Consider the following 461,373-nt stretch of genomic DNA (forward strand, 5'->3'; position numbering starts at 1 on the left):
GGCGCGCGGAAAAACTGCTCCACCCGGGTGTTCAGGCGCTCTTCGTACACCTCCACACCCTCCAGCCCCAGACAGCGCAGCTCACCGCTGAAGTACCCGGGCGACATCTGCCGGTACTGCTGCTGCCAGCCAGGGGTGGCGCGCACTTGCTCGGTGACGTCAGTGGTGTGGAAAGCCTGGACCTTCAACGCATTGGCGGTTGTCACACATCGTCCTGTATGCACTCTTTTGGTGCATTCGATACTGAAGAAAGTGGATAAATTGCCCCGGGGGGCTGCGACCAAGATAGTCTGCAGCGCGTCACCTGGGAAGCGTAACGCCTTCGCAACTGTTCAACGGTTTTCGCAAGCGCCCACGCTCCCCCACTAAAACCCAACCAAGAGGTCTGTATGAACGCCCCCTTCGATCAGCTGTCCACCTGGCTGAAAGAACACCGGATCACCGAAGTCGAATGCGTGATCAGCGACTTGACCGGCATCGCCCGCGGCAAGATTGCGCCCACCGCCAAGTTCCTCCATGAGCGAGGCATGCGCCTGCCAGAAAGCGTGCTGCTGCAGACGGTCACCGGCGACTACGTCGACGATGACATCTATTACAACCTGCTCGACGCCGCCGACATCGACATGGTCTGCCGCCCCGATCCCACCGCCGTTTACCAGATCCCGTGGGCGATCGAGCCAACCGCGATCGTGATCCATGACACCTTCGACAAGCAAGGCAACCCTATCGAGCTTTCGCCACGCAACGTGCTGAAGAAGGTGCTCAAGCTGTACGCCGACAAGGGCTGGCAGCCAATCGTCGCGCCCGAGATGGAGTTCTACCTGACCAAGCGCTGCGAAGACCCGGATTTGCCACTGCAGGTACCACTGGGGCGTTCCGGCCGTGCTGAAAGTGGCCGTCAGTCGTTCTCGATCGACGCCGCCAACGAATTCGACCCCCTGTTCGAGGACGTCTACGACTGGTGCGAGATCCAGGGCCTGGACCTGGATACGCTGATCCACGAAGACGGCCCGGCGCAGATGGAAATCAACTTCCGTCACGGCGACGCGCTGGACCTGGCCGACCAGATCACCGTGTTCAAGCGCACCATGCGCGAGGCCGCGCTCAAGCACAACGTGGCCGCCACGTTCATGGCCAAGCCGATCACCGATGAACCAGGCAGTGCCATGCACCTGCACCAGAGCGTGGTCGACATCGCCACTGGCAAACCGATCTTCGCCAACGAAGACGGCAGCATGAGCCCGCTGTTTCTGCATCACATCGGCGGCTTGCAGAAGTACATCCCCAAGCTGCTGCCGATGTTCGCGCCCAACGTCAACTCGTTCCGCCGCTTCCTGCCGGATACCTCAGCACCGGTCAACGTCGAGTGGGGCGAAGAAAACCGCACGGCCGGCCTGCGTGTGCCCACGTCCAGCCCTGAGGCGATGCGGGTGGAAAACCGCCTGCCGGGCGCCGATGCCAACCCTTACCTGGCCATCGCTGCCAGCCTGCTGTGCGGCTACCTGGGCATGGTCGAGCAGATCGACCCTAGCGCACCGGTGCAGGGCCGCGCCTATGAGCGACGCAACCTGCGCCTGCCGATCACCATCGAGGATGCGCTGCAGCACATGGAAGACTGCGAAACCGTGCAGCAGTACCTGGGCAAGCAGTTCGTCCAGGGCTACGTGGCGGTCAAGCGCGCCGAGCACGAGAACTACAAGCGCGTCATCAGCTCATGGGAGCGTGAATTCCTGATGCTGAGTGTCTGATCCACCGCGAGGGGTGCTTTGCACCCCATGCACAGGCAAGCCTGCTCTGAACTCCAAGAACAAGACCAACGAGGTGTTCCCATGCGTCATCTGCAAGCCCTGATCCCCGCTGCATTCACCCTGCTGTTCGCCACCACCACCCAGGCCGCGCCCACGGTCAGTGTGTACAACTGGACCGACTACATCGGTGACACCACCCTGGCCGACTTCCAGGCCAGCAGCGGAATCAAGGTGGTCTATGACGTGTTCGACTCCAACGAAACCCTTGAAGGCAAGCTGTTGGCCGGGCGCACGGGTTATGACGTGGTGGTACCGTCCAACCACTTCCTCGCCCGCCAGGCCCAGGCCGGCGCCTTCCTGCCGTTGGACCGCAGCAAGCTGCCGAACTGGCAGCACCTGGACCCCAAACTGCTCAAGCAACTTGAACAGAACGACCCCGGCAACCAGTACGCCGTGCCTTACCTGTGGGGCACCAATGGCATCGGCTACAACGTCGACAAGGTCAAGGCGGCACTGGGTGTGGACCATATCGACTCATGGGCGGTGCTGTTCGAGCCCGAGAACCTGAAAAAGCTCAAGCAGTGCGGCGTGGCATTCATGGACTCGCCCGACGAACTGTTCCCGGCCGTGCTCAACTACCTGGGCATGGACCCGCGCAGCGAAAAACCGGGCGACTACGCCAAGGCCGAGGCACGCCTGCTCGAGCTGCGCCCCTACATCACCTACTTCCACTCCTCCAAGTACGTCTCTGACCTTGCGAACGGTGATGTCTGCGTAGCGTTCGGCTACTCCGGCGACGTGTTCCAGGCCGCCAACCGCGCCGTAGAGGCGAAAAACGGCGTGAAGGTCGCCTACAGCATTCCCAAGGAAGGCAGCAACCTGTGGTTCGACCTGCTGGCCATCCCCAAGGACGCCAACAACCCCGAGCAGGCCCTGGCGTTCATCAACTACCTGCTCGACCCCAAAGTGATCGCCAAGGTCAGCGCAACGGTCGGCTATGCCAACGCCAACCCGGACGCCAAGGCCTACATGGATGCATCGCTGGTGAACAACCCCGAGATCTACCCACCCCAGGAGGTGCTGGACAAGCTGTACATCTCCAGCACCCCAAGCCCAAAAATCATGCGCGTCATGACCCGCTCCTGGAGCAAGATCAAGTCCAACCGCTGAGTCGAGAACGCTCATGTCTTTCAATACTCAACACACCGCCTCGTACTACGCCGCCACCGCGCGCGACGCGGCACCCTACCCCAGCCTGGACAGCGAACTGACGGCCGACGTATGCGTGATCGGCGGCGGACTGACTGGGGTCAATACAGCCCTGGAGCTGGCCGAGCGCGGCCTCTCGGTGGTACTGCTGGAAGCCCGACGCATCGGCTGGGGCGCCAGTGGGCGCAATGGCGGCCAGCTGATTCGCGGTATCGGCCATGATGTCAGCGGCTTTGCCCGGCATGTCGGCCAGGACGGTGTGCGCTACCTGAAGCAGGCCGGCATCGACTCAGTGGAACTGGTGGCCGAGCGCATCGCCCGCTACGGCATTGCCTGCGACCTGCGCTGGGGCTTCTGCGAACTGGCCAACACCACGGCGCAGTTCGCGGCCTTCAAGGAGGAACAGGACGACCTGGCCGCCCTGGGCTATCGCCATGAAACACGCCTGGTCAGCGCCGGGCAGTTGAACGAGATCGTCGCCAGCGACCAGTACGCTGGCGGCCTGGTCGACATGGGCTCGGGCCACCTGCATCCACTTGACCTGGTCCAGGGCGAAGCCCGTGCGGCCCACAGCCTGGGCGTGCGCATTTTCGAGCAAAGCCCGGTGCTGCGTATTGAGCACGGGCCCAGGTTGACGCTGCACACGGCGCGCGGCAAGGTGCGCGCAAGCAGCCTGGTGCTGGGCTGCAATGCGCACCTCGATGAACTGGAACCGCGCCTGAGCGGCAAGGTACTGCCGGCCGGCAGCTATGTGGTGGCCACCGAACCCTTGCCCGAAGCGCTGGCCAGCAGCCTGATCCCGCAGAACATGGCGCTGTGCGACCAGAAGGTCGGCCTGGACTACTACCGCCTTACCGCAGACCGCCGCTTGCTGTTCGGTGGCGCCTGCCACTATTCGGGGCGCGACCCTAAAGACATCGGCGCGTACATGCGGCCGAAGGTATTGAAGGTGTTCCCGCAACTGGCCAACGTGCGTATCGACTACCAGTGGGGTGGCATGATCGGTATCACCGCCAACCGTTTCCCCCAGGTCGGGCGCCTGAACCAGCACCCCAACGTGTATTACGCCCAGGGCTATTCAGGCCACGGGCTGAACGTGACGCACTGGACGGCGAAACTGCTGGCCGAAAGCATCGCCCTCGGCCACAGCCACGGCCTGGATGTGTTCAGCGCCGTGCCGCACCTGACCTTCCCCGGCGGCAAGGCCCTGCGCTCACCCCTGCTGGCACTGGGCATGTTGTGGTACCGCTTGCGTGAGGCCCTGGGTTGAGTGGGCCACAACGTTTGCAGCGCCCCTCAGGGCGAGCCACGCACTGTGTTCTTTTCAAAGAGGATTGCCCCGTCCACTGGCCAACTGCCTCGCACCTGCTAGCGTTGTTGAGGCCGACCTCTCACGGATGCCTTTTCATCATGAAATCATTGCCTCGCATTACCCTGTTGTGCGCCGCGCTGCTTGCCGTGGCCGCCTGCTCCAGCAACCGCGTGGACCCCAAGGATTACTCCGGCTTCCTCAAAGACTACAGCCGGCTGCAAGAGGCCAAGAGCCCGTCGGGTGACCCGGTCATGCGCTGGATCGACCCCAAGGTCAATATCAATCAATACAGCCAGGTATTCGTCGAGCCAAGCCAGTTCTACCCCAAGCCGCAGCCCACAACGGTTATCTCGCAGCAGACGCTGCAGGAAATCACCCGCTACTTCAACGAGGCCCTGCGCCGCGAAATGGGCAGCGTGATGCCGTTGGCCAAGGGGCCTGGCCCGGGCGTGATCGTGGTACGCCCGGCGATCACGGCAGTGTCCACCAGTAACGAGGGCCTCAAGCCTTACGAGGTGATCCCTATCGCGCTTATCGCGGCAGGAGTGAATACCGCCATGGGTGGCCGTGACCAGGACGTGGATGTCGGTGTGGAGGCAGCGTTCCTGGACGGCGCCAGCCAGAAGGTACTGGCCCAGGTGGTCCGCAAGGGCGCGGGCCAGGAACTGGAGAACGACACCCAGAAGCTGACCTTGAATGACGTCAAGCCGGTGCTCGATGGCTGGGCCAAAGACATGCGTGCGAGCTTCCTGGCAGCCAAGCAGAAAGGCCGCTGAGTCCGTCGCAACCGGGTTCAGGAGCGGCCCATCGTGACACAAGGCCGCTCCAGTTGACCGCGTTAAAACTCAGCACTCGACAAAAGCGACCGCCAAACCGCCGCGCGAGGTTTCCTTGTAATTGGCATGCATGTCCGCCCCGGTATCACGCATGGTGCGGATCACCCGGTCGAGCGAGATGAAGTGCTCGCCATCCCCCCGCAGCGCCATCTGCACAGCATTGATCGCCTTGACCGCAGCAATCGCATTGCGCTCGATGCACGGCACCTGCACCAGGCCACCCACCGGGTCGCAGGTCAGCCCCAGGTTGTGCTCCAGGGCAATTTCGGCGGCGTTTTCAAGCTGGGGCGGCGTAGCACCCAGTACCTGCGCCAAGCCGGCAGCAGCCATCGAACAGGCTGAGCCCACCTCCCCCTGACAACCCACCTCGGCACCGGAAATCGAGGCGTTCTTTTTGCACAGGATGCCAACCGCCGCTGCGCCAAGCAGGAAGTCCACCACATCAGCATCGCAGGCACCGGGGTTGAACTTCATGTAATAGTGCAGCACCGCCGGGATAATGCCGGCTGCCCCGTTGGTGGGCGCGGTAACCATACGCCCACCGGCGGCATTCTCTTCATTGACCGCCAAGGCGAACAGGTTGACCCACTCCATGGCGCCAAGGGTCGAGCCGATCACGTTGGGCTTGCCCAACTCCTGCAGGCTGCGATGCAACCGCGCGGCGCGGCGCTTGACGTGCAAGCCGCCCGGCAGGACGCCCTCGTTGCGCAGGCCGTTCGCCACGCACTCACGCATGGCCGCCCAGATGCGCAGCAAGCCTTCGCGCACCTCGGCCTCCGGGCGCCAGGCGCACTCGTTGGCCATCATCAGTTGCGCCACGCTCAGGTTGTGGGCCTTGCACAAAGCCAGCAGTTGGGCACCACTGTCGAATTCATAAGGCAGCATCACGGCATTCGTGTCGCTTGCCGGCGCATCGATCTCGGCTTGCTCGACGATGAAGCCGCCGCCCACCGAAAAATAGGTCTGGCTCAACAGGCTGTGCTGCCCGTCCATGGCTTCCAGGCTCATGGCATTGGGGTGATAAGGCAGGCTCTCGTCGAGCAGCAGCATGTCACGGCCATAGTCGAAGGCCAGCGGATGGCTACCGTCGAGCATCAGGCAGTGCTCTTGCAGGACCTGTCCGATGCGCGACTCGATGGTGGACGGGTCGATACGGTCCGGCCACTGGCCCATCAAGCCTAGCAGGCACGCGCGGTCGGTGGCATGGCCAACCCCGGTAGCCGACAGCGAGCCATACAGCCGCACTTGCACGCGCGTTACCCGCGCCAGCACCCCCTGCTCACGCAAGGCCTGGGCAAAGGTAGCCGCCGCCCGCATCGGGCCCACGGTATGGGAACTGGACGGCCCGATGCCAATTTTGAAAAGGTCGAAAACACTGATAGCCATGCTAATGCCTGACCCTACCCTGATATGCATCCAGGGTACGGTTGTCTGAAGAAATTGAGCGTTATTGCGAACTTGCGCGATACTGCCGCGCTGGCTCACGGATGACCAACGAAACCTCCTAAGCAAGCCTTTAGTGGTACTAAACGATGCGACGACAACTCAATGGTCAGATGTTCGTCTGGCTGCATGTATTTGCCTGCGCAGCCCGGCACTTGTCCTTCACCCGCTGTGCCGAAGAGCTGCACATCACCCCGGGCGCGGTCAGCCAGCAGATGCGCCAACTGGAAGAGCGCCTGGGCTACCGGCTGTTCCTGCGCCGGGCGCGCGGCGTGGAGCTGAGCGCCGAGGGGCAACGCCTGGCCCAGACGGTGGCCGAGGCCTACGGCAGTATCGAAGCCGAGCTGCTGCGGCTGGACGCGGGGGAAATCCGCGGCACATTGCGTGTGCGTTCGATCCCCTCGTTCCTGGCCAAATGGCTCACGCCGCGCTTACCGCGTTTTCAACAGCGCTACCCGGACATCGAACTGCGCCTGGTCGCCGAAGACAGCGCCCAGGCGCTGACCCCGGGTGACTTCGACCTGGCCATCGACCTGAACGATGGTAGCTACCCAGGCATGCTCTCGACGCCGCTGCTGGACGAGCAGATCTTCCCGGTGTGCTCACCTGCACTGCTACGCGGGCGCCCACCGCTGCACGGCCCCGCTGACCTGGCGCACTACCCGCTGCTGCATGACATCACCGCCTGGCGTGGCAGTTCGGAATATGCCGAGTGGGAGTTCTACCTGGAAGGCATCGGCGCCGCCGGCCTGGATGTGCGGCGCGGGCACACTTTCAACCGCAACCACCTGACCATCGAGGCGGCGATTGCCGGTATCGGCGTGGCGATTGCACGACGCACGCTGCTCAATGACGAACTGGAGCGCGGCGCACTGATCGTGCCCTTTGGTGTACCGATCGCCAACCACAAGCGTTATGTGGTGCATTACCCGCCAGGCGGCTTGAACCAGCCAGGTGCGCGGGCGGTGCACGACTGGCTGGTGGAAGAAGCGCGGGGGTTCAGGGCGTTGCATCCGTTGAACAAGGAATAGCCACTTGGGCGCGCTTGAGCAGGAGCGCTTCGCTCAATAAGCCTGCTTACCGGTGAAGGCATTGAGCGTGCGCACCAGGATCACGAAGTCCAGCCACAACGACCAGTTGTTGATGTACTCGATGTCCGAGTCGACTCGCTGGATCATTTGCTCGATATCCTTGGTCTCCCCCCTGAACCCGCGCACCTGCGCCAAACCTGTCATGCCGGGCTTGATATTGTGGCGGGCAAAGTAGTCAACGATATCCTGCGAATACAAGGTGTCATGTTGCAAGGCATGCGGCCGCGGCCCTACCAGGGACATTTCCCCGGTCAGCACATTGAACAATTGTGGCAGTTCATCAAGGCTTGTACGCCGGATAAAGGCGCCGACCCGGGTCAACCGTGGGTCATTCTTCTGCGCCTGCTTGACCACACCTGCTTCCGGTTGGTGAACATGCATGCTGCGAAACTTCCAGATACGGAACGATTCTCCTGTCCAGCCGGTACGTTCCTGGCGGAAGAACACCGGCCCGCGGCTGTCGATCTTGATGGCCAGCGCAATAGCCAGCAATACGGGTGATGCAAACAGCAAAATCAACGCGGCCAGCACCCGGTCCTCAAGGTTTTTCAAGAACAGGCTCATGCCCGTCAAGGGTGTCTCCGACAAGGTCAGCACCGGAATGCCGGCAATTTCCCGCACGCTGTGGTTGATCAGGCGCAACGAAAAGATATCCGGCACCCAGTTCACCGCAATGCACTTGTCGAGCAACTTGAAGTAAACGTCGTTGATGACCTCGGAGCCACCCAGTGGCGTCACCAGGTACACCGTACGAATACCGTGTTGGGCCACCAGCTCGTCGAGGTCGCCAATATGCCCCAGCACTGGCAGGCGCTGCTTGCCCTCGGCACTCTCCAACCCCTGCCCATCGCCTTTGTCGAGCAGCACGCAGCCCAGCACTCGTTCGCCAAACCACGGGTTGTTGCTGATTTTCTGATACAGGAAGTTGGCCAGGTCACCGTTGCCGATGATCAGGGCATTGTCCAGGCGTGCATGCGCACTAAAGCGCTTTTGCAGTTCGCGCACGGCAAAATGCAAAAATAGCTGGGCGACATAACCAATGACGAACAGTTGCACCACCAATAGCCGTGAATAGGTTTCGCTCTGTTTGGTCAGGAACGCCATGACGACCAGGAAGCAAAACGTTGCCGACCAGGCCTTGAACAGGCGGAACGCCTTGATCGAAAGCCCGACGTTGGTGCGGTAGATGGCGTAATGATCATAAATGACTGCCAGTGCGCCAATCAGCAACAGCAGCATGATCACGTAATCGGATGTGATATAGCCGAACTGGTCGTAGATCAGGTACCAGGCAATACCGGTGACGGCAATACCATCGAGGCCGGCCTGAATGGCGTTACTGACACTGCTTCTTCTCTGGAGTAAGGAACGACTGCTTCTGGGTTCGAAAACCATTTCAGACCTCATCAAAATGAGCGTAGCAAGTGCCTTCCATCAAACAGCAAGTCTTGAAAACAGGTTACGCAAAACCCGTGCAGCAGGCGCGTGGCGCCCTCAAGCGATTGATATCACTGTAGCAGCCACCCGCTGCTGGCGTACCCGGAATCACCGCTTGTGCGAACTTTGACCGATTCATAGGGCCCGCCTGGCCGAAACCGCCGCCCGCCGGTACAGCAGGGTGCGCAACAGGAATAGCGGATTGCCCACTACGTAACGCATGAACAGGCGCTTGGGTTCGCGCAGCAGGCGGTACAGCCACTCGCCCCCCAAACGCCGCAGCCATTCGGGGGCACGGCTGACCTTGCCGCCGAGGAAGTCCAGGATCGCCCCACCGCACACGATCAGGCATGGCCCACCAGTGACTGCCAACTCCGCTGCCACCGCTTCTTGCTTGGGCATGCCCATGCCCAGCACGATCAGCTCGGGTTGCTGCTCGCGGGCCAACTGCAAATAGGTTTCAAGGCTGGCGAAACCATCGTGAACCGACACCGGCACGATGCCAAACTCGGCTTCACAGCGCCGCACGGCCTGGTCCAGGTAGGGTTGCCGGGTGCCCCAGAAGGCGACCTTGCGCCCTCGGTAAGCAGCCATGAGCCTGGGAATGAAGTCAGTGCCGTTCATGTTCAGCCCAGGTTCCAGGCCCAGGCGGCGATACAGAATCGCCATACCGGCGCCATCGCGCAGCAGCACATCTGCGGCCGACAGTGCCTGGCTGTAGCCACCATCGCGCACCACCAGGTTCATCGCATGGGCGTTGACGAAGCCCAGCACGGTGCCCGTATCCGGCGTAGTCAGGCGGTCGAGAAGACGCTGCACAGCGGCGTCATCAGCGATCACTTCCAGCTGGTCGATCACACGCTTCCAGCGATTCTGCCACTGATCCATCAGTCGTCATCCCGTTTTGAACGCACCCATTCAACCTGGCGCTTGATCAGGAAACTCAGGTACAAGGGAATTTTCCTGGCCGCGTAAAACGGCGCGTACAACAACACCGAGAACGGTATCACTTCACGGCAGAAGCGCGCCCAGGCCAACATCACGGCGAAGGCCAGCAATGCCAAACCGGCAAAGGCGAGCCACGCGGGCGCCGCCAGGCCGAACAGCAGGTACGCCAGCCAGGTCACCAGGTTAAGCCCGAGCAAGGTCAGTACCAGCAACGCCAGGGGCGGCACCAGCAGGTCCAGGGTCAAGGCCGCCAGGCTAGCGTTGCGCTGGGTGATTGCAGCCATCGCCCGTTTGGGTGCGTCGGCAAGCATCAAGCCCAGATGGCCATGCTCCCAGCGGGTGCGTTGGCTGTTGAGGCCTTGCTGGCTGAGCGGGAACTGACTAGTGACCAGTGCCTCGGGGCAGAAAGCAGGCGGTTTACCCTGCTGGCAAAGGTCCAGGCCCAGCTTCACATCCTCGACCAGATGACCATTGGCCAGGTTGATCAGGCTCAGATCGTGCCAGCCGAACGCCATGCCCGCGCCCATCAGCTGGCATGGCAGGCCCAAGCGCGCCCAGCCGCGTGGCCGCACCAGGTTCTTGACCCGCCAGGCAAACTCGGCAACTTGCACCCGCAACCCGGCACCTGCCGGTGCACGCATCAGGTACAGCGACTGTACCGGGCGGGCAAGTGCGTGGCAGCGGCGCGCCAGGCAATCGATCGCCCCCTCGCCCACCTGGCAGTCGGCATCCACCACGATGACCACCTCGGGCGGCCGCTGAGCCAGATGGCGCACGCCGAAATCCAATGCGTAACCTTTGCCGCGCAACCGCGTATCGTGGCGCTCTACCACTTCGGCGCCGGCCTCACGTGCCAACTGGGCCGTGTCATCCGAACAGTTGTCCGCCACGACCAGCAAGCGGTCGCCGTCCAGCAGTTGCGGCGTAACGCTCGCCAGCATCGCGCGAATGATCAATGCCTCATCGTGGGCGGGCACCAACACCGCCACTCGCGGGCGCTCGCCAATGCCCTTGGGCCTCGACCGCGCCGGCAGGCAAGCCAGCAACACTTGCAGCACCAGCACCAACACCGGTACCAGGACGATGATCGCCAACAGGCCCAGTAACCAACCCAATACACTTATCATGCGTATGCCTTGAAATAGCCGGCCAGCCTGGCCGCCTCGGTGTCGATGTCATGCCGTTGCACCACACGCTGGTAGGCCACCTCGCCCATGCGCTGCAGTACCTCGGCCGGTTGCGCCAGGCAGTCGGCCATGGCTGTTGCCAGCTCGTCCACGGCGCCGGCAGGGAACAGCCAGCCGTTCTCGCCAGGCCGCACCAGCTCGGGGATACCCGCTACATAGGTGGTGAGCACGGGCCGACGCAAGGCCATGGCCTCCATGATGACCACGGGCAAGCCCTCGGCGAAACTGGGTAGCACCAGCGCACGGGCGGCCAGGATTTCCTCACGTACCTGCGCACTGCTGATCCAGCCAGTGATACGCACTTGCTGCTGCAAGCCGTGACGGGCAATCAAGGCCTCGATCTGCTCGCGCATTTCACCGTCACCCGCCAGCACCAGCTCGAAGGTGATCGACTGGGCAGCGAGACAGCGCGCCGCTTCGAGCAACAGCAGCTGGCCCTTCTGTTCGCACAGGCGCCCAACACACACCAGCCGTGGCGCCGATGGCACATCGACTGACGCCACCTCATGGAAACCACGCTCCAGTCCGCAATGCACCACCTTCACCTTGCCCCAGTGCTCGTGCGCCACCCAACGGTACAGCTGGCTTCGTCCGTACGAGCTCACCGCCGCGACAAAGGCGGCGCGCTGCACCTTCTCACCCATGTGCAAGAACTGTGGTTTGTCGAATTCTTCCGGCCCGTGCACGGTAAAGCTGTATGCCGGCCCGCCCAGGACGTTGGCCAGCATCACCACTTCAGTAGAGTTGGTGCCGAAATGCGCGTGCACATGTGTTGCCTCCCCAGCCTGCAACCATTGCAGCACCAGGCAGGCCTCGGCCAGGTAGACCAGGTGGTAGGGCCAGGCACGGTCGGCCCGCAGGCCAAGGCGCATGGCCAGCCCCAGCGCCTGGAAAAACCGCCGCGGCTGCGTACGCAGTACTTGCCACGTCGGTGCCAACAACCCCTTGAGCCCACCTTGCAATACGTAGCGGGTCTTGCCCCGTTCGGTTGCGTCCTCGGCATCCTGCACCTCGGCGTCCCACCCACGCAGGGCTATACGTTGCACCTCAACCCCCTGGCGCTCCAGCGCCAGAATTTCGCGACGGATGAAACTGTGGCTGACTTTCGGGTACTGATTGATGAAGTAAGCAATATGCATACGAATCCAGATCCAAACCCGCTTGATGACCAACCTTCCCTGGCAACCTTCACTTCAGGCTGTCGACTACGGGCGGCCTGTCTACTGCCGATGCACTCACAGCAAATGCATCCCCCTGTTTTCCTTGTAGTCCAAGGTTGTGGTTGCTGCTTGGCAATGCTGCCTGCAAGCGGGTGAAAACATCGTCAAGCAATGCCTGGCGGCGGCGGTACATCGCCCGTTTCTTGGCCGGAATGTCAGCTTCCGCCCGTTGCGCCGGTGCTAGAGGCAGGCTAAAAAAGTCCTCACGGTCAGACGCTGTGGCGCCATGTTCCTGCCATATCACGTCGTAGTTGGCCGCCAGGTCCTGGCCCTTGTCGCTGCCAAAATAGGGATGGCGATGGTGCCGGCAGGCGTCACTGACGGCATACAGCTGTGTCACACCCAGGGTCCTGCCCAGGCATTTCAACGCTTCGAGCAACAGGCTGCGTGGCCGCAACCCTTCGAAGTCCTTGGTCAGGTCACGGTAGATAGCCAGTGAGGTTTCGCTGTCGATACCTTTGTGAATACCCTGCACCGCACCGATGAACAGGCTGGTCTCACCTTGGCTGCGGCCCAGGGTGAAGGCCAGGGATGCCACACGCAGGTCGGCCTGGAACAGGTTCAGCACCAGCTCGCCTTCGCGCTTGAACCAGATTGGTCGGTCCAGTACCAGGCAACAGCCCGGCGAGTGGCTGGACAGGTCACACAACTTCAGGTTTTCGTCGCGCCCCAGCAACAGCAACGCCGGGAACTGCCCAGCCACCTGTTCAAAGTGCGAAGCCACCACCTCCAGACGCTGTGGCGCCTCCCAGCATCGGCTGATGTAAGGCCATTGCACGACACCGATACAATCCACACCCAGGCGCTGCAAACCGTGCGGGCCCAGCGCCGCCGTCATGCGCTGCAGGAACCCGTTCAGCTCAGGCCACTGCCTGGCGATCTGCCGTGCCAACTTGTACTTGTTGTGCATCGCCCGCAACGAGTAACCCGGTTGCAAGGTAAACACGCTTTTCACGAGGGTGCCGAGCATCATGGGGTTCTCTCACTTGTACTCGATCAAAGCCGATTTGCCAGCCGCAAGGCGGTGGCGCAGGAACTTCAGCTGGCCGAGCATTTCCGGAAATTTGCCCAACACCAGAAACACAGCCTGCAGCCAGTTCTCGCGCGTCGACTTGCCGCCGCGGCGGGCCAGGCGCACGGCCTGCAGTGGGTAGATCAACAGCAAGAGCAGGCCCCAGCCGCCCAGCAGCAGGCAGGCCAGCGCGATCACCAAGGGTATGCCCAGGCCCCACAACCAGGCCCGACGTGACTCACGCAGCCAATGCCGCTCGGGTGGCTGGCCATGCAGGTAGGCGCCCTCGGCATAGGCGTGCCCAGCACGCAGGCTACGCCGCCACCACTGGCTGAAACGGGTCATGCCGGCATCGTGCAGGGTCATCTCGGCAGCCAGTCGCCAGATTTTCCAGCCGTTGGCCCGCAAACGCACACACAGTTCAGGCTCTTCTCCGGCAATCAGGTCAGGCCGGAAGCCACCCACAGCTGCAAAAGCGTCTGCCCGCATCAGTGCATCGCCGCCACAGGCCTTGGCCTCACCGACCGGGGTATCCCACTCCAGGTCGCACAGCAAGTTGTACACCGACCGCTGCGGAAAGCGCTCACGCCGGCGACCACACACCACTGCCACGGCGGGGTGCTGCTCAAGAAAAGCCTGCGCCGTGGCCAGCCAGCTGGCATTCACCTCGCAGTCGCCATCGACGAACTGTACCAGTTGCATCGATGGCAACAGGCGCTGCAAGGCGGCAAAACCTTCATTGCGGGCGCGTGCGGCGGTGAACGGGATACTCATGTCCAGCGCCAGTACTGCCACGCCAAGGTTGGCGGCCAACTGCAGCGAACCATCGGTGGAACCCGAGTCGACGTACATGACTTTGTCGGCCCCGTGCGCCAGCGAAACAAGGCAGCGCTCGAGGCGCTGGCCTTCATTGCGGCCGATTACCACCACCCCGATCACCGTTGCCATAGGCCTCACTCGACCGATGCCACGGCGGCCGGTTGCCGGGCCTTGATGATGGCCGGCACCCCCACTGCCAGTGAATTGTCAGGCACATCTACCAGCACGACGGCATTGGCGCCGATGATCACGTTGTTGCCGATGCGAATACTGCCCAGCACCTTGGCCCCGGTGCCGATGTCGACGTTGTTGCCGAACACCGGGGCAATCGGCTCGTCGACATTCTTCAGGCCCACCACCACGCCGTTGCGGATACGGCAGTCATCGCCGAAGCGGGCATAGCCGCTGACAACGATGCCGCCAAAATGATCGATGACGAAGTTGCGCCCGATCACCACTTCGCACGGCAGTTCGATACCGGTGATGATCTGGACGAATTTGAACAGCACCTTGTAGATGAGCGAGCACAGTTTGCGCAGCAGTGCCGGGCGCAGCGTATAGCGCCAGCGGCCAAAGCGGTACACCAGCAATACCCAGAAGCCCTGGGCGCCCCAGTCCCCGCCATGGGCACGCAGGTCGGCGCGAATATTCTCGAACATGGCTCCACCTACCTTGTCGGTTGGCTGGCGTACCGGGTCTTGAACAGCAAAGACCAGGTTGCCCGGCAATGACGCCAGCAGGCCTGTATGGCGCCCCAGCCGCGTCGTTTCAACAGCACCTTGAGTGCCAGCACCAAGTCGCCCAGCGTCACCAGCAGCATGTGCAGGGCAAGCCCCGCCACCCCGTGATGCTTGCGAAAGTACAGCAACTCGCTTTCGATCTGATAGGACGAGATCTGCCGGCTGGCGGCCTCCAGCTCCGCCACCGACTTGGAGCTTTCGCCACCGATATGCACCACCGTGGTATGCGGGTAAAACACCACTTTCCAGCCCGCTTCCTTCACCCGCTTGCAGTGGTCCACCTCCTCGTAATAAAGGAAATAGCGCGGGTCGAACAAACCCACCTTGTCGAGTACTTCGCGGCGTACCAGGTAGAAGCAGCCGGGCAACCAGTCACACTCGCGCACAGAGGCGTGGTCCCAGTTCATTTCGTCGACCATCTTCAGCCCTGGGAAGAACCGCCCCAACCCGGTACGCCCAACGAACACATTGAGCGGCGTGGGGAAGTAGCGACAGCTTGGTTGCAGGTCGCCATCGCGACCCTCCAGGCGCACCCCCAGTACGCCGCACTCCGGGTGGGCGTCCATGTAGTCGAGCGTTTTTTGCAGCGAGTCGGCGGCAACGAAGGCATCGGTATTGAGCAGCAAGGCGTACTTGCCCTTGAGGTGCGCCAACAACTGGTTGTTGGCCCGGCCGAACCCCACGTTCTGCTTGTTGCTCAGCAGCAGAGCCTCGGGGCACACCTGGGCCATGCGCTGCACCGAGTCATCGCGCGAGGCATTGTCGACCACCAGGTAGCTGGCCAGCCGCTCGCTGTCGGCCCGGCGCAGTGCATCGAACATCGGCTGCAGCAGTCCAGCGGTATTGAAGTTCACCACCATGACATCCACAGGTTTGCTAGCCATTTTTGCCGTCCCCGAAGAAATACTGACGTCTTTGCGCCATCAATAGCGGTTCAACTTCCGGGTCATAGGCCCCGTTGCGCTGCTTCACCAGGTCTATCCATGGGTAGGCTTCGCAACGTGCCTCGACCCGTTGGATCAACTGCTCGGTGGTACAGATGAACACGGCCGGGTTGCCACCATAGACGGTGCCTGGTGGCACGTCCTTGGTCACCACCGCCCCCGCCGCCACGATGGATTCGGGCCCGATGGTCACGCGAGGCATCACGATCGCACCATGGCCGATGAAGCAATTGTCCTTGATGTCGATGAAACCGACCGAATCCAGGTGCTTGCCAAAGCGATGCTCGATCAGCAATACCACCCCGTCATGACCGATCAAGGTGCAGTCGGACAGGCCCACGCTGTTGCCGATGCGGACCAGCGACGGGTCGAGAAACTTGCAGCCTGTATTGACGAAGAAATTGCTGCCAACCGAGTGAAAGTTGCCCCATCGGGCCAGATAGGCCCCCCATTCAAGACCAGAGGGGTTGCAGAACCTCCTGTAGAATTTGCCCCCTCGCCCGGTTGCATGGGCGTAGTGCGCCACTGCCTTGCGTATCCATCCCTTCATACTGCCTGGCCTCGCGATCTGAACAATCTGGAGTGTCCTGAGGCGTTCCGGTCTCGTTCTTCTAGGTGCTGACCGCATCGCACTCACCCGTGTACAACCCGCATCACGCAGCGGCGCTGCCGGCCGCTTTCATCTTGTTATCGAGGTGGTCGGCCAGCCGCACGGCAAATTGCAACAGCGGCATGGTCGGGTTGGAGGCGCCGCCCTTGGCAAAAATGCTGCTGCCGGCGACATACAGGTTTTCGGTACCGAACACCTTGCAATTGGCATCGACTACACCGAACTGCGGCGAGGCGGCCATACGCGTGGTGCCCATGTGATGGGCATGGGGTGCCATTTTCAGCGGAATCGAGGTGTCATAGACGAAATCGTTGAGTTTGACGAACCCCAGATCCATGTCGGCGAACTGCTTGGCCAATTCGCTGCCAATGCACTTGATGGTGTGCCGGTCTTCGGCGCTCAGCACCCAATTGACATTGACCTTGGCCACGCCCAGCGCATCCTTCTCGTCCAGCAGCGAAATACGGCTGTGCAGGTTGGGGAACTGCTCGATCATGGTGCTGATCACGCCGTCACCCGGGCAACTGAACTTGGCGACGAAGGCGACCTTGTTGGCAAACCCCATGTCGCAGGCCAGGCTCTCGAGAAAATACTTGACCTCGGCAGTGCGGCCATAGGTTTTCACATCGGCCAGCAGGGCGGCGGTGACATTGCCTTTACCGGCCTTGTACTCGTCGACGAAAGCATCGGTGGTGTAGTACTGGCGCGGCTCTGGGTCCTGCCCGGACTTAAGGATAAAAGTGCCCATTTCGATGTTCAGGTGTTCCATGAAACACCCGCCTACCAGCCCTTCCTTGCCCACCACGCCTGCGGCCACCAAGGTCTCGCTGTTGAGCAACTGCCGGGCATTCTCGATGGCACCTGTGGCCAGAATGAAATTGCCAGCCACCAGGCGTTGACGATTGCGCTCATAGTCGGACAACACCACCGCAGCCAGGTGGCCGGAAGCCTTGTCGAACTCCAGGTCGACGCAATTACAGTTGATGAATACGTCCAGGCCTGGGGTCTGCTCCAGTGCTGAAGCGTACTTTTGCGCAAAGCGTGTCGGCGTGCTGAGCAGAAAACGGTCTGCCTCGAAGTCACCACCATTGAGGCCGGCATTCATTGCGCGAAAATCCGAGCCAGGCGCCAGATCGACGATCTCCATCGCTGCCGGCAGGAAGCCTTCGATCTCCGAGTAGGGAATTGGCCAGCCCGGCAAGTCGCCTGGCGGGGCGACGGCAAAATCCGAGGGAGTAAATGGACGACAACGGCCAGCCCAGTGATTGGAGGTACCACCCAGGTAACGCAGGCGGGTTTCCTCGGCATACAGTTCCAGGCCGGTGGATGAGCACGCGTACAAGCCTTGCGAGTGCGGCGCATATTCACGCCCCCCGCCTTCGGCGATCATGACGCTCCAGCCGGCGGCTGCCAGGCGCAAGCCCAAGGTTATACCCGCCGGGCCGGCCCCGATGATGCAGAAGTCATAGTGGTCGCGCAGCGCCTTCTGCTGCTGAAAGTCCTTGATCATACTGACGCGTTCCGGAAGTAACGGGACGGTAATACCCAACCGTTGATTACCACGAATCCGGGCTTTTCGACCGGCTTGCCGGCAACGGCCGCCGAGGCGCCGAACACCGCCCCCCCCACACTGAGCAAGACACAACTCTGGAGAAAACCTCTACGACCCAACTGCGCATTACAAAAAGTGAGCTTCTCCATGATCCCGTGACCTGTAGCCATGAAAGTTACACCCAGCAAACTGCGCTACAGCCAGTTGAAAAAGGCCGTCAACAGTGCCCCGCACAGCGCCCCGACCAGCAACATCGGCAGTACCATCAGCTCACGTTTGAGGCTGAAGATATCCAGTTTGCAGTTCACATACACAACCAGCACAAGCGTTGGCACAGCATGCAGGGCAACCCCCCAGATCGCCCACTCCACCCCGCCAATTGCCAGTAGTAGCGGCAACAGCCCCCATAACGAGACCAGGCGGATAATGTTGTCCATGGCCTGGTACTTGGTCAGGCCCAAGGCAATCCACACCTGATGAGCCAAGGTATAGCGCAATACGATGAACGATAGCGAGAGAATCGCCAGCATCGGCCCGGCTTCGCGGTAGCGATCGTCATACATCCAGCCGATCAGCAGCGGGCTGGCGGTCAGGAAACCGCCACAAATGAACAGCACCAGCAGGTCGACCAGCAGCCGAAAACGGAAATACAGCGCTTTCAGGCGCGGCTTGTCGTCGGCCCTGGCCGCCTCGCTGAAAGCAGGCAGCGCCACCGCGCCGACAATTTTCATGAGCGCGGTCTGCACCGCACCCAGGATCAGCACGGCGATCGAATACACACCCAGTTGCGCCGCCGACATGCTGGCGCCAAACCATATGCGGTCGCCGTACATCGCCAGCACGCCGACCATCGACGACAACAGGATCCAACGGCCAAACACGATCAACTCGGTGAGCGCCGAACGGTCCCAGCGCAGGTGGTTGTTGGGCCCCTCCAGGGCGGTGTGCCCCAGCACGGTCCAGACGACCGCCGAAACCAGGCCTGATAACACCAGCGCCCAGATCGAATGGGTCAGCAAGCCCAGCACCAGCATCACCACCAGGCCAGCCACCTGCGAGGCAAGGTCGACCAGCACCACGCGCTTTTGTTGGAAAGTTCGTACCGCCACATCTATCTTGGTGGACTGGAAACCCCAGATGACCGCCGACAGGCCGGTGACCGCCAGTACCATCGGCAGTACCGGCGCGGCATAAGTAGAGTCTGCCGGCCACAGCTCAGCCAGTTGTGCCAACCAGGCCCCCAGGGCCAGCAGCAGGGTAAGGGCAAACAGCAGGAAACCGCGGATGATCTGCACGGTCCAGGCGGTATTGAGAAAATCTGGATCGTCACCACGGTGGCTCTGGATGATGTTCTGGCGCAGGCCGACATCGGAAAGCAAATGCAGCAGTATCGAAACAGTGGTAGCAATGACCATCACGCCGAACATTTCCGGCAGCAGCAATCGGGCCATGATCAGATTGCCGCCCAGGCGCATCACCTGTGAAGCCACCTGCGAGACCAGGTTCCACGACCCGGCCCTCAGGGCACGCTTGCGCAGGCTCGCGGCAGCTGACACATCAATCGACGGCATGACTTCAATCTCTGACTGATTGGCTAAAAGTCACTATAGTTTCAATTAGCCACGATGCTAGCCGTTGCCCACCGAAGGAAAGGTGTACATAGCCGATGCCTGAACATTTTCGTGCGTTGATCGTCATCCTGTTTTTGGCGAGCGTGGTCTTCCTGATGGCGCGCCGGCCTGCCACCGACCTGATTCCGCTCAGCGACTACAAGCGCCGGCGCAATCTGTGGTTCCTGCTGACCCTGCTGGCTTTTTTCTCGCACAGCTTCTGGCTGTACCTGGGCGTGGGCGCGGTCGTCCTGTTGCTGGCCGGGCGCCGCGAGCACAACCCCATGGCGCTGTTCTACATGCTGCTGTTCCTGATCCCGCCAGCGTCGGTGCAGGTGCCCGGGTTTGGCGTGGTCAATTACCTGGTCGACCTGAACCATATTCGCCTGCTGAGCCTGTGCGTGCTGCTGCCGGCCGCGCTGCACCTGCGCCGCCAGGGTGACACCCTGCGCTTTGGCCGCACCTGGGCTGATAAATTGCTGGCGGCCGGCCTGCTGTTGCTGAGCGTGCTCTATTTACGCGAAACCACGCCTACCGACACGCTGCGCCAGGCGCTGTACCTGTATGTCGACGTACTCCTGCCGTATTACGTGGCCAGCCGTGGCCTACGTCAGATCAGCGACTTCAAGGACACCCTGCTGGCCTTCGTACTCGCCTCTTTCGTCATGGCGCTGATCGCTGTGGCCGAGTATGTGCGCCACTGGTTACTGTACAGCGCCCTGGTCGACGCCATGGGCGTGCCATGGAGCATGTCCGGCTACCTGAGCCGCGGCGGTGCGCTGCGGGCAAGCGTCACCACCGGCCAGGCGATTGTACTGGGTTACGTAATGAGCGTGGCCATCGGCCTGTTCCTGTTCGTGCAAGGCTATGTGCAACGCCCGTTGCACAGGGCCATGGGCGCCCTGCTGCTGGCCGCCGGGCTGTTCGCGCCATTGTCGCGTGGCCCGTGGATCGGCGCCGTGGTCATCGTGGTGGTGTTCATTGCCCTGGGCAAAGGCGCCGTCAAGCGCCTGGCGCTGCTGGGTGCGGCTGGCATGCTGGCGTTGCCCTTGCTGACTGTCGTGCCTGGCGGCGACAAGGTGCTGGACCTGTTGCCGTACATCGGCAGCATCGAGAAAGAGAACATCACCTACCGCGAGCGGCTGATGGACAACGCCTGGATCGTCATCCAGCGCAACCCATTGTTCGGCTCCTTCGATTTCCGTAACACACCCGAAATGCAGGCGATGATCCAGGGCGAAGGCATCATCGATATCGTCAACACCTACATCAACCTGGCGCTGCGGGCCGGCCTGGTCGGGCTAGGCCTGTTCGTGGCGTTCTTTGCCGTGCTGCTGCTGGGTATCCGCAGGGCCATGCTCAGTTTTGCCGACAAGGATGACGAACGACGACAGCTCGGCCGGGTGTTGCTGGCAACGCTGATCGGCATTCTGGTCATCATCTTCACCGTCAGCAGCATCACCTTCATCCCGGTGGTGTACTGGTCTATCGCAGGGCTGGGCGTGGCCTACATCCAGATGGTTCGCCGCCTGCACAACAGCCCGGCCGTTGAGCTGGCAGAACCCGACCTACAACCCAGGTAATGCTCATGAATAGGCTGTCCCTGCGTCATTACGTGCGCCTTTCGGCCATTGCCGGCCTGGCCCTGCTGCCGCTGGCCAGCTGGGCTTCAGACTGGCAGGTCAGTGTCGATGAGCAAAATGGCTTGCCTGCCGTGACACACGGCGGTGGCCCGGTCATGAAGGCCAAATTCGATTTCTGGGCTGCCAACTGGAGCTGGACCGGTTTCTATACCGACTTCAAGGTCAATGGCCCTTACCACTACACGCTGCGGGGCAAGAACAAGGAACTGGACTTCGACCTGCAGGCTGACATCCGTAAGGAACAGGCACAAACCCTGAGCTGGGCCTTCGACCTCGACGCCCACAGCCGCCAGAACGGTGTCATGGGTGGCGGCATGGTGTTCCAGTTCGATCCGGCACAAATCGCCGGCGACATGGGGGCCCCGCAGTTGCTGCCCGACAACCGCGGCTGGACGTGGGGCAAGGCCGACCAGGGTCGCCGCATCGAAATGCGCTTCGACCCGCCACTGGCCAAGGTCTATTTCGAGCGCGGCAACCCGTCCGAGCTGCGCGCATTCCTCTACAAGGACCCGATCAGCGCCGGCCGCCAGCAGCTCAAGGCTGTGCTCAACGTGACCGGCGACATCGAACTCGGCCCGACGCCCACCGAGCGCTTCGGCCTGGCAGACCCCGCCAAGTGGCCTGATGACCAACTGGACTGGCGCACCTCGCCGGTGGACCTGTCGTTCCTCAACGCAGCGGAAAAACCCGCCGGCAAGCGTGGCTTCGTCAAGGCGGTCGGCGACCAGTTGATGTTCGCCGACAATACTCCAATACGCTTCTGGGGCACCAACCTGTCGGCCTACTCGCTGTTCAAAAGCCCCGACGACGAAATACGCCAACAGGCCAAACGCCTCTCGGCACTGGGTTTCAACCTGGTGCGCTTGCATCACCACGACTCGCCCTGGGTCAGCCCCAACGTATTTGGCGACGGCACCTTGGTGCGCGATACCCAGCAGCTCAGCACTGAATCGCTGCGCAAGCTCGACCTGTGGATCAAGTCACTCAAGGACGAAGGCATCTACATCTGGCTGGACATGCATGTGCAGCGTGCGTTTACCGCCAACGACAATATCGAAGACTTCAAGGAGCTGCCCGAGAAGGATGGTCGCGTCGACCTGAAGGGTTACGCCTACGTGAACGACAGTATCCAGCAAGCGATGAAACGCTTCGCCGAGCAGTACCTGACCCATGTGAACGAATACACGGGCCTGGCCTACAAGGACGACCCGGCCATCGCCGCCGTGCTGATCACCAACGAGAATGACCTGACCCAGCATTACGGCAACGCCCTGATGCCGAACAAGGATGTACCGCGCCACAGCGAGCGCTACATGACCGCAGCCAAGGCCTTTGCCAAACAGTTTGACCTGCCCGCCGACCTGACCTGGCGTGCCTGGGAGCATGGGCCGTCGAAGCTGTTGCTCAACGAGCTGGAACAACGCTTCAATGCCGACATGATCGCCCACTTGCGCAGCGTGGGCGTGAAAGTCCCCATTGCGACCACCAGCACCTGGGGCGGCAATGGGCTTAGCGCACTGCCGGCACTGAGCGTTGGTGATGTCATCGACGCCCACAGCTACGGCGACGCAGGCCAACTGGAGAAGAACCCGCTGACCAGCGACGGCATGATCGACTGGATTGCGGCCGCCCAGGTCGTCGGCAAACCGCTGACCGTCACCGAGTGGAACGCCGAGCCCTTCCCGCTGCCGGACCGTCACTCGCTACCCATTTACATCGCCGGCACTGCCAGCCACCAAGGCTGGGACGCCATGCTGCAATACGCCTACAGCCAACAAGCATTCAACCCAGGTTGGCGCACGGCGGACAACTGGCACGCGTACAACGACCCGGCGATGATCGCCACCCTGCCCGCCGCTGCCCTGCTCTATCGCCGTGCGGACGTGAAACCCGCCACCACTCGCTACGTGTTCGCACCGACACCTGACACCCTGTACAACCAGGAAATCACCCCGCGTAACTCACCGCTGTTGCGCACGGCCATGGAAAAGGGCCAGTTGCAGATCGCCCTGCCACACACGCCGCAATTGCCCTGGCTAAAACCCGCGCCCATCCCGGCAGGCGCGCAGGTGCTGCATGACCCGGGGCAATCGCTGCTGGCCGCCGATGCCACCGAGTCGGTGACCGATACGGGCGAGCTCAGGCGCAACTGGCAACAAGGCATCTACACCATCGACACGCCACTGACCCAGGCCGCCAGCGGCTGGCTGGGCGGCCGCCCGGTCAACCTGGGTGCCATTCAGGTACAAGCGAAAACGCCTTACGCCAGCGTCGTGGTCCAGAGCCTGGACGGCAAGCCACTGGGCCAGTCGCGCGAGCTTCTGCTGTCTCTGGGCACCCGTGCCATGCCCAAGGCCGATGACAAGACGCCGTTCAATGTCGAGCCCCTTGAAGGCCGCCTGGACATCAAGGCACCCGCCGGCCTGAAACTGTTCGCCCGCGATGCACGGGAACAGCTGAAGCCGCTGCCAGTGGCCTACAAGGATGGGCAATACACCATTACCTTCGACGGTACCTACATGTCCAATTGGCTATTCTTGAAATAGAGCATATGGCCATCTACGCTCAGGTCACCTGTAGCTGATCATCCCACCTGCACGTGTCAGGGAGTGTTCACTGCGTCTGTAAACAGCAGATTCCAGGAGGTGGGGATGAAATATCTGGTTGTGGGTGGTGCGGGCTACATTGGCTCGCACATGGTCAAGCACCTGCTCGCCGCCGGCCATGAAGTGCTGGTGGCGGACCTGGTCTCACCTGGCCCCGGTATCCAGTGGGCCAAGCTCGACATCGCCGACGAAGCCGCACTGGATGTGCTGTTTGGCGTGTGCCACTTCGATGCGGTGTTTCACTTCGCCTCGTTCATTCAAGTGGGCGAGTCGGTCAGTGCACCCGGCAAGTACTACCAGAACAACGTCGCAGCCACCCTTTCCCTGCTGCAGGCCATGGTCAATGCCGGCATCAGGCACCTGGTGTTTTCTTCGAGTGCCGCCGTTTACGGCAATCCGCAGTACGTGCCGATCGATGAAGCGCACACCAAGGTGCCGATCAACCCGTACGGGTTGAGCAAATGGATGGTCGAGCAGATTCTTGAGGACTTCGACCGGGCCTATGGTTTGAAGTCGGTATGCCTGCGCTATTTCAATGCAGCGGGCGCTGACCCGGAAGGCCAGCTAGGCGAGCGTCATGAACCGGAAACCCATCTGATCCCCTTGATCCTGCAGGCTGCATCTGGCCGGCGTGAGGCGGTGACAGTGTTTGGTCGCGACTACGACACACCGGATGGCACCTGCATACGCGACTACGTGCATGTGGCAGACCTGGCGGCGGCCCATTCACTGGCAGTGGATTATTTACTGGACGGTGGCGAGCGTGCCGCGTTCAACCTGGGCAATGGCCTGGGCTTTTCGGTGCAGCAGGTGATCGATACGGCCCGGGCAGTGACCGGGCGACAGATCAATGCCCTTGACGCACCGCGTCGCGCCGGCGACCCGCCACGGCTGGTGGCGGATGCGAGCAAAGCCATGCAGGTGCTGGGCTGGCGCCCGGCATTCGCCTCGCTTGAGCAGATTGTTCGGCATGCGTGGCAGTGGGAGTTGCAGTATCCCTGGGAGCGCTGAGTTGCCCTCGGCTTCCTGTAGGCGCAGCACAAGGCGGCGTCTACAGGCGCATTGCCAGAAGGCTCAGTAATAGGTGCGCGGCTGTTCGTCAGCCTTGTTCAACACTGTCCCGATCAGGTTCACCGTGCCCAGGTGATGCAGGCAATCCTCGATTTCCTTCTTGTTGTTCATTCCGTTGGCCACCACCAGCAACACGCAGTCGAACTTGGGCATCACGGTGATCGCATCGTCCGAGCTGAGCAGCGGTGGCAAATCGAAAATGCAGATGCGCGATTCGTAGCGGTTGCGCAAATCGCCAATCAGGTTGTTCACCTTGGGCGAGGACAGCATCTCGGTCGACAGGGGCACGGGTACCCGCGTTGGCAGCACCACGAAGCGCGGCAAGGTGGGGTTGACCAGACAGTCCTGCAACTCGGCCTTGTCCGTCAGAAACTCGTTCAGTGCCTGCTCCATGGGCAGGCCCAGGTAACTGCCGACCTTGGGCCGGCGCAGGTCGAAGTCCACCAGCAACGCAGTCTTGGTGGTATGGTGGGCAATACTCATGGCCAGGTTGATCGCCAGCATTGTCTTGCCCGCTTCCGGCGTTGGCGAGGTGATGGCCAAGGTGCGCCAGCCGTTCTCATCCATGGCCCTGAGCACCTGCGTACGCAACAGGTCGATCGGCCCGTTCATGTTGGAGTTCTTGTTGTACGCCACGATGCGGTTACGCTCCAGGTGGTCTGCACGCAGCGGCACCACCTTGGTGTTCACGTAATCGAACTGACCCGGCACTTCGGCCAGCGCCGTACCGGGGGCGGGAGACAGTGCCTGGGGAGTACCCGGGGTAACCTGATGAATATTGTTGCCAACAGCCGGCTTGATCCTGTCCATCACTGCTTTCCCTATACAAACCGAGACATGACTTTGTACAACAGCACATCCAGTGGCATGTAGAACACGTGCACCAGCCCTATCATGATAGCTGCCAACGCCAGTGCCGCCAGGATCAGGCGATTGCGCCAGCGCTTGCGTCGAGCCACGTCGGCCCGGGTATCGATATAAGGCAGTGCCACCAGTACCCGTTTGCCCAGCAGACTTTCCAGGGCACCAACGCCACGCACGCGCTGATTGAGCATTTCCAGCAGCATCACCAACGCCCCGCCACCGGCCGGTGCCAGCACCAGACCCAGCGCAGCGATTTTCTTGCGGTTAGGCTTGATCGGCTTCTCAGGCAACAGAGGAGGCTCCAGCAGCACAAAGCGTTCAGCCTTGTTTTCCTGCTCGAGGCTTTCGGTAATCTTTGCGCCCATTTCCTTGGCACGAATCTCTTCGTATTTCTTGCGCGCGTTGTCGTGGTCACGCATCAAGGTCACCAGACCACGCTCGACTTGCGGCGCCTCGAGGATCTCGGCTTCGTAGCCTTCCATTTTCCGGGTCAGCTCACGCTTTTGTTCTGCCAGCGAGGCAATACGCACCTGGGCGGCGCTCATCTTGGCGCGAACACGGGCCGCGTCGAGGCTGACCGTGGACACGGCCGCAGTGCTCCCCCCACTGGCTTCGAGAGCCTGTATCTTGCGTTTGACCGACACTACATCCGGGTGGGCATCCTTGTAACGGGTCAGCAGCTGCGCGTATTCGGCTTTCAGGCTTGGCAGGTCGTCGGGCTGGTCGGCACGGGTTGGCCGGGTGCCCTCGGCAGCCTTGGTGGCAAGGCCGGCATTGGCCGCAGACAGCTCCAGCTCAAGGTAGCGCAGCTCCTCCTGGGCAGCCTTGTAGTCACGGTCGACCTCACGGAATTCCAGCTCCGCCCGCGACAGCATGTTCATCCGCAGGGTCTGGTGCTCGGGCAAGGCATTGGCATGGGCCTGCTTGAAATCGGCCAGCTGATTTTCCAGGGTGGCCAGCTCGGCACCCAGCTTGTTGGCTTCCTGGGTGAGGAATTCGGTGGTTTCGTTGGCCCGCTCGGTGCGCTGCTTGAGGTTTTCGTTGAGGAACAGCGTCACCAGTTCATCGGCGACTTCCTTGGCTACTTGTGCCTGTTTGTGCTCGAACGACACATTGAACGCCACGGTCGCCTCACCACGACCGCGCACGAAGGTGGTAAGGGTTTCGACCACGATCGCGTTGCGCATCTGGTCGATCTTGTCGCTTTCGCTGAAGCGCTTGTCGGCGAAGAGCTCGTACTTGCCGATGATGCGCAGCAGGTTGTCGCGGGTCATCACCCGTTGGCGGATCACCTCGATGCGCTCATCGGCAAAGCTTGTGTTGTTGGTCGACACCAGCTCAGGCGAAATCTGCTGCGACTCCACCAGAATGGTGCCGGTCGACTGATAGATCGGCGGCACCATCAGCGCGACGGCCACGGTCGCGGCGAGAATGACTGCGGCACTCACCCCTAACACCAGGGCCCTGTCCTTGATAATGGCGATGTAATCTCTGAGGGAGAGCTCGTAGTCAGACTTCATAGGGCCACCTGCCTGCAGTTCAGATGTCGGGGTACCTGTACGTCAACGTCAAACCAACGATCGTAGCGGTCGCATCCGGTACATGGTCCTGCTGCCGTTCCTTGTACATCAGCGACAGGCGCAGGTCCCAGTAAGGCGAAAACTGGCGGCTGGCCCATACGCTGTAAGTCTGCAGCGTGTTGGGCGACTGCCCTTTGCTGTCTTGCCACGCGGCGTCGGCACCGACCCGGGACAACTCGGTCAGCGCATAGCTCCACACACCACGCACCTGGTCCAGCTCGGCGAAGCCGCCTTCGGCGCTTGCTACCGTGCTGCGCTCGGCGGTAAAGCTGGCGTCGGCACGCGGGCCGGTGTAAAGCAGCGCAACACCACCCTCCCCGCGCCGGCCGCCGTCATCACCTGACACTTGGTTGACGCCAACATGGGCATCGGCGCTCAAGCCTTCGGCAAGCTGGTATTTGATGCCGACTGCCGGGGTGTAGCTGTTGGAAGCGGTCGCGGTAAGGTCCTGGTCTGGCTCATAGCGCCGGGCACCAAAACGGGTATACAGGTCAGCTCGCTCACTCCAGGCGTAAGTCCAGGTAAAGACGTTCGCCAGTTCGTCGTAGCCCGTCAGCGTGCTGATGTCATAACGGGCACGGCTGTAGGTGGTTTCGTTGCTCAAGGTACTGCGCTCGGTCACCGCCTGGCTCCAGTTGCCAGTCAAGGTGTAAAGCTTCTGCGTACCGTCGGTGGTAATCACCCCGGTATCCAGTACTGTCCCCGACAATGTCGAGCTTTCGTTGTAGCGCCCCACCAGGCCGAACCGCCCCCGCTCGGTGGTACGCTGCCAACCCAGGCTGATGTCAGGGTCTTCACGGTCATCGACGATATCCGTATCGGACGAGCGCAGCACATGCATGCCAAGCCCCAACCTCAATTCGTCACGGTCGAAAGTACCAATCAGGGTGTAATCCGGCGCGATGATCGTGCGCGTTATGCCCTTTTCCCCCGAGGTCAACAGCAATGGGTTGCTGTCGTATTCGACGGATGTCGGTACCACCACCGTAGACTGCCAATTTGCCGCCAGTACCGCGTCCGTGAACGGCAAGACCAGGATTGCCGTTGCAATGCGAGTTGTTCTAAGAAGAGGCATTAAATGTTCTTATTAAAGGCAAGATCAAGGAACGACCAGCGTATCGCCAGCCTGAAGTTGGATGTTGGTGGACATGTCCCGCCCAGACACCAGGTCCTTATATCGCACGGGCAGGATCTTTTGGGAAGCACCGGTGCCGCGGACCACCTTGATTTCGCTTTCATCCGCAAACTTGTCCAGGCCGCCCGACATGCTCAGCGCCTGCAATACGGCCGTGGGGCCTGCCATTTGCACAGGCCCGGGCTTGATCACTTTGCCCTGTACATAGACCATGTTGCCGGCAATGCTTTTGACGACAACGCTGACGTTAGGGTCGGGGAGGAATTTTTCGAGTTTGGCAGCGACCTGCTTTTCCACTGCCGTCACATCCAGCCCGGCAACATTGATGCGCCCGGCCAAGGGGAAGGTGATACTGCCATCGGGAAGTACGGTGGCTTCTTGACGCAGGCTGTCTTCCTGCCACACCGATACCATCACCACATCGCCGGGGCTGAGCAGGTAGGCAGCACTGCTCTGGTCGGCGTTACCGGCGCCAGACCACACCGTCAGCATGCAGAAAGCGGCAAACATTGAACGCACCATGAGGGTCCCTCCGGCCAAATGGCCCGACAAAGAGCACTGAATGAGAACAACACACCAACTCTCGCTCCGCTTCACGGCGCACAGCTGCCGTGATGGCCTCGACCTTCCTGGAGGCCCTTGCCTTGACGCTGCAGACGTGGCTGCAACGCCTTGTAAACGTTGGTCCTACGGGCTACTGGGAATATAGCAACGGTTGGAGAATTCACAAGCCATGCTTGTGGCCTCGCAGCAAGGGGTCACTTTAGGACCCGGTATACGGCTCAGATCTTTCTGCGGTTGGCAACGGCAACAAAACCGACCACAGCAAAGGCAAAGAACCAGCCTGCAGTTGAAACAGGAATGATACTGTTCTGATTTATATACGAATCCGCTGCGCGGGCAGCACCACTTAGCATCACCAGCAAGAACATCGATTTGATTATCAGAGTCGTGCGCATACTCCCCTCCTAAAAACAGGAAAATCAATTAGTTATTGGCGCTGTGCTGCGGGAGTTGTTTCGTTGTTGACTTGAGCTTATGGGCACAATGACACTACGTCAATGATCCGACACCATAATAAAATTCAATGAGCGATGGGCGCATTCGTCAAAAAAACGGCATGCAGATTATGCAAGGGAGGGATGATGCGATGAACATGGCGTTTCACAGCTGAGAACACGTGGGGGCATGATTACCCCCTGCGGTTTCATTCGTCTGCGTGGTGAACCACAACCAGTAACTGCGCCGGTGTCGCACCTACCGAGCGCAGGCGGTGCGGCGTCTGGGCATTGAAATGCAGGGCGTCGCCCTGCTCCAGCAACACCCGCTCACTCATGAAATCCACTTCCACCTGGCCTGCGTGAACAAACAGGAACTCTTCGCCCTGGTGTTCCTTGAACGTGGGGTCGCTGAACTCGGACGGCGGCTGAATCAGAAACGGCAGCAGGCTGCGCTGGCCAACCTGACTGGTGAGGGCCGCGTACCCCGGCCCTTGCCCATCGCCCACCAAGGCCTGGCGCTCGGTACGGCGCACCAGGCTGTAGCGGCTCTGACCGGGCTGTTCTTCGGCGAACAGCTCTTCGACATTGACGTTCAGTGCCCTCGCCAGTTTCAGCGCCGCAGCGATCGAGGGCGTGTTGAGGCCGCGCTCGACCTTGGACAGGTAGCTTTTGGTCATGCCAGTCTTTTCGGCCAGCATTTCCAGGGTCATCCCCAGTTTCTTACGCAGCAGTTTCAATCGGATAGACATGTGACGCGGGTTTCCCAGGCTGAGGCAGCCATGATACGCGTCTGAAAGCTGGCGCCAAGTCTCCAGGGGCCTCGAATCAAGGCATCACGGGCGGCACGTACTGCAGCGTTGTACCCAGCGCCCAAAGCAACACCAGCACCAACGGCACATGCACCAGCAATTGCACGAACGAGAAACCGATCAGGTCGCGCGCCTTGAGCCCCAGCACGCCCAGCAGCGGCAGCATGTAGAACGGGTTGATCAGGTTCGGCAAAGCTTCGGCCGCGTTGTAGATCTGCACGGCCCACCCCAGGTGGTACTGCAGGTCGTTGGCCACCAGCATCACGTAAGGGGCCTCGATGATCCACTTGCCGCCACCTGAAGGGATGAAGAAGCCCAGCACCGCCGAATACACGCCCATCAGCACGGCATACGTGTCATGGGTGGCAATCTGGGTGAAGAACAGTGAAATATGGTGGGCCAGCGTCTGTTCATCGACGCCCTTCACCTGCGTGAGGATAGCGGCGATCGAACCATACAGCGGGAACTGGATGAGCACACCGGTGGTGGTCGGTACCGCGCGTGCCACCGCGTCAAGGAAGCTGCGTGGGCGCCAGTGCAGCAAAGCACCGAGCATGATGAACAACAGGTTGTAGGTGTTGAGCCCCGAGATGGCGGTAATCGCAGGTTTTGTCGCAAACTCCTGATACAGCCAGCCAGCAGCCAAGGCCACCAACAGCAGGATCAGGATCGGGCTGTGTTCCAGCCACTCCCCCGGGCGCGTGCGTTGCGGCGCGGGTGGCGCTGTGAAGCTGGGGTCGACACCGCAGTCTTCTGCGCTACGTGCGCTGTTCGGGCCCGGAGCGGTGGCATAGGCGATCACCAGCGAGACCACCACCAGTGCCGCCAACATCACGCCGGACTGCCAGAGAAAGATGGTTTCGGTAAACGGGATCACCCCGGTTATCGACAGGATTGAAGGTGGCAGGCTGGCCGGGTTGGCCTGCAGCTGCGCCGCCGAGGATGACAGGCCCAACGCCCACACCGCACCCAGGCCCAGGTAAGCCGCCGCACCCGCAGCGCGGTAGTCCATCTTCAGGTCGGTGCGCCTTGCCAGGGCGCGCACCAACAAACCTCCAAACACGAGCGACAGCCCCCAGTTGAGCAAGGAGGCCAGCATCGAGATCAGTGCTACCCAGCACACTGCCGAGCGCCCATTGCCGGGGATGCGCGCCAGGCGATCGATCAGCCTCGCGGCGGGCGGCGAGCTGGCCACCACATAACCGCCGATGACCACGAAGGCCATCTGCATGGTGAACGGTATCAGGCTCCAGAAGCCGTCGCCAAACGCCTTGGCGGTGTCGGTCGGTTTGGCGCCCATGGCCAGTGCGCCGATACACACCAGCAGCACCGCCAGCGCGGCGAACACCCAGGAGTCGGGGAACCAGCGTTCAGCCCAGTTGGAGCAGCGCAAGGCAAAGCGCGCGGAGCGGCTGTCTTGAATTTCAGCGGCCACGGTTGAATTCCTTTTATTGGTTTTATGGGATGAAGCGGTATTGCCAGGCAACGCAAAAAACCTGTGGGAACGGGTTGACCCGCGAATGCGGCGGTCAATGTACCGACGCATTCACGGGTCAACCCGCGCCTACAGGGTGAGATCACGTCATGCCTTAGAAGGTCATTTCCTTCACATCATCCGGCACGATCAGTTTGCCGGCGGTTTTCTCGATGATTTCCTCGACGCTGACCCCTGGCGCGGTCTCGCGCAGGATGAAGGCGCCGTCTTCGATTTCCAGGTAGGCCAGGTCGGTCAGCACCTTGCGGATGCAGCCTGCACCGGTCAACGGCAGGCTGCACTGTGGCAGCAACTTGGACTCGCCGTCCTTGGAGGCGTGGGTCATGGTAACGATGATGTTGTCGGCGCCGGCCACCAGGTCCATGGCCCCGCCCATGCCCTTGACCAGCTTGCCCGGAATCATCCACGAGGCGATGTTGCCCTGCACGTCCACCTCGAAAGCCCCCAGTACGGTCAGGTCGACGTGGCCGCCACGGATCATGGCGAACGATTGTGCCGAATCGAAAATCGAGGCGCCGCGGCGGGCGGTGACCGTTTGCTTGCCGGCGTTGATCATGTCGGCATCGAGGGTGCTTTCGGTGGGGAATTCGCCCATGCCGAGCAGGCCGTTTTCCGATTGCAGCATCACATCCATGTCGGCGGGTACATAGTTGGCCACCAAGGTGGGGATGCCGATGCCCAGATTGACGTAGTAACCGTCCTTCAGTTCACGGGCAACGCGTTGCGCCATCTGTTCGCGGGTCAGTGCCATGGTCAGGATCTCTTTATTGTTCGGGTGGATGGCGCTCAGGCCTTGACGGTGCGCTTTTCGATACGTTTTTCGAAGGTGCCGACGATGACACGGTCCACGTAGATGCCCGGGGTGTGGATTTCGCTTGGCAGCAACACGCCGGGTTCGACGATTTCTTCCACTTCGACCACGGTGATCTTGCCGGCGGTGGCCGCCAGCGGGTTGAAGTTTTGCGCAGTGTTGCGGTACACCACGTTGCCGTAGTGGTCGGCCTTCCAGCCCTTGACGATGGCGAAGTCACCGGTGATGGACTCTTCCAGGATGTACTTGCGGCCCTTGAACTCGCGGACTTCCTTGCCGTCGGCAACCGGGGTGCCATAGCCGGTGGCGGTGTAGAACGCCGGAATGCCGGCACCACCTGCGCGCATTTTTTCGGCGAGGGTGCCCTGTGGGGTCAGTTCCACTTCCAGCTCGCCACTGAGCAACTGGCGTTCGAACTCGGCGTTTTCGCCCACGTAGGAGGCGATCATCTTGCGAATCTGCCGGTCTTCCAGCAGCACGCCCAGACCAAAACCGTCAACGCCGCAGTTGTTGGAAACCACGGTCAGGCCCTTGACGCCACGCCGCTTGATTTCGCTGATAAGGTTTTCCGGGATGCCGCACAGGCCGAAACCACCGGCCAGTACCGTCATGTTGTCGGTCAGGCCTTCGAGGGCCTGTTCATAGGTTGCAACGCGCTTGTCCAGTCCGGCCATGCTGATCCGCCTTTTGTAGTTGTTTAACCGACGAGGCTGTCGGTGAGCGTGTGCAGACATCTTCACCGCAAGCGACTGATTTGTTAATTTTGTTTTCGTCATCGATTGATAATTTTTACAAAACAAACGATAGGCCCGACATGAACGTCAAACAATTGCGCGCCTTTGTCGCCGTGGCCAAGTACCAGAGCTTCGCCCAGGCCGGTGAACACCTGCACGTTTCGCAACCGGCACTGAGCCTGACCATCAAGGCGCTGGAAGAAAACCTCGGCGGCGCCCTGCTCAGCCGCACCACGCGCAGCGTCAGCCTGACTGCCGAAGGCGAAGTGCTGCTGCCACTGGCACGCCGCCTGCTGGCCGACTGGGACGATACCGAAGAGATGCTGCGCCAGCGCTTTACCCTGCAATTGGGCCGTGTGTCAGTGGCGGCCATGCCGGCTTTTGCCGGCAACCTGTTGCCCCACGCGCTCAAGGTGTTTCGCCAGCGCTACCCCAAGGTCAACGTCACGGTGCACGACGTGATCAACGAACAGGTACAGGAACTGGTACGCCATCGCCGCGTCGAACTGGGCATCGGCTTCGAGCCGGATAACATCGATGGGCTGGACTTCCACCCGTTGTACATGGACCGCTTCGTTGCGGTAGTGGCCGCCGAATCGCCCTTGGCGCTGCTGCCCCAGGTCAGCTGGGCACAGCTGATGGCCGAAGATTTCGTGGCCCTGCAGCGCCCTTCGGCGGTGCGCCTGCTGATGGAGCAGAATGTGGCGGCCCGCCACGGCAAGCTGGCAGTCGCGTTCGAAAGCCACCAGCTGACGACCATCGGCCGCATGGTGGCCAGCGGCCTGGGGGTCAGTGCTGTGCCGGCGCTGTGCATCAACCAGATGCAGGAGCTGGGTGCCCGCTGCGTAACCTTGGTCGAGCCCACTGTCGAGCGGCGCATCGGCGTGATTGCCCTCAGCGAGCACAAGCTTTCCACCGCAGCGCAGGCACTGCTTGAGGTGCTTCTTTCCAATACCCGGATCCCGGAGGTGACATGCGTTACGTAAAGCTGGCAGGCACGAGTGTTCCAGCCATCGGCCAAGGCACCTGGTACATGGGCGAAGACCCAGGTCGCAAGGCTGCCGAAGTCGCGGCGCTGCAACAGGGCATCGAGCTGGGCCTGAACCTGATCGACACCGCCGAGATGTATGCCGAAGGGGGGGCAGAAGAGGTCGTTGGCCAAGCCATTGCCGGGCGCCGCGACCGGGTATTTCTGGTCAGCAAGGTCTACCCGCACAATGCCGGCCTGCGCGGCATGGCGGCTGCCTGCGAACGCAGCCTCACGCGCCTGGGCACTGATTGCATCGACCTGTACCTGCTGCACTGGCGGGGTCAGCACCCGCTGGAGGAAACCGTCGAAGGCTTCGAGCGCTTGCGCGAGCAGGGCAAGATCAAGCGTTGGGGCGTGTCCAACTTCGACGTCGACGACCTGCGCGAACTGCACAACCCTGATTGTGCCACCAACCAGGTGTTGTATAACCCGGCCCAACGCGGCATCGAATTCGACTTGCTACCGTGGTGCGAAAAACGTGGCTTGCCAACCATGGCCTACTGCCCGCTGGCTCAGGCCGGGCGCTTGTTGCAGCACCCGGTACTGGCGGAAATCGCCGAGCGCCATGGCGCCACACCGGCCCAGGTCTGCCTGGCCTGGGTGACCCGCGATGACGGCGTGATCGCCATCCCCAAGGCGGTGGCGCCCGAGCACGTGCGGCTCAATGCGGCGGCGGGAGCGCTGACCTTGACCGGTGAAGACCTGCGGGCGATCGACCGGGCGTTCCCTGCACCGACGCGCAAGCAGCGGTTGGCGATGGTGTAGGCGAGCACAAGCGGGACCAGGACGCGACCTTTGGGAGCAACTGTCTTGCTCAATTTCTAAAAGCTGGCGCGATCCCTGTGGGAGCGGCCTTGTGTCGCGATAGGGCCGCGCAGCGGCCCCAGGATCTCGGCATCATGCATAGATTGCTGGGGCCGCTTTGCGGCCCTATCGCGACACAAGGCCGCTCCCACATGGGGGCTCAGGCCTAGTGGCAAACGTGGCCGTCGACCAAGGAATAACGCACCGTGGCCGATGAATGATTGGGGCAGGCTCAAGGTTGCAGGCGGTCAATGTGGGGCATGCCCGCGAACACCGGCAAGGCCGGTGCCCTGCAACGCGGTGGCTGCTTCGCGGGCTCGCCCGCACCCACAGGGAACCGCGCAAGTACCGAGCGTTGGGGGTCAGTGAAAATCCCGGCTGCGCACATCCAGCCCTTGCAGCAGCAGACTCACATCCTCCAACCGCCGCGCTATCAGGTGCCGCACCCCATTCTCCTGCTCCAACCGCCCACTGACCTTGAGCAACTGCGAACCCACCAGCGCCCGCCGCTGCCGTTCGGCCAGCGCACGCCACACCACCACGTTGACCATGCCATGTTCGTCTTCCAAAGTAACGAAGGTCACACCGCTGGCGGTTTGAGGCCGTTGCCGGCCCACCACCAGCCCGGCCACGGCAATGTTGTCGCCATGCTCCACACCCTGCAATTCACTGGAGCTGCGACACCCCAGTGCCCTCAGGCGAGCGCGCAACAGGGCCAGCGGATGTGGGCCAAGCGTAGTGCCGAGGGTTTGATAATCGGCCATCAGGTCCTCGCCCACGGTTGGCACGGGCAATTGCACCGGTTCTTCAGGCAAGGCCTGCACATCGGCGAACAACGGCAGCTGCGGCTGCACCGCCGCCACCTGCCAGCGCGCCTGATGCCGATCGCTGGCCAAGGCGCGCAGCGCCCCGCCATCAGCCAGGCGGGCACGGGCCCGTGCGTCCAGGCCGGCGCGCAGGCACAGGTCTTCGACGTTGCGCCACGGCCGCTGCGCCCTCGCCTGCTGCACGCGCCTGGCATCGGCTTCGGCCAGGCCACGCACCAGTCGCAGGCCCATGCGAATGGCCAGGGTGCCTTCAGCATCAGGCTCCAGGGTGCAGTCCCAGTCGCTGTGGCAGACATCAACCGGCCGTACCTCGATACCTTGACGGCGAGCCTCTTGCAGCAGCTGATCAGGGCTGTAGAAGCCCATCGGCCAACTGTTGACCAACGCACAGGTGAAGATCGCCGGCTCATGGCACTTCAGCCAACTGCTGGCATAGCACAGCAAGGCGAAGCTGGCCGCATGCGACTCAGGGAAGCCATAGCTGCCAAACCCCTTGATCTGCTCGAAGATGCGCTCGGCAAACGCCAGCGTGTAACCATTGCGCAACATGCCCTGCACCAGCCGTTCGCGGTGCGGTTCCAGGCCGCCGTGGCGCTTCCAGGCTGCCATGCTGCGACGCAACTGGTCGGCCTCGCCCGGGGTATAGTCGGCCGCGACCATCGCCAGCTCCATCACCTGCTCCTGGAACAGCGGCACGCCCAAGGTACGTTCGAACACTTCCTTCAGTTGCGGCGACGGATACGTCACCGGTTCCTGCTTTAGGCGCCGGCGCAGGTACGGGTGCACCATGTCACCCTGAATCGGCCCGGGGCGGACGATGGCAACCTCGATGACCAGGTCGTAGAACTTTTGGGGCCGCAGCCGCGGCAACATGGCCATTTGCGCGCGTGACTCGATCTGGAACACGCCCATGGTCTCGGCACGGCTGATCATGGCGTAGGTGGCCGGGTCTTCGCTGGGGATGGTCGCCAGGGTCAGGTGCCGGCCACGGTGGTGCTGCAGCAGGTCGAAGCAGCGGCGCAAGGCGCTGAGCATGCCCAACGCCAGTACGTCGACCTTGAGCAGGCCAACCATGTCCAGGTCATCCTTATCCCACTGGATCACCGTGCGCTCCGGCATCGCGGCATTCTCCACCGGCACCAGCTGGTCGAGCGGTTGCTGGGAGATGACAAAACCGCCCGGGTGCTGTGACAGGTGCCGGGGGAAGCCGATCAGTTCGCCGGCCAGCACCAGCACCCGCCGCAGCGAAGGGCTGCCCGCTTCGAAACCGGCTTCGGCCAGGCGCTGGTCATCGGGTATGCGATCGCTCCAGCGGCCACAGCATTTGGCCAGGGCATCCACCTGGTCGGCAGGTAGCCCCAGCACCCGCGCCACATCCCGCACCGCACCGGCGGCATGGTAGGTGTTGACTACCGCAGTGAGCGCCGCCCGGTGCCGGCCATAGCGACGGAACACATACTGGATCACCTCCTCGCGCCGGTCGTGTTCGAAGTCCACGTCGATGTCCGGCGGCTCGTTGCGCTCGCGCGACAGGAAGCGCTCGAACAGCAGGTGGTGTTTCATGGGGTCAAGCTCGGTGATGCCCAGTACGAAGCACACCACCGAGTTGGCTGCCGACCCCCGGCCCTGGCATAGGATGCGCTGGCTGCGGGCGAAGGCGACAATGTCGTGCACCGTCAGGAAGTAGCTTTCGTAGCCCAGCTCTTCGATCAGCCCCAGTTCCTTGGCAAGCACAGCCCGCACCTTGCCACTCGGCCCGCCTGGCCAGCGCAGCGGCAGGCCTTGCTCGCACAATTCACGCAGCCAGCTTGCCGGGGTATGCCCCTCGGGCACCAGTTCGCGTGGGTACTGGTAGTTCAGTTCGCTCAGGTCAAACTGGCAGCGCCGGGCAATGACCAGGGTCTCGGCCAGCAGGTCGAGCGGATACAACTCGGCCAGTTGCGCTTGGCTGCGCAGGTGCCGTTCGCCATTGGCAAACAGAAAGCGCCCGGCCTCGCTCACCTGGCAATGCTGGCGGATGGCAGTCATGCAGTCCTGCAAGGCACGGCGACCACGCACGTGCATGTGCACGTCGCCACAGGCCACGGCGCGGATACCCACATCAGCCGCCAGTGCCCGCAACCGTTGCAGGCGCATGGCATCGTCACTGCCCCGGTGCAGGTGCACGGCCAGCCACAGGCGCTCAGCGAACACACTGCGCAGCCACGCACCGGTAGCGGTATCGCCACTGTCAGCGGCCACCCACAAGGCCAGCAGGCCTTGGTGGTGCAGCAGCAAGTCATCACGAAACAGCTGGTACGCCCCCTTCTCTGCCCGCCGCCGGGCACGGGTGATCAGCGCGCACAGGTTCTGGTAGCCGGTCAGGTTCTCGACCAGCAGCACCAGCTTGGGCCCGTCGCACAATTGCACCTCGCTGCCAACGATCAGCCGCAGCTGGTGCACCTTGGCTGCCTGCCAGGCGCGCACGATACCGGCCAGCGTGCATTCGTCAGTGATTGCCAAGGCCTGGTAGCCCTGCTCGCGCGCACGCCGGAACAGCTCGTCGGCGCTCGATGCACCGCGCTGGAAGCTGAAGTTGGAAAGGCAATGCAGCTCGGCATAACCCGGGGTGTTCATGCGAACCAACCCTGCAGCCAAAGCGGGCCGGCCTGGCTCAGGTCGCGGTAGGCCCAGCCGCGCAAGCCGTCACGGGTTTCGATGCGGTAGTAGTCGCGACGCACATCGCCGCCATCCCACCAACCTGATTCGATGCGTTCGGCGTAGCCCTGCACCTGGTAGGCGGCGTCATCCAGCGCGATCGGTGCCGACAACAGCCACCCCGGGCGGCTGCCCGCTGCAACCGGCATGTTGCCTTGGGCACCCTGCTCCACCAACTGCCAGGCGCATTCGGGGCGGTGATCGGCGGCTGCGCCAAGCCCCTTGACGGCCTCATCCCCCAGGCGGGCGCGCAACCGCTCACGCAATTGCGCCCAGGGTTGCGCCTGTTGCGCCCGCGGGTCGAACAACGCCTGATGCTGTGGCACGAAGGGTGGCAAGTCTTCGGCAACCAGCCGCAGGTTGCGCACCGGTGCGGGTATGCGCAGCGGCTCAAGGCGCCCACGGGCCAGCTCGAACAGCATCGCAGCATCGCGTTCGGCCGCCAGCAGGCCCACCTTGAGCAGGGTATCCGGCCCCTCGGCGTGCTCCAGATGCAGGCAGAAGCGCTGCACGCCACAGTCTCGCCCGGCCAGAAAAGCAGCAAGGTCGTTGAGCATGCGCCGCAGCGGGAACAACAGCGCCTGGTGCGATTCGACGTCGAAGTTGAGTTCCAGCCGGGTTTCGAAACGGTCGGGTGGCTGGTAGAAGTCCAGCCCCAGGTTGCGCAGGCCGAGCAACTGGTCGAGGTGCAGCTGCACCTGGGCCGCAAAGCGCCTGGCCAAGGTATCGCGCGGCAAGGCCAATACCTGGCCCAGCTGGTGCAAGCCCATGCGGGCAAACGCTTCGGCCGCCTCTGCCGGCAGGCCGACGCGCGTGATGGGCATGCTAAGCAGCGCCGCTCGGGTGGCGTCGACATCGCCCACGGCCAGGCCATCGTGGCCATTGGCGAGCATGCGAGCAGCCACCGGGTTGCTGGCCAGGACAATGCGTTGACGCAGGCCCAGTTCTGCCAGTTCCTGACGCAGACGTGCCTCGAACAAAGGCCAGGGCCCGAACAGTTGCAGGCTGGAGCCCACTTCCAGCAGCAGCGCCCGAGGGTAATGCAGGCTGACCTGGGCACTGAAGCGGTAGGCCCAGGCCGCCAGCAACTGTTGCACCTGATCGATGCGTTTGGGGTCAGCTTCGACGCAGGTGAAGCCATCGGCCAGGGCACGCGCTGCGGTCAGGGTTTGCCCGGCGCGCAGGCCCAGTGCAGCGGCCGCCGGGTTGACTGCCTGCAACACGCGACGCTGGGTCGGCCCGCCAATCAGCACCAAGGGTGTGTCAGGGTCGTCACGCTCACGCAGGACGGTGTCCAGCGCAAGCTGCGGGAGCAGGATGCAGGCCCAGAGCATGGTGCATCAGCCCCGCCCCGGGCAGGGTATTGGCAGCGCTGGTGGCATGCCACCCCGGCTTTTCAGCACGCGCCATTGCGCCGGGCGTGTGTCGACTGCAATGCGCAGCGCTGCGGGTGAAGGGTTGTGCGACGCCTGCTGCGGCCTGCAGGCGAACGCCAGTGCCTGCCCGGTTTCGGCCGCTACCTGCAAGCGCCGCAGGGCGCGGTCATCGGCACGTTCCGGCCAGCACAGCACCGCCGCGCAACTGCCCGAGCGCAGGCACTGTTCGGCAGCCCACAGGGCATCGGCAGGCTCGGCATCCACCTGTACCAGCCAGCGCAGGTCCACCCCCGCTGCCTGCCAGGCCGGTGCAAAAGGGATGAAGGGTGGAGCCACCAGCACCACTCTGCTGGCTTCTGCACTCAGCCGGGCCAGGGTTGGCCACAGCAACTGCAATTCGCCACAGCCGGGGTTGGCCAGCAACAGCTCGCTCAGTGCTGCCGCCGGCCAGCCACCTTCCGGCAAACGTTCGTCGAGGGCAGGATGGCCGGTGGGCTGCAGCCCGAGTGGCCGCGCCTGGGCCTGCCGGCCGCGCCATACCCGGCGCTGCTCCAGCAGCCTGTCGAGGTCGACCACGGCGCCCATCAGTCACGCCTCAGCAAGCCGCAGAACACGCCTTCGATGAAAAAGTCCTGTTCGGGCTGCACATCGATCGGCGCATACGCAGGGTTGCGTGGCAACAGCCGGTAAGTGCCACCTTGGCGTTGCAGGCGTTTGATGGTCACTTCGCCGTCCAGGCGCGCAACCACGATTTGCCCGTCGCGGGCGTCGGCCTGTTGCAGGATGCCGACCAGGTCACCGTCAAAGATGCCGTCGTCGATCATCGAGTCGCCCCGCACCTTCAGCAGGTAGTCGGGGGTACGGCGGAACAGGCTGGGGTCGAGCAGCAACTGCTCGTGGATGTCCAGGTCCGGGCCGATGGGGGCACCCGCCGCCACCTGGCCCAGCACGGGTATTTCGAGGATTTCCGGCCGGCGCAGCGGTTCGGCCAGGCGTATGCCCCGGGCCTGGTTTGGCGTGACATCGATGTAACCGGCCTGGCACAGGGCGGTGATGTGCTTGCGCGCAACGCTGCGCGAGGCAAAACCGAAGCGCGTGGCGATATCGGCCAGGCTCGGCGGCTGACCATGCTCGGCAATGCGCTCACGGATGAATTCGAAAATGGCGCGGCGTTTGGGGGTAAGAGTGTCCATGGAGCACATTTGTACTCTTTTCGGAGCACGCTGAACAGCCCCCTTCGTCGTCAGCTTTGGTTATGATCCCCTGGCTTGTGTTTTTTCATCTGGATATCCCATGCTGACCGCCCTGCTGTTCGACCTTGACGGTACCCTCACCGACACTGACACCCTGCACCTGCAGGCCTTTCGCCAACTTCTGCGCGAACACGACGGCCGCGAGCTGAGCCAGGCGCAGTTCGACGCCCAGGTCAGCGGCCGCGCCAACGGCGAGCTGTTCGCCGAGCTGTTCAGCGGCGCCAGCGTCGAACAGTGCCAGGCGTTGGCCGACCGCAAGGAAGCGCTGTTTCGCGCGATGTCGCCGTCGCTTGAGCCAATGCCAGGCCTGTTGCGCCTGCTGGAGCATGCCCAGGCCCATGACATCGGCATGTGCGTGGTGACCAACGCACCGCGGCTGAACGCCGAGCACATGCTGAACGCCATGGGCCTGGGCCAGCACTTTGAACATGTGCTGGTGGCCGAAGAACTGGCACGGCCCAAACCGGACCCGCTGCCCTACCTCACCGGCCTGCAGCGGCTGGGTGCCGAGGCCGGGCAAGCGCTGGCCTTCGAGGACTCATTGCCGGGGACGGCCGCAGCCAGTGGCGCGGGGATCTTTACCGTGGGCGTGGCCACGACGCAGACCCCGGAGCGGTTGCTGGCGGCGGGCGCCAGGCTGGTTGTCGACGATTTCAATGATGCGGCGTTGTGGGCGTTGATCGAGCGTATGGCTTCAGACAGGGGCTGTGTTCCCGAAGGCTAGGGAGTGGGAGCCGAACCTGCTGGCGCTGCAGCCGGGGTGCCGGATGTACAACCTGGAACGCTAAGCCGTGACGCCGCATTTCGCCCTTGCAGCCATACCGCCAAAGCCGCCAACCCTGCGGGTAGCAACAACGAAGCGAATACCTGGGCAAAGCTCCAGCCCAGTGCCAGCATCTGTGCCCCGGCAAAGGCACTGAGAATCGCACCCAGGCGCCCGATGCCGCTCATCCAGCTGGCGCCGGTCGCCCGTGCTTCAGTCGGGTAAAAAGCCGCCGCCAGTGCATTCATGCCAACACTTGCCCCATTAAGGCCAAAGCCCACAGCGCTCGCAACCGCACACAACCAGGCGAAGTCCGCAGCGACCTGACCAATTGCAAAAATCACCGCACCACTGAACAGGAAGGTCAGTACCAGCACGCGCTGCGCCGGGTAGCGATCCATGGCCCAACCCACCGAAATCGCGCCCAACGGGCCGCCAATCTGGAAACAGGCGGTGACGATGGCCGCTTCGGCCACCGAAAACCCGCCCCCCTCCTTTACCAGCGTCGGCAACCAGCCGCTGAACAGATAGACCAGGAACAGCGCCAGCACGTACCCGCCCCAGAGCATGCAGGTACCAAAGCGATACCGCGCAGAGAGGATGGTGCCGATTGCACCGCCTGCAGCCTGGGCTTTACCGGGCAAGACAAAGGTCGTGTCGGCGTTGACATGCTCAGGTGCCAGGCGACGGACAATGGCCAGAATGCGCTTGCGGTCCGCCCCTTTGCTGACCAGGAACGTCACCGATTCCGGCAGGCGCCAATACAGCAACGGCAGGACCATCAGCGGCAACACCCCACCCAATGCCAAGACACTGCGCCAGCCCAGGTTCGGAATCATCCAGGCGCTGACGAAACCACCTGCCGCAGCGCCCAGGGAGAAGCCGCAGAATGCCAGGGTAATGAGCAGCGAGCGGCTGCGTGCCGGGGCATACTCGCTGACCAGGGTGCTGGCATTGGGCATGGCTGCGCCCAGGCCCAGGCCGGTCAGAAAGCGCAACGCGACCAGGGCTTCCAGGTTGGGTGAAAAGGCCGAGGCCAGTGTCCAGAGGCCAAACAGCAGCACGCTGCACAGCAACACCGCCTTGCGCCCGTAACGGTCCGCCAAGGGGCCGGCAATCAAGGCGCCGAGTGCCAGGCCGATCAACGCGGCGCTCAATACCGGGCCCAGACTTTGCGCATCCAGGCCCCAGTCGCTTTTCAATTGCGGGGCAATGAAGCCGATGATGGCGACGTCCAGGCCGTCCAGGGCGATGATGAGAAAGCCAAGGAACACCACCCATTTCTGGTAGCGGCCGATGGGTTGCTGGTCGATCAGTTGGCGCACGTCGAGCGTGTTGTTCATAGGTATCACCTGTTGTTGTTTTTATGACGGTGTTTGTCGCAGCCCTAGTGGAAAAGGCTGGGTAAGCGCACAGGCCTTATGATGCGTGTTTCCTGAGCCACCACCAGGTCGCGGGTGGCATGCAGGTACGCGGCAAAGTCCGGGTCGGCATCCCGCGCTGCGCTGCGCTTCTCGAAGTCATCGAGGCTGTCATAGCCCCACAAGTGCACCACCTGGTTCAACGGCCCGATGCTGCTGGTGTAAAACGCCAGGGGTGCACCGAGGTGGCGCAGCAGGATCGGCATCGCCAGCTGGTCGAACGCCTCGAGAAAGGCCGCCATGCCGCGTGGGCGAATGGTGTAGATGCGGTGGTCGACCACAGGCTTGTCCATCACGCCACCTCCCGTGCGTTGCCCGCCGCCAGCCCCTGCTCGACACCCGCCAGATGGCGCCCGGTGATGTAGGCAAAGGTCATGATCGGCCCCAGGGTGATGCCCGCCCCGGGGTAGTTGCCGCCCATGATGCTGGCGCGGTCGTTACCCACCGCATACAGGCCGTCGATGACTTGCCCGTCGGCCGCCAACACTTCACCGGTCACACGGGTGCGCAGCCCGTCGAAAGTGCCCAGATCGCCCATGATCACTTTCACGGCAAAGTACGGTCCCTCGCCAACCGGCGCTACGCACGGGTTGGGTTGTTGCTGCGGGTCGGCCAGGTAGCGATTGAAGCTGGTGCTGCCGCGGCCGAACTGACGGTCTTCGCCGTGGACAGCGCCAAGGTTGTACTCGCGCACAGTCTGCTCCAGCCCTTGCGCATCGATACCGGCCTTGCCGGCCAACTCCGCCAGGGTCTGGCCCTTGAGCAGGTAGCCGTTGCGCAGCAATGGCCCCAGCGGCATCGGCGCAGGCTTGGCAAAGCCCAGCCCGTATTTGGCCAGGGTGCGGCGGTCGCATACCAGCCACATGGCGGTTTCTGCCTGCTCGGAACACGCCTCGATCAGCGCTGCGCCTACGTCGTGGTAGGCATTCGACTCATTGGTGAATCGCTGCCCCGAACGCAGCACGCCGATCACACCCGGCTTGTAGCGGTCGAGCAAGTGCGGAAAGGCAATATGCCGCCCACCACCCACCGGCACCTTCGACACCGGCATCCAGGCTGCAGGTGCCTGCAGGCAGATATCGACCTTTGCTCCCAGCGCCTCGGCCATGCGCGCGCCATCGCCGGTGTTGCCCGCTGGCACCGGTGAAAAATGCTCGCCGCCACGCCGTACATGCGGGTAGGCCTGGCGCAGCCGTTGCAGGTCATGGGAGAAACCGCCACAGGCCAGCACCACCCCACGCCGGGCCTCGATGCGCTGCTCGCTGCCGGCCTGCTCGGTCACCGCCCCCACTACCCGCGCCCCTTCGCGCAGCAACTGCCGCGCCGGGGTGCCTGTGAGAATCGGAATGCCCAGGTCCAGTGCCGAGCGTACCAGCCGTGCCGCCAGGGCATTGCCACTGGTGACCTGGGTGCCGCGTCGGTACAAGGCCAGCTCCTTCAAATGGGTCAGCAGGCGTTTGGCCACGTAGGCGAACGAGGTCAATGAACGGGTGACATTGAAGAAGTGCTTGAGGTCGGCATTCGACGAGTTGAACATCATGCCGATGAAGGTGATGGTCTTCAGCGGCGGGCGCAGCCGCGCCATGTCGGGCCCCAGACCACGGATGTCGTAAGGTGCGGCCAGTATCGAGCGGCCCACATCGACGCCGCCTTCCACCTGCGGGTGATAATCGGGGTACAGCGTGGGCACGAATTTGACTGCCGTCTCGCGCTCGAAAAACTCAACCATCTGCGGCGCGTAGCGCAAGAATGCCTCCACCCCGGCCGCATCGAAGCAGGCACCGGTTTCGTTGCGCAGGTAGGTCATGGCCGCTGCTTGGCTGTCATTGCCCCCGTGCCGGGTGCCCGGCACCCACAGCACACCGCCGGAAAACGCCGTGGTGCCGCCGAAGCACGCCTCCTTTTCGATGACGATCACATCCAGGCCAAGCTTTTTCGCCGTGATGGCTGTCGCCAGGCCGCCAGCACCCGCACCGATGACCAGTACATCGCAGCTACGCGTACTCATTGGCCTGCCCCCTCGAAGCCAGGGCGCGGGATCAATGCCATGGGCATGCTTTCCAGTCCGCCATCCACGGTCAGCTCGGCGCCGTTGATATAGTCGGCGCGGCGGCTGGCCAGAAACAGCACGGCTTCGGCGATGTCTTGCGGCTCACCGATGCGCTGGTTGGCGGTCATGGCGCTACGCCGGCGCTCCACCTGTGGGTCGGCATAGAACGCCGCCGACAATGGCGTGCGGATCAAACCCGGGCATACGGCGTTGCTGCGCACACCGCGCGGCCCCCATTCCACGGCGATCTGCCGCGACAACATGCTGACGCCTGCCTTCGCCGCGCTGTAAGCGCCACTGTTGGGTTGCGGGTAATGGGCTGCAATCGAGGCCACATGCACGATACGGCCCTGGCCGCAGTCCAGCATGGAACGGCCAAAGGCCTGGGCACACAAAAGGTAGCCACTGAGGTTGACCGCCAGCACCTGGTTCCATTGTTCCAGGCTTAGCGTGTCCAGCGCACCGGGGCGCAGCACGCTGGCATTGTTGACCAGTACATCGCAGCGCCCATGCAGCGCCTGTACCTGGGCCGCAGCCTGCTCCACGCTGGCCGGATCGGCAATGTCGCAGGCCAGGGCACTGACTTCGCCTGCACTGTGTTCCCCCAGGGTGGCCGCCAGTTCGCGGCATTTGTCCAGGTCGCGGTCAAGCAGCACCACGTGGGCCTGCTGCTCCACCAAGGCTGCGGCCAATGCTGCGCCAATGCCGCCGGCCGCGCCGGTCACCACGCATACGGCCGACTCCAGGCCTAGCCACTGAGAAAGGATCTTGTTGTTGTGCATGCTGCTCTCCAGAGCGTTGCTTGTTCTGGGCAACAGGCTATGGCCGGCAGGCCCACCGGCAGAATGGACAAAACCTGCAACCAGCCCCACATTCCCGTCAATTTGCCCACTGCGCCCTGAAGCCTGCGGGCAGCTATGGCACAGTAGCGGGTACTGAACAGAACAATTACAACACCATGAACAAGATCCCCAATTACGCCCTGTACGGTGAAACCGCGCAGCCGGTGTGGCACGAAGCCTTGCATGTGGAGCAGATATCCCAGCGCTCTGGCGCGCACAACTGGGAGATTGCCGCACACCGTCACGAAGGCTTGCTGCAGCTGTTGTACCTGCAAAGCGGTGGCGGCGAGGTGCTGTTCGACAGTGACCGGTTTCAGGTTCATGCACCCTGCGTGGTGTACGTCCCGGCGCAGGTGGTGCATGGATTTCATTGGGCCAGCCAGGTAGAAGGCCAGGTAATCACGGCTGCGCAGCACCCGCTGGATAGCATCGCCCAGGTGCTGGCACCCAACGTGCGGGTGCAACTGCGCAAACCACAGGTGATTGCCCTGCCCCACTGGGCCGCCGATGAAGACCCGTTGTTGCCCCTGTTTCGGGCCCTGCGCGAGGAATACCACAACCGCGCCCGCGAGCATGTGGCCAGCAGCATGGCGCTATTGCTGGCACTGATGATCCATGTCCTGCGCCATGAGCCGTACATGCCCGCAGGTGAGCAGCGCCCAGTATCAAGACGCAGCCAGCAACTGACGGCTTTTCGCGAGCTGGTAGACATGCACTACCGCGCGCACTGGCCACTGGCGGAATACGCCGCCGAATTGGGCATGACCCTGGTGACGTTGGGGCGGTTGTGCCAGGAACACCTGGGCATGACGCCGATGAATGTGATCAATGCCCGACTGGTGCTGGAGGCCAAGCGCATGCTCGGGCATTCGAGCCTGAGCGTGAAAGAGATCGCCCATGAGCTGGGGTTTGCCGATGTGGGGTATTTCAGCCGGTTCTTTCGCAAGCAGGCGGGGGTGAGCCCTAGCGGATTTCGGGAGGGCCAGTAACGCCCGCAGGTTCTGTGGGCGGTACTGGCAATGCACGCGTCTGTGGCTTACCCGCGAAGAAACCCGTGCAGGAAACATCAAACAGCCAAGGCCCGCTGCACTTCCCCCACCGTGGTCGCCAAACTGCTCAGGTGCAGGCTCGACACCCGCTCCACCGGCGCCTGATCCAGCGGCCATTGCAAGGCAATGCTGCCGACCAGGCGCCCTTCGGCATGTACCGGCAAGGCAATGGCGCGGATCAGGAACGGCAGGCGCACCGGGTATTCCCAGTAGCCTTCGGTGCGCTGACCAAAGCCCTTGTGCGCTTGTTCTTCGATATCGCGCAACAACCCGTCGTCACCCAGCCGCTCATGGGCCGCCAGGCGCTGCACTTCGTCCACCGCCAGCTCCCCGAGGCACGCCCGCCCCATCGCCGAATGAAACAGGCTGGCATGCTGCCCAACGATCTGACTGGTGAGCGGATAGCGCTTGCGCAGCACCTGGGGAATGGCGCTTTCCATCACCTCCAGCCGCTGGCCGTCGAAACACGACAGGTCAGCGACCAGCCCGGTGCGCTCACTCAGCTCCAGCAGCATGGGCGCTGCGCTTTCCACCAGGCGCCGCTTGAAACGCAACTGGCGGTCACCGAACAGGCGTCGCGCGCACAGCCGGTAGCGCCGGTCGGCAAGGCCGCGGTACACCCAGCCTTGCGCCTGCAAGGTGGCGATCATGCGCGACACCGTGGCCTTGGGCAGCGCCGTCAGGTAGTGCAGTTCTTCCAGGCCCAACGCCTGGTGTTCGCCCAGCAGGTCGACAATGGCCAGCGCCCGCTCCACCGAACGCACGCCGCCGCTGTCTGCCGTGATGCCCATGGGTATGACCTCCTTGTAGCGGGATGGTCAGGATAGCCAGCAAGATCCGCGCCTGCCCGTGCTTTCATGGCGCAAGCAGGCGTTGTGGCGGGCAGCGCACCACCCAGCGGGTGAGCTGTTCATGGGCATACGCCAGCTGCAGCACGGCATGGTCGGCCTGCGCCGGGCCTATGATTTGCAGGCCCATGGGCAACCCGGCGGCATTGAACCCCACCGGCACGCTGATGCTCGGCAAGCCGGCCAAGGTCGGCCCGATCACCACTTCCATCCAGCGGTGGTAGGTGTCCATTGCCCGCCTCCCGACCACCGCCGGCCATGGCTGGCGTGCATCGAAAGGGAACACCTGGGCCGAGGGCAACAGCAGGAAGTCGTAACGCTCGAACAGCTTGCCCATGGCGCGGTACCAGTCACTGCGGTCCAACGAAGCCTGGTACAGCGCCGCCGCACTCAGCTGCAAGCCACCTTCCACCTCCCACTGTGCTTCGGGCTTGAGCAATGCGCGCTTGCCGGGGTCGGCATAGGCTGCGCCGAGGTTGCCATGCACCAGGAAGTGGCGGTGGGTCAGCCAGCATTGCCACAAGCGCGCCAGGTCGAATGCCGGCTGGCAGGCCTCGACCTGGCAGCCCAGCTCGGCAAAGTCGGGCAGCGCCGACTCGCACAGGCTCATTACCCCGTCATCCATCGGCAGATAGCCGTTGTAGTCGCCCAGCCAGCCCACCCGTACTCCGCGAAAATCGCGCGGCAAGCCAACGGCAAAATCGCGCCAGCCTTCGCTCAGCGACAGCGGCGCCCGGGCATCAACACCCGCCTGTATCGACAGCAGCCGCGCCACGTCGACTACACTGCGGCCCATCGGCCCTTCTGTGGCCAACTGCTGCACGAACAGCTCGGGCGCCGGCCCATGCGGCACGCGGCCCTGCGATGGGCGCAGGCCGAACAGGTTATTGAACGCCGCCGGGTTGCGCAGCGAGCCCATCATGTCGCTGCCGTCGGCCACCGGCAGCAAGCGCATGGCCAGCGCCGCTGCAGCCCCACCGCTGCTGCCACCCGCCACCCGCGACGGGTCGTAGGCGTTGGTGGTGGTGCCAAACAAGGGGTTGTAGCTTTGCGAGCCCAGGCCAAACTCGGGCACATTGCTCTTGCCCATGATCAATGCCCCACTCGCCCGCACCCGCGCCACGCTGATCGCATCCTGCTCGGGTACCTGCTCGGCAAACAGCGGCGAGCCGAGCGTGGTACGCAGCCCGGCCGTGGCGGCGAGGTCCTTGATTGCCTGCGGCATGCCATGCATCCAGCCGCGCGAGTGGCCACGGGCCAGTTCGCGGTCACGCGTCTCGGCCTCGGCCAGCAGCACTTCGGCCGGGCGCAGCGAGACCAGTGCATTGACCTGCCGATTGAAGCGCTCGACATGCCCCAGGTAAGCCTGCATCACCTCCCGGCATGACAACTGGCGGGCATGGATGGCCTGGGACAGTGCCTCGGCATCGAGGGCAACAATGGGGTCGATGGCTAGCGGCTTCACGGTTTTACTCCAAGGTTGAAGGCGGCAGGCTTGACTGCCCGCGGTGCTTCTTTCAGGCAATAGGTGCCCAGCAATGTCAGCAGGCAGGCAAACAGCACGTAGAACGCCGGCGCCACTGGGGTGCCGAGCACCTGGGTGAGCCAGGTCACGATCAACGGGGCAAAGCCACCGAACACCATCACCGCCACGTTGTAGGCCACCGACACGCCGGTGGAACGCACCTGGACCGGGAATTGTTCGGCCAGGGCAGTAGGTGCCGGGCCGAAGAAGCCACCGATGGCCGTGCACAACAGCAGTTGCATGACCAACAGGCGCTCCAGGGAAGGCGCAGCGGCCACCCACACATACAGTGGGTAAACCATCACGAAGAACGCCAGGGTGAAGGCCATCAGCACCGGGCGCCGCCCCAGCCGGTCAGACAGCGCCCCGGATAACGGAATCACGAGGGTCATCAGCCCCACGGCGAGCATCTGCACCAGCAGCACCTGGTCCAGCGGCAGGCCTAGGCTTTTGTGGGCGAAGGTCGGCATGTTCACCAGCACCACGTAGAACGATACCGTCGCGCCGCAGGCCAACCCCATCGACACCAGCAGGCTGCGCCGGTGTTCACGCAGCACCTGCCACAGGCCGGGCGACTGGCCCTTGGCATGGCGACGCGCCTCGACAAACGCCTCAGGCTCCTCCATATGCTTGCGAATCCACAGCCCGACCGGCCCGATCAGCAGGCCCAGCACGAACGGGATGCGCCAGCCCCAGCTGTCCAGCGCCTCAGGCGAGCACAGGTGGGTAACCAACGCCACCATTGCCGCCCCGGAAAACACCGCCAGGCACTGCCCTACCAATTGCCACGAACCATACAGGCCCTTGCGGTGGGCAGGCGCGCTTTCCACCAGAAATGCCGTGGCGCTGGCATATTCACCACCGGTGGCAAAGCCCTGCAGCATGCGCGCCACCACGATCAGCAGCGGCGCAGCCATGCCGATGGCCAGGTAGTCGGGCGCGAAGGCGATCATGGCGATGGACACGGTCATCAGGCGGATGATCATCTGCATGGCCGCCTTGCGGCCCTTGCGGTCGGAATACATGCCCAGCAGCACGCCGCCCACCGGGCGCATGAAAAACCCGACGCCGAAGGTGGCAAGGGCCATCAGCAGCGAGGCGTACGCGTCGTCGGACGGGAAGAACTGCCGGGCGATGATGCTGGCCAGAAAGCCATACACGATAAAGTCATACCATTCCAGAGCGTTGCCAATAACGGCGGCCACCACTTGCCGGGTACGCGACACGCCGGTGCTCGAAGTCTGCATAGGGAACACTCCACACAATGATTGGGTGATCGCCCAGGCGCAGTCGCGCCCGGGTTCCAGCGGCAGTGGTCAAAAAGGGACAATCAGGCAGGTGCCAACCAGCGCTCTGCCAGCGCGCCCCAATAGGCGGCGCCGGTCAGCAGGATGTCGTCGTTGAAGTCGTAGGCCGGGTTGTGCACCATCGGCCGCGATACACCATTGCCGATGAACAGGTAGGCCCCCGGGCAGCGCTGCAGCATCCAGGCGAAGTCTTCGCTGCCCATCAGCTTGCGGGTGTTGCCATCCACAGCCTGGGCGCCCAGCAACTCGACCCCTACTTGGGTGGCAAAGGCGTTTTCAGCGGCATGGTTGACCAGCACCGGGTAGGCCGGGCGGTGCTCGATGCTGGCGCGGCAGCCAAAGCTCTCGGCCTGACTGACGATGATTGCCCGCACCCGCTCAAGGGCCTGCGCCCGCACCTCGGCGTTCAGTGCGCGCAGGCTAAGGCGCAACAGCGCCTGTTGCGGAATCACGTTGGCCGCTTCGCCGGCCTGCAACGCGCCGACGGTGACCACTGCCGCCTCCTGCGCATCGATATTGCGCGCCACCACGGTTTGCAGCGCCATCACCACACTGGCGGCCGCCACCAGCGGGTCGACGGTCAGGTGCGGCATCGAGCCATGGCCACCCACCCCGTCCAGGGTCACCGTCAGCAGGTCTTGCGAAGCCATCATCGGCCCTTCACGAAACCCCAGGTGCCCGGCCGGCAGCCCTGGCATGTTGTGCATGCCGAATAGCGCATCACATGGGAATCGCTCCAACAGGCCGTCGGCCAGCATCGCCTCGGCACCGCCCTGGCCCTCCTCGGCCGGCTGGAAGATCAGTGTCAGCGTGCCGTCGAACTGCCGGGTTGCCGCCAGGTAGCGCGCGGCGCCAAGCAGCATGGTAGTGTGCCCGTCATGACCACAGGCGTGCATGCAGCCTGGGTGCTGGCTGCTGTATGCCGCACCCGTTGCTTCGTGGATGGGCAGCACGTCCATGTCGGCGCGCAGGCCCAGCCGGCGGGGGCTGCTGCCATTGCGCAGCACGCCGACCACGCCGGTCTTGCCGATACCGGTGTGCACTTCATAGCCCCATGCCTCCAGCAGTCGGGCGACCAATGCCGAGGTGCGGCTTTCTTCAAAGCCCAGTTCCGGGTGAGCGTGGATATCGTGACGGATCGCGTGCAGGTCGCTGGCCACGTCGGCGAGCCAGGCCTGGATATGCTGATGTCGGGACATGTGGAGTCTCCTCGCGCGGGTGGTTTCCCGTTCTTGTTGTTCGCCTTCAGGTCACGACAGGTGAGACAGGTCGTGCTTGGCTCACAGATAAGCGCGAGTGACGCGGGATCACAAACGAATGTGGTTCCGCCCAGCGGAACCAGTCGGGGGGAAAAGCGGAATGGGCGTGGAGTTGGAGTCGTAGGTAAAGCTGTACGTGGTGTTGTTTTCGTTGACCAGCGCGGTCAGGCGAATGACCTTGTCGTACTCGTAGCGAACCCGCTGGCCCTTGGCATCCTGGCGGCTGCTCGGCAGGCCGCGGGCCGTGCGCATCAGGCGGGTGGTCTGGCCCTTGCCGTCGGTGTGGCTGAGCACCTGACCGTAGACGTTGTAGGTGAAGCTTTCCGTGGTGCCGTCCGGGTGGCTGATACGCAGCACTTCGCCGTCGGGCTTGCGCTCCAGCGTGGTGGTCTGGTTCAGCGCGTCTGTTACCGCGACCAGGTGCTGGCGTTCGTCATAGCGGTAGTACGTACTCTTGCCTGAGCAGTCCTGGTAGCGCTCGACTTGGGCCAGGGTGTTCCACCACAGGTACTTGGACTTGTAGGTCGCATCGATGATGGTGTGCGGCAGGCCGTCATCGCTGTTCAGGTACTCGGTCATCTGGCCGAGGGCATCGAATTCGGCGAGCAGGTTGCCCTTGTCGTCGTAGCGCGCTCGCCAGGTGCTGCCATCCGGGTAGCTGACCTGGGTCACCAGTGTGGTCAGGTGGTGATACTCGTACTGGGTCATTCCGACCCCTTTCGACCACTTAATATTCGAGGCTTCGGCACAATCAGGATCAAAATCCAAAGCAAAGGAAGAATCCTCAGCCTTCTTGACAACCTCATCTTTATAGCGCTTCAAATCTTCTACCAGCATAGTTCTACCTTATCGTTTTAAATGAAATACCATCAAACAGCGACTGCTTAACCTCGGAAAGTGCGCTGAGAGATTCCTCTCGACCATTGGCTACGGAAAGCTTATCAAAGACATATTGCTTATAGGCTTTGCCGTGCACACCCGCACCTTTGTGAGGGGTGGCAGTTGTACCTAGAACCCTTGCAGACTCGGTATTGGGCAGCCAAATCCCATTGCGCTTATCATTTATGTCCAATTCATCCATCTTTTTCCGGAGTGCAATCATCCTCGCATCTTTCGAGTTGGACATCACAATATGATGCGCATCATACTTACCTTCCCCCTGTGGACTTATCCCTAGTTCTTTTCGAAGAAGCTTGGCATCTGAGTTGCACGACAGACCTAGTTCATCGATCCACCCTATAGGGATTCTCCGAACAAGTTACCCACCAGCCGCAAATGGACGGCTTGGAGATGCCGAAAACCCCGATTTTCAGCCGCTAGTTATTGGAAAACCAAGGCATAGCCTTGGTTTTCTGCCCTCACGGGCGCACCTCTCCCGCAGCAGGCAATAATTGCCGGCGCACCATCCACAGATTCGACAGCGCGAACAGTGTGGTCAATTGCGCCGTATTCTTGGCCAGGCCACGGAAGCGGGTCTTCACATAACCGAACTGACGCTTGATCACCCGAAACGGATGTTCGACCTTCGCACGTACCTGGGCTTTGGCCTTCTCGATCTTGCGCCTGGCCTTGTACAGCGCACTGCGTTTGCTCAAATGCTTGTAGGTGCTGCGTCGCGCAGCGATCTGCCAGATCACTTGCCGACCGTCGTGCTCAGGCCGTTTCTCTACGCCGGTGTAACCGGCGTCAGCACAGACAACGTTCTCGCCACCGTGCAACAGATGGGCAACTTCCGTCACGTCAGCCACGTTGGCGGCTGTGCCATGGACATGATGTACCAGGCCCGATTCTGCGTCGGCTCCGATATGCGCTTTCATGCCGAAGAAGTACTGGTTGCCTTTCTTCGTCTGGTGCATTTCAGGATCGCGTTTGCCTTCCTTATTCTTGGTCGAACTGGGTGCGTGGATGATAGTGGCGTCGACAATGGTGCCCTGGCGCAACGACAGGCCCTTGTCTCGCAGATAATTGTTTATGGTTTCCAAAATGCCCGCTGCCAACTGATGCTTCTCCAGCAGTTGCCGGAAGTTCATGATCGTCGTGTCTTCGGGGATCGGAGCGCTGAGCGTCAGACGAGCAAACTGGCACATCGAAGTAATCTCGTACAGCGCCTCTTCCATGGCTGGATCACTCAACGAGAACCAGTTCTGCAACAGGTGAATGCGCAGCATGGTTTCCAGTGGATACGGCTCGCGGCCACCGCCAGCATTAGGGTAATGCGGCTCGATCAACGCCACCAACCCGCTCCACGGCACCACCTGTTCCATCTCGGCCAGGAAACGCTCGCGACGGGTTTGCTTGCGCTTACCGGCGTACTCGAAATCGGAAAAGCTCATCTGGCTCATGGGATGGTGGGCTTGTAGAGGGCAGTTGGACGGAGGGCTATTTCAGCACAGGTCAGATGGCCTGTGCTGACTTGATCGGAGAATCCTTAGTAAACCTTGCAATCTAGAATTCTAAAAAAGCGTCATTTTCAAAATAGTATTTAAAAGCCTCAAAGTAATCCTCAACAGTGGCCGAGGGAAGCTGCTGGTCCGTATAATTAATTACATCCTGTATCATTGGAGTATCTAGTGTTTCGATCCATCCTTCATTAGCCACCTGCGGCGGGAGATAATCAGTCGAATCTGGAGGAAAGTCACGACTATCTAATGAGAACGCACCCTTTGTATCCAGGGTCCAATTGCTATTTGGTAAATAGAACCAAGAGTCCGGCATTTTATCCAGATTTTCTAGAACTTCCCGTATGCTATAAACTCTCATAACCACCTCAGCACGATGTGTTTTGTAATGCCTTAAATCCACCCTTTTGATTAGTCGTAGGCAAAGCTGTACGTGGCGTTGTTCTCGTTGACCAGCGCGGTCAGGCGAATGGCCTTGTCGTACTCGTAGCGAACCCGCTGGCCCATGGCATCTTGGCGGCTGCTCGGCAGGCCACGGGCGGTGCGCATCAGGCGGGTGGTCTGGCCCTTGCCGTCGGTGTGGCTGAGCACCTGACCGTAGACGTTGTAGGTAAAGCTTTCCGTGGTGCCCTCCGGGTGGCTGATGCGCAGCACTTCGCCGTCGGGCTTGCGCTCCAGCGTGGTGGTCTGGTTCAGCGCGTCTGTTACCGCGACCAGGTGCTGGCGCTCGTCATAGCGGTAGTACGTGCTCTTGCCCGAGCAGTCCTGGTAGCGCTCGACCTAGGCCAGGGTGTTCCACCACAGGTACTTGGACTTGTAGGTCGCATCGATGATGGTGTGCGGCAGGCCGTCATCGCTGTTCAGGTACTCGGTCATCTGGCCGAGGGCATCGAATTCGGCGAGCAGGTTGCCCTTGTCGTCGTAGCGCGCTCGCCAGGTGCTGCCATCCGGGTAGCTGGCCTGGGTCACCAGCGTGGTCAGGTGGTGATAAGCGTTTCCACCGCTTCGTTGTTCACCACGCGCTTGATGTCGGTTAGGCGACCCAGCGGGTTGTCGTACTGCAGGTGCACGCGGGGGCCGCCGGTGGCGCTGATGTCGATCAATGTTCCGTCGGGTGTGCGAGTGAAGTGCAGGAAGTGGTCGCCCTCGGTGCACACCAAGTACACCTGCTTGTACGGGTTGTAGATGCGCTAGCCGATATATGCCGTAAAAATACTGGCTCCGCTAACACTTTGGCAGAGCCAGTCCAATACTTAACTGTTAAAGATCACACCACCAAACTCTCACAACAAAACTTATGCAGAAAGTAAATCTCGAAAGACCCGAAGACAAGATATCTAATCCTTAAACTGCACTCCGCGAACCGAGCCATTTTCAAAAATAGACTTGACGCGAGCAGCCACCACAATGACGGAGCTTTCCTCTTCAGCCCTAACGACGTCACTAGAAAGTATTGCCTCATCATCCAAAACTATCTTGCTGAACCATCTAGGGCCATCTGGCATATAGCTAAGCAACGGTTCGCTAACGGACTCCTTCAAGTTAAAAGCTGGTGATTTATCAATCACGCTGAACACTTTGTAACCAGCATAGGAAACCCCACCTATCAGTAGATCCGCATCCACAAACTGAACACCAGAAATGTTTTCTGCCCTCATTAATTCGTAGAGCCGTGGCGAAATCAAATTGGGCCCGTCACTGTAAAAAAAATCATAGCTCAAGAGCTTGGAGGCACTGACCCTTTTTGATCCCTCGAAGCAGACTTTTATATCCTTGCTTACAGCCACACCCTCTTTAAAAACCCCAGATTCTTCACCTGACAACATCTTTACCTTCAGCCAGTAACTCTCAGGGTAATCATCTGAAATAGAAAGTATATGATTCCTAACCACAAGCTGGTTCTCTAGCAGAGTTTTTATTCAGCGCCGACTCATCTGCGCGCAATCCCTTTCTCTCATCAACCATGACTCCGTGAGTTAGCCTTTTGATAGTCCGCTTTGGTTCAACCTTTTTACGTAATCGTGAATAACATCCAGTTTTTCTCTATGGTCGAAGTATTATTACGCGGAAGAGCTTCGATATACCGTTCACACCCGGTGACTCTCCTCACATTTCGGCAGGAAATCAATATTGTATAAATTATGAACAGTTACCTCGCCCACTTGCTTGCAGCATTCTTAGATAGCTGCCGCGGGAATAACATGATTTTTTTGAAAGCCATATATCCCAAGCATCGTATTATAGCCCCCTGAGAAAACGCCGTCTAAAGATTGACGAGCGAAGACTTCGCTTACACTCGCTGTGCTAAAAAAGCAACGCTGGCACTGCCGCCTGTTAGGCAGCACCAACGCGCTGCATATTTTCAAAGGTCTGGCGTGACACGCAACAATCAAAGACATCTAGCCCCTCGCAAAGCTCTTAGAGCCTTCAAATATCGTTCAATTCAGCCCATGCATCATACGAATAATTATCATCAACTTTTTCAAACGAAACACCCTTCAAGCCAGTTGCCGCCGACTTGAACCTCTCACTACAAAACAGCTCTAAGGTTTCTTGACATCTAAAAATATCCGACTGCAGCTCTGGGGAAACCACAAACCTACTTATAGCATCAATATTCACCGCCCCCGTATAAATATGACTTTCAATTTCGAGACCGGTCTCCAGGTCCTTGGATGTTTCGAATACCGACTCAATCTTATCCAGAGCCGCTAAACTTTCACCAGGAAGAAAAATGAAAAACTCCCCTTTCCTAGACTGCTCCTTATAGGTTATCTCCAAAGGAATAGCCTTATACTTCCCCCCAACCTCATCGCAAACCTCTAAAAATTTTTTCGAAACATAAGTATCACCGATACTGTAGTAATCAAACTCCAGATCCGACAACTCCATTTCAAGCCCGGACAGCTTTAAAACATATTTTTTGTTATATTTAGCCCCAGCGGACTTGGCTCAAACGGATCCCATTCAAACTCACTACAATTAAAAAAACCTGACAACACGATTGGGCAGCCACTGCCCTGCGGGTCATAGCGTAAAACGTAATAATTGGAACCACTCACAAAAGCCTCCCAGTGATCGCATCCACAACAAACGTATTATTCTCCAGACTTTCTCTCGCGAAACTCTGGATTTTACCTATACCTAACACCAGTTGCGTATCAGAAACCTTACCAGCCCTAAAGGCGTCATTCAAAGCAGAAATCTTAGACTCAATGACCTTAGTATATTTAGCATGACTTGACCAATGCCCTGGCAGATCAATGTTTTGCGTTAGCTTCTTACTACCCGGCAAAAATATACCATTGGATGCACCATCATCATTAAAGCCCATTGACCGAAGCCTGTTAAACATTTTTTCGTAACGAGGCTTTTTCATTATTTCTTCGAGGATTAAATGATGATTAGCCATTCCATCCCCCTTTCTGGCCCCCATGTTATTACCCAGTTTCGTAGAGCACCACCCCAGCGGATCGATTTCTTGGATAGGGTTTTCAGCGTACGAATATATATTCAAGCCCCCTGCCAAGCCTATGGGGTCCTGAGTCAAAAATCGGCCAACCTTAGGATCATAGAATCTGAAAGTGTTGTAATGCAGTCCGGTTTCGACATCAAAGTATTGGCCTTGGAAGCGTAGATTCTGCTCAACCTTATTAACAGGCAGTTGCTCTACAGCCCCCCAACAACGGTACGTCGCCTGCCAAATGATCTGCCCGTCACTGTCCGTCAGCTCCAGCGGCGTACCAATCTGATCGGTATGGAAGTAATAGACCTTCTGCCCTTCTCCTTCAACCTGATCAACCCGCGCCAACGGCGCATAGCTACCCGGCTCGTACAGGTACAAGATGCTCTTCGCAGGCGATTCCTCCCGCAGCATCCTCAGCCCCTGCCAGAGGAAGCGCTTCTGCTCGACCTCGCCATTGATTTCAGCCTGCTTGGCTATTCGCCTCCCCAAGCTGTCGTAACGATACTCGCCTTGGCTTTCCAGCTTGCCATTGACCAACGTCTCCGCCCGCACCAGCCGGTTCTCGCAGTCATAGCTGAAGTACTGCAGCTTGCTGTGCCCCGAGCGCTTCTCGATCAGGTTGCCCCACGGGTCGTAGCGATACTCCTGATCCCGCCACTGTTTGATGCGGTTGTCCTTGACCTTGTCGAACTGCCGCGCATTGAAGTCCAGGCGGTTGGCTGCCGGGTCGTAGCGGAATTCCTCGCTGCCGATCAAGGAGCCAGTATCACGACTGCGCAACTGGCCGTTGGCTTCGTATTCGTACTTGATCTCACCGCGTAGCTTGTCGAGGGTACGCACCAGTTCACCGGCCGGGTCGTACTGGTAACGGCGGTGGATCGGGTTGTAGGCGTGCTCGACCAGCAACGAGGTATTGATGCCGGTGTTGTGCACCTGCGAGAGCTTGTCGGCCGGCAAGGTCGAGGCAAACTGCCAGGCCTTGCGCCCCATGGCGTCATAACCGAAGCAACTGGTGAGCTTGCCCTGGGTCCGGTACACCTCACGATGCAGGTCATTGCGCTCCATGTCGCTGATCACCTGGCCGTCCAGGTTCGCTGGTGCAGGTGTCCGCTGCCGTATTACAAGTAGTTGGACTTTCGATCATCCGTCGGGGCGTACTGGTGACGGCGATGGATCGAATTGTAAGCGTAGTCTACCAGCAGCGACGTTAACGCCGAGGCGGTTGGAGATCTTATCGCTGTTCAATTCAAGCGAACAACCGGGATGACTCCGGTTGCTTAGTATAATTCATTCGAAATACCATTAGGAAAATCCTGAATAATCTCTTTTGGCACAGAGCGTAGAACGGGCGCTCTCAATAGACTTCATTAAATGTTTTGCTGGCCCCACTTAAAGGCAGCAGGACCAGAAGAACACACTTGCTGTTAAAGATTAAACTTGGATTTCGGTCTAAATATTGAAATGCTCTTTCACGTCTTTGTCGCCCATAGGGGAATAGGATGGATAATCACACTTACTTCCTGCCAAAGAGCTCTCATTATCAAAAATATCAACAAGCTTGACATTATCGGCTACACCGTACACATACCTCACCGACTCTTGTTTTGACGGCCTATAATCTAAATCGTGAGCAACAATTCTCCAGTCACCCTCAGCTTTACGATCAAAAAGCGAATAAGAATCTAATATGACAGGGTCACCTAAGCGCTTGAAAGAAAGTGAATCAACCGCTGGGACATTAAGAACCTTGTCAAAAATCTCCACTACATGGCCAAGGCTATTTTGGGTTATAATGCGACCAACCCCATATTTTTTGGAGTCTAAAGCAAAGCAAAATATATCCCCGCTTTTTATTTTTTTATAACTTGTTTTGATCTTTTTGTCCCACTCATAAACCTCAAGTGACGTCATCCGCAACCTCCTTTCAATGCAGCAGTTTTCTTGGCGAAATTACTTTCGAAATTAGCTTGGCGAGCTGGAGCTCTCGTAGTATTTGCATGATCATATGAGTTGATCTTGTTTCCGCGATTTTTATGTGAGATCTCTTCGCCTACTATGCCAGTTTTTGTCTCATAGTGTTCAATATAGGCCTGTTCAAAACCTCGTGCTTCCCCATAGGTAATATTTTTGTCAAGAGGCTCCATCCTCGCCCCAGGGCTTAGTTTGTTACTGCCAGCATGCTCTGCTCTACGTCGTGATAGATCATCAGTGATTCCCACATAATAGGGTTTATCACTCCCCTTATCAAACAAGCCATAAACATTATACCCCGGCGCTTGTTCGTGGACCCAGCCAAGAGGGTCGATCCAAGTGACCGGATTAGGTGTGTACCTATAAAGATTATCACTACCATCCAACCCAATTGGATCTTGCGAGATAAATCTCCCTACTCCCGGATCATAATAACGAAAAGTATTGTAATGGAGATTAATCTCTTTATCGAAATATTGCCCTTGCAGCCGCAAATTTTGCTCAGTGATATCCACCACAAGTTCATCGATTTCGGCCCATGAGCGATACGTCGCCTGCCAAACGATCTGCCCGTCACTGTCCGTCAGTTCCAGCGGCGTACCAATCTGGTCAGTATGGAAGTAATAGACCTTCTGTCCTTCCCCTTCAACCTGATCAACCCGCGCCAACGGCGCATAGCTACCCGGCTCGTACAGGTACAGGATGTTCTGCCCAGGCGTTTCCTCCCGCAGCATCCTCAGCCCCTGCCAGAGGAAGCGCTTCTGCTCGACCTCGCCATTGATTTCAGCCTGCTTGGCTATTCGCCTCCCCAAGCTGTCGTAACGATACTCGCCTTGGCTTTCCAGCTTGCCATTGACCAACGTCTCCGCCCGCACCAGCCGGTTCTCGCAGTCATAGCTGAAGTGCTGCAGCTTGCTGTGCCCCGAGCGCTTCTCGATCAGGTTGCCCCACGGGTCGTAGCGGTACTCCTGATCCCGCCACTGTTTGATCCGGTTGTCCTTGACCTTGTCGAACTGCCGCGCATTGAAGTCCAGGCGGTTGGCTGCCGGGTCGTAGCGGAATTCCTCGCTGCCGATCAACGAGCCGGTATCACGACTGCGCAACTGGCCGTTGGCTTCGTATTCGTACTTGATCTCGCCGCGTAGCTTGTCGAGGGTACGCACCAGTTCACCGGCTGGGTCGTACTGGTAACGGCGGTGGATCGGGTTGTAGGCGTGCTCGACCAGCAACGAGGTATTGATGCCGGTGTTATGCACTTGCGAGAGCTTGTCGGCCGGCAAGGTCGAGGCAAACTGCCAGGCCTTGCGCCCCATGGCGTCATAACCGAAGCAGCTGGTGAGCTTGCCCTGCGTGCGGTACACCTCGCGGTGCAGGTCGTCACGCTCCATGTCGCTGATCACCAACCCGTCCAGGTTCAGCTGGTGCAGGTGGCCGCTGCCGTAGTACAGGTGATTGACCTTGCGCCCATCCGGGAGGATCAGCGTGGTCAGGTTGCTGAGTGGGTTGTACTCGTAGCCGAGCGTGCCGTCAGGGGTGATTTCTTTGGTCAGCCGACCGAGCAGATCGTAGGCGTACTCAAGCTTTTCTTCCGTGATCCCAAGCTGCTTGCCGATCCCGCTCGGTTGCCGCTCGATGCTCAGCAACCGGTCACCGTCGTCGTATGCGAATGTCTGGCTCGCATCACGGTTGATCTTGGCGACCAAACGGCCAATGGCATCACGCTCGAACAGCGTATGGCGCTCGGGCCGCTCGGCATTTTCGCCATAGCCAATCTCATCCAGTCGTGTGAGATGGCCACCGACGTCGTAGCTGAAACGCCGGGTCAGGTTATCCACCCGCACTTCTTCGCTCAGCCGGTCCGAAGCGTCGTAGGCAAAGCTGTACGTGGCGTTGTTCTCGTTGACCAGCGCGGTCAGGCGAATGGCCTTGTCGTACTCATAGCGAACCCGCTGGCCCTTGGCATCCTGGCGGCTGCTCGGCAGGCCGCGGGCGGTGCGCATCAGGCGGGTGGTCTGGCCCTTGCCGTCGGTGTGGCTGAGTACCTGGCCGTAGACGTTGTAGGTGAAGGTTTCGGTGGTGCCGTCCGGGTGGCTGATGCGCTGCACTTCGCCGTCGGGCTTGCGTTCCAGCGTGGTGGTCTGGTTCAGCGCATCGGTCACCGCGACCAGGTGCTGGCCAACCCGTTCCTCCACGCTCCGATTTTTAACGAAAAAACGCGCAAAGCCTCAAGAATCAGTTAATTAGGGAATTCTCCAGCGCAATAAATATCAAATAACTTTTTCACCCACTCAACATCACACACCTTAGATATCGACTCAGCCACCAGCCCTATATCATCCGAAATATATCCTGCAACATCCGAGCTATTAACCAACCCGTATACTTTCTTAAACACATACTCTCGCATATCACTTACACCCTCTTCATCGCTTTCAGATGAGTACTCGATTTTTTTTAATTCCTCAAATGCAGCGATCCATGCGGAGTCGAAGACATCGTCATCACGCCTGTCTAATGCTTCATCCCAATCATTCACACTAGACACAACAGCCTCAAAAAAACCATCCCGCTGAATTATACACTTCAAATCATCCAAAGATTCTATTTTCATCTTAGCCCACCCTCTTTAAGCCAATTTTCTATTAAATCGACCGCTGCGCGCGGCGTCACATTTTCACCAAGAACATGGGCTCCATTCGGCGAAACGACATCAACTTTGATATGATCCAAATCTTTATAAGCCTCACGATATGCCGCAAAAAGTTGATCATCTGTACCTGGGAAATCGCCTTGCCGAGGCCCGACCGGTCCTCTTTCTGCCTCATGTAGAAGCCAATGTTCATGCTCTGGGTTTTCACCTTTAGGGAATAGTGTTGGCCGCGTTTTATCAGATCTAGAAACGGCGAAAGGTCTACCTTTCGACTTTCGCACCGATGGCACATGATGTCCAGATTTGCTCACCCCCATACCTTTCTTCTCGCACCAACCCCAAGGATCAACTCCTGTGAAGGGGCTGGAAACATAACGATAGAGATTGAATCCTCCATCCAAACCTATCGGATCTTGTGTAACAAAGCGCCCAAGCTCACAATCGTAGTAGCGAAACGTATTGTAATGCAGCCCTGTTTCTTGATCAAAGTATTGGCCTTGGAAGCGCAGATTCTGCTCAACCTTACTAACGGGCAGTTGCTCTACCGCCCCCCACGAGCGATACGTTGCCTGCCAAACAATCTCACCCTCGCTATCCGTCAGCTCAAGCGGCGTCCCAATCTGATCGGTATGGAAGTAATAGACCTTCTGCCCTTCTCCTTCAACCTGATCAACCCGCGCCAACGGCGCATAGCTACCCGGCTCGTACAGGTACAAGATGCTCTTCGCAGGCGATTCCTCCCGCAGCATCCTCAGCCCCTGCCAGAGGAAGCGCTTCTGCTCGACCTTGCCATTGATTTCAGCCTGCTTGGCTATTCGCCTCCCCAAGCTGTCGTAACGATACTCGCCTTGGCTTTCCAGCTTGCCATTGACCAACGTCTCCGCCCGCACCAGCCGGTTCTCGCAGTCATAGCTGAAGTGCTGCAGCTTGCTGTGCCCCGAGCGCTTCTCGATCAGGTTGCCCCACGGGTCGTAGCGGTACTCCTGATCCCGCCACTGTTTGATCCGGTTGTCCTTGACCTTGTCGAACTGCCGCGCATTGAAGTCCAGGCGGTTGGCTGCCGGGTCGTAGCGGAACTCCTCGCTGCCGATCAACGAGCCGGTATCGCGACTGCGCAACTGGCCGTTGGCTTCGTATTCGTACTTGATCTCGCCGCGTAACTTGTCGAGGGTACGCACCAGTTCACCGGCCGGGTCGTACTGGTAACGGCGGTGGATCGGGTTGTAGGCGTGCTCGACCAGCAACGAGGTATTGATGCCGGTGTTGTGCACCTGCGAAAGCTTGTCGGCCGGCAAGGTCGAGGCAAACTGCCAGGCCTTGCGCCCCATGGCGTCATAACCGAAGCAGCTGGTGAGCTTGCCCTGGGTCCGGTACACCTCGCGGTGCAGGTCGTCACGCTCCATGTCGCTGATCACCAACCCGTCCAGGTTCAGCTGGTGCAGGTGGCCGCTGCCGTAGTACAGGTGATTGACCTTGCGCCCATCCGGGAGGGTCAGCGTGGTCAGGTTGCTGAGTGGGTTGTACTCGTAGCCGAGCGTGCCGTCAGGGGTGATTTCTTTGGTCAGCCGACCGAGCAGATCGTAGGCGTACTCAAGCTTTTCTTCCGTGATCCCAAGCTGCTTGCCGATCCCGCTCGGTTGCCGCTCGATGCTCAGCAACCGGTCACCGTCGTCGTATGCGAATGTCTGGCTCGCATCACGGTTGATCTTGGCGACCAAACGGCCAATGGCATCACGCTCGAACAGCGTATGGCGCTCGGGCCGCTCGGCATTTTCGCCATAGCCAATCTCATCCAGTCGTGTGAGATGACCACCGACGTTGTAGCTGAAACGCCGGGTCAGGTTATCCACCCGCACTTCTTCGCTCAGCCGGTCCGAAGTGTCGTAGGCAAAGCTGTACGTGGCGTTGTTCTCGTTGACCAGCGCGGTCAGGCGAATGGCCTTGTCGTACTCGTAGCGAACCCGCTGGCCCTTGGCATCCTGGCGGCTGCTCGGTAGGCCGCGGGCCGTGCGCATCAGGCGGGTGGTCTGGCCCTTGCCGTCGGTGTGGCTGAGCACCTGACCGTAGACGTTGTAGGTGAAGCTTTCCGTGGTGCCGTCCGGGTGGCTGATACGCAGCACTTCGCCGTCGGGCTTGCGCTCCAGCGTGGTGGTCTGGTTTAGCGCATCGGTCACCGCCACCAGGTGCTGGCGTTCGTCATAGCGGTAGTACGTACTCTTGCCCGAGCAGTCCTGGTAGCGCTCGACCTGGGCCAGGGTGTTCCACCACAGGTACTTGGACTTGTAGGTCGCATCGATGATGGTGTGCGGCAGGCCGTCATCGCTGTTCAGGTACTCGGTCATCTGGCCGAGGGCATCGAATTCGGCGAGCAGGTTGCCCTTGTCGTCGTAGCGCGCTCGCCAGGTGCTGCCATCCGGGTAGCTGACCTGGTTCACCAGCGTGGTCAGGTGATGATATTCGTAGGTGGTCTTGCGGCCCAGCGGGTCGGTCTCTTCGAGCAAGCGGGAGAATTCGTCGTACTTGAATTGCAGGCGGTTACCGTCCGGCAAGGTCAGGCCAACCATATTGCCGTGTTCGTCCAGCTCGATGGCGTAACGCTCCCCGCCATAATCGCGGCTGGCGACCACGCGGTGGTCGGCGTTGTACTGCACTTCCAGCTCGCGGCCGAGCACGTCGGTGGCCCAGCTGGTGCGGCTATCGAGGTCGTAGCGGAAGTGGTAGTGCTCGCCGTCGCTGGTCCAGTGTTCGACCACACGTGGCTTGTCGCCCAGGGTTTGCCAACGGTAGTGGCAGCCCAGCCCCAGCGCGTTGCTGTGGGTCACCATCAGGCCGTCTGCGTAGCTGAAGCTGCGCACGGTGTCGCCGTTGCGGTTGATCACCGCGCTCAGCTGGCCGTGTTCGTCGTAGCGGTACTGGGTAAGCGTTTCCACCGCTTCGTTGTTCACCACGCGCTTGATGTCGGTCAGGCGACCCAGCGGGTTGTCGTAGTGCAGGTGCACGCGGGTGCCGCCGGTGGCGCTGATGTCGGTCAGTGTGCCGTCGGGCGTGCGGGTGAAGTGCAGGAAGTGGGCAAGGACGTTCTCGATACGCTGCAGCGGCACTTCGGTGTTGGTGTCTGGCACTTCTCTAGATTGTCGAGGGTTTGCAGGAGGTAATGAGCCACCTTGGATACAGGCCCGCACAATCACCTTACACGCTTAGCGAACGTGACTTTTGACAATGACACAAATAATTATATTAGCTAAGGCAGCTTCATTCCAGCCGCTCGACAGTATCGGCTAACGGAAAAATAGTTGAAGCTGGCACCCCAACTATTTTCAATAGCTTTTTCAATATCTTTTTTTCAACAATGCCACATAAAAACAAAAACCGAAGCCAGACTAAAAATGCCTCGAAAAATCAATCGTAAATACCATCTTGCTGAGATTTTTCGATAAATATATCCTGCAAGTCACCCTGAATATCTTCACCATCTAATTTTACAACAAAATCGCCCTCGAGGTCATCCGGAAAATGGACACCATCCAACGTCCCAAGCACTACAGAAGCGCTGTCTGCGATAACAACCTTAAAAAAGTTAATGATATCATACCTTTGAGTATCATCTAGCGATGCTAGAGCATTACGCGCACGAGCATATGAGTCCTTATCTCCGTTGACGGGTTTAGTAAGAGAATTTTTATATTGAGGGAAATTTTTCTCAAACAATTCGGAATAAATAGCATCAACAAATTTATTATCACCCATAAATTTCTCCCTTTACTTCCGCATTTCTGGATACATAGATTTATTCAGAGCGATTAGCTGCTGTAGCTTTTCATTTGGCACTTCTGGATAAACACGCCTAAGTTCTCTAATGTCGCGCGCAACCACATCACGAGCACTAGTAAAAGGGAGTCCTGTCCTGGGATTTATACTACTTCTAGACACAATTCCCACACCTTCTTTAGAAACTGTATGTCCTACTCGGGGTACCAGCATAGCAGGCCCTGTAGCAGGATCGTAGCCCTCGACAAGGTCTTTCATCAAATTTTTCTGCCCAACATGATGTGAGTCCAGGCCTAGATTCTTCCCTTTAACTGCATTTTTGTTTGCCTGATGGGTACTAACATCCCACTTATCACACGCTAGCCCTAATGAGTCTATCCAGGACTGAGTGTTTTTCGCATACTGATAAAGATTATCACCACCAAACAAACCAACAGGATCTTGTGTTACAAATCTCCCCAATGCCGGATCATAATAACGAAAAGTGTTGTAATGCAGCGCAGTCTCGCGGTCGAAGTATTGTCCCTGGAATCTTAGATTTTGCTCTACCCCATTGACCGTTAGCTGCTCTATCTCCCCCCAAGAACGATACGTCGCCTGCCAAACGATCTTGCCGTCACTGTCCGTCAGCTCCAACGGCGTGCCAATCTGGTCAGTATGGAAGTAATAGACCTTCTGCCCTTCCCCTTCAACCTGATCAACCCGCGCCAACGGCGCATAGCTACCCGGCTCGTACAGGTACAAGATGCTCTTCGCAGGCGATTCCTCCCGCAGCATCCTCAGCCCCTGCCAGAGGAAGCGCTTCTGCTCGACCTTGCCATTGATTTCAGCCTGCTTGGCTATTCGCCTCCCCAAGCTGTCGTAACGATACTCGCCTCGGCTTTCCAGTTTGCCATTGACCAACGTCTCCGCCCGCACCAGCCGGTTCTCGCAGTCATAGCTAAAATGCTGCAGCTTGCTGTGCCCCGAGCGCTTCTCGATCAGGTTGCCCCACGGGTCGTAGCGGTACTCCTGATCCCGCCACTGTTTGATGCGGTTGTCCTTGACCTTGTCGAACTGCCGCGCATTGAAGTCCAGGCGGTTGGCTGCCGGGTCGTAGCGGAACTCCTCGCTGCCGATCAACGAGCCGGTATCGCGACTGCGCAACTGGCCGTTGGCTTCGTATTCGTACTTGATCTCGCCGCGTAACTTGTCGAGGGTACGCACCAGTTCACCGGCCGGGTCGTACTGGTAACGGCGGTGGATCGGGTTGTAGGCGTGCTCGACCAGCAACGAGGTATTGATGCCGGTGTTGTGCACCTGCGAAAGCTTGTCGGCCGGCAAGGTCGAGGCAAACTGCCAGGCCTTGCGCCCCATGGCGTCATAACCGAAGCAACTGGTGAGCTTGCCCTGGGTCCGGTACACCTCGCGGTGCAGGTCATCGCGCTCCATGTCGCTGATCACCTGACCATCCAGGTTCAGCTGGTGCAGGTGGCCACTGCCGTAATACAGGTGATTGACCTTACGCCCATCCGGCAGGGTCAGCGTGGTCAGGTTGCTGAGCGGGTCGTACTCGTAGCCAAGCGTGCCGTCAGGGGTGATTTCTTTGGTCAGACGGCCGAGCAGATCGTAGGTGTATTCCAGCTTTTCTTCCGTGATCCCAAGCTGCTTGCCGATCCCGGTCGGTTGCCGCTCGATGCTCAGCAGCCGGTCGCCGTCGTCGTAGACGAAGTCTTGCCGCGCATCGCTATTGAGCTTGGCAATCAAACGGCCAATGGCATCACGCTCGAACAGCGTATGGCGCTCCGGCCGTTCGGCATTCTCGCCATAGCCAATCTCATCCAGTCGTGTGAGATGGCCACCGACGTCGTAGCTGAAACGCCGGGTCAGGTTATCCACCCGCACTTCTTCGCTCAGCCGGTCCGAAGTGTCGTAGGCAAAGCTGTACGTGGCGTTGTTCTCGTTGACCAGCGCGGTCAGGCGAATGGCCTTGTCGTACTCGTAGCGAACCCGCTGGCCCTTGGCATCCTGGCGGCTGCTCGGTAGGCCGCGGGCCGTGCGCATCAGGCGGGTGGTCTGGCCCTTGCCGTCGGTGTGGCTGAGCACCTGACCGTAGACGTTGTAGGTGAAGCTTTCCGTGGTGCCGTCCGGGTGGCTGATACGCAGCACTTCGCCGTCGGGCTTGCGCGCCAGCGTGGTGGTCTGGTTCAGCGCGTCTGTTACCGCGACCAGGTGCTGGCGTTCGTCATAGCGGTAGTACGTGCTCTTGCCCGAGCAGTCCTGGTAGCGCTCGACCTGAGCCAGGGTGTTCCACCACAGGTACTTGGACTTGTAGGTCGCATCGATGATGGTGTGCGGCAGGCCGTCATCGCTGTTCAGGTACTCGGTCATCTGGCCGAGGGCATCGAATTCGGCGAGCAGGTTGCCCTTGTCGTCGTAACGCGCTCGCCAGGTGCTCCCATCCGGGTAGCTGACCTGGGTCACCAGCGTGGTCAGGTGGTGATATTCGTAGGTGGTCTTGCGGCCCAGCGGGTCGGTCTCTTCGAGCAAGCGGGAGAATTCGTCGTACTTGAATTGCAGGCGGTTACCGTCCGGCAAGGTCAGGCCAACCATATTGCCGTGTTCGTCCAGCTCGATGGCGTAACGCTCCCCGCCATAATCGCGGCTGGCGACCACGCGGTGGTCGGCGTTGTACTGCACTTCCAGCTCGCGGCCAAGTACGTCGGTGGCCCAGCTGGTGCGGCTATCGAGGTCGTAGCGGAAGTGGTAGTGCTCGCCGTCGCTGGTCCAGTGCTCGACCACACGTGGCTTGTCGCCCAGGGTTTGCCAACGGTAGTGGCAGCCCAGCCCCAGCGCGTTGCTGTGGGTCACCATCAGGCCGTCGGCGTAGCTGAAGCTGCGCACGGTGTCGCCGTTGCGGTTGATCACCGCGCTCAGCTGGCCGTGTTCGTCGTAGCGGTACTGGGTAAGCGTTTCCACCGCTTCGTTGTTCACCACGCGCTTGATGTCGGTCAGGCGACCCAGCGGGTTGTCGTAGTGCAGGTGCACGCGGGTGCCGCCGGTGGCGCTGATGTCGGTCAGTGTGCCGTCGGGCGTGCGGGTGAAGTGCAGGAAGTGGCCGAGGACGTTCTCGATACGCTGCAGCGGCACTTCGGTGTTGGTGTCTGGCACTTCGCCGAAGTAGAAGAACAGGTTATCGAGGGTCTGCAGGATGTAGTGGCCGCCCTCGGTGCACACCAGGTACACCTGCTCGTGCGGGTTGTAGATGCGCTGCCCCGGTTGCAGGGTCACGAACGGGACTTCGCGGCCCTGGTTGTCGGTGAGGTAGATGAATGCCCCCTGGCGGCGCAGGCTCTGCTCCCAGGGCAGCACCCAGCCGCGGCCGAGTACGCTGTCGACCGTCAGGTCGCTGGCGTAGAAGCGCGACCACTCGATCGGCATCAGGCCCGGCAGGCTGAAGTCGATTTCATCGGGGATCAGCTTGCGGCCCGTCGTGAGGTCGACGGGGTTGCCGACCAGGCCGCCGATAGCCTTGCGGGCCACGGGTTCGACCACGTAACGGCTGGCCACCTCACCGGCGACGAAGCCGGCCGTGAACTTCAGCGCGCAAGGCATGACGGCTTTCATGCCGGCCTGGGTACCCGCCTTGATCAGCTGGGCGATACCGCCTGCGGCACCGGCGATGGCCATCAGCACATCCACGGTGGTGCGCAGCCACTCCGGGACTTCATCGTCCACGGGCAGGTAACGGTAGGTGCCGCCGCCGATGATGACGTTGTCCGAACCACCGGAAATGGTGGCGCCGCAGGTCAGCTTGTCGCCCTTGCGCGCGGCGGCGACGCTGTTGATGAAGACGTTGGTCGAGCCTTCGGCAATCTGCACCGGCCCTGGGTGCTTGTCGCAGGCACCGATGCTTTTTTCGACGCGGGCGGCCTTGCGGCTGTTGATGAACACGTTGGGTGAGGCAGTGGTTATCGTCCCTGAGGGGGACGAGAACATACTGCCTATCGCCTCTCCGGCGGCGGTCAGCAAGCTGCCCCCGATGCCGGCTGCGAGGCCGGCCAGCAAGGCCACGCCGAACCCGCAGGTGAACGTGGCGATGGCCACCGTGGCCACCAGCGCAATCCCCAGGGCGGCCCCGATCAGGAAGCCTCCCAGCGCGCTGGTGTGCGATATCTCGTCGCCGAACCTGGCCGCTTCGAACATGAGGGGTTACTCCTGTTCGCCGGACTCGGCGCTGGTTTCGGACGGGGCACGCGGGGTGAAGCTGGCCAACAGGTTGTCCCAGTCCTGATTCTGCTGGGCACTGAAGTCGGCCTGTGCAGTGGTGGAGAAGATCAGGGCACGCCCGGGGCTGATGATGAAGGCCGCCTGGCGCTGGTACAGCGGGCGGCCCTGGTTCATGTAATAGGCGTCGATCTGGATACCGGCAATGGGTGCGGTAACCGAGAGCGTGACGGCCTTGTTGCCCATGCGGGTGTAGCCGCGCAGCTTGGAGGTGAGCAGCTTGACCTGGCGATCGACATAGGCCTGCAGCGCTTCGTCCGGCAGCAAGGTGTCACGCGAGATGGTGATGCTCAAGGGTGCTGGAACACTGGCACCCAAGACGAACATGTTGACCGTGCGGTCCTCGAAACCTGCCGGCAGCGCAATGCCGCCTTCCTGTAATTCGTAATCCATGCGATGAAAATTCCTGATAGCGAAAAAATCGGGGTCAGCCCTGCGCGAAGCCATCGAGCATGCGGTCGAACTCGGCCAGCCACTGGCTCAGGCCGGGCTTGCTGGGGTCGATCACGCTGGAGATATCCAGCCATTGCAGCGAATCGCTGCCGGCGATGGGCACCAGTGCGCCGACCAGGCGACCGTGCCGAGGCTCGTGGCCGGCATTGAAGTGAAAGTCCACGACCTTGGCCGGGTTCCCAGCCAGGAGGCAATCACGTTGGCGAATCACGCGCAGTTGCGGGTTCAATTCGCGCAAAGCCTCGACTGCGCGCTGGAACAGTTGCTCCAGCGGCTGCCTGGCGGGTACATCACGGCGGCGGATGCTGAGGCTGACCGGCTCGCCTTCATGCTCGAGGGTGGTCTGGATGTCGCGAAAACGAAAGCCGAGCGGAAACTGCAAGGAGAACCCTGCGAAGGTGAAAGCGCTGGCGACATCCTGCAACACGGCTGGCAGCGGTTCCGGCTCGGGCACAGGCTCGGGCACATGAGCAGCTTCCGCCAGACTGGCCAGCCGCGCAGACTCCTCTTGCGCTTCGCGCCTGGCAGAGATGCGGTCGTAGATCGAGGGCTTGTACATGAACCTTGCCTCAGTCGTTGATCCGCACTGCGGCGCCAGTGATCTGGGTGGTGTCGGTACTGGTGGTCACGATGACCTTGCCTTTGATCTCGATGCCTTCCGGGGTCAGCGTGATGCTGCTGTCGCCCACCTGCAGGATGATGTGCTGCTTTGCGGCCACCTGGATGAACTGGTTGTCGACCTGCAGGGTGTAGGAACCTTCGGTCACCTGCACCACGGTGTCTTTCTTGACCGTTTCGGTGTGCGTACCACCAACAGTAATCGAGCGGTTATTCCCCACATCATGGGTCTCATCCAGCTCGATCTCGGTATCCATGTTGCGCTCGGCATGCATGATGATCTGCTCGGCGCCGGCCTTGTCCTCGAAGCGGAAGAAGTTGGCGGTACCGCCGTCGCCCTTCATCGACCGCGTCAGGAAACCACTTTGGGTCTTGTTCGCCGGCAGCGACCATGGCGGGGTGTTGGTGCTGTTGTACAGGCTGCCCATGATCAGCGGCCGGTCCGGGTTGCCATCAAGGAACACCACCACCACTTCGTCGCCTACGCGTGGGATCTGAATGCTGCCGAAGCCGCCGCTGGCGCCGGATTGGGCGACACGTACCCAGCAGGAGCTGTGATCGTTGAACTGCCCCTGGCGATCCCAGTGAAACTGAAGCTTTACCCGGCCCAGTTCGTCGGTGAAGATTTCCTCGCCTGGGGGGCCGACAACGATGGCGGTCTGCGGGCCGTTGATCAAAGGCTTGCGGGTGTTTAACTGCGGGCGGTATGCGATTTTTTTACGCACGCACACGAATCGGTTGACGTAACCGGCCTGGTCGCCAGTCATGTAGTTGTTGCTGCCGCGATGCTCCACGCTCAGCAACAAAAACTTACGGTTCTCGGCGTCACCGGTGTCGTGCAGATAATGCTGGATCAACTCAAAAGTGTAACCCGGCTTCATGGCCCGGCAATTGCTCTCGCCGTAGAAGGTCTTGCCCATCAACTCGAGCGCTTCGATACGGTTGCGTACGATGGCTTCGCCATCTTCGTAGCTGCCATGGGTGTACTGGCCCGGGAAATCATAAATCTCGAACCTGTCCACATCGCCCTGTTGATTCAAGCTTTGCATGGTCACAGGTAGGAAGTTGCGCGGTTGGCGATAGTCGAACGTGCGAACGGCAATTTGACCGGATTGCAGCTGCCGCGTTGACTGCCACTGAGTAATGGAATCAGCGGTTTCGGTAACCGACGCGGAGTGGTAGCGAATCTGCGGCTGTTCGGGCAGCGGCAACAAGGTGCTGGAGTCATCGGTGATGACCATCAGGTGGGAGTCGGCCGTGTGCTCGAAGTAGTAGAAAAGCCCTTCGCTCTCAAGCAAGCGCTGCACAAAGTTGAAATCGCTCTCGCGGTACTGGGTAATGTAGCTGTGCGATTTGAGCGACTTGCTTACACGAAATTCGTACTTGGCCAGCGTGCCAAATCCGGCGAACACTTCACTGACAACAGCCTGGACCGATTTTTCTTGAAAAATGCGTGTATCGAAGCGGCAAGTCAGCATCCACAGCCACGGCCCTAGCACGGCTGCATAACGCACATAGCCGCCGTCGCTGCCTTGGGTGCTAAACCGCTGAACATAGCCGTTAATGTAGCGGAAAGAGCCGTTGGATAACTCGATTTCTATCGTGGCCTGGCTGCCAATCAGTGACTTGAGCTTTACATCGCTCTGTTGGCTGAGCAAGGCCAGATCGAATTCATAGAGTTTGGAAAGCTCTTCAGTGCCGGAAAAGTGCTCCAGCAAAAACTCATCGTTGGCTGTTTGTGTCAGGATATTCAGCTTGAACAATCGCCTGTTTTGCGGCGCGAGCATGGAAAGAACGTCAGTTAGCATAATTTACTCCCTGTAACGGTGAACATCAGCGCGCCCGTACGGCGAAAAGCCTGCCCAACCACGAGGCAGCACGCATGCTCTGAATAGTTTCAATATCCATGAATGTGTATTGACGGTTTTCCTTCGCTTCGCGCACTTTCAGCTCTCTGAGTGCACTGATCTTGTCACGATTGTAAAACACCATGAACACGGACATTAGCGCAAAGAAGTAGATCAACCCGGTGGCCGGCACGTCATGGCTTTTCATCAGCGGATAGATCACGCTGCTCAAGCCCGCCGCCAAACCCGCCTGCCACCACTGAACTTTCTGGGGCGGCTCGATGGATTCCACGCGCTGCCCTTTAAAGTGGAGAATATCACTTTTACTGCGCCAGTAATAAGCCATTGCATAGGTCAACAACACCAGCACGACGGGTGCGAGCCCTAACATCAAAGAAGTCGCCGCTCCCAACTTCATTTTTTTGTAGGTAACACCCAGTGTCAGCAGCGATGCGAACATTGGTGCAACTGACATATTGAAGAACATGCGCAAATTCGCGAAACTTACAAAGTGCTCACTGCGGTAAGCACAATTGATGCACCACAGCGTCATAACGATAATGATCAGGATCGCCGGCACCGCCATGAATGGCGGCGCCACTCCGGTCATCATCAGGGCCAATATCACGACCAGCAGCCACACCGACCAGATTTTTTTAAAAAAACGTTCTGTGGTAAACATTTAATCCTTCCCCGTCAAGAAATTACCCAGGGTAGTGCCCAGCCCCGAAAAATCATCACTCATGACAAACTGAACTGCCAAACCCGCACCCAAAGACAAGGCAATCACGACTATAGCCGGCCCTGTTAGCCCGCCGACCAATACACCGACACCAAAGGCCAATGCATTGGTCGGCTGGGTGTAAGCTGACTTCTGGAAGAACTCCGAGACGCTTTTTGCCTCCGTCGCATCTAGGTAAGCCTGGGGGCCGAACGCCAATGCGCCGCCTAATTTGGCACCCGTCAGTACTTTGCCTACGCCACGGCTGCTGTACCCGGCCGAGTCAATATGGGCAGTTGCACGCATCGCCTTGGCGGTATTGAAAGCAGCCACATGCAGGTTACTGCCCCGACCGGGCAGCCTGTACAAACTTGCCTGGCTATTGGCGGGTATTTCGAAGTAGAGGTTTCCGCCCATGCGCACCAGTTTCAGGCGCCCTTTCATGGCCCTGGCGGCAGATACACTGCCGGGTTTGCCACGTGACGCTGCCCACTTCTTCAGCTTGCCGCGCGTGGCATCCGTCATGTTCAGCAGGTTTTCAACTTTGGTGGCTTTGGATGCGGCATGGCCTAGCGCAGCAACGTTGGCAAGCGTGCCGGGTAAATTTGCAGTTGAAAATAATAGTGCCCCTACGACTGGAATCTTCTCGGCCTTCTCCTTGATGGCCAGCAGTTCATCCGCGGCAAAACGCCCCGATTTTTCCATTTTTGCAATCAGGCTATAAAGTAACTGCGCGTATTCTTCGGCTTCGTCAGCACTCAACTGCGTTTCGGACGACTGTAGTTCAGCAACAAGAAACTCGGCGGCACTCATGTCATCAGCCGAATAAAGGCCGCCTACATCCATCTTGGCGTAGGTTCTGGCTGCTACAACACTTGGCCATGGCAGGTCACCCTGCCCGAGAAGGCCGTCTTGCCCGCCGAGGCCCATGGGGTCGGCTGCGGTACAGGGATAGATTCTGTTCACGATTCTGTTCACGCCTTGTCAAAAATCCTGCTTGCGCGACCTGCGCAGTATCGGCCCACGTCTCAGGCGCTGCGACCTATGCAGGCAAGCAAAGTTCCCAACAACACCTGAATATGCCAACCAGATCACAAATGGATTTGCCGGCCGAGTGTAGAGGGCGCAGGAAACACTGGAATGCGCAACTCTGTCAACTATGAATATCGCTCATCCTTCGCATTAGCCGTTATGAATGAGATGGCATTGCGCCATCTTTTGCCCATACACCAGCATTACCAAGAACGTTCACAGGACACTGTGGTCAATGTTCTACATAGCGCCTACGCTTGGGATACTTGTGACGCTGGGCTTGTGGGCGAAGGGGTACACACCCTGCCAGAAGCTGTTGACTTCAGGATCTGCCTGGCAGGTGTGCTGGATCAATGATGAGCGGTATTGTTTCAAGTCTGATTCCTATACCCGTGACGGCTGGCCTTGCAAGCGCATGAGTGATAAAAATGCCTGCATCCAGGTTGACGGGCGCCAGTAATTCTAATACCCACACCCACGTCGCTACTTGTAGGAAGTCATGACAAATACAGAAATCATCAAACAATTGGAAGCGCTCAAATGAGCCATTTCACTCCAATCTCCATCAAATTCAGGCTGCTCGCCGCCCCCACCCCGCTGACTTGCGTAAGCCATCCGGGCTTCAGCCTCACCCCTGACAGCTACACAGAAAACAACTGAGTTAATAAATCCGCGAGCCTTGAAACATTCCTCGAATCAGGCCATCAATAGCTGTCGTAAGTCAGCTCTTCCATCTCGTGTCACCTTGGGATGCTCCGTCAACTTGCCGCGCGGAGACGGTGAGTTGATATTTCCCCGTCACGCAGGCTATCTATCGAAAAAGCGCTCAATGCGTCATGTTTTCAGAGGCTTTTCGCCCAGATTTCTCTTTTAAGCGCGCAGTTCACCCATACCCATCAGCTGTTTTCGAGCCATCCTCAGGTTCCACAGGGCGATCAGTGTGGTGGCCGGGGCGTTCGCCTTTGGCGTCGGCGCGGCGCCGGGCGCGGTGGCCGGCGCCGGCATTGGCCTGCAGGTCGGCAACCTGATCCTCATGGGCCTGGGGCTGTCCGCCATCGCCGAGTATTTTTATCAGGGCCTGCCTGTCGACCCTTCAGCAAGGCATGACCACGGCCTGGTTCGCCGAGGATGGCCTCAAGCCCGCTGGCCTGGACCCGAGCGGCGGTTCCGCGGCGCAGGCCCAGGAGCGTGTCGAGCGTGCTGCACGCCAGCTTGCTCGCGGGCAGGAGCAGTGGGTGTTGCTGTTACTGACAGCCATCGTCACCTACCTTACTCGGGGCCAGATGAAGGCCGGCGTCATGAGCAGCATGGAAAGCATTGCCGCCCGGAGCGCTCGGCTGCAGGCCGAGATCTCCAACAAGCAGCTGGCAGCCTGGTTGGCGAAGAATGAGCAGAAACTGTTGGCGCAGCCGGAGTTGCAGCCCAAAGAGGCCACACCGATCTCTCGTGCACAAGCGCAACCGGAGCCATTGCGACCACTACCCGATCGACCACCCATTGCTCAGGCACCGGATAAGCCAGGCTTAACGGAAGTTTCCCGTAGGGAGTACCTGAACAAGAAGTTCGCTCGAACGGGTAACTTGGCACAGGACATCAACATACGAGGCAACCAGGAAACTGCTGTAAACTTCTTCAAGTCACAGGGCTATAAGCCTGCCGACTACGAAGGCTACATGAACGGCTTGGACTTCACTCAACCAGTCTTCACGGAAACAATCAACCGGGGCAAGACACTTTGGCAATTCCAGGTGCCCGGCGGCCGGCAAGGCATGTGGTACTCTCCTACCCCTGACGTGGTGCCAGGGCAACTGGGGATCAACCCGCTTGGCCAGATCTACAAAACGGAAACCATCGTGCCCAAGATCGTGAACGTCTATCAGAGCACTGAGAAGGTCACGCTGCTGAGGAGTACCTCGGCACCGGTACTGGATACCTGGTCCGTTCCTTCCCAATCCTATAACGCCATTGGCGGTGCTCGGCAGATGACCTCTGGCCAACGCGAGCTCTTCAAACTGATAACACCAGGTGCATTATGAAACCCACAACCCCCCTCGGCTATGTACAGAAGGCTATCGACATTACCGCGCAGCGGAACAAGGCCTGTCCCGCTTACCCCATTTATGGGATGCTACTAAACCAACTTGACTATGTGAAAGCCGTGTTCGAAGGGCGTGAGCAAGATAAATCGAAACTCCACCAACTCAGTATCGGTGCCATTGCCTCGAAAGAATTCGAAGAAAATGACCCCGAGTTGGCCAGAGCACTGAAAGACGCCTATTACGTAGCCATCCAGTCGGCTCGTGGCCTCAAAATTCAACTGCCCGATTGATTGCCGACGTTCGATCAGGCCAGCCACTGAACATCGGGCGCAGTCACTGACGAAAGCTATAAACCCTACACCCAGCAGACTGAGCCACGATGGACATTTACGCACTCCGGCAAAAATCGATAGCGCTGCGTGTCATCATTGACCGGCTGAAGTCACACGACCCGGCCGCCATGAAGTTGAGTGTAGAGCTGACGCTCTTGTTGAACGCGGCAAAGCAGCAGCGGATCCGCACCCCGATGGAATGGCGTGACATCCCCGGAAGCTATCTGTTCACCGAAGAAGGGCTGCAGCAGTATGCCGATCTCGAGCACGCCTTCGCCGAGTTTCGTATCGAGCTCTCCGGGGGCGAGCCCCTACCCTGCACAAGCTCAAGGCGCGCATGGGGGAGAAACCCTCCCAGGGATGATGGGCGGGCAGCCTTGCCATCTTTTCATGAGTTCATTACGCCTTTGACGCATGGATGCAACGAAATAGCCCAAACTGTCCTTTTGCCCGGTATGCCGATGATGCGGTAGTGCATTGTCGTAGCCAGAGGCAAGCAGAACACGTGATGCGTTCAATCGCTTCACGTCTAGCGGTTTGTGGCCTCACGATGCATCCCGAGAAATCGAAAATCGTGTACTGCAAGGACAGCAATCGACGCGCAGGGTATCCGCATGTGAGCTTTACCTTCCTTGGTTTCACTTTTAGACCCAGGAAGGCAATCGGCCAGCAGAACAAGCTTTTTACCAGCTTCCTTCCGGGAGTCAGTGCGCAAGCGTTGAAGCGGATGCGGCGGGCAGTGCGCGAGTGCGGGGAGAGGTGCGCCCGTGAGTCCAGATACCAAGGCTTTGCCTTGATTATCCAATAATCAGCGACTGAAAATCGGGCTTTTCGGCATCCCAAAGCCGCCCATTTCCGACTGATGAGCAACTTGTTCGGAGTTTCCTTAAAGGACCATCTCCCATCAGCCAGGTCGAGCCGAAGCGCTTGCGAGAGCTTCATGCGAAACAGGACCCTGACTTTGTAGCGCACGATCAACAACTAAAACATGCAGAGACTTTTGCACCCGAGGTCTTAGCAACAAACAGATTAATGAGTATCTCGACAGCCCTGATGGTGGGCTATATCTGCAAAAGCTACGTGCCGCAAACTGCGACTACCACCGAATCTGGAGGTAACATTGACAGGGCGGGTGGCGCACTTCAATATCTTACCCCTAACCGTAATGAGTGGTCGACCACCAAGCTCATAGGCACTATTGATAACTAGGATAGACAATGAACACGCACACACTGAAGGCTACCGCTACAGCGCTTCGTGAAAAACTTGAGGCTCTCGAAGATCAAAATTCCGATGCGAAGCTGATGCTCAACACCCTACGCGGCCTCTTATTAAAAGCTGAAAATGGAAAAATTCATGCCCCCATGGAGGCTAGAGACATACCTGGTTACCGCTACTTACCGGAGACCAACTTACAGGACGATCGTAATCTCAGTCAGTTATTTGCAGAATTTTACATGGCATTGATTGATGGAGAGGAGTGGAGTTCCTTTAAGAAATTCCAAGCCAAAAATAAAAATCACGATTAGAAAAAGATGGAGAACATACAAGAAGCTTGCTCGAACGGGCAACTTGGCAGGACACCAATATACGAGGCAACCAGGATACTGCTGCCAACTTCTTCAAGTCACAGGGCTATAAGTCTGCCGATTACATCCCCCTGTTCATTGAGCCTCTGCATGATCACCGGAAAGAAATTGCGCGACTGACTATAGTCAAAGGTACGAACGGCGATCTTTCCGGGTTGCAGTAGCTATAAGGTTTCAACGATTTGTTCAGGCGGAAATCGCACTTTGCCAAGCTGCCAAAACCTGCAAATACCTCGCCAACTAGGTCTTGTACCGTCTTACCCTGGAAGATTCGCGAGTCGAGACGGCAAGTCAACATCACACTTCCTGGATAACTGGCGTCTAATATCGCTTATTTTCGGCTCTTGAGTGCAAAAACCCGAGCCAACCATGAAGCGTCACGTAACGCACGCACATATTCGATCTCAAGAAATGTGTATTGACGCGCCTCACGACGCTCGCGTACTTTTAACGCCCTTAACGAAGCGATATTGGTGCGATTATAGAAGACCAAATACAGCGAAATGAAAACCATCACACACAGCACCACGGCCATAGAACTATTATAGTTCTTTATCGTCGGATACAGCAGACTACTCAACCCTGCACCAAGCCCGCCCACAACCCACGAATTGGCCTGCTCGGGTTCGAATACTTCTACCCGCTCACCGCGTAACAGGAATGAACTCGCCTTGCTTCGATGCCCATAGGCCAATGCGAAAGCCAACGCAGTAAGAATGAGCGGCACGGCGCTGATCGCAAGCGCCGCTACGCCTCCCATTTTTGATTGTTTGTACGTTATCGCCATTGACAGGACAAAGGCAAAAAGCGGCACGGCAGTCAAGCTGAAACAGAGACGTAAGGACGCAAAATCAGCAAATCTTTCCGAACGATAGGCGCATTTCACGCACCAGCAAAATGTAACAAAAGACGATACAGCCATGGGCACAAAAACAATCTTCGGCGCCACCCCAAGTGTCAACACTGAAATCATAAGCGTTAAAAACCAGAAGGCCCAAATTCGCGCAAAAAACCGTTCGGTCGTAAACATTTAATTCAATCTTTCCCAATCAGATAATCGCCCAAGTCAGTCCCCCAACCGGTTGCGTCATCACTCAAGGATACTCTGGGCTAGGCGCTATGCTGTCCAACATATGCGATGTAGCGCGAGCCGCCTTTGGCCACTTCGATTTCGATGCTGACTTGCTAGCCCATCATGAGCGGCACGCCGGAGTCTTCGCAGACCAGCAGCAGTTCGTAGTTGAACGCCCACGACAGGGCTTCGGTGCCCTTGAAGGTTTCCAGCAGCAGCTCCTGCTCGGGGTTGGCCAGGTTGTGAAACTTGAACAGGCGGCGGTTCTGTGGCGACAGCAGCGCGGAGGCCAAGTCCATGATCATGCGAAATCTCCTTGAAAACACGGCCAGCACGCGCTTGCGATGCTCAGCTGCAACCCTGATCTTGCGGGCGTATTCTGCATGCGCGCATAACGTGCTTGCGGAATCATGCGACTGCCTGCAGAAAGGAAAGTGCCATCATGCATTGAAATAAGTGCGACAGGATTCACATTCCCGAATGCCAGGCAGGCAGAAAGGCCCAAAGGAAACACCGGCAAAAGCTGCCCTGTCAACTCACTACAGGCCTAGGAAAACGGGGCAATACCGCCCTGCAAGGCAATGTCATATCGCCATCCTTCATCTTCCTCACTGGCGCCCGGAGGCGACCCGGCAATCGCCGAATGGCCCGTCACAGAAGGTTCTTGAGGTATCGATCAGAGCCCATGCCCGACAGCTCCCACTCGAACTGTCTCGCTACCTGACGCATCAGCTCCACTGGCGGAGAAAAATGTTTCATAACGTGGATTCACCGAAGAGGATATTCTTGCGATCGCCAAAGGCGAAATGCCCGACCCCCACCACCTATCCAGATCCAGATTATGTCGCGCAACATTTGGCCCAATTCCAAAATGGCGCCTCACGCTTCATGACCCAGACCAACCTTGAGAAATACGGCATCGCACAGAAAGATAGTACGTCGTTCATCATGCTAGGCCACGAAGCAACCGAACTACTTGCCAAGACAGCAGGTGAGAAGCGCGCGTTGGAGTAAGCCCTTGGCTAGCCTGAGAATTTCCTTGATACCAATGCACTGGTCCCGGTAGACATCCCTGATCCGAAGCAGTTGAATCTACGGATTCCATCGGGAAATGAAGCCGGTGCTAACGAATTCTGGATCCCTGGTGGCAAGCTACCTCACGGCAACAGTGAAGTCGTCATAGACGCGGCGAGTATTGCCGCCAAGAGGTTCAATACCGCTCCCCTTTTTTGAAGGCCCCCTATGAAATTCAAAGATCTTTTCATCAGTCGTCAGCACATGTACTCAATCGGCATCGAAGAAGACGCTAGTCAGTATTACGTTTCATTCCCCGTCAGCAACGGCATGGTCGACTACGAAGAATATTACGCCATCGCTCCAGCTACATTTGATGCCTTCATGGATGCCCCTGATGCGGCGCTGGCTTTCGTGATAAAATGCCGCAAAAGACAACTTGATGAATTATTAATCATCAAGCCGGGAAAAAATCGGGGCACGGCCATCTAGTGCCACATAGATAAATACTGACGAAATCCGACACTGCATGACCGTTTGACCCTACCCACAAATGAGTGGTGCCATCTCACGCTGCGGTGAAGTGGTGCAGTCCCTTGCCCCAATCAGGCCTGACCATGAACACCGAAACACTCAAGCAGAAGATTCGCTGCCACCCCCTGCACAGATCCGTACGTGCGGAACTACCGCATACGGCTCCTGCCTCAGGTACGTGACGCGAAGCGCTCCTCTGGTTTCGATTCGTGGCGTACTTCACAGTTTCTACCCGAACCGTCAAGGCTGGCCATAAAGCAATGCGTCCAGTTCATCATGCTGCGGCGAGAGATCGAAGAGCTTGGCTGCCAGTTCCTGGATATGTTGCGACCACGCAACCTTCTCCACCCACTCCGGCGGCATGCCGGACACGCCGTACAGCGCACCCGCCAACTGGCCGGCGTTGGCCGCGACACTGTCGGCATCATCGGCAAGGTTGGCGGCCAGGAGGATCGCGTCCTTGAAGTTGTCGGTGTTCCATACGGCCCACAGTGCCGCTTCCAAGGTATCGATGACGTAGCCGGAGGAGCGGATCTGTTCGCGGCTCTTTTGCTTGTACTCGCCCGCATTGATGATCATCGGGCGAGGCCGCAACGAACGCACCGCTGGGGCCAGGGCCTCCTCCTTGTCTGCACCGTTGAGCGCCAGATGCAGCTGTGCCGCAAACAGCTGACAGCAGTTCACTGCCTCGTCGGCGTTGTGGGTCACGCTGCTTTGCGTGACGCTTTCCCACCAGCTTGCCGACAGCGAGTGCCGGCGGAAGATTGCCGTAGGCGCAAGGCGGATGATGGAGCCATTGCCAGCCGTCGAGGGGTCATAGTTGCCTTGCCAGGTAATACCCTCGCGCAGCCAGCCTTCAAGGGCATTGCGCGTGGCATTGCCGATATCGAAACAACGACCGTTGGCACTGTTTTCCCCGCGCCGGTACCAGCGGACCAAGGCATCTGCGTAGTTGGCGTAATCGAACTTGCCCTTGCTCACATACGTGTCTGCCAGGCACAGCGCCATGCTGGTGTCATCAGTCCACTCACCCGCAACGAGGTTGAACGGGCCACCCCCGACCATGTCGCTCACCTGCCCCCTGTCGCGGGCCTGGAACTCGAGCGTGGTGCCGACCGCATCGCCGATGGCCAGGCCAAGCAGCGCGCCCTTGGCGCGGTCCAGTGCCTGCTCCGCGGTCAATGTGCAGGCCCTGGAGTGCAGCCAGCTTGGCTTGACCGCCGGCGCCGCCAGTGCATCAGACTGCAAGGTGGAGTCCATCCGCTGCTGCAACTGCCGGGAGGGCTCCGGCGACAGATGCGCATAACGTCGCACGTAGTCGGCCAGCAATGCGTTTGAGCTTCTTAGATCGATCATGGGATTTCTTTGAGAATGAATTGGGTAACGGAGCCATTGGCGTATCAACGATACCATTGCCTGCGGTCGAGGCCTTGATGATGCCCATCCAGTCAGGCCCCCTGGGCCTCTCAGCCTTCCAAGGCTGCGCGGGTGACATTGCCGATGTCGAAGCAACGGCCGTTGACGCGGTTTTCACCCTGCCGGTACCAGCGCACCATGGCATCGGCAAAGGTCCAGTGCCTGGTCCTGTGATAACGTGCTGAACCTGTTGTTCAGCCATGCCGGTTTGATCCGCGGCAGCCAGGGAATGCTCAGGCACACATGAAAGACCATCCCGAACTCTACGTAAGGTCCCCTATTCTTTTCCGGCTTACGGCCATCGGTCTGATGCTGTCCATGCTCGCCATGGGAGCACTGGCGGTGTACGCCTTATGGACAGATATCGTGCCCCTCTACGGCCGGATCTACCGTAATGCGCCGGTCGTGGAAACACCACTCAAAGCTTTCTTCATGATTGCATTCATTCCCCTGGGGCCTTGCCTGATCGTTGCCAGCCTGATCGCCGCATGGACCGGTCGAAAGTTTGACCCACCAAAAACCTCTTGGCTGCATGGGTTCCAGCTACGCTCGCTGCAACTGACAGTTGTGCTGATGGTTATCGTTGCTCCGACAATGATTGCGCTGACCACAGCCACGCTTTCGGCAAAGGACTACTGGTCGTGCCCGAAGCTCAGGATCTCGGGCTCCGGTTGGCAGATGTTCTGGGTCAACGATGAACGGGTGTGCTTCAAGCCGGATCATTACATCAACGACAATTGGCCATGCAAGGCAATCGATGGCAGAGACGTTTGCGTACAGGTCGATGGTCGTTGAGTTGGATGAAACCGGCTGCGCCGGTGTTCGCGGGCAGGCTGCCCGCGAATGCGGTGGCGGCTGTGACGGTGAACGACCAGGGATAGTGGCCGGCAGGTCCGGCCTATTCGCGGGTAAACCCGCTCCTACGGGCATCGCGCTAGCTATTAGATTTTGAACAATACAGTTTCCCCGCCGGACGCGACGAAACCGGTCGCATTGCCATCATCCTGACGCGCTTCCCCACCACGCTGCACGCACGCGGCCGGCGTGCAAAATGAGAACTGATTCACTTTTTGAAAAAAACTTTTGTCGCCGATTTTCATCGCTTTCCAGCCCCTTTCGTACCCAGTCTTTAGGGCTTGAGCCCCCATCTCCTGCGCCCAAGACACGCTGTCAATATCACAGCGCCATTATTGCGCAGCGTCACAAAACGGGGAAAAAATCGCCCCCCTCGCCGGAACTTCTTCCGCAGCGAGGTGCCCTACTCGGCATTGCTGGCAACACAATATTCATATGCCAGCACTCAAATTCGCTGCAGCCGAAAGGCGATTTTTCAAGTCCACGCCAACGGCGTTTCAGGACGATCAAGCAGGCACATGGACGATGCACCAATGACACAGACATTCGATGTCGAAGCACTGATCAAGCTGCGTAGCCAGACGCGGGCGATCTCCGATGCGCTGAAGGCGCAGGCGGCGGATTACCTTGCCACCGTGGCACCGCTGATCCGTCCGCAAACCCTGTTTGGCGAATACCTGCAAGGCGCACAGCGCAGCAGCGGGCGCGAAACCCAGGGCCACTTCCAGGCCCTGGTCGAACTCTACGAACGTATCGGCTCGGCCGCGCCGTTCCAGCTGGTCACCGAGCTGGAAGTACCGCTGAACCTGATCAGCACCACCCCCGAACTGTTCCCGCTGGAATACGACAAGACCCTGGAACACAGCGGCCAGGTCATCCGCATCACCAGCCCGACCCGCTGGGTAGTGGGCTTCCACGCCTTCGACCTGGCGCGGTTTCGCAATGTCATCAAAGACCCCAACCGCAGCAGCGCCGAGCTGTACCGCTTCGTGGTGCACTACCTGGTGCTGTTCTACTGCCTGAGCAAGTCGCCTGGCCTTGGGCGGCTGTTCGAGGGCTTGCGCTACGGCCTGAGCTTCGAGCGCCTGAAGGGCTTTGGCGACCTGCCGTTCTGCGTCATCAGCTCGCCGGTGCGCTCGGAACTTCCCGACGACTCGGTCATCCGCAGCAGCACGCAGATTGCCGGCAACACCAGCTTCGAAGAACTGGTAGGCCGCGACAACATCCTGGAAATGAACGACGAAATCCGTCAGCGCCTGCTGCTGACGATCGAAGGACTGTAACGCGCAGCGCCCGGCACCGGGCCGCGCAATGATTCGCAGCGAATTGCTCGCACTGGAGAACACGATGGCGAAGAAGGAAAGCACTCAGCACAAACTCGACCGCGTTCGCGCGCCTCGGGTCCATATCACCTACGACGTGGACATCGGCGATGCCATCGAGAAAAAGGAGCTGCCCTTCGTCGTCGGCGTACTGGGTGATTTCTCCGGCAACCCGCTGGAGCCGCTGCCCAAGCTCAAGGACCGCAAGTTCGTGTACATCGACCGCGACAACTTCAACGGTGTGCTCAAGGGTATCAAGCCACGCTTGACCTACCGCGTCGACAACACCCTGGCCAAGAACGGCACCCAGCTGGGCGTGGAACTGAACTTCAACAGCCTCGAAGACTTCGAGCCACAGAACGTGGTCAAGCAGGTCGAGCCGCTGCGCAAGCTGCTGGAAGTGCGCAACAAGCTGGCCGACCTGCGCAACAAGATGGGCGGCAACGACAAGCTCGAAGAGCTGCTGATGGACGTGCTGCAGAACACTGAAAAGCTCAAGACCTTGGGCAAGGAATTCGGCCGTGAAGCCGAAGTGAAAGACCCGTCCAGCGACGATCGCGCCTGAGCAGGAGCCCGAACATGACCGACAAGCAAACCGCACCGCAACAGGCCGGCGACCTGGTCGAAGTGGAAAACTTCGCACCACAGCCCTCGCTGCTCGACAGCATCATTTCGCAAAGCCGCGTGGCCCGCTCCGACACCGAGCGCAACCGCACCCGCGACCTGATTGGCGAACTGGTGAACCAGGTGCTCGAGGGTGAGATGACCCCGAGCAAGGACCTGATCGCCGTGCTCGATTCGCGCATCGCCGAAATCGACGCGATGCTCTCCGAGCAGATGAACGAGATCATGCACGCCCGCGAGTTCCAGCAGTTGGAAGCCTCCTGGCGCGGCCTGAAATACCAGGTAGACCAGACCGAGACCAGCACCACGCTGAAGATCCACCTGCTCAATGCCTCGAAGAAAGACCTGGTGCGCGACCTGAAGGCCGCCAGCGAATTCGACCAGAGCGCACTGTTCAAGAAGGTCTACGAAGAAGAGTACGGCACCTTCGGTGGCGCACCTTTCGGCATGTTGATCGGTGACTACGAGTTCAACCGCAACCCCGAAGACATGTACCTGCTCGAAGAGATCTCGCACGTCGCGGCGGCGGCGCACGCGCCGTTCATCTCGGCCGCTTCGTCCGAGCTGTTCGGCTGGGACTCGTTCACCGAGATGTCCGGCCCGCGTGACCTGGCGAAGATCTTCGACACCGTGGAATACGCCAAGTGGAAGTCGTTCCGCGCCTCGGAAGACTCGCGCTACGTCGGCCTCACCCTGCCCCACGTGCTCGGTCGTCTGCCGTATGGCCCGGATACCACGCCAGTGGAAGAATTCAACTTCGTCGAAAGCGTCGATGGCCGCGACCACAACAAATACCTGTGGATGAACGCCGCCTACGCCCTCGGCACCCGCGTCACCGACGCCTTCGCCCGCTACGGCTGGTGCGTGGCCATCCGCGGCGTGGAAGGCGGCGGCCTGGTCGAAGGCCTGCCGACCCATACCTTCAAGACCGACGACGGCGAAATCGCCCTCAAGTGCCCGACCGAAATCGCCATCACCGACCGCCGCGAAAAAGAGCTGTCGGACCTGGGCTTCATCCCCCTGGTGCACTGCAAGGGCACCGACTATGCCGCGTTCTTCGGCACCCAGTCGGCGCAGAAACAGAAGCAGTACAACACCGACATCGCCAACGCCAACGCACGCCTGTCGGCCCAGCTGCAATACATCTTCGCCACTTCGCGCATCGCCCACTACATGAAGGCGATCATGCGCGACAAGATCGGCAGCTTTGCCTCGCGCATGGATGTCGAGCGCTTCCTCAACCAGTGGCTGGCCAGCTATGTGCTGCTCGACGACACCGCCAGCCAGGAGGCCAAGGCCAAGTTCCCGCTGCGTGAAGCCCGCGCCGAGGTGTTCGAAGTGCCCGGCAAGCCAGGCGTGTACAAGGCCGTGACCTACTTGCGCCCGCACTACCAGCTGGATGAACTGACCGCCTCGCTGCGGCTGGTTGCCGAGCTGCCACAGGGCGCGCGCGGCTGACAGGCCGTTGTGTACAGGGATGACACATGAGTAACCAGGCCCGCCTGCTGCCCTCGCTGCTCGACCGACTGCTGGACGACCGTCCCTACCAGTCGGCCGAGCCCGCAGCGCAGCGCACCTGCTCGCTGGCCGAGTACAAGGCCAGCATCGTCCGCGACCTCGAAGTCCTGGTGAACACCCGCCAGTCCCTGGTCGCCGAAGAGCTCGACGGCTTCAGCCAGCTCGGTGGTTCCATCCTTGAATACGGCATGCCGGACTTCATCAGCCGCAGCGTGCTCGACCCGCACGATCGTCGCCTGATCCAGCAACAGCTGGAGCGGGCGATCAGCACCGGAGACCGGCGCTTTCGCCGGGTCCGTGTTCAGCTGTTGGCCCAGCAGAACGGCCATCGCATGTTGACCTTCCGCGTGGACGCCGTATTGCGTCTGCAGGACATCAGCCGCCAGGTGTCATTCGACGCCGTGCTGCAGGTCAACACCCAGGAATACAAAGTGCAGAACCTCAACTGATGCTCGACGAACTGCTGCCCTACTACGAAAAGGAACTGTCGCACCTGCGCTTTCTCGGCCAGGAGTTTGCCGCGCAGTACCCGAAGATCGCTTCGCGGCTGCTGATCGAAGGCGACAACTGCGAAGACCCGCACACCGAGCGCCTGATCGAGGCGTTCTCGTTCCTGTCTGCGCGGGTGCACAAGAAGCTCGATGACGAGTTTCCGGAAATCGTCGAATCCTTCCTCGAGGTGCTGTACCCCCACTACCTGCGCCCTACTCCGTCGATGTCGATTGTCGAACTGAGCCTGGGCAGGCACGAGAAAGTCACCGAAGCCTACCGCGTGGCGCGCCATACCGAGATGCATGCCAATCCCGTGGAAGGCGTGGTGTGCAAGTTCCGCACCTGCTACCCAGTAGAGTTGTGGCCGATTGCCGTGCAGCAGGCCTCGTTCACGGAAATGGAACGCTCGGCCTTCAACGGGCACAGCGCCGACCTGGTCGCTCGTCTGCGCATCCGCCTGGCAGCCACTGGCGATGCCCTGTTCGGGCAGATGGACATGAACCGCCTGCGGTTCTTCCTCGACGGCGAAGCAACCCTGATGCTGCAGCTGTACGAGCTGCTGTTCAACAACCTGGCCAAGGCCACGCTAAGCTTCGACGACCAGGGCCGCCGCCGCGAAGTGGCGCTGCCGGCCGATGCCCTGAACACCGTGGGCTACGCCCGTGACGAAGGCCTGGTGGACTACTCCGAACGCTCATTCCTGGGCTACCGCCTGCTGCACGAGTATTTCACCTTCCCCGACAAGTTCATGTTCTTCGACCTCAGTGGATTTGCCCGCATCCTACAGGGCAAGGCCATCGAGCAGGTAGAGGTCAACTTCTATTTCTCCGACTACGACCTCAGCGAGCGCCTGGCGCGGCTGACCCAGAACATCGGGCGCAACAACTTCAAGCTCAACTGCACGCCGATCATCAACCTGTTCCGCCAGCAGGCCGAGCCGATCAAGCTGACCCACACCCAGCACGAATACCCGGTTACCCCTGATACACGGCTGCACAACGCTGCAGAAGTGGTCTCGATCGACCGGGTACGGCGGGTGCGCAAACTCGGCGGTATCGACCAGGTCGCCACCTGCCAGCCGTTTTTCGAACCCCGGGGCGAGCAAGACCCACACAGCAGCTTCTGGGTTGCGCGCCGGCGAAACCAGGGTGACGCCACTGCCATGAGCATCCGCGTGGTCGACCGCGATCTGGAACTGATCGACGCCAGCAGCGACACCCTCAGTATCGGCCTTACCTGCAGCAACCGCGACGTGCCGCTGATGCTGCCGTTCGGTGGGGAACGGGGCGATTTCACCATTCCCGCCAACTCGGTGATCAAGGATATCCGCTGCCTGCGCAAGCCCACCGCCACGGTGCGTGTGCCCTTGGGCAAGGGCCTGATCTGGCGGTTGATCGCCCACCTGTCGCTGAACCATCTGTCGCTGGTCAGCCAGGGCCGGGAAGTGCTGCTGGAGCTGTTGTCGCTGTACAACTACCGCAATGTTTCCGCCATTCGCAAACAGATCAACGGCATCAAGGCGATCAGCAGCGAACCGGTGGTCGCGCGCATCGGCCACCCGCGGCCAAATTTCGTGCGCGGCGTCGGCATCACCCTGACCCTGGACGAAAGCCAGTTCATCGGCAGCGGCGTGTTTCTGTTCGGCAAAGTGCTGGACCACTTCTTCGGCCAGTACTGCTCGATGAACAGCTTCACCCAACTGACCCTGCGCACCCAACAACGAGAAAAGAGAGTCGTCCAATGGCCAGCACGCACCGGCGATCAGCCCCTGGTCTGATCGATCAGGCCCGAGCCGAGCCGCACCGATTCGAATTCTTTCAATTGGTGCGCCTGCTCCGCCTGCACTACAGCCGCACCGGGCGCATGGACCTGGCAACCCGGCCGCACGAAGACCCGCTGCGTTTTCGTACCCAGTTGTCGCTGGCGTTCCCGGCCAGCGAGGTCAGCGACCTGCACTTCGAGCGCGAAGGCAAGGTGTCGCCGGCCGGCTTGCCGCTGTCGGAAGTGCAGGTCACCTTCATGGGCCTGGTCGGGCCGTCGGGCGTGCTGCCACGCCCGTACACCGAGCTGCTGCTCGAGCGCCACGTGCAGTATCGCGACGATGCCGCCCATGCGTTTCTCGACATCTTCTCGCACCGCATGACCACGCTGTTCTACGAGGCCTGGCAAAAATACAAATTCCACATCGAGCACGAGCGCAATGGCACTTCGGGCTTCGATGGCTACCTGCTCAACCTGGTTGGCCTCGGGCCGCGCGCCCAGAAGCTGAAGTTCGAAGAGCAACCGTCAGCATTGCGTCGTGAGCTGTTCAGCTATTTTGCCGGCCTGCTCAGCCAGAAACCGCGCAATGCGCTGAACCTTGAACGCATGCTCGGTTTCTATTTCTCGCTGCCGATCAAGGTCCAGCCGTTCGCCGGGCGCTGGCTGCACCTGCAGCCCGAACAATGCACCCAGCTTGGCCGCCGCAATGCCCAGCTCGGCCACAGCGCCGTCGCCGGCAACCGGGTCTGGGACTACCAGTCGTGCATCCGCATCGAGCTGGGCCCGCTGAGCCTGGCCGACTACCAGCGCTTCCAGCCGGGCACCGCCTGCTACCGCAAGCTGGTCGAGCTCGTGCGCTTCTATATAGGTGCCGAGCTGGATTTCGAAATTGCCCCGCGCCTCAAGCGCGAGGCGGTGCCACGCGCCCAACTGGGCCGCAGCGGCAATGTCGCCCTGGGCTGGCTGGGTTGGCTCAAACGCCCGGGTCGTGACGCGGAGCCTTCGCGTTGCGCCGTCTTCCACATTCCTTACGATGGGGTCGCCTTGTGAACCTGAAGTCTCTGTTCGCCAAGCTCAACGAAACCAGCCGCACGGCCACCGAAAGCGCGGCGGCCCTGTGCCTGTCCGAGCACCATTACGACGTGGAAGTGGAGCACCTGCTGCTGCAATTGCTCGACAACAACGACAGCGACCTGGCGCCGATCCTGCGCCACTACGAGGTCGTCGCCGAACGCCTGCAAGCGCAGCTGGTCACCGCCCTGGGCACCTTCAAGAAAGGTAATACCCGCACCCCGGCGCTGTCGCCGCACATTACCCGCATGATCGAGCAAGCCTGGTTGCTGGCCTCGATCGAATACGGCGTAGGCCAGGTGCGCAGCGCTCACCTGCTGCAGGCTCTGCTTGACGATGCTGAACTGCGTCGCGTGGTGATCGCCTCTGCGCCGGAGCTGGAAAAAATCAACGCCGATGACCTGCGCGTGAACCTTGCCGCGCTGGTGGAGGGTAGCGCCGAGTCCAGGCAGGCCAGCCCGCTGGCCAGCCCAGCGGCGCCAGTGAGCACGTCGAGCAAGGCCAGCGGCAAGACCCCAGCGCTGGACCAGTACACGGTCAACCTTACCCAAAGCGCCCGCGAAGGCCGCATCGACCCGGTGCTGGGCCGTGAGTTCGAAGTACGGCAGATGGTCGACATCCTCACCCGCCGCCGACAGAACAACCCGATCCTCACGGGCGAAGCCGGGGTCGGCAAAACCGCCGTGGTCGAAGGCCTGGCGCTGCGCATCGCCCAGGGTGACGTGCCGGCGGTGCTCAAGGACGTTGCCCTGCACACCCTCGACCTGGGCCTGTTGCAGGCCGGCGCCGGGGTCAAGGGCGAGTTCGAGAACCGCCTCAAGGCTGTGATCGAAGAGGTCAAGCGCAGCCTGCACCCGATCATCCTGTTCATCGACGAAGCCCACACCCTGATCGGCTCCGGCGGCCAGGCCGGGCAGAACGATGCCGCCAACCTGCTCAAGCCGGCCCTGGCCCGTGGCGAGTTGCGCACCATCGCTGCCACTACCTGGGCCGAATACAAGAAGTACTTCGAGAAGGACGCCGCCCTCGCCCGCCGCTTCCAGGTGGTCAAAGTGGAAGAGCCCGACGAAGACAAGGCCATTCACATGCTGCGCGGCCTGCTCGGCAAGATGCGCGAGCACCACAAGGTGGCGGTGATGGACGAAGCGCTGGTGCAGGCGGTACGCCTGTCCAACCGCTACATCACCGGCCGCCAGCTGCCCGACAAGGCGGTCAGCGTGCTCGACACAGCCTGCGCGCGCATTGCCCTGGCGCAATCTTCGCTGCCCGGCGCACTGGAAGACTGCCGCCGGCAGATCGACAACCTGCAAGCAGAAATCGGCGTGCTCGGCCACGAAGCCGGCAAGGGGCACGACCATGCCCGCCGCCTGGAAGCGCTGCAGGCTGCCCTGCAGGCCGAGCAGCAACAAGAACAGCAACTCAATGCCCAGTGGCAGCAGGAGCTGGAGCTGGTCGAACAGCTCAAGGCGCTGGACGCCGCCAACGATGCCGACGCTCAGCAGCTCAATACCCTGCGTGCTGAGCTGGCGCGCGTGCAAGGCGACCAGCCACTGGTCCATGCGCTGGTCGACAGCGGCGCCATCGCCCAGGTCATCAGCGGCTGGACCGGCATCCCGCTGGGCAAGATGCTGCGTGACGAAATCGATACCGTGCAGCGCCTGCCGGCCCTGCTTGGTGAACGCGTGCTGGGCCAGGACCACGCCCTGCACGAGATCGGCAAGCGCATCAAGATTTCCCGAGCGCGCATGGAAGACCCGAACAAACCGATTGGCGTGTTCCTGCTGCTCGGCCCCAGCGGCGTCGGCAAGACCGAAACCGCCCTGGCCCTGGCCGACACCTTGTACGGCGGCGAGCGCAACCTGATCACCATCAACATGTCCGAGTACCAGGAGGCCCACACCGTGTCGAGCCTCAAGGGCTCGCCACCCGGCTATGTCGGCTACGGCGAAGGCGGCGTGCTGACCGAAGCGGTGCGCCGCAAGCCGTACAGCGTGGTGTTGCTCGACGAGGTGGAAAAAGCCCACCCCGACGTGCTGGAACTGTTCTTCCAGGTGTTCGACAAGGGCGTACTGGACGATGGCGAGGGCCGCGAGATCAATTTCCGCAACACGGTGATCATCCTCACCTCCAACACCGGCACCGAGCGCATCATGCAGACCTGCCTGAACGCCACCGAGCTGCCGACGCCCGAGGCGATCGTCGAAGACCTGCGCGACCAGCTCAACCATGTGTTCAAGCCGGCCTTCCTCGGTCGCCTGAGCATCGTGCCGTTCTACCCGGTGCAGGACCAGATCCTCGAGCGCATCGTCGCCCTCAAGCTCGAACGCATCGCCAAGCGCTTCGCCCGCAACCACCAGGCCGAGCTCAGCTATGACCAGGCGCTGGTCAAGGCCATCGCCGCCCGCTGCACCGAGGTCGACAGCGGCGCACGCAACATCGACAACATCCTGTCCCAGACCCTGATGCCCGAACTCGCCCAGCGCGTGCTCGAGCGCATGGCCCAGGACGCGCCGATCCAGCACCTTGCGATCGAGCTGGGCAGCGATGGCGATTTCGCCTATCGCCTGGCCTGACCAGTACCCGGAGGTTTTGCCGTCATGCAACACAAGCACATCGTCCTCAAACGCCTGACCGCAGCCGCCTTGCTGGTGGCGCTGGCCGGCTGCGGGGTCACCGACCGTATCGGCAAGCGCATGGAAGACAGCTGGGCGGCCGACATGCTGGCCGACAGCGAAAAGGTCATCCTGACCTCCGACGGCGGCAACCAGCTCAACCCCGACGCCGAGGGCAAGCCGCTGTCGGTGGTGATGCGCGTGTATCAGCTGACCGACCTCGAGCGCTTCGCGGCTACCGATGCCGAGACCCTGTGGGACGCCCCGGAAAAAGCCTTGGGCAACACCCTGGTGGAAACCCGCGAGATCACCCTGCTGCCCGGCATTGGCCAGATCGACCAGTGGCCGCTGGCCAAGAACGCGCGCTACGTCGGCGTGGCGGCGTTCTTCCGCGATGAGCAGGACGCGCGCTGGAAAGTCGCCTTCGACGCCAACTCGCTGCGTAAGGACGGTATCTGGTTCTCCTCCGACGGCCTGCGGGTGCTGGTGGACAACACCGAAATCAGCGCCATGCGGGGCGTGGACGTACTGAACAAACCGCCGACCGCCGACCAGCTTGCCGCTGCGCAGAAGGCCAAGGATGCCGACGCGACCCTCACCGACAAGGTGCAGGACGCGGCCATCGACAAAGCCACCGACGCCGCCAGCCAGTCGGCCAGCAACGCCATGGATTCAACCTTCAATTCTTTAGTGGATAGCGTCAAATGAGCAAGCAGAGCCGGGTGATGTGGTCGGAAGGCATGTTCCTGCTGCCCCAGCACTTCCAATATCAGGACGAATTCCATCAGCACCAGTTGGCTGAGGCGACCCTGCGCAGCACCCCTTTCCATTGGGGGGTTCAGGCGCTGCAGGTGGACGAGGACGCCCTGGCCAATGGTTCACTGCAGCTCAAGCGTCTGAAGCTGGTGTTCCCCGATGGCAGCCTCTACGACGCGCCGCAGCACGATCCGCTGCCGGCCGCGCGCGACCTCAAGGACCTGCTCAAGGCCAACGACCTGAAGGTGTATGCCGCGCTCAAGCTGCCCGAGCCATTCGGCCTCAACTACGTCGAGGATGGCCACGAACACAAGGCCGCACGGCGCTTCCGCAAGCAGTTCGACACCCTGCCCGACCTTAATGAAGGCGAGCTGGAAAACGAAATCACCAGCTTGCGCCTGAACGTCGTACTGCTGGTCGACGGTGACAGCCTCGACGGGTACAGCCACTGCCCACTGGCCAAGCTGACACGCAACAGCATGGGCGGTTTCAACGTTGACCCACATTTCGTCCACCCCACCTTGCACCTGGGCAGCCACGAGACCATTGCCGGCATCGGCAAGCGCCTGCTCGGCGCCCTGCAGGCCAAGAGCAAGGCGCTTTCCGGCCGACGCCGCGAGCGCGCCGACCAGATCGCCGAGTTCGGCTCCAGCGATGTGACCCTGTTCTGGCTGCTGAACACGGTCAACCGTGCCCACCCGCAGCTGGCGCATCTACTGGCCCACCCGCGCATGCACCCGGAGCGCCTGTACCTGTTCCTGGCCGACCTGGCCGGCGGCCTGCTGACCTTCACCCTGGACACCCAGCTCAGCGACATCCCCGAGTACGACCACCACGACCCGGCCGCGTCGCTGGTCAAGCTCGACGAGATGATCCGGGTGATGCTCGACAACGTCGTGCCCAACCAGTGCATTGTCATCAACCTGACCCAGACCAAGCCATCGCACTGGCAAGGCCAACTGCACGACCCGCGCCTGGCCGAAGCCGACTTCTATATCGCCGTGCATGCCGACATGCCCGGCGCCAGCCTGCTGGAGCTGGTGCCCCGTGCCTTCAAGGTCGGTTCGCCGGAAGACATTGAAGTGGTGGTCAACAGCGCCATGCCGGGTGTCACCCTCAATCATGCCGCGCGGCTGCCGAACGCGATTCCGGTGCGCCTGGACAACCAGTACTTCGCCATCGAACCACACGGCACTGTGTATGAGCGAATGATCAGCGCCCAGGCCATCTGCTTCTATGCGCCCAGCGCCTTTACCAACCTCAAGCTTGAACTGATGGCGGTGCTCAAATGACCGAAGCCGTACTGCAACAGGGCGCCGTCCCGGCCGCCAGCGACAAACCGACGCTCAAGGACCTGGTCCAGGACTTCATCAGCATGGCGTTGATCGTACGTCGCGGCCGCCAGGTCACCTCGGTGCAGGCCTTCGAAGGTAGCGTCGAACGCTTCTTCGCCAACCTGGAACGTGATGCCCGTGCCGCCAACTACAGCGTCGAGCAGGTCAAGGACACCCAATACGCGTTGTGCGCCTTCCTCGACGAAAGCGTACTGCGCTCGGACGACAACGCGCTGCGTCGGCACTTTGAACTGCAGCCGTTGCAGTTCCGCTATTTCGGCGTGCACCTGGCCGGCGAAGGCTTCTTCGAGAAGGTCGATGGGCTGCGCGCCGACGTCAAGCAGAACATCGACGTGCTCGAGGTTTACCACCTGTGCCTGGCACTGGGCTTCGAGGGCAAGTTCAGCCTCGGGCAGAAAGACCAGCTGCGTTACCTGGCCAATACCCTGGGCCAGGATATTGCCCGCTACCGCAAGGCGCCCAAAGCCCTTTCACCGGACTGGGCACTGCCCGACCAGGTGTCGCAGATGCTGCGCCACGAAGTACCGCTGTGGGTGTATCTGGCGCTGATCGCGTTGGTCTGCGTCGCCGTGTACCTGACGCTGGACTGGTTGCTGGACAAGGACGTCGCCGCCCTGTCCGAACAAATCCGCCAGCTGTTCAGTGCCTGAGCACATACCAGGTAGCCGAGTCAGGAAGACATGAAAACATTACTGCGTCTGTTGAAAAGTTTCTGGGTGCTGCTGCCATTGCTGTGGCTGGCTAGCCTGTTGATTTGCTGGCTGGCCGCGCCGCTGGTGCCGTGGCTGCGTCATCATGTGCCTGAAGCGCTGGCAATCATCAGTGCCTGCTTCCTGCTGGTAATCGTGCTGCGCCAATACCAGCGCATTCGCGCCGAACACAACCTGGAGAACCTGCTGCAGATCGAGGTCGACCGCTCGTGGAATGCCACTGGCGAGTTCCGTGACCAGCAGGTGCTGCGTGAGCGCCTGAAGCACGCCATCGCCATGCTGCGCACCGACCGCTCCGCGGGTGGCGGCGGCAAGGCGGCGCTGTCCGACCTGCCCTGGTACCTGGTGGTCGGCATGTCGGCGGCCGGCAAGACCTCGCTGCTGACCCATTCCGGCCTGTCGGCCAGCATCGCTACGGCCAACGACAGCGAAAGCGGTACCCAGCACTGCGACTGGTACTTCAGCCCCGACGCCGTGATGATCGACACCGCCGGGCGCTACCTGCGCGACGACCAGTCGGCCAGCGAGTTCTCGGCCTTTCTGCGCATGCTGCGTAAGCAGCGCGGCAAAGCGGCGATCAATGGCCTGGTCCTGGTGGTCAGCCTGCCCGAACTGCTGGCGGCCAACAGCGATGAGCGCAATGCCCTGGCGGCCCAGCTGGTGGCCCGGGTGGAAGAATACGCCGAATGCCTCGATGCCAACCCGCCGGTTTACCTGATGCTGAGCAAGACCGACCAGTTGCCGGGCTTCAGCCAGGCTTTCGACGGCCTCGACCTGCACGAACGCCAGCAGCCGCTGGGCATGACCTTTGGCCTTTCGGAAATACGCACCAACGGCCTGCACGCCGTGCTGCAGACGCGCCTGAAGAAGCTGCAAGCTCATATTCGCCAGCACGTCGACGCGCAGATGATCGCCCTCGGTGCCGAAGCCGACAGCACCCTGCTGAATTTCCCGCAGTACTTCGCCGCCCTCAGCGGTGTGCTCGAGCAATTCCTCGACCATTTCACCCGCGGCCATCGCGGCGGTGCCCCGCTGCTGCTGCGTGGCCTGTATTTCACCAGTGCACTGCAGAACGGGCAGCAACTGGGGCAGGTCTATGAAGACGTCATCGCCGACGAATTCGCCCTGCAGGCCGCCTACGATGAGCAGGCCGGGCACGTCGGCAAGGCCCTGGGCAACCGCAGCTACTTCATCACCGACACTTTCCGCCAGGTGATCTTCCCCGACCGCGACCTGATCCTTTACCAGTCGCGCCTGGGCCGCCAGGCTGCGTTCAGCCCACTGCTACTGGGCCTGGCCGCCGCCACCGGGGTGCTGTTCATCGGTTGGCAAGCGGTGTCGTTCGCCAATAACCGCCAGTGGCTGGACAGCCTGCGCGGGCAGCTGGCGCACATCGAGCAGGCAGCAGACCGCGAGCAGCAGCTGGCCGCAGGCAAGGGCCTGGAAGTGCTGCGTGAACAGATGGCCAACGTCGAAGCCCATCGCCTGCAGGGAGTGCCCTTGCAGTTGGGTGGCGGCCTGTACCAGGGCGAGGCGATTCACCAGGTGACCCGCAGCGCCTACCTGGCGCAGCTGCGCAGCCAGGCGCTGGAACCGATCGCACGCAGCCTGCAAGTGCAGATGCGGGCGTTCAATACCTTCGCCAACGGTATCAACCAGGAGCTGGAATTCACCCCGGCCCCGCAGCCGAAGAAGCGCAATGGCAAGTCGCTGGTCCCTGCCGTTGCAGCCAGGGCCAAGGCCGCGCTGGGCAACACCCGCGCTGGCGCCTATGCCGCCAAGGTCAACCTGGCCACTGCCAGCGATGGCGCCGAGCTGTCCGCCGCCACCGGTGGGCTGTCACTGTCCGAAGAAATGCTCGGGCGCCTGGACGAGCAGCAGGTGGCCTCGATCATCGAGGCCTACAACACCCTCAAGCTGTACCTGTTGCTGACCGAGCCCCAGGCCCATCCAGACCCGGCCTTCGTCGCTGCCAGCCTGCCCCAGGCCTGGGCCAGCGCCGCAGGCGAAGGCACCCCGGCCGACGCTGGCGTGATCGCGGAAAATGCCCCGCTGTACGTGCAGTTGCTGGAGCAGGGCCAAGCGCCGTCGTTGCCGCGCAACGAACAGCTGATCAACGAAACCCGGCAGAACCTCAAGTCGTTCATGATCTCCAGCTCGCTGGTCGATCGCGAGTACCTGCGCCTGCAGCTCGAGTCGAGCCGGCAGTTCCCGGCGCTGAGCCTCAACGACCTGGTCCCGCAACCAGGCCGCGCGCTGCTGTACGGAACCGCTGGTGTGCCGGCGATCTACACCCGCCAGGGCTGGGACACCTTCGTCAAGCCCGAGCTGATCAAGCTGGTGTCGGGCAATCTGCGCAACGAGTCGGACTGGGTGCTGGACGGCGAAGGCGGCGATGCCATCGTGCAGAAGGCCAACTTCGTGCGCGAGTTCATGACCCGCTACAAGCGCGACTACACCCAGGCCTGGTACAAGATGGTCAGCAGCGTTGGCGTGCGCCACTTCGCCGACCTGGCCTCGGCGACCCGGGAATTGGGGCTGTTGAGCGACGTGCAGAACTCGCCAGTGAAGAACCTGCTGCAGGCGGTCAACGACAATACCCAGTGGGACCTGCCGGTCAAGCAGGCCATCCCGGCCCCCGGCACCACCCGCAATGACGGTTTCTGGAGCAAGGTCACCGGTCTGTTCGACGCCAACGACACCCTGCCTGCCAACGTCGCCCCGGCCCTGCCGGCGGTGGACGACGGTAGCCTGGCCAAGCGCTTCGAGCCGGTGGCGCGGGTGTTCGCCGAAAACAACGCCGAAGGCGCCGACAGCACCATCATGGACCGCTACCTGGCCGCCTTGCGCAAACTCAAGGTGCGCATGAACAACATCCAGCGCTCGCAGGATGTGGGCAAGAGCAGCAAACAGTTGATCAGCGAGACCCTGGAAGGCCAGCCGAGCGAAATCACCACCGTGCGCAATTACGTGGAAAGCAGCGTCGACACCAGCCAGGATGGCCTGTCGCGCTCGCTGCAGGGGCTGTTCAGCCTGCCCATCCAGTATGCCTGGACGACCCTGCGCGACCCGGCCGGCGAGCAGATCGCCAAGGCCTGGGCGCAGCAGATCGCCAAGCCCTGGGAGCAGGTCATGGCACACCGTTACCCGATTGCCGGCAGCAGCCGCAACGAGGCTTCGGTGAAAGACCTGCAACGGTTCGTGGATCCCGACAGCGGCCTGCTGCCGGCCTTCAAGCGCAACGAAATCGGCAACCTGGCCGGTGGTGAAGGTCTGGGTGTGGGCGATGGCAAGGGGCCGGCGCTGGTCAACCCTGGCATGCTCAACAGCATCGACAAGGCCAGCTCCGTGGGCCAGGTGATCGCCAGCCTGTCGGACCGTGACAACGGCTTCGAAATCATGCTGGAACCTTCAGCCAACTTCACCGACATCGTCTTCACGCTCGATGGCCAGGAGCAGCACTACCGCAACGGCCGCAGCAGCTGGAACCGCTTCGCCTGGCCGGGCACCAGCACCGCGCCGGGCGCGCGCCTGGACGTCGTCACCCTGAGCGGCACACGGGTCACCGTGTTCGATTTCCCAGGGCGGTGGGGCCTGCTGCGCATGAACGAGAGCGCTCGGGTCGACGACCTGGACGGCATTCAGCAACGCTTCAGCTGGAACACCGCCAGCGGCCGCGTAAGCCTTGTCGTGCGCAACTTCGGTGGGGTCAAGCTGACCGATCTGGGTGACGTCAAGGCCCTGAGCGCCCTCAACAGCAGGGGCGCGCAATGATCGGTTGCTTCGGCAAGCTGCCGTCGAGCGCAGATTTCGTCAGCCTGCATGGGGCGGCGGAAGAAGTCTGCGAGTTCGACGCCTGGTTGCAGTCATCGCTGGCAGCCATGCGCTACCGCGATGACTGGCAGGCGTTGTTCGACGCGCTGCCGATGTGTTTTTTCACCTACCGCGCACGCAACGGCAACTGGCTACTGGGTGGCCTGCTCAGCTCGCGCGATGCCAGCCAGCGGCGCTACCCGTTCTTCATCTTCCAGCTGCTCAAGGGCGATGACAGTACTGGGCTGGTCAACCCGTTCACGCTTGGCGAGCTGTTCAGCGCGCAGATCAAGCCGATGCTGCACCAGGCCGTGCAAGGCGCCGACTGCGCCCGCCTGTTCGAACGGATCAAGGCCTTGCGCCCGCTGCAGGGCCAGGACCTGGACCTGTTCCGCCGGGTGCACGCCAAGTTCCTGCATGATTTCAGCTTCACGGATGTGGCCCGTGCCCTTCATGGGTCCTGGCCAGGTTTCGACAGTGCCACTGCCCTCGCCCACCTGCAGCTCGGCCGTGCCTCGCTGCTGGGCGACTTTGCAGGCGGCATCGAATTGCCGTTGCCGGCCGAACGTGGCCTTAAAAACCCCACTGCCGACCTGTGGCTGACCTGGCTGGCCCGCATGAGCGAACACCGAGCGCTACCGGCAGTGAGCCTGTTGGCCGACGACTTCATGCACCCGCAGCTGTACTGCTTCCCGGCGCGCCACGCCAGCTGTGCCTACCGCCTGCTCAGTGGCTGTGCCGACCCGCGCCAGCACCTGGAGTTGCTCAGCCCGCTGACAACGGTGCCACGGCTGCACGATTACGACCGCCCCCTTGAACATGTCATCGACCAGTTCGTCGATGCACTGGATGCGACGCCTGTATGAACAAGCTCAAGTACTACTGCCTGCGCTACCAACCCTACCTGCTGGGCGTGGCGTTCTTCCTGGCGATCTTCCTGGTCTGGGCCATCGGCCGAGCCTTCGGCTTCGCCTCGCTGCACAGCCTGCTGGCCGGGATCGGCGTGTTTCTGCTGCTGTCGGCGGGCTATGTACTGCTGCTGTACCGCGGCGTGGGTCAGCACCACAACCTTGAAGGCCTGCTGCGCGACGACGCCGACCAGGCCGTACTCAGTGCAGCCCCGGCCGACCGGGAAGAAGTCAGCCTGTTGCGCGAGCGCCTGCTGCAGGGCATCGAGCGCCTGCACAGCAACAAGCCGCGCGGTACCTCGAACAAGGATGCCCTGTATGCCCTGCCCTGGTACCTGGTCATTGGCCAGCCTGCCGCCGGCAAGAGCACGATGATCCTGCAATCTGGCCTTAACTTCCCCTATGCCGAGCGCGAAGGCGTGCGGGTCGCGGGCCTGGGCGGCACGCGCAACTGCGACTGGTTCTTCAGCTCTGAAGCGGTACTGCTGGACACTGCCGGGCGCTACATGAACAGCCCCGAGGAAGCCGGCAAGTGGCGCGGCTTTTTGCAACTACTGCGCCAGCACCGCCAGCGCCGTCCCCTTAACGGCTTGATCGTCAGCGTCAGCATCGCCGATATCCTGCATGGCTCGGTCGAAGACCAGGAGCGCGTGGCCAAGCGCCTGCGCGAACGCATTCAGGAAAGCTGCGCGCTGCTTGAAGTGCGCCTGCCAATCTACCTGGTTTTCACCAAGTGCGACCTGATCCCTGGTTTCACCGCGTTCTATCGCCAGCTGGACGACGCCGCGCGTGGTGAAGTGATGGGTAAAACCTTCTCTCACAAGGGGTACGAGCAAGCCGACTGGGGCCAGCGCTTCAGCAATGCGATGGACGAGCTGACCCGTTACTGGGGGCAGATGGCGAGCCAGCAGCTGGTGCAGCAGGACATACAAGTCACTCGGCAGAACAACGCTGCCTACCGCTTCCCGCTGGAACTGGCCGCGCTCAAGCCGCGCCTGCATCAGTTCGTCGACAGCCTGCTGCGTGCCAACCCTTACCAGAATGCCGAAATGCTGCGCGGTTTCTATTTCACCGCGGCGCTGCAGGCCGACGAGGCTCAGTGGGGCTGCCACGGCCAGCATGTGGCCGAACGCTTCGCGCTCGAACACGCAGAAGGAACGGGCACTTCCGGCAGCCAGCCGGCGCCGCTGTTCATCAACAGCCTGTTCCGCAAAGTGATCATTCCCGACCAGCATTTGGTGGCGCTGTACACCAGCAACCACCGTGAACGCCGGCGCAAGGCCGGGTGGGTGGGCGCTGCCGGCCTGGCGGCACTGGTGCTGTGCAGCCTGTGGGGCTGGTCGTACCTGAACAACCGCGCCACCCTGGCCAGCATTGCCGACGAACTGGCCCAGGCCAAGGCCGACGACCAGGCGGCCAGCGGCCAGTACACCGCCTGGCGAAGCCTCGACCGCTTGCGCTTCTGGGCTGCTCACTACCATGAGCAACACCACACAAAGGGCGTGCCCCTCAGCATGCGCCTGGGCCTGTACCAGGGCCATGAGGTCGAGCCGCTGCTGCGCAACCGCTACTTCGCCATGTTGCAGAACGTGATGCTAAAGCCCACGGCCGATAATCTGACCCGCACCCTGTACCTGCTGACCACGCTCAAGGTCTACCAGCGCAACACCCGTGAGCTGCAGCCAGTGAGCGGCATTGACAGCGTAGAGGCCGAGGCGCTGCCCCATGACAACCGCGCCCAGTCGATCGCCAATTTCGGAAAGGCGGCCCTGGACACTTACGTGATGCTTTCTCCGGGCCAGCGCGAGCATGCCGACCCGGCGTTTCTCAAGGCGCACCTGCCGGACTACTGGTACCCGGCCATCGCCCGCCATACCGGCAAGAGCATGGCCGCCGCTGGCAGCGAGGCCGGTGGCAACCAGGACTACCTGTATGCCAGCCGCCAGATCACGTTCTATAGCGACCAGATCCGTGAGCCAGATGTACCGCGCATCCTCGACAACGCCTTCCTGATGTCCAGTTCGCGCAACTACATCGACAGCCTGCGGGCCCAGTCACTGCGTGCGATCGAGACCATCACGCTGGAATCCGACACCCTGTTCGCCTTCGGCCGCGCCGATTTCCAGAGCCTGAAAAACGAAGGCCAGCATCAGCTGAGCGCAATTGCCAGCAAGCTGCTGAACACCCCGAATATCGGCAAGATCATCATCTCGGGGCACGCCGACCAACTGGGTGACAGCCAGGGCAACCTGCAGGTTTCGAAACAACGGGCGCAAACCATCCGCACCTATCTGGTTGGCAAGGGCGTACCTGCCGAGCTGGTGGTCGCGCAGGGCGAAGGCAGCCGCAAGCCATTGGTCAACTGCGACATGCAACAACCGCGAACGCAGTTGATCAAGTGCCTGGAGCCCAACCGCCGGGTGGAAATCGAAGTGCGTGGGCTTAACTGAGCCACGCCGCAATAACCGGTCGCTGGGGCCTCACAGGATGAGGCCCGGGCGGCGGCAAGCTACCTCTGCCGGCACGCCCGGCGAGGTCAAAACCAAGGGGCGCATGAGCAACCCTTTACATGTTGTTAATGGAGAGTTTCACAATGGCATTTGACGCGTATATCCAAATCGACGGCATCCCAGGCGAAGTACTGGATGAAAAACACAAGGACTGGATCGAAGTGCTGGGCTACGAGTACGGCGCCACCCAGGCTACGTCGGCAACCGCCAGCTCTTCGGGCGGTGCGTCCTCCGAGCGCGTTGCCCTGAGCGACTTCAAGATCCGCAAGGCAGTCGACAAGGCATCGGCCAAACTGTTCGAACACTGCTGCACCGGCAAGCACATCGCCAAGCTGAAGCTGAACGTGAACCGCGCCGGTGGCGACAAGGTCACCTACCTGACCATCGACATGGAAGAAGTGGTGGTCTCTTCGGTCAGGTTTGTCGCCGGTGGCAACCAGAGTGGTGAAGACAAGGCGGTCAGCGACCTGCCAGTTGAAGAAATCAGCTTCAACTTTGCCCGCATCAAAACCACCTACACCCAGCAGAACCGCACCGACGGCCAGGCCGGCGGCAACATCGTAGGTGGCTGGGACCGCACCGCGAACAAAGTGTTTGCCTAAGCACGTACCGAACCATGGGCCGCTTCGGCGGCCTGTGTTCCGCAGCGCGCCGGGTTTTCTGGCGCGCTGTTCATTAGCCATGTCCAGAGTGTTCTATGCCTGAAATTCTCAATGACCTCTCGCTGGCCACACTGGTCGCCCCTATCGAGGGTGGCAGTGGTGAAGACTTGAGCTTCTCTGCCTTGTTCGACCAGATCAAGGAGGCACGCCGGGCGGACCCTGACTACCTGACCCAGGGCGACTGGCAAACCGACTTGAAGACTGCCGACTGGGAGCAGGTGATCAACCTGTCGGCTCAAGGGCTTGCGCAGCAAAGCAAAGACCTGATGCTGGTGGCCTGGCTCTGCGAGGGGCTGGCCCAACGTGAACACTTCGAAGGCATCACCTTTGGCCTCGAGCTGACCGAACAGCTCCTGGTTGCGTTCTGGGAAACGCTGTACCCCACCCTCGAAGACGGCCTGGACGAGCGCGCGGCGCGACTGTCCTGGTTGAAGACCACGCTCACCGACATTGCCGGTGGCTTGCCCATTATCCAGGGGCAGCATTTTGGCGTGTTGCGCTATGACGAATCACGCCATGTAGAAAACCTCGCCTTGCAAAACCCCAAGGCGATGCAGACAGCACTGAACGAAGGCAAGATCAACGCCGAGATCTTCCAGCGTTCGGTAGCGCTTACCGACACCGACTACCTGCGCGCCAAGGCCCAGCAGATCGCTACCAGCCTGAATGCATGCAAACGCCTGCAGGCCAGCGCCGACCGCCTGTTCGGCCACGAGGCGCCCAGTTTTGCCAGCCTTGCCGACATGCTTTCGCGTGCCAGCCAACTGGCGGAAAAACTGCTCAAGGACCGCGGCGTCGAGCTACACCCCGCCATCCCGGAGGAAGCACAGCCTCAGGCCACGGACGCCAACCTCCACGAAGCAGGTGAAGCGATGAATGCCACGCCCCCGACGACCGCGCCTGCAGCCCTGCGCACCACCCCGCTGACCCGCGACGAGGCATTCACCATGCTTGCGGGCATCGCCCAGTACTTCAAACAGAGCGAGCCGCAAAGCCCGGTACCCTACCTGATCGAACGTGCGATCAAGTGGGGCAACATGCCGTTGGAAGGCTGGTTGAGTGACGTGATCAAGGACAACAATGTGGTGGACAACATCCGCGATGTGCTGGGTACCCGCTAGGGTCTGCAATAAAAGCCTTGAGACGAACGTCAGGTAAGGCGAAAACAGCCGGCGCCCTGCCACCCCACCGGCTCCATCGGGTAGATTCCTTGACTGCTGCCCACGCAAGGACGCTGCAATTGCTGTTAACTTGAGCGCACTGCTCAGCTTCAGACAAGGACTGCTTCATGCCTCCAAGCCCGACCACCCCAAGCGGTTTCATCCGCGTCCGTGGCGCCCGCGAGCACAACCTTAAGAACATCGATGTCGATATCCCCCGCGATGCCTTGGTGGTGTTCACTGGCGTGTCCGGCTCGGGCAAGTCTTCGCTGGCGTTCTCCACGCTGTATGCCGAAGCCCAGCGGCGTTATTTCGAATCGGTGGCGCCCTATGCCCGGCGCCTGATCGACCAGGTTGGCGTGCCGGATGTCGATGCCATCGACGGGCTACCGCCGGCGGTGGCCCTTCAGCAGCAACGCGGCACACCGAGTGCACGTTCCTCGGTGGGTAGCGTGACCACCTTGTCCAGTTCGATCCGCATGCTTTACTCCCGCGCAGGCCATTACCCGGCCGGGCAAGCGATGCTGTACGCCGAAGACTTTTCTCCGAACACGCCCCAGGGCGCTTGCCCGCAGTGCCATGGCCTGGGCCGTGTCTACGAGGTGACCGAAGCGACCATGGTCCCCGACCCGTCGCTGACCATTCGTGAGCGTGCGGTGGCGGCGTGGCCAATGGCGTGGCAAGGGCAAAACCTGCGCGACATCCTGGTCACGCTGGGCTATGACGTCGATATCCCTTGGCGCGACCTGCCTCAGGCGCAGCGCGACTGGATCCTGTTCACTGAAGAGACGCCCACCGCCCCCGTGTATGCCGGCCTGACCCCGGCGCAGACCCGCGAAGCGCTCAAGCGCAAGCTGGAGCCCAGCTATCAAGGCACGTTCATGGGTGCCCGGCGTTACGTGCTGCATACCTTCATGCACTCGCAGAGCGCGCAGATGCGCAAGCGTGTGGCCCAGTACATGCACCCCAGCCCCTGCCCGCTGTGCCAGGGCAAACGCCTGAAGCGCGAAGCGCTGGCCGTGACCTTCGCCGGGCTGGACATCGCCGAACTGTCGCACCTGTCGTTGCAGGCGCTGGCTGAGGTGTTCCGCAAGGTGGCGGCAGCCGACTACCTGACCCGGCAGCAGGACGAGCTGACACTGGAAAAACGCCTGGCGGCCCAACGTATCGCCAAAGAACTGCTCGAACGCATTGATACGCTGCTTGACCTCGGCCTCGGTTACCTGGCCCTGGAGCGTAGCACCCCGACCTTGTCCTCTGGTGAACTGCAACGCCTGCGCCTGGCCACCCAGCTGAATTCGCAGCTGTTTGGGGTGGTTTACGTACTCGACGAGCCGTCGGCCGGCTTGCACCCGGCCGACAGTGAAGCGCTGTTCGAAGCCCTGCAGCGCCTGAAACAGGCTGGCAACTCGGTGTATGTGGTGGAGCACGACCTGGACACCATGCGCCGCGCCGACTGGCTGGTGGATGTAGGGCCAGCTGCCGGCGAACACGGCGGCACCATCCTCTACAGCGGGCCGCCCGCCGGCCTGGCCGAGGTGCAACAGTCATGCACCCGCACCTACCTGTTCGATGCCCCGGTACAGGCCACACGCGCCCCCCGCCAAGCACGCGACTGGCTGAAGCTTGAAGGCATCACGCGCAATAACCTCGATAACCTGAGCGCCGCATTTCCGTTGGGCTGCTTTACCGCCGTTACCGGTATTTCCGGCTCGGGCAAATCCAGCCTGGTCAGCCAGGCCCTGCTGGAACTGGTGGGGGCACACCTGGGCCATGCCGAGCAACCTAGCGAGCCCGAAGCGCAAAGCCTGGAAGACGAACCTGAACAGACCAGCAGCGGCCACGTAAGCGCCGGGCTTGGCAGCATCAAGCGGCTGGTGCAAGTTGACCAGAAGCCGATCGGCCGCACGCCGCGCTCCAACCTGGCCACCTACACAGGCCTGTTCGACCACGTGCGCAAATGCTTCGCGGCTACCGAGCAGGCCAAGGCACAGGGCTTCGACGCCGGGCGCTTTTCGTTCAACGTTGCCAAGGGCCGGTGCGCCAACTGCGAGGGAGAGGGTTTCGTCAGCGTCGAGCTGCTGTTCATGCCCAGCGTGTACGCGCCCTGCCCGACCTGCCAGGGTGCCCGCTACAACCCCGAAACCCTGGCGGTGAGCTGGCAAGGCATGAACATCGCGCAAGTGCTGCAGTTGACCGTCGACCAGGCCCTGCAGGTTTTTGCCGAGCAACCGCCTGCCCGCCGTTGTCTGCAAGTGCTGCAGGATATCGGCCTGGGCTACTTGCGTCTGGGCCAACCGGCCACCGAGCTGTCCGGTGGTGAAGCGCAGCGGATCAAGCTAGCGACCGAACTGCAGCGCATGGCCCGCGGGGCGACCCTGTATGTGCTGGATGAGCCCACCAACGGCTTGCACCCGCAGGACATCGACCGGCTGCTGGTACAGCTGAACCGCCTGGTAGAAAGCGGGCATAGCGTGGTGGTGGTCGAACACGACATGCGAGTGGTGGCGCAGAGCGACTGGGTGATCGATATCGGGCCGGGGGCTGGCGATGCCGGGGGCAAGGTGGTGGTCAGTGGCACGCCGCAGGTGGTGGCGGCATGTACCGACAGCCGCACGGCGGCGTTTTTGGCCAAGGCCTTGTGACCCTTGCGCATTGCCAGTTTCCTGGGCCGCCGATTAGAATGCGATCAATTCTTGATTGCACTCATGCTTCCGGAGCCTCGCGCCCGCCATGCCACCCGCCGAACCTAGCCTCAACCTGCAGGTCCAGACGCTGTACACCGAGCACCATGGCTGGCTGCAGGGTTGGCTGGGCCGTAAACTGGGCAATGCCTGCGATGCCGCCGACCTGGCTCACGACACGTTCGTGCGCCTGCTCAGCCGCCAAGGCAACCCCTACTTTGGCAACGAACCCCGGGCCTTGCTTACTCATATAGCCAAGGGCCTGGTGGTCGACCGCTGGCGCCGCCAGGATGTCGAGCGGGCCTACCTGGAGGCCATCGCCCATTTGCCGCAACCCGAGGTGCCTTCGCCGGAAACGCGCTGGCTGATCCTTGAAACCCTGTACCGCATCGACGCCATGCTGCGCGACATGCCGGCGCGGGTACGTCAGGTGTTCCTGCTGTCACAGCTGGACGGCCTGACCTACGCCCAAATCGCCGAACAGCTGCAGGTTTCGCTGATCACGATCAAGCGCGACATGCGCACGGCATTCCTTGCCTGCCTGAGCATCGAGTGATGGTGCAGCGCATTGACCCGCTGATCCTGGGCGAAGCGGCTGACTGGCTGGTGCAGCTGCAATCGGGTACCGCCACTGAGGCCGACCACCGCGCCGTGCAGGCCTGGTGCAAGCGCAGTGCCCAGCACGCCCAGGCGTGGCAGCGTGCAGAGGCCATCCTCGGTGATTTCCGCCGCCTGCCCACACCGGTTACCGGTGAAACCCTGCGCCGTCTGAGCCGTAACGGCGCGGTAAGTCGTCGCCAAGCGCTGCATCGCCTGGGGCTGTGGCTGCTGGCAGCACCGGCAGCCTGGCTGGCCTGGCGCGAAACGCCGTGGCAGCAATGGACCGCCGATGCGCATACAGCGGTCGGCGAACAACGCACGTTGACGCTTGCCGACGGCAGCCAGGTGCTGCTTAACACTGACACCGCCATCGATATCACCTTTGACGCGCGACAGCGCCGCATTGACCTGCTGGCGGGCGAAATTCTACTGACCAGCGCCAAAGACCCTGCGACCCCGGCCCGGCCACTGTCAGTGCGCACCCTGCATGGGCAGGCAACTGCCAGGGGCACTCGCTTCAGCGTGCGCATCCATGGCCCGCTGACCCAGGTCGCCGTCCTGGAAGGCGCAGTCGACACTCGCCCGCTGCATACCGACGGCCTGTTGCTCAAGGCAGGCGAGCGCAGCGCTTTCGATGGGGACCGGGTGCTACCGGCCTCACCGCTGGAAACCGGTGACCTGGCCTGGGAGCACGGCATGCTGCTGGCTCGCGATATGCGCTTGGCCGACCTGCTGCAAGAGTTGGCCCGCTATCGCCCCGGCGTGCTGCGCTGCCACCCGGCAGTGCGCGAGCTGAAGGTGTCTGGCGCATTCCCGCTGGCCGACACCGATGCCAGCCTGCGGCTGCTGAGCGACACCCTGCCGGTGAACATTCAGGGCATGACCCGCTACTGGGTAACTGTGGAGCCACACGTGTGAAAGCCTGGCTACGCTCCCGGTGATCGCCAACCTTCAACGTGTGAGCAGGACAGTTGCTCCCACAGGGACGATGGGCAGCACGATTGATACCTTTTCCTGCGTCGTCCGGTGATGAGTGCAGAACCTTCATTTCTGCACCCACAGGACCCACGCATGACGCCTCGCCAGCCGTACCGCTTGCCTTTGAAGGCCCTGAGCCTTGCCATCGCCATGGCCGCCCTGGCCCCCACCGCGATGGCAGCCGACACCTCCGCGCGCACTTATCACCTGGCCGCCGGCCCGTTGGCCGATGTACTGGCGCGCTTTGCCGCCAACGCCGGGGTGGCGTTGTCATTCGACCCGGCCCTGCTCAGGGGCGTACAAAGCCAAGGCCTGGAGGGCAGCTACAGTATCGCGCAAGGCTTTGCCCGTCTGTTGGCCGGCAGTGGCTACAGCCTGATCACTACCGACAGTGGCGGTTATACCTTGGCGCCGACGGTCGACCTGGGCAATGCCGTGGAACTGGGCGCGACCACCATCAACAGCGACCTGGCCGCCAGCACCGATACCTGGCAAGGTGGCCAGGTAGCCCGTAGTGCCCGCCTGGGCGTGCTGGGCGACCAGGCAATCAGCGACGTGCCGTTCAGCGTTACCAGCTATACCGCCAAGACCATCGCCGACCAGCAGGCCCGTACCCTGGGTGACGTGCTGCTCAATGACGCGTCAGTGCGCCAGTCGGCGGGCTTTGGCAACTTTTCGCAGGTATTCACCATTCGCGGTTTGCCGCTGAACACCGACGACATCAGCTATAACGGCCTGTACGGGGTGCTACCGAGGCAGATCGTGACGACCGAGGCACTCGAGCGGGTCGAAGTATTCAAGGGTTCCAGTGCTTTTCTCAATGGGGTCGCGCCACAGGGTAGCGGCATCGGAGGGGCGATCAACCTGGTGCCCAAGCGTGCCGAAGATAGCGCCACGCGGCATGTCACCCTCGACTACGCCACGGGCGACAACGTGGGTGGTCACCTCGACCTGGGCCAGCGTTTTGGTGAAGACAACCGTTTTGGCGCCCGCATCAACCTGGCTCAGCATGACGGTGGCAGCGGCGTCGATGACGAGGCCCAGCATTCCACCCTGCTTGCCGTAGCCCTTGACTACCGTGGTGAACGGCTGCGCCTGTCCACCGACCTGGGTTACCAGAAAGAGCGTATCAACCAGGGCCGTGCGGTGATCTACCCCACCGGCAACAAGGTTCCCCGGGCGCCATCGGCGCGAGACAACTACTCGCAGGCCTGGAGCTGGTCGCAGCTGGAAGACACCTACGGCATGCTCAACGCCGAGTACGACCTGAACGACGCCTGGATGCTGTATGCCGGCGCCGGGGCCAAGCATACCCGTGAGAACGGCGAGTATTCCTCGCTCTATGTCAGTGACGGGAATGGCACCGCACGCGGCGGGTTCCTCTATGCGCCCCACGACGAAGACAACAAGAGCGCCGTCGCCGGCGTCAATGGCCGCTTTGCCACCGGCCCGGTCAGCCACCGGGTCAATTTTGGCCTGTCCGGCCTGTGGGGTGAGCAGCGCTCGGCCTACGAGGCGCTGGCGGCCAGCAAGCGTTATGACAGCAACCTTTACAACCCGGTCAAGGTGCCGCGCCCGACCGATACCTATTTCGGCAGCGATTTGCACGACCCGCGCATCGTCGGCAAAAACCGCAACAAGAGCGTCGCGCTGTCCGACACCCTGGGGCTGCTGGATGACCGCGTGCTGTTGACCGTGGGCGTGCGCCGGCAGTCGATCAGCGTCGACAGCTGGGCGACAGCCACAGGTGTGCGCAACACCCCTTACGATGAGTCGATCACAACCCCGGTGTATGGCCTGGTGATCAAACCTTGGGAGCATGTGTCGTTCTATGCCAACCGCATCGAGGGCCTGGCCCAGGGGCCAACGGCACCCTCGAGTGTCAGCAATGCCAACGAAGTATTCCCGCCCAAGCGCAGCAAACAGGTAGAGGCCGGGGTGAAGCTGGACTGGAACAGCTTTGGTGCGAGCCTGGGCGTGTACCGTATCGAGCAGCCCAACAGCGTGACCTATCGCGTTCCCGGGGCAGCGCTGGACACGTTCAGCATGGACGGCGAGCAGGTCAACAAGGGGGTGGAGCTGAACCTGTTCGGTGAACCGCTAGACGGCTTGCGTCTGCTGACAGGCGCGGTGTTCATGCACACCGAACAGAAAAACACGGCCTATGGCAGCAACGACGGCAACCGTGCTGCTGGCGTGCCGCGCTTTCAGTACAACCTGGGCGCCGACTGGGACGTGCCCGGTATCGAAGGCGCCGCGCTCAGTGCCCGGTTGCTGCGCACGGGTGGCCAGTATGTGAATGCGGCCAACAGCCTGAGCATCCCCGCCTGGACCCGGGTGGACCTGGGCGGGCGCTACCGCTTCAAGCTCGACGACAAGCAGGTGACATTGCGCGCCAATGTGGAGAACGTGGCGAACAAGGCGTACTGGGCTTCGGCGTCGACCTCGAACAACTACCTGACGCAAGGTACGCCGCGGGTTTTGCGCTTGTCGGCCAGTGTAGATTTCTAAGACGCCTTGATGAGCAAGGCTTGAACGATGCAGCGTCTGCAGTTCCTGCAGGGTGCCCCGGGTGCGTCCACGGCAGAACATGATGTGATTGCCACTGGCCTTTTCACGGACAAGCCCGCGAAAAGGCCAGAACAGGCTTACATCCACCAAGCCAGCACCACCGGCAACCAGGCAAACGACAGCACCGTAGAACACATCACCAGGTTCGCCACCTGCTCTGGCTCACGGTTGGCCCGCACCGCCATCAGGTAGTTGAACACGGCTACCGGCATCGCCGACTGCACCATCAGCACCGCACGCTCCAGGCTGTCCATACCCAGTACCGCGCCCACTGCCCAGCCCACCGCAGCCCCCAGGCCAATGCGCAAACCGCCCAGCAGCATGCCGCTGCCCACGTGACGCAGGCGAATGCTGGCCAGTGACACCCCCAGGGTCAGCAGCATGAGCGGAATGGTCATGCCGCCCAGCAGGTCTGCGGTATTGGCCAGCCAACGCGGCAGTTCGAAATCGAGAAAAATGATGGGCATGCCGCCGGCCAGGCTGATGACGATAGGGTTGCGCAGCAACGCCTTGAGCGAAGCCGCCGTGCCGGAGATGGCCATGCCGATGGTGAACTGCACGATCGACAGGGTCAGGAAAAATGCCACGGCCAGGGCCAGGCCATGCTCACCGAAGGCATACAGACTGATCGGCAGGCCCATGTTGCCGGTGTTGGGGAACATGAATGCCGGCAGCAGTACCCGCCAGTGCATGCCCGACGCGCGACACACTAGCAAAGCGGCCAAGGCCATCCCCAAGGTGCACAGCAAGCAGGCCACGGCCATGCTGGTAAAGGCATTCGGGTCCAGGTCGGTACGACTGAGGGTGGACAGTACCAGCGAAGGTGTGCCGACGGTCATCACCACCCGGGCGATGAAATCAGTGGGGTAATCCAGGCCCTTGCGGGCCCAGGCAAAACCAATGCCGGCGACGATGAAAACCGGGGCCAGGACTGCGAACAGCGACGCGAACATGGGGGGCCTTCCTTGGTGGGGTTCAGCATTATGCCGCACTCAGTGAGAGTACCGGGCCGATCTCACCGCACGCAGGCGCCGCCATCGAAAATGTCTGTGGAAGACATGTTCATGTCGCGCTGAGACTGCGGCGTCTCGTCGCACACCCAGGCCCCTTGGGCAAAAGCGTCCAAGCCCGTAGAATCCCGCTTCCTTTTCGCCCGTCGCCTTGAACGGTGGCAACCAGTAGCAATGACAGAGTCAGCGCCTGAACACATGAACGCACATGTGAAGTAGGCTCAACCCTCCCCGCCCGGCCCATCTCCCATAACGCCCAGCGGTTGAGTCTTGCCCAGGTCGCATCCGTGTCGCCACTCGCCCCTTGCCGGGTCGAGCCGGTGTGCGCGCCGAGAAGGTGCTCATTCCGCTCATCCAACTAGAGGTACGTATGTCTCCGCGTTTGCTGGCCATGGCGCTGGCGCCCCTGCTCGGGCTGTTCATCATTGCCCTGGGCAACGGCTTCATGTCTTCCCTGACCACCCTGCGCCTGGGCGCCGCCGGTGAGTCTGCAACCACCATTGGTATCGTCTCGTCGACTTACTTCATCGGCCTGACCCTCGGCGCCATCTTCAACGACCGGCTGATCCTGCGCATCGGCCACATCCGCGCCTACACCAGCTTCGCCTCGCTGATCGCCGTGACCATCCTGCTGCAAGGGTTGTTCTACGAGGTCACCTGGTGGTCGGTGCTACGCCTGATCAACGGCTGGGCCGCAGTGGGCGTGTTCCTGGTGATCGAAAGCTGGCTGCTGCTGGCCGGCGACGCGAAAATCCGCGGCCGCCTGCTGGCGCTATACATGATCGCCTTCTACGGCGCCGGGGTAATCGCCCAGGCCGGCCTTGGCGAAATCACCCAGCTAGGCGATACCGCCCCGTTCATGCTGGCCGGCGTGCTGGCCGCCCTGTCGGTGTTGCCGATCGTGATCCTGCCGCGGGTGTCGCCGCTGCTGGACCAGGTCGAACCCCTCAAACCCCGCCAGTTGCTGGGCGTGGCACCGTCGGGCCTGGTCGGCTGCTTCGGTTCGGGCGTAGCGATTGCCGGCATCTATGCCCTGCTGCCACTGTACTTGCAGCGCATCGGCCTGGAGGTGGGTGAAGTTGGCAACATGATGGCCTGGGTGATCCTTGGCGCGATGCTGCTGCAGTACCCGGTCGGGCGCTGGTCCGACCGCAAGGACCGCCTTGATGTGCTGCTCGCGCTGGCCGCGTTGTGCGTTGTCCTGTCGCTTGTAACGGTGTTCCTGCCATCGGACTCGTTCCTGCTGCCGGCCATGCTGTTCCTGCTGGGTGGTGGCGTGTTCACCCTGTACCCGGTGGCGGTCAGCCATGCGGCCGACCGCGCGCCGTCCGATGCGCTGGTGCCGATGATCCAGGGCCTGCTGCTGATCAACTCGCTGGGCTCGGCCATGGCACCGGTGGCCATTTCGCCGATGATGACCGAGTTTGGCGAGGCTGGGCTGTTCTGGGCGTTTGCCGTGGTCAACCTGGCCATGGTGTGCTTCTTCATGTGGCGCCGCGGCAAGCGCCCGGCGGCAGAGCACCCGGCGCCGTTCACCGCTTCGACCACCTTCTCGCCAACCGGTGCCGAGTTGCGGGTGACCGAAGACCTGATGCATGCGGCGCAGGAGCATCCGCCGCTGGAGCCGGTCGAAACCCCGGCACCCGCACAGCGCTCGGAATCTTGTTGATTGCCACTCGTCGCCCAGAAGGCACCCCGCCAGCCGCTGCCAGCCAAACGAATGACAGATCTTGCACAAAGGAGAAGTCCCATGATCCGCATTCGCCCGCTGTTCCTGTGCCTGGCGCTGGCCCTGACCAGCCTCACCGGCGCTGCCTTCGCCGCCACCGACACCCATACCGACAGCCATCCGCAAACTGACCAGTCCGGCGGCAAGACTGCCGGTGAAGGCAGCAGCGTCAACAGCCCCGGTAGCAGCAAAGGTAACGACAGCAGTGACACCGGCAGCAACGCCGATGCCGCCGACGGTGCCTCTGGCGGCTCCAACAGCACCGGCGAAGCCACTGGCTCTGGTGCCGGGGCCAGCGGAGGCACTGCCGAGGACCAGGACAGCCGCTGAGGCAGACCTGGACTAGACTAAGCCCTTGACGCCCTGCCAAGGATTGACCATGCACCTCAGACACTGGCTGTTCGCTGCGTTGCTGCCCTGCACAGCGTTAGCCGCCGCGGGCGGCCAAGGCGCGATGTCGGTCAGTTCCTCGTCTTTCACCGATGGCGGCGTCATTGCCCTGCAACAGGTCGGCCAGGACCCGGCATGTGGGGCCGGTGAAGAGCGGACCCCGCAACTGAGCTGGGACAACCTGCCCGCAGGTACGCGATCACTGGCCCTGATCATGTTCGACCCGGACGGTGGCAAGGGCGTGGGTGTGGTGCACTGGGTGGCCTACAACATCGATCCCGAACAGGATGGGCTCAAGGAAGGCATGGCGGGGTTGAGCGGGCCCTACGTGACAGTGGGCCGCAACTCCCGTGGCACCCAGAGCTACCGCGGCCCCTGTCCACCCGCCGGCGACAACCCCCATCATTACGCACTGACCCTGATTGCCACCGACCTGCCCTTGGGTACTTTGCCCGAGGGGCTGGACCGCAGCGGCCTGCTGCAACTGCTGCAAGGCCACGCCCTGGGGGCGCAGAGCCTGGTCGGGCGCTACGGCCATTGAACCAGTCAGTACAAAAACAAATGATGGGCCCCATAGCATTTATCCATTGAATGGCCCGCACGAACTGAAGTAAGCTCGGGCTCATTCACTGGAGAGCAACATGCCGAAACACACCCGCAACCCCGCCAACCACACCGGTCGCAGCCTGCGCCCTGTGCTGGCCGTTGCCGGCTGCGTGGCACCTGCCAGCTATTACTTTGGGTATTGGTTTAGCCACTAGGCGCCGATACCCACCCGGCGCCCACCTTCGAGGGGCCGCCGAACATGAGAATACTCAACCCCCGGTCGGCTTCCCGACCGGGGGTTTTGCTTTTCAGGCCTTTGACCAACACCGATTCACCTTGAGGACAGATTCATGAACTACGCCACTTATTACTACGCAAACACCTCCGCCTGGCGATTTAGCCAATCCCGTTCGGGCCAGCCTGCCGCCTCCGATCGGTCTTCTACAGGTGGCAATGCAGCAGCCAATACGAATTCAACGATCTGTCGAACACCTCGATAGGGCCGACCATGCGGGCTTGAACCCGCTGTCCGCCCAGGGAAAAACGCCATGCACGCTTCCAGCCTCGCCCTGCCCCTGACCCAGCCGCAAGCGGCCAACACCACTGTCAGCAAACGCCTGCCCAGCCCGCACCTGCTCAAGCAACAGATGCCACTGCCCAGCGAACTGGCCCAGCAAGTCCAAGCCCATCGCCAGGCCATCCGCAACATCCTCGAAGGCCGCGACCCGCGCCTGCTGGTCATCGTCGGCCCCTGCTCGATTCATGACCCGCGCTCGGCCCTGGAATACGCCGACCGCCTGGCCGCCCTTGGCCGCGAAGTCAACGACAAGCTGCTGCTGGTGATGCGCGCCTACGTCGAAAAACCGCGTACTACAGTAGGCTGGAAAGGCCTGGCCTACGACCCGCACCTCGATGGCAGTGACGACATGCACTCGGGTATCGCCTTGTCCCGCGGGCTGATGCTGAACATGATCGAACGCGGCCTGCCAATTGCTACCGAGTTGCTGCAACCGATGGCCGCCGGCTACTTCGACGACCTGTTGGCCTGGGCCGCGATCGGCGCACGCACCACCGAATCGCAAATCCACCGCGAAATGGTCAGTGGCCTGGAGCTCCCGGTCGGCTTCAAGAACGGTACGGACGGCGGCATCGCCATCGCCAGCGACGCCATGCGCAGCGCGGCCCACCCACACCGCCACTTCGGTATGGATGCACAGGGCCACCCGGCGATCATCGAGACCTTGGGCAACCCGGACACACACCTTGTACTGCGTGGCGGCCACAAAGGCCCGAACCACGATGCCAACAGCATCGCCATGGCCCGCCAGGCGTTGGCCAAGGCCGGTCTGCAGGCACGGATCATGGTCGATTGCAGCCACGCCAACAGCGGCAAGGACCCGGCGCGCCAGCCAGCGGTCTTCAATGATGTGCTGGAGCAGCGCCTGGCCGGCGACCGTTCGTTGGTCGGCGTCATGATCGAAGGGCACTTGTTCGATGGCTGCCAGGCGCTGGGCAAGGGCACGCTGAAATACGGTGTGTCGATTACCGACGGCTGCCTGGGCTGGGCTTCGACCGAAACCCTGTTGCGTGAGGCGGCACAAAAACTGTAGGCCGAAGGTTGTAAGCCTGGCGAGACATACCCCGGACAAGTGCGCTAGGCTTGCCTTTTTACCCCCAAGGAGCAGTACCCATGGCCCGTGCAACCGCCCGCCACATTCTGGTCAGCAGCGAAGACAAGTGCAACGAACTCAAAGCCCAGATCGAAGCAGGCGCCGACTTCGCTGAAATCGCCAAAGCCAACTCCACCTGCCCGTCCAGCCGTCAGGGCGGTGACCTGGGCTCGTTCGGCCCAGGCCAGATGGTCAAGGAATTCGACACCGTGGTCTTCAGCGCCCCAGTCAACACTGTGCAAGGCCCGGTGAAGACCCAGTTCGGCTACCACCTGCTGGAAGTGACCAGCCGCCAGGACTGATTCACCCCTCCCGGTGATCAGCCCCCCTGTGGGAGCGGGTTTACCCGCGAAGAGGCCAGACCAGACAACCTCGTTGCCTGCTCCGACGCATTCGCGGGTAAAGCCGCTCCCACAAGTATTGTGGGGGCTTGTATTTTCGTGCATGGGCTTTACGGTCCAGGCCGCTCCCACCCACGCCCTCACGGTCTACGGCGAAGCCCCCCGCTACGCCGCCAGCTTCCGGCATTTCGACTATGTAAACCCCGACGCCCCCAAAGGCGGCATCTTGCGCCGTTCGGCCATCGAGATCGGCCAGTTCGACCATATCCTCCCCTACATCGACAAAGGCATCGGTGTCAGCGAAGTCGATGGTCTGTTGTACACGCCACTGGCGGTACGCTCTTACGATGAACCCTATACCGTTTACGGCCTGATCGCCCGGCGCATGGAGCGCGGCCCCAATGATGAGTGGCTGCGTTTCGACATCGACCCACGCGCCACCTTCGCCGATGGCAGGCCGGTGCGCGCCGAAGACGTGCGTTTCACCTTCGAACTGCTGATGAGCAAGGGCAGCCTGAAGTACCGGACCCAGTTCGCCGACGTGTCCCGCGTGACCGTAGAAAGCCTGCACAGCGTGCGATTCGACTTGAAGCCCGAGCACGGCCGCACCTTGGCGCTGGACCTCGCCAGCCTGCCGGTAATGCCCGAGCACGACTGGCAGCACCGCGATTTTGCCAACGGTGCCGGCTTCGACAAGCCGGTTGGCAGCGGGCCATACCGCATCGGGCGCATCGACAACGGCCGCAGCATCACCTTCGAACGCGACCCGACATGGTGGGCGCGTGACCTGCCGGCCAGCCGTGGCCGCTACAATTTCGACAAGCTGCGCATCGAGTACTTCGGCGACACCGAAGTGGCGCGCCAGGTACTCAAAGGCGGTGGCTACGACTACAACCGTGAGTTCTCCGCCACGGCCTACACCTTGGGCTACAACGGTGCGCAACTGGACGACGGCCGCCTGCAGCGCGCCCACCTGGGCCCGGCCAAACCGCAAGTGGCTCAGGGTTTTGTGTTCAACCTCGACCAGCCGCAGTTCAAGGACCGCCGTGTGCGGCAGGCGCTGGGTATGTTATGGGACTTCGAGTGGAGCAACCGGCAGATGATGCGCAACCTGTACATCCGCCAGCAAAGCGTGTTCTCCAATACGCCGTTGGCCGCTCGCCAGTTGCCGGATGCGGGTGAGTTGAAGCTGCTCGCCCCCTTGCGCGGCCAGGTGCCAGATGAAGTGTTCACCACGGTGTTCACTGCCCCGGTCACCGACGGCTCGGGGATCGTCCGTAAACAGCAGTTGCAGGCCCTGGCCCTGCTCGAACAAGCTGGCTGGCACCCCGAAGGCGACCGCCTGGTCAATAGCCAGGGCACGCCGCTGGCGTTCACGTTCCTCAATGGCCAGGCGGGCCTTGAACGCCTGCTGCTGCCGTGGAAGCGCAACCTGGCCCAGATCGGCGTGAGCCTGAACATCCGCAATGTCGACTCAGCCCAGTACGTCAACCGGCTGATGGCGCGCGATTACGACATGATCGTCACCGGCTACCCGGTCACCCTGTCGCCGGGCGCCGAGTTGTACAACTACTTTGGCTCGGCGGCCGCTCACGACCCCGGCTCGAACAACCTGATGGTTTTGCAGGACCCGGCCGTAGACCACCTGATCGACGGCCTGGTCCGCGCCGACACCCAGGCCGACATGCTGCGCCACGCCCATGCCCTGGACCGCGTGCTGCAATGGAATTATTACTGGATCCCCAACTACTACCCGCCAGGCAGCTCCACCGCCTGGTGGAACCGCTTCGGCCTGCCCAAGGTCCAGGCCACCTATGACGAGGGCCTGGACACCTGGTGGGAGGTCAGCCCTACCCCGCTGACCAACGCGCAGATGGCCGAACGCCGGAAGGCCTCGCCATGACCGCTTATATCCTGCGCCGTCTGTTGCTGATCATCCCGACGCTGCTGGCAATCCTGCTGGTCAATTTCGCCATCGTCCAGGCCGCGCCGGGTGGGCCGGTGGAGCAAGCCGTGGCGCGCCTGCAGGGCATCGGTGGCGGCGCCCCCGGCGCGCGAACTGAAGTGGTCCATGGCGAATCCCGGGCCACACGCGGCCTGGACCCGAAACTGATCGAAGAGATCAAGCGCCAGTATGGCTTCGACAAGTCCGCCCCCGAGCGGCTTTGGTTGATGCTCGGCCAATATGCCCGGCTGGACTTTGGCAACAGCTTCTTCCGCGGCGCCAAAGTCACCGACCTGATTCTCGACAAGTTGCCGGTCACCCTGTCGCTGGGCTTCTGGGCCACGCTGATCACCTACCTGGTGTCGATTCCGCTGGGCATCCGCAAGGCGATGCGCCACGGCAGCCGCTTCGATGCCTGGAGCAGCGCGTTGATCGTGATCGGTTACGCCCTGCCTTCGTTCCTGTTCGCGCTGCTGCTGATCGTCCTGTTTGCCGGCGGCACTTCGCTCAACTGGTTCCCGGTGCGCGGCCTGGTCTCGGACAATTTCGACGAGCTCAGCCTGCTGGGCAAGGTCGCCGACTACTTCTGGCACCTGGTGCTGCCGGTCGCGGCCCTGGTGATCGGTGGGTTCGCCACCCTCACGCTGTTGACCAAGAATGCCTTCCTCGACGAGGTTTCCCGCCAATACGTGGTCACTGCCCGGGCCAAGGGCCTCAGCGAACGCCGCGTGCTGTATGGCCACGTGTTGCGCAACGCCATGCTGCTGGTAGTGGCCGGGCTGCCACAGGCGCTGATCACGGTGTTTTTTGCCGGCTCGTTGCTGATCGAGGTGATCTTCTCGCTCGATGGCCTGGGCCGCATGAGCTATGAGGCCGCGGTGTCGCGGGACTACCCGGTGGTGTTCGGTACGCTGTTCATCTTCACCCTGGCGGGCCTGCTGATTCGCCTGCTCGGTGACCTCTCTTACACCCTGCTCGACCCGCGCATCGACTTCGATACGAGGGCGCACTGATGCTATCGCCCCTGTCGCGCCGTCGCCTGCAACGTTTTCGCCGCCACCGCCTGGGCTGGGTGTCGCTGTGGTTGTTTGCCGGCCTTCTGCTGCTGAGCCTTTGCGCCGAACTGGTGGCCAACGACAAGCCACTGCTGCTGGGCTACAAGGGCAATGTGTACGTGCCGGCGCTCAAACGCTATACCGAGCAGCAGTTCGGCGGGCAACTGCCGTTTCAGCCCGACTACCGCAGCGCCTATGTGCGCCAACTGATCGCGGAACAGGGTGGCTGGATGCTGTTCGCACCTATCCCGTTCAGTGCCGACACACCTAATTACGACCTGCAGGTGCCCACCCCCAGCCCGCCCAGTGCCAGCAACTGGCTAGGCACCGACGACCAAGGCCGTGACGTGCTGGCGCGGGTGCTTTATGGCACGCGGGTATCGCTGCTGTTCGCCTTTGCCCTGACCGTGGTCAGTGTGCTCATAGGCGTGGCGGCGGGCGCCCTGCAAGGCTACCACGGGGGCTGGGTCGACCTGTTCGGCCAGCGCTTGCTGGAGGTATGGTCGGGGTTGCCCGTGTTGTATCTGTTGATCATCCTCAGCGGTTTTGTCGAACCGGATTTCTGGTGGCTGCTGGGGATCATGGCGCTGTTCTCCTGGCTGACCCTGGTCGACGTCGTGCGCGCCGAGTTCCTGCGTGGGCGCAACCTGGAGTATGTAAAGGCAGCGCGGGCGTTGGGATTACCGGACAGTCAGGTAATGTTGCGGCATATCTTGCCCAATGCCATGAATGCCACGCTGACCTATGTGCCGTTCATGCTGACCGGGGCGATTACCACACTCACCGCGCTGGACTTTCTGGGCTTTGGCATGCCAGCGGGCAGCGCCTCGCTGGGCGAGCTGGTGACCCAGGGCAAGCAGCACCTGGAGGCGCCGTGGCTGGGCTTTACCGCGTTCTTTGCGCTGGCGGTGATCCTGTCACTGCTGGTGTTTATCGGGGATGCCTTGCGTGAGGCGTTTGACCCCCGACGATGAGTTTTCAGGCCAGGCCTTTTCGCGGGCTTGTGCCAATACATGATTCAGGATGTTCACCCATGCACGACAGCAACAGCCTCAAGGACTACCCCCAGGTACGGCAACTGGCGATCCGCTCGCTGTTCGAGATCATCGAACAGTCCAGCGAAGGCACGGTGATCGTCGACCGCCAGGCACGCATCGTCTGGATGAACGAACGCTACGCTCGGCGCTTTGGCCTGGCCGACGCTGCCAGTGCCATCGGCCAGCCGTGCGAAACAGTGATCCCCGGCAGCCTGATGCGCGACGTGGTGAGCAATGGCCGCCCCATCCTGCTGGACATGCTCGACACGCCGAACGAGCCGTTGGTGGTCATGCGCCTGCCCATCCACGATGACCAGGGCGCGCTGATCGGCGCCATTGGCTTTGCCCTGTTCGACGAACTGCGCAGCCTGTCGCCGCTGCTCAAGCGCTACGCCAGCATGCAGCAGGAACTGGCCTCGACCCGCTCGCAACTGCGCGCCCGCCAGGCCAAATACAGCTTCGCCCAGTTCGTAGGCAGCAGCGCGCCCAGCCTGGAAGCCAAGCGACGCGCCCGGCGTGGCGCCGGCAGTGATTCGCCCGTGTTGCTGCTGGGCGAAACCGGCACCGGCAAGGAGCTGCTGGCCCACGCCATTCACGCAGCGTCAGCACGGGCACACAAAGCTTTTGTCAGCATCAACAGCGCCGCCATCCCCGAGACGCTGCTGGAAGCCGAATTCTTCGGCACCGCGCCGGGTGCCTTTACCGGCGCAGACCGCAAAGGCCGCAGCGGCAAGCTGCAACTGGCCGAAGGCGGCACGCTGTTCCTCGACGAGATCGGCGACATGCCGCTGGCCCTGCAGAGCAAGCTGCTGCGGGTGCTGCAGGAAAAGGAATACGAACCGGTCGGGTCGAACCAAATGCTGCGCAGCGATGTGCGCATCATTGCCGCCACCTCCATCGACCTGCAGGCAGCCATGGCCCGCGGGGCCTTCCGCGCCGACCTGTATTACCGGCTGAATGTGCTGCCGATCGAAGTCCCGCCGTTGCGACAACGGCTTGAGGACCTGCCCGCGCTGTGCGAGGCCATATTGGCTGAGCTGGGCAGCCAGTACGAGCTGGAAGCTGAAGCGCAGCAACTGCTGGCCAGGCATGCGTGGCCGGGGAACATTCGCGAGCTGCGCAATGTGCTGGAGCGCGCGACCCTGCTGGCGGATCAGCCCCGGTTGGGGGTTGCGGACCTGCGTGCGGCATTGGGGCCATTGAGCCCGCTGGCTGAAGCGCCCGTGCGGCAGCGCTACCGTGACGCGTGCGAGGCCTTTGAACGCGGCCTGATTGCCGGGGCGCTGGCCGAACAGGGAGGAAAAGTGCCAGAGGCCGCGGCAGCCTTAGGGCTGGGGCGGTCGACGCTGTACAAGAAGATGGCGGCACTTGGTCTCTGATTGGAGACTTTTGTTTCTGATTTGAGATTGCCGCCAGAGGTGCGCCCTTTATCACAGGCAAGCCAGCGATGGGCTGTAACGCAGCCCCTGGCGTCTCTGAAGGTAGACATAGACTTCTAACAAAACCCTTTAACCCTTACAAATCAGCCAGTTACATAGTTGGCACGATTCCCGCTATCTCCTGTTCAACGATAAAAACAAGACTCACCCAGGAGACCCACCCCGATGACCGTGCTCATCGCACTCGCCGCTCTGGCCTTGCTGATGCTGGCCGCCTACCGCGGTTACAGCGTAATCCTCTTCGCCCCCATTGCCGCCCTCGGCGCTGTCCTGCTCACCGACCCTGCTGCCGTCGCCCCTGCGTTCACGGGGGTGTTCATGGAGAAAATGGTCGGTTTCATCAAACTGTACTTCCCGGTATTCCTGCTGGGCGCGGTGTTCGGCAAGCTGATCGAGCTGTCCGGCTTCTCCCGCTCGATCGTCGCCGCGGCCATCCGCCTGCTCGGCACCCGCCAGGCGATGCTGGTCATCGTACTGGTCTGTGCCCTGCTCACTTACGGCGGTGTTTCGCTGTTCGTGGTGGTGTTCGCGGTGTACCCGTTCGCCGCCGAAATGTTCCGTCAGAGCAACATCCCCAAACGCCTGATCCCGGCCACCATCGCCCTAGGCGCATTCTCGTTCACCATGGACGCCCTGCCCGGCACCCCACAGATCCAGAACATCATCCCCAGCACCTTCTTCAACACCACCGCCTGGGCCGCACCGTGGCTGGGCCTGATCGGCACGCTGTTCGTGTTCCTTACCGGCATGGCCTACCTGCAGCGCCAGCGCAACAAGGCCCTGCGCGCCGGTGAAGGTTATGGCACCGACTTGCGCAACGAACCGGAAACCGCTGCCGACCTGAGCCTGCCCAACCCCTGGCTGGCGCTGTCGCCGCTGATACTGGTGGGGGTGATGAACCTGGTGTTCACCCACTGGATACCACAATGGTACGGCCCCAGTCACAGCCTGCAATTGCCAGGCATGAGTGCACCGGTACAAAGCGACGTGGCCAAGCTGACGGCCATCTGGGCTGTGCAGGCCGCGTTGCTGGTGGGCATCCTGATGGTCCTGGTGTGCGCCTTTGGCGCCATTCGTACACGCCTGGCCGAAGGCACCAAAAGCGCGGTGGGTGGTGCCTTGCTGGCAGCCATGAACACCGCTTCGGAATACGGCTTTGGCGCGGTAATCGCCTCGCTGCCGGGTTTTCTGGTGCTGGCCGATGCCTTGCGCGGCATCCCCAACCCCTTGGTGAACGAAGCCATCACCGTGACCTTGCTGGCCGGCATCACCGGCTCCGCTTCGGGCGGCATGAGCATCGCCTTGGCAGCCATGGGCGACACGTTCATCGCCGCCGCCCACGCGGCCGATATCCCGCTGGAAGTGCTACACCGGGTAGCCGCCATGGCCAGCGGTGGCATGGACACCCTGCCGCACAACGGCGCGGTGATCACCTTGCTGGCGGTGACCGGCCTCACCCACCGCGAGGCCTACAAGGACATTTTTGGTATTACCCTGATCAAGACCCTGGCGGTGTTCGTGGTCATCGCCACGTTCTACGCCACTGGCATCGTCTAAGGAGCATGGCATGACCCTTGAAGGCAAAACTGCACTCGTCACCGGTTCCACCAGCGGCATTGGCCTGGGCATCGCCCAGGTATTGGCCCGGGCTGGCGCCAACATCGTGCTCAACGGCTTTGGCGACCCGGGCCCCGCCATGGCGGAAATTGCCCGGCACGGGGTGAAGGTTGTGCATCACCCGGCCGACCTGTCGGATGTGATCCAGATCGAGGCCTTGTTCAACGTAGCCGAACGTGAGTTCGGCGGCGTCGACATCCTGGTCAACAACGCCGGTATCCAGCATGTGGCACCGGTTGAGCAGTTCCCGCCAGAAAGCTGGGACAAGATCATCGCCCTGAACCTGTCGGCCGTATTCCATGGCACACGCCTGGCGCTGCCGGGCATGCGCACGCGCAACTGGGGGCGCATCATCAATATCGCTTCGGTGCATGGCCTGGTCGGCTCGATGGGCAAGGCAGCCTACGTGGCAGCCAAGCATGGTGTGGTCGGCCTGACCAAGGTGGTAGGCCTGGAAACCGCCACCAGTCATGTCACCTGCAATGCCATTTGCCCGGGCTGGGTGCTGACACCGCTGGTGCAAAAGCAGATCGACGATCGTGCGGCCCAGGGTGGCGATCGGCTGCAAGCGCAGCACGATCTGCTGGCAGAAAAACAACCATCGCTGGCCTTCGTCACCCCCGAACACCTCGGTGAGCTGGTACTCTTCCTGTGCAGCGAGGCCGGTAGCCAGGTTCGCGGCGCCGCCTGGAACGTCGACGGTGGCTGGTTGGCCCAGTGACGGGCGGCCTGGGCCTGGCAACGGTCCCGCATTCGTTTATCAGCAAGGAGGCCTTATGCGCCCTACCCCAATGACCGCGATTCTGGCCCTGAGCCTGGCCGCCGCCGCACCTGCGATGGCCGCCAGCCTGAAGGACATCGCGCCCTACCCCGAGGCGGAAAAAGGCTTCACCCGGCAGGTTATCCACCTGCCGGCCCAGGCCGACGAGTCGGCCTATAAACTGGAAATCCTGGCTGGCAAGACGCTGCAGGTCGACTGCAATCGTCAGCGACTGGGCGGCAACCTTGAAGCACGCACCCTGGAAGGCTGGGGCTACGATTACTACCGCCTGGACAACGTCAGCGGCCCGGCCAGCACGCTGATGGCCTGCCCGGACAGCAAGAAGACCGAGGCCTTCGTGCCGGTGGTCGGCGATGGCTTCCTGCTGCGCTACAACAGCAAGCTGCCGGTGGTGGTGTATGTGCCCAAGGATGTCGAAGTGCGTTACCGCGTTTGGTCGGCATCGCAGGATGTGCTGAAGGCTAAAGTAGAGTAGGCAGGACCGCTTTCTCTGCAGGGTCAGCCTCTTCGCACCACAAGGCTGATCCTGCCCTGAGCCTGTTTTTGTTCCGGTAAAGGAGATTCGGCATGAACGATGTGCTCTGGCGCCCGTCCACAACGCAGATCGAGGCCAGCCGGATGGATGCCTTCCGCCGCCGGGTCAACCTGCGCTACAACCTGCAACTCAACGACTACCAGGCCCTGCACGGCTGGAGCATCGAACAGCGCCCCGCCTTCTGGCAAACCCTGGCCGAGTATTTCAACGTTCATTGGCATACGCCGCCCAGCCAGGTGCTCAGCGAAGGGCCGCAAATGCCCGATGCACAGTGGTTCGCCAATGCCACCCTGAACTTTGCCGAACACCTGCTGCGCCGCCGCGACGACCGCCCGGCCGTGGTCGCCGTGCGCGAAGACGGCCAACGCGAAGTGTTTACCCATGCCGAACTGGCCGCACAGGTGGCCGGGCTGCAAACGGCATTCAAGGCTGCAGGTATCGTCCCGGGCGACCGGGTAGCCGCCATCATGCCCAACACCTGGCAAACACTGGTGGCCATGCTCGCCTGCACCAGCCTTGGCGCGGTCTGGTCTACCTCCTCGCCCGAGTTCGGCGTGCACGGCATCATCGACCGCTTCGGCCAGATCGAACCCAAGCTGCTGATCGTCTGCGCCGGTTACGAGTATGCTGGCAAGGCCATCGACCAGGTGACCAAGGTCAACCAGGTGTGTGCGCAGTTGCCTGGCCTGGAGCAACTGATCGTGGTGCCCCATACCCGCAAAGGCACGCGTGCCGACGAATTCCAGGCAGCCAACGTCAGCCTGTGGGATGACTTCTTCCAGCCCGGCGGCGAGCCCCGTTTCACCCCGCTGCCGTTCGACCACCCGCTGTACATCCTCTATTCCAGTGGCACCACTGGCGTCCCCAAGTGCATTGTCCATCGCGCCGGAGGCGTGCTGTTGCAGCACCTCAAGGAACACGGCCTGCACAACGATCTGAAGGCCGATGACGTGCTGTTCTACTACACCACCTGCGGCTGGATGATGTGGAACTGGCTGGCCAGCGGCCTGGCGGTGGGTGCCACGCTGGTGCTGTACGACGGCTCGCCGTTCCACCCAGGCCCCGGGCGCCTTCTGGACCTGATAGAGGCCGAGGGTATCCACGCTTTCGGTACCAGCGCCAAGTACCTGGCGGCGCTTGAGCAGGCAGGCCTGGAACCTGCCACCAGCCACTGCCTGACCAGCCTGCGGCTGCTGCTGTCCACCGGCTCGCCGCTGTCACCGCACAGCTATGACTATGTGTACGACAAGATCAAGGCCGACCTGTGGCTCGTGTCCATGTCGGGCGGCACGGACATTGTCTCCTGCTTCGTGCTGGGCAACCCGACCCTGCCTGTGCGTCGCGGCGAAATCCAGTGCAAGGGCCTGGGTATGGCGGTGGAGGTGTGGAACGAGCAGGGTCAGCCCGTGGTGGACGAAAAAGGCGAGCTGGTGTGCACGCGCAACTTCCCCTCGATGCCACTCGGTTTCTGGAACGACCCGGACGGTCACCGTTACCACGATGCCTACTTCAGTCAGTTTCCGGGGGTGTGGGCCCAAGGCGACTACGCCGAGCAGCGTGCCAGCGGGGGCATGGTGATCCACGGTCGCTCCGACGCCGTGCTCAACCCGGGCGGCGTGCGCATTGGCACGGCGGAGATCTACCGCCAGGTGGAAAAAGTCGAACAGGTTGTTGAAAGCGTGGCCATCGGCCAGGACTGGAACGGGGATGTGCGGGTGGTGCTGTTCGTGCGTCTGCACGACGGCCTGCAGCTGGATGACGCCCTGCGCCAGCACATCCGCCAGGTGATACGCCAGTACACCACACCCCGCCATGTCCCGGCGGTGATCGCCCAGGTCAGCGACATACCGCGCACCATCAGTGGCAAGCTGGTGGAACTGGCGATTCGCGATGTGGTGCATGGGTTGCCGGTGAAAAACACCGATGCCCTGGCCAACCCGGAGGCGCTTGATCAGTTTCGTGATCGCGCAGAGCTGAAGAGCTGACATTCATCGCGCGGCCATTTAGGCGCGATCGCTACAACAGGACTCAATCAGGCATAATGCCGCCTTTTTCCCCGATGCACAGGTAGCCCATGAAAGCCCAAGCCCGCCACATACTGGTCAAGACCGCTGACGAAGCCGAAAAGCTCAAGCAGCGCATCGCCAACGGTGAGGCTTTCGACGTGCTCGCCAAAAAGTGCTCTCTTTGCCCATCGGGCAAGCGCGGTGGTGACCTGGGCGAAATTCGCCCCGGGCAGATGGTCGGCGCCATCGACCAGGTGATCTTCAAGAAGCCTTTGCGTGTGGTACACGGGCCGATCAAGAGCAAATTCGGCTACCACCTGGTGCAAACGTTCTACCGCGACTAACGCGCTAGCCCTTTGCCACCTGACATTTTTGCCAGTTGTGGTCGTGACGCACTCCTCTATACAACCCCGGTAACCCTGTGCACCACGCGTGGTGCGCAGGTTTCCCTGGTGAATGGAGGTTTTCCTGATGCGTCTACGCCTGATGCTGACCCTGGGTTCGCTCCCGCTGCTGGGCATGGTCACGCCCGCCCAAGCAAATTGCACCTTCGCACCCGGCCCGGGTAACGACACCTACACCTGTGACAGCGGCACCGCACCCGCGTTGGTGGACAGCAGCGGCGATAACCGCCTGGTATTCCCGGCATCCGGTAGCGGCGCCATTACCGGCGACGTAACCTTCGGCGCCGGCAAAGACAGCATCGACATGGGCTCTGGCAGCATCGGCGGCAACGTCAACCAAGGCGCCGGCATCGATGACTTCGTCATGAGCGGCGGCGTCATCGAAGGCAACCTCAACCAGGGTGATGGCCTGGACACCTTTCACATGAGCGGCGGCTGGATCAAGGGCACGTTCGACAGCGGCGACTATGCCGAAATGGACGACGGACGTATCGGCAACGTCAACATGCGGCTGGACGAGAACACCTTCATCATGCGTGGCGGCAGCGTCGACCGGAATGTCATCACGGCCTTCGACAAGGACTACATCGAAGTCTTCGAGGGCAACATCGGTGGCAACATCAGCGTCAGCGGTGGCGACGACCAGGTGCTGGTGCACGGTGGCCAGGTTGGCGGCGATGTGTTGCTGAGCACTGGCAACGACCGCTTCACCTGGGACGGAGGCCGTATTGGCGGGCGCGTGGATGCCGGGCCAGGTGATGACACGGCGCTGCTCAAAGGCCTTACGCCCGAGGTGCTCAGTATCACGTTGGACGGCGGCGAAGGTAACGACAGCCTGACGTTCGATGCCAGCCAGCCGGCAGGCGGTGCCCACTATGTGAATTGGGAGCGCGTGGCACTGAACAACGGCAGCCGGCTGGTACTGGATGACACGCTGGTACTGGGCGACAGCAACAGCAGCACGGGCAGCCTCGCCCTCGACGCCAGCAGCCGCATCACGTCACGCCAAGGGGTGATCACTGCGTTTGCCCCAGGCCAGCGCGCCGCAATCAGCAACGCAGGCACACTTGACCTCACCGCCGGCAATGATGCCATGGGCCGCTTGCGCATCGAGGGCGATTACACCGGCATCAACGGCACCCTGCGCCTGAACAGCGTGCTGGACGGCGATGGCGCTGCTTCCGATCGCCTGGTGGTCAGCCGCGGCGCCATCGCCGGCTCTACCCAGGTGCTCATCAACAACCTCAACGGCGCAGGTGCGGCGACGGCGCAGAACGGCATCCAGGTGGTCGAAGCCCGTGACGGCGCCACCAGCACGGCCACCGCCTTTGTACAGACCCAAAGGCTATCGGCCGGAGCCTACGACTATCGGCTGTTCAAAGGGGGCGTCACTGCCGGCAGTGAAAACAGCTGGTACCTGCGCTCGACGCTGGTTGCGCCACCCGCCCCAGCCCCTGTGCCGGCACCGGGCGAGCCGCCCGTGATCGCCCCGGCCGTCACCCCGCCCGTCGCTGCGCCAGCGCCCGGCCAGGCCGAGCTGCCGGCGCCGGTGCAGGGCCAAAGCCTGCCGCTGTACCGCCCCGAGGTCCCGGTGTATGCCGCCGCGCCACGGGGTGCCGCGATCATCGCCCGTCAGGCATTGGGCACCTTCCACCAACGCCAGGGCGACCAGCTGTTACTGCAGGGTGAAAGCGCCCTGCCCGCCAGCTGGGGGCAAGCCTACGGCGGCACGCTGCGCCAGCAATGGAGCGGCACGGTCAGCCCGAGCCTGGATGGCGACCTGTACGGTTTCAAGGTGGGCCAGGACCTGTATGCCAAGGTTGGCGAGAACGGTTACCGCCAGCATGTCGGTATCTACGTAAGCCATAGCCGCCTGGACGCCGACGTCAAAGGGTTTGCCCTGGCCGTTCACGACCGCAGCGTGGGCGACCTGAAACTCGATGGCGACAGCGTGGGCACCTACTGGACGCTGGTCGGGCCACAGGGCGCGTACCTGGACGCGGTGTTGCAATACACCCGCCTGGATGGCCGCGCCCGCTCCGAGCGTGGCGACACGCTGAACCTCGACGGCCACGCCTGGACAGCTTCACTGGAATCGGGCTACCCCATCACCCTGTCCGAGCGCTGGCGCGTGGAACCGCAAGCTCAACTGATTGCGCAAAAGGTCACGCTGGACAGCGCCAGCGACAGCGTCTCGCGCATCCGTCATGACGCCCAGGTCGAGCTGACCGGCCGCTTGGGCCTGCGCCTGGAGGGTGCGTTCACGGGGAGCAGCGGGCGCCTGTTGCAGCCCTATGCGCAGGTCAACCTGTGGCACGGCGACGGTGGGCGCGACACCTTGAGCTTCGATGACGCAGACAAGATCAAGACCGATTACCGCTATACCTCAGTGCAACTGGAAAGCGGTGTGGTCGCGCAGGTCAACGAAGCGCTGAGCCTGCATGGCGGCGTGCAGTACACCGCCAACCTGGACAGCCGCCAGCAGGAAGCCAGCGGCGTTAACCTGGGCGTGCGCTGGCAGTTCTAGCGGCGCGCAGCCAGCAGACCGAGGCCCGCGCAACCCAGCAAGGAAGCGCTGACCCGGTTGAACATCCGGCGTGGGCCGGGCTGGCTGAACCAGCGCTGCATGTAGGCGCCCAGGCCTGAGTAGATGGCAATGGCCGCCCATTCCAGCAGCAGGAACAACACACCCAGCCAAAGGAACTGCTCACTCACCGGGGTGCTGCTACCGACCGAGACGAACTGCGGCAGGAAGGCGGTGAAGATCAGGATGGCCTTGGGGTTGCCGGCCGCCACCCAGAACTCCTGGCGCGCCAGGCGCCAAGTGCCGCCTGGGTGATCGCTTGCCACCACGGCCTCGCTCACAGGTGCGCGCCACAGTTGCCAGGCGATGTAGAACAGGTAGGCCGCGCCCACCACCTTGATGGCCAGGAACAGGTATTCGCTGGTATGCAACACCACTGCCAGGCCCATCGCTGCCAGGGCGATCATGCCGCAGAAGGCAAGGATACGGCCGGCGCCGGCCACACAGGCGGTGCGCAGGCCGTAACGGCTGGCGTTGTGCAGTGACAACAGGTTGTTGGGCCCTGGCGCCATGTTCAAGGCAAAGCAGGCGGGGATGAAGAGCAGCAGGCTTGAAAGGTCCATTCTCGTTTTCCTCTGACAACAGCCCTCTATTTCGGCGCGTTCCGGGCCCTGCGGTCAAGTAACAGCCAGCGATAAAAACTGTACGGGTGCGCGGCACCTGTTACCCTGCCGACAATACCGAGGAGCCTGTAATGCCCCGTTCCCACGCCGCCCTGTGGCGCGACCCGGCCCTGGCACATGTCGAAAGCCGGCGCGCCTGCCACAGCCGGGCCTGCTACAAGGCCCACAGCCACCCGACGTTTTCCATCGGTGCGGTGGATGCTGGCCGCAGCCATTTCACCGGGGCTGCCGACGGGCAGCATCACTTGGCGCCCGGCACGCTGGTACTGGTCCCGGCCCACCGCGTGCATGCCTGCAACCCGGCCCCCGGCCTGGCGTGGAGCTATCAGATGCTGCATGTGGATGCCGACTGGCTGACGCAGTTACGCCTGGAGTCGGGCTTTGGCGGTATCGAAGCCGGCGAACCGGTGCGTATCTGCAGGGAGGCTGAGGTATATCGGCAGTTCTGCGCACTGAACAGGTTACTGTTTTCCAGTGCCTGCAACGGCGAGAAAGATGCGGCGCTGATTGCCTTTCTGGGGGACCTGGACGTTGCCGCGCACCCACCGCTGGCAGCGGCCCCCGTCCTGAAAGCCGCCACCTTGAACGGGTTGCTTGCACGCATCGAACACCAGGACCCTGCGCAATTGAGCCTGGAGGTATTGGCGCGGGAGGCCGGGCTTGGGCGCTATCAACTGATCCGCGCGTTTCGAGCGGCTACCGGGTTTACCCCGCATGCCTACCTGCTCAATGCCCGGGTCAATCGCGGGCGGCAACTGTTGAGTGAAGGGCTGGCCCTGGCGGAAGTGGCCTACCAGCTTGGCTTTGCTGACCAAAGCCATTTCCAGCGAGTGTTCAAGGCCCATGTGGGGGTTACGCCGGGGCAGTACCGCGGAAACTGAAGGCTGCTGCAGGTGCAATATTGTTCAATACGCCAGAATGGGCCCGGCAGCAGACTGCGGTTTTTCCGCAGAGCCGCCCCCAATGCAACAATTCATGATCATCGCCCTGGCCCACTTTCTTGCCCTGCTCTCACCTGGCCCGGACTTTTTCCTGGTCGCACGCAACGCGATCAACAGCGGCTGGCGCATCGCCAGCGGCGCCTGCCTGGGCATAGCGCTGGCCAATGGCGCGTTCATTGTCATCGCCTTCACCGGGCTTTCGGTACTGCAGCAGGGCAGCCTGCTGTTCACCACCCTGCAACTGGCCGGCGCCAGCTACCTGCTGTACATCGGCGTGCTGTTCCTGCGCCATGCCGGACAAACCAGCCTAGGCTCAGTCGCCGGCAGCCAGCGGGTGCATGGCTGGTGGCGCAGTTTGGGCATGGGCTTCCTATCCGGCATCCTCAACCCCAAGAACGCGCTGTTCTATGCCAGCCTGGCCAGCATGGTCGCCAGCGTCAGCCCCGGCTGGAAAACGGCCTACGCCCTATGGATGTTCAGCATCGTCCTGCTCTGGGACTTGCTGGTCGCCGTGGCCATCGGCAACCAGCGGGTACTGCGGCGATTCGCTCGCAGCCTGCCGTGGCTGGAGCGGGCCTCGGGGGTCATGCTGGTGATGTTGGCGGGGGCGTTGTTGCTGCATCTGGCTCTGGGCTGACCCGTTGCAAGGTGCGCATGTCGACCAAGGTGAAATGACCGCTGGCCCAGCCCCCCGTGTCCAGGTGCCACACATTGCCTAGCAGCTTGGCCTCCAGCACCGGGGTGTGGCCGACCAGCAGGGCTCGCAGGCCCTGCACCGGTTGGGTGTCTCCCTCTTTAAGGCGCCGACGCGACCACTGGCACACTTGGCGCACCTCAGGGTCGTCATCCAGCTCCAGCCAGGAGCGTAAGACTGCCCAGTCGGCAAACGGGCTGTCGGCATGCAGCAGGCCTACCAGACCGTCCGCACTCTCCACTTCCATGGCAATCGGCAACTGCTCGAAACGCTCCACGAAACGCAGTTGCTCGCGCCGCGGCAAGTCGAGGAACCACCCCCCCCCGGCGGCGCGGTACATGCCCAGGTCGAGCCGCCCACCGCGCACGCGGGTGATTGCCAAGGCCTCATGATTGCCCTGGACGGCATGGAACCAAGGCTGTGCCAGCCATTCCAGCGCTGCCTCGCTGTGCGGCCCACGGTCGACCAGGTCACCTACGCTGAACAGGCGGTCCACCGCCGGATCGAACCCTACCGCATCCAGGCATTGCTGCAGGCGCTGGAAGTGGCCATGGATATCGCCCACGGCCAGATCCCGTCCCCGGATATTGGCGATCATCCGCCGAAACCGTGCCATTACAGTGTTCCTCCGCTGGTAGCACCCTGCCCGGCTTCGCGCGGGCCGTGCGCATGGCGCTGTCACTGGACAGCATGGCACAAGGTACCGTGGCTGCGCAGGTCGGGGGGCGTTTTGCTACGCACCCCAGGCTTCCTGAAAAACCCTTCACTGGAACAGGCGTTGGTGCCGATAGTATGCTCGGCACGTCAATCTTCACCAGGGAATGGTTCTGATGAAACTGTGCGCCGTACAACTGGCGTCGCTCAAGGGCGATTTGCCAGGCAACCTCCAGCGCCATCTGGTTTGCATCGAGCAGGCTGCGGCCCTGGGTGCCGAACTGGTGGTGTTCCCCGAGCTGTCGCTGACCGGCTATGAGCCGAGTGTGGCGCGCCAGGCCGCCCTGCCCGTCACCTCCGCGCGCCTGGACCCGCTGCAGGCAGCCTGCGACCGGCTGGGCATTACGGTTGCCGTGGGCCTGCCATTGCCGACGCCCGATGGCATACGCATCGGCATGCCCATCTTCTGCCCTGAGGCGCCGCGCCAGGCCTATGCCAAGCAGCGCTTGCATGATGATGAGCTGCCTTACTTCACCCCAGGTGATCAGGCATTGCTGCTGGAGGTGGGTGAACACCGGGTGGCACCGGCGATCTGCTACGAATCGATGTTCATGGCGCATGCCGCCGTGGCCCGCGAGCGCGGTGCCGACCTGTACCTGGTCAGCGTTGCGAAAACCGCCAAGGGTATCCGCGAGGGATATGCGCACTACCCAGAGGTGGCACGTGAGCTGGGCATGCCGGTGTTGATGGCCAACTGTGTGGGGCCGGCCGACACCTTCATCGGTGCTGGCGGTTCTGCAGCATGGGACAGCCAGGGGCACTTGCTGGCCAGCCTGGATGACCACAGTGAAGGGCTGATCGTACTCGACACCCGCAGTGCCAGCGCGATCACCCTGCCCTTGGCCCCGTACCTTGCATGATCTATCTGTTTCTAGCGTTGCTGAGTTACGCCTGCACCTACTGCCTGGTCGGCTTGCTGATTCAGGGTCAACTTGCCGATGTGGCCGAGGGCTTGCGCCATCGGCCCGATGCGCCTACGCCCGGCGAGTACCTGCGTGAGGTCGAGCCCCGCGCACGTCAGGCCCGGCGGCAATACACCCTGATCGCCGGCTCGGTGCTGGCCGTGCTGGCCTGCCTGATCGCCAGCGGGTTCGGTTGACGCCTTACAGGTCCAGCGCCAGGCTTTGCCGCCCTTCCAGCGCCAACAGATACTGCTTGGCCGGCAGGCCACCAGCAAAGCCGGTCAGGCTGCCCGACGCGCCGATTACCCGGTGACAGGGGGCGATGATCGAAATCGGGTTGCGGCCATTGGCAGCGCCAACCGCGCGTACCGCCCTGGGGTTGCCGAGCTGCCGGGCAATATCGCTGTAGCTGCGGGTTTCGCCGAACGGTATCGCCAGCAATGCGGCCCACACCTGGCGCTGGAACTCAGTACCGGCAAAGTCCAGCGCCAGCTCGAAACGCTGGCGCTTGCCGTCAAAGTACTCGCCCAGCTGGCGCGCGGTTTCCCGCAGTACCGGGCACTGGTCGTCCCGGTGCAGTGCGCCCAGGCGTACGCGGTTTTCCCGCTCCTCTTCCCACAATACGGCTGCCAGGCAATTGCCACGGGCCACAAGGGTCAGCATGCCGACGGGCGATGGCATGATCGTGAATGCGCTGGACATAGCAGGCTCCTGCAAGTTGCGATCGGCCCACTGTACGCATCCACAGTCCTTGATGCACCCGCTTTCTTGCTCAGTTCATTGCGCAGCCGGCAATGTGCCGCGCCTGGCTGAGCGTGACCTTGGGTATCAGCTCAGCGGGAATGCGTGATGTTGCCGACAGGTTGTAGACGTGGAAATGCTCGCTGACCACTTCCCTGGCCATCAGCTTCAACGACGGCAGGATGCGGCTGTCCCAATGCTGATCGAGCCCGCACGGCGAAGACGGGCCTTGGCCGTCCTCGTAAAAGCGCCCGACGCTCTGGTCGAGGTCAACCCCCACCAGCAACACTTCCTCGAAGCCCAGGTGATAGGCCAACTGCAAGGCCACATAAGCCACCGTGCGGGCATCGAAAAAGCCATGGCCCATGTCTTTACTGAAGGCGATCGAGCGGCTGCGTTTGCTCCACAGTGCCCGGTTGCACACGCAACTGTCACCCTGGCCGCGCAAACCGTCCAGCAGGCTCGGCATATCGGCTTTGTGCAAGGCATAACACTGGGTGTGAGCTGGCACATCGGTACGCGCATACTGCTCTGGCCACAAGGCCAGGCGTTCGCTGTCGCGCATGGCAGTGGCGAACAAGGCCGGCTGTTGCTGGCAAAAGCTTTTGTCGGTGCACACGTAGAAGAAGGGTTTGATGCCGTGTTCGGCGGTCATGGCGACCGATCCATTCATGGCGATGATGGGCAAGTGCGCAAACTCGCCCAGCGGAAAATGTTTGGCAGAAGCGCCGGAGGCGAGGATCACCACGGGGCCCTGCTGGGAATTGCGACACGCCTCGAAACCGGAGAACGCCCCGCGTTCAGCGCTTGGCTGCGACGGAAGTATGTTCATCAATGGCATCTTTAACCGGACAGTACAAACCACAATACTGATCCGTGTATATGCCGTGGCCGCTTTTACCTAACTTTACCTGGGTGAACTTAAGTCAACCGCCATTCCCTTGTTTGGCGGGGTTTCAGCCTGGCTAATACCGGCTGGTCTAACTGCTATAACAGACCACCCCGGTGAAAAAGTGTTCCCCTGGTGCGATTCAGGAATAGCGATGACCATTACCGAGGCGACCGATGGTTGCCAAGTGCCTTTCGTCATGAGCCTGCTTGATGCTTGTGATCGGTGAGACTAATACTTAAATCTCTGCCTGGGGAGGCACGAAAAATGCAACCAAGATTCGTTATCGTTCCCGCTGTGCCGATCGAAAAGGAATCGTTCCGCGTTGGCAGCCGCTACTACGCCGCTACCGTGTGTGGAGGGTTCGACATTTATGACAATCAGGCAAAGGAGCGGCTCAAGCCGAGCTATCCGAGCCGCACGGAGGCGCAGGTGAAATGCGAGCATTTGAACAAGCGGGATGAGTTGGGGTAACTGCAGGAGATCGGGGCGGCTCAACCCGCTCGGGGCACGGGTTCAATCCAGGCATTGCTTGGCAGCCTGGCGTAATTTGTCGCCAGACAGAAAGCTGCCCTTGTAGAAGGTCGCGCGGCTGCCCTCGTGAGCGTCAACCACATCAAGCACATCGTCGCTTGCCACGGCGCTTGGCGCCGTGAGCCGGTAGCCGTGGGCTATTGACTTCTGCGTGGCCTGTGGGGCCAGCGCCTGCCATTTTGGCAGGACACAGGCGGCGTACTGCTGCGGCGATTTTTTGGTCAGTTTGCTGGCAGTGGGTTTGCCGGGGCTTGCGCAACCGGCGAGGCTGGCAACCAACACAGTGGCGATAAAAATACGAAAGTCTGGCATTTGCAATCGACCGTTATGGATACGCTGCATTCTAACGGGCGTGACGCCGCGTTACTAATCAACCAAAGTCTTGCTGCAGGACGACGCCCAAGCGGGATCAGTGTAGCGCACCTGATATTTCTGCCAGTAGCCGGGGCACGCCGCAACAGTGAAACTCCCGAGGGACATCACACCACGACTCGGCAGGGCTTCATACCATGCAAACGAACGCCAACCACACTCAGTTCTTCTATCAGAACGGCAAGCTCGTCACCCTTAAAACCGGTGAACAGGGCCATAGTATCTTTCGCTCGCCGGACGTCCCCCTTGCCGAGCGACAATCAGACGACACCGACGCCATCGGATTGCTGGCAACTGACGACAAAGGGTCGGTGCTGCAGGTACAGGAGAAAAGCTGAAGCCCTGAGGATACTCCGGCGCCATTGCGAGCCAAACCCGGGGTCAGGGCTTGGCTCCCCTGTACAATACGATGGCTGCTATATCCAGGACCAACACACTGCCGACAAACAGGAACATGATGTACAGATCTTCAGAGAGCATTGCCGTGTCCCCCAGATGCGCCGGTTTCAAAGGGGTATGCAATTACTGATCCCGTCAGCGCATCCGCTAGCGAACTGCGACTCAGCTGAACTTTAACTTGACCACTTTGCTCAGCGCCCAGCCACTGAAGACATAGAACGCATCCAGGTAGAAGCGCCCTGCGTAGTTGGGCAACGGCGTTTGATTCAACAGCACATCTGGCTCGGGCGCAGGAGGAAACAGTGCATAAAAGCCGTTGGGCAGCACTGCCAGTGCCAGCAGTAACAGGTAAGTCGAGGCTTGTAGCAGGGTGGCACGATTACTGGATCTGGCGGACCACTTCAGCCCGTAGTAGGCAACCAGGCCGGCAACAGGCAAAACCCAGAAATGCGTCGGCATCCCAATGAACATTTCGGCGACTACGCTTCTTGCTTCCACCTGCGACTCTCCATCCAAATACAACGATTATTACGGGCGGGGCCGGCAAATGCAAAGCAACGCTGCTCAGGCCATACCGGCTCCACCCGCCCTTTTTGAACGTTGCCGGGCAGGCGATCGGCAGACAAAAAGCCCGCTCTCGACGGCGGGCTATTGGTGTGGGGTTGGATGATTACGCTTTTGAACACATCAGTGCAGCATCCAGCAACCTGCCATGGTCGTACCAGGCATCACGTTGATAGGCCGTGAAGTGGCGCTCGGTTCCCGTGCCCCGCAACTCTACAAGGCCCTCTGCCTTGTCGGGGTCAGTGCTGTCGACGAAAAGCCTGATCGCGTTATCACCCTCGACTTCATAGGTTTTCACATTCCCTTGCAGCTCGCCTTTAACGCAGCCCAGGTAGGCGGGTGGGCTTTTCACGGTAGTGCCAGCGGTATAATCGTGGCTGTCACGCACATCAGGGTTTTGCGCACAGCCTGCGACGAACAACGAGGCTGCCCCGAATAACAGTATTACACCTGCTCGCGAACTTGAGTTTTTCACGCGACACGCTCCTGCAGCCCCCTCGAAAACTGGGAAATGTTGCCAAGCAGCCTGCCCTTTTTTTGGTTTTCTCATGCCCATGTTACTGCGCAACGACAACAGGGCATCAGGTTTGTTTGCTATATAGGGTTCGGGGCGTTTTCCTCACACCCTGCGTTGGCCCCGATTACGCGTAAGGCCTGACCCATAACCGGGGTCAGGGAATGGCATTGAGAAACACATAAGTCGCCGCCAGATCCAGTACCAGCACAGCAACCACGCTGAAAATCATGTAATAGCGGTCATCCTGAGTCATCTCTGCGTACTCCGCATGATCAATGTCTCAGGGGTCACAGCAATTCTCGTTCCAGCGCCCAGGTTCAGCCCGCTGGCACCGCGCCAGCCAAACAGCGCAATCGCGCAGTCAGTCCTTGATCTGGCATACGCCATTGGCTTTGTTCTTACCGGTATACGAGACGTCAGGCGAGCCGTCCGGGTTGATCGACAACGATACCGTTACCCCGCCACCTTTGGCCTCGAAATAGTTGTCATTGAATTTTTTCAGCGTGGCTTCCTTGCCATTGATATAGACAGGCCCACCTTTATCGGCATGGACCTCGATATTGCCGGGGCATGTTGCGTTCAACAGCGGAATACCGGCATGGGCAGCGCCCGATGCGGCAAGCAACAGGCTCAGTAACAAACGCTTCATTTGCAGTGTCCTCATGGGGTTGTCGGGGGTGCGCGCGTTAAAGCAGTCCTGCGATAGCAAAGAGACTCATCGCGCGTTCGAGATGGTAGGCAAGCACATGCAGGCTCATCTCGCTACGCATTTTTTTTCATTCAGTGCATCCAGTCCGCCCGTTGGCGGGTATTGACAGTGGGCGGCCTTTGACTGCCCAGCCCAATGACTTTCAGGAGCACTGCCCATGAACTTCAAATACTCCGCCTGCCTGTTTGCCTGCAGCCTCGCCCTTGCGCTGCCGCCCGCCCACGCCCAGACCACGCTGCCAGAAGCGGTCAAAGTCCCTGATGGCCATCGCGTCCTGCTCGAAACCGTCGGCGTCGGCGAGATCACCTACGAGTGCCGCGACAAGGCCAACACCCCCGGTCAGACCGAATGGACTTTCGTCGGCCCCAAGGCAGTGCTCAATGACCGTGGCGGTAAACAGGTGGGCGACTACTTTGGCCCACCCGCTACCTGGCAGACCAAGGATGGCTCGAAAGTCACCGGCACCCAGTTGGCAGTGGCACCGGCGGACAAAGGCGCCATCCCCTATCAACTGGTCAAGGCCAACCCCGCCGAAGGCAAAGGCGCCATGCAGGGGGTCAGCTACATCCAGCGCCTGGCCACCCGCGGCGGTGTGGCGCCGTCAGTCGACTGCACGGCGCAGAACAAAGGTGCCAGGCAGGTCGTCCAGTACCAGGCTGACTATGTGTTCTGGACAGCCAAGTGACACGCACCTGACCCAACGCCCTGCGAGTGATGATCTACGCTCGATGGCAAGCCCCCCGGCTGGATGGCCGGGGTACTTGCCTTACACAAGGAAGCCACACACGTTGAACTCGCCGGCCACTCCCTTCGACTTCCACCGCTGCCTGTTAGCCTGTGCACAGGGTGACCGGCGGGCCCTGCAGGCGCTCTACGATCACGAAGGCGCGCGCCTGCTGGGTGTTGCCCGGCGTATCGCACGTGACGACGCCACCGCAGAAGACATCGTCCACGATGCGATCATCCGCATCTGGACCCGCGCTGCCAGCTACGACCCGGCGCGCGGCTCGGCTCGAGGCTGGATCTACAGCATTACCCGCCACCTGGCGCTGAATTCGATACGTGATACCCGCCGTGAAACTGTACTGACCGATGCCGACACCGAAACTGCGTCAACATTGCACGGGAGGATTGATGACCTTGACCTCTGGTCCGGCTCAGCAAAGATTTACCGCTGTCTTGAACAACTGCAGCCCGCACCGCAACGCTGCATCCTGCACGCCTACGTGGACGGCTGCAGCCACGCCGAGATAGCCGGTTTATTGGGCGCGCCACTGGGCACTGTCAAGGCCTGGATCAAACGCAGCCTCAAAGCGCTACGGGAGTGCCTGGAATGAAGCCCGATTCTGCCGAAGAACTGGACAGCCTCGCCGGGGAATATGTGCTGGGGACCTTGTCGCCGGAGCAATATGCCGCGACGGCCGAACGCCTGCGTACCGACCCCGCGCTTCGCGCCGCCGTGGATGCCTGGGAGGCCCGGCTGCTGGAGCTGACCGCGCTGTCTACCCCGCAGCCCCCAAGCCCCCGCCTGTGGCGCCGTATCCAGCGCAGCCTCGACGAGCTGCCTGCAGCGCGCACGCAGGCTCGCTGGTGGCAACGCCTCGGCCTGTGGCAAGGGCTCAGCGCCGCAGGGCTGGCTGCAAGCCTGCTGCTGGCGTTTACCTTGCTGACCACGCCCCCCTCTACCACGCAATACCTGGTGGTGCTGGTGGCGCCGAACAGCCAGGCCCCCGGCTGGGTGGTGCAGGCCAGCGACAGCCACATGATCGAACTGCTGCCGCTGGGCCGGGATACGGTCCCCGACGGCATGGCCCTGCAGTTCTGGACCAAGGGCGAGCAATGGCGTGCTCCGGTTTCGCTTGGCCTGGTCAAACCGGGCGAACCCTATCGAGTTCCGCTGGAAAGTTTGCCACCCTTGGAGGCCAATCAATTGTTCGAGCTGACGCTGGAGAAAGCCGGTGGCTCGCCGACCGGTCTGCCGACAGGGCCGGTGAAGTTCATTGGTCGTGCGGTGAAAGTGATATGACACGAAAGGGCCGCAGAACATGACTGCGGCCTTCGCAAGGCTGGAAGCCAGGGTCAGCCGCGGATCACCTCAAGGCGATCCCGCCCAGCCTCTGTGATGGCGTTCTCCCCTTCATCGCTGATGCGATAACGTCCTGACACCATTTTGGTAATTGAGAAACGGACCAGCCCGCTTTGGGACAAGGCTTGGCCTGCTTCGAAGCGCATTGCCTGCTCCAGGTCGAAGATCTTGATCTCTCCGATTTTGTAGCGTGCAAACGCGACCAAGGCGTTATCCAGTTCTTGTTGACTGATCGTTGTAGCGACTTCCATTCGACCTCCCAGGTCATGAGAGCCCCGGTCCGTGGGGTTGGAGGCAACGAACCGGGTGGCTTGTTGAAGGCGGACCGTACTATGCAGTCACGGAAGTCGCTACTGGCTTTCCATCCATGCTGGATGGGTAGGCAGCACGACACCCGCCACACCTACGGTCACTTCAAGAGCCGTCGCTGGTGGCGGAACGCTTACGGCCTTGATCTGCGTCGTCCTGTTCAGTGCCCGCTACCTTTTACGCCCGTGCGCTTTGGGGCGAAAAGCTGCCGATCGTGAATGACCGCTATCGACCCGTCATCGGTTGTCCGTTCGCTGTAGGTCGTTAATGGCCCAAAGGAACCCGATTCCAACACCTGTCCCCCTGATGACGTGGCCGTGAACCCAACACAGCTAAGTACGCAATACCTGTTCACCAGCATTGGCCGGCAGGCGTACTGCATCAACCAACGCGGCGCAAGCAATCAGGCCGATACCGACAAGCGCCCAGCGGAAGTCGCCCACTGTCATCTCGCTTTCACTCCCCCGCAGCATCGTCGAGACCCTCAGCAGCAGGGCCGCAATCGCAACCCCGAGCGCCATCGCCAGTTGGAAGAACATGCTGAACAGCGTCGACGCCTGGCCCATCTGTGCTTTTGGCACCTCGGCAAACCCGATGGCGTTGTAGGTGGTGAACTGCATGGAACGAGACAGCCCGCCAATGAACAGCACCAGCGCCATCCAGTACCACGGCATGTCCTGCTGCAGGAGCAAGCACGCGAGAATGCAACCGACGCCGATCAAGCCATTGACCAGCAGCACTCGACGAAAGCCGTGGCGGCGCAGCAGCCCGGTGGTGAACGGTTTCATCGCGAGGTTGCCGACGAAGATCGCCAACACCAGCAACCCGGCATCCACCGGCGAATAGCCGAAACCGATCTGCAGCAACAGCGGAATCAGGAACGGCAAGGCGCTGATCGACAGGCGGAACAACGTGCCGCCGATGATGCTGGCGCGGAACGTGGCGATGGCTAGGGTAGCCAGCGGTAGCAGCGGCGCCGGGTGACGCTGGCAATGGCGGATCGACAGCCAGGTCAGCAGAGCCCCCACGGCCACCAGTGCAGCGCCTGTGCCGAGGCCGTCGCCCGACAGCGAGCCGAGCATCTCCAGGCCCAGCAACCAGGTCGCGCAGGCCGAAGCGAGGAAGACGAAGCCGAGCCAGTCGAAACGGCGCGCTTCACTGGCACGCGTGTTGGGGACCAGCCACCACGCCGCTGCGATGGCCAGCAGACCGAGCGGGATGTTCAGGTAGAAGATCCACGGCCACGACAGGTGGGTGACGATCAACCCGCCAATCGGTGGGCCGAGCACCGGCGCCACCAACCCGGGCCAGGTGATCACCGCAAGCACCTTCACCAGGTCCTGCTTCTCGGTGGTGCGCAGCACCACCAGACGCCCGACCGGTACCATCAGCGCGCCACCGATGCCTTGCAGCACCCGTGCGGCGACGAAGGTTTCCAAGGTTTGTGCCAATCCGCACAGCCAAGAGGCCAGGGTGAACAGGCCAATGGCCCCGGCGAACACCTGGCGCGCGCCGAAGCGGTCGGCGACCCAGCCGCTGAGCGGGATGAACACCGCCACCGCCAGCAGGTAGGCGCTGATGCCGATGTTCAGGCTTACCGGGTTCTCGGCGAAGTCACGGGCCATCTGCGGCAGCGCGGTGGCGATGACGGTGGCGTCGAGGTTTTCCATGAAGAAGGTGACGGCGACCAGCAAGGCGATGCCGGTGTTGGGGACTGCGGGGGTGGCCAAGGGTTCAGTTCCTTCTGCAAAAGGAGAGTCTCGATTGTAGGAGCGGGTTTACCCGCGAACACCGGCGCAGCCGGTGCCATGCCCCGCGTCACCTGCTTCGCGGGTAAACCCGCTCAGAGCGCCGAGCCATGCGGCCCTGCTCAGACCATGCTCATCGCCGCACGCAGCGCCAGCAGGTAGGTTTCGACACCAAACCCGCAGATCTGCCCGCGCACCACCTCGGCAAATACCGAGTGATGGCGGAACGGCTCCCTGGCATGGATGTTGGACATGTGCACTTCTACCACCGGCACTTCGATAATGGCCAATGCATCACGAATGCCGTAGCTGTAATGCGTCCAGGCACCGGCATTGATCAGCACCGCATCCACCCGGTCCTCATAGGCCTGATGGATGCGTTCGCACAGGGCGCCCTCGAAGTTGCTCTGGAAGCTCACGACCTGCGCCCCCAGCTCTTCGCCCAGGGCTTGCAACGCCTGGTCGATGTCGGCCAGGGTCGCTGTGCCGTACTGGCGCGGGTCGCGCTTGCCGAACATGTTGTGGTTGATGCCATGCAGCATCAGTACATTGGCGACCATCGACCTACTCCAGGGGAATCGTCAGCTGATTAATCACGGCACGTGTGTCGGGCCGCACCCCGCGCCACCAGGCGAACGCCTCGGCGGCCTGCTCCACCAGCATGCCGACACCATCGGCCAGGCGCGCCTGGCCCTGCTCGCGGGCCAGGCGCAGGAAAGGCGTGAGGCCTTTGCCATAGGCCAGCTCGTAGGCCAAGGCCGCCTCACCCAGCACATCAGCCGGCAGTGGCGGCAAGTCAGCGGTCAGGCTCGCCGAGGTGGCGTTGACCACGATGTCGAACGATTGCCCTTCCAGTGCTTCGTAGCGGCTGATGCGCAGACGCGGGTGATCGAGCTCGTTACGCAGCGCCAGCGCCTTGGCCATGTCCCGGTTGGCGATCACCAGCTCGCGTGGCCCCGCCTGCAGGAACGGCAGCAACGCCCCGCGCACCGCGCCGCCAGCGCCCAGCAGCAGCACACGGCGGTTGCGCAGCGGCTCGCCAAGGTTCTCCTCGATGTCCCGCAGCAAACCGATGCCATCGAAGTTCTCGGCGACGATGCAGCCATCCTCGAACTTCAGCGCATTGGCCGCCCGTGCCAATTGCGCCCGCTCGCTGCGCCGGTCGGCCAGCTCGAAAGCACGCAGCTTGAACGGGGCAGTGATGTTCATGCCCTTCCCGCCTTCGCTACGAAACTGCAGTACCTGGGCTTCGAAGTCGTCCAGCGAGCCCTCGATAGCCCCGTATTCCAGCTGCTGGTTGCTGGCCTGGGCGAACAGGCCATGAATCAGCGGGGACTTGGTGTGGTTGATCGGTCGGCCGATCACTGCGTAGCGGTCGCTCATCGTGCATCTCCGTGGGTAAACAACACGCCATCCGCCTGCAAGGCAGTGATTTCTTCAATACTGAAGCCAAGCCCGGCGGCCACTTCGGCGTTGTGCTGGCCAAGGTCCGGGGCTACTTGGTGAATCGTGGTGTCGCAGTCGGAAAAGCGGAACGGCAGGTTGGCCAGGCGCAGCGTGCCGTAGCGTGGGTGCTGCTGCTCGATGACCATGTTGCGTGCCTGGATCTGCGGGTCGGCCAGCACTTCGTCGATGCGTTGAACCTTGGCACTGGGGATGTCGATGCCATCGAGCAACGCGAGGATCTCGGCCACCCGACGCGCGCCAACCCAGTTGCGGACCACCGCCAGGATCGCCTCGCGGTGGGCATTGCGGCCGTTGAGGCTGTGGTAGCGGCGGTCGCTGCCGAACCCGGGCGGGCCGCCGTTGGCTTCGAGCATGGCCGCGAAGCGCTGCCAGGCATCGTCGACCTGGGCGGCGATCACCAGGTCGCCGTCGGTGGCGCGGAACACGCCGTACAGGGTCGAAGTGGGCATGTCGTGGCCGGTTTGCTGGGGCAACACAGTGCCACCGGACAGCGTGTAACACTGCACCGCGTATTCGTGCATCGACACCAGGGTGTCGTACAGCGCCATGTCGATGTGCTGGCCACGGCCACTGCTCACCCGGCCGAGCAGCGCGGCATTGATCGCCGCCACCGCGTGGATGCCGGTGTACATGTCGCCCAGGGAAATACGCAGCAGCGGCGGTGCTTCGCCCGGCACGCCCACCATCTGCATGATCCCGCTCTTGGCCTCGGCGATCAGGCCGAAGCCGGCGCGGTGGGCGTCCGGCCCGGTATGGCCGTAGGCGGAAATCGAGCAGTACACCAGGCGCGGGTTGCGCGCCGACAGCTCGGCGTAGCCCAGGCCCAGCTTGTCCAGGGCGCCGGGGCGGTAGTTCTCGATGAACACGTCGGCCGAATCGGTCAGGCGCTGCATGAACGCCTTGCCGCGCGGGTCTTTCATGTTGACGCTGACGCCCTGCTTGCCCATGTTCAGCTGCAGGAAATAGCCGCTCTGCTGGTCGTCCAGGGTGAACGCATGCTGGCGGCCAGCGTCGCCGCTACCCGGCCGCTCGACCTTGATCACCTCTGCGCCGAGCGCCGCCAGGCAACGGCCGACATAGGGGCCGGCGAGGAAGTGGCTGTAGTCAATGACGCGGATACCCGCCAATGGCAATGCCTGGCTCATGCTGCTGCCCTCCGCGGCACCATCAACCGGTGCTCGCCACGTTGCACGACTTCGCCGTGCTGGTTGATCAGTTCCGAAGGCAGCACCACGATGCCCCAGCCAGGTCGGCTGTTGCTCGGGCGCATCGCCCCCACCCGCATGCGCACGTGAAGCACGTCGTTGACCTTGATCGGCAGCACGAAGTCCCAGGTCCACCCCAGCGACATGCCCGGCACGAAGCGGTACTCGCACTGGGTCTTCAGGCCGTCGGCGATCGACAGCCCGAACAGGCCGTGGGCGACCAGGCAGCCAAAGTGGCTGGCGTTGGCGTAGGCCTCGTCGACATGCACCGGGGTGTGGTCGCCGGTGAGGTCGGCGTAGGCCAGGATGCGTTCGCGGGTCACGGTGTAGGTCGGGCTGATGCACTCATCGCCTTCGCGGGCATCGTCCCAGTACTTTTCAATCACGCTCATGCCTGCACCTCCGCGCGCGGGTCGATGGCCAGTGCCTGGGCTACGCATTTGGCCGGCAGCGCCTGGATGAACTCCACCGCCAGGCCATCAGGCAGGCGCAGCCAGTTGCGGCCCTGGGGCATCTCACTGACGCCAAAGCGTTGGGCGGCGGCCAGCGCCGCTTCCAGGTCTTCGCACATGATGCCCAGGTGCGCCAGGCGCCCTTCCGGGCCAGCGAAGTCCGGCTGGTGAATGAACTGCAGGCCGCCGAGGGTCCAGTACTGTGCCGGCTGCTCGACATCACCCTGCACTTCACGCATGGTCATGCCGCACACCTCGCTGAAAAAGCGGATATGCCACTGAATGTCCTGCACCCAGAACGCCACGTGTTCGAGGTAGGCTTTTGACTGGCTCATGGGGTTTCCCTCTTCTGGTGATCGGCCATGGCGCGCTCGATACCCTTGATGCAGGCCACCAGGGTCGCGTTGACCGGCGTGGCCACGCCATGGCGCTGGCCCCAGCGCACGACGGAGCCGTTGATGAAGTCGATTTCGGTGATCGAGTTTTTTTCCAGGCTCTGCAGCATCGAGGTGCGGAAGCTCGCCGGCAGGCCCTCGGCGGCCAGTGACCAGGCAGCCTCGGGGCTGGTCAGGCTCAAGCGGATGCCGGCGCGCTCGGCCACGGCAATGGCCTCGGCCACGGCGGCCTTGGCGGTGCTTTCCAGCAGCGGCTCGCTGTACAGCTGGCCGTAGCTGAGCATGGTGATGCCGCTCAATGCACCGGTGGCGACGTTGACCAGCAGCTTGTCCCACATGGTGCCGAGGATGTTGTCGCTGACCGTGGTGGCCAGCCCGGCATTGTTGAACGCTTCGGCGATGGCCTGCACGCGGGGCGTCAGCTGGCCGTCGAGCTCACCGATGAAAGTCTGTTTGCCGGCCACACCGGCGCGGATAGAGCCCGGTGCGAGGAGCACGCCGCCGACATAGGTCTTGCCAGCCAGCACCCGCTCGCGACCCACCACTTCGGCCAGGATGTCCTCGTGGCCGAGCCCGTTCTGCAGCGACAGCACCAGCGTCTGTGGGCCTATCAGCGCGAGGGCACCGGCGATGGCCTCGGCAGTGTGAAACGACTTCACCAGCACCACCACCAAGTCGGTCACGCCAACGTCTTCGGCTTCGATGGCCGCGTTGACCGGTACATAGCGCTCGCCCCGTTCGTCCTGTACCCGCAGCCCATGCTGGTTCATCGCCTCGACGTGCGCGCGGCCGCGGTTCAGCAGCCAGGTTTCATGCCCTGCCTCGCTCAGGGCTGCGCCAATGGCGCACCCCAGTGCACCGGCGCCCAGAATGCAGATTTTCACGTCGCAGACCTCCTGTGATTTGCGATCACCTTATGCAGCGGGGTTTATTTGCGCTATACAATGACCTCAATACAGCTATTGAGAATCTCAATAATGACTACCCTGGAGGCCCTGCCCGAACCCAAGCTGCTGCAGCTGTTCGACGTGCTGTACCAATGCCGCAGCGTGACCCGCGCCGCCGAACAGTTAGGGCAGAGCCAGCCGACCATCAGCATCTGGCTGGCGCGCCTGCGCGAGCAATTGAACGACCCGCTGTTCGTGCGTACGCCGGGCGGCATGGCCCCTACCCCCCGCGCCGATCAGCTGATAGGGCCGTGCCGCGAGGTGCTGGAATCGCTGCGCCGGCTGACCGCCTGGGAGCCGCAGTTCATCGCCGCCACAGCGCAGCGGCGTTTTCGCCTGTGTGTCAGCGATGCCAGCCACATCACCTTGCTGCCAAGCATCCTCAACCATCTGCGCAGCCATGCGCCGGGCATCCGCCTGGAGGCGGCGCGGATCGACGGCAATACCGAGAGCGCGCTGGAGTCGGGCGAAGCGGACCTGGCCATCGGCTTCGTGCCCTGGCTGGGAGGGGGGATGTATCAGCAGGTGCTATTCGAGCAGGACTGGGTGTGCCTGAGCAACCCGCAGCATCCGCGCCTGGGCGATGGCATGAGCCTGGAGCGGTATCGGGCCGAGGGGCATGTGCAGATCAGCTTCGGCACCGGGCAGAAACTGCTGGAAGCGGGATTGGCGCGGGCCGGGATCGAACGGCGGATCATGCTAGAGCTGCCAGCGTTTCTCGGGTTGGGGATGATAATCGGGACTACCGATCTCCTGGGCACCTTGCCGCGGCATATCGGGCAGACACTGGCCGATATGCATGGGCTACAGGTCCATGACTGCCCGTTCGAAGTGGAGGGATTCACGGTCAAACAGCATTGGCATGCCCGCTATCATCAGGACAATGGAAATCGATGGTTGAGGGAAGTCGTTCGCGGATTGTTTCAGTAAGCCCGCCAAGCAGGCTCCCGTTTCGACTTAGGCAGGGGTTAAAATCAATGCCATTACCCAAGGTGGGGAATTCTTGATCACGGCTATTTGCATATCGCTAAGGCCGTTGCTCTACAGCGTGATCATGAATCAAGGAGTTTCGATGACTTTTGCAAAGCGTGTCAGGGATAACCAAGTCGCCCGCCCAAATCAGAGAAATTTCAATCTGGCTGAATGGAAAGCGGCTTTTGAACTCGACGGAATGGATCAAGCGTCCAAAAATTTATACGAAGCCGGTGTCTGGTTTTTCCGGGCCTTCTCAACCATCAGGAGCGAGTTGAGCTTCGCGGCTGACAAGAAAATCAGCCGGAATGACAAGCTGTTAGCGTTCGTCAGCCATGCTAACTTGAACGCCATCGGCTACCAGTTATCAATTGCCGACATTGTTCGTAAGTCCAGGGCGCAGAATCCTGCGCAGCGAAGTGCAAGCCATATCCTGCCCAGCGTGCATGACCGTGATGGTGTAGCCCATTCGCTGGATCAGATCGCGCAATCGGATATCGACGGGCTACAACTCCCGCTTCGAATGATCCTTAGCCAGAAGCCGTCGCACGCCAAAGAAACGCAATCGAGAACAGCATCACAAAGCGATATCGCAGTGGATTACGCCACCGGAACTTTCTACAAAATTATCGAAGACTTATGGGAAGAGTGTCTGTGGAATAACTACGTTTTCACCGAGTCCGCTGAAGGCGTCAAGTTGTCGCCAGCACGGCCCGCTGACGCAAATTGGAAGTGGATAACCTTAAGTCGTCGCAGTGCCGTTCATCACGCCAGTAGCCTTCACCATCACTCGATGTTTGAGCAAGCCCGCCGCTCAAACAGCCATGCCGCGCTCAGCATACCTAGACCCATCGTTGCAGTGACTGCCGTCGACGGAATCTACACCTTCGTGCTGGCAGCGGATGAAACAATCGGTGAGCGGTCCCGCGAAAGCTACGTTCTCATGCAAGAAGCCTTGCAGCCGTACTACGCAGAACTTGCCCGATTTCAAAGCCCTCGGCTCGCAGGAGGCACGATAATCGACGTGATCAAGTGCTGGACCGTGCTGCAAAGCTTGGTGGCACTTTTGAAGAAGGGGTCTCACGTATCCAACAACCCGCAAACCCCCACCCAAGCATTGGCCGAACTCACCACGCCCAGAATCCCACGAGGTGCGTTAATAGAAGCCATCCGTGACTCACTGTGCGTCACCGCCGACATCAGCCACAAGCTGCTCGAGTTCTTCACCTATTCACCCTCAGCAGCACAGCGCCATGAAGAAAATGAACTATGGACACAGCCCCTTATCGCCTTGAACGACAGCGAGCTGCTGGTGCTCTTTACCCCCTCACTGGGCACAACCCAGCGCAACGTAGACATCTGGATCCGCCAACTCGGTGCGAAGTTTGATACCCGTGGGCTGTCATTTGAAAACTATCTGCGCGACGTGTTGAATTACACCATCAGCGCCTCCCCGATAAAGCGGGACGTTGCTCTGATGCCCCACGCGTTGAAATTCAATTTACCGGGAGACGTTGAGGAAGAACCTCTCTTCGAAGACATCGACATCGTGTTGCGCATCGGTAATGTCGTTGTCATTGGCGAAGCAAAATGCTTTCTGCAACCGGTCGACCCCGATGAAGTATTCAAGCATCGGGAAAAGATCATTGAGGCCCAGACCCAACTTAAACGCAAGACAGACTACATCCAAAAATACAAAAAACAGTTCCGTGAAGAGTGCGCGAGACGTGATTTCCGTCTGCCCGAAGACTTCAAAATCCAACCACTCATTTTGCTCAACGGGCAGACCCACTGCGGCATTCCCTACGCCGGCACGCCCATTGTCGACATCATGATCCTGGCGACTTTCCTAAGAGGCGTACTACGGCATAACATTGTAGTCACCAAAGCAAACGGGGTGGAATCTGCGGACGCGTACCCTCTCTACAGTGACATCATCGAAGCGCAAACCCTGCTAGAAGCGTATTTGATGAGCCCCCCACAGCTCCAACGTTACACCACTGCATTGGTCGAACGTCAGGTTATCTACCGCGACATCGTCAAGGCGCTTGAACCGGTGACCTACGATTACTTCGAGGTAGACCTGTCCAGAATCCTGAGGTGACACCGGCGAGTATCCTATCACCCTCGCAAAGTACTTATGCAAAGGCTTCAGACGCGGATAGAGGGGATCGACTCTGGGCCTGCCCCGTGACAGCGGACGCCAAGAAGCTGGCTACAGATGCCTATGCTATCCGTCCGGCGTATGAGCGAGTCGGTGAAACAGCGTGGCTCTTCTGCTCCACCGGAACACGCTAAACCTAAGTCAGATTCAACCCACCGTCTGAAAGGAGTATCTCGCCGGTCAGGTAGTCCGACTCGACCAGCATGACAACCGCTTTTGCGATGTCGTCGGGGCTGGCGGCCCTGCGCATAGGTGCGCGAGTTCGCCACAATTCTTGGGCCTCTGTCCACTCTGCGGTCAGAGGCGTGTCGACCAAGCCAGGCGCCACAGCGTTTACGCGAATGTCTGGCCCCAGCGATAACGCGAGCAAGCGGGTCATGTGATTTAGCGCAGCTTTGCTTACCGCATAGGGAATCGATGCGCCCTTAGGACGGGTACCGGCATGCGAACTGATGTTTACGACGCAACCTGCTCGACGGTAACGGGCGGCATCGCGCAGTGCCGACTCGGCCAAAGCAACCAGATGGAACGGTGCCACGACATTAACCTCGTTAAGCTCGTGCCACACCGTCGAACTGGCAGCGGCAAGGTCGCCGTGCGCAATGACTCTGCTAATACCGGCGTTATTGACCAGTACGTCGAGCTGCCCCCACGCGGCGATAGCCTCGTTAACAAGCCTGACCCTGTCAGCTTCGACAGCAAGATCAGCTTGCAAGTAAATAGCCTGCTTCATTTCGGCAACCATCGCGCGTCCCGTATCCGCAGAATTTCGCGAATGGAGCACCACCGCATAGCCTGCCCGGCTAAGGACACGTGCAATGGCTGCACCGATACCGGACGTTGATCCTGTCACCAACGCAACGCGTAATGCGTTATCGGTTGTCGGATTGGGTGTCATATGGATATCTCGAATGGAGTGCTAAAGAGTAAGCGGCCAGCGTACACACCTTGCACAGATCAGTCAGCCATCAGCAGATGCGGAAGCAGTTGCTCGGTCTCACTGGCTCACTGCGTGATCGTGTCCCAGGAAGTGGTGTAACTCATCATGGCTCTGGCCACTGAGTTTGCCGTTTAGTTGATCACGGCCGACAGCTTGGCCTGTGGATTATCGCTGACTGCTTCAAAGGCCTCCAACTGCATATATCGCCGTTGCAGGCACCATTCGTCGTTCTGCTCCAGCAGCATCGCCCCTACCAGCCTTGTGATCGCAGGATCGTTGGGGAAGATGCCCACGACGTCGGTGCGGCGCTTGATCTCTGCGTTGAGCCGCTCCAGTGGGTTGGTGCTGTGCAGTTGCTGTCGATGCGCTTTGGGAAACGCCATGTGCGCCAGCACTTCGTCCTCGCAGCCGTCCATGAGTGTCGCGATCTTGGGGTACTTTTCGCGCAGTTGGTCAGCCACCAGGCGCCACTGCTGATGACATTCAGCGCGGCTATCCTGGGCGAAAACCGTGCGCAGAAGCGCCGCTACCATGGTGCGCTGGCCCTTGCCGACATGGGCCATGGCGTTGCGCATGAAATGCACGCGGCAGCGCTGCCAGGTCGCATTGAAGACCTTGGAAACCGCAGCCTTCAGACCTTCGTGGGCATCAGAGATGACCAACTTCACGCCACGCAGGCCGCGCCGCATCAGGCTTCGCAGGAAGTCCGTCCAGAACGGCTCGGCCTCCGACGGTCCAACCCGCATACCCAGGACTTCGCGGCCTCCATCAGTGTTCACGGCCACGGCGATTATTACGGCGACCGAGACGATGCGTCCGGCCTCCCGCACCTTGACGTAAGTGGCGTCGATCCACAGGTAAGGCCAGTCGCCTTCCAGAGGCCGATCAAGGAAGGCGTGGACGCGTTCATCGATCTCGCCGGCCAGCCGTGACACCTGGCTCTTGGAAATGCCGGTCATGCCCATGGCCTTGACCAGCTCGTCCACCGAACGCGTTGAAACGCCTTGGATATAGGCTTCCTGGATCACCGCCGCCATGGCCTTCTCGGCAGTACGGCGAGGCTCAAGAAAGCCGGGGAAATAGCTGCCCTGACGCAGTTTCGGGATCTTGAGATCGACATCGCCGGCGCGGGTTTGCCAGAGGCGGTCACGGTAGCCGTTGCGGCTGTTTATCCGGTCAGCGCTTTTAACGTCGAAGCCGGCGCCGCACAGGCTTTCGACATCGAACTCCATCATGCGCTGGGCAACGAACTGGATCATTTGCTTGAGCAGATCAGCGTCTGCCCCTTTCTCAACCAACTCGGTCAGTGCGATAGTGGGCTTGGTCATCGTGGTTTCTCTGGTGAAGGTTAAGTCCGCAAACTCAACGTTAGCCAAGAACCACGATGACCATCCTCTTTCGCCCGCAGGGCGCCTTCGGCTGGTTCAGTTACACCACTTCTCGGGACACGATCCACTGCGTCGGCAGCCGCGTCGGCACATCGATAGATACGCGCATGGGTCATGCCCCTTCAGCCGCGCAGAAGCTGATATCGGGAAACACGCGAACGTGTTCGCTACCGGGAATCTGCTTGGCCATCTACCAACGTCTGGACATCTGCGAAGACATCTGAAGCCAGGCTAGCCGGGACGAGCCAATTATCAAAAATCCCGCCCTCCTCTCGATTCTGGCCACAAGTCACAAAATGCCGGTCCCAAACTTCTGCTTCAGGCGCATTGCCAAACAGCCAACGAGCCCTCTACAGCGATCGTCATCTTGCGTCTCCCAGGCCCTTGTCATGCGCAGACATTTCAATCCATTTTCGATACTGGCGCGTGCGATAAGCCATGAAGAGCTGTTGCACGATCAGCGCGCGCAACGGCGAAACGCTCGGATCAGGCTTTTTAGCCCGGCTGAGTTTGCGCAGTTGAAACTTCACTACTGCCATGTTTGCCAAGGATGCGATGGCTTTGTTTTTCCAGGTGATCGGCGGCAATTGAGGGGCGTTGTCTTTGCCCTGCAACCAGTCACGAGGCAAGTGCGGATCGATGGCTAACGCCGTTCCGATACCCACCATGTCCACACCGCTCTGCACGACGCTTTCGGCCACCGCGCGGCGACGTATACCGCCAGTGACCATCACCGGCATTTTGGCGACGGTTTGGAGATCACGGGCGAACTCGACGAAATAAGCTTCGCGAGCCAGGGTGCGACCATCGCGCGCGTCACCCTGCATGGCGGGGACTTCGTAGCTGCCTCCCGATAATTCCACCATGTCTACGCCCAGGTCGTTGAGCCACTTAACGACCTTTTTCGCGTCTTCGGTGGTGAACCCTCCACGCTGGAAATCGGCGGAGTTGAGTTTGACCGCCACTGCAAAATCCACAGAAACCACGGCCCTGACCGCCTTGACGATTTCGAGCAACAGGCGCGCCCGATTTTCCAGAGAGCCACCCCACTCGTCCTTCCTTTGGTTGGTCAACGGCGAAAGGAACTGGCTCAACAAATAGCCGTGGGCCGCGTGGATCTCCACACCTGTGAATCCGGCTTGTTCGCCCAGGCGTGCGGTGTTCGCAAAGCGCTGAATAACTTCTTCGATCACGCCGGGGGGCATCGCGTGAGGCGTGGCGAAACGCTTGGACATTGTGCCCAGTTCCAGCGGCACGGCTGACGGTGCCCAGGTTTTTTGCCCAAGATTGGACTGCATCTGCCGCCCTGGGTGGTTTATCTGCAACCAGAACTGCGCGCCGCCGGATCGACCAATACGCGCCCAGCGCTTGAACTTGTCCAGTTGCTGATCGTCCTGTAACACCACACCACCCGGTCCGGTCATGGCGCGGCCGTCGACCATCACATTGCCGGTGATAATCAGGCCGGCACCACCGTCGGCCCACGCTTGATAGAGACGCATGAGTGCTTCGGAAGGCGCCTGGTCGGCATCCGCCATGCTCTCTTCCATGGCGGCTTTGGCGATACGGTTCTTGACGGTCGAACCGTTGGGAAGCATCAGGGTGTCGAACACATTCATGGAGCAGTCCTCAACTGGATATGAGGCCACCTTAAGTTTGAAGTCAACTTTAAGGTCAATACCTTTTTCAAGATCAGTCGATTTCCAATACGCCGGCACCTGGCAAGTGCGTCACCCGATGGGCGTCCAACAACCGAGTGGGGAGTGTTCAATCGAAGTCTTGGCCGTACCGGGTGAAAAGCTCGAGCGCGAATCAAACCCAGCGCCAAATGCATCGGACATTATTTGCAGCAAGGGGATTGACCTTAAAGCGAGGTTTAAGGTGAGCATGCACTGGCCTGCTTGAGTGATGGAGCTCGGATGATGCTCAAGACCTTTGTTTCTTATGCGTTGGTACTGATAGGTAGCGCTTTCATGACATTTGCAAATGCTGGCACCGCCGCTTCCACAACGACTGCCAAGAATCGCCAGATTCTGGTGATCATGATCAATCACGCCAGATATCCCTCACGCACCGATTCCACGGGGTTGTGGCTTACTGAGCTGACGCATTTCACCGATGTGGTGGAGGCGGCTGGCTACAGCACAGTTTTTGCCAGTCCCAAAGGCGGTGCGGTGCCACTGGACGAGCGCAGTCTCGGTTGGCTGTACATGGACAAAGCCGCGCGTGAGCATTTGCAGTCCCCGGCCTTTCGCACTCGCTTGCAAAACACGCTGTCGATCGCCGATATCGATCCGTCCCAGTTCGGCGTCATCTACTTCACCGGGGGCCATGGCGTGATGTGGGACTTCCCCAATAATCCCGACCTGCGACGTGTCGCCGAAACCATCTACAACCAGGGTGGCATCGTCTCGGCCGTCTGCCATGGCGTAGCGGGCCTGCTGGATCTGAAGGATGAAAAGGGCCAGTTGATCATCAAGGGCAAGAACATCACCGGCTTCTCTGATCGCGAAGAGCTGTTCTCCGGCATGAAAAGCCAGGTGCCCTTCGTCCTTGAGGACAAGTTGGTGAGTCAGGGGGCTCGGTACCGCAAAGGCTGGCTGCCCTTCACGTCATTTGCCATCACGGATGGAAGGCTTGTCACCGGCCAAAACCCTCAATCGCCCAAAGCCGTAGCTGAAGCCGTGGTGGCGGTGCTCTCTGGCAACAACGTAGCTCGCTGACCCCTCAAGCAGTTCCCACCCGCGGAGTAAGACCGATTGAAACTCGCACGCACCGTATTAACAGGATTGCTGTTCAGCTCAATTGCCAACCAAGGGTTGGCGGGGACGCCTGAAATGCTCACGCCGACTGAAACCAGCACAATCGAAATCGCAGGCCACCCGGTGCCGGTCGTCAAAGGCGGCCTGTACGACCGTTATCGCTCGAACCCGCCCTTGTCGGTGATTGCAGCAGAGCTGCCGGGTGTTGATTTGAGCTGGTTCAAAGGACTGCAAAAGCACAAGGTCGACATCGGCTTCGAGTCATACTCCCCGAACTTCTACTACCAGAACAGTCGGGTAACGGCTGTCTACACGGCCGACTTGGACGCACTTCGGGCATTGATGCCGCCGGAAGTACTAGCAACCGCATCTCCCCTGCAAGTCTGGCCAGGCCGTGGCCTGGTCGCGTTTACTGCATACACCTATGAGCATTGTGATAACGACGCCTATAACGAAGTGGCCGTGTCGATCATTACCAACACGCCAGGCAAAGCCAATCTGGGTCCGTTCACACTGATTGGCCAGTCGATGTCCGGCGACTTCTGGGGCTATGTACTCAAGCTGCCGGTCAATACCGAGCTTGCACGGGTGCGTGGTGTCGTCGGTTACAACCTGCCTAAATGGCTGACCGGTATCAACCGCAAAGAAGATGCCCAGTCTGTGGTCTATGACATCACCGACAGCCAGACCGGAAAAGTCGACGTGTCCTTCAAAGCGAAGAAACTCGACAAGCTCTCTCGCGAAGTCGATATCGTCACCAGCAGCTTCACCAATCTCGATCATCAGGGCCAGTTGGCATACGGTTATGCGGTTTCCCGCCAACTGCGTCACGGCTCGAGCCGCGACGCAGATTCAGCCACCCTCACACTAGGCGACGGCGCTCTATCGAATTACCTCCGCACCCTGAAGTTGGGGAAAATGATGAAGTACGAATACGTGCCAGCGTTTCAGAGTGCGCTCTATGCACCCAAACCGCTCGCCGGCCTGATTGGCGAGCGCTGAGACCTTTTGCGCCTGTCAGGCCCCGGAAGCCTGGCGGGTGTTTTTTCTCGTTGAAGACGTTACCGCACGCTTGCCGGACGCTTGGCCAACCCCTTCTTCACGCAAACGATTTATCAGCATTTGCGCATTGTCCGCACACGCCATACCTTCGGGCTTACCCTCGATGCCTTCGATGACGCGCAGAAGTTGCGCTTTGTTTTGTGCCAGCCGTTCCTCCAGCGCACTGATTTCCTCAACCTTTTGCTTGAGCCCAGTGAGCAACTCGTCGTGCCGCCAGCCACTGGCGTCCATCGGCATCAATTGCCGGATCTCCTCCAAAGAAAAACCTGCTGCCTGTGCGCTGGTTATGAGTTGCAGCACCCATTCGGTATCAGGCGCATAGTCCCGGTATCCATTGGCCTTGCGCTCGACTGAGCTGATCAGGCCACTGGCCTCATAGAATCGAATGCGTGACGCTGCCAGTCCACTGATTTTTGCCAGTTCACCTATTCTCATACCTCACCCTGAAAAACCTATTGACCTTAAAGTTGACTTTAAATCTAAAGTCATCGGGCGGCCAAGCACAACGTATGACTTGGTCGCCTTGGTTTCATAGGGAAGCGGAGGCCGCGGATTCGATCATTCGTACACAATCACGCGTTCAGTGAGCGCTGATATCGTTCAGCCGCGTGGGTTTGTCGAATGTCAGACATCAGCCCTTGACGTGCACCTTCCAGTGCATCCCAGCGCTCGGCAACATGAAGTGGCGGGATGGTTACCAACTCGCGACGGTCGAAACCGACAAGTGCAGCATCGACCAGCTCACCGACCTCCATCACCTCCGGGAGTGTGTTGACGTCAATGCCGGCACGCGCCCAGATCTCGGTACGGGTCGCGGCTGGCAGCACCGCTTGCACGTACACGCCCTTGGGTGACAGCTCCTGACTCAGCCCCTGTGACAGAAACAGCACGAAGGCTTTGGTAGCGCCGTAGATGGACATGCCGAACTCGGGCGCAAAACCCACCACTGAACCCACGTTGACGATTGCACCAGTGCCCGACTGCGCGAGGCGCGGCGCGATCGCAGCCGCAAGCCGTGTCAGCGCGGTGGTGTTGAGCGTGACAAGGCGCTCAATAGCTTCAGCGGACTGGTCCAGGAAACCACCCGATTGGGCCATACCCGCGTTGTTGATCAACACGCCGATATTGGCGTCGTCGCGCAGTCGACTTTCAAGTACGGACAGGTCTGCCGAGCTTGTAAGGTCGGCGGGCAGCACCTCAACGGCCACATGGCTTTCCTTGCGCAAGCGTAATGCAAGCGACTCCATGCGCGATGTGTCGCGCGCCACAAGGATGAGATCGTGGCCACGACGGGCGAAACGCTCGGCGTAGGTGGCGCCAATGCCGCTGGAGGCGCCGGTAATGAGTACGGTCGGACGTGTGGTCATGGAAGTTACCTTTATGTCGATAGTTGTGTGAGAAACACGGCGGCAGTCACATCTTGATTACGACCTTGCCCTTGGAGCGCCCTTGAGCAAGGTACTCAAGCGCACCCTTTGCGTCCTCGAACGGAAATACCCGGTCGATCACCGGCTTAATTTGCTGGGCGTCCAGAAGTTTGCCGATTTCGGCGAGTTGGGCACCGTCGGGCTGCACGAAAAGAAACGAGTATTTGACATTGCGCCTCTTTGCCAGGCGCATGATCTTGCGGCTCATCAGGCCGAACACGAAGGTCAGGAGGACGTTCAGGCGTTTGGCCCGGGCGAACGCAGCATCCAGTGGGCCAATGAGCGAGACAATCTGGCTTCCGGGTCTGAGGATGGACATGGATTTTTCAATCGCATCCCCCCTTACGGTTCCGAGCACCGCGTCGTAGTCGCGCAGCACGGTCTCGAAATCCTGCGTCTTGTAGTCCACAACCTCGTCCGCCCCCAGAGCGCGCACCAGGTCAACGTTGCCTGTACTGGTGGTGGTGCCCACCTTTGCACCGAGGTGTTTGGCCAACTGGATTGCGAACGTACCGATACCACCCGACCCGGCAGGAATGAACACCTTCTGCCCGGCCTGAAGCGTGAGGCGCTCTTTGAGCGCTTGCCATGAGGTGAGGCCGACCATCGGGATGGACGCCGCCTGCTCGAAGCTCAGATTGGCCGGTTTCAGCGCGGCGGCGCTTTCCGGCACAACCGCGAATTCAGCAATCGCCCCTGTGCCAAGATCGAAGAGGCTGGCGAAGACAGCATCGCCTGGCTTGAAGCGGGTCACATTGCTACCCACCTCGGTCACGATGCCGGCCAGATCGCTGCCCAGGGTGGCTGGCAGCTGGAAATGCAAAACTGGCTTGAACATCCCCGTTGGAATCATGTTGTCGATCGGATTCAGGCCGGCAGCGTGGACGTGCACCAGTAATTCGTCAGCCTTTGGCGTGGGGCGGGGAACGTCGGCCAACCCGATGTCGGGTGACTTGCCGTAGCGCTTGAAGGTCAGTGCTTGCATGGTTCGGCTATTCATCATTGGTTTTTGCGAGTGGATGGCTCGTAATCGAGGTGTTACTATCGATTTGATACAGACAATACTACCCTTTCGAAGGCAGGTCACTATCAAAATAGTATGGACATGAAAAATAGTTGCGATAACCCGTGCCCGATCGCCCGCAGCCTGGCAGTTGCCGGTGATGCCTGGAGCATATTGATCCTGCGTGATGCCCATGCCGGCCTTTCTCGCTTTGACCAATTCAGGAAAAGCCTGGGTATTGCACCGACAATGCTGACCCGCCGGCTGGCGACACTGACGGAGGAAGGATTACTGGAGAAGCGGCGCTACTCGGAGCACCCGCCTAGGGAGGAGTACCTGCTGACCGCTGCGGGTCGCGATTTTCTGCCTGTGCTGTTCATGATTGGTGCATGGGGCCGGCAATACCGAGGCGGTGGTAAACTGACGCGCTTCTTCGATGCGCAAACAGGCACAGAAATCAAAGCTGTCGCCGTGGACGAGATTACGGGGGCAAAGATCGGCACTCGCCCCCTGCGCATTGTCACACCTGAGGAAAGTTGACACGACCTCTGCAGCCTTGGAACCCGTAGGCGTGCAGCACCATGCCGTCTTCGGCCGAAGAATGCCTGCGGGTTTGGGGGACGGGTCGGCGGCCGGTGAGGTGCTGCGCAGTGATCAGGGTGCTGGTGGATCAACCGTCGACATGTGCCGAGGACAGGGCTTCGAGCAGAACCCGCTCCAAGGTGTCAAAAAAGCATTTGATGTGAGCTTGCTTCAAGGCCTGAGGCCGGGTCACCAAATAGATCTCCATATCTGGAAGTTGGAGATGCGGGAACAGCTCGACCAAATCGGTAGCCGCTAAACGAGGCAGCACAGCCACCCCCATCCCTCGCCTCACCGACTGGAGCTGCACGGCGAACGAGTTCACGCTGATCTGCGCGCGGTCCAGACCTGCGGCCTTTGCCGCTCGCATTTGCGGCAAGATATCCAGCGGGGGAAGCAAGGAAACACTGACCGCCGTGGTAAGCGTCACGCCTGGAAATTGCTTCAGATAACCCGGGGCAGCAAAGATGCCGTAGGCGAGCCGGCCAATGGGTCGATAAATCAGTGACGGTTCCCCCAGATGGGCGGTGCGCACAGCAACATCTGCCACGCCGCGGGCGATCTTGTGAAAGTCGGCTGCCACCGTTAGCTCCACGGAGCAACGCGGGTGCAGGGATGTAAAGCGCTTTATCGCCTCCAAAACGTAATCCGAGAACCCCTCCCCTGCACTGACCAACACACTGCCGGACAGCTCGGTAGGCTGCTGCGATGTGGCAGAAAGGGTTTGCCGCCTCAAGCCTGATTCTGCAGCGATAGCAACTTCCACCAGGGATTGCCCCCGGGACGTCAGCCGGCACCCTTCAACGCCGCGCTCGACAAGTGGCTCGCCCACTGCAACCTCAAGTTGGGTCAGGCGGCGTGACAATGTAGAAGCTGCGATACCGAGCAATTGTCCAGCCTGAAGAAAGCTACCACGTCGCGAGACGGCCAGCAGAAGGCGAAGATCATCCCAATTTGCGTGCAACGTCATACTGTCGGTCATTCCTGGCTTTGCGAATATGCAAAGCCATTATGCAGTGATCGCTGTTTTTCGAAAGCATCCTCAAAGGTATATCTATAGCCCTTCGATACGAATGGACCGAACTTTATGACTATCACCCCCAACGCCTATGCGCAGCACGCCTCTGGCGCGTTCAATCGACCAGATCCAGAGGCGTTGCTTGCAGTGGTTGGCGACGATTGCATCCACCTCGACACCATGGGTCTTGTCGTCAGTGACGAGGCCTTTTTCGACAGCGCCGTGTTGCTGCCGTTAACCGAACAGCGAGGGTGTTGAGCCATGCGCAGCGTATTTGTGACCGGAGCAACCGGCTTGCTGGGCAACAACCTGGTGCGTGAATTGGTCGCTCGCGGCTACACGGTCAAAGGCCTGGTCCGCTCAAAAGCCAAAGGTGAACAGCAGTTCAACAATCTGCCGGGTGTGGAACTGGTCGTTGGTGACATGGCCAAGGTCGACGCATTCGCAGCGTCACTGCAAGGCTGCGATACGGTATTTCACACAGCGGCGTTCTTTCGCGATAACTACAAGGGCGGCAGCCACGGGAACGAACTCGAACAGATAAACGTGTCGGGTACGCGGCGCCTGCTTGAGCAGGCCTACCGGGCCGGCATACGACGGTTCATCCATACGTCTTCCATTGCTGTGCTCAACGGCGCACCTGGCACGTCCATCGAGGAGAACTGCCTGAGGGCCGACGCCGACGCCGATGACTACTACCGCAGCAAGATCCTCGCTGACCGTGTCGTATTGTCGTTCCTGGAGAGCCACCCCCAGATGCATGCCTGTATGGTCTTGCCTGGCTGGATGTGGGGGCCTGGCGACATTGGCCCAACCTCGTCGGGGCAATTGGTCAACGATGTGGTACAGGGCAAGTTGCCCGGGTTGATCCCTGGCAGTTTTTCCATTGTCGATGCCCGTGATGTGGCATTGGCACACATTGCCGCAGCCAGACATGGGCGCCCAGGTGAGCGCTATCTCGCGGCGGGTCGACATATGACAATGCGCGAACTGATGCCTGTTTTAGGACGCATGGCGGGCGTCAAGACACCCGCCCGACAAATACCGCTGCCCTTTCTATACACCTTGGCGGCTGTTCAGGAGATCTATGCGCGCCTGACCGGCAGACCCATTCTGCTGAGCATGGCCACGTTGCGTCTACTGGTTCGAGAGCAGGACCGCACCCGTTTCGACCACCGCAAGAGTGAACAGGAGCTTGGGCTGAGTTTCCGGGCACTCGAGCTGACAATCGCCGATACCGTGGCGTGGTACCGTGATCACGGCTGGTTTGAAAAAGGCAGCCTACTGTGAGCGGAGAAATAATCCTGATGCGCCACGGTCAGCCAAAACTGATCGCAGCGGACAAAATGTCAGCGCTCCAAATGAAAGACTGGATCGAACAATATAATCAGTCCGAAATTACCCACCAGCCCGTTCCGGAAGCCAGCATGCAGCTCGCCGCAACCGCCACGGTAATTGTCTCAAGTAGTGCGCCACGTGCGCTGACTTCCCTGCAGGCGCTCGGCCTCAAGCCCACCCTCGTCGACGCGCTCTTCTGTGAAGCGCAACTGCCTTATGCTCACTGGAGGCTGCCACGGCTATCGCCGTTTACCTGGGCATTTATCCTTCGCGTCTTATGGCTGTGCGGTTACTCACGCCGCGTCGAATCTGCAAGCACTGCGAGGATCCGCGCCAGCGTGGCAGCGCAACGGCTGCAATCGCTTGCCAGCGAAGGACCCGTTCTACTGCTCGGTCACGGTTTCATGAACCGGATGATCTCCAATCAACTGATGGCAGACGGATGGAAACGCCAAACGCGTAACGGCAGCCAGTATTGGAGTGCGACGGTCTATCGATATGCGGGTGTTGAAGCGTGAATCGCCCGGATTCCGAAGACACATCTCGGCGACGGTGATTGACCTGTAAGTCGGTGGCAAAAGCACACGCCTTGATGGACAATCCGGCGCCTCGAGGATTTATCGCCAAGGAACGGACATGGCACTGACCAGCAAGATTGCCCCCTACGATCCCACATGGCCTGCCCGCTTCCTGACAGACAAGCCACTCATTGCCTCTGCATTTGACGCTGAACTGATTGCTGTCCACCACGTTGGAAGCACGTCTGTCCCAGGGCTGGCGGCGAAGCCCGAACTCGATGTGCTCATTGAGGTTCACGCGCATCGCAATACCTCGACGCGGGACGAGGTGTTGATGGCTTTGGGGTATGTACGGGGAAGTGATCTGTCAGAGGGCCATCATTTCTACCGGCGCAATGTGGATGGGATTCGCACGCACAAGCTCCATGTTTGTACCCGCGACCACCTGACGATCACTCAGATGCTGGGGTTCAGAGATTTGCTTAGGCGCGATGCCTCGATCCGCCAACAGTATGAAACGCTGAAGCTTCAGTTGGAGTCGAGCAATACGGGTGGGATGGCTGAGTATCTAGAGAAGAAGGCGCCTTTCATTATCGCGGCGCTGCTTCATGCCGGTATAACCACGCGTGAATGATCGATTCTTCTGGCACTCCCCTTCCTCCCGACAGTAGCGACGAAGTCACCACTTCGATTGCGGCCAGCTTGACCGGCCGCCGGCAACGCCTGGAACAAAGCCCCTCATATCAAGGAACAACTTTCATGATCACTTGCCATGTCCCCCTTTGGCAGTCCTGAATTCAACACATAAGTGCAACGCTCACCCCTGTATGCACTTCGTACGGCGTCTTCCAGCCCAAGCGCTTGCGCGGGCGTAGATTGATCCTCGCTACTGTCCGATTGACGGCTTCGACGGTCAGCTTGCTGAAGTCGCTGCCCTTGGGGAAATACTGGCGGAGCAGACCGTTGGTGTTTTCATTGGTGCCACGTTGCCAGGATGAATAGGGGTCTGCAAAAAAGACCTGGCACTGGCTCCGTAGCGCGATGCGTTCATGCCCGGCAAACTCCCTTCCGTTATCCAGCGTCAGCGTGTGAGCGGCATGGCCCTGAAGCATCAGATTGATCGCCCGCGTTACCTGCCGGCGCGTTCTGCGCTTGACCGGATAGGCGCTCAGATAGCCGCTTTTGCGATCAACCAGGGTCACCAGGTTACCGCCCAGTCCATGTACCGTATCGCCCTCCCAGTCCCCCAGGCGCTCGCGGCTTTCGACCTCGGCTGGGCGTTCACTGATTGACACGCGATTACGCAGCTGCCCGCGCCGATCGTGGCTTCCATAGCGTTTCCGGTAGCGCTTTCGGCGATGTCGCAGATAGGTATAAAGCTCACCACCGGCGCGCTGTTCGGCGGCAATGAACCGATAAATCCACTCATGGCTGACCGCCCGGCTTGGCTGCTCCTGCTTCAACCGCTGGGCGATCTGCTCCGGACTCATGCCATGCTTGAGCCACACCGGGAGATGATGGCTGAGCCATGTCGCCGGCTTGCAAAACTTGCGCGCACCCGCTCGACGAGCATCACTTTCATGGGCCGCAGAAACAGCCTTGTAGATATTCTGGGTGCTGTTGCGGCGAACCTCGCGACTGATCGTCGAGGGATGCACGCCGACCCGCTTTGCAATGCTCGCCTGGCTCTCTGCGGCGCTCAAGCCAGCCTCAATCTGGTAACGTTGTCCCTGAGTCAGCTGCCGGTAATGCGTAGTCATCTGCGCTTGAATCCTTCGGTGTGAGAGCCTGGATTCTACCGGTGGCTGGCTCTCTGCCTCTCGTTTCAAGCGTTGCGCTTATTCTATGAATTCAGGGGTTGTTTGTGAAGGCCAGCCAAGGCTGGAAACGGGCATTTCTGGCAGGTAATTGCTGATTAATAAAGCTCGGGAGACTATTCACTTACCAACTGGATAACCGTCTTGCCCCTGCCGCGACCTTCCGCAACCTGTCGGAATGCGTCGTTGACCTCATCCAATGCAAACTGTTGCGGGTCCACCCGGATCGCCAGTTGCCCGGCATTGGCCAGAACGGCAGCCTCGCGCAGGATACTTCCATGGTGTTCGCGTCCCTTGCCGGTTAGCAGCGGTGCCAGGGTAAATACGCCCGAGTAGGTGGCACTTTTGAAGGATAAAGGCGCGAGGCTGTGCTGACCCCAACCGAGGCAGCTGAGTACGTGCCCGGTATAAGGCTTTACTGCCTTGAATGACGCGTCCAACGTGCTGCCGCCGACGGTGTCATAAACGATGTCGAAACCCTCCCCAGCCGTAAATTGTTCGACATAGGCCTCTACACGCTGCGTTTGATAGTCAATCGCCGTGGCCCCCAGCGCGCGAATGAAGTCGAGATTGCCCGCCGAACCGGTGGCGTAGACCTCGGCACCGCGAGCCTTGGCCAATTGCACCGCAACTTGGCCGACGCCACCTGCGCCGCCATGGATCAACACACGCTGACCACTACGAACATTGGCGTGATCTACCAAACCTTCCCAGGCGGTGATGAATACCAACGGCAGCGCGGCAGCCTCACGCATGCCGAGTGCATGCGGCTTTGATGCAATCAGCCTGGCATCCACGGCGATGTATTCGGCCAGGGTGCCTTGGGCGCCGCCGATTCCGCCGGCCATGCCGAAGACCTGCTGGCCAGGCGTGAAGCCATCAACTGCCTCGCCCAGTTCGACGACCGTACCGGCGAGATCCAGGCCGAGCACGGCCGGTAACTCCTGGCGGGCGTGAGCACCCGCACCGATTGCAATCTTGGTGTCGAGCGGGTTGACCCCGGCGGCGTGAATCCGCACCAAAACCTGCCCCTTACCGGGCACAGGGCGGGCGATGTGGCGCACGACCAGCGGGGTCTGGGCGGATTCGGCGATAGCGGCAAGCATGGTCTGATTCATGACGGAAACCTCTGAATGAATGGACGCTTACAGGTTGCACCGCCTTCCTCATTCCGATAAGAAACTAAATTTGGATATTACTTATTCCCCAAAGAGGCCCAATAGCGATGGATCTGTTCGACAGCATGCGCATCTTCGTGCGCGTCGTGGAGCGTGGCTCGTTTTCCGCAGTGGCTCGGGAGCTGAACATGGGGCAGCCGGCAGTCAGCAAGCAGGTCCGTGCCTTGGAGCAGTACCTGGGCGGAGCCGTGTTCGCCCGCAGCACCCGGCACCTCGCCCTCACCGATCAAGGGCAACGCTTCTACAGCCACTGCCAGGAGATTCTCAGCCAGCTGGAGCATGCAACACGCAGCTTCGCCAGCGGCCAGGAGCAGATCGCCGGCCCCCTGCGAATAGCCGCACCGGTCAGCTATGGGAGGCTGTGCATAGCGCCCCTGATCGGGACTTTTCTACAGCGCCACCCCGATGTGCAGATCGACCTGCGCCTGAACGATTACAACGAAGACCTGCTCATGGAAAACATCGACCTGGCTATCCGCATTGGCGTGGTGAAGAGCGAGGGGCTGGTGGCCGTGCCCCTGGGCACCAGCACACGGCGAGTCTATGCCGCACCGGCCTATCTCGAACGCCATGGCCGGCCACGTGAGCCCGCCGAACTGGCAGGCCACAACTGCATCGCCTTCACCTTGCTTGAGCATTACGACCGCTGGCACTTCACCCGTCGTGACGAAGCACTTGAGGTTGCAATCAAAGGCAACGTCACCAGCAACAACAGCGAGGCCATTCGTGAAATGGTCCTCGGTGGCCTGGGCATCTCCCTGTCTCCCCAATGGCTGTTTGCTGCAGACTTCGAGCAGGGTAGCGTGTGTAGCCTGCTCGACGAATACCAGACGACCGCGCTGCCGGTCAGCGCCGTGTTCAGCCGTGAGCGGCGCCGCTCGGCAAGGACGATGGCGTTCATCGATTTTCTTCGGGAGAACGTGTAAGCCACCCCGATGAGGCGCAGGACCTTGCTCATTGCCTGGCGTGCAAGTCGGTCGACCAGGCGTCACACCGTTCCCTGCTGCAGCCATTGTTTCGGGCTCGCGCCCACCTTGCGGCGAAAGGTTCGGGCTAGCGCAGAAGGACTTTCGTAGCCGACCTCATCGGCGATCAGGGCAATGGGGCGCCCTTCGCGAAGGCGTTTTTGCGTCAAACTGATGCGCCAGTTCGCCAGGTAGCCCGCAGGCGTAATACCCACGATCTCGCGAAAGTGCGAAGCGAAGCTTGCCCGCGACATGCCCGAAAGATTCGCCAGTTTCGCCACCGACCAATTGCGCTGCGGCTCATCGTGGATCCCCACAAGCGCGCGAGACAGCTGAGCATTGGCCAGACCCGCCATCATTCCCGAGGCGATGCTGCGGCTGGCGATCAGGTGGCGAAGCAGCTGAATGATCATCAGCTCGAACAAGCGATTGAGAATGACATCACGACCACACTCATCTCCAAAGGCTTCTTCGAACAGCCAGTCAAGGGTGCCATCAAGGCCGTGCAATTCGCCGAGGGGCTTGATGATGAAGTCCGGCAAAGCCAGGGTCAGCGGATTGTTGGCGCCGCCATCGAATTGCAGGGTGGCGCACACTAACTCCGCTTCATCGGCGTCGGTGGCCAGCAAGTGATGCTCCTGCGGGCGCACCGCCAGAATCAGGGTGGGTTCGGTCAACTCGATACGCTGCCCACGCTTGTCCTTGAAGGACAGACGCCCCGAGCGCAACAGATGGGCGTGCCCGACACTGTGTTGCCCAAGTTGGGTCGTTCCACAGAACCCACCCTGGTGAAACGCACTAGCGTGCAGGTTGAAGTGCTTAAGCAGTGTCGACAGTCGGTCCATAGCGCACTCAGGTTTAGACGATCTGTTGCATAACTTCGACGATCTGAAGCCGAAAGAAAAGTCTGCCTCTCTAGTATGGACCCCAAGCTTGATAGACAAGCCGGTTACTCAACCTATTGGAGAACGACCATGACTCGTATTACCGCTCTCTCGCTAGACCAGGCGCCTACTGGCTCGCGCGCAGCCCTCGAAGGCATTCAAAAAGGTCTCGGCTTCATTCCCAACGCATTCAGGACCCTGGCGCACGCTCCGGTCGCGCTCAATGGTTACCTGGGCCTCGCCCAAGCGTTGGGTAAAAGCTCACTGAGCGCCGCCGAGCGTGAAGTCGTTGCCCTGGCCACTTCGGAAATCAACGGGTGCGACTACTGCCTGGCTGCACACACCTTCTTCGGCGGCAAGGCGGGTTTGAGCGATGAGGCCGTAAGCCAAGCCCGAGCCGGCACACTCAGCGCGGTTGCCGCACTGGCGCAGCAGATCACGGCAAGGCGCGGCCAGTTGAGTGACGAGCAGATCGCTGCCGCGCGTGAGGCAGGGCTTACTGATAGCAAGATCGTGGAGGTAGTGGCACAGGTCACGCTGTTAACCCTGACCAACTACCTGAACAACATCGCCGCTACCGATATCGACTTTCCGCCATCGGCAAACTAGGAGGGTAACCGCCATGAGCCCTGTGACTATCTATACCACCCCGCACTGCCCATACTGCCTGAGCGCCAAGCGACTGCTGTCGAGCAAGGGCATCACCCCTGACGAAATCAACGTTGAAGCGTCACCCCTGCACCTGGCGGAAATGATGCAGCGATCCCAACGCCGAACCGTCCCACAGATATTTGTTGGCAAGGTGCATGTCGGGGGCTTCGATGACTTGGCACGTCTCGACAGCAAGGGCCAGCTCGAGGCATTGCTTTACGCTTGAAGTGTAGAGTGCTCCGGCATGTGACCCCATCCGGAGCACTGCTTGCGTTCACTCAATGCCCATGCCATACGTACTCACCTGTGCAGCCGTTCTATCGCCCGCGCAACAGCACAGCGGCCCTTACCCGCTGCCTGCCGAAACTGCTCATGCGCTGAAATTCGGCATGGCTTACGGGCAGATGCTGGCAATCCAGGATGCGTTTCTGGCGGCTGTGATCCACATCAGGATCATGCAGGTACACGAATTCGTCATCGCAACCCGTGACCAGAATCCAGTGCGGGGCCTTCAGACGGGTGAAACGGTAGCTGCTAATCAGCACCACCGGCCTGAACCCGGCTTGCAACGCTGAACGCACATCAAGGCCGGGCGCCAGCATCTGATGCACGTCGGTTTCGGCCAACGCCCCGGCAAAGCCATCCTCGACCAATTGCATTACGTCTTTTTTCTGCGCGCTGCGCACCCCATCGAGGAACAGCGATCCAGGCTGGCTGACCACCATGCACACCTCAAACCCGCGCCGCCAAGCCGCCAGTGCAAGCCCCTGCGGGCTGCAACCGCCGTGGCCTGCCGTCATGAAGATGGTGGTCGCCTCTCGCCACAGTTGAATCTCCTCGCTGCGGTGCATGGCCCGCTCCCGTTCGACCGCAGCCATGGCCATCAGCAGGCAGGCCGCTCCGCAGGTGAACTCGGTCGTTTGCGCGTAGTACGGCACTTGCCGTGCAGGGGGCGGAGCACTGCGCAGGATACGCTTCTCGAAACGCAGCGCCTGGCTGTGGTCTTCGTAGTAGTTCTCAACCACAGCGAAGCGTTGATAGCCATTGCTTTCGTACAAGCTGATGGCCGCAGGATTGTCCGCGCGTACTTCCAGGCGCAGCCAGGCGCAATTACGCTCCAGCGCACTGGCCTGGGCCTGGTCCAGCAACTGCTGGCCCAACCCATGGCCGCGCCAGGTCGGGCTTACGGCAATTGAATACAAACGGGCAAGTGATGTACCGCGATGGAACAGCAGCAGCGCATAGCCTGCCAGATGGCCCTGTTGTTCAGCGACAATAAGACAGGCATTGGCGCGTCGCACCATCCAGTTGAAATTACGCGGGCTCAGGCGGTCGAGGGTGAAACAGTCCTGCTCCAGGGCAACCAGCGCATCGATATCGGCCACCGATGCAAAGCGAAAATCAAAAGCCATGGCAACACCGTAATGTTTGAGTAACGAACCGGGACAGGTCGGGAAACCCGTGATTTATTGAAGGGGCGTCTTCTTCAACAGGGATCGAATACTCATGTCAGCGGTGCAAGCCAACGTGGCCGAAGTATTGGCCAAAACCGACGTTTCCACAATAACCCTCTCCGAGGAGCCACCCAGTAAGCGGAGCGCTGGTAACCGCTTGTTGATCGTGGTGGAGCGCAAGGAAGACTGGGCCAGCTACTTTCCCAGCGAGAGCCTGATGCTGGCCCAGGATTACTTTGAACACAGCGACGACGTTGCGAGGCGTACGCAGGTAATCAACCTGTGCCGCAGCTACAAGTATCTGGGGCAAGGCTACTACTGCTCGCTGCTCGCCGAGGCACGGGGCCACAAGGTGTTCCCGTCGGTGCGAACCATCAGCGAGCTTACCCGCAAGGCGCTCTATGGCGTGGGGCTGGATGACCTGGAACGCACGCTGGAGCGAGCCCTGGCCGATCACCCTTATGGCAGCACCGAAGCCTTCACCCTCACCTTGTATTTCGGGCGGACCGCCATTGAACCCCTTCAGGATATCGGCCGACAGCTGTTCGAGTCGTTCCCCTGCCCTGTCTTGCTGGTGGAGTTTCGCAGGCGTGACACCTGGCAGATCGACGGGATCAAGGCCGGCGCGCTGCACAAACTGCGGGATGAGCAGCAGCACTTGTTTGCCGACGCGCTGGATGCCTTCAACCGCCGGACGTGGCGCCAGCCGGCCTCGAAACGCCTGGCCCGGTTCGACCTGGCGATTCTGCATGACCCGGCCGAGGCGCTGCCACCTTCCAATCCTGAGGCGCTGGAGCAGTTCATCGAAAACGGCAAACAGCTGGGCATCGATGTAGAGCTGATCGAAAAGAAGGACTATGCACGCCTGGCCGAATTTGACGCCTTGTTCATTCGGGAGACCACGCGGGTGGACGACCATACCTACCGTTTTGCCAAAAAGGCCGAAAGCGAAGGCTTGGTGGTGATCGACGACCCTTCCTCCATCCTGCGCTGCACCAACAAGGTGTATCTCGCCGATCTGCTCAAACGCCACAACCTCGGCGCACCGGCCACGGAGATCCTGTACAAGGACCGCCCGCAGGAACTTGAGCTTGTGGGCCGGCGCCTCGGCTTTCCGCTGGTGTTGAAGATTCCCGACGGCTGCTTTTCGAAAGGCGTGATCAAGGTCGCCGACGCCCAGGCACTGGCCTCGGCGGCACAGGAGTTGTTCGAACACTCGGTACTGTTGCTGGCCCAGGAGTACTGCTACACCGAATACGACTGGCGTATCGGCGTACTCAACGGTGAGGCGCTGTACGCCTGCCAGTACTTCATGTCCAAGGGCCACTGGCAGATCTACAACCACAAGGCCCAGGCCGGCGAAGTCAACGGCCTGTGCCGCGCGGTCCCGGTGGAACAGGCACCGCCCGAAGTCGTAAAGCTGGCCGTCGACACCGCCAGGCTGATCGGGCAAGGGCTGTACGGTGTGGACCTGAAGCAGACCGGCGACCGCGTACTGGTGATCGAAGTCAACGACAACCCCAACCTCGATGCAGGCACCGAAGACGCCGTGCTGGGTAACGCGCTTTACCAGCGAGTGCTGCAGGCTTTCGTGCAGCGGCTTGAACGTAAACACCTCGGCCAGGCCTGGTAAACGATGATCGAATACTACCTCGCCGTAGACGGTGCGCTTCTTCAAGCCCCCGAGGAACGAGCCAGCGTCTGGTTGTGTGTCGCGCCAGACGCCGCGGAGCAAACCCGGTTGTGCAAGTGCCTGGGGGTCAGCGCCCAGTCGCTGGAGTCCTCCCTGGACCCGGATGAAGTGGCGCGTATCGAGATCAAGCCCGATCACCTGTTCCTGATCTGGAAGCGCCCGGAAAACTTTGATGGCCGGGTATTCAATGTCTCGTCATTTGGCGTCGTACTCAGCGAAAAGCGCCTGGTGGTGATCTGCGCCGCCAACTCGCTACTCGCCGGAGTAGACCGGCAGACCGGCATGAGCACCCCACTGGATGTGCTGATGGCGATGCTGGCGGAGAGCGTGCATCACTACCTGGGCCACCTGCGGGTGGTAAAGCAGGTGGCCCGCGAAATCCAGCTGCAGTTCGATCGGACCATGGACAACCAGCACCTGGTGCAGATGTACAGCCTGAGCGAAAGCCTGGTGTATTACGTCAACGCCATTCAAAGCAATGGCGCCGTGCTAGCCCTGCTGCGCAGCCATGGTCAGAAACACGGTTTCGGGCCCGAACAACTGGAAATGCTGAATGACCTGATCATCGAAAACGAGCAAAGCTACCAGCAGGCGAAGATCCATGCCCAGGTCTTTACCAACCTGATCGAGGCCCGCGGCAACCTGGCCAACAACGGCATGAACCACGCGCTGCGCAACCTGACCATGATCAATGTGGTGTTCCTGCCCTTGAACCTGCTCGCCAGCATCGGCGGCATGTCGGAGTTCAGCATGATGACCGCCGGCCTGCCCTGGTGGTTGACGTTCCCCGCGCTGCTGCTGGCCATGGCGGTACTCGGGGGGGCCATGGCCGTGGCGTTACGGCGTATGACATGACCCGCCGCCCAGGAACTTTCGTCGACGTCTACCCATCACCCCGCAGGACGAGATCATGGAACAGTCATACATCGGGTTATTCATGCTGGCGCTGATTGCAATTACAGGCACCCTGATAAGTCTGTTTGAACACGGTCTATCTTCTAAGACTTGACTCAGATTGATCGGAGCCTTGATGCATGAACGCCCTCTGGATCGCACTGGCCATTTTTGGCTGCTTGGTCGCCGCCTCGCTGCTCATGATGCAGTGGTACCCAAAGCTGGCATCCCACCACAGGGATGAGGACACGAACACGGTAATTCGCCTGGTAGCTAACATTTTTGTGGTCATGACATCGCTGGTCTTTGGCTTGATGATCAATTCCGCCAAAAATACCTTCGAGTCCATCGACGCAAACTTCCATGGGTACGCAACCAGCATGATCATTTTTGATCGGACACTGCGGGGCTATGGCGATGCGGCCCAAGACACGCGCAATCGTCTGATCACCTATCTAGAGCACGCTATCGAGACGCCCTATCGGGGGGACGAGGCGCTGCAACACCGTAACAGCGAGGCGGCTAAATACTTGGATGACATAGGCAAAGCGCTGGCCGTTATAAGGCCTGTGGACCGCTACCATGAAACGATGCTTCAGGATATTCGTCAGCAATATCACTCGCTCATTGAGCAACGCTGGAGAATCGTCGAGCAGTCAGAGGGGGCAATTCCTGGCCCGCTTATTGGGATGCTTGCTGCTTGGTTGACGCTCATTTTCGCCAGTTTTGGATACCGAGCGCCTCGTAACTCGATGGTAAAAGGCATGTTCATCCTCTCTTCATTGCTTATTGCGGCTTCCGTGTACCTCGTATTGGACATGGACATACCATTTCACGGTCCTATCCAGATATCCGACGAGCCCCTGCGTAGAGCGCTCGCCGTGATGCAGCTCTAGTGTGGTGTTTTGCAAATACGGCCAATAACTCGCGAGCGATTTTTGCGCTCAGGCAAGGCGTCGCGACGAGTCGTAGCCAGCTACGGCGAGGAGCGACAACGCCGCATGAGCGCAAAAAGCGCCGCGAGTTATGGTCGTTATTTGTGAAACACCACACTAGGCTCTGTACGAAAAGTCTTGAGACGCAGGTCAGGCGAGGCTGTTTTCAACGCAGCATGGCCTGGCTCTGTTTGCCCGCCACGCTTGGGTGAGCCTACGTGCCAATGCTGCTGGCAGTAATGCCACAGTGGCCAGGGCCTGGATGAATGACCTCAGGGACAGGGCGCAACGGCAGATGACACCGGGTCAAGGAAGATCAGTTGCAAGGGCTCTGCCAGCAGCTGTTCAGCCTGCTCGGCAAACCGCTGGAAATGAGCAGTGGTCAGGTGCGCATCCAGGGCCTGCTGGTTATCGAACGCCTCGCGCATGTAGAACGTCCCTGGCTCGTCACGACGTTCGAACAGCATGTAGTCGCGGTTACCGGGCTCCGCCCGAGTCGGTTCGATCAACGCCAGCAAGGCCGCTTTGAGCGTTGGTGCCTGGCCTGGTTTGGCCTTGAGGATGGCGAGGGAAACGAGGGGGTAATCTTGTCGGTTCACATCAAGCTCCTGGTCAGTTGCAAAGAGCAGGCACGGTAGTGCCTGCTTCAATGTGTGCATGCGTTTCACCGGGCGTAGCGCCGGGAATATGCGCAGCGCAGAGAAACACGGTTCGTTCAAGCATGCATGCTCCTGGCAGACCGGATCGACCAGTCCGCCGTTGTCGGTCAAACAGGTTTCAGAAGCCTTCCAGGACGATCTTGCCGCGCGCCTTGCCACTCTCGACCAGCGCATGGGCACGGCGCATGTTGGCGGCATTGATGGCGCCGAAATGCTCGCCCAAGGTGGTCCGCAGGATGCCTTGATCGATCAGCCCGGCCACGCGCTCGAGCAGCTCGTGCTGGCGCACCATGTCGTCGGTTTCGTAAAGCGAGCGGGTGAACATCAGCTCCCAGTGCAGCGACAGCGACTTGCGCTTGAGCGGCATGACGTCCAGGGTCTGCGGGTCGTCGATCACGCCCAGGCGACCTTGTGGTCGCAGCACTTCAACCAGTTGCGCAAAGTGTTGATCAGTATGGGTAAGGCTGGCGACATGGCTGACCGACTCGATCCCCAAGGCCTGCAGCTGCCCTTGCAGCGGCGCACTGTGATCGATGACGTGATGGGCGCCCAGTTCGCGTACCCAGTTGCTGGTCTCGGCGCGGGAGGCCGTGCCGATAACCGTCAGGCGGGTCAGTTGCCGGGCCAACTGCACCAGCATCGAACCGACGCCACCGGCAGCGCCAACGATCAGCAGGGCATCGCCCTCCCCGCCGCCCTCCACGATACCCAGGCGATCGAACAGCAGTTCCCAGGCGGTGATGGCCGTCAGCGGCAGCGCGGCTGCCTGTGCTGCACCCAGGCTACGCGGTTGATGCCCGACGATACGTTCGTCAACCAGGTGATATTCGCTGTAGCTGCCGGGCCGGGCGATGGAGCCGGCGTAGTACACCTGGTCTCCGGGCTTGAACAGGGTCACCTGGGCCCCGACTTCGCGGACGATACCGGCCGCGTCCCAGCCGAGTATTTTCGGCTCACGCGTGAAAGTGCCAGCGCGCACCTTGGTGTCGACGGGGTTGACCGACACGGCGTTGACCTCGACCAGAAGGTCCCTGGGCCCAGGGCTGGGCTTGGGCATGAAGATGTCTTGAAGAGACGCAGGGTCTTCGATAGGTAAACCTTTGTGGATGAAACTGATCGCTTTCATGGGCACTCGCTGCTGAATGTGGTTTGATTTGGCATTGAGTCTGGCGTGCCTGGCGTCCGGGAAAAACGGGCCCTGCCCGTCAACACTTTCATTGCAGGAGTGATAATGATCCGTCTCGACGACCTGGGCATCTTCGTTCGCAGCGCCGCGCTGGGCAGCTTTACCGCGGCGGCCCGCGAGGCCGATCTGCTACCCGGCCAGGCGGCCGAAGCAGTCAAGCGCCTGGAGCGTGAGCTGGATGTGCGATTGTTTGCCCGCACCACGCGCAGCTTGCGCCTCACAGCCGAAGGCGAGCAGTACCTGCCCTCGGCCCTGATTGCCCTGGAAGCCCTCAGGCACGGGCGCGACAACCTGCGTCAGGAAAGCGCCCAGCTCAGCGGAACGTTGCAGGTGGCCGCGCCCTCCGATCTGGGGCGCAACGTGCTGCTGCCCTGGCTCACGGCGTTTCGCCGAGAGCATCCCCAGTTGAACCTGCGCTTCTTCCTCTCCGACCAGATCGCCGATCTGTTCCGCGATCCGGTGGATATCGCCATCCGCTATGGCCTGAACGCCGACGCCAACTATGTAGCCCTGCCACTGGCACCTTGGAACCGCAAGGTACTGGTGGCCTCGCCCGAGTACCTGGCGCGGGAAGGCACCGTGCAAGCCCCCGAAGATCTGCTCGAACACCAGTGCCTGCTGTACATGCAACAGGGCCGGGTCTACGACAAGTGGCAACTGGGAACGCAGACCGTCCAGGTGCGTGGCGCCCTGCTCTGCGACGACGCCGATATTGCCCGGCGCTGGGCCGTGGGCGGCGAAGGGATAACCTACAAGTCGTGGCTGGATGTGAGCGACGATGTGCTGGCGGGAAGACTTGTCGTGCTATTGCAGGATTACCCCGGGCCGACCATGCCTTTGAGCCTGGTGTGCCCGCACCGCAAGCAGTTGTCGCCTGCGGTAAGGCACCTGCACGCCTGGTTGTCCAGCCGCTTCGCCGAACTGGAGCGCGACTGATCAGCGGGAAGCCAGCCACCCTGATCGAAAGCACGCCGGCCCCCCGCTTGCACGCAATCGAATAATTTCAAGCGCTGCTTGACCAGGGAGAACGATCGTTCTACTCTGGCTACATGGATAAGCCAATGACTGACACACGCGAAAAAATCCTGGCAACTGCCGAGAAGCTGATTTACGAAAACGGGATTCACGCCACGGGCATGGACCTGTTGGTAAAGACCTCGGGCGTCGCACGTAAAAGTATTTATCGCTATTTTGCGAATAAAGACGAGGTCGCAGCAGCGGCACTCAATGCACGCGATATACGTTGGATGACGTGGTTCAGAAGTGAATGCGAAAAAGCGCAAACGCCAGAAGCGCGCATCCTTGGCATTTTTGATGCACTCAAAAGTTGGTTCGCGTCTGAGGGTTTTCGCGGATGTGCTTTTATCAACACCGCCGGAGAGGTGGGTGACGCAGACGACCCTGTTCGACAGATCGCAAAACTGCATAAACAAAAGCTGCTGGACTACACGCTAGAACTGACCAGCGCATTAGGTGTTAACGATCCGACTGGCTTGGCCAAGCAACTTCTTTTGATTATAGAGGGCACGATAACCGTGGCCCACGTCATGGGTGATCACAGCGCGCTCGACAGTGCACGAGAAATCGCAAGGGTCTTGCTCAAAGATGTGCAGCGCGCAAGCGCTTTAAGTTAAAGAAATACCCACTCAACTGAACCATCCAAACGATTGGAGGCACCACCATGTCCAACGAACACGCTCGTCCGCCACTTCCTCCTTTCACTCGCGAATCGGCCATCGAAAAGGTCCGACTTGCCGAAGATGGTTGGAATACCCGTGAGCCGGAAAAGATTGCGCTGGCCTATACGGTGAACACCCAATGGCGTAACCGTGCCGAGTTTGCAAACAACCGTGAAGAAGCTCGGGACTTCCTCACTCGCAAGTGGAAGAAAGAACTGGACTACCGCTTGATCAAAGAGCTCTGGGCCTTCACCGACAACCGCATCGCCGTCCGTTACGCCTACGAGTGGCACGACGATTCGGGCAACTGGTTCCGCTCCTACGGCAACGAAAACTGGGAATTTGAAGCCGACGGCTTGATGCATCGCCGCTTTGCCTGCATCAACGACATGCCCATCAAGGAAAGCGAGCGAAAGTTCCACTGGCCACTGGGTCGCCGTCCGGATGATCACCCAGGTCTGAGTGAACTGGGCCTGTAATTCAGGTTTAACCTGATCCTTTTACATAAAGGATCAGGTGTTTTGTGCAACTCAGCCCGGGGTCAGACGGCGGGGGCTATACCCAACTGTTTGACTGGGCATGACGCTGTGCTTAGGCATATTTCCTGGCCCCGTAAACACAGATGACAGCCCCCAGCGTCACGAGCAGCATCGTCCAGCTGACATGCTCGTGCAAAAGCAACGCTGCCAGCCCAAGCCCCATGAACGGCTGAAAGAGTTGCAGTTGACCCACAGCCGCAATCCCCCCCTGGACGAGCCCTCGGTACCAGAAGACAAACCCGATCAGCATGCTGAACAGTGAAACGTAGCCAAAGCTGAGCCATGCAGGAGCACTTACCCTGGCAAAGTCATCAGGGGCTGGAAGATTGACCACCGTCAGCAGCAGCATGACCGGTAACGCTACAAGCAATGCCCAACTGATTACCTGCCAACCACCCAATGTCCGCGAGAGGCGCGCCCCTTCGGCATAGCCCAAACCACAGACCACAACCGCAGCCAACATCAGCAGATCGCCCACCGCCGATGCCTCGCCTCCGTTCATCAAGGCATAGCCAACGACCAGCCCGGCACCTGTCAACGAGCACAACCAGAACAGTGGCCGAGGTCGCTCACCGCCCCGCAGAACCGCAAATACTGCGGTACACAATGGCAGGAGCCCGACAAAAACAATGGAATGAGCAGAGGTGATGTGCTGGAGGGCGAATGCTGTCAGTAGCGGGAAACCGATAACGACGCCGAGCGCTGTTACGGCCAATGGCGACAAATCCCCCCGTTTGGGGCGAGGCTGCCGTAGCACGATCAGGAAAAGCGCACCCAGCATGGCGGCAATTGTTGCCCTGGCACAGGTCAGGAACGTAGGTTCGAAAGCCGTGACTGCCACTCGGGTGGCCGGCAACGAGCCTGCAAAGATGGCGACGCCTATGAAACCATTGAGCCATCCGCTTGCTGATTTTTCCATCGGTAAGTCCTCGATAAGCCAAGGTTCAGTACATCACCGACAGGCTCGCCCAGGCCATGTACAATCCAATACACTTAAACCGAACTGTTAGGCATATTTATCCAGCACAGTTGAGGGTGTGATGAAACGGAGCGCAACGCGAATTCGAACTGTCATGGGTGAGATCCAGTCGCGGATAGCCTCTCGAACCTACACCCCGGGCGCGAGAATCCCCTCGGTCCGCGCGATGGCTCAGGCCATGCAAGTGTCGGTTTCTACGGTGCTTGAGGCCTATGAAAGGTTGATGGCAGAGGGTGTACTCAACTCTCGCCCTGGCTCCGGCTTTTACGTAGCCGGGCCAGTGGCACCCCTGGTGCTCACCGAACTCGGCCCAAGGCTTGATCGTGAAGTGGACCCGCTGTGGATCTCGCGCCAGTCTCTAGACACCGCTAGCGATGCGTTGAAACCGGGGTGCGGGTGGCTACCGGCCTCCTGGATGTTCGAAGCCGGCTTGCGCAAGGCGCTTCGCACCGTTGCCCGTTCAGACACGTCGAAACTGACGGAGTACGCCTCGCCACTTGGGCATCTGCCGCTCAGGCAGTTCCTGTCACGCAAGCTGACAGGGATCGGGGTCGAAGCCCCTCTTGAACAGCTCATGCTCACTGAGTCCGGCACCCACGCCATCGACCTGATCTGCCGTTTTCTGCTTGAGCCGGGGGACACTGTGCTGGTCGACGACCCCTGCTATTTCAATTTTCACGCACTGCTGAAAGCGCACAGGGTGAACATCGTAAGCGTTCCCTACACCGCGACGGGCCCGGACATCGATGCATTCGGCGCTGCCCTGCTTGCGCATTCTCCCCGGTTGTACATAACCAATTCAGGCATCCACAACCCGACCGGCGCTACCCTGTCTCCGGTCACGGCACACAGGTTGCTGAAGCTGGCCGACAACTCCAGCCTGGTGATTGTAGAGGACGACATCTTCGGGGATTTCGAGAGTGCGCCAGCGCCACGGCTGTCAGCCTTCGATGGCCTCTCTCGTGTCATCCAGATCGGTAGCTTTTCCAAGACCATCTCCGCTTCGATTCGATGCGGCTACATCGCGGCTCGCAGTGACTGGATCGAGAGCCTGGTCGATCTCAAGATTGCGACCACATTCGGGGGTGGCCGCCTGGCCGCGGACATCATCCATCTGGCGATTACCGATAGCGGGTACCGGAAACACATGGAGAGTGTTCGCCTCAGGCTGGCCGAGGCTATGGACAGAACGGTAGCGAGGCTTCGGGCCATTGGCATCAAGCCCTGGATAACGCCCCAGTCAGGCATGTACGTCTGGTGCCAACTCCCTCAAGGCAAGGATGCAGCAACGCTGGCTCGGGCTTGCTTGAATGAAGGTGTAGTGCTGGCGCCTGGTAATGCGTTCAGCCAGTCGATGGCTGCGGGTGACTTCCTCCGTTTCAACGTTGCCCAATCAGGTGATGCCAAAATTTACGAAGTGTTGAAACGGGCGCTGAGTGCTTAGTCGCGTGACCATCCCCGTTCTGCCTGAGCAAGGATCGTTAGATGCAGGCCTTCATCTCCTTACATTCAACCTGACCAAGGCTCGGGTATCAGGAAAGCACTGTTGAACGTGGTGAGTTCCAGGGTCTTTCAGGATGGGGCAAGCGGTAACCAGATGCAGACTTCAAACCCATCGCGTCGGCCTGTTGCCGGGGAGAACAATGCCATGCGCGCGTTTACCCCCTGCACGATGGTTTTGGCAATCGCCAAGCCCAGCCCTGAACCACTGATCTCACTGTGACCGCGCACAAAACGCTCGGTCAGGTGCTCTAATACAGACTGCGGCACTGCCGGGCCGCTGTTGACTACCCGCAGCTGTGCCTGATCGGTGAGACTGACTTCGACCGGTTGGTCCGTTGCACCATACTTCAGCGCATTCTCAATCAGGTTGCGCAGCAGGATGCCAAACGCGTCCGGGTCAATGATCGAGTACACGCCGGCCTGACTTGGCAACTGCAACTCGATGCGCTGCCCGCTGCGCTGGTTCCACTCGTCGACGCCGTGGGCAAGCAACGGAATCAGGTCTTGTGGCGTTTCGGACAACAGCCCGCCGCCCTCCGCTTTGGCCAACTGCATGAGCTTTTCTGAAAGCCTTGAAAGCTCGCGCAACGCCTGCTCGATCTTCTGCGCACGCAGTCGCAGCGGACCTTCCGGCGCTTCGTGGTGTAACCGCTGGATCTGCGCCAGGGTCGAGGCCAATGGCGTGCGCAGCTCGTGAGCGCTGTTGGCGGTAAAGCTGCGCTCGGCCTCAAGGGCATTGCGTAAGCGCTCCAGCAGGTGATTGACCGCCTCCGCCAACGGATCGATTTCTGCTGGCAGGTGCGCCACCTTGATCGGCGACAAGTCACCCACACCGCGTGTTTCAATGGCACGACGATAAGCCCGCACGCTGCGCAGGCTGAAACGTACAAACAACCAAGTGCCCGCCAGGCTGACAGGAATCAACACCATTAGAGGCATCAACAACGCAAACAAGGCCTCCCGCGCGGCTTCACGACGATGACCAAGCGGTTCGGCCATCTCGATGAACAGTGTCTGGCGCAATGCGCTAGCGCCATACAATCGGTATTTTTCAGAAGTGGAAAAACCTTCAGACGGTTGTCGGTTGAAAATCTCCGGGTTGGCGTCGTGAGATTGCATCAGGATCTTGCCCTTGGCGTCGCGCACCAGGTAAGTCAGGTACTCCTTGTGCATCTTCAGCGTCGCGACGTGTTGTGCAGTCCGGGATTCTTCCCGATTGCTGATTTCCAGCACAGCCAAGGGCAGGATGCGTTGTGCTGTCTCTTCCAAGGCGCTATCGAACGCTTCGTTCAACTCATGCCGCACCACGAGCCAGGCCCCCACTGTCGCTACCAGCCAGAGTAAGGTCATACCAAGCGTCAGCCCCAGGCCGAGACGTATCTGCAGGCTCGAAGACGGCTTCATGCGGACATTAACCGGTAGCCCATGCCTCGCACGGTTTCGATCAGTTCGCGTCCGAGTTTTTTACGTAGACGGCTGATGTATACCTCGATGGTATTGCTCTCGATTTCAGCGCCGAACGCATACAGCCGCTCTTCGAGCTGCGACTTTGACAGCAGTGCGCTGGGGCGCTGCACAAACGCCTCGAACAGCGCCCATTCCCGCGCCGTGAGGTCCACCGTCGCACTGCCCCGCTGCACCGTGCGGGCACTCATGTCGACCTGCAAATCACCGAGTTTGATCTGTGGATTGGGGTTGCCGCTATAACGGCGGCCCACCGCTGCCACGCGGGCCGAGAGTTCAAACAGGTCGAACGGTTTGACCAGGTAGTCATCGGCGCCAGCGTTCAGGCCGGCGATACGATCGGAAATCTGATCCTGGGCGGTCAGGATAATCACGGGGGTCACGTCTCCTGCCGCGCGTTGTTGACGCAGAAAGTCCAACCCGCGCCCGTCCGGAAGCATCAGGTCCAGCAAGATCAGGTCGTAAGGCGTGCTGCGGACGCTGTTGCGCGCGTGGTCCAGGCGCTGTACCCAATCGACGGCGTGGCCGTCATCGGCAATTTGTTCGCGCACCGCTTCACCCAGGCCTGGAGCGTCCTCAACCAATAGAACCCGCATCTGACATCTCCTGAGATGGTTGCCTTGCAGCACCTTAATCGCCTTGCCTGATGTGAATCTGAAGATTCAGCTGGCTGTCAGGTAGGCACTTTAGGTTATGCCACAGACGCCGCCCTCGACAGGAGACAAGTCATGAAATCCGGTTTTATTGCCAATGCCACGCTGTTGGGCTTGCTGGTCAGCGGTTACGCCCTGGCCGGTGACGACTGCAGCGACCCGGTGAGCGACTGGCAGCCTCGCGAAACCTTGCGTCAGCAGGCAGAGCGGCAATACGGCTGGCGCGTGCAGCGCATCAAGGTCGACGACGGCTGTTACGAACTCAAGGGCCTGGACCGCAAGGGCAATGACATCGAAGCCAGCTACTCCCCGGCATCGCTGCGCCTGAAGACACTCGAGGTCCATTTGCGCAATGACGGCGATGCCAATGACTATCTCGGCAGCCCGCTCGCCGAATGACAACTCACCTGTCTATGAATTTTCCTGCCGTTCAGGTTGCTGTCAGCCGGCAGGTCCAGGCTCTCGACCTGACGATCAAGAGGACACGCTCATGAAGAAGATCATCGCAGCAACCTGCCTCATCGGCGCCATTACCTTACCGGCGCTGGCCCAGGCCCGTGAAGTGACCCTGACCACGCAGCTCAAGGACTACAGCGGCAATGATGCCTACCTGGCGATCTACGTCACCGACGCCAATGGCCAGTACCAGAAAACCCTCTGGGTGGCCGGCAAGAAGGCCAAATATTACAAGCACCTGGCCGACTGGGCCCGGGGCAGCGGGATGAACCCGAGCGAGTTCGACGGGGTCAGCGGCGCCAGCGTCGGCAGTGGGGGCACGCTGAAAGTCAGCGTGGAACTGGCGGACACGCTGATTGATGCCGGGTATCAGATCCGCATCGACAGCGCCGTCGAGGACAAACGCGACGCCCGCGGCGATGTCAGCGTGCCGCTGACCTCCAAGGGCGCAGGCAAGCCCGCGACCGGCAATGCCTACGTCGACGCCTTTACTTACGACCTGTAGCACCCGCCACCTCCGGAGGCTGAACATGCTTCGTCAGTTCCATTCCCTTCCTGGCCTGATCGCCGCCCTGCTGGTCATGGTATTGGCCATCAGCGGCGCGATTCTGTCTGTCGAGCCGGCGCTGGAGCGTCTGCACAGCACGTCCACTTCTGCCGGGCAACTCAACGTCGGCCAACTTGCCGGGCGCGTGGCCAACCACTTTACGGGGGTGGAGCAGATCCAGCGCTCAGCGTCCGGCACGGTGATCGTCTACTACAACCAGAACGGCAAGGCCGGGGCGGAGAAGGTCGACCCACTGACCGGCCAAGGGCTCGCCCCTTACGAGCCATCCGCGTTCACCCGCTGGGTGAAAGACCTGCACCGCTCGCTGTTCCTTGGCACGCCGGGCCATGGGGTGTCGGGTGTTGGTGCCCTGCTCATGCTGGCGCTGTCAGTGTCCGGCGCGCTATTGCTGGCCCGACGCCTGGGTGGCTGGCGCAACCTGCTACGGCCGCTGCGGGGCACTTTCAGCCAGCGCTGGCATGCTGAAGTCGGGCGACTGGCCTTGCTCGGGCTGTTGTTGTCGGCACTGAGCGGGGCCTACCTGTCCGCCACCACGTTTGGTTTTATCGCCGACGGCAGTCAAGCTGAACCCGCCTTCCCTGCCCACGTCAGCGCCGGCCCGGCCTTGCCGGTGACAAAACTGCAGGCCTTGCAAGCCACCGACCTGAACGACCTGCGCGAGCTGGTCTACCCGAGCCCCGGCAACCCTCGCGATGTGTTTTCCCTGCGCACAGCACAGGGCGATGGCTACGTGGACCAGGCCAGCGGCGCCTTGCTGTCCTATCAAGCCCACGACCCAATGCTCAACCTCTATGAATTGATCTACCAGTTGCACACTGGCGAAGGCCTCTGGTGGCTGGGCCTGCTGCTCGGGCTCTGCGCCCTCTGCGTGCCGTTGATGAGCGTGACCGGCATTCTGTTATGGTGGCGCCGCCGCAAAGCTGGCCCGCGCCTCCGCCACAACAGCCCTGCTCATGCCGCCGACAGCGTGATTCTGGTGGGCAGTGAAAACAACAGCACCTGGGGTTTTGCCAAAACCTTGCATGACGCCTTGCACCAGAGCGGCCATCAGGTGCACAGCGCGGCGATGAATGACTGGTTGGGCGATTACCCTAATGCCAAACGAGTGTTCATCCTCACCGCGACCCACGGTGACGGCGATGCGCCGGCCTCGGCTTCGCAGTTCCTGACGCGGCTGGCCAAAACCGGCGTCAAGCCCGGCCTACCCTTTGCGGTACTGGGCCTGGGCGACCGCCAATTTGCGCGATTCTGTCGGTACGCCCATCAAGTGCAGCATGCGATGTTGCAGGCCGGTGGCTCGCCATTGCTGGGGCTGGAGACCGTCAACCGCCAGTGCCCTCAGGCGTTTGCGCGTTGGGGCCACGCGCTGGGCGACGTGTTGGGGCAGGCGCTGGCGCTGGTTCACACCCCGCAGCAGCCGCGCACCCATTCATTGGAGCTGACAGAGCGGATTGCCTATGGCGAACAGGTCAATGCACCGACCCATGTCCTGCGCTTCAACGCTCGCGGCGGACTGCCGAATTTTCTGGCCGGCGACCTGGTCGGTATTCTGCCCCCGGGCAGCCCAATCCCGCGCTTCTACTCGCTGGCCAGTGGCGCCCAGGACGGCGTGCTGGAGATCTGTGTGCGTAAACACAACGGGGGCATGTGCTCGGAGTTTCTTCACGGCCTGGACATTGGCGCGCAGATTGACGCCTTCATTCAGCCCAACCCGCAATTTCGTCCGGCATCGGGCACGCACCCGGTAATTCTGATCGGCGCCGGTACCGGTATTGGTCCTTTGGCCGGTTTTATCCGCAACAACAAGGCCCGACACCCGATGCACCTGTATTGGGGCGGGCGCAACCCGGCCTCGGACTTTCTCTACGAACCGGAGCTCAACCAATACTTGTCGGACCGCCGCCTGACGCAATTGCACGCCGCCTTTTCTCAAGTCCAGGAGCGCAGCTACGTACAAGACCGGCTGATCAGTGATGCCCTCGCCTTGCGCCGGCTGATTGAAAAAGGTGCCCAAGTGCTGGTGTGTGGCAGTCGCGAAATGGCCAAAGGCGTGATGCAGGCCCTGGATGAAGTCTTGGCGCCCCTCCACCTCAGCGTGCTGATCCTCAAGGCACAAGGACGCTACCGTGAAGATGTCTACTGAGTTGCAGCGTTATAGCCTGAACGGCGAAACCATGGGCACCCGCTACACCGCCCTGTTTTATGCCGGGGCCGGGATGGATACCGACGAACTTGGCCAGCAGTTGGCCCGCGCCGTTGCCCGGGTGGACCAGCAAATGTCCACCTGGAAACCCGAGTCGGACCTTAACCGCCTCAATGCCGCCCCCGAGCAGGAATGGGTATCGGTGCCCAAGGAACTGGTCACGGTGCTGTCTGCTGCATTGCGCGTCAGCCGGCAATCCGGCGGCGCCTTCGACATCGCTGTCGGTGACCTGGTGAGCGCGTGGGGCTTCGGCCCAGCGGCGCGGCAGGTCACAACGCAGGTGATCGACTCCCCTGCGCCGCGCACCCGGCTGTTAGCCAGCGGCGCATTGGAGGTTGAGCCACAACGCAACCAGGTGCGCAAGCGCGTGCCGCTGAGCCTTGACTTGAGTGGGATTGCCAAAGGGTTTGGCGTGGATGAACTGGCCCGTTGCCTGGAAGGTTCAGGTATCACGCGGTACTTGGTCGGTATCGATGGCGAGATGCGCGCCCGGGGCGTCAAACCTGACGGACAATGCTGGGTCGTGGCGCTGGAAAAGCCCAAAAGGGGCGTGCGGGAAGTCATGGGCGTCATGGCGCTTAGCGATATGTCAATCGCGACCTCCGGGGACTACCGGCAGTGGGTCGACATAGCCGGTCAGTCCTATGCTCACACCATGAACCCGGCCACCGGCGCACCACTGTGCAACGCGCTCGCCGCCGTTACCGTGGTGGCGACCTCGTGCATGCTCGCCGATGCCTGGGCCACGGCGCTGATGGTCCTGGGCGAAACCGAGGGCCCTCGTCTGGCTCAGGAACGCGGGATGGACGCACTGTTCGTGCTGCGCGAAGGTGAGCAGTTCAGGGAAATATCCATTGTCGGCGGACAGCTGCAGGTGCAAATTGAAGCCCGCTGACGCCGGCTGCCGGCCCGCTCGGCACCCGTGCAACGTGAACCGCCTGATGACAGGGAGCCGCGTCAAACAATGAAATTCATGCACAGGCACACCGAGGCACACAGAAGTGATCGTATCGGCTGGCTACGCGCCGCTGTCCTGGGTGCCAACGACGGCATTGTCTCTACCGCCAGCCTGCTGATTGGGGTCGCGGCGGCCAACGCCAGCCACGCCACGTTGCTGGTCACCGGAATGGCGGGGCTGATGGCCGGGGCCATGTCCATGGCCGCTGGCGAGTACATTTCGGTGCACTCCCAGGCCGATACCGAGCGGGCGGACCTGTCCCGCGAACGGGCAGAACTGGCCAGCGACCCGAAAGCTGAGCACGCCGAACTCGCCAACATCTACATGCAGCGTGGGGTAGCACCCGAGCTGGCACATCAAGTGGCCGATCAATTGATGGCCCATGACGCATTGGGCTCCCACGCCCGCGACGAACTGGGCATCAGCGCCACGCTCACCGCCAAACCGTTGCAGGCCGCCCTGGCGTCCGCCGCGAGCTTCGTGGTGGGCGCCGCCTTGCCGCTGGCGGTGACGTTTGTCGCACCGGAGCACAGCGTGGCCCCCTGGATATCGGGCATGTCATTGGTATTTCTCGGGTCATTGGGGGCTATTGCCGCCAAGGCTGGCGGTGCCAGCATCATGACAGGCGCCTGGCGGGTGACCTTCTGGGGGGCGTTGGCCATGGGCGTCACGGCACTGGTGGGGCACTTGTTTGGCGCGGTGGTCTAGCGCGAGAATCGGGCCTCAGGCCGCGCCATTGGCGGCCTATGCATCGATCCTGCCTAATACCGTTCGGCCAGGGCGCAGAACTCAGCGTCGGAATATTCGGCCCAGTTTCTTCGATGTCATGAATTGTCTCAGCTCGTACGAATCAGACGATTGAAAAGGGGCAATGGCAGGCGCTATAAATCAGGTTTAAAGCCGTTCGACAAGGCACATCATGCAGCTGCATTTCCGGCGTCTCAGCGACGCCCCAATCGCTGACATCATCGCACTCAACAACAACCCCGATGTCTTGCGCCAAATGCCCTTGGGTCGTCCCGACTTTGACGAACGCAAATGCAAGGTGTGGGTTGCCCAAAAAGAGGCCCAATGGGCACTGAATGGCTATGGCCCCTGGGCTTTTTTCGTTGACGGTCAATTCGCCGGCTGGGGTGGCCTGCAGCAGGAAGACGGCGACGCTGATCTTGCCTTGGTGCTTCATCCAGACTACTGGGGGCTTGGCAGAGTGATTTTCGATGAGATCGTACGGCGCGCTTTCCAGGAGATGGGGCTAGCGTCCATTACCCTATTGCTTCCATCAACCAGAACTCGAATCAAAGGTATTCTTCGCCTGGGGTTTTGCCTTGACGCAGAGGTGGATATCGACGGCACGCCCTTCTCACGCTATCGGCTACTCGCCACCGCAAAACATTGACTTGTTGGCGGGATCGTCGGGGCACGCACCCCCTGCCCTTTTGGGGATGTGGCATACCCACCCCGCGTGCGCTATCACAGCGTTGCGCTCTGCTTTACCGGCAGTTGCACACGAAACGTTGTTCCCACTCCGACCTGGCTTGATACAGATATCTCTCCTCCATGTTTCTTTACAATGCCGTAGGAAAGGGACAGGCCTAGCCCGGTTCCTTGGCCGACGGGCTTGGTGGTGAAAAAAGGATCGAAGATTTTCTTGATGTTCTCCGGTGCTATCCCAGCGCCTGTATCCGCAACGTCGATGCACACCCAGCCGCCTTGATGAGCAGTGCCCAATGTGATGGTGCCCCGCTCGGGGCCCATGGCTTGGACGGCATTGAGCACAAGGTTCATTATCACTTGGTTGATCTGCGACGGCAGGCATTCGACAGGGGGTAACGGCTGGTACCGTTTTACCACGTCGGCTTTATGTTTCAGCTCGCTCGCGACGATGTTGAGCGTGGAGTCAATGCCCTGCTGCAAATCGGCTAATTGCCACTGCTGAGCGTTGTCAACGCGCGAGAAGTCTTTGAGGTCCTTGACGATATGCGCCACTCGACCGATTCCGTCCTTGGACTCCTTGATGAGGATCGGGATGTCTTCCATGAGAAATTCCAGCTCAGTCTGCTCACGAAGCCTTTGCAAGCGCCCAGTGGTTTCGTTTGCGCCGAGCATCAGTTCGGCCTCGCGATAGGCGTCGAGCATCGCTAACAGTTGTTGAAAGTACCCTCCCAGAGTGCCCAGGTTGGAGGACACGAAACCGATCGGATTGTTGATCTCGTGCGCCACGCCGGCGGCCATCTGCCCCAACGAGGCGAGCTTCTCCGATTGCACCAGCTGGCTTTCCAGCTGCTTGCGCTCCTCGATCTCCTGCTGCAGCGCCTCGCTGGCTTGGGTCAGTTGCTGGGTACGCCGCTCTACCCGCTGTTCGAGCTGGTGCATTTTCAGCGAGGCTCGTTGGGTCATTTCCCACTTGGTCAGCAAGGTGCTGGCCATTTGCTGGACCTCGATGTTGTCGAACGGTTTTTTCAGGATCAGCAGGCGATCGTGGGCCTGCAGCCGGTCGAGCAACTCATCCCAGGAATAGTCCGAGTAGGCGGTGCAGACGACTACCTGCAACAGCGGGTCCTCTTCCCACAGGTGCTCAATGGTTTGAGCGCCATCCCATCCACCTGGCATACGCATGTCGACGAAGGCTAACGCGTAAGGCTTGCTGGCCTGCAGCGCACGCTTCAGCAGGTCGAGCCCTTCCTCACCGCCATAGGCTGAATCGAGTTCGAATACCGGTCGGTCGTTCTTGATCTGCTCGCCAAACAACAACCCTTCCATCTCGTCCAGTTCTGTGTTCTGCGCTTTGGCCGGGGCAAGGATCTTGCGAAAATCCTCGTGGATAGTCGGCATGTCATCGATCAGCAGGATCCGGCGATTGGTCAGGTCACTCATGCAGGCTCCGTCACCGCGATCAGCGGGATCCTCAGGGTAAAGACAGCACCCAGGCCAGGGCCGTCGCTGTATGCGGTCAGGTGACCATTCATCTCGATGGCGGCCAAGGCGCAACTGTGCAAGCCGAAGCCATGCCCGTCTTTGCGCGTGGTGAAGCCATGGGCAAAGATCTTCTGCAGGTTTTCGGGCGCAATGCCTTCGCCTTCGTCCAGCACGCTCATTTCCAGCAAGCCCCCCTCAATGATGCGCGTCCTGAGGATCATCGTCCGTGGGTCGCTGCCGGGGCCGGACATGGCGTACTTGGCGTTGCTGATCAGGTTGATCAGTATCAGCAACAGCCGATGCCGGTCGCCCATCACCAGAGGCAGATCTGCGAAGTCGCGCACTACCCTCACCTGATGCCGGGTCAACGCGCCTGCGTTCATGCGCAGCGCGTCCTCGACCAGGTCGTTGACCGACAGCGGCACTGGCACATTTTTAGCCCCGGCGTAGGATTGCTGGGTGGCCACCACTTCCTTGATGTGGTCGATGCTCTTGTTCATCCGTTCCAGCTCGATCGCCATCTCCTTCTGTTCATCGGCAATCGCCTCGGTCAGCTGGTGGAGGTAGCCGGGAAGCAACCGGCCTCTGGGATCCTCGTCGAGAAACCGACCGATGTCAGTGGCATGCTCGCGGAACAGTTGCATGGCCTTGCCCAAACCCTGGGTTTTGCTGCTGCGCAACGTTCGAGCGATCAGATCAGAGGATGTGTTCACGCTGTTGAGCACGTTGCCCACGTTGTGCAACACATTGGTAGCGATCTCCGCCATGCCTGCTTGGCGCGCGGCGTTGAACAGCTCGCTCTGAGCGTTCCGGAGCGCCAGGGTGCGTTCCTCGACCCGCTGTTCCAGGACGTCATTGGCGCTTTGCAATGCGTTGTTGACCCGTCTCACCTCGGCGAAGCTGCGCACCAACAACGCAGCCAGGCAAATGACCGAGAACATCAGCAAGCCGGATAGCCATAACGTGTAGAGATGGTTTTTACGGTTGATCCTTTCAACCTGCTGTTGATCCCTGTCCAGGAGGCTGGTGATCGTATCCAGGCGCTCGGCAACCGGGATCGCCTCGATCCGTTCGAGCAGGCGGTTGACGACAGGTTGCTCGCGCAGGATCAACGCCACGTGATTGCTCAACAAATTGAGGGGCGTCTGGAATTCTTTGGGCAGGTTCTGCGCGTTAACAGCCAGGTTACCTAACCCCACCTCTATCTCGGCAGCCCTTTCCACAGAGGTAACCTGTGCGAACTCCAGGGCACTTAGCAACAGGTCATAAGTGTCAGTGACGAATACGTGTACCTCCGGCTGATTCGGGGCCAGCATGGTGTTGATCTGGGCCTGAATGCCGTCTTCGGCTGTGGGTAGAAATGCCAACGAATTTCGCAACAAGGCATTGTGCGATTTGAATTGCTCCACGAGCCGAGCCTTTTCCCCAAACGCAGAGAGAAAACCGTCATAGGCATCGCGCCACTGGTCTGAGTCAACGCGCCCTTGCTCGGCTTCCCGGCTGTCGAATCGTGCCCACAGCCGCTTCATCTCCTTGAGGGGGGTCACGAGTGGATCATAGTTATGGGAGACGGCTACTCGGGCCTTGAGCACCTCGTTTTCCCATACAGCATCCTGTTGCTTGAGCTGACGAATGAGATCTCGGGATTCATTGTAGGTCTGGGTCTGCTCTGACCCGGAATTCAGGTACAAGTACAGCAGCATCGACGCCAGTACAAGGACCAACCCACTGAATAGAATCAGGCTTGTGCGCCGGGAAATCACCCTCATGGCTGACCCGCCTTTTCAGCAGTAAGGGTTTTGAGGAACAGCATGATGAGCCTGCGGTCCTCATCGCTTGGGATTCGTCCAAGCTGATACTGAAACATCACATCGATCGCACGCTCCAGCGTAGGCGCCGAGCCATCGTGAAAATAGGGCGCGGTCATCGCCACATTGCGCAGGCTCGGCACTTTGAACACGCCCCGGTCGGCCTCCTCTCCGGTCACGTTGAAGCGGCCCTGATCCGCCTCGGTGGGGTTGCCGCGGTCCGCGATGTAGTCGCCGAACACGCCAAATTTCTGGAACATGTTGCCCCCAATATTCACCCCTTGGTGGCAGGCGATGCAGCCATAGTCCTTGAAGCGCTGGTAGCCGTATTTTTCCTCCAGGGTAAGCGCCTCGGTATCGCCCTGCAGGTAACGATCGAAGCGCGCGCCAGGGGTAAGAAGCGTCCTTTGGTAATCGGCCAACGCGCTGAGGATGTTGTCCTTTGTCACCGCGTCCGGGTAGGCATCCTTGAACGCCTGGCGGTAATGCACGTCTGCGGCGATGCGCTGCTCGATCACGCGCCAGTCTCCGCCCATCTCGTGAGCGCTGGTGATCACGGCCTCCCCCTGCTCCTCGAGTGACTCGACCCGGCCATTCCAGAATTGTCGGAAATTAAGGCTGGCATTGAGTACCGTTGGCGTATTGAGCGTAAGCGGCAGGCCATCTGCCCCTATGGAAAACGCCCGGTCATCGGCCCCGTACTTGTCCAGACGGTGACAGCTGGCGCAGGACCGTGTGCCGTTGCGCGACAACCGCGGATCGTTGAACAACTGGCGGCCCAACTCGACACGCCCAGGTGCCAGAGTGGGTATCGGAGGCAGCGGCTTGAGCGGCTCGTCCAGCGGCTCCGCCCCGCTGCCTCCGCTCAGAACGAGCAGCACCCACAGGCCCAGACAACGGCGCAAGCGCTGCAGGTGAAGAGCGGAACGATAACGACAGGTTGTGCGCGCTGACATCCGGGAGAATCCTTTTCCCTGGGCTGACGGACTTACAGAAGGGTGGTGCCATGCCGTCAGGTTAGATGCCTTCCAGACAATTTGCCTGCCACCCGCCACACCTTGCCCGGCACCTGTCACGAAAAAATGAACTAGCCTTTGACCTAAGCGCTCGTTGAGCTCGAGTGCCTCCATCGATCGATCACGTGAGGCCTGCCATGGACGTGCAACCGCCCCTGATTTCACCCTATCGGCCGACCGTGTTGCTGGTAGACGACGAGGAGTCGATCCTTAACAGTCTGCGTCGGCTATTGCGTGGCCAACCCTATGACGTGAAGCTGGCGACCAGCGGAGAGCAGGCACTGGCGCAGATGGCCGAGGGCCCGGTTGATCTGGTGATGAGCGATGCGCGCATGCCCGGGATGGACGGCGCCACCTTGTTGGCACAGATCAATCAGCATCACCCATCGACCGTCAGGATCTTGCTGACCGGCTATGCCGACCCAAGCGCAATCATCAAGGCCGTCAATGACGGTCAAATCCACCGTTACATCAGCAAGCCCTGGAACGACGACGAATTGCTGATGACCTTGCGCCAGGCCCTGGACCACCAGCATTCCGAACGCGAGCGCCAACGCCTGGAGCTGCTGGCACGTCGGCAGAACGCCCAGTTGAGACTGCTCAATAACGACTTGGAGAAACGCGTTGCAGCCCGTACCGCGGAGCTGCAGCAGACCGCTGACATGCTCGATCTGGCCTACGAAGAACTGAAACACAGCTATGTGACCGGGACCGAGGTGTTCTCGATGTTGGCTAATCTGCGGCTGCCTCCAGCCAAGCAGACCAATCGACAGATCATCGAACTGGTGCGTTGCTACTGTCGGGTCCACGCCTTGGACGAGGCGATAAGCCGCGATCTGGCCATGGCTGCGGCGCTGTACAACATAGGCAAATTGAGTTGGCCGGATAGCATGATCGTAGCCCCATCGGACCAGCTGATGCACGGCGACCGCGACCGCTATCGCGACTACCCACGCCAAAGTGAAGCGCTGCTGATGACCCTTGAGCCCATGAAAGATGCCGCGCGCCTGATCCTGCATCATCAGGAGCACTGGGACGGCAGCGGTTTCCCCGACCGGCTCAAGGGTGAAGCTATCCCGTTCGGCGCTCGCTTGCTCAAGCTGGCCGTGGACTTCGTTGAGCTGCAACGGGGTTTGATTCTTGAACGGCAGATGAACAGCGATGAGGCCTTGCTCTACCTGCGCAAGTACGCCGGCCGGTTGTATGACCCGGCACTCCTTGAGGACTTCGTCCAGGTTTGCGCCTCGTTCCACAGCGATCTCACCCTGGTAGACCCTGAAGTCCAGGTGTGTACCACCCGTGACCTGGCGCCGGGAATGGTGCTTGCGCGCAACCTGAACGCCGACAACGGCATGTTGCTGCTTAACGCTGGCAAGGTTTTGAGCGCCGCACTGGTGGAAAAGCTGGTGGCCTTTGAATCGATGGAAGGCGGTAAGTACTGCATTTTTGTAAGGGTCCCTTCGAACGACCCTATAACGCCTGGAAGATCAGACTTGGCGCCGTGTTGAAGGAGGTGGGGCGCTCATTCAGCCCGGCACCATCAGAACTGCGCGTACAGCACCACGTCGGCGTCATCCACACCGGAAATACACCCAAGCGCTATGCTTGCTCTGGCAGGAGGGTTGCGCATGTGTGGAAGGTTGAGTCAGTACCGAGGCATACACGACTTTGTCGAAACCCTGAGCCTGCCAGAGGCCTGGCGGAACAACGTCGGCGACCAGCCACTTGGCCGGTACAACGTCGCGCCGACCACGCCGGTGGCAGTGCTGCGAGTGGATGAAGCAGGCCCGCGGGCGGACCTGGTGAGATGGGGCTGGCGGCCGCATTGGGCGACCGACCGTGCCGCGCCGATCAACGCTAGGGTCGAAAAGGTGGCACACGGCCCCTTCTTCCGGGCGATCTGGCCGCACCGAGGCATAACGCCGATCGACGGCTGGTATGAATGGGTCGATGAAGGCGGACCGAAGAAACAGCCGTACTACATCCGACGCCGGGACGGGCGCCCTTCCCTTTGCGCCAGCATCGGCCAGTTCGCTGGCAGCGAGCATGATGGGTTCGTCATCATTACGGCCGATGCCCAGGGCGGAATGGTGGATGTGCACGACCGCAGGCCAGTGGTTTTGGCCCCAGACCTTGCGCGGGAGTGGATGCAAACCGCGATGCCCGGGGAACAGGCCGAGCAGATGGTGCTGAACCTGGGTGAGCCAGCCGAGGCCTTCGAGTGGTATCGAGTGAGCAAAGCTATTGGCAATGTGCGCAACCAAGGCGCCGAGCTGATACAGCCGCTTCAGTGAAGCGGTAGTAGACCATGCTGGCCCTAGTACTGGCAGCGCAACATCATCGACCACAGATGTGCAGGGTTTCGACTCGGGGACCGCGTCGACTTGGAACCCGCGCAGCACGACGACTGGTAACACCACCGTCCACAATGGCACTTGCCCAAGCCGTTACTGTTGAAATGGCACGACTCGACGAACAGGGAATACCATTATCGAAGGCTGTACAGATTCCAAGGCAGTCGACCTGCCCGTGGTTGCGGTGGGTCCGATCGCAGGCCTCGGCGAACTCACCTGGCAGAACAAGTTCCGCTTTTCTGACTTTCCACGTACTGTTCAGCCATAACCTTCCCTTCGAGAATGGCTTCTGTCGAAGAGGAGAAGGGTCGACTCACACGCAGGGTTCGCGCCGTTGCGCCCGGCTTCCCTACCTCGACCAACATCCCCGTGGGAAATTCGACGCTCGACTCCCACAGCACGTAAATCGATGCCTGGTAACCAAGGTAGGCATGCACGTAAAGGTCATGACTGGTGGACTGAAGGCTCATCACTTTCTCCAACTGGGCGCCTCAATGCGCTTTTGATGGAGATACGACTCAAGCGATCTGACGAGCGTTCCGTTTTCCCTGCATCGTTATCCGTGAAGACGCGAGCCTCTGCGCGGGAGTGGTTCTGGCCCTGGTGCTTTGGGCGCAGGAAACGCCTTGGCGACCCAGTCGTGAGCACGCTCGAGCGCCCAGGTCATCGCCGCAGACAGTTTCTGTCCACGGCAGTCAGGGTGTACCTCTTCGAGCAAGAGCACGCCTTTTTTCCCGTAGATACCCAAGAAAAGTTGAGTGACGTTTTCAAGTGAGAGTCGGGCTTGGATGTTGATTAAAGTGCCGCAGGGAAGGCGCTCATCGTAGTTGCGGGAATGCAACGCAGAATTGGCCCATTCCCAATAGATTTTGCCGCGATTACGCATGGAACGGACCTTGAACTCATATTCTTGACTGGAAAGACAGAATACACAGCTGTTCCAATGAATCCACTGCTGAAGGTGTGTGTTACATTTTTTTACAGCTGCTTTTCATTTAACAGCCGTGATCGCCCCCTCCTTCAAGCGCCGCGCGATCAGCGCACGGTCGCTCAAGGAAAGTGGCTACGGTGTTCCGCCAGGCGAGCGCCATGAATTACCGGCGGATGGACCACCTGGCCTAGCGGACAGGCAACCTGGCGCATGACGCATCACGTTCCGCAGCCTTGGCGTCGGTATCGGCCTTGGAGTTCCATCGGATCATTGCATGTGCTCGGATGGCTCATGCGTCGCTGCAAACACGAGATGCTGGTGGAGAGCCCTCAATCGAGAGCAAGATAACCGTGCCCAAGCGATGGGCAAGGTTTTCTGGCCGTCTTTCGACACAGGAGTGACCATGAAAGAACACCATTACGCTGTCACCGTAAATTGGATAGGTAACACGGGTGAAGGTACTGCCAGTTATACGGCGTACCAGAGAGACTTCAACGTGGAGGCTCCAGGCAAGGCACCTATCCTTGGCTCTGCCGACCCCGCCTTTCGCGGGAACCCTGAACGCTGGAACCCTGAAGACATGTTGCTGGCCTCGATCTCGGCCTGCCACAAGCTTTGGTATCTTCATCTGTGCGCAGTCAACAGCGTGAACGTCCTGGAATATGTCGACTACCCGGTGGGCCGGATGCTTGAAGGGGATGGCCAGCGCAAGGGCCATTTCAAAGACGCTGAGTTAAGGCCTCAGGTCATTATCAGCAGCCAGTCTGATCTGGATCTTGCAAGACGCCTGCATGACGATGCTCACCACGAATGTTTTATTGCCAACTCAGTCAACTTCCCTATCAGATGCAGTGCTGTTATCAAGCATCAGGACTAGATGTTCTGAATACAACTGCATCCGTTGTTTAACAATGGCTTCTAATCGACGCTATCAATAGAAGGGGGGGACACTCTTTCACTAGAGGCCGATAAAGGGCGAAAGCTGATAATCACGACCGACCGCGATCAATCCAAAGCGAAAACCTGACCAGACGAAAACCAAGCATCATCGGGTGGTCCTGTTAAACGAGCGCGCATTGAACGCCTTCAACCATGCCCAGCCAATCGCTACCCTTCACCGCATGGCGTCCAAGTCGGCCCACCCGACTAGCCCCTTCGTGTTCCAACCTAGCAAAGGTGGGCTGTGGATCAACGAGCCAAGTGTTACAATCCGCCCCTTCAAATCGGCGCTGAAGGCGCTGAACATCCGTGAACGCCGTCAGTACGACACCCGCCACACCTACGCCACCCTATGCCTGATGCCTGGGATGAACCCCGCGTTCATCGCGAGCCAGCTTGGCCACAGCGTCGAGATGTTGCTCTCTACCTACGCGAAATGGATCAGCTCCTCCTCGGACTGGAGGGAGCTGGAGAAGCTGACGCCCCGAGTCGAATTGGTCCAACATTGGCCCAAGACTGACCACAGGGCCTAAATACACCTCTGGAACCCCCGCAGGACAAGCACTTGATTTCTACCGCTAACATCACCATGCAGTTCGGCTCCAAGCCGCTGTTCGAAAACGTTTCCGTCAAATTCAACAACGGCAACCGCTACGGCCTGATCGGCGCCAACGGTTGCGGCAAGTCGACCTTCATGAAAATCCTCGGCGGTGACCTGGAGCCGTCCGCAGGCCAGGTCATGCTTGAGCCGAACACCCGCCTGGGCAAGCTGCGCCAGGACCAGTTCGCCTACGAGGAATTCACCGTGATCGACACGGTGATCATGGGCCACGGCCAGCTGTGGAAAGTCAAAGCCGAGCGTGACCGTATCTACTCGCTGCCGGAAATGACCGAAGAAGACGGCATGGCCGTCGCCGAGCTGGAAACCGAATTCGCCGAAATGGACGGCTACACCGCCGAGTCCCGCGCCGGTGAACTGCTGCTGGGCCTGGGTATTCCACTGGACCAGCACTTCGGCCCGATGAGCGAAGTGGCACCGGGCTGGAAGCTGCGTGTCCTCCTGGCCCAGGCGCTGTTCTCGGACCCGGACGTGCTGCTGCTCGACGAACCGACCAACCACCTGGACATCAACACCATCCGCTGGCTGGAAACGATCCTCACGGCGCGTAACAGCACCATGATCATCATTTCCCACGACCGGCACTTCCTCAACAGCGTCTGCACCCACATGGCTGACCTGGATTACGGTGAGCTGCGCCTGTTCCCGGGCAACTATGACGAGTACATGACCGCAGCCACCCAGTCGCGTGAGCAGCTGCTGTCGGACAACGCCAAGAAGAAAGCCCAGATCGCCGAGCTGCAGACCTTCGTCAGCCGCTTCTCGGCCAACGCCTCCAAAGCCAAGCAGGCCACTTCTCGTGCCAAGCAGATCGACAAGATCCAGCTGGCCGAGGTCAAGCCGTCCAGCCGCGTCAGCCCGTTCATTCGCTTCGAACAGACGAAAAAACTGCACCGCCAGGCCGTGGTCGTCGAAAAAATGGCCAAAGCCTTCGACGACAAGGTGCTGTTCAAGAACTTCGACATCACCGTCGAAGCGGGCGAGCGCGTTGCGATCATCGGCCCCAACGGTATTGGCAAGACCACCCTGCTGCGCACCCTGGTCGGCGAGATGACCCCGGATGCGGGCTCGGTGAAGTGGACCGACAGCGCCGAAGTGGGCTACTACGCCCAGGACCACGCCCACGACTTCGAAGACGACATGAGCCTGTTCGACTGGATGGGCCAGTGGACCTCTGGTGAGCAGGTTATCCGCGGCACCCTGGGGCGCATGCTGTTCTCCAACGACGAAATCCTCAAGTCGGTGAAGGTGATTTCCGGTGGTGAACAAGGTCGCATGCTGTTCGGCAAGCTGATCCTGCAGAAACCGAACGTGCTGGTGATGGACGAGCCGACCAACCACCTGGACATGGAATCGATCGAAGCGCTGAACCTGGCGCTGGAAAACTACCCGGGCACCCTGCTGTTCGTCAGCCACGACCGCGAGTTCGTGTCGTCACTGGCCACGCGCATCATCGAGCTGTCGGCCGATGGTGTGGTGGACTTCAGCGGTACTTACGATGACTACCTGCGCAGCCAGGGTGTGCTGGTCTGATTGAAGGCCAAGGCCTGGCCACCTTGTGTGGCTGGGCCTCTTCGCGGGCTTGCCCGCGAAGCCCCCCTCCCACCGACTGACACTGCCCGACGAATAATTCGTTAGCCTGCTTTCTTTTCCTTTGCGCAACGGCCATGATGGGACCACGCCCAACCGCCCGCCCGCGAAAGAGCCCATGACCGCGCAACAACCTGCCCCCGCCAGTCACACGCTGCACATCACCCTGCAGATCTTGTCGATCGTTTTCTATACCTTCATTGCCTTCCTCTGCATCGGCCTGCCGATTGCGGTGCTGCCCAGCTATGTGCACGACCAGCTCGGCTTTGGCGCAGTGATCGCCGGTGTAACCATTGGCCTGCAGTACCTGGCCACGCTGCTGAGCCGCCCGTTTGCAGGCAAGGTGGCGGACACCTTGGGAGGGAAACAGGCCATCCGCTTTGGCTTGCTGGGGATTGCCGGTTGCGGGGTGTTGACGTTGCTGTCAGCCTGGACCCTCACCTTACCGCTGCTGAGCCTGGCGCTGCTGCTCGGTGGACGTTTGCTGCTGGGCATCGCCCAAGGGCTGATCGGTGTGGCCACTTTGAGCTGGGGCATCAGCCAGGTCGGCCCCGAACACACTGCCAGGGTGATCTCGTGGAACGGCATCGCCTCCTATGGCGCGATCGCCATCGGTGCGCCGATCGGCGTGCTGGCCGTGGACGGGCTGGACTTCAGCGTACTGGGGCCGGCTTTGCTGGTGCTGGCAACCCTTGCCCTGCTGGTGCTTCGCAAGCGCCCCGACGTGGTCGTGGTGCGCGGCGAGCGCCTGCCCTTCTGGTCGGCGTTCGGCCGGGTTGCCCCGTGTGGCCTGGGTTTGACCCTGGCCTCAATCGGCTACGGCACCTTGACCACCTTCGTCACCCTGTATTACCTCGAGCGCGGCTGGGCCGGTGCGGCCTGGTGCCTGAGTGCGTTTGGTGTGTGCTTCATCATTTCGCGGCTGCTGTTCGTCAACGCGGTCAACCGCTTTGGTGGCTACAACGTGGCGGTCGCCTGCATGGCCACCGAAGTGCTGGGCCTGGGCCTTCTGTGGCTGGCGCCCTCGCCGCCCTGGGCGCTGGTTGGCGCCGGGCTCACCGGTTTCGGGCTGTCGCTGGTGTACCCGGCATTGGGCGTGGAGGCGATCAAACACGTCCCCAGCAGCAGCCGCGGCGCAGGGCTGGGTGCCTATGCTGTGTTCTTCGACATGGCCTTGGCCATTGCCGGCCCGGTGATGGGCGCCGTGGCGGTACACCTGGGGTATGCCTCGATCTTCTGCGTGGCGGCCCTGCTCGCCTTGGCCGGGGTTGGCCTAACGTTGTGGCTGGCGCGGCGCGCCCGCCGTAGCTGAACGCTCAGCCGGCGCTGGCGCGCCCAGCGCCTGGCTGAAGAACGCTGCCGTTTCTCGCTGCAGCGAATGATGGATATGCCGGCGGTCGACGCCGTCGGCGTCCTTGCACAGCGCCGGCATTCGCGCGTACTGCTCGGCATCGCAGTGGGCCATGAACACGAAATGCCCGGCACCGGCCAACAGGCGGTAGTCCGGTGTGACCGGCAGTTTGCGGGCCAGGGCCTCGGCATTACGGTCTACGGCCACAAGCTGATCGCTGTCGCCACTGTAGATCAGTGCGGGAACCTGCACCCCGGCCAGCGCATGGCGCCCGAACAACAGGCTCAGCGGCGCCATCAACATGACCGCCCCCACTCGCGGGTCGGTCTCGGGCGCCAGTTCGCTACGGTCGGCAATCAGGATGCCGTGGGTCTTGCAGGCGTCTGTGTCATGCGGGCGCTCCAGGCAGTACTGACGCAGACGGTCCAGGTCGGGGCGTGCGCCAGACAGGATCAACGCGGTTTCTCCGCCGGCCGAGTAGCCAATCACGCCCACCTTGCCTTCATTCAGATAAGGCCCGACCACTGCATCATCACGCGCTGCGGTGATCGCCGCGCTGACTTGCAGCGGCCGCCCATAAAGATTGCTCAGGGTGCCAAGGCGACTGTGGTCGCGCACGTTGTCCCCCGGGTGCACCACCGCCACCACCACGAACCCTTGCCGCGCCAGCGACGTGGCCAGGTAATGCAAAGCCAATGGGCTGCCCGTATTGCCGTGAGACAGCACCAGCAACGGGAATCGCCCCATGGCGACGGGCGCCTCTTCGGCCACGTCGACGGGATACCCGTCTATACGGCTGATACGGGTTTTGCCAACGGCCGGGTAGAACGCCAGCGCTTGCATCGGGCGGCTATCGACCGGGTCGGTCAAGGTCATAAAGTGCAGGCCGGCAACCCACGGCGCGGCCTCGGCGCGGGCCAACAGGCCGCCGAGCAGGACCAGCGCCAACACGCAGCGTGCAAGGGTCATCGGCCAGCGGTTCCTTGCAGGACGAAGGGATAACCCAGCATAAAACCGGCCGGCGTTGTGCCGGATGAAAACTGGATGAAACCGCCGTCATGCAAGCTGCGCCTGCACCCTGTGCATTTGCGCATTGCGTCGAACCCATGGCATAGATGCAGGTCAACGTTTTCACGTGACCGTTTTCGCGCCTTTGAAGGAGATTCATGCATGAGCAAGCCTGCCTACGTGCCACCCAAAGTCTGGCGCAACGACGCAGCCTCCGGCGGCCAGTTCGCCAGCATCAACCGCCCGGTCGCCGGCCCGACTCACGACAAGGACCTGCCGCTGGGCAAACACCCGCTGCAGCTGTATTCCCTGGCTACGCCCAACGGCATCAAGGTCACCATTGCCCTTGAAGAGCTGCTTGCCCTGGGCCACGCCGGTGCCGAATACGATGCCTGGCTGATCCGCATCGGCGAGGGTGATCAGTTTTCCAGTGGCTTCGTCCAGGTCAACCCCAACTCGAAGATTCCCGCCCTGCTCGACCGCAGCGTGGAGCCGCCGGTGCGGGTGTTCGAATCAGGTTCGATCCTGCTGTACCTGGCAGAAAAATTTGGAGCGTTGCTGCCTAAATCGCCGGCTGCGCGCACCGAATGCCTGAACTGGTTGTTCTGGCAGATGGGTGCGGCGCCTTACCTGGGCGGTGGTTTTGGCCACTTCTACGTGTATGCACCGGAAAAGTTCGAGTACGCCATCAACCGCTTCACCATGGAGGCCAAGCGTCAACTGGACGTACTTGATCGTCGCTTGGCCGAAAGCCGTTATCTGGGCGGCGAGGCATACAGTATTGCTGATATTGCCGTGTGGCCGTGGTATGGCCAGCTGGTACGCGGCAACCTGTATGACGCGGCGCAGTTCCTGGCGGTTGACGAGTACCCGAACGTACAGCGCTGGGCCGAGGACATCGCCCAGCGCCCTGCTGTGCAGCGCGGTACACGCGTGAACCGTACCTGGGGAGATGAACACAGCCAGGTGCCGGAGCGCCATAGCGCCGCCGACCTGGCAGGTTGACGCAAACCGTGTGGAGCAACTGTCTTGCTCAATTTCCATAAGCTGGCGCGATCCGTGTGGGAGCGGCCTTGTGTCGCGAAAGGGCCGCGAAGCGGCCCCAGCATTATTTGCATCGACGCTGAAATCCCGGGGCTGCTGTGCAGCCCTTTCGCGACACAAGGCCGCTTGTGTCTTGATGGGGGATTAGAATCTGGAGTGAGAGCGGTGAATGGCAAGCTGAATGCCGTAGGTGCCTTGAGCACGTGTGGGAGCACAAGCTGCCATTCACCGTTCCACTTTGGCGAGAGCCCGAACAGTTGGATGCGGCTCTGATCTCGAATCACAAGCGTGGGCCAAGCCAAAGTCCTCTCACTGTGTTGAGTTTAGGAGGTTTTGGTGATGGCTTCCTTCTTGGGTATCGATGTTTCCAGTCTCTCCCTTGATGCTGCGGTGCGGCCACAGGGCATCAAAATGCATTTAAGCAATGATCCCACAGGCTTTGAGGCGCTACTGGAGAGCCTTCGCAAGCTCAGTATCAAGCGCGTCCTGTTAGAGGCGACGGGTGGCTACGAGCGAGATGTCATGCGTTTTCTACAGGACGCTGGCTACAAGGTCATACGCGTTAATCCCAGGCGAGCCAGGTCATTCGCTGACTCTCTAGGCATCAAGGCCAAGACTGACGCCATCGACGCCGAGGTTCTGGCGCACTATGCCGAAGTCATTCCAGATCAACCCTCCCTGCGAATCAGCCCCGAACGAGCGCTTCTGCGAGAGTTGCTTCAGCAACGTGATCGGTTGGTTCAACAGCGAGATGACGACCTGCGGCGCCTGAAGCAGGTGCAATCGACTGCAGTTGCTAACTACCTGAATGCCAACCTGAAACACTTCAAAGCGCAGATCAAACTGGTTGAGCGTGAGATCGAACAGCAAACCGCGATGCTGAACGACGAACGGGTTACCCAACTGATTAAAGTGAAAGGCATTGGGATGGTGACAGCGGGCAAGCTAGTAGCGCTGCTGCCGGAGCTGGGTCGGGTTGAATCCAGAGAAATTGCCTCCCTGGTCGGAGTGGCGCCCTTCAACCACGACAGCGGGAAATTCATGGGCAAGCGCTCTATCTCTGGCGGACGATTTGCGGTCAGGCGATCGCTGTACATGGCATGCCTTGTGGCGATGAGATACAACCCAGCACTCAAGGCTCGTTATCAGTCACTGCGGGAGCGCGGAAAACTTCCCAAAGTCGCTATCGTGGCCTGCATGAGAACGTTCATCGTGCGGTTAAATGCCATGCTCAGAACGGGTACATCATGGCTCGATCTAGTGCTACCGCAGCCTGAAAGTACAACGTAAATCCAGAACGCAGCGTGAGCCGCGTGGAAGCGGGCTTGCCCGCGAAGCCAACACCGTGGTGGATTGCACGGGCTTCGCCCGTGTTCGCGGGCAAGCCCGCTCCCACAGGGATGGACTGCCCCCAAGAAGTTGGACACCAATCCAACCCTTGGGGGATCTATGGGTAAGTACACCGAGCAATTCAAGCTCACAGCGATCACAGCCTACCTGGATGGCAGCAACGGTTTCCGAAAGGTGGCTCAACACTTAGGTATCGATTTCAGCCTGCTTCGACGCTGGGTGGCCAGTTATCAGGCCAATAATGGCATTGTTACAGGCTCGCATGGGCGGCGCTATACCAGTGATTTCAAACAGCAGGTGCTTAGCTATATGCACGAGCATCGGCTTTCGCTGCGCCAGACCGCTGCCCACTTTGGTCTTGGGCAGTCCTCTCAGATAGGCATTTGGCAGCGGCAGTACTACAGTGGCAGTCCTGCACCCTCTACTGCCATCAAGCCAAGAAAGCCAATCGACGTGTCGAAGAAGATCAAGCCTGCCAAACCCACCGATACCAATGATGATCAGAAGTCTCGAGATCAGCTGATGGCTGAACTTGAGTACCTGCGCATGGAGAATGCTGTCCTAAAGGAGCTCAAGGCTCTGCGCGAGGAAAAGGAACGAACACGCGGGAAAAAGCCCTGATCGTTTCCAAACTCAAGCGCAGGTTTCCTTTGCCTGACCTCCTTCAGTTGGTCGAGCTGGCGCGCAGCACCTTCTACTACCAGCTCAAAGCTCAGCAGAAGCCAGACCGGCATGCTGAGCTCAAGGCATTGGTGCATCGCGTCTATCACGAGCAGAAACGGCTTTATGGTTATCGCCGTATCGCACTCGTAATCAGGAAGGAAAAGCGGGTGAACAAGAAGGTCATTGAACGGCTGATGGCTGAGCAGGGATTGAAATCAGTAGTGCGCCCCAAGAAATATCGCTCCTATCGAGGTACCGTCGGCAAAGTGGCAGCGAATGTACTGGAGCGAAATTTTATCGCTCAACGCCCAAACCAGAAGTGGGTGACTGACGTAACCGAGTTCAAAGTAGCTCAGCAGAAGCTCTATCTGTCGCCCGTGATGGATTTGTACAACGGCGAAATCGTGGCCTACGAAATGGCCAGCCGCCCGTGCTATAGCCTGGTTGGGAACATGCTTGGCAAAGCGCTCGATTGCCTGGGAGAGAAACCGAAGCTCGTGCTGCATTCGGATCAGGGATGGCATTACCAGCAGGCGCAATACCGCCGTAAGCTAAGCGAATGTGGGGTAAAGCAGAGCATGTCTCGAAAAGGCAATTGCCTGGACAACGCGGCCATGGAAAGCTTCTTCGGCACGCTCAAATCTGAGTTTTTCTACCTGAAGCGTTTCGAGAGCATTGATGAGCTGAGAGCGGGTCTGGATGAGTACATTCACTACTACAACCATGATCGCATCAAGCTGAGGCTCAATGGCCTGAGCCCTGTGGAGTACAGGGCTCAGGCTGCAGCTTAAAACTGTCCAACTTTTGGGGGGCAGTCCAGGGAAGGCGCCAGCTTTTAGAAATTGAGCAAGACAGTTGCTCCCACAGGGACTGCGCCAGGCTTTAGATGTGGACGACGACTTTCAGGACTTCCAGCGCCGGTTCGACCTTGATGCCCAGCACTGCCCCCAGGTCCATTACCCGTGCCAGTTCCTGCTGCCCTACCATGACCATCTGCAGTTCATACCTGTGGGAAACAACGGCGACCCTGGGGTTGTGGGTGGGTTTGCGGTGATGATGTTTCTCGATATCGCGCAGGGCTGAGGCTGAGCACCAGCCTGTGGGCGGCCCTTTGGTGACTGAAAGGCCGCCCCCACACTGGGCCGGGTAATACCTGCGAATGCCCCCGACAATGCCCCCCTGCATAAAACCATTTGCCCCTGCGCAAACCTGCGTCCGCCAAGCCCTTCTTGTACACTCCTCGCATTAGCCCCCACCTGCACATTTTTTTTTGGTGAACGCATGATCGAGGTAACCGAGGTTTCCATTGCCGAGCTGCGCGACGCGCTCGAGTCGGGCCGCACGACAGCGGTCGAGCTGGTCAAGGCCTACCTGGCGCGCATCGACGCCTACGATGGCGCCGACACGGCCACAGCCCTTAACGCCGTAGTGGTACGCAACCCGGAGGCGCTCAAAGAGGCCGAGGCCTCCGATGCCCGTCGTGCCAAGGGCCAGGTGCTTAGCCCGCTGGACGGCATCCCCTACACCGCCAAGGACAGCTACCTGGTCAAAGGCTTGACTGCTGCCTCCGGCAGCCCTGCCTTCAAGGACCTGGTCGCCCAGCGCGACGCCTTCACCATCGAGCGCCTGCGCGCCGCCGGTGCCGTGTGCCTGGGCAAGACCAACATGCCGCCCATGGCTAACGGTGGCATGCAGCGCGGCGTCTATGGCCGCGCCGAAAGCCCGTACAACGCCAACTACCTGACCGCGCCCTTCGCCTCGGGCTCGTCCAACGGTGCCGGTACCGCCACCGCCGCCAGCTTCAGCGCCTTTGGCCTGGCCGAAGAAACCTGGTCCAGCGGCCGTGGCCCGGCGTCCAACAACGGCCTGTGCGCCTATACCCCGTCGCGCGGGGTGATTTCGGTGCGTGGCAACTGGCCGCTGACGCCGACCATGGACGTGGTGGTGCCCTACGCCCGCACCATGGCCGACCTGCTGGAAATCCTCGACGTGGTGGTCGCCGATGACGCCGACAAGCGCGGCGACCTGTGGCGCCTGCAGCCGTGGGTGCCAATCCCCGCTGCCTCGACGGTACGTCCGGCTTCGTACCTTGAACTGGCGGTAGATGCCAGCGCGCTCAAGGGCAAGCGCTTTGGCGTACCACGCATGTATATAAATGCCGATCCCGAAGCGGGCACCGCCGAGAAACCAGGCATCGGCGGGCCGACCGGCCAACGCATCAACACCCGCGCCACGGTGATCGACCTGTGGCAACAAGCACGCCAGGCCCTGGAAGCGGCGGGTGCCGAAGTGCTGGAAGTGGACTTCCCGTTGGTGTCCAACTGCGAAGGCGACCGCCCAGGCGCGCCGACCGTGTACAACCGTGGCATCGTCAGCAAGGCATTCCTGCATGACGAACTGTGGGAACTGTCGGGCTGGGCCTTTGACGACTTCCTGCGCGCCAACGATGACCCCAAGCTTAACCGCCTGGCCGATGTCGACGGGCTGAAGATCTTCCCCCACGACCCGGGCACCCTGCCCAACCGTGAAGATGACCTGGCTGCCGGCATGGACGAGTACGTCAACATGGCCAAACGTGGCCTGAAGACCTGGGACCAGATCGAGACCCTGCCCGACGGCCTGCGCGGGCTGGAGCAGACCCGCAAGCTGGACCTGGAAGACTGGATGGACAAGCTGGGCCTGGACGCGGTGCTGTTCCCCACCGTAGCCGACGTTGGCCCGGCCGATGCCGATATCAACCCGGTATCGGCGGACATCGCCTGGAGCAACGGTGTCTGGGTAGCCAACGGCAACCTGGCAATCCGTCACCTGGGCGTGCCGACCGTGACCGTGCCGATGGGCGTGATGGCCGATATCGGTATGCCGGTGGGGCTGACCTTTGCCGGGAAGGCCTATAGCGACAACGCGCTGCTGAGTTTTGCTGCCGCGTTCGAGGCCACCGGCTCGCGCCGGATGATTCCGCCGCGCACGCCGGCGCTCGGCTGAGTCTTACAGGGGCCGCAAAAGCAGATCGCGAATTTCAACCATATGTGTAAAAATGCACAAACAGTTGATTTTGCGGTCTGCCATGTCTATCACCCCCAGCGAAGAACGCCAACTCACCCTCACCGTGCTCAAGGCCGCGATCCAGGCCCTGGGCAGCGTTGCCGCGCGCAACATGGAAATACTCCTGCACGACCTTGACCACCCCGAACACTCGGTGGTGGCGATCGTCAACGGTCATCTTTCCGGCCGCAGCGTGGGCAGCCCGATCCTCGCCGCACCGGAGCAGGACCAGGGTTTCAAGGCACTGATGCAGGCCTCGGCCGACCAGCACGGCTGTGAGCCGGTGGTGCTGCCCGATTACCCCACTACGCTCAAAGGCCGCACGCTACGGAGTGCCACGGCAATCTTCCGTGACAGCAGCGGCCACCCCTTCGCCAGCCTGTGCGTCAACACCGACGTCACCGGCCTGGATGCTGCCATGAGCTTTCTCCAGCAGTTGCAGCCGCTGGGGGCCATACCGGCGGTCAACGAACCGGCCGACATGGAGCTGCTGATGAGCGAGATCATCCAGGCTGCCCTGCAGCGCAGCGGCCAGGGGCGGATGAACAAACAGGCCAAGGTCGAGGCCGTGCGCGTCATGCAGGAGCGCGGCCTGTTCATCGTCAAGGGCGGCGTCGAGAAGGCTGCCAGCGCTCTCGGCGTGACGCGCTACACCATTTACAACTACCTCGAGCAACTACGCGGAGCCAGCCAATGACCTTGCACATTCATACCCCCCTGATCGAGTCGCGCCCGCTGTCGTTGGCGGCCGGTCGTAATATCTGGCTCAAGCTCGACGCCCTGCAACCCTGCGGTTCGTTCAAACTGCGCGGTGTAGGCTACGCCTGCGAGGTACACCACGCGCGTGGCGCCCGGCACTTTGTGTCCTCGTCAGGTGGCAATGCCGGTTTGGCAGTCGCCTACGCCGGACGCAAGCTGGGGGTGCCGGTGACCGTGGTAGTACCCGAAACCACCACCGAACGGGCCAAGCAGCTGCTGCACCTGGAAGACGCCAAGGTGGTGGTGCACGGCAGTTCCTGGCAAGAGGCCAACGCCCTGGCACAGACACTGGTAGGCCCGAACGATGCCTTCATCCACCCATTCGACGACCCACTGCTGTGGGCCGGGCATGCCAGCCTGGTGGATGAAGTGGCCGAAGCCGGCCTGAAGCCGGACGCGGTGGTGTTGTCAGTCGGCGGGGGCGGCTTGCTCAGTGGCGTGGTAGAGGGGCTCAAGCGCAATGGCTGGGGCGATGTGCCGGTGCTGGCAGTAGAAACCGAGGGCGCGGCGTCGCTGCATGCGGCCATGCAGGCTGGGCATTCGGTGGAGCTGGAGCGCATCGCCTCGGTGGCCACGTCGCTGGGGGCCAAGCGTGTGGCTGATCAGGCGCTGAGGTGCGTGCAGCAGCATCCGGTGCACAGCCATCTGGTCAGCGATCGCGCAGCGCTGGAGGCCTGTGAGCGGTTCTTGCTGGACCACCGTGTGCTGGTCGAGCCCGCGTGCGGGGCGGCGCTGGCAGTGGCCTATGATGCCAAGGCACTGGGCGCCTTGCGCAATGTACTGGTGGTGGTCTGTGGCGGCGCTACCGCAACACTGGAGCAGATCCAGGCCTGGCTGCAGCAGGCAGACTGAAGCTGCCATCTGTCGGGGGTGATTACGACAGTCACATGCACCTGATCTACTAGGCTCGCCGCAACCGAAAAAGCCCTCGCAATAGCGTCAACCCTGACGAAATGCGTATCCCGCCCTTTCGGTCTGCGGCAAGTGAAGGCACAATGCGTGTCCTTTTTTTGGCCGGCCTGGCCGGGGGCCTTTAAATGATCAAGACGCCGTATTACCTCATCGATAAAACCAAGCTGCTCAGCAACATGGAGAAGATCGCCTACGTGCGCGAACACTCCGGTGCCAAGGCGCTGCTCGCCCTCAAATGCTTCGCCACCTGGTCGGTGTTCGACCTGATGCAGCAGTACATGGACGGTACCACCTCGTCCTCCCTGTTCGAGCTCAAGCTCGGCCGCCAGAAGTTCGCCGGTGAAACCCATGCCTATAGCGTGGCCTGGGCCGACGACGAGGTCGAGGAGATGCTTGAGAACTGCGACAAGATCATCTTCAACTCGATCGGCCAGCTGCAACGCTTTGCCGAACAGTCCGAAGGCAAGGTGCGTGGTCTGCGCGTCAACCCGCAGGTCAGCAGCTCCGACTACCTGCTGGCCGACCCGGCCCGCCCGTTCAGCCGCCTGGGCGAATGGGACCCGGCCAAGATCGAGCAGGTGATCGAACACATCTCCGGCTTCATGTTCCACAACAACTGCGAGAACGGTGACTTCGGCCTGTTCGACAAGATGCTCACGCACATCGAAGAGCGATTCGGCCACCTGCTGCACAAGGTCGAGTGGGTCAGCCTGGGTGGTGGCATTCACTTCACCGGTGAAGACTATGCAGTAGACGCCTTCTGCGCGCGCCTGAAGGCGTTCTCGGAAAAATACGGCGTGCAGGTTTACCTGGAGCCGGGCGAAGCCGCCATCACCAACAGCGCCTCGCTGGAAGTGACCGTGCTCGATACCCTGTACAACGGCAAGCACCTGGCCGTGGTCGACAGCTCGATCGAAGCGCACCTGCTCGACCTGCTGATCTACCGCCTCAACGCCAAGATGGCCCCCAATGACGGCGAGCATACCTACATGGTCTGCGGCAAGTCATGCCTGGCCGGTGACATCTTCGGCGAGTACCAATTCGACCGTCCGCTGGCCATTGGCGATCGCCTGTCGTTCATCGACACGGCGGGTTACACCATGGTCAAGAAAAACTGGTTCAACGGGCTGAAGATGCCTTCCATCGTGGTCAAGCAGCTCGACGGCAGCGTCGAAGTCGTCCGCGAGTTCGGTTTCGAAGACTACGTTTCCAGCCTGTCGTAAGACCGGCTTTCAAGTAAGGAGCAAAGGGTAAATTGAAGAAGAACGTTCTTATCATTGGTGCAGGAGGTGTCGCCAAGGTGGTGGCCCACAAGTGCGCGCAGCATAACGACGAACTGGGTCGTATCGCCATCGCGTCACGGAACATCTCCAAATGCCAGGCCATCATCGACAGCGTCAAGGCCAAGGGTAGCCTCAAGGTACCCGCCGACATCCAGGCCTTCTCGCTCAATGCCCTCGATGTCGAGGCAACCAAGGCGCTGATCCGCGAAACCGAATCGCAGATCGTGATCAATGTGGGTTCCGCCTTCCTCAACATGTCGGTGCTGCGTGCTTGCATCGATACGGGTGTCGCCTATCTGGACACCGCCATCCACGAAGAGCCGGGCAAGATCTGCGAGACCCCACCGTGGTACGGCAACTACGAGTGGAAACACCTCGAAGAGTGCCAGGCAAAGAACATTACCGCCATTCTCGGCGTCGGTTTCGACCCGGGTGTGGTGAACAGCTACGCCAAGCTGGCGCAGCAACAGTATTTCGACAGCATTGATTCGATCGATATTCTCGACGTCAATGCCGGTTCACATGGCAAGTACTTTGCCACCAACTTCGACCCGGAAATCAACTTCCGCGAGTTCACCGGACAAGTGTGGAGCTGGCAGAACAGCCAGTGGACCAGCAACACCATGTTCGAGGTCAAGCGTACCGACGACCTGCCAGTGGTAGGCTCGCAAAACCTGTACCTGACCGGCCACGATGAAGTTCACTCGATTTCGAAGAACCTCAACGTCCCGAACGTGCGCTTCTGGATGAGCTTCGGCGAGCACTACATCAACGTGTTCACGGTACTGAAAAACCTGGGCCTGCTCAGCGAGCAACCGGTGAAAACCGCCGAAGGCCTGGAAGTGGTACCGCTGAAAGTAGTCAAGGCTGTACTGCCAGACCCGGCCTCGCTGGCCCCTGGCTACACCGGCAAGACCTGCATCGGCGACCTGGTCAAAGGCACCAAGGATGGCCAGCCGCGCGAAGTGTTCATCTACAACGTGGCCGACCACGAAGAAGCCTACGCCGAGACCGACAGCCAGGGCATTTCCTACACCGCCGGCGTACCGCCAGTGGCTGCCGCCCTGCTGGTTGCCCGTGGCGAGTGGGATGCCAAGCGCATGGTCAACGTCGAGGAGCTGCCAGCCGAGCCGTTCCTCAAGGCGCTGGACGTGATGGGCCTGCCGACCCGCGTCAAAGATGAAAAAGGCGATCGTCCTTGGGACGCTGAAGCCTAAGCAACAAACAGAAGGGGCGCCACATGGCGCCCCTTCTGCTTTCCAGGCCCAGCCACTTCGCGGGCAGCCCAGGCGCTCCACAGGCCTGAAACAAGCACGTAACCTGTGTGGGCGAGCCCGCGAAGAGGCCGGTGCAGGATCACGCTCTACTTGCGGGCCTCCAGAATCAGGTTGAACGGCGTCTGCGTCGCCCGCCGGAACCTGCTGAACCCTGCCTCCTCGAAGACCGCCCGCAATCGCGCCTCCCCGGCCTGCGCACCCAACCCCAGCCCCACTTCCTGCGACAACGAATTGGGCGTGCAGATAAACGTCGACGCCGCATAGAACAAGCGCCCGACCGGTGTCAGGTTACCCTCCAGCGAGTCCTCGGCATAAGGCTCCACCAGCATGACCGTGCCATCCGCTTTCAAAGCATGGTAGGCATGCCTGGCTGCCCCGACCGGGTCACCCATGTCGTGCAGGCAATCGAAGAAGCACACCAGGTCATGGTCATGCCCCGGGTACTCCTTGGCGCTGGCCTGCTGGAAGCTCACCCGCGACTCCAACCCCGCTTCACGCGCACGCGCGTTGGCGGTGACGATCGAAGGCTGATGATAGTCGTACCCCACGAAGGTCGACGCTGGAAACGCCTGCGCCATCACCAGCGTCGAGGCACCATGACCGCACCCCACATCCGCCACCTTGGCGCCCGCCTGCAGCTTGGCCACCACACCCTCCAGTGCCGGCAGCCAATCCGCTACCAGGAAGGTGCGATACCCCGGCCGGAAAAACCGCTCGGTACCGCTGAACATGCACGGGTGGTGATCGCCCCAGGCCAACCCGCCATCGCCACGCATGGCGGCTACCAGCTTGTCCTTGTCATGGAACAGCGCCGCCACCACTGACGCGCCGCCGGCCATGTAGGCCGGAGAATCCTCCAGCGCCAGGGCCATGGCCTGTTCTTCAGGCAGCACAAAACGGCCCTTGTCATGGACCATGTAGCCCGATGCCGCCTGGGCATTCAACCATTCTCGCACCAGCCGCGGGTGGCAGCCGGTCTTTTCCGCCAGTTGCTCAGGGGTGACCGCCTGGCTGTCGGCCATGGCCCGGTACAGCCCCAGTTCATCGCCGAGAATGACATTGGCCAGCGTCGCCGCCGCGCCCATGTCGCCCACCAGCTTGCCCATGAAATCGTGAAGCCTTGCCTCGTCCATGACCTGCCCTCCTCTGCAAGAAGGCCATCGCCAACGAGGGACATCCGCTCCGGGAAGGCGGTGGTCGGTTCAAGGGTTTTCGTTCGCGGTACAACGCGCTAACGCGAGCTGTCATTAAGTTTAGATGCTCTGCCTGGGCGAAGTGGAATAAAGGCCTCATGGCCCACGAAAACATCCGTCAGGTAACAATTCCTAAACAAGGATGTGACATTTTTTTTCAGCTTTCCTATCAAGGAGCTGTCAAATGAAGGTCACGGTTTTCGGAACCGGCTATGTCGGCCTGACCCAGGCGGTGTGCCTGGCCCAGGTGGGCCATTCGGTGTTGTGCATGGATGTCGATGCCGATCGGGTGGCCAGCCTGAGTGAGGGCCATTGCCCGATCTTCGAGCCCGGCCTTGCGCCGCTGCTGGAGAAGAACCTCGCCTGCGGTCGGCTGCGCTTCACCACGGATGCCGCAGTCGCTGCCAACTATGCCAGGTTGCAGTTCATTGCCGTCGGTACTCCGCCGCAAGCCGATGGTAGCGCCGACCTGAAACACGTTTTCGCCGTGGTCGACAGCATCCTCGAACACGCTGACGGGCCCAAAGTAATCGTCAACAAGTCCACCGTGCCGGTGGGTACGGTACACCGCATCAAGGCACGTATCGCCCAGGCCGTGGCCGATACCAGCCGCTTCCAGGTGATCAGCAACCCGGAGTTTCTCAAGGAAGGCTCAGCGGTGGATGACTGCATGCGCCCCGAGCGCATCATCATCGGCGGCGCAGATGCGGCCGAAGTGGAGTTGCTACGCGAGCTTTACCTGCCCTTCAGCCGCAACCGCGAGAAGCTTATGGTCATGGATGCGCGCAGCGCCGAGCTGACCAAGTACGCGGCCAACTGCATGCTGGCAACCAAGATTTCCTTCATCAACGAAATCGCCAACCTGGCCGAGCACCTGGGGGCCGACATCGAAATGGTGCGCCGTGGCATCGGCTCGGACCCGCGCATCGGTTATGACTTCATCTACGCCGGCTGCGGTTTTGGCGGCTCGTGCTTCCCCAAAGACCTGCAAGCCCTGCGCCACAGTGCCGAGGCGGAAGGCTTCGAGACACAGTTGCTGCGCGCAGTAGCGTCGGTCAACGAGCAGCAGAAGGGTCGGCTGTTCAGCAAGATCCAGCGCCACTACCCCGGCGGCCTGCGGGGCAAGGTGTTTGCCCTGTGGGGGTTGTCGTTCAAGCCCAATACCAATGATATCCGCGAAGCTTCCAGCCGGGTCCTGCTGGAAGCACTGTGGGCCGCGGGCGCGCGGGTGCAGGCTCACGACCCTCAGGCCATGGAAGAAATCCGGCGCCACTACGGCCCGCGTGCCGACTTGCAACTGGTGCCCTGCAAGGACGATGCATTAAAGGGCGCAGATGCCTTGGTGATCGTCACCGAGTGGCAGGACTACCGCGTACTCAATCTGGACAAGGTGCCGCAGCAGTTGACCGACCGGGTGGTGTTCGACGGGCGCAACCTGTTCGAGCCCGAGCACATGGCCGCCGCCGGCCTGACTTATTACGGGATCGGCCGTGGCCAGGTGCAGCCAGTATGCCGGTACTGATTACCGGTGTGGCAGGTTTCATTGGCTACCACGTGGCGCGGCGCCTGTGCGAGGCCGGCATCGAAGTGGTCGGTATCGACAACCTTAATGCCTACTACAGCGTCGAGCTCAAGCGGGCGCGCCTGCAGGCGTTGTTCGGTTTTTCCAGCTTCCACTTCCATACCCTCGACATCGCCAACCCTGCCGATTTGCAACCGCTGTTCGCCAGGCAGGCGTTCAGCGAGGTGATCCACCTGGCGGCCCAGGCCGGCGTGCGCTATTCACTGGACAACCCGGGTGCCTACGGCCAGGCCAACCTGGTTGGTTTCCTCAATGTTCTCGAGGCCTGCAGAGCGCAGCCACCACGCCACTTGATCTACGCCTCCAGCAGCTCCGTGTACGGGGCCAATGCCAAGCTGCCGTTCAGCATCGACGACCCGGTCGACCAGCCCGTGTCGCTCTATGCCGCCAGCAAGCGCGCCAATGAACTGATGGCGCACAGCTACGCCCACCTGTACCGCCTGCCGACCACCGGCCTGCGCTTTTTCACGGTCTACGGCCCCTGGGGCCGCCCCGACATGGCGCTGTTCAAATTCACCCGCGCCATGCTCGAGGGCCGGCCGATAGCGCTTTACAACAACGGCCTGATGGGCCGCGACTTCACCTACATCGACGACATCGTCGAAAGCATCGTGCGCCTGCGCCTGAAACCGCCCCGGCCAGCCGAGGGGAAACCACCCTGCCAACTGTTCAATATTGGCCGCGGTCAGCCGGTAAGGCTGCTGCATTTTGTCGAATGCCTGGAGGACGCCTTGGGTATCAAGGCCCAACGCGACTACCTGCCGCTGCAAGCGGGGGACGTGCTGGAAACCTGGGCCGACGTCAGCTCACTGGCACGCTGGATCGACTTCTCCCCAGGCACATCGCTGGAACATGGCGTCAACGCCTTTATTGGCTGGTACCGGGATTTCTACCGGGTTTGATCCACGCAATCACAACACGATCACAGGTAGCCTCATGAGCGATCCACTTGACCTCTCGGTACTGATCCCCGCCAAGAACGAGGTCGACAACCTGCCATCACTGCTGATGGAGATACGCACTGCACTCACGGCCGAACACTACGAAGTGCTGGTGGTCGACGACGGCAGCAGCGACGGCACCCTGAGCGTACTGCAACACCTGAAAAGCCAGGGCTACAGGCAATTGCGCATCCTGCGTCACGACCGTTCGCTGGGACAGAGCACCTCGCTGTGGCATGCCGCCCAGGCGGCCCGCGGCCACTGGCTGGCGACCTTGGATGGCGATGGCCAGAACGACCCGGCAGACATCCCCGGCATGCTAGCCCTGGTGCGCGCCAACCAGAACCTGGCCGGCGGCGTCAAGCTGGTGGCCGGGCACCGGGTCAACCGGCGTGACAGCGCCAGCAAGCGCTGGGCCTCGCGCGTAGCCAACGGCCTGCGCAGCCGCCTGCTCAAGGATGCCACGCCCGACACCGGCTGCGGGCTGAAGCTGATCGAGCGGGCAGCGTTCCTGCACCTGCCCTACTTCGACCACATGCACCGCTACATTCCGGCACTGATCCTGCGCCACAACGGCCGCATGCTGGTGCACCCGGTCAACCACCGGCCACGCCACGCCGGTGTCTCCAAGTATGGCAACCTGGACCGCGCCCTGGTCGGCATCCTCGACTTGTTCGGGGTGTGGTGGCTAATCCGCCGCACCCGCCTGCACAGCCGCCCGCAGGAGCTTGAAGGATGACCCGCGAAACCCTCTGGTTGATCATCGGCTTCGCGGGTCAGGCCGTTTTCACCGGGCGCTTCGTGCTGCAGTGGCTGTACAGCGAACTCAAGCGCCGCAGCGTGATCCCGGTAGGCTTCTGGTACCTGAGCATGCTCGGCAGCGCGCTACTGCTGACTTACGCCATCTACCGCCAGGACCCGGTCTTCATTATCGGCCAAAGCTTCGGCTTTCTGGTCTACCTGCGCAACCTGCAACTGATTGCCCGCCACCAGCAACTGAAGGAATAGCCCTTTGCCTAAGTTCAAGACAATCGGGGCCGAACGCCTGGCCCTGATCGCCCTCGCCGTGTTGCTGGTGGGCGCGGGAATCGGCTGGCGTCAGCCGATGAATGTCGATGAAGAACGCTTTCTCGGCGTGGCCCTGGAAATGCTGCAGAGCGGCAACTGGTTCATCCCACACCGTGCAGCAGAGATCTATGGCGACAAGCCACCGTTGTTCATGTGGACCGTGGCGCTGTTCAGCTACCTGACCGGCGCGCCCGCCGTTGCCCTGTACCTGCCCGGGCTGCTGTCGGCGGCGACCATCACCTGGGTGCTGCATGACCTCGGGCGGCGCCTGTGGAACCGGCGCACCGGCGTGATCGCGGCCTTGTTGTTCCTGGCCACCTACCAGACCTACAGCATCCTGCGCACCGGGCAGATCGACAGTTTCCTGTGCCTTTGGGTTGCGCTGGGCCTCTACGGCATGCTGCGCCACCTGCTACTGGGGCCCGCCTGGGGCTGGTTCTACCTGGCTTGCGCATCCATGGGCCTGGGCATTATCAGCAAGGGGGTGGGTTTTGTTCCGGCGCTGATATTGCTGCCTTATGCCTGGGCGGTGCGCCATCGCTGGCGCGGCGTAGTCGCCATGCCCGGCCAGGGATGGCGCTGGAGCCTGGGGCTACTGTGGTTACTCGCCGGTTGCGCCGTGTGGCTGCTGCCGCTGCTGGTGTCGATCGCCCATGGCGGCGGCGCCGCAGAGCTGGCCTACCTGAAGGAAATCCTGCTGCGCCAGACCGCCAGCCGCTATGCCAATGCCTGGGACCATCGCGAGCCGTTCTGGTACTTCTTCGTCAAGGTCATCCCCAAGTACTGGCTGCCTCTGATCCTGGCCCTGCCCTGGCTGGTACCGGCCTGGCGCCGGCAACTGCAAAAGCACGATGGCCGCTTCCTGCTGCTGCTAGGCTGGGTGGCATTGGTGCTGCTGTTCTTCAGCCTGAGCACCGGCAAGCGCAAGCTGTATATTTTCCCGGCGCTGCCAGGCCTGATTCTGGCCATGGCGCCGCTTGTGCCGTGGCTGCTCAAGCGCTGGTGGCAGCGTCGGCCGGGCTGGCACAAGGCATTCACCACAGCAGCCCTGGTATGGTTCGCCCTGTGGTTCGCGCGTGGTTTCGTCGAACCCGTGAAGGAGGGCCGCAACCCGCATGAGACGCTGATGAGCGACGCCGCACAGGCCACTGCCGGTGCCGAACTGGTGCTGGTCAACTGGCGCGAGGGGCATTGGCTATTTGCCCGGCAACCCATCGTGCACTTCGGCTTCACCGGCCAATCCAAAGTGGATGCAGCGGTCTACTGGCTGCGCCAGCACCCCACCGCCTTCGCCCTGGTTCCAGCCACCGAACTGGGCCAGTGCTTCAACGTCGACAAGGCACGCAAGCTGGGTGAAACCTCGCGGGCCAAATGGTATGTCGTCGGTGCAGATGCCGACAACGGTCAGTGCCAGGCCAGTGCCCCCAACGACGTCTACCACTTCGCCTGGGCCGATACCTGGCGCAACCCGCTGGTCGTTGAGGAACACGCAGGGAAATGACCCACCAGACCCTGCCGGTCCGGTGGGCGCTTAGGCGAATGCCCGCCGAACTACAGCGCCTGCCCGATCAGGTACTGCTCCAGGTCAAACTCGCGCTCCCCTATCCATATCGCTTGCAATCCATCAAATCTCAAAATACTGTATGAATATTCAGTATAGCGAGACCGCGCCATGCAACTCATCGCCAAACTCGGCATCCTGGCCGATGCCGCCAAGTACGACGCATCTTGCGCCAGCAGCGGCGCGCCCAAGCGTAACTCGCGCGGCGCTGACGGCCTGGGTGCTACCAATGGCATGGGTATCTGTCACAGCTACACCCCCGACGGCCGCTGCGTATCACTGCTCAAGGTACTGCTGACCAACTTCTGCCTGTATGACTGCCAGTACTGCGTCAACCGCCGCTCCAGCAACGTGCCACGCGCGCGCTTCAGCCCCGAGGAAGTGGTACGCCTGACCCTGGACTTCTACCGGCGCAACTGCATCAGCGGCCTGTTCCTCAGCTCCGGCATCATCCGCTCGGCGGACTACACCATGGAGCAGCTGATCCGTGTGGCCCGGCTGTTGCGCGAAGAGCACAGCTTCCGCGGCTACATCCACCTCAAGGCCATCCCCGATGCCGACCCGCTGCTGATCGAAGAGGCCGGGCGCCTGGCCGACCGCCTCAGCGTCAACATCGAACTGCCCACCGACGCCAGCCTCAAGCGCCTGGCGCCGGAAAAGCAAGGGCGCACCATTCGCCAGGCCATGGGCGTGATTCATCAGGGCCAGCAGGCCGTGGCCAACGAGCCCAGGGCGCCGCGCTTTACCCCGGCCGGGCAGAGCACCCAAGTCATCGTCGGCGCCGACAGCACCGACGACAGTACCTTGCTGCGCAATGCCGAGTCGCTGTACCAGGGCTACGGCCTCAAGCGCGTGTACTACTCCGCCTTCAGCCCGATCCCCGACAGCCCCGGCAGCGTGCCCCTCGCCGCACCACCGCTGCTGCGCGAACACCGCCTGTATCAGGCCGACTTTCTGCTGCGTGGCTATGGCTACAAGGCTGGCGAGTTGCTGGGCCACAGCGGTAACCTGGCACTGGACATCGACCCCAAGCTGGCCTGGGCGCTGGCCAACCGCGAAGTCTTCCCGCTGGACGTGAACCGCGCGGAACCTGCGCTACTGGCGCGTATCCCCGGCATCGGCCTGCGCAGCGTACAGCGCCTGGTCGCCCTGCGGCGGGAGCGGCGCATCCGTTATGACGACTTGATCCAGCTGCGCTGCGTGCTGGACAAGGCACGGCCGTTCATCGTCACCAGCGACTACCGCCCCGCCCAGGCCGAGCTGCGCAGCGGCTTGCTGCGCGCGCGCTTGAGTGAGCCGCCAGCGCCCGTGCAGATGGGGTTATGGGGGTGATCGCACTCGACTGCGACGACCTGTTCGCCACCTGGCGCGACCAGGCCCGGGTGTTGTTGAGCCATGGCATCGACCCGTCGGAAGTCACCTGGTCGCAAGGCCCGATGGCGGACCTGCTGGCCGTGCCGGCAGCGCCGCCTGAAGGGCCTGGCCCTTTCCGGGCCAAAGTCCCGGCCGCACTGCTGAGCCAGTTGGAGCAGGCCTCTCGCTACCGTGGCGAACAGCGCTGGAACCTGCTGTATGAAGTGCTGTGGCGCGTCGCCCATGGCGACCGCACGGCAATGCTGGCCGGTGACCGGCTGGGCAGTGAGCTGCAACGGCGCATCAAGCAGGTAACCCGCGAGGCACATCACTTGCACGCGTTTGTACGCTTCGTGCCGCTGCCTGATGAACTGGCTGAGCACTTGCAACTGGAGCTGGTGGCCTATCACGAACCGGCACACGACATTCTGCACAGTGCCAGCGCGCATTTTGCCGACCGCCTGGGGCGTTTGCGCTGGTTGATTGCCACGCCACAGGATGGCATTCGCTTCGACGGCCAGTCCTTCGACTACCAGCGACAGTGCCCCGAGCCCTGGCGCCAGTGGGCCCGCAACGCCGAAGACCCCGGCGCCGAACTCTGGCGCACCTACTACCGCCACACCTTCAACCCGGCCCGCCTCAACCCGGACGCCTTGCGCCTGCACATGCCTGGGCGGTTCTGGCGGCATTTGCCGGAAGGCATGCTGATACCGCAGCTTGAAGGCCTGGCGCGCCAAGGCAAACAGCGGGACGGCCAAGCCCTTGAGGTGGCCTCGCAAACCGGCAAGACCATCAGCAAACCTGCGCGCTCGGCGTAGCCGCGGAGCCCGTTGCGGCCCCGTCGGGCACAAGGCCGCTGCTACAGCGAAAACATCATGCTCAACTGAAGAGCCTGGCCAGGCAGGCCAGCTTCTTCTTGTACGAACGCCGCGCCTCCAGTGCCTGCTCCAGGCTCACCGGCAGGAACCGCGCCTGCTGGTTGGGCTGCATCTGCCCGATCAGGTCGAGGTCGGCACTGATCACCGTGCCGATCATGGCGTAGCCGCCCCCCGACACTGCATCGCGATGCAGGATGATCGGTTCCAACCCTGCCGGCACCTGGATCGATCCGATCGGGTAGCAGCTGTCGACGATATTGGACGGGTCCGACCCCGCACCGAACGGCTGCTCGCGCGGTTGGAAACTCAAGGCGCTGCCGCCTTTGTAGCGATAACCGATGCGGTCCGCTTCGGAGCCAACGGTCCAGGCGTCGGTGAAGAAACGTTGCGCTGCAGCTTCGGTCAGGCGGTGAAAGTACAGCCCAGGCACCACCCGCAACACCACCTCGCCCCCCAAGGCCTGACGCAGGGCCATGGGCAAGCTTGCACCGGCACGGGTCTTGCCGCTGGGCACGCCGACCGGCAGCAGGTCGCCCGCCATCAGTTTGCGCCCATGAAAGCCACCCAACGCGCCCAGCGCGTAGGTGGACCGGCTACCCAGTACCTCGGGCACATCGATGCCTCCGGCCACTGCCAGGTAGGCCCGGGCGCCCGCTGTTGGAAAGCCGAAACGCAACACTTGCCCGGCCCGCACGGCGAACGCCGTGTCCGGGCGCTGCTCGCGGCCATCGAGCAACGCTGGCATCTGCGCGCCGCACACAGCGACCAGTGCGTCCTGCCGGAACTCCAGCTCCGGCCCCACCAGCGCGCACTCCAGGCCCGCAGCGCCGGCCGGGTTGCCCACCAGGTGGTTGGCTGCGCTCAAGGCGTACTGGTCGAGTGCGCCGGACGGTGGAATGCCCAGGTGGTAGTAACCTTCGCGGCCCAGGTCCTGTACAGAAGTGGCCAAGCCCGGTTTGAGTACCTTGATCATGCCAGCACCTCCTGCAACGATTTGGGGTAGCCGACCGGGTCGGCGAGGAAGGCGTCCAGGGAAAACGCCACCGGGCGAATGCGCAGGTCGAAGCAGCCATCCTCCACCTCCGCCACCGCCTGGTCGTAGGTGCGGCGGTCGATAGGCTTGAACTGCACGATGTCACCCGGGCGGAAGAACACCATGTGCTCTTTCAGGTAATTCAAGGTCTGCTGCGGGTCGTAGATCGGTGCCGGGGTGACGCCAAACATCTGGTAGCCCCCGGCCCCGCGCACCGAGTAGATGCAACCAAAGCAGCCGCCATGGCCCAGGGTGAGCTTGGGCGTGTCGGTACGGGGGCGCAGGTACTTGGGCACCTGCAGCTGCCGCTGGCGCTCGACCATCTGGAACATGAACGGCAGGCCGGCAACAAAGCCGACCATCGACACGAACCATGGCGCGCCACTGTGGGCGGCGATGAATGCCTCGACATCGGCCAGGCCGTTGATGCGCGCGGCGTACTCCAGGTCAGTGCTGGTGGGGTCCTGGTGGCGATCCCGAAAGCGCATCAGGGTTTCATGGGTCCAGGGGTCGTTGTACAGCACCGGGATCTCGATGATCCGCGTCTGCAACGAACGCTCGGCCACCGCCTGCGCTTCGGCGCCGCGCACGGCTTCGAGCAGTGCCTCGGGGGCGATACGGTCCGGGTCGAAGCGGACCTGGAAGGACGCGTTGGCCAGGCACACATCAAGCACGCCATCCAGGGCCATGCGCTCCACCGCACGGGTGACGGCCATACCCTTGAAAAAGGCCTCCAGCGACATGCTTTCACTGACTTCGGCAAACAGGTGCTCGTCGGCGCCGAAGCTGTAACGGATCGGGGTTGTAGCAAGCGGTTCGGCCATGACAGTTCCTTTTCTTGGAATCTTTATAGAAAGGCAGGCGAAAACAAAATGCACGGGCTCCGGCGTGTCTGTTTGCCGGATGCCTGACGGGTTCAGCGCGGTGCACGCACCACGATGCCGGCCGCATCCAGTGCCTTGCGTGTGGCCTCGACCAGGTCCAGCGCGCCCGGGGTGTCACTGTGCAGGCAAATGGAATCGAATTCGATCGCCAGGTCCTGGCCTTCGACCGTGCGCACCACGCCTTGGCGGCAAGCACGCAGCACCCGCTCGGCGACGGCTTGGGGCTCATAGCCACGCACATTGCGGGTAAACACGATCGACCCGCTCAGGTCGTACTCGCGGTCGGCATAGAACTCGCGAATCACCGGCTGCCCCATTTCCCGGGCAATGCGGCAGATCACCGAACCCGGCATGCAGTACAGCAGCAACTCGGGCTCGATCACCCGCAGGTTCTGCACCAGCAAGCGCGCCGCTTCTTCGTCACGCGCCAAGTGCATGTACAGCGCCCCATGCGGCTTGATGTGCTGCAGGCGCACGCCCTGGGCACGAGCGATTTCACGCAGCGCGCCCAATTGATAGAGCATGTCGTCCACCAGTTCCTGCGCCGAGGCATTGATGTGCCGGCGGCCAAAGCCGACCAGGTCGCGGAAACCCGGGTGTGCTCCCACCGCAACCCCAAGGGCCTTGGCGCGCTCGACGGTGCGGCGCATGGTGCCGGGGTCGCCGGCGTGGAAACCGGTGGCGATGTTGGCGCTGCTGATGTAGCCCATCAGTTCGTGATCGACGCCGTCGCCAATCGTCCACGGGCCAAAGCCCTCACCCATGTCCGAGTTGAAATCCACTGCTTGCATGACCGCGTCTCCTGGCACTTGTGACTGCATGCAAGCCACGTTAGATTCTCTACACCCCCTTGGGAAGATCTATAAACAGATGGGGTACCTTCTGAAAAACAGATACCCCGGGAGCCTACCGTGTCACTCACCCTGCGCCAGGTCCGCTACTTCGTTGCCACCGCTGAAATCGGCCAGATCTCCCAAGCGGCGATCCACCTGAACATCTCCCAGTCGGCAGTGACCACAGCCATCAAGGAGCTGGAAGCGATGCTCGGCGTGCTGTTGTTCCAGCGCTCGGCCCAAGGCATGAGCCTGACCGAAGCCGGCCGGCACTTCTTGAACCGTGCCTACGTCATCCTGCGCAGTGTCGACGATGCGTTGAACAGCCCGCTTCCGGACGTGCGTGCCAGTGGCCTGTTGCGCCTGGCGGCGAGTTACACGGTGATCGGCTACTTCCTGCCGCACCACTTGCAGCGCCTGGAGCACTGGCATCCGGACGTGACCCTGGAGCTGTACGAGCAGGAGCGCAGCGCCATCGAGCAAGGCCTGCTGGAGGGGCGTTTCGACATGGCGGTGGTGCTCACCGCCAACCTCACCCACCCCGACATCGTCTCGGAAACCCTGTTCAACTCCGAGCGCCGGCTGTGGCTGCCCGGGCATCACCCACTGTGCGAGCGCTCGGCCGTGAGCCTGGCCGATGTGGCCTGTGAGCCGTTCATTCTGTTGACCGTGGATGAGGCCGAGCACAGTGCCATGCGCTACTGGGAGCAGGCCGGGCAACGGCCAAGCGTAAGGGTGCGGACCAGCTCGGTGGAGGCCGTGCGCAGCATGGTCGCCAATGGCAGCGGTGTGGCGATCCTGTCGGACCTGGTGCACCGGCCGTGGTCGCTGGAGGGCAAGCGCATCGAGACGGTGACCATCAGCGACCCGGTCACACCGATGAGCGTGGGGTTGGCCTGGCACCGGGAACGGGCATTCAGCCCGGCGATGCAGGCGGTGCGCAATTACTTCCATGATGCGTTTCTGACGCCGCAGCAGTTGTCGGCAAGGCGTTGATCCTGCCTTTGCAGGCCCGGCCTCTTCGCGGGCAAGCCCGCGAAGAAACCAACCCCCATCTCGAGCCGAACGTTCGCGCCGCGACGCCGTCATAACCTGAGCCGGTGCCGACACGCAAAGAGGACGCGAAATGACCCAGCCCGACCCGTCGTACGTCAAATGGCTTGAAGACCGCGCCATGCTCAAGGCCTCCCAGGCGCGCGCCAGCCTGTACTCAGGCCAGTCGCGCCTGTGGCAACAACCGTACGCCGAGGCGCAGCCACGCCGCGCCACCGAAATCGCCTCGGTGTGGCTGACCGTCTACCCCGACGCCATCATCGCGCCCGAGGGCTGCTCGGTACTCGGTGCCCTGGCCCACGAAGCGTTGTGGAAGCGCCTGTCGGAGATCGGCGTACAGGGCCTGCACACGGGCCCGATCAAACTGTCCGGTGGCATCCGCGGCCGCGAACTCACCCCCAGTGTGGACGGCAACTTCGACCGCATCAGCTTCGACATCGACCCGCTGTACGGCAGCGAGCAGGAACTGATCCAGATGAGCCGCATGGCCGCTGCGCACAATGCCGTGACCATCGACGACCTGATCCCCTCGCACACCGGCAAGGGCGCCGACTTCCGCCTGGCCGAGATCGCCCATGGCCCCTACCCGGGGCTGTACCACATGGTCGAGATCCGCGAAGAAGACTGGACGCTGCTGCCCGAGGTGCCCGCCGGGCGCGATGCGGTCAATTTACTGCCAGCTCAGTGTGACGAGCTGAAGGCGCGCCATTACATCGTTGGCCAACTGCAGCGGGTAATCTTCTTCGAGCCGGGCGTGAAGGAAACCGACTGGAGTGCCACGCCGCCGATCACAGGCGTCGACGGCAAGACCCGCCGCTGGGTGTACCTGCATTACTTCAAGGAAGGCCAGCCCTCGCTGAACTGGCTGGACCCTACCTTCGCCGCCCAACAAATGATCATTGGTGACGCGCTGCACGCGCTGGACTGCCTGGGTGCACGCGGCCTGCGCCTGGACGCCAACGGCTTTCTCGGCGTGGAAACCCGCGCCAGCGGCACCGCCTGGTCGGAAAGCCACCCGCTGTCGCTCGTCGGCAACCAGCTGATCGGTGGCATGATCCGCAAGGCCGGCGGTTTCAGCTTCCAGGAGCTGAACCTGACCCTCGATGACATTGCGCAGATGTCCAGGGGCGGTGCCGACCTGTCCTACGATTTCATTACCCGGCCGGCCTACCAGCATGCGCTGCTGACCGGCGACACCGAGTTCCTGCGCCTGATGCTCAAGGAGATGCACGCCTTCGGCATCGACCCGGCCTCGCTGATCCATGCCCTGCAAAACCATGACGAGCTGACCGTGGAGCTGGTGCACTTCTGGACACTGCACGCACACGACATCTACCTGTACAAGGGCCAGACCCTGCCTGGCAGCATCCTGCGCGAACATATCCGCGAAGAGATCTACGAACGGCTGTCGGGGGAGCATGCGCCGTACAACCTGCGCTTCGTGACCAACGGCATTGCCTGCACCACCGCCAGCCTGATCGCCGCTGCACTGGGTATTCGCGACCTCGAACAGATCGGCGCAACGGATATCGAATTGATCAAGAAGGTGCACCTGCTGCTGGTCATGTACAACGCCATGCAGCCGGGGGTAGTCGCCTTGTCCGGCTGGGACCTGGTCGGTGCCCTGCCCTTGCCCGCCGAAGCGGTTGCCGAACGCATGCTCGACGGCGATACCCGCTGGATTCACCGAGGCGGCTATGACCTGGCCGGGCTTGACCCACAGGCGGCGGCTTCGGTGCGTGGCATGCCGCGTGCCCGGTCGCTTTACGGCAGCCTCGACAGCCAGTTGGACGAGGGTGATTCATTTGCCTGCCAGGTGAAGAAACTGCTGGCTGTGCGCCAGGCCTACGGCATCGCCACCAGCCGTCAGGTGCTGGTACCTGAGGTACGCAGCCCAGGGCTGCTGGTGATGGTGCATGAGTTGCCAGCCGGGCGTGGTATCCAGATCACTGCGCTGAACTTCGGCCAGGAGGCAATTGCCGAGGAACTGCTGTTGACCGGCTTCACACCTGGGCCGGTGGTCGACATGATCAACGAGACGGTCGAAGGCGATTTGACCGAGGACGGGCGCCTGATGGTGAACCTGGACCCCTATGAGGCGCTGTGCCTGAGGATCGTCAACAGCAGCGGGCATGTTTGAATCTGGCGTGGCCCTGCCGTCGGCAAACCGGTTTCGCCCGCAAGCACGCCGCCTGCCCCGCGCAGGCGCCAGACTCGCAAGCCGGCTTGCCAGCCAAGAAGCCGGTCTTGCATTTACGGCGCTACGGGCATAGCGTTCGGAAGTTTTCTTTTCCGTGCCCAGGAGCAACTCCATGTACACCGGCATCGTCCAGGCCGTCCGCCCTCTGCTTGATGTGACCACCTACCCGGGCCACAACCAATTCACCATCGACCTCACCCCGGAACTGCTCGACGAACTGAAAATCGGTGCCAGCGTCAGTGTCGAAGGTACCTGCCTGTCCGTGACCGAAATCGACGGCAGCCAGGTCAGGTTCGACGCCATGACCGCTACCCTCGAACGCACCAATCTGAGCAGCTTCAAGCCTGGCCGGAGCGTGAACATCGAACGCTCAGCGAAGATGAACGCCGAAGTCGGCGGCCACCTGATGGCCGGCCACATCGCCACCACCGCCGAGATCGTCGAGCTGTCGATCAAGGAAACCGGCGCCTTCATCAAGTTCCGCATGCCGCCGCGATGGGGCAAGTACGTGTTCCCGCGCGGTTTCATCGGGGTCAATGGCTGCAGCCTGACGGTCGCTGACGTGGAGGATAACGTGATCACCATCAACCTGATCCCGGAAACCCTGCGTCAGACTACCTTCGCCAGCTACCACACAGGTGAACTGCTCAACATCGAGGTCGACCACCAGACCATGGTGCTGGTCGATGTGGTAGAGCGCACCATCAAAGGTACCCTGGCCCGCGAAAACCTGTTGCCCTGAGGCCTGCACATGCTCCCTAACGCCCTCCCCGCGCGCACAGCCAGGCGTTTGCGCCTGCAGGTAATGCGCGGTCGCGTCGGCCTTGGCCTGGTCGCCGCCCTGTCGGTGCTGGCCGGCATGACCGATGCCATCGGCTTGCTGGCACTGGGCGATTTCGTGTCGTTCATGAGTGGTAACACCACACGCCTGGCGGTGGCCATCAGTGAAGCTGACCTGGCCCTTGTGCTACGCCTCAGTGGCGCCGTACTGGGCTTCGTTGCGGGCAATGCGCTGGGTGTGCTCCTGGCTCGCGGATTGCGCCGTCGAGCCTGGCCGGTGCTGTTGGTGGTTGCCGCACTGCTGGCTTTCGCCGCAGCGTGGCCGTTGCCGGCCACCTTCCCTGCGCTGTTGGCGGCCACGCTGGCCATGGGCATGATCAATGCGGTCGTGGAACAGGTGAATGGCCTGCCCATTGGCCTGACTTACGTAACGGGCGCCCTGTCGCGTTTCGGCCGCGGCCTGGGGCGTTGGCTGCTGGGCGAGCGGCGCAATGGCTGGCGGGTCCAGTTGATACCTTGGGCCGGGATGTTGCTGGGCGCCGCGCTCGGCGCCTGGTTGCAACAACACCTGGGCCTGCAGGCGCTGGCCGGCAGTTGTGCGCTGGCCTGCGTGCTGGCATTGGTATCGCGGTTCATACCGCGTTCCTGGCAGCGTGGCTACATGCCGCGCTGATCATTCGATACGCGGGTGCTGCTGTGCCAGTTTTTCGCGCTTGGCTTCCAACTCGGCGATCTGCGCATCGATGTCCTCGATCTTCTGCTCGATGTTGTCGTGGTGCTCCTGCAGCAGTTCACGCGCCTCTGCGATGTCTGACGCCGCAGGGGCGGCGCCGCGCAGGGGCTTGTTGGCGGTTTCCTTCATGGTCAGGCCGGTGACCAGGCCGACAGCAGCGATCACCATCAGGTAATAGGCCGGCATGTACAGGTCGTTTGTGGTCTCCACCAGCCACGCAGCGAGGGTTGGGGTAAGGCCGGCGATCAGCACCGAGATATTGAAGGCGCTGGCCAGGGCGCTGTAACGGATGTGCGTGGGGAACATGGCCGGCAGCGTCGAGGCCATGACGCCGATGAAGAAGTTCAGCAGCACGGCAATGATCAGCAGGCCGGCGAAAATAAGCCCAAGCACCCCACTGTTGATCAGCATGAATGCCGGAATGGCCAAGGCCAACAGCCCGACACTGCCGACGATGATGAACGGCCGTCGGCCAAACTTGTCGCTGAGCAGACCGATGATCGGCTGCACGAACAGCATGCCGACCATGATCGCGATGATGATCAGCACGCCATGGTCTTCGCTGTAGTGCAGGTTGTGCGACAGGTAGCTGGGCATGTAGGTAAGCAGCATGTAGTAGGTGACGTTGGTGGCGATTACCACGCCGATGCAGGTCACCAGGCTGCGCCAGTGCTGGGTGGCCACCTCCTTGAACGACACCTTGGGCCCGGAGGCCAGGCCTTCACGATCGCCCTGTTCCAGCTTGTCGACGTGCTGCTGGAACGCAGGGGTTTCTTCCAGCGCATGGCGCAGGTAGAGGCCGATGATGCCCAGCGGCAGGGCCAGGAAGAACGGCAGGCGCCAGCCCCATTCGAGGAATTGTTCTTCACCCAGCACCGTGGAAATGAGCACCACCACCCCTGCGCCCAGCACAAAGCCGGCAATCGAACCGAAATCCAGCCAGCTGCCGAGAAAGCCGCGCTTGCGGTCAGGCGCGTACTCGGCAACGAAGATCGAGGCACCGGTGTATTCGCCACCCACCGAAAAGCCCTGGGCCATCTTGGCCAGCAGCAACAGGATGGGCGCCCAGATACCAATGCTTGCATAGGACGGTATCAGGCCGATGGCGAAGGTGCTCAGGGACATGATCACGATGGTCGCGGCGAGGATTTTCTGCCGCCCGAACCTGTCGCCCAAGGCGCCGAAGAACAACCCGCCAAGGGGCCGGATCAGGAACGGCACCGAGAAGGTGGCCAAGGCCGCGATCATTTGCACGCTGGGGTCGGCGTTGGGGAAAAACACCTTGCCCAAGGCATAAGCGACGAAGCCATATACCCCAAAGTCGAACCACTCCATGGCGTTGCCCAGCGCGGCGGCCGTGATCGCCTTCTTCATCTTGGCGTCGTCGACGATGGTGATGTCCTTCAGGCCGATTGGCTGGACGCTTTTCTTGCGAGGTTTCATACCCGTATCCCTGTCGATGAATGCTCTAAGGGATCAGATACAACAGGACACTAAATAATTCAGCGCTTACTGTTTTTTTGTGCGTTTGCGGCACCCCCCAACGGCGCCCAAAGAAAAGCCGCTGCAATGGCAGCGGCTTTCATGACCAAGGCCTGGCTTCAGATACCGTCGCGCGCCAGGTCCATGGCGAAGTAGGTCAGGATCAGGTCGGCACCGGCACGCTTGATTGCGCCAATGCTTTCGCGCACCACCCGGCCTTCGTCGATGGCACCGGCCAGGCCACCGAACTTGATCATCGCATACTCGCCACTCACCTGGTACGCCGCCAGTGGCAGGCGCGAAGCGGCGCGGATGTCGGCGATCACATCAAGGTAGGCACCGGCCGGCTTGACCATCAGCACGTCCGCGCCTTCCTGCTCGTCGAGCAGCGATTCGCGCACCGCTTCGCGGCGGTTCATCGGGTTCATCTGGTAGCTTTTGCGGTCACCCTTCAGTGCAGTGCCACCGGCCTCACGGAACGGGCCATACAACGACGAGGCGAACTTGGTCGAGTAGGCCATGATCGCGGTGTCGTGGAAGCCGGCACCGTCCAGCGCGCTGCGGATAGCCTGCACCTGGCCGTCCATCGCCGCCGAGGGGGCAATGAAGTCGGCACCGGCAGCAGCGGCGATGACGGCCTGCTTGCCCAGGTTGGCCAGGGTGGCGTCGTTGTCCACGCCATGGTCATGCAGCACGCCGCAGTGACCGTGGCTGGTGTATTCGCAGAAGCAGGTGTCGGACATCACCACCATTTCCGGCACGGTGTCCTTGCAGATACGCGACATGCGCGCAACCAGGCCGTTTTCGTTCCAGGTGTCGCTGCCATCGGCATCCAGGTGGTGCGATACGCCAAAGGTCATCACCGACTTGATACCGGCGCGGGCATAGCGCTCGATTTCCTGGGCCAACAGTTTCTCGGGGATACGATTGACACCGGGCATGCTGGTGATCGGCACGAAATCATCGATGCCCTCTTCGACGAAGATCGGCAGGATCAGGTCTTCAAGGCGGAACTCGGTTTCCTGGAAGATCGTGCGCAGGGACTCGTTCTGGCGCAGGCGGCGGGGACGAACGGACGGGAATTGGTTGGACATGACAGCTCCAGGGAATTTGAACGGCGTATACCTTATGCCTGTCGCGCGCCAGTGAAAAGGCTAAATGACGAGATTGTGTCTTGCGTCAATGGCAACGGCCGGGGTTTGCCTGTGTTGGCCTCTTCGCGGGCAAAACCGCGCCCACAAATCCCGTAGGTGCGGGTTTACCCGAGAAGAGGCCGGTACAGGAATAAATTACTGCAGCCAGGGCGGCGTCACTTCCTCTGCCTTGGCCGGCCCATGCTCAGCCTCGGCGCGTGCTGCACGGCGGCGAGCGTCGTCCATCCGGGCGGCGTCGATCTCGCGCATCACCCCGGTTACGTCAGCTTCATGTTCGTCATCCTCGAACACCCCGGTCAACGGGCTGTCGGGCAGCAACTCGCCGGCCTCGTACAACGCCCACATCTCCTGCGCATAGCGGGTGCTTTTCAGCTCCGGGGCAAAGCGCCCGAAATAATGGGCCATGTTGTCCACATCGCGCTGCAGCATGCTGAAGGCGTGGTTGTTGGCGGCTGCATCCACTGCCTGCGGCAGGTCGATGATCACCGGCCCGTCCGGGCCGAGCAGCACGTTGAACTCGGACAGGTCGCCATGCACCATTCCGGCGCACAGCATCAGCACGATCTGGCGAATGACGAAGGCGTGGAACGCGCGGGCATCCTCCGCTTCGAGGTGAACGTCGTTCAGGCGCGGGGCCGCATCACCATCGGCATCGGTGACCAGCTCCATCAGGAGCACGCCGTCCTGGAAGTCGTAAGGCTTGGGCACCCTCACACCTGCGGCGGCCAAACGGAACAGCGCTGCCACTTCGGCGTTCTGCCAGGCATCTTCGGCTTCTTTGCGGCCGTACTTGCTGCCCTTGGCCATGGCCCGGGCCTGACGGCTGTTGCGTACCTTGCGGCCCTCCTGGTATTCGGCGGCCTGGCGGAAACTGCGCTTGTTGGCTTCTTTATAGACCTTGGCGCAACGTACCTCGCTGCCACAGCGCACCACGTACACAGCGGCTTCCTTGCCACTCATCAACGGCCGTAGTACTTCGTCGACAAGGCCGTCTTCGATCAACGGTTCGATTCTTTTAGGTGTCTTCATCAGGCTGCGTTCAGGGTCCTGGCTTTGTTGGCGGACATCCTCTCACAGCCTGATGCGACTTGCTCGTCTGTCTTCAGACCGGACGAATCAGGCGCCCTGCCCTACGCCAGCCACCGCCCCGCCGCGTGCCCGGCGCCGGGTCACCAGCACCCCCGAGCACACCACCAACACCGCCAGCACCATCGTCGAGACCACTTCCAGGCGATGATCCGGGCGGAACAGCATCAATACCAGTACGCCGCTGATGAACAGGATCACGCCCCAGGTCAGCCACGGGAACAGCCACATGCGGTAACCCAGTGTCTTGCCCTGTGCCGTGAGGCGCTGGCGCAGGCGCAGCTGGGAAATGGCGATGACCAGATACACCAGCAAGGCAATGGCACCGGAGCTGGCCATGAGGAAGCCAAACACCTGAGCCGGCACCAGGTAGTTGGCGATCACCGCCAGGAAGGCAGCCCCCGTCGACAACAAGACTGCCACCACGGGTGTACCACTGCGGCTGGTTATCTGGGCACAGGCCGGGGCATCACCCCGGCGGCTAAGCGAATAGACCATGCGCGAGGCGGTGTACAGCGACGAATTGAGGCAACTGGTCACCGACGTCAGCACCACGAAGTCGATGATGGCCTTGGCATTTGGCACGCCGAGGGTGTCCAGCACCGTGACATAAGAGCCTTCGGTCGCCAGGCGTGGGTCGGTCCACGGTACCAATGCGATGACGATGAAGATCGACAGGATGTAGAACAGCGTTATCCGCCAGATCACCGAATTGGTGGCCTTGGAAATATGCTTGCCCGCCTCGTCGGATTCAGCCGCAGCGATGGTCACCACCTCGGCCCCGAGGAACGAGAACATGGTGATCAGCATTGCGCTCAGCACCGCACCAAAGCCGTTGGGCATGAAGCCCCCCGTATCCCACAGGCGCGAGACGCCGCTGACGCCGGACCCCGGCAACAGGCCGAAAATGGCGCAAACACCCAGGGCGATGAAGCTGACGATGGCCACCACCTTGACCAGTGCCAACCAGAACTCGAACTCACCGTAATTCTTCACGCTGAACAGGTTGGTGGCCGTCAGCAGCAACGTGATCACCAACGACAACACCCAGATCTCCATCTGCGGGACCCAGGAGTTGATGATGGTAGCGGCGATATTGGCCTCGATCGGAATGATCAGCACCCAGAACCACCAGTACAGCCAACCGATGGTGTAACCGGCCCATTTGCCGATGGCGAGGTCAGCGTAGGTTGAGAACGAGCCGGTGTCCGGGGAGGCAACCGCCATTTCGGCCAGCATGCGCATCACCAGCACCACCAGGCCGCCCGCCAGGATATAGGCCAGGATGGTGGCAGGCCCCGCTTCGGCGATGGCGCGGCCAGAGCCGACAAACAGCCCGGCGCCGATCACGCCGGCAATGGACAGCATGGTGACATGCCGTGATTTCAATCCATGACTCAAATTGTTCTTGTGGGTTTGCATGGTGCTACCTTGTTGTTTTTGTCATGCCCACGCGGGGGCCGCCGGCTGCACGTCACCGACGCAGGCGCGAAAAAGCCCGCCCTGCCCTGAATGGTGAGCAGGGCAGTACGGGTTGAGTAAAACGAAACCGCAGGAGGTGTTACCGGGGTGTCAGCTGGCAGCCCTCTGGTTGGCCGACAGGTCGGCCTTGGGGAAGCTGCCGCCCTGCAGGCCGACCTGCTCGCACACCTTCTCGACGATGTAGGCGCCGATCGGGATGGCCGAGGTAGCAGCTGGCGACGGTGCGTTGCACACGTTGACACTGCGTGCGGTGTTGACGAACAGGAAATCGTCGATCAGCTTGCCGTCGCGCGACACCGCCTGGGCACGCACGCCGGCCGGGTAAGGTGTGAGGTCGGCTTTGGTAATGCTCGGGCAGTACTTCTGCACCTGCTTGAGGTACCCGCCCTTGAACAGCGAGTTCTTCATCTCGATCAGGCCCGGGCGGAAGTTCTTCGCCAGCACCTTGAGGATGCCGGGCGTGGTCAGGGTCTGGAACAGGTCGCTGGGGCTGACATCGGTCTTGCGGTAGCCCTCGCGCTTCATCGCCAGCACGGCGTTGGGGCCTACGGTGACGGTGCCGTCGATCATGCGGGTCAGGTGCACCCCCAGGAAGGGCATCGACGGGTCGGGAATCGGGTAGATCAGGTGGTTGACGATCTGATTGTGCTGCTTGGGCAGCAGGTAGTATTCGCCACGGAACGGGCAGATCACGAATTCGGTACGCAGACCGAGCATGCTCACCACGCGGTCGGCCATCAGCCCCGAACAGGTCACCAGGAAACGGCTGCGCAATTCATCACGCTGGGTGCGCACGATCACTTCATTTGCCTGTTCCTGCAGGCCAACCACTTCTGCGCCATAGCGGATTTCGCCGCCGGCACGCTGGAACTCTGCGCCCATCGCAGCGGTGACCTGGGCGTAGTTGACGATGCCGCTGGACGGCACGAAGATGCCCCCCATACCGACGATGTTGGGCTCACGCTCGCGCAACTCGGCAGCCGACAGCCAGTAGCGTTCCAGGCCATTGGCCGCCGTGCGCTCCCACAGCGCCTTCATGCGCTGCATTTCCAGATCGTTGGTGGCGACCAGCAGCTTGCCGCACTCATCGAAATGAATGCCGTGCCGGGTGCAGAAGGCTTTGGTCGCCTTGTTGCCTTCCAGGCAGAAGCGCGCCTTGAGGCTGCCGGGGGTGTAATACACGCCGGCGTGGATCACGCCACTGTTATGGCCGGTCTGATGGCGGGCCGGGCCGGACTCTTTCTCCAGCAGGAGAATCTTCGCGTCCGGGTAGACCTTGATCAGGTGCATGGCCGTGGACATGCCCACAATCCCGCCGCCAATAATGATGAAATCGTACACAGCCTTACCTCACACGCAGGCATTGCCTGGCAGGCTCACCAAGGCCCGCACGGGGCCTGGTGGCATTGTTTTGTGCAAAAACGCGTGGGCGAGCGCCCGCCCCGCGCCCTGTCATTATTGCCCGCGCTGGTACAGCGGCTTGGGGAAGGCGACGTAACCACGCTGGCGCATCAGTTCGCGGCGCAGGCCCTCGTGCGGGGTGAAGCGATCGCGGCCATGCAGCCAGAACAGGTTGTTGATCAGCAAGAAACTGCCTACGCCTACCGGTACCGAGACCTTCTTGCCGCTGCCTTCCAGCGACTCGGACAAGGCGTTCAGCCAGATACCTTCCTCGTAGTTTTCCGGCTGCACGAACTGGTCAATGTAGCGCATGGTCGGCCGGCCTTCGGTATCGGTGTCGAATACCGAATGGAACACATCTTCGGCAACCTTTTTGCTCGGCGGTGCGGTCCAGCGCATTTCGCGACGGGCCATCGGGTGACGGAAGAACGCCTCGCACTGCTCCCAGTCGTCCAGGTGCAGCAGCAGCGAGTTGCCGCCTTCCATGTTCTTTTCGTCGATCTTCAGCATCAGCACATAGTCGGTGATCTGGTTCACGAACGTACCGTCGTTGTGCAGCTCCATCACACGGTGCGGCTGGCGCAGGTAGCTGTCGGAGTTGTCGCTGTTGACCACCACGAAGCGCGCATAGAACTGGCCACTCATGGCGTCATAGTTGGAACGGCCGATCAGGTGTGCACAGGCGGTGGTGAACTTGACCATGTCTTCGGCCTGGCTCACGTCGTCCAGGCCGATCGGGGTAATCAGCATGCCACCTGTGGCGCGGTCGAGGATGGTGTTGAGCAGCACCGGGCGCAGCGTGCCCTGGCACAGCTCGTCAAGGATTTCGCCTACGCGAAAACGCAGGAACGACTTGTACTCCAATGCCTGCACCGGCCATTGGGCAACGGCCTGCACGAACGCTTCGACAGTTTCCCGGGCAAAGGTCAGTTCCAGCAGGCGCGGCGACTGTTTCGAGGGGGCGATGGTGTAGCCCTGCGGTTCGAGCGGCAGTGGCATGACAAGTTCGTCGATCTGCGTAAAGGCGTTCATGGCAGTGTCCTGGCTAAAAAAGTAGGTTGCGCCGTCCGGTCATGACCTGGATCAGTGCGGGCGAGGTAAAAATATCGCCACTAACTAAAAATGTCTACATTTTTATGTTTCAGCGACACTAACCGCGTTTGTCCATTGTTTTTCGTCGGCAGAGGGTTTCGGTATGATCGGCAAAACGTTTTGAGGAACAGGATCTTGGAAGCGCTCGCCCCCCGACAAAACTCAGCATTCAGCGGGTATGAGAGGCTCAAGAAGGACATCATCCGCGGGGTGTTCAAGCCCGGTGAAAAGCTATTGATGAGCGCCCTCAAGGAACGCTACGACCTGGGTGTGGGCCCGCTGCGCGAAGCACTGTCGCAACTGGTGGCCGAGCACCTGGTCAACGCGATCAGCCAGAAAGGCTACCGGGTAGCGCCCATGTCGCTGGATGAGATGAACGACATCTACGACGCCCGCGCCAACCTGGAAGCGATGATCATTGCCTTGGCCATCGAGCGCGGCGACGACGCCTGGGAGGCGTCGGTGCTGGCCCACTCGCATACCTTGGCCAAGGTGGTGGAAGTGAAAACCCGCGAGCAGCGGCTGGATGTGTGGGACGAGCGGCACAAGGCGTTCCATACTGCCATTGCCTCGGGCTGCGGCTCCAAGCACCTGCTGCAGGCACGCACCTACCTGTTCGACCAGGCCGAGCGCTACCGCCACCTGTGGCTGACGCAGACGGTGTTTTCCGAACAGGCGCTGGCGCTCAAGCGCCAGGAGCATGCGGCACTGGTCGAGGTGATCCTCGCCCGGGATGCCAAAACTGCCAGCGCCATGATGCGCTCGCACCTGATGACACCGGTACCGATCATTGCGCAGATCATGCATGCCGAAGGCATCGGTGCCCGCTAGATGAATTTTTCTTAAATCGCCGGTTGTCTATTCTTTGGCACAATCAGATCTCCATTAGATGCCCAGGAACCAGCATGCCTCGCGTACTGACCATCGAAGACGACGCCGTCACCGGCCAGGAAATCGTCGCCGAACTGACCAGCCACGGTCTGGAAGTGGATTGGGCCGACAATGGCCGCGAAGGCCTGGCCAAAGCCATTGCGGGCGGCTACGACCTGATCACCCTGGACCGCATGCTGCCCGAGGTGGACGGCCTGACCATCGTCACCACCCTGCGCAACCTCAAGATCGCTACGCCGATCCTGATGATCAGCGCCCTCTCCGACGTCGATGAGCGGGTGCGCGGCCTGCGTGCCGGCGGGGACGACTACCTGACCAAGCCGTTCGCCTCCGACGAAATGGCTGCGCGAGTCGAGGTACTGCTGCGCCGTAACAGCGTCCCCATGACCCAGACCCGCTTGCAGGTTGCCGATCTGCAGCTGGACCTGATCAGCCACGAAGCGCGCCGCGGTGACAACACCCTCAACCTGTTGCCCACCGAATACAAGCTGCTGGAGTACCTGATGCGCCACAGCGGCCAGGTGATCACGCGGATGATGATTTTCGAGGAGGTCTGGGGCTATCACTTCGACCCGGGCACCAACCTGATCGACGTGCACATTGGCCGCCTGCGCAAAAAGATCGACTCACCCGGCCAGTCGCCGCTGATCCGTACGGTACGGGGCTCCGGCTATGCCATTGCTGAACCCGTCTAAAGGCTGGAGCTCTTCGACCAGCCGCCTGCTGGCGCTGTACAGCTTTCTGTTCGTGGCCTGGAGCAGCATCCTCATGGGGGTGCTGTACTTCGAGGTATCCAGCTACCTGAACAAACTCACCCGTCACTCCATGCTGCAACGCCAGCACCTGTTCGCCCACATGAGCGGCAAGCAACTGGACGACGCCCTGATTGCCAGCCAGGCCTTCGAGGAGCGCAGCTTTGACGCCTACGGCCTGTTCGATAGCCAGCTCAACCCGATTGGCGGCACCGTGCGAGCCTTGCCCCCAGAGCTCAGACTGGACGGCAAGATCCATGAATTGGAACGCTGCCTGGATGCCGACGACCCACGCATGCCCCGCGACAGCTGCGACGCGGTGGCAATCAAGGTACAGGATGGCCGGTGGCTGGTGCTGGTGCGTGACAATGGCTCGTTGTTCGTGGTTACCCGGATCATCCTGCACGCCCTGCTCTGGGGCATCTCGCTGACCCTGATCCCGGGTTTTGCCGGTTGGTACCTGCTACGGCGCAGGCCGCTCAAGCGTATACGGGCGATCCAGGCCCAGGCCGAACTGATCGTCGCCGGCGACCTGACCCACCGCCTGCCACTGTCGGCCCGTCGCGACGAACTGGACATGCTTGCGGCGATCGTCAATGCCATGCTCGACCGTATCGAACGGCTGATGCATGAGGTCAAGGGTGTATGCGACAACATTGCCCATGACCTGCGCACACCGCTGACCCGTCTGCGCGCCCAGCTGTACCGTATTCGCCAGCAAAGCGACGTGGATTCTGCGCAAGCCGAAGCGCTGGACCAGGCCATCGGCGAAACCGACACCTTGATGGCGCGCTTTCGCGGGTTGTTACGCATCAGCGAGCTGGAAGACCGCCAGCGCCGCGCCGGCTTCGTCCAGCTTGACCCGCATGAACTGCTGGTAGAACTGCACGATTTTTACCTGCCATTGGCCGAAGATGGCGGCATTCATCTGCAATTGCACCAACCTGCGCAGCTACCGGCACTGCACGGCGATCGCGAGCTGCTGTTCGAGGCGTTGGCGAATCTGGTGGGCAACGCGATCAAGTTTACGCCTGAGGGTGGTCGGGTGCGCATAAGCGCCATGCTGGATGACAACGGCGTGCACATGGCGATCGAGGATAGCGGGCCAGGTATTCCCGAAGAAGAGCGGACGGCCGTACTGAAACGGTTCTATCGCAGCGATGAAGGCCACCGCCATGCCGGCTTCGGGCTGGGGTTGTCGATCGTGGCGGCAATCGTCGACCTGCATGGGTTCGGGCTGGAGATTGGCGAAAGCGAATTGGGTGGGGCCAGGCTGGTATTGCACTGCCCGCTTGCGGGCCTAGTGAAGTAAAAGCGGGGGCTGCTTTGCGGCCCTTCGCGGGCACGCCCTCTCCCACTGGTTGGCGCGACATCTCAAGTGTGCGCTATCCCTGTGGGAGCGTGCGTGCCCGCGAAGGGCTGCAACGCAGCCCCAGTTGCTTTAGTCAGCCAGGCGCCAGGTCGTCGTGCCCTTGCTGTCTTCCAGCACTACACCCATGGCGGTCAGCTCATCGCGAATGCGGTCCGACTCGGCCCAGTTCTTGTCCGCACGCGCCTGCAGGCGCGCCTGGATCAAGCCCTCGACTTCAGCCGCATCGACCTTGCCTTCGGCACCGGCACGCAGGAAGTCATCGGCCTCCAGCTGCAGCACACCCAGCACATCACCCAGCTCGCGCAGTCGACCGGCCAGGCCAGCAGCAGCCTCCACGTCGCTGTCGCGCAGGCGGTTGATCTCGCGCACCAGGTCGAACAGAACGGCACAGGCTTCGGGGGTGCCGAAGTCGTCGTTCATCGCCACGCTGAAGCGCTCGACAAACGCTTCGCCACCCTTGGCCGCCACCCGTGGCAGGCCGCGCAGGGCGTGGTAGAAGCGCTCCAGCGCGCCCTTGGCGTCACGCAGGCTGTCTTCCGAGTAGTTGATCGCGCTGCGGTAGTGGCTGGCTACCAGCAGGTAGCGCACCACCTCCGGGTGGTACTTCTCGAGCACGTCGCGGATGGTGAAGAAGTTGTTCAACGACTTGGACATCTTCTCGCCGTTGATACGGATCATGCCGCAATGCATCCAGGCGTTGGCGTACTGCTTGCCGGTGGCCGCCTCGCTCTGGGCAATCTCGTTCTCGTGGTGCGGGAACTCCAGGTCGCTGCCGCCGCCGTGAATGTCGAAGCTCTCGCCCAGGCAGCAGGTGGACATGACCGAGCACTCGATGTGCCAGCCCGGGCGACCCGGGCCCCATGGCGATTCCCAGCTTGGCTCGCCCGGCTTGACGCCCTTCCACAGGACGAAGTCGAGCGGGTCCTGCTTGGCTTCGTCGACCTCGATACGTGCACCGATACGCAGGTCTTCGATCTTCTTGCGCGACAGCTTGCCGTAGCCGACGAACTTGCCGACCCGGTAGTACACATCGCCATTGCCTGGCGCGTAGGCGTACCCTTTGTCGATCAGGGTCTGGATCATCGCGTGCATGCCAGCGATATGGTCGGTGGCACGCGGCTCCTGGTCCGGCGGCAGAATGTTCAGGCGGCGCTCGTCTTCGTGCATCGCGTCGATCATGCGGGCGGTCAGGGCGTCAAAACTTTCGCCGTTCTCGTTCGCCCGGTTGATGATCTTGTCATCGATGTCGGTGATGTTGCGCACATAGGTCAACTCGTAGCCGCTCTTGCGCAGCCAGCGGGTGACCAGGTCGAACGCCACCATGCTGCGGCCATGGCCCAGGTGGCAGTAGTCGTACACGGTCATGCCGCACACGTACATGCGCACCTTGTTGCCATCCAGCGGCTTGAAGACTTCCTTGGTTTTGCTCAGGGTGTTGTAGATGGTAAGCACGGCGGTTCCTCAGCTGCCCCAGGAGTCACGCAGGGTGACAGTGCGGTTGAACACCGGGCGGCCCGGCTGGCTGTCTTTCAGGTCGGCGCAGAAGTAGCCTTCACGCTCGAACTGGAAGCGGTCCTCGGGCTGCGCCTGGGCCAGCGACGGCTCGGCACGGCACCCGCTGAGTACTTGCAGCGAAGCCGGGTTGATGTTGTCCAGGAAGCTGCCGCCCTCCTCGGTCTTTTCCGGGTTCGGCGAGCGGAACAGGCGGTCGTACAGACGCACTTCGCACTCGACGCTGCCCTCGGCCGGCACCCAGTGGATCACGCCCTTGACCTTGCGGCCTTCCGGGTTCTTGCCCAGGGTGTCCGGGTCGTACGAGCAACGCAGTTCAACGATATTGCCGTCGGCGTCCTTGATGGCTTCGTCAGCACGAATCACGTAGCTGCCGCGCAGGCGCACTTCACCGGCCGGTTCCAGGCGCTTGTAGCCCTTCGGCGGCTCTTCCATGAAGTCGTCGCGGTCGATGTACAGCTCGCGGGAGAACGGCAGCACACGCACGCCCATGTCTTCCTTCGGGTGACGTGGCAGCTCAAGCTGCTCGACCTGGCCTTCCGGGTAGTTGGTGATGACCACTTTCAGCGGGCGCAGCACACACATCGCGCGTGGCGCGGTGCGGTCCAGGTCGTCACGGATGCTGAACTCGAGCATCGACATGTCGACCACACCGTCGGAACGGTTGGTGCCGATCATTTCGCAGAAGTTGCGGATCGAAGCCGGCGTGTAGCCACGGCGACGGAAGCCGGACAAGGTCGACATGCGTGGGTCGTCCCAGGCGTCGACGTGCTTCTCGTCCACAAGCTGCTTGAGCTTGCGCTTGGAGGTAATGGTGTAGTTCAGGTTCAGGCGGCTGAACTCGTACTGGCGCGGGTGTGCCGGCACCGGCAGGTTGTCGAGGAACCAGTCGTACAGCGGACGATGCCCTTCGAACTCCAGGGTGCAGATCGAGTGGGTAATGCCCTCGATGGCGTCCGACTGGCCGTGAGTGAAGTCGTAGTTGGGGTAGATGCACCACTTGTCGCCGGTCTGGTGGTGGTGGGCATGGCGAATGCGGTACAGGATAGGGTCGCGCAGGTTCATGTTTGGCGAGGCCATGTCGATCTTGGCCCGCAGCACACGCTCGCCGTCCTGGAATTCGCCAGCCTTCATGCGGGCGAACAGGTCGAGGTTTTCTTCCACGCTGCGCTCGCGGAACGGGCTGTTCTTGCCCGGCTCCTTGAGGTTGCCGCGGTATTCCTTGGCTTGCTCAGGGGTGAGGTCGCAGACGTAGGCCTTGCCGCGCTTGATCAGCTCGACCGCCCAGTCGTGCAACTGGTCGAAATAGTCGGAGGCATAGCGCACGTCGCCGGCCCAGTCGAAGCCCAGCCACTTCACATCGCTCTGGATGGCGTCGATGTACTCCTGGTCTTCCTTGGCCGGGTTGGTATCGTCGAAGCGCAGGTGGCAGACGCCGCCGAATTCCTTGGCCAGGCCGAAGTTGACGCAGATCGACTTGGCGTGGCCGATGTGCAGATAACCATTGGGCTCCGGCGGGAAACGGGTGACGATACTGCTGTGCTTGCCCGAGTCCAGGTCGGCCTGGATGATCGGCCGCAGGAAGTTCGCAGGGACAGCGGGGGCGCCTTTGGCAGCGGCGTTGGGCGCGTTGTCGGCAGTGGGCTTGCTCATAGGATCCTTGAATGCGTGTGTCCAGCCTGGGTAGGCCGATTGAATCAAAGGGCCTATCATAGCCGAAGCAGTCAAGCTGCTGACAGCCGCGCCCGGACAAACTGATGTGATTTATCACGGCTTTTTGCCGCAGCCTGGCAAAATGGCCAGTGCGCGCCATGTGTCGTCATCGCCTGAACATACGTCAGGTGATAACCGGCGCCCTGCGCACCCTAATTTCTGATTGCCTTGAAAGAGCGAGTTTCAGCATGTCCAAAGTCAAACTGACCACCAACCACGGCGACATCGTCCTGCAACTGGACGCCGAGAAAGCGCCACTGACTACCGAAAACTTCGTTCAGTATGTCAAGGACGGCCACTACAATGGCACCGTGTTCCACCGTGTGATCAAAGGCTTCATGATCCAGGGCGGCGGCTTCGAGGCCGGCATGAGCCAGAAGAAAACCCGCGCCAGCATCCAGAACGAAGCCGACAACGGCCTGAAGAACAAGAAGTACAGCATTGCCATGGCCCGTACCATGGAGCCGCACTCCGCCTCGGCGCAGTTCTTCATCAACGCCTCCGACAACGACTTCCTCAACCACAGCGGCAAGAACGTGCAAGGCTGGGGTTATGCCGTATTCGGTGAAGTGATCGAAGGCCGTGAAGTGGTCGACGCCATCGAAAAAGTGGCCACCGGTTCCAAAGCTGGCCACCAGGACGTACCGAAGGACGACGTGATCATCGAGAAAGCCGAGATCATTGAGTGATTCTGCTGATCTCTGATCTGCACCTGCAAGAAGAACGCCCGGATATTTCCCGGGCGTTTCTTGATCTGCTAGACGGCCGCGCCCGCCACGCCAAGGCCCTGTACATCCTTGGTGACTTCTTCGAAGCGTGGATTGGCGACGATGCCATGACGCCCTTCCAGCAGTCGATCTGCCAGGCCATGCGCCGGCTCAGCGACAGTGGCACGGCCATCTACCTGATGCATGGCAACCGTGACTTCCTGATTGGCCAGGCCTTCTGCGATGCCGCTGGTTGCACCTTGTTGCGCGACCCCAGCGTGATCGAGCTGGGCGGTGAACAGGTGCTGCTGATGCATGGCGACACCCTGTGCACCCGCGACCTGGGCTACATGAAGATGCGCCGCCTGCTGCGCAATCCGCTGAGCTTGTGGATCCTGCGCCACCTGCCGCTGTCGGCCCGCTACAAGCTGGCACGCAAGCTGCGCAGCGAAAGCCGCACGCAAGTGCGGATGAAGTCCACCGAAATCGTCGACGTCACGCCAGAGGAAGTCCCCAAGGTAATGGCGGCGCATGGCGTGCGCACCTTGGTGCATGGCCATACCCATCGGCCAGCGATTCACAAGCTGGTGGTCGATGGCCAACCGGCACGGCGTATCGTACTGGGCGACTGGGACCGCCGCGGTTGGGCCTTGCAGGTTGACGAGCAGGGCTTTCAGTTGGCGCCGTTCGAGTTTTCCTGACATTACAGGGTCTCGCGGGCAAGCCCGCAGGCCCCTGTAGGAGCGGGTTTACCCGCGAATGGGCCGGCGCAGGCTGACGCCTCAGGGCTGGCTGACTACCGCCCCCTTGTCCCGCTCACTGATCACCACTTCCCGGTACTCAGGGTCTGCCTTGATCTGCGCCTCGGTAAACGGAATCACCGCCAGTTGCTTGGCCGCAAATGCCTTGGTCTGGTCACTGGCATGCGCCGAAGACTTTTCACTCGACTGGGAAAACGCAAGCAGGCCACGGGCTTCTGGCCCCTTGTCGGTAAAGCTGACCAGTTGCAGGTAGCTGGTGCCACTCACCACCAGCCGCTTGCCCTGCCCGTGCGGCACGCTGTAGATCGCGTTGTACACCCCTAGCGCCTGCGGGCCGCCTGGTACCGGCGTACCATCAAGGGCCTGTTGCACCTGCCCCCAGCGCGCTTCCCCGGCCACGCCACTTTCACTGACCTGCTTGAGCGACGCCAGTGCTGCCTGATGTACCAACCTGCTCACCGCCGCCTGCTCGACAGCCAGGCCGCGCGGGGTGTGCTGCGGGTCGGCCGGGTTGAATGCCACTCGCCAACTTTCCGGGTGCTCGGCCAGTGCATTGAACAGGTTCTGGAAGTGCACCAGGCCCATACCACTGTCGAGGTCGGCCTTGCCGTTCCAGGCGGTCAGGCTGCTGCACACGGCCTGCACATCTGCGCTGGCACCCTTGCACCATTGCAGCAGGTCTGGCAACACCAGGCTGGCCAGGTACACCTCGTCATCGGTGACCATGCGCTGCAGTTCATCTACACCTAAACGGGCTTTGCCCTGCAGGCGCTGCAAGGCAAAGCGGCCACGCATGCCCAGCGGCTGATCATTACGGCTGACCAGTGGAGAGTAGCCGGTCAGCGGCTGCGCCGGGTTGGCCATCCAGGCCGGGTCGTTGGAGTTCTGAACGAAGTCTTCACGCTCCAGGCTTGGCAGCAGCCGCGCCGGGAAGATGCCCGGTTGCGCCGCCTGCGCGTCAATCTTCCACTGGCAGGCGCTACGCGAGCCATCCAGCACCACCAGGCGCCCTTGTGCCTGCGGGTTGCTGCAGGTATCCAGCAGTTGCTGGTCAACATAGGGCACTACCGACTGGTTCAGGTACAAGGCCCGCCCTCCCTCGTCCACGGCCAGCGTGTTGACCCAAGGGATACCTTGCAACTGCTCGACCGATCCCTTCAATGCCGCCAGGCTGTCGGCTCGGTTGATCTGGTACCACTGCTGCAACACCCGCGAGTTCTCAAGGTTGGCGTCTCGCACGCTGTAGGCCGCCTGCGCATCCCAGTCCAGGCGGCCTGGCCATTGCACCACCGGGCCGAACTGCGAACTGTAGACCGGCCGCTCAACCTGGCTCAGGCTGCCATCCGTGCCCTTGACCGCCACACGGATGGTTTGCCGGGCCATCGGCAGCGACTTGCCATCGAGCACATAGCGGGTCGGGTCTTTGGGGTCGAGTTGCAGGCGGTAGAGCGTGAAGTGCTTGGAGGTGTCGACGGTGTGCGTCCACGCCAGGTGCTGGTTGAAACCGATGTTGACCACCGGAAGGCCCGGTAGCGCCGCGCCCATCACATCGAGCTGACCGGGAATGGTCAGTTGCATCTGGTAGAAGCGCATGCCGCCCATCCACGGGAAGTGCGGGTTGGCCAGCAACAGGCCGCGGCCATTGGCTGAGCGCTGCGCGCCTACTGCCACCGCATTGCTGCCGCGCTCCGCGGCGAACCGCTCCTGCCGGGCCAACGCGCTGGCAAAGCCCGCGGATGATTGCTGACGGGCCAGCGTTGGCGGTTGCGCCCCTGCCAACGCCTCAACGAACTGCCCGACACCGCCCTCGGCCAGTAAACGGCGGGTCAGTTTGACCAGATCCTGGCTGCTGATGGGCCGCACCCACTCACCATCGCCACACTCGGCGGGCAGCCCTTGACGACGGCGTTCGACCAACGCCCGGTTGTAGCCGCTGGCATAACCCGCCAGCAAAGCCTGCACCGACGCGGGTTGCGCCTGCAGGAAGGCATCGACCGCCGCTGGGCTATTGAGCCAGGTGAAGAACAGGTCGCTGGTCAGGTTGTCACGCTGCTCCAGGGTCTTGCCCTTGGCGCCGAAATAGCGTGAGCGCTCACCGCTCACGGTCAGCACTTCATTGGCGAGCAGGCATAGGTTGTCCTGGGCGTAGGCATAGCCGACGCCATAGCCCAGGCCACGCTCATCCTTGGCCACGATATGCGGTACGCCGTATCGGGTATAGCGGATCTGGGCACTGGCGTCGGCTGGCGCGGGCTGCGCCTGCACACCGACGCTGAAGGCCACCAGGGCAGCGGCCAGGCCGGCGCAAGTCATGGGACGGCAAAGTGGAAACACGGGCACTCCTCGGATTCGGGGGTCATCCCGATCAGACGAATGGCCAGATGAATATTTTACGTATTACAAGGCGATGGAACGTCTTGATGAGAAACAGGCATTTTTTTCACGAATGGGTTGCAGTTTTTGCGTTCTCATTCGTCCTAGTAAGTGAGCCACCCACATTTCGGGTTCGTCCACGAAAAGGAGCATTCGCATGTACAACCCGCAAACCTCGATCCAGGCCGGGCGCGCGCCAGGCAAAGCGTCCAAGGAACAGGACGTATTTGCTGAAGAACGAATCGGCAACGAACAGATCCGCGAGCTGTTGCGCACCTTCGGCCTGCGCACCAGCCTGATCCGCCTCAAGGTTATCGATGCCTTGCACGCCGCCGACCGCAATGGCCGCAGTATTGGCGTACGCGGGGTGCACGCACAACTGGAACAGCTGGATATTCCGCTGTCGTTCCTCAGTGTGCGTGAAGTGCTCAAGCGCCTGTGTACCGAAGGCGTCATACAACTGGGTAGCGACAAGTGCTACAGGCTCAACCCCCAGGCGCGCGCCGTACTGGAGCAAACACCCTCGCGCTGAGCGCATGGCCGGCCATACCTGGCCGGCCCGCGCAGATCAGGGCTTGACCTTGCGCCGCAGAATGCCGTTGATCACCACGACCACCACGGCAATGGCGATGGCCAGCATCTGGAAGGTCTGCTCACTGATCGTGCCCTGCTTCTGCAGGTGGGACAGGCCCAGCATCAGGCCCAGTACCACCAGGATGATCAGAAGTGAATATTTGAGGCGCTGCACGTGTGTCATCGAATGTTCCTTGCAACATCAGGGGCAAATGGCTCGCAACGAGCCGCGGCAATGATACAACGGTCACCGCCCCCGGCGCTGGATTTCCTGCTGGGTGGGGTGACGTCAGCCTGAAAGCATGGGGCTTCCTAGCACCCACGCCGGAGGCACCATGTACAAACCCCTGTTGTTCGCATCGCTGTTACTGACCCCGCTCTCGCTTCATGCACTGGACACCCAGCAGACGCCGGCCGAACACCTGCTCGAACTGGGCCGCGAGTTGGCCACCCATGCCGGTGCCAGCCAATGGCAACAACTGTGGCAACGCGTACGCCAGGCCGGTTACCTGCAGACCGAAACTGCACCGGTACATTTCAGCGTGCCCACAGCCCGCTTGCCCGACCTGGCCCGACAAACGCTGGCGCAGGCCGACCAGGCACAGCCTCTGAATCAGACCCAGGCACTGTACCGCCGCCACTTTGCCGACCAGGTCATCGGCCAGCGCAACGGCCAGCCGTTGCACGCGCTGTGCCTGCTGGTCGATTGGCGCACGTTGCCGCCGGGCATGCGCGCCACCCCTCAAGCCTATCTGGGTAGCGCCAGCTTGCTGAGCAGCTACCCGTGCGATTGAGGGGTGCCGCACCCGCTCCGCATCATCGCGAGCGACCCGACAGGAAACCAGGAAGCACAGCCAGATGTCGACGCCATTTCCTACAGCGCCAGATATCGCTGCCTGCAAATCCTGTTCACCGAAGCTACAACCCCCAACCCATATGCCGCCTAGCGACGCGCCTCGGCTGTCGCACAGAATTTGCTCACACCTTCGACATAACGCCGCGGGTGATCGGGTCGCACATCCCATCTACCCCGAAGGAGCGCCATATGCAAATGCCAGATTTGAGCCAGATCGATATCAGCCAACTGCCCCACTCGCTGCAGGCACTGATCGACTGTATCGGCATCGAAAACGCCTACCAACTGACCTGCGCCTACGGCGGCAGGCCCAAGTACATCCCCAAGCACCGCGAGCGCACCAAGCTCGCTGACGTGCTGCCGGCCGAAGCGCTCGACGCACTGATCAAGCGCTTTGCCGGGGTCGCCCTGGAGATCCCCAAGGCTGACCACTTTCTGCGTCAGCTGCGCAACCAGCAGATCCAGAAAGAAAGCGCCAACGGTTTGTCCCGCAGCCTGCTGGCCAACAAGTACGGCCTGAGCCTGCGACAGATCGGCAACATCCGGCGCCAGGAGCTTTGCACGCGCTGACGCCCGGACACCTTGGCTGCTATTCGCGGCGGCCTTACCCCACTAGATAGAGCGAGCTTCCCGATATGTCGTTAGATAACAGCCTTATAGGCTCCGTGATCAATGCCCTGCCGATGGACCGCATGATCGCCGGTCCCTTGCAGGCCATGGTCCAGGCGCAGGTCACCGCCAGCAAATCCTACGCCGACTTCCTGATGCAGGTATGTGTCCAGGATGGCAAGGCAGTAGCCATCCAGTTCGACTACGACGAAACCATCGTCGACGAACAGGGCGAATACAAAGGGGTGGTCAGCAAGACCATGAAAGTGCCGCTGATGGCGGCCATTACCCACCCGAACATTTCCATCGAAGAGGGTAATGTAGAGTTCGAGCTGGTTATCAACCAGATGTCGGAAGATGTTTCCAACAAGGACATGAGTGCAGAAGCTACCGGCTCACTGGGATGGGGGCCGTTCAGGCTTAACGTGAAAGGCAGCGTGAGCCACAAATCCACGCAAACCCGTAAAACAGACACCCGTGCCCGCTATGCCTTCAACACGACCCTGAAGCGTCAGGAACCGCCCGAAGCGATGATGAGGGTAATCGAGTTCCTCACTGACGCCGCAACCAAGCCAACCATTGTCCGAACCGCCGCACTGGAAAGCCCGGACGAAATATCCCAGGCGGACACCTTGAAACGGGCCGCGCCTGCAAACCTACCGACCCCGTAAAACGCTAGCGCTTGACCCATAGCCCCTCCTGCCGGTAGCGGGAGGGGCACACCCTGGCCTGAGGAGTCGAATCGTTGCAAAAGCCCCCCGCCCCCATGACCTCCATTGACCTGCGTGAAATTACCCGCGGCCTGCAAGAAGCCGCCAGTGCCACCAACAGCCTGATTGCCCAGCAGTACATCAACCTGTTCGACCAGTTTTTCGAGTGCGACACCCAAGCGCTGGGCGCCCCCATGAAAGCCAAGATGGTCGAGGTGGCCATGGATGGGCAGCACATCATGCGCGTCCCCCTGTTTGCGCTGGTGTCACCGAAAGGCCTGGCCCTTGAGCGCATGCAGGTCGACCTGTCGGTAAGGGTCAAAGGCACCGAGGCGCAGCAGGCACTGCTGACCGCGAGCGAGAGCAAGGCCGCGAGCTTCAAGGTCACCATTGGTGGCCAAGGCCGCCAGGGCGAAAACCGCGACCCCGACGAAGTGCAGATCCGCATGCAGTTTCAGGCGAGCGAACCGCCAGAGGCCCTGAACCGGTTGATCGAGGAATACACCAACCTGATCGTCCCGGTACGCGCCACCACTCCACCGCCCTCACCCGACACCAACGAGTTCATCGAGGCGGCCACCGTCCGTTGATGGCCGCCACGCTGCGGGCCTAGAAGTCGCGCTTGTAGAAGATGTCCAGAGAGCTTGCCAGCCCACTGGCGGCCTCGAGGTAAACCTTCTTGCTCAGCTTGTAACGCAACGCGATCGTGTTGGCCGGTTCGAACACGCCCACCCCGTAACGAAGGCTGAGTTTCTCGGTAAGGTTACCGCTGGCGACCACGCTGGTGCTGTTGCCAGAACCTTCGGTATCCAGCTGAAAGTCGTCGATCCCCAGGCTCGACGCCAGGCTGCCGGTTATGCCGGCGCTCCCGGCAAGGCCCAGGCCCAGGGCCGCCTCGGCGAGCATGTTGTTATCTTCGCCGGTATTGCCCAATGGCCGCCCCAATACCAGGTACGAAAGCGCCTGCTCCTGGCTCATGGCCGGCTCCGAGAACACTTTGGTCGTCGGCTGCTCGGCGCTGCCGCTCAGGCGGATGCCGGCTATCACATCGTCAACCTTGCGGATCGCTTCGATGTCCAGGTATGGCTGGTCAATCGGGCCGGCGAACAGCAGACGCGCCCGGCGTATGGTGAGGCGCTGGCCGTAGGCACGGTAGCGGCCGTCTGCCAGGCTCAGTTCGCCACGGGTATCGAGGTTATCGCCGATGTGCACATGACCCAGCAGGTTGGCAGTCAGCCCGAAGCCGCTGAACGACAGCTTGTCGCGGCCGACTTCGACATCGATGTCCATGGCCATTGCCATGGGTGGTTTGCCTTCCTCGGTCTGGTGACCGACGATTACCGTGTCATCCGACACCTTGACCGTGGACGGCGGCAGCTCTCGTACTGTGATCTTACCCTTGGGCACCTGCACCTTGCCGGTCACCGCCAGCTTGTCATCGATCAGACGCAAGGTCAGGTCCGGGGCAACTTCCAGTGTGGCGTAGGGCTCGACCGCGACCGGCAGTTGCTGGCCTTGCAGACGCACGTCCATGCCCAGCGCCTGCCCCCAGGTGAGGTTGCCGCTCAACTGGCCACGTCCCGCCTCGCCACTGCGCCAGTTACCGTTGAGCTGCACTTGCTCGCCGGCAATCAGCGCCTGCAATGACAGGTCCTGAAGGCTGGCCGGCAGCTCGGCGCCACTGACTTCGCCACCGCTGAGCATCAGGTTGCCGTTGACCTGAGGTGCCAGCAAGGTGCCTGAAAGCCGACCACTGCCATTGAGCTGCCCGGCCAGGCGTTCGACCATGGGCACGAATGGGCGGGCCACCGACAGGTCCAGCCCGGCCAGTCGGAAATCACCCGACAACGGTTTGTTCTTGCCCAGCGGATCGAGCCGGGCGTTGACGTTCAGCTCACCCAGGCGCTCACCGCGAAACGCCAGGCGCGTATCGATGCGCCGCGGTGCCAGCGTGCTGTCCAGGCGCAGGGCCTGGTAAGGGAAATCGACCCAACGGCCTTTGTCGCGCACGCGCAAGGTGCCACCACTGGCATCGACAACGACAGTGCCCTTGGGGCCGCTGGCCGGGATGTCCAGGTTGATATCGGCATTGAGCAGGCCTTGCCAGGCAAAGTCCTTCGGCAGCCACTGGGCCAGGCTGCCCAGCGGGAACTGCTTGAGGTGGTAGCGCAGGCGCGGTTCGGGGGCCAGCCGCTGGTCGTCGCCACACAGGCTTGCCTGGCCGGAGCGCCAGCAGTGGGCCCCGAAGTCAAGCTGGCCGCTGGCCAGCCGCTGCAGGCGTGCGGGCGCCTGCAACTGCCAGTCCTGGCCACCGGCCTGGATGCGGCCAGTGGCCAGGCGTCCGCGCCAGTCACCTTTGTTCAACTGGCCATCCAGGCCAAGGTCGAGCTTGAGCTGCGGGCCATCCAGCGCGAGGGTCAAGGCCTGTTGGCGTATGTCGCATTTGCCGTTGGCCTGCAACGTGCCCAAGGCGGTATCACCCAGGTGGATACCGGTTGCCTTGAGCCCGACTACACCGCGTTGGGCGTTGTCCAGGCGGGCATCCAGGTCCAACTGCTGCAGGCGGTTTTCGCCCTGGGCCAAGCGCTGGCCCTGCAGGGTGAGCGTACCTTGCGGGGCCTGCAAGGTGCCGGCGACATCCAGCCGGCCCTTGACCCCGCCTTGCAGCCTTGGCCACAACTGGCCCAGGCGGGGCAAGTCAAGGTCGACTTGCCCCGCCAGGCGCTGTTGCACGCTGCCACTGCCGTTGATGCGGTTGTCACCCAGCTGGATAGCCAGTGCGCCCAGGGTCCAGCTTTGCCCTGCCCCTTGGGCCTCGGCCTTGAGCATGGCTGGCTGGCCACGCAGGCGGCCTTTGAGGTCAAGCTGGGCATCGAGGGTAAGTGCATCGCCTTTCAGTTCGCCTTTGCTGCGCAGTGGCCCCGCCAGGGTACCGGGCAGCTCGGCCAGCCAATAGGCCGGGTCGAGCGCGGAGAGCTGCAGGTCGACATCCCAGGCCAGGGTGTCGGCAAAACGGACGGCGACACTGCCGGCTGCCTTGCCCTGGCCGGCGGTCAGCGCCAACTGCGGCAGTTTCACCTGGGTGAGGTCACCTTCGAACGGGCTGGCCAGGCTGAACGCTCCTGCCGGGCCGTCCAGGTCCCCCGTGAAAGTCCCCTGGTAATTGCCATCACGATAATGCACCTGGGTATTGAAGCGCTTGAGGGTGACCTCGGGCGGTGTCTCCAGAGGGTACAGACGCAACCACGGGAAGTCCTGCCAGTCCAGCTGCGCATCGGCGCTCAGGCCTTGCTGCCAGTCAGCCGTGGCTTGCAGCTTGACCCGTTGGCTGTCGCTGGCGGTCAGGTCCAGGGCATCGAGCCTGGCGCCTTTACTGTCAACCAGGCCGGACAGAAGCAAGGCGATCGGTGACTGCTCGGCCGGCAGGCTGGCCCTGCCAGACAGTTGATAGCCATCGAGCAGATCGCCCTTGGCATCGAGCTCGAGCGCGTTCAATTGCAGGGTGTCAGGCAACGCACCAGCCGGCTTAAACGCCTCGGAGCGGATGTGCAAGGTCGCCGGCAGGTGCTCGGCCAATGCCTGCAACTGCCCGCTCAATGTGGCATCGAGGTAACCACTGCTGGTGCCGGCGAGCTCCAGCGTCTTCTGCAATTGGCCTTTGGCCGTCAATGCCAGTTGCCAGGGTTTTTCGTCTACCGCAGGCAACTGTAATTGCGCCTGTAGTGTTACCGGCCAGTCGCCTTCGGGTTGCAGGTCACCCTGCAGGCTCAGTTGCAGGTCGTCGCGCAGCAGCCGCAGGCTGTCGATGCGTATCCCGCTGTTGGTCCAGTGCGCAGCCAATTGCAAATCGCCAAGCAGGTCGCTGCCATCCAGGCGCAGCTGCCCGACCTTGACCTCACCCAGTTCGATGGCCAGCGGCAAGCGCAGGGTCGGCAATTGCAGCGGGGCGCTCTCGGTCGGTTCGGTGCTTGGCGCAAAGGCCATGTCAATGCGGTCTGCCTGCAACCGGTCAATGCACAAGGTAGCGCGCAGCAAGCAAGCAGGCGACCAGGCCAGCGACGGCGCCTGCATCTCTACCGTGCTGCCGCCGTCGGCCCAGGTCAGCCGGCTGGCCTGCCAACTGCCCGCCAGGCGACCCTGGAAGTCGGCCACTTCAAGCCCCGGCACCTTGCCCAGTGCCCAGCGGCTGCCGGCCTGGGTACCCAGCAGCAAGCCGAGCACCAGGCCCATGCTCGCGACGCCCCCCAGCAGGCCCAGTGAAGTAAATTTGATTACGCGTTTCACAGCTCGGGCCCCATGGAAAAGTGCAGGCGAATGCCCCCTTCGTCATCCAGCGCCTTGGCCAGGTCCAGGCGCAGCGGCCCGACCGGCGATACCCAGCGCACACCAAAGCCGACACCGGTCTTGAGGCTGGGCAGCTCCAGGTCATTGAACGAGTTGCCTTGGTCGACGAACGTCGCGACCCGCCATTTTTCGGTCAGCGAATACTGGTACTCGACACTGCCTGCCACCAGGTAGCGCCCGCCAATACGGTCACCGTCGCTGTTCTTCGGCGACAGGGTCTGGTAGTCGTAACCGCGCACACTCTGGTCGCCACCTGCGAAGAAACGCAGCGACGGCGGAATGTTGTTCTTGAAGCCATTGGTCGCACTACCACCAAACTGTACACGCCCGAGAAAGCGATGGTTGTGGCCGAGCGTGGTCAGGCCTTTGAGCAATACGTTGCCATGCAGCAGGTTGGTGTCGGAAACCAGCCCTTCCTTGGCACCTTGAACATCGAACTGCAGGCGATAGCCATTGTGCGGATCGATGCGGTTGTCACTGCGCAGGAAGGAATAGCTGATGCCAGGCATCAACAGGTTACTCAATCCGGAGTCATCACCCAGGCGATATTCTTCGCGTTGGTACTTGAGCGAAATCACCCGCTGCCAGCCACTGGGCAGCTTGCTGTGCCACTCGGGGCCGACCGTCAACAGCTTGCTGAGCGTGTCGGTGCCGGCAAGCTCCTCGTTCTGGTAGCCACCGGCAAAGCGCAGCTTGTCGGTCAGCGGCGGATCGAGCGGAATGTCGTACCACAGGCCGACGTTCTGGCGCGGTGCCGACAGTTCGGTTTCCCAGCCATAGCTGTGACCTTGCGGGTTGACCCAGTGGCGGGTCCAGTTGGCCTTGCCGCGTGGCCCGACGTCGGTCGAGAAGCCCAGGCCAAGACCCATGGTGCGTGGTTTACGGGTTTCCAGGTGAACATCCACCGGGACTTCTTCGCCCACAGCAGCAGTGGGTGCCGCATCCACACGCACGCCTTCGAAATAGCCGCTCGATTGCAGGTCGTTGTTCAGTTCCGCGATCAGTTCCGAGTCGTAAGGGGTGCCCGGTTTGAACGAAACCATGCGCTGCAGCAGGTCCTCGTCCAGCGGCGCGTCGCCACCGAAGGTGACGGCGCCCAGGCGATAACGCGGGCCACTCTGGTAGACCAGTTCGATATCCGCCACACCCGCTTGTGGGTCAACGGCCAGGCGCTGGCTACTGAAGCGTCCACTGAAGAAGCCATAGCGCGACGCCTGGTTCTGGATCAACCGCTTGGCATCCTCGTAATGGCCGTGATTGAGTTGTTCACCCGCACGCAGGGCCTTGCTGTTAGGCACGCGGAAGGCCTTCATCTCGCTGGCAGGGCCCTCGATGCGCACGGTCACGTTGCGCAGGCGAATCGGTTCGCCCGGGTTGATGCTGATGAGCAGTTGCGGGGGATGGTCGGCGTCGCTGGCAGGCTTGACCTCGGTATCGATCTGCGTTTGATAGTAGCCAAGTGCCTGCGCCGCTTTGCGCGCCTGCTCCTCTGCCCCGCGACTGAAGCGTAAAAGTGCTTCTTCGTCGCGGTCACCCAATGTGCCTATATAGCCTTCGACATTGGCCTTGAGCGCCTTGTTGGCCGGTTTCACCTTCACCAACAACTCGCTCTGGCCCCATGCTGCGAAACTGGCGACCCAGAATACCAGGCCCCAGGTCAATCTTCCTGAATACGTCATGCGGCGCATGCTACCAGAGCCAGGCGCTCAAGGGAGCCGCCCGGCGGCCTGTTCAGGCAAAAGCGGGTTTTGAAGAGACTGGATTAGGATGAAAGAACACCCTCTCTCGGATTGGTCCTACAGCTACTTCACCAATTTCCTCATAACCCTGACGCTGGTAAAAAGCCAGGTAGTGCTCGTTACCGGTGTCCAGCACCACCCCTTGGGTGCCTGGGTCTTCCGCGCACCAGTCGTGCACAGCTTGTAACAATTGCTCGCCGTAGTGCTTGCCCTGAAACTGCGGGTGCACCCCCAGCAAAGGCAACACATGCACCTGGTCAGTGGGCAGACAGCTGGCCAATGCAGCCTGGTAGTCCATGTAGCGCCGCGTACAGCGCAGGCCGGTACCCAGCATCATGCGCAGGCGCCAGGCCCAGCTGTCGGCCACGCCCAGCCGGCGCTGCGGCGGCACGATCAGGGCCAGGGCAATCAGGCGGTCCTCGACCAGCAGGCCGATGGCGGGCAGTTGCAGGTAGAAGTGCTGGCGCACCCATTCGCGCACCATCACCCGCAGGCGCCGCTCATACCCCGGGCGCTGGGCTTCGAAGATGTAGGCGAAGGTGGGCTCGTGGCGGTAGGCGTTGTACAGCAGCGAACGTGCCTCGCGGCTGTAACCATCGTCGAGCAGGCAGACACGGGCCGGGGCGGCTGTGGTTTCGGGCATTGCGGGCAGACCTCCTGGAATGGGCGTTCAGTGCCTTGGAGGTGCCCCAGCGTGCTTCGTTCACCCCCAACAGCACGTTAGCAGCAGGCTCGCCTGGCCGCCATGCTGGTGATGCAGGTCGATGTCGGCTAGCATCGCGCCTTTTACCGGGATTGTCTTTCCATGAAGATCGTCTGTTTCAACATCAACGGCCTGCGGGCCCGCCCGCATCAGCTGGCGGCGCTGATCGAAAAGCACCAGCCGGACGTGATCGGCCTGCAGGAAACCAAGGTCAGCGACGATCAGTTCCCGCTGGCCGACGTGCAGGCACTGGGTTACCACGTGCACTACCATGGCCAGAAAGGCCACTACGGCGTGGCCCTGCTGTCGCGCCAGCCGCCGCTGAGCCTGCACAAGGGCTTTGCCACCGACGAAGAGGATGCCCAGCGCCGCTTCATCTGGGGTACCTTTGCCGATGCCAACGGCAGCCCGATCACCATCATGAACGGCTATTTCCCCCAAGGCGAAAGCCGCGACCACCCCACCAAGTTCCCGGCCAAGCAGCGCTTCTACAGCGACCTGCAGGCACTGCTGGAAAGCCAGTTCCGCAACGACCAGCCAGTGCTGGTGATGGGCGACATGAACATCTCGCCGCAAGACTGTGATATCGGCATTGGCCCGGACAACGCCAAACGCTGGCTGAAGACCGGCAAGTGCAGCTTCCTGCCGGAGGAGCGTGAGTGGATGGAACGTTTGAAAGGCTGGGGGTTGGTAGACAGCTTCCGCCACCTGTACCCGGAGGTGACCGACCGTTTCAGCTGGTTCGACTACCGAAGCCGCGGCTTCGAGGACGAGCCCAAGCGCGGCCTGCGCATCGACCTGATCATGGCCTCGCAGCCGCTGGTGCCGCGCATCAAGGCAGCGGGCGTGGACTATGAGCTGCGCGGGATGGAAAAGCCGTCGGACCATGCGCCGATCTGGCTGGAGTTGAGCTGATTCGGGTGACGGGCCCAAGGTGCACACCTTGGGCCCACACTCACAACCCCAACCTCAACGCCTCCCCCACCCCCGCCCCACGCACATCGTCCGCCGCGCTGACCAAGGCAAAGTTATAAGCCCCATGCGACCAGTACCGCGCCTCCAGCTGGCCATCGACCCGCTGCCCGTCCGGCATGCGCCGATAAAGGTCGCCCGGCGAGCGCAGGAACAGGCTGATGCGCTGGCCCTTGCCATCTTCGAATACCAGTAATGCAGCCGGCCCCTGCTCGTTGCTGAGCAAGCGGGCGCCCACCGGTTTGAAGCCATACCCCGCCAGGTCCGGTAACTGGCCCACCCGGCTGAAATGGCGGCCTAGCCAGTCGCGCAACCGCCCAGGATCACTGGCCTGGATATCCAGTGCTTCACTGCTGGCGAACAAACGGTGCGCCTGAACAGCATCAGCCATGGGCAGGTCGACCCGCGCCAAGGTTGCATCGCGCACTTGCCAGCCGCCCAAACCCCCCACACCCAACGCCAGCATCACCACCGCCGCCGCCGCCCAACGCCGCTGCCGACGCTGGCGCAATTGCCGACGCAACTGGCCAAGGTCCAGCTGCGCCGCACCGGGCAGCTCGCCCAATCCGGCCAGCGCTGTGCGCAGCCGCCGGGCATCGGCGCGCCAGCCTTCCACCCGTGCCGCAGCTTGCGGGTTGGCCGCCAGCCAGGCCTGCACTTCGGCCCGGCGCACAGGTTCCAGGCGCTCATCGACGTAAGCGTGCAATTCGTCATCGCTGGGGATCAGGCGCTTCATTTCAGTCTCCGCAAGGCCGGGGGCTGGGGGTTGCCCTCGGTCAGTTCGCGCAAGGCATTGCGCGCGCGCGACAGGCGCGACATCACAGTGCCGATGGGGATGCCCAAGGCCTGGGCGGCCTCCTTGTAACTCAAGCCTTCGATGCTGACCAGCAACAACAAGGCACGCTGCTCCGCCGTCAGCCGGGCAAACGCCTGCAGGTCGGCCTGTGCCAGGACGATGGTTTCGAGGTTGTCACCGACCGGCTCATCGTCGTGCTCGTTACGGCCGAACCAGGACAACCAGCGCGCATGCAATCGCTCGCGGCGCTTACCGTCGAGGAACTGTCGATAAAGGATGGTGAACAGCCAGGCACGCAGGGCATCAGCGTCCCGCTGCTGGTCGCGACGGCTCAGGGCCCGCTCGACCGTGGCCTGCACCAGGTCGTCGGCGCTGCCCGGCTCGCGGGTCAGCCACACGGCAAAGCGGCGCAGGCGGGCCAGCAGCTCGCGCCACTGGTGGTCGTCCAAATCATGCATGGCTAGGTCCCGGCCTCTGGGGTTGTCAGTGTAAAGGGCAGACGCCTGTGAACACATTCTATTCCCAATGAGGGAATAACTTTTTCTCTGACACGTCGTACTGGCACCTTCACTGAACCGGACGATGATCATGAACACACCCTTGCACGGCTCGGCCAAAGCCTTGCGCCTGGCCGCCATTGGCGGCGTGCTGTTGGCCGCAGGTGCCGGCTTTGCCTATGCCGCTGGCTGGCTCGGCGAACCCCGACTGACGCCACAGCGCATCATCGACACCTTCGAAGCCCAAGCCGGGCATTACCCCGGCTACCGCAAGAACCACGCCAAGGGCTTGTGCGTGAGCGGCTACTTCCAGGCCAGCGGGCAGGCCGCCAACCTGTCCACGGCGCGCGCCTTCAGCCAGCAACGGGTGCCGGTGGTGGGCCGTTTTGCCATCGGCGGCGCCAACCCGTTCGCCCCGGATACGGGTATACCCGTACGCAGCCTGGCGATTGAGCTAAGCACCGACGATGGCCAGGTCTGGCGGACCGGCATGAACAACCCTCCGGTGCTGGCAGTCAGCACGCCGCAAGGGTTCTACCAGCAAGTACTGGCGAGCGCACCAGACCCGGCAACCGGCAAACCGGACCCTGGCAAGCTGCAGGCGTTCTTCGCCGCTCACCCGGAAAGCACGGCGTTTCGCCAATGGGCGGCGGGTTACAAACCCAGCGACAGCTTCGCCAACACGCAGTACCACAGTATCAATGCCTTCCGCCTGATCGACGCAGCGGGTGCGGCCCACCCGGTGCGTTGGCAGCTCGAGCCACAAACTGCATTTGCGGCATTACCCGCGCAGGTTGATGACAAGCAATTCCTGCAACACGACTTGCAGCAGCGCCTTGCCCAAGGCCCGTTGCGCTGGACGCTGCGCCTGGTACTGGCCGAACCTGGCGATGCCGTGGACGACCCTGCCCGGCCGTGGCCCGCCGAGCGGCGCAGCGTGGACGCTGGCACTCTGGTACTGGAACAGGTAGACGCCCCCGAGCAAGGGGCCTGCCGCGATCTCAACTTCGACCCGCTGATCCTGCCCCGCGGCATAGAGGCGTCAGCCGACCCGATCCTCGCCGCCCGCTCGGCCGCCTATTCCGAATCGTTCAACCGCCGTAGCCGCGAATCGCTCAGCACCGGAGCCAAGCCATGAAACCTCAAGCCTTCCACCCTTTCGCCCGCGTGTTGCACTGGCTGATGGCCGTGCTGATTCTGGCCATGCTGTTCATCGGCGTAAGCATGGTCGCCGACCTGTCGCTACGCCACCCGGTGCTGATCAGCCTGCACAAGGCCACCGGGCTGGCCCTGCTGGTGCTGGTGGTACTGCGCATTGCTGTGCGCCTGACCCTACCTCACCCGCCCCTGCCGAACGACCTGCCAAAACTGCAGCGCTGGGCCGCCGGAGCCTCGCATCTGCTGCTCTATGGCCTGATGCTGGCCATGCCGCTGCTGGGCTGGGCCATGCTGTCGGCAGGCGATTACCCGCGCCCGCTCGGCTTGCCCGCCATCGCCCCCCACAACCTGCAGCTATATGCCGTGCTGCGCCAGGCCCATGGCTGGGCCGGCTACCTGCTGTTCGCCACGGTGCTGGTGCATGTGGGGGCCGCTTTGATGCATGCGTGGGTGCGCCGTGACGGTGTGTTGCGTAGCATGTGGCCTGGCCCCTTGCACCGCAGCGAGTGAACGGTAGCAGCACGGGGTTCGACAATCGATAATGATTCCTAATAATATCGGTTTTGTTTGCCACTCTGCCCTGGACTGCCCATGAACGTCGCAAAGGATCCTGCAACCCTTCTGCCTGCCAGCACCCTGAACCTGCGCCCGCTGTTGCTGGCCAACATGGCCTGCACCATGTCGATGATGGCGTTCGTCGCCCTGATCGGCCCGATAGCCCGCCAGCTTGGCATGGCCACCTGGCAAGCCGGCGCCGCCGTGACCGTGGCCGGCGTGGTCTGGGTGCTGCTGGCCCGGCCCTGGGGCCGCGCGGCAGACCGCCTGGGCCGCCGGCGCATCCTGCTGCTGGGCAGCGCCGGCTTCACCCTGGCCTACTGGCTGCTGTGCCTGTTCGTCGAAGGCGCACTGCGCTGGATGCCGGGGGCGACCTTGGCGTTCATCGGCCTGATGATCGCGCGTGGTTGCATCGGCGCCTTTTATGCCGCCATCCCGGTGGGCTGCAATGCGCTGATCGCCGACCATGTCGAGCCGCAACGCCGGGCGCGGGCCATGGCCTCACTGGGGGCGGCCAACGCCGTCGGTCTGGTGGTCGGGCCGGCGCTGGCCGCACTGCTGGCGCGGCACAGCCTGAGCCTGCCGTTCCATATCATGTCGCTGCTGCCGGCCACTGCCTTCCTCGTGCTGTTTTTCACCCTCAAACCACAGGCGCTGCCGCACAGCCACGCCCCCAGCCCGGTGCGGCTGAACGACCCGCGCCTGCGCCGGCCGCTGCTGGTGGCATTCAGCGCCATGCTCAGCGTGACCGTGTCGCAGATCATCGTCGGTTTCTTTGCCCTTGACCGTTTGCATCTGGGCCCTGCCGAAGCGGCCCAGGCGGCTGGCATCGCCCTGACCACCGTGGGTGTGGCACTGATGCTGGCCCAGGTGATACTGCGCCAACTGGAGTGGCCACCGCTGAAGATGATCCGGGTGGGTGCCACGGTATCGGCACTGGGCTTTGCCTGTGGCTCGCTGGCCACCACGGCCCCCTGGCTGTGGGCTTGCTATTTTGTTGCGGCGGCCGGTATGGGCTTCGTCTTCCCGGCGTTTTCGGCACTGGCGGCCAATGCCATGCAGGCCTCCGAACAAGGCGCCACGGCCGGCTCCATTGGCGCCGCCCAAGGCATGGGCGCGGTGATCGGGCCGCTCGCCGGTACCTTGGTGTATGCCCTTGATCCGCGCTTGCCATTCCTGGCCGTGGCCGTGCTGTTGCTGCTGGTCGGGCTATGGCCAATGCCGCGTGAGCAGCGGGTTTGAGAAGCACAGCGCGCAAGGGCGCAGAGTGTGTTTTAATGCGCATCGCTCATTATTATTGACACCTCTGATTACAAGGCGGCTATGGACACGGGGACGCGACTCAAACTGGTGCGTGAACGCAACAACCTCTCCCAACGGGAACTGGCCCGTCGCAGCGGGCTGACCAATTCGACGATCTCGCAGATCGAGCAGAATCGCGTCAGCCCTTCGGTCAGCTCCCTGAAAAAACTGCTCGAGGGCATCCCCATGAGCCTGGCGGAGTTTTTCAGCTTCGACGAGCCGGTGCGTGAGGAACGCTACGTATTCCGTGGTGGCGAACAACCCGACCTGGGCCGCAATGGCCTGCGCATGCTGCTGGTCGGCGCCAGCGTCGAAGGCCGCCAAATGCGCATGCTGCGTGAGCTGTACGCACCCGGCGCCGACTCTGGCGAGCCGATCGTGCACGCTGAAGGCGAAGAATGCGGGTTGGTCACCCGTGGCACCGTCGAGCTGTGGGTCGACGGCCAGGTCAGCGTCCTCAATTCGGGCGACGGCTACTACATCCCCACGACCCTGCCGCACAGTTTCAAGAACATCGGCCCGGATGAGGCCGAGATCATCAGCGCCAACACGCCGGCGAATTTCTGATCTTGACGCACAGACCTTCACTGAGCGCCCGGGATGTCTATCAGTGCCTGCGTAATGTGGCCCTTGGCGTGCACCACCTTGAGGTGGCTGCACGCCGCGAGGGTGGCTTGGTCGATGTCGGTATCCAGGGCTGGCAACTGACGTTGGCCTTGGATACTGAAGGCTTGGCGCATTGCGTTCATTGCCAAGCCCCCGGCGGCGAACAGGCCGGGCTCGAGCACTGGCAGCGCTATGGCACCAACCCCACCGACTTGCTCAGCCTGTGGGAGCGCACTCAGCTGGAGAGGCTGCTGGCCCCCTGACGCAGCGCCTCCTCGACAAAGTCCAGGCGGTCCTGGCCGAAGAACATGCCATCACCGACAAAACAGGTGGGCGCGCCAAACACCCCGCGCGCCACAGCGGCCTCGGTGGCCTGCTTTAGCGCTTCTTTTACTTCGCTGTCAGCGGCCAGGGCATGAAAAACCTGCGGGTCGAAGCCTGCCTGCACGAGTGTTTCATTCAGCACAGCGCTGTCGCTCAGGTTGCGGCGCTGTACCCACAGCCCAGTGAACAGCACCGATAGCAATGCCTCGAACCGATCCGGTGAATGCAACTGGGTACCTGTCACGCCGCGCATCAAAGTCAGGGTATTGACCGGAAAGCCCGGCGGCATCTCGAACGGCACACCGTAGCGTTGGGCAAAGCGTGCCAGGTCGGTGAACATGTAGCGCCCTTTGGCCGGGATCATGGCCGGCGAAGCATTGCCGGTAGCCTGGAAAACCCCGCCAAGCAGCATTGGCCGGTAGCGCAGCGTAGCGCCGTGGCGGGCACACAGGTTCGGCAGTTGGGTCCAGGCCAGGTAACTGGCCGGGCTGCCCAGGTCAAAAAAGAAATCGACAGACGTGTGCATGGTGACGGTCCTTGCGTGTTAACGGGGGTTTACCAGCGTTCCATCCAGGGGCGCAGGTCCAGCTCGAACGTCCAGGCGTCGCGGGGCTGGGCGTGCAGGAACCAGTAACTGTCGGCAATGTGCGCCGGGTCAAGGATGCCATCCTGGTCCTTGAGGGCATAACGCTCGGGGAAGCTGTCACGGATGAAGGCCGTGTCGATGGCACCGTCCACCACCACATGGGCGACATGGATGTTGCGTGGCCCCAACTCGCGCGCCATGCTCTGTGCCAGGGCACGCAAGCCATGCTTGGCGCCGGCGAAGGCGGCAAAACCGGCTGCGCCGCGGGTACCGGCTGTAGCGCCGGTGAACAGGAGGGTGCCGCGCTCACGCTGAACCATACGCCGGGCCACCGCCTGCGCGGTGAGGAAACCGGCAAAGCAGGCCATTTCCCAGATCTTGAAGTACTTGCGTGGGGTTTCCTCGAGAATGCTGCACGGCACATTCGCGCCGATATTGAAGACAAATGCCTCAATCGGACCTATATCACGCTCGATAGTCTCCACCAGCGCGGTCACCTCCTCTTCCTTGCGCGCATCAGAGCCAAAACCGTAGGCCTGGCCGCCAGCGGCGTGTATTTCCTCCAGTAGCGGCTGCAGTTTGTCGGCCTGGCGCCGGGTTACGCAGGCAATATAGCCCTCACGCGCAAAGCGCTTGGCGATCTCACCCCCAGTGGCGTCGCCCGCCCCGATCACCAGCACGACTTTTTGTTGTTCTGACATGCCTGCCTCCATGGGTAAATGATCGTTTAGTAAACGAACGCTATGCTATGATCGCGGTCATCGTCAAGCCTGTCTGCCGAGGCATGTGAATGCGCTATTCCAACGAACACAAACAGCAAACCCGCGAACGGTTGCTGGCCAGCAGCGGCGCGCTGGCCAAACGCGGGGGTTTTGCCAGCACCGGCGTGGCCGGGTTGATGAAAGCGATCGGCCTGACCGGCGGTGCCTTCTACAACCACTTCCCGTCCAAGGACGACCTGTTTACCGAGGTGGTACGCCAGGAGCTGAGCAACAGCCCCCTGGCACGCCTGGCTTGCCAAGGCGCCAACCGCGAACGCCTGGGCCGCTGTCTGCAGCAGTACCTGAGCCTGGCCCACCTGCGCAATGCCGAAGGTGGATGCCCGCTGCCGCCGCTGGGTGTGGAAATCGCCCGGGCCGACACGCCGGTGCGTGAAGTGGCTGAGCACTGGCTGGTAGAGCTGCACCAGGCCTGGAGCACAACCTTGGAGGATGAGCAGCTGGCCTGGGTGCTGATAAGCCAGTGCGTAGGGGCATTGCTGGTCGGGCGCATGCTGGCCAGTGAAAGCGTGCAAGCGCAGGTACTGGGCGCCAGCCGCCAGTTTGTCGAACAGGCCCTGCATGAAACGGATTAGTGCCCTGCTGAGTTTGCTATTGGCCCTGCCAGCGCTTGCCGAACAGGCCTGCCCGCCTGGGCAGTATCAAGTGTGCCTGATGGGCTGCTTCTGCGCCCCGATCGACCCAGGCCAGGCCGGGCAGATCCTCAAGGAGGTGGAGGTCATGGCCTCGTCCAGCCTGACCTACGCCTTGCGCCAGGCCCGCGACGAAGCAACGGCCAGCGGAGTGCAGCCGATTCCGTTGCATATTCGGGCGCAGCTTGAACCTTGGTATGACTTTGCCGTGCTCGACGCGGCGCGCTTCCGGGTGGGGGATGAGCAACAGATGAGCGCAGCCAATGCGCTATTGCAGAACCCCGATGTGAACGCCGTTACACTGATCGACACGATCATCTTCCGCCGGGCCGCCGATGCCGAGGACAACGTGGCCTTGTGGGCGCACGAGCTCAAGCATGTGCAGCAGTATCAGGAGCTGGGCGTGGAGGCGTTTGCCCGACGCTATACGCGTAACTACGACGACCTGGAGGGGCCGGCCTACAAGATCGAGGCCGAAGTCGACAAGGCGCTGCGCGAGCGTCGTTCAGGCCTGGCCCGCTGATTGGCCAGGGATGTTGGCCAGCAGGGCCGGCCCCTTCGCGGGTGAACCCGCTCCTACAACGGCATGTGTTCAACTCCCGCTGTGTGTCCGCGACCGCGTAGGAGCGGGTTTACCCGCGAATACGGTGGCGGCTGCGACGGTGAACAGCGGGTAGAGATTGGCCAGCAGGGCCGGCCCTTTCGCGGGTGAACCCGCTCCTACGGGCGACCGCGCAGGATGTTCGAATCTTGAGCAAGGCGTTCACCTTGGGCACGTAAAAGGTCATCTGGCAGACAGCTCTTCGACACTGATCTCGCGCATCCGGAACTTCTGCACCTTGCCCGTAACCGTCATCGGAAACGCGTCGACAAAACGGAAGTACCTGGGCACCTTGAAGTGCGCAATCCTTGCCCTCGCCCACTCACGCAACGCTTCCTCACTGACAGCATGCCCCGGGTGCAGGCGCACCCAGGCCACGATCTCTTCACCGTACTTGCTGCACGGCACGCCAATCACCTGCACATCGGCCACCGCCGGATGGGTGAAGAAGAACTCCTCCAGCTCGCGCGGATAAATGTTCTCGCCGCCGCGAATGATCATGTCCTTGCTGCGTCCGACAATACGCACATAGCCCTGCTCGTCCATCACCGCCAGGTCGCCAGTGTGCATCCAGCCCTCTGCGTCGATGCTCTCGGCGGTGGCTTTGGGGTTGTTCCAGTAACCCAGCATCACGCTGTAGCCGCGGGTGCACAGTTCGCCGATCTCGCCACGCGGGACAGTGTTGCCTTCGGCGTCCACCACCTTGCTCTCCAGCCGGGGCTGGGTGCGACCGACGCTGGTCACGCGACGCTCCAGGTCGTCAGCGGCACCGGTCTGCAAGGACACCGGGCTGGTCTCGGTCATGCCATAGGCAATCTGCACTTCGGCCATGTGCATCTCGCCAATCACCCGGCGCATCACCTCGATCGGGCAGGTCGCGCCGGCCATGATCCCGGTGCGCAGGCTCGACAGGTCGAACTCACCACGCTGCGGATGGTCCAGTTCGGCAATGAACATGGTCGGCACACCATACAGCGCAGTGGCTTTTTCCTGCGCCACTGCCCGCAGCGTGGCCAGCGGGTCGAAGGCATCGCTGGGGTAAATCAGTGCGCTGCCGTGGGTCATGCAGCCAAGGTTGGCCATGACCATGCCGAAGCAGTGGTACAGCGGCACCGGCACCACCAGCCGATCGTGCTCGGTAAGGCCCAGGCTTTCACCGACCATGTACCCGTTGTTGAGGATATTGCTGTGGCTAAGGGTGGCCCCCTTGGGGAAACCGGTGGTGCCTGAGGTGTACTGGATATTGATCGGGTCGTCGCAACGCAGTTGTGCCTGGCGCGCGGCCAGGGCCTCGCCGCTGACGGCCTCGGCACGGGCCTGCAATGCGTGCCAAGCCAGGAAGCCCGGCGGTGGCGACAGCGCCAGGCTGACCACGCCACGCAGCTCGGGGAAGCGCTCGCAGATCAGCGCGCCCGGTTGGCCGTTGGCCAGGCCCGGGAGCAGGCCCTGCAGCGTGGCGTGGTAATCGGAGGTCTTGAACGCATCGGCACAGATCACCCAGCGGCAGCCGGACTGGCCAAGGGCGTAGTCCAGTTCGCTGGAACGGTAGGCCGGGTTGATGTTGACCAGGATCGCGCCAACCTTGGCGCTGGCAAACTGGGTAATGCACCACTCGGCGCAGTTGGGTGCCCAGATGCCAAGACGGTCACCGGGCTGCACGCCCAGGGCCATCAGCGCGCGGGCGTGCTGGTCGACGGCGTCGGCCAGTTGCCGCCACGTGTAGCGCAGGGCCTGATGGTGAACCACCAGCGCCTCACGCTCGGGGAAGCGGGCCACGGTGGCGTCGAAGGCGTCGCCAATGCATTGGGTCAGCAGGGGCTTGTCCTGGTTGCCCTGGGTGTAGCTTGGCTGGGGCATAGGCGTTCTCTTGTTGTTCTTGTGTTTTCTGTGCTGGCTTCTTCGCGGGTGAACCCGCTCCTACAAAAACCTCCACCGGCCTCAAATGTGGCGCCGTCCTTTGTAGGTTTACCCGCGAAGAGGCACACACCGGTTTAGCGAACGAACACCTGCGGCGTCGTGGTAGACATGTCACCACCCGGCAACTTGATGTTCTTCACCTTTTCCAGCGTATCCGGGTTGAACACCGCCAGGTCATTGAAGGTGCCGCCCAAGTAAAGCTTGTCGCCCTTCTTGTCGAACGTCACGCAGTAGTAGGTGTGCTCCAGATTAGCCGCCTTGATCAGCTTGCGCTGTTTGATGTCGTACTTGGCCAGGCGGTTGAGCACGCCGTAGATCTGGTTCGGGTCCTTGGGCGAGCGCAGGCCGGTGAAGTACAGCTCGGTCAGGTCGGCGAACTCCTGGGTGTGGGTCTTGCCGGTCTTCAGGTCGATGCTCAGGTAGCCATACAGCGGTTCGGCGGTGGCCGGGTCCTGCTTGCCATCCTTGAACTTGGCAATGGTGTACAGCATGGTGAACTCATGGCGCGGGCTCTGGTGCGGCCAGAAGTACAGCACATCCGGGGCGCTGTAGCCTTTGCGGTTCCAGTTGCGCAGCGGCAGGGCTACCGAGTATTTGCCGGTCTTCACGTCCATCTTGTAAATGTCCGGCCCGGCAACGTACAGGCTGCCATCGTCGGAGGCGCGCATCAGGTACACCTGGCGCGGCATCGGGAAGCTGCGTACGGGCTTGGCCTGAAGACCATCGGCGGTGCTGAACACCTCCAGCCGGGGTGGCTTGACCACGTAATGGTCGTTCAGCCTCTGGGTCGGGTTGACCGTGGCATACACCTCTTTGCCGTCTGGGCTGATGGCGAACGAATAGATCGACCGGCCGACTTCACCGGCTACGCTGGACAGGTTGGCGTGGAAGGTGTTCTTGCAAGTGTCCAGGTCGATGCCGTAGATGTCGCCGTAATGGTTGTTGAGCACGTAGGCGGTGCGATTGTCCGGCGCCATCATTGCGGTGCCAGGGCCGAACTTGTCCGGCATCCGGCAGCTCTTGTAGACCGTGTCACTGGCCACATCGACTACATGCAGGTTGTTCGGGTAGTTGGTCACGATCATGTATTCGTGGCCAGCCTTCAGTGCCGGGCCAGTGTCGTCGGCCTGTGCCAGCCCGGCGCCCATGGCGGCGATGGTGAGCGCCAATGGCGCGCAGCGTCCAGCTTTCATGCGGTTTCCCCTTGTCATTCTTGTTGGGCCGTCACTTGTCTTTCGGGAACACGGTGCCGAGGTTGCGCCAGTCCTCTGCCGAGTTGGTCGCCTGGGCGTTCCAGTCCTGGTAGGTGCTCATCATGTCCGGCACCTGGGCCGGCCACCAGCAAGGGTCGGAACAACCATAAAGGTCGGCCTCCATCGGCTGGCACAGCGAGCTCACGCCGCCAAAGGCGTCCACCTCCCAGCCGGGGTCGGTAGTGGCCGTGCAGCCGGCCACCGCGCTCATTGCCATCACGTCTTCGACACGGTCTTCGGCGGCGGCCTGCTCCAGGATGCGCGCCTTGTTGTTCAGGGGCTTCAAGTGCTTCATGTCAATGCGCCTTCCGCGGGGTGATGTAGCGATCGATGAAGGCCGGGTTGGCGGCCATGATGCGGCTGTAGACTTCAATGCCGAAGTCCACCCAGTCGCGCATCAGTTCGCAGTAGTGATACGTCGGGTGCTGCGGGTCGCCGTAGCGCGCATAGCTTTCGTGGTAGCAGCCGCCGGAGCACAGGTTGCGGATACGACAGCTTTCACAGCCGGTGTTGCTGCGGTCCAGGCGCTGCGACAGGAAGTCGTTGAGCTGCACCTGCTTCACGCCCTGGTGCACGTTACCGAAGGTGGGCAGGCTGGAGCCGGTGAAGCGGTGGCACAGGTTCAACTCACCTTCGTGGTCCACTGCCAGCATCTTCAACCCGGCGCCACACGGCAGGGCCTTCTTGTGGCCTTCGTGGATGTCGGTGATCAGCTGATGCAGGTTGGAGAACCCGATGTTGCGGTGCTCCAGTGCCGCCTCCAGGTAGCGCCGGCCGAGCGCCTTCATGTTGGCGAAGACTTGCACCAGCTCGTCGCCAGTGAGGTTGAAGTCGGCCATGTCGCCAGAGGTAACCGGGGCAAAGCCGACGTCGGCGAAACCCATTTCGTTGAACAGGTGGTTCCAAATGGTTTCAACGTCAGTAATGCCACGGGTCAGCGTGACCCGCGCGCCCACCGGCCGGCTGGTGTAGCGCGACAGCAGCAGGTCGGCCTTGCGCCGCACCACGTCATAGGTGCCCTGCCCGCCCACGGTGATACGGTTGCGGTCATGCACGGTCTTGGGGCCATCGATGCTGATCGACAGGCCAAAGCGGTGGGCGTTGAGCCAATCGATGATTTCTTCGGTCAGCAAAGTAGCGTTGGTGGTCATGATGAACTCCACCTGCTTGCCCGCTTCGGCGAACCGCCGCTCGCAGTAAGCCACCATGTGTTCGATCAACGGCCGGTTGGACAGCGGTTCGCCACCGAAGAACACCACGCTGTAGCGCTGCTCGTTGGGTGATTCCTTGAGCAGCATCTCCACCGAGGCTTCGGCGGTGGCGGTACTCATCTTCTTGCCGGCGGAAGGCTTGTCCAGGTCTTCCTTGTAGCAATAGGTGCAGCTGAGGTTGCAACCGGTGTTGACGTTGAGCACCACGGTGTTAAGTGCGGTGCGCTCGACTTGCCTGAGGGCGATTTCCGGGGTCAGCGGCGAGCCGTCGCTGACCAGCTCCAGCGCGATCAGCTCGCGCAGGGTGTCTTGGATATCGTCGCCGGCAAACTGCTGGCCAAGGCGCTGCATCAGCTCCTCGGCCGAGCAGCCTTGCTGGCGCAAGGTGTCGATGATGCCGCCGGTCACCGCGTCAGCGGTGAACAGCGAACTGCTGGGGATATGGAACAGCATGCGGTCGGCATCAACCTGTACTTCGTGCAGGTTGCGTTCGACCAGGTTCAGTAGTACGCCCATGGCGACCTCCCGATAATCGATCCGTTGGAAAACCGTTGCAGCCTGCCGTTACGGCAGCGGCGGGTTATTCCAGCGCTGTACGGTGACGATCATGTGCCCTTCGCCGGTCTGGCCACCGTCGGCCAGCGTGGCGATGACCTTCAGGTTACCGGCGTTGTTGGTCATCATCTTGCGCTCAGGGTTGGGTCCGGCACCGCCTGGCACGAACACACCGTCGGCCTGCATCTGCCCGGCGAACTTGACGTCTTCATCCTCGACAGCACGCTCGTTGAACGGCTCGACCTTCCAGCTGGCCGGCAGGTAGCCGATACGCAGCGGCTGGCCATTGGCATCCTTGCCCCAGGCTTCGGCCTCGAAACGCCCCTGCACTTTCGGCACGGAGGCACCGTTCTCGCCAATGCGCGCGATGGAGAACGCCGGCACGACCTTCACTTCATCGACTTTGTCGTAAACCGCCAGGTTCACGCCCTTGAGCGCACCTACCGCCACCTCGCGCAGCCCTGGCCTGGCATCGGCCGCGGCACGGGCCTTGACCCTTACCAGGGTCGGGGTCTGCTCCAGCACTTCGGTCACTTCCACCCCGGCGCCCAGGTCCGGCTTGCCAGTCAGGCCGCTGCCAACCAGGGTGATTTCGCTTTCGCCTCCGGCTTTGATGAACGCCGGTTGTACCGCCAGCAACTGCGCCTTGCCTTCTTTTACAGCGCTGAAGTCCAGGCCGCGCTCATCGTGATCGGCTTCGAACATACGGCCTTTCATTTCGCCATCCAGCGCGGCGAACACCTGTCGCAGGTTGGCATCGCCAACCTTCACATTGCCCCGCCATTCATAACCGTTGTACAGGATGGCCGAGCCGCTGCCGTTGAACGGTGTACCGTCGGCGTAAGCGCCCTTGACCTCGACCTTGAAGGTATCGCCCTCTCCGGCCGTGACGCTCATTACCCCACGTACATCGCCCTTGGCCAGCATATGGCCGCTGAATGCCCACTGCCCCGGCAGTACGTCCGCCTTGGGTTTGGCCTTCTGCCATTCGTCCCAGGCCGCGCTGTCCATCGGGAAGCGCTTGGCAAGGTCCGGCACCACTTGCTGCAGGGCGATCGGCAGCCAGTCGCGGTCACGCGCCAGAGCCTGGTATTCAAGGGACGGCCATTGGCCAAGGTGGAAGTGGACCAGGTGTTCCCACTCCTTGGCCGGGCGCCGTTGCAAGGCGACACGGGCACCCGAGTGGCAACGGCCACAGGTCTCGCTGAGCTGGGTGTCGAAGTGCTCGACGGTATTGAGCCGACGCTCCATGGCGTAACGCACGCCATCGGTTTCGCTGGGCGCCAGGCCCTGTTTGTCGGCCAGGTATTTGACCAGCGTGCGACGGTCGTCGTCGCTGATCTGAAGGCCATGCATCACCTGCATGCGGGCGATGCTCATCAGCCAGCCTTCCGGCGTCTTGCGCTGGTGGCTGATGCGGCTATAGGTGTCGTTGCCTTCGGGGATATGGCACCCCATGCACTTGTTCTGCAACAGGCTCGGGCCCTGCTCGGCCGCCATGGCCTGGGTGCTCAGCAGCGCGGCGGCGACCAGCGCCAGTTTGCCCGCATGCCGCCGGAGTCGAGTCGTCTTCAAGGTCAGACCTCCACGGTTGTTGTTCTTATCGTTTTCGCACGCTTTGGTACAGCAGGTGTGCATGTGACGGTTGTGATACAGGAACTGTGCCAGTTAGGGTAAAAGCGTTTCCTTTCAACCCTTTAAGCGGTTTTCGGGGCTTGGCCAGGAGCCGGGATGGCCATTTGCAGCGTGCCATTTCGCGACAGGGTGTTTCATGTTGAGACAGGGCCCGCGAAGAGGCCGAACAGCCACTGTTTCATCACCGTCTCACACCGTCTCAATGTGCAACAGCGCAACCTGGCAAACGCAGCCTTGCGCTCAGGCAAAACCCAACGCCCACAACGCTTTGCGGCCATCTGCCCAGGTTGGCACGGCCATTGCGCCAGTGCCCGTCACATCCAATGACAAGAGGCACAGCCCCATGCTTTCCGAACTGCCCATCCTGCCCGCCACCCGCGCCTTTCTCGAACGCAAGCTGAAGATGCGCATCGGTGCCGACTGGCAGGACGCCGCCAGCGGTCGCACCCTGTCGTTCCGCAACCCGGCCACCGGCGAGGTGCTGGGTGAAGTGCCGGCCGCCGAGGCCGAAGATGTCGACCGCGCCGTGCGCGCTGCGCGCCAGGCCTTCGACGACTCGCCCTGGAGCCGCATGCGCCCGCGCGAGCGGCAGAACCTGCTGTGGCGCCTGGCCGACCTGATGGAGCGCGATGCGCGTCAGCTGGCCGAACTGGAATGCCTGAACAATGGCAAGAGCGCCGCCGTGGCCCAGGTGATGGACGTGCAACTGGCCATCGACTTCCTGCGCTATATGGCGGGCTGGGCCACCAAGATCGAGGGTAGCACCGTCGAAGCGTCCATGCCGTTGATGCCCAACGACCAGTTCCACGGCTTCGTGCGCCGCGAGGCAGTGGGCGTGGTGGGCGCCATCGTTGCCTGGAACTTCCCACTGCTGCTGGCCTGCTGGAAGCTAGGCCCGGCCCTGGCCACCGGCTGCACCGTGGTGCTCAAGCCTGCCGATGAAACCCCACTGAGCGTGCTCAAGCTGGCCGAGCTGGTCGACGAGGCCGGCTACCCGGCCGGCGTGTTCAACGTGGTTACCGGTACTGGCCTGAACGCCGGCGCCGCGCTCAGCCGCCACCCCGGCGTAGACAAACTGACCTTCACCGGCTCCACCGAGGTCGGCAAGCTGATCGGCAAGGCGGCCATGGATAACATGACCCGCGTCACCCTGGAACTGGGCGGCAAATCGCCGACCATCGTCATGCCCGACGCCAACCTGCAGGAAGCCGCAGCCGGTGCGGCCACGGCGATCTTCTTCAACCAGGGCCAGGTGTGCTGCGCAGGCTCGCGGCTGTATGTGCACCGCAAGCACTTCGACAATGTGGTGGCCGACATCGCCGCAATTGCCAATGCCATGAAGCTGGGCAACGGGCTGGACCCGGCGGTGCAGATGGGCCCGCTGATTTCAGCCAAGCAGCAGGACCGCGTCACCGGCTACATCGAGCTTGGCCGCGAACTGGGCGCCACCATCGCCTGCGGGGGTGAAGGTTTCGGGCCTGGTTACTTCGTCAAGCCGACGGTGATTGTCGATGTGGACCAGCGTCACCGCCTGGTACAGGAAGAAATCTTCGGGCCGGTACTGGTGGCGATGCCATTCGATGACATCGACGAAGTGATCGGCATGGCCAACGACAATCCCTATGGCCTAGGTGCAAGTATCTGGTCCAACGACCTGGCCGCTGTGCACCGCATGATCCCGCGCATCAAGTCCGGCTCGGTGTGGGTCAACTGCCACAGCGCGCTGGACCCGGCGCTGCCGTTTGGTGGCTACAAGATGTCTGGCGTTGGTCGTGAGATGGGGTCAGCGGCCATCGAGCACTACACCGAGCTGAAATCGGTGTTGATCAAGCTCTGATCCTTTTTCCTGTACCGGCCTCTTCGCGGGTAAACCCGCTCCTACACCCGGTATCACATGCCCTGTAGGAGCGGGTTCACCCGCGAAGAGGCCGGCACAGGCAACAAAAAAAAACAACAATAAAAACCATGGAGCAAACCCATGAGGCACACACTCGCCTGCACATTGGCCCTGCTGTTAACCGCCCCCGCCAGCCAAGCCTACGAGCTGTACAACCAAAATGGCACCACCCTCAACGCCGACCTCGAAGCCCTGTTCGGCGTCTTCCACAGCGACGAAAGCTTCAACCAGGCCGGCAACCGCCAACCCGGCAGCACCGCCTGGCAGGAAGGCTACGTCAAATACGGCCTCAGCGGCAGCCAGACCCTGGCCGATAGCGGCACCCTCTACGGGGCCTTCAGCCTGCTCAGTTCCGCCACCTGGGGCGATGGCGACGCCGCCGGCCTGACCTTGGGCGACGAACGCCGCACCGCCATCGAAGACTTGTACCTGGGCTGGCGCTCGGCCAACCTGTTCCCGGCGCTGGGCGAAGATGGCGTGGACATTTCCGGTGGCCGCCAGGTCGTCACCCTGGGTGATGGTTTTCTGATCCAGGGTGACCCGGTCAACCTGGGCAAGGTCGACCTGGGGGCCAACTTCGATCGCGGCGGTGCCTACTACCTGGCCGCACGCAAGGCCTTCGACCGCACCGCCGTGCTGCGCCTGGGTGGCAACCAGGGCTGGCGCGGTGACCTGATGTGGTTGAAGTCCGACAACCATTACCAGGCCGACACTTCCCTGGCGGTCGCCAACCTGGAGCACGTCGCCGATACCGGTACCGTCGGCCTGAGCTGGATCCGCGGCCTCGACGTGGACCAGCGCTACGCACAGATCATGGGCCTGGAACACCGCGACGGCATGGACACCGCCAGCTTGCGCGGGCGCGGCAACCTGGGCGTGAAAGACCTGGAGCTGGCCGCCGAGTACGTGACTCAGGACAAGACCGGCGGGCGCGAGAATGCCTGGTACCTGGAGGGCAACTGGACCTTCTCCCAACTGCCCTGGTCACCCACCGCCACCTACCGCTACAGCCGCTTCTCCGAAGGCTTCGACCCGCTGTTCTATGGCCTGAGCCGGGGTTACGGCACCTGGTTCCAGGGTGAAGTGGCAGCCAACTATGCCGGGCCGTTCAACAAGAACAGCCAGGTGCACCATGTCGCGCTGAAGGGCAAGCCACGGGACAACCTGACCGTCGGCGCACTGTACTTCGACTTCGACACGCTGGACACCGACCAGGGCAACCTTGGCGGGCGCGAGCTGGACCTGTATGTGGAATGGATGGTCAACGACCACCTGCTGATCAGCCCGGTGGTGGGGTTCTACAAACCGGAGCGCAGTGCGGCCAATGGCGGTACGCAGCTGGGTGGGCGGGATACCGGGACTTACTTGCAATTGATTGTCGGGACCTTCTTCTGACCTGCAATAGCGGGGCGCGGCGCGCCCCTTCTGCACCACCGCGCTTGATCAAATTTAATCATCAAGCCTGCCAAGCTGCATGAATTCTCACCACCTTAACCCGCTCTAACCCGCGTAAATCAGGCCTTTCAGGGCTTGGCACAGGCTGTGCAAAAAGATCCTCGCGAGCCAACGCTCGACCATAAAAACAACACATCGAGGCCTGTTCATGAACACCACCCTGAAGCCAAGCATTATCCAACTGCCGCCTGAGCCCCATGCCGCCATCGTCGACCGCTACGGCCTGCATGGCGGGCACATCGGCACCGGCGAAGATGAATCGCCCTGGGTCCCGTTCGGCGATTGCGCCGCCATACGCCACCTCAGCTTCGATGTGCGAACCGGCAGCGTATGCAACATTCTCTGGGTCAAGGGCGGCGGCCGCATCGGCACCCACCGGCACCGCGCAGCGGTGTCAGCAGTAACGCTGGAGGGCACCTGGGGATATTACGAGTACGACTGGGTATCGCGGCCCGGCAGCTTTGTCTACGAAACCCCAGGCACCGCCCACACCCTGTATTCCGATGACCCGCAAGGCATGAAGGCACTCTTCTGGATTCACGGGCCCATCGAGTTTTTCGACGAGCACGGCCAGCACACCGAAACCACCGACGTGTTCTGGTTCATCAACCATTACGTGAGCCATTGCGAAAAACACGGGCTGCCGATCAATCAGGCGTTGTTCCTGTGAGCGGGTGTAGCGGTCAACGGACAGGGAGGTGCTGATGAAATACTGGGAACGATTTGCCGTCGAAGGCTTGACCTGTGTGGTCACCGGCGCCGCCAGCGGCATTGGCCTGGCCTATGCCGAAGTAATGGCCGAAGCCGGGGCACAGGTCACCCTACTGGACCTGGACGCCGAACGCCTGCAGGAACAGGTAGCGCGCTTGACCGCGCTGGGTTTCGCCGTGCACGGTGAAGTGGTGGACGCCACCGATCGCCAGGCGATGTATGCCTGTTTCGAACGCATCGGCGAGCGCTATGGCCGACTGGATGTTGTGTTCGCCAACGCCGGCATCGACGCTGGCCCCGGCTTTCTGGACAGCGAGGGCCAGCGCTGCGCTGAAGGCGCACTGGAGACGTTGGACGAAGCGCACTGGGACAAGGTGCTTGCAACCAACCTCACCTCGGTGTTCACCACCCTGCGTGCGGCAGTGTGCTTGATGAAACCGCGTGGTCAGGGCCGCATCATCGTCACCACCTCCAATGCCGCGATCATAAATGAAGCCATCGTAGGCACCCCCTACATGCCAGCCAAGGCGGGCGCTGCATCACTGGTGCGGCAGGCCGCGATGGAACTGGCCCGCTATGGCATCAACGTCAACGCGATCGCGCCTGGCCCGTTCGTGACCAACATCGCCGGGGGCCGCTTGCGCAACCTGGCCGACCGCGCGGCGTTCGCCCAACGGGTGCCGCAACACCGGATCGCCTCCACCGAAGAAATCAAAGGCCTGGCCTTGTTCCTGGCCTCACCGGCCTCGGATTACGTCACGGGCGCGCAGATCGTCATCGATGGCGGGCAGATGCTCGGCCGGGTGGACTGAGGAGGCGATGATGCAAGCGATTCTGTTCAAGGGCCTGAACCAGCCCTTGCAATTAGGCACAGTTGCGATGCCGGTGCCCGCTGCCGACGAAGTGCTGATAGAGGTGTGCCGCTGCGGCATCTGCGGCAGTGACCTGCACATGACCCAGGACCCTGCTTTCGATATTGCCCCAGGTAGCGTGCTGGGCCATGAATACAGCGGGCGCGTAGTTGAATGTGGCAAGCAGGTAAACAACCTGAAAGTCGGCGATGCCGTGGCCGTGGCACCTTTGCGCGGTTGTGGGCAGTGCGCCAGTTGCCTGCGCGGTGAGCCTGCCTGGTGCCCCGCGTTCAGCTTGCAGGGTGGTGGTTTTGCGCAGTGGGCGACTGCCAAGGGCCACCAGTGCCGGGTAATTCCGAGCAGTGTCGGGCTCAAGGACTGCGCCCTCGCCGAGCCCCTTGCCGTGGCTTTGCACGGGGTGATGCGGGCAGGGCTCAAGCCTGGCGCGAAGGTACTGATTCTGGGCGCAGGGGCTATCGGCCTGGCAGTGGCCTACTGGGCCAGGCGCCTGGGTGCAGCCACCGTCGCCATCACCGACTTGGGCGATTGGCAGCGCGAGCGCGCGTTGCATCTTGGGGCGACGCACTTTCTGGTAGGCGACGGCGCACTGCCAGCGTGTATTGCGCAAAACCTGGGCAGCGCGGCCGACATCGTTTTCGAGTGCGTCGGCCGCCCAGGCCTGATTGCACAGGCTATCGACCATGTGCGCCCACGGGGCACGGTTGTGGTGCTTGGGCTGTGCACGGTCGCGGACAGGTTCATGCCGTTCCAGGCAGTGTCCAAGGAGGTGAACCTGGTCATGTCGGCGTTTTTCAACATGGACGAGTTCTGCGCCGCTGTAGATGTGCTGGACGGCCCGGATGCCACCCCACTGACGATGGTCAGCGAAACGGTGTCGCTGGCCGAAATGCCCCTGGCATTCGAAGCCCTGCGCCAACGCCAGCATCAATGCAAGGTCATGGTTGCCCCCCAGCAGGCCTGATCCCTTCAGCCATCACCGGTAAAAACCTCCCGCTTCGGCGGGAGGTTTGCGTTCAGGGCCTACAAACCGAACGCGGAACCGAGGTTGTACATGACCTCCAGGGCTATTACCGCACCGTCGCCACTCACTGGCGCGCTGGGGTTGTAGAAGTTGTCCGGGTTGAAGATGTACTGCACGCTGGGCTCCAGTGCGAGGTTGCGGGTGACTTGCCAGTGCGTGTTCAGCTCGATGCGAGATACACCTCGACGCGTACGCTCATCGCGGCCGGTGGCAAGCAGCCGCGCGTGCTCTTGCCAGGCTGCCTGGCGCGCACCCAGGCGCAGGTAGCTGGCCTTGAGGTTGAGCGTATCCTGCGGCCGACCGAACGGGCCAAGGCGGGTCACACCAACTTCGGCGAAATGGGAAAAAGGCTGCATGTCATCGGCGCTCCAGGACCAGGCGCCAAACACCTGCCAACCCCGCTCGGGCACGGCGGCCTCGCCTTCTCTGGCCAATGTCTGGCGGAACTTGAACAGCAGCCCATCGCTCCCCCTGCGCAAGCGGCCGTCCATGGGGTCGATCTGTTCGCCGGTGTTATGAAAACCGTTCAGTTCGTAATGGTACGCATAAGGGTCCTGGGTAAAATCCGCTTTCGCCCCTACCCCGGCCAGCCAGGTGACACCGCTGGCGTCACCCGGGTCCCAGTCAAACCCCTTGGTACGTTTGAAGTAGTGCTGGGGGTTGGATTCGAACACCCCGCTGTGCAGGTAGTAACCTGAATCGAAACGGTATCGGGTGTAGCCACCCCAACTGCCGTAGGGGTACGGCAGGATACCGGTGGAGTTATCGATGACCGGGTCGTTGCAGGTGATCACGTTTTCACAGTTGGCCATGTAGAAGTGCTGACGGGCATTGCTGCGGCCCACTGCCAGTTCCAGGCGGTCCTGCAACAGGCGCTGGTTCCAGGTAAAGCGAGCCAGGTAGCCGGTATCGATGTCGTTGTGCATCGGTGCCCCGGCAAAGAAACTCCCGGCCTTGCCCTGCCAACTGTCCTGGGCGGGCTGCCCCTCGCCACGCATGAACGGGAAGAACACGTACTGCAGGTTGAACGATGCCCCGGCGATGTTGGCCAATGCATCAAGGTCGCCCTCGACTCCGGCAAACACGTTGCCGCTGTTGGCATAGTGGTAAGGGTCAGGGCCGGTATACAGGTTTTTCACCGACAGGTTCCACACTTGCAGGTCCAGCTTGATCGCCTCCTGTGCGTGGGCAGCACACGCAAAGGCGGTCAATGCAATGGACAAGGCGGTAACGCGAACGCCAGGCACCCAGGTGCCGCTCGGTTGAGCATTCATGATGCACTCTCTGTTTTTGTTGTTATGAAGTGCGACCTGAAACTACCGCTTCAGGAAGTCGCGCCTGGTGCATCGCAAGGGCTGTGCCAGCCCCCTGGACGCGGCGAAACTCCCTGTGCCATGGGGTTTGTGCAACGGTACCCGTTACCTGGCTTGATCAAATTGATCCGCTTTGATCAAGCTCGATGATCAACTCAGCCCTGCCCGTGCGCCTTCAGGCGGTAGGCCAGTTGCGGGCGGCTGATGCCCAGTTGCCGTGCGGCGGCGGACAAGTTGCCATTGCAGGCCTGCAACACCAGCCGGTATTGATCCAGCTGCTGGTTGTGGATAGCGTGCTTGAGCTCGGCCATGGGCGAGCCCTGCGGGTCAGGCTCACTGGCCGCTTTGCACAGGCTGCCGTCACCGCCCACACCCAGCCCGGTGCGGGGCGCCTGCTCACCGGACGGGAACAGGTGCTGGGTGCGGATGGCCGCTTGGCCGGGTGCCGCGATCACCCCCCGCTCCACCAGGTTTTGCAGCTCTCGCACGTTGCCGGGGTAGCTGTAGTTGAGCAGCGCTTCCACGGCCCGGGCACTGAACCCGGTAACCTGCTTACCGTGCAGTTGGGTGAAGTGTTTGAAGAAGTGCTCCATCAGCAGCGGGATGTCATCCCGGCGCTCGCGCAGCGGTGGCAGGTGGATGGGGAACACGTTCAGCCTGAAGAACAGGTCTTCGCGGAAGGTGCCACGGGCAATCGCCTCGCGCAGGTTGGCGTTGGTGGCAGCAATCACCCGCAGGTCGACCTTGATCGGCTTGTTGCCCCCCACCCGCTCGATTTCCCCCTCTTGCAAGGCGCGCAGCAGCTTGGTTTGGGCGCTCATGCTCAACGCCTGGATTTCATCCAGGAACAGCGTGCCGCCAGAGGCCCGCTCGAAGCGACCGGCACGCGCCTGCGTTGCACCGGTATAGGCCCCTTTTTCGGCACCGAACAGCTCGGCTTCCAGCAGGCTTTCCGGCAAAGCCGCACAGTTGACGGCCACCAACGGCTGTTGCGCGCGCGGGCTGAGCCGATGCAGCGCCTTGGCGAACACTTCTTTGCCCACCCCCGATTCACCGCTGAACAGCACCGTGGCACGGGTGGGTGCCACTTGCGCAATCTGATGACGGGCAACGCTGAACGCAGCAGAAATACCGACCATATCGTCCTGCAGCGGCAAGCTGCTGGCCGTGCAGGCAGGCTGTACCGCTTCGCCCTCGGGTGGCGACCAGATCGAGTTCATCTGAATGAAGTGCGAAGGGTCCCAGTAGCGCTGCTCGGCGCCGAGTTCATGATTGGGCAAGCGATCTGCCGTATCGCCGACAATCCGGCAGCAGCGGCCGCCTGCGGCCACGCATTCGACCTCACGGTACACCACCAGCTTGCCGATAAAGGCGCTGGCATAACCGGCGGCGTAGCCGAGGGTCATCCAGCACGCAGCCTCGTCGCCAACCCCGTAGTGGGCTATGTGCTCATGGGCTTCACGCGAGTCGTGCCACAGGTATTCCCCGTGGAAGTGGCCGCGTTCGATGTCCAGGTCAAGGTCGACCGTTTCCACCCGCACCACACCCTGCAACGCATGCAGCCGGCCGCCGGCAATGAACGAGCTGCGCTCGTCCGATGCCGGCCAGCGCTTGCGTACCAGCGCGGCATCCTGGCTACCCGCCGAATAACCGATGCGCATCAGGATGCGCCGCGCGCCTTCGCGCCCGACGCTTTCGATCAACTCGCGGCGCAATGCACCCAGCGCGCTGGAATGCAGCATGACCATGCTCTGGTCGTCCAGCCAGATACGCGCATCCTCATCTGAAAACCGCAGGTAGCGACGCAGGTCGGCCGGGGTCGGGCTGCTGGTTTCATAGGCCTGAGGGGAACGCGACACAGCTTCGCGGGGTGCCGCGATGGATGAACGACTCATACCTTCTCCTATTGTTCTTGTTCTGCGCACGGGCGGTGTCACGCGATGGCCAGGCCGATATTTGATCATCAACTTTTGCCAGCTTGATCAACAAAGATCAAGGCTTGCGCCGCTCCAGCCCCGGCTCAAGGCCTTGTATGCAAGGGCCTGGGGCTGGCCTGCGCAATTGGCCTAGCGTTTGCTATCACCTGCTGGCGGACGCCTTTGAACGTCGCGTATTCCAATAACAATAATCATGCAGGAGATACACCATGCGCCGCTGGTTCTCTTCCTACGAAAACCGCTTGCTGTTCGTGCTCAGCCTCAGTTTCGGTTTTGTTTTCTTCGACCGTAATGCAATGAGTTTCCTGGCGCCCTTCGTGGCCGACGACCTGTCCTTGAGCAACACCCAGATCGGCTTGCTGGTATCGGCCTTGTCATTGACCTGGGCACTGTCCGGGTACCTGCTTGGCGCCCGTTCCGACCGCAGCGGGCGCCGCAAGCCTTACCTGTTGGTGGCCGTGATCGTGTTTTCGGTGTGCTCGTTCTTCTCCGGGCTGGCCAGCACCTTCTTCATGCTGCTGGCTGCCCGCCTGCTGATGGGGGTGGCCGAAGGCCCGATACTGCCTATCTCGCAAACCCTGATGGCGATGAACTCCACGGCAAGCCGCCGCGGCCACAACATGGGCATCATGCAGAACTTTGGCAGCAACCTGCTGGGCTCATGCATAGCGCCCCTGCTCCTGGTGGCCCTGGCCAGCCACTACCACTGGCGCCTTGCATTCATCGTCGCGGGCATCCCCGGGTTGATTGCCGCGTGCATGATCTGGAAGTACGTACGCGAGCCCAGGGAGGTAGTCATTGCCCAGCCGACGACACCGTCCGCCTCGCAGCCCGTCGCAGCAGGTTCGCTGTTAGAACTGCTGCGTTATCGCAACGTCTGGTTGAGCATGCTCATCGCCTGTTTCTACGTGGCGTGGATGGTGCTGGGGTGGGCGTTCATGCCGGTGTACTACATGAACGAGCGGCAGTTCGGCTCTACCGAAATGGGTATCTTGATGAGCGTGCTGGGTGCCAGTGCCACGCTCTGCAGCTTCATCGTGCCTGCGCTTTCCGACCGCCTGGGCCGGCGCATGGTAGTGGTGGTGTTCTCCCTGATCGGGGCGCTCACGCCGCTGGCAGCGCTGTATTTTCAAGGGCCGTTCTGGATGCTTTGCACGGTGTTGTTCATCACCTGGTCGGCCAGCGGAGTGGCGCCGATCTTCATGGCCACCATTCCATCAGAAACCGTACCGGTTCATCGCATTGCCGCCTGCGTCGGGCTGGTGATGGGCATGGGTGAAGTGGTCGGCGGCGTGCTCAGCCCGGTGCTGGGCGGCTGGCTGGCGGACATTCATGGTCTTGGCGCACCGTTGCTGCTACAAGCAGGGTGCGCAATCGTTGTTGGAGTGCTGGGGTTGGGGCTGATTGAAACTGCCCCCCTGCGCGCAGTCGGGCGCAGCAACCTGACGGCGGTAAGCGAGTAGCGGTCCAGAGGCTCCGAACCGGGATCCTGGGGACGCCATGCAGCCCCGGGGTTCAGGTATAGCCCTGTTCTGTGAGCCAACGTCGCACCATTTTCTGATGCTCAACCTGCTGTCCCTCAAGCACAGCACTGAGCGCCAGGCCAGCCTGAAGCCCGCGAACTATCGGTGCCAGTTCTACACCTTGCAAATGCCAAACCCCCAGCGGCTGGTCCGCCGTCACCACGACCTCGGCTTCATCCACCAGCCCGTCACGCAGCACCGGCCGCCGCTCAACCCGCACCGCTTGCCAATCAGCCGCCTGATGCAGGGGTTGCGCATCCGGCCAACCCTGGCGCCGGGCCCAGAACGGTTGCCCCACCCGGCTTTGTTCCTGGGCATAGAAATCCCGGCCAATGCGGGCAAAACGCAAGAACAGCTGCTCGACCCGCTGCTGGTGAAACTGCCGCGCCAGCTCGGCCCGCTCAGGCCTGCGCAGCAACGTGTTGATCACCACCGGCGCCTGCAATGCCGAAGAGAGCGACTGAAAAATCCCGTTGCCCGACAGCGGGTCAACAGCCATGGCGGCATCCCCCACCCGGATCCAGTCCTGCCCGACACATTCACCCGCCAGAATGGCGCTACTGCTGCGTGCATGCACCTGTGCCGGTATCAATGCCTGATCGTTGAACAGTTCAGCGACCAACGCGCTGCGGCCCCGCAACGCCACGCAGTACGCTGCCAGCCCAGCCTTTCCCGGCAGCCCGGCAGCGTCCTGGGTGACTTGCCAGTAACAGCGGCCATCTTCCAGCCGTGCCATCCACGCCCAGCCATCCTCCAGGCTCTCCACCGCCGACGCAGGCGCACCGGGGCTACCCTGCCAGACATTGAGCAAGCTGACCGTTTCCGGCCCACGCAGGCGGTCTGCGGCCAGGGGTGCCTGACGGCCTCGAGCCTCGACCAGGAAATCAGCAGTCAGCACCTGCCCATCGTCCAGGCGCACATGATGACCGACCCCCTGCACGACCTCACGCACCCGCCCCTCGACCACACTCACGCCTGCGCGCTGAAGGTCTTCGCGCAGCGCCTGGTCAAAGCGCTGCCGGTCGAGCAAAAACTCCTGGTTCATGTGCAGGTGCTGGCCGTTCCAGAGCACCTGGCGGGTGGCCGGCATGGCCGCCTGGCTCAAGGCCCCACCCAGGCCTGCATGACGCAAGCCCTCCAGCACCCGCTGCGAAACACCTTCAACTGCCGCGAAACGGCGCCACTCCGACACCACCGTCACGGTGTAACCCAGCCGCCGCAAGCCAATGGCCGTGGCGGCACCCGCAGGGCCGGCGCCCAGCACCACAATGCGCAGCTCAGCCATGGCGGGCTCCTCGTCGCTCGGGCCCCTTGAAGGCCGCATGTTCACGCAACCAGTCATGCACCTGCTGGCGGTCCATCCCCTGGGCATCACGCAGCAAGGCGGCAATCTTCCCGCTCAACGCCGCGCAACCCAGGCTCGCACCCGCCCGCTCACTCGCACCCACGTACGCGCCAAAATCCGCCTGTCGAGTACCCAGCCACGACCACTGGCCCGGTGCACAGCGGGCGTCGCCAGTGACCCGAATGACACCCGGGTAGCTGGCCGGGAACACCGGCCCACCCTGCGCCGGGCTGGATGCACACAACAGCACACCTGCGGCCAAAGCCTCGGCACAGGCCTGGTGCAGCACGGGCCGGTCCTGCTGCAAGCCCAGGCTCAGGTTGACCAGCGTGGCCCCCGACTCCACCAGCCACAGCAATGCGGCAGCCACCTGCAACGCACTGGTGCTGGCCTGGGCACTGAACACCTGAGCCACTAGCACCGACACAGGACCAGCCTGGTGTTGCAAGCTGGCGAGCACTGCACTGCCGTGCCCAAGTTGGTCTGGGAGCATTTCACCTTCGCGCAACTGGCCGTCTTCCAGCCAGAAACGGCGGGCGTCCCGCAAGCCGTTGGCCTGCTCCGGCGAGCAGCCGCTGTCGATGATGCCAACGCGCACGTCAGTGCCCATGCTTGACCACCTCCTGCGCCAGTACCTGCAACTGACCGTCATGCAGTTGCAGATGCAGGTCGGCATCGGCCAGGGTCGAAGCCCGGTGGCTGATCAAGATGCGCGTGCGGCCGGCGAACAGTTGGTCGATGGCCGCGATTACTTCACGTTCGGTGGCCTCATCCACCGCCGAAGTGGCCTCGTCCAGCACCAGAATCGCCGGGGCCTGCAACACTGCACGAGCAATGGCAATACGCTGCTTCTGCCCCCCGGACAACTGCTGGCCACGCTCGCCCAGCAGGCCGTCCAGGCCCAGCGGCAGGCTGTCGACCAGGCTGTCCAGCCGCGCCAGGCGCACCACCCGCTCCAGTTCATCACGGCTGGCCTCGGGCACGCCATAAGCCAGGTTCTGCGCCAGGGTGCCACGGAACAGCACGACGTCCTGGCTGACCACGGCGATTCGCCTGCGCAGCGCAGCCAGGTCCAGGTCGCGCAGGTCGACGCCGTCCAGCAGGATGCGCCCGGCGTCCGGGTCGTAGAAGCGCTGCAGCAGGTCGATCAGGGTTGACTTGCCCACGCCGGAGGCACCGCTGATGGCGACTTTCAGGCCACCCGGGATGCTCACCTGCACGTTGTTCAGTACCGCACCCTGGCGCCCCTCATGGGCAAAGCTCAGCGCCTCCAGGCGCAACTCGCCTGGGCCATCGGGGATGGGCTGCGGATTGACTGCCTGATGCACGGTCACCGCTTCGCGCTTGAGCTCCATGACCCGCCCCAGGCTCACGGCCATGCGCTGCACCGCCACATACAGGCCCAGCAGGCTCTGCACCGGCCCCACGGCCATGCCCATGTAGGTAGAAAAGGCGATCAACGCGCCCAACTGCCAGGTACCCTGGATCACCCACCAGCCACCGACCAGAAACGCACAGGCGCGGCACCACGAGGTGAGCGTGCCGGGGATGGCCTGGGTGAAGAATTCGGTCACCTGCACCTTCAGCAGCTGGCGCATGTAACCTTGCCCAAGCTGGTCCAGGCGCCCTGCTTCCCGGCCTTGCTGGCCGGCCGCCTGGATGAACTTCATCGCCGGCAGGGTCTCGACCAGAAAAGACGACACATCCGCCGAGCGCTCACGCAGGTTGCGCACTTCGCGTTCCACCTTGCGCCGCATCCAGCGCAGCCATAGCACCTCGATCGGCACCAGCAGCGCCAACAACAGGGACAACTGCCACGACAGCATCAGCATCAACGCCACCGCGCCCACCAGGCCGATCACCGCCGACACCGCCGAGAACAGCGAGTCCACGGCAAAGCGCTGGATCTCTGCCACATCGCCATCCAGCCGCGAAAGAATGTCGCCGATACGCCGCCGCCCGTAAAAGGTCGGCGACAACTGTTGCAGATGGCGGTAAAGGTCGTCGCGCAAGGCGAACAGGATGCGCCCCGACAGGCGCGTGTGCAGGTAGCGGTTGACCCCAGCCAGCACCGTGCCCAGCAGGCCCGCGCCGATCATGATTGCCGCCATGTGCCAGAGGGTCTGGTAGTCCTTGGCCAACAGCCCTTCGTCGATCAGGGTTTTGACCAGCCAGGGTTGCGCCAGCGCCAGCAGCGATGCACCCAGCGACAAGCCGAGCAACAGGCCGATGGCACGCCGGTGTGGGCGCACGAAACCATACAGCCAGGCCAACGCCTGGCGCATGAGTACAGGGTCGCTGGAATCCACCAGCCTTGCGAACAGGCCGCCCACGTCAGCCGCGCAACTGCTTGAGCTTGCGGTACAGCGTCGCCCGGCTGATACCCAGTGCCTCGGCGGCGGCTGAGACGTTGCCCTGGTGGCGCGCCAGAGCACCGCGGATCTGTTCCAGTTCACTGTCCTTGAGGCTGCCGGAGGGCGCTGCGCTGCTGGCGAGTTCGTCCAGCAGGCAGTCGGTAAGGTGATCGAGTGTCAGCACCTGCTCGCCATCCTCGCGCATGGCCAGGGCGGTGCGCACCACCATTTCCAGCTGGCGGATGTTGCCTGGCCAGTCGAAGCCTTCGAGCAACGCGGTCAACGCCGGGTCGAGGGTTACGCCACGCGCATCAGCCTTGTCCAGCAGGCCCTGGATGATCGCCGCCAGGTCATCACGTTCGCGCAGGGCAGGCAGGCGCAGCGACACACCGTTGACCCGGTAGAACAGGTCTTCACGGAAGTGTTGTTCCTGCACCAGGCGCTTGAGGTCGCGGTGGGTGGCGCAGATCAGCGCCACGTCGATGTCCTGCTCGTCGCCCGCCCCCAAGGGTGCTACGCGGCGCTCCTGCAGCACCCGCAGCAGGCGTGCTTGCAGGGCCAGCGGCATGTCGCCGATTTCGTCGAGGAACAGCGTGCCGCCATGGGCCTGCATCAGCCGCCCGACCATGCCACCCCGGCGCGAACCGGTGAAGGCGCCCTCGCGATAGCCGAACAGCTCGGACTCGATCAGCCCTTCGGGAATGGCCGCGCAGTTGACTGCCACAAACGGTTTGTCGGCACGCGGGCTGGCCTGGTGCAAGGCCCGAGCGACCACTTCCTTGCCGGTACCGGTTTCGCCCAGCAGCAGCACTGGCAAACCATTGCCCAGCCCCTGGCGAGCCATGCGCAGGTTGCGCGCCAGGCGTTGATCACCACCGGCCAGAGCATCGAGTGCAGGCGACTGTTTGTTCAAGGCCGGCTTGCTGGATGGTGTGCTGGGGGTTACCCGGCCATGGCGCGGCAGCTGTAGGGCACGGAAATAGAACTCGCCCTTGGCGGTCTGCACGCTGCTCACCCCGCCCTGCCACAGGCGAGCGATAAAGGCCGGGGAACGTTCGCCCAGCAGGTCGGTGCTACGCCGCCCAATCAGTTCGTGACGCGGCACCTGCAACAGCTGGCAGGCACTGTCGTTGGCAGCCAGCACTTCGCCGTCCAGGCTCAGGGCCAACAGGCCGTGCCAGGCACTGTTGAGGTACTGCGGGCGGCTGTGGAAGGCCAGCACCAACTGGTCCGGGTGGCACAGGCCAAACAGGCGGCTTTCAATGTTGCCGGCTGCCAGCATCAGGGTCGACAGGCTGTCCTGCGGTTGCGCCATCACCCCTTCGCGGGTGATGTCGAGCACGCCGATCACCTCGCCGCGCGGGTCGCGCAGCGGCACGGAAGTACAGGAGAACGGGCTCAGGCGGTCAAGGTAATGTTCGCCGCAGTTGATCAGCGTCGGCCGGCCTTCGACCACGGCCGTGCCGATGGCATTGGTGCCACGCAGCGATTCGCTCCAGCAACTGCCCGGGTGCAGATCACGCAGGCCTTCGCGTTGCAGCACGTGCTTCTGGCCTTCGATGGCCAGCACGTTGGCCTGGGCATCGCCGAGGATGACGATGCCAGCCTTGCCCTGGCGCGCGACCAGGTAGTCGAGTTCGGGGGTAACGGCATCGATCAGCAGGCGGTTGCGCTCCAGCAGCAGGCGCAGGTCATGGCCCTGTTCCAGGCCCAGGCCGACCTGCTCGCCCTGCAGGCAGTCCAGGCCGTGGCCCAGGCTGCGGCGCCAGGAGGCGTCGATCTCGTCGCGCAGCATGCCCAGCGGTAGTTCGCCTTCGCTGGCCAGCTTCAGGCGGGCCTCGCGGGATTCGTGCAGCGGGTCGTGGGCGTTTGTTATAAGTTGTCGCGCCATTTTCTACTCCGGCTGTGCCCCGCGATGTGACGGGGTACGGGCTTGGGAATTTTCCGCAGTGTGCGGGAGAAATGGCTGGGCGTCATCTGGTTGGTGAATGCGTCGTGGCTGGGGCATGGCGCGCGGTTTGAGTGGAGGCCCCCGGGTATCGGCGTCAATCAAATGATTGTGTTGCCTGCACCGGCCGCTTCGCGGGTAACCCCGCTCCTACAGAGCTTGCGCCAAACTTGATACCCGTGCAATCCCGATCAAACCAGGCGCTCCCACCGTTGGAAGAGATCGTCATTCCATCAACCAAACTTAGCCTACGACGAAAACACTGAGCTCGTATTCGGTCGCTTAGCTAAAACGGTATCATAAAATTCTGGATGAGTGGAGCGTACCACTTCACTAATGAGTCGCCTGAGGGTAGTCTGCGCGCTGTTATCATCAACATATTTCAGCCGACTCAGCGCAACGCGCCCGCCCCACTCACTCAAGCCACCTCCACCATTTAAGACCTTGTACTCAATCGCACTTATCAGCAGGTCATCAGAAATTTGAGTTTCACTTTTCACACCTTGTCTCCGCGCCTGTGCAACCATGTTTTTCGCAAACTCACCCGCGCGCGGCATTTCGCGTTTTTTGCTTATCCAAAACATCTCGGGCACCGTCCCCCCTGACGTCTCCCTACCAGCCATTTTCAAGTAAAGTGGATGGCTGCCATTAACCGGTATCGTGTCAACAAGCGCCGACATAGCGGACAGCGTCGTGGGCGTGGGCTTTGGCGCACGTTGAATAGCATGCGACCGCCAGCTTACACCGTAAGGTTGCCGAGATGTCCAAGGGGAAGGTATGACTGGCACTTTCATTCGCCCGTCAGTGTCGAGATAATTAATCGGATCTCCCTCACAATATGCGTACGCATTGATCCCACCCGCGCCAAATGGACTTATCACGTCAGGTGAAAAAAAACGCATCAACATCGAACTGTAGGCACGCACCCCACTACCAAGTAGATCGCATTCAGATGCCACATCTCGATGCTCACCATTATAACCAAGGAGTGATTCTCTGGAGGCAGCCTGATCAAAACCATAAGGGCTATAGCATCGCGTGCTTCGGGCCCGAAGTATGGAATTTTGTCGATCTGCAGCCAGAAGCAAATGCGTTTCTTCGCAGATCTCTCCCAATACCAGATTAACACCAGCAAACACACTGCAAGCCTTATCCGCACTCACCTTGGCAGCTAATCGCTGCCCCTTGTAAAAAAAATTAAACATTGCCTATCCCATTCCCAACCAACCTTTACTGAACAATGGGCCTACTCCAACACAGGCGCAACTATCAAAAATATCAGGTCGAAGATAAATCGCCTGCACGGCATCTTCGCTAACAAACCCACGCCAAGTCCGAGGCAGCGTCAGTTCATAGGAACTGGCTTGCCCGCGAAGACACCTTAGAACCTGATCACTTGCTGCTGATTCTGGCTCAAGAAGGGGATCTCGTTCATCGAAAACTCGGCGAGTATTTGCTTCTTCGCGAACTCAATAGACGATGGCCGAAGCCTGGCACTTCAGGCCGCTGCACTACCGCCAATTCATCGGATGTCAACTGTCAAATTTATCAGTCGCTGAAAATGAATTTCTCGAACATACTCCAAAAAAACCATGGTAAATCTCGATGAGCAGTCAACGTCACCTCCTGCACTTCTACATGCATACGCACTTACACTCGGTGCTGACAAGCGCTGCCAGCGCTACGTTCTTCCGTGACAGCTCCGTAGTACTGGCCGAATTATTGTGTGAAGCCAATCAGACAGCGACCACGCTTGTAGGCTCTGACATGGCCAGATCACCCATAACCCGCAGTACGGAAAACACCTCCTTACCGCAGGTTTACACCTCATACGGCTACGAGCAACCGCCAGAACCCACGCTCAAATTAACGGGTTTTACCGGCCAACCCCGATCAGTGTCTGCACATTTATACCTGATGGGCAGTGGACGCCGTGCCTATAATACTGCCCTCATGCGCTTCTGCTCCCCTGACGATCTAAGTCCATTTTCGAAAGGCGGAGTCAATGCTTACGCTTACTGCAACAACGACCCCACAAATTACTCAGATCAATCGGGGCGTGTCCCGGTAGCGAACCAAATCGCCACCAAAAGTTCCACACTCGTAAATAAGATACAGCCGGCAAGCAAAACCATAACAAAAACAATTTCCAGGCACGACCTGGAGTTTGATTTTGTCGAAGAACTTATGTCTAGAAAGCCCTCTCACAATACCAGCAAAGTAGACCGAGCAGGCACTGGGGTCGACACAGTTAAAAATTTAACAACCGACCAAATCGAATCCACATTCAGACCAGAAATTCCGCAAAAAAATGCACACTCCGACATAAACACCTCAGTACTAACTCCTATTACACCCACTGAGGTAGACTTCCTCGTATCCTATCAAAAAACTGTACCAGAACAGATTTCAATCACAGGACTTGACGCTTGGGTGGCTGCTCGAATACTCAATCTAAGACCTAAAGCCTCTCAGAGGCATGCCGGCCTATCCTACGATGACGCAAACAAAGTAACCCTGAGCCTAAACGCCCAATTAGGCTTGCTTCGAAGAACAACCTAGCCCTTCACTGACCCTATTCTAGCCCAGCCGAATGAAACGTCATATATCGCCCCGACCACCGCATCCAGGACCTGCTACTGAGCCAGCAGCAGATCCTCCTGGCGAACGACCAACTCTATAATTTACCTTAAACTTCAGTGACCAAGTGACTTACGCAGCCTAAGGCTAATATCATGCCCGCTTAAAGGCCCTTATCATTCATCAAGGCTGCAGATTCTGGCTCAAGAACTTGTCCACCGTGGCCTTGCCCTCAGCTGGATCCCCCGCCACCTGCCACAACCGCCGCTCGATCCCCTGCGCCAGCAAGTGCCCCACCGCCGATTCAATCGCCGACAGCACGCACAACTGCGCCGGTTCATTGGTGGTCTACCCGACCTCGGCCTCCAGCAGCTTCTTGAACTCGATGAACTTAATCACCCCTGCACTGCGGCCGACCGAGTAGAGGGTCTTGCTGGTCATCACAATGGCCAGACACCTCAAGATCTTGCGATGGCGCACTCTTTCAAGGTGATCGGTGAGGCCTGGACGAAAACGCCGGAGCGATTCCCTATCAATCCGCCCCCTCTCATTCGGGGACCGTCCCCCTCGCGGGCCATACTTACCAGATCCTCTTTGAGCGCCGGAGGCGATATTAGGTAAAACTGTGAGAGCCACTGGCATGGATTAACCCGCCGTCACACACCCCAACAGTATATGTCAACTGTTAAAAATAACGATTGCGCCCCCTATTCACTAATCTATATATACCTACAATATTAAACAAACCAGGAGCAATGATCGATGCTACGCTATACCCCCTATGGTTGGCACATGGCGGCTGACCACTCAACCCTCGCATTCAACGATCAACCGTTCGATAAAGCATCCGATGGGTATTTACTCGGGAATGGTCGGCGCGGATACAAGCCGCGTTTGATGCGCTTTTGTTCGCCGGACAACTTAAGTCCATTTCAATCAGGCGGCATCAACAGCTACGCCTACTGCCAAGGAGATCCGATCAACTTTGTTGACCCAAGCGGCCATACGGGCGTTAAGCCACCACACCAAATTCTGGCCGCGCGAGAATTACCGCCTCCGCCACAACTAAACATTCCAATAGCATTGAAACAGCGGTCACCCCAATTAATGTTTGATGATTACCTAAAACTATTAAACAACAAAAAACCAAGCTTCTATACCATGGAGAGTCTCGAGAGACTCAAGGGACCACACACAGATGTCATGATCCGACATTCGGCACGTGATGCTTACGCTTCGCGTAGCAGCAAAAATTTTAGCCACCTGGTAATAAAGGAGCACCGAGACCGCTTAATATTAGCAGGCATCGACGAAGTTACACTACAGCAACAATCCCAAGCCAGAAAGGCGATAAACCTTGGCATACCCCCGATAAAACCTGAAATCCTACCACTGTACCGTGGATTACTTGAGATCCGTAACTTATATGAGCCCCCTACAGTGGGTTACCCTACTCTACTCAGCAGGCCAAGTGCGCTTCACGGGCGCAACTATCAGGAGCAGGTAAAAATACTAAGAAACAGAACGATAGCCTAGCCGGTAGCTTATGCTGTTGCCTGCATCGAAAAAGCTAACGTCTCGAGATGCTTTAGGGAAACTCCAATCAAGTTGCCCGAGACCTGAAATTCGCAATGTTTTGAAGCAAGTTCAGCACAGGTCAGGCGGCCTGTGCTGAATTGATCAGAGCCTCCCGAACAGTCAATCAAGGCTGCTGATTCTGGCTCAAGAACTTGTCCACCGTGGCCTTGCCATCAGCTGGATCCCCCGCCACCTGCCACAACCGCCGCTCGATCCCCTGCGCCAGCAAATGCCCGACTGCCGCTTCAATCGCCGACAGCACGCACAACTGCGCCGGTTCATTGGTGGTATACCCCACCTCGGCTTCCAGCAGCTTCTTGAACTCGATGAACTTGAACACGCCGGCACTGCGCCCTACCGAGTAGATGGTCTTGCTGGTCATCACGTTGGCCAGCACCTGCCCGGTGCGCACGTCCACAGCGCGCAGGTTGACGGTGACCTGGTCCACCCGGTACTCGCGGGAGATGTCGATGCCTAGGTAGCGGGCGCCTTCGCCGCCGCTGCGCACGTTGGTGTCGTAGGCAATGATGCCGCCCTCCAACATCAGGTTGGCGGCCTGCAACGGTGGCAGCTCGCCCATGATGTTTTCCGCCACATCAGGCTTTTTCTGCGATGCGCGGATGATCTTGCGCTCGGTCAGCAGGTTCTGCAGCCCTTCACGCTCCAGCACCACGAACCAGCCGCTGGCACTCAAGGCGTCCATCAACATGCTGGCCGCGCCTTGGGTGACGCTGGTGGAAAACGAGCTGGCCGGGGTCGGCTTGTACTGCCCGGTCTGGTCGCGGAAGCCGTACACCACGGCCATCAGCCGGCCTTTGGGCCGTGGCATGTTGATCAGGTCGTAGTAGGTCGAGGCCCGAGGGGTCAGGGTCGGGGTTTCCGAGTCCTGTTCGGCCGACATGGGTTCGCGCAGGCTGCAACCACTTTGCAGGCCCAGGGCGGTGAGGATCAGCAGCGCGCTCAGCAGACGTTTCATGGTGTTCTCTCCCCAACATAAAAGCCCTTCCCTCTCAGGGGTTCAGGCCGCTGACCTCAATGATCGAAATTTCTCCTGTGGCACGATCAGTGACCTTGATGCTCAAGGCCCCGGAATCGTCGATGACGTCGATGAGAAACGCATCGGTCGCCATGCTGCCGGTGTTGCCGTTACTGATGTTGTCCAGCAACTGCGACAACATCCGCGACTCCAGCTGGTTGCTGAAGCGCTCAAGGGCCGTGGTGCCGGTAAAGGCCGAGGCGCGGTCCTTGAGGTCCGGGTCGTCGTAGTCGTTCTGCGCCTGGGCGTTGTTCAGCAGCCAGGTGCCGTTCAACGGGTTGCCGCCAAAGGCCGGGTTGACCGGGGTGTACACCAGCTCGGTGGCCTGGGCAGCACAGGCGCTGGCCAGCAGGCAGGCGGCAATGCAACGGGGTATGCGGTGGTTCATAGCTCGTCCCTCTCCAAGTCGGTGGTGTCCTGTAGCAGGCGTTGCAGCTTGCGTTGAATGATCTGCTGCTTGACCAGGTCGGCAGCGGCGACGGCCTCGTCTTTGAGCTCGGTGGTATTGGGTGGCAGGAAGCGGCGGTACACCACTTCACGCTCGAACTCCACCGTCACCAGGCTGCCCCAGCGGGCATCGGGGCGTTCGCGTACCACCAGGTTGAAGTCCAGACGGCTGGTGGCACGCAGGCGGTCGGCGAAGTAGTAGTAAAAGTCGTGGCCAATGTGCGAGATGGTGTTGTCGACGATAAAACCCTGCATCTCGTCTTCAGCACCCGCCTTGGCGCAGGTGGCCCCCCCAGCCATCAGCAGCAGGCTCAGGCACAGCGCAGTCAGGCACTTCATGGCGTGTCTCCCGGGCCCGCATTCGTCTGCACACCGCGTGCACTTTCGGTAAAGGCCTGCTCGGCGACGAACTGCCAGTCGCTGTAGTGCTCCATCCCCTCGAACCCGCTCCATTCGGCGCTGAAGCCACTGCGCTTGAAAGGGGTGGCGTCCGAACGGCTGTAGACGCCAGTGATACGACCGTCGATCGAGCGCAGCAGGCCCCATTCGTCGCTGTTGCTAATCGGGTCAGGGTAAAGCCTGCGAATGTGCCGTTTGGCCTGCGGGAAACGGTTGTCCTGCAGCAGGTCGGCCAGGTCTTGCGGGTACTGGGCCAGCCCGGGGGATGCGCGGTAGTAGCTGCGCAAGGCCTGGGCATACTGGCTGCCGACCCACAGCAACTGGCGTTCGCGGTCGCGCTGGGCGGCGCTCGCCCAGATCGTGCCGGTGGCCGCCAGGGCCACGCTGCTGACCGCAATCAGCAGCAGCACACCCAGGTAGGTGAAGCCACCGTTGGCCTTACCATTCAGCGAAGAGGCTGCCATCACGCGCCCTCCCTGTGGCACCGCTCTTGATATCGGCCACGCCGCCCGCCACGCCCTCGGGGGGCGGTACCAGCTGCCAGGCATCACTGCGCTCGGTGATCGGGTCGACCGGTGTGTTGCGCAGGTAACGTTGCTCCACCAGTTGTTCCAGCGAATCGGGGTAGTGGCCGGTATCACCGTAGTAGTGGTCCAGCGCCTCGCGCAGCACTGCCAGGCTCTGACGCAGGGTGGCCTCGCGCGAGCTTTCCAGGCTGTTGAAGTAGCGCGGCATGGCGATGGTCATCAGCGTGGCGATGATCGCCATCACCACCAGCAGTTCGATCAGGGTGAAGCCTTTGCTGCGTTTCATGGCTGTCACCATTGCCCGTAAGGGATATTGTTCAGGCCTTTGCCGCGGGCCCTGGAATACACGTCGAACACGTCTTCGCCGTCGCGCGGGTTGTCGGGGCTGCTGTCGTAGGCGCGCAAGCCCCAGCCGCCTTCGTCTTCATCCTTTGCCGCCACCAGCGGGTCGTGCGGGATGCGCCGCAGGAAGTAGAACTTGGCGCCCTTGGCACTGCGCACATCGCGCACGCCCTCTACCAGCACCTGCAGGTTCGGCGGGTAGCCACTGCTGTCCACGCGCTTCTCGATGTAGCCGGCGTCGAAGGCCCGCTTGTAGGCATCGATGGCGTCGCGAATCTGGTACAGCGCCTCGCGCAGTTGCTGCTCCTTGCCGCGGCGTACCACCGTTTCGGTCAGCGGCGCGGCCATGCTGGCGAGCAAGCCGAGCAGTGCCAGGGTCAGCACCACCTCGATCAGGCTGAAGCCGTGCATGCGACGCCGCGCGTTCATGGCCGTGGGCTCCCGTTGACCGGGGCGACCGCCATGTGGCTGTCCACGACCGGTTCATCGGTGGTCGGCGCATTACCGGGTACGTCCATCGGCGGCAGTGGCGCCATCTGGCGCACCTGCATGGCCGACTCGGTGCCCGTGGAAAACTCCATGTCCGACGGGCTCTGGTACGGCAGGTTACGCACGATGCGCGGGGTGATCGCCAGCACCAGCTCACTCTTGCTCATGTCGTCCTTGTTGCTGCCGAACAGCCGGCCCAGGCCTGGGATATCGCCAAGGCCGGGAATCTTGTTGCCACTGGCGTTGTGGTCGTTGCGGACCAGGCCGGCCAGCACCTGGGTTTCGCCGTCATGCAGGCGCAGGCTGGTCTGCGCGTTGCGGGTGTCGACCTGGACGGGGATGGTGCCCTGGCGGGTGGCCTCCAGCGGGGTGGCGTTGCTGACCTCGAGCGCCACCTTGATCGCCACTTCGTTGTTCAGGTGCACGGTGGGCTGCACTTCAAGCTTCAGGCCGACGTCCAGGTAGGTGACGCTCTCGGTAATGACCGGCCCTTGGGTCGACGGCACCGAGGTGGCGCTGATGATCGGTACCCGCTGGCCGATGTGGATGCGCGCCTGTTCGCGGTTGCTGACGCGGATCACCGGGCTGGCCAGGGTGTTGATGTCTTTGTCCTGGGCGTTGATCTTGGCCTGCGGCGCCGGCGCAATGCTGATGCGGCTGGAATTGATGCCCTTGAGCTGGTCGAGCACGCTGACCGGGTTGCCATCGTCGCTCAGCACGCCGAAGGTGTTCGGCCATTGCAGGCCAAGGTCGAGGATGCGCGAGGTGGCCACCTCCATCACCTCCACTTCCAGCACCACCTCGGGGTTGGACTGGTCCTGCGACTGCAGCAGCTTCTCGGCCATGCGCACCGCGTCCGACGTATCGCGCATGGTCAGGGTGTTGAGGCGCTCGTCAACGAACACGTCGCGGGTCTTGAGCATGGTCTTGACCATGTTCAACGCGGTATTGGCGTCGATGCTGGTCAGGTAGAACGTACGCATGACCAGTTCCTGGTAGTCCTTGGTCTTCTGCGGCGAATCGGGGTAGACCATGACGGTGTTGTCGTTGACGATCTTCTGGCGCAGCTGGTTTTGTTCCAGCAGCAGCGCTATCGCGTCCTCGATACGCACCTCGCGCACGAAGATGGTGGCTTTCATGTCCGGGCGCAGGTCCTTGTCGAAGATGAAGTTGATGCCGGCCACCTGCGACAGCACTTCGAAGATGGTCTTCAGGTTGGCATCGCGAAACTCCAGGGTGACCGGCCGCTCGAGCTTGCTGCGTAATTGCGGGTACGGCTGCGCGGTGCGTGCCTGCACGTTTTCGATGTCGCTGCGCAGGGTTATGCCCTTCTGGTTCTGCGGGTCCAGACGCAAGACTTCGCGCATGTAACGTTCGGCACCGAACAGGTCGCCCTGGCGCAGCGCCGCCTGGCCAAGCGCTACGCGTTCGTCCAGGGTGCGGATCAGCTCCAGCTGGCGAATGCCATCCTGGGCGCGGCGGTTGTTCGGTTCCAGGGTGAGCACCCGGCCATAGCCCATGCGGGCATTGGCGAAGTCGTGGCGGACGCGGTCGCTGTCGGCCTGGCTAATCAGGGCCTCGACTGCCGCCTGGCGGCTGTGGGCCAGGGCGATATTCAGCTCTGTGTCACGCGGGTCGTCGCGCAGGGCCTCTTCCAGGCGGGCGATGCCGGCCTCGTACTGGCCCTCTTTCATCAACTGGTCGCTGTCCTGGCGAACCGCACTGGAGCCGCAACCGGCAATGGCCACGCACAGCGCCACGAGCAGAAACGGAGCAGGCTTGCACAGCTTTGACGACTTCATGGTGCGCTCCCGACAGACAAGGTCTGCGACTGGTGCAAAGGCAGGTAGACCAGGTTCAGCTCGCTGGCCGATACCCGATCGAGGCGATAGGTGTCTTCGATCACGTCGCCTTGGCGCACGACGTAGAGTTTTTCGCCGCTCTGCAGGAAGACCTGCAGGTCGTCGCGGTCCCCCATGCGGCCGATGAACTGGAAAGGCAGCTCCGGGGCCGTCGGGGCCGCGGCGACGACAGGTGCGGTCATAACCGGTTGTTCGGTGACCGTGGCCAGGGTTTTGGGTGGCGTCCATTGCTGGGTTGGGAACAGGTCGCGGGCGGCCTGTTCCGGCCCTTTCGCGGGTAAGCCCGCGCCGACCATGGACGCAGCGCTTTCTGTTGCAGGCGCGGGTTTACCCGCGAAGGCCGCGACGCCATCGTCCTGGCCAAACCAATGGTCCGGTGCCCAGGCCAGCGCCGCGCTCACGCCAAGGAAGCCGGCCCAGATGACTGCACGTTGTGTGTTCATCATGACCTCGACAGGTAAAGGGTCATGCGCAGGCGGGCATTGAGCTCGCTGTCGCCGATGCGTTTGCGTTGCAGCTCAAGGTCTTCCAGCACCAGCGTTGGCAGTTGCTTGAGCAGGCCCTTGATAAAGCCGCGAATCTGCGGGTAGCTGCCGCGCACTGGCAGCACGATCTGGTAGCGGGCCAGCTGGGTCTTGGGGTCGATGCCCAGCGCGTATTCACCGCGGGCCAAGCTGATGCGCTCGGCGCTGGCCAGGCGGTACAGACGCTCGATCAGCTCGCTGGCCTGGGGCTGACCGGGCAGTTGCTGGCGCAGGCTGTCGAGGGCCTGCTGCTCGGGCTGGACCGCAATCTTCAGCTCACCCCGCTTGACACGCCCTACCTGTTCGCTGGCCTGCGCTTCGCTGGCGCGCAGTTCGCGTACGCTTTGCCATTGCGGCAGCACACCGGCACACCCCACGCCAATGGCGAGCAGGCCCACGGCTACGGCAGCCAGGCCTACCGGGCCGACAACGCGCAGGCGCTCCTGGAGGATCAGGCGGCTGAACGATTCAAGGGCGCGCATGGCCGATCTCCCAGGTGGCGGTGAGGGTGAAGCGCACCGGGTGCTCGGGCCGCGCAGCGAGCACTTCGTGGTTGAGCAGCGACACGTCGCTGAGCTCGTCGCTGGCTTCCAGCCGCTGGTGGTACTGCAGCATCGCTTCGAGGTTGCGCGCCTCGGCGGCAATGCGCACCTGGCCCTTGCGCGCATCCGGCGTCAGGCCGAGCAGCGCGACGTCGTCCTGCGGCATGGCTTCAAGCATGGCGAACAGTTGCTGCCAAGGACGTTGCAGTTGCTGCGACACACTGCGCATTTGTGCCAGGCGCTCAGCCTGCTCCCGGCTGGCAGCGCTGTTCTTGGGTTCTGCGATGGCCGGGCGGCGGCCCAGTTGCAGTTCCAGGCTATGGACGCTGGCTTCCAGTGCCACTTGCTCGGTCTGCAAGCGTTGCTGCAGCAGCACCAGGCCGGCGACCACGGCGCTGGCAAGGACGAGCAGCGACCAAACCAGCGGTCCGCTGCGCCGTGGCTGGAATTCCAGGTCGAGGCGGCGCATGTCAGGCCACCGCCCGCCACATGGCGCACAGCGGGTCGGCTTCGCTGGCCGGCTGGCACAATTGCACGGCCGCCAGTTGCGGCACGTCGCAGCGGCCCGGGGCATGCAGGTACACCCGCGGCAGGTGCTCGCCGTACAGCTCACAGGTACGCTCGATCAGTGCTTGCAGGGCCTGGTCGCTGTCAGCGCAGCCTTGCGCCAGCACTTGTTGCCAGGCACCGCCGGCGGCCAGCAGCAATACACTGCGGCGCGGCTCGGCCAGCACGAACAGGAAGTCCCCCTGCTCCAGCTGTGACCAGCAACGGTTGTAGGCAGCCATCAGGTATGGCTGCACCGAGCGCAGGCTCAGGCGGCTTTCCCGGCCCAGTGCCTGCAGCCGCTGCAGCAAGGCTTCGGGCAGCGCCGTGGCGATGCGGGCGGCACCGGCAGGCTCCGGTGACAGCACGATGCGCCAGTCGTCCAACGGCTGCCCGTAGAGGTTTTCGAAGCAAGCGCGGGCATAGGCGTCCAGCTCGCGAGGGTGGCCGATGGCGTCACTCCAGGGCACCAGGCAGAAGCGGCTGTAGCGGGCCGACAGCAACACCCGCAACTGGGCGCCACGTACCGCATGCTCGGCCAGCAGTGCGGCCAGCCCGTCGACAGCAGCATCCCAGGTCGGTTGGGTGGCGTCGCTGCTGAACGCGCGGCTGCCCAGCCATTGGTGGTGATTGTTGTGCCAGCGACCCAGGCCGACACCCTCGGCGCCCAATACGGCGCAGTAACGGTCAGATGAATGTGACACGGTTGATCTCCTCAAGGGTGGTACGGCCATCGCGGACCAGGTCCAAGGCCGAGGCTCGCAGCAGGCGCAGGCCGCGCTGGCAGGCAAGCGTCTTGATCTGCGCCAGCGGGCGGCGCTCCACGATCATTTGCCGCAGGTCGTCATCCAGGTGCAGCAGTTCGGCAATGGCACTGCGGCCGCGGTAACCACTGCCACGGCAGTGGCCGCAACCCTTGACACGGACGAATGTCCAGCCGGCCACCCCCTCGCGGGTCAGGCCTGAGCCATACAGGGTGTCGTCATCGTGTTCGCAGGGCGTGGCGCAGTGCGGGCAGGCCAGGCGAATCAGGCGCTGGGCCAGCACCGCATTGAGCGCGGAAACGAAGCTGTAGGGGTCGACCTGCATCTGGCTGAAGCGGCCAATCACGTCGAACACGTTGTTGGCGTGGATGGTGGTGAACACCAGGTGGCCGGTGAGCGCCGATTGCACGGCAATCTGGGCCGTGTCGGGGTCACGGATTTCGCCGACCAGGATCTTGTCCGGGTCGTGACGCAGGATCGAGCGCAGGCCGCGGGCGAAGGTCAGGCCCTTCTTCTCGTTGACCGGGATCTGCAGCACGCCGGGCAGTTGATACTCGACCGGGTCCTCGATGGTGATGATCTTGTCCACGCCATGGTTGATCTCGCTGATCATGGCGTACAGGGTGGTGGTCTTGCCGCTGCCTGTAGGGCCGGTGACCAGGATCATGCCGTAGGGTTCTGCCGCCAACCGGCGCAGGGCGCGCAAGGTTTCGTCGGCAAAGCCCAAGGCTTGCAGCTGCACGCCGCTGACCCGGTCGGACAAGTCCTGCTTGTCGAGCACCCGCAGCACGGCATCTTCACCGAAGATGCTAGGCATGATCGACACCCGGAAGTCGATTTGCCGGTCGCCCACGGCCACCTTGAAGCGGCCGTCCTGGGGCACGCGTTTTTCGCCGATGTCCAGCTCGGCCATGACCTTGATGCGCGAGATCACCTGGTCGGCGAAGGCGCTGCCACTGGCCTTGCCGGCACCGTTGAGCACGCCGTCGATGCGGTACTTGATGGTCAGGCCCTGGCCGGTCATGCCCAGGTGGATGTCGCTGGCGTGCAGCTTGAGGGCGTCGTACAGGGTGGAGTTGACCAGCTTGACCACGCGGCTCTGGTCTTCGCTGATACTGGCCAGCGACAGGCGTTGCAGCGGGTCGCTTTCGCTGCTGGCGTCGGCGTCGTGGTCAAGGGCATCGACTGCGTGGAAGCTTTCTTCATGACGGGCCAGGAAGGTGGCCAGGTCGGCGGCGTGGGCCAGGTAAAGCGGCGCGCCTTGCAGTACGTCGTCGATCCAGGCCAGGCGGGCGTGGTCGAAGGGGTCGGCGAACACGCCCAGCAGTTGGCCGCCTTGCTCGATCAGCACACATTCGCGCTTGAGGCACTGGGCCAAGGCCAGCTTGTCGAAGCGTGGGGTGCTGGCCAGCAGGCTGTGGCTGTCGAGTACCGGGTAATGCAGGGTCAGGCCCAGGCGCTGGGTGAAGGTGTCGGGGGTGTCGCAGGCCAGGCGTTCCAGGCAGTCGAGCAGGCGCTCGTCGGTGGCTTGCAGACGGGCCTGGGCCAGCAGTTCGCGGGGGTAGGTCTGGCACGGGTTTACCGGTGCCGGCCCTTTCGCGGGTGAACCCGCTCCTACAGGTTCAGTGCAATCCTGTGGGAGCGGGTTCACCCGCGAAAGGGCCGGTGCAGGCTTTGCAGATTCCGGGGTTGCATCGAATGCTTCTGGCATGGCCTGCGACTCCGCTCAGGGGCGCGTCGCAGGCTGGCTCGGCCAGGGGTGCGGGCGCCGCTATTCCCCTGTGAGCAGTTGATCGTCGTCGGGCCCTGGTGGCTTGGCGCCGTTACGGCGGCGGTCGGCCAACACCCAGCTTCCATCGTACAACTGCAGGGGGAACGATTCGTTCCTGTTCTGGCGTCGTTCGACGAACCCTTCGGCCGGGTTGTCCGTGGCCCTGCGCCGGCGCTCGATGCCCAGCAGGTCGAAGATCGCACGCGCCAGCTCCATCAGTGGGAACGGCTTGAACAGGACGTGACTCACACCGAGTTCGGCGGCCCGCTCACGCACCTCGACGGTGGGGTGGGCGGTGATCAGCACGAAGTGGCATTGCCTGTTCTTGCGTACAGCCTCCAGAACCTGAAAACCTTCCATGTCGGGCAGGCGGTAATCCAGCACAACTACTTGCGGTGCCAGGCTTTCAGCCTGTTCGATACCACTGGCACCGTCGTGGGCAACATGAACTTCCAGGCCTTGCGCCTGCAGGTACGCTTGCAGGTTCTGCGCAAGAGTCTGTTCGTCATCGACTACCAATACTCTGTTCACCAAGGTCGACTCCCCAATACTGCCCGGTTCCCCGGTCTGCGAAGTACGCCCTTGTAGAGACTTGAGCAGGCTTCGTGCCAGGCGTGAATAGTCATGTTGCACCACTGTAAGCCACTGATTTTACTAGGGTGCCGGCCAGTAACCGACATACGCTGAGCAGGCGCACCCCACCTGTTCCCCACAAGCGGGGAAAATGATGGCACATTGCCAAACCTTAATTCCCCAGGATTGGGGCAAGCGCCCTCAGCGGTCTCAGTTGGCGATCTCCACTTTAGCGGACTCGCGCAAACGTTGGCGCACGGATTGGCGCGCCTGCGCCTCCCGCTGACCGATGAGCGTTGCCCTGGCCAAGGCGAGGCCGTGTTCGCGTATGACCGATGGATTATCACTTTGGTTCTGCGCTCCTTGCAGTCTCTCCTGGTTGGCATCATAAAATGCCTCCACTTCGCCCTGGCTCGGCGCGTCGACTGCGCTGAGCTGGGCGTACACTTGCTGGGCCGCCATCTCATGCCGGGTGTATTCAGTGTACTGTGCCCTATCGAAGCCTGCCTCTGCCAGCCGCCTTTCGAATAACGCCGGGCTGCCAAATGCCGCTTCCACCTCGCCAATCTGTGCCGACACGTGTTCATCGCTGATGGCTATGCCTTGGCGTTGCGCTTCCTGCCACAACAGCTCCTTGTCGATCAGCTCATCCAGCGCCTGGTCACGCAGGCGTTTATACAGGCCTGGATTGCGGATGCTGGTCACCGCCCGACCCTGGGCGTCCAGGTACTCGCTGAAGTAGCGTTCCAGGCGCATCAACCCGATCTCGACACCATTGACCCGCGCCGCTGGCACATCGGCCCAGCTCACCCTGGTCAGCACCAGCAACAGGCACAACCACACGATCCGCATGACAACCTCCGCTCAAGGGCTGACCGGCACTGGCCGGTAGGGGGTGACCGCAGTAAAGCGTGGCCCGGGCAGGGCCACCGCCACCACATGGGCACCTGCCATGCCCTGGCGGCGACCAGGGCCAAAGCCCAGTGCCGGGGTCAGGCCGGTGGGCACATCGTGCAAGCCTTCGAGCGCAGCGATCAGTTGCTCGCGGCTGGCATCCCGTCCAATCTGCTTCAGCGCTTCGCTCAGCAGGCGCAACGCGCACAGCGTATTGACCTGCAACGACACCTGGCGCGGGTCCAGGCCCTGGCGCTGCTGCAGCCCGGCGAGCGTTGCCTGGCCTTGCTCGGTCCAGTCCTCTGGCACGTAGGGGTAGGCCAGAAACAGCCGCTGCGACCACTGCGCCGGCAAGCGCGCCACAGCGCCGGCTACCTGACTGGAAGCGGCGAACAGGTAGGGCTCGCGGCCCGCCACCTGCAACGCCGCCGCCAACTCGGCAAAGGCCTGGGCGCGGCCAAGGAAGACGATGCCCTGCCCGTCCACCGCCTGGCCGTCGAACGCCTGGATAGCGGGTGGCGCCCAGCCCTGCTGTCGTAAACGCTCGCGCACCTGCTCGGCCAACGCGGCGTGTTCGTTACCGGCATACACCACGCGTAACTCATCCGGCGCCAAGCCCAGCGCCACACGGGCATGGCCTGCCAGGCTCAGCAATTGCTCGGGCAAGCCGGGCAGCGGGTCGAAGATCTGTGCGCTGCCGCCGCTGCGCGGGGTACTGCCGACCATCGGCACGTTCTGTGGCGCCAGCAAGGTCGTCAGGCGCTGGTCGAGCATGGGCGCCAATGGCGCGATCAGGGCGAACACCCGCTTTTGCTCGAGCAACTGTTGCAAGGCGCGTTCGGCACTGACCGGGTCGGAACCTGGGTCTAGTACGACCAGTTCCAGGCGCCGCCCGTGAATGCCGCCTTGCTGGTTGAGTTGACCCACGCCGTCTTCCAGCACGGCGCGTACCACCTGCCCGGCTTCAGCCAGCGGACCGCTCGCGGGCAGCAGGGTCCCAAGGCGCAGCACGCCCTCTTCCACACCAGGGTCACGTTCTTCGGCCAAGCGTTTGAGATAGGCGGTGAGGTTGCGCTGGTCGGCCAAGGTCAACTCGAAGCGTGGCATGGCCGGGTCGAGGCGATTGCCAGCCGGGTCGATACCCTGCTGGATGGCCCGCGCCAGGCTGCTGTCGGTGTAGGCCGGGTAGCGGCGGCCGTTGGCCTCGCGTGGGCCCTGGCCGAGTGCCAGGCGTTGCCAGTCGAGGCCGGGGGGGCGAACACCGCCTTCGGCACGGCCACGGCCGTCGCTGCCATGGCAACTGGCGCAGGGCAGCACGCTGGCGGGGACTGTGATGTCACTGGCGCCGACCCGGGCTTGCAATTGAGCGTCGCTACTGGAAACGCCCTCGCGGTAGAGGCGTTTGCCGGCTTGTTCGTGGTCGGTCAGGCCCAGGGCCAAGGCTGAGGTCGAAGATGCCATGCCAAGCACGCATGTGAGCCATATCGCAAGCCCTGTGGGCGCGGCCTTGTGTCGCGAAAGGCGCGCGCAGCGCGCCCCTCTTTCTGCGCGTGAGCTGCCACTGCCGGGGCTGCTGCGCAGCCCTTCCGCGACGCAAGGCCGCTCCCACAAAAGCGGATGCCACAGAGGCCAATTCCCCAGGCGGCCCATGATACTCACCGACCGGCCAGCGGCTGGGTCAACAGCTGCATGCGCTGGGCAATCGCCGCTGGCGGTGCATCCGGGCGAATCTTGCTCCAGCGTTTACCTGCAACATCACCGGCAATCAGCTGCGTCGAATGCTGCTCGGGACTCGGCAGGAACTGCCCTATACGGCCAAGCACCAGGTCGACATTGGCCTTGTCACCGGTCAGGAACAACCAGTTCGGCCCATCCACCCCTTGCTTGGCGGCGAACGCCTTCAGCGCCTCGGGGGTGTCGTTCAGCGGGTCACTGCTGATCGACACGAAGGTCACCTGGGCGGCCAGGGCTGGCCCCATGGCCTCGCGCACCTCGCGCAGCTTGCGGGTGATCAACGGGCAGGCATCGGTGCAATGGGTGAAGATCACGTTGAGCATCACCACCTTGTCCTTGAGCACGTCACTGTAAAAGCGCAGCTCGCGGCCATTCTGGTCCTTCAGCACGGTGTCGGTGAACCAGGTCTTGGCGTCGCGTGTACCGCCACCACTGGCCATCGCCTGCGGTGCTGGCTGCGGCTCGGGGGGTTGCGGCGCATGGCCTTCGTGGGCGAACGCCACCGACGTGAGGATCCACAGGCAGCCACCCAGTACCAGCCAGTCGAATGCGCGCATGCCAGCGCGGTGGGAGGTTGCAGTGCTCATGGTTGCACCTCGTGATGGTCGGCAATGGCGGTGCTCTTGGCATGTACCCGGCGAGCACTGAGGCGGTTGATTTCATCGATCAATACGCCCGGGTCGGTGAAGCCGTAGTAACGCGTCCAGTGCCCGCTACGCCCGTCACCCACCAGTATCAGCGGCGGGTGCTGGCTGAGGTCGGCGTTGAAGCTGCCCAGCCCCTTCAGGGTTTCGGTGATGGCGTACGGGGTACCGGTCAGCCAGCTCCAGCCCGGCCCTTTCTGGAATGCCTTGGCATAGTTTTGCAGGCGCTTGGCGTCGTCACGCTGAGGGTCGACACTGATCGACACCAGGCGAACCTCCTCGCCTACCCGGCCGCCCAGCTGCTGCTGGACCTTGCCCATAATCGACGACACCACCGGGCATACCGTGGTGCAGCTGGTGTAAATGAAGCCCATGACCACCAGATGGTCACCCACCAGGTCTTTCTCAAGGCGTACCGGCATGCCTTCCTGGTTCAACAGCGACACATCGGCAAAACGCACACTGGCCTTTTCCTGATGCGCCGCCGGGGGCTGCCCGGCATGGCCGTCATGCTCGTGACCGGCGTGGGCCATGGCCAGGTGGCTGGCAAATGCCAGGCTCAGGGCCAACAGTGTGCAAGCAGGCTTGGCGTTCATCGCACATTCCTCACGTCAGTCTGGGAAGCATTGGTTGCAGCAGCCGGCAGAACGCGCAGGCTGGTGTAGTTTTCTTCGGCAAACTTGCGCCCCAACGAGGGCGACTGCACATGCAGGTACCAGGCGCCGGCCTCAGGCAAGTTCAGCGCCGCCTGGTAGACCCCCTCGCCCACCTCTTGCAGCTGCAGGTTGCGCGGCATCGACGATGGCGCCAGGAAGTAGCGCAGGCTCAAGTCGTTCAGGCCCAGGCGCGGCTGCCCGTCGTCACCGACAATCCGTACCCGCGCGGTGAAGTCGCTGTGCTGCGGCAGCGGCTGGTCGAGGCCAATGAACTCGGCACGCGCACCTTTACGTTTGCTGGCATCGCTCCCTGCGGCCACTTCGGTACTGAAGCAATGAATGATTTGCGGCTGGTTGAGCAGGAAGGCAACGTCGAACTTGCCGGCGGCGGGCAGCTTCACCGTCGAGCCATACACCCCGGGGGCCACTTCGCGCAGGCTGCGGTCAACGACGATGGCGGCGCGGGCCTGGTGGCCGCGGTTGTTGTAGCCGGACATCGGTGCATTCATGCCTTCGGCATAGAAGTAGGTGGTGTTGTCCACCGGGTTGACCACGAACACCGAATTGTCATCACGCGATACCGACAGCCCCTGGGCCAGTGGCAGGTCGCCGGCCTGGCGCGGCGCGGCGGGGCCAGCCTCGAAGCCTTGCACGATGGGCGCACGCCCCTCGCCCAGGCTGGCCAGATTGATCATGCTCACTTTCGGCGAGGCCAGGCCACGCACATAGGCATAGCCTTTGGTGAACGTCAGCTGGTACGGTTCGGCCGCCACCGGGATGCGGTGGATCAGCTTGTCGGTACTGGCGTCGATGACCAAGGCCTGGTTCTCCAGGGTATTGAGCACGATGCCGTAGCGGCCATCATGGCTGAAGCGCATCGGCCCCAGGCCCTGTTCGGCCTGGACCGTGTGGCGCAACTGATGGCTGCGGGCATCGAACACCCGTACGCTGCCCTCCTCGCCATCGACCACGTACACGGCCTGGGACAGCGCCGAATAGCTGACCGACAGCGGGTGCGGGCCTACCTTGATGGTCTTGGCCAGGCGCATTTCCGGGATGTCGATGACGCTCAGGGTGCCGCTGTCGCGATTGCTGACATAGGCATAGCGCGAGTCGGCGCTGAAGGCGATTTCGTGGTGCCCGGTACCGGTGTTGAAGTGTTTCATGGCGCTGCGCCCCGGCACGTCAATTACTGTTACCCCGCCTTTGCCCGGGTCGCTGCTGTTGTTGCCAACCCACAGCCGATGCTGGTCCGGCTGCAGGGCCACGCGCAGCGGCTGGTCGCCGGCGTCCAGGTCGGCCACGCGGGTGAAGGTTTCGGTATCGATCACCGAGACCTTGCCCCGCTCGGGTATCGACACGAAAACCTGCTTGTCGTCGCTGGTGGCCGCCCAGTCCATGGGCCGCCCTGGCAGCTCGATGCGGGCCATGGTGCTGGTCACGCCCCCCACCGACACCGTCGGGTCGATCACTGTCAGGCTGGCGTCATTGTTCAACATCAGCAAGAAGTAGCTGTTCAGGTCGAGCAGCGGCCGGGCCCCGATGCTGCTCTTGAGAAACAGCGCGACCCGCGCCTTGCAGCTCTGCTCGCGGTCCCCGGCCGGGGCCGACTGCGCCGGGTCGATCCACGCCCCCGGGGCCATGCCCGACAGCGGTTGGCCACTGGTCTGGTCGCTGAGCTTGAAGCGGATGTTGGCGAAGCCGCCCTCCTTCAGTTCGCCGCCGGCCAATGGCCGGGCCTCGAACTCCACGTTCACGCCGTCCCGGCTGAGCCGGTGCAAGGCCTGCGAGCCGCCCCGTTCCTGCAACAGCTCGCGCGGGTCGCACCATAGCTTTTCGTACGCCACGCCCAGGCCGATCAGCGCTACCCCCAGCACTACCCCCAAGTAAGCAGGGCGAGTCTTTTTGTTCATGCTCGCGTTCCCCTTCCGTCACTGCGCCGGGGCCGTTGCCGGCGGCGCTTCGTTGGTCACCCGCAAGATCCCCCACAGCCCCGAGAGGTTGCCGTAGGCGGCGTAGTCGCGGAACAGGTAGTCACCCGCCACCGCGTTGGCACCGCCAGCACTCGGCAACATGAAGCTGAAGTGCGCCGCTGGCAGTACGCTTTCCTGCGCGCCGATGTACATGGCCATCGGGTTGTAGCCAAAGCGCACCGAACCGATACCAGGCAGGCCAATCGGGTAACCGTCCACATCGCTCTTCTCGGCCTGGTAGTTGTGCAGTGGCCATACGTGCCCGTCCAGCTGGTAGACCATGCCGCGGCTGCCACCACTGGGCATCACGATATGGTTGCGCACCGGTTGGCCAGGCTTGGCGTACAGCACCGGGGTTTGCGGGTCGCCACCGACCAGGGCGTTGGCGTAGGCCATGTGGGCGTTGGGTACATCACCAAAGCCCAGGCCATTGGCGCGGCCGAATGGCGAGTCGGGCGCCATGCCGAAGCGCAGCCACAACGGTTCGGTCTTGTAGTTGACCGCCATGTTGCCGTTGTCTTGCGGGTCACCGGCAGCACCGTTGCCTTCGGTATTGATGCCTTCTACCGGACGGCCATCGGCCCAGCGCATGTTCAGCGCGCGCTGCCACACCGTGACGAAGTCGCGGTAGTCCGGCTGGCCGCTGACCTTCACCGTGGCCTGGGTACGGGTAGCAGTATCCTCGGTCCAGGCGGCGGTTTGCGGCAGGATGCTCATGGCGCCCACCAGACCTTTTTGCGGCTGCTTGATGAAGTCTGACGGGGTCAGGTTGAGGCCGCCGAACTCAATAGGCGTGGTGTTTATGTTGTCCACTGTGCGGCCCAGCTGCGACACCGGTTTGCCTTCACGCTCCAGGTGGCCGGCGTAGTACTGGTACTCCTTGGTCGGGTAAGCGCCGCTGGTGCCGGCACGTGGTGGCACGGTCTGCACCGGGTTCAGGCCAACGTTGGCACCGTCTGACTTGGTGATGTCGTAGGCCAGCAGTTGCGCATGCAGGCCCACGTGGCTGGACGGCCGCATCAGGTTGTTGGCAAAGGCGGTGGAGCCTTCGCTGTCGAAGCGGTCACGCTTGACCACGTTGTGCATCACTGCAGTGCTCGGCAGGTCTGGCATCACCAGTGGCAAGCGGTTCTCCAGGGTGATGCTGATGCAGTCGCCGGCATTGGCGCGCAGTACCAGCGGCTCTACCGGGACACCCGCCTTGAGCTTGCCGGTGGTGGCATCGAGGTCAGCCTTGCGCACGTACAGGATCGCGGTCGGGTCATGCAGCGGCGCACTGTGGCCACCGATGGTGAAAGGCTCCCCATCTTCGGGGTCTACCCCGCTCACCAGCGGGATGGCGGTTCTACGGCTGTTGAACACCAGGGTGCCGCCGTTGGCCTTGAGCGCGCCACCGACATGCTGGCCGACGCCCGCCGGGTCGTTGATGCTGACGCCGTTACGGTTTTCGAGGATGTCGTTGGCCAGCGCTGCGACGATCTCGTAGCTGCGCTTGACCGTGGTGCGGGTACCGATGCCGTTCGGGTTGGCCGTGGTTTTCGGGCAGATGCCGTTGAAGTTCACGGTGTTGCGCATGGCCACCGGCTGCGGGTTGTTGGGCAGCGGGAACAGGTCGGCACGCTGCGCGGTGTAGTTGCGCATGATGCCCCAGATACCGTTCCAGTAGCCCTCCAGGGCCGCGTCCAGCGAGTACAGGTAGTCGCCGTTGGTGGCTGCCGAACTGGAGATCATCGACACCGGAGCCATGAAGCCCAACTGCTCGGAGATGCCGATCATTTGCGACGACTTCCAGCCCGAGTTGGAGCTGTTGCCGAAGCCAGAACCGTTCTGCAGCCATTTCACGCCGTGCAGGGTGACGTTGTGCTCCTCTTCATGGCCACCGGCGTGCATGCGCAGGCGCACGTTGTCGCCGGAATAGGTGCGCAGCAACGGGGTGAACGGGTCGCCCGGCTCGGCGCCAGCCGTGTTGATATGCGGCGGGAACAGCGTAGTGCCGCCGGTAGGGCCGACTGCCGAGGTAATCGCCGATGGCGACAGGTTCATCGCCGGGATGGCGCGGTCGGTACGGGTTTGCAGGGCATAGCTGAGGTCGCCGGCCAGGCCGTCGGCCTGCATGCCACGCTTGCCGTCCGGGCCGACCTTGTTCGGGTCATACACGCGCAGGGCCAGCGGCTCGTTGCGGTAGTTGACGACGAACATCCCCGGGTCATCAACCGAGATCGCCTGCGGGCATGGCCGGCTTGGGCAGCCCGGGTTGAGACCGCCGCGTTTCTCGACGATGGCTTCGAGCAGGTTCGACGCCTTGCCGCGCACGGGCGGGTTGATGGCGTAACGGAAGCTGTCGGCTGTGGCCGGGTACGACTGGGCATTGGGAATGCCGTCCGGCCCTGCGCCTACGTACACCCCAGCTTCATAGGCATGCTGGAAGTCACTGTACTCCAGGAAGAACTCGCGGTAGCTGTCGTTCTTGCCGTCGCCATCGTGGTCGCCGGTCTGGATCACCGCCTGCCACGAGGTCGGGCCGCCGTCCTGGCGCGTGGCCGGGTTGTACAGCTGCTCGCCGGTTTCGGCGTGGTACCAGGTGGAGCCGGCCGGTTCGGCCAGCACGGTGGCATACAGGCCCAGTTGCTGGTGAGTCGATGGGCCAAGGTGGTCATGGGTGAAGATGGTACCCAGGCCGCGGTCGACGTTATGCACGTTCACCAGCGGGTCTGCGAACCAGCGCTGCATCGCGGTACGTGCGCCCAGCCAGTCGGCGCGACCAAAGCGGCCGAAGTACGGGTGCTGCCTGGCTTTCGGGCAGGCTGCGGTGCCTTCGCGGCTATCCCCTTCAGTGCAGCCATTGTAATTACGAATGGCCTCTACGCGCTCGACCACGCTACCGGGCGAAAGTATGCCGTCTTCGTAGTTCCAGCCGTTGGCCGAGCCGTCGGCAGCGGTCAGGTCCCACTTGGGCAGGTGGATGTGCTGGCCGATCACGTCGGTCGGGGTGCGCACCTGGTAATCGTCCATCTCATAGATGTTCGGGATCAGGTTGGTGTGCTGGTACATCGCGCAGTCGAAGGTGTTCATGCGCATCACCAGCGGCTCTGGCGGGCGCTGCTTGGTAATGACCGGCCAGGCGTCTTCCCAAAGGGCAATGATGCGTGCCTGCGGGAAGTGGTAGCCCACTTTGTTGTACACCGCGTCGAACTGGATGTTGGCCCCTTTGTAGATGCGTGGGCGGTCGGCAGTGAAGGCCGAGGCGCCACGGAAGTTCACGCCCGTCAGGCTCTCTCCACTGTTGAACTCCCCAACCCCGGAAGACTGGGTCAGGCGTTTTCCACGGTCATCCATGCACGGCTCGTAGTACGGCGCACCTGCAGTCGGCAACGCGCCGTTGGTGCGGAACGCCTTGGCCACCGGCTGGCTGCCGGGGATCAAGGCATAGCTGGGGTGTTCAGCCATGGCGTGGAACTGCATGGCGGCCTGCTCGACATCGGTGCCCTCTTCCGGCAGGTAAATGGGCTTGGCCTTGTGCACGACCTTGGTGAAGTCCAGTTTGGTGGTGGTGGTCTCCGCCACGCCACCGGCGGACACACCGTCCAGTGCATGGCGGCCAAGGCCGCCGTCCCAGCCATCGACCTGGTTCGCATCCAGGTTGGCCCACAGGGCCTTACCACTGTCTTTCAGTTGCCGGGCCAGGGCCGGGTCGAGCATGTCCAGGGGCGGGGTTGGCGGGCGGTTGCCAACGCTGCTTTCCATGCCGCCGATCCAGAACGGGTAGCCTGGGTTTTTCAGCGTGCCGTCGGCGTTGCGGTTGGCCTCGGTGCGGTCGACCAGCGCCAGCGAGCCCACGGCCTTGCGCACGGGCGCCTCGCTGGCGTGGTCGTCATCATCCTCGTCTTCGTGGTCATCATCGTTGGCAGCAACCAACGCTTCGGAAAGCTTGGGCACGACCACGACTTTGCCGGGCATGGGCGCCATGGCCTTGCCAGGTAACGGCACGATGGCCGGAATCGGCGTACCGGCAACGATCTCGCCATCGGGCAGGGCCCGGGCGCCAGCGGCCGGCTTACCGCTACGCAGGGCGAACGGGGTACTGTGGAAGCCATTCTCGCCCTGCCCGCTCACCTCCAGCCGCGTGCCTTCCTCGAACACGTCATGTACCCGCCACATGGCCCACATGCCCTGGGCGAAGTGCGGGTAGAAGTGACAGTGGTAAATGGCATCGCCGGCAACGCGGTTGCGGTTGCCCGAACCACCGTTGGCGATTTCGTAGGTGTAGCCGACGCCGGCGCCGATGCCTTGGGCATCGATGTAGTCGGAGTTGTCGTCATTGGGGTTGAACAGCCACTGATGGCCGTGCAAGTGGAAGATGTGCTGCTCGTGCCCGTTGTGGGTGTTGCGGAACTTGGTGAAGTCACCGATATAGCTGTGGTGCACGTTGGCAGGCTCTGAGGGGTAGAGGGCCATGCTGGCCTTGACCCCGACGGCGCTGGCCGGCGGCACCTCGCCCGGGCGGATGTGTTCCAGGCCGACGTTGGCCGGTACATCCACCAGGGTGCCTATATCGCCGACCGTGTGGGCGCTGAGGAAGAACTCCTCATAGGCACACGACAGGCAGTCGTGCATCGGCCCCACCCCCAAGCGGTTGGCCACCACTTCGGCACCCATCCCACCAGAGCCGTAATTGATCATGAACGAATCGCGCGCCGGCTCCAGCACGTGGCCCATCACCGGGTCGGCCCAGTAGCCAGGGAAGGCCTGGGTACCGGCAACCTCGTCGGCGAACTGCGAGGCGAAATCACGGAATGCTTCCAGTCGGTTGGGCAGCGCCGGGTTGCGTTTGCCCACGCTTTCCAGCGGGTAAGTGGAACTGGGGAAGCTACCGTCAGGGTTGGGCCCCATGACGATGGCATCGGTTTCGCTGCTGATGATCTCGTTGCCGTTGACCATGGCAATGATCGGTTTGCCGGCCTTGCCTTCGGCGATCCACGGTTCGAGCTGCGGATAACGGGCTTCGTAGTCGATCACGGGCTGGCCGGTGGCGGTTCGCCCCGTGGTGGCCAGGCGCATTTCTTCTTCAGTGAGGGTGTTGCGGTAGGTACGGCCCAGTTTGGGCACGACCACCACCTGGCCGAACAGGCCGTTGGAGACGTTGCCCGCCGTGCCCTCGCCGCCGAACGTTGCGGCTTTGCTGGTGGCGGCGAAGGCCCCTTCGCGCTCGGCATACAGGGTGTAGCTGCGGGTGCTGCCGGGGCTGACGAAGAAGTTGCCGTTACGCCCGGTATAGGCGGAAATATCGGCAATGCTGTTCACCGCCTGCATCCCGTTGACCTGGAAGCCGACCATGCGCTCGGCCACCTGTTCGTCGGCGACAAAGCCTTCGCCGCCTTCGTTTTCAACCTCCGGCCCCTCTGCCTCACCCTCGGGCTCTTCAGCCTCGATACCGTGCTTGTTGGGGTTCGCCTTGTAATCCAGCAGGTTGGTCAGGTTGACCGTCAGGCAGTCACCGGCCGCCACGCGCAGCACGATAGGCCGCGGGCGCTTGTCCGGGCGCAGGGTGACCTTGCCCGGTACCGCGGCCCCGCCCTTGCTGAGGGGGACCTGCTTGTCGTCCACCACGTCCTCACGAAGGGCAAACATCATGCCGTTGGCGTTTTGCGCGCCAAGGCGGTTGAACATCAGTGGCTGGTCCAGTGCCACCACGTTGGCGACCAGGGTGCGCTGGCACTGCACAGCCGCCTCGCTGGTTGCCTCCCAGCCAAGCAAGGCCAGTACAAGTGATGACAGGATGGGGCCTTTGAGCGGCGTCGACATGCTGCACCTCCGGGACACAGGATCTCTGCGGAGAGCTGGAGCAAGGTGTGTGCCAGAAGAAAAATCCAATATTAATCAATAATTTGTACGATCAACCGCAACGGATTGGGGAGGATCCCCCAGCAGGTTCCCCCGAATCGGGGGACGGAATCCCGTGGGGGCAATGGCTGCTCCACAAGCGCGCGCTGGCCTCAGACAAGGTAAAAACGCACGGTACCCTTGCACAATTGTCGATTGTGCAAGGCAAATTCGCATGCCAGGATCCTGCGATCCTCCAGCGAACTCCAGACTTCACTTGGAAAATCAATAACAAAGCAGGGAGAACGCAATGACTGCACACGCCCATACCCCGGCAGCAACCGACCATGTACTGGCCGAGGTCCGTAACCAGATCGGCCACCTGACCCTGAACCGCCCAGCCGGTCTCAATGCCCTGACCCTGGACATGGTGCGCAGCCTGCGTCAGCACCTGGACCAGTGGGCCGACAACCCGCAGGTACGCGCCGTGGTCCTGCGCGGCGAAGGCCCCAAGGGGTTCTGTGCCGGTGGCGATATCCGCTCGCTGTACGACAGCTTCAAGGCCGGCGACACGCTGCATGAAACCTTTTTCGTCGAAGAGTACGCCCTCGACCTGGTCATCCACCGCTACCGCAAACCGATACTGGTGGTGATGGACGGCTTCACCCTCGGGGGCGGCATGGGCCTGGCGCAGGGCTGCGACCTGCGCGTGGTCACCGAGCGCAGCCGGCTGGGCATGCCCGAAGTTGGCATCGGCTACTTCCCGGACGTGGGCGGCAGCTACTTCCTCTCGCGCATCCCCGGCGAGCTGGGCATCTACCTGGGTGTCAGCGGTGCCCAGATCCAGGCGGCCGACGCCTTGTATTGCGGCCTGGCCGACTGGTACCTGGCCAGCGACCAGCTCGCCGCCCTCGACCAGGGCCTCGACCAGCTCGACTTCAGCGACCACCCGCTGAAGGACCTGCAAAACCTGCTGGCCAGGCTCGGTACCCAGGTACTGGATGATGCGCCACTGGAAAAGCTGCGCCCGGCCATCGACCACTTCTTCGCCCTGCCCGACCTGCCAGCCATCGTCGAGCAACTGCGTGCGGTGAGCCTTGGCGACAGCCACGCCTGGGCGGTGGCCACCGCCGATCAGCTGGAAACACGCTCGCCTCTGGCCATGGCGGTTACGCTGGAGATGCTGCGCCGGGGGCGCGAGCTGGGCATTGACGACTGCTTTGCCATGGAACTGCACCTGGACCGCCAGTGGTTCCAGCACGGCGACATCATCGAAGGCGTGCGTGCCCTGATCATCGACAAGGACAAGCAGCCCCGCTGGAACCCGCCGACCCTGGCCGCGCTGCAAAGCCAGCGGGTCGAACAATTCTTCGAAGGCCTGTGAGCCCGGGAGTACACAGATGCAAGACCTCGAACTGAGCGAAGAACAGATCATGATCCGCGACATGGCCCGGGACTTTGCCCGTGGCGAAATCGCACCCCATGCCCAGGCCTGGGAAAAGGCCGGCTGGATCGATGATGGCGTGGTGCGCAAGATGGGCGAACTGGGCCTGTTGGGCATGGTGGTGCCCGAGGACTTCGGCGGCAGCTACACCGACTATGTCGCCTATGCCTTGGCCGTGGAAGAGATCGCCGCCGGTTGCGGCGCCACCGGGGCGATGATGAGCATCCACAACTCGGTAGGTTGCGGCCCGCTGCTGGCCTACGGCACCGCCGAACAGCAACAGCAGTGGCTGCCTCGCCTGGCCAGCGGCGAGGTGATTGGCTGCTTCTGCCTGACCGAGCCACAGGCCGGCTCCGAGGCGCACAACCTGCGCACCCGCGCCGAGCTGGTGGATGGCCAGTGGGTCATCAACGGTGCCAAGCAGTTCGTCAGCAATGCCCGCCGTGCCGGCCTGGCGATCGTCTTCGCAGTGACCGACCCGGAGCTGGGCAAGAAAGGCCTGTCGGCGTTCCTGGTGCCCACCGACAACCATGGGTTCAAGGTTGATCGCAGTGAGCACAAGATGGGCATTCGCGCCTCCGACACCTGCGCAGTGACTTTCGACAACTGCCGCATTCCTGCCGCCAATATCCTCGGTGAGCGTGGCAAGGGCCTGGCCATTGCCCTGTCCAACCTCGAAGGCGGCCGTATCGGCATTGCCGCCCAGGCCTTGGGCATCGCCCGCGCCGCATTCGAAGCGGCGCTGGTCTACTCGCGTGACCGCATACAGTTTGGCAAGCCGATCAACGAACACCAGAGCATTGCCAACCTGCTGGCCGACATGCAGGTGCAGGTGAACGCCGCACGTTTGCTGATCCTGCACGCCGCCCGCCTGCGCAGCGCCGGCAAGCCGTGCCTGTCGGAAGCGTCACAGGCCAAGCTGTTCGCTTCGGAGATGGCCGAGCGGGTGTGCTCGATGGCCATCCAGGTGCATGGTGGGTACGGCTATCTGGAAGATTACCCGGTGGAGCGCTACTACCGGGATGCGCGGATTACCCAGATCTATGAAGGGTCGAGCGAGATCCAGCGCATGCTGATTGCACGGGAATTGAAAAACTATCCGCTGTAACGCAAAGGCAACGCGGTTCTTGGGGGTGCGGGCGACGCTGTGGCTGGCACCGGCTTTGCCGGTGTTCGCGGGCGCGCCCGCTCCCACAGGACCCTCTCGCCTCAGCGCCAATACCGCGCGTCATCCACCACCCTGGCATGCCCCTCGAACAGCGCCGGCAACTGCTCCTTGAGGTAGTCGATCCAGGTGCGCACCTTGGCGTCCAGGTAGTGGCGTGACGGATACATCGCATACAGCGCACTCTCCCTCAACCGATACGGTGCCAACAACCGGCGCAAGCGCCCCTGCTCGATCGCCTCGCTGGCGGTGTAGAACGGCAGCAGGCCAATGCCCATGCCCAGCTCGCTGGCCACCAGCATGGCGTCGGCAACGTTGGTGGAAAAACTGTCATTCGGCGCAATCACGCACTGGTCAACCCCTTGCGGGAACACCCAGTCGCCTTCGTACATCGGGTAAGCCATGCGCAGGCAGCGATGGCCGTGCAAGTCTTCCGGGCGCTCCGGTACACCGTGGGTATCCAGGTAACCGGGGGCCGCGCAGGGGATGCTGAAAATGTTGCCCAGCGGCACAGCGATCAGCTGCGAATCCGGCAGCGCACCGTCCACGGTGATCACCACATCATGCCCTTCTGCCAGCGGGTCGGGGTTGCGCTGCGACAGCGTCAGCTCGATCACCACTTCCGGGTATAGCGTGTTGTAGCCGGCCACCAGCGGCATCAGCAACAGCCCCATGCCGTGCGGGCAGTGCAAACGCAGATGGCCGCGAGGCGTGAGGTGCGCCCCTCGCGCTTCGCCCACGGCTTCTTCGGTCAGCAGCATGATCTGCCGTGCACGCTCCAGAAACCGCTCACCCGCCTCGCTCATGCGCAAGCGCCGGGTGGTGCGGTGCAGCAGGCGGGTCTGCAGCTGGTTCTCCAGCTCGGCAACGATGCGCGAAACCTGCGCTGCAGAAATATCCAGAGCATTGGCAGCTGCAGCGAAGCTGCCACATTCCACCACACGGGTGAAGGTACGCATGGCATGCAGCATGTCCATGAAGGTGTGCTCCTTTCTTTGTCTTATTCTTGCGTTACAGGCAGGAATCTATCACGGTTTAGCCCATTTATTGTGGATGACCAATGAATAGATCATTAGCCATCCATTAAAAAAGGAGCCTGTCATGAAACGCTCGATCGCTGTCCTTGCCATTGCCGCTGCCTTCGCCTCGTTCGGTGCTTTTGCCGATGCCGGCAACAACCAGCCAGTCAGCAGCCAATATGAATACGGCATGCCGCTGGACGTGGCCAAGGTCATCTCCATCACACCGGCCAGCAACGCCGCCGACTGCCAGGTAGGCACCGCACACATGGTGTACGTCGACCATCAGGGCCAGAAGCGCGAAATCGACTACCGGGAAATGGGCAACTGCTCGCAGCAGTGAGTCAGGCCAGCACCTGGGTGATCCAGCCCACCTGCTGATTGAAATCGTCGATCTTCGCCTGAGGCACCGCATCGCGGGCCCGCTGGAAATTGGCCAGGGTCTGCTGCTTCTGCCGCAGCATGCGCCGCCACTTGACCACAAACGCCTCGCTTTTTTCCTGCATCAACACGGGGCCGAAGTACAGCTGTTCAGCGCTATACACCCCCCTGCCCGGCTCGGCGACGATGATCTCGTAATCGAAGCGGTTTTCCCGTAGCAGCTCTTCGCTGACGATCTGGTAACCATTGCCCGCCAGCCACTGGCGCAGTTCGCGCTCACCGCCATTGGGCTGCAGTACCAGGCGCGTGACGCCGCCAAGGCGCTGCTTGCCGGCTTCGAGTATCTCGCACATGGTGTCGCCGCCCATCCCGCAGATGCTCACCACCGAGATACGGTCTTGCGGCTCGACCGCTGCCAGCCCATCGGCCAGGCGCACGGTTACCTGCGCTTGCAGGCCGTTTCTGCGCACATTGCGCTGGGCCGAGGCGAACGGCGTCTGCGCCACTTCACCCGCTACCGCGGCCTCGAGCACGCCACGCAGCATCAAGGCCACCGGCAGATAGCCGTGGTCCGAGCCAATGTCGGCCAGGCGCGCCCCCTGCGGTACATGGGCGGCCACGCGCTCCAGGCGCCTGGACAAAGTCTGTTCGTTCAACGTAAACCTCTGGTTTTGCAATCGCCCGCGATTCTGACGGCGAACGCCGCGCATTTCAAACGCCGAGGCACCCTCGACCGGGCTGGTGTGCTCGCGTAGGCTTGCCGTTTTCCTTCCGTTGCAAGGCAGACACACCATGGCACATGCAGACATCATCTACACCCCGGACCCGGACGCCGAGTCGATTTCCTCGGACGTTGCCGAGTACAACGGCGTGCTGGTCACCACGCAAATCCCGACCCACGCCGACGGCAGCCTGGAACTGGGCGGCATCGTCGAGCAGAGCGAATGCACCCTGCAGGCGCTGAAAGTGGCCCTGGAAAAGGCCGGTAGCGGTATGGACCGCGTGCTGCACCTGACCATCTACCTGACCGACATGGCCGACCGCGCAGCGTTCAACGAGGTGTACCAGCGCTTCTTCAGCAAGCCCTGGCCGGTGCGTGCGGCGGTGGGTGTGGCTTCACTGGCCTTTGAAGGCATGCGTGTGGAAGTGACGGCGATGGCTGCCAAGCGCTGAGCTGCGCTTGTTGGGGTGCGCAGCGCCCCCAACATCGTTGACTGACTGCAAGATCGCCGGGGCCGCTCTGCGGCCCTTTCGCGACGCAAGGCCGCTCCCACAGTTGCGCGTACCCGCAGCCAATCCCGCACCTCTCGGCACCCCAATGATGCCGCCAGCCCGTTTCACCGCTACAATGCCCGCCTAAACCGTGACAGCCCGAAAATATAACGACATGTCCCTTCCAAAGAATCACCTGGAACTGCTCAGCCCTGCCCGTGACGTGGCCATCGCCCGTGAAGCGATCCTGCACGGCGCTGACGCCATCTATATCGGCGGCCCGAGCTTCGGCGCGCGCCATAACGCCTGCAACGAAGTCAGCGATATCGCCGAGCTGGTCGAGTTCGCCCATCGCTACCATGCACGCGTGTTCACCACCATCAACACCATCCTGCACGACAACGAGCTGGAACCGGCGCGCAAGCTGATTCACCAGCTGTACGATGCCGGCGTTGACGCGCTGATCGTGCAGGACCTTGGGGTGATGGAGCTGGACATCCCGCCGATCGAGCTGCATGCCAGCACCCAGACCGACATCCGCACCCTGGAACGGGCCAAGTTCCTCGACCAGGCTGGCTTCTCGCAACTGGTACTGGCGCGGGAGCTGAACCTGCAGCAAATCCGCGCCATCGCCGCCGAAACCGATGCCGCCATCGAGTTCTTCATCCACGGCGCGCTGTGCGTGGCGTTCTCTGGCCAATGCAACATTTCCCATGCGCAGACCGGCCGCAGCGCCAACCGTGGTGATTGCTCGCAAGCCTGCCGCCTGCCCTACACGCTGAAAGATGACCAGGGCCGCGTGGTTGCGTTCGAGAAACACCTGCTGTCGATGAAGGACAACAACCAGACCGCCAACCTGGCTGACCTGGTCGATGCCGGCGTGCGCTCGTTCAAGATCGAGGGCCGCTACAAGGACATGGGCTATGTGAAGAACATCACCGCCCATTACCGCAAAGAGCTCGATGCCATCCTTGAAGACCGCCCTCAGTACGCCCGCGCGTCCAGCGGCCGTACCGAACACTTCTTCCTGCCCGACCCGGATAAAACCTTCCACCGCGGCAGCACCGACTACTTCGTGACCGACCGCAAGGTCGATATCGGCGCCTTCGACTCGCCAACCTTCACCGGCCTGCCGGTGGGCGTAGTGGAAAAGGTCGGCAAGCGTGACATGCAAGTGGTCACCGACGTACCGTTGACCAACGGCGACGGCCTCAATGTGCTGGTCAAGCGCGAAGTGGTGGGCTTCCGCGCCAACATCGCCGAACCGCGTGGCGAATTCGAAGAAGACGGCCAGAAGCGCTACCGCTATCGCGTCGAGCCCAACGAAATGCCCGAAGGCCTGCACAAGCTGCGGCCCAACCACCCGCTGTCGCGCAACCTCGACCACAACTGGCAACAGGCCCTGCAACGCACTTCCTCCGAACGCCGGGTCGGCGTGGAGTGGCACGCCGTCCTGCGCGAGCAGCGCCTGATGCTTACCCTCAGCAGTGAAGAAGGCGTGAGCGTGCAGGTGGCCCTGGACGGCCCATTCGGCGTAGCCAACAAGCCGCAGCAGGCACTGGAGCAGTTGCACGACCTGCTCGGCCAGTTGGGCACCACCCTGTACCACGCCGACCGCATCGAACTGGATGCCCCGCAGGCGTACTTCATTCCCAACTCGCAGCTCAAGGCCCTGCGCCGCGAGGCCATCGAGGCACTGACTGCAGCACGCGTGCAGGCGCATCCGCGTGGCGGGCGCAAGGCCGAGACTACGCCACCGCCGGTGTACCCCGAGTCGCATCTGTCGTTCCTGGCCAACGTATACAACCAGAAGGCCCGCGACTTCTACCACCGCCACGGTGTGCAACTGATCGATGCGGCCTATGAAGCGCATGAAGAACACGGCGAAGTGCCGGTGATGATCACCAAGCACTGCCTGCGCTTCTCCTTCAACCTGTGCCCCAAGCAGGCCAAGGGCGTGACCGGCGTGCGTACCAAGGTGGCACCGATGCAGCTGATTCAGGGTGACGAAGTGCTGACCCTGAAGTTCGACTGCAAGCCGTGCGAGATGCATGTGATCGGCAAGATGAAGAGCCACATCATCGACCTGCCGACCCCGGGCAGCGCGGTGGCCCAGGTGGTGGGGCATATCAGCCCCGAAGACTTGCTCAAGACCATCCCGCGCGGACCGCACTGAGTTCGCGGGGCAGGGCCTCTTCGCGGCTAAACCGATGCGTGTCCACCCCCGGTGTAGGAGCGGGTTTACCCGCGAATACGGTAGCCGCGACAACGGTGAACGGCCGGTGGACATTGGCCAGCAGGCCCGGCCCTTTCGCGGGTAAACCCGCTCCTACATGGGCTTGTGGTTCCCCGGTAGGAGCGGCTTTAGCCGCGAATACGGTAGCCGCGACAACGGTGAACGGCAGGTGGAAATTGGCCAGCAGGCCCGGCCCTTTCGCGGGTAAACCCGCTCCTACACAGGCTTGTGCTTCCCCTGTAGGAGCGGGTTTACCCGGGAATACGGTAGCCGCGACAACGGTGAACGGCAGGTGGAAATTGGCCAGCAGGCCCGGCCCTTTCGCGGGTGAACCCGCTCCTACGCAGGCTTGTGCTTCCCCTGTAGGAGCGGGTTTACCCGCGAATACGGTAGCCGCGACAACGGTGAACGGCAGGTGGACATTGGCCAGCAGGCCCGGCCCTTTCGCGGGTGAACCCGCTCCTACGCAGGCTTGTGGTTCCCCGGTAGGAGCGGGTTTACCCGCGAATACGGTAGCCGCGACAATGGTGAACGGCGGGTGGAAATTGGCCAGCAGGCCCGGCCCTTTCGCGGGTAAACCCGCTCCTACGCAGGATTGTGGTTCCCCGGTAGGAGCGGCTTTAGCCGCGAATACGGTAGCCGCGACAACGGTGAACGGCGGGTGGAAATTGGCCAGCAGGCCCGGCCCTTTCGCGGGTGAACCCGCTCCTACACGGGCTTGTGTAAGAGCGGCTTCAAAGAACAGCGCAAGCGTACCTCAGCAGCGCTCAGCGTATCTGGTGCTTGTGCAACAACCGATAGAACGTCGGCCGTGAAATGCCCAGCACCTTGGCCGCCACGCTCAGGTTGTCGCTGTGCCGGTTGAGCACATCGCACAGCGCCTGGCGCTCGGCGCGCTGCTTGTATTCTTCCAGCGTGCCCAGCGGCTGTTGTTCCGGGTCGAGCAGTTGCAACCCCAAGTCCTGCGCCTCGATCTGCCGCCCTTCGGCCAGCACCAACCCGCGGCGCACGCGGTTGGCCAGTTCGCGCACATTGCCCGGCCAGTCATGCCGCCCCATCGCCGCCAGGGCATGGTCGCTGAACGACCGTGGCCGACGCCCGGTCTCCACACTGTAGAAATGGGCAAAATGGTTGGCCAGCATCGACAGGTCACCATGCCGGTCGCGCAACGGCGCGGTCACCACCTGCAAGACGTTCAGGCGGTAATACAGGTCTTCGCGGAAACGCCCTTGCTCGATGGCCCGCTCAAGGTCCACGTGGGTGGCCGCCAGCACCCGTACATCCACCGGTATGGGCTGGCTGCCACCCACGCGCTCGATGTGCTTCTCTTGCAAAAAACGCAGCAAGTTGGCCTGCAGTTCCAACGGCAGGTCGCCGATTTCATCAAGAAACAATGTGCCGCCATCGGCCGCTTCGATACGCCCGGTCTTGCGCTGGTGGGCACCGGTAAAGGCGCCCTTCTCATGGCCGAACAGTTCGGACTGGATCAAGTGCTCGGGGATCGCCCCGCAGTTGATCGCGATGAACGGCTGCTCGCTGCGTTGCGACTGGCGGTGCAAGGTGCGCGCCACCAACTCTTTGCCAGTGCCGCTTTCTCCGCGGATCAGCACAGGCGATTCGGTGGGTGCCAGTTTACCCAGCAACTTACGCAACTCGCGGATAGGCCGGCTTTCGCCGAGCAACTCATGGGTTGCCTCATCGACCTTGATGGCCCCCTTGCCGCGCAAGCGCGCCATGCCGAAGGCCCGGCCCAGGGTTACCTGCACGCGGGAGACGTCGAACGGCAGGGTATGGAAGTCGAAAAACCACTCACACACAAAATCACCGAACGCCGGCATGCGCAACTGATCGGCGCTGAGCACGGCAATCCATTCGGTGTTGCTGCGCTTGATCATGTCCTTGACCGCGTCCGGGTGCCTCAGGTGCGAAGCCTGCAAGCGCAATAGCCCGACATCGCACGTGTGGTCCAGCGCAGCCCCGAGCATACAGCTGTCCACATCCCAGCCTGCGTTGCGCAGGCCAGGTAACAAGCGGTGGCAATCGTCGCAGGGGTCGACGATAAGTAAACGGCGTTGAGCGGCAGGCTGCTGCATGACCGATCCTTGGCGCCAGTTTTTGGTTTTTTGAAGTAAAACAGCAAGTTGTGGCGCCCGTTTAACAGTAGCAACGAAGTTGACGGTTCCCAGTACCGTCTGTCTGCCGAATCATTTTTTTACAAACCGCCACGGGAATTTTCGCACTTTATCGACATCACATGGCGGCGCAGGCAAGAACAGCGTCGACCCTGAAAAAAAATTTACAGCCAATGTGTGACTTACCCATGAACAACGAGCATCAGTAGACATAACCCCGCGCTGCACTTCGCGATCAATGAGGCGACTTTGAAGCAACGCGGACTTCACTTCGATGTTTGGGACCATAGAGAGACCGAACCATGAATGCCCCGCTCCGTGTCAACGAAGCACTGCTGATTGCCGACCACGCCTTCGAACCTTTCCAGTGCGTAGCCTGGGATGCACCCAACGGTACTGGTGAACTGAGCCTGGCAGTGATCGACCGGACCAGCACCCGCATCGGCGCCAAGCAAGTGTCGTCGCGCATCTACTCCGACCCGGCCCAGTGGGCCAGCCTGATCGAAGAAGTGCGCGCCGAATTGTGTGAAAAGGGCTACGACCTGCAACCGTGGTCGATGCCGAAGTAATATTGGCCAGCACAACAAGTGCGTGCATGGTCACGCACTTGTACAACTTCTCTGTTGCTGTTGTGGCAACTTTCCCAATTGCGACAACGTGTCGCAACCTGCCAGTTCAATCCATCACCTTGAATTGTTGCAAGTGCTGGTAATCAGCCTGCAATTGTTCTGCCAGACGCTGCGCGCGTCCCAGGCGCACGGGCGCCAGTTCCATATCGACCAACAACGTGGCGCAAGGCATCGGCTGCACGGTATTGCTGTGCTGCAGGCGACCGTCGGTGAACACCAGGCAACGCAAGGCCTCTTGCGGGTGGGCTCGCTGCCGCGCCTGCAGCCAGTGCCGCGCCTGTTCCAGGGCGGCGATCAGCGGCGTGCCCCCACCTGCTCCCAAGGCCTGCAGCCAGGGTTGCAAGGCAGCGGATGCCTTCAGCCCGTGGCGCTGCCACTGTGGTGTGCGCCCGCTGGCAGTCAGCAGGGCCAGGCGGGCGCGCTGGCGGTAGGCCTGGTCGAACAATGCCGCCAGCAGCCCTTTGGTCTGTGCCAGCGCCTGATGGCGCCGGGTTGAAGCCGAGGCATCGACGATCACCAGCCACAATTCTGCCGGCCTGCCTTGGCGCTGCTGCCAGCACAGGTCCTGTCGCTGGCGTGGCCGCCCTTTGAGCAAGGTCGGCAGCCAGGCTACCCGGCCGGCCGCCGCATTTCGCACGAGGCCACGGCGGGTACCGTTCTGCTTGCCTATGCCCGTTCTGGCATCCGCCCCGTTGGCTGGTGGCTGGGGGATGCTCAGGGCTTTTTTGCCCAGTTCGGCACCTCGCGGCGGGCGCCGCTGGCTACCGGCTGTGCCGGTAATGCCCCCCAGTCGCCCTGCCCACCCTGTTCGCCCGGGTTGCCGGCGCCGGGCTGCTGGTCAGGCGGCTGTGGCGCCGACGGCGGGCTGGCCTGGGGCGTCATACGGCGGCGATGGCGCAGGGCGAATTCGGCCACCGCCTCGACATCCACTTCTTCGATAGCTGCAGCCCCACGCCAGGCACAGTGGGCGCGCGCAGCGCGCAGCCACACCAGGTCGGCGCGCAGGCCGTCCACGCCGGCGGCGTAGCAGCGCTCGGTAATCCAGGCAAGCGCCTGGTCATCCAGGGCAATGTCGGCCAAGGCCTGGCGCGCCGCGTGGCAGCGCTCGCGCAGTTGCGCCTGGGCCTGGGCCCAGTGTGCGCAGAACGCCTGAGGGTCACTGTCGAAGGCCAGACGGCGGCGAATGATCTGCTGCCGGGCCTCGGGCTCCGGCAAGCCCTCCAGCGCCACGTTCAAGCCGAAACGGTCGAGCAACTGCGGGCGCAGTTCGCCCTCTTCCGGGTTCATGGTGCCGATCAGTACGAAGCGGGCGCTGTGCCGATGCGAGATACCGTCACGCTCGATGCGGTTTGTGCCGCTGGCAGCCACGTCAAGCAACAGATCGACCAAGGTGTCGGGCAGCAGGTTGACCTCATCGACATACAGCACACCGCCGTCGGCCTGGGCCAGCACGCCCGGGGAAAACTGCGCCTTGCCCTGCCCCAGCGCGGCATCCAGGTCGAGGGTGCCGACCAGCCGCTCTTCACTGGCGCCCAATGGCAAGGTGACGAACGGGCCTTCGCCAAGCAGGTCAGCCAGGCCACGGGCCAGGGTGCTCTTGGCCATGCCACGCGGCCCTTCGATCAACACACCACCGATCCTGGGGTCGATAGCGGTCAGGCACAGCGCCAGCTTGAGGTCGTCTGCACCGACCACGGCCGCCAGCGGAAATTGTACGGGTTCACTCATTTCAAGCCTGTTCCTCGCCATCGAGCAGTTGGTCCTCAAGGGCTTCGCGGTAGTCGCCCGGCGCCTGCCACAAGCCGCGCTGCTGGGCCTCCAGCAGGCGCTCGGTGAGGTCGCGCAGGGCCTCGGGGTTGTGCTCGCGCATGAAATCGCGGGTCGCCGGGTCGAGCACATAGGCATCGGCCAGTCCCTGGTAATGATGGTCGTCGATCAGGTGCGTGGTGGCGTCGAAGGCGAACAGGTTGTCGACTGTCGCGGCCAGCTCGAAGGCACCCTTGTAGCCGTGACGCTTGACCCCGTCGATCCACTTGGGATTGAGCGCACGCGCGCGGATCACCCGGTTCAGCTCTTCCTTGAGGGTACGGATGCGCGGTCGGTCGGCCTGGCTGTGGTCGCCATGGTAGCTGGCCACCACCGCCCCGGACAGGGTTTCCGAGGCCGCCAGCATGCCGCCCTGGAACTGGTAGTAATCGTTGGAATCGAGCAGGTCGTGCTCGTGGTTGTCCTGGTTCTGCAGCACCGCCTGCACCTTGGCCAGGCGCTGGGCGAACTGGGCGCGGGCCGGGGTGCCGTCGTCGCTGCCGCCGTACGCATAGCCACCGTGGTTGAGGTAGACCTCTGCCAGGTCGTCGCGGCTGTGCCACAAGCGCCCGTCGATGGCGTTCTGCACCCCGGCACCGTAAGCGCCGGGTTTGGCACCGAACACCCGCCAGCCAGCCTGACGTGCAGCCTGCTCGGCATCCACGCCTTGAGCCTGCAGCGCGGCCCGCTCGCTGCGCACACGGGCAGCCAGGGGGTTGAGGTCGTCCGGCTCGTCCAGCGCGGCCACGGCCTGCACGGCGGCGTCGAACAGGCGGATCAGGTTACCGAAGGCATCGCGGAAGAAGCCGGAAACGCGCAAGGTCACATCCACCCGGGGGCGGTCGAGCAGGCTCAACGGCAAGATTTCGAAGTCGTCGACGCGCTGGCTGCCGGTGGCCCAGACAGGCCGCACGCCCATCAGCGCCATGGCCTGCGCAATGTCGTCGCCGCCGGTGCGCATGGTCGCCGTGCCCCACACCGACAGGCCGAGCTGACGCAAGTGATCGCCGTGGTCCTGCAGATGGCGCTCGAGGATCAGGCTGGCCGAGGCGAAGCCCAGGCGCCAGGCTGTGGTGGTGGGCAGGTTGCGCACATCCACGGTATAGAAGTTGCGGCCAGTGGGCAGCACATCGAGGCGCCCTCGGCTAGGCGCACCACTGGGGCCGGCGGGCACGAAGCGCCCGGCCAGTGCCGCCAGCAGGCCATGCATTTCAGCCGTGCCGCAGGCGTCCAGGCTGGGTGCGACCGCTTCACGCAGGGCTTGCACTACAGCGTGCACCGGTTGCCACTCACTCAGGTCGGGTAACTGTGCCGTGCCCTCCAGTGCCTGCCCGATCACCTGAAGTGCCAGCAGCTCAAGGCGCTCGCGGGTGTCGCCACAGGTGCGCCAAGGTTCATTGCTCATGGCCTGCAGCTGTTCAGGGCGTATGCCCTGCCACGGCTGCCCAAGGTCGCAATCGAGCGGGTCCCAGCCCGGTATCAGTGCTTTGGCCAAAGCCCGCAGCAGGCTGGCATTACCGCCACGGCCGTCGCCACGTTCGACCCGCAACAACGCCAGCAGCGTATCCAGGCGTAGCCGCCCTTCAGGTGACTGACCAAACACGTGCAGGCCATCGCGAATCTGCGACTCCTTCAGGTCGCACAGGTAGGTATCCAGGCGCGGCAGCCAGAGCGCCGCATCGTCCAGTTGCCCTTCCAGTTGCAACTCACGGTCGATGTGGTTGGCCTTGACCAGCTCGAGGATGTCACGCTGCAACTCGCGGGCACGCCGTGGGTCGAGCAACTGCGCTTCATAGAACTCGTCGGCCAGTTGTTCCAGGTGGCGCAGCGGGCCATAGGTTTCGGCACGGGTCAGCGGCGGCATCAGGTGGTCAATGATCACCGCCTGGGTGCGGCGCTTGGCCTGGGCACCCTCGCCCGGGTCATTGACGATAAACGGGTAGATGTTCGGCAGCGGACCCAGCAGCGCGTCCGGCCAGCACTGCGCCGACAGCCCGACGCCTTTGCCCGGCAGCCATTCGAGGTTGCCATGCTTGCCAACGTGGATCACCGCATCGGCGGCAAATGCGTGACGCAGCCAGAAATGAAATGCCAGGTAGCCATGCGGTGGCACCAGGTCAGGGTCGTGATACACCGCGCTAGGGTCGACCTGGTAGCCCCGCGCCGGCTGGATACCGACGAAGGTCAAGCCAAAGCGCAGGCCGGCAACCATCAGCCGGCCGCTGCGGAACATCGGGTCCTGTTCGGGTGGCCCCCAGCGTTCCAGTACTGCCTGGCGGTTGTCCTGCGGCAGGCGCTCGAAGGCCACCTGGTAATCGGCCAGGCTCAGGCTCTGGGCACAGGGACGCTGGTCGAGATGGTCGAGGTCGTTGGTCACGCCACCGAGCAGCTGGTGGATCAGTTGCGTACCGCTGCCCGGCAACTCGGCCAGCGGATAGCCTTCGGCCTGCAGCGCCTTGAGGATGTTGAGTGCGGCAGCGGGCGTGTCCAGGCCGACGCCATTACCAATGCGGCCATCCCGGGTCGGGTAGTTGGCCAGCACCAATGCCACGCGCTTCTGGGCATTGGGCAGGCGGGCCAGCTCGACCCAGCGGCGGGCCAGCTCGGCGACAAAGTCCATGCGCTCGGGGTGGGCGCGGTAGCAGACAACGTCGGACTGGCTGCGCTCGCTGCGCCAGGCCATGTCCTTGAAGCTGACCGGGCGCGTGATGATGCGCCCGTCCAGCTCCGGCAATGCAATGTGCATGGCCAGGTCGCGCGCGCCCAGGCCCTGCTCGCTGGCTTCCCAGCCTGGCTGGTTGTCCTGCGCGCAGATTGCCTGAAGCACCGGGATGTCGCGGCGAAACGGGCGCAGGTTGGGGCGCTCGGGACTGGACAAGGCGAAACCGGTGGTATTGACCAGCACTTCGGCGCCGACCTCGTCCAGCCAGGCTTCGACCTGTTCCAGACAGGCGCTTTCCTTGAGGCTGGCCACGGCGATCGGCAACGGGTTCAGGCCGGCAGCCTGCAGGCGCTGGCAGAACACGTCGATGAACGCGGTATTGGCCGCTTGCAGGTGCGAACGGTAGAACAGCAGCGGCGCCACTGGCTGCTCGGGGTGCCAGTGCGGGTACCAGTCCTCGAGTGTCGCGCTGCCCTTGGCGGGGTGATAGACCGCCGTGCGCGGCAAAGGCTGCGGCTCGTCCCAGGCATAGTCGCGGCCCAGCCATTGGCTGGCCAGGCAGTTGAACAGGTTGATGGCGTTGGCCTTGCCGCCCTGGCGCAGGTAATGCCAAAGCCGCTCGGCCTGCTCACCGCGGACGTTGCCCAGGCTGGTCAGCTCCGGGTCCGGGCGGTCATCGCCCGGCACCAGAATCAGCTGCACGCCACGGGCGGCGAGCTCGACCAGTTGTTCGACACCATAGCGCCAGTAACCAACGCCACCGTGCAGCGACACCAGGATGACCTTGGCGTGGCGCAGCACCTGGTCGACATACAGGTCGACCGAGGCATGGTTCTGCACCTGCATCGGGTTGGCCAGGCGCAGGCTGGGAAAGTCTTCGGGCAATTGCTCGGCGGTGTCGGCGAGCAAGGCCAGGTGTGAATCGCCGCTGCAGAGAATCACCAGCTCGGCGGGTGTCTGGCCGAGGTCGGCAATGCTGTCATCCGGTACAAAACCACCGGGTTGGGTCCGCAGCAGGTGCATGGGTCAGGCGCCCAGTGCCTGGCGCAGGCGCGCTTCCAGCTGGGCAGCATCGAGGTCCTGGCCGATCAGCACCAGGCGGGTGATGCGCGGCTCATCGGCGCGCCAGGCGCGGTCGAAGTGCTTGTCGAAACGGGTGCCCACGCCTTGTACCAGCAGGCGCATCGGCTTGCCCGGGATGGCGGCGAAGCCTTTGGCGCGCAGGATACCGAACTCCACCACCAACTGGGTCAATGCATCGAGCAGCAGGCTTTCGTCGGCTTCTGGCAGGTCGATGGAGATGGAGTCGAAAGCGTCGTGGTCATGATCGTCATGATCGTCGCCGTCGTGGTGCGAATCGTGGTGGGTTCGGCGGCCATCGATATGCACCTCGGACTCGGCACCCACGCCCAGCAGCACCTCCAGTGGCAGCTTGCCGCTGCTGGCCTCGATCACTTTCACCGCCGGCGGCAGTTCTTCGGCCACCTCGGCACGCACCTTGGCCAGGCCTTCGGCGTCGATCAGGTCGGCCTTGTTCAACACCACCAGGTCGGCGCTGGCCAACTGGTCAGCGAACAGCTCATGCAGGGGCGATTCATGGTCCAGGTTAGGGTCGAGCTTGCGCTGGGCATCGACCTGGTCCGGGTAGGCAGCAAAGGTGCCAGCGGCCACGGCCGGGCTGTCGACCACGGTGATGACCGCATCGACGGTGCAGGCGTTGCGGATTTCCGGCCACTGGAACGCTTGTACCAATGGCTTGGGCAGGGCCAGGCCGCTGGTTTCGATGAGGATGTGGTCGAGGTCGCCACGGCGGGCCACCAGCTCGCGCATCACCGGGAAGAATTCTTCCTGCACGGTGCAGCACAGGCAGCCATTGGCCAGCTCGTAGACGCGGCCGCTGGCTTCTTCTTCGGTGCACCCGATGCTGCACTGCTTGAGGATCTCGCCATCGATGCCCAGTTCGCCGAACTCGTTGACGATGACCGCAATGCGGCGCCCCTGGGCATTGTCGAGCATGTGGCGCAGCAAGGTGGTCTTGCCCGATCCGAGGAAGCCGGTAACGATGGTGACGGGGAGCTTGGCCAGTGTTTTCATGTCGCATTGCCCTTGGCAGTGTGGCGCGGGCATGCAGGACGACAGCCGCGGGCCAGGCCGGCCGGGCTTGTTCGCCACCGGATCACCCCGCCCGGTTGAAAGTCGAAAACGTGACGAGGCAGGTCTCCTGGCTTGCACCGTTCCATGTCCCCGTTCAGTCGAACGCCGGGCTGGCGGGATGACGCCTTCCCGCGCGCTGGCGCAGTGGCTGTGTCGATCCGTTGTCGGTGCTTACAGTTGCGGGGGCAGCCGCGGCTTGTACCGCGTTCCCGTCTTAGCTTCGGCCAGGCCGAAGAACCTCGAAGTGGGCAAGGCTACGCAGTGGCTGGCGGGTGGTCAACCATTGCTGCCGGCTGGTCGACCATAAGAGGAGCAACTGCGCTACAGTGGCACCTTTTCAACGGACAAGGACGCCCCATGCCCCTCGCCCCCGCCCTACCGGTACTGCGCATGTTCTCGGCCGACAAGGCCAAGGCTTTCTACCTGGATTGTCTGCAGGTGCAGGGGCAGGCCCCGTTAGACAACCACCTGCGCTTTTGCCAGCAGATCGATGACGAGGCCAACCCATGAAGGCACTGGGCAAACGCGAAATAGGCCGCCTGGAGCGGGAGTTGGTGGCATGCCTGACCGATGCCTGCGAAACCGCCAAGGCGGAGATTGTCGGCTTCAGTTGGCTAACCCATCGCCTCAACCCGGAGGACTTTCCGAGCAGCCTGCGTATTACCTGGGTATTCGAGCAAGAGGCCGACAAGGCAGCGGCCGTGGTCGGTGATGCGAAGGCGCGCATGCTGGCACTTACCGCTCTGGCGCTGGAGCAAGCCGGCATTGAGCTGGACCATCCGGCCTGGCATGTGCGATTCGACAGTGAAGAAGCCTGCGCGCACGGCCACGGCGGAGACTGGGCCAAGCGCTTGCAGACGCAGCGCTGAGCCCCAACCGGCAGCCGGTGCTTTACCCGGCCCCAGACGGTCCGTTAGGCTATGCATTCTCTAAATGACGAGGTGTTCGTCCAATGCGCCATTGATGCCGCCGTCCGTTCGACGGCCAGTCTTCAGCCTCCGGTTCGTTCCGGAGATGTCGCGGCATTTGTGGAGTTGTGCATGACGAACACGTCGATTCTGACGCTGGACAGCGTCTCCTTGGCCTTGCCTGATGGCAGGCCGCTGTTTAGCAACCTCAACGAAACCTTCGACCAACGCCGCACCGGCCTGGTCGGGCGCAATGGCGTGGGCAAAAGCCTGCTAGGGCAGATTCTTGCCGGCAGGCGTGAACCGAGCAGCGGCCATTGTCGGCGCCTCGGGCCTGTCCATTTGCTGGACCAGCAAGTCATCGCGCGCAGCGCCACGCTGGCCGACCTGGCCCAAGTGGGGCCGGTGATTGCGGCGCTGGAGCGCATAGAGCAAGGCAGCATCAAGCCCCAGGATTTCGACACCGTTGGCGAGCGCTGGGATATCCGCGAGCAATTGCAGCTGCAGCTTGAGGGCCACGGGCTGGGTCAACTCGACTGGCGCCAGCCCGCACGGACCCTGAGCGGTGGCCAAGCCATGCGCGTGGCACTGATTGGCGCGTGGCTCAGCGATGCCGATTACCTGATCCTCGATGAGCCAAGCAATCACCTGGACAACAACGCCCGTGCCCAGCTGCTGAGCATGATCGAAGCCTGGGACCGTGGCTTGCTGGTGATTAGCCACGACCGCAGCCTGCTGGCGCACATGGCACGCATTGTCGAATTATCCAGCCTGGGCTTGCAGGCCTACGGTGGCAACTACAGCCTCTATAGTGCGCAAAAAGCCAACCAGACGGCGCAGGCGCAGCAGCAACTTGCCCGGCTGAAGCAGGAGCAGCAACGCCAGGCCCGTGAACTGCAGCGCCAACGCGAAGACCTGGAGCGCCATCAAGCCCGGGCCGGGCGCCAAGCCAAGCACGCCAACCAGGCCAAAATCCTGGTCGACCGCAAGCAGGAGCGCAGCCAGGCCACTGCTGGCAAGCAGCGCCGCGACCATCGCGATGCTCGGCAAACGCTACTGGGCAAAGTGCGTGACGCCGCCCGCGAGGTGGAGCAAGACAGCGCTATTACCTTGCACGCGCCCACTCCTCAGCGTCATCCGGGCCGAGAGGTCTTGGCCTTGCAGACACTTTGCTTGCCCCATGGCACCCGCAAAGCGCTTGACCTGCGCTTGTGCCTGGGCCAGCGCGTAGGGCTGATCGGCGCCAATGGCAGTGGCAAGTCCACCCTACTCAGGCTGCTGAATGGGGAATTGCCAGCATCGCCCGACAATGTGCGCCTCAGTGGCGAGACCGCCCTACTCGACCAGCACTGCAGCACACTGGCAGGCAACCGCAGCGTGCTCGAACACCTGCGCCAAGCCAACCCGACGCTGGACCAGGGAAAATTGCGCAGCCGCCTGGCGCAACTGGGCCTGGATGCAGCCCGTATCGAACTGCCCAGTAGCCTGCTGAGCGGCGGCGAGCGTATGAAGGCGGCGCTGGCCGCCGTGCTGTACCGCGAACGGCCGCTCGATCTGTTGCTGCTGGACGAACCCGGCAACCACCTGGACCTGCCATCGCTGACAGCCCTGGAAGGTATGCTTGGGCAGTTTCGCGGGGCGCTGATAGTGGCGTCCCATGATGCGGTATTGCTGGAAAACCTGGCGCTGGATGAGTACTTGCTGTTGTAGACACCGAAAAAAAAGCATCGCAGCCTATCAATTCGTGACTGGCCGTTCCCGATCCGCCAAGGATGGTTTAAGGTGGCATGGTGCGCATATAACAGCAGCCCGAGCGATCGGGCACTTGCAAGACAATGAGGGTGTCATGAGCAACGAAAGCATTAATTGGGACAAGCTGGGTTTCGACTACATCAAGACCGACAAACGCTACCTGTCCGTATGGCGCAATGGCGAGTGGGACAAGGGCACCCTGACCGAAGACAACGTACTGCACATCAGTGAAGGCTCCACGGCCCTGCACTACGGCCAGCAGTGCTTCGAAGGCCTGAAGGCCTACCGTTGCAAGGACGGCTCGATCAACCTGTTCCGCCCGGACCAGAACGCGGCCCGCATGCAGCGCAGCTGCGCACGCCTGCTGATGCCGCACGTGCCGACCGATGTGTTCATCGAAGCGTGCAAGCAAGTGGTCAAGGCGAATGAAAAGTTCGTGCCACCGCACGGCAAAGGCGCCCTGTACCTGCGCCCGTTCGTGATCGGCACCGGCGACAACATTGGCGTGCGCACCGCCCCCGAGTTCATCTTCTCGGTGTTCGCCATCCCGGTTGGTTCGTACTTCAAGGGCGGCATGAAGCCGCACAACTTCCAGATTTCCAGCTTCGACCGTGCTGCCCCACAGGGCACCGGCGCGGCCAAGGTCGGTGGCAACTACGCTGCCAGCCTGCAGCCGGGTGCTGAAGCGAAGAAGGCCAACTTCGCCGACGCCATCTACCTCGACCCGCTGACCCACACCAAGATCGAGGAAGTCGGTTCGGCCAACTTCTTCGGCATCACCGCCAACAACGAGTTCGTCACCCCGAAATCGGCCTCGGTACTGCCAGGCATCACCCGCCTCTCGCTGATGGAACTGGCGCAATCGCGTCTGGGCCTGACCGTGATCGAAGGCGATGTCGAGATCAGCAAGCTGGACCGCTTCGTCGAAGCCGGTGCCTGCGGTACCGCAGCCGTGATCACCCCGATCGGCGGCATTGAGTACAACGGCAAGCTGCACGTGTTCCACGACCTGGAAAAGGTCGGCCCGGTTACCCAGAAGCTCTACAACGAGCTGACCGGTATCCAGAGCGGCGATGTAGAGGCACCGGCAGGCTGGATCGTCAAGGTCGCCTGAGGCGCATCAGCTGTATGAAAACGGGGCATGCCAGCGATGGCATGCCCCGTTTTTCATGGGTTTATACGGTCACCTTGAGCGGTTGTACCCGCAAAGCAGGCGACGCGGGGCATGGCACCGGCTGCGCCCACCCCCCCACATGTGTCCACCACCGTGGTAGGAGCGGGTTTACCCGCGAATACGGTGGTGGCTGCGACGGTGAACGGCGGGTGGAGATTGGCCAGCAGGCCCGGCCCTTTCGCGGGTGAACCCGCTCCTACGGCGGCCTGTCCCCAATCCCCGATCAGGTGTAGGAGCGGGTTTACCCGCGAATACGGTGGCGGCAGCGACGGTGAACGGCGGGTGGAGATTGGCCAGCAGGCCCGGCCCTTTCGCGGGTGAACCCGCTCCTACGACGGCCTGTGCCCAACCACCGACCTGTGTCCACCTCCGATCAGTGAACCGCGCCAGGTGGCAGAATCATGCCAGGTGCCGCTGCACCAGCAGGTGCCGGGCTTTGTCGAACGCCCAGTTGTATACCACGGTGTAGGGCAGGATGATCACGAAGAAGCCCAGCTCCACCATGAACGCCTGCAGCAGCGAAATCTCCAGCATCCAAGCCGCCACCGGCAGGCACCACACCACCAGGCCGGCTTCGAAGCCAAGACCGTGCACGAAACGCGTACTGGCCTTCCAGTTGATGCGTTCGGTTTGCACCCAGCGATCGACCAGTGCGTTGTAGACCATGTTCCACAGCATGGCGATCACCGACAGGGTCACCGCCAGCGCGCCCGCCGTTGCCAACGACTTGCCCATGATCCAGGACAGCAGCGGCGCACACAGCAGTACCGCAAAAACTTCATAGCCAACGGCGTGGACCAGGCGTTCGGTGAAAGAGACGTTTTTCATTGCACATTCCATCCATTGCGGGAGTCGTGCTTCCCATTTTCTTTGATAGAACTGATACTCGCGACATAGCTACCATCGGTTTTATCAATACCATGCGTTACTCTCCCGAAGCTCTGGTCGCCTTTACCGAAGCCGCCTCACTCGGTTCATTTTCTGCGGCGGCGCGCAAGCTGCGCAAAAGCCAGTCCACTGTCAGCATCGCTATCGCCAATTTCGAGGCCGATATCGGCTGCCCGCTGTTTGACCGCAATGGCCGCCACCCCACGCTCAATGAAGCGGGCAGGCAGGTGCTGAGCCATGTCGAAGCAATTCTCGATGCCAGCGCCCAGCTCGATGCGCTGGCAGTGCGACTGGCGCAAAATGTCGAGGCGCTGGTATCTGTGGTGATGTCGGACAGCTACAGCGTAACGTTCCAGGGGGCGGTGATGACTCGTTTCGCCCAGCACTACCCCCATACCGAGCTACGCTGCGGCCCGGCGGAGGACGCTGATGTGATCGAGATGATCCAGCAGGGCCTGGCCCATGTCGGCATCCTTGCCACACAGCCCGGCTACCCCGCCGACGTGGCCGTGGCGCGCTTGCCGGAGCAGGCAGAGTTCGGCGTGTATGTCGCCAGCGAGCATCCGCTGGCAAGCCTGGCGCAGGTAAAGGCGCAGCATCTGGAGAACGCACGACAGCTGTATATCAAGACCTATGCCCCCAGCCTGCACCATGGCCGTGGCCAAGCGTGGTCGGCACCGGATTACCTTACCCTGCTGGAGTTCGCCGTGCGCGGGTTTGGCTGGGCCGAGCTGCCCAGGGCGCTGGTAAAACGGTTTGGCAACGAGCTGGTGGAGTTGCAGATAGCGGGTTACCCCCGGCGGGTGGATATGGATGTGGCCTGGTCGAGCCGGCGTGCCTTGGGGCCGGCCGGGCAATGGCTGGTGCGACAGATGTTGGGGCAATAGTTGTGTCGCCTGCCCGAACTTGAAGTGCGCCCAGACACAACAACCGGTACACCCAGCGACAAGCCTTCCCCCCACCCCGCCCCTTAGCCTGTCACCACGCGCCGCCCCGCTGCGGCACGCACCCAAAAAGCACAAGAACAAACGTTGGTGACCTATGCAGACAGTAGATCCGATCACCCTTGCGGTTGTCCGGGGTGCGCTGGAGACAGCGCAACGCGAAATGACCCTGACCCTGGAAAAGACCGGGCGCTCCAGTGTGTTCAACCTGGCACACGACTATTCCAACTCGCTGTTCGACCACTTGCCGGAAATGATCCTGCAGGGCCAGGACATTCCCATCCACTTGGGCTCGCTGATACCGGCCATGAAATGCGTGGCCGAGTTCTTCGGCGACGACATCGCCGAAGGCGACGTGATCTACCACAACGACCCCGCCTACAAGGGCAGCCATATTCTCGACTGCTGCATGTACAAACCGGTGTATTACCAGGGCGAGCTGGTGTTCTGGACCGTCTGCAAGGGCCACCTGACCGACATCGGCGGCCCGGTGCCGGCGGGCTACAACCCCGATGCCAAGGAGATCTATGCCGAGGGCCTGCGCATTCCACCGGTCAAGCTGTGGGAAAAGGGCAAGCGTCGTGAGGACGTGATCAACTTCATGCTCACCAACATGCGCGCCCGCCCCTATCAGGAAGGCGACCTCAATGCCCAGTATGGCGCCTGCAAGGTCGGCGAGCGGCACTTGCTGGAGCTGCTGGACAAGTACGGCGTGGCACAGGTGCGTGCCTGCATCGCCGAACTGAAGAACATGGCCGACCGACACATGCGGGCGCTGTTGCGCGATGTGCCGGATGGTGACTACAGCGGCACCGCCGTGCTCGAAGATGCCGGCCACGGCCTGGGTGAACTGGCCATCACCGCCCATGTGCAGATCCGTGGCGACCAGGCCCATGTGCGCATCGAAAGCCCGCCGCAGGTGCCGTATTTCATCAATTCCTATGAGGGCAACTCGGTATCCGGGGTTTACCTGGGGCTGATGATGTTCGCCCAGGTGGCGCCGCCTTACAACGAAGGCCTGTATCGCTGCGTAACGGTCGATGTCGGCCCCAGGGGTACGCTGTGCAATGCCGAGGAACCCGCGCCCCACGTCAATTGCACCACCACGCCGATGGAAACCCTCGCCGATGCCGTGCGCACGGCACTGGAACAGGCCTCGCCACAGCGGGTAACGGCCTCCTGGGGGCATACCAGCGGCATCAACATTGCCGGCCGCGACCCGCGCAACGGCAATAGCGAGTACGTGACGATGGTGCTGGCCTCGATCATTTCCGGTGCCGGTGCCAACAAGGTGATGGATGGCTGGCACGCCTGCGGCCCGCTGTGCTGCTTCGGGGCGCTGATGAGCGGTGACATCGAGCTGCTCGAACACGCGTATCCGGTGCTGATCCACCGCTACAGCCTGATGGCCGACAGTGGTGGCGCCGGTGAGTTACGCGGGGGTTCGGGCACCCGCCTGGAGATCGAGCCACTGGACCACGCCATGACCGTGGTCGGCTTCGGCGAGGGCCGCCAGTTGCCCACCGCTGGTGCCGCCGGGGCTCGCAATGCCCTGCTCGAGCCCAAACTGGGCCGGCTGATCCATCGCCATGCCGATGGCCGCGAAGACCACTACACGCAGAACCCCATGCTCACCCTGCAGCCCGGCGAACGCATCATCAACATCAACCCAGGGGGTGGTGGCTACGGCGACCCACTGCGCCGTCGGGTCGCAGCAGTACTGGAGGACGTGCGCAACGGCCTGGTCTCGCCACAAGGCGCAGCCCTGGAATATGGCGTGGTCCTCGATGCCGATGGCCAATTGGACGAAACAGCCACCCACCTTGCCCGCGCCCCGCGCTAACCGGAGAACACGCATGCGTAACCAATATCGCCTGGGCGTAGACGCCGGCGGCACTTTCACCGATTTCATCCTGGCCGATCGCGACGGCGGCGTGCAGCTGTTCAAGGCCCCCTCCACGCCGCAGGACGGCACCTTGGCCATTCGCGCTGGCCTGGCACAGATTGCTGACGCCACCGGGCGCAGCCCGGCCGAACTGATCGCCAACTGTGACCTGTGCATCAACGGCACCACCGTGGCCCTCAACGCGCTGATCGAGCGCACCGGGGTCAAGGTGGGCCTGCTGTGCACCGAGGGGCACGAGGACAGCCTGGAAATCCGCCTGGGCCACAAGGAAGAGGGCCACCGCTACGACGCCCACTACCCGCCGGCACACATGCTTGCCCCACGCCACCTGCGCCGCCCGATCGGTGGCCGAATCCTTGGCGATGGCCGTGAGCACAGCCCGCTGGACGAAGCCGCCATCCATGCCGCCATCGACTACTTCCGTGCCGAAGGCGTGCAGGCCGTGGCCATTTCCTTCCTGTGGTCGGTGCGCAACCCTAGCCACGAACAACGGGCCGCCGAACTGGTACGGGCTGCCCTGCCCGAGGTGTTCGTCTGCACCGGCTGCGAGGTGTTCCCGCAGATTCGCGAATACACCCGCACCTCCACCACCGTGGTCAACGCCTACCTCAGCCCGGTAATGGCACGTTACGTGGCGCGCATCGACAGCCTGTTTCAGGCACTTGGCGCACAGCAGCCAGTACGCTACTTCCAGTCCAATGGCGGGTTGGCGCCCGGGCACCTGATGCGTGAGCGCGCCGTCAACGCGATCAACTCCGGTCCGGCCTCAGCGCCACAAGCCGGGCTGGCGGTAGCGAGGCCGTTCGGGATCGACAACGTCATCACCGTGGACATGGGCGGCACCTCGTTCGACATCACCCTGACCAATGGCGGACGCACCAACTTCAGCAAGGACGTGGACTTCCTGCGCCAGCGCATCGGCGTGCCGATGATCCAGGTGGAGACCCTGGGTGCCGGCGGTGGCTCCATCGCCCACCTGGACGAGTTTGGCATGCTCCAGGTCGGACCGCGCAGCGCCGGCGCCATGCCTGGGCCGGTGTGCTACGGCAAGGGTGGCCGCGAACCCACGGTCACCGACGCCAACCTGGCACTTGGCTACCTGCCCGACGGCGCACTGCTGGGCGGCAGTATCCGCCTGAACCGCCAGGCCGCGCTGGACGCCATCCGGAGCACGATCGCCGAACCGTTGGGCATCAGTGTGGAACGCGCGGCATTCGGCATCACCACCCTGGTCAACCTGAACATGGTCAACGGCATCCGCCGCGTATCGATCGAGCGCGGTCACGACCCGCGTGACTTCGCCCTGATCGGCGCAGGCGGTGCGGCGGGCATGCACGTGGTGCGCCTGGCCGAAGAAATCGGCATGCACACCGTGCTGATCCCCAAGGTGGCCTCGGGCTTGTGTGCGTTCGGCCAGATCCTGTCCGACGTGCGCTACGACCAGCTCACCAGCCTGTCGATGCGACTGGACGCCGGGCACGTCGACCTGGCGCAACTCAACCAGACCCTCACCGAACTGCGTGAGCAAGGCCTGGCCAACCTGCGCGAAGACGGTTTTGGCGACCAGGCCAGCAGCTGCCACTACACCCTGGAGATGCGCTACCTGGGGCAAATTCATGAGTGCAGTGTGGACCTGCAGCAGCACAGCCTGGACGAGGCAGGGCTGGCCGCGCTGGTCAGCCGCTTCCACAGCCGCCACCAGACCCTGTACTCGTACAGCGAACCCGACAGCCCGGTGGAGCTGGTGAACCTGGAGTGCTCGGTGATCGGCCACCTGCCACGCCCGCCGCAACCCGAGCTGCAGGGGCCGGCCGAGCCCCCCGCCCCCACCGCGCAATCCGTCCGCCCGATGCTGTTCAGTGCCGACGGTGAATGGCAGCCCACACCGGTGTTCAACGGTAACCACCTGTTGCCAGGGCAGACCGTGCATGGCCCCTGTGTGATCGAGGAAGACACCACCAACATTGTCCTGCCACCCGGCTGGCAAGCTCGCCTGGAGCCTTCGGCCACCTACCGAGTGACACGCGGGGGTTGATCTTGCGGTCGGCGCGCGCCGATCATGGGCCTGACAACCGCCCGGCAGTTTTGCGCTCCCGGGCGGTTTTTACAATAACAAGAGCTGCTTGAGTAGCTTGCCTGCAGTTCCTTTTTTCAATGCTGCCCTCTTTGAAAAAGGACCCACCATGCCCACAGAACTCTCGACCCACGGCTGGCCACAGCCTGAACGCCAGGCACGCTGGGCCGAAGCCATCAGTGACACCTATTTCCCATTGAGCCTTGAATTTGCTGCCGGACAGCCGTTCGATGGCCACCTGCAGCGCTGGAGTACGCCGAGCACGCCACTGAGCCTGTCGCGCCTGCGGTCCAGCCAGCTGGGTTACTCGCGCAGTAACGCGCACATCGGCCAGGACCATGAAGCGTTCTACCTGGTGACCGTGCCGCATGGCAGCGAGGTGCACTTTGAACAGGACGGCCACCAGATCAGTTGCAGCCCGGGCGGTTTCATCGTCGAGCGCGGCGATGCACCCTACCGCTTCCACTACGGCACGCAGAACGACTTGTGGGTGCTCAAGCTGCCCGAGCGTGCGCTCAAAGCCAACCTGCTGGGGCACAAGCGCTATACCCGGCATTGCTTCGATGCCCGTCAGGGCCTGGGGCGCATCTTCGTCGAGCAACTCGACCTGTGTGCCCGCCATTTCGACACCAGCCCCCCGGCAGCCCGGCATCTACTGCTGGAACAGGCCTCCGCCACCCTGCTGCTGGCCTTGCAACAGGATGAGCGCGTGCTGGGCAGCGAAGGCAGCAACCTCAGCACCCTGCACCTGACGCGGGTCGAGCAGTACGTGCAGCAAAACCTGGGTGACCCCGAGCTGTCGCCACAAACCATCGCCAGCGCCTGTGGGCTGTCGCTGCGTTATCTGCACAAGTTGTTCGCGATCACGCCCTACACCCTTGGCGAGTGGGTACGCCGTCAACGCCTGGAGGCCGTGCACCGGCAACTGCTTGACCCGCATTGCCACCTGGCCATCGGCGAACTGGCATTTCGCTGGGGCTTTGCCGATCAGGCGCAGTTCACCCGGGCGTTCCGCCAGCAGTATGGGTGCACGGCGAGCGAGGTGCGGGCTACGCGTACGCACTGATCACAACAACGGAAAATTGCCCGCTTCCACAGGGGCACCGTCGCGTTGGCTTGGCGGGCTCAATCCCCCGCCACCACATCCACCACTTTCCAGCTGTCGTCCGGGTCAAAGCGTTTCATCTCCTTCGCCAGCCTGTCGCCATGCGGCCCGAGGTCTTTCTCGAACACTTGGCCGTCATGGCTGATCATGAAGCTCATCACCCCGGTGTCGTCGTACTTGGCCGGCCAGGCGACCATGGCGAAGCCACGGCTCATCTGGTTGCCGATCAGGTAGCTGTAGGCACCGCCCGGGGCGGATGAGCCCTGTGCGTCCAGGATGCGGAAGTGGTAGCCATACCAGGCGTCACCGACCACATCCTGGCCGAACAGCGGGCCCAACGGGCTGACGTCACCGTCGCCATCGTCATCCCAATACAACCCGTCATGCTTGCCCGGCTCGCTGAAAATCTTCTGTGCGTACTCCAGCGCACCATCTCCGTTGTGGTCCTGGGTGGCGTAGTCCATTTGCGCATCGTGATAGGCCAGCAGCGACTGCAGAACACCCAGCTCGTTGCGCCCGATGCGACGGACGCGGATTTCGGCACTGCCCGCCTTGAGGTCGAAGCGCCAGCCCTGGCTGCTTCTGGTCAGCGGTATGGGCAAGGTCCAGTGACCGGTGCCCACCGCCAGGATGGCCTTGCCCTCGCCTGACATGTCGATGCTGTGCTGTGCGCGATACTGCTCGAGAAAGGTATCCACATCGCTGCGTTGCACACCACCGCGCGGTATATAGGTGCGCCAGTCATCGCCCAGCAACTGGGCCAGGCGGGCTTCATCAGGTTTTTCCTGGCCCAGCGCCGCGACAAAGGCTTCCACGGCCTTCTCCGGCGTTGGGAAGGCTTGCTGGGCGGCGGCCATGAACGACCAGGCCAAACCTGCCGTCAGCAGCAATGCAGCCAGTGTTGGGCGCTTCATCGACGGCCTCCTGCGCCGCGACGCGCGGGCGCACTGGGCCGGGAGATCGGGTGCCCGGCGGCACGAGACGCACCGGGCCGCTGAGCGAACGACTGGCTGGTATGGCCGCGGTTGGCCTGCACGCTGGTGCGCGACGGCGAGCGCACACCGTCGAAGGCATTGTTGCGGGCACGGCCTGCCGTATTGGCAGGACGGCTCTGCGCCGGCTGCCGCACCTGGCCGTCGCCCTGCCGGCGTTGATTGGCCAGGTTGCCGTTCTGCTGGCGGCCTTGGTCATTGCGGGTTTCCTGCCGACGGTCAGTCGCCCGCGCGCCATCATCGCGGGACGGCATGCGGTTGCCGTCAGGATTGCCTGCCTTGGCCTCGCGCATTTGCTCGCGGGCCTGACGGTTACTGGTAGCCGGCCGTTCGATACCTGCGCGGTCCATCGATGCCCTGGCTTTGTCTCGGGCCTGGGCCCGTTGGGCGTCGTCGCCGCGGAACGCGGTGCGCTGAGTGGCACCGTCCAGCTGGCGGCCGTACTGCTGACGGCTGCGAGAGTCGCGGTATGGCACACCGTCGCGGTTGGCGGCATTGTGCTGCCATTTGTTCTGGTTGTTGGTGATGCGGTTGTTGACGTTGAGGTTGTTGTAGCGGTTGACGTCAATGTCGATGTCATTGTTGTCCCAGTCGCAATCGCCCCACAGCGAGGCGACAATTGCCACGCCGGTACCGAAGGCCAGGCCGGCCACCAGCGCGGAACCGGGGTAGTACATGGGCGGCGGCGGGTAATACACCGGCGGCGAGGCCGGGTAGGCCCAAGTGCCATAGGTGGTGGTCGGGTTATAGCTGGGCACATACACCACTTGCGGGTCGGCCGGCTCGATGACGATGGTGGTGGGCGGGCTGCTGGCCGCTGCCCCTTGGGTGCTACTGCCGCTGGCGGCTGGCGCAGGTGCGGTCTGCACGGTGACGTGCTGGTACTGGCTGCTCTGCAGATTGCCGGCGGCCTGCGCCTGGTGGCGCAAACGCTGCACGCTGCCCATGACATCATCGGGCTGGGCGAGGAAAGCATCGCCCAGGCGCTGCACCCAGACCGGGTCCTGGCCAAGCGTTGCCAGCACCTGCGGGAAGGCCACCAGTGCCTGTACGCTAGGGTCCCAGGGCTGCTTGGCCACTTGCCTGACCGCATCGTCGCCGGTGGCCTTGGGGTTGGCCTTGGACCAGGTCACGGCTTCATTGACCTGCCCCGGGTAGGTTGACGCCATCAGCACCTGAGCCAGCAACTGATCAGGGTACAAGGCAATGGGGGCCAGCATCTGGTCCAGTTGCTCCTGGGAGAACACCGGGTCCTTGGCCACGGGCGTGGCAGCGGAAGGCGCCGGATCCGGCGCGGGCACGTCTGCAGCCTGCACCAGGCCAGGGGCAGCGCTCAGGCAAAGCAGTGCCGACAGGACAGCAAACAATGGCATGCGCATCGCTTATCCCCACAAGGTCAGACCGCGTGGGTTAAGGGTAGCAATGGCGGTGCTTTTGACCAGACGAGGGGACGCAAACTTTTCGCGCTTCAAAGGCGGGATGGTTGATGCGTTCGAGCCTATAGGTGGACTTCGCCGGAACCGTCGATAGTCACTATCGAGCAGGGCAATTTCTACCGAACGCTGTGGCCGCATAACCTAGCGTCATCCCCACGATGCCTCCTAGACTGCCCTGGAGCTAACCGATGAATACCTTGGCCCGCCACCTGTGCGCCACCCTTGCCGTTTTTGCCATCGCCGTGATCAGCGGCTGTGCCAGCCACCCTGAACTGCGCCCGTACACCGCCGAGGAAACCCGCCAGTTGCAACTGGAAGCCTTACAGCGCCGCGGCCTGTCGCTGGACAATTACGAGCAGCAACGGCGGGTGATCCTGCGTGCCGGTAACCTGCCTGTCGTGACCGAGGCTGCCGACGCTGAACCTTCGACCAAAGGCTGAACGGGCTAGCCGGCGGTTCCCTCCCTCCACTTGCGCAGGTATCCTCTACCGCTCAACCGCAAGCCTTCCAGGACGGAGACCATGATCAGGCCCCTTCTGTTGCTGAGTGCTGCACTGCTTTTAAGCCCCGCGTCGCAAGCCCAGCAGATGAAACGCCAACTGGGCGATTTCGACTTCACACTCGGCACCACCCCCTCACGCAGCATGGCGCAAGGGCTTATCTCACCCAGTGCCGTTGGCGCATTCCATGGCGGGCTCGACCTCAGCCACCCCAATGGCTGGTACCTGGGCCAGTACGCCCCAAGCATGGGCGTCACCCCTGACTCGACCCTGCGCCTGGACAGCTACCTGGGCTACAAGCACCATTTCGACAGCAGCCTGGGCTACGAGGTAGGGTTGATCCATTACAGTCAGCCCAATATCGCAGGCCCCGACAGCTACGCCCTGTATGGGGGGATTTCGGTGCTGGGCAGCCGCTTCGGCGGGGCGCTGCGCGACAACCCCGACAACCGCACGGGCACGCTGTTCGCCGACTTCGGCCATCTGCCGATGTTCGACGTCGACTTCACCGTCAAGCTCGCCCACCACCGCCTGGGCACGCCGTTCACCATTGGCGATGGCAGCCAGGTGAATACCTTTTCCGATTGGTCACTGGAGCTGTCGCGGCCCTGGCTGGGCATCGACCTGAACCTGATCTACAGCAACTCCAGCCTGAGTGGCGCGAGCTGCGATGCCTATTCGGGCATCAATACCTATTGCGACAGCGTGGTCACGCTCAAGGCCCAGCGCAGCTTTTTTTAACGGCGCGGCGCCAGCGCCAGGGCAATACCGCCCAACACCACCACACAGGCGATCAACAAGCGCAACGACACCGGTTCGCCAATCAGCGCAACCCCGCCCAGTGCGGCAATCACCGGCACACTCAGTTGCAGGGTCGCCGCCTGTTGCGCACTGATCTGCCTGACCACGCCATACCAAACGGCATAGCCTGCGCCAGAAGCCAGCACGCCGGAACCCAGGGCATACAACAAGCCAAGCGGTGTGAGGTGCGGGCCGGCACCCAGCAACAGCATCGGTAGCAGCAGGATCAGGCAAGGCAAACTGCGGGCAAAATTGCCGACAGTGTCGGCCAGCGGCCTGGGCGAGCCTTTGCCCAGTAGCGTATATACCCCCCAGGCCACACCGGACAGGGCCATCAGCAAGGCACTGGCCAACGGCGGCGCGGAAACGCCGGGCAACAGCAGCACCAGCAGGCCGGCAAAGGCAATCAGCATGCCCAGCAGCATGCGTACAGTGATGTGTTCGCCCCTGTACCACGCAAAGCTGAACATGGTGATCTGCACGGCACCGAACAGCAACAACGCCCCTGCACCTGCGCCCAGTTGCAGGTACGCCGCAGAAAACAGGAACGCGTACAGGAACAGGGCCAGGCCGCCCCACCAACTGCCGCCCATGGCCTGCACCGGCTTGCGCAGGCGAATCAGCAACAGCAGAAACAGCGCACCACTGGCCAGACGTACCACGGTAAAGGATACCGGGTCGATCGCCCCGTCCTTCAGCGCCAGCCGGCAGAACACCGAGTTGGCGGCAAACGCCACCAGGCTGAAAAGAGCAGGCCAAAGCCAGGCGCTGGTCTTGCGGTCAGTAAGCGTGGTCGTGCCTGTACTCATGGTGTGGTCACCTCTGAGTGGGATTGTTGTTATAGCGGCATTTAGTCAGGACCGGCACCGATATACAAGGAAGAACCACCGTGAGGATGGCACCGGCTACGCCGGTGTTCGCGGGTAAACCCGCTCCTACGGGCGACCGCGTCGGCTTTTCAGGTTTTGAGCAAGACGGCGGCTACTGCTTCGATCTCCACCAGCATGCCGTCCAGTGCCAGCCGGGGCACCGGTATCAGCGTGCAGGTCGGTTTCATGTGCGCTCCCCAGGCCCTGTCGGCCTCAGCCACCCATTGGTGCAGGCGCGCTTCGGAGTGCTCGACAATCAGCAGGGTCAGCTTGAACACCTGGGCCAGGCTGGCACCTTTCGACGCCAGGGCCCGCTCCAGGTTGGCCAGCGCCTGCCGGGCCTGTTCGGCGAACACGGGTGACAACTGGCCCTGGCTATCCTCCCCACCCTGACCGGCGATGAACAGCAGACGGCTGTCAGCGCGCACTTCGGCGACATGGGAGTAGGCGTTGCCACTGGGGTCGTAGAGGCCTTCGGGGTTGCTCAGCTGGAATGCGCTTGATGGGGTCACGACAAGCCCTCGCTCGGTTGAAAGAGCGCCGGAGTATCGGACCTCAAGCTAACTCGAGGTCAAGCATAAAGTAGGAAATTTCGTACAAGGCATCGTCATGTCAAAACCACGCGTGTGTTTGCGCAGTGGCTGTAAGGCCGTAGGCTCTGTACGAAAAGTCTTGAGACGCAGGTCAGGCAAGGCGAAAACAGCCGAGGAACGGCCGGGGTCGCGCCCGACTGTACTGGAGTACATGAGCATTCCGAGGCTGTTTTCAACGCAGCATGAACAAGTATCAGGGCTTTTCGTACAGAGCCAAGATTGCAAAGCCCGGCATGGAGGCCTTTAACCAACAAGGAAAAACAGATGAGCAAATTTGATTTTCAGCTGGCCTATACCATCAAGCCGCACAACGCTCCACGCGATGAAACCGATGCGGCACAGGCACGTCTGCACCTGCGGGAAAAGCTCGGCCTGGACACCGTCGAGCACATTGAAACCACGCTGCTTGGCATGATCACGCTCAATGGCACCACCCTCGCTGACCGCAAGCGGGAAGCTGAAAAGCTGGTCCGCGACTACATCCATGACGCGCTCAAGGAACTGCGTGTACTGTCCACCGTGAAGTTCTACGGCTGCCTGATGGTGGACGGGCTGGGGCCGGCCATACGCTTCGACATCCTGCCCAAATGAACCTCGACGGCCTCAGGCGCCCCCGCGCCCGAGGCCGCAAACCGTCATTTCTCCTGCAGCACCGCCCTGCCCTTCACCGCCCGCGGCCCGCGCCAGGCCCAGAACAGCAAACCGGGGAATGGGGCGTAGACCACGAAAACGATCCACAGCATCTTGCGCTCGGCGCGCCGTTCACTGCCGATGATGTGCCAGATGGCCCAGATCTCCAGCAGGATGACCAAGGCCGCGATGATGATCCAGATCGTACCGATTTCCATGAGCGCTCTCCCAATGGCATGTATTGGGTTGGGTTGCTGCAAGCGCTGAGGGTTCAGATTGATTTGACTCACCGCGCCTCTTTGCAGGCGCGGCGATAGGGCCTCATTGCCGTGGTGCATTCTCCAGTGCAGCCTTCAACGCCGCTGCATCGGTAAACGCCCGTTGGCTGACCAGCACGCCCTGCTGCAGTTGCAACCACTGCACCTGGCCCTCCTGCCCGGGGTAACGGCTGGCCACTCGCCCATCACGGTCGAGCAGCACCCGGTAGCTGTAATCGCGCATGGCCGGGACAGCGAACAGTTTGCTGATCAGCGCAGGCATGCGCTGAATGTCGGCCACGAATACAGCGGCCCGTGCTTCCAGGTAGCCCTTGGGCTGCTCGGCCAGTGCCGCCTTGACCAGCTTGGCCCCGTCCATATCACGCGCCACCAGCAGAATCTGCGTGTCGGCAGCAAGGCTGTAGGCCTGGTCGTACTGGTCGAGCAGCGTGAACGGGGCGAGCCTGTCGCCCTGCTCCAGGGCGTTGGCCAGCAACGGCAACAGGCTAAGCAACACTACAGCGGCATATCTCATCAGCGGCATCCTCAATGACGGGAGGTCAGCATAGCGGTAAAGCACCAGGACAGGCTGGTTTGCCTGAACACGACCTGTAATACGACACAGCCACCGGGGAGATTGTCTTTCCTCCGGGCACCGTCCACACTCTGCGGGCCAGCCAGGAAGCGGAGTTCAGAGTGCCCACGCCACGCCAGTTCAGCCAAAAGACCAGCACCAGCAACATGCTACGGCTCAAAACAAGCAGCGCCAATGCCCAGGCGCCCTATCGGGTCGACTTCATCCTGCTCGAACACTTCTCGATGGCCAGTTTCACGGTGGCCATGGACGTACTGGTCACGGCCAACCTGCTACGTGCCGACAGCTTCCGGTTCACCCCGCTGTCGCTGGACGGCGACCGGGTGCTCAGCGACCTGGGGCTGGAACTGGTGGCCACCGAGCTGTCCGCCGCGGCGCTGAAGGAGCTGGACCTGTTGGTGGTCTGTGGCGGCTTGCGCACACCACTCAAGTACCCGGAACTCGATCGCCTGCTGGACGATTGCGCGGCCCACGGCATGGCCTTGGGCGGCTTGTGGAACGGCGCCTGGTTCCTTGGCCGTGCCGGGGTGCTGGACGACTACGGTTGCAGCATCCACCCCGAGCAACGTGCCAGCCTGTCGGAGCGCAGCCCGCAAACCCGCATCACCCCGGCCAGCTTTACCCTCGACCGTGACCGCCTCAGCGCCGCCAGCCCCAATGGCGCCATGGAGCTGATGCTGGGCCTGGTACGCCGGCTGTATGGTGATGGCCTGGCCGAAGGCGTCGAGGAAATCCTGTCATTCTCCGGTGCGCGCTACCGCCAGGTGGGTCCTGGGGCGAAGAAGTCCATGAGCCTGCACCTGCGCACCATTGTCGAGCTGATGGAGAACAACCTCGAGGAAACCCTCAGCCTCGACCAGTTGGCCGCCTACAGCGGGCGCTCGCGGCGGCAGATCGACCGCCTGTTCCAGGCCCAGCTGGGCACGTCGCCCCGGCGCTATTACATGGAGCTGCGCATCACCAAGAGCCGCCGGCTGCTGCAGTATTCCGACCTGTCGGTGATGGAAGTGGCAGTGGCCTGCGGGTTTGTCTCGGTGTCGCACTTCAGCAAGTGCTATGCGGCGTATTTCGGCTACCCGCCGTCGCGCGAGCAACGGCTGGGCGAGTGACCGAGGCCCTTTGAGCCAGCCCAGGCGCTCGAGCAATCTCAGGTACGAGGCTCGAGCTGGATATACCGCAACACCGCATCACAGATCATGGCTTTGTGGCGCAGCTTTATTTGCTCATCAGACAGGTCGATCTGGAAGATCTCGCCAAAGGTATGGCGGTTCGACACCCGGTAGAAGCAGAACGAGCTCATCAGCATGTGCAGGTCGATGACCTCGATGCCGGCGCGGAACACGCCTTCCTGAACGCCACGGCGCAGGGTGTTGCCCAGGGCCTCCAGCACCAGGCTGCTCATTTCGCGAATGGCCGGCGACTGCTTGACGTACTCGCCATAGTGGATGTTTTCGGTGCAGATGATGCGCACGAAATCGACGTTGCGGTCATGGTGATCGAAGGTGAACTCCACCAGCCGGCGGATCGCCTGCTCAGCCGGTAACGACTCCAGGTCCAGGCTCTGTTCGGTCTTGCGGATATCCCCGTACAACTTCACCAGGCACTCGCAATACAGCTGCTCCTTGCTGCCGAAGTAGTAGTAGATCATGCGCTTGGAAGTGGCGGTGCGTTCGGCGATGGCGTCGACGCGGGCGCCGGCCAGCCCTTGCTGAACGAACTCGTTGATGGCGGCCTGGAGGATGTCCTCGCGTGTTTTCTCAGGGTTGTTCTTGCGCGTTTTGCGCACCCCTTCGGTTTCAGGCTGGCCGAGGCCGACTACGGAATCACTCATACCCACTCACAGGCTGTTTATTGGAATGCCGGGATTATCCGTTAGCGCGGCCATGCAGGGAAGCACGCTGTTGGTCGGGTAGCCATGATGCCTTGGGCTCAAGCAGCGCGGTCAGCCTGCGGGCACTGATCATCAGCCAGGCGCACAGTCAGTTACGCTGGGCAGTCGCGGGCGCCGGCGCGGGCGTCAGGCGCAGCACGCGGTTACGCCCACCTTCAGCGAGCAGATAACCCCCGATACCATCGGCGATGATCGCCTGCGGAGCCTTGAGGAAAGTCAGCACCGTTTGCTGGCTGCCATCGGCATCGATGCGCAGCAGGCGCGCACGGTGTGTGTTGTCCTCGCTGATCCATAGGCCACGTTGATCACAATACAAGAATGTAGGGTTACGCAAACCGTCGACCACCACCGGGTCGCTGCCATCGTCGGACAGGGAGCGGACCCTGCCATTGGCCTTTTCGGTGTACAGCAGGCGGCCATCGCTGCAGCGGGTCAGGCCTTCGGTTTCGGTCAGGCCGGACCGCAGTACCTCCAGCTGCCCGCTGCTCCAGTCATAGCGCATCAGGCGACCATTGCCCTTGCGGTCTTCGATGGCATAAAGATAGTTGCCTTCGTTCCAGAGGCCCTGCACGCTCTCGCCGTCGAACAGCCGGGTGACCTGGCCATCGCGGGACAGGCTGACAGGTGCCAGGCCACCTTCCTGGCTGAACACCCAGCCGCCCTGCGCCGCGACCATACCGTCGGGCTTGGACAGGTTATCGATCAGCACGACGCGCTCGCCCGTAGCCGTGATCTTGAGGATGCTGCCCCGGCCGTCATCCAGTTCACGGCTGACCAGCAGGCTGCCATCCGTTTGCGGTAACAGCGAGGCGGCTTTGGTTACGTCGCGATGCAACACCTCAACATCCCAGCCGGTAGCGGCCTGAACCGGGTAGAAACTTTGCCACGCGAAGAAGCCCAAGGTGGCCGCGAGCAGCCCGGAGGTGGCAGTCAAGGCGATGCGGGCGCTGCGCTTGCGCAGGATGTGCGGCATGAAGGGGGCTCCTCGGAATCGTTGCGGATCCTAGCAAGCGAATGTGAAAAAAATGTCGAAAGCTGCACAAACGGGTGCTGCAGGACCCGCCGATCTCAGCCCATGGCGCCTCCAACAACGATAGGCACCCCGCTACTAAAAACAAAAGGATATAAAAATAACTAAACAATCTAACAAACTGGAATATATAAATTGAAAGCCAAACGCCACCTCCTTAGTCTGGGCAGATCGCCTCTCACCCGATTCAAGGAGCAATGCCCATGCCCAAACATGCCTTCTCCCCATTACGCCGTCTGCTGATCGGCGGTTTACTGGCCAGCGTCGCCAGCGCCCTGCTGCCCTGGTCCGAAGCCATTGCCAACGACGCCAGGACACTGCGCATCGGCTACCAGAAATTCAACAGCATCAACATCCTCAAAGGCAGCGGCGCCCTGGAGAAGGCCCTGGCACCGCAAGGTGTGAAGGTCAGCTGGCATGAGTTCGCCGCAGGCCCCCAGCTACTGGAGGCACTGAGCACCGGCGCCATCGACCTCGGCCACGCAGCCGATGCCCCCTCGGTGTTCGCCCAGGCCGCCGGCAAGCCTGTGGTCTACCTGGCCGCCGAACAACCCTACCCACGCGGCATTGGCCTGGTCGTGCGCGAGCAGGACCACCTGGCCAGTGTGCAGGACCTGAAAGGCAAGCGCGTGGCCACCGGCCGCGGCTGGAATGCCCAATACCTGTTGGCCGTAGCCCTGCAGCAGGCTGGCCTCAGTTACAAGGACATTACCCCCGCCTACGTCAACAATGCCGCCGATGCCGTGGCCGCCCTGCAATCGGGCAGTGTGCAGGCCGTGACCCTGTGGGACCCGTTCCTCGCCGCCGCAGAAAGCCAGCCAGGGTTGAAAAACCTGCGCGACGGCAGCGGCCTGTCCAACAACCGCACCTTCTACCTGTCCACCGCCAGCTATGCCGACCAGCACCGTGCACTGCTGAAAACCTTCTTTGCCGAGCTGGGCAAGGTCAGCCAGTGGGCCAACGCCAAGCCCGCCGAAGTGGCCGCGCTGCTGGCACCGCAGCTGGGGATCAGCACCCAGGTGCTGGAAGTGGCCAGCGAACGGCGCAACTACAACGCCGTCGCTATCACCCCGCAGATCGTTGCCGAACAACAGAAGCTGGCGGACACCTTCCAGGGCCTGGGCCTGATTCCACGCAAGCTACAGGTGGCCGAAGCGGTCTACCCGGCTTCCGTGTTGCCTTGAACGGAGCGCGCTGACCATGCCTCGCCCGATCCGCTTCAACGCCTTCAGCATGAACGCTGCCAGCCACCAGTCCCCTGGGCTGTGGCGCCATCCGCGCAACACCAGTGTGGCGTTCAACCGCCTGAGTTACTGGACCGACCTGGCCCGCCTGCTCGAACGCGGCCTGTTCGACGCCCTGTTCATCGCCGATGTGCTGGGTATCTACGACGTCTATCAAGGCAGCCCGCAAGCCGCCCTGCGCGGTGGCGTGCAGGTGCCGGTCAATGATCCGCTGCTGCTGGTGCCGGCGATGGCCGGGGTGACCGAGCACCTGGGTTTTGGTGTCACCTTTTCGCTGACCTACGAACACCCCTACCCCTTCGCCCGGCGCATGTCCACGCTCGACCACCTGAGCAATGGCCGGGTCGGCTGGAACATCGTCACCGGGTATCTGGACAGCGCTGCGCGCAACCTCGGCCTGGCGCGTCAACTGGGCCACGACCAACGCTACGACCTGGCCGAGGAATACCTGCAGGTGCTGTACAAGCTGTGGGAGAAAAGCTGGGACGACGACGCTGTGCTGCTGGAGCGTGAAAGCGGGCGCTATATCGAACCCTCGCGGGTACACCCGATCAACCATGTGGGCGAGCACTTCCAGGTGCCCGGCATGCACCTGTGCCAGCCGTCGCCGCAACGCACCCCGGTGTTGTTCCAGGCCGGTGCGTCGGCACGCGGCCAGCAGTTTGCCGCACGGCATGCCGAATGCGTGTTCATCAGCGGGCCGACGCCGACGGTGCTGCGCCGCTACGCCGACGGCATCCGCCAGGCCTGCGAAGCGGCCGGGCGTGGCCGTGACGAAGTGCTGATCTACGCCCAGGCGCTGTTGATTGTCGCCCCCACGCGGGAAGAAGCCGAGGCCCGTTTTAACGACTATCGCCGCTATGTCGACCTGGACGCTGCCCTGGCGCTGCTGTCAGGCTGGACCGGTATCGACTTCGCCGGCCTCGACCCCGATGCACCGATCGAGTACGTCGAGAACGATGCTGGCCGTGCTGCCCTGGCAGCCTTTACCGCTGCCGACCCCACTCGCCGCTGGACCGTACGCGAAGCCGCCGAGTTCGTTGGCCTGGGCGGTCGCGGCCCCGTGCTGATCGGCGCTGCCAGCGAGGTGGCCGACCAGCTGGAAACCTGGCTGGACCATACCGGCATCGACGGTTTCAACCTGACCTACGCCGTGCAACCGGACGACCTGGCCAATGTAGTCGACCTGCTGGTGCCCGAGCTGCAACGGCGCGGCCGCTACCCGCTGAGCTACACCGAGGGCCCCCTGCGCCACAAGCTGTTCGGCCGCGGCGGCCAGCTGCCCGAACGGCACGTTGGGCGCCAGGTCAGCATTCAGTGATCAAATACCGGGTATTCCAACATTTAATTTGTGGATGCCACGCACTCGACCCTATTCTGTGGCCACATCCCCTGCGCCGCACCGGCCGGTGCGGTTCAAGGCATGGGGAGAGAACAACAAGTCGAGATTGTCCATGTCGAACCATTCGTACTTCGCCCCCCACGGTGGGCACCCGGCTCAAACCGAGCTGCTGACTGACCGTGCCATGTTCACCGAAGCCTATGCCGTCATCCCTAAAGGCGTGATGCGTGACATCGTCACCAGCCACCTGCCCTTTTGGGACAAGATGCGCATGTGGGTCATCGCCCGCCCGCTGACCGGTTTTGCCGAAACGTTCTCCCAGTACATCGTCGAACTGGCCCCGGAAGGCGGCAGCGAGCGCCCTGAGCTGGACGCCGATGCGGAAGCCGTGGTGTTCATCGTCGAAGGCGAACTGGACATCACCGTCGAAGGCAAACACCACACCCTGGTACCTGGCGGCTACGCCTTCCTGGCCCCGGGCGCCGAGTGGAGCCTGCGTAACAACAGCAAGTCCAACGTCACCTTCCACTGGCTGCGCAAGCACTACCAGAAGGTTGAAGGCCTGGACGTGCCGGAATCCTTCGTCACCCACCGCGACAACGCCACCGTCATCGAGATGCCGGGCACCGAAGGCCGCTGGAAAACCACCCGCTTTGTCGACATGGCCGACATGCGCCACGACATGCACGTGAACATCGTCACCTTCCAGCCGGGCGGTGTGATTCCGTTCGCAGAAACCCACGTGATGGAACACGGCCTGTACGTGCTGGAAGGCAAGGCAGTGTACCGTCTGAACCAGGACTGGGTCGAAGTGGAAGCCGGCGACTTCATGTGGCTGCGCGCCTTCTGCCCGCAAGCCTGCTACGCCGGCGGCCCAGGCAACTTCAGCTACCTGCTGTACAAGGACGTGAACCGTCACGTACACCTGACACTGAACCCTAAGCGCTAAGCTCAGGCTGATGCCCGCAAGCCCGCCAACCTGGCGGGCTTTCTGTTTGCCGCGCATACTGAAATACCCACCCCTGCAGGGTACCGGCCATGAACCGCTGCCTGCTGCTCGCGGCCTTGCTGCTGTGCGCCTCTGCCCTGGCCGCCGATGACTGGCACCTGGCCTACGACCGCGAAGGCATTCGCGTGTACCTGAAAGATGCAGGCGACTCGCCCTACCAGCAATTTCGTGGTGTCAGCACCATGAAAGCCAGCGTGCGCACGCTCACTGGCCTGCAGGATAACCTGCGCGTAGCCTGCAAGTGGCTGTACGCCTGTGACCAGATGCGCCTGCTGGATGTGGAGGGTGACAACACCTGGGTGTACCTGACCACTCAGCTGCCTTGGCCGGCGAGGCCACGGGACATTGTGCTGAAAGTGACCAGCGAACGCCTGGTCGACGGTACCCTGGTGCGCCACCTGAGCGCCGATCCCGACAGGATCCCCAGGGTTGACGGCCTGATCCGGGTAGAGCACCTGAGTGGCGTGTGGCAGATGAGACCGCTGGGTGACCGGGTGACCGAGGTGACCTACCAGTTGCAGGCCGCCCCTGCCGGGGATGTGCCGGGGTGGCTGGCCAACCGGTTTGTGGTGGATACACCGGTGGTGACGTTGCGTACGTTGCGAGCGGTGGCTGAGCGCCAACCTTGAAGTGCCGCCAGGCCGCAGACCGACTGCAGCAGGGCCAGCAGCTTTTTATGCAATACCCCTCTCTGGCTCAGCGGTCACATCTTGTAGGTCGACAGCAGGATGCTGGTCTCGGTGTTCTCGATATGCGGGATCGAGCGGATGGTGTTCAGCGCCCGGTCGAACGCTTCGAGGGTGTCGGCGCGCAGCTCTGCCATCAAGTCCCAGCGGCCATTGGTGGTGTGGATGGCCACCACATTGGGATGCCCGCGCAACGCGTGCTTGACCTCTGCGGCATGGTGGCCGCTGATGCCGATGCTGGTGATTGCCCGCACCCCCTGATCCAGCGCATCGGAGCGCAGACGTACCGTGTAACCGATGATCACACCCTGCTCTTCAAGCCGGGTGATGCGGTTATGCACCGTTGCCCTGGCCACCTTCAGCTTTTTTGCCAGGGTCAGCACAGGGGTACGTGCGTTGTCCCGCAACAGTGCAATCAGTTCCCGATCGATCGTGTCCATAAGCCTGCCAAATAATCAGATTGCTACGTTGGGTTGGCAGATTGTCCAGAAGCCTGACAAAACTGACAACCTGTATGCTTCCGATTGGCGCAACCTGTCATCAAAATGTTCATGCGGCTTCACTTCGATAATCTCAAGCGCTTACCCCGCACTGCTGGGCAAGCGCACAATAACAAGGTGCAAGAGCATGACGTATTTCATTGATGTTCCAACCATGTCGGACTTGGTGCATGACATTGGCGTAGCGCCGTTTATTGGCGAGCTTGCCGCTGCCCTGCGGGACGATTTCAAACGCTGGCAGGCGTTTGACAAGTCCGCGCGCGTTGCCAACCACTCGGAAGTGGGCGTGATCGAACTGATGCCGGTCGCCGACAAAAGCCGCTATGCCTTCAAATACGTCAACGGCCACCCGGCCAACACTGCACGCAACCTGCATACGGTGATGGCCTTCGGTGTACTGGCCGATGTCGACTCCGGTTACCCGGTGCTGCTGTCCGAACTGACCATCGCCACCGCCCTGCGCACCGCAGCGACTTCGCTGATGGCAGCCCAGGCACTGGCCCGCCCGAACGCGCGCAAGATGGCGCTGATCGGCAACGGCGCGCAAAGCGAATTCCAGGCCCTGGCCTTCCACAAGCACCTGGGCATCGAAGAAATCGTCGCCTACGACACCGACCCGCTGGCCACCGCCAAGCTTATCGCCAACCTCAAGGAATACAGCGGCTTGACCATCCGCCGAGCCAGCTCGGTAGCCGAGGCAGTGAAAGGCGTGGACATCATCACCACGGTGACGGCCGACAAGGCCTACGCCACCATCATTACCCCCGACATGCTGGAGCCCGGTATGCACCTGAACGCCGTGGGCGGTGACTGCCCAGGCAAAACCGAGCTGCACGCCGATGTGCTGCGCAACGCACGGGTGTTCGTCGAGTACGAGCCACAAACCCGTATCGAAGGTGAGATCCAGCAGCTGCCGGCGGACTTTCCGGTGGTCGACCTGTGGCGCGTGCTGCGCGGTGAAACCGAGGGCCGCCAAAGCGACAGCCAGGTCACTGTGTTCGATTCGGTGGGCTTCGCCCTCGAAGACTACACCGTACTACGGTACGTACTACAGCAAGCCGAAAAGCGCGGGATGGGTGCCAAGATCGACCTGGTGCCGTGGGTTGAGGACGACCCGAAAGACCTGTTCAGCCACACCCGAGGCCGCGCTGGCAAAAGCCGCATCCGACGGGTTGCCTGACATTGAATCGGTTTAGTCGAACGTGTGGGAGCAGGCATGCCCGCTAAGCAGGCTGCACGGTGCATGGCACGGGCTTAGCCCGTGCTCGCCGGAAAAGCCCACAGTGATCGCACTGGCGTTGGGTCGTGTGCAAGCGTATTTCCCACTGACCGTCAGATCCCACCGCCCGCCAGCAACTGCGTCATCACCTCAGCCAACGCCTTGACCATCACATCCGCCGTCGGCCGGTGCACGATGACGATCTCATAGCTGTCGACCTCCGGCAGCCCTTGCCCGGCCCCCAGCACCCTGTGCTCGCCGGTGGCCGCCCTGGGTGGCAGCAGGCTGATACCCATGCCATCGGCGACCGCAGCCTGGATGCCACTGAGGCTGGAACTGGTAAAGCTGATGCGCCAGCGCCGCCCCATGCCTTCGATGGCGTTGATCATGTCCTCGCGGTACAGGCCGCGTGGCGGAAAGGTGACCAACGGGATCGGGTCCAGCTCGAAGGCAGGCGTGTGTGCGCTGTCGATCCACTGCAGACGCTCTGGCCAACAGGCCACACCCTCACGGCTGTTGCGCCGCTGCTTGAGCAGCACCAGGTCAAGTTCGCCATTGTCATAGGCCTGGCTCAGGTCACGGCACAAGCCGCTGGTCACTTCGAGCTTCACCTGTGGGTGCAGCCGGCTGAATGCCGACAGCGCATTGGTGGTACGCCCGCCCACGAAGTCCTCGGGCACACCAAGCCGTACCGTGGTGCCCACCATCGCCCCGGCCAGGGCTTCAAGCATCTGATCGTTCAGGGCCAGCATGTGCCGGGCATAGCCGAGCAAGGTCTGCCCGGCGTCGGTCGGCAGCACGTCACGGTTGCCCCGCACCAGCAGGCGGTGGCCGACCATGTCTTCCAGGCGGCGCACTTTCTGGCTGATCGTCGACTGGGTCGAATGCAGCCGCGCGGCAGCGGTGGTGAAGCTGCCGCAGTCGGCCACCACGACAATGGCGCGCAGCAGGTCTAGGTCGAACAGAGCCCTATTCGATTTCACGCTGATAGACATCTAGATATTCAACGACTGAATGGCAAGTCTGCGTTCTATCACGGCTAGTCACCGAGGGCCACTCCTTCCCGCCGGGGATCGGCACCGCCTGACCAACCCTCGCCGCTGCGCTGGATGATCTGCATGCCGCTGGTCATGGTCATCGGTGTCACCTCATGGCCCCAGGCTGCCAACTGGCGGATCAGCGCCGGGCTGCTCAGCCCTGCTTCCACTTCGGTGCCGGCATTGCGGCTGCCGAAGTTGGGCAGGCCGGCGGCCTGCTGCGGGTCGAGCTGCCAATCCAGCAGGCCGACCAGTGCCTTGTTCACGTAACCGATGATCTGCGAACCACCCGGCGAACCGAGGCTCGCGACAAACTCGCCCGTGGCACGCGAGAACACCAATGTCGGCGCCATGGCCGACAGCGGCCGTTTGCCCGGCTGCACCCGATTGGCCACAGGCTTGCCGTGCTCGTGGGGGATGAACGAGAAGTCGGTCAGCTGATTGTTGAGCAGGAAGCCCTTGACCATCAGGTGCGAGCCAAATGCGGCCTCCACCGAGGTAGTCATGGCCAGGGCCTGGCCGCTGTCATCCACCGCACTGAGGTGAGAGGTGGAGATGCGCAGTGGCGAGCGGTCGGGCGCAAGTGCCAGGTCCGCTCCTTGCGGCTGGCCCGGGCGGGCGCGCTTCATGCTGTGCTCGCCGATCAGCGCCGCGCGGCTGGCCAGGTAAGCAGAATCGGTCAGGGCCTTGACCGGGACGGGCACGTAGTCGCTGTCGGCCAGGTACTGAGCGCGGTCGGCGTAGGCCAGGCGTTCGGCCTCGGCAATCAGGTGCACGTCCAACGGCGGGGCTTCCAGGCGGGCCGGGGACGAGGTGGCCAGCGGTCGCAGCGCTGCCAGGTCGCGTTGCGGCGCGGTGCGCTGCACGGCTTCGAGCAGGCCCAAGGTTTGCAGGACGGTCACCCCACCCGATGAGGGCGGCGGCATGCCGCAGATCTGCCAGGCCTTGTAGGGACCGCACAACGGCTCGCGCTCCTTGGCCTGGTACCGCTGCAAGTCCTGCAACGACAGATACCCGGCATTGGCATGGCCACGCACCTTGGCGACGATGGCTTCGGCAATTTCACCGCTGTAGAACACCTCGGGCCCCTGTGCGGCGATCTGCTCGAAGGTCTGTGCCAACTCAGGGTTGCGCAGAATTGTACCCACGGCCAGCGGCCTGCCCTGTTCATCCAGGAAGTAACGAGCCATTGCGGGTGAGCGGGCAATGTAGGGGTCCCCGGCCAGTAGCGTGTGCAGGCGCTCGGAAACCGCGAAGCCGTTGCGTGCCAGGGCGATGGCGGGGGCGAACAGGGCGTGCCAGGGCAACTTGCCGTGCTGCTCGTGGGCCAGTTTCAGGGCACGCAGCACCCCGGGCACGCCCACCGAACGCCCACCGATCTGCGCCACCCGAAACGGCATGGGTGTGCCATCGGCTTGCAGGAACAGCTTTTCCGTCACCGCCGCAGGTGCTGCCTCACGCCCGTCGAATGCCTGCACGCGCTTGCCATCCCAATACAGGATGAACGCCCCGCCGCCGATCCCACTGGACTGCGGCTCGACCAGTGTCAGCACCATCTGCATGGCGATGGCGGCGTCAATCGCACTGCCGCCGGCACGCAACATCGCCCGCCCCGCTTCACTGGCCAGCGGGTTGGCTGCGGCGACCATGTGCCGGCTGGCGTGCACAGGCTGCAAACCGCTGCGGTAGCCGGAGGCCAGTTCCGGTGGCGCGGGCAATACCTGGTCGGCACCGGCCCAGTTACTGGTAACCAGCAGGCACAGAGCGCCGATCAGCGGGGTGGGATATTTCATCGTCATGCATCCTGCCATCACCTATTCAGCGAAGCACTGTCGGTCATACGCAGTCTCGACTTCAAGCCTTGGTGTAATTACCGGCAAGCCATTCGCTGACCAATGCAGCCTTTGCTCTTTGCGTGAGTGCCAGGTTTGCGCAATGACAGATCAGGTCACTTCTTCGAACGGCAGCCCCACATAGTTCTCGGCAATGTTCACCAGGCCCGCCGGCGAGGTCAGGAAGTACTCGCGGTCAGCTTCCTGCATCTTCTGGTCCCAGGCGTCCTTGTGGCTACCGAAGTCATGCAGCAGTTGGGTCATGAACCAGCTGAAGCGCTCGCCCTTCCACACGCGGCGCAGTGCCAGCGGCGAGTATTGCGCAAGCAGGTCGACGCGCCCTTCGTGGTACACCTTGACCAGAATGCGGTACAGGTAGTTGACGTCGGAGGCCGCCAGGTTAAGGCCTTTGGCACCGGTAGGGGGGACGATGTGCGCCGCGTCACCCACCAGGAACAGGTGACCATACTGCATGGGTTCGACCACCAGGCTACGCAGCGGCGCAATACTTTTTTCCAACGCGGGGCCTGTAACCAGGTCCGCCGCCACCTCGGCGGGCAAACGGGCTTTCAGTTCGTCCCAGAAACGCTCGTCAGACCACTCCTCGACCCGATCCTGCAAAGGTACCTGCAGGTAGTAGCGGCTGCGTGTTTGCGAGCGTTGGCTACACAACGCGAAACCGCGCTCATGGTGGGCGTAGATCAGCTCGTGATTGACCGGCGGTGTGTCCGACAGCAGGCCCAGCCAGCCAAACGGGTAAACCCGCTCATACTGTTTCAGCACGCCCTCCGGGATGCTCTGCCGCGAGATGCCGTGGAAGCCGTCGCAGCCGGCGATATAGTCGCAGTCAATCCGCTGCACCCGGCCATCCTTTTCGAACGTCAGGTAGGGCTTCTCGCCTTTCAATTCATGCGGCTGAACGTTGGCGGCTGAATAAATGATCGGCGCACCACTGGCTTCGCGGGCCTGCATCAGGTCACGGGTGACTTCGGTCTGGCCGTAGACCATCACCGTCTTGCCGCCGGTCAGGGCTTTGAGATCCAGGCGTTGGCGACGCCCGCCAACCAGCAGTTCGACCCCCTCGTGCACCAGGCCTTCACGGTCCATGCGCTCGGCCACGCCGGCCTCGCGCAGCAGGTCGACCGTGCCTTGCTCCAGCACGCCGGCGCGGATGCGGCCTAGTACGTACTCGGCGGTCTGGCGTTCGACGATGATGTTATCGATACCGGCCTTGTGCAGCAGCTGGCCCAGCAGCAGGCCAGACGGACCTGCACCAATAATTGCAACCTGAGTTTTCATTGTTGTTGTCTCTGTTCGGACGATACCGGCCCGGGACTGGCAGCGGGGCGGCATCTACTGTTAGGGTTTGCCATTGCATTTTTACTGGCAGAAAACGCCGCTTAAGTGTGCTATTCCATAAAAAACCTGCACTTTTACGAAAAGCGTTCGATTAACGGACAGGTCAGCCCAGATGAAATCCACCCTCCCCGGCGTCCCGTTGTTCAAGCTGTATGGCGAGAATCAGGCCTGGCCCGGCACCGACCTGCTGCACTGCGAGTCGATCCCGGCACGCAGCCGCCTGCATCACTGGGAGATCAAGCCGCACCAGCATGCCGAGCTGTTCCAGCTGCTGTATGTACAGCGTGGCCAGGCCCAGGTGGAGATCGAGGGGGTGCGCAGTGCCATCGGCGAAGCGGCGATCCAGGTCGTGCCACCGATGACCGTGCATGGCTTTCGCTTCAGCGCCGATATCCAGGGCTATGTCCTGACCTTTGGTACTTCCCTTGTAGCGAACCTGGAACAGCGCCTGGGCGCGCCACTGACGGTGCTGGCACAACCTGCGTGCTATCCGTTGGGCCATGACCGCGTGCACCTGCGCAGCCTGGTCGACACCTTGCAGCGGGAGTACCAAGGCAATGCCCCGGCACGCGCAGCGATGCTCGAAGCATTGGTGACCGCGCTGATGGTGTGGATCAGCCGCCGTCAGCAGCAAGGGCAGGCACCGCGTAACCGTGATGAACGTGACCGGCTGTTGCTGGGGCAATACTTGCGCCTGGTCGAAGCGCATTACCGCGAACATCTGTCGGTTGAAGCGTTTGCCGCGCGGCTGAATGTTCCGAGCTTGCAACTGAACCAGCTGTGCCGGGCGCTGAGTGGCCAGACTGCGTTGCAGGTGGTGCACCAGCGGTTGTTGCTGGAGGCGCGACGCAACCTGATCTACACGCGGATGAGCATCGGGCAGTTGTCGGACAGCCTGGGGTTTACCGACCCGACCTACTTCGCCCGGTGGTTCAAGCGCTTGAGTGGGCAAACGCCCAATGCGTATCGCAGATCAGGGTTGTCGGAATAATCCTTGCCGGCCTCTTCTTGACGTATACGTCAACCTACCCTCAGGATATCTGCATACCCCACGCCGAGCCCGAGCATGAGCACTCAGACCTACAGCATCTCCGACCTGTCCCGCGAGCTGGACATCACCACCCGCGCTATCCGCTTCTACGAAGAACAGGGCCTGCTCAGCCCTGAGCGACGTGGCCTGGAACGCATCTACTCACCGCGCGACAAGGTCAGCCTGAAGCTCATCCTGCGTGGCAAACGCATCGGCTTTTCCCTGGCCGAGTGCCGCGAACTGATCGAACTGTACGACCCCACCAGCGGCAACCTCAAACAGCTCAACAGCATGCTGGCGAAGATCGCCGAGCGCCGCGCGCAACTGGAGCAGCAGATGCTGGACATTCACCAGATGCAACTGGAACTGGACACCGCCCAGGAACGCTGCGAACAAGCCCTGGCCGCCACCCTGAACAACAAAGACAACCGCTGAACGCCACAGGAAACCCGCCATGTCCTTGCCCAAACACGTCCGCCTGGTCGAAGTCGGCCCCCGCGACGGCCTGCAGAACGAAGCCCAGCCCATCAGCGTCGCCGACAAGGTACGCCTGGTCAACGACCTCACCGAAGCGGGCCTGGCCTATATAGAAGTGGGCAGTTTCGTGTCCCCCAAGTGGGTGCCACAGATGGCCGGCTCTGCCGAGGTGTTCGCCGGCATCCAGCAGCGCCCCGGCGTGACGTATGCCGCACTGGCGCCGAACCTGCGCGGTTTCGAGGACGCCCTGGCTGCCGGGGTCAAGGAAGTAGCGGTGTTCGCTGCCGCCTCCGAAGCGTTCTCGCAACGCAACATCAATTGCTCGATCAGCGAAAGCCTCAAGCGCTTCGAACCCATCATGGACGCTGCGCGCAGCCACGGCGTGCGCGTGCGCGGGTATGTGTCATGTGTGCTTGGCTGCCCTTACGAGGGCAAGGTCAGCGCCGAGCAGGTGGCCCCGGTGGCCCGCGCCCTGCACGACATGGGCTGCTACGAGGTCTCGCTGGGTGACACCATTGGCACCGGCACCGCAGGCGACACCCGACGCCTGTTCGAGGTGGTGTCGGCCCAGGTACCGCGCGAGCAGTTGGCCGGACACTTCCATGACACTTACGGCCAGGCCTTGGCCAACGTCTATGCCAGCCTGCTCGAGGGCATCAGCGTATTCGACAGCTCGGTAGCCGGGCTGGGCGGCTGCCCTTACGCCAAGGGTGCTACCGGCAATATCGCCAGTGAAGACGTTGTGTACCTGCTGCAGGGGCTTGGCATTGAAACCGGCATCGACCTGGGCCGGCTGATAGCCGCCGGCCAGCGCATCAGCGGCGTGCTAGGCCGCGACAACGGGTCGCGGGTAGCACGGGCGTGCAGCGCACAATAGGTCACACCGGTGTCACATTGGTGTGGGTGAAGTGTTACCTCCCGCACATTTCACAGCAAAAAATCGGGTAACAGGGAAACAAATCGGCAGAATTTCAGGCTGGGCGGTGTCGACCAAAATTCTTAAATCATTGATTTTAAAGGGTTTTTAAAAGTTGGCACGCACCCTGCTATATCTCTGGTACAAGAACAAAAAAAACGCGATACCCAATAAAAACAACAGGTAACGGCTCTGACATAACAAGAACAACACGGCAGAGGCGTAGCAAGCAGATTTTTTTGGAGTCGACACGCTTTTCAGGGGTTCGCCCCGCGGTCTGGCACAGAACAATAAAACTACCTCAAGGTAGCGGCAGCCAGGTTCGGATCAGCAATGATGAAAGCAGGTCAGCGCTCAAAAAAATACGTTTGCTCTTGACCCCGCATGGGGGTCGCCCGCAACACCAGGACAAGCCGACAAAAACAACAAAAGGCCGGTCCCAATAATAAAAAAAGAGCAGGCAACAACGCTTTGAGGGGAGCTTCGGCTCCCCTCAGTGCTTCCTGCCCTCTTCCTCCTTCTGCTTCTCCTCATTCTGTCCTTCGACCTTCTCCACCAGCAACGGCATCGTGCCCAGTACCAGCAGGGCCAGTACCGTGCTGATCAGCGCCGTGGCTTCGCGCCCCATGCCAGCCGCCGTGCCAATGGCAGCCGTCATCCATAGCCCGGCAGCGGTCGTCAGGCCCTTCACATGGCTGGTGTCCTGGCCGTTACCCTTCAGAATGGTACCCGCACCGAGAAAACCGATACCGGCAACGATGCCCTGGATCACCCGACTGAGTGCCTGTTCATCGGCCCCCGCCATACTGGGCGCCAGCACGAACAGGGCGGCCCCCAGCGACACCAGCATGTGGGTACGCACCCCGGCAGACTTGCCCTTGTGTTCGCGCTCGAAGCCCAGTACTGCGCCGAGCACAGCAGCCATCAGCAAGCGCACAAGGATTTGCGTGACCTCGCGCTCATCGGTGACATCGGCGAATTCCGCCTGGATTGCTTGCCAGATGACATCCATCGCAGTTGTGTCCCCTGCTTGAGCTTCATGAATCCGCCCGCCACGTCAGCAAGCCTGCCCTCTGCATGGTTGACCGTCACACGTACTGCAAAGTGCCGCTCAGCTTGCTGATGCAGCAACTGGCCCCTGACCGCGGTCCACCCTGTAATCACCCCGGGAGGACCCCACCATGCCCATTGAAATCGACGAAACCACCCGCCGCTGCACACTGATCGGCGAAGGCCTGCGCATCGAGGGCGAAGGCCCGGATATCGAGATCATCACCGACGAACAGTTGCGTATGTCGGTGGCCATACTGGCCGGCCAACGCGTGCCCATTACCGAAACCGAGGCCGATGCACTGACCGTGGCGGGTGCGGTGGATAGCCGCAGGCATCTGAAGGCCAGCGCGCCAGGCTCGGTGATATGAGGCCTGGCGGGGCCATGCGGCAAATCTGATATGGTTTTTATCGTAAAATCTGAACCTGTGCTGATAACAGCTTCAGCGCCATAGTGCTCATGCCTGATCGAGGCCTGATGAGCACCGAACCATGAACGATAGAATCCCTTTTACAGAGATCGCCACCGCCCCAGCCAGCATCCAAGCGCGACGCACCGACAGCGGCATCCAGACCCGCAGCTTTACCGGGCTTTACCGTAACCTGCGCATCGGCTTTGCCGGCGCCCTGTTCGTGCTGTTCTTCGGCACGGCCTGGCTGAACTGGAACGGCCGCCAGGCCGTACTGTGGGACCTGGGAAACAGCAAGTTCCACATCTTCGGCGCCACCTTCTGGCCACAGGACTTCATCCTGCTGTCGGCGTTGCTGATCATCTGTGCCTTTGGCCTGTTCGCCATCACCGTCTACGCCGGGCGCGTCTGGTGCGGTTACAGTTGCCCACAAAGCACCTGGACCTGGCTATTCATGTGGTGCGAAAAGGTTACCGAGGGGGACCGCAACCAGCGCATCAAGCTGGCCGCGGCGCCCTGGAGCCTGAACAAACTGGCCCGTCGCACGCTCAAGCACAGCCTGTGGTTGGCCATTGGCGTGCTCACGGGGCTGACCTTCGTCGGCTACTTCACCCCGATCCGGCCACTGGCCGCAGAATTGCTCACCTTGCAACTGGGCGGTGTGGCACTGTTCTGGGTGCTGTTCTTCACGGCCGCTACCTACATCAATGCCGGCCTGCTGCGTGAAGCGGTGTGCCTGCACATGTGCCCGTATGCGCGCTTCCAGAGCGTGATGTTCGACAAGGACACCCTGGCGGTCGCTTACGACCCGCGTCGTGGCGAGGCCCGTGGTCCGCGCAAGAAAGGCAGTGATGTCGGTGCCCAGGGACTGGGCGACTGCATCGATTGCACCCTGTGCGTGCAGGTGTGCCCCACCGGCATCGACATCCGTGATGGCTTGCAGATGGCTTGCATCGGCTGTGCCGCGTGCATCGACGCCTGTGACGGGGTAATGGACAAGATGGGTTACGCCCGCGGCCTGATTGGCTACACGTCCGAGCACAGCCTGCAAGGCGGTACCACGCACTGGCTGCGCCCGCGCCTGTTGGGCTACGCTGCCGCACTGCTGGTCATGATCGGGGCACTGGTGGTGGCCCTGCAGATGCGCCCGATGGTATCGCTGGATGTGATCAAGGACCGCGGCCTGTTCCGTGAAAACGCCCAAGGCCAGATCGAGAACATTTACCTGCTCAAGGTCATCAACAAGACCGAACGTACCCAGCACTATCAATTGCGCCTGCTGGACGCTGACGGTTTCACCCTGCAGGGCAGTAGCGCACTGGTCATCCCTGCTGGCGAAATGAGCGAACTGCCGGTGTCGGTGGCGATGCTCGCCGAGCGCCCGACCAGCAGCTCGCAGACGCTGAGCTTTGAAATCAGCGAGCGTGACGACCCCGCTATCCGCAGCGTGGCGCACAGTCGCTTCGTCGCCCCCATGAACCGCTGATCCCTTACACTCACGCCACCTTGCCTGCCAGGCTGGACAGAAGGCCAGAATGAAACGCTACGAACGCTTCGCCGATGACATTGCCGAACTGATCCGCTCCGGGGTGCTGGGCCCCGGCCAGCGCGTGCCGTCCGTGCGCTACGCCAGCCAGACCCACGGGGTCAGCCCGTCTACCGTGTTCCAGGCCTATTACCTGCTGGAACGCCGCGGGCTGATCCGCGCCCGGCCGCGCTCCGGGTATTTCGTCAACGCCCACGTTCCGCGTCAGTTCAGCGAGCCGCAGGCGCTGCAGCCGGTGAGCGAGTCTACCGATGTCGACGTCAGCGCCTTGGTATTTTCGATCCTCGACTCGATCAAGGACCCCAACACCATTGCCTTCGGCTCAGCCTTTCCCAGCCCTGAGCTGTTCCCGCTGCAACGCCTGTCGCGCTCACTGGCCAGTGCCAGCCGCAGCATGGACCCGCGCATGGTGGTGACCGATCTGTCCCCCGGCAACCCGCAGCTGCGCCGGCAGATCGCCCTGCGCTACATGGTCGGTGGGCTGATGCTGCCAATGGAAGAGCTGCTGATCACCAACGGCGCACTGGAGGCCCTGAACCTGTGCCTGCAGGCCGTGACCCAGCCGGGCGACCTGGTCGCCATCGAGGCCCCGGCCTTCTATGCCTGCCTGCAGGTGCTGGAGCGGCTCAAGCTCAAGGCCGTGGAAATCCCCGTGCACCCGCGCGAGGGCATGGACCTGGGGGTGCTGGCGCAGACCCTGGAAAAGCACCCGGTAAAGGCCGTGTGGTGCATGACCAATTTCCAGAACCCGGTGGGTGCAAGCATGCCGGAGGCCAAGAAACAGGCCCTGGTGGAGTTGCTGGCGCGCCATCAGGTGCCGTTGATCGAAGACGATGTATACGCCGAGCTGTACTACTCGCAACAGGCGCCCAAACCCGCCAAGGCCTTCGACACTCAGGGCCTGGTCATGCACTGCGGCTCGTTCGCCAAAAGCCTGGCACCGGGCTATCGCATTGGCTGGGTGGCCGCCGGGCGCTTTGCGCAGAAGATCGAGCGGTTGAAACTGATGACCTCCCTGTGTGCCTCCATGCCGGCTCAGGCGGCCATCGCCGACTACCTGCAACACGGCGGCTACGACCGCCACCTGCGCAAGCTGCGCTACGCGCTGGAGGGCCAGCAGGCCAACATGCTGGCAGCCATCGCCCGCCACTTCCCGGCGCAGACACGGGTCAGCCAGCCCTCCGGCGGCTACTTCCTGTGGCTGGAACTGCCCGAGCAGATGGACGCCCTCAAGCTGTTCCACATGGCCCTGGCCCAAGGCATCAGCATCGCCCCTGGGCCGATCTTTTCGCCCACCCGACGCTTTGGCAATTGCATCCGCCTGAACTACGGCAGCCCCTGGCATGACGGCGCCGAACAGGCCATGGAAACCCTCGGGCGGATCATTCGCTCGTTCTGATAGCGAGGGGCCCGAGGGGCGACTATAGTTGCTCGATCCGATCATCAGGCCTTCGTCATGCAGCCAGATACGCTTGCGTCCTTTGCCCAATTGCAAGCGCGTGTCGCAGAACTGGAAGCACGGCTGGCAGAGCGCGAAGACAGCGTCCAGGCGCATGACAGGCTGCTTGGAGAACTGCTCGACAACAGCCCAGCCAACGTGTTTGCTGCCGACCGCAGGATGCGCCTGTTGGCCATCAATCGCACGGCGCGCGAAACCTTCGAACGTTACCGAGGCTTCGTGCCGCAGATTGGCGACTACGTACCCCAGTTCCTGACCGATCAACCCGACATCATGGGCCGCCTGGCCCCGATATGGCCGCGTATACTGGCAGGGGAAGCGTTCATCGACACCGTCACCTTCGGGCTGGACGACGCACCACGCCACTACGAAATTCGCTACCACCCGTGGCTCGATGCTCAGCAGCGAATTCAGGGCGGCTACCTGTTCGCCTATGACATCACGCAGCGCGTGACCGAACAGGAACGCCTGCAGCAGGCCGAAGAAGCACTGCGCCAGGCGCAGAAGATGGAGGCGGTCGGCCAGTTGACCGGCGGGATTGCCCATGACTTCAACAACCTGCTGGCCAGCATCCTTGGCGCCCTGGAACTGGCCGGGCAACGTCTGGTGCAGCAACGCCTGGCGGACACCGCGCAGCTGCTTGAACTCAGCCGGCACAACGCCCAACGCGCCGCAGCCTTGGTGCAGCGCTTGCTGGCATTCTCACGGCAGCAGACGCTGGTCCCGCAACGGGTCGATGTGCAGCAACTGGTGGCCGGTATGCACGACCTGATCAGCAGCTCCACCGGCCCCTATGTCGACTACCACGACCAGACACATGCCGGACTATGGCCTATCCGAATAGACGCACAGCAACTGGAAAACGCGCTGCTCAACCTGTGCATCAACGCCCGTGACGCCATGCCGCTTGGCGGCACCTTGAGCATCGGTTGCGCCAATGTCGAAGTGCAAGGCGCCGAAGCCAGACAGCGGGGCCTGGCCACTGGCCAGTTTCTGCGTATCCGCGTTGAAGACACCGGCATGGGCATGTCCAAAGCAGTGATGCAGCGCGCCCTAGAGCCCTTCTTCACCACCAAGCCGCTCGGCCAGGGCACTGGCCTTGGGCTGTCGATGGTCTACGGCTTTGTGCGGCAATCCGGTGGCCAGCTGGTCATCGATAGCACGCCTGGCCAGGGTACGGCCATCAACCTGTATCTCCCCTGCGATGAAAGCATCGCCGCCGCTTCACCCAACCCCCACGTCGAGGGGCCTGCGCCTGCGGCCTCGCTTCAGCAGCGCGCGTGCAGGGTGATGCTGGTGGAAGACGAGCCGGCCCTGCGCCTGGTCATGCTGGAGGTATTGATAGATCAGGGCCATGAAGTTCAGGCATTCGAAGATGGCCGGCAGGCATACAAGGCCTTGCGGGAAGCCCCTGCACCGGACTTGCTGATCACCGATGTCGGCCTGCCTGGGGGTATCGATGGCTACCAACTCGCGGACGCCTGTCGAAGTATTGCCCCCCATGCAGCGGTGCTGCTGATCACAGGCTATGACCTTGCGCACAGTACGGCAAAAGTGCGGCCCGACCGGCGCACCGAACTGCTGGCCAAGCCATTCGATCTTCAAGCACTTGCCCAGGCGCTTGAACGGCTGCTGGGGAGCACCGCCCAGTCACCCTGAGTGGCTATTCGCCTGCAGGTGAACACGTTAAAGTCAGGACTTTTCATTGGCCGGACGCAGGCATGCCTTCTCGTGATCTGAACTCACTGCGCCAACAAGTCGAAGACCTCCAGCGACAGAACACACTGCTGGAGCAACGGCTTGCAAGCCACCAGGCGCACGACCAGGACTTCTATCGCTCACTGTTCGACACCATGGACGAAGGCTTCTGCATCATCGAGTTCTTCGATGGCCCCCATGGCCCCCTGAGTGACTACGTGCACGTGCTGGCCAACGCAGCCTATGCCAAACACGCCGGCATCCCCAACGTGGTCGGGCAAAAACTGCGCGAGATGGTGCCCGATGAGGCGGATGACTGGGTGGCCCGCTATGGCGCGGTGCTTCGCACCGGCGAACCGCTGCACTTCGAGCAGGAACTGATTGCCACGGGCCACGTGCTGTCGGTGACCACTTTTCGCATAGAACCTGCCGAGAAACGCCAGGTAGCGGTACTGTTCAAGGATGTCACCGAACGCCGGCGTGCAGAGCAGGCCCTGCAGCGCCTGAACGAAGAGCTCGAACAACGGGTGAATGCCGCACTGGCGGAGCGACGCTTGTTTGCCGAGCTGGTCGATCACAGTGTGGTCAATGTGCATGTGATCGACAAGGACCTGCGCTGGCTGGCTGTCAATCGCCAGGCCAGGCATGACTTCCACCTGCTGTACGGGAGGACACCCGAAATCGGCGAATACCTGCCCGGGTTGTTCGAGGATGGCACCGCCGGCCAGACGCCTGTTCTGCCGATGTGGCAGCGCGCCCTGGCAGGCGAGCAGTTCATCGAGATCGGCACCTTCGGCAAGCCCCCCGCGCTGCGCCATTATGAGTTGCGCTTCAACGCCTTGCGCGACCCAGAAGGCGAGGTACATGGCGCGTTTCTGTTCGCCTATGACATCAGTGAGCGAGTACAGGAGCAGGAACGCTTGGCCAAGGCCGAAGCGGCGCTGCGCCAGGCACAGAAGATGGAAGCCGTAGGCCAGCTCAGTGGCGGCATAGCCCACGACTTCAACAACTTGCTGGGCGGCATCCTGGGCGCCCAGGAGCTGATGCGGCAACGCCTTGAGCAGTCACGCTTCGACGCCCTGGCGCCCTTGCTGGAGCTGTCCAGCAGCGCGGCGCAGCGGGCCTCTTCGCTGGTGCACCGGCTGCTGGCGTTCTCCCGCCAGCAGACCCTGCAACCCTGCTCCACGCAAGTGGCCACCTTGGTGGCCGGCATGGAAGACCTGCTGCGCCGCACCATCGGCCCGGCGATTACCCTGAGCAGCCGCTTTGCCAGCCAGCTGTGGCCGACCTTCATCGACCCTCCCCAACTGGAAAGCGCCTTGCTCAACTTATGCATCAACGCGCGCGATGCCATGCCTGCCGGTGGTGTGATCGAGATCATTGGCGACAACCTGCAGCTTGACGACCAGCAGGCCGTGGCACTGGAACTGCCGGCCAGCGAGTTCGTGCGGCTGAGCATCGTCGACAACGGTAGCGGCATGTCGGCTGAAGTTGTCGAGCGCGCAGTCGAGCCGTTCTTCACCACCAAGCCGATGGGCCAGGGCACCGGCCTGGGTTTGTCCATGACCTATGGCTTCGTGCGCCAGTCGGGTGGGCAATTACGGGTGCTGTCGGTGCCTGGCGAGGGTACCCGCATCGAGCTGCTGTTACCCCGCCACCACGAGCAAGCCCAGGCGCCAATCAGCAAACCTCCGCGCGCGCTCTTGCAAAGAAGCAGCGAGACTGCAAAACGCATTCTGTTGGTTGAAGATCAGACGGCCTTGCGCCTGGTGATTGGCGAAGTGTTGGAAGAGCTGGGCTATCGGGTGGACGCCTTCGAGAACGGTCCGTCTGCCCTCACCCACCTGCAAAGCGGCGAACGGCCAGACTTGCTGCTGAGCGATGTCGGCCTGCCTGGCGGCCTGAATGGCCGCCAGGTAGCCGAACGCTGCCGTGAGCGCTACCCGGACCTCAAGGTGCTGTTGATCACCGGTTACGATGAGAGCGCGGCGCTCAGCGACGGCCAACCGCTGCAAGGTACGTTGGTGTTGACCAAGCCGTTCGAACTGGAAGCACTGGCAGAGCGGGTTCGCGAGCTGCTGGAACCTTGAGGGGCGCGCTCAGCGCCCGCCGCCCAGGTCGATGAAACTGCCGGTGGCATAGGAGGCTTTGTCCGAGAGCAACCAGAGGATGGCCTCGGCCACTTCCTCGGGATACCCTCCTCGGCCCATGGGCAAGCCAGGTTCAAGCTTGCTGACGCGATCCGGGTCGCCAGAAAGCGCATGGAAACCGGTATGGATATAGCCCGGTCGTACGCCATTGACGCGCACGCCCTCGCCTGCCACTTCTTTGGCCAGGCCGATGGTGAAGGTGTCGAGCGCGCCCTTGGAGGCGGCATAGTCGACATATTCGTTGGGCGAACCCAGGCGTGCGGCGACCGATGATACGTTGACGATGGCCCCGCCTTGCCCGCCATGCCGGCGCGCCATGCGCAGCAGGGCGTGCTTGGCGCAGAGCATGGGGCCGACGACGTTGGTCTTCATGACGTTCAGCAGACGGAACTCGGACATGTCCTCGACCCTGCTCTGCTGGCCGATGGTGCCGGCGTTGTTGACCAGTGCGGTGACCGGGCCGAGCTCGTCGTCAACGCGCAGGAACAGCTGGATGATTTCATCTTCGACGCTGACGTCGGCGCGCACCGCGATGGCTTCGGCGCCCAGGGCGCGGACCTGGCTGAGGATGGCTTCGGCGGCCTGGTCATCGGCGTGATAGTTGATGCAGATGCGGTAGCCCTGGCGGGCGGCCAGCAGCGCAGTGGCGGCGCCGATACCGCGGCTGCCGCCGGTGATGACAATGACGTTCTCCATGGGTTTGCCAATGGTTTGGGGAAGGGAGCATCGACAATAGGCGAAATGGCGCTGCGTTGGAATGACGAAGATCAGCACAGCCAACCCTCTGCTGTTGATGTGGCTGTTGATCTGGCTGTTGATCTGGCTGTTGATCTGGCTGTTGATCTGGCTGTTGATCTGGCTGTTGATCTGGCTTTTGATCTGGCTTTTGATCTTGATCTTGATCTTCGCGACTTCAGGAGGCCGAACGCAGGCCTTGCGGAGGCAGGTGACGGGCATGGATGCCCGTCAAGCGCTGAGGCCCCAGGATGGGGCCTTCGGCGCGGTCCTGCCGGGAGCAAGGCCGGAGTGAGGGAACCCCGGAGCGCAGCGCAGGGGCCGGATGATGGGAGCGCAGCGTTTTTTGGTTACTTTTTGTCGCGTTTGACAAAAAGTGACTCGCCGTAAGGGCGAAAAGGTGAGTCAGCGTCGCCATCGCGAATGGACTGTTCGCTGAGTCAAAACAGACGAATTTGCTTCTTGCTTCTTGCTTCTTGCTTCTTGCTTCTTGCTTCTTGGATGTGGGCATTCACATCGAGTAGGTATTCATTCACGCAGGTGGCGCACAGTCACCTTTCCGCCCTTACGGCGGGTCACTTTTTGTCAAACGCGACAAAAAGTAACCAAAAAACGCTGGCTCCTGTCATCCGGCCCCTGCGCTACGCTCCGGGGTTCCCTCGCTCCGGGCTTGCTCCCGGGAGGACCGCGCTGCAGGCCCCATCCTGGGGCCCAGCGCTTGACGGGCATCCATGCCCGTCACCTCCCTTCGCAAGCCCTGCGCTCGGCCTCCTGAAGTCGCAATCCGCGGCGCCTGGGCTATCGCGCGCTTAGAAGCAAAATCAAAAGCCGAAGCGAGAGCGAGAGCGAGAGCGAGAGCGAGAGCATCGGGACCTTGCCTTGTTTAGCTCAATGCCCCGCCGATGCCGGCCCCGCCTTGGCGGTAAAGGGTGGCTTGGCGAACCACACCAGCAGAATCAACCCGGCAAACACCCAGCTCATCAAGGTGAAGTAATCCACCGTCGACATCATGTAAGCCTGCCCGTTGAGTATCTGCTCCAACTGCGCATAACTCTGCGGGCTGGCCCCGCCCAACTGCTCAAGGGTATGCCGCGTCGTCGGGTCGAACTGGCTGATGTGCTCGCTCAGGTAGGCATGGTGCTGATCCGCCCGACGAATCCAGATCCAGGTAGTCAACGAAGCCGCAAAACTCCCGCCCAAGGTTCGCAGAAAAGTCGCCAGCCCCGAACCGTCGGCAATCTGGTGCGGCGGCAGGTCAGACAGCAGAATGCTCAAGGTCGGCATGAAGAACAACGCCACGCCAATCCCCATGAACAACTGCACCAAGGCCACGTGCTGGAAGTCCACCTCACTGGTGAAACCGGCCCGCATGTAGCAACTGGTGCCAATCGCCAGGAACGCCAACCCAGCCAGCACCCGCAGGTCGAAACGGTGCGCATATTTGCCCACGAACGGCGACATGATCACCGGCAGCAAACCGATCGGCGCCACCGCCAGGCCCGCCCAAGTCGCGGTATAGCCCATCTGCGTCTGCAACCACTGCGGCAGGATCAGGTTGATACCGAAGAACCCGGCATACCCCCCGACCAGCACAATGGTGCCAATGCGGAAGTTGCGGTGCACAAACAGGCGCAAGTTGACCACCGGGTGCCGGTCGGTCAGCTCCCAGATCACGAATACCGCCAGGAACACCACCGAAATCAGGCTGCCGACAATGATGAACGACGACTCGAACCAGTCCAGATCGTTGCCCTTGTCCAGCACTACCTGCAAGGCCCCAACGCCGATAATCAGGGTCAGCAGGCCAATGTAATCCATCGGCTGGCGGCTGGTGACCACCGGGCGCGTGCGCATCTGCTGGCGCACCACGGCAGCAGCAAACAGGCCGATGGGCACGTTTATGAAGAAGATCCATGGCCAGCTGTAGCTATCGGTAATCCAGCCCCCAAGAATCGGCCCGGCAATCGGCGCCACCACCGTGACCATCGCCAGCAGCGCCAGTGCCATCCCCCGTTTTGCCGGGGGATAGACAGCAATCAGCAGGGTCTGGGTCATCGGGTAAAGCGGCCCGGCGACCACACCCTGCAAGACGCGAAACCCGACCAGCTCGGGCATCGACTGGGCGATACCGCACAGGAACGAAGCCAGCACGAACAGCAGCGTGGCCCAGATGAACAGTTTCACTTCACCAAAGCGCCGGCTCAGCCAGCCGGTCAGCGGCAAGGCGATAGCGTTGCTCACCGCGAACGAGGTGATGACCCAGGTGCCTTGCTCGTAGCTCACCCCCAGGTTGCCGGAAATGGTCGGCAGGGCCACGTTGGCGATGGTGGTGTCCAGCACCTGCATGAACGTCGCGAGCGACAGGCCGATGGTGGTCAGCAGCAGACTTGGCGGCGTGAACTGGGCAGCGGCGTTGTTGCTCATCGTTGCGCCGTCTTGCCGGTTGCACTGTTCTCGTGAATCAGCCGGGCGATCAGGTTGTCGGCTTCGATCATCTGGTGGTCATACACCTGGGTGGTGTAGCTGGCCTTCTGTGGTGGCTGCTGGGCCAGGGTCGGGCCGCTCTGGTCATGCAGGTCGACTTCAACCACGGTGGACAGGCCAATACGTAGCGGGTGGTCCTTGAGCTGGTCGGGGCTGAGGTGGATGCGCACGGGCACTCGCTGGACAATCTTGATCCAGTTACCGGTGGCGTTCTGCGCCGGCAGCAAGGCAAAGGCGCTGCCGGTGCCCGCCCCGAGGCTGTCGACCGTGCCGCTGTACTTGACCTCGCTGCCGTACACATCAGCGGTGATTTCCACCGGCTGGCCGATGCGCATCTCTCGCAGCTGGGTTTCCTTGAAGTTGGCATCGATCCACACCTGATCCAGCGGGATGACCGCCATGGTCGCGGTGCCCGGCTGCAGGCGCTGGCCCAACTGGACGGTACGCTTGGCGACGTAGCCGGTGACCGGCGCGACCAATGTGGTGCGGGCGTGGTCGAGGTAGGCCTGGCGCAGGTCGGCAGCTGCAGCCATGACATCGGGGTGCGAGGACACCACGGTGTCGTCGACCAGCGCGCTGCTGGTGCTGAGCTGTTGCCGCGCGCTGTTGACGGCGGCCTGGGCAACGCTCAGGTCGTCGCGGGCATGGGACAGTTCTTCGGCGGCAATCGCACCGCTGTCAGCCAGCACCTTGCGCCGGTTGAAGTCCTGCTGCGCCTTGCGCAGTTCGGCTTGGCGCGTTTCCAGTTGAGCCTTCAGCGAGTCGACGTTGCTATACAGCCCGCGCACCTGCCGCACGCTGCGTGCCAGCTTGGCTTCGGCGGACTGCAAGGCCACTTCGCTGTCGGCCGGGTCGAATTGCAGCAACACCTGGCCGGCGTGGACCAGGTCGCCGTCATCGGCCCCGATGCTGGTAACGGTGCCAGCGACCAGCGGGGTGATCTCCACCACGTTGCCGTTGACATACGCATCGTCGGTGCTTTCGTGCCAACGCCCGACAATGCTGTACCAGGCCCAGGTGCCGACCCCTGCCAGGATCAGCAGCAACAGCAGGCCAAGCAGCCAAGCCTTGCGCTTGCGCGACGGCTCGGGCGAGACGGAGGGAGTCGGGGTGTCTGCGGGAGTGGCCATGACAATACCTTGGATAATTCGTTACAGGGTTCAACGGTCGCCGAAGCGGCGGATCGTCAACGGGTCGCCAGCACCGAGCAGCACCTTGGCCAGCAGGCCTTCCAGGGTCTTGAGCTCCTCTGGTGCCAGCACGCCGCACAACTCGTTCATGGCGGCGGCGCCAATTTCCGGCAGGCGGTTGGCCAGGCGCTGGCCGTCAGCGGTGAGTGCCAGGCGCACCTGGCGACGGTCGTCGGCGCAGCGGTTGCGCACGATCAGCTCCTTCTGCTCGAGGCGGTCGAGCATGCGGGTCATCGATCCGCTGTCCAGGCCCAGGTAACGGCACAGTTCGGCCGGGGTATCCACCTGGTACTGGGTGACGATGATCAGCACTTTGAACTGCGCGGCGGTGACGCCCTCTGACTCCAGGTGCCAGTCAAGAATGCGGTCTTTGAGAATCGCAGCACGGCCAAGCAACATGCCGATGGCGCAGGTTTGGAAGTTCTCGGGAGAAAAATGGGCCATCGTTGGCTGCTCAGTTAAGTGTGTAGAAATATTACTGCCTAGGCAGTGAATGTCAAAGCTTTCATTAGCTAGCTATGAAATAGTGGGTGTTTTCTGGCTGTCACACCGCCCCCAGCAGGCGCGCATTGCGGCCCATTGCGACACACAACGCCGCCCCTGCCAGGGGCTACGTAAAGGCGGCTACCGCGCTCGCAGGCCCAGCGCCTCCACCGCCCCGCAAGCAATCGCCATCCCCACCAGCTCTGCGAGGCTGCCTGCCTGCAACCGCTTCATCACCCGGCCTCGGTACAGGTCCACGGTCTTGACGCTGATGCCCAACTGCTCGGCAATCTCGCGGTTGTTCAACCCTTGGGCCAACGGTACGAAGACGTCTCGCTCACGCGGCGTCAGGCCGTCGATGCGCGCCTGCACCAAGGCCAGCGCCTGATCGCCCTGTCGCGCCAGCCCGGCGTGCTCCAGCGCAGCCTGAACGCTGTCGAGCAGCAACTGGTCGTTGTAGGGTTTTTCGATGAAGTCGCAGGCGCCGGCCTTGAACGCCCGCACCACGATCGGTACATCGGCATGACCGCTGACGAAGATCACCGGCACCATCAGGCCACGCTCGCGCATCGCCTGCTGCACAGCCAACCCGCCCAGCCCCGGCATGCGCACATCCAACAGCACACACGCGGGCCCATCATCGACGCAGGCGTCGAGAAACGCCTGCCCGCTGGCGAATGGCAAGGCTTGCAGGCCCACCGACTGCAGCAGCCAGACCGTAGAGTCGCGCATACCCTGGTCGTCATCGACCACATACACTTTTGCTTGCAACACTGCCTCCCCTTATTCCCTGCTGACCGCCAGCCGGCAGCACAGTACCAGACCGCCGTTGTCACCCGCCCGCGCCCACAGGCTGCCACCGAAGCCTTCGATCAGGCTGCGGCTCATGCTCAAGCCCAAGCCCAGGCCGTCGGCCTTGCTGGTGGTAAACGGCGTAAAGATTTCATCCAGCCGCTCGGGTGCCACGCCCGGGCCCTGGTCGGCGACCTCGACCAGCACCCCATCGCCATCGCGCGCCGCGCAGAGCAGGATACGTGACGGCCGCTCACCCTGCTGCTCGCGATTGGCATCGATGGCATTGCGCAGCAGGTTGAGCAGCACCTGCTCCAGCAGCACCCGGTCGGCATACACCAAGGGCAGTTGAGCGCTCATGCGAAGTTCCACCTGCACCTGGTCCCGCGCGGCTTCCCAGGCGCACAGGCGCATGGCTTCGCCGGCCAGCTCGGCCACGTCCAGTGCCTGCAGGCGGCGCGGTTCCTTGCGCAGAAAGGCACGCAGACGGCGGATCACTTCGGCGGCATGGGTGGCCTGTTCGCTGATACGCTGCAGGCCCTGGCCAACCCGCTCGCGCGCCTGGGGATCACGTTCCAGGCCCTGCAGGTAACGCTGACTGGCGTTGGCATAGTTGACCACCGCGGCCAGTGGCTGATTGATCTCGTGGGCGATGCCCGAGGCCAGCTCGCCCAAGGTCGCGAGGCGGGCACTGTGCGCCAGGCTTTCCTGCGCTTCGATGCGCAAGGTGATGTCGCGGGACACGCTGACCACCTCCACCACCGCGCCGGTGTAGGTCTCGCGGATCGCCCGGCTGGCGATTTCGAACCAACGGTAGTCACCTGTCGCCTGGCGTACCCGGCAGGTCATCGTGTGGTAGCCGTCCTGGTCCAGCGCGGCAGCGGCCTGACGCAGTACCTGACGCCGTTCGCGCGGATGCAGCAGGGTATGTACAGGCATGCCACGCAGTTGCTCGGGCCACAGGCCGAGCAGGCGGTAGGCTGCCGGTGAGGCATCGAGAAAGCGGCCATCGGGGCTGTGCCGGGAAATCAGGTCGGTGGTGTTTTCGATGATCAGCCGATACAGGCGCCGGGCGCGGCTGGCTTCGCGTGCGCCATGGCGCTCTTCGCTGGCATCGCGGCAGCGGCCCAGCACCTGCTGGCCCTGGTTGTCCGGCATGAACGTCCACAGCACGATGCGTTCGCCGACCTGCACTTCCACATCGCTGATCGCCCGATGCTGGCGCAGACAGGCACGCACCAGGGCAGCGCAATTGGCCGGCAGCCAGCAAGCCAGCTCAGGCCCTTCGGCGACCCAGGCCTGCAGTGCCGGGTTGAGTGCCAGCGGGCTTGCATCACTGGCCAGTAACAGACTGGGTTGCGGGTCTTTGGCGAGCAAGGGGTAAGCAGTGTCATCCACAGTAGGCGGCCTATTTTTATAGTAGTTTTACTATATTGCTATAGTCGATATTCCTAATACCATAGCGACTCGCGTAAAACTGCGACAGAGGGGGCGGCCCACCGTCCGCCCCCTGCACCCTGAACAGAGCTAACAATCAGCCATCGGGGGCCAGGTGCACAGGCTGCGTCTGCCTCCCTTACAGGATTACCGCATGTCGATCTATGCCCAGGGCCTGATGCCCGCTGCCGTCAACCATGTCGCCCTCACCCCGCTGAGCTTCATCGAACGCACCGCTGCCGTGTACGGCAACTACCCGGCCGTCATCCACGGCGCCATCCGCCGCAACTGGCAAGAAACCTACCAACGCTGTCGGCGCCTGGCCAGCGCCCTGGCCGGTCGTGGCATTGGCCGTGGCGACACCGTGGCAGTGATGCTGCCCAACACCCCGACCATGCTCGAGGCGCATTTCGGCGTCCCCATGACCGGTGCCGTGCTCAATACCCTGAACGTGCGCCTGGATGCCGAGGCCATCGCCTTCATGCTGCAGCATGGCGAGGCCAAGGTGCTGATCACCGACCGCGAGTTCCATGCGGTCATCGAAGGCGCTCTGGCACTGCTTGAACACCCGCCGCTGGTGGTTGATGTGGATGACCCGGAGTACGGCGAAGGCCGCGCGGTCAGCCAGCTGGACTATGAGGCCCTGCTCAACGAAGGCGACCCGGAATTTGCCTGGGAATGGCCCGATGACGAGTGGCAGGCCATTTCGCTGAACTACACCTCCGGCACCACCGGCAACCCCAAGGGCGTGGTCTACCACCACCGTGGTGCCTACCTGAACGCCTTGGGCAACCAGATGACCTGGGCCATGGGCCACCGCCCGGTGTACCTGTGGACGTTGCCGATGTTCCACTGCAACGGCTGGTGCTACCCCTGGACCATCACCGCCCTGGCCGGCACCCATGTGTTCCTGCGCCGGGTCGACCCGCAGAAGATCCTGACCCTGATCCGCGAGCACAAAGTCAGCCACCTGTGCGGTGCGCCAATCGTGCTCAACGCGCTGGTCAACATGCCCGAGGCGGCCAAGGCAGCCATCGAGCACCCGGTGCAGGCCATGGTCGCCGGCGCCGCTCCACCGGCCAAGGTCATCGGCGCCGTGGAAGAAATGGGCATCAAGGTCACCCACACCTACGGCCTGACCGAGGTTTATGGCCCGGTGACTGTGTGTGCCTGGCATGACGAATGGGACGCGCTTTCGCTGGAGGAGCGTGCACGCATCAAGTCTCGCCAAGGCGTGCGCTACCCGACCCTCGATGGCCTGATGGTCGCCGACCCGCAAACCCTTCAGCCAGTACCCCGCGACGGCAATACCCTGGGCGAAATCTTCATGCGCGGCAACACGGTGATGAAGGGTTACCTGAAAAACCCTGAAGCCACCGCCGAAGCCTTCCGTGGCGGCTGGTTCCACACCGGCGACCTGGCCGTGTGGCATGCCGACGGCTATATCGAGATCAAGGACCGGCTCAAGGACATCATCATTTCCGGTGGCGAAAACATCTCCACCATCGAGGTCGAAGACGCCCTGTACAAGCACCCGGCAGTGCTGGAAGCCGCCGTGGTGGCACGCCCGGATGAAAAATGGGGGGAAACCCCGTGCGCCTTCGTTGCCCTGAAGCCGGGCCGAGAGGACACCCGTGAAGCCGACATCACCAGTTGGTGCCGCGAGCACCTGGCCGGGTTCAAGGTGCCGAAGACCGTGGTGTTCGGCGAGCTGCCCAAGACCTCGACCGGCAAGATCCAGAAGTACGTGCTGCGCGACCGGGCCAAGGCCCTCTGATGCCGTAGCCGCCCCCCTTCAGGCGCAGCACACGGCTGCGCCTGAAGGTTCAGCGCACGCCCAACCCTCCCTCACTATTGCAAGAGCTGCCGATGACCACCTATTCCGCCCCCCTGCGCGACATGCGCTTCGTCCTGCATGACGTGTTCAACGCTTCAGGCCTGTGGGCCCGACTGCCCGCCCTGGCCGAACGCATCGATGCCGACACTGCCGACGCCATTCTCGAGGAAGCATCAAAAGTCACCGGCCAGCTGATCGCCCCGCTCAGCCGCAACGGTGACGAGCAAGGTGTGTGCTTCGACGCAGGCCAAGTCACCACCCCCGAAGGCTTTCGCGAGGCCTGGAACACCTACCGCGAAGGTGGCTGGGTCGGCTTGGGCGGCAACCCGGAACACGGCGGCATGGGCATGCCAAAGATGCTCGGCGTGCTGTTCGAAGAGATGCTCTACGCGGCTGACTGCAGCTTCAGCCTGTATTCGGCATTGAGCGCAGGCAGTTGCCTGGCGATCGATGCCCACGCCAGCGAAGCGCTCAAGGCCACTTACCTGCCACCGCTGTACGAAGGCCGCTGGGCCGGCACCATGTGCCTGACCGAACCCCATGCCGGCACTGACCTGGGGCTGATCCGCACCCGCGCCGAGCCTCAGGCCGATGGCAGCGTGCGCATCAGTGGCAGCAAGATCTTCATTACCGGCGGCGAGCAGGACCTGACCGAGAACATCGTCCACCTGGTGCTGGCCAAGCTGCCGGATGCGCCCGCCGGTGCCAAAGGCATATCGCTGTTTCTGGTCCCCAAATTCCTGGTCGAGGCCGATGGCCGCCTGGGCGCGCGCAATGCTGTCCATTGTGGCTCGATCGAACACAAGATGGGCATCAAGGCCTCGGCGACCTGCGTCATGAACTTTGACGGTGCCATCGGTTACCTGGTGGGCGAACCGAACAAGGGCCTGGCAGCGATGTTCACCATGATGAACTACGAGCGCCTGTCCATCGGCATACAGGGCATCGGTTGTGCCGAAGCCTCCTACCAGAGCGCCGCCCGCTATGCCAACGAGCGCCTGCAGAGCCGCGCAGCGACTGGCCCGCAGGCACACGACAAGGTGGCCGACCCGATCATCCACCATGGTGATGTTCGGCGCATGCTGCTGACCATGCGCACCCTCACCGAAGCAGGTCGGGCGTTCGCCGTCTACGTTGGCCAGCAACTGGACGTGGCGCGCTATGCCGAGGACGCTGGCGAACGCGAGCATGCCCAGCGCCTGGTGGCACTGCTGACACCGGTGGCCAAGGCATTCTTCACCGACAACGGTCTGGAAAGCTGCGTGCTTGGCCAGCAGGTGTATGGCGGTCATGGCTACATCCGCGAATGGGGCCAGGAGCAACGGGTGCGAGACGTGCGCATTGCGCAAATCTATGAAGGCACCAACGGCATTCAGGCCCTTGATCTGCTGGGGCGCAAGGTGCTGGCCGACGGTGGTCAGGCGTTGGCCAGCTTTGCCAGCGAAGTGCGGGCCTTCAGTGTGGATGCGCCCTTGCACCGCGAGGCCCTGCAGGCGAGCCTGGCGCGGCTCGAGGCCACCAGCAGCTGGCTGCGGGCGCAGGCTGGCGAGGATGCCAACCTGGTCAGCGCGGTAGCCGTTGAGTACCTGCAGCTGTTCGGGCTGACGGCCTATGCGTACATGTGGGCGCGGATGGCGGCGGCGGCGCTGGCCAAACGTGATGAGGACGAGGCGTTTCATGGTGCGAAGCTTGCCTGTGCGACGTTCTATTTCCAGCGGGTCTTGCCGCGGGGGTTGGGGCTGGAGGCGAGCATTCGGGCCGGTAGTGGCAGCCTTTATGGGCTAGAGGCCGCACAGTTCTGACCGGTGTGTCACTGACGCGCTTGTTGCAAGGGCAGCCGTGTGCTGCGAAGAGGGCCGGTACAGGTTACCGAATCGGTACTGCAAACACTGACCTCTTCGCCGCACCAGGCCGCCCCGGAAGCGATTGCAGACATCGTCTTTTGCCCGCGAAGGGTTCTCAAACGCTGAAAAACCGTGGTCAATCCGACGAAAAACCGGCACAACTGATAGTCATTCACCATTACATTGGTTCTCGGGAGCACTCTCGCAAGGGTAGAATGCGCAAAACCCGGAGCCGCAATGAACCACGACCGCCTCAATCCCAGCCCAGACGATGCCATCACCGACGCCGCAGCGCATTGGTGCATGCGCCTGCACGCCGACGATTGCACGCAGGCCGAGCGTGAAGCATTCACTGGCTGGTTGGCGGCCGACCCGCGGCATGCCGAAGAATATCAGGCGATGCTGGAAATCTGGCAAACAGCCGACCTGCTGCCGCGTAGCGCCACCGTCATCGACTTCAACCCACCTGCCAAACACGCCGCCCGCCCCCGCAACTGGCGGCCGCTGGCGTCTGCTGCGGCCATCGCCCTGGCAGTGCTGCCGCTGGCCGGCTGGATGGGGTGGGAACAGGGCTGGTTGCCCAACCACTACCAGCACGTCGAAGCCGGTGACCGCATGCAGACCGTGGAGCTCAGCGACGGCAGCACGGTACAGCTCAACCTGCACACCGAGCTCACCTTCCTCAACTACAAGGACCAGCGCCAGGTCACGCTCAAGCGCGGCGAGGCGTTCTTCAAGGTGCGACACGACAGCAGCCACCCGTTCATCGTGCGTGCAGGCAGTGGCCAGACCCGGGTCACCGGCACCCAGTTCAACGTGTGGAAGTACCAGGACCAGGTGAAGGTCACCCTGGTGGAAGGTTCAGTGCTGGTGTCCAGTGAGGGCAATGCCGGTGGCTACCGCCTTGGCCCTGGCATGCAGGCCAGCTACCACAAGGGCGACTTCGAGCCGCAGCTGGAGCAAAGCGACGACTATGGCAACAGCCTGGCATGGCGCAGCGGCAAGCTGGTGCTCGACAACCTGAGCCTGGAACAGGCGCTGCCGGTGATAAACCGCTACCTCGACGCCCCGCTGCGACTGGCCGATGCCAGCACCGGCCGCATTCGCATCAGCGGCATCTACAACACCCGTGAGGTGGGGCGCCTGGTCAACAACCTGCCCAAAGTCCTGCCGGTCTACCTGACCCGCAGCAAGGACGGCAGCACCGTGCTCAATCGCATCTCGCCGCCGCCCGACAAGGGCTGACGCCCTCCCCCGCCTTACAAGGTCATCGCCGCCAACCAACCGAACGCCAGCAGCGGCAGGTTGTAATGGATGAAGGTCGGCACCACGGTGTCCCAGATGTGGTGGTGCTGGCCATCCACGTTCAGGCCCGAGGTCGGGCCCAGGGTCGAGTCCGAGGCCGGCGAACCTGCATCACCCAGCGCACCGGCAGTACCAATGATGCACACCGTGGCCAACGGGTCGAAGCCCAGTTGTACGCACAGTGGCACGAAAATCGCCGCCAGGATCGGCACAGTGGAGAACGACGAGCCGATCCCCATCGTCACCAAAAGGCCTACCAACAGCATCAGCAGGGCACCGACGCCCTTGCTGTGGTCGATCCACTGCGCCGAGGTTTCCACCAGGCTCTTCACCTCACCGGTGGCCTTCATCACCTCGGCAAAACCGGACGCGGTAATCATGATGAAGCCGATCATGGCCATCATCTTCATGCCTTCGGTGAACAGGTCGTCGGTCTCTTTCCACTTGACGATGCCCGACAGCGAGAAGATCAGGAAACCGACCATGGCACCGATGATCATCGAGTCCAGCAACAGCTGGACAATGAAGGCTGCCGCGATCGCCAGCCCGGCCACCAGCAAGGTCAGCGGGTTGTACTGCACGCTCACCTGCTCCACCTGCTGGATCCGCGCCAGGTCGTAGTCACGCTTCTTGCGGTAGCTGATGAACACCGCCACCAGCAGGCCGACGAGCATGCCGGCAGCCGGGACGGCCATGGCGTGGGTGACGTTGACGCCGCTCACATCGACACCCGCGCGGGCCACATTGGCCAACAGGATCTCGTTGAGGAAGATGTTGCCGAAGCCCACCGGCAGGAACATGTACGGGGTGATCAGGCCAAAGGTGATCACACAGGCGATCAGCCGGCGGTCGATACGCAGGCGCGTCAGCACGAACAACAGAGGGGGTACCAGCAGCGGAATGAAGGCAATGTGGATGGGCAGGATGTTCTGGGACGACACGGCCACCACCAGCATCAGGCCGATCATCAGCCATTTGACCTTGCCGCCCTTGGCGTCGCCCTGTCGGTCGATCATGGCCAGGGCGCGGTCGGCCAGCGCATGGGCCAGGCCAGACTTGGCGATTGCCACGGCAAAGGCACCCAGCAGTGCATAGGACAAAGCCACCGTGGCACCACCGCCGAGGCCACCGTTGAAGGCCTTGAGCGTGCCTTCGATGCCCAGGCCGCCCACCAGCCCACCGGCCAGGGCGCCGATGATCAGGGCGATGACCACGTGCACGCGGGACAGGCTGAGTATCAGCATGATGCCGACCGCGGCGATCACTGCATTCATGGTTGGCTTACCTCATTACGACAGAAAAAAGCGCGAACTCTGAAGCAGTAGGCGGCAGATGTCAAAAGCGCCTTGATACGGCGCGTTAGTGGCGGTCAAATTTAAATTGAATGTTTGAATAAAGAAAAAACGGCAGGGGCCGATATTGAGGGAGGCAGCGAGGTGCCTGGCCGCAGCGCTTTGGCACCTCCCGGCCCCACCGCAGATAAAGCCATAACCCTTAATGCCAAAAAAGGGATCCGCCCCCATGCCTTTGCGACAACTTTCCATCCAGTGGAAGATCACCCTGCTCGCCGGTCTCTGTCTGGCCGCTATCGTCACCTTGCTCGTCGGCCTGTCGCTGTACCGCATGGATCACAGTTCGGACCTGGTCAAGGCCAGCAGCATGCAGATGCTGACCGAGGCGGCGCAGTCGCGTATCGAGTCACAAGGTGAAGTGCAAGCGCTGAACATTCGCCGCCAGTTCATGGATGCCTACCAGTACGGCGCCGGCTTCGCCCGTCAGGTGCTGTTCCTGCGCGAGCAGGCCGAAAAGCGCTTTCTCGATGCCTTCGACCTGCGCGAGGACATGACCCGCCAGGTACGCGCCGCACTGCAAGCCAACCCCGACCTGCTCGGTCTGTCACTGGTGTTCGAGCCCAATGCCCTGGACAACAAGGACAGCCTGTTTGCCGGCAAGGCAGCATTGGGCAGCAACGAAACCGGGCGCTTTGCCCTGTACTGGTCGCAGCCACGCGCCGGCCAGTTGACCTCGATGGCCCTGCCCGAACATGACATGGCCAACACCGAGATCGGCCCCAGCGGCCAGCCGGCCAACACCTGGTGGGTATGCCCACGCACCTCCGGCAAGGTGTGCGTGGTAGAGCCGTACTTCTACGACATCGATGGCCAGCAGGTGCTGATGACCAGCATCGTGTTCCCGCTGGCGGTCAACGGCAAGATCATTGCCACCCTGTCCATCGACATCAACCTCAATAGCCTGCAGGCGCTGAGCCAGGAGGCCAGCCGCAGCCTCTACGAAGGCCGCACCACGGTCGGCATTCTGACCCCGGTCGGCCTGCTGGCCGGCTACAGCGCCGATGCCAGCAAGCTGGCACAGCGCTTCGACCAGATAGACCCGGTCAAAGGCGCCGAGCTGGTGCGCAAGCTGGCCGATGGCAAGCTGACCATCCTCCACGACCGGCAGCGCTTGAAGGTGCTGGCGGCATTCCGGCCAATCCCGGACGCCCAGCCCTGGGGCGTGTTGCTGGATGTGCCGGAAAACGCCCTGACCGGGCCGGCCGAAACCCTGAAGCAGGAACTTGACGCGCTCAATACCAGCGGCACCTTGCTGGAACTGAGCCTGGGCCTGGCCGCCGCCATTGTTGGCCTGCTGCTGGTATGGCTGATGGCCCGCGGCGTTACCCGGCCGATCCTCGGCGTGGCCGCCATGCTCAAGGACATTGCCAGCGGCGAAGGCGACCTGACCCGTCGCCTGACCTACCAGAAACAGGACGAACTGGGCGAACTGGCCGGCTGGTTCAACCGCTTCCTCGACAAGTTGCAGCCAACCATCGCCGAGGTCAAACGCTCGGTGCAGGCCGCCCGAGGCACGGCCGACCAGTCCTCGGCGATTGCCACTGAAACCAGCGCCGGCATGGAGCAGCAGTACCGCCAGGTCGACCAGGTAGCCACCGCCTCCCATGAAATGAGCGCCACCGCCCAGGACGTTGCCCGCAGCGCCGCCCAGGCTGCGCAGGCGGCGCGCGATGCCGACCAGGCCACCCGCGAGGGCTTGGCGGTAATCGACCGCACCACCAGCAGCATCGGTGCCCTGGCCGCCAACATGAGCGACACCATGGCCGAAATAGAAGGCCTGGCGCAGAACAGCGAGAAGATCGGCTCGGTACTGGAAGTGATCCGCTCGATCGCCGAACAGACCAACCTGCTGGCACTCAACGCTGCCATCGAAGCTGCCCGCGCCGGAGAGGCCGGCCGTGGCTTTGCCGTGGTCGCCGATGAGGTGCGCAACCTGGCCCAGCGCACTCAGGAGTCGGTGGAAGAAACCCGTCAGGTCATCGAAGCCCTGCAGAACGGCACCCGCGAAGTGGTCGGCGCCATGGACCACAGCCACCGCCAGGCCCAAGGTGGCGTGGAGCAGGTCGGCCAAGCCGTCACGGCATTGCAGCGCATTGGCCAGGCGGTGACGGTGATCACCGACATGAACCTGCAGATCGCCTCTGCCGCCGAGGAGCAAAGCGCGGTAGCCGAGGAAATCAACAGCAACGTGGCGACCATTCGTGATGTCACTGAATCCCTGTCTGGCCAGGCCAACGAGTCGGCGCGGGTCAGCCAGTCGCTGAACAGCCTGGCCAACCAGCAGCAAGCGCTGATGGACCAGTTCCGCGTCTGAAGCGAACGGGGCCACGCCAGTGGCCCTGAAACTGACAAAACCTCGTCGTCTACACTTGCCCCACTGCCAAGGCGTGGCGAACGACGAGGTTTACATGAAGAGCATTTCAACGCTGCTGGCCGGGCTGCTGTTGACGGTGGGTTTGGCCAGCACCGACAGCGCCGCATCGACAGAGCAACCTGCGCCTATCCATTTTGGTGCCATCGGCTGGGAAAGCGGCGCCCTCACCACCGAGATTCTGCGCCTGATCGTGGAGCGCGGCTACGGCTACCGCACCGATACCCTGCCTGGCAGCACGGTCAGCATGGAGGTGGCCCTGGCGCGCAATGACCTGCAAGTGATCGCCGAGGAATGGGCCGGGCGCAGCCCTGCCTGGATAAAGGCCGAACAGGCCGGCCAGGTGTTCGCACTGGGCGATACGGTCAAAAATGCAGAAGAAGGTTGGTGGGTACCGGCCTATGTGATCGAGGGCGATGCCGCACGCAACCTGAAGCCCGTGGCGCCTGAGCTGCACAGTGTCGAGGACCTCAAGCGTTACCCGCAGGTATTTTCTGACCCCGAATCGCCCGGTAAAGGGCGTTTTCTCAACAGCCCAAGCGGCTGGACGTCTGAAACCGTCAACAGCCAAAAGCTCAAGGCCTATGGCCTGGATGGCCTCTACAACAACTTCCGCAGTGGCTCCGGCGCCGCGATGGACGCCGAGATCGGTTCGGCTATCCGGCGCGGCAAACCTGTGCTGTTCTACTACTGGAACCCGACCCCGCTGATGGGGCGCTACAAGCTCATCCGGCTGGAAGAACCCCCGTTCGATGCCCAGGCCTGGGCCACCCTCACCGACCCCGCCAACCCCAACCCGAAAGGCAGCCGCTCGCTGCCGGCAAAGTTGTCGATCGGCGTGTCCAAAGCCTTTCGCGAAAACTACCCAGACTTGGTCAGTGTGTTCGAACAGGTCAACCTGCCCATCGATCGCCTGAACAAGGCCCTGGCCGTCATGAGCGAAAAACGCACGCCCGCGCGCGAAGCCGCCCTCACCTTCCTGCGCGATCACCGCGAGGTGTGGAAAGCCTGGCTGCCGGCGGACATCGCCGCCAAGGTCGAGGCCAGCCTGTGAGCAGCGGTTTCCCGCAGACCCTGCAGTTTTCCTTTGCCGACAGCATCAACCGCCTGGTCGACGGGTTGGTATTGAACTACGGCGACCACCTGCGCAGTTTTTCTGACCAGTTGCTGCAACTGCTGGTCGGCCTGGAGAACCTGTTGCGTCTGTTGCCTTGGTGGCTGTTGTTGTTGCTGGTGGGTCTGCTGGCCTGGCACGCCAGCCGCAGCCTGCTGCGCAGCGCCGTGCTGGTCGCGCTGCTGGCCTTGATCGGTATGCTCGGGCTCTGGGACAAGCTGCTGCAGACCCTGGCCCTGGTGCTGGTCAGTACCGGCCTGTGCGTACTGGTGGGTGTGCCGCTGGGCATCCTGCTGGCCGCCCGGCCACTGGCCAGGCGGCTGCTGTTGCCGGTACTCGATGTGATGCAGACGCTACCTGCGTTCGTTTACCTGATCCCGGTGCTGATGCTGTTTGGCCTGGGCAAGGTGCCTGCCGTGTTCGCCACGCTGATCTACGCCCTGCCGCCGCTGGTGCGGTTGACCGAACTGGGCCTGAGCCAGATCGACCCCTCGTTGCTGCAGGCCGCACACGGCCTTGGCGCCAGCCGCTGGCAGCGGTTGCGGCGCATCGCCCTGCCCCTGGCGCTGCCGAGTATCATGGCCGGGCTCAACCAGTCGGTCATGATGGCCTTGTCGATGGTGGTCGTGGCGTCGATGATCGGCGCCCGTGGGTTGGGTGAGGATGTGCTGGCGGGGATCCAGACCTTGAATGTTGGCCAAGGGATGGAGGCCGGGCTGGCAATTGTCGCCCTGGCCATGGTGATCGACCGGATCAGCCAGGCCTATGGGCGTAGCAGTCGCTGAGCCGTATCGGCAAGGCCTGGGAGCAGCCTTGTGCTGCGAGAGGGCCGGGCCCGACAATATGCCTCTGTCAGCTGAGAACCGGACCTCAACCGCATGTCCCTGAAAGCCCTGCGCACCTTGGTGACCATCGCCCGCCACGGCACCTTTGCCCGCGCCGCCGACCTGCTCAGCCTCACCCCCTCGGCGGTCAGCCTGCACATCAAAACCCTCGAAGACGAACTGAAGGTGGCCTTGTTCGACCGTAGCCGCAGGCAGGTGGTGCTGACCGAAGCCGGCCAGTTGGCGGTGGCCCGCGCCGAAAGCCTTCTGGCTGCCTATGACGAACTGGCCGATGCCCTGGCCAGCGGCCCAAGCCTGCGCGGCCGCTTGCGCCTCGGGGCGATCCACACGGTGCTGGCGCGGCGCTTGCCCAAGGCGCTGGTGTGGATCAAGGCCCATCACCCGCAGCTACACATCAGCGTGGCCTCGGGCATGTCGGCGGAGCTGGCGCGGCGCGTGGAAGACGGTGAGCTCGATGCGGCGATCACCACCGAACCGGTCAGCCCTTACCCGCAGAACCTGGACTTTACACCGCTGTTCGAGGACCGTTTCTGGGCCATTGCCAGCCCTGAGCTGGCCGGGTATAGCGTGCCGCAGTTGCTGGCCAGCCAGCCATTCCTGCGCTTCGACAAGCGAGCCTGGGCCGGCCGGCAGATCGAGCAGGAACTACGCCGCCAGCAGGTGCAGGTGAGCGAACTGATGGAACTGGACAGCCAGGAAGCCCTGGCGCGCATGGCGGTGATGGGCCTGGGCGTGGCGGTCATCCCCATGGCGGATGACGACCTGCAACGCTTGCCACCCGCCACCTGCCTGCCGTTTGGCGAGCCGCAGCTGACCCGGCGGGTGGTGTTGCTGGAGCATGAAAAAAGCCAGCGGCGGCATTTGAGTGCGGTGTTGAAGACCGCCCTGGAAGCCTGACACCAGGCTGCTCCAAAGCGCGATCTGCACCCACCAACATGCATTTTTCCTCAACGGTCACTGAAGAAAACAACGTTTTTACAGATTGATCCGCCCCCGTAGTCTGTGCACGTACCCGACCACGGAATGCTGACCATGCTGCACTTGCTGCTGACCACCCTGCTCCCCATCATCCTGCTGATAGCGCTGGGTACCTTCCTGCGCCTTCGCGGTTTTCTTGCCGAGAGCTTCTGGCCTGGCGCCGAGCGCCTGAGCTACTACGTCCTGCTGCCGTCGCTGTTCCTCCATGGCCTGGCCACCGCCAACCTCGATGGCATACCGGTGCTGGGCATGGCCGGCGCACTGATGCTCTCGACCCTGGCCGGTGCCGTATTGCTGATGCTGTATCAGGGCGCGGCGAACCATGAGGGTGCCGACTTCACCTCGGTGTTTCAGGGCGGTATCCGCTTCAACAACTACATCGGTGCCACCCTGGCTGCGGGCATCTACGGCAGCGCCGGGATTGCCCTGGCGGCGGTGGCCAACGCTGCCATCGTGCCCTTGGTCAACCTGCTCTGCGTGCTGGTGTTTGCCCGCTTCAGCGCCCGTCACAGTTCGCCAGCCACAGTGCTTCGGGCGATCTTCGCCAACCCGTTGATCGTCGGCTGCGCAGGGGGGCTGGTGCTACGGGCCACGGGGCTGGGCTTGCCGGCCGGTATCGACGCCACGGTCAAGGCCTTGGGCCAGGCCGCACTGCCTTTGGGCCTGCTGTGTGTCGGCGCTGCCCTGGGCGGCGCCAGCCTCGGCCAGCAGGTACGGCCGCTGATGGCAGCATCGACGTTCAAGTTCCTGGTCATGCCACTGACCACCTGGGGCGTTTGCCGGCTGCTCGGCCTGAGTGGCCAGGCAGCAGTGGTGGCGGTGTTGTTCCAGGCGCTGCCAACCGCTTCGTCATCTTATGTCATGGCCCGGCAAATGGGCGGCAATGCGCCACTGATGGCCACCCTCATCGCCCTGCAGACCGTGGCTGCGGCCGCCACCCTGCCTTTGGTATTAATGCTTACGCTTGGCTAGACTGAAATTCTGCCCACTGCCTGGTAATGTGCCCATGCGCCTTCACTTGATGCTGATCGGCTTGACCTCGGCCCTGCTCGCAGACCCCCTGTATGCCGCTGATCCAGCCAAAGCCGCCGTTGCCGAGGACAAGGCCGCAGTGCTTGAAGAAAAGGTCGTCGAAGATGCGCCGCCCCCCAGGAAGGCAGAGAAACTGACCCCAGGCGAAACGCAGGCAGTGGACCCGGCTGGCCAGGCGCCGCTGGATGACAGCATCACCTGCCTGGCACGTACCATCTACTGGGAAGCCAAGGGCGCCGACGCCAAAGACATGACCGCGGTGGCCAGTGTGGTGCTCAACCGCCTGGGCCACGATGGCTTTCCCGACACCATCTGCGCGGTAGTCAAACAGGGGGTGGAGACCAAGGCCTGTCAGTTCTCATGGTGGTGTGACGGGCGCCCGGACCAGGTCGAGGAACCGCAACGCTACAACGTTGCCAAAGAGATCGCACGCAAGGCGCTGAACCAGCAGTTGAAAGACCCCACCGGCGGTGCATTGTACTTTCACGATCGCACGGTGCGCCCCGACTGGGCGAAGGCTTATCGCAAGACCGCGCAGACCACCCACTTCCTGTTCTACAAGCCGAACCAGGCGTTGGCCCATTGACGCGTAAACGGCTGACAACGCCGGCCCGATGCGAATGACTGGCACCTGACCGCACTTTTCCACGGGCCTGGGGTCTACTCCCTCTTTTGCCGCCAGTAACGATTGCCGGTGTTTTCATTGCCTTGCACGACCTCGGGCCAAAAGCCCCGGGCTTGTGTAGGATGAGCAGCGCACACCACGACGCTGCCAGTCATAGGGAGATCCACATGCGCGTCCTGACATCCGTTGTCGCCTTGTCACTGGGCCTGGTCGTTTCGACCGGGGCGCTGGCAGCCACCGGCGAAGAGGCGCGGTTGATCGATTCGATCAATGTCTACCGCAGCAAGGCCCAGCCCTGCGGTGGCGAGGCGTCGTTGGAACTGCCGCCGCTCAACAGCGACACACGCCTTGCGCTGTCGCCAGAGGGCACCCGCGACCTGCAACAGGCCATGACCCGCGCCGCCTACCCCATGGTCAGCGTCCAGGCCATCAGCCTGTCGGGGCCACGCGACGCACGCGCCGCCATGCATGCCATCGAGGAAAGCTTCTGCCAGGTGGTGCTCGACCCGCAATTCGTCGATATCGGCGTCAGCCAGGAGGGCCGCGACTGGCGCATCGTGCTGGCACGGCCGCTGCTCAGCGGCCGCCTGGGCGACTGGCAGGCCGAGGGACAGAAGGTGCTTCAGGAGGTCAACGCCGCGCGCAAGGTGCCACGGCAATGCGGTGGCCAGCCGTTTGCCGCCGCCCCGCCACTGAGCTGGAGCACAGTGCTGGCGGAGGTCGCCGCCAACCACACACGGGCCATGGCCAACCAGAACTTCTTCGACCACATCGACAAAGATGGCCGCACACCCGGTGACCGGGCGGAACTGGCCGGGTACCTGTACCAGCAGATCGGCGAAAATATCACCGCCGGGCGTGACACCGCGCAAAAGGTCGTCAACGGCTGGCTGGACAGCCCGGGGCACTGCGCCACGCTGATGAATCCGGACTTCCGTGAATTGGGCGCTGCCTATGCGATAGACCCCAAGAGCGATGCAGGGATCTACTGGACAGGGTTGTTCGGGACGCCGCAGTAGATCACGTGAGCGGGTAATGACCTGCACGCAACTGCAGGGCCGTACACCCAAACCGACGCCGCACGCACTTGCCAAGGTAGCTGGCATCACCCAGGCCCACCTCATCGGCAATCTGCGCCAGGCTGTGGCTGGAGTTGAGCAAACGCCAGCGCGCCTGCTGCAAGCGCATCTCCAGCCACCAGGCCTTGGTGCTCATACCGTGGCTGGCCTGGAACTGCCGGTCCAGTTGACGCCTGCTGATGCCCAGCTCTGCGGCCAGTTGCTCCACGGCCAACGGTGTGCCCAGGTGATGACGCATCAGTGCTTGCGCCCGTTGCACCTGGCGCCCCTGACCAGCACCCAGCTCCAGCGAGCGCAAGGCGTGACGGCTGTCGCGGGTCTCGTCCACCAGCATGTCAGCCAGCCCTTTGAGCGCACGGGTTCGCCCGCAAGCACGTGACAGTAGTGCAACGGCCAGGTCTATGGCGGCAGTGCCACCGGCGCACGTGATGCGGTTGCCATCGATGCAGTACAACTGCTCGCGCAGCAGCTGCAACTGCGGAAAAGCAGCACGAAACTCGGCTTCGTGACGCCAGTGCACCACCACCTTGTGCCCCTGCAGCAGGCCGCAGGCAGCCAGCAGGAAGGCGCCATTGTCGACCCCCACCAGCTTGACTCCCGCCTTGGCGGCCTGCCTGAGCAACGCCTGGTAACGTGGCGCCAACGCCGCGGTGGCCATGGCACTGCGACCGCCGAACACCACCAGGTAGTCGAAAAGGGCGAGGTCGAGCTGATCGGCAATGGCCTCGACCTGCAGCACCGCGCCACTGCTTGACGGTACCGGCTCGAGGCTGAGCCCCGCCACCGTCCAGCTGCAATAGCGTTGCTGGCTGTAGTCCTCGTCGTCGGCGCTGAAGCGCAATTTGTCGAGAAAGGCGCCAAACGGCAGCAAGGCAAAATCCGGTAACGGCATGATCAGCAAGCGAATGTCGGGCGGCATGAAACCACGTCCAGAAAAGACTCTTGTATGACCAGATAATACTCTTCCAGCTTGAGCGTTGCGCCATAGACTGTCGCCCTCTCTCGAACACGGCAGTTTTCAACATGGCACTGGACACCTGGCTCATCTACCTGCTGGCCAGCATCGGCCTGTCGCTGACCCCAGGGCCCAACAGCCTGTTGGCGTTGACCCATGGCGCGCTCTATGGCGCACGGCGAACGCTGTTCACCATCGTGGGCGGGGTATTGGGTTTCAGCGCCCTCATCGCCTTGACCATGTTCGGCCTCAGCGCACTGCTCCAAACCTCGGCGGCGGTGCTGGGCGTCCTGAAGTGGGTGGGCGGGGCTTATTTGATCTGGCTGGGCATTCAACTGTGGCGCAGTCCAGGCCTGCAGCTGGAACTGACCGCGCACAGCGCGCGGCTGGGCAATGCCGGGCTGTTTCGCCAGGGCCTGCTTTCGGCCATGGCGAACCCCAAGGTGCTGCTGTTCTATGGTGCCTTCCTGCCGCAGTTCATCGACCCACAGCGAGGGCTGGTGCTGCAATTTGCGGTGATGGCCGCGACCTTTGCCAGCGTCGAGTTTCTGGTCGAATACCTGCTGGCGCGCCTGGCGTTTCGCATTCGGCCATGGCTGGCCAAGGGTGGCAAAGGTTTCAATCGCTGCTGCGGGAGCCTGTTTGCCTTGATTGGCCTGGCGCTGCCGCTTGGCCGATAGCGGGCCCGCGAACACGGGCGAAGCCCGTGCCCTGCACCGCGTAACGGTTCAACCCCGGCGTGCTTTGAGTAGAAACACAACCAGCGCCACACCCGGCAACCCCGCCCCCACCAGTGCCACGCCATGCCAGCCAAACTGGCTGAACAGCGCACTGGCCACCGCCGACCCCAGCGCCCCGCCGAGGAAGATGCTGGTCATGTACACCGCATTCAGCCGCCCGCGGCTGGCCGGGTCCAGTGCGTACACTTCACGCTGGCCGATGACCATGTTCATCTGCACCGCAAAGTCCAGCAACACGCCGGTAAGGCCCAGGCCGATCACGCTGTAACCCGGCACTGTCAGCCCCAGCAACAAGGCCGCCGGCGCCAGCAACAGCGCCAGCAGCGAGCCGGCCCGGGCATGCCCGGCATCGGCCAGGCGGCCGGCCATGGGCGCAGCAACGGCACCCACCGCGCCGACAAGGGCGAACACAGCGATCTGGCTTTGTGACAGGCCATGCTCCCCGGCAAGCGCCATCGGCACTGCCGTCCAGTAAAGGCTGAACGCTGCAAACATCAATGCCTGGTACAACGAACGCTGGCGCAACAGCGGATAACGACGCAGCAGTGTGAGCAGCGACAGCATCAGCCCGGCATAGCTGGCTTTGTGCTCGGGCCGCCGCTGCGGCAAGGTCAATGACAGCAACAGGATGATCGCCAGCATTACCCCGGCGGCGCCAATGAACACCGCACGCCAGCCGAAGTGGTCGGCCACCACGCTCGACAGCGGTCGCGCCAGCAGGATGCCCAGCAGCAAGCCGCCCATGATGTTACCGACCACACGACCACGCTGCTGCTCCGGCGCCAGATGCGCCGCCAGCGGGATGAGCATCTGCACCGACACCGAACTGAAGCCGATCAGCAATGCATAACCCAGGAACAGCTGACCCTGGCCACTGCTGCTGGTGCCCGCCAGCAGCAGGCTGACGCAGGCCAGGACCGCGGTGGCCACCATCAGGCGGCGGTTTTCCAGCAGGTCGGCCAGCGGTACCAGCAATAAAAGGCCCAGGGCATAGCCCAGCTGAGTGAGGGAAACGATCAGGCTGGCATGCTCGGTGGACAGCCCCAGGTCCGGGGCGATCAGCCCGACGATGGGCTGGGCGTAGTAGATGTTGGCGACAATCGCGCCGCAGCAGAACGCCAGCAGCACTACCAGAGCCCGGCTCAGGCTGGCGGCGGCCGGTTGCGCTGTCGCAAGGGAGGGGTTCATGCGAAGTTCCTCGACAAGGGTTGGGTATATGCCGGCCACCTTACTCATGGACGTCAGCGCCGAGAATCCGGCGGCGGCGCAATGCGGCTTTGCGCGCTGCGCAACACTAGTTACCGTGTATGAGCAAATTTTCGCAAAAGTCGATGAATGCGTTTACCCGCCGTGAGCCCCGGTGGTTGGGCATATACAGGGCGTTGATGCTGCTATTGGCTGCGCCAGGGCTGGCCTGCCAGTCGGGGAAGACCCGCTGCAGGCGCCCTGCCAACACATCCTCGCGTACCAGCCAATCGGCCAGCAGTGCGATACCACTGCCTGCCAGTGCCGTTTCACGCAACATGTCGGCATTGGCGCTGCGCAGTGGCCCACTTACGTCCAGTTCCAGGCTGTCCTGGCCACAGGTCAGGCGCCAGGGGCGCGCCTTCTGCCCATAGCGAAAGCGCAGGCAGGCATGGTCAAGCAACTCTCGGGGATGCTGCAGTGGCTCACGCCCGGCCAGGTAAGCCGGGCTGGCCACCAGCCAACGCTGAAAACGGCCGAGCCGGCGGCACACCAACTCGTCATTGGGCGAGGGGTCGCCCAGGCGAATCGACAGGTCATAGCGCCCGTCAAGCAAATCGTCCAGCCGGTCACTGAGGTCGATGTCCAGTTCCAGCGCCGGGTGCTGCGCCAGGAATGGCCCCAGGTGCGGGGCAATGACCCGCCTGCCGAACTCCACTGGCAGGCACAGGCGCAGCACACCGACAGGCTCCTCGCCGCGATCGGCGATGCTGGCATCAGCCTCGTCCAGTGCTTCAAAAATGCCCCGTGCGCGCTGGTAGTAACGGGCGCCAGCCTCGGTCAGGCTGACCTGGCGTGTCGAGCGGTTGAGCAAGGTGGCACCCAGCGACGCTTCCAGGGCATCGACCAGACGTGTCACCGACGATGTCGCCAGCCCTAGCCTGCGCGCGGCAGCAGAAAAGCCTTGGGCATCGACAGTGGCCACGAACATTTTCATCGCCAGCAGCTTGTCCATGTTCAGCCCGTCTTCCAAAACTCGGAAAGTTCTTACAAACAGCCGGGCGGGTCAAGCCGCGCGCGTCAAGGCGATTGCGTCCATAGTGGAATCACCCCATTTCCAAGGAGGCTTACCATGACCCTGAACAACCTGCTGACCGCCCTGCCGCCCTGCGATCCCGCCAGCGCCGAACGTGTCGACGAATTGCTCAGCCGCCCGGGCATCCGCGTGGAGCGTATCGTCTCCAGCGGGCAGGCCAGCCCGCCCGGCTTCTGGTACGACCAGGCCGAAGGCGAGTGGATCATGTTGCTCAGTGGTGCTGCCGCCCTGCGTTTCGAGCACGAGCACCACACCCGCCTGCTGGCGCCGGGCGATTGTCTGGACATCCCCCCGCACGACCGCCACCGCGTGGAATGGACCGCGCCCGGCACGGCCACCATCTGGCTCGCGGTGTTCTATAGCAGCAGCACCCCATGGCCTGCCTGAAGGGGCCATGCCTGCCCGTGCACAAGGCGCAGTTGTCCCGTCGCCGTGCAAGGTTGGGCTTACGACCAAAGCATGAATACCAATCGAAGAGGCGTCATAAACGCCCCGTTGAATGCGTTTTTCAGCACCTTATCTATACTTTTAGCCACATCTTCGTAAGTTCAGCCCTGCGACAATCAGCCTCGCTCAATTATGTACCAACTTGTTAATTAGCAAGCTAAGGGCTTAAACTGCGCGCATTCCACCTGCTGAGATCCCTGGCATGAAAGAAACACCGCGCGCCTCTGGCGCCACACACTTCATCCTGGTCGGCCTGGGCGTGATCATCGCCCTGCTCGGCCTCCTCCTAGCTGCTGGCGGCGTCAAGCTCGCCGGTCTGGGCGGTTCCTGGTACTTCCTGATCGGCGGCTTGGCCATGGCCATCGCCGGTGTCCTCATTGCTCGCCGCAAGAAGGCGGGCGCCTGGCTGTATGCCGTGTTCCTGGTCGGTACTGCCATCTGGGCACTGATCGATGCGGGCCTGGTGTTCTGGCCGCTGTTCTCGCGCCTGTTCATGTTCGGCGCAATCGGCATGGTCGTGGCGCTGGTCTACCCGCTGCTGGCGCGTGCCAACGGCGCCAGCGCCGGGCGCGGTGCGTACGGCGTAGCCGGGGTAATGGCCGTGGTACTGGTGATCGCGGTCGGCAACATGTTCGTTGCCCACCCAAGCGTCGCCCCCACCGGCAAGGGCCCGGGCATGACCCCGGTCGAAGCCGGCAAGGAGCAGAAAGACTGGGCCCACTACGGCAACACCGAAGGTGGCAGCCGCTTCGCCGCGCTGGACCAGATCAACCGTGACAACGTCAACAAGCTGAAAGTGGCCTGGACCTACCACACCGGCGACGTCGCGATCAGTGATGGCAACGGTGCCGAAGACCAGCTCACCCCGCTGCAGATCGGCAGCAAGGTGTTCATCTGCACCCCGCACAACAACCTGATCGCACTCGATGCCGACACCGGCAAAGAGCTGTGGAAGAACGAAATCAACGCCCAGTCCAAGGTCTGGCAGCGTTGCCGTGGCATGGCCTACTTTGACGCCACTTCCGCCATCGCCCAGCCAACCCAGCCGAACAGCTCGCCGATCACCGGCGTTAGCGTAGCGGCCGGTGCCAACTGCCAGCGTCGCCTGCTGACCAACACCATCGACGGCCGCCTGATTGCCGTGGACGCCGACAACGGCGAGTTCTGCCAGGGCTTCGGCAACAATGGCCAGGTTGACCTCAAGGCCGGCCTGGGTGATGTACCGGACTCCTACTACCAGCTGTCCTCGGCACCGCTGATGGCCGGCACTACCGTGGTGGTCGGCGGCCGTGTTGCCGACAACGTCCAGACCGACATGCCAGGCGGTGTGATCCGTGGTTTTGACGTGATCACCGGTGAAATGCGCTGGGCCTTCGACCCGGGCAACCCGGAAGATCGCCAGGCACCACAGGCCGACAGCACCTACGTGCGCAGCACCCCGAACAGCTGGGCGCCGATGTCCTACGACCCGGCGATGAACACCGTGTTCCTGCCCATGGGTTCGTCGTCCACCGACATCTACGGCGTAGAGCGCAGCAAACTGGACCACACTTACGGCGCTTCGGTGCTGGCCCTGGACGCCACCACCGGCAACCAGAAATGGGTGTTCCAGACCGTGCACAATGACCTCTGGGACTTCGACCTGCCCATGCAGCCAAGCCTGATCGACTTCACCAAGGACGACGGCCAGTCGGTACCTGCGGTGGTGATCGGCACCAAGGCTGGGCAGATCTACGTGCTCGACCGCGCCACCGGCAAGCCGCTGACCCAGGTCGACGAAGTACCGGTCAAGCCAAGCAACATCCCGAACGAGCCGTACTCCCCTACCCAGCCCAAGTCGGTGGGCATGCCGCAGATCGGCGCGCAGACCCTGACCGAATCGGACATGTGGGGTGCCACCCCGTATGACCAGCTGCTGTGCCGCATCGACTTCAAGAAGATGCGCTACGACGGCCTGTACACCGCGCCGGGTACCGACCTGTCGCTGAGCTTCCCGGGTTCGCTGGGTGGCATGAACTGGGGCAGCATTTCTACCGACCCGGTACATGGCTTCATCTTCGTCAACGACATGCGTCTGGGCCTGTGGATCCAGATGATCCCGTCGCAGAACAAAGGTGGCGCGGCTTCCGGTGGCGAAGCACTGAACACTGGCATGGGCGCGGTACCGCTCAAGGGCACCCCGTATGCCGTGAACAAGAACCGCTTCCTGTCGGTCGCCGGCATTCCATGCCAGGCACCGCCGTTCGGCACCCTGACCGCCATCGACATGAAGACCCGCCAGGTGGCCTGGCAGGTGCCGGTCGGCACCGTTGAAGACACCGGCCCGCTCGGCATCCGCATGCACCTGCCGATCAAGATCGGCCTGCCAACCCTTGGCGGCACCCTGTCGACCCAAGGCGGCCTGGTGTTCATCGCCGGTACCCAGGACTTCTACCTGCGTGCCTACGACAGCAGCAACGGTAACGAAATCTGGAAGGCTCGCCTGCCAGTAGGCAGCCAGGGCGGCCCGATGACCTACGTCTCGCCGAAGACCGGCAAGCAGTACGTGGTGATCACCGCTGGCGGCGCCCGCCAGTCGACTGACCGCGGCGACTATGTGATTTCTTACGCTCTGCCGTAAGACCGCGTCGCCTGCTTCGCGGGCAAGCCCGCTCCTACAAGGCCCCTGTAGGAGCGGGCTTGCCCGCGAATGCCCCTCAAAGACAACCCGAGATTCTGTAATGCCATCCGCAACTCGCATCACCCCCACCCTGCTGCTGGCCCTGGCCAGCACCACTGCCCTTGCCAGCGACGACCTCATGACCCGCAGCACCCTGACCGGTGACTGGGGCGGCCTGCGCCATCAACTCGAAGAAGACGGCGTCAAGATCACCGGCGACTACAGCGGTGAAACCGCCTACAACGCCCACGGTGGCCTGCACCGTTCGGCGCGCTATTCGCAGAACGTCAAGCTGGGTGTGCAGTTCGACCTGTCGAAACTGTACGGTCTGGACAACGGCGGCAAGGTCCAGCTGACCATCAACGACCGCCGCGGTAACAGCGCCTCGGAAGACCTGGTCGGCAACCGCCTGCCAATCCAGGAAAACTACGGTGGCCTGTACACCCGCCTGACCGAGCTGAGCTACGAGCGCACGCTGTTCACCCCGGCGCTCAACGTAAAACTCGGCTACATGGCCATGGGCAACGACCTCGGCGGCCTGGACAGCGGCATCCTGTGCAACTTCATGAACGCCGGCTTCTGCGGCCACCCGCTGAACATGTCCGGCGGCAGTGGCTGGACCAACTACCCCAACGCCCACCTCGGCGTGCGGGTGAAGTACGACCTGTCGCCAGCCTGGCAGCTGCGCGTGGCGGCGTTCAACGTCGACCCCGAGAGCAACGGCAACTCCAGCCGCGCCTGGCACCTGGGGCCCAAGCACACCACCGGCACCGTGGTACCGGTAGAACTGGTATACAAGCTGCAGGGTGAACTGCCAGGCGAGTACAAACTGGGCTACTACTACGACAGCTCTGATGTGAAACGCATCGGCAGCGACGATGAAGTGTCCGGCCGAGGTGGCCATTACCTGCTGGTCGACCAGGCGGTGTGGAACGACCAGGCCTCCCCAGGCCGAAGCCTGCACGCCTTCGGCCAGTACTCGGCGTCGAGCAAGGCCGCTTCGCCGTTCACCAAGTGGTATGGCGCCGGCGTGGTGCTGTACAAGCCGTTCGAAGGCCGCCCGAAAGATACCGTGGCACTGGGTTACGGCCGCGCCGTGCCCAACCCGCGTAGCCGCGATGTGCTGGAGGATGCCGCGTTCAACGCGGGCCAGCAGTTCCCGGATATCGACAGCGCCGAGCAGTTGATCGAACTGAGCTACGGCTACCAGGCCACGCCATGGCTGAACCTGCGTCCGGATGTGCAATACATCATCGAGCCAGGGGCGTTCTCGGGCAAAGACATCGACAATGCACTGGTGGTTGGCCTGCAGGTCAAGGCGACCTTCTGAGTCACCGGGGCCGCACTGCGGCCCATCCACCGTCGCAACCCTCAAGCCAGCTTGAGGTAGTCCACCAGCCTCAGCAGCATGGCATCACAGCCGCGCAACTGCTCGACACTGACAAACTCATCCGGCTTGTGGCCCTGGTCCATGCTGCCAGGCCCGCACACCACGGTGGGGATGCCCGCCTGGTCGAACAAGCCACCTTCGGTACCAAACGCTACCGTGCCGAACGTATCCGAGCCGCTGAGTAGCGCCACCAACCGCGCAGCCTCGCTGTCTTCCGGTGTCGCCAGCCCCGGATAGGCACTCAGCGGCGCCAGGCGAATGGCGCTGGCGGTATTGACCTTGCGCATACGCGGCAGCAACTCGGCTTCAGCATAGGTTTGTAACTGGTCGGCCACCGCCTGCGCCTCGAACCCAGGGAGCGCGCGTACTTCGAAATCGAACTCGCACTCGGCCGGCACGATGTTCAGCGCCCTGCCCCCTTTGATCACCCCGGTCTGCACCGTGGAGAACGGCGGATCGAAGCGTTCGTCGTGATGAGCCGGCTGTGCCAGGGCCTCGCCGATTTCACCCAACTTGCCAATCAGTTTCGCCGCATACTCGATGGCGTTCACCCCATACGGCGCGTACGCCGAATGGCACGCTGCGCCCTGTACCTGGCAACGCATTGCCAGCTTGCCCTTGTGCCCCAGCACCGGTTTGAGTTCGGTGGGTTCACCGATCAGACACAGCCGTGGTTTACACGGGCGCTGTTCGAGGGCAGCCAGCATCGAGCGCACGCCCAGGCAACCGACTTCTTCGTCATAGGAAAATGCCAGGTGTACCGGCATGCGCAGCGGCTGCGCGAGAAACGCGGGCACAGCAGCCAGCACCGAGGCGATAAAGCCTTTCATGTCGGCCGTGCCGCGGCCATACAGGCGGCCATCACGCTCACTCAGGGCAAACGGCTCGACCGTCCAGGCCTGGCCATCCACCGGCACCACATCGGTATGCCCAGACAGCACCACACCACCCACATCCCTGGGGCCGACAGTGGCGAACAGGTTGGCCTTGGTGCCCTCCGGGTTATGGAACAGCTCGCACGCCACCCCCAGCTCGGCCAGGTAATCACGGATAAAACCGATCAGCGCCAGGTTGGAGTCGCGGCTCACCGTGGCAAAGCCGATCAGCCGGGCCAGCAGCGCGCGACTGGCAAATTCACTCATCGCCCGGCACCCCATAGCTTGGCGCGGCGGTCGGGTTGAGGGCGCGGGTGACGTAATCCTGCATCTGCGGGCGATAGGCTTGCCACAAGCCATCGAGCACGCCGATCGGGTCGCTGTCGGCCCAGTCGACGCGCAGGTCCACCAGCGGCCAGGTCAGCTCGCCAGCAATCTTCAGCGCCGCCGAGTGCACGGGCCCGGCTTCGCCACCCGCTGCCATCGCCGCGTGCATGGCTGCCAGCAGGCGGTCGGCCAGGTGGCCGCCGGCCTGCTCGAAGGCCAGCACCATGGCTTCGATTACCTGGGTCGAGGACAGCAGGTTGCCAGCCGCCGCGCATTGTTCGCCGGCCATTGCATGGTGTGTGCCCAAGGCTTCCCGCCCGGTGAACAGGGCCACCTGGCCTTGGCTGTCGATCACCGTGACCTGGCGGTACTCACTCCAGCCATTGGCACTGAGCACCCTGTCCAGCGCAGCGGCGGGCGGCAACTGGCCATGCTCCAGGGCATCGAGAATCTGCGGGCCCAGCGCCGGCAGTGTGATGTTCTGGGTCGAGACCGCGCCCACACCGGCACGCACCCAGGGGCAACGAGCCCCCACGGCGATGCTCGACGAGCTGATGGCGATACCGACCTGGCCGGTTTCCTGGCAACGACCGATGATGGAGAACGTCATGTCATGGTTCCTGTTGTGCTGTGCGATACACGGCATTCTGAGTGGAACCTTCGGGCGGGCGAAACGACCTTTTTCCGAGGGGGTAGGCAGGAAAAAACTAGGCTCACGGGCCCGCTCTCTGCACCCGCTCGAAAAACCACGTCACCCACCCGGCCAACCTGCCCCACAGGCCAGAGAAATCAAGGCCTTCGCCGTTTTATCGGCAAGCACCAGCTAAATACTATTTTCGCCATTTCCACGGCATCCCTAGTCTGGCTCCAGGCAACGGCGGTCCTCCAAACCGACCTGACAAAAACCGCCTGAACAAGGGCTCGGACATGACACTGAACAACCTCGAAATCGACACCCTCGTCGTCGGCGCCGGCCAGGCCGGCGTGGCCATGAGCGAACACCTGAGCAAGCTTGGCGTGCCGCACCTGGTACTGGAGCGCAACCGCATCGCGCAGGCCTGGCGTACCGGCCGCTGGGACTCGCTGGTCGCCAACGGCCCGGCCTGGCACGACCGCTTCCCGGGGCTGGAATTCAACCTCGACGCCGATGCATTCGCCGGCAAGGACCAGGTGGCAGACTACTTCGAGCAGTACGTACGCAAGTACAACCTGCCCGTGCGCACCGGCATTGAAGTGAAGCGCGTGGTGCGTAACAGCGACCGCCCAGGCTTTACCATCGACACCAATGAAGGCGTGATTCGCGCCAACCGCATAGTCGCTGCCACCGGCCCGTTCCAGAAGCCGGTGATCCCAGCCATCGCGCCGAAAGACAGCAACCTGCACCAGATTCATTCCGCCGCTTATTTCAACCCAGAGCAGTTGCCTGAAGGCGCGGTACTGGTGGTCGGTGCCGGTTCTTCCGGTGTGCAGATTGCCGAGGAATTGATGCGCGCCGGGCGCCAGGTGTACCTGTCGGTCGGCGCCCACGACCGCCCGCCGCGTGCCTACCGCAACCGTGACTTCTGCTGGTGGCTGGGCGTGCTGGGCGAGTGGGACGCGGAAATTGCCAAACCCGGTCGCGAGCATGTGACCATCGCGGTCAGCGGCGCCCGTGGTGGCCACACCGTAGACTTCCGCGCCCTCGCCCACCAGGGCATGACCCTGGTCGGCCTGACCCAGTCGTTCGAGAACGGCGTGGCGCGCTTCCAGGACAACCTGGTCGAGAACATCAACCGCGGCGACGACAACTACCTGGCCCTGCTGGATGCGGCCGATGCCTACATCGAGCGCAACGGCCTGGACCTGCCGGAAGAGCCCGAAGCCCGCCAGCGCCTGGCCGACCCGGAGTGCATGCGCAACCCGCTGCAGCAGCTGGACCTGGCCAAGGCCGGCGTCAGCAGCATCATCTGGGCCACCGGTTACGGCGTGGACTTCAGCTGGCTGCAGGTAGACACCTTCGATGCCAACGGCAAGCCCCAGCACCAGCGTGGTGTGGCCCGTGAACCGGGCGTGTACTTCCTCGGCCTGCCGTGGTTGTCGCGCCGTGGTTCATCGTTCATCTGGGGGGTGTGGCACGACGCCAAGCACGTCGCCGGCCACATCGCCACGCAACGTACCTACACCGCCTACCGCGACCGCGAGCAACGCGCAGCGGATGAGCAGCAAACCGCCAAGATCAGCAATGTCAGCACCCTCGGAGCCCACTGATGCCTACCCATACTCGCATCCGCATGTTCAACACCAAGGAAACCTACCCCAACCAGACCCTGGACAACGACTTGTGCCAGGCCGTGCGGGCGGGCAATACCATCTACGTGCGTGGCCAGGTCGGTACCGACTTCGAAGGCAAGCTGGTAGGCCTGGGTGACCCGCGCGCACAAACCGAACAGGCGATGAAGAACGTCAAGCAACTGCTTGAAGAAGCCGGCTCGGACCTGTCGCACATCGTCAAGACCACCACCTACATCACCGACCCGCGCTTCCGCGAGCCGGTGTACAAAGAGGTGGGCAAGTGGCTCAAGGGCGTGTTCCCGATTTCCACCGGGTTGGTGGTGGCCGGGTTGGCCCAGGCCGAGTGGCTGATGGAGATCGACGTGATCGCCGTGGTACCCGATCAGGAATAACCACAGGCCTGAATGACGGCGGGTGACTGCCACCTGCCCGTCCAGCCACGCCTGGGTTGCCCGTGCCGCTGCTTGCAAGCGTTGAGGTGCGGGCACGCCAACGGACGACGGCACTTGCACACCGAGACGTCGCCCGCAGTTCGCGCGTGGCTGGCTACCCGGCGCAGCTCCAACGCCATCGGGCGTACCACACCCAGCCCACTCAGTAGGTCGCCCTCCCGCCGCTGAGGTCAAACACAAAGCCAGTGGTAAAGCTGCACTCAGGCCCGGCGATCCAGCTGACCATGTTGGCAATCTCCTCGGCCTTGAGGAAGCGCCCCATGGGGATCTTGGCCTTGCTCGCGGCAATATGCTCGGCCGTCATCTCGGCCATCAGCGGCGTCTCGACCATCGCCGGTGCCACGCAGTTGAGCAACACGCCATCCTGCGCCAGCTCCTTGGCTGCCGCCTTGGTGAAAGCGATGACCCCGGCCTTGGCTGCCGAATAGCCCGAGATGTACTGCACACCCTCCTTGCCGGCCATGGAGGCGATATTGACGATGCGCCCGTAGCCGCGCTCACGCATGTGCGCGATGGCGGTGCGGCAGCAATAGAACACACCGTTCAGGTCAATGGCGATGACCTTGTCCCAGGCGTCTGGCGGGTACTCCCAAGACGCCACCACCGGGCCGTTGATGCCGGCATTGTTGACCAAGATCTGCACCTGCCCCAAACGCGCCAGCGTCTGGGCAAAAGCCGCCTCCACCGAGGCCAGCGACGACACATCCACTGCCTGGCGCAGCACCGGCTCGAAGCCGTTTTCCGTACTGTTCCAGCCATCGACGGCAAGGTCCCAGATCACCACCTGGGCGCCGGCGACATGCAAGCGGCGGGCAATCGCCAGGCCGATGCCACGCATGCCACCGGTGACGATAGCGGTTTGGCCTTGCAGGTACTGGCTCATTGTTCAGCTCCATTTTCGACAGAAGGAATATCCGGCAAGCGACGCAGGTCACATGCCTTTTGGGGCGCTAGCCGAGACGATCCTCCAGGCCATGGAGGATGCCGCCCGGGACGGGTGTTCTGTTCAGTGTTCATCAGGGTTGCGCGCTGGTTGTTGGAAGGGCACACAACGGAGGGGCTAGGCAAACCCGAACAATCGCCGAGGGGTGTCCCACATCACTGTGCGGCGCAGCCGGGCATCCGGCATCAGGCGCTCGGCCAACTTCAGCAGCGGGCCGTAGTCCACCCGCGCGGGCTGGCGAATGAACGGCCAGTCCGAACCCCACACACAGGCTTGGGCGCCAAAGGCTTCGAGCAGGGCCTGCACGTATGCACTGCTCTGTTCGAACAAGGCATCCGCTGCGGCAAACTTCTGCATGCCTGACAGCTTCACGCAGGCGCGGCCGCTGTCGGCCAGCCGCAGCAACGCCTGGAAGCCGGCTTGCTGCACACCGGCAGCGACATCCGGGCGGCCGCAATGGTCAATCAACAGACGAGCCTGCGAGCCTTGCAGCAGGCCGTGCAGGTCCAGCAACTGGTCGTCACACACCTGCAGCTGGGCGAACATGCCAAGCTCGGCGAGCTTGCCGAACAGCCCGTCAACGCCCTTGAGGCTGGCTACCCCGTAAAGCGCGGGGTTAAAGGCGATACCCACCACGCCTTGCGCCTGTAACGCCGCCAGCGCGTCGAGGTTGATGTCCGCCTTGACCACCGCCACCCCCTTGAACCGCCCCTGCCCGCTGGCCAAGGCATGCAGCAGGCAGCGGTTGTCGGTGTGGTAGCCGCTGTTGGGGCCCACCAGCAAGGCATGTTGCACGCCGTAAGCCTCCATCACCCGGGTGAACTGCGCCTGGGTGGCGACCTCCTGGCCGGAGGGCGCATAGGGTGCATCGGGGTGATAGGGGAAACGGGCGGGGTCAAACAAATGGTTATGGCAATCGATCTTCGCTTCGTCAAATATGTTCACGCAGCACTCCCGTCAAGCGCCACTGCGCTTGTCTGCAGATCTTGTTATTGTGCGCCGCAAGGGCAGTTAGGCTGGGGTTCACGATACTGTGTGGCCGGCTTTGACGCTCATACCCAGATGGCGAAAACCATAACCGAAGGTAATACACATGCTGCTTGGCAACGAAGGCGCAGACGCAAGCCCCATGGTGTTCAAGCTGCGGCACATGGAAGTGTTCAGGGCGGTGATGCTGACGGGCTCGATCAGCGCGGCGGCCAAATTGCTGTATGTGTCGCAGCCGGCGGTGAGCAAGCTGATCCAGTACATCGAAGCGCGCCTGGCCTACCCGCTGTTCGAGCGCGTCAACAACCGCCTGGTGCCGACGGCCGAAGCGCAGGTGCTGTTTCGCGAGGTCGAGCGGGTGTACCAGGCAGCGTTGCAGGTCAACGAATGTGCCCTGGCGCTGGGCGCTGGCGGCCAGCGCAAGTTGCGTATCTCGTGCAGTGCATCGTTGTCCACGGTGGTGATCCCGATGGCCCTGGCCCAGCTCAAGCGTGAATCACCGTCACTGAATATCGAGTGGCAAACCTCGTTGATGGGCGAAATGCCCAACCAGATCTTGTCGAAGAAGGTCGACCTGTCGATCGCCGCCCTGCCGGTGGTGCACGACCACCTGCATTCGCAAGCGTTCATGCGTGGACGCATGGTAGTGGTGATGCCGCCGGGTCACCCTTTGGCCGGTCAGCCCGCGCTGACCTTGCAGCAGCTGGAGGGCCATGCGTTGCTGCTGTTCCGGCCCGACATGCCGTTTGGCAAGCTGTTGGCCGACCACATCGGGCGCCGCGGGCTACAGCTGAAATCACTGTTGTCGTTCACCAATGCCAACGAGGCTGTGGCGTTGGTCAAGCAAGGCATGGGCATCAGCGTGATCGACGAGTTCGTTGCACAGGACAGCGGGCTGGCGGTGGTGCCGCTGGCCGATGAGATTCACTTCGATATCAGCTTCGTCTATTCGCGCTTCGAGCCGCCCTCGCATGCAGCGCTGCAGTTGATGCGGGTGTTGCAGGGGCAGGCGCAGAAGCTGGGCCGGGCGCTTGCGCCGGGCTGATCAGCTACGCAACTGCCCCACCGAGTCGCCTGATTCCCGGTCGCACCCGCTCCCGCTGGGTAGGTATACATGGGTTCGGTTTAAAAGCCGACCGTGGCCGAGAGCAGATAGGTCCGCGGGGTGGACAGGGTCAACCCCGGCTCACTGTCATCCGACGCCCCTGCCGAGCTCCAGTAGCGATCATCGAGCACATTCTCGACACTGGCCCGCAAGGTAACCTCGGTGGTGTCCACCTTGAAGGCGTAACGTGCGCCCAGGTCATAACGCTCCCAGCCATCGATGCGCTTGCTGTTGTTCTGGTCCAGGTACTGCGAGCTGGAGTGAGTGCCGCGCGCTGTGAAGGTCAGGCCGTTCACCCCTGGCACGTCCCATTCAGCCCCCAGATTGACGTTGTATTCGGGCGTGGCCGGCGCACGGTTGCCATCGTAGGCACCGCCGACGGTGTCGGTCAGCTCGCTGTCGATATACATCACCCCACCCAACACCCGCACGCCCTGCACCGGCTCACCGAACACACTCAGCTCGATGCCGCGGTTATCACGCTTGCCATTGGGGCCGAACACCCGCGAGGCGGGGTTGGTCTCGTAGGCCGGCTGGCGAATGCGGAAGGCGCTGGCAGTAAAGGCCACCTGGCCGAGGTCGTACTTGGCCCCCACCTCGATCTGGCGGCTGGTGAACGGCGGGAAGATCTGGTCTTCGTTGATCGAGGTCGAGGGGGCGATCTTGCCTTGGCTCAGGCCCTCCATGTAGTTGGCATACAACGAGAGCTGGTCGGTGACCTTGAGCAATACGCCCCCAGAAGGCGAGACTTTTTCTTCGTCATAGCCCGTATCGCCTTTGACGCCGTCGCTCCAGTCATCCACCTGCACCCGTTGCCAGCGCGCACCCAGGGTCAACAGCAGGCGGTCGTCAAAAAAGCCAAGGGTGTCGGCCAGGGCCACGCCGGAGAAGCGGTTTTCCGTGTAGACCTCGGGGTCGAGGCGGGTTGGCGTACCGGGTGTCGGTGCGGCCACCGGGTTGTAGAGGTTGCTCGGCGCCGAGGCATAGCGCGCCCCGCCGTTGGTGAAGTCCATGTAGTAATAGGTGGCGGCCAGGTTCAGCGCGTGGCTCACCGGCCCGGTATGGAACCAGTGACGTAAACCGGCCATGGCGGTGCGCACCGACTCGTCCCGGGTAAAGTCACGCGGCTGCACGGTGAAGTCGCCGGCATCGTTGGTGATCGACACATTATGGCGCAGGAAGTCGTGGTTGCTCTTGCGCGCACCGACCGCACCATAGGCCAGCAGCGATTCGCTGATATCGTACTCGGCGTTCAGCGCACCGAAGGTGTCGTTGGTACGCGCCTTGCTCCAGGCCTGGGCGTAGTTATGGCGTACGTCATTGGCATTGGGCACCTTGGCATTGGCACCGACCAGCACACGCTCCTGCGGGGCGTCGGTATCGCGCTCGGTGTGGCCAAGGTCTGCCGAGAGACGCAGGCGCTCGCCTCGAAAATCCAGGCCCAGCACCGCCATTTCGCGGTCGACGCGCTGGTGGTCCCATTCGGTATCACCGGCCTGCTTCACCCCATTGAAGCGCACGCCGAACTGCTGGCCTTCACCAAAGCGACGGCCGATGTCCACGGCGCCGCCAGCCTGGCCGGCCGAGGCGTAGCTGCCGGTGAACTCGGTGATCGGCTTGTCAGCGGCTCGCTTGGGCTGCACATTGATACCGCCGCCCACGCTGCCACGCGGCGATATGCCATTGATCAACTGGCTGGGGCCTTTGATGATGTCGACCCGGTCGGCCATTTCCATGTCGATCGAATACGTCGGCAAGATGCCATAAAGACCGTTGTAGGCCACATCACTGTTGAACAGGCTGAAGCCGCGAATGGTGAACTGCTCGAAACGCCCGCCCGCCGGGTTGGTAGCACGCACTGAAGGGTCACTGGCAATCAGCTCGCCCAAGGTGCGCGCCTGTTGGTTCTTGACCAGGTCGCTGGTGTAGCTGGTGATGCTGAACGGGGTTTCCATGAAGTCGCGCGAACCGAGCAAACCTTGTGCCCCTTGGCGTGCCACTTGGCCACCGGCATACGGCTGCGTTTCGTTGCCTGCGGCCAGGCCGCCGACGATGCGGGTGGGGGCGATTTCCAGCGCGCCACTGGCCTGGGGGGCCGGCATCAGGGTGAAGGCCCCCTCACCCACCGGTAGCGCCTGCAGGCCGCTACTGCGCAGCAACTGGTTGAAGCCTTCATCGACACTGTAACGACCGGACAAGCCGTTACTTTGCCGGCCCTCTACCAATGCCGGGTCCAGCGAAAGGCTGACACCGGCCTGGTCGGCGAAATGGGTCAAAGCGGCACCCAGGCTGGCTGGCGCCACCTGGAACGTACGCCGGGCCGGCTCATCGGCCCAGGCAGGTGCACACAACAGCAGGCTCATCGCGAACAATGGATGTGCTGCGCGCGCCAGTGGGCGCAGGCGGCAGGATTTTACTGCAGGCATTGAACAAGGCTCCCCTTTTATTTTCTCCTACCGGTAATGACCGGCGAGTGAAAAAAAGGGGACAGCCTCATGCTCGATTTTCTCGTGCGGTCAGGCTCACCCAATAACGCGTGCGGGTCTGCACTTGCAACGGCAGGCTGGCGGCGAGCAGGGCCAACACCCGGTCGGTGTCGTCAAGGCGGAACGTGCCGGTAACACGCAAGCGCTCCAGTTCTGGTGCCCAGCGCAGTACGCCGGGGCGATACCTGCGCAGTTCGTGCAGCAACTCGCCCAGCGGGCGGTCGTCCAGCCTTAGCGCGCCTTCGCGCCAGCCCAGTTGCCATGCGTCGAGGGCTTTGACAGGGCCAACGCCAGCCGCCTGCAAACTGGCCTGTTGGCCGGCCTGTAGCATCACGGCAGAACCACTCAACGGCTGCAGGCTGACTAAACCCTTGATCGCCGACACCCGGCAGGCCTCATCAAGCAGGCGCAGGCACGCCTCGCCCTCACTGAGCACCACCCGGCCGTAAGGCACCTGCAAGGTGAGGCTCAGGTTAGCGGGCACGCTGACGGCCACTTCACCGCGCAGCAGTGCCACGCGGCCTGCACCCAGCTCGATATCGACCGCACTGTCGGTGTTCAACTGCAACAAGGTGCCGTCGCTCAGCAGTGCCTGCCTGCGCTCCCCGACTGCGGTGCGCATGTCGGCGGTCCAGGCATCCAGCGGCAGCTCACGGCTCACCAGCCAGGCCACCGGCAACAACGCCGACACACCCAGGGCTTGTTTGAGCAGTGCCCGACGACCGGCATCCGGACGATCCAGGGCGGCCATCGCCAATGCGCCGGGCAACCCGGCAAACCGCGCTCGCAGCAGCGATGCCTTTTGCCAGGCGTCTTCGTGCAGGTGACTGCTGGCGCGCCATTGCGCCAGACGCTGCAGGTCAGATTCGCTTGCGTCGCCAGAATCCAGCAATGCCAGCCAACGGGCTGCAGCACGCAGCGCCTCGCAGGTTTCTGGGGTGTGGGGGCTCATTGCAACTCGGCCAACAGGCAATGTTCGTAAGCCTGCGCCATGTAGCGTTTCACCGAGCGCTGGCAAACGCCCAGGCGCTGGCCAATTTCGGCGTAGCCCAAGCCTTCCAGCTGGCTCCAGAGAAAGGCCTTGCGTATCGCCGGCTTGAGGCCGTCGAGCAATTCATCCAGTGCTTGCAGGGTTTCGAGCAGTAACCAGCGCTGTTCTGGCGACGGCACGTGTTGCTCGGGCAACTGCGCCAAGGCATCAAGGTAGGCCTGCTCCAGGCTACGTCGCTGGTGGAAGTTGCTGAGCAAACGCTTGCCCACAGTCAGCAGGTAGGCACGCGGTTCGCGTATGTCTGCCAGCGGCTGGGCGCTGGCCAGAATGCGCAGAAAAGTATCCTGACTGAGGTCGGCGGCATCCCAGGCATTGCCCATACGCCGGCGCAACCAGGCTTCAAGCCAGCCGCGATGCTCCCGGTACAGGGCAGGCAGGCCAGGCTGCGGTGGCGGCGCGGCGTCGATCATGAGGAGGGTCCTGCGGCGGAGTAAATAAGATTAATTCTAATTTACATCACGCCACAGAACCAAGCGGTTTGTTACCGGTCAGGCAATTGCTTCATCGACCAGCACTTGTGCTTCCTGCACCAGACGCTGCAAATGCGCCTCGTCGATGAAGCTTTCGGCGTAGATCTTGTAGATGTCTTCAGTACCCGACGGGCGCGCGGCGAACCAGCCATTGGCCGTCATCACCTTAAGCCCGCCAATCGCCTGGCCATTGCCTGGGGCGTGGCTGAGGATCTGCACGATCGGCTCACCGGCCAGCTCTGTCGACTTTACCTGCTCCGGCGCCAGCTTGCTCAGCAACGCCTTCTGCCGCGCATCGGCCTTGGCCTCGACACGGGTGGCGAACGGCTTGCCCAGCGCCTCGGTCAGGTCGGCATAAGCCTGGCTCGGGTTACGCCCGGTACGGGCGGTCATTTCGGCGGCCAGCAAGGCCGGGATCAACCCGTCCTTGTCGGTGGCCCACACCGAGCCATCGCGGCGCAGGAACGAAGCCCCTGCACTTTCTTCGCCACCAAAACCGAGCGAACCGTCGAACAGGCCCTGGGCGAAGAATTTGAAGCCCACCGGCACCTCATACAGATCGCGGCCCAGGCGTTGGGTAACGCGGTCGATCAGGCCGCTGGAGACCACGGTCTTGCCCACGGCGGCGTCACTGCGCCACTGCGGGCGGTGGCGGAACAGGTAGTCGATGGCCACGGCGAGGTAGTTGTTGGGTTGCAGCAGGCCGTCAGGGGTGACGATGCCGTGGCGGTCGTGGTCCGGGTCGCAGGCGAAGGCCACGTCAAAGCGCTCACGCAGGCCTATCAGGCCCTGCATGGCATACGGCGAGGAAGGGTCCATGCGGATCTGGCCGTCCCAGTCGACGGTCATGAAGCGGAAGGTCGGGTCGACCTCGGTGTTCACCACTTCCAGGTCCAGCTGGTAGTGCTTGGCAATGGCCGACCAGTAGCGTACCCCTGCCCCGCCCAGCGGGTCGACGCCCAGGCGCAACCCGGCGCCACGGATGACATCGAAATCGATGACGTTTTCCAGGTCGGCCACATAGTTGCTGACGTAATCGTGGCGGTGGGTGGTCGGCGCCTGCAGCGCCTGGGCATGGTCCATGCGCTTGACGCCCGCCAGGTTAGCCGCCAGCAGCTCGTTGGCCTTGCCCTCGATCCACTTGGTCACGTCGCTGTCGGCCGGGCCGCCGTTGGGCGGGTTGTACTTGAAGCCACCGCTTTGCGGCGGGTTGTGCGACGGGGTGATGACAATACCGTCAGCCAGGCCCTGCGTACGGCCACGGTTGTGGCAGAGGATGGCGTGGGAAACCGCCGGCGTCGGCGTGTATTCGTCATCCTTGGACAGCATCACCTGCACGCCGTTGGCGGCCAGCACTTCCAGGGCGCTGGCGGTCGCCGGCGCTGACAGGGCGTGGGTATCGGCGCCGATGAACAGCGGGCCATCGATGCCTTTTTCCTGGCGGTACAGGCAAATCGCCTGGCTAATGGCCAGGACGTGATACTCGTTGAAACTCAATTCAAGCGAACTGCCCCGGTGCCCCGAGGTGCCGAAGGCCACGCGCTGGGCCGCCACGGCAGCGTCTGGGCGGCCCGTGTAATAGGCGGTAAGCAGCCGGGGAATATCGACCAGCACGCTGGCCGGAGCCGGCTTGCCTGCCAAAGGACTGAGCGTCATGCAAAAACCTCGAGTTCAACGGATGTTGGTGTTGGAACGTGCAGTGTACTGAGAGTTGCAATGCCGTGCGATGGGGGACTCAAAGAAACCCCAGGCCCTGCAGGGTATTGCGCCTCCCACCCAACCCTATGACGGTCTAGAGTACAAGCCATACCCCTTGTGAATGAGGCCCCATGGCTTTCCATCGCCTGACCCGCACACACCCCCGCCTGAGCCTCGCCGCTGCAGTCGGCCTCGCTGGCGCCTGGCTGATCCCCGCCGGTGATACCGTGCAGCACATCCTCGCTGGCTGGAACCTGGGGGTGTGGCTGTACCTGCTGCTGGTGCTCTACCTGAGCTGGACAGCCAGCCCGGAAAAGGTCCGCAAAGTCGCCGGCGTCGAAGACGAGAACGCAGGCCTGGTCCTGCTGACCGTGTGCATCGCCGCCATCGCCAGCCTTGCCGCGGTCACCCTGCAACTGGTCTCCAGCCGCGGCCTGCAAGGCACGGCCCTGGCCGTGCACTATCTCTACACTGGCCTGACCGTCGCCGGTTCCTGGCTGCTGATCGGCTGCATATTCACCCTGCACTACGCCCGCCTGTTCTACACCGGGCAAAACCACGAACCCCCACTGCGCTTCGCTGATGGCGAGCGCAACCCGGATTACTGGGACTTCCACTACTTCTCGTTCACCATCAGCGTGGCGGTGCAAACCTCGGACGTGGGCGTCGCCGGGCGTGGGTTGCGGCGGGTGGTGCTGGCGCATTCGTTGGTGGGCTTCGTGTTCAATACGGCGATTCTGGGGTTCACTATCAACATCGCTGCCGGGTTGCTGGGTTAAGCAAGCCGCTCGTCTGAAAAACCTGCGCGTCGAACGTCAGCGAACGCCACGAAACCCGATGGTTACCTGACACCTTGCGGTCGGGAAAACGTTTGCCCATGCAGCCAGCCCACACACTGCACCCATGACAAGGGTGTGACCGCTGTCATGCATTCGCACATTTGTCGTACTTGCAACCTATAATCGCGCGTAGCAGGTGCTATCTTTAGTTTCCCGGCGGCCGCATCGATGTGGCCACCAGCTCATCACGTCCAGGTACGGACAAGGAGGCTGGCATGAACAAGATGACGTTCCCCAACGCCTGCCAGGTGATGCGCTGGCATTTCCATCCGTTGGGTTTCGAGGCCAGCATGGATGCGCCACGCAGCATGGTTGCGCGGCTGTTCGACCGCGCCAGCGGTGAAACCCTGCTGGCGATTGCGGGCATCCCCTGTGCAGCGATCATGGCCGCCGCCGATGTAGAGCGCATCATCGAGGCCGTCGAGGCGGAAATGGATGCCTTCATTCCCGCCTTTACCTTGCGCGATGCAGTCTAGGCTCTGTTTTCAACGCAGCCTCACCGAGTATCAAGGCTCTTCATACAGCGCCTAGCCCGCAGCAGTGAGTTCCGGGCCCATGGCCTGCAACTTGCTCATGAACTGCTCGGCCGGCACGGGCTGGCCCAGCAGGTAGCCCTGCAACGAATCACACCCCAGACGGGTCAGGAAGTCCTGCTGCTTGTCGGTTTCAACCCCCTCGGCAACGATACGCAGGCCTAACGCCTGGCCCAGCGCGACAATTGCCGAAACAATCGCTGCATCGTCACTGTCCTGCTCCAGGTCGCGTACGAAACCGCGGTCGATTTTCAGCTCGTTGGCTGGCAGGCGCTTGAGGTACATCAGGCTGGAATAGCCCGTACCAAAGTCATCAATGGACAAGTCCACGCCCATGTCGGACAGGCGCTGCAGCACGGTCAGGCTGGCATCGGCATCGTGCATGGCGGTGGTTTCGGTAATTTCCAGTGTCAGGCAGTTGGCTGGCAAGCCGTTCTGCTGCAGGGCGCGGGCCACGCTGTCGACCAGACCGGCATGGCAGAACTGGATGGCCGACAGGTTCACCGCCATGCGCCAGCCATGGTGCCCCTGGTCCAGCCACTGACGCATCTGACGGCAGGCCTCAGTGAGTACCCACTCACCAATGGGGATGATCAGGCCGGTCTTTTCTGCCAGGCCGATGAAGCGGTCAGGCAGCAGCAGGCCCTGCTGCGGGTGCTCCCAGCGCAGCAATGCTTCGGCACCGATCGGCTGGCAGGCCTGGGCGTCGAACTTGGGCTGATAATGCAAGCGGAACTGGCGCTGCTCAAGCGCCAGGCGCAAGTCCTGCAGCAGCTGCAACTGCTGGCGCGCGTTGCTGTTCATCGACACATCGAAGAAGCTGTAACCGTTCTTGCCGGCGCTCTTGGCATGGTACATGGCAGCGTCGGCGTTACGCAGCAACTCATGCTGGTCCTGGCCATTGCCCGGGTACAGAACGATGCCCAGGCTCGCCGACAGTTGCAGGTCGTGCTCGGCCACGCGGAAAGGCCGGGACACCAGGTTAACCTGCTTGACCGCCACGTCCATGGCATCGTTCGGCTCCTGCAGTTCCACCAGCAGCACGAATTCGTCGCCGCCAATCCGTGCCAGCGTGTCCTGGCTGTGCAGGTGGCCGCGCAGGCGGGCCGCCACCGCTTTGAGCAGAAGGTCACCGATATGATGGCCAAAGGCATCGTTGACGGGTTTGAAGCCGTCCAGATCAATGAACATCAGGGCAAAACAACCGCCCTGCTCCGCCACTTTGGCAATGGCCTGTTCGATGCGGTCCGCCAGCAGGGTACGGTTGGGCAGATCGGTGAGGGTGTCGTGCAAGGCCAGTTGGGTCAGTTCCTGGTTGGCCAAGGTCAGCGAACGGGCCAACTCGGCAGTACGCGCCTCGAGACGCGCGTCCAGCACCGAAGTCAGCAAAGCCACTGCCAGTACTGCCAGCGTGGTGATCAGCACCAGGTAAACCAGGCTGTCCCCCTGCAACCCGCCCCCCAGCGCGCCGCAGAAGCTGCCCTCGGGGAAGTTTGCCGCTGCCATGCCGGTGTAATGCATGCCCACGATGGCAACGCCCATGACCACCGCCGCCAGGCCGCGGATCTGCCGTATATAGGGTGTGTGTGTGCGCAGGCGGAAGGCAATCCACAATGCCGCCGCCGAGGCGCCTACGGCAATCAGCAGCGAAGCGCCGAACAACGTCGGGTCGTAATCGATGCCTGGCAGCATGCGCAGCGCGGCCATGCCGGTGTAGTGCATGCAGGCGATACCGGCGCCCATGATCAGCGCACCGAACCCCAACTGCAGCGCTGGCAGGCTCGGCTGACTGACCAGCCACAAGGCAAAGCCCGAGGACAGCACAGCGATCAGCAGCGAGAACGCGGTCAGGGCCAGGTCGTACCCCAAGTCGATGGGCAAGCTGAAGGCAAGCATGCCAATGAAGTGCATCGACCACACGCCGATGCCCATGGCCAACGCACCGCCGCCCATCCACAGGCAGGCAGCGCGGCCCTTGGCCGTGGCGATGCGGCCGGTCAGGTCAAGGGCGGTATAGGATGCCAGTATCGCCACGCACAGCGAAATCAACACCAGCGAAGAGGAGTAGCTACCGGTCAGCATTGAGAGTTCCAGCGCCGGGAAAGGGGGCCCGGCAAAAGCTGACGATTGTACTCAAGCTTAAGCGAAACGCACGGGGTTTTTGCGAATGGGAATGGATCCAATAACCGCAGTCTACCCCTCTGCGTTAGGTCAATTCTGCTCGGCAAACGCCTGCTCTGCATCCCAGCCGCCGCCCAACGCAGCCACCAGTTGCACACTGGCCACCAGGCGCCCTTGCAGCAGGTTCAGCACGCTGCGCTCGTTGCTCAGCGCCGTGGTTTGCACGTTGACCACATCCAGATAGCCGATCAGCCCGGCACGGTACTGGTTTTCGGTCAGGCGCAACGACTCACGGGCGGCGTCAAGCGCCTCTTGGCGCACCACGGCTTCATCGCCATACACCTTCAGTTGAACCAGCAGGTTTTCCACTTCCTTGAAGCCGTCCAGCACGGTCTGGCGGTACTGCGCCACCGTCTGGTCATACACGGCCACCGTGCGGTCGACCTCGGCGCTGCGTTTGCCGGCATCGAACAGGGTCAACGCCAACTGCGGGCCTACCGACCAGTAGCGGTTGGGCAACTCGATCCAGTTGCTGAAGCTGCTGCTGGAATAACCACCACTCATGCTCAGGCTGAGGTCCGGGAAGTAGGCTGCCCGCGACACCCCGATGTTGGCGTTGGCCGCCATCACGTTGCGTTCGGCTGCAGCGATGTCCGGGCGCCGCTCCAGCAGCTGCGAAGGCAGCGAAACCGGTATTTGCGGCAACGCGGGAATCGCCTTGCTGTCGGCCAGGGCGAAGTCGGCAGGTGTCTTGCCCAGCAGCACGGCGATGGCGTTTTCGAACTGCGCACGCTGCCAGATCAGGTCAATCAGGTCAGCCTGGGTGCTTTTGAGCTGCGTGCGGGCCTGGGCCACGGCATCCGGGCCGGCGACACCGGCGCGGTACTGGTTTTCGTTCATTCGCAGCGAGCGCTCATAAGCCGCCACGGTGGCTTCCAGCAAGCGCTTCTGCTCATCGATCACCCGCAACTGCAGGTAGTTCTGCACCAGCTCCGACTGTTGGCTCAAGCGGATCGAAGCAAGGTCGGCGAAACTCGCTTCGGCACTGGCCTCGTTGGCATTCAGGGTTTCGCGCAGCTTGCCCCACAGGTCGATCTCCCAGCTCACGCCCAACTGCGCGTTGTAGGTGTTGCGAATGCCGCTGCTGTTATTGGACAGGCTGGAACTGGAGCTGCCGGTGCCCTGTGCCGAACGGTTCTTGCTGGCGCTCAGGTCCAGGCTGGGGAGCAGCGCCGCACGGCTGCTGCGCACCAGCGCCTGGGCCTGGCGGTACTGGGCTTCTGATTGCGCCACGGTCTGGTTGCTGCGGTTAAGCTCTTCGACCAGCGCGTTGAGCCCGGCATCACCGTAGATTTCCCACCAGGCGCCACGGGCGATGGCGTCGGACGGCGAGGCCTGGGTCCAACCTTCGGCATGCTTGAACTGCGCCGCCGTGCTGTTCAGCTCGGGGCGGTGGTAGTCCGGGCTCAGGGTACAGGCACTGAGCAAGGCCACGCACAACCCGGCACCAAGCAGGCGCGAGCCACGGCCACGGGTCAGTGCCTGCAGGGCACGGTGAAGTGGGGTCTGGGCAAAAGTCATAGCGGGGTTTCCAGGGCGGCGTCGGTGCGCACGCCGCGCCAACGGTTGAAACGGTGGCGCAGGCGGTCCAGGTACAGGTAAACCACCGGCGTCGTATAAAGGGTGAGGATCTGGCTGAACACCAGGCCACCGATGATGGTCAGGCCCAGCGGCTGACGCATTTCTGCGCCTTCAGCCTGGCTCAGCAGCAACGGCAACGCGCCAAGGATCGCTGCCAGGGTGGTCATCAGGATCGGCCGCAGGCGCAGCAGACAGGCCCGGCGAATCGACTCTTCCGGCGAAAAGCCCTGATGGCGCTCCAGCTGCAAGGCCAGGTCGATCATCAGGATGGCATTCTTTTTCACCACCCCGATCAACAGGAACAGCCCCAGCAACGAGATCAGGCTGAACTCGCCACCGGTGACGTACAGCGCCAGCAAGGCCCCGACGCCCGCCGAAGGCAGTGTCGAGAGAATGGTCAGCGGGTGAATGTAGCTTTCATACAGAATGCCCAGCACCAGGTACACCAGCAGCAGTGCGCCAAGGATCATGAATGGCTGGCCCTGCTGGGTCTGGGCAAAGGCATCGGCAGTGCCGCCGAGCTTGGCAATCACCTCCTCGGGCAGGCCCAGTTTGGCCACCGCGCGCTCCAGTGCCGCCATGGCCTGATCGGGGCTGTAGCCCTCGGCGACGTCGAAGGCGATGTCTTCCGAAGCGAACTGGCCTTCGTGGCTGACCCGGTCGTTGGCCAGGCTGTTCTCGTAGTGGGCGATGGTCGACAGCGGTACCCGGGCGCCGTCGGCGGTGATCACCTGCACTTGCTCCAGCGTGCTCGGGTCCCAGGCGTATTTCGGGTTGATCTCGAGCACCACCTGGTACTGGTTGAGGCTGTCGTAAATGGTGGAGATCTGCCGCTGGCTGTAGGCGTTGTTCAGTACTGCGGTGACCATGTCCATGTCGATGCCCAGGCGCTTGGCCTGGTCACGGTCGACCACCAGCGTCACCTGTTGGGTACCGGCACCATCGCGGGCGTCAATGGCGGTCAGCTCAGGCAGTGCACGCAGCGCCGCGACCACCTTGGGGAACCATTCGCGCAACGCCGCCAGGTCGCCACTTTGCAGGGTATACAGGTACTGAGAGGAGGTTTGGTCACGCCCACCGCCACCCAGTTGCAGGTCCTGGTCGGCCATCAGGAACAGGCGCCCGCCGGGCACTTTGGGCAGCTCCTTGCGCAGGCGTTCGATCACCTTCTGCGCATCGATCTTGCGCTCGCTGATCGGTTTCAGGCGCACCAGCACCATGGCGTTGTTGGTACCGCTGTTGCCACCGATGAAACCGGCAACGCTCTGTACTGCCGGGTCGGCCAGCAAGGCGCGGCGGTAGATTTCCATCTTCGGCTGCATCACCGTGAACGAAAGGCCGTCGTCACCCCGGATGAAGCCCATCAACTGGCCGGTATCCTGCTGGGGTATCAGCGTCTTGGGCACCACCACGTACAGGGCGATGTTGATGCCGATGGTGGCCAGCAGGCTGAGCAGGGTCAGGCGCTTGTGGCGCAGGGCCCAGCCCAGGCTGCGGTCATAGGCAGCAACCATGCGCTGATGCAGCTTGTCGCTCCAGCGCTGCAGGCGTGTCTGCTGGGCCTGGTGCGGCTTGAGCCAGCGGGCGCAGAGCATCGGTGTAAGGGTGAGCGACACCACCAGCGAGACGATGATCGCCGCCGCCAGGGTGATGGAAAACTCCTGGAACAGGTTGCGCACGATGCCGCCCATGAACAGGATGGAGACGAACACCGCCACCAGCGACACGTTCATCGACAGCAAGGTGAAGCCCACCTCCTTGGCGCCCAGGAAGGCCGCCTTCATCGGTGTCTGGCCGTTCTCGATGTGCCTGGAGATGTTTTCCAGCACCACGATGGCATCGTCCACCACCAGCCCGGTGGCAAGGATCAGCGCCATCAGCGACAGGTTGTTGAGCGAGAAACCGCACACGTACATGACTGCGAACGTACCCACCAGCGATACCGGCACCGCCAGGCTGGGGATCAGCGAGGCGCGCAGGCTGCCGAGGAACAGGTAGACCACCAGGATCACCAGCACCACGGCGATCAGCAGGGTGTGCTCGGCCTCTTTGAGGGTGGCCTTGATCACGGGCGAGCGGTCCATGGCCACGTTCAGTTGCACGCTGGCGGGCAGCAACGACTGCAATGCCGGTAGCTGCGCCTTGATCTGGTCGACCGTTTCGATGATGTTGGCGCCGCTCTGGCGGTTGACCACCAGCAACACCGCTGCCTGGTCGTTGAAGAAGCCGCTGTTGTAACGGTTTTCAACGCCGTCGGTGACCGTCGCCACGTCAGACAGGCGCAGAATGGTGCCGTTCTGCTGGCGAATCACCACCGGCTCGTAATCCTTGGCACTTTCCAGCTGGTCGTTGGCCCGCACCTGCCAGTTGCGCTCGGTGTCCTCGACAAAGCCCATGGGCCGGCGCTGGTTGGCGTTGGACACGGCGGTGCGCACTTCGTCCAGCGACAGGTTGTACTGGTTGAGCAGTTGCGGCTCGACGGCAATGCGCACGGCCGGCAGCGAACTGCCGCCGATCTGCACCTCCCCTACCCCCGATACCTGAGCCAGGCTCTGTGAAAGGATGGTGTCGGCCAGGTCATACAGCTGGCCTTTCTGCAACACATCCGAAGTCAGTGACAGCACCATGATCGGCGCCTGCGACGGGTTGATCTTCTTGTAGGTGGGCATGCTGCGCATGCCACTGGGCAGCAGGTTGCGGGTAGCGTTGATCGCCGCTTGCACCTCACGGGCTGCGCCATCGATGTCACGGCCCATCTCGAAGCCGATGATTACCCGTGTCGACCCCTGGTTGGAGCTGCTGGTGAGCGTGGTGACGCCGGCAATGCTGCCCAGCTTGCGTTCCAGCGGTGTGGCCACGGTGGACGCCATGACCTCGGGGCTGGCACCAGAGAGGTTCGCCGACACCACGATCACCGGGAAGTCCATTTGCGGCAGTGGCGCCACCGGTAGCAAGCCAAAGCTGACCCCACCCAGCAGCATGATCGCCAGGCTCAACAGCATGGTCGCCACCGGGCGACGGATGAAAGGCCCGGACAGGTTCATGCCTGGGCCTGCTTCACGTCAGTGGCCGGGCGCAGGCGGCGGGCCAGGCGATCGAAGTACAGGTAGATGACCGGGGTGGTGAACAGCGTCAGCACCTGGCTGACCAGCAACCCGCCGACCATCACCAGGCCCAGTGGCTGGCGCAGCTCGGCACCGGAACCGGTGGCAAGCATCAGCGGCACCGCACCAAACAGCGCGGCCAGGGTGGTCATCAGGATCGGCCGGAAGCGCAGCAGCGCCGCCTGGTAGATGGCATCGCGCGGGCTCATGCCCTGATGGCGCTCGGCCTCCAGGGCGAAGTCGATCATCATGATCGCGTTCTTCTTGACGATACCGATCAGCAGGATGATGCCGATGATGGCGATCATGCCCAGGTCGTTACCGCTGATGAGCAAGGCCAGCAAGGCGCCGACCGCCGCCGACGGCAGGGTCGAGAGGATGGTGATCGGGTGGATGTAGCTTTCGTACAGCACCCCCAGCACGATGTACATGGTCACCACCGCCGCCAGAATCAGCAGCAAGGTGCTCGACAACGATGCCTGGAAGGCCTCGGCCGCACCCTGGAAGCGGGTTTGCACACCCAGCGGCATGCCGATGTCCTGCTGCACCTGCTCGATCACCTGCACGGCTTCGCCCAGCGACGCGCCGTGAGCCAGGTTGAACGACAAGGTCACTGCCGGGAACTGGCCGATGTGAGAAATAGCCAGCTGGGCTTGACGCTGCTCGATCCGCGCCAGCGCCGAAAGGCGCACCTGGCCGCCATCGGTGGCCTTGACGTGGATCGACTCCAGCGCCTGCGGGCCGATCGTTGCGGCGTCCTTGGACTGCAACACCACGCGGTACTGGCTGGCCTGCGTGTAGATGGTCGAGATCTGCCGCTGGCCGAAGGCGTCGTACAGGGCATTGGTGATCTGCGACACGCTGATCCCCAGGCGGCTGGCCATGTCACGGTCGATGACCAGGTACACCTGCAAGCCCTTGTCCTGCAGGTCGCTGGCCACATCGGCCAGTTCCGGGCGCTGCTGCAGCGCCTGCACCAGCTTGCCACTCCACTGCGCCAGCAGGTCGGCGTCCGGCGACGACAGGCTGAACTGATACTGGGTCCGGCTGACCCGGTCCTCGATGCTCAGGTCTTGCACCGGCTGCATGAACAGGCGGATGCCCACCAGCCGGTCGACCTGCGGCTGCAGGCGGCTGATCACTTCGCTGGCGCTGACATCGCGCTCGCCGTGGGGCTTGAGGTTGATCAGCAGGCGACCACTGTTGAGCGTGGCGTTGTCGCCGTCTACGCCAATGTAGGACGACAGGCTTTGCACGGCCGGGTCTTGCAGGATGACCTTGCTCAGGGCCTGCTGACGTTCGCTCATGGCGGCGAACGAGGTGGACTGCGGCGCTTCGGAAATACCCTGGATCACCCCCGTGTCCTGCACCGGGAAGAAGCCCTTGGGCACGACCATATACAGAAACACCGTGAGCACCAGGCTGGCCACCGCCACCAGCAAGGTCAGCGGCTGATGCTTGAGCACCCACTGCAGGGCACTGCCGTAGTGCTTGATCAGCCAGTCGATCCAGGCGCCACTGGCACGGTAGAAGCGGCCTTGTTCTTCTTCCTTGGGCTCGCGCTTGAGCAGACGCGCGCACATCATCGGTGTCAGGGTCAGGGACACCACCAGGGAAATCAGAATGGCGACTGCCAGCGTGATGGCGAACTCGCGGAACAGGCGACCGACCACGTCCGCCATGAACAGCAACGGGATCAGGACCGCAATCAGCGAGAAGGTCAGCGAAATCAGGGTGAAGCCAATCTGTCGGGCGCCCTTGAGCGCCGCCTGCATGGGCGTCTCGCCCTCTTCGATATGCCGGGAGATGTTCTCCAGCATGACGATGGCATCATCGACCACAAAGCCGGTGGCGATGGTCAGGGCCATGAGTGTCAGGTTGTTGACCGAGAACCCGGCCAGGTACATGACACCGAACGTCCCGATCAGCGACAGTGGCACGGCAATCGACGGAATGAGGGTGGCGCTGAAGCGGCGCAAGAAGACGAAGGTGACCATCACCACCAGAACGATGGCGATCAGCAGTTCGTGCTGCACGTCCTTGACCGCGGCACGAATGGTCTGGGTGCGGTCGGTCAGCACCGAGACATCGAGGCCGGCCGGCAGGTTGTCGGTGATCGACGGCAGCAGGCCCTTGATGCGGTCGACCACTTCGATCACGTTGGCGCCCGGCTGACGCTGGATGTTCAGCAGCACAGCATGGTTCTCGTTCGCCCAGGCGGCCAGCCGCTCGTTCTCGGCGCCGTCGACGATTTCGGCCACATCTTTCAGGCGCAGCGGCGCACCGTTGTTGTAGGCCAGGATCAGGTTGGCGTATTCCTCGGGAGAACGCAGCTGGTCGTTGGCATCGAGCATCGACACCCGGGTCGGGCCGTCGAAGTTGCCTTTGGGCTGGTTGACGTTGGAGGCACCGATCAGCGTGCGCACGTCATCCAGATTCAAGCCATTGGCCGCCAGGGCGTCGACGTTGACCTTGATGCGTACCGCCTGGCGCTGGCCACCGGCAATGCTGACCATGCCCACGCCGCTGATTTGCGCCAGCTTTTGCGCCACGCGGGTATCGACCAGGTCGTTGAGCTTGGGCAGCGGCATGGTCTTGCTGGAGATGGCCAGGGTCAGCACCGGGGTGTCGGCCGGGTTGACCTTGTTGTACACCGGCGGTGCCGGCAGGTCACTGGGCAGCAGGTTGCTGGCGGCGTTGATCGCGGCCTGCACCTGTTGCTCGGCAACGTCCATGTTCATGTCGAGGTTGAAACGCAAGGTCAGCACCGACGCGCCGCCAGAACTGGTCGAGGCCATCTGTTCCAGGCCCGGCATCTGGCCGAACTGGCGCTCCAGTGGCGCGGTGACAGCGCTGGTCATCACCTGCGGGCTGGCGCCGGGGTACAGGGTCATGACGCGAATGGTCGGGTAATCCACCTGCGGCAAGGCGGAAACCGGCAGCAACTTGTAGGCGATCAGGCCAGCCAGCACGATGGCCAGCATGCTCAGCGTGGTGGCGACCGGGCGCAGGATGAACAGGCGCGAGAGGTTCATGCGCCCGCCTTGCCTGCTGTGTTGCCAGGTTGTGCTTCATCTGTTTGCGCCGCGCCCTTGGTTTCCTGCCCTTGCAGGTGCTGGCCCGGGGTGGTCGGCACTTGCGAGCTGTCTTCGACCACTTCCACCGGGGTGCCTTCGCGCAGGCGGTCGGTGCCTTCCAGCACCAGGCGGTCGCCGGCCTTCAAGCCGTCGAGAATGACGCTGTTCTCGCCATCGCTGGCGCCCACCTTGAGCTTGCGGACATTGACGGTGCTCTTCTCGTTGACCACATAGGCAAAGGTGCCATCGTTGCCAAACTGGATGGCCGCGGCCGGGGCCATGACCACCTGCTTGAGGGTGTCGGCCAGCAAGCGCACGTTGACGAACTGGTTGGGGAACAGGGCCAGGTCCTTGTTCTCGAAGCGGCCTTTGAACTTCAGCGTGCCGGTGGTGGTGTCGATCTGGTTGTCGATGCTGCCCAGCACACCGGTGGACTGCAGCTTGCTGTCACCGCGGTCCCAGGCCTCGACCGGCAGGCTGGCGCCACTGCGGTAGCGCTCCAGCACAGTGCTCAGTTCGGTTTCCGGCAGGGTGAAGGCGACGTTGATCGGCTCGGTCTGGGTGATCACCACCAGCGCGGTGGTGTCGTTGGCGGCCACCAGGTTGCCCAGATCGAGCTGGCGCAGGCCCACACGGCCACTGATCGGCGCACGGATCTGGGTGAAATCGAGGTTCAGGCGGGCGTCGTTGACCTGTGCCTGATTGGTCTTGACCAGCCCCTGGAACTGCGCAACCTGGGCTTGGGCAGTGTCCAGGGTTTGCTTGGCGATGCTGTCTTCGGCGTACAGGCCTTTATAGCGGGCCAGGTCGACCTGAGCATTCTTCAACTGCGCCTGGTTCTGCGCCAAGGTGCCTTCGGCCTGCTGCAGGGCGATGCGATAAGGGCGCGGGTCGATTTCGGCCAGCAGGTCGCCAGCCTTGACGCGCTGGCCTTCCTTGAAGTGGATGTTCACCAGTTCGCCAGCCACGCGGCTGCGCACATTGACCGTATTGGTCGCGGTGACCGTGCCCAAGGCTTTGTAGTAGAGGGGGAAGTCGCCTGTCCGCACCGGCACGACACGTACGGGTACCGGGTCACTGGAGCCGCCAAAACCTGGGCGGCCGCCGATCATGCCCATGCCCTTGCCACCGCGCATGCCACTGGCTTCTTTATGCGCAGGCGTCGCTGCGGGCCACAGCCACCAGGCCAGTGCAGCCACCAGCAGCAGGATCAGCAGGCCGACGAGCCAGCGACGAAGGGAACGGGAATTGGACGCTTGCATGGGTTGAACGAACCTTGTTCGGAATGACGACTTGGGGAGGATGAACGATAAGCACTGCCATCGTTTTAGCAAAGGGCCTTTACCAGAGGTTTACCTTTGCCTGACGTTGCCAAGCGGCGGAATTTTAAATGAAAACGGCCCGGAACGTGTTCCGGGCCGTTACAGGGTGTTGCTTGGAGCGGTGGCGGGCCTGAAGGTTCGGTTGCCTGGTCTGGCCCCTTCGCGGGTGAACCCGCTCCTACGGGGATGTCACAGCCGTTGAAACCTGTGCCGCACGTTGTAGGAGCGGGTTTACCCGCGAAGAGGCCATCACAGGCTACAGACGCCCGCCCTGCCCCACGCAATCCTTACTTCAGTACAGCCAGCGCCGCGTCGTAGTTCGGCTCGTCAGCAATTTCGCCAACCAGTTCGCTGTGCAGCACCTTGTCGTTCTCGTCCAGCACCACCACGGCGCGGGCGGCCAGGCCGGCCAGCGGGCCGTCGGCGATGGCTACGCCGTAGTTTTCGAGGAACTCGCGGCCACGCAGGGTCGACAGGTTCTTCACATTGTCCAGCCCTTCGGCGCCGCAGAAACGTGCCTGGGCGAACGGCAGGTCAGCCGAGATGCACAGCACCACGGTGTTGGCAACGTCGTTGGCCTGGGCGTTGAACTTGCGCACCGAGGTGGCGCAGGTTGGGGTATCGACGCTTGGGAAGATATTCAGCACCTTGCGCTTGCCGGCGTAGTCTTTCAGCGACTTGTCAGCCAGGCCTTCACCTACCAGGGAGAAAGCCGGAGCCTGGGCGCCGGCCTGTGGCAGGTTGCCGTTGACCTGGACCGGGTTGCCTTTGAGAGTCACTTGAGCCATGACGAAATCCTTATGCGGGGTTTGAAAAGGACACTGAGTTAAGCATGAAGGCAGCCGGGTGCCTATGGGGGCAGGTGAAATTGTTCCATTGCCGGACGATTTTTGTGGACAAAAAATGCCGATAGCCGCGGTTACGGCCAGTGGCCTCACCGTTGCCGAACGCCCATCCCGGCCTCTCCCTACAATTCCTACACCTCTATCGGAAGTTTCGCTACCAAGCTCACCTTGTACATCTTTAGCGTACTGATTTACTGGATGACGAAAGCTATTTCTTGCAGTTCCAATCGAGGAGTTAATGGCATGAACCGCCCCGCTGGTTCGCTCCGGCGCCACCTGTGCTCGACATTGCTGATTTTGTTATGTCTGCTGGGTGTGTTTCCTCTGGACGTGATCCTCCCATCATTCCCTGCGCTCTCAGATGAGTTTCGGGTCGACACAAAACAGATTGCGTACTCCGTGAGCTTTTTTGCTGTCGGTGTGGCCATGGCGCAAATCGTGATCGGCCCACTGTCGGATGGCATCGGGCGCAAGCGTTTGTTGCTCGCTGGGTTGAGCGTATCCATTATGGGGGCGCTCGGTTGCGTATTTTCAACCCAATATGAAACGTTCATGGCCTTTCGCTTGGTGCAGGCCCTGGGTTGCGGCAGCCTCGTGCTAGGCCAGGCGCTTGTGCAGGACCTCTACAGCGGTACACAACGCAATGCCATGCGCATCCTGTTAACAAGCGCGAGCGGGTTGTTCATCTCCCTGTCACCGCTGGCAGGTGCCTTTCTTCAACAGTCGTTTGGCTGGAAGGCAAGCTTTACGGTATTCGTGATCATCGCTGCAATCGTTTCACTTCTATCGTGTGTGCTGCTCCATGACGCACCTGCGTCGCATGACCGGGCGCCAAGCATGTCCAGTTATCGGGTGATGCTGCGAGACACGGACTATCTCGCGCATGCCATGCTCTCCAGCCTCGCCTTTGCCTGCCATTTTTCCTTTATCGTCATAGCGCCCTTGCTGCTGATGGGCAGGCTGGAGCTGACGGCCTATCAATTTTCTCTGGTCTTTATCGGCTATGGGTTGGCATACATCGTCGGCGGCATGGCTGCGACCTACTTGAACAGTCGCGTAAGCCCGCAAGCTCAAATAAAAGCAGGTTTGCTGCTCATAAGTACTGCGGGCATCACCCTTTTGATGTGGGAATGGGTGGCAGGTTTATCTGTGCTGGGGGTTCTACTGCCGATGATTGTCTGTACCACCGGGACAACCCTGGTACGCCCCGCCGCAACGACACAGGCTTTGGCGCGCTATCCGCGTCAGGCAGGTGCGGCAGCGTCGCTCAATACGACATTGCTGTTCGCCGGTGCCGGTTTGACGAGCAGTGTGGTCGCAGGTTTGGAAAGCGAGCTACCGGCAGGCTTGGGCGTGCTGTTCGTGGTGGCCAGCCTGTGCGGAGGGTGGCTGCTTGCATGCACCAAGGACGATGGAATGCAACGCTGCTGAAACCTTGATCAGGCAAAAAAATGCCCGGGTGGCGACAAGCGACCCGGGCATTCTTGAATGAAACGGGTGAATCAGCTTACAAGGCCGTACACCACCGAAGTCAGCGCAACCAGGCCGACCACAACGACGAACACGTTGGAGGCCGCACCGCTGTACTTGCGCATCGATGGCACACGGCGAATGGCGTACATCGGCATCAGGAACAACAGCACCGCGAGAATCGGGCCGCCGAGCGACTCGATCATGCCGAGAATGCTTGGGTTGAGGGTGGCAACGATCCAGCACACCACCAGCATCAGTGCGGCAACCACGCGGTCCAGGGCCTTGGCGCCTGGGCGCGCACCGGTCTTGGCGATGATGCCCTTCAGGCCTTCGCTGGCACCGATATAGTGGCCGAGGAACGACTTGGCGATGGCCACGAAGGCGATCAACGGCGCAGCGAACGCGATGGTCGGGTTGCTGAAGTGGTTGGCCAGGTACGACAGGATCGACAGGTTCTGCGCCTTGGCTTCGGCCAGCTGGGCGCTGCTCAGGGTGAGCACGCAGCTGAACACGAAGAACAGCACCATCACCACCATCAGCAGGTGGGCACGACGCAGGATCTGGCCGCTGCGCTCATCGGCGTGCTCGCCGTAACGGCGCTTCTGGTCGACGGCAAAGGCCGAGATGATCGGCGAATGGTTGAACGAGAACACCATCACCGGAATGGCCAGCCACAGGGTGTGCAGGAAGGCCGAGGCCGGCGGCACCTCTGTGGCGCTGTCGAGAATGCCACCGGTCCAGTGCGGCACCAGGTACAGGCCCAGCAACGCCAGCGCAACGATGAACGGGTAGACCAGCAGGCTCATGACCTTGACCGTGGCCTGCTCCCCGCAGCGCACGATGGCCAGCAGGCCGAGGATCAGCACGAATGACAGGATTGCCCGTGGCGGCGGCTGCATGTGCAGCTGGTGTTCCATGAAGCTGGACACGGTGTTGGTCAGCGCCACGCTGTAGATAAGCAGAATCGGGAAGATGGCGAAGAAGTACAGCACGGTGATCGAGGCACCGGCGGTGATGCCGAAATGCTCCTTGACCACTTCGGTGATGTCGCTGCCATCGCGCCCGGAAAGGACGAAACGGGTCAGCCCGCGATGGGCGAAATAGGTCATCGGGAAGGCCAGCACGGCCAGGATCAACAGCGGCCAGAAGCCGCCAAGGCCGGCGTTGATCGGCAGGAACAGTGTCCCGGCGCCGATGGCTGTGCCGAACAGGCCCAGCATCCAGGTGGTGTCGTGACGCGCCCAAGTGCCGAGGGCGGCGGGGGTCGATTCTGCAAAGCGTTGTTCAACGCTTGGGGCCTGCTCATTCATTCCGGGTGAAGCTCCACTCGCAAGACTGCAACAGGCTGAGAATGGCGAAATAGACGTTTCGCCCAACTCAACCGGAAAAGAGGGGCGCGATTGTGCACGGAAAGGTTGCACTTGCGAAGCCCTTTTCCGAGGAGCGGTTGCACTTGTCTTTACAAGCGGAAGGCAACGCTGGTGTCGTTCGATGGAATGTAGCGGCTTGGGAGCGTGTGGGGCCGCCTGTGGGAGCGGCCTTGCGTCGCGAAAGGGCCGCAAAGCGGCCCAAGCAATGTCAGCGGCAAAGCTGCAATCGTGGGGGCGCTCCGCCCCCCTTTCGCGACGCAAGGCCCCTCCCACAAAGTCCAACCGCGCCCCACAGGAGGGGCCGCAGCTGGCCCCTTGGCGAGTTACTTCTGAACGGCAGCGAACGCTTCGGCAACCCGTTGCAGGTTGGCCGGGCGCAGGCCGGACATGCACACACGGCCGCTGTCGATCAGGTACACGCCGAACTCGTCACGCAGGCGACGTACCTGCTCGACGCTAAAGCCGGTGTAGCTGAACATGCCGCGCTGGCGCAGGAAGAACTGGAAGTCCTGGCCCGGCAGCAGCACGGCCAGGGCATCGACCAACGCCTGGCGCATGTCGAGGATACGCTTGCGCATCACTTCGACTTCTTCGGCCCACTGGGCATTCAGGCCAGCATCGCTCAGTACGCCAGCAACCAGCTGGGCGCCGAAGTTGGGCGGGCTGGAGTAGTTGCGGCGCACGGTGGCCTTCAGCTGGCCAAGCACGCTCTGGGCAGTGGCCTCGTCATCGCACACCACCGACAGGCCGCCCACCCGCTCGCCATACAGCGAGAAGATTTTCGAGAAGGAGTTGCTGACCAGGCACGGCACGCCGGCACGGGCCATTTCGCGGATAGCGTAGGCGTCTTCTACCAAGCCTTCGGCGAAGCCTTGATAAGCGATGTCGAGGAACGGGATCAGCTGGCGCGCCTTGACCACTTCGACCACTTGTTGCCACTGGTGCTGCTGCAGATCGGCACCGGTAGGGTTGTGGCAGCACGGGTGCAGCAGCACCACGCTGTTGGCCGGCAGGCTCTGCAAGGTGGCCAGCATGCCGTCGAAGTCCACGCCACGGGTGGCCTGGTCGAAGTACGGGTAGGTGTGCACCTTGAAGCCTGCACCTTCGAAGATGGCGCGGTGGTTGTCCCAGGTCGGGTTGCTGACCCAGACTTCGGACTGCGGGAAGTAGCGCTTGAGGAAGTCGGCACCAACCTTCAGGGCGCCGGAGCCACCCACGGTCTGTACGGTGGCCACCCGGCCGCCGGTCACGGCCGGGTGATCAGCACCGAACAGCAGCGCCTGGATGGCTTGGCGGTAGCTGGCCAGGCCTTCCATCGGCAGGTACAGGGAGGCTTCGTGGTCCTGACCGGCAATGCGTTTTTCCACCGCATCCACCGCCGCCAGTTGCGGCACCACGCCGGCCTCATCGTAGTACAGGCCAATACTCAGGTTGACCTTGTCGGCGCGCGGGTCGGCCTTGAAGGTTTCCATCAACGAGAGGATCGGGTCGCCGGCATAGGCATCGACATGTTTGAACACAGCGTGCAGCTCCTTGGATCAGGACGGTACGGAAAGTCAGCCCTGAGCATACCCGCAGAGCGGGCTCAGGAACATCCACTATTGTGCAAGGTTGTCTATGCAACATTGCATGGCTGGAAATTCGTGCTGGATTCTTCGCGGGTAAACCCGCTCCTACGGGTTCAGCGCACAGCCTGGGAACAGCTCAGGCACCTGTGGGTTTACCCGCGAAGGGGCCAGATCAGCCAAGCAGCTCTTTCAGGCCTTGCAACTCCTGCTCGGTCACCGCCACCCCCTCCTCCTCGGCCACCTCGCGCTCACGGTAGCGCCGCTCGCCCGGCATGCGCGTCAGCCCCACCGCCTGCATGTGCTCCACCAGCTCGCGGCTGCGCTGGGCAAAGCGCTCGCCCTCGGCCTTGCCTGGGTCGATGACGATGATCAACTGCCCGGTCCATGGCGTTTTCGCCCCCGGATGCCCGGACCAATCGAACTCCCAGGAGAAATGACCGCCGGTCAGCGCCGCCGCCAGCAGCTCGACCATCATCGACAACGCCGAGCCCTTGTGCCCGCCAAATGGCAGCAGGGCGCCGCCTTCCAGGATCGCCTTCGGGTCGGTGGTCGGCTGGCCATCGGCATCCACCCCCATGCCCTCCGGCAATTGCTGGCCGGCGCGCGCGGCAATCTGCACATCGCCATGGGCCATGGCACTGGTGGCCATGTCGAAAACGATCGGGTCATGCTCGGCGCAAGGCGCAGCAAAAGCGATGGGGTTGGTACCGAACAGCGGCTTGCGCGCACCATGCGGCACCACGCAGGTCATGCTGTTGACCACGCTAAGGGCTACCAGGCCCTCTTCGGCGAACGGCTCGACATCCGGCCATAGCGCGGCGAAGTGGTGCGAGTTGTGGATCGCCAGCACGGCAATGCCTGCGTTGCGCGCCTTCGCCACCAACAGCTCACGGGCCGCCGCCAGTGCTGGCTGGGCAAAACCGCCCGCAGCATCGACACGCACATAGCCGGCGGCCACGTCGCTGACCTGTGGCGTGGCCTGGCCATCGACCCAGCCGCTGGCCAAGGTCGAGACATAACCGGGCATGCGGAACACCCCATGGCTATGGGCGCCATCACGCTGGGCGCTGGCGCAGTTGTGGGCCAGCACCCGGGCCACGGCCTCGCTGCACCCATGGCGCTGGAAAATGGCCTGCAACAGGCTTTGCAGCTCGGTAAAAGGCACGCGCACAACGGTGCTGGTGGAAGGTGCGGACATCTGAAGCTCCTTGTTGATTTTGGAATGGCTACAGCGTTGCAACGACAAAAACTTTCCTTCATGTGACAGCAATCTGTCAAATGTTGACTTGATGACAGAAAACATTCATTTTCTTCCCAAGCCTCACCCCTGGAGCCGCAGCATGAGCCAACTGATCAAGCAACGCCTGGAAAACAGCCTCGAAGGGGCCGCTGCCTCGGGTCGCAAGATCGCCACCTACATGCTTGCCAACCTGCACGAACTGCCGTTCCAGACCTCGGCCAGCATTGCCGCCAAGCTGGGCGTCAGCGAATCCAGCGTCGGGCGCTACTGTCGCTCACTGGGTTATGCCCACCTCAAGGCGCTTAAGCAAGACCTGCAGAACGATCTGGGCGATGGCCCGTGGCTGGTAGGCGATCGTCTGCAAGATTACCGCCAGAACCAGGACGCCAGCGACAACGCCGGCAGCCTGGAGCTGGAAATCGCCGCCCTGGTGCGCGTACACGAATACCGCCAGAGCCCCGCCTGGCACACCGTGGCGCAACGCCTGGCGAGCAAACCGCGGGTGTTCATCGCCGGCTTCCAGACCGAGCGCGGCATCGCCATGTGCATGAGCCACCTGCTGCAATACCTGCGCGATGGTGTGCAACGGGTGGACATCAGCGCCGGGCACTTCGGCGAAGTGCTGCTGGGCCGCGCCGAAGACAGCGCCCTGGTGGTGTTCGAGGCGCGCCGTTATTCCCGCCATGCCCTGATGCTGTGCCAGAAGGCGCGCGAGGCTGGCATTGCGGTCACCCTGGTGACCGACACCTTCTGTGACTGGGCGGATGCCAATGCCGACGAGGTGTTCCGCATCCCCACCGAGTTCAACCTGTTCTGGGAATCCACCTCGACGATGCTGTCGTGGGTGCATCTGATGGTCAACGAGGTCTGCAAGAAGCTCGGACCGGATGTTGAAAAACGCTTGGAAGCAACTGCCGCTCTACATAACGAATTCGTCGGCTACACCTCGTGGTCGACGGGCAAACAACAATAGCAAGAGTGCAATGAGGTGCGAGATGAACAAGTCCATGGCCTTGCTGGGTGCGTGCGCCCTGCTGCTGGCGGGTACCGCCAGCGCTGAAACCCTGCGGTTCGCCACCGAGGGTGCCTACCCGCCCTTCAACTATGTAGACGCCGATAACAAGCTGCACGGCTTCGATGTCGACATCACCCACGCCCTGTGCGAGCAGATGAAAGTCGAATGCACGCTGGTGGCCCAGGACTGGGAAGGCATCATCCCCGCCCTGATGGCGCGCAAGTATGACGCAGTGGTGGCATCGATGATCGACACCGAAGAGCGACGCAAGAAGATCGCCTTCACCGAGCACTACTACCGCACGCCCCTGACCGTGGCGGTTGCCAAGGACAGCAAGATCGACAGCGCCCAGACCGACTTTGTCGGCTACACCGTCGGTGCGCAGTCTTCCTCTACCCAGGCCATCTACGCCGAAGACGTGTACGGCAAGGCCGGTGCCGACGTGAAACTGTACCCGACCATGGACGAAGCCAACGCAGACCTGGCGGCCGGCCGCCTGGACGGCGTGATTGCCGACAAATTCCCGCTGCACGAGTGGATGAACAAGAACGGCGGGGATTGCTGCAAGATCCTTGGCGACGTGGCCGACACCAAGGCCGATGCCGCGATCGCTGTGCGCAAGGACGACGAAGCCCTGCGCCAGCGCCTGAATACCGCGCTGCAACAGATCGTGGCCAACGGCACCTACCAGAAGATCGCCAGCAAGTACTTTGCTTTCGATATCTACAACTGATCTTCAGGAAGTTGTGCGCCCCCCCTGTGGGAGCGGCCTTGCGTCGCGACAGGGCCGCGTAGCGGCCCCGGCAATCTCTGCAGTTGCATAAACCCTGGGGCCGCTACGCAGCCCGTTCGCGACGCAAGGCCGCTCCCACAAGGCCGCATAACCTGCCCAAGAGGTTCGTCATGCTCGATCAATTGTCCTTGCTGTCTTTCGCCAGCGGAGGCTGGGGCCAGGCGTTGCTGGCCGGCGCGCTGGTTACCGTTTCCCTGGCCTTGGCCTGCCTGCCCATCGGCCTGCCACTGGGCCTGGTGGTCGCCCTGGCGGCGCGCTCACGCAAACGCCTGCCACGGGCCTGGGCCACCACTTTTTCCACCGTCTTCCGCGGCCTGCCCGAGCTGCTGACCTTGCTGATCATCTATTACGGCTGCCAGATCGCCGCGCAGAAGATCCTCGCCGCCATGGGCTACCAAGGTGAGTTCCTCATCAACACCTTCCTCGCCGCGATGATCGCCTTCAGCCTGGTGTTCGCCGCGTTTTCCAGCGAGATCTGGCTGGCAGCCTTCAAGACCCTGCCCAAGGGCCAGCTGGAAGCCTGCTCGGCGCTTGGGCTTAGCAAGCGCACCGGTTTCTTCAAGGTGCTGCTGCCGCAACTGACCCGCATCGCCCTGCCCGGCTTGTCCAACAACTGGCTGTCGCTGCTCAAGGACACCTCGCTGGTGTCGACCATCTCGCTGGTCGACCTGATGCGCCAGACCAACCTGGCGGTCAGCGTAACCAAGGAGCCGATGTTCTTCTACGGCGTCGCCTGCCTGGGCTACCTGCTGTTCGCGGCACTGTCCGGGCGCGTGTTCGCCTACATCGAACGGCGCAGCAACCGCCACCTGCAAGGAGCACGCGCATGAGCTTCGATCAACTGCTGGCAATGGTGCTTGACCCCGACCTGCTGGAACGCTACGGCCCGCGCTTCATCGACGGCCTGCTGGTAACCGCCAAGCTGGTGGCGATTTCCTTCAGCCTGGGTGCTGTGCTCGGCCTTCTGCTGGCCCTTGCACGCCTGTCTCGCAGCCTGGTGCTGCAGCGCATGGCCGCCGGCTACGTGTACTTCTTCCGCGGCTCACCGCTGCTGGCGCAATTGTTCCTGCTGTATTACGGCCTGGGTTCGCTCAAGAGTTTCTGGCAGGACGTCGGCCTGTGGTGGTTCTTCCGGGATGCGTGGTTTTGCACCTTGCTGGCGTTCACCCTGAACACTGCCGCCTACCAGGCCGAAATCTTCCGCGGCAGCCTGATGGCGGTTGCGCCTGGCCAGCATGAAGCGGCGCGGGCGCTGAACCTGAAGCGCTCGACCACGTTCTTCAAGGTGATATTGCCGCAGTCGCTGCTGGTAGCCATTGGCCCGTTGGGCAACGAACTGATCCTGATGATCAAGGCCAGCGCGATCGCCTCGCTGGTGACGATCTACGACCTGATGGGCGTGACCAAACTGGCCTTCTCGCGCAGTTTCGACTTCCAGATCTACCTGTGGGCCGCCGTGCTCTACCTGGTGATCGTCGAACTGGTGCGGCGCCTGTTGAAACACCTGGAAGCCCGCCTGGGCCGCCACCTGAACTGACCGAAGGATACGTTTCATGCATTGCCAGACCCTTGTCCTCGGCGCCGGCATCGTCGGCGTCAGCACCGCGCTGCACCTGCAGGCACGCGGGCGCCAGGTAATTCTGATCGACCGCGACGAACCGGGCAGCGGCACCAGCCACGGTAACGCCGGGCTGATCGAGCGCTCCAGTGTCATCCCCTATGCCTTCCCGCGGCAACTCGGCGCACTGCTGCGCTACGGCCTGAACCGCCAGCCCGATGTGCGCTACAGCCTGGCGCACCTGCCCAAGGCCGCACCGTGGCTGTGGCGTTACTGGCGCCAGTCGGCACCCGGGCGCCTGGCCGGCGCCGCCGCCGATATGTTGCCGCTGGTGCAGCGCTGTGTCGACGAGCATGACGCGCTGATCGCTGCCGCCGGCCTGGAGGGCCTGGTGCAAGCCAAAGGCTGGATCGAAGTGTTCCGCGACCCCGCGCTGTTCGAGCAGGCAAAAACCGATGCCAAGGGCCTGAGCCGCTACGGCTTGCGGTTCGAAATCCTTGAATGCGGGCAGCTGCAGGCACGTGAACATCAGCTGGACGCCACCGTGGTCGGTGGCATCCACTGGCTCGACCCGAAAACCGTGAACAACCCCGGCGCGCTCACCCGTGGCTATGCGGCGCTGTTCCTGCAGCGCGGCGGGCAGTTCGTGCATGGCGATGCGCGCAGCCTGCGCCAGGCCAATGGCCAATGGCGGGTAGAGAGCCAGCGTGGCCCGATCACTGCCGACGAGGTGGTGGCCTGCCTTGGGCCTCAGTCAGCCGACTTGTTCAGCGGCCTGGGCTACCAGATCCCGCTGGCCATCAAGCGGGGCTACCACATGCACTACAGCACCCGTGACGGCGCTCAGCTGGAGCACTCGATCTGCGACACCCAAGGCGGCTATGTACTGGCGCCGATGGCGCGCGGCGTGCGCCTGACCACCGGCATCGAGTTCGACGCAGCCAGTGCGCCTGGCAATCAGATTCAGCTGGGCCGCTGCGAGGCCTTGGCGCGCAAGCTGTTCCCGGCCCTCGGCGAACGGCTGGACGACACACCATGGCTGGGCCGCCGCCCCTGCCTGCCCGACATGCGCCCGGTGATCGGGCCGGCGCCGCGCCACCCAGGGCTGTGGTTCAACTTCGGTCACGCCCATCACGGCCTCACGCTGGGCCCAGTCTGCGGCCGGCTGCTGGCCGAGCTGCTCACTGGCGAGCCCCCCTTCACCGACCCCGCGCCTTACAGCGCGACCCGTTTCGACTGAACCCACGCGGGAGAACAACAAGATGACCGCACCACTGAGCCTTGCCACCCTTGCCCCCGAACCCGACCCGCGTTCGGTGCTGATACGCATCGAAGGCCTGAACAAGCACTATGGCGCGTTCCACGTGCTGCGTGACATCGACCTGCAGGTGCGCGAAGGCGAACGCATCGTGCTGTGCGGGCCGTCCGGCTCGGGCAAGTCGACCCTGATCCGTTGCATCAACCGCCTGGAAGTCGCCCAGCAGGGCAGCATCCAGGTGGACGGCATCGACCTGGCGGCCACCACGCGCGAGGCCGCACAGGTACGCAGCGACATCGGCATGGTGTTCCAGCACTTCAACCTGTTCCCGCACATGAGCGTGCTCGACAACTGCCTGCTGGCCCCCACCAGCGTGCGCGGGCTGTCACGCAAGGACGCCGAGGAGCGGGCACGCATGTACCTGAGCAAGGTCGGCATCGAAAGCCAGGCGCACAAGTACCCCAGCCAGCTGTCCGGCGGCCAGCAGCAGCGCGTGGCAATCGCCCGGGCGCTGTGCATGAAGCCGCGGATCATGCTGTTCGACGAGCCCACTTCGGCGCTGGACCCGGAAATGGTCGCCGAGGTGCTGGACGTGCTGGTGCAGTTGGCTGGCACGGGCATGACCATGCTGTGCGTCACCCATGAAATGGGCTTTGCCCGGCAGGTCGCCGAGCGGGTGCTGTTCCTTGAGGGTGGGCAGATCATCGAGGACAGCCCGCCACAGGTGTTCTTCAACCAGCCGCGCACCGAGCGGGCCAAGGCGTTCCTGGCGCAGATACTGCACTGATTGAAGACCTGTCACTGGACTTTGTGGGAGCGGCCTTGCGTCGCGAGAGGGCTGCGCAGCAGCCCCGGCAATCTATGCACAGTGCTGAAATCCGAGGGGCCGCTTTGCGGCCCTTTCGCAACACAAGGCCGCACACATGGACCAAGGTGACTTCAAGCGACCTATTCATTGCGCCGCTGCAATGACCCAACTGCATCGTTAAATATTATTGACCGCAGCCCCTGCCAAACCCACGCCGCCACAGGCCCGCATCGGTTTCAGCCCCCAGAAAACGGCGTATCCCCCGCGTTAAAGCCCGCTTCCGTCGTTTGACATATCGAACGGCTCTGGCAAGCTATCTACAAGCCCCGACCGGAATCGTCGCCTCTGACGAGCCGGCAGTGCTCGGGGCTACAGGCAGCACCCAAGGCCCCGCGCCGTGCGCCTGCACAACAACGACAGGTCGAACCTGTCCCAAGGTGACATATGTCCAACAGCAACATTGGCAACAAGCAACCTTCCCTGCGCAAACCCGTCGTCCTGATGACCATGGGCAGCCAAGAGCGCAAAGGCCATGACTACCAGGTCATGACCCACAAATACATTACCCCGCTGGTCGAGTTCTCCGATTGCGTCCCGGTGTTGGTGCCTACCTGCTGCGGCACTGACGACCTCGAGACCTACCTGGACATGGCCGACGGCGTTTACCTGACTGGCGCTGGCAGCAACATCGACCCGGCCCTGTATGGCCAGGAAAACCAGACCCCAGGCAAAGGCCAGGACCAGAACCGCGACCTGTTCGACATTCCGCTGGTCAAGGCGGCGATCAAGCGTGGCCTGCCCATTTTCGGCATCTGCCGCGGCATGCAGGAAATCAACGTGGCCCTGGGTGGCGACATTTACCAGAAGGTGTATGCCGAACCTGGGTTCAATGACCACCGGGAAAACCCGGAAGACCCGGTCGAAGTGCAGTACGCCCAGGTGCATGGGGTGAAGATCCAGCCGGGCAGCTGGCTGCACGACACCCTGGGTACCGACGAGATTCGCGTCAACTCGCTGCATGGCCAAGGCCTGCACAAGCTCGGCGCCGGTATTGAAGCGATCGCCCGTGCCGAAGATGGCCTGGTCGAAGCGATTCATGCGCCAAGCATTTCGCCGTTCTTGTTCGCGGTGCAGTGGCACCCTGAATGGCAGGCGGCGAAGAACCCTGACTCGATAAAGATCTTCCAGGCTTTCGGCGATGCTTGCCGGGCCCAGGTACGCAAGGCGCAAATCAAGCGCCAGCACGCGGCCTGACCTTCAGTTTCCTCTGCTTTGATCGCGGGGCGGCGCAAGGCCGCCCCCGTTTCCCCGGTCACCCTCTGCTGGTCCCAGAACACTTCCCGTGGAATCGGGCGGCGGGCTTGTGCCTGTCTCCGCGATCGTTTTTTCCTTCCCCTTAAGAGATACGATGACTGCCATGTGTTTGTCGTCGTACCTGCTGCGCCTGTGAAATCGAGCGCCGCCCGCGCGGCGCTTCGCGGGTAAACCCGCTCCTACGTTTGTTTCGGGCCAGTATCGCCTGTGCCAGACGCGCGCGACCGCCTTGTTTGTACGACGCGATATCGAGGCATGCGCCAAGGCGTTCGCGCGCAAATGCCACAGGCATAACTGGCCCGAAACAAACGTAGGAGCGGGTTTACCCGCGAAGCGCCGCGCGGGCGGCGCTCGATCTGCGCCACAACACACCTATCCAGACGGCCACCCTGGCGAGAACACAAAACTCTGAAAAAGGACTAGTCATCGCGCAAGTTGTACGATAACTTACCTCCAACGCAAAACAACACCCCTCACCCAAGCGCCACAGGATGCCAACAACAATGAATCCACAAGAACTTAAATCCATCCTCTCCCACGGCCTGCTGTCTTTCCCGGTCACCGACTTCAATGCCCAGGGCGACTTCAACCCGGCTGGCTACATCAAGCGCCTTGAGTGGCTGGCCCCCTACGGCGCCAGCGCGCTGTTCGCCGCTGGCGGTACCGGTGAATTCTTCTCCCTGGCCGCCAGCGAATACAGCCAGGTGATCAAGACCGCGGTCGACACCTGCGCCACTTCGGTGCCGATCCTCGCCGGTGTCGGTGGCTCCACCCGCCAGGCTATCGAATACGCGCAAGAAGCCGAGCGCCTGGGTGCCAAGGGCCTGCTGTTGCTGCCGCACTACCTGACCGAAGCCAGCCAGGACGGCGTCGCCGCCCACGTCGAAGCGGTGTGCAAATCGGTAAACATCGGTGTGGTGGTGTACAACCGCAACGTCTGCCGCCTGAACGCCGACCTGCTGGAAAAACTGGCCGAGCGCTGCCCGAACCTGATCGGCTACAAGGACGGCCTGGGTGATATCGAACTGATGGTGTCGATCCGTCGTCGCCTGGGCGAGCGCTTCAGCTACCTGGGTGGCCTGCCGACCGCCGAAGTGTATGCTGCCGCCTACAAAGCCCTGGGCGTACCGGTTTACTCCTCCGCGGTGTTCAACTTCGTGCCGAAAACCGCCATGGACTTCTACAACGCCATCGCCCGTGACGACCACGCCGCCGTGGCCAAGCTGATCGACGATTTCTTCCTGCCCTACCTGGACATCCGCAACCGCAAGGCCGGCTACGCCGTGAGCATCGTCAAGGCCGGCGCCAGAATTGCCGGTTACGACGCTGGCCCGGTGCGCACTCCGCTGACCGACCTCACCGCCGAAGAGTACGAAATGCTCGCCGCGCTGATGGACAAGATGGGCCCGCAGTAAGCGCTGCCCGCGGCCTGCCAGATGCCGCACCCGGAGTGGGCCTACCCCCACTCCGGTTACAATTCGTGAGCCCGCACAAAAATAACTAGTGGGAGTTTTGCCAGCATGCAAGCGACTAAGAAAACGCATGTGCGCTACCTGATCCTGTTCATGCTGTTTCTGGTGACCACGATCAACTATGCCGACCGCGCTACCATTGCTATCGCAGGCTCCAGCCTGCAGAAAGACCTCGGCATTGACGCCGTAACCCTCGGTTATATCTTTTCCGCCTTCGGATGGGCTTACGTGGCTGGCCAGATTCCTGGTGGCTGGCTGCTCGATCGCTTCGGTTCCAAAAACGTCTACGCCTTCAGCATCTTCACCTGGTCGCTGTTCACCCTGCTGCAGGGTTTTGTCGGTGGCCTGCCGGTTGCCTGGGCCGTGGTCACCCTCTTCACCCTGCGCTTCCTGGTCGGTTTCGCCGAAGCCCCGTCATTCCCGGGTAACGCGCGCATCGTCGCCGCATGGTTCCCGACCCAGGAACGCGGCACGGCGTCGGCCATCTTCAACTCGGCGCAGTATTTCGCCACTGCACTGTTCGCCCCGATCATGGGCTGGATCGTGTTCAGCTTCGGCTGGGAGCACGTCTTCGTGGTCATGGGTGTGCTGGGCATCATCTTCTCGATGGTGTGGCTGAAGACCATCTACAACCCGCGCCAACACCCGCGCATCAGCCAAAGCGAACTCGAGCACATCGAGCAGAACGGCGGCCTGGTCGACATGGACCAGAAGCGCGGCAGCGACGGCCCGAAATGGGGTTACATCAAGCAGTTGCTGACCAGCCGCATGCTGCTGGGCGTATACCTGGGCCAGTACTGCATCAACGCCATCACCTACTTCTTCCTCACCTGGTTCCCGGTGTACCTGGTGCAGGAACGTGGCATGACCATTCTCAAGGCCGGCTTCATCGCCTCGCTGCCGGCGGTGTGTGGTTTTATCGGCGGCGTCCTGGGTGGCGTGATCTCCGACTGGCTGCTGCGCCGCGGCAACTCGCTGACCTTCTCGCGCAAACTGCCGATCGTCTGTGGCCTGCTGCTGTCCACCACCATGGTGTTCTGCAACTACGTCGATGCCGAGTGGATGGTGGTTGGCTTCATGACGCTGGCGTTTTTCGGCAAGGGCATCGGCGCACTGGGCTGGGCGGTGGTCGCGGACACTTCACCCAAGCAGATCGCCGGGCTGTCCGGTGGCCTGTTCAACACCTTCGGCAACATCGCGTCGATCACCACCCCTATCGTGATCGGCTACATCATCAGCGCCACCGGCTCGTTCAAGTGGGCGCTTGTGTACGTGGGTGCCAACGCGCTGGTCGCGGTATTCAGCTATCTGGTTATCGTCGGCCCCATCAAGCGTATCGAATTGCGTGATGCTGCCCCGAAGCCACACGCTGAGCCTGCCACCGACGGCGAACTGGCCAGCTCCCGTCACTGAAAAAACACGCCCGCGCCGGGTCACCCGGCATGGGCGGATGTACAAAAGCCTGAGAACCTGACAAGTAGGGCCCAAACATGCAGTTGATCGAACATTCCGACTCGCCCCGCTACGTCCGCCTGCACGACGACGACAACGTCGTGGTCGTTGTCAACGACGGCGGCTTGGGCGAAGGCGCCCGCTTCGCCGACGGCCTGACCCTGATCGAAGGCGTGCCGCAAAGCCACAAGGTGGCCACCGTGGCCATCGCCAAGGGCGAGCCCGTGCGCCGCTACGGGCAAATCATCGGCTACGCGCTGGAAGACCTGCGCCAAGGCAGCTGGGTTCAGGAAAGCCAGCTGGCCATGCCGGCCGCCCCGGACCTGGACAGCCTGCCGCGCTGCGATGCAGTGCCACAACCGCTGCCGCCGCTGGAGGGCTTCACCTTCGAGGGCTATCGCAACGCCGACGGCACTGTCGGCACCCGCAATATCCTCGGCATCACCACCACCGTGCAGTGCGTGACCGGCGTGCTGGAACATGCAGTCAAGCGCATTCGCAACGAACTACTGCCCAAATACCCCAACGTCGATGACGTGGTAGCCATTACCCACAGCTACGGCTGCGGTGTGGCAATCAACGCCCGCGACGCTTACATCCCGATCCGCACCGTGCGCAACCTGGCGCGCAACCCTAACCTTGGCGGCGAGGCACTGGTGATCAGCCTGGGCTGTGAAAAACTGCAAGCCAGCCAGGTGATGCACGACAACGACCCCTCGGTGGACCTCAGCGACCCATGGCTGTACCGCCTGCAAGATGCCAGCCTTGGCTTTGTTGAAATGATCGAGCAGATCATGGACCTGGCCGAAACCCGCCTGAAGAAGCTCGACCAGCGCCGCCGCGAAACGGTCCCGGCCAGCGAACTGATCCTCGGTATGCAATGCGGTGGCAGCGACGCCTTCTCGGGCATCACCGCCAACCCGGCACTGGGCTATGCCGCCGACCTGCTGGTCCGCGCTGGCGCCACCGTGCTGTTCTCTGAAGTGACCGAGGTGCGCGACGCGATCTACATGCTGACCTCGCGTGCGGAAAACCAGGACGTTGCCGACGCGCTGGTGCGCGAAATGGACTGGTACGACCGCTACCTGCAGCAAGGCGCCGCCGACCGCAGCGCCAACACCACACCGGGCAACAAGAAAGGCGGGCTGTCGAACATCGTCGAGAAATCGCTGGGTTCGATCGTCAAGTCGGGCAGCGGCGCTATCCAGGGTGTGCTCGGCCCAGGCGAGCGGGTCAACCGCAAAGGCCTGATTTTCTGCGCCACCCCGGCCAGCGACTTTGTCTGTGGCACCTTGCAACTGGCGGCCGGCATGAACCTGCACGTCTTCACTACCGGCCGCGGCACCCCGTATGGCCTGGCCATGGCGCCGGTGGTCAAGGTGTGTACCCGCAGCGAACTGGCCCAGCGCTGGCCCGACCTGATCGACATCGACGCCGGTCGCATCGCCAGTGGTCGCTCGACCATCGAGGAGCTGGGCTGGGAGCTGTTCCATTACTACCTGGACGTGGCCAGCGGCCGCAAGCAGACCTGGGCCGAACAACACCGGTTGCACAACGACATCACCCTGTTCAACCCGGCGCCCATTACCTGATGCCGCAGCCCTGACCACGCATTCACACACGCCACTCTCAATCCCACAGGAGCACCCCATGCCTGAAATCCTCGGCCATAACTTCATCGCCGGTCAGCGCAGTGCCGCTGGCCCTCAGCGCCTGCAGAGCCTGGACGCCAGCACTGGCGAAGCCCTGCCCTACAGCTTTGCCCAGGCCACCGAAGCCGAAGTGGACCAGGCCGCCAAGGCCGCTGCCGCTGCCTTCGCCGAGTTCCGCCAACTGGCTCCGGCACGTCGGGCCGAGTTCCTCGACGCCATCGCCGCTGAACTCGACGAACTGGATGACGCCTTCGTCGCCATCGTCTGCCGCGAAACTGCACTGCCCGCCGCCCGTATTCAGGGCGAGCGCGGCCGCACCAGCGGGCAGATGCGCCTGTTCGCCCAAGTGCTGCGCCGCGGCGACTTCCTCGGCGCGCGCATCGACCTGGCATTGCCCGAGCGCCAACCGCTGCCACGCGTAGACCTGCGCCAGATGCGCATCGGCGTGGGCCCGGTCGCCGTGTTCGGGGCCAGCAACTTCCCGCTGGCCTTCTCCACCGCCGGTGGTGATACCGCGGCCGCCCTCGCCGCGGGCTGCCCGGTGGTATTCAAGGCGCACAGCGGGCACATGGCCACGGCCGACCTGGTCGGCTGCGCCATCGTGCGCGCCGCTGAGCGTACCGGCATGCCCAAGGGCGTGTTCAACATGGTATTTGGTGGCGGCGTGGGCGAGTGGCTGGTCAAGCACCCCGCCATCCAGGCGGTTGGCTTCACCGGCTCGCTCAAAGGCGGCGATGCCCTTTGCCGCATGGCCGCTGAGCGCCCGCAGCCAATCCCGGTATTTGCCGAGATGTCGAGCATCAACCCGGTCATCATCCTGCCGGGCGCCCTGGCCAAGCGTGGCGAAGCCATTGCCCGCGAGTTGGCGGGGTCCGTGTGCATGGGCGCCGGGCAGTTCTGCACCAACCCTGGGTTGGTGATTGGCCTGCAGTCACCACAGTACAGCCAGCTGCTCGCCGACCTTGGCCAGTACCTGGACCAGCAAGCCGGGCAAACCATGCTCAACGCTGGCGGCCTGCGCAGCTACGTTGGCGGCCTTGAACACCTGCATGCCCATGCCGGTATCGAGCATGTGGCCGGCCAGGCGCAGGAAGGCAACCAGGCACGCGCTCAGCTGTTCAAGGCCGATGCACGCCTGCTGGTCGAGTCCGACCCGCTGTTGCAGGAAGAAGTGTTTGGGCCCACCACCGTGGCTGTAGAGGTGCAGGACCACGACCAACTGCGCGACGCGCTGCTCGGCCTGCGCGGCCAGCTGACCGCGACGCTGATCGGCGAGGCGGAGGACTTCGATGCCTTCGCCTGGCTGGTGCCGCTGCTGGAGGAGAAAGTCGGTCGAATCCTGGTCAATGGCTACCCGACCGGTGTCGAAGTCTGTGATGCGATGGTGCACGGAGGCCCGTACCCGGCGACCTCCGATGCGCGTGGCACCTCGGTCGGCACGTTGGCCATCGACCGCTTCCTGCGCCCGGTGTGCTATCAGAACTACCCGCAGACACTGCTGCCTGAGGCACTGCGCGACGGCAACCCGCTGGGGCTGCGGCGGTTGGTGAACGGGCAGTGGAGTGACGGGGCGATCTGACCGGTGCAAGCAACAAGAAAGCCCTGCGCACGGCGGGGCTTTTCTTTTTGACTGTACCGGCCTCTTCGCGGGCAAGCCCGCTCCTACAGGGCTATCTTGCCCGCGAAGAGGCCAGTACAGGCAGCAAAGGCTTCAGGTCCCTTGCGCTTCCGCCGCCTCATGCGCCTGGCGCAAGCGCTCGCGGCTGTTGCTCAGGTGCATGCGCATGGCCATCTTCGCCCCTTCGCTGTCACGCCGGGCAATCGCCTCATAGATCGCCTCGTGCTCATGCATCAGGCGACTCATGTAATGCGCCTGATCATCATGGGCCAGGCGCGCCGAATTCAGCCGGGTGCGCGGAATGATGCTGGTACCCAGGTGGTTGATGATGTCGGCGAAGTAGTGGTTGCCGCTGGCCTGGGCAATGCGCAGGTGGAACTGGAAGTCCGCCGACACCGCATCGGTGGCGTGGGCCGCCCCCTCGTTGAGTTCGTCCAGCGCCGCCCGCATACCGGCCAGGGCTTCGTCGCTTCGCCGCTGGGCAGCCAGCCCGGCCGACTCGATCTCCAGGGCAATGCGCAACTCCAGCACCGCCAGCACTTCGCGCAGGGTGACCACGGTGGCCGGGTCGATACGGAAACCGCCCGTAGCCGGCGCATCCAGCACGAAGGTGCCGATGCCGTGGCGGGTCTCAACCTGCCCGGCGGCCTGCAACCGCGAGATCGCCTCACGCACCACCGTGCGGCTGACGCCCTCCTCGGCCATGATCTGCGATTCGGTCGGCAGCTTGTCGCCGCGCTTGAGCTGGCCGCTGCGAATGCGTTCGGTCAGCACCGTGACCAGTTCCTGGGCCAGACTGCGCGGCTTGCGCCGGGTCCTTGCCTGTACCTGCTGCTCTGTCATTGCCCTGTATTTCACCTTGAAAGACAGCGCTCATCATAGCGCAAGCGGTTGTACGATCACATACACCCCGTGCGGTATTTATTGCCATCTTTGCAGTCCCTGGCCCCTGAAAAAACGCGCAGAATTCCTGGCCCATGACCTGCGCAAGCCTGTACTGTACGCCTTCACGCTCACTGTTCCATGGAAGGAATCTGCAGTATGAAAACCCTCGACCGCCTTTTGCTCGGCAGTGGCCTGCTGATCCCCCTCTGGCTGCTGGTGGGGGTATGGCTCACCGCTCAGGCCTACCCTGGCTATGATCACCTGCAACAGGCCATGAGCCAGCTTGGCGCGGCCGGTTCGCCAACCCACAGCTGGTCGCCACGGGTCAACAATTTCCCTCTGGCCCTGCTGTTTGCCCTGTTTGCCTGGGGCCTGGTGCGGCGCTGGCGCAGCTCGAAGCTGGCGCTGCTGAGTGCGGGCCTGGTGTTGCTGCATGGCATGGGCAGTTTGGGCACCGGCTGGTTCCCTTGCGACCAGGGCTGTGCACCGGCACAGCCATCTACCTCGCAGCAACTGCATAACCTGTTTGGTCTGCTGATGTTCCTCTCGCTGACCTTGGCCAGCGCCGTATGGGCATGGCTGGGCAACCGCATTGCCGGCTCCCCCGCCTTGGCGCTGCTTTCCCTGGCTTGCGTGGTGTTGGCCATCATCACCGTCGCGTTGATGGGCCAGGCGGCGCAGAGTGGCCAGCTGTTCGGCCTCTATCAACGCCTTAACTACGGTGTTTCGTTGCTCTGGGTTGCCAGCCTGGCCTGGACAAGCCTGCGCAGGCCCGTGGCCAGCCCGCTGCGCATGGCTGTGACCTGACGGCAAATTGCTGGCCCACGGCTGCGGAAAGCGAAGGCAAACTCCGTTCTCTTTCAGATGCTTAGGACAGCAACATGCGAGTACTTCTAGCAACGATGGCCGGCTGCCTGCTGGCCACCTTCGCTTTCGGCGCCCAAGCCAGGGCACTGAGCCAGAACGATCGCCACACCTGCAGCTGGGGCGCGCAGATAGCCGCCGAGGCCCAACAGGCCAAGCTTTCCGGGGTGACCTTGTATGCCACGCGCAAGAAGCTGCAGGTACGCAAATTCCCCAAACCCTGGATGCGCATGACTGCCTTCGGCATTACCGAGCAGACGTACAACAGCCGCTCGCGGCTCAAGCCTGAAGCGATAAAGCGGACTTACTTTGAACAGTGTGTTCAGCATGCGACTGCAAGAAGATAACTCTTTTTTATCAGTAAATTACAGCTCAAACATAAAGCCATTTAGTAGAGTCCATGTACTGCGAAAAGGCCTCTATCGCCAGCAGCTTGTAAGCGCGTGCAAGACTCAAGCATTTGTTAAGCTGATCCGAGTCGCCAGAATTGACCAAGGCCATTCACCTGATGGATGAACTGCGCAAGATCGACCTCAACCTGCTGCTCGCCCTGCATGCCCTGCTCAGTGAACGGCACGTGACCCGCGCAGCCCTGCGCCTGCACCGCAGCCAACCGGCGGTCAGCCACGCCTTGGCGCAGTTGCGCAAACACTTCGACGACCCTTTGCTGGTACGCCAAGGTGGCGGCATGGCCCTTACCGCCCGCGCCCAATCCCTGGCACAACCGTTACAGGATGCACTGAGCAATCTCGACAGCCTGCTGGCCACCCCGCTGTTCGAGCCAGCCCGGGCCCAGCGCCGATTCCGGCTGTCGCTATCCGACTACGCTTCGCGCATCATCCTGCCGCATCTGCTACGCCACCTGCGCCAAGTCGCGCCCGGGGTGGACCTGGCCATCAGCCAGGCCAGCCGTGAAACCATGTTGGCGCAGTTGCTCGATGGCGAGCTGGATCTGGCCCTGGGCCTGTTCCCCGAACTGCCTCAGGACATCACCGTCCAGCCCCTGTTTGCCGATCGCTTCATCAGCGTTGCCGATCGCCAGGTCCTGCCTGCCAGTGGCGGTATGGCCCTGGAAGACTGGTTGGCACGCCCACATGTATTGATGGCCATGCGCCCGGATGCTTTCGATGAAATCGAGCGCGCACTGGCCGCCCGGGGCTTGCAACGCCGTATTGCCCTGGCCTTGCCACACTGGAGTGCTGCGGTCGAAGTGCTGGCCGGCACCGACCTGATCCTGACGGTGGCCAGCCGCGCCGTGGGGTCGTTGCGCCAGCACAGGACACTGCGCCAGTTCACGCCGCCACTGGCCATCCCCTCGTTCGACTATCAGCAAGCCTGGCACAACCGCAAGGACAGTGACCCCGGGCACCGCTGGCTGCGCGAAACCGTACGGGCCTGCAGCCAAGCAGGGCGCTGATCAGTTTTCTTGCCCCTTCACAGCTGCCGTGGAATGGGCCGGTGACGCCGTTGCCCAAGGGCCTTGTACCAGCAACACTCCGCACAGGATCAGCACCACGCCAGCCACCCTGGCCAGACTAAGCGGCTTGCCACCCAGCCCCATCGCCCCGTAGTGGTCGGCAAGCACTGCCGTGATGATCTGCCCTGCCACCACCAGTACCAGGAACCCTGCTGCGCCAAGTTTCGGGGTGAGTGCTGCGGCGCCGGCTACATACAGTGCCCCCAGCACGCCACCAATCCATAACCACCAGGGCCCTTGCAAGGCCTTGCCCATGTCTGGTGCCGGTACCCGGATAATCAGCAGCGCAGCGATCACCACCAGCATGCTCACCGTCAACGATGTGAAGGCCCCCCACAGCCAGTGCCCAAGGGCCCGGCCTACCGCAGCATTGCCGGCGGCCTGAAATGGCAACACAGCACCGGCAAGCAACGCCATTGCCCCAGGAAGCACCAGCAGGAGCATCGATTTACTGAACATGGCAGTCCTCATCCAAAGTCACGATCGTCACCATGATGGTGCAATCGCTAGTACTGATAGAAATCAAAATCCTGCACTTGAACTATTCGTACCCTGCATAGTGATACATCCCTTCCATCCGACGTGCGCTGCTGTCTTCACCCTGAAACATCTGTGCTGTTGACTTACTAAGGCACCAAGATAAACTGCGCCTTATGAATACTCTTGAGAACAAGCATCACATCATGCTCGATGCACTGGCCGAGGCCCCCGCTGACGCCAGGCAGAACGTGCGCCTGTGTTTCGAACTGCTGTCCGCTGCAGCGGCCATCAACCGGGTATGCGCCGCACGGTTGGCCCGCCATAACCTGTCGGAAGGGCGGTTCGCAATCCTCCTGACCTTGCAAGGTGCAGGCGGCCGCCTGGCACCGCTGGAGCTGGCGACGCGCCTGGCAATCACCTCAGGCACCGTGACCGGCCTGCTCGACGGCCTGCAGGGTGATGGCTTTATCAAGCGCCGCAAGGACGCCCATGACCGGCGCAAGCTGAGCATCAGCCTTACCTCGGCAGGCATAGCGGTACTCGACGCCGTTTTCGCCGAACACACCGACTGGATCGGCACGATCATGCAGTCACTGGACAACGCGCAACGTGATGCCCTGTCCGCCACGCTACAGGCACTCTCGGCCAGTCCTGCCCTGGCACTGCCACCGGACAAGCACTGAACCCAAGGCACACCCGCAAGACCACATGGAGGTGGATGATGTTGCAGAATCAGAGCGTATTGGCCCGGCTTGGCAGGAAGCCCCGGGTACATAGCGAACACGACCAGTTAAGTCGTCGCCAACCTTGGCTCGAGGCCTGCCTGCCAGCGGCCCTTTACCGGCGCCTGTTCATCCGCCGCCTTGCCAGACAGCCACTGGCCATCGAGGGTTTCAGCTTTCGCCCGGTGCAGAACCTGTTCGAACTCGAGCAGGCCCTGCGTCTGGTCAACGAGAGCTATGCACGCCGCGGCATCGCCACCGTGTGCCGTGCGGGCATGCGGTTTTCGCCGTTTCACCTGCTACCGGGCACTACCACCTTCGTGGCACTGAAAGACGGGCGAGTGGTTGGCACCGTGTCGCTGATCGAAGACTCGGCACTGGGCCTTCCACTGGAGGATGTGCACATCAACGAGGCTGTGCTACAGCGCCTGGGCGGTGTGCGCGTGGCCGAAGTCGGGACCTTGGCGGTATGTAGCCGCTACAAGGGCAAGGGCGTGCCACTGATGCTGTACAACGCCATGTTTCGATGGGCCATTGACCACCGTAAGGTGAGCACCTTGGTGATCGCCGTGCACCCGCGCGCCGCCAGCTTCTACCGCAATGTACTGTTCTTCTCGCCCATCGGCCCGGTACAGGCCTATACCAAACTCAACAATGCCCTGTCGCTGCCGCTGGCCGTGAATCTAGCCCGGGCGCGGGATGTGTTCGCCAAGGCCTACAGTGCGCCAGGCCTGAAATTTACGGTCGACCAGACGTGTACCGACCTGTTCGACTTTTTTTGCTCGCGCCATTACCCACATATCCAGCTGCCCGCCGCACAGGCTCGCTGGAGTGCCGACGACGTCCTCACCCACATGGCACGTTGTGGCACCTCGCCGCACCACCTTTCGCCGCGGGTGCGACGGGCTCTGCAACTGGACTGAGCAGCCCGCCCCGCGTTCCAAACCCACACGACTTTCATGGAGGACAAGTTCATGGACACAGGATTGCTGCGCGCGATCTACAGGGAAATCACCCTCAGGCAACCGTTTGTACGTACACCTGAGCCCGACCTGGTGATGGTCGACGAAACTTGCGTCAGTGCCTACGCCGACAGTGCCGGCCAGGGCCAGGCGCTGTCCGGCACCTACTTGTACCACTGCGCACAGATGTGCGCCCTGATCAAACCCGGTGATGTCGTACTGGATATCGGTTGTGGCCCTGCCAGCCTATTGCTGCAGTTGGCCCGGCTGAACCCGCGGGCCGAGTTCATCGGTGCCGACCTGTCCGCCAGCATGCTCGAGGTGGGCCGTGAATCGATCCGCCAGCAGGGCATCGACAACGTCGAACTGCGCGAAGAAGACATGACGCGCCTGGCCGGTATCGCCGACCGTAGCGTCGATGTAGTGATTTCGTCCATGGCCCTGCATCACCTGGCAGACCTCTCTCAGCTGGAAGCGACGTTCCGCAACATCGCGCGCGTGTTGCGCAATGATCGGGCCATCTACCTGAATGATTTCGGCAGGCTCAAGTCGGTGGAATCGGTGGACTACTTCGTCAGCCGCGCCAGCGACGGTGCCGACCAGGCTACCCTGCTCGACTACCGCAACTCGCTGCTGGCGGCGTTCTCACGGGAAGAGTTCCAGACCCTTGCCGCCAGCTATCTGGGCCCATGTGCCAAGGTCTACAGCACCGCCGTCAGCCCATTGATGATGGTTGTCCGCACTCCCAAGCGGCGCTGCGTGGCGGCAATGAAGGACGAGTTCCGCCGCCGCTACCGCTGCTTGCCGCGTAGCCGCCAGGCTGATGTCGATCAGTTGCGCCTGTTCCTCGGCATGGGGGGGATGGCGAGTGCGTTCTGAGCCGCAGCGCCTGCAAGCCGCCCTGACGGCGTGGCGCACATTGCTGGGCGACTTCCACGTGCAGACGGATGCCACGACGCTCGCCAGGTTGCGCCAGGACACAATGCGCTCGCCCGCCCATGCCTGCGCCCGTCTCAGGCCCGCCAACAGCGAAGAGGTGGCGGCCTGCCTGGCCATTGCCCGCCAGCACAACGTTGCGCTGCAACCTGCCAGCACCGGCAACAACTGGGGCTACGGTGGCATGGCGACTACGAATAGCCACTGCGTCCAACTCGACCTGTCGCGCATGGACAAGATTCTCGCCTTTGACGAAGCGCTGGCTGTGGTCACCCTCGAGCCTGGCGTGACCCAGGCGGCACTGGCCGACTACCTGGCCAGCCGCGACCTGCCCTTCCTCACCCCGGTCACCGGCGCCGGGCCCACGTGCAGTGTGCTGGCCAATGCGCTGGAGCGAGGGTTCGGCATCACGCCGGTAACAGACCACTGGCAGGCCGTGATGGGCCTTGAGGCCATCCTGCCCGATGGTCAGCGCTACCGCTCGCCCATGTGGGCGCCTGGCACCACCCCGTGTTTCAAGTGGGGAGTCGGGCCTTACCTTGATGGCCTGTTCGGCCAGAGCGGCCTAGGCGTGGTGACGCAAATGTCGATTGCCTTGGTCCGACGCCCGCAAGTCGTGCAACCGTTCTATTTCTGGGTCGACTCCGCGGCACAGTTACCTGCAGCACTGGACGGGGTGAAACGCATTCTTGACCGTTGCGGCAGCCAGGTGGGCGGCATCAACCTGATGAACAGCACACGCCTGCTGGGCATGGCCTATGACGCGCGCCCCCTGACCCAGCTAAACCAGGCTGAGCGCGACACCGCTGCTAGGTCGCTGGCCCTGCCTGCCTGGATGGGGGTGGGCTCGATTTACTGCGAACAGGCGCAACTGGCCTCGCTGAAGGGCATTATCCGTACCGAACTGCGTCGTTTCAGCAGCCGCTATCTGTTCCGCAGCCAGCGCCAGCTGGCATGGGCAAGCCAAGCCCTGCGTCTGCTGCCAGGTGCCTGGTCCAGGCGCTGGCGGGTCATGCTGGACAAACTGCACTTGGGTATGGAACTGATGGAAGGCCGACCCAATCAGGTGGCGCTGCCGCTGGCCTATGTCGCCGGAGCACGGCCGCAGGCAGGCGCCCTGCTCGACCCGGCACGGGACAACTGCGGCCTGATCTGGTACGCACCGATCCTGCCTTTGCGTAGCCAGCAGGTGGCAACATTCGTCAGGCACATGGAGCATGTGTGCCAGACCCACCGCCTCCCCTGCCCGGTCACCCTCACCACGTTGTCTGGCCGGGCAATCGACTGCACCTTGCCACTGCTCTTCGATCGCAACGATGAAAAGGCCACGGCCCGCGCAGAGGACTGTTACCGGGACTTGTTCAACAGCGGCAAACAGCAAGGTGTACTGCCCTATCGCCTGCCTCTGGCCTTCATGCACCTGCTGACCGATACGCAGGCGCCTGCCTGGCAGCTTGGGCAGCGCCTCAAGCACGCCCTGGACCCGCAGCACCTGCTCGCACCAGGGCGTTACTGCCCACCAGCCCCGGCCACCGGATGCCATTCCTCCGCCATGGAACCTCTGCAATGAGCGACCGAAAATCCCTGATCGACCTTGGCCAACTGCCAACCCGCAACCTGGCCGAATGCCTGGCGGTGGATCAAGCCGCCCTGGTCAACGCCTTGACAGGCCAACTGCCCTCAACGTTGGTAGAGCACCTCGCTGCCAGTGCGGACCAGGCCCAGGCACTGGGCCTGTCAAAAAAAGTGGCGGCCATTGGCCTGGCGTTGGGCAAGTGGCTGGAGCAGGCCCCCGAGTCTTTGCGCCAGCAGGTGTTCGAGCAATGCTGCACGCACCCATCCGATACCGTGCGCAGCTGGGCGGCGTTTGCCCAGGCGTTCCTGTCACGCTCGCTGCCAGCGGAAGATGCCCTGCTGGCGCAGTTTCGCTTTGCCCGCGATGAGCACTTCGGTGTGCGTGAATGGGCCTGGATCGCCCTGCGACCGCGCCTGGCCCAGCACCTTGAAGCGGCCCTGGCGCTACTCGGCCGCCATACGGGCGATGCAGACCCACTGGTCCGTCGGTTCTGCATCGAGATCCTGCGCCCGCGCGGCGTTTGGTGCGAGCACATTGCCGCGCTCAAGCAACAACCAGAAGTGGCCGAGCCGTTACTGGTACCGCTACTGGCCGAAGCCGAGAAATACGCCCAGGACTCGGTCGCCAATTGGCTCAACGATGCCAGCAAGACCCGCGCCGACTGGGTACTTCAGCTGTTTCAGCGCCATCCCCCGGCCTGCAAGGCCTCGCAGCGCATCCAGACCCGGGCTACCCGAAGCCTGCCCCAGTGAACCACCACAAGGAAACAAGCATGTCACTCAAGGAAAAACTCAACGCTGTCAAACAGCAGATGGCCCAACTGCCCACCGAGGTGCTGGAAAAATTTGGCGCCTCGTTGCAAGCCCTTATCGCAAGACACCCTGAGGAGCACGTGCTCAAAGCCGGCGACAACGCCCCGCTGGCCGTGCTGGAGGATGCCGATGGCAAGGCCGTGGACCTGCGGGCCCTGCTGGCACGCGGTCCATTGGTACTGGTGTTTTACCGCGGCCTGTGGTGCCCGTTCTGCAATGTAACGCTCAGCGAATACCAGCAGATGGCAAGCGATCTGGCCGCCAGCGGTGCCACGCTGGTCGCCGTCTCTGCCCAGAGCCGCGCTGCCACCCTGAAAACCCGCGAATCCCTGGGCGTGCGCTACCAACTGCTGAGCGACCCGGGCAACCAGCTGGCGCGCCAGTACGGCATCGTCTTCGAGCTGGAGCCAGAGCTGGAAGCGGTGTATCGGGCACTCGGCGCCGACCTCAAGGCACTGAACGACTGCGACGATCTCAGCCTGCCGATGGCCAGCGCTTTCATCATCGGCCAGGATGGCCGCATTCGCCATGCATTCGTCAATGTCGACTACTCCGAACGTGCCGAACCGCAGGCCTTGATCGAAGCCGCCAGCCACTAGGACTCACTCCCCGGCACCGGCCTGCCCGGTGCCTCACCTCATCACGGACAGATGACATGAAACGTATTGCTATCATGGGTGCCGGCGTGGCCGGCCACCTGGCTGCCCTGTACCTGCGCAAACGCCTGCCGGGCGTGGAAGTGACGCTAATCGGCCGTCCGGACCGCAAGCGGCCGATCGTCGGCGAGTCGACGGTCGAACTCACTACGCACTTTTTCAAAGGCATAGGCCTGGGCAGCCTGCTCGAAGAGAAGCACTACCACAAGTACGGCCTGACCTATTACCTGAAGCTACGCAACAACCCGGAATGCCGCAACTACGTGGTCCACGAGGCCCCCGGGGTTATCCGCATGCCAGCCTACAACCTTAACCGGTTCAGTTTCGACAAAGACCTGCGTGCCATCGTCGCCGGGCAGCAGGTGCAACTGATAGAGGCTGACGTGGCTGCGGTGGACCTGCATGAAGGTGAGCACACCCGCCATCGCCTGACCCTGCGCAACGAGGCGCAGAGCTGGCAGCTGGATGCCGACTGGGTGGTGGATGCCACAGGCCGCAATCGCTTCATGGCAAAGAAGCTCAAGCTGCACAAGGAGCCAACCTACCAGCGCAGTACCTTCTGGTTCCGCCTGCGCCAGTTCGACCGCAGCATTCTGCACAACATCAACACCCACAAGGACAAGCATCACTGCTACGACCCCTACTACGTCACCCACCATTTCTACGGCAAAGGCTACTGGATCTGGCTCATCCCCATGCGCAGTGACGACGGTGCCGACATGATCAGCATCGGCATCACCTACCGGCCCGACATGGTCAACGAGCGGATCGGCACTTTGGAGGCGTTCAAGGAGCGGGTCATGGCCGATCATCCGGTGATCACCGAGTTGATGGCCTCGGGCGAAGTGGTCGACCAGCACGCCATGTACAACTACATGTACGAAGCCAACCAGTACTACTCCACCGATGGCTGGTTCCTGATCGGTGACGCGGCATTCACCTTCGACCCAGCCAACAGCGCAGGGCTGGCCTACGTGGCCCAGCAGATCCCGCAGGTGGCTGCGATGATCGAAAAGGATATCCAGGGTACCCTCACCCCGGGCTACGTCAGTTGCCTGGAGTCGCACATCCAGGCGCAGCTCGCACTGCAGGACACCTGGAGCAAATGGTACGAGGTGATGGACGACCCGTTCCTGATGGGCTGGACGCTGTTGTTCGCCAACATGGCGTACTTCCATGTGGTGCTGCCGATGTACGTCAGTGGCGACTTCCTCGACGGCCACCAGGCGCAGCAGTTCGCCGACCTGCTGCCACGCTACACACGTGACTTACAGCCATCGCCGCTGCCATTCGCCTGCCTGCTGCGCGAAGTGCGCCGCTCCAACCCGGGCATTAGCCCACAGATGATCCCCAACCTGTACTCGCGCACCATCAACTTCGCCCTGTACAAGGCCGACAACCAGGCTCGCCCGCGTTACGCCGCCAGCTACTTCCTGCGCTCGGCAATGCTGCGCCTGCGCCTGATGCGCATGGTGCGCTGGAGCTTGGCACCACGCCACCTGAAGTTGCTGGCGCGGCACAGCCTGGGCACCCTGCAGGACCTCGGCCGGGCAACCAGCCTAAGGCTGATGCCCTCGTTGTTCTACAAGTACGGCGAAGCCCCCGAACTGCTCAAATCGCCATTCGGCAGCGACGGTGGTTTCCTCGACCTGGCCAAACACTGATGGCCTTGCCCAAGATGACGGCCGACCACGAACTGCTCGCCCAGAGCGGTGTGCGCCTGGCTGCGGGGGTGCGCGATGGCACGCTGTCACCGGTCGCCCTGGTCGAGGACAGCATCGGCCGCTGCCAGGCCATACAACAACGCTGCAACGCCGTGGCAGTGGCGTTGTACGACCAGGCACGGCGGGCCGCCGAGGTTGCCGAGCGCCAACGTGACCAAGGGGTTACGCTGGGCCGCCTGCATGGCGTGCCCTTCAGTTTCAAGGAAGGCCTGGGGCTGGCCGGTGCACCGAAAACCTGCGGCTCGCGCCTTCGCCAGCAACAGGTTGCGCGTTTTACCGCCACTGCCGCGCAGCGCCTGATCGAGGCTGGCGCCATTCCGGTGGCACTGGGCAACCAGGCCGAGATGGCGCTCTGGCCTGAAACTGATAACCCGGTCTATGGTTGCACCGGCAGCCCTTACCGGCAGGGGCGCAGCGCCGGTGGCAGCAGTGGTGGTGATGCCGTGCTGGTGTCCAGTGCTTGCGTACCTTTCGCGCTGGGCACCGATGGTGGCGGCTCGGTGCGTATCCCGGCGGCCTGCAATGGCATCTTCGGCCTCAAGCCATCACGGGGGCTGGTGCCATTGACCGGGCATCTGCCCCTTGACGAGCGCGGTCTGGGGCAGCCGCATGCACTGGGTATCGCCCGGCATTTCACCGTGGGCCCGTTATGCCGACATGCCGAAGACCTGCCCGTTCTGCTGGAAATCATCGCTGGCCCCGACCAGCGCGATCGCAACATTGTCGACCACTACCAGCATTGCCAGGCGCCCGGTGCATTGCAGCACCTATACCTGTGCCAGCCAGACCGCCTGAGCTGGGGCAGCCGGGTATCCCCGGCAGTGACCCAGGCACTGGAGGACCTGGCGCACCACTTTCAATTACAAGGCACCCAGGTCGAACGCTGGTACCCTCAGGCACTGGACGACGCATTCGCCATCTGGCTGGCCGTGCTGAAGAAGGAAGCCGGCGCTCGCCTGGCCGATATCCTCGGCGATGGCCAACCTGTGGCGCACCTGACCCAGGCCTGCCTGGCCCTGGCCGGTAAACCCTTGCATGCCACCGGGCCCTGGCTGGCTACCGTACTCGACAGCCTGGGCGAATTCCTGGGCAGCCCCGGGCTTACGCGTCAGCTGTCGAAACGAGATGCCCTGCAACAGGCATTGGCCGAACGCCTGGCGGGCAACAGCTTGCTGGCACTACCGGTGCTCCCCGGCATCTCCCCCAAACATGGCCATGCCCTGCGCTATCCGGGCGATATCGGCTACACCGCATTGTTCAACGTACTCGGGCTGCCAGCGCTGACGGTCCCCATGGGACGCCTTGACCAAGGTTGCCCGGTTTCCGTGCAACTGGTCGCCGGCCCAGGGCAAGAGCACCGGCTGCTGAACGCAGCCCTGGCCCTGGAACATGCATTCGGTGGCTGGCTCGCACCGCCTATCTGACTCTTTATTTTCGGGACTTCATCATGTCCAACGCCATTCATGCCAGTACCGTGCAACTCACGCCGGCACCCCAGGCCCAGTCAGCCGTAGGTTCCCAGGCGGAGCACCTGACCCTGATGTTTCTGCTGCAACTCATCGTGATCTTCAGCGTCTCGCGGCTGATCGCCTGGTTCAGCACCCGCAGCCTGGGCCAGACGCCGGTCGCCGGCGAAATCCTTGCCGGGCTGGTGCTCGGTCCGAGCCTGCTGGGGTATTTCTTCCCCGAGCAACTGGCCGCGCTGTTCGTACCGCAAACGGCCACCGCCTTCGTGGTCACCGCGCAGATCGGCCTGATCCTGCTGATGTTCCAGGTCGGCCTTGAGTTCGAGTTCGGCACACACCTCAAGGGCCGCAAGCGTTCGGTCATCGTCATCAGCATGGGAGGGCTGCTGGTGCCATTTGCCAGCGGCATGCTCACTGCCGAGTACTTCTGGCAGCAGATCAGCGGGGACAAACCCTCACTGCTAGCCTTCCAGTTGTTCTTTGCCACGGCACTGTCGATCACCGCACTGCCCATCCTGGGACGGATATTCATGGAGCTTGGCCTATCCCGCTCTCGGGTCGCCACGCTCACCATTGGCGCGGCAGCAATCGACGATGTATGCGGCTGGCTGATCCTGGGCGGCGTCACTTCGTTGATCGCCTCGCAGTTCAACCCCTGGACCTCTCTGGCGAGGTTGCTGGCGCTAGCGTTGTTCTTCGTCGTCGTGATCGCCCTGATACGGCCACTGGTCCTGCGCTGGATAATCGGCGACCTGCAGCGCCGGCCGTTGTCGACCCAAGGGATATCGCTGATGCTGATCATTCTGTTGACCAGTGCGACAGTGACCAACCTGATCGGGGTATTTTCGATCATCGGCGGTTTCATACTTGGCGTAGCGCTGCATACCCAGCGCACCTTCGTCGAACAGTGGAATGCCAAGGTCAGCGGCGTGGTCAATGCGTTCTTCCTGCCGATCTTCTTTGCCTATACGGGCCTGCGCACCGATATTGGCGCCCTTGAGGGCAACACCGCTCTGTGGAACTGCCTGTTGATCTGCCTGGTGGCCTTCGCCAGCAAATTCTTCGGTGCTTATGGGGCTAGCCGCCTTCTGGGCGAAAATCACCGCGATTCGGCATTGATCGGTGTATGCATGAACACCAGGGCGCTGATGGAGTTGGTGGTACTGAACGTTGGCTATGACCTGGGCGTGCTGCCCAAGGAGTACTTCACGCTGCTGGTAATCATGGCCATCATCAGTACCTTCATCGCATCGCCGCTGATTCGCTTGTTGACCGCACGCACCCGCGCCCCGCATGCGACCCCGGGGGCAACCGAGGTCAGCAACGGCCGAGGTCAGCGCGAGGTTTCGACGCGCAGCACTTCGGTGTAGATCGCGTCAACCGTCTGGCCAACCTTGAGGTTCTTCATGCGTTTCTGCAGGTCTGGGTTCTCGACCTTGACCACCTGCAGCTTGCCCTCCGGTGGCAACAAGCTCACCTCATGCGTCTTGAGGTCGATCTTCTTGATCTGAGAGGTAACCTTGACCTGGCGGAACGCCTCGCCGCCCGGGTTGGGGTTTTGCTCGGTTGCACGAATGGTACCGGACTCTTCAGTCGCTTTCGGCGCCCCACCCACTTCCGGATTGAGCACATAGGCCACGGCGCGTGTCACGTAGATGTCGACTTGGTCACCGACTTTCAGGTTGGGCAGCGCTTTGGCCTTTTCGGTCAGCTGGAACGTCACATCCTTCTTCTCGTCAGGGCCTTTCACCGTGACTTGTCGGGTGGCCAGGTCGATAGCCGTTACCTGTGTGGTGACATGGCTTTCCAGCGCCTCGCTCCCGATGGGGATACCGGCAGCCTGTACCGTGAAGCTGGCAGCAGAGGCCAGCGTGGCAAGGGCTACAGCACGAGCGAGAGTACGAATGGGGTTCATAGGCGTGCTTCCCTGTGATCAAGTCCGAATAGGCGCGTGAAAGGCTCACGCGCTAACAAGCATAGCCATTACCTGCCGCCTTGCCGGCCCTCCCGGGTGGCGACACGTTTCGTCGCAAAGATCACTGTTATAGCTAATACGAATTCTTTACACTTGCTTTACATTTGCAAATCATTACTATTCGTGACCCCGATAACAACAAAGAGTCGCCTGTAATGGCAAAAAGGTCTGTTGCCCCAGCATCCATTTCCATGCTGGGCCTGCTCGTTGTGCCTGCTGTCCACGCTGCCGCCCAAACCGATACGCAAAGTAGCCTCGCCCTGCCCGCCACCGCCGTCACCAGCGTCTATGAGCAGCAAAGCTACAAGGCCAGTGAAAGCCGCAGCGCCATGAAGATCGACGCGCCGCTGCGCGATATCCCGCAAACCGTCAACGTCGTTCCCGAAAGCGTGATCAAGGACCAAGGCGCACAGTCCATGGAAGACGTGCTGAAGAACGTGCCCGGCATCGGCCTGTCCAACGGCGACGGCCAACGCGATCAGGTGACCATCCGTGGCTTCAGCGCCATTGGCGACATGTACATAGACGGCGTGCGTGACGACGCCCTGTACTTTCGCGACCTGTCCAACATCGAGCGTGTCGAGGTGATCAAGGGCCCGGCCGCGGTGCTGTATGGCCGTGGCTCCTCGGGCGGGCTGATCAACAGCATCAGCAAAAAACCAAGCTTCACGCCCAAGCGCGAAGTCGGCATGAACGTCGACAGCGAAGGCAAACGCCGAACCCAGTTCGACACCGGCTGGGCCGACCCGCAAAGCAACCAGGCCTACCGCGTGACCGGTGCCTTCGAAGACAGTG

409 protein-coding genes, 12 pseudogenes and 1 riboswitch (2 of these 422 running past the window's edge) are annotated in these 461,373 nt (G+C 62.3%); of the genes and pseudogenes, 218 read left to right on the plus strand and 203 right to left on the minus strand.

Annotated features, from left to right (window positions below):
* Positions 1-206, minus strand: partial view of a helix-turn-helix domain-containing protein gene (locus LMH93_RS14200; protein WP_004374296.1) — the 5' portion only. Its footprint begins 694 nt before the window's first position; only the first 206 of its 900 coding nucleotides appear in the window; the start codon lies at positions 204-206; its stop codon lies off the left edge, out of view.
* A 183-nt stretch (positions 207-389) separates the two neighbouring features.
* Here LMH93_RS14200 and LMH93_RS14205 point away from each other — a divergent pair, with 183 nt between their 5' ends.
* The 4 genes from LMH93_RS14205 to LMH93_RS14220 all read left to right on the plus strand — a co-directional run bounded on the left by LMH93_RS14205 (position 390) and on the right by LMH93_RS14220 (position 5,045).
* The gene (locus LMH93_RS14205; RefSeq protein WP_004374294.1) at positions 390-1,748 is read left to right on the plus strand and encodes a glutamine synthetase family protein; all 1,359 of its coding nucleotides are present in this window, start codon (positions 390-392) and stop codon (positions 1,746-1,748) included.
* A gap of 81 nt (positions 1,749-1,829) precedes the next feature.
* Positions 1,830-2,918 (plus strand): polyamine ABC transporter substrate-binding protein, encoded by a 1,089-nt coding sequence (locus LMH93_RS14210; protein WP_004374291.1) that lies wholly within the window; start codon positions 1,830-1,832, stop codon positions 2,916-2,918.
* A 13-nt stretch (positions 2,919-2,931) separates the two neighbouring features.
* A complete protein-coding gene (locus LMH93_RS14215; RefSeq protein ID WP_047602864.1) occupies positions 2,932-4,227 on the plus strand; it encodes an NAD(P)/FAD-dependent oxidoreductase in 1,296 nt (431 codons plus the stop codon).
* Between the two features lie 140 nt (positions 4,228-4,367).
* Entirely contained in the window at positions 4,368-5,045 is a 678-nt protein-coding gene (locus LMH93_RS14220) for a DUF3313 domain-containing protein (protein ID WP_014756658.1), read from the plus strand.
* Between the two features lie 69 nt (positions 5,046-5,114).
* Here LMH93_RS14220 and LMH93_RS14225 read toward each other — a convergent pair whose 3' ends face one another.
* Positions 5,115-6,491 carry an L-serine ammonia-lyase gene (locus LMH93_RS14225; RefSeq protein WP_070095475.1) on the minus strand — a complete coding sequence of 459 codons (1,377 nt, stop codon included), beginning with the start codon at positions 6,489-6,491 and terminating at the stop codon, positions 5,115-5,117.
* Positions 6,492-6,637: 146 nt separating this feature from the next.
* Between LMH93_RS14225 and LMH93_RS14230 the strand changes: the two genes are divergently transcribed.
* Complete coding sequence (locus tag LMH93_RS14230) at positions 6,638-7,579, plus strand: LysR substrate-binding domain-containing protein (protein ID WP_012052371.1); 942 nt, start codon at positions 6,638-6,640, stop codon at positions 7,577-7,579.
* 33 nt (positions 7,580-7,612) lie between these two features.
* On the opposite strand, the gene LMH93_RS14235 is transcribed toward LMH93_RS14230, so the two are convergent.
* From LMH93_RS14235 to LMH93_RS14285, 11 genes are all read right to left on the minus strand, one after another.
* Positions 7,613-9,034: an undecaprenyl-phosphate glucose phosphotransferase gene (locus LMH93_RS14235; RefSeq protein WP_070095476.1), complete on the minus strand. Its 1,422-nt coding sequence runs from the start codon at positions 9,032-9,034 to the stop codon at positions 7,613-7,615.
* 177 nt (positions 9,035-9,211) lie between these two features.
* Positions 9,212-9,964, minus strand: coding sequence for a WecB/TagA/CpsF family glycosyltransferase (locus LMH93_RS14240; protein WP_070095477.1), 753 nt, complete (start codon positions 9,962-9,964; stop codon positions 9,212-9,214).
* Positions 9,964-11,151 (minus strand): glycosyltransferase family 2 protein, encoded by a 1,188-nt coding sequence (locus LMH93_RS14245; protein WP_047602867.1) that lies wholly within the window; start codon positions 11,149-11,151, stop codon positions 9,964-9,966. Before LMH93_RS14245 ends, LMH93_RS14240 begins: the two co-directional genes overlap by 1 nt.
* A complete protein-coding gene (locus LMH93_RS14250; protein WP_230064288.1) occupies positions 11,148-12,350 on the minus strand; it encodes a glycosyltransferase in 1,203 nt (400 codons plus the stop codon). The genes LMH93_RS14245 and LMH93_RS14250 overlap by 4 nt, the downstream gene beginning before the upstream one ends.
* A 49-nt stretch (positions 12,351-12,399) precedes the next feature.
* Complete coding sequence (locus tag LMH93_RS14255) at positions 12,400-13,404, minus strand: VirK/YbjX family protein (protein ID WP_182375052.1); 1,005 nt, start codon at positions 13,402-13,404, stop codon at positions 12,400-12,402.
* A gap of 9 nt (positions 13,405-13,413) precedes the next feature.
* Positions 13,414-14,391 (minus strand): glycosyltransferase family 2 protein, encoded by a 978-nt coding sequence (locus tag LMH93_RS14260; protein ID WP_012052376.1) that lies wholly within the window; start codon positions 14,389-14,391, stop codon positions 13,414-13,416.
* 5 nt (positions 14,392-14,396) lie between these two features.
* Complete coding sequence (locus tag LMH93_RS14265) at positions 14,397-14,921, minus strand: serine O-acetyltransferase (RefSeq protein WP_004374263.1); 525 nt, start codon at positions 14,919-14,921, stop codon at positions 14,397-14,399.
* 8 nt (positions 14,922-14,929) lie between these two features.
* Positions 14,930-15,886, minus strand: coding sequence for a glycosyltransferase family 2 protein (locus LMH93_RS14270; RefSeq protein ID WP_230064289.1), 957 nt, complete (start codon positions 15,884-15,886; stop codon positions 14,930-14,932).
* On the minus strand, positions 15,879-16,496 hold the full coding sequence (locus LMH93_RS14275; protein WP_004374256.1) for an acyltransferase: 618 nt from the start codon (positions 16,494-16,496) through the stop codon (positions 15,879-15,881). The genes LMH93_RS14270 and LMH93_RS14275 overlap by 8 nt, the downstream gene beginning before the upstream one ends.
* A gap of 103 nt (positions 16,497-16,599) precedes the next feature.
* Positions 16,600-18,066 carry a GMC oxidoreductase gene (locus tag LMH93_RS14280; protein WP_004576284.1) on the minus strand — a complete coding sequence of 489 codons (1,467 nt, stop codon included), beginning with the start codon at positions 18,064-18,066 and terminating at the stop codon, positions 16,600-16,602.
* 236 nt (positions 18,067-18,302) lie between these two features.
* Positions 18,303-19,679, minus strand: coding sequence for an oligosaccharide flippase family protein (locus LMH93_RS14285; RefSeq protein WP_004374251.1), 1,377 nt, complete (start codon positions 19,677-19,679; stop codon positions 18,303-18,305).
* Positions 19,680-19,774: 95 nt separating this feature from the next.
* Here LMH93_RS14285 and LMH93_RS14290 point away from each other — a divergent pair, with 95 nt between their 5' ends.
* The 3 genes from LMH93_RS14290 (at position 19,775) to galE (ending at position 24,978) form a co-directional block, all read left to right on the plus strand.
* On the plus strand, positions 19,775-21,301 hold the full coding sequence (locus LMH93_RS14290; protein WP_004374249.1) for an O-antigen ligase family protein: 1,527 nt from the start codon (positions 19,775-19,777) through the stop codon (positions 21,299-21,301).
* 5 nt (positions 21,302-21,306) lie between these two features.
* On the plus strand, positions 21,307-23,907 hold the full coding sequence (locus tag LMH93_RS14295) for a cellulase family glycosylhydrolase (protein WP_230064290.1): 2,601 nt from the start codon (positions 21,307-21,309) through the stop codon (positions 23,905-23,907).
* 105 nt (positions 23,908-24,012) lie between these two features.
* Positions 24,013-24,978 carry a UDP-glucose 4-epimerase GalE gene (gene galE, locus LMH93_RS14300; protein ID WP_230064291.1) on the plus strand — a complete coding sequence of 322 codons (966 nt, stop codon included), beginning with the start codon at positions 24,013-24,015 and terminating at the stop codon, positions 24,976-24,978.
* Between the two features lie 63 nt (positions 24,979-25,041).
* Here the strand turns inward: galE and LMH93_RS14305 are convergent, their stop codons facing one another.
* The 9 genes from LMH93_RS14305 to LMH93_RS14345 form a co-directional block, all read right to left on the minus strand.
* A complete protein-coding gene (locus LMH93_RS14305) occupies positions 25,042-25,848 on the minus strand; it encodes a CpsD/CapB family tyrosine-protein kinase (protein WP_060537394.1) in 807 nt (268 codons plus the stop codon).
* An 11-nt stretch (positions 25,849-25,859) separates the two neighbouring features.
* Positions 25,860-27,422 carry a GumC family protein gene (locus LMH93_RS14310; protein ID WP_004374243.1) on the minus strand — a complete coding sequence of 521 codons (1,563 nt, stop codon included), beginning with the start codon at positions 27,420-27,422 and terminating at the stop codon, positions 25,860-25,862.
* Positions 27,423-27,441: 19 nt separating this feature from the next.
* Entirely contained in the window at positions 27,442-28,557 is a 1,116-nt protein-coding gene (locus tag LMH93_RS14315; protein WP_230064292.1) for a hypothetical protein, read from the minus strand.
* A gap of 24 nt (positions 28,558-28,581) precedes the next feature.
* Entirely contained in the window at positions 28,582-29,139 is a 558-nt protein-coding gene (locus LMH93_RS14320; protein WP_004374240.1) for a polysaccharide biosynthesis/export family protein, read from the minus strand.
* Between the two features lie 260 nt (positions 29,140-29,399).
* Positions 29,400-29,576 (minus strand): EPS-associated small membrane protein EppA, encoded by a 177-nt coding sequence (eppA, locus tag LMH93_RS14325; RefSeq protein WP_004374238.1) that lies wholly within the window; start codon positions 29,574-29,576, stop codon positions 29,400-29,402.
* A gap of 248 nt (positions 29,577-29,824) precedes the next feature.
* Positions 29,825-30,367, minus strand: coding sequence for a helix-turn-helix domain-containing protein (locus LMH93_RS14330; RefSeq protein WP_004374236.1), 543 nt, complete (start codon positions 30,365-30,367; stop codon positions 29,825-29,827).
* A 76-nt stretch (positions 30,368-30,443) separates the two neighbouring features.
* On the minus strand, positions 30,444-31,862 hold the full coding sequence (locus tag LMH93_RS14335) for a short-chain fatty acid transporter (protein WP_004576289.1): 1,419 nt from the start codon (positions 31,860-31,862) through the stop codon (positions 30,444-30,446).
* 154 nt (positions 31,863-32,016) lie between these two features.
* Positions 32,017-32,673 (minus strand): CoA transferase subunit B, encoded by a 657-nt coding sequence (locus tag LMH93_RS14340; protein ID WP_004576290.1) that lies wholly within the window; start codon positions 32,671-32,673, stop codon positions 32,017-32,019.
* A gap of 35 nt (positions 32,674-32,708) precedes the next feature.
* The gene (locus LMH93_RS14345; RefSeq protein ID WP_004374230.1) at positions 32,709-33,407 is read right to left on the minus strand and encodes a CoA transferase subunit A; all 699 of its coding nucleotides are present in this window, start codon (positions 33,405-33,407) and stop codon (positions 32,709-32,711) included.
* Between the two features lie 140 nt (positions 33,408-33,547).
* Between LMH93_RS14345 and LMH93_RS14350 the strand changes: the two genes are divergently transcribed.
* Positions 33,548-34,453: a LysR family transcriptional regulator gene (locus LMH93_RS14350; RefSeq protein ID WP_230064293.1), complete on the plus strand. Its 906-nt coding sequence runs from the start codon at positions 33,548-33,550 to the stop codon at positions 34,451-34,453.
* Entirely contained in the window at positions 34,441-35,262 is an 822-nt protein-coding gene (locus LMH93_RS14355; RefSeq protein WP_230064294.1) for an aldo/keto reductase, read from the plus strand. The genes LMH93_RS14350 and LMH93_RS14355 overlap by 13 nt, the downstream gene beginning before the upstream one ends.
* 401 nt (positions 35,263-35,663) lie before the next feature.
* On the opposite strand, the gene LMH93_RS14360 is transcribed toward LMH93_RS14355, so the two are convergent.
* Genes LMH93_RS14360 through lexA form a run of 4 tightly spaced genes read right to left on the minus strand, consistent with a single transcriptional unit; the run spans position 35,664 to position 41,403 of the window.
* Complete coding sequence (locus LMH93_RS14360; protein WP_230064295.1) at positions 35,664-38,744, minus strand: error-prone DNA polymerase; 3,081 nt, start codon at positions 38,742-38,744, stop codon at positions 35,664-35,666.
* Positions 38,741-40,159: a Y-family DNA polymerase gene (locus LMH93_RS14365; RefSeq protein ID WP_098090251.1), complete on the minus strand. Its 1,419-nt coding sequence runs from the start codon at positions 40,157-40,159 to the stop codon at positions 38,741-38,743. The genes LMH93_RS14360 and LMH93_RS14365 overlap by 4 nt, the downstream gene beginning before the upstream one ends.
* Before the next feature lie 6 nt (positions 40,160-40,165).
* On the minus strand, positions 40,166-40,786 hold the full coding sequence (gene imuA, locus LMH93_RS14370) for a translesion DNA synthesis-associated protein ImuA (RefSeq protein WP_098090248.1): 621 nt from the start codon (positions 40,784-40,786) through the stop codon (positions 40,166-40,168).
* Complete coding sequence (gene lexA, locus LMH93_RS14375; RefSeq protein ID WP_012052394.1) at positions 40,786-41,403, minus strand: transcriptional repressor LexA; 618 nt, start codon at positions 41,401-41,403, stop codon at positions 40,786-40,788. Before lexA ends, imuA begins: the two co-directional genes overlap by 1 nt.
* A 91-nt stretch (positions 41,404-41,494) precedes the next feature.
* Here lexA and LMH93_RS14380 point away from each other — a divergent pair, with 91 nt between their 5' ends.
* A complete protein-coding gene (locus LMH93_RS14380; protein WP_004374207.1) occupies positions 41,495-42,178 on the plus strand; it encodes an HAD family hydrolase in 684 nt (227 codons plus the stop codon).
* Here LMH93_RS14380 and LMH93_RS14385 read toward each other — a convergent pair.
* The 4 genes from LMH93_RS14385 to LMH93_RS14400 are packed head-to-tail and all read right to left on the minus strand — an operon-like array spanning position 42,175 to position 46,470.
* Positions 42,175-43,560, minus strand: a complete 1,386-nt coding sequence (locus LMH93_RS14385; RefSeq protein WP_004374205.1) for an MFS transporter — start codon at positions 43,558-43,560, stop codon at positions 42,175-42,177. The two genes, LMH93_RS14380 and LMH93_RS14385, sit on opposite strands and share 4 nt — an antisense overlap.
* A gap of 44 nt (positions 43,561-43,604) precedes the next feature.
* The gene (locus tag LMH93_RS14390; protein WP_004374204.1) at positions 43,605-43,931 is read right to left on the minus strand and encodes an NIPSNAP family protein; all 327 of its coding nucleotides are present in this window, start codon (positions 43,929-43,931) and stop codon (positions 43,605-43,607) included.
* A complete protein-coding gene (locus tag LMH93_RS14395) occupies positions 43,931-45,646 on the minus strand; it encodes an FAD-dependent oxidoreductase (RefSeq protein ID WP_060537397.1) in 1,716 nt (571 codons plus the stop codon). Before LMH93_RS14395 ends, LMH93_RS14390 begins: the two co-directional genes overlap by 1 nt.
* Entirely contained in the window at positions 45,643-46,470 is an 828-nt protein-coding gene (locus LMH93_RS14400; RefSeq protein WP_004374198.1) for an SDR family NAD(P)-dependent oxidoreductase, read from the minus strand. Before LMH93_RS14400 ends, LMH93_RS14395 begins: the two co-directional genes overlap by 4 nt.
* Before the next feature lie 176 nt (positions 46,471-46,646).
* Here LMH93_RS14400 and LMH93_RS14405 point away from each other — a divergent pair, with 176 nt between their 5' ends.
* The gene (locus tag LMH93_RS14405; RefSeq protein WP_026031933.1) at positions 46,647-47,519 is read left to right on the plus strand and encodes a helix-turn-helix domain-containing protein; all 873 of its coding nucleotides are present in this window, start codon (positions 46,647-46,649) and stop codon (positions 47,517-47,519) included.
* A gap of 77 nt (positions 47,520-47,596) precedes the next feature.
* Here LMH93_RS14405 and LMH93_RS14410 read toward each other — a convergent pair whose 3' ends face one another.
* The 23 genes and pseudogenes from LMH93_RS14410 to LMH93_RS14520 all read right to left on the minus strand — a co-directional run bounded on the left by LMH93_RS14410 (position 47,597) and on the right by LMH93_RS14520 (position 75,655).
* The gene (locus LMH93_RS14410; protein WP_004576295.1) at positions 47,597-48,370 is read right to left on the minus strand and encodes an IclR family transcriptional regulator; all 774 of its coding nucleotides are present in this window, start codon (positions 48,368-48,370) and stop codon (positions 47,597-47,599) included.
* Positions 48,371-48,434: 64 nt separating this feature from the next.
* A complete protein-coding gene (locus LMH93_RS14415; RefSeq protein WP_230064296.1) occupies positions 48,435-49,892 on the minus strand; it encodes an amidase in 1,458 nt (485 codons plus the stop codon).
* Entirely contained in the window at positions 49,889-51,199 is a 1,311-nt protein-coding gene (locus LMH93_RS14420) for a citrate-proton symporter (protein WP_098090242.1), read from the minus strand. Before LMH93_RS14420 ends, LMH93_RS14415 begins: the two co-directional genes overlap by 4 nt.
* An 83-nt stretch (positions 51,200-51,282) precedes the next feature.
* Positions 51,283-52,458 carry a M20 aminoacylase family protein gene (locus LMH93_RS14425; protein ID WP_230064297.1) on the minus strand — a complete coding sequence of 392 codons (1,176 nt, stop codon included), beginning with the start codon at positions 52,456-52,458 and terminating at the stop codon, positions 51,283-51,285.
* 171 nt (positions 52,459-52,629) lie between these two features.
* Positions 52,630-53,220 (minus strand): annotated as a pseudogene (locus LMH93_RS14430) (type IV secretion protein Rhs); the annotation flags it as partial.
* 139 nt (positions 53,221-53,359) lie between these two features.
* Positions 53,360-53,764 (minus strand): AHH domain-containing protein, encoded by a 405-nt coding sequence (locus LMH93_RS14435; RefSeq protein ID WP_326839532.1) that lies wholly within the window; start codon positions 53,762-53,764, stop codon positions 53,360-53,362.
* A 112-nt stretch (positions 53,765-53,876) separates the two neighbouring features.
* Positions 53,877-54,860, minus strand: coding sequence for an IS5 family transposase (locus LMH93_RS14440; protein WP_230064299.1), 984 nt, complete (start codon positions 54,858-54,860; stop codon positions 53,877-53,879).
* A gap of 103 nt (positions 54,861-54,963) precedes the next feature.
* Positions 54,964-55,278, minus strand: a complete 315-nt coding sequence (locus LMH93_RS14445) for a DUF7716 domain-containing protein (protein WP_031322798.1) — start codon at positions 55,276-55,278, stop codon at positions 54,964-54,966.
* Positions 55,279-55,331: 53 nt separating this feature from the next.
* Positions 55,332-56,107 (minus strand): annotated as a pseudogene (locus LMH93_RS14450) (hypothetical protein); the annotation flags it as partial.
* A gap of 147 nt (positions 56,108-56,254) precedes the next feature.
* The gene (locus tag LMH93_RS14455) at positions 56,255-56,743 is read right to left on the minus strand and encodes an imm11 family protein (protein WP_230064300.1); all 489 of its coding nucleotides are present in this window, start codon (positions 56,741-56,743) and stop codon (positions 56,255-56,257) included.
* Positions 56,744-57,344: 601 nt separating this feature from the next.
* Positions 57,345-57,809, minus strand: a complete 465-nt coding sequence (locus LMH93_RS14460) for an imm11 family protein (RefSeq protein WP_230064301.1) — start codon at positions 57,807-57,809, stop codon at positions 57,345-57,347.
* Positions 57,810-57,975: 166 nt separating this feature from the next.
* Positions 57,976-59,528: pseudogene (locus LMH93_RS14465) on the minus strand (RHS repeat-associated core domain-containing protein); the annotation flags it as partial.
* 304 nt (positions 59,529-59,832) lie between these two features.
* A complete protein-coding gene (locus LMH93_RS14470) occupies positions 59,833-60,294 on the minus strand; it encodes an Imm26 family immunity protein (protein ID WP_070096983.1) in 462 nt (153 codons plus the stop codon).
* 380 nt (positions 60,295-60,674) lie between these two features.
* Positions 60,675-62,528: pseudogene (locus LMH93_RS14475) on the minus strand (RHS repeat-associated core domain-containing protein); the annotation flags it as partial.
* A gap of 62 nt (positions 62,529-62,590) precedes the next feature.
* Positions 62,591-62,965: a hypothetical protein gene (locus tag LMH93_RS14480; protein ID WP_060537274.1), complete on the minus strand. Its 375-nt coding sequence runs from the start codon at positions 62,963-62,965 to the stop codon at positions 62,591-62,593.
* Positions 62,962-66,161, minus strand: a pseudogene (locus tag LMH93_RS14485) (RHS repeat-associated core domain-containing protein); the annotation flags it as partial. The gene LMH93_RS14480 and the pseudogene LMH93_RS14485, both read right to left, overlap by 4 nt.
* A 242-nt stretch (positions 66,162-66,403) precedes the next feature.
* Positions 66,404-66,751 (minus strand): hypothetical protein, encoded by a 348-nt coding sequence (locus LMH93_RS14490; protein WP_004577243.1) that lies wholly within the window; start codon positions 66,749-66,751, stop codon positions 66,404-66,406.
* 12 nt (positions 66,752-66,763) lie between these two features.
* The gene (locus LMH93_RS14495; protein WP_230064302.1) at positions 66,764-70,957 is read right to left on the minus strand and encodes an RHS repeat-associated core domain-containing protein; all 4,194 of its coding nucleotides are present in this window, start codon (positions 70,955-70,957) and stop codon (positions 66,764-66,766) included.
* A 6-nt stretch (positions 70,958-70,963) separates the two neighbouring features.
* On the minus strand, positions 70,964-71,431 hold the full coding sequence (locus LMH93_RS14500) for a DcrB-related protein (RefSeq protein WP_003248404.1): 468 nt from the start codon (positions 71,429-71,431) through the stop codon (positions 70,964-70,966).
* Between the two features lie 34 nt (positions 71,432-71,465).
* The gene (locus tag LMH93_RS14505) at positions 71,466-72,050 is read right to left on the minus strand and encodes a DcrB-related protein (RefSeq protein WP_004576629.1); all 585 of its coding nucleotides are present in this window, start codon (positions 72,048-72,050) and stop codon (positions 71,466-71,468) included.
* 10 nt (positions 72,051-72,060) lie between these two features.
* Positions 72,061-73,917: a type VI secretion system tip protein TssI/VgrG gene (gene tssI / locus LMH93_RS14510; RefSeq protein ID WP_033725266.1), complete on the minus strand. Its 1,857-nt coding sequence runs from the start codon at positions 73,915-73,917 to the stop codon at positions 72,061-72,063.
* A gap of 25 nt (positions 73,918-73,942) precedes the next feature.
* Positions 73,943-74,638, minus strand: a complete 696-nt coding sequence (locus LMH93_RS14515; RefSeq protein WP_003248399.1) for a hypothetical protein — start codon at positions 74,636-74,638, stop codon at positions 73,943-73,945.
* Complete coding sequence (locus tag LMH93_RS14520; RefSeq protein ID WP_003248396.1) at positions 74,639-75,655, minus strand: hypothetical protein; 1,017 nt, start codon at positions 75,653-75,655, stop codon at positions 74,639-74,641.
* A 162-nt stretch (positions 75,656-75,817) separates the two neighbouring features.
* On the opposite strand from LMH93_RS14520, the gene LMH93_RS14525 reads away from it, so the two are divergent.
* The 7 genes and pseudogenes from LMH93_RS14525 (at position 75,818) to LMH93_RS14555 (ending at position 79,833) form a co-directional block, all read left to right on the plus strand.
* Positions 75,818-76,066: a hypothetical protein gene (locus LMH93_RS14525; RefSeq protein ID WP_019751687.1), complete on the plus strand. Its 249-nt coding sequence runs from the start codon at positions 75,818-75,820 to the stop codon at positions 76,064-76,066.
* Between the two features lie 586 nt (positions 76,067-76,652).
* Positions 76,653-77,745 (plus strand): annotated as a pseudogene (locus LMH93_RS14530) (polymorphic toxin type 46 domain-containing protein); the annotation flags it as partial.
* Positions 77,742-78,038 (plus strand): immunity protein Tsi6 family protein, encoded by a 297-nt coding sequence (locus LMH93_RS14535; protein ID WP_003248391.1) that lies wholly within the window; start codon positions 77,742-77,744, stop codon positions 78,036-78,038. The pseudogene LMH93_RS14530 and the gene LMH93_RS14535, both read left to right, overlap by 4 nt.
* Positions 78,039-78,127: 89 nt before the next feature.
* Positions 78,128-78,444, plus strand: a pseudogene (locus tag LMH93_RS14540) (hypothetical protein).
* Between the two features lie 30 nt (positions 78,445-78,474).
* A pseudogene (locus tag LMH93_RS14545) lies at positions 78,475-78,825 on the plus strand (reverse transcriptase domain-containing protein); the annotation flags it as partial.
* A gap of 472 nt (positions 78,826-79,297) precedes the next feature.
* Positions 79,298-79,609, plus strand: a complete 312-nt coding sequence (locus LMH93_RS14550) for a hypothetical protein (protein ID WP_003248386.1) — start codon at positions 79,298-79,300, stop codon at positions 79,607-79,609.
* A 26-nt stretch (positions 79,610-79,635) separates the two neighbouring features.
* A complete protein-coding gene (locus tag LMH93_RS14555) occupies positions 79,636-79,833 on the plus strand; it encodes a polymorphic toxin type 46 domain-containing protein (RefSeq protein WP_003248382.1) in 198 nt (65 codons plus the stop codon).
* On the opposite strand, the gene LMH93_RS29715 is transcribed toward LMH93_RS14555, so the two are convergent.
* From LMH93_RS29715 to LMH93_RS14565, 3 genes and pseudogenes are all read right to left on the minus strand, one after another.
* Positions 79,764-79,967: a contractile injection system protein, VgrG/Pvc8 family gene (locus tag LMH93_RS29715; RefSeq protein ID WP_121783557.1), complete on the minus strand. Its 204-nt coding sequence runs from the start codon at positions 79,965-79,967 to the stop codon at positions 79,764-79,766. The genes LMH93_RS14555 and LMH93_RS29715 overlap by 70 nt on opposite strands.
* A gap of 33 nt (positions 79,968-80,000) precedes the next feature.
* Positions 80,001-80,699 (minus strand): hypothetical protein, encoded by a 699-nt coding sequence (locus LMH93_RS14560; RefSeq protein ID WP_230064303.1) that lies wholly within the window; start codon positions 80,697-80,699, stop codon positions 80,001-80,003.
* Positions 80,700-80,857: 158 nt separating this feature from the next.
* A pseudogene (locus LMH93_RS14565) lies at positions 80,858-81,046 on the minus strand (type VI secretion system tip protein VgrG); the annotation flags it as partial.
* A gap of 583 nt (positions 81,047-81,629) precedes the next feature.
* On the opposite strand from LMH93_RS14565, the gene LMH93_RS29665 reads away from it, so the two are divergent.
* Both LMH93_RS29665 and LMH93_RS14570 read left to right on the plus strand, forming a co-directional pair.
* On the plus strand, positions 81,630-81,755 hold the full coding sequence (locus LMH93_RS29665) for a hypothetical protein (protein WP_254913440.1): 126 nt from the start codon (positions 81,630-81,632) through the stop codon (positions 81,753-81,755).
* A 228-nt stretch (positions 81,756-81,983) separates the two neighbouring features.
* Positions 81,984-82,247: a hypothetical protein gene (locus LMH93_RS14570; RefSeq protein ID WP_003248372.1), complete on the plus strand. Its 264-nt coding sequence runs from the start codon at positions 81,984-81,986 to the stop codon at positions 82,245-82,247.
* 282 nt (positions 82,248-82,529) lie between these two features.
* Here the strand turns inward: LMH93_RS14570 and tri1 are convergent, their stop codons facing one another.
* On the minus strand, positions 82,530-83,645 hold the full coding sequence (tri1, locus tag LMH93_RS14575; protein WP_230064304.1) for an ADP-ribosylarginine hydrolase Tri1: 1,116 nt from the start codon (positions 83,643-83,645) through the stop codon (positions 82,530-82,532).
* Positions 83,646-83,697: 52 nt separating this feature from the next.
* Positions 83,698-83,860: pseudogene (locus LMH93_RS29915) on the minus strand (ADP-ribosylarginine hydrolase Tri1); the annotation flags it as partial.
* A gap of 88 nt (positions 83,861-83,948) precedes the next feature.
* Here LMH93_RS29915 and LMH93_RS14580 point away from each other — a divergent pair.
* Positions 83,949-84,500: a hypothetical protein gene (locus LMH93_RS14580; RefSeq protein WP_003248365.1), complete on the plus strand. Its 552-nt coding sequence runs from the start codon at positions 83,949-83,951 to the stop codon at positions 84,498-84,500.
* Positions 84,501-84,646: 146 nt separating this feature from the next.
* Here the strand turns inward: LMH93_RS14580 and LMH93_RS14585 are convergent, their stop codons facing one another.
* Positions 84,647-84,805 (minus strand): hypothetical protein, encoded by a 159-nt coding sequence (locus LMH93_RS14585; protein WP_172828409.1) that lies wholly within the window; start codon positions 84,803-84,805, stop codon positions 84,647-84,649.
* Between the two features lie 288 nt (positions 84,806-85,093).
* On the opposite strand from LMH93_RS14585, the gene LMH93_RS14590 reads away from it, so the two are divergent.
* The 19 genes from LMH93_RS14590 (at position 85,094) to LMH93_RS14680 (ending at position 112,607) form a co-directional block, all read left to right on the plus strand.
* A complete protein-coding gene (locus LMH93_RS14590) occupies positions 85,094-85,843 on the plus strand; it encodes a hypothetical protein (RefSeq protein ID WP_028697263.1) in 750 nt (249 codons plus the stop codon).
* A 64-nt stretch (positions 85,844-85,907) separates the two neighbouring features.
* Positions 85,908-86,447, plus strand: coding sequence for a type VI secretion system contractile sheath small subunit (tssB, locus tag LMH93_RS14595; RefSeq protein ID WP_003248358.1), 540 nt, complete (start codon positions 85,908-85,910; stop codon positions 86,445-86,447).
* A gap of 14 nt (positions 86,448-86,461) precedes the next feature.
* Positions 86,462-87,964, plus strand: coding sequence for a type VI secretion system contractile sheath large subunit (gene tssC, locus LMH93_RS14600; protein WP_003248356.1), 1,503 nt, complete (start codon positions 86,462-86,464; stop codon positions 87,962-87,964).
* Between the two features lie 26 nt (positions 87,965-87,990).
* On the plus strand, positions 87,991-88,473 hold the full coding sequence (tssE, locus tag LMH93_RS14605; RefSeq protein WP_003248355.1) for a type VI secretion system baseplate subunit TssE: 483 nt from the start codon (positions 87,991-87,993) through the stop codon (positions 88,471-88,473).
* Complete coding sequence (tssF, locus tag LMH93_RS14610; protein ID WP_003248352.1) at positions 88,473-90,293, plus strand: type VI secretion system baseplate subunit TssF; 1,821 nt, start codon at positions 88,473-88,475, stop codon at positions 90,291-90,293. Before tssE ends, tssF begins: the two co-directional genes overlap by 1 nt.
* Positions 90,257-91,327 (plus strand): type VI secretion system baseplate subunit TssG, encoded by a 1,071-nt coding sequence (gene tssG / locus LMH93_RS14615; protein ID WP_003248350.1) that lies wholly within the window; start codon positions 90,257-90,259, stop codon positions 91,325-91,327. Before tssF ends, tssG begins: the two co-directional genes overlap by 37 nt.
* Positions 91,324-93,921: a type VI secretion system ATPase TssH gene (tssH, locus tag LMH93_RS14620; protein WP_003248348.1), complete on the plus strand. Its 2,598-nt coding sequence runs from the start codon at positions 91,324-91,326 to the stop codon at positions 93,919-93,921. The genes tssG and tssH overlap by 4 nt, the downstream gene beginning before the upstream one ends.
* Positions 93,922-93,945: 24 nt before the next feature.
* Positions 93,946-94,668, plus strand: a complete 723-nt coding sequence (gene tssJ, locus LMH93_RS14625; protein WP_014860349.1) for a type VI secretion system lipoprotein TssJ — start codon at positions 93,946-93,948, stop codon at positions 94,666-94,668.
* Entirely contained in the window at positions 94,665-96,008 is a 1,344-nt protein-coding gene (gene tssK / locus LMH93_RS14630) for a type VI secretion system baseplate subunit TssK (protein ID WP_230064305.1), read from the plus strand. Before tssJ ends, tssK begins: the two co-directional genes overlap by 4 nt.
* Entirely contained in the window at positions 96,005-96,721 is a 717-nt protein-coding gene (gene icmH, locus LMH93_RS14635) for a type IVB secretion system protein IcmH/DotU (protein ID WP_003248342.1), read from the plus strand. Before tssK ends, icmH begins: the two co-directional genes overlap by 4 nt.
* A gap of 30 nt (positions 96,722-96,751) precedes the next feature.
* Positions 96,752-100,555, plus strand: a complete 3,804-nt coding sequence (locus LMH93_RS14640; protein WP_230064306.1) for a type VI secretion protein IcmF/TssM N-terminal domain-containing protein — start codon at positions 96,752-96,754, stop codon at positions 100,553-100,555.
* A complete protein-coding gene (tagF, locus tag LMH93_RS14645; RefSeq protein WP_003248338.1) occupies positions 100,552-101,460 on the plus strand; it encodes a type VI secretion system-associated protein TagF in 909 nt (302 codons plus the stop codon). Before LMH93_RS14640 ends, tagF begins: the two co-directional genes overlap by 4 nt.
* On the plus strand, positions 101,457-103,952 hold the full coding sequence (tssM, locus tag LMH93_RS14650; RefSeq protein WP_230064307.1) for a type VI secretion system membrane subunit TssM: 2,496 nt from the start codon (positions 101,457-101,459) through the stop codon (positions 103,950-103,952). Before tagF ends, tssM begins: the two co-directional genes overlap by 4 nt.
* A 143-nt stretch (positions 103,953-104,095) precedes the next feature.
* Positions 104,096-104,614, plus strand: coding sequence for an Hcp family type VI secretion system effector (locus tag LMH93_RS14655; RefSeq protein ID WP_003248334.1), 519 nt, complete (start codon positions 104,096-104,098; stop codon positions 104,612-104,614).
* Between the two features lie 95 nt (positions 104,615-104,709).
* Positions 104,710-105,795, plus strand: a complete 1,086-nt coding sequence (tssA, locus tag LMH93_RS14660; RefSeq protein WP_230064308.1) for a type VI secretion system protein TssA — start codon at positions 104,710-104,712, stop codon at positions 105,793-105,795.
* A gap of 167 nt (positions 105,796-105,962) precedes the next feature.
* On the plus strand, positions 105,963-108,479 hold the full coding sequence (locus LMH93_RS14665; protein WP_004576644.1) for an excinuclease ABC subunit UvrA: 2,517 nt from the start codon (positions 105,963-105,965) through the stop codon (positions 108,477-108,479).
* Between the two features lie 88 nt (positions 108,480-108,567).
* Positions 108,568-109,074, plus strand: coding sequence for a sigma-70 family RNA polymerase sigma factor (locus LMH93_RS14670; RefSeq protein WP_010953984.1), 507 nt, complete (start codon positions 108,568-108,570; stop codon positions 109,072-109,074).
* The gene (locus LMH93_RS14675) at positions 109,074-110,036 is read left to right on the plus strand and encodes a FecR domain-containing protein (RefSeq protein WP_230064309.1); all 963 of its coding nucleotides are present in this window, start codon (positions 109,074-109,076) and stop codon (positions 110,034-110,036) included. The genes LMH93_RS14670 and LMH93_RS14675 overlap by 1 nt, the downstream gene beginning before the upstream one ends.
* A 153-nt stretch (positions 110,037-110,189) precedes the next feature.
* Entirely contained in the window at positions 110,190-112,607 is a 2,418-nt protein-coding gene (locus tag LMH93_RS14680; RefSeq protein ID WP_230064310.1) for a TonB-dependent receptor, read from the plus strand.
* A gap of 137 nt (positions 112,608-112,744) precedes the next feature.
* On the opposite strand, the gene LMH93_RS14685 is transcribed toward LMH93_RS14680, so the two are convergent.
* Entirely contained in the window at positions 112,745-113,620 is an 876-nt protein-coding gene (locus LMH93_RS14685) for an AEC family transporter (RefSeq protein WP_003248329.1), read from the minus strand.
* A 427-nt stretch (positions 113,621-114,047) separates the two neighbouring features.
* On the opposite strand from LMH93_RS14685, the gene LMH93_RS14690 reads away from it, so the two are divergent.
* The 15 genes from LMH93_RS14690 to LMH93_RS14760 all read left to right on the plus strand — a co-directional run bounded on the left by LMH93_RS14690 (position 114,048) and on the right by LMH93_RS14760 (position 131,699).
* The gene (locus LMH93_RS14690) at positions 114,048-115,346 is read left to right on the plus strand and encodes an MFS transporter (RefSeq protein WP_003248327.1); all 1,299 of its coding nucleotides are present in this window, start codon (positions 114,048-114,050) and stop codon (positions 115,344-115,346) included.
* A gap of 81 nt (positions 115,347-115,427) precedes the next feature.
* Positions 115,428-115,736 carry a hypothetical protein gene (locus LMH93_RS14695; RefSeq protein ID WP_230064311.1) on the plus strand — a complete coding sequence of 103 codons (309 nt, stop codon included), beginning with the start codon at positions 115,428-115,430 and terminating at the stop codon, positions 115,734-115,736.
* Positions 115,737-115,785: 49 nt separating this feature from the next.
* Complete coding sequence (locus LMH93_RS14700; protein WP_003248323.1) at positions 115,786-116,337, plus strand: YbhB/YbcL family Raf kinase inhibitor-like protein; 552 nt, start codon at positions 115,786-115,788, stop codon at positions 116,335-116,337.
* Positions 116,338-116,890: 553 nt separating this feature from the next.
* A complete protein-coding gene (locus LMH93_RS14705; RefSeq protein WP_003248320.1) occupies positions 116,891-117,952 on the plus strand; it encodes a 3-deoxy-7-phosphoheptulonate synthase in 1,062 nt (353 codons plus the stop codon).
* 80 nt (positions 117,953-118,032) lie between these two features.
* A complete protein-coding gene (locus LMH93_RS14710) occupies positions 118,033-118,314 on the plus strand; it encodes a peptidylprolyl isomerase (protein ID WP_003248318.1) in 282 nt (93 codons plus the stop codon).
* A gap of 142 nt (positions 118,315-118,456) precedes the next feature.
* Positions 118,457-120,256, plus strand: coding sequence for an extracellular solute-binding protein (locus LMH93_RS14715; RefSeq protein WP_230064312.1), 1,800 nt, complete (start codon positions 118,457-118,459; stop codon positions 120,254-120,256).
* Complete coding sequence (locus LMH93_RS14720; protein ID WP_003248306.1) at positions 120,253-121,311, plus strand: microcin C ABC transporter permease YejB; 1,059 nt, start codon at positions 120,253-120,255, stop codon at positions 121,309-121,311. Before LMH93_RS14715 ends, LMH93_RS14720 begins: the two co-directional genes overlap by 4 nt.
* Entirely contained in the window at positions 121,311-122,327 is a 1,017-nt protein-coding gene (locus tag LMH93_RS14725) for an ABC transporter permease (protein ID WP_010953975.1), read from the plus strand. Before LMH93_RS14720 ends, LMH93_RS14725 begins: the two co-directional genes overlap by 1 nt.
* Before the next feature lie 59 nt (positions 122,328-122,386).
* Positions 122,387-123,769, plus strand: coding sequence for a sigma-54 interaction domain-containing protein (locus tag LMH93_RS14730; RefSeq protein ID WP_003248302.1), 1,383 nt, complete (start codon positions 122,387-122,389; stop codon positions 123,767-123,769).
* Positions 123,770-123,994: 225 nt separating this feature from the next.
* Positions 123,995-125,386: a GntP family permease gene (locus LMH93_RS14735; protein WP_004576648.1), complete on the plus strand. Its 1,392-nt coding sequence runs from the start codon at positions 123,995-123,997 to the stop codon at positions 125,384-125,386.
* 10 nt (positions 125,387-125,396) lie between these two features.
* Positions 125,397-126,167 (plus strand): 3-hydroxybutyrate dehydrogenase, encoded by a 771-nt coding sequence (gene hbdH, locus LMH93_RS14740; protein ID WP_185280301.1) that lies wholly within the window; start codon positions 125,397-125,399, stop codon positions 126,165-126,167.
* A gap of 55 nt (positions 126,168-126,222) precedes the next feature.
* Positions 126,223-126,702, plus strand: coding sequence for a serine protease inhibitor ecotin (eco, locus tag LMH93_RS14745; protein ID WP_185280300.1), 480 nt, complete (start codon positions 126,223-126,225; stop codon positions 126,700-126,702).
* 92 nt (positions 126,703-126,794) lie between these two features.
* Entirely contained in the window at positions 126,795-128,747 is a 1,953-nt protein-coding gene (locus LMH93_RS14750; protein WP_230064313.1) for an acetoacetate--CoA ligase, read from the plus strand.
* Positions 128,748-128,836: 89 nt separating this feature from the next.
* The gene (locus LMH93_RS14755) at positions 128,837-129,112 is read left to right on the plus strand and encodes a peptidylprolyl isomerase (RefSeq protein ID WP_004576651.1); all 276 of its coding nucleotides are present in this window, start codon (positions 128,837-128,839) and stop codon (positions 129,110-129,112) included.
* A gap of 112 nt (positions 129,113-129,224) precedes the next feature.
* Positions 129,225-131,699 (plus strand): autotransporter family protein, encoded by a 2,475-nt coding sequence (locus tag LMH93_RS14760; protein ID WP_230064314.1) that lies wholly within the window; start codon positions 129,225-129,227, stop codon positions 131,697-131,699.
* Here the strand turns inward: LMH93_RS14760 and LMH93_RS14765 are convergent.
* Positions 131,696-132,319 (minus strand): LysE family translocator, encoded by a 624-nt coding sequence (locus LMH93_RS14765; RefSeq protein WP_003248288.1) that lies wholly within the window; start codon positions 132,317-132,319, stop codon positions 131,696-131,698. The genes LMH93_RS14760 and LMH93_RS14765 overlap by 4 nt on opposite strands.
* Before the next feature lie 131 nt (positions 132,320-132,450).
* Here LMH93_RS14765 and LMH93_RS14770 point away from each other — a divergent pair, with 131 nt between their 5' ends.
* Together LMH93_RS14770 and LMH93_RS14775 are read left to right on the plus strand one after the other, a co-directional pair.
* Positions 132,451-133,260, plus strand: a complete 810-nt coding sequence (locus LMH93_RS14770) for a helix-turn-helix transcriptional regulator (protein ID WP_012052433.1) — start codon at positions 132,451-132,453, stop codon at positions 133,258-133,260.
* An 82-nt stretch (positions 133,261-133,342) separates the two neighbouring features.
* A complete protein-coding gene (locus tag LMH93_RS14775) occupies positions 133,343-133,957 on the plus strand; it encodes a LysE family translocator (RefSeq protein WP_070096530.1) in 615 nt (204 codons plus the stop codon).
* On the opposite strand, the gene LMH93_RS14780 is transcribed toward LMH93_RS14775, so the two are convergent.
* A complete protein-coding gene (locus LMH93_RS14780; RefSeq protein ID WP_070096531.1) occupies positions 133,905-134,630 on the minus strand; it encodes a serine/threonine protein phosphatase in 726 nt (241 codons plus the stop codon). The genes LMH93_RS14775 and LMH93_RS14780 overlap by 53 nt on opposite strands.
* A 214-nt stretch (positions 134,631-134,844) precedes the next feature.
* Here LMH93_RS14780 and LMH93_RS14785 point away from each other — a divergent pair, with 214 nt between their 5' ends.
* Together LMH93_RS14785 and LMH93_RS14790 are read left to right on the plus strand one after the other, a co-directional pair.
* Positions 134,845-135,588: a carbon-nitrogen hydrolase family protein gene (locus LMH93_RS14785; protein ID WP_070096532.1), complete on the plus strand. Its 744-nt coding sequence runs from the start codon at positions 134,845-134,847 to the stop codon at positions 135,586-135,588.
* The gene (locus tag LMH93_RS14790; protein WP_054888825.1) at positions 135,585-135,827 is read left to right on the plus strand and encodes a hypothetical protein; all 243 of its coding nucleotides are present in this window, start codon (positions 135,585-135,587) and stop codon (positions 135,825-135,827) included. Before LMH93_RS14785 ends, LMH93_RS14790 begins: the two co-directional genes overlap by 4 nt.
* 4 nt (positions 135,828-135,831) lie before the next feature.
* Here LMH93_RS14790 and LMH93_RS14795 read toward each other — a convergent pair whose 3' ends face one another.
* On the minus strand, positions 135,832-136,332 hold the full coding sequence (locus LMH93_RS14795; RefSeq protein WP_003248277.1) for a methylated-DNA--[protein]-cysteine S-methyltransferase: 501 nt from the start codon (positions 136,330-136,332) through the stop codon (positions 135,832-135,834).
* A gap of 70 nt (positions 136,333-136,402) precedes the next feature.
* On the minus strand, positions 136,403-137,203 hold the full coding sequence (locus LMH93_RS14800) for a lipopolysaccharide biosynthesis protein (RefSeq protein WP_185280297.1): 801 nt from the start codon (positions 137,201-137,203) through the stop codon (positions 136,403-136,405).
* Between the two features lie 324 nt (positions 137,204-137,527).
* On the opposite strand from LMH93_RS14800, the gene LMH93_RS14805 reads away from it, so the two are divergent.
* A complete protein-coding gene (locus LMH93_RS14805) occupies positions 137,528-137,734 on the plus strand; it encodes a hypothetical protein (RefSeq protein ID WP_003248274.1) in 207 nt (68 codons plus the stop codon).
* A 42-nt stretch (positions 137,735-137,776) separates the two neighbouring features.
* Here LMH93_RS14805 and LMH93_RS14810 read toward each other — a convergent pair whose 3' ends face one another.
* On the minus strand, positions 137,777-138,136 hold the full coding sequence (locus LMH93_RS14810; RefSeq protein ID WP_019751720.1) for a hypothetical protein: 360 nt from the start codon (positions 138,134-138,136) through the stop codon (positions 137,777-137,779).
* Between the two features lie 167 nt (positions 138,137-138,303).
* Between LMH93_RS14810 and LMH93_RS14815 the strand changes: the two genes are divergently transcribed.
* On the plus strand, positions 138,304-138,504 hold the full coding sequence (locus LMH93_RS14815) for a hypothetical protein (protein ID WP_003248269.1): 201 nt from the start codon (positions 138,304-138,306) through the stop codon (positions 138,502-138,504).
* Between the two features lie 223 nt (positions 138,505-138,727).
* Here the strand turns inward: LMH93_RS14815 and LMH93_RS14820 are convergent, their stop codons facing one another.
* The 3 genes from LMH93_RS14820 to LMH93_RS14830 form a co-directional block, all read right to left on the minus strand.
* Entirely contained in the window at positions 138,728-139,036 is a 309-nt protein-coding gene (locus LMH93_RS14820) for a hypothetical protein (RefSeq protein WP_003248263.1), read from the minus strand.
* A 199-nt stretch (positions 139,037-139,235) separates the two neighbouring features.
* Complete coding sequence (locus tag LMH93_RS14825) at positions 139,236-139,604, minus strand: hypothetical protein (protein WP_060537975.1); 369 nt, start codon at positions 139,602-139,604, stop codon at positions 139,236-139,238.
* A gap of 403 nt (positions 139,605-140,007) precedes the next feature.
* Entirely contained in the window at positions 140,008-140,295 is a 288-nt protein-coding gene (locus tag LMH93_RS14830) for a hypothetical protein (protein ID WP_003248257.1), read from the minus strand.
* A gap of 217 nt (positions 140,296-140,512) precedes the next feature.
* Between LMH93_RS14830 and LMH93_RS14835 the strand changes: the two genes are divergently transcribed.
* The 3 genes from LMH93_RS14835 (at position 140,513) to LMH93_RS14845 (ending at position 142,381) form a co-directional block, all read left to right on the plus strand.
* A complete protein-coding gene (locus tag LMH93_RS14835) occupies positions 140,513-141,040 on the plus strand; it encodes a DUF3455 domain-containing protein (protein WP_230064315.1) in 528 nt (175 codons plus the stop codon).
* 103 nt (positions 141,041-141,143) lie between these two features.
* Positions 141,144-141,692: a sigma-70 family RNA polymerase sigma factor gene (locus LMH93_RS14840; RefSeq protein ID WP_003248253.1), complete on the plus strand. Its 549-nt coding sequence runs from the start codon at positions 141,144-141,146 to the stop codon at positions 141,690-141,692.
* Entirely contained in the window at positions 141,689-142,381 is a 693-nt protein-coding gene (locus LMH93_RS14845; protein WP_003248250.1) for an anti-sigma factor, read from the plus strand. Before LMH93_RS14840 ends, LMH93_RS14845 begins: the two co-directional genes overlap by 4 nt.
* A gap of 53 nt (positions 142,382-142,434) precedes the next feature.
* Here LMH93_RS14845 and LMH93_RS14850 read toward each other — a convergent pair whose 3' ends face one another.
* From LMH93_RS14850 to LMH93_RS14885, 8 genes are all read right to left on the minus strand, one after another.
* Positions 142,435-142,692, minus strand: a complete 258-nt coding sequence (locus tag LMH93_RS14850; RefSeq protein WP_003248248.1) for a hypothetical protein — start codon at positions 142,690-142,692, stop codon at positions 142,435-142,437.
* 390 nt (positions 142,693-143,082) lie between these two features.
* Positions 143,083-144,480 (minus strand): MFS transporter, encoded by a 1,398-nt coding sequence (locus LMH93_RS14855; RefSeq protein WP_185280294.1) that lies wholly within the window; start codon positions 144,478-144,480, stop codon positions 143,083-143,085.
* A gap of 140 nt (positions 144,481-144,620) precedes the next feature.
* A complete protein-coding gene (aroQ, locus tag LMH93_RS14860; RefSeq protein ID WP_003248245.1) occupies positions 144,621-145,058 on the minus strand; it encodes a type II 3-dehydroquinate dehydratase in 438 nt (145 codons plus the stop codon).
* A gap of 4 nt (positions 145,059-145,062) precedes the next feature.
* On the minus strand, positions 145,063-145,881 hold the full coding sequence (gene aroE, locus LMH93_RS14865; protein ID WP_014756512.1) for a shikimate dehydrogenase: 819 nt from the start codon (positions 145,879-145,881) through the stop codon (positions 145,063-145,065).
* Positions 145,878-147,110 carry a CaiB/BaiF CoA transferase family protein gene (locus LMH93_RS14870; protein ID WP_108191064.1) on the minus strand — a complete coding sequence of 411 codons (1,233 nt, stop codon included), beginning with the start codon at positions 147,108-147,110 and terminating at the stop codon, positions 145,878-145,880. Before LMH93_RS14870 ends, aroE begins: the two co-directional genes overlap by 4 nt.
* Complete coding sequence (locus LMH93_RS14875) at positions 147,107-147,562, minus strand: MaoC family dehydratase (RefSeq protein WP_060537967.1); 456 nt, start codon at positions 147,560-147,562, stop codon at positions 147,107-147,109. The genes LMH93_RS14870 and LMH93_RS14875 overlap by 4 nt, the downstream gene beginning before the upstream one ends.
* Complete coding sequence (locus LMH93_RS14880) at positions 147,559-147,957, minus strand: VOC family protein (protein WP_003248238.1); 399 nt, start codon at positions 147,955-147,957, stop codon at positions 147,559-147,561. The genes LMH93_RS14875 and LMH93_RS14880 overlap by 4 nt, the downstream gene beginning before the upstream one ends.
* Positions 147,954-148,901 (minus strand): ketopantoate reductase family protein, encoded by a 948-nt coding sequence (locus LMH93_RS14885; RefSeq protein ID WP_003248236.1) that lies wholly within the window; start codon positions 148,899-148,901, stop codon positions 147,954-147,956. Before LMH93_RS14885 ends, LMH93_RS14880 begins: the two co-directional genes overlap by 4 nt.
* A 93-nt stretch (positions 148,902-148,994) precedes the next feature.
* Between LMH93_RS14885 and LMH93_RS14890 the strand changes: the two genes are divergently transcribed.
* Together LMH93_RS14890 and LMH93_RS14895 are read left to right on the plus strand one after the other, a co-directional pair.
* Complete coding sequence (locus tag LMH93_RS14890) at positions 148,995-149,894, plus strand: LysR family transcriptional regulator (RefSeq protein WP_003248234.1); 900 nt, start codon at positions 148,995-148,997, stop codon at positions 149,892-149,894.
* Between the two features lie 142 nt (positions 149,895-150,036).
* A complete protein-coding gene (locus LMH93_RS14895; protein ID WP_230064316.1) occupies positions 150,037-152,040 on the plus strand; it encodes a hypothetical protein in 2,004 nt (667 codons plus the stop codon).
* Positions 152,041-152,236: 196 nt separating this feature from the next.
* Here LMH93_RS14895 and LMH93_RS14900 read toward each other — a convergent pair whose 3' ends face one another.
* A complete protein-coding gene (locus LMH93_RS14900) occupies positions 152,237-152,998 on the minus strand; it encodes an SDR family NAD(P)-dependent oxidoreductase (protein ID WP_019751731.1) in 762 nt (253 codons plus the stop codon).
* 173 nt (positions 152,999-153,171) lie between these two features.
* Positions 153,172-154,368 carry an IS256 family transposase gene (locus tag LMH93_RS14905; RefSeq protein ID WP_230064317.1) on the minus strand — a complete coding sequence of 399 codons (1,197 nt, stop codon included), beginning with the start codon at positions 154,366-154,368 and terminating at the stop codon, positions 153,172-153,174.
* Between the two features lie 56 nt (positions 154,369-154,424).
* Here LMH93_RS14905 and LMH93_RS14910 point away from each other — a divergent pair, with 56 nt between their 5' ends.
* Positions 154,425-154,652, plus strand: a complete 228-nt coding sequence (locus LMH93_RS14910; protein WP_230064318.1) for a hypothetical protein — start codon at positions 154,425-154,427, stop codon at positions 154,650-154,652.
* Here LMH93_RS14910 and LMH93_RS29920 read toward each other — a convergent pair.
* Positions 154,596-154,721 carry a DUF6196 family protein gene (locus tag LMH93_RS29920; RefSeq protein ID WP_347881766.1) on the minus strand — a complete coding sequence of 42 codons (126 nt, stop codon included), beginning with the start codon at positions 154,719-154,721 and terminating at the stop codon, positions 154,596-154,598. The two genes, LMH93_RS14910 and LMH93_RS29920, sit on opposite strands and share 57 nt — an antisense overlap.
* 69 nt (positions 154,722-154,790) lie before the next feature.
* A complete protein-coding gene (locus LMH93_RS14915; RefSeq protein ID WP_230064319.1) occupies positions 154,791-156,047 on the minus strand; it encodes an NADH:flavin oxidoreductase/NADH oxidase family protein in 1,257 nt (418 codons plus the stop codon).
* Positions 156,048-156,347: 300 nt separating this feature from the next.
* On the opposite strand from LMH93_RS14915, the gene LMH93_RS14920 reads away from it, so the two are divergent.
* Positions 156,348-157,151, plus strand: a complete 804-nt coding sequence (locus LMH93_RS14920) for a type 1 glutamine amidotransferase domain-containing protein (protein ID WP_185280291.1) — start codon at positions 156,348-156,350, stop codon at positions 157,149-157,151.
* 114 nt (positions 157,152-157,265) lie between these two features.
* A complete protein-coding gene (locus tag LMH93_RS14925) occupies positions 157,266-158,192 on the plus strand; it encodes an acetoacetate decarboxylase (ADC) (protein ID WP_108191060.1) in 927 nt (308 codons plus the stop codon).
* A gap of 15 nt (positions 158,193-158,207) precedes the next feature.
* Here LMH93_RS14925 and LMH93_RS14930 read toward each other — a convergent pair whose 3' ends face one another.
* From LMH93_RS14930 to LMH93_RS14940, 3 genes are all read right to left on the minus strand, one after another.
* Positions 158,208-158,687, minus strand: coding sequence for a MerR family transcriptional regulator (locus tag LMH93_RS14930; RefSeq protein WP_185280290.1), 480 nt, complete (start codon positions 158,685-158,687; stop codon positions 158,208-158,210).
* Positions 158,688-158,824: 137 nt separating this feature from the next.
* Positions 158,825-159,619, minus strand: a complete 795-nt coding sequence (locus LMH93_RS14935; RefSeq protein ID WP_185280289.1) for an SDR family NAD(P)-dependent oxidoreductase — start codon at positions 159,617-159,619, stop codon at positions 158,825-158,827.
* 46 nt (positions 159,620-159,665) lie between these two features.
* The gene (locus LMH93_RS14940; protein ID WP_014861112.1) at positions 159,666-160,664 is read right to left on the minus strand and encodes an NADP-dependent oxidoreductase; all 999 of its coding nucleotides are present in this window, start codon (positions 160,662-160,664) and stop codon (positions 159,666-159,668) included.
* Positions 160,665-160,778: 114 nt separating this feature from the next.
* Between LMH93_RS14940 and LMH93_RS14945 the strand changes: the two genes are divergently transcribed.
* Positions 160,779-161,222 (plus strand): winged helix-turn-helix transcriptional regulator, encoded by a 444-nt coding sequence (locus tag LMH93_RS14945; RefSeq protein WP_108191056.1) that lies wholly within the window; start codon positions 160,779-160,781, stop codon positions 161,220-161,222.
* 130 nt (positions 161,223-161,352) lie between these two features.
* Here the strand turns inward: LMH93_RS14945 and LMH93_RS14950 are convergent, their stop codons facing one another.
* A complete protein-coding gene (locus tag LMH93_RS14950; protein ID WP_230064320.1) occupies positions 161,353-162,234 on the minus strand; it encodes a LysR family transcriptional regulator in 882 nt (293 codons plus the stop codon).
* A 117-nt stretch (positions 162,235-162,351) separates the two neighbouring features.
* Between LMH93_RS14950 and LMH93_RS14955 the strand changes: the two genes are divergently transcribed.
* From LMH93_RS14955 to LMH93_RS14970, 4 genes are all read left to right on the plus strand, one after another.
* Positions 162,352-162,540, plus strand: a complete 189-nt coding sequence (locus LMH93_RS14955; protein ID WP_185280288.1) for a hypothetical protein — start codon at positions 162,352-162,354, stop codon at positions 162,538-162,540.
* A 3-nt stretch (positions 162,541-162,543) separates the two neighbouring features.
* Positions 162,544-163,572 (plus strand): SDR family oxidoreductase, encoded by a 1,029-nt coding sequence (locus LMH93_RS14960; RefSeq protein ID WP_185280287.1) that lies wholly within the window; start codon positions 162,544-162,546, stop codon positions 163,570-163,572.
* 17 nt (positions 163,573-163,589) lie between these two features.
* On the plus strand, positions 163,590-164,138 hold the full coding sequence (locus LMH93_RS14965) for a histidine phosphatase family protein (protein ID WP_185280371.1): 549 nt from the start codon (positions 163,590-163,592) through the stop codon (positions 164,136-164,138).
* Between the two features lie 118 nt (positions 164,139-164,256).
* Positions 164,257-164,772, plus strand: coding sequence for a GrpB family protein (locus LMH93_RS14970; protein WP_173880603.1), 516 nt, complete (start codon positions 164,257-164,259; stop codon positions 164,770-164,772).
* A 163-nt stretch (positions 164,773-164,935) separates the two neighbouring features.
* Here LMH93_RS14970 and LMH93_RS14975 read toward each other — a convergent pair whose 3' ends face one another.
* Together LMH93_RS14975 and LMH93_RS14980 are read right to left on the minus strand one after the other, a co-directional pair.
* Positions 164,936-165,898, minus strand: a complete 963-nt coding sequence (locus LMH93_RS14975) for an IS30-like element ISPpu17 family transposase (protein ID WP_004577240.1) — start codon at positions 165,896-165,898, stop codon at positions 164,936-164,938.
* A gap of 173 nt (positions 165,899-166,071) precedes the next feature.
* Positions 166,072-167,073: a zinc-dependent alcohol dehydrogenase family protein gene (locus LMH93_RS14980; protein WP_070096618.1), complete on the minus strand. Its 1,002-nt coding sequence runs from the start codon at positions 167,071-167,073 to the stop codon at positions 166,072-166,074.
* Between the two features lie 107 nt (positions 167,074-167,180).
* On the opposite strand from LMH93_RS14980, the gene LMH93_RS14985 reads away from it, so the two are divergent.
* Positions 167,181-168,059 carry a LysR family transcriptional regulator gene (locus LMH93_RS14985; RefSeq protein ID WP_060537949.1) on the plus strand — a complete coding sequence of 293 codons (879 nt, stop codon included), beginning with the start codon at positions 167,181-167,183 and terminating at the stop codon, positions 168,057-168,059.
* A gap of 62 nt (positions 168,060-168,121) precedes the next feature.
* Here the strand turns inward: LMH93_RS14985 and LMH93_RS14990 are convergent, their stop codons facing one another.
* On the minus strand, positions 168,122-168,943 hold the full coding sequence (locus LMH93_RS14990) for an AraC family transcriptional regulator (protein WP_230065364.1): 822 nt from the start codon (positions 168,941-168,943) through the stop codon (positions 168,122-168,124).
* Positions 168,944-169,072: 129 nt separating this feature from the next.
* On the opposite strand from LMH93_RS14990, the gene LMH93_RS14995 reads away from it, so the two are divergent.
* Both LMH93_RS14995 and grxC read left to right on the plus strand, forming a co-directional pair.
* Positions 169,073-169,591, plus strand: a complete 519-nt coding sequence (locus LMH93_RS14995; protein WP_010953859.1) for a carboxymuconolactone decarboxylase family protein — start codon at positions 169,073-169,075, stop codon at positions 169,589-169,591.
* A 13-nt stretch (positions 169,592-169,604) separates the two neighbouring features.
* Positions 169,605-169,859: a glutaredoxin 3 gene (gene grxC / locus LMH93_RS15000; protein ID WP_230064321.1), complete on the plus strand. Its 255-nt coding sequence runs from the start codon at positions 169,605-169,607 to the stop codon at positions 169,857-169,859.
* Between the two features lie 91 nt (positions 169,860-169,950).
* Here grxC and LMH93_RS15005 read toward each other — a convergent pair whose 3' ends face one another.
* Positions 169,951-171,045 carry a GNAT family N-acetyltransferase/peptidase C39 family protein gene (locus LMH93_RS15005; protein WP_230064322.1) on the minus strand — a complete coding sequence of 365 codons (1,095 nt, stop codon included), beginning with the start codon at positions 171,043-171,045 and terminating at the stop codon, positions 169,951-169,953.
* 94 nt (positions 171,046-171,139) lie between these two features.
* On the opposite strand from LMH93_RS15005, the gene LMH93_RS15010 reads away from it, so the two are divergent.
* The 3 genes from LMH93_RS15010 to LMH93_RS15020 all read left to right on the plus strand — a co-directional run bounded on the left by LMH93_RS15010 (position 171,140) and on the right by LMH93_RS15020 (position 174,570).
* Positions 171,140-172,720, plus strand: coding sequence for a RimK family alpha-L-glutamate ligase (locus LMH93_RS15010; protein WP_003248192.1), 1,581 nt, complete (start codon positions 171,140-171,142; stop codon positions 172,718-172,720).
* A gap of 3 nt (positions 172,721-172,723) precedes the next feature.
* A complete protein-coding gene (locus tag LMH93_RS15015; protein ID WP_230064323.1) occupies positions 172,724-173,635 on the plus strand; it encodes a magnesium transporter CorA family protein in 912 nt (303 codons plus the stop codon).
* Between the two features lie 179 nt (positions 173,636-173,814).
* Positions 173,815-174,570, plus strand: a complete 756-nt coding sequence (locus LMH93_RS15020; protein ID WP_003248187.1) for a bestrophin-like domain — start codon at positions 173,815-173,817, stop codon at positions 174,568-174,570.
* Positions 174,571-174,881: 311 nt separating this feature from the next.
* Here the strand turns inward: LMH93_RS15020 and LMH93_RS15025 are convergent, their stop codons facing one another.
* Together LMH93_RS15025 and LMH93_RS15030 are read right to left on the minus strand one after the other, a co-directional pair.
* The gene (locus tag LMH93_RS15025; protein WP_080580378.1) at positions 174,882-175,268 is read right to left on the minus strand and encodes a putative quinol monooxygenase; all 387 of its coding nucleotides are present in this window, start codon (positions 175,266-175,268) and stop codon (positions 174,882-174,884) included.
* A 118-nt stretch (positions 175,269-175,386) separates the two neighbouring features.
* Positions 175,387-176,394 carry a zinc-binding alcohol dehydrogenase family protein gene (locus LMH93_RS15030; protein ID WP_003248183.1) on the minus strand — a complete coding sequence of 336 codons (1,008 nt, stop codon included), beginning with the start codon at positions 176,392-176,394 and terminating at the stop codon, positions 175,387-175,389.
* A 105-nt stretch (positions 176,395-176,499) separates the two neighbouring features.
* Here LMH93_RS15030 and LMH93_RS15035 point away from each other — a divergent pair, with 105 nt between their 5' ends.
* The 3 genes from LMH93_RS15035 to LMH93_RS15045 all read left to right on the plus strand — a co-directional run bounded on the left by LMH93_RS15035 (position 176,500) and on the right by LMH93_RS15045 (position 178,612).
* Positions 176,500-177,390 carry a LysR family transcriptional regulator gene (locus tag LMH93_RS15035; RefSeq protein WP_017147641.1) on the plus strand — a complete coding sequence of 297 codons (891 nt, stop codon included), beginning with the start codon at positions 176,500-176,502 and terminating at the stop codon, positions 177,388-177,390.
* 113 nt (positions 177,391-177,503) lie between these two features.
* Positions 177,504-178,088 carry a TetR/AcrR family transcriptional regulator gene (locus tag LMH93_RS15040; protein WP_054888810.1) on the plus strand — a complete coding sequence of 195 codons (585 nt, stop codon included), beginning with the start codon at positions 177,504-177,506 and terminating at the stop codon, positions 178,086-178,088.
* A gap of 47 nt (positions 178,089-178,135) precedes the next feature.
* Complete coding sequence (locus LMH93_RS15045) at positions 178,136-178,612, plus strand: nuclear transport factor 2 family protein (protein ID WP_004576685.1); 477 nt, start codon at positions 178,136-178,138, stop codon at positions 178,610-178,612.
* A 112-nt stretch (positions 178,613-178,724) separates the two neighbouring features.
* Here LMH93_RS15045 and LMH93_RS15050 read toward each other — a convergent pair whose 3' ends face one another.
* Positions 178,725-179,591, minus strand: a complete 867-nt coding sequence (locus LMH93_RS15050; RefSeq protein WP_003248175.1) for a DMT family transporter — start codon at positions 179,589-179,591, stop codon at positions 178,725-178,727.
* Between the two features lie 121 nt (positions 179,592-179,712).
* Between LMH93_RS15050 and LMH93_RS15055 the strand changes: the two genes are divergently transcribed.
* Positions 179,713-181,095 carry an aminotransferase-like domain-containing protein gene (locus tag LMH93_RS15055; RefSeq protein ID WP_121783595.1) on the plus strand — a complete coding sequence of 461 codons (1,383 nt, stop codon included), beginning with the start codon at positions 179,713-179,715 and terminating at the stop codon, positions 181,093-181,095.
* Positions 181,096-181,223: 128 nt separating this feature from the next.
* Here the strand turns inward: LMH93_RS15055 and LMH93_RS15060 are convergent, their stop codons facing one another.
* The gene (locus tag LMH93_RS15060) at positions 181,224-182,558 is read right to left on the minus strand and encodes a sensor histidine kinase (RefSeq protein WP_230064324.1); all 1,335 of its coding nucleotides are present in this window, start codon (positions 182,556-182,558) and stop codon (positions 181,224-181,226) included.
* Complete coding sequence (locus tag LMH93_RS15065) at positions 182,555-183,214, minus strand: response regulator transcription factor (RefSeq protein WP_014861096.1); 660 nt, start codon at positions 183,212-183,214, stop codon at positions 182,555-182,557. Before LMH93_RS15065 ends, LMH93_RS15060 begins: the two co-directional genes overlap by 4 nt.
* 132 nt (positions 183,215-183,346) lie before the next feature.
* On the opposite strand from LMH93_RS15065, the gene LMH93_RS15070 reads away from it, so the two are divergent.
* The 6 genes from LMH93_RS15070 to LMH93_RS15095 all read left to right on the plus strand — a co-directional run bounded on the left by LMH93_RS15070 (position 183,347) and on the right by LMH93_RS15095 (position 188,852).
* Positions 183,347-183,670 (plus strand): PepSY domain-containing protein, encoded by a 324-nt coding sequence (locus LMH93_RS15070; RefSeq protein WP_230064325.1) that lies wholly within the window; start codon positions 183,347-183,349, stop codon positions 183,668-183,670.
* Positions 183,671-183,761: 91 nt separating this feature from the next.
* Positions 183,762-184,232, plus strand: coding sequence for a DUF2271 domain-containing protein (locus tag LMH93_RS15075; protein WP_003248166.1), 471 nt, complete (start codon positions 183,762-183,764; stop codon positions 184,230-184,232).
* Between the two features lie 25 nt (positions 184,233-184,257).
* Positions 184,258-186,438: a PepSY domain-containing protein gene (locus LMH93_RS15080; protein WP_230064326.1), complete on the plus strand. Its 2,181-nt coding sequence runs from the start codon at positions 184,258-184,260 to the stop codon at positions 186,436-186,438.
* On the plus strand, positions 186,428-187,393 hold the full coding sequence (locus LMH93_RS15085; protein ID WP_047604930.1) for an FAD:protein FMN transferase: 966 nt from the start codon (positions 186,428-186,430) through the stop codon (positions 187,391-187,393). Before LMH93_RS15080 ends, LMH93_RS15085 begins: the two co-directional genes overlap by 11 nt.
* A 69-nt stretch (positions 187,394-187,462) precedes the next feature.
* Positions 187,463-188,164 (plus strand): VIT1/CCC1 transporter family protein, encoded by a 702-nt coding sequence (locus LMH93_RS15090; RefSeq protein WP_047604931.1) that lies wholly within the window; start codon positions 187,463-187,465, stop codon positions 188,162-188,164.
* A 211-nt stretch (positions 188,165-188,375) separates the two neighbouring features.
* Positions 188,376-188,852 (plus strand): GNAT family N-acetyltransferase, encoded by a 477-nt coding sequence (locus LMH93_RS15095; protein ID WP_012052503.1) that lies wholly within the window; start codon positions 188,376-188,378, stop codon positions 188,850-188,852.
* Between the two features lie 74 nt (positions 188,853-188,926).
* Here the strand turns inward: LMH93_RS15095 and LMH93_RS15100 are convergent, their stop codons facing one another.
* From LMH93_RS15100 to LMH93_RS15110, 3 genes are read right to left on the minus strand one after another with little or no spacing between them, the layout of a single operon-like run.
* Positions 188,927-190,330, minus strand: a complete 1,404-nt coding sequence (locus LMH93_RS15100; protein WP_230064327.1) for an ATP-binding protein — start codon at positions 190,328-190,330, stop codon at positions 188,927-188,929.
* Entirely contained in the window at positions 190,327-192,141 is a 1,815-nt protein-coding gene (locus tag LMH93_RS15105; RefSeq protein WP_230064328.1) for a DAHL domain-containing protein, read from the minus strand. The genes LMH93_RS15100 and LMH93_RS15105 overlap by 4 nt, the downstream gene beginning before the upstream one ends.
* Positions 192,138-193,136, minus strand: a complete 999-nt coding sequence (locus tag LMH93_RS15110; RefSeq protein ID WP_108191042.1) for a cytochrome-c peroxidase — start codon at positions 193,134-193,136, stop codon at positions 192,138-192,140. The genes LMH93_RS15105 and LMH93_RS15110 overlap by 4 nt, the downstream gene beginning before the upstream one ends.
* Positions 193,137-193,333: 197 nt before the next feature.
* Here LMH93_RS15110 and LMH93_RS15115 point away from each other — a divergent pair, with 197 nt between their 5' ends.
* Together LMH93_RS15115 and LMH93_RS15120 are read left to right on the plus strand one after the other, a co-directional pair.
* Positions 193,334-194,704: an HD domain-containing phosphohydrolase gene (locus LMH93_RS15115; RefSeq protein ID WP_060537933.1), complete on the plus strand. Its 1,371-nt coding sequence runs from the start codon at positions 193,334-193,336 to the stop codon at positions 194,702-194,704.
* Positions 194,705-194,824: 120 nt separating this feature from the next.
* Positions 194,825-195,490 carry an SOS response-associated peptidase gene (locus tag LMH93_RS15120; RefSeq protein WP_108191041.1) on the plus strand — a complete coding sequence of 222 codons (666 nt, stop codon included), beginning with the start codon at positions 194,825-194,827 and terminating at the stop codon, positions 195,488-195,490.
* Between the two features lie 272 nt (positions 195,491-195,762).
* On the opposite strand, the gene LMH93_RS15125 is transcribed toward LMH93_RS15120, so the two are convergent.
* Together LMH93_RS15125 and LMH93_RS15130 are read right to left on the minus strand one after the other, a co-directional pair.
* A complete protein-coding gene (locus LMH93_RS15125; protein ID WP_017147651.1) occupies positions 195,763-196,020 on the minus strand; it encodes a hypothetical protein in 258 nt (85 codons plus the stop codon).
* 86 nt (positions 196,021-196,106) lie between these two features.
* Complete coding sequence (locus tag LMH93_RS15130) at positions 196,107-196,436, minus strand: hypothetical protein (protein WP_012052509.1); 330 nt, start codon at positions 196,434-196,436, stop codon at positions 196,107-196,109.
* Between the two features lie 448 nt (positions 196,437-196,884).
* Here LMH93_RS15130 and LMH93_RS15135 point away from each other — a divergent pair, with 448 nt between their 5' ends.
* The 4 genes from LMH93_RS15135 (at position 196,885) to LMH93_RS15150 (ending at position 200,941) form a co-directional block, all read left to right on the plus strand.
* On the plus strand, positions 196,885-197,358 hold the full coding sequence (locus LMH93_RS15135; RefSeq protein ID WP_054888804.1) for an OsmC family protein: 474 nt from the start codon (positions 196,885-196,887) through the stop codon (positions 197,356-197,358).
* Positions 197,359-197,533: 175 nt separating this feature from the next.
* The gene (locus LMH93_RS15140) at positions 197,534-197,953 is read left to right on the plus strand and encodes an integrase (protein ID WP_054888803.1); all 420 of its coding nucleotides are present in this window, start codon (positions 197,534-197,536) and stop codon (positions 197,951-197,953) included.
* A gap of 32 nt (positions 197,954-197,985) precedes the next feature.
* Positions 197,986-199,572, plus strand: coding sequence for an ABC-F family ATPase (locus LMH93_RS15145; protein ID WP_003248141.1), 1,587 nt, complete (start codon positions 197,986-197,988; stop codon positions 199,570-199,572).
* A gap of 175 nt (positions 199,573-199,747) precedes the next feature.
* The gene (locus tag LMH93_RS15150; protein WP_070096703.1) at positions 199,748-200,941 is read left to right on the plus strand and encodes an MFS transporter; all 1,194 of its coding nucleotides are present in this window, start codon (positions 199,748-199,750) and stop codon (positions 200,939-200,941) included.
* Here LMH93_RS15150 and LMH93_RS15155 read toward each other — a convergent pair.
* Complete coding sequence (locus tag LMH93_RS15155) at positions 200,903-201,949, minus strand: alpha/beta hydrolase family protein (RefSeq protein ID WP_185280281.1); 1,047 nt, start codon at positions 201,947-201,949, stop codon at positions 200,903-200,905. The two genes, LMH93_RS15150 and LMH93_RS15155, sit on opposite strands and share 39 nt — an antisense overlap.
* A 201-nt stretch (positions 201,950-202,150) precedes the next feature.
* On the opposite strand from LMH93_RS15155, the gene yghU reads away from it, so the two are divergent.
* From yghU to LMH93_RS15195, 8 genes are all read left to right on the plus strand, one after another.
* Complete coding sequence (gene yghU, locus LMH93_RS15160) at positions 202,151-202,993, plus strand: glutathione-dependent disulfide-bond oxidoreductase (RefSeq protein ID WP_230064329.1); 843 nt, start codon at positions 202,151-202,153, stop codon at positions 202,991-202,993.
* 378 nt (positions 202,994-203,371) lie between these two features.
* Positions 203,372-204,322 carry an IS110 family transposase gene (locus LMH93_RS15165; protein WP_004577666.1) on the plus strand — a complete coding sequence of 317 codons (951 nt, stop codon included), beginning with the start codon at positions 203,372-203,374 and terminating at the stop codon, positions 204,320-204,322.
* Positions 204,323-204,481: 159 nt separating this feature from the next.
* Positions 204,482-205,836, plus strand: a protein-coding gene (locus LMH93_RS15170) for an IS3 family transposase (protein WP_230064330.1) whose coding sequence is annotated in 2 segments (ribosomal slippage) — positions 204,482-204,955 and positions 204,958-205,836 — 1,353 coding nt in all. Because the reading frame shifts where the segments join, the coding sequence is not laid out codon by codon here.
* Positions 205,837-206,326: 490 nt separating this feature from the next.
* Complete coding sequence (locus LMH93_RS15175; RefSeq protein ID WP_108191033.1) at positions 206,327-208,030, plus strand: amidase; 1,704 nt, start codon at positions 206,327-206,329, stop codon at positions 208,028-208,030.
* A gap of 82 nt (positions 208,031-208,112) precedes the next feature.
* The gene (locus LMH93_RS15180; RefSeq protein WP_047604983.1) at positions 208,113-208,787 is read left to right on the plus strand and encodes a helix-turn-helix transcriptional regulator; all 675 of its coding nucleotides are present in this window, start codon (positions 208,113-208,115) and stop codon (positions 208,785-208,787) included.
* Entirely contained in the window at positions 208,784-209,701 is a 918-nt protein-coding gene (locus tag LMH93_RS15185; RefSeq protein WP_230064331.1) for a pyridoxal-phosphate dependent enzyme, read from the plus strand. The genes LMH93_RS15180 and LMH93_RS15185 overlap by 4 nt, the downstream gene beginning before the upstream one ends.
* Before the next feature lie 185 nt (positions 209,702-209,886).
* On the plus strand, positions 209,887-210,984 hold the full coding sequence (locus tag LMH93_RS15190) for a carboxynorspermidine decarboxylase (protein ID WP_014756455.1): 1,098 nt from the start codon (positions 209,887-209,889) through the stop codon (positions 210,982-210,984).
* 32 nt (positions 210,985-211,016) lie between these two features.
* The gene (locus tag LMH93_RS15195) at positions 211,017-212,261 is read left to right on the plus strand and encodes a saccharopine dehydrogenase family protein (RefSeq protein WP_003248123.1); all 1,245 of its coding nucleotides are present in this window, start codon (positions 211,017-211,019) and stop codon (positions 212,259-212,261) included.
* A gap of 146 nt (positions 212,262-212,407) precedes the next feature.
* Here the strand turns inward: LMH93_RS15195 and LMH93_RS15200 are convergent, their stop codons facing one another.
* Positions 212,408-213,454: a class I SAM-dependent methyltransferase gene (locus LMH93_RS15200; RefSeq protein ID WP_003248119.1), complete on the minus strand. Its 1,047-nt coding sequence runs from the start codon at positions 213,452-213,454 to the stop codon at positions 212,408-212,410.
* Between the two features lie 244 nt (positions 213,455-213,698).
* Here LMH93_RS15200 and LMH93_RS15205 point away from each other — a divergent pair, with 244 nt between their 5' ends.
* From LMH93_RS15205 to LMH93_RS15235, 7 genes are all read left to right on the plus strand, one after another.
* Complete coding sequence (locus LMH93_RS15205) at positions 213,699-215,036, plus strand: UDP-glucose dehydrogenase family protein (RefSeq protein ID WP_108078613.1); 1,338 nt, start codon at positions 213,699-213,701, stop codon at positions 215,034-215,036.
* Positions 215,024-215,998, plus strand: a complete 975-nt coding sequence (locus tag LMH93_RS15210; RefSeq protein WP_230064332.1) for an NAD-dependent epimerase/dehydratase family protein — start codon at positions 215,024-215,026, stop codon at positions 215,996-215,998. Before LMH93_RS15205 ends, LMH93_RS15210 begins: the two co-directional genes overlap by 13 nt.
* Before the next feature lie 34 nt (positions 215,999-216,032).
* Positions 216,033-216,776, plus strand: coding sequence for a glycosyltransferase family 2 protein (locus tag LMH93_RS15215; protein WP_003248113.1), 744 nt, complete (start codon positions 216,033-216,035; stop codon positions 216,774-216,776).
* Positions 216,773-217,045, plus strand: coding sequence for a lipid-A-disaccharide synthase N-terminal domain-containing protein (locus LMH93_RS15220; RefSeq protein ID WP_003248111.1), 273 nt, complete (start codon positions 216,773-216,775; stop codon positions 217,043-217,045). The genes LMH93_RS15215 and LMH93_RS15220 overlap by 4 nt, the downstream gene beginning before the upstream one ends.
* A gap of 4 nt (positions 217,046-217,049) precedes the next feature.
* On the plus strand, positions 217,050-218,606 hold the full coding sequence (locus LMH93_RS15225) for an ArnT family glycosyltransferase (protein WP_230064333.1): 1,557 nt from the start codon (positions 217,050-217,052) through the stop codon (positions 218,604-218,606).
* A 171-nt stretch (positions 218,607-218,777) separates the two neighbouring features.
* Positions 218,778-219,998 (plus strand): putative DNA modification/repair radical SAM protein, encoded by a 1,221-nt coding sequence (locus LMH93_RS15230; protein ID WP_003248106.1) that lies wholly within the window; start codon positions 218,778-218,780, stop codon positions 219,996-219,998.
* Entirely contained in the window at positions 219,989-220,837 is an 849-nt protein-coding gene (locus LMH93_RS15235) for a TIGR03915 family putative DNA repair protein (protein WP_014861078.1), read from the plus strand. The genes LMH93_RS15230 and LMH93_RS15235 overlap by 10 nt, the downstream gene beginning before the upstream one ends.
* Before the next feature lie 61 nt (positions 220,838-220,898).
* On the opposite strand, the gene LMH93_RS15240 is transcribed toward LMH93_RS15235, so the two are convergent.
* From LMH93_RS15240 to LMH93_RS15250, 3 genes are all read right to left on the minus strand, one after another.
* Positions 220,899-221,870, minus strand: a complete 972-nt coding sequence (locus LMH93_RS15240) for a biotin-dependent carboxyltransferase family protein (RefSeq protein ID WP_003248102.1) — start codon at positions 221,868-221,870, stop codon at positions 220,899-220,901.
* Positions 221,867-222,754 carry a 5-oxoprolinase subunit B family protein gene (locus tag LMH93_RS15245; RefSeq protein WP_012052525.1) on the minus strand — a complete coding sequence of 296 codons (888 nt, stop codon included), beginning with the start codon at positions 222,752-222,754 and terminating at the stop codon, positions 221,867-221,869. Before LMH93_RS15245 ends, LMH93_RS15240 begins: the two co-directional genes overlap by 4 nt.
* 92 nt (positions 222,755-222,846) lie before the next feature.
* Positions 222,847-223,605: a 5-oxoprolinase subunit PxpA gene (locus LMH93_RS15250; RefSeq protein WP_003248098.1), complete on the minus strand. Its 759-nt coding sequence runs from the start codon at positions 223,603-223,605 to the stop codon at positions 222,847-222,849.
* A gap of 120 nt (positions 223,606-223,725) precedes the next feature.
* Here LMH93_RS15250 and LMH93_RS15255 point away from each other — a divergent pair, with 120 nt between their 5' ends.
* From LMH93_RS15255 to LMH93_RS15270, 4 genes are all read left to right on the plus strand, one after another.
* The gene (locus LMH93_RS15255) at positions 223,726-224,643 is read left to right on the plus strand and encodes a LysR family transcriptional regulator (protein WP_003248097.1); all 918 of its coding nucleotides are present in this window, start codon (positions 223,726-223,728) and stop codon (positions 224,641-224,643) included.
* A 130-nt stretch (positions 224,644-224,773) separates the two neighbouring features.
* Positions 224,774-226,840, plus strand: coding sequence for a maltose alpha-D-glucosyltransferase (gene treS / locus LMH93_RS15260; RefSeq protein ID WP_003248095.1), 2,067 nt, complete (start codon positions 224,774-224,776; stop codon positions 226,838-226,840).
* Between the two features lie 172 nt (positions 226,841-227,012).
* Positions 227,013-227,642: a riboflavin synthase gene (locus LMH93_RS15265; RefSeq protein WP_003248093.1), complete on the plus strand. Its 630-nt coding sequence runs from the start codon at positions 227,013-227,015 to the stop codon at positions 227,640-227,642.
* 9 nt (positions 227,643-227,651) lie between these two features.
* On the plus strand, positions 227,652-228,353 hold the full coding sequence (locus LMH93_RS15270; RefSeq protein ID WP_003248091.1) for a YoaK family protein: 702 nt from the start codon (positions 227,652-227,654) through the stop codon (positions 228,351-228,353).
* Here the strand turns inward: LMH93_RS15270 and proP are convergent, their stop codons facing one another.
* From proP to glaH, 6 genes are all read right to left on the minus strand, one after another.
* Positions 228,354-229,856, minus strand: coding sequence for a glycine betaine/L-proline transporter ProP (proP, locus tag LMH93_RS15275; RefSeq protein ID WP_060544962.1), 1,503 nt, complete (start codon positions 229,854-229,856; stop codon positions 228,354-228,356).
* Positions 229,857-230,014: 158 nt separating this feature from the next.
* Entirely contained in the window at positions 230,015-230,989 is a 975-nt protein-coding gene (gene hemB / locus LMH93_RS15280) for a porphobilinogen synthase (RefSeq protein ID WP_003248087.1), read from the minus strand.
* 195 nt (positions 230,990-231,184) lie between these two features.
* Positions 231,185-232,078 carry a PA4780 family RIO1-like protein kinase gene (locus tag LMH93_RS15285; protein ID WP_003248085.1) on the minus strand — a complete coding sequence of 298 codons (894 nt, stop codon included), beginning with the start codon at positions 232,076-232,078 and terminating at the stop codon, positions 231,185-231,187.
* 87 nt (positions 232,079-232,165) lie between these two features.
* Positions 232,166-233,557, minus strand: a complete 1,392-nt coding sequence (gene gabP, locus LMH93_RS15290; RefSeq protein WP_012052530.1) for a GABA permease — start codon at positions 233,555-233,557, stop codon at positions 232,166-232,168.
* 150 nt (positions 233,558-233,707) lie between these two features.
* The gene (gene lhgO, locus LMH93_RS15295) at positions 233,708-234,958 is read right to left on the minus strand and encodes an L-2-hydroxyglutarate oxidase (RefSeq protein WP_003248081.1); all 1,251 of its coding nucleotides are present in this window, start codon (positions 234,956-234,958) and stop codon (positions 233,708-233,710) included.
* Between the two features lie 114 nt (positions 234,959-235,072).
* Positions 235,073-236,050, minus strand: a complete 978-nt coding sequence (gene glaH / locus LMH93_RS15300) for a glutarate dioxygenase GlaH (protein WP_003248080.1) — start codon at positions 236,048-236,050, stop codon at positions 235,073-235,075.
* Positions 236,051-236,245: 195 nt separating this feature from the next.
* Here glaH and csiR point away from each other — a divergent pair, with 195 nt between their 5' ends.
* From csiR to LMH93_RS15315, 3 genes are all read left to right on the plus strand, one after another.
* Complete coding sequence (gene csiR / locus LMH93_RS15305; RefSeq protein ID WP_003248079.1) at positions 236,246-236,941, plus strand: DNA-binding transcriptional regulator CsiR; 696 nt, start codon at positions 236,246-236,248, stop codon at positions 236,939-236,941.
* 74 nt (positions 236,942-237,015) lie between these two features.
* A complete protein-coding gene (locus tag LMH93_RS15310) occupies positions 237,016-237,696 on the plus strand; it encodes a response regulator transcription factor (protein ID WP_003248078.1) in 681 nt (226 codons plus the stop codon).
* Positions 237,674-239,065: a sensor histidine kinase gene (locus LMH93_RS15315; protein ID WP_230064334.1), complete on the plus strand. Its 1,392-nt coding sequence runs from the start codon at positions 237,674-237,676 to the stop codon at positions 239,063-239,065. The genes LMH93_RS15310 and LMH93_RS15315 overlap by 23 nt, the downstream gene beginning before the upstream one ends.
* Before the next feature lie 129 nt (positions 239,066-239,194).
* Here LMH93_RS15315 and cysS read toward each other — a convergent pair whose 3' ends face one another.
* Complete coding sequence (gene cysS / locus LMH93_RS15320; RefSeq protein WP_003248075.1) at positions 239,195-240,577, minus strand: cysteine--tRNA ligase; 1,383 nt, start codon at positions 240,575-240,577, stop codon at positions 239,195-239,197.
* Between the two features lie 9 nt (positions 240,578-240,586).
* Complete coding sequence (locus tag LMH93_RS15325) at positions 240,587-242,290, minus strand: glutamine--tRNA ligase/YqeY domain fusion protein (protein ID WP_003248073.1); 1,704 nt, start codon at positions 242,288-242,290, stop codon at positions 240,587-240,589.
* Between the two features lie 248 nt (positions 242,291-242,538).
* Here LMH93_RS15325 and LMH93_RS15330 point away from each other — a divergent pair, with 248 nt between their 5' ends.
* Positions 242,539-243,039: a peptidylprolyl isomerase gene (locus LMH93_RS15330; RefSeq protein WP_003248071.1), complete on the plus strand. Its 501-nt coding sequence runs from the start codon at positions 242,539-242,541 to the stop codon at positions 243,037-243,039.
* Positions 243,036-243,758, plus strand: coding sequence for a UDP-2,3-diacylglucosamine diphosphatase (locus LMH93_RS15335; protein ID WP_003248069.1), 723 nt, complete (start codon positions 243,036-243,038; stop codon positions 243,756-243,758). The genes LMH93_RS15330 and LMH93_RS15335 overlap by 4 nt, the downstream gene beginning before the upstream one ends.
* Before the next feature lie 81 nt (positions 243,759-243,839).
* Here the strand turns inward: LMH93_RS15335 and pvdQ are convergent, their stop codons facing one another.
* Complete coding sequence (gene pvdQ, locus LMH93_RS15340) at positions 243,840-246,152, minus strand: bifunctional acylase PvdQ (RefSeq protein WP_279914092.1); 2,313 nt, start codon at positions 246,150-246,152, stop codon at positions 243,840-243,842.
* 196 nt (positions 246,153-246,348) lie between these two features.
* On the opposite strand from pvdQ, the gene LMH93_RS15345 reads away from it, so the two are divergent.
* Positions 246,349-246,723: a hypothetical protein gene (locus LMH93_RS15345; protein ID WP_003248065.1), complete on the plus strand. Its 375-nt coding sequence runs from the start codon at positions 246,349-246,351 to the stop codon at positions 246,721-246,723.
* A gap of 36 nt (positions 246,724-246,759) precedes the next feature.
* Here the strand turns inward: LMH93_RS15345 and LMH93_RS15350 are convergent, their stop codons facing one another.
* Complete coding sequence (locus LMH93_RS15350) at positions 246,760-246,948, minus strand: hypothetical protein (RefSeq protein WP_003248064.1); 189 nt, start codon at positions 246,946-246,948, stop codon at positions 246,760-246,762.
* 151 nt (positions 246,949-247,099) lie between these two features.
* Between LMH93_RS15350 and LMH93_RS15355 the strand changes: the two genes are divergently transcribed.
* The 4 genes from LMH93_RS15355 to LMH93_RS15370 all read left to right on the plus strand — a co-directional run bounded on the left by LMH93_RS15355 (position 247,100) and on the right by LMH93_RS15370 (position 249,529).
* Positions 247,100-247,558 (plus strand): hypothetical protein, encoded by a 459-nt coding sequence (locus LMH93_RS15355; RefSeq protein WP_230064335.1) that lies wholly within the window; start codon positions 247,100-247,102, stop codon positions 247,556-247,558.
* 251 nt (positions 247,559-247,809) lie between these two features.
* Positions 247,810-248,190, plus strand: a complete 381-nt coding sequence (locus tag LMH93_RS15360) for a Mor transcription activator family protein (RefSeq protein WP_003248057.1) — start codon at positions 247,810-247,812, stop codon at positions 248,188-248,190.
* Positions 248,191-248,255: 65 nt separating this feature from the next.
* Entirely contained in the window at positions 248,256-248,900 is a 645-nt protein-coding gene (locus LMH93_RS15365) for a DUF2589 domain-containing protein (protein ID WP_012052541.1), read from the plus strand.
* Between the two features lie 74 nt (positions 248,901-248,974).
* Positions 248,975-249,529 carry a DUF2589 domain-containing protein gene (locus LMH93_RS15370; RefSeq protein WP_003248053.1) on the plus strand — a complete coding sequence of 185 codons (555 nt, stop codon included), beginning with the start codon at positions 248,975-248,977 and terminating at the stop codon, positions 249,527-249,529.
* Between the two features lie 19 nt (positions 249,530-249,548).
* On the opposite strand, the gene LMH93_RS15375 is transcribed toward LMH93_RS15370, so the two are convergent.
* Genes LMH93_RS15375 through LMH93_RS15385 form a run of 3 tightly spaced genes read right to left on the minus strand, consistent with a single transcriptional unit; the run spans position 249,549 to position 255,665 of the window.
* Positions 249,549-253,223, minus strand: a complete 3,675-nt coding sequence (locus LMH93_RS15375; RefSeq protein WP_230064336.1) for a translocation/assembly module TamB domain-containing protein — start codon at positions 253,221-253,223, stop codon at positions 249,549-249,551.
* Positions 253,220-254,962 carry an autotransporter assembly complex protein TamA gene (locus LMH93_RS15380; RefSeq protein WP_230065366.1) on the minus strand — a complete coding sequence of 581 codons (1,743 nt, stop codon included), beginning with the start codon at positions 254,960-254,962 and terminating at the stop codon, positions 253,220-253,222. The genes LMH93_RS15375 and LMH93_RS15380 overlap by 4 nt, the downstream gene beginning before the upstream one ends.
* A gap of 52 nt (positions 254,963-255,014) precedes the next feature.
* On the minus strand, positions 255,015-255,665 hold the full coding sequence (locus LMH93_RS15385) for a GNAT family N-acetyltransferase (protein ID WP_004576713.1): 651 nt from the start codon (positions 255,663-255,665) through the stop codon (positions 255,015-255,017).
* A 162-nt stretch (positions 255,666-255,827) separates the two neighbouring features.
* Here LMH93_RS15385 and xthA point away from each other — a divergent pair, with 162 nt between their 5' ends.
* Positions 255,828-256,640, plus strand: coding sequence for an exodeoxyribonuclease III (gene xthA, locus LMH93_RS15390; RefSeq protein ID WP_003248046.1), 813 nt, complete (start codon positions 255,828-255,830; stop codon positions 256,638-256,640).
* Positions 256,641-256,680: 40 nt separating this feature from the next.
* Here the strand turns inward: xthA and LMH93_RS15395 are convergent, their stop codons facing one another.
* Positions 256,681-257,433: an anti-sigma factor family protein gene (locus tag LMH93_RS15395; protein ID WP_003248043.1), complete on the minus strand. Its 753-nt coding sequence runs from the start codon at positions 257,431-257,433 to the stop codon at positions 256,681-256,683.
* The gene (locus LMH93_RS15400) at positions 257,430-257,951 is read right to left on the minus strand and encodes a sigma-70 family RNA polymerase sigma factor (RefSeq protein WP_004577197.1); all 522 of its coding nucleotides are present in this window, start codon (positions 257,949-257,951) and stop codon (positions 257,430-257,432) included. The genes LMH93_RS15395 and LMH93_RS15400 overlap by 4 nt, the downstream gene beginning before the upstream one ends.
* 124 nt (positions 257,952-258,075) lie before the next feature.
* Between LMH93_RS15400 and LMH93_RS15405 the strand changes: the two genes are divergently transcribed.
* The 5 genes from LMH93_RS15405 to LMH93_RS15425 all read left to right on the plus strand — a co-directional run bounded on the left by LMH93_RS15405 (position 258,076) and on the right by LMH93_RS15425 (position 261,874).
* A complete protein-coding gene (locus LMH93_RS15405; protein WP_070095893.1) occupies positions 258,076-259,128 on the plus strand; it encodes a catalase family peroxidase in 1,053 nt (350 codons plus the stop codon).
* On the plus strand, positions 259,125-259,658 hold the full coding sequence (locus LMH93_RS15410) for a cytochrome b (RefSeq protein WP_003248038.1): 534 nt from the start codon (positions 259,125-259,127) through the stop codon (positions 259,656-259,658). The genes LMH93_RS15405 and LMH93_RS15410 overlap by 4 nt, the downstream gene beginning before the upstream one ends.
* Positions 259,659-259,739: 81 nt before the next feature.
* Positions 259,740-260,945: an MFS transporter gene (locus LMH93_RS15415; protein WP_003248036.1), complete on the plus strand. Its 1,206-nt coding sequence runs from the start codon at positions 259,740-259,742 to the stop codon at positions 260,943-260,945.
* Between the two features lie 81 nt (positions 260,946-261,026).
* On the plus strand, positions 261,027-261,572 hold the full coding sequence (locus tag LMH93_RS15420) for a cupin domain-containing protein (protein ID WP_003248033.1): 546 nt from the start codon (positions 261,027-261,029) through the stop codon (positions 261,570-261,572).
* Between the two features lie 2 nt (positions 261,573-261,574).
* Positions 261,575-261,874, plus strand: coding sequence for a DUF7693 family protein (locus LMH93_RS15425; RefSeq protein WP_012052548.1), 300 nt, complete (start codon positions 261,575-261,577; stop codon positions 261,872-261,874).
* Here the strand turns inward: LMH93_RS15425 and LMH93_RS15430 are convergent.
* Positions 261,847-262,461, minus strand: a complete 615-nt coding sequence (locus LMH93_RS15430; RefSeq protein WP_230064337.1) for a 2-hydroxychromene-2-carboxylate isomerase — start codon at positions 262,459-262,461, stop codon at positions 261,847-261,849. The genes LMH93_RS15425 and LMH93_RS15430 overlap by 28 nt on opposite strands.
* 29 nt (positions 262,462-262,490) lie before the next feature.
* On the minus strand, positions 262,491-263,222 hold the full coding sequence (locus LMH93_RS15435) for an SDR family oxidoreductase (protein ID WP_014859932.1): 732 nt from the start codon (positions 263,220-263,222) through the stop codon (positions 262,491-262,493).
* Positions 263,223-263,311: 89 nt separating this feature from the next.
* Between LMH93_RS15435 and LMH93_RS15440 the strand changes: the two genes are divergently transcribed.
* Both LMH93_RS15440 and LMH93_RS15445 read left to right on the plus strand, forming a co-directional pair.
* Positions 263,312-263,875 (plus strand): TetR/AcrR family transcriptional regulator, encoded by a 564-nt coding sequence (locus LMH93_RS15440; protein WP_003248015.1) that lies wholly within the window; start codon positions 263,312-263,314, stop codon positions 263,873-263,875.
* On the plus strand, positions 263,862-264,455 hold the full coding sequence (locus LMH93_RS15445) for an eCIS core domain-containing protein (protein WP_230064338.1): 594 nt from the start codon (positions 263,862-263,864) through the stop codon (positions 264,453-264,455). The genes LMH93_RS15440 and LMH93_RS15445 overlap by 14 nt, the downstream gene beginning before the upstream one ends.
* Before the next feature lie 261 nt (positions 264,456-264,716).
* Here the strand turns inward: LMH93_RS15445 and LMH93_RS15450 are convergent, their stop codons facing one another.
* The 5 genes from LMH93_RS15450 to peaA form a co-directional block, all read right to left on the minus strand.
* Positions 264,717-266,390 (minus strand): fatty acid CoA ligase family protein, encoded by a 1,674-nt coding sequence (locus LMH93_RS15450; protein WP_003248011.1) that lies wholly within the window; start codon positions 266,388-266,390, stop codon positions 264,717-264,719.
* 134 nt (positions 266,391-266,524) lie between these two features.
* Positions 266,525-267,643, minus strand: coding sequence for a quinohemoprotein amine dehydrogenase subunit beta (gene peaD, locus LMH93_RS15455; protein ID WP_230064339.1), 1,119 nt, complete (start codon positions 267,641-267,643; stop codon positions 266,525-266,527).
* A 31-nt stretch (positions 267,644-267,674) separates the two neighbouring features.
* Positions 267,675-267,998 (minus strand): quinohemoprotein amine dehydrogenase subunit gamma, encoded by a 324-nt coding sequence (gene qhpC, locus LMH93_RS15460; protein ID WP_003248007.1) that lies wholly within the window; start codon positions 267,996-267,998, stop codon positions 267,675-267,677.
* Position 267,999: 1 nt separating this feature from the next.
* Entirely contained in the window at positions 268,000-269,430 is a 1,431-nt protein-coding gene (peaB, locus tag LMH93_RS15465; protein WP_230064340.1) for a quinohemoprotein amine dehydrogenase maturation protein, read from the minus strand.
* A gap of 48 nt (positions 269,431-269,478) precedes the next feature.
* The gene (gene peaA / locus LMH93_RS15470; RefSeq protein WP_108190383.1) at positions 269,479-271,044 is read right to left on the minus strand and encodes a quinohemoprotein amine dehydrogenase subunit alpha; all 1,566 of its coding nucleotides are present in this window, start codon (positions 271,042-271,044) and stop codon (positions 269,479-269,481) included.
* A 403-nt stretch (positions 271,045-271,447) separates the two neighbouring features.
* Here peaA and LMH93_RS15475 point away from each other — a divergent pair, with 403 nt between their 5' ends.
* The 5 genes from LMH93_RS15475 to LMH93_RS15495 all read left to right on the plus strand — a co-directional run bounded on the left by LMH93_RS15475 (position 271,448) and on the right by LMH93_RS15495 (position 277,000).
* Complete coding sequence (locus LMH93_RS15475; RefSeq protein ID WP_003248002.1) at positions 271,448-272,941, plus strand: aldehyde dehydrogenase family protein; 1,494 nt, start codon at positions 271,448-271,450, stop codon at positions 272,939-272,941.
* A gap of 141 nt (positions 272,942-273,082) precedes the next feature.
* Positions 273,083-274,396 carry a hypothetical protein gene (locus LMH93_RS15480; protein ID WP_102885300.1) on the plus strand — a complete coding sequence of 438 codons (1,314 nt, stop codon included), beginning with the start codon at positions 273,083-273,085 and terminating at the stop codon, positions 274,394-274,396.
* Positions 274,397-274,604: 208 nt separating this feature from the next.
* Positions 274,605-275,126: a 2,4'-dihydroxyacetophenone dioxygenase family protein gene (locus tag LMH93_RS15485; RefSeq protein WP_004575243.1), complete on the plus strand. Its 522-nt coding sequence runs from the start codon at positions 274,605-274,607 to the stop codon at positions 275,124-275,126.
* Between the two features lie 34 nt (positions 275,127-275,160).
* Entirely contained in the window at positions 275,161-275,979 is an 819-nt protein-coding gene (locus LMH93_RS15490) for an SDR family NAD(P)-dependent oxidoreductase (RefSeq protein ID WP_102885299.1), read from the plus strand.
* Between the two features lie 10 nt (positions 275,980-275,989).
* The gene (locus tag LMH93_RS15495) at positions 275,990-277,000 is read left to right on the plus strand and encodes an alcohol dehydrogenase catalytic domain-containing protein (RefSeq protein ID WP_102885298.1); all 1,011 of its coding nucleotides are present in this window, start codon (positions 275,990-275,992) and stop codon (positions 276,998-277,000) included.
* A gap of 59 nt (positions 277,001-277,059) precedes the next feature.
* Here LMH93_RS15495 and LMH93_RS15500 read toward each other — a convergent pair whose 3' ends face one another.
* Both LMH93_RS15500 and LMH93_RS15505 read right to left on the minus strand, forming a co-directional pair.
* A complete protein-coding gene (locus tag LMH93_RS15500; RefSeq protein ID WP_185280272.1) occupies positions 277,060-278,334 on the minus strand; it encodes a carbohydrate porin in 1,275 nt (424 codons plus the stop codon).
* 194 nt (positions 278,335-278,528) lie between these two features.
* A complete protein-coding gene (locus LMH93_RS15505) occupies positions 278,529-280,268 on the minus strand; it encodes a sigma-54-dependent Fis family transcriptional regulator (RefSeq protein ID WP_004575239.1) in 1,740 nt (579 codons plus the stop codon).
* Positions 280,269-280,519: 251 nt separating this feature from the next.
* On the opposite strand from LMH93_RS15505, the gene LMH93_RS15510 reads away from it, so the two are divergent.
* Positions 280,520-281,773, plus strand: a complete 1,254-nt coding sequence (locus LMH93_RS15510; protein WP_185280270.1) for an MFS transporter — start codon at positions 280,520-280,522, stop codon at positions 281,771-281,773.
* A gap of 52 nt (positions 281,774-281,825) precedes the next feature.
* Here the strand turns inward: LMH93_RS15510 and qhpG are convergent, their stop codons facing one another.
* The 5 genes from qhpG to LMH93_RS15535 all read right to left on the minus strand — a co-directional run bounded on the left by qhpG (position 281,826) and on the right by LMH93_RS15535 (position 288,685).
* Positions 281,826-283,118 (minus strand): flavin-dependent monooxygenase QhpG, encoded by a 1,293-nt coding sequence (qhpG, locus tag LMH93_RS15515; RefSeq protein ID WP_102885295.1) that lies wholly within the window; start codon positions 283,116-283,118, stop codon positions 281,826-281,828.
* Positions 283,111-283,788, minus strand: a complete 678-nt coding sequence (gene qhpE, locus LMH93_RS15520) for a subtilisin-like serine protease QhpE (protein WP_070095886.1) — start codon at positions 283,786-283,788, stop codon at positions 283,111-283,113. Before qhpE ends, qhpG begins: the two co-directional genes overlap by 8 nt.
* Positions 283,778-285,511 (minus strand): ABC transporter ATP-binding protein, encoded by a 1,734-nt coding sequence (locus LMH93_RS15525; protein ID WP_230064341.1) that lies wholly within the window; start codon positions 285,509-285,511, stop codon positions 283,778-283,780. The genes qhpE and LMH93_RS15525 overlap by 11 nt, the downstream gene beginning before the upstream one ends.
* Before the next feature lies 1 nt (position 285,512).
* Positions 285,513-287,423: a sigma-54-dependent Fis family transcriptional regulator gene (locus LMH93_RS15530; protein WP_102885292.1), complete on the minus strand. Its 1,911-nt coding sequence runs from the start codon at positions 287,421-287,423 to the stop codon at positions 285,513-285,515.
* A 305-nt stretch (positions 287,424-287,728) separates the two neighbouring features.
* On the minus strand, positions 287,729-288,685 hold the full coding sequence (locus LMH93_RS15535; protein WP_230064342.1) for an RHS repeat-associated core domain-containing protein: 957 nt from the start codon (positions 288,683-288,685) through the stop codon (positions 287,729-287,731).
* 400 nt (positions 288,686-289,085) lie between these two features.
* Here LMH93_RS15535 and LMH93_RS15540 point away from each other — a divergent pair, with 400 nt between their 5' ends.
* Complete coding sequence (locus tag LMH93_RS15540) at positions 289,086-290,042, plus strand: RHS repeat-associated core domain-containing protein (protein WP_230064343.1); 957 nt, start codon at positions 289,086-289,088, stop codon at positions 290,040-290,042.
* Positions 290,043-290,243: 201 nt separating this feature from the next.
* Here LMH93_RS15540 and LMH93_RS15545 read toward each other — a convergent pair.
* Positions 290,244-290,513: pseudogene (locus LMH93_RS15545) on the minus strand (CsgG/HfaB family protein); the annotation flags it as partial.
* A gap of 309 nt (positions 290,514-290,822) precedes the next feature.
* Between LMH93_RS15545 and LMH93_RS29720 the strand changes: the two are divergent.
* On the plus strand, positions 290,823-291,596 hold the full coding sequence (locus LMH93_RS29720; RefSeq protein WP_102885289.1) for an RHS repeat-associated core domain-containing protein: 774 nt from the start codon (positions 290,823-290,825) through the stop codon (positions 291,594-291,596).
* A 166-nt stretch (positions 291,597-291,762) separates the two neighbouring features.
* Here LMH93_RS29720 and LMH93_RS15555 read toward each other — a convergent pair whose 3' ends face one another.
* The 19 genes from LMH93_RS15555 to mnxG form a co-directional block, all read right to left on the minus strand.
* Complete coding sequence (locus LMH93_RS15555; protein WP_185280267.1) at positions 291,763-292,614, minus strand: CsgG/HfaB family protein; 852 nt, start codon at positions 292,612-292,614, stop codon at positions 291,763-291,765.
* A gap of 34 nt (positions 292,615-292,648) precedes the next feature.
* The gene (locus LMH93_RS15560; protein WP_003247970.1) at positions 292,649-293,062 is read right to left on the minus strand and encodes a curli assembly protein CsgF; all 414 of its coding nucleotides are present in this window, start codon (positions 293,060-293,062) and stop codon (positions 292,649-292,651) included.
* Positions 293,059-293,460, minus strand: coding sequence for a curli production assembly/transport protein CsgE (gene csgE, locus LMH93_RS15565; RefSeq protein WP_070095883.1), 402 nt, complete (start codon positions 293,458-293,460; stop codon positions 293,059-293,061). The genes LMH93_RS15560 and csgE overlap by 4 nt, the downstream gene beginning before the upstream one ends.
* Positions 293,457-293,984, minus strand: a complete 528-nt coding sequence (locus tag LMH93_RS15570; RefSeq protein ID WP_003247967.1) for a type II secretion system protein — start codon at positions 293,982-293,984, stop codon at positions 293,457-293,459. The genes csgE and LMH93_RS15570 overlap by 4 nt, the downstream gene beginning before the upstream one ends.
* The gene (locus tag LMH93_RS15575) at positions 293,959-294,333 is read right to left on the minus strand and encodes a type II secretion system protein (RefSeq protein ID WP_003247965.1); all 375 of its coding nucleotides are present in this window, start codon (positions 294,331-294,333) and stop codon (positions 293,959-293,961) included. Before LMH93_RS15575 ends, LMH93_RS15570 begins: the two co-directional genes overlap by 26 nt.
* 5 nt (positions 294,334-294,338) lie before the next feature.
* Positions 294,339-294,818 carry a type II secretion system protein gene (locus LMH93_RS15580; protein ID WP_003247963.1) on the minus strand — a complete coding sequence of 160 codons (480 nt, stop codon included), beginning with the start codon at positions 294,816-294,818 and terminating at the stop codon, positions 294,339-294,341.
* The gene (locus tag LMH93_RS15585) at positions 294,815-296,680 is read right to left on the minus strand and encodes a secretin N-terminal domain-containing protein (RefSeq protein ID WP_230064344.1); all 1,866 of its coding nucleotides are present in this window, start codon (positions 296,678-296,680) and stop codon (positions 294,815-294,817) included. Before LMH93_RS15585 ends, LMH93_RS15580 begins: the two co-directional genes overlap by 4 nt.
* Positions 296,677-297,183 (minus strand): hypothetical protein, encoded by a 507-nt coding sequence (locus tag LMH93_RS15590; protein WP_060544960.1) that lies wholly within the window; start codon positions 297,181-297,183, stop codon positions 296,677-296,679. The genes LMH93_RS15585 and LMH93_RS15590 overlap by 4 nt, the downstream gene beginning before the upstream one ends.
* Positions 297,183-297,746 (minus strand): type 4a pilus biogenesis protein PilO, encoded by a 564-nt coding sequence (gene pilO, locus LMH93_RS15595; RefSeq protein ID WP_003247957.1) that lies wholly within the window; start codon positions 297,744-297,746, stop codon positions 297,183-297,185. The genes LMH93_RS15590 and pilO overlap by 1 nt, the downstream gene beginning before the upstream one ends.
* Complete coding sequence (locus tag LMH93_RS15600) at positions 297,733-298,275, minus strand: pilus assembly protein (RefSeq protein ID WP_070095879.1); 543 nt, start codon at positions 298,273-298,275, stop codon at positions 297,733-297,735. Before LMH93_RS15600 ends, pilO begins: the two co-directional genes overlap by 14 nt.
* Before the next feature lies 1 nt (position 298,276).
* On the minus strand, positions 298,277-299,056 hold the full coding sequence (locus LMH93_RS15605; protein WP_004577514.1) for a hypothetical protein: 780 nt from the start codon (positions 299,054-299,056) through the stop codon (positions 298,277-298,279).
* Positions 299,040-300,827, minus strand: a complete 1,788-nt coding sequence (locus tag LMH93_RS15610) for a GspE/PulE family protein (protein ID WP_227743092.1) — start codon at positions 300,825-300,827, stop codon at positions 299,040-299,042. Before LMH93_RS15610 ends, LMH93_RS15605 begins: the two co-directional genes overlap by 17 nt.
* A gap of 60 nt (positions 300,828-300,887) precedes the next feature.
* Positions 300,888-301,421, minus strand: coding sequence for a response regulator (locus tag LMH93_RS15615; RefSeq protein WP_019437656.1), 534 nt, complete (start codon positions 301,419-301,421; stop codon positions 300,888-300,890).
* A gap of 249 nt (positions 301,422-301,670) precedes the next feature.
* Complete coding sequence (locus tag LMH93_RS15620; RefSeq protein ID WP_070095877.1) at positions 301,671-302,312, minus strand: SurA N-terminal domain-containing protein; 642 nt, start codon at positions 302,310-302,312, stop codon at positions 301,671-301,673.
* Positions 302,313-302,324: 12 nt separating this feature from the next.
* A complete protein-coding gene (locus tag LMH93_RS15625) occupies positions 302,325-303,815 on the minus strand; it encodes a cytochrome c/ABC transporter substrate-binding protein (protein WP_230064345.1) in 1,491 nt (496 codons plus the stop codon).
* A 194-nt stretch (positions 303,816-304,009) separates the two neighbouring features.
* Positions 304,010-304,675: an SCO family protein gene (locus LMH93_RS15630; RefSeq protein ID WP_012052145.1), complete on the minus strand. Its 666-nt coding sequence runs from the start codon at positions 304,673-304,675 to the stop codon at positions 304,010-304,012.
* Positions 304,672-305,328, minus strand: a complete 657-nt coding sequence (locus tag LMH93_RS15635; protein WP_070095875.1) for an SCO family protein — start codon at positions 305,326-305,328, stop codon at positions 304,672-304,674. The genes LMH93_RS15630 and LMH93_RS15635 overlap by 4 nt, the downstream gene beginning before the upstream one ends.
* Positions 305,325-307,301 carry a cytochrome D1 domain-containing protein gene (locus LMH93_RS15640; RefSeq protein WP_003247941.1) on the minus strand — a complete coding sequence of 659 codons (1,977 nt, stop codon included), beginning with the start codon at positions 307,299-307,301 and terminating at the stop codon, positions 305,325-305,327. Before LMH93_RS15640 ends, LMH93_RS15635 begins: the two co-directional genes overlap by 4 nt.
* 18 nt (positions 307,302-307,319) lie before the next feature.
* The gene (mnxG, locus tag LMH93_RS15645; protein WP_230064346.1) at positions 307,320-313,163 is read right to left on the minus strand and encodes a manganese-oxidizing multicopper oxidase MnxG; all 5,844 of its coding nucleotides are present in this window, start codon (positions 313,161-313,163) and stop codon (positions 307,320-307,322) included.
* Positions 313,164-313,491: 328 nt separating this feature from the next.
* On the opposite strand from mnxG, the gene LMH93_RS15650 reads away from it, so the two are divergent.
* Together LMH93_RS15650 and LMH93_RS15655 are read left to right on the plus strand one after the other, a co-directional pair.
* Positions 313,492-314,565, plus strand: coding sequence for an enoyl-CoA hydratase/isomerase family protein (locus tag LMH93_RS15650; protein WP_108190405.1), 1,074 nt, complete (start codon positions 313,492-313,494; stop codon positions 314,563-314,565).
* A 16-nt stretch (positions 314,566-314,581) separates the two neighbouring features.
* The gene (locus LMH93_RS15655; RefSeq protein WP_230064347.1) at positions 314,582-315,733 is read left to right on the plus strand and encodes an acyl-CoA dehydrogenase family protein; all 1,152 of its coding nucleotides are present in this window, start codon (positions 314,582-314,584) and stop codon (positions 315,731-315,733) included.
* 101 nt (positions 315,734-315,834) lie between these two features.
* Here the strand turns inward: LMH93_RS15655 and LMH93_RS15660 are convergent, their stop codons facing one another.
* Positions 315,835-316,767 (minus strand): LysR family transcriptional regulator, encoded by a 933-nt coding sequence (locus LMH93_RS15660; RefSeq protein ID WP_003247933.1) that lies wholly within the window; start codon positions 316,765-316,767, stop codon positions 315,835-315,837.
* Between the two features lie 124 nt (positions 316,768-316,891).
* Between LMH93_RS15660 and LMH93_RS15665 the strand changes: the two genes are divergently transcribed.
* The gene (locus tag LMH93_RS15665; RefSeq protein ID WP_003247932.1) at positions 316,892-317,152 is read left to right on the plus strand and encodes a DUF2790 domain-containing protein; all 261 of its coding nucleotides are present in this window, start codon (positions 316,892-316,894) and stop codon (positions 317,150-317,152) included.
* Position 317,153: 1 nt separating this feature from the next.
* Here LMH93_RS15665 and LMH93_RS15670 read toward each other — a convergent pair whose 3' ends face one another.
* Complete coding sequence (locus tag LMH93_RS15670; RefSeq protein ID WP_004577523.1) at positions 317,154-317,846, minus strand: tRNA (adenine(22)-N(1))-methyltransferase; 693 nt, start codon at positions 317,844-317,846, stop codon at positions 317,154-317,156.
* Positions 317,847-317,982: 136 nt separating this feature from the next.
* On the opposite strand from LMH93_RS15670, the gene LMH93_RS15675 reads away from it, so the two are divergent.
* Together LMH93_RS15675 and LMH93_RS15680 are read left to right on the plus strand one after the other, a co-directional pair.
* Positions 317,983-318,363, plus strand: a complete 381-nt coding sequence (locus LMH93_RS15675; protein WP_004577524.1) for a RidA family protein — start codon at positions 317,983-317,985, stop codon at positions 318,361-318,363.
* Positions 318,364-318,577: 214 nt separating this feature from the next.
* Entirely contained in the window at positions 318,578-320,578 is a 2,001-nt protein-coding gene (locus LMH93_RS15680; RefSeq protein ID WP_003247926.1) for a peptidase U32 family protein, read from the plus strand.
* An 827-nt stretch (positions 320,579-321,405) separates the two neighbouring features.
* On the opposite strand, the gene LMH93_RS15685 is transcribed toward LMH93_RS15680, so the two are convergent.
* Entirely contained in the window at positions 321,406-322,731 is a 1,326-nt protein-coding gene (locus LMH93_RS15685; RefSeq protein WP_003247925.1) for a sigma-54 dependent transcriptional regulator, read from the minus strand.
* 341 nt (positions 322,732-323,072) lie between these two features.
* Here LMH93_RS15685 and LMH93_RS15690 point away from each other — a divergent pair, with 341 nt between their 5' ends.
* Positions 323,073-323,339 carry a hypothetical protein gene (locus tag LMH93_RS15690; protein WP_003247923.1) on the plus strand — a complete coding sequence of 89 codons (267 nt, stop codon included), beginning with the start codon at positions 323,073-323,075 and terminating at the stop codon, positions 323,337-323,339.
* A 106-nt stretch (positions 323,340-323,445) separates the two neighbouring features.
* On the opposite strand, the gene LMH93_RS15695 is transcribed toward LMH93_RS15690, so the two are convergent.
* The 4 genes from LMH93_RS15695 to cobW form a co-directional block, all read right to left on the minus strand.
* Complete coding sequence (locus LMH93_RS15695) at positions 323,446-324,036, minus strand: vWA domain-containing protein (protein ID WP_108190406.1); 591 nt, start codon at positions 324,034-324,036, stop codon at positions 323,446-323,448.
* A 77-nt stretch (positions 324,037-324,113) separates the two neighbouring features.
* Positions 324,114-325,127 carry an ATP-binding protein gene (locus LMH93_RS15700; RefSeq protein ID WP_004577135.1) on the minus strand — a complete coding sequence of 338 codons (1,014 nt, stop codon included), beginning with the start codon at positions 325,125-325,127 and terminating at the stop codon, positions 324,114-324,116.
* A 1-nt stretch (position 325,128) separates the two neighbouring features.
* Complete coding sequence (gene cobN / locus LMH93_RS15705) at positions 325,129-328,890, minus strand: cobaltochelatase subunit CobN (protein ID WP_230064348.1); 3,762 nt, start codon at positions 328,888-328,890, stop codon at positions 325,129-325,131.
* Positions 328,891-328,893: 3 nt separating this feature from the next.
* The gene (cobW, locus tag LMH93_RS15710) at positions 328,894-329,961 is read right to left on the minus strand and encodes a cobalamin biosynthesis protein CobW (protein WP_279913718.1); all 1,068 of its coding nucleotides are present in this window, start codon (positions 329,959-329,961) and stop codon (positions 328,894-328,896) included.
* Positions 329,962-330,061: 100 nt separating this feature from the next.
* A riboswitch (cobalamin riboswitch) is annotated at positions 330,062-330,278 on the minus strand.
* Between the two features lie 100 nt (positions 330,279-330,378).
* Between cobW and LMH93_RS15715 the strand changes: the two genes are divergently transcribed.
* The 4 genes from LMH93_RS15715 to LMH93_RS15730 all read left to right on the plus strand — a co-directional run bounded on the left by LMH93_RS15715 (position 330,379) and on the right by LMH93_RS15730 (position 333,795).
* Positions 330,379-330,531: a hypothetical protein gene (locus tag LMH93_RS15715; RefSeq protein WP_004577132.1), complete on the plus strand. Its 153-nt coding sequence runs from the start codon at positions 330,379-330,381 to the stop codon at positions 330,529-330,531.
* Complete coding sequence (locus LMH93_RS15720) at positions 330,528-330,890, plus strand: hypothetical protein (protein ID WP_014753366.1); 363 nt, start codon at positions 330,528-330,530, stop codon at positions 330,888-330,890. Before LMH93_RS15715 ends, LMH93_RS15720 begins: the two co-directional genes overlap by 4 nt.
* Positions 330,891-331,061: 171 nt before the next feature.
* Positions 331,062-332,639: an ATP-binding cassette domain-containing protein gene (locus LMH93_RS15725; RefSeq protein ID WP_185280258.1), complete on the plus strand. Its 1,578-nt coding sequence runs from the start codon at positions 331,062-331,064 to the stop codon at positions 332,637-332,639.
* 136 nt (positions 332,640-332,775) lie between these two features.
* On the plus strand, positions 332,776-333,795 hold the full coding sequence (locus tag LMH93_RS15730) for a branched-chain amino acid aminotransferase (RefSeq protein WP_003247906.1): 1,020 nt from the start codon (positions 332,776-332,778) through the stop codon (positions 333,793-333,795).
* A 459-nt stretch (positions 333,796-334,254) separates the two neighbouring features.
* On the opposite strand, the gene LMH93_RS15735 is transcribed toward LMH93_RS15730, so the two are convergent.
* Positions 334,255-334,683, minus strand: coding sequence for a multidrug/biocide efflux PACE transporter (locus tag LMH93_RS15735; protein ID WP_004577017.1), 429 nt, complete (start codon positions 334,681-334,683; stop codon positions 334,255-334,257).
* A 92-nt stretch (positions 334,684-334,775) separates the two neighbouring features.
* Between LMH93_RS15735 and LMH93_RS15740 the strand changes: the two genes are divergently transcribed.
* The 4 genes from LMH93_RS15740 (at position 334,776) to LMH93_RS15755 (ending at position 340,733) form a co-directional block, all read left to right on the plus strand.
* A complete protein-coding gene (locus tag LMH93_RS15740; RefSeq protein ID WP_003247901.1) occupies positions 334,776-335,630 on the plus strand; it encodes a LysR family transcriptional regulator in 855 nt (284 codons plus the stop codon).
* A gap of 154 nt (positions 335,631-335,784) precedes the next feature.
* Positions 335,785-337,530, plus strand: a complete 1,746-nt coding sequence (gene capB / locus LMH93_RS15745) for a caprolactamase subunit beta (RefSeq protein ID WP_054889562.1) — start codon at positions 335,785-335,787, stop codon at positions 337,528-337,530.
* Between the two features lie 13 nt (positions 337,531-337,543).
* Positions 337,544-339,628: a caprolactamase subunit alpha gene (gene capA, locus LMH93_RS15750; protein ID WP_003247897.1), complete on the plus strand. Its 2,085-nt coding sequence runs from the start codon at positions 337,544-337,546 to the stop codon at positions 339,626-339,628.
* 148 nt (positions 339,629-339,776) lie between these two features.
* Positions 339,777-340,733 (plus strand): helix-turn-helix domain-containing protein, encoded by a 957-nt coding sequence (locus LMH93_RS15755; RefSeq protein ID WP_060545461.1) that lies wholly within the window; start codon positions 339,777-339,779, stop codon positions 340,731-340,733.
* A 59-nt stretch (positions 340,734-340,792) separates the two neighbouring features.
* On the opposite strand, the gene LMH93_RS15760 is transcribed toward LMH93_RS15755, so the two are convergent.
* Positions 340,793-341,686, minus strand: a complete 894-nt coding sequence (locus LMH93_RS15760) for a DUF2950 domain-containing protein (protein ID WP_102885279.1) — start codon at positions 341,684-341,686, stop codon at positions 340,793-340,795.
* Complete coding sequence (locus tag LMH93_RS15765) at positions 341,683-343,143, minus strand: DUF3300 domain-containing protein (protein WP_102885278.1); 1,461 nt, start codon at positions 343,141-343,143, stop codon at positions 341,683-341,685. Before LMH93_RS15765 ends, LMH93_RS15760 begins: the two co-directional genes overlap by 4 nt.
* 245 nt (positions 343,144-343,388) lie before the next feature.
* On the opposite strand from LMH93_RS15765, the gene LMH93_RS15770 reads away from it, so the two are divergent.
* Positions 343,389-343,640, plus strand: a complete 252-nt coding sequence (locus LMH93_RS15770) for a hypothetical protein (RefSeq protein ID WP_004577022.1) — start codon at positions 343,389-343,391, stop codon at positions 343,638-343,640.
* A gap of 81 nt (positions 343,641-343,721) precedes the next feature.
* On the plus strand, positions 343,722-344,441 hold the full coding sequence (locus tag LMH93_RS15775) for a TorF family putative porin (protein WP_003247889.1): 720 nt from the start codon (positions 343,722-343,724) through the stop codon (positions 344,439-344,441).
* Here LMH93_RS15775 and LMH93_RS15780 read toward each other — a convergent pair.
* Positions 344,438-345,310, minus strand: coding sequence for a DMT family transporter (locus LMH93_RS15780; protein ID WP_230064350.1), 873 nt, complete (start codon positions 345,308-345,310; stop codon positions 344,438-344,440). The two genes, LMH93_RS15775 and LMH93_RS15780, sit on opposite strands and share 4 nt — an antisense overlap.
* A gap of 149 nt (positions 345,311-345,459) precedes the next feature.
* Positions 345,460-345,882, minus strand: coding sequence for a RidA family protein (locus LMH93_RS15785; protein WP_010954380.1), 423 nt, complete (start codon positions 345,880-345,882; stop codon positions 345,460-345,462).
* 345 nt (positions 345,883-346,227) lie between these two features.
* On the opposite strand from LMH93_RS15785, the gene LMH93_RS15790 reads away from it, so the two are divergent.
* Complete coding sequence (locus LMH93_RS15790) at positions 346,228-346,554, plus strand: hypothetical protein (protein ID WP_020192653.1); 327 nt, start codon at positions 346,228-346,230, stop codon at positions 346,552-346,554.
* Positions 346,555-346,598: 44 nt separating this feature from the next.
* Here the strand turns inward: LMH93_RS15790 and LMH93_RS15795 are convergent, their stop codons facing one another.
* Both LMH93_RS15795 and LMH93_RS15800 read right to left on the minus strand, forming a co-directional pair.
* Positions 346,599-346,811 carry a PLDc N-terminal domain-containing protein gene (locus LMH93_RS15795; RefSeq protein WP_003247877.1) on the minus strand — a complete coding sequence of 71 codons (213 nt, stop codon included), beginning with the start codon at positions 346,809-346,811 and terminating at the stop codon, positions 346,599-346,601.
* Positions 346,812-346,914: 103 nt separating this feature from the next.
* The gene (locus tag LMH93_RS15800) at positions 346,915-347,385 is read right to left on the minus strand and encodes an FAD/FMN-containing dehydrogenase (protein ID WP_230064351.1); all 471 of its coding nucleotides are present in this window, start codon (positions 347,383-347,385) and stop codon (positions 346,915-346,917) included.
* Positions 347,386-347,546: 161 nt separating this feature from the next.
* Between LMH93_RS15800 and LMH93_RS15805 the strand changes: the two genes are divergently transcribed.
* Positions 347,547-348,554, plus strand: coding sequence for a GlxA family transcriptional regulator (locus LMH93_RS15805; RefSeq protein WP_004577025.1), 1,008 nt, complete (start codon positions 347,547-347,549; stop codon positions 348,552-348,554).
* Between the two features lie 38 nt (positions 348,555-348,592).
* On the opposite strand, the gene LMH93_RS15810 is transcribed toward LMH93_RS15805, so the two are convergent.
* Together LMH93_RS15810 and LMH93_RS15815 are read right to left on the minus strand one after the other, a co-directional pair.
* Positions 348,593-349,276: a TetR/AcrR family transcriptional regulator gene (locus LMH93_RS15810; RefSeq protein WP_004577026.1), complete on the minus strand. Its 684-nt coding sequence runs from the start codon at positions 349,274-349,276 to the stop codon at positions 348,593-348,595.
* Between the two features lie 148 nt (positions 349,277-349,424).
* Entirely contained in the window at positions 349,425-350,309 is an 885-nt protein-coding gene (locus tag LMH93_RS15815) for a hypothetical protein (RefSeq protein WP_230064352.1), read from the minus strand.
* Positions 350,310-350,569: 260 nt separating this feature from the next.
* On the opposite strand from LMH93_RS15815, the gene LMH93_RS15820 reads away from it, so the two are divergent.
* The 4 genes from LMH93_RS15820 to LMH93_RS15835 all read left to right on the plus strand — a co-directional run bounded on the left by LMH93_RS15820 (position 350,570) and on the right by LMH93_RS15835 (position 354,590).
* Complete coding sequence (locus tag LMH93_RS15820; RefSeq protein ID WP_230064353.1) at positions 350,570-351,550, plus strand: aliphatic sulfonate ABC transporter substrate-binding protein; 981 nt, start codon at positions 350,570-350,572, stop codon at positions 351,548-351,550.
* 16 nt (positions 351,551-351,566) lie between these two features.
* Entirely contained in the window at positions 351,567-352,931 is a 1,365-nt protein-coding gene (locus LMH93_RS15825; protein ID WP_070095865.1) for an LLM class flavin-dependent oxidoreductase, read from the plus strand.
* A gap of 133 nt (positions 352,932-353,064) precedes the next feature.
* Positions 353,065-353,901 (plus strand): bifunctional allantoicase/(S)-ureidoglycine aminohydrolase, encoded by an 837-nt coding sequence (locus LMH93_RS15830; protein ID WP_003247865.1) that lies wholly within the window; start codon positions 353,065-353,067, stop codon positions 353,899-353,901.
* Between the two features lie 89 nt (positions 353,902-353,990).
* The gene (locus LMH93_RS15835) at positions 353,991-354,590 is read left to right on the plus strand and encodes an START domain-containing protein (RefSeq protein WP_230064354.1); all 600 of its coding nucleotides are present in this window, start codon (positions 353,991-353,993) and stop codon (positions 354,588-354,590) included.
* A 74-nt stretch (positions 354,591-354,664) separates the two neighbouring features.
* Here the strand turns inward: LMH93_RS15835 and LMH93_RS15840 are convergent, their stop codons facing one another.
* Positions 354,665-355,087, minus strand: coding sequence for an Lrp/AsnC family transcriptional regulator (locus LMH93_RS15840; RefSeq protein WP_003247861.1), 423 nt, complete (start codon positions 355,085-355,087; stop codon positions 354,665-354,667).
* Between the two features lie 187 nt (positions 355,088-355,274).
* On the opposite strand from LMH93_RS15840, the gene LMH93_RS15845 reads away from it, so the two are divergent.
* Positions 355,275-356,327, plus strand: a complete 1,053-nt coding sequence (locus tag LMH93_RS15845; RefSeq protein WP_230064355.1) for an ornithine cyclodeaminase — start codon at positions 355,275-355,277, stop codon at positions 356,325-356,327.
* A gap of 152 nt (positions 356,328-356,479) precedes the next feature.
* On the opposite strand, the gene LMH93_RS15850 is transcribed toward LMH93_RS15845, so the two are convergent.
* The 3 genes from LMH93_RS15850 to pobA form a co-directional block, all read right to left on the minus strand.
* Entirely contained in the window at positions 356,480-357,361 is an 882-nt protein-coding gene (locus LMH93_RS15850; RefSeq protein WP_003247855.1) for a LysR substrate-binding domain-containing protein, read from the minus strand.
* 44 nt (positions 357,362-357,405) lie between these two features.
* Positions 357,406-359,196, minus strand: coding sequence for a gamma-glutamyltransferase (gene ggt, locus LMH93_RS15855; protein ID WP_230064356.1), 1,791 nt, complete (start codon positions 359,194-359,196; stop codon positions 357,406-357,408).
* A gap of 150 nt (positions 359,197-359,346) precedes the next feature.
* Positions 359,347-360,534 (minus strand): 4-hydroxybenzoate 3-monooxygenase, encoded by a 1,188-nt coding sequence (pobA, locus tag LMH93_RS15860; RefSeq protein ID WP_064493370.1) that lies wholly within the window; start codon positions 360,532-360,534, stop codon positions 359,347-359,349.
* Positions 360,535-360,706: 172 nt separating this feature from the next.
* On the opposite strand from pobA, the gene LMH93_RS15865 reads away from it, so the two are divergent.
* The 3 genes from LMH93_RS15865 (at position 360,707) to LMH93_RS15875 (ending at position 362,978) form a co-directional block, all read left to right on the plus strand.
* Positions 360,707-361,585, plus strand: coding sequence for a helix-turn-helix domain-containing protein (locus LMH93_RS15865; protein WP_230064357.1), 879 nt, complete (start codon positions 360,707-360,709; stop codon positions 361,583-361,585).
* A 75-nt stretch (positions 361,586-361,660) separates the two neighbouring features.
* Positions 361,661-362,059 (plus strand): MerR family transcriptional regulator, encoded by a 399-nt coding sequence (locus LMH93_RS15870; protein ID WP_003247847.1) that lies wholly within the window; start codon positions 361,661-361,663, stop codon positions 362,057-362,059.
* 19 nt (positions 362,060-362,078) lie between these two features.
* Positions 362,079-362,978, plus strand: a complete 900-nt coding sequence (locus LMH93_RS15875; protein WP_003247838.1) for a hydroxymethylglutaryl-CoA lyase — start codon at positions 362,079-362,081, stop codon at positions 362,976-362,978.
* Between the two features lie 532 nt (positions 362,979-363,510).
* Here LMH93_RS15875 and LMH93_RS15880 read toward each other — a convergent pair.
* Entirely contained in the window at positions 363,511-364,029 is a 519-nt protein-coding gene (locus LMH93_RS15880) for an MgtC/SapB family protein (RefSeq protein ID WP_012052114.1), read from the minus strand.
* Positions 364,030-364,198: 169 nt separating this feature from the next.
* On the opposite strand from LMH93_RS15880, the gene LMH93_RS15885 reads away from it, so the two are divergent.
* The 5 genes from LMH93_RS15885 (at position 364,199) to LMH93_RS15905 (ending at position 371,270) form a co-directional block, all read left to right on the plus strand.
* Positions 364,199-364,438: a DUF3203 family protein gene (locus LMH93_RS15885; RefSeq protein ID WP_003247835.1), complete on the plus strand. Its 240-nt coding sequence runs from the start codon at positions 364,199-364,201 to the stop codon at positions 364,436-364,438.
* Positions 364,439-364,559: 121 nt separating this feature from the next.
* Positions 364,560-365,963 carry a cytochrome c oxidase accessory protein CcoG gene (ccoG, locus tag LMH93_RS15890; protein ID WP_230064358.1) on the plus strand — a complete coding sequence of 468 codons (1,404 nt, stop codon included), beginning with the start codon at positions 364,560-364,562 and terminating at the stop codon, positions 365,961-365,963.
* 49 nt (positions 365,964-366,012) lie between these two features.
* The gene (gene mapR / locus LMH93_RS15895; RefSeq protein WP_003247831.1) at positions 366,013-367,422 is read left to right on the plus strand and encodes a GntR family transcriptional regulator MpaR; all 1,410 of its coding nucleotides are present in this window, start codon (positions 366,013-366,015) and stop codon (positions 367,420-367,422) included.
* A 57-nt stretch (positions 367,423-367,479) separates the two neighbouring features.
* The gene (locus LMH93_RS15900) at positions 367,480-369,141 is read left to right on the plus strand and encodes a PAS domain-containing sensor histidine kinase (RefSeq protein ID WP_098090036.1); all 1,662 of its coding nucleotides are present in this window, start codon (positions 367,480-367,482) and stop codon (positions 369,139-369,141) included.
* A gap of 62 nt (positions 369,142-369,203) precedes the next feature.
* Positions 369,204-371,270 carry a PAS domain-containing protein gene (locus LMH93_RS15905; protein ID WP_230064359.1) on the plus strand — a complete coding sequence of 689 codons (2,067 nt, stop codon included), beginning with the start codon at positions 369,204-369,206 and terminating at the stop codon, positions 371,268-371,270.
* A 9-nt stretch (positions 371,271-371,279) separates the two neighbouring features.
* Here LMH93_RS15905 and LMH93_RS15910 read toward each other — a convergent pair whose 3' ends face one another.
* From LMH93_RS15910 to LMH93_RS15935, 6 genes are all read right to left on the minus strand, one after another.
* Complete coding sequence (locus tag LMH93_RS15910) at positions 371,280-372,026, minus strand: SDR family oxidoreductase (RefSeq protein WP_029380669.1); 747 nt, start codon at positions 372,024-372,026, stop codon at positions 371,280-371,282.
* 927 nt (positions 372,027-372,953) lie between these two features.
* On the minus strand, positions 372,954-374,489 hold the full coding sequence (locus LMH93_RS15915; RefSeq protein WP_004575310.1) for a DHA2 family efflux MFS transporter permease subunit: 1,536 nt from the start codon (positions 374,487-374,489) through the stop codon (positions 372,954-372,956).
* Positions 374,486-375,679 (minus strand): HlyD family secretion protein, encoded by a 1,194-nt coding sequence (locus tag LMH93_RS15920; protein WP_180689828.1) that lies wholly within the window; start codon positions 375,677-375,679, stop codon positions 374,486-374,488. Before LMH93_RS15920 ends, LMH93_RS15915 begins: the two co-directional genes overlap by 4 nt.
* 30 nt (positions 375,680-375,709) lie before the next feature.
* Positions 375,710-376,183, minus strand: a complete 474-nt coding sequence (locus tag LMH93_RS15925; RefSeq protein ID WP_003247811.1) for a MarR family winged helix-turn-helix transcriptional regulator — start codon at positions 376,181-376,183, stop codon at positions 375,710-375,712.
* A 180-nt stretch (positions 376,184-376,363) separates the two neighbouring features.
* Positions 376,364-376,996 carry a response regulator transcription factor gene (locus LMH93_RS15930; protein WP_010954406.1) on the minus strand — a complete coding sequence of 211 codons (633 nt, stop codon included), beginning with the start codon at positions 376,994-376,996 and terminating at the stop codon, positions 376,364-376,366.
* 9 nt (positions 376,997-377,005) lie between these two features.
* Complete coding sequence (locus tag LMH93_RS15935) at positions 377,006-378,412, minus strand: sensor histidine kinase (protein WP_014753403.1); 1,407 nt, start codon at positions 378,410-378,412, stop codon at positions 377,006-377,008.
* A gap of 193 nt (positions 378,413-378,605) precedes the next feature.
* On the opposite strand from LMH93_RS15935, the gene LMH93_RS15940 reads away from it, so the two are divergent.
* The 3 genes from LMH93_RS15940 to LMH93_RS15950 all read left to right on the plus strand — a co-directional run bounded on the left by LMH93_RS15940 (position 378,606) and on the right by LMH93_RS15950 (position 383,377).
* A complete protein-coding gene (locus tag LMH93_RS15940) occupies positions 378,606-380,228 on the plus strand; it encodes an acyl-CoA synthetase (protein WP_003247805.1) in 1,623 nt (540 codons plus the stop codon).
* A 92-nt stretch (positions 380,229-380,320) separates the two neighbouring features.
* Positions 380,321-382,090, plus strand: a complete 1,770-nt coding sequence (locus LMH93_RS15945) for an acyl-CoA dehydrogenase C-terminal domain-containing protein (RefSeq protein WP_230064360.1) — start codon at positions 380,321-380,323, stop codon at positions 382,088-382,090.
* A 279-nt stretch (positions 382,091-382,369) separates the two neighbouring features.
* Complete coding sequence (locus LMH93_RS15950) at positions 382,370-383,377, plus strand: FecR family protein (protein WP_230064361.1); 1,008 nt, start codon at positions 382,370-382,372, stop codon at positions 383,375-383,377.
* Positions 383,378-383,391: 14 nt separating this feature from the next.
* Here LMH93_RS15950 and LMH93_RS15955 read toward each other — a convergent pair whose 3' ends face one another.
* The gene (locus LMH93_RS15955; protein ID WP_230064362.1) at positions 383,392-384,711 is read right to left on the minus strand and encodes a Na+/H+ antiporter family protein; all 1,320 of its coding nucleotides are present in this window, start codon (positions 384,709-384,711) and stop codon (positions 383,392-383,394) included.
* Positions 384,712-385,279: 568 nt separating this feature from the next.
* Between LMH93_RS15955 and LMH93_RS29925 the strand changes: the two are divergent.
* From LMH93_RS29925 to LMH93_RS15990, 8 genes and pseudogenes are all read left to right on the plus strand, one after another.
* A pseudogene (locus tag LMH93_RS29925) lies at positions 385,280-386,245 on the plus strand (PDC sensor domain-containing protein); the annotation flags it as partial.
* 102 nt (positions 386,246-386,347) lie between these two features.
* On the plus strand, positions 386,348-387,103 hold the full coding sequence (locus LMH93_RS29930; RefSeq protein ID WP_241792063.1) for a methyl-accepting chemotaxis protein: 756 nt from the start codon (positions 386,348-386,350) through the stop codon (positions 387,101-387,103).
* A 94-nt stretch (positions 387,104-387,197) separates the two neighbouring features.
* Positions 387,198-388,214 carry an ABC transporter substrate-binding protein gene (locus LMH93_RS15965; protein WP_230064364.1) on the plus strand — a complete coding sequence of 339 codons (1,017 nt, stop codon included), beginning with the start codon at positions 387,198-387,200 and terminating at the stop codon, positions 388,212-388,214.
* Positions 388,211-389,059 (plus strand): ABC transporter permease, encoded by an 849-nt coding sequence (locus LMH93_RS15970; RefSeq protein ID WP_003247791.1) that lies wholly within the window; start codon positions 388,211-388,213, stop codon positions 389,057-389,059. Before LMH93_RS15965 ends, LMH93_RS15970 begins: the two co-directional genes overlap by 4 nt.
* Positions 389,060-389,152: 93 nt before the next feature.
* The gene (locus LMH93_RS15975; RefSeq protein ID WP_004575302.1) at positions 389,153-390,016 is read left to right on the plus strand and encodes a LysR family transcriptional regulator; all 864 of its coding nucleotides are present in this window, start codon (positions 389,153-389,155) and stop codon (positions 390,014-390,016) included.
* 135 nt (positions 390,017-390,151) lie between these two features.
* Positions 390,152-391,069 (plus strand): AEC family transporter, encoded by a 918-nt coding sequence (locus LMH93_RS15980; protein WP_003247787.1) that lies wholly within the window; start codon positions 390,152-390,154, stop codon positions 391,067-391,069.
* 34 nt (positions 391,070-391,103) lie between these two features.
* The gene (locus LMH93_RS15985; protein WP_185280248.1) at positions 391,104-391,715 is read left to right on the plus strand and encodes a cell wall hydrolase; all 612 of its coding nucleotides are present in this window, start codon (positions 391,104-391,106) and stop codon (positions 391,713-391,715) included.
* Positions 391,716-391,921: 206 nt separating this feature from the next.
* On the plus strand, positions 391,922-392,773 hold the full coding sequence (locus tag LMH93_RS15990; RefSeq protein WP_185280247.1) for a CAP domain-containing protein: 852 nt from the start codon (positions 391,922-391,924) through the stop codon (positions 392,771-392,773).
* A 1-nt stretch (position 392,774) separates the two neighbouring features.
* Here LMH93_RS15990 and LMH93_RS15995 read toward each other — a convergent pair whose 3' ends face one another.
* Positions 392,775-393,752 carry a GlxA family transcriptional regulator gene (locus LMH93_RS15995; RefSeq protein WP_004575299.1) on the minus strand — a complete coding sequence of 326 codons (978 nt, stop codon included), beginning with the start codon at positions 393,750-393,752 and terminating at the stop codon, positions 392,775-392,777.
* A gap of 104 nt (positions 393,753-393,856) precedes the next feature.
* Between LMH93_RS15995 and LMH93_RS16000 the strand changes: the two genes are divergently transcribed.
* Positions 393,857-394,468, plus strand: a complete 612-nt coding sequence (locus LMH93_RS16000) for a LysE family translocator (RefSeq protein WP_014590714.1) — start codon at positions 393,857-393,859, stop codon at positions 394,466-394,468.
* 48 nt (positions 394,469-394,516) lie between these two features.
* Here LMH93_RS16000 and LMH93_RS16005 read toward each other — a convergent pair whose 3' ends face one another.
* Together LMH93_RS16005 and LMH93_RS16010 are read right to left on the minus strand one after the other, a co-directional pair.
* Positions 394,517-395,716, minus strand: coding sequence for an MFS transporter (locus LMH93_RS16005; RefSeq protein WP_004575297.1), 1,200 nt, complete (start codon positions 395,714-395,716; stop codon positions 394,517-394,519).
* 106 nt (positions 395,717-395,822) lie between these two features.
* Positions 395,823-396,728 carry a LysR family transcriptional regulator gene (locus LMH93_RS16010; RefSeq protein ID WP_230064365.1) on the minus strand — a complete coding sequence of 302 codons (906 nt, stop codon included), beginning with the start codon at positions 396,726-396,728 and terminating at the stop codon, positions 395,823-395,825.
* A gap of 117 nt (positions 396,729-396,845) precedes the next feature.
* Here LMH93_RS16010 and LMH93_RS16015 point away from each other — a divergent pair, with 117 nt between their 5' ends.
* The 3 genes from LMH93_RS16015 (at position 396,846) to LMH93_RS16025 (ending at position 401,245) form a co-directional block, all read left to right on the plus strand.
* Positions 396,846-397,196: a cupin domain-containing protein gene (locus LMH93_RS16015; protein ID WP_003247774.1), complete on the plus strand. Its 351-nt coding sequence runs from the start codon at positions 396,846-396,848 to the stop codon at positions 397,194-397,196.
* A 262-nt stretch (positions 397,197-397,458) separates the two neighbouring features.
* Positions 397,459-399,876, plus strand: coding sequence for a glucose/quinate/shikimate family membrane-bound PQQ-dependent dehydrogenase (locus tag LMH93_RS16020; protein ID WP_230064366.1), 2,418 nt, complete (start codon positions 397,459-397,461; stop codon positions 399,874-399,876).
* Positions 399,877-399,976: 100 nt separating this feature from the next.
* Positions 399,977-401,245: a carbohydrate porin gene (locus tag LMH93_RS16025; RefSeq protein WP_003247771.1), complete on the plus strand. Its 1,269-nt coding sequence runs from the start codon at positions 399,977-399,979 to the stop codon at positions 401,243-401,245.
* A 41-nt stretch (positions 401,246-401,286) separates the two neighbouring features.
* Here the strand turns inward: LMH93_RS16025 and argE are convergent, their stop codons facing one another.
* Together argE and LMH93_RS16035 are read right to left on the minus strand one after the other, a co-directional pair.
* Positions 401,287-402,447, minus strand: a complete 1,161-nt coding sequence (argE, locus tag LMH93_RS16030; protein WP_185280242.1) for an acetylornithine deacetylase — start codon at positions 402,445-402,447, stop codon at positions 401,287-401,289.
* Entirely contained in the window at positions 402,440-403,117 is a 678-nt protein-coding gene (locus LMH93_RS16035; protein WP_003247767.1) for a DUF1028 domain-containing protein, read from the minus strand. Before LMH93_RS16035 ends, argE begins: the two co-directional genes overlap by 8 nt.
* A gap of 317 nt (positions 403,118-403,434) precedes the next feature.
* Here LMH93_RS16035 and LMH93_RS16040 point away from each other — a divergent pair, with 317 nt between their 5' ends.
* Positions 403,435-404,754, plus strand: coding sequence for a flavin-containing monooxygenase (locus tag LMH93_RS16040; RefSeq protein WP_230064367.1), 1,320 nt, complete (start codon positions 403,435-403,437; stop codon positions 404,752-404,754).
* A complete protein-coding gene (locus tag LMH93_RS16045) occupies positions 404,754-405,170 on the plus strand; it encodes a RidA family protein (RefSeq protein ID WP_003247763.1) in 417 nt (138 codons plus the stop codon). Before LMH93_RS16040 ends, LMH93_RS16045 begins: the two co-directional genes overlap by 1 nt.
* A 202-nt stretch (positions 405,171-405,372) precedes the next feature.
* On the opposite strand, the gene LMH93_RS16050 is transcribed toward LMH93_RS16045, so the two are convergent.
* Both LMH93_RS16050 and LMH93_RS16055 read right to left on the minus strand, forming a co-directional pair.
* On the minus strand, positions 405,373-406,113 hold the full coding sequence (locus LMH93_RS16050) for an SDR family NAD(P)-dependent oxidoreductase (RefSeq protein ID WP_003247762.1): 741 nt from the start codon (positions 406,111-406,113) through the stop codon (positions 405,373-405,375).
* Between the two features lie 177 nt (positions 406,114-406,290).
* Positions 406,291-407,118 carry an amidohydrolase family protein gene (locus LMH93_RS16055; RefSeq protein ID WP_003247759.1) on the minus strand — a complete coding sequence of 276 codons (828 nt, stop codon included), beginning with the start codon at positions 407,116-407,118 and terminating at the stop codon, positions 406,291-406,293.
* Positions 407,119-407,266: 148 nt separating this feature from the next.
* On the opposite strand from LMH93_RS16055, the gene LMH93_RS16060 reads away from it, so the two are divergent.
* The gene (locus LMH93_RS16060; RefSeq protein WP_019751867.1) at positions 407,267-408,205 is read left to right on the plus strand and encodes a LysR family transcriptional regulator; all 939 of its coding nucleotides are present in this window, start codon (positions 407,267-407,269) and stop codon (positions 408,203-408,205) included.
* Between the two features lie 80 nt (positions 408,206-408,285).
* Here the strand turns inward: LMH93_RS16060 and LMH93_RS16065 are convergent, their stop codons facing one another.
* From LMH93_RS16065 to pgm, 4 genes are all read right to left on the minus strand, one after another.
* On the minus strand, positions 408,286-410,691 hold the full coding sequence (locus LMH93_RS16065; protein ID WP_230064368.1) for a TonB-dependent receptor: 2,406 nt from the start codon (positions 410,689-410,691) through the stop codon (positions 408,286-408,288).
* A gap of 67 nt (positions 410,692-410,758) precedes the next feature.
* Positions 410,759-411,703, minus strand: a complete 945-nt coding sequence (locus LMH93_RS16070; RefSeq protein WP_230064369.1) for a FecR domain-containing protein — start codon at positions 411,701-411,703, stop codon at positions 410,759-410,761.
* A complete protein-coding gene (locus LMH93_RS16075) occupies positions 411,700-412,212 on the minus strand; it encodes a sigma-70 family RNA polymerase sigma factor (RefSeq protein WP_121783647.1) in 513 nt (170 codons plus the stop codon). The genes LMH93_RS16070 and LMH93_RS16075 overlap by 4 nt, the downstream gene beginning before the upstream one ends.
* Before the next feature lie 78 nt (positions 412,213-412,290).
* Positions 412,291-413,928 carry a phosphoglucomutase (alpha-D-glucose-1,6-bisphosphate-dependent) gene (gene pgm, locus LMH93_RS16080; RefSeq protein WP_064492658.1) on the minus strand — a complete coding sequence of 546 codons (1,638 nt, stop codon included), beginning with the start codon at positions 413,926-413,928 and terminating at the stop codon, positions 412,291-412,293.
* Between the two features lie 173 nt (positions 413,929-414,101).
* Here pgm and LMH93_RS16085 point away from each other — a divergent pair, with 173 nt between their 5' ends.
* Positions 414,102-414,749, plus strand: a complete 648-nt coding sequence (locus tag LMH93_RS16085) for a DUF1345 domain-containing protein (RefSeq protein ID WP_003247748.1) — start codon at positions 414,102-414,104, stop codon at positions 414,747-414,749.
* 275 nt (positions 414,750-415,024) lie between these two features.
* Positions 415,025-415,285, plus strand: a complete 261-nt coding sequence (locus LMH93_RS16090) for a DUF1652 domain-containing protein (RefSeq protein ID WP_003247746.1) — start codon at positions 415,025-415,027, stop codon at positions 415,283-415,285.
* A 51-nt stretch (positions 415,286-415,336) separates the two neighbouring features.
* Here the strand turns inward: LMH93_RS16090 and LMH93_RS16095 are convergent, their stop codons facing one another.
* The 6 genes from LMH93_RS16095 to tpx form a co-directional block, all read right to left on the minus strand.
* Entirely contained in the window at positions 415,337-417,424 is a 2,088-nt protein-coding gene (locus LMH93_RS16095; protein WP_003247744.1) for a putative bifunctional diguanylate cyclase/phosphodiesterase, read from the minus strand.
* A gap of 129 nt (positions 417,425-417,553) precedes the next feature.
* Positions 417,554-419,044 carry an efflux transporter outer membrane subunit gene (locus LMH93_RS16100; protein ID WP_185280241.1) on the minus strand — a complete coding sequence of 497 codons (1,491 nt, stop codon included), beginning with the start codon at positions 419,042-419,044 and terminating at the stop codon, positions 417,554-417,556.
* Positions 419,041-422,148: an efflux RND transporter permease subunit gene (locus tag LMH93_RS16105; protein ID WP_185280240.1), complete on the minus strand. Its 3,108-nt coding sequence runs from the start codon at positions 422,146-422,148 to the stop codon at positions 419,041-419,043. The genes LMH93_RS16100 and LMH93_RS16105 overlap by 4 nt, the downstream gene beginning before the upstream one ends.
* Positions 422,145-425,243, minus strand: a complete 3,099-nt coding sequence (locus LMH93_RS16110) for an MdtB/MuxB family multidrug efflux RND transporter permease subunit (protein WP_060538453.1) — start codon at positions 425,241-425,243, stop codon at positions 422,145-422,147. Before LMH93_RS16110 ends, LMH93_RS16105 begins: the two co-directional genes overlap by 4 nt.
* Positions 425,240-426,547, minus strand: a complete 1,308-nt coding sequence (locus LMH93_RS16115) for an MdtA/MuxA family multidrug efflux RND transporter periplasmic adaptor subunit (protein ID WP_185280239.1) — start codon at positions 426,545-426,547, stop codon at positions 425,240-425,242. Before LMH93_RS16115 ends, LMH93_RS16110 begins: the two co-directional genes overlap by 4 nt.
* 347 nt (positions 426,548-426,894) lie before the next feature.
* Entirely contained in the window at positions 426,895-427,395 is a 501-nt protein-coding gene (gene tpx / locus LMH93_RS16120; RefSeq protein WP_012052082.1) for a thiol peroxidase, read from the minus strand.
* A gap of 300 nt (positions 427,396-427,695) precedes the next feature.
* Between tpx and LMH93_RS16125 the strand changes: the two genes are divergently transcribed.
* A complete protein-coding gene (locus LMH93_RS16125; protein ID WP_185280238.1) occupies positions 427,696-428,883 on the plus strand; it encodes an MFS transporter in 1,188 nt (395 codons plus the stop codon).
* A gap of 71 nt (positions 428,884-428,954) precedes the next feature.
* Here LMH93_RS16125 and LMH93_RS16130 read toward each other — a convergent pair whose 3' ends face one another.
* From LMH93_RS16130 to LMH93_RS16140, 3 genes are all read right to left on the minus strand, one after another.
* Positions 428,955-430,235, minus strand: a complete 1,281-nt coding sequence (locus tag LMH93_RS16130) for a serine/threonine transporter (protein WP_012052080.1) — start codon at positions 430,233-430,235, stop codon at positions 428,955-428,957.
* 383 nt (positions 430,236-430,618) lie between these two features.
* On the minus strand, positions 430,619-431,815 hold the full coding sequence (locus LMH93_RS16135) for an amino acid aminotransferase (RefSeq protein ID WP_003247729.1): 1,197 nt from the start codon (positions 431,813-431,815) through the stop codon (positions 430,619-430,621).
* A gap of 220 nt (positions 431,816-432,035) precedes the next feature.
* Positions 432,036-433,061: an Ldh family oxidoreductase gene (locus tag LMH93_RS16140; protein WP_003247726.1), complete on the minus strand. Its 1,026-nt coding sequence runs from the start codon at positions 433,059-433,061 to the stop codon at positions 432,036-432,038.
* A 142-nt stretch (positions 433,062-433,203) separates the two neighbouring features.
* Between LMH93_RS16140 and LMH93_RS16145 the strand changes: the two genes are divergently transcribed.
* The 11 genes from LMH93_RS16145 to LMH93_RS16195 all read left to right on the plus strand — a co-directional run bounded on the left by LMH93_RS16145 (position 433,204) and on the right by LMH93_RS16195 (position 446,004).
* Positions 433,204-434,076, plus strand: a complete 873-nt coding sequence (locus tag LMH93_RS16145) for a MurR/RpiR family transcriptional regulator (RefSeq protein ID WP_185280237.1) — start codon at positions 433,204-433,206, stop codon at positions 434,074-434,076.
* A 22-nt stretch (positions 434,077-434,098) separates the two neighbouring features.
* Positions 434,099-434,851, plus strand: a complete 753-nt coding sequence (locus LMH93_RS16150; RefSeq protein WP_185280236.1) for a transporter substrate-binding domain-containing protein — start codon at positions 434,099-434,101, stop codon at positions 434,849-434,851.
* A gap of 170 nt (positions 434,852-435,021) precedes the next feature.
* Positions 435,022-435,741, plus strand: coding sequence for an ABC transporter permease (locus LMH93_RS16155; RefSeq protein ID WP_003247720.1), 720 nt, complete (start codon positions 435,022-435,024; stop codon positions 435,739-435,741).
* Positions 435,738-436,448 carry an ABC transporter permease gene (locus LMH93_RS16160; RefSeq protein WP_185280235.1) on the plus strand — a complete coding sequence of 237 codons (711 nt, stop codon included), beginning with the start codon at positions 435,738-435,740 and terminating at the stop codon, positions 436,446-436,448. The genes LMH93_RS16155 and LMH93_RS16160 overlap by 4 nt, the downstream gene beginning before the upstream one ends.
* Positions 436,449-436,464: 16 nt before the next feature.
* A complete protein-coding gene (locus LMH93_RS16165) occupies positions 436,465-437,709 on the plus strand; it encodes an NAD(P)/FAD-dependent oxidoreductase (protein WP_003247714.1) in 1,245 nt (414 codons plus the stop codon).
* Positions 437,710-437,731: 22 nt separating this feature from the next.
* Complete coding sequence (locus LMH93_RS16170) at positions 437,732-438,514, plus strand: amino acid ABC transporter ATP-binding protein (RefSeq protein WP_003247711.1); 783 nt, start codon at positions 437,732-437,734, stop codon at positions 438,512-438,514.
* A gap of 465 nt (positions 438,515-438,979) precedes the next feature.
* Positions 438,980-439,789 carry a gamma-glutamyl-gamma-aminobutyrate hydrolase family protein gene (locus LMH93_RS16175; RefSeq protein WP_004575279.1) on the plus strand — a complete coding sequence of 270 codons (810 nt, stop codon included), beginning with the start codon at positions 438,980-438,982 and terminating at the stop codon, positions 439,787-439,789.
* A gap of 563 nt (positions 439,790-440,352) precedes the next feature.
* Positions 440,353-441,264, plus strand: a complete 912-nt coding sequence (kdgD, locus tag LMH93_RS16180) for a 5-dehydro-4-deoxyglucarate dehydratase (protein WP_003247703.1) — start codon at positions 440,353-440,355, stop codon at positions 441,262-441,264.
* A gap of 105 nt (positions 441,265-441,369) precedes the next feature.
* Complete coding sequence (locus tag LMH93_RS16185) at positions 441,370-442,734, plus strand: MFS transporter (RefSeq protein WP_003247701.1); 1,365 nt, start codon at positions 441,370-441,372, stop codon at positions 442,732-442,734.
* Between the two features lie 77 nt (positions 442,735-442,811).
* Positions 442,812-444,365: a galactarate dehydratase gene (gene garD, locus LMH93_RS16190; protein ID WP_004575278.1), complete on the plus strand. Its 1,554-nt coding sequence runs from the start codon at positions 442,812-442,814 to the stop codon at positions 444,363-444,365.
* 58 nt (positions 444,366-444,423) lie between these two features.
* The gene (locus tag LMH93_RS16195; protein WP_003247696.1) at positions 444,424-446,004 is read left to right on the plus strand and encodes an aldehyde dehydrogenase (NADP(+)); all 1,581 of its coding nucleotides are present in this window, start codon (positions 444,424-444,426) and stop codon (positions 446,002-446,004) included.
* Positions 446,005-446,136: 132 nt separating this feature from the next.
* Here LMH93_RS16195 and LMH93_RS16200 read toward each other — a convergent pair whose 3' ends face one another.
* On the minus strand, positions 446,137-446,886 hold the full coding sequence (locus LMH93_RS16200) for a FadR/GntR family transcriptional regulator (RefSeq protein WP_003247694.1): 750 nt from the start codon (positions 446,884-446,886) through the stop codon (positions 446,137-446,139).
* Positions 446,887-447,084: 198 nt separating this feature from the next.
* Here LMH93_RS16200 and LMH93_RS16205 point away from each other — a divergent pair, with 198 nt between their 5' ends.
* From LMH93_RS16205 to LMH93_RS16215, 3 genes are all read left to right on the plus strand, one after another.
* Positions 447,085-447,735: a DUF998 domain-containing protein gene (locus LMH93_RS16205; RefSeq protein ID WP_070095746.1), complete on the plus strand. Its 651-nt coding sequence runs from the start codon at positions 447,085-447,087 to the stop codon at positions 447,733-447,735.
* Positions 447,736-447,809: 74 nt separating this feature from the next.
* Positions 447,810-448,139 carry a hypothetical protein gene (locus LMH93_RS16210; RefSeq protein WP_012052790.1) on the plus strand — a complete coding sequence of 110 codons (330 nt, stop codon included), beginning with the start codon at positions 447,810-447,812 and terminating at the stop codon, positions 448,137-448,139.
* 161 nt (positions 448,140-448,300) lie between these two features.
* The gene (locus tag LMH93_RS16215; RefSeq protein ID WP_070095753.1) at positions 448,301-449,209 is read left to right on the plus strand and encodes a LysR family transcriptional regulator; all 909 of its coding nucleotides are present in this window, start codon (positions 448,301-448,303) and stop codon (positions 449,207-449,209) included.
* Here LMH93_RS16215 and LMH93_RS16220 read toward each other — a convergent pair whose 3' ends face one another.
* Positions 449,210-449,728 (minus strand): DMT family transporter, encoded by a 519-nt coding sequence (locus tag LMH93_RS16220; RefSeq protein WP_230064370.1) that lies wholly within the window; start codon positions 449,726-449,728, stop codon positions 449,210-449,212.
* A 194-nt stretch (positions 449,729-449,922) separates the two neighbouring features.
* Between LMH93_RS16220 and LMH93_RS16225 the strand changes: the two genes are divergently transcribed.
* The 9 genes from LMH93_RS16225 to LMH93_RS16265 are packed head-to-tail and all read left to right on the plus strand — an operon-like array spanning position 449,923 to position 459,973.
* Positions 449,923-450,432, plus strand: a complete 510-nt coding sequence (locus LMH93_RS16225) for a MarR family winged helix-turn-helix transcriptional regulator (RefSeq protein WP_003247680.1) — start codon at positions 449,923-449,925, stop codon at positions 450,430-450,432.
* A 38-nt stretch (positions 450,433-450,470) separates the two neighbouring features.
* Positions 450,471-451,394 (plus strand): GNAT family N-acetyltransferase, encoded by a 924-nt coding sequence (locus tag LMH93_RS16230; protein ID WP_019751883.1) that lies wholly within the window; start codon positions 450,471-450,473, stop codon positions 451,392-451,394.
* A 51-nt stretch (positions 451,395-451,445) separates the two neighbouring features.
* A complete protein-coding gene (locus tag LMH93_RS16235; protein WP_070095744.1) occupies positions 451,446-452,312 on the plus strand; it encodes a class I SAM-dependent methyltransferase in 867 nt (288 codons plus the stop codon).
* Complete coding sequence (locus tag LMH93_RS16240; protein ID WP_230064371.1) at positions 452,302-453,939, plus strand: FAD-binding oxidoreductase; 1,638 nt, start codon at positions 452,302-452,304, stop codon at positions 453,937-453,939. The genes LMH93_RS16235 and LMH93_RS16240 overlap by 11 nt, the downstream gene beginning before the upstream one ends.
* Positions 453,936-454,697, plus strand: a complete 762-nt coding sequence (locus LMH93_RS16245) for a hypothetical protein (RefSeq protein WP_230064372.1) — start codon at positions 453,936-453,938, stop codon at positions 454,695-454,697. The genes LMH93_RS16240 and LMH93_RS16245 overlap by 4 nt, the downstream gene beginning before the upstream one ends.
* A gap of 20 nt (positions 454,698-454,717) precedes the next feature.
* A complete protein-coding gene (locus LMH93_RS16250; protein ID WP_019751887.1) occupies positions 454,718-455,356 on the plus strand; it encodes a peroxiredoxin-like family protein in 639 nt (212 codons plus the stop codon).
* Between the two features lie 56 nt (positions 455,357-455,412).
* Positions 455,413-457,077 (plus strand): NAD(P)/FAD-dependent oxidoreductase, encoded by a 1,665-nt coding sequence (locus tag LMH93_RS16255; RefSeq protein ID WP_047603911.1) that lies wholly within the window; start codon positions 455,413-455,415, stop codon positions 457,075-457,077.
* On the plus strand, positions 457,077-458,561 hold the full coding sequence (locus LMH93_RS16260; protein WP_108079077.1) for an amidase: 1,485 nt from the start codon (positions 457,077-457,079) through the stop codon (positions 458,559-458,561). Before LMH93_RS16255 ends, LMH93_RS16260 begins: the two co-directional genes overlap by 1 nt.
* Positions 458,562-458,584: 23 nt before the next feature.
* Positions 458,585-459,973 (plus strand): cation:proton antiporter, encoded by a 1,389-nt coding sequence (locus tag LMH93_RS16265; protein WP_185280232.1) that lies wholly within the window; start codon positions 458,585-458,587, stop codon positions 459,971-459,973.
* On the opposite strand, the gene LMH93_RS16270 is transcribed toward LMH93_RS16265, so the two are convergent.
* Positions 459,937-460,518 (minus strand): hypothetical protein, encoded by a 582-nt coding sequence (locus LMH93_RS16270; protein ID WP_003247673.1) that lies wholly within the window; start codon positions 460,516-460,518, stop codon positions 459,937-459,939. The two genes, LMH93_RS16265 and LMH93_RS16270, sit on opposite strands and share 37 nt — an antisense overlap.
* Before the next feature lie 215 nt (positions 460,519-460,733).
* On the opposite strand from LMH93_RS16270, the gene LMH93_RS16275 reads away from it, so the two are divergent.
* Positions 460,734-461,373 carry the 5' end (the start) of a TonB-dependent receptor gene (locus LMH93_RS16275; RefSeq protein WP_185280231.1) on the plus strand. The gene runs 1,493 nt beyond the window's last position, so 640 of the gene's 2,133 nt are visible here — the first part of the coding sequence; its start codon is at positions 460,734-460,736; its stop codon lies off the right edge, out of view.

Origin of the sequence: Pseudomonas sp. CIP-10, assembly GCF_020911845.1 — a bacterium.
Lineage (GTDB): Bacteria > Pseudomonadota > Gammaproteobacteria > Pseudomonadales > Pseudomonadaceae > Aquipseudomonas > Aquipseudomonas alloputida.

Bases quoted from the DNA above. Each gene is read 5' to 3' on its own strand.
- LMH93_RS14205 (WP_004374294.1), top strand. From the start codon at position 390: ATGAACGCCCCCTTCGATCAGCTGTCCACCTGGCTGAAAGAACACCGG.
- LMH93_RS14210 (WP_004374291.1), top strand. From the start codon at position 1,830: ATGCGTCATCTGCAAGCCCTGATCCCCGCTGCATTCACCCTGCTGTTC.
- LMH93_RS14215 (WP_047602864.1), top strand. From the start codon at position 2,932: ATGTCTTTCAATACTCAACACACCGCCTCGTACTACGCCGCCACCGCG.
- LMH93_RS14220 (WP_014756658.1), top strand. From the start codon at position 4,368: ATGAAATCATTGCCTCGCATTACCCTGTTGTGCGCCGCGCTGCTTGCC.
- LMH93_RS14225 (WP_070095475.1), bottom strand. From the start codon at position 6,491: ATGGCTATCAGTGTTTTCGACCTTTTCAAAATTGGCATCGGGCCGTCC.
- LMH93_RS14230 (WP_012052371.1), top strand. From the start codon at position 6,638: ATGCGACGACAACTCAATGGTCAGATGTTCGTCTGGCTGCATGTATTT.
- LMH93_RS14235 (WP_070095476.1), bottom strand. From the start codon at position 9,034: ATGGTTTTCGAACCCAGAAGCAGTCGTTCCTTACTCCAGAGAAGAAGC.
- LMH93_RS14240 (WP_070095477.1), bottom strand. From the start codon at position 9,964: ATGGATCAGTGGCAGAATCGCTGGAAGCGTGTGATCGACCAGCTGGAA.
- LMH93_RS14245 (WP_047602867.1), bottom strand. From the start codon at position 11,151: ATGATAAGTGTATTGGGTTGGTTACTGGGCCTGTTGGCGATCATCGTC.
- LMH93_RS14250 (WP_230064288.1), bottom strand. From the start codon at position 12,350: ATGCATATTGCTTACTTCATCAATCAGTACCCGAAAGTCAGCCACAGT.
- LMH93_RS14255 (WP_182375052.1), bottom strand. From the start codon at position 13,404: ATGATGCTCGGCACCCTCGTGAAAAGCGTGTTTACCTTGCAACCGGGT.
- LMH93_RS14260 (WP_012052376.1), bottom strand. From the start codon at position 14,391: ATGGCAACGGTGATCGGGGTGGTGGTAATCGGCCGCAATGAAGGCCAG.
- LMH93_RS14265 (WP_004374263.1), bottom strand. From the start codon at position 14,921: ATGTTCGAGAATATTCGCGCCGACCTGCGTGCCCATGGCGGGGACTGG.
- LMH93_RS14270 (WP_230064289.1), bottom strand. From the start codon at position 15,886: ATGGCTAGCAAACCTGTGGATGTCATGGTGGTGAACTTCAATACCGCT.
- LMH93_RS14275 (WP_004374256.1), bottom strand. From the start codon at position 16,496: ATGAAGGGATGGATACGCAAGGCAGTGGCGCACTACGCCCATGCAACC.
- LMH93_RS14280 (WP_004576284.1), bottom strand. From the start codon at position 18,066: ATGATCAAGGACTTTCAGCAGCAGAAGGCGCTGCGCGACCACTATGAC.
- LMH93_RS14285 (WP_004374251.1), bottom strand. From the start codon at position 19,679: ATGCCGTCGATTGATGTGTCAGCTGCCGCGAGCCTGCGCAAGCGTGCC.
- LMH93_RS14290 (WP_004374249.1), top strand. From the start codon at position 19,775: ATGCCTGAACATTTTCGTGCGTTGATCGTCATCCTGTTTTTGGCGAGC.
- LMH93_RS14295 (WP_230064290.1), top strand. From the start codon at position 21,307: ATGAATAGGCTGTCCCTGCGTCATTACGTGCGCCTTTCGGCCATTGCC.
- galE (WP_230064291.1), top strand. From the start codon at position 24,013: ATGAAATATCTGGTTGTGGGTGGTGCGGGCTACATTGGCTCGCACATG.
- LMH93_RS14305 (WP_060537394.1), bottom strand. From the start codon at position 25,848: ATGGACAGGATCAAGCCGGCTGTTGGCAACAATATTCATCAGGTTACC.
- LMH93_RS14310 (WP_004374243.1), bottom strand. From the start codon at position 27,422: ATGAAGTCTGACTACGAGCTCTCCCTCAGAGATTACATCGCCATTATC.
- LMH93_RS14315 (WP_230064292.1), bottom strand. From the start codon at position 28,557: ATGCCTCTTCTTAGAACAACTCGCATTGCAACGGCAATCCTGGTCTTG.
- LMH93_RS14320 (WP_004374240.1), bottom strand. From the start codon at position 29,139: ATGGTGCGTTCAATGTTTGCCGCTTTCTGCATGCTGACGGTGTGGTCT.
- eppA (WP_004374238.1), bottom strand. From the start codon at position 29,576: ATGCGCACGACTCTGATAATCAAATCGATGTTCTTGCTGGTGATGCTA.
- LMH93_RS14330 (WP_004374236.1), bottom strand. From the start codon at position 30,367: ATGTCTATCCGATTGAAACTGCTGCGTAAGAAACTGGGGATGACCCTG.
- LMH93_RS14340 (WP_004576290.1), bottom strand. From the start codon at position 32,673: ATGGCACTGACCCGCGAACAGATGGCGCAACGCGTTGCCCGTGAACTG.
- LMH93_RS14345 (WP_004374230.1), bottom strand. From the start codon at position 33,407: ATGGCCGGACTGGACAAGCGCGTTGCAACCTATGAACAGGCCCTCGAA.
- LMH93_RS14350 (WP_230064293.1), top strand. From the start codon at position 33,548: ATGAACGTCAAACAATTGCGCGCCTTTGTCGCCGTGGCCAAGTACCAG.
- LMH93_RS14355 (WP_230064294.1), top strand. From the start codon at position 34,441: ATGCGTTACGTAAAGCTGGCAGGCACGAGTGTTCCAGCCATCGGCCAA.
- LMH93_RS14360 (WP_230064295.1), bottom strand. From the start codon at position 38,744: ATGAACACCCCGGGTTATGCCGAGCTGCATTGCCTTTCCAACTTCAGC.
- LMH93_RS14365 (WP_098090251.1), bottom strand. From the start codon at position 40,159: ATGCTCTGGGCCTGCATCCTGCTCCCGCAGCTTGCGCTGGACACCGTC.
- imuA (WP_098090248.1), bottom strand. From the start codon at position 40,786: ATGGGCGCCGTGGTCGACCTCGACAGGCTGCTGGAGCAGCGCCGGGTA.
- lexA (WP_012052394.1), bottom strand. From the start codon at position 41,403: ATGTGCTCCATGGACACTCTTACCCCCAAACGCCGCGCCATTTTCGAA.
- LMH93_RS14380 (WP_004374207.1), top strand. From the start codon at position 41,495: ATGCTGACCGCCCTGCTGTTCGACCTTGACGGTACCCTCACCGACACT.
- LMH93_RS14385 (WP_004374205.1), bottom strand. From the start codon at position 43,560: ATGAACAACACGCTCGACGTGCGCCAACTGATCGACCAGCAACCCATC.
- LMH93_RS14390 (WP_004374204.1), bottom strand. From the start codon at position 43,931: ATGGACAAGCCTGTGGTCGACCACCGCATCTACACCATTCGCCCACGC.
- LMH93_RS14395 (WP_060537397.1), bottom strand. From the start codon at position 45,646: ATGAGTACGCGTAGCTGCGATGTACTGGTCATCGGTGCGGGTGCTGGC.
- LMH93_RS14400 (WP_004374198.1), bottom strand. From the start codon at position 46,470: ATGCACAACAACAAGATCCTTTCTCAGTGGCTAGGCCTGGAGTCGGCC.
- LMH93_RS14405 (WP_026031933.1), top strand. From the start codon at position 46,647: ATGAACAAGATCCCCAATTACGCCCTGTACGGTGAAACCGCGCAGCCG.
- LMH93_RS14410 (WP_004576295.1), bottom strand. From the start codon at position 48,370: ATGGGCATCACGGCAGACAGCGGCGGCGTGCGTTCGGTGGAGCGGGCG.
- LMH93_RS14420 (WP_098090242.1), bottom strand. From the start codon at position 51,199: ATGCAGACTTCGAGCACCGGCGTGTCGCGTACCCGGCAAGTGGTGGCC.
- LMH93_RS14425 (WP_230064297.1), bottom strand. From the start codon at position 52,458: ATGTCCCGACATCAGCATATCCAGGCCTGGCTCGCCGACGTGGCCAGC.
- LMH93_RS14440 (WP_230064299.1), bottom strand. From the start codon at position 54,860: ATGAGCCAGATGAGCTTTTCCGATTTCGAGTACGCCGGTAAGCGCAAG.
- LMH93_RS14445 (WP_031322798.1), bottom strand. From the start codon at position 55,278: ATGAGAGTTTATAGCATACGGGAAGTTCTAGAAAATCTGGATAAAATG.
- LMH93_RS14455 (WP_230064300.1), bottom strand. From the start codon at position 56,743: ATGTTGTCAGGTGAAGAATCTGGGGTTTTTAAAGAGGGTGTGGCTGTA.
- LMH93_RS14460 (WP_230064301.1), bottom strand. From the start codon at position 57,809: ATGGAGTTGTCGGATCTGGAGTTTGATTACTACAGTATCGGTGATACT.
- LMH93_RS14470 (WP_070096983.1), bottom strand. From the start codon at position 60,294: ATGACGTCACTTGAGGTTTATGAGTGGGACAAAAAGATCAAAACAAGT.
- LMH93_RS14480 (WP_060537274.1), bottom strand. From the start codon at position 62,965: ATGAAAATAGAATCTTTGGATGATTTGAAGTGTATAATTCAGCGGGAT.
- LMH93_RS14490 (WP_004577243.1), bottom strand. From the start codon at position 66,751: ATGGGTGATAATAAATTTGTTGATGCTATTTATTCCGAATTGTTTGAG.
- LMH93_RS14495 (WP_230064302.1), bottom strand. From the start codon at position 70,957: ATGTTCGAAGCGGCCAGGTTCGGCGACGAGATATCGCACACCAGCGCG.
- LMH93_RS14500 (WP_003248404.1), bottom strand. From the start codon at position 71,431: ATGGATTACGAATTACAGGAAGGCGGCATTGCGCTGCCGGCAGGTTTC.
- LMH93_RS14505 (WP_004576629.1), bottom strand. From the start codon at position 72,050: ATGTACAAGCCCTCGATCTACGACCGCATCTCTGCCAGGCGCGAAGCG.
- tssI (WP_033725266.1), bottom strand. From the start codon at position 73,917: ATGCTAACTGACGTTCTTTCCATGCTCGCGCCGCAAAACAGGCGATTG.
- LMH93_RS14515 (WP_003248399.1), bottom strand. From the start codon at position 74,638: ATGTTTACCACAGAACGTTTTTTTAAAAAAATCTGGTCGGTGTGGCTG.
- LMH93_RS14525 (WP_019751687.1), top strand. From the start codon at position 75,818: ATGCGCAACTCTGTCAACTATGAATATCGCTCATCCTTCGCATTAGCC.
- LMH93_RS14535 (WP_003248391.1), top strand. From the start codon at position 77,742: ATGAAACCCACAACCCCCCTCGGCTATGTACAGAAGGCTATCGACATT.
- LMH93_RS14550 (WP_003248386.1), top strand. From the start codon at position 79,298: ATGAACACGCACACACTGAAGGCTACCGCTACAGCGCTTCGTGAAAAA.
- LMH93_RS29715 (WP_121783557.1), bottom strand. From the start codon at position 79,967: ATGTTGACTTGCCGTCTCGACTCGCGAATCTTCCAGGGTAAGACGGTA.
- LMH93_RS14560 (WP_230064303.1), bottom strand. From the start codon at position 80,699: ATGTTTACGACCGAACGGTTTTTTGCGCGAATTTGGGCCTTCTGGTTT.
- LMH93_RS29665 (WP_254913440.1), top strand. From the start codon at position 81,630: ATGACCCAGACCAACCTTGAGAAATACGGCATCGCACAGAAAGATAGT.
- LMH93_RS14570 (WP_003248372.1), top strand. From the start codon at position 81,984: ATGAAATTCAAAGATCTTTTCATCAGTCGTCAGCACATGTACTCAATC.
- tri1 (WP_230064304.1), bottom strand. From the start codon at position 83,645: ATGATCGATCTAAGAAGCTCAAACGCATTGCTGGCCGACTACGTGCGA.
- LMH93_RS14580 (WP_003248365.1), top strand. From the start codon at position 83,949: ATGAAAGACCATCCCGAACTCTACGTAAGGTCCCCTATTCTTTTCCGG.
- LMH93_RS14585 (WP_172828409.1), bottom strand. From the start codon at position 84,805: ATGAAAATCGGCGACAAAAGTTTTTTTCAAAAAGTGAATCAGTTCTCA.
- LMH93_RS14590 (WP_028697263.1), top strand. From the start codon at position 85,094: ATGACACAGACATTCGATGTCGAAGCACTGATCAAGCTGCGTAGCCAG.
- tssB (WP_003248358.1), top strand. From the start codon at position 85,908: ATGGCGAAGAAGGAAAGCACTCAGCACAAACTCGACCGCGTTCGCGCG.
- tssC (WP_003248356.1), top strand. From the start codon at position 86,462: ATGACCGACAAGCAAACCGCACCGCAACAGGCCGGCGACCTGGTCGAA.
- tssE (WP_003248355.1), top strand. From the start codon at position 87,991: ATGAGTAACCAGGCCCGCCTGCTGCCCTCGCTGCTCGACCGACTGCTG.
- tssF (WP_003248352.1), top strand. From the start codon at position 88,473: ATGCTCGACGAACTGCTGCCCTACTACGAAAAGGAACTGTCGCACCTG.
- tssG (WP_003248350.1), top strand. From the start codon at position 90,257: ATGGCCAGCACGCACCGGCGATCAGCCCCTGGTCTGATCGATCAGGCC.
- tssJ (WP_014860349.1), top strand. From the start codon at position 93,946: ATGCAACACAAGCACATCGTCCTCAAACGCCTGACCGCAGCCGCCTTG.
- tssK (WP_230064305.1), top strand. From the start codon at position 94,665: ATGAGCAAGCAGAGCCGGGTGATGTGGTCGGAAGGCATGTTCCTGCTG.
- icmH (WP_003248342.1), top strand. From the start codon at position 96,005: ATGACCGAAGCCGTACTGCAACAGGGCGCCGTCCCGGCCGCCAGCGAC.
- LMH93_RS14640 (WP_230064306.1), top strand. From the start codon at position 96,752: ATGAAAACATTACTGCGTCTGTTGAAAAGTTTCTGGGTGCTGCTGCCA.
- tagF (WP_003248338.1), top strand. From the start codon at position 100,552: ATGATCGGTTGCTTCGGCAAGCTGCCGTCGAGCGCAGATTTCGTCAGC.
- tssM (WP_230064307.1), top strand. From the start codon at position 101,457: ATGAACAAGCTCAAGTACTACTGCCTGCGCTACCAACCCTACCTGCTG.
- LMH93_RS14655 (WP_003248334.1), top strand. From the start codon at position 104,096: ATGGCATTTGACGCGTATATCCAAATCGACGGCATCCCAGGCGAAGTA.
- tssA (WP_230064308.1), top strand. From the start codon at position 104,710: ATGCCTGAAATTCTCAATGACCTCTCGCTGGCCACACTGGTCGCCCCT.
- LMH93_RS14665 (WP_004576644.1), top strand. From the start codon at position 105,963: ATGCCTCCAAGCCCGACCACCCCAAGCGGTTTCATCCGCGTCCGTGGC.
- LMH93_RS14670 (WP_010953984.1), top strand. From the start codon at position 108,568: ATGCCACCCGCCGAACCTAGCCTCAACCTGCAGGTCCAGACGCTGTAC.
- LMH93_RS14675 (WP_230064309.1), top strand. From the start codon at position 109,074: ATGGTGCAGCGCATTGACCCGCTGATCCTGGGCGAAGCGGCTGACTGG.
- LMH93_RS14680 (WP_230064310.1), top strand. From the start codon at position 110,190: ATGACGCCTCGCCAGCCGTACCGCTTGCCTTTGAAGGCCCTGAGCCTT.
- LMH93_RS14685 (WP_003248329.1), bottom strand. From the start codon at position 113,620: ATGTTCGCGTCGCTGTTCGCAGTCCTGGCCCCGGTTTTCATCGTCGCC.
- LMH93_RS14690 (WP_003248327.1), top strand. From the start codon at position 114,048: ATGTCTCCGCGTTTGCTGGCCATGGCGCTGGCGCCCCTGCTCGGGCTG.
- LMH93_RS14695 (WP_230064311.1), top strand. From the start codon at position 115,428: ATGATCCGCATTCGCCCGCTGTTCCTGTGCCTGGCGCTGGCCCTGACC.
- LMH93_RS14700 (WP_003248323.1), top strand. From the start codon at position 115,786: ATGCACCTCAGACACTGGCTGTTCGCTGCGTTGCTGCCCTGCACAGCG.
- LMH93_RS14705 (WP_003248320.1), top strand. From the start codon at position 116,891: ATGCACGCTTCCAGCCTCGCCCTGCCCCTGACCCAGCCGCAAGCGGCC.
- LMH93_RS14710 (WP_003248318.1), top strand. From the start codon at position 118,033: ATGGCCCGTGCAACCGCCCGCCACATTCTGGTCAGCAGCGAAGACAAG.
- LMH93_RS14715 (WP_230064312.1), top strand. From the start codon at position 118,457: ATGGGCTTTACGGTCCAGGCCGCTCCCACCCACGCCCTCACGGTCTAC.
- LMH93_RS14720 (WP_003248306.1), top strand. From the start codon at position 120,253: ATGACCGCTTATATCCTGCGCCGTCTGTTGCTGATCATCCCGACGCTG.
- LMH93_RS14725 (WP_010953975.1), top strand. From the start codon at position 121,311: ATGCTATCGCCCCTGTCGCGCCGTCGCCTGCAACGTTTTCGCCGCCAC.
- LMH93_RS14730 (WP_003248302.1), top strand. From the start codon at position 122,387: ATGCACGACAGCAACAGCCTCAAGGACTACCCCCAGGTACGGCAACTG.
- LMH93_RS14735 (WP_004576648.1), top strand. From the start codon at position 123,995: ATGACCGTGCTCATCGCACTCGCCGCTCTGGCCTTGCTGATGCTGGCC.
- hbdH (WP_185280301.1), top strand. From the start codon at position 125,397: ATGACCCTTGAAGGCAAAACTGCACTCGTCACCGGTTCCACCAGCGGC.
- eco (WP_185280300.1), top strand. From the start codon at position 126,223: ATGCGCCCTACCCCAATGACCGCGATTCTGGCCCTGAGCCTGGCCGCC.
- LMH93_RS14750 (WP_230064313.1), top strand. From the start codon at position 126,795: ATGAACGATGTGCTCTGGCGCCCGTCCACAACGCAGATCGAGGCCAGC.
- LMH93_RS14755 (WP_004576651.1), top strand. From the start codon at position 128,837: ATGAAAGCCCAAGCCCGCCACATACTGGTCAAGACCGCTGACGAAGCC.
- LMH93_RS14760 (WP_230064314.1), top strand. From the start codon at position 129,225: ATGGAGGTTTTCCTGATGCGTCTACGCCTGATGCTGACCCTGGGTTCG.
- LMH93_RS14765 (WP_003248288.1), bottom strand. From the start codon at position 132,319: ATGGACCTTTCAAGCCTGCTGCTCTTCATCCCCGCCTGCTTTGCCTTG.
- LMH93_RS14770 (WP_012052433.1), top strand. From the start codon at position 132,451: ATGCCCCGTTCCCACGCCGCCCTGTGGCGCGACCCGGCCCTGGCACAT.
- LMH93_RS14775 (WP_070096530.1), top strand. From the start codon at position 133,343: ATGCAACAATTCATGATCATCGCCCTGGCCCACTTTCTTGCCCTGCTC.
- LMH93_RS14780 (WP_070096531.1), bottom strand. From the start codon at position 134,630: ATGGCACGGTTTCGGCGGATGATCGCCAATATCCGGGGACGGGATCTG.
- LMH93_RS14785 (WP_070096532.1), top strand. From the start codon at position 134,845: ATGAAACTGTGCGCCGTACAACTGGCGTCGCTCAAGGGCGATTTGCCA.
- LMH93_RS14790 (WP_054888825.1), top strand. From the start codon at position 135,585: ATGATCTATCTGTTTCTAGCGTTGCTGAGTTACGCCTGCACCTACTGC.
- LMH93_RS14795 (WP_003248277.1), bottom strand. From the start codon at position 136,332: ATGTCCAGCGCATTCACGATCATGCCATCGCCCGTCGGCATGCTGACC.
- LMH93_RS14800 (WP_185280297.1), bottom strand. From the start codon at position 137,203: ATGAACATACTTCCGTCGCAGCCAAGCGCTGAACGCGGGGCGTTCTCC.
- LMH93_RS14805 (WP_003248274.1), top strand. From the start codon at position 137,528: ATGCAACCAAGATTCGTTATCGTTCCCGCTGTGCCGATCGAAAAGGAA.
- LMH93_RS14810 (WP_019751720.1), bottom strand. From the start codon at position 138,136: ATGCAGCGTATCCATAACGGTCGATTGCAAATGCCAGACTTTCGTATT.
- LMH93_RS14815 (WP_003248269.1), top strand. From the start codon at position 138,304: ATGCAAACGAACGCCAACCACACTCAGTTCTTCTATCAGAACGGCAAG.
- LMH93_RS14820 (WP_003248263.1), bottom strand. From the start codon at position 139,036: ATGTTCATTGGGATGCCGACGCATTTCTGGGTTTTGCCTGTTGCCGGC.
- LMH93_RS14830 (WP_003248257.1), bottom strand. From the start codon at position 140,295: ATGAAGCGTTTGTTACTGAGCCTGTTGCTTGCCGCATCGGGCGCTGCC.
- LMH93_RS14835 (WP_230064315.1), top strand. From the start codon at position 140,513: ATGAACTTCAAATACTCCGCCTGCCTGTTTGCCTGCAGCCTCGCCCTT.
- LMH93_RS14845 (WP_003248250.1), top strand. From the start codon at position 141,689: ATGAAGCCCGATTCTGCCGAAGAACTGGACAGCCTCGCCGGGGAATAT.
- LMH93_RS14850 (WP_003248248.1), bottom strand. From the start codon at position 142,692: ATGGAAGTCGCTACAACGATCAGTCAACAAGAACTGGATAACGCCTTG.
- aroQ (WP_003248245.1), bottom strand. From the start codon at position 145,058: ATGGTCGCCAATGTACTGATGCTGCATGGCATCAACCACAACATGTTC.
- aroE (WP_014756512.1), bottom strand. From the start codon at position 145,881: ATGAGCGACCGCTACGCAGTGATCGGCCGACCGATCAACCACACCAAG.
- LMH93_RS14870 (WP_108191064.1), bottom strand. From the start codon at position 147,110: ATGAGCCAGGCATTGCCATTGGCGGGTATCCGCGTCATTGACTACAGC.
- LMH93_RS14875 (WP_060537967.1), bottom strand. From the start codon at position 147,562: ATGAGCGTGATTGAAAAGTACTGGGACGATGCCCGCGAAGGCGATGAG.
- LMH93_RS14880 (WP_003248238.1), bottom strand. From the start codon at position 147,957: ATGAGCCAGTCAAAAGCCTACCTCGAACACGTGGCGTTCTGGGTGCAG.
- LMH93_RS14890 (WP_003248234.1), top strand. From the start codon at position 148,995: ATGACTACCCTGGAGGCCCTGCCCGAACCCAAGCTGCTGCAGCTGTTC.
- LMH93_RS14895 (WP_230064316.1), top strand. From the start codon at position 150,037: ATGACTTTTGCAAAGCGTGTCAGGGATAACCAAGTCGCCCGCCCAAAT.
- LMH93_RS14900 (WP_019751731.1), bottom strand. From the start codon at position 152,998: ATGACACCCAATCCGACAACCGATAACGCATTACGCGTTGCGTTGGTG.
- LMH93_RS14905 (WP_230064317.1), bottom strand. From the start codon at position 154,368: ATGACCAAGCCCACTATCGCACTGACCGAGTTGGTTGAGAAAGGGGCA.
- LMH93_RS14910 (WP_230064318.1), top strand. From the start codon at position 154,425: ATGACCATCCTCTTTCGCCCGCAGGGCGCCTTCGGCTGGTTCAGTTAC.
- LMH93_RS14915 (WP_230064319.1), bottom strand. From the start codon at position 156,047: ATGAATGTGTTCGACACCCTGATGCTTCCCAACGGTTCGACCGTCAAG.
- LMH93_RS14920 (WP_185280291.1), top strand. From the start codon at position 156,348: ATGATGCTCAAGACCTTTGTTTCTTATGCGTTGGTACTGATAGGTAGC.
- LMH93_RS14925 (WP_108191060.1), top strand. From the start codon at position 157,266: ATGCTCACGCCGACTGAAACCAGCACAATCGAAATCGCAGGCCACCCG.
- LMH93_RS14930 (WP_185280290.1), bottom strand. From the start codon at position 158,687: ATGAGAATAGGTGAACTGGCAAAAATCAGTGGACTGGCAGCGTCACGC.
- LMH93_RS14935 (WP_185280289.1), bottom strand. From the start codon at position 159,619: ATGACCACACGTCCGACCGTACTCATTACCGGCGCCTCCAGCGGCATT.
- LMH93_RS14940 (WP_014861112.1), bottom strand. From the start codon at position 160,664: ATGCAAGCACTGACCTTCAAGCGCTACGGCAAGTCACCCGACATCGGG.
- LMH93_RS14945 (WP_108191056.1), top strand. From the start codon at position 160,779: ATGGACATGAAAAATAGTTGCGATAACCCGTGCCCGATCGCCCGCAGC.
- LMH93_RS14950 (WP_230064320.1), bottom strand. From the start codon at position 162,234: ATGACGTTGCACGCAAATTGGGATGATCTTCGCCTTCTGCTGGCCGTC.
- LMH93_RS14955 (WP_185280288.1), top strand. From the start codon at position 162,352: ATGACTATCACCCCCAACGCCTATGCGCAGCACGCCTCTGGCGCGTTC.
- LMH93_RS14960 (WP_185280287.1), top strand. From the start codon at position 162,544: ATGCGCAGCGTATTTGTGACCGGAGCAACCGGCTTGCTGGGCAACAAC.
- LMH93_RS14965 (WP_185280371.1), top strand. From the start codon at position 163,590: ATGCGCCACGGTCAGCCAAAACTGATCGCAGCGGACAAAATGTCAGCG.
- LMH93_RS14970 (WP_173880603.1), top strand. From the start codon at position 164,257: ATGGCACTGACCAGCAAGATTGCCCCCTACGATCCCACATGGCCTGCC.
- LMH93_RS14975 (WP_004577240.1), bottom strand. From the start codon at position 165,898: ATGACTACGCATTACCGGCAGCTGACTCAGGGACAACGTTACCAGATT.
- LMH93_RS14980 (WP_070096618.1), bottom strand. From the start codon at position 167,073: ATGAATCAGACCATGCTTGCCGCTATCGCCGAATCCGCCCAGACCCCG.
- LMH93_RS14985 (WP_060537949.1), top strand. From the start codon at position 167,181: ATGGATCTGTTCGACAGCATGCGCATCTTCGTGCGCGTCGTGGAGCGT.
- LMH93_RS14990 (WP_230065364.1), bottom strand. From the start codon at position 168,943: ATGGACCGACTGTCGACACTGCTTAAGCACTTCAACCTGCACGCTAGT.
- LMH93_RS14995 (WP_010953859.1), top strand. From the start codon at position 169,073: ATGACTCGTATTACCGCTCTCTCGCTAGACCAGGCGCCTACTGGCTCG.
- grxC (WP_230064321.1), top strand. From the start codon at position 169,605: ATGAGCCCTGTGACTATCTATACCACCCCGCACTGCCCATACTGCCTG.
- LMH93_RS15005 (WP_230064322.1), bottom strand. From the start codon at position 171,045: ATGGCTTTTGATTTTCGCTTTGCATCGGTGGCCGATATCGATGCGCTG.
- LMH93_RS15010 (WP_003248192.1), top strand. From the start codon at position 171,140: ATGTCAGCGGTGCAAGCCAACGTGGCCGAAGTATTGGCCAAAACCGAC.
- LMH93_RS15015 (WP_230064323.1), top strand. From the start codon at position 172,724: ATGATCGAATACTACCTCGCCGTAGACGGTGCGCTTCTTCAAGCCCCC.
- LMH93_RS15020 (WP_003248187.1), top strand. From the start codon at position 173,815: ATGAACGCCCTCTGGATCGCACTGGCCATTTTTGGCTGCTTGGTCGCC.
- LMH93_RS15025 (WP_080580378.1), bottom strand. From the start codon at position 175,268: ATGCACACATTGAAGCAGGCACTACCGTGCCTGCTCTTTGCAACTGAC.
- LMH93_RS15030 (WP_003248183.1), bottom strand. From the start codon at position 176,394: ATGAAAGCGATCAGTTTCATCCACAAAGGTTTACCTATCGAAGACCCT.
- LMH93_RS15035 (WP_017147641.1), top strand. From the start codon at position 176,500: ATGATCCGTCTCGACGACCTGGGCATCTTCGTTCGCAGCGCCGCGCTG.
- LMH93_RS15040 (WP_054888810.1), top strand. From the start codon at position 177,504: ATGGATAAGCCAATGACTGACACACGCGAAAAAATCCTGGCAACTGCC.
- LMH93_RS15045 (WP_004576685.1), top strand. From the start codon at position 178,136: ATGTCCAACGAACACGCTCGTCCGCCACTTCCTCCTTTCACTCGCGAA.
- LMH93_RS15050 (WP_003248175.1), bottom strand. From the start codon at position 179,591: ATGGAAAAATCAGCAAGCGGATGGCTCAATGGTTTCATAGGCGTCGCC.
- LMH93_RS15055 (WP_121783595.1), top strand. From the start codon at position 179,713: ATGAAACGGAGCGCAACGCGAATTCGAACTGTCATGGGTGAGATCCAG.
- LMH93_RS15060 (WP_230064324.1), bottom strand. From the start codon at position 182,558: ATGAAGCCGTCTTCGAGCCTGCAGATACGTCTCGGCCTGGGGCTGACG.
- LMH93_RS15065 (WP_014861096.1), bottom strand. From the start codon at position 183,214: ATGCGGGTTCTATTGGTTGAGGACGCTCCAGGCCTGGGTGAAGCGGTG.
- LMH93_RS15070 (WP_230064325.1), top strand. From the start codon at position 183,347: ATGAAATCCGGTTTTATTGCCAATGCCACGCTGTTGGGCTTGCTGGTC.
- LMH93_RS15075 (WP_003248166.1), top strand. From the start codon at position 183,762: ATGAAGAAGATCATCGCAGCAACCTGCCTCATCGGCGCCATTACCTTA.
- LMH93_RS15080 (WP_230064326.1), top strand. From the start codon at position 184,258: ATGCTTCGTCAGTTCCATTCCCTTCCTGGCCTGATCGCCGCCCTGCTG.
- LMH93_RS15085 (WP_047604930.1), top strand. From the start codon at position 186,428: ATGTCTACTGAGTTGCAGCGTTATAGCCTGAACGGCGAAACCATGGGC.
- LMH93_RS15090 (WP_047604931.1), top strand. From the start codon at position 187,463: ATGAAATTCATGCACAGGCACACCGAGGCACACAGAAGTGATCGTATC.
- LMH93_RS15095 (WP_012052503.1), top strand. From the start codon at position 188,376: ATGCAGCTGCATTTCCGGCGTCTCAGCGACGCCCCAATCGCTGACATC.
- LMH93_RS15100 (WP_230064327.1), bottom strand. From the start codon at position 190,330: ATGAGTGACCTGACCAATCGCCGGATCCTGCTGATCGATGACATGCCG.
- LMH93_RS15105 (WP_230064328.1), bottom strand. From the start codon at position 192,141: ATGAGGGTGATTTCCCGGCGCACAAGCCTGATTCTATTCAGTGGGTTG.
- LMH93_RS15110 (WP_108191042.1), bottom strand. From the start codon at position 193,136: ATGTCAGCGCGCACAACCTGTCGTTATCGTTCCGCTCTTCACCTGCAG.
- LMH93_RS15115 (WP_060537933.1), top strand. From the start codon at position 193,334: ATGGACGTGCAACCGCCCCTGATTTCACCCTATCGGCCGACCGTGTTG.
- LMH93_RS15120 (WP_108191041.1), top strand. From the start codon at position 194,825: ATGTGTGGAAGGTTGAGTCAGTACCGAGGCATACACGACTTTGTCGAA.
- LMH93_RS15125 (WP_017147651.1), bottom strand. From the start codon at position 196,020: ATGAGCCTTCAGTCCACCAGTCATGACCTTTACGTGCATGCCTACCTT.
- LMH93_RS15130 (WP_012052509.1), bottom strand. From the start codon at position 196,436: ATGCGTAATCGCGGCAAAATCTATTGGGAATGGGCCAATTCTGCGTTG.
- LMH93_RS15135 (WP_054888804.1), top strand. From the start codon at position 196,885: ATGAAAGAACACCATTACGCTGTCACCGTAAATTGGATAGGTAACACG.
- LMH93_RS15150 (WP_070096703.1), top strand. From the start codon at position 199,748: ATGACCGCGCAACAACCTGCCCCCGCCAGTCACACGCTGCACATCACC.
- LMH93_RS15155 (WP_185280281.1), bottom strand. From the start codon at position 201,949: ATGACCCTTGCACGCTGCGTGTTGGCGCTGGTCCTGCTCGGCGGCCTG.
- yghU (WP_230064329.1), top strand. From the start codon at position 202,151: ATGAGCAAGCCTGCCTACGTGCCACCCAAAGTCTGGCGCAACGACGCA.
- LMH93_RS15165 (WP_004577666.1), top strand. From the start codon at position 203,372: ATGGCTTCCTTCTTGGGTATCGATGTTTCCAGTCTCTCCCTTGATGCT.
- LMH93_RS15175 (WP_108191033.1), top strand. From the start codon at position 206,327: ATGATCGAGGTAACCGAGGTTTCCATTGCCGAGCTGCGCGACGCGCTC.
- LMH93_RS15180 (WP_047604983.1), top strand. From the start codon at position 208,113: ATGTCTATCACCCCCAGCGAAGAACGCCAACTCACCCTCACCGTGCTC.
- LMH93_RS15185 (WP_230064331.1), top strand. From the start codon at position 208,784: ATGACCTTGCACATTCATACCCCCCTGATCGAGTCGCGCCCGCTGTCG.
- LMH93_RS15190 (WP_014756455.1), top strand. From the start codon at position 209,887: ATGATCAAGACGCCGTATTACCTCATCGATAAAACCAAGCTGCTCAGC.
- LMH93_RS15200 (WP_003248119.1), bottom strand. From the start codon at position 213,454: ATGGACGAGGCAAGGCTTCACGATTTCATGGGCAAGCTGGTGGGCGAC.
- LMH93_RS15205 (WP_108078613.1), top strand. From the start codon at position 213,699: ATGAAGGTCACGGTTTTCGGAACCGGCTATGTCGGCCTGACCCAGGCG.
- LMH93_RS15210 (WP_230064332.1), top strand. From the start codon at position 215,024: ATGCCGGTACTGATTACCGGTGTGGCAGGTTTCATTGGCTACCACGTG.
- LMH93_RS15215 (WP_003248113.1), top strand. From the start codon at position 216,033: ATGAGCGATCCACTTGACCTCTCGGTACTGATCCCCGCCAAGAACGAG.
- LMH93_RS15220 (WP_003248111.1), top strand. From the start codon at position 216,773: ATGACCCGCGAAACCCTCTGGTTGATCATCGGCTTCGCGGGTCAGGCC.
- LMH93_RS15230 (WP_003248106.1), top strand. From the start codon at position 218,778: ATGCAACTCATCGCCAAACTCGGCATCCTGGCCGATGCCGCCAAGTAC.
- LMH93_RS15235 (WP_014861078.1), top strand. From the start codon at position 219,989: ATGGGGGTGATCGCACTCGACTGCGACGACCTGTTCGCCACCTGGCGC.
- LMH93_RS15240 (WP_003248102.1), bottom strand. From the start codon at position 221,870: ATGATCAAGGTACTCAAACCGGGCTTGGCCACTTCTGTACAGGACCTG.
- LMH93_RS15245 (WP_012052525.1), bottom strand. From the start codon at position 222,754: ATGGCCGAACCGCTTGCTACAACCCCGATCCGTTACAGCTTCGGCGCC.
- LMH93_RS15250 (WP_003248098.1), bottom strand. From the start codon at position 223,605: ATGCAAGCAGTGGATTTCAACTCGGACATGGGTGAGGGCTTTGGCCCG.
- treS (WP_003248095.1), top strand. From the start codon at position 224,774: ATGACCCAGCCCGACCCGTCGTACGTCAAATGGCTTGAAGACCGCGCC.
- LMH93_RS15265 (WP_003248093.1), top strand. From the start codon at position 227,013: ATGTACACCGGCATCGTCCAGGCCGTCCGCCCTCTGCTTGATGTGACC.
- LMH93_RS15270 (WP_003248091.1), top strand. From the start codon at position 227,652: ATGCTCCCTAACGCCCTCCCCGCGCGCACAGCCAGGCGTTTGCGCCTG.
- proP (WP_060544962.1), bottom strand. From the start codon at position 229,856: ATGAAACCTCGCAAGAAAAGCGTCCAGCCAATCGGCCTGAAGGACATC.
- hemB (WP_003248087.1), bottom strand. From the start codon at position 230,989: ATGTCCAACCAATTCCCGTCCGTTCGTCCCCGCCGCCTGCGCCAGAAC.
- LMH93_RS15285 (WP_003248085.1), bottom strand. From the start codon at position 232,078: ATGAAGACACCTAAAAGAATCGAACCGTTGATCGAAGACGGCCTTGTC.
- gabP (WP_012052530.1), bottom strand. From the start codon at position 233,557: ATGCAAACCCACAAGAACAATTTGAGTCATGGATTGAAATCACGGCAT.
- glaH (WP_003248080.1), bottom strand. From the start codon at position 236,050: ATGAACGCCTTTACGCAGATCGACGAACTTGTCATGCCACTGCCGCTC.
- LMH93_RS15310 (WP_003248078.1), top strand. From the start codon at position 237,016: ATGCCTCGCGTACTGACCATCGAAGACGACGCCGTCACCGGCCAGGAA.
- LMH93_RS15315 (WP_230064334.1), top strand. From the start codon at position 237,674: ATGCCATTGCTGAACCCGTCTAAAGGCTGGAGCTCTTCGACCAGCCGC.
- LMH93_RS15325 (WP_003248073.1), bottom strand. From the start codon at position 242,290: ATGAGCAAGCCCACTGCCGACAACGCGCCCAACGCCGCTGCCAAAGGC.
- LMH93_RS15330 (WP_003248071.1), top strand. From the start codon at position 242,539: ATGTCCAAAGTCAAACTGACCACCAACCACGGCGACATCGTCCTGCAA.
- LMH93_RS15345 (WP_003248065.1), top strand. From the start codon at position 246,349: ATGTACAACCCGCAAACCTCGATCCAGGCCGGGCGCGCGCCAGGCAAA.
- LMH93_RS15350 (WP_003248064.1), bottom strand. From the start codon at position 246,948: ATGACACACGTGCAGCGCCTCAAATATTCACTTCTGATCATCCTGGTG.
- LMH93_RS15355 (WP_230064335.1), top strand. From the start codon at position 247,100: ATGTACAAACCCCTGTTGTTCGCATCGCTGTTACTGACCCCGCTCTCG.
- LMH93_RS15360 (WP_003248057.1), top strand. From the start codon at position 247,810: ATGCAAATGCCAGATTTGAGCCAGATCGATATCAGCCAACTGCCCCAC.
- LMH93_RS15365 (WP_012052541.1), top strand. From the start codon at position 248,256: ATGTCGTTAGATAACAGCCTTATAGGCTCCGTGATCAATGCCCTGCCG.
- LMH93_RS15380 (WP_230065366.1), bottom strand. From the start codon at position 254,962: ATGACGTATTCAGGAAGATTGACCTGGGGCCTGGTATTCTGGGTCGCC.
- LMH93_RS15385 (WP_004576713.1), bottom strand. From the start codon at position 255,665: ATGCCCGAAACCACAGCCGCCCCGGCCCGTGTCTGCCTGCTCGACGAT.
- xthA (WP_003248046.1), top strand. From the start codon at position 255,828: ATGAAGATCGTCTGTTTCAACATCAACGGCCTGCGGGCCCGCCCGCAT.
- LMH93_RS15395 (WP_003248043.1), bottom strand. From the start codon at position 257,433: ATGAAGCGCCTGATCCCCAGCGATGACGAATTGCACGCTTACGTCGAT.
- LMH93_RS15400 (WP_004577197.1), bottom strand. From the start codon at position 257,951: ATGCATGATTTGGACGACCACCAGTGGCGCGAGCTGCTGGCCCGCCTG.
- LMH93_RS15405 (WP_070095893.1), top strand. From the start codon at position 258,076: ATGATCATGAACACACCCTTGCACGGCTCGGCCAAAGCCTTGCGCCTG.
- LMH93_RS15410 (WP_003248038.1), top strand. From the start codon at position 259,125: ATGAAACCTCAAGCCTTCCACCCTTTCGCCCGCGTGTTGCACTGGCTG.
- LMH93_RS15415 (WP_003248036.1), top strand. From the start codon at position 259,740: ATGAACGTCGCAAAGGATCCTGCAACCCTTCTGCCTGCCAGCACCCTG.
- LMH93_RS15420 (WP_003248033.1), top strand. From the start codon at position 261,027: ATGGACACGGGGACGCGACTCAAACTGGTGCGTGAACGCAACAACCTC.
- LMH93_RS15430 (WP_230064337.1), bottom strand. From the start codon at position 262,461: ATGCACACGTCTGTCGATTTCTTTTTTGACCTGGGCAGCCCGGCCAGT.
- LMH93_RS15435 (WP_014859932.1), bottom strand. From the start codon at position 263,222: ATGTCAGAACAACAAAAAGTCGTGCTGGTGATCGGGGCGGGCGACGCC.
- LMH93_RS15440 (WP_003248015.1), top strand. From the start codon at position 263,312: ATGCGCTATTCCAACGAACACAAACAGCAAACCCGCGAACGGTTGCTG.
- LMH93_RS15445 (WP_230064338.1), top strand. From the start codon at position 263,862: ATGAAACGGATTAGTGCCCTGCTGAGTTTGCTATTGGCCCTGCCAGCG.
- LMH93_RS15450 (WP_003248011.1), bottom strand. From the start codon at position 266,390: ATGCCCCAGCCAAGCTACACCCAGGGCAACCAGGACAAGCCCCTGCTG.
- peaD (WP_230064339.1), bottom strand. From the start codon at position 267,643: ATGAAAGCTGGACGCTGCGCGCCATTGGCGCTCACCATCGCCGCCATG.
- qhpC (WP_003248007.1), bottom strand. From the start codon at position 267,998: ATGAAGCACTTGAAGCCCCTGAACAACAAGGCGCGCATCCTGGAGCAG.
- peaB (WP_230064340.1), bottom strand. From the start codon at position 269,430: ATGGGCGTACTACTGAACCTGGTCGAACGCAACCTGCACGAAGTACAG.
- LMH93_RS15475 (WP_003248002.1), top strand. From the start codon at position 271,448: ATGCTTTCCGAACTGCCCATCCTGCCCGCCACCCGCGCCTTTCTCGAA.
- LMH93_RS15480 (WP_102885300.1), top strand. From the start codon at position 273,083: ATGAGGCACACACTCGCCTGCACATTGGCCCTGCTGTTAACCGCCCCC.
- LMH93_RS15485 (WP_004575243.1), top strand. From the start codon at position 274,605: ATGAACACCACCCTGAAGCCAAGCATTATCCAACTGCCGCCTGAGCCC.
- LMH93_RS15490 (WP_102885299.1), top strand. From the start codon at position 275,161: ATGAAATACTGGGAACGATTTGCCGTCGAAGGCTTGACCTGTGTGGTC.
- LMH93_RS15495 (WP_102885298.1), top strand. From the start codon at position 275,990: ATGCAAGCGATTCTGTTCAAGGGCCTGAACCAGCCCTTGCAATTAGGC.
- LMH93_RS15500 (WP_185280272.1), bottom strand. From the start codon at position 278,334: ATGAATGCTCAACCGAGCGGCACCTGGGTGCCTGGCGTTCGCGTTACC.
- LMH93_RS15505 (WP_004575239.1), bottom strand. From the start codon at position 280,268: ATGAGTCGTTCATCCATCGCGGCACCCCGCGAAGCTGTGTCGCGTTCC.
- LMH93_RS15510 (WP_185280270.1), top strand. From the start codon at position 280,520: ATGCGCCGCTGGTTCTCTTCCTACGAAAACCGCTTGCTGTTCGTGCTC.
- qhpG (WP_102885295.1), bottom strand. From the start codon at position 283,118: ATGGCTGAGCTGCGCATTGTGGTGCTGGGCGCCGGCCCTGCGGGTGCC.
- qhpE (WP_070095886.1), bottom strand. From the start codon at position 283,788: ATGGGCACTGACGTGCGCGTTGGCATCATCGACAGCGGCTGCTCGCCG.
- LMH93_RS15530 (WP_102885292.1), bottom strand. From the start codon at position 287,423: ATGGCGCGACAACTTATAACAAACGCCCACGACCCGCTGCACGAATCC.
- LMH93_RS15535 (WP_230064342.1), bottom strand. From the start codon at position 288,685: ATGTTTAATTTTTTTTACAAGGGGCAGCGATTAGCTGCCAAGGTGAGT.
- LMH93_RS15540 (WP_230064343.1), top strand. From the start codon at position 289,086: ATGAGCAGTCAACGTCACCTCCTGCACTTCTACATGCATACGCACTTA.
- LMH93_RS29720 (WP_102885289.1), top strand. From the start codon at position 290,823: ATGCTACGCTATACCCCCTATGGTTGGCACATGGCGGCTGACCACTCA.
- LMH93_RS15555 (WP_185280267.1), bottom strand. From the start codon at position 292,614: ATGAAACGTCTGCTGAGCGCGCTGCTGATCCTCACCGCCCTGGGCCTG.
- LMH93_RS15560 (WP_003247970.1), bottom strand. From the start codon at position 293,062: ATGAACCACCGCATACCCCGTTGCATTGCCGCCTGCCTGCTGGCCAGC.
- csgE (WP_070095883.1), bottom strand. From the start codon at position 293,460: ATGAAGTGCCTGACTGCGCTGTGCCTGAGCCTGCTGCTGATGGCTGGG.
- LMH93_RS15570 (WP_003247967.1), bottom strand. From the start codon at position 293,984: ATGGCAGCCTCTTCGCTGAATGGTAAGGCCAACGGTGGCTTCACCTAC.
- LMH93_RS15575 (WP_003247965.1), bottom strand. From the start codon at position 294,333: ATGAAACGCAGCAAAGGCTTCACCCTGATCGAACTGCTGGTGGTGATG.
- LMH93_RS15580 (WP_003247963.1), bottom strand. From the start codon at position 294,818: ATGAACGCGCGGCGTCGCATGCACGGCTTCAGCCTGATCGAGGTGGTG.
- LMH93_RS15585 (WP_230064344.1), bottom strand. From the start codon at position 296,680: ATGAAGTCGTCAAAGCTGTGCAAGCCTGCTCCGTTTCTGCTCGTGGCG.
- LMH93_RS15590 (WP_060544960.1), bottom strand. From the start codon at position 297,183: ATGAACACACAACGTGCAGTCATCTGGGCCGGCTTCCTTGGCGTGAGC.
- pilO (WP_003247957.1), bottom strand. From the start codon at position 297,746: ATGCGCGCCCTTGAATCGTTCAGCCGCCTGATCCTCCAGGAGCGCCTG.
- LMH93_RS15600 (WP_070095879.1), bottom strand. From the start codon at position 298,275: ATGCGCCGCCTCGACCTGGAATTCCAGCCACGGCGCAGCGGACCGCTG.
- LMH93_RS15610 (WP_227743092.1), bottom strand. From the start codon at position 300,827: ATGCCAGAAGCATTCGATGCAACCCCGGAATCTGCAAAGCCTGCACCG.
- LMH93_RS15620 (WP_070095877.1), bottom strand. From the start codon at position 302,312: ATGCGGATCGTGTGGTTGTGCCTGTTGCTGGTGCTGACCAGGGTGAGC.
- LMH93_RS15625 (WP_230064345.1), bottom strand. From the start codon at position 303,815: ATGGCATCTTCGACCTCAGCCTTGGCCCTGGGCCTGACCGACCACGAA.
- LMH93_RS15630 (WP_012052145.1), bottom strand. From the start codon at position 304,675: ATGAGCACTGCAACCTCCCACCGCGCTGGCATGCGCGCATTCGACTGG.
- LMH93_RS15635 (WP_070095875.1), bottom strand. From the start codon at position 305,328: ATGAACGCCAAGCCTGCTTGCACACTGTTGGCCCTGAGCCTGGCATTT.
- LMH93_RS15640 (WP_003247941.1), bottom strand. From the start codon at position 307,301: ATGAACAAAAAGACTCGCCCTGCTTACTTGGGGGTAGTGCTGGGGGTA.
- mnxG (WP_230064346.1), bottom strand. From the start codon at position 313,163: ATGTCGACGCCGCTCAAAGGCCCCATCCTGTCATCACTTGTACTGGCC.
- LMH93_RS15650 (WP_108190405.1), top strand. From the start codon at position 313,492: ATGACTGCACACGCCCATACCCCGGCAGCAACCGACCATGTACTGGCC.
- LMH93_RS15655 (WP_230064347.1), top strand. From the start codon at position 314,582: ATGCAAGACCTCGAACTGAGCGAAGAACAGATCATGATCCGCGACATG.
- LMH93_RS15660 (WP_003247933.1), bottom strand. From the start codon at position 316,767: ATGGACATGCTGCATGCCATGCGTACCTTCACCCGTGTGGTGGAATGT.
- LMH93_RS15665 (WP_003247932.1), top strand. From the start codon at position 316,892: ATGAAACGCTCGATCGCTGTCCTTGCCATTGCCGCTGCCTTCGCCTCG.
- LMH93_RS15675 (WP_004577524.1), top strand. From the start codon at position 317,983: ATGGCACATGCAGACATCATCTACACCCCGGACCCGGACGCCGAGTCG.
- LMH93_RS15680 (WP_003247926.1), top strand. From the start codon at position 318,578: ATGTCCCTTCCAAAGAATCACCTGGAACTGCTCAGCCCTGCCCGTGAC.
- LMH93_RS15685 (WP_003247925.1), bottom strand. From the start codon at position 322,731: ATGCAGCAGCCTGCCGCTCAACGCCGTTTACTTATCGTCGACCCCTGC.
- LMH93_RS15690 (WP_003247923.1), top strand. From the start codon at position 323,073: ATGAATGCCCCGCTCCGTGTCAACGAAGCACTGCTGATTGCCGACCAC.
- LMH93_RS15700 (WP_004577135.1), bottom strand. From the start codon at position 325,127: ATGAGTGAACCCGTACAATTTCCGCTGGCGGCCGTGGTCGGTGCAGAC.
- cobN (WP_230064348.1), bottom strand. From the start codon at position 328,890: ATGCACCTGCTGCGGACCCAACCCGGTGGTTTTGTACCGGATGACAGC.
- cobW (WP_279913718.1), bottom strand. From the start codon at position 329,961: ATGAAAACACTGGCCAAGCTCCCCGTCACCATCGTTACCGGCTTCCTC.
- LMH93_RS15715 (WP_004577132.1), top strand. From the start codon at position 330,379: ATGCCCCTCGCCCCCGCCCTACCGGTACTGCGCATGTTCTCGGCCGAC.
- LMH93_RS15720 (WP_014753366.1), top strand. From the start codon at position 330,528: ATGAAGGCACTGGGCAAACGCGAAATAGGCCGCCTGGAGCGGGAGTTG.
- LMH93_RS15725 (WP_185280258.1), top strand. From the start codon at position 331,062: ATGACGAACACGTCGATTCTGACGCTGGACAGCGTCTCCTTGGCCTTG.
- LMH93_RS15730 (WP_003247906.1), top strand. From the start codon at position 332,776: ATGAGCAACGAAAGCATTAATTGGGACAAGCTGGGTTTCGACTACATC.
- LMH93_RS15735 (WP_004577017.1), bottom strand. From the start codon at position 334,683: ATGAAAAACGTCTCTTTCACCGAACGCCTGGTCCACGCCGTTGGCTAT.
- LMH93_RS15740 (WP_003247901.1), top strand. From the start codon at position 334,776: ATGCGTTACTCTCCCGAAGCTCTGGTCGCCTTTACCGAAGCCGCCTCA.
- capB (WP_054889562.1), top strand. From the start codon at position 335,785: ATGCAGACAGTAGATCCGATCACCCTTGCGGTTGTCCGGGGTGCGCTG.
- capA (WP_003247897.1), top strand. From the start codon at position 337,544: ATGCGTAACCAATATCGCCTGGGCGTAGACGCCGGCGGCACTTTCACC.
- LMH93_RS15755 (WP_060545461.1), top strand. From the start codon at position 339,777: ATGCCCACAGAACTCTCGACCCACGGCTGGCCACAGCCTGAACGCCAG.
- LMH93_RS15760 (WP_102885279.1), bottom strand. From the start codon at position 341,686: ATGAAGCGCCCAACACTGGCTGCATTGCTGCTGACGGCAGGTTTGGCC.
- LMH93_RS15765 (WP_102885278.1), bottom strand. From the start codon at position 343,143: ATGCGCATGCCATTGTTTGCTGTCCTGTCGGCACTGCTTTGCCTGAGC.
- LMH93_RS15770 (WP_004577022.1), top strand. From the start codon at position 343,389: ATGAATACCTTGGCCCGCCACCTGTGCGCCACCCTTGCCGTTTTTGCC.
- LMH93_RS15775 (WP_003247889.1), top strand. From the start codon at position 343,722: ATGATCAGGCCCCTTCTGTTGCTGAGTGCTGCACTGCTTTTAAGCCCC.
- LMH93_RS15780 (WP_230064350.1), bottom strand. From the start codon at position 345,310: ATGAGTACAGGCACGACCACGCTTACTGACCGCAAGACCAGCGCCTGG.
- LMH93_RS15790 (WP_020192653.1), top strand. From the start codon at position 346,228: ATGAGCAAATTTGATTTTCAGCTGGCCTATACCATCAAGCCGCACAAC.
- LMH93_RS15795 (WP_003247877.1), bottom strand. From the start codon at position 346,811: ATGGAAATCGGTACGATCTGGATCATCATCGCGGCCTTGGTCATCCTG.
- LMH93_RS15800 (WP_230064351.1), bottom strand. From the start codon at position 347,385: ATGAGATATGCCGCTGTAGTGTTGCTTAGCCTGTTGCCGTTGCTGGCC.
- LMH93_RS15810 (WP_004577026.1), bottom strand. From the start codon at position 349,276: ATGAGTGATTCCGTAGTCGGCCTCGGCCAGCCTGAAACCGAAGGGGTG.
- LMH93_RS15815 (WP_230064352.1), bottom strand. From the start codon at position 350,309: ATGCCGCACATCCTGCGCAAGCGCAGCGCCCGCATCGCCTTGACTGCC.
- LMH93_RS15820 (WP_230064353.1), top strand. From the start codon at position 350,570: ATGCCCAAACATGCCTTCTCCCCATTACGCCGTCTGCTGATCGGCGGT.
- LMH93_RS15825 (WP_070095865.1), top strand. From the start codon at position 351,567: ATGCCTCGCCCGATCCGCTTCAACGCCTTCAGCATGAACGCTGCCAGC.
- LMH93_RS15830 (WP_003247865.1), top strand. From the start codon at position 353,065: ATGTCGAACCATTCGTACTTCGCCCCCCACGGTGGGCACCCGGCTCAA.
- LMH93_RS15835 (WP_230064354.1), top strand. From the start codon at position 353,991: ATGAACCGCTGCCTGCTGCTCGCGGCCTTGCTGCTGTGCGCCTCTGCC.
- LMH93_RS15840 (WP_003247861.1), bottom strand. From the start codon at position 355,087: ATGGACACGATCGATCGGGAACTGATTGCACTGTTGCGGGACAACGCA.
- LMH93_RS15845 (WP_230064355.1), top strand. From the start codon at position 355,275: ATGACGTATTTCATTGATGTTCCAACCATGTCGGACTTGGTGCATGAC.
- LMH93_RS15850 (WP_003247855.1), bottom strand. From the start codon at position 357,361: ATGTCTATCAGCGTGAAATCGAATAGGGCTCTGTTCGACCTAGACCTG.
- ggt (WP_230064356.1), bottom strand. From the start codon at position 359,196: ATGAAATATCCCACCCCGCTGATCGGCGCTCTGTGCCTGCTGGTTACC.
- pobA (WP_064493370.1), bottom strand. From the start codon at position 360,534: ATGAAAACTCAGGTTGCAATTATTGGTGCAGGTCCGTCTGGCCTGCTG.
- LMH93_RS15865 (WP_230064357.1), top strand. From the start codon at position 360,707: ATGAAATCCACCCTCCCCGGCGTCCCGTTGTTCAAGCTGTATGGCGAG.
- LMH93_RS15870 (WP_003247847.1), top strand. From the start codon at position 361,661: ATGAGCACTCAGACCTACAGCATCTCCGACCTGTCCCGCGAGCTGGAC.
- LMH93_RS15875 (WP_003247838.1), top strand. From the start codon at position 362,079: ATGTCCTTGCCCAAACACGTCCGCCTGGTCGAAGTCGGCCCCCGCGAC.
- LMH93_RS15880 (WP_012052114.1), bottom strand. From the start codon at position 364,029: ATGGATGTCATCTGGCAAGCAATCCAGGCGGAATTCGCCGATGTCACC.
- LMH93_RS15885 (WP_003247835.1), top strand. From the start codon at position 364,199: ATGCCCATTGAAATCGACGAAACCACCCGCCGCTGCACACTGATCGGC.
- ccoG (WP_230064358.1), top strand. From the start codon at position 364,560: ATGAACGATAGAATCCCTTTTACAGAGATCGCCACCGCCCCAGCCAGC.
- mapR (WP_003247831.1), top strand. From the start codon at position 366,013: ATGAAACGCTACGAACGCTTCGCCGATGACATTGCCGAACTGATCCGC.
- LMH93_RS15900 (WP_098090036.1), top strand. From the start codon at position 367,480: ATGCAGCCAGATACGCTTGCGTCCTTTGCCCAATTGCAAGCGCGTGTC.
- LMH93_RS15905 (WP_230064359.1), top strand. From the start codon at position 369,204: ATGCCTTCTCGTGATCTGAACTCACTGCGCCAACAAGTCGAAGACCTC.
- LMH93_RS15910 (WP_029380669.1), bottom strand. From the start codon at position 372,026: ATGGAGAACGTCATTGTCATCACCGGCGGCAGCCGCGGTATCGGCGCC.
- LMH93_RS15915 (WP_004575310.1), bottom strand. From the start codon at position 374,489: ATGAGCAACAACGCCGCTGCCCAGTTCACGCCGCCAAGTCTGCTGCTG.
- LMH93_RS15920 (WP_180689828.1), bottom strand. From the start codon at position 375,679: ATGGCCACTCCCGCAGACACCCCGACTCCCTCCGTCTCGCCCGAGCCG.
- LMH93_RS15925 (WP_003247811.1), bottom strand. From the start codon at position 376,183: ATGGCCCATTTTTCTCCCGAGAACTTCCAAACCTGCGCCATCGGCATG.
- LMH93_RS15940 (WP_003247805.1), top strand. From the start codon at position 378,606: ATGTCGATCTATGCCCAGGGCCTGATGCCCGCTGCCGTCAACCATGTC.
- LMH93_RS15945 (WP_230064360.1), top strand. From the start codon at position 380,321: ATGACCACCTATTCCGCCCCCCTGCGCGACATGCGCTTCGTCCTGCAT.
- LMH93_RS15950 (WP_230064361.1), top strand. From the start codon at position 382,370: ATGAACCACGACCGCCTCAATCCCAGCCCAGACGATGCCATCACCGAC.
- LMH93_RS15955 (WP_230064362.1), bottom strand. From the start codon at position 384,711: ATGAATGCAGTGATCGCCGCGGTCGGCATCATGCTGATACTCAGCCTG.
- LMH93_RS29930 (WP_241792063.1), top strand. From the start codon at position 386,348: ATGGAGCAGCAGTACCGCCAGGTCGACCAGGTAGCCACCGCCTCCCAT.
- LMH93_RS15965 (WP_230064364.1), top strand. From the start codon at position 387,198: ATGAAGAGCATTTCAACGCTGCTGGCCGGGCTGCTGTTGACGGTGGGT.
- LMH93_RS15975 (WP_004575302.1), top strand. From the start codon at position 389,153: ATGTCCCTGAAAGCCCTGCGCACCTTGGTGACCATCGCCCGCCACGGC.
- LMH93_RS15980 (WP_003247787.1), top strand. From the start codon at position 390,152: ATGCTGCACTTGCTGCTGACCACCCTGCTCCCCATCATCCTGCTGATA.
- LMH93_RS15985 (WP_185280248.1), top strand. From the start codon at position 391,104: ATGCGCCTTCACTTGATGCTGATCGGCTTGACCTCGGCCCTGCTCGCA.
- LMH93_RS15990 (WP_185280247.1), top strand. From the start codon at position 391,922: ATGCGCGTCCTGACATCCGTTGTCGCCTTGTCACTGGGCCTGGTCGTT.
- LMH93_RS15995 (WP_004575299.1), bottom strand. From the start codon at position 393,752: ATGCCGCCCGACATTCGCTTGCTGATCATGCCGTTACCGGATTTTGCC.
- LMH93_RS16000 (WP_014590714.1), top strand. From the start codon at position 393,857: ATGGCACTGGACACCTGGCTCATCTACCTGCTGGCCAGCATCGGCCTG.
- LMH93_RS16005 (WP_004575297.1), bottom strand. From the start codon at position 395,716: ATGAACCCCTCCCTTGCGACAGCGCAACCGGCCGCCGCCAGCCTGAGC.
- LMH93_RS16010 (WP_230064365.1), bottom strand. From the start codon at position 396,728: ATGGACAAGCTGCTGGCGATGAAAATGTTCGTGGCCACTGTCGATGCC.
- LMH93_RS16015 (WP_003247774.1), top strand. From the start codon at position 396,846: ATGACCCTGAACAACCTGCTGACCGCCCTGCCGCCCTGCGATCCCGCC.
- LMH93_RS16020 (WP_230064366.1), top strand. From the start codon at position 397,459: ATGAAAGAAACACCGCGCGCCTCTGGCGCCACACACTTCATCCTGGTC.
- LMH93_RS16025 (WP_003247771.1), top strand. From the start codon at position 399,977: ATGCCATCCGCAACTCGCATCACCCCCACCCTGCTGCTGGCCCTGGCC.
- argE (WP_185280242.1), bottom strand. From the start codon at position 402,447: ATGAGTGAATTTGCCAGTCGCGCGCTGCTGGCCCGGCTGATCGGCTTT.
- LMH93_RS16035 (WP_003247767.1), bottom strand. From the start codon at position 403,117: ATGACGTTCTCCATCATCGGTCGTTGCCAGGAAACCGGCCAGGTCGGT.
- LMH93_RS16040 (WP_230064367.1), top strand. From the start codon at position 403,435: ATGACACTGAACAACCTCGAAATCGACACCCTCGTCGTCGGCGCCGGC.
- LMH93_RS16045 (WP_003247763.1), top strand. From the start codon at position 404,754: ATGCCTACCCATACTCGCATCCGCATGTTCAACACCAAGGAAACCTAC.
- LMH93_RS16050 (WP_003247762.1), bottom strand. From the start codon at position 406,113: ATGAGCCAGTACCTGCAAGGCCAAACCGCTATCGTCACCGGTGGCATG.
- LMH93_RS16060 (WP_019751867.1), top strand. From the start codon at position 407,267: ATGCTGCTTGGCAACGAAGGCGCAGACGCAAGCCCCATGGTGTTCAAG.
- LMH93_RS16065 (WP_230064368.1), bottom strand. From the start codon at position 410,691: ATGCCTGCAGTAAAATCCTGCCGCCTGCGCCCACTGGCGCGCGCAGCA.
- LMH93_RS16070 (WP_230064369.1), bottom strand. From the start codon at position 411,703: ATGAGCCCCCACACCCCAGAAACCTGCGAGGCGCTGCGTGCTGCAGCC.
- LMH93_RS16075 (WP_121783647.1), bottom strand. From the start codon at position 412,212: ATGATCGACGCCGCGCCGCCACCGCAGCCTGGCCTGCCTGCCCTGTAC.
- pgm (WP_064492658.1), bottom strand. From the start codon at position 413,928: ATGACGCTCAGTCCTTTGGCAGGCAAGCCGGCTCCGGCCAGCGTGCTG.
- LMH93_RS16085 (WP_003247748.1), top strand. From the start codon at position 414,102: ATGGCTTTCCATCGCCTGACCCGCACACACCCCCGCCTGAGCCTCGCC.
- LMH93_RS16090 (WP_003247746.1), top strand. From the start codon at position 415,025: ATGAACAAGATGACGTTCCCCAACGCCTGCCAGGTGATGCGCTGGCAT.
- LMH93_RS16095 (WP_003247744.1), bottom strand. From the start codon at position 417,424: ATGCTGACCGGTAGCTACTCCTCTTCGCTGGTGTTGATTTCGCTGTGC.
- LMH93_RS16100 (WP_185280241.1), bottom strand. From the start codon at position 419,044: ATGACTTTTGCCCAGACCCCACTTCACCGTGCCCTGCAGGCACTGACC.
- LMH93_RS16105 (WP_185280240.1), bottom strand. From the start codon at position 422,148: ATGAACCTGTCCGGGCCTTTCATCCGTCGCCCGGTGGCGACCATGCTG.
- LMH93_RS16110 (WP_060538453.1), bottom strand. From the start codon at position 425,243: ATGAACCTCTCGCGCCTGTTCATCCTGCGCCCGGTCGCCACCACGCTG.
- LMH93_RS16115 (WP_185280239.1), bottom strand. From the start codon at position 426,547: ATGCAAGCGTCCAATTCCCGTTCCCTTCGTCGCTGGCTCGTCGGCCTG.
- tpx (WP_012052082.1), bottom strand. From the start codon at position 427,395: ATGGCTCAAGTGACTCTCAAAGGCAACCCGGTCCAGGTCAACGGCAAC.
- LMH93_RS16125 (WP_185280238.1), top strand. From the start codon at position 427,696: ATGAACCGCCCCGCTGGTTCGCTCCGGCGCCACCTGTGCTCGACATTG.
- LMH93_RS16130 (WP_012052080.1), bottom strand. From the start codon at position 430,235: ATGAATGAGCAGGCCCCAAGCGTTGAACAACGCTTTGCAGAATCGACC.
- LMH93_RS16140 (WP_003247726.1), bottom strand. From the start codon at position 433,061: ATGTCCGCACCTTCCACCAGCACCGTTGTGCGCGTGCCTTTTACCGAG.
- LMH93_RS16145 (WP_185280237.1), top strand. From the start codon at position 433,204: ATGAGCCAACTGATCAAGCAACGCCTGGAAAACAGCCTCGAAGGGGCC.
- LMH93_RS16150 (WP_185280236.1), top strand. From the start codon at position 434,099: ATGAACAAGTCCATGGCCTTGCTGGGTGCGTGCGCCCTGCTGCTGGCG.
- LMH93_RS16155 (WP_003247720.1), top strand. From the start codon at position 435,022: ATGCTCGATCAATTGTCCTTGCTGTCTTTCGCCAGCGGAGGCTGGGGC.
- LMH93_RS16160 (WP_185280235.1), top strand. From the start codon at position 435,738: ATGAGCTTCGATCAACTGCTGGCAATGGTGCTTGACCCCGACCTGCTG.
- LMH93_RS16165 (WP_003247714.1), top strand. From the start codon at position 436,465: ATGCATTGCCAGACCCTTGTCCTCGGCGCCGGCATCGTCGGCGTCAGC.
- LMH93_RS16170 (WP_003247711.1), top strand. From the start codon at position 437,732: ATGACCGCACCACTGAGCCTTGCCACCCTTGCCCCCGAACCCGACCCG.
- LMH93_RS16175 (WP_004575279.1), top strand. From the start codon at position 438,980: ATGTCCAACAGCAACATTGGCAACAAGCAACCTTCCCTGCGCAAACCC.
- kdgD (WP_003247703.1), top strand. From the start codon at position 440,353: ATGAATCCACAAGAACTTAAATCCATCCTCTCCCACGGCCTGCTGTCT.
- LMH93_RS16185 (WP_003247701.1), top strand. From the start codon at position 441,370: ATGCAAGCGACTAAGAAAACGCATGTGCGCTACCTGATCCTGTTCATG.
- garD (WP_004575278.1), top strand. From the start codon at position 442,812: ATGCAGTTGATCGAACATTCCGACTCGCCCCGCTACGTCCGCCTGCAC.
- LMH93_RS16195 (WP_003247696.1), top strand. From the start codon at position 444,424: ATGCCTGAAATCCTCGGCCATAACTTCATCGCCGGTCAGCGCAGTGCC.
- LMH93_RS16200 (WP_003247694.1), bottom strand. From the start codon at position 446,886: ATGACAGAGCAGCAGGTACAGGCAAGGACCCGGCGCAAGCCGCGCAGT.
- LMH93_RS16205 (WP_070095746.1), top strand. From the start codon at position 447,085: ATGAAAACCCTCGACCGCCTTTTGCTCGGCAGTGGCCTGCTGATCCCC.
- LMH93_RS16210 (WP_012052790.1), top strand. From the start codon at position 447,810: ATGCGAGTACTTCTAGCAACGATGGCCGGCTGCCTGCTGGCCACCTTC.
- LMH93_RS16215 (WP_070095753.1), top strand. From the start codon at position 448,301: ATGGATGAACTGCGCAAGATCGACCTCAACCTGCTGCTCGCCCTGCAT.
- LMH93_RS16220 (WP_230064370.1), bottom strand. From the start codon at position 449,728: ATGTTCAGTAAATCGATGCTCCTGCTGGTGCTTCCTGGGGCAATGGCG.
- LMH93_RS16225 (WP_003247680.1), top strand. From the start codon at position 449,923: ATGAATACTCTTGAGAACAAGCATCACATCATGCTCGATGCACTGGCC.
- LMH93_RS16230 (WP_019751883.1), top strand. From the start codon at position 450,471: ATGTTGCAGAATCAGAGCGTATTGGCCCGGCTTGGCAGGAAGCCCCGG.
- LMH93_RS16235 (WP_070095744.1), top strand. From the start codon at position 451,446: ATGGACACAGGATTGCTGCGCGCGATCTACAGGGAAATCACCCTCAGG.
- LMH93_RS16245 (WP_230064372.1), top strand. From the start codon at position 453,936: ATGAGCGACCGAAAATCCCTGATCGACCTTGGCCAACTGCCAACCCGC.
- LMH93_RS16250 (WP_019751887.1), top strand. From the start codon at position 454,718: ATGTCACTCAAGGAAAAACTCAACGCTGTCAAACAGCAGATGGCCCAA.
- LMH93_RS16255 (WP_047603911.1), top strand. From the start codon at position 455,413: ATGAAACGTATTGCTATCATGGGTGCCGGCGTGGCCGGCCACCTGGCT.
- LMH93_RS16260 (WP_108079077.1), top strand. From the start codon at position 457,077: ATGGCCTTGCCCAAGATGACGGCCGACCACGAACTGCTCGCCCAGAGC.
- LMH93_RS16265 (WP_185280232.1), top strand. From the start codon at position 458,585: ATGTCCAACGCCATTCATGCCAGTACCGTGCAACTCACGCCGGCACCC.
- LMH93_RS16270 (WP_003247673.1), bottom strand. From the start codon at position 460,518: ATGAACCCCATTCGTACTCTCGCTCGTGCTGTAGCCCTTGCCACGCTG.